Annotated in this window: 381 protein-coding genes, 5 tRNA genes and 7 pseudogenes (2 of these 393 cut by a window edge); 224 read left to right on the top strand and 169 right to left on the bottom strand. The window is 41.8% G+C overall.

What is annotated here, in order from left to right:
- The 5 genes from IPM95_04140 to IPM95_04120 all read left to right on the top strand — a co-directional run.
- Positions 1-518, top strand: the 3' portion of a protein-coding gene (locus tag IPM95_04140; protein ID MBK9328504.1) for a hypothetical protein. 55 nt of this gene lie to the left of the window's left edge; 518 of the gene's 573 nt are visible here — the last part of the coding sequence; the start codon falls outside the window, past its left edge; its stop codon occupies positions 516-518.
- A gap of 24 nt (positions 519-542) precedes the next feature.
- Positions 543-1,079, top strand: coding sequence for a hypothetical protein (locus IPM95_04135; GenBank protein MBK9328503.1), 537 nt, complete (start codon positions 543-545; stop codon positions 1,077-1,079).
- Between the two features lie 22 nt (positions 1,080-1,101).
- Positions 1,102-1,611, top strand: a complete 510-nt coding sequence (locus IPM95_04130; GenBank protein ID MBK9328502.1) for a hypothetical protein — start codon at positions 1,102-1,104, stop codon at positions 1,609-1,611.
- Between the two features lie 34 nt (positions 1,612-1,645).
- Positions 1,646-2,326, top strand: coding sequence for a fibrobacter succinogenes major paralogous domain-containing protein (locus IPM95_04125; protein MBK9328501.1), 681 nt, complete (start codon positions 1,646-1,648; stop codon positions 2,324-2,326).
- A 378-nt stretch (positions 2,327-2,704) separates the two neighbouring features.
- On the top strand, positions 2,705-3,040 hold the full coding sequence (locus IPM95_04120; protein MBK9328500.1) for a hypothetical protein: 336 nt from the start codon (positions 2,705-2,707) through the stop codon (positions 3,038-3,040).
- 323 nt (positions 3,041-3,363) lie between these two features.
- On the opposite strand, the gene IPM95_04115 is transcribed toward IPM95_04120, so the two are convergent.
- The gene (locus IPM95_04115) at positions 3,364-4,404 is read right to left on the bottom strand and encodes a hypothetical protein (protein MBK9328499.1); all 1,041 of its coding nucleotides are present in this window, start codon (positions 4,402-4,404) and stop codon (positions 3,364-3,366) included.
- A gap of 251 nt (positions 4,405-4,655) precedes the next feature.
- Here IPM95_04115 and IPM95_04110 point away from each other — a divergent pair, with 251 nt between their 5' ends.
- Entirely contained in the window at positions 4,656-5,864 is a 1,209-nt protein-coding gene (locus IPM95_04110) for an NADP-dependent malic enzyme (protein MBK9328498.1), read from the top strand.
- A gap of 155 nt (positions 5,865-6,019) precedes the next feature.
- Here IPM95_04110 and IPM95_04105 read toward each other — a convergent pair whose 3' ends face one another.
- Positions 6,020-7,273, bottom strand: coding sequence for a DEAD/DEAH box helicase (locus IPM95_04105; protein MBK9328497.1), 1,254 nt, complete (start codon positions 7,271-7,273; stop codon positions 6,020-6,022).
- Between the two features lie 644 nt (positions 7,274-7,917).
- Here IPM95_04105 and IPM95_04100 point away from each other — a divergent pair.
- Positions 7,918-9,816: an amidophosphoribosyltransferase gene (locus tag IPM95_04100; protein ID MBK9328496.1), complete on the top strand. Its 1,899-nt coding sequence runs from the start codon at positions 7,918-7,920 to the stop codon at positions 9,814-9,816.
- A 66-nt stretch (positions 9,817-9,882) separates the two neighbouring features.
- On the opposite strand, the gene panB is transcribed toward IPM95_04100, so the two are convergent.
- On the bottom strand, positions 9,883-10,701 hold the full coding sequence (gene panB / locus IPM95_04095; GenBank protein MBK9328495.1) for a 3-methyl-2-oxobutanoate hydroxymethyltransferase: 819 nt from the start codon (positions 10,699-10,701) through the stop codon (positions 9,883-9,885).
- Positions 10,702-11,132: 431 nt separating this feature from the next.
- Between panB and IPM95_04090 the strand changes: the two genes are divergently transcribed.
- Together IPM95_04090 and IPM95_04085 are read left to right on the top strand one after the other, a co-directional pair.
- Entirely contained in the window at positions 11,133-11,714 is a 582-nt protein-coding gene (locus IPM95_04090) for a 2OG-Fe(II) oxygenase (GenBank protein ID MBK9328494.1), read from the top strand.
- A gap of 61 nt (positions 11,715-11,775) precedes the next feature.
- Positions 11,776-12,672, top strand: coding sequence for a class I SAM-dependent methyltransferase (locus tag IPM95_04085; protein MBK9328493.1), 897 nt, complete (start codon positions 11,776-11,778; stop codon positions 12,670-12,672).
- Positions 12,673-12,722: 50 nt separating this feature from the next.
- Here IPM95_04085 and IPM95_04080 read toward each other — a convergent pair.
- A tRNA-Gln gene (locus IPM95_04080) sits at positions 12,723-12,795 on the bottom strand.
- 389 nt (positions 12,796-13,184) lie between these two features.
- On the opposite strand from IPM95_04080, the gene IPM95_04075 reads away from it, so the two are divergent.
- The 4 genes from IPM95_04075 (at position 13,185) to IPM95_04060 (ending at position 18,800) form a co-directional block, all read left to right on the top strand.
- Positions 13,185-16,280, top strand: a complete 3,096-nt coding sequence (locus IPM95_04075; protein MBK9328492.1) for a DUF2723 domain-containing protein — start codon at positions 13,185-13,187, stop codon at positions 16,278-16,280.
- Positions 16,281-16,390: 110 nt separating this feature from the next.
- Entirely contained in the window at positions 16,391-16,792 is a 402-nt protein-coding gene (gene mscL / locus IPM95_04070) for a large conductance mechanosensitive channel protein MscL (protein ID MBK9328491.1), read from the top strand.
- An 82-nt stretch (positions 16,793-16,874) separates the two neighbouring features.
- Positions 16,875-17,615 carry a 23S rRNA (guanosine(2251)-2'-O)-methyltransferase RlmB gene (gene rlmB, locus IPM95_04065; protein ID MBK9328490.1) on the top strand — a complete coding sequence of 247 codons (741 nt, stop codon included), beginning with the start codon at positions 16,875-16,877 and terminating at the stop codon, positions 17,613-17,615.
- 135 nt (positions 17,616-17,750) lie between these two features.
- A complete protein-coding gene (locus IPM95_04060) occupies positions 17,751-18,800 on the top strand; it encodes a hypothetical protein (GenBank protein MBK9328489.1) in 1,050 nt (349 codons plus the stop codon).
- Positions 18,801-18,869: 69 nt separating this feature from the next.
- Here the strand turns inward: IPM95_04060 and IPM95_04055 are convergent, their stop codons facing one another.
- Complete coding sequence (locus IPM95_04055; GenBank protein ID MBK9328488.1) at positions 18,870-19,610, bottom strand: acyl-CoA desaturase; 741 nt, start codon at positions 19,608-19,610, stop codon at positions 18,870-18,872.
- Between the two features lie 211 nt (positions 19,611-19,821).
- Here IPM95_04055 and IPM95_04050 point away from each other — a divergent pair, with 211 nt between their 5' ends.
- The gene (locus IPM95_04050; GenBank protein MBK9328487.1) at positions 19,822-21,330 is read left to right on the top strand and encodes a 4-hydroxybutyryl-CoA dehydratase; all 1,509 of its coding nucleotides are present in this window, start codon (positions 19,822-19,824) and stop codon (positions 21,328-21,330) included.
- Between the two features lie 28 nt (positions 21,331-21,358).
- On the opposite strand, the gene pyk is transcribed toward IPM95_04050, so the two are convergent.
- Positions 21,359-22,789: a pyruvate kinase gene (pyk, locus tag IPM95_04045; GenBank protein ID MBK9328486.1), complete on the bottom strand. Its 1,431-nt coding sequence runs from the start codon at positions 22,787-22,789 to the stop codon at positions 21,359-21,361.
- The gene (locus tag IPM95_04040; GenBank protein MBK9328485.1) at positions 22,734-23,213 is read right to left on the bottom strand and encodes an IPExxxVDY family protein; all 480 of its coding nucleotides are present in this window, start codon (positions 23,211-23,213) and stop codon (positions 22,734-22,736) included. Before IPM95_04040 ends, pyk begins: the two co-directional genes overlap by 56 nt.
- Before the next feature lie 182 nt (positions 23,214-23,395).
- On the opposite strand from IPM95_04040, the gene IPM95_04035 reads away from it, so the two are divergent.
- The 3 genes from IPM95_04035 to rnc all read left to right on the top strand — a co-directional run bounded on the left by IPM95_04035 (position 23,396) and on the right by rnc (position 25,678).
- Positions 23,396-23,629 (top strand): acyl carrier protein, encoded by a 234-nt coding sequence (locus IPM95_04035; protein ID MBK9328484.1) that lies wholly within the window; start codon positions 23,396-23,398, stop codon positions 23,627-23,629.
- Between the two features lie 68 nt (positions 23,630-23,697).
- The gene (gene fabF, locus IPM95_04030) at positions 23,698-24,957 is read left to right on the top strand and encodes a beta-ketoacyl-ACP synthase II (protein MBK9328483.1); all 1,260 of its coding nucleotides are present in this window, start codon (positions 23,698-23,700) and stop codon (positions 24,955-24,957) included.
- Position 24,958: 1 nt separating this feature from the next.
- Positions 24,959-25,678: a ribonuclease III gene (gene rnc, locus IPM95_04025; protein MBK9328482.1), complete on the top strand. Its 720-nt coding sequence runs from the start codon at positions 24,959-24,961 to the stop codon at positions 25,676-25,678.
- 6 nt (positions 25,679-25,684) lie between these two features.
- Here the strand turns inward: rnc and IPM95_04020 are convergent, their stop codons facing one another.
- Both IPM95_04020 and IPM95_04015 read right to left on the bottom strand, forming a co-directional pair.
- Positions 25,685-26,998 carry an efflux RND transporter periplasmic adaptor subunit gene (locus IPM95_04020; protein ID MBK9328481.1) on the bottom strand — a complete coding sequence of 438 codons (1,314 nt, stop codon included), beginning with the start codon at positions 26,996-26,998 and terminating at the stop codon, positions 25,685-25,687.
- Between the two features lie 11 nt (positions 26,999-27,009).
- Positions 27,010-28,437 (bottom strand): TolC family protein, encoded by a 1,428-nt coding sequence (locus tag IPM95_04015; GenBank protein ID MBK9328480.1) that lies wholly within the window; start codon positions 28,435-28,437, stop codon positions 27,010-27,012.
- Positions 28,438-28,562: 125 nt separating this feature from the next.
- Between IPM95_04015 and IPM95_04010 the strand changes: the two genes are divergently transcribed.
- Together IPM95_04010 and IPM95_04005 are read left to right on the top strand one after the other, a co-directional pair.
- Positions 28,563-28,988, top strand: a complete 426-nt coding sequence (locus tag IPM95_04010) for a nucleoside deaminase (protein ID MBK9328479.1) — start codon at positions 28,563-28,565, stop codon at positions 28,986-28,988.
- Between the two features lie 99 nt (positions 28,989-29,087).
- Entirely contained in the window at positions 29,088-29,531 is a 444-nt protein-coding gene (locus IPM95_04005; GenBank protein ID MBK9328478.1) for a DUF2147 domain-containing protein, read from the top strand.
- A gap of 16 nt (positions 29,532-29,547) precedes the next feature.
- Here IPM95_04005 and IPM95_04000 read toward each other — a convergent pair whose 3' ends face one another.
- The gene (locus IPM95_04000) at positions 29,548-30,006 is read right to left on the bottom strand and encodes a YiiD C-terminal domain-containing protein (GenBank protein MBK9328477.1); all 459 of its coding nucleotides are present in this window, start codon (positions 30,004-30,006) and stop codon (positions 29,548-29,550) included.
- Between the two features lie 110 nt (positions 30,007-30,116).
- Here IPM95_04000 and IPM95_03995 point away from each other — a divergent pair, with 110 nt between their 5' ends.
- The 3 genes from IPM95_03995 to IPM95_03985 all read left to right on the top strand — a co-directional run bounded on the left by IPM95_03995 (position 30,117) and on the right by IPM95_03985 (position 34,385).
- The gene (locus IPM95_03995; protein MBK9328476.1) at positions 30,117-31,730 is read left to right on the top strand and encodes a hypothetical protein; all 1,614 of its coding nucleotides are present in this window, start codon (positions 30,117-30,119) and stop codon (positions 31,728-31,730) included.
- Positions 31,731-31,838: 108 nt separating this feature from the next.
- Positions 31,839-32,951: a DNA-protecting protein DprA gene (gene dprA / locus IPM95_03990; protein MBK9328475.1), complete on the top strand. Its 1,113-nt coding sequence runs from the start codon at positions 31,839-31,841 to the stop codon at positions 32,949-32,951.
- Positions 32,952-33,095: 144 nt separating this feature from the next.
- On the top strand, positions 33,096-34,385 hold the full coding sequence (locus IPM95_03985; protein MBK9328474.1) for a hypothetical protein: 1,290 nt from the start codon (positions 33,096-33,098) through the stop codon (positions 34,383-34,385).
- A gap of 105 nt (positions 34,386-34,490) precedes the next feature.
- Here IPM95_03985 and IPM95_03980 read toward each other — a convergent pair whose 3' ends face one another.
- The 4 genes from IPM95_03980 to IPM95_03965 form a co-directional block, all read right to left on the bottom strand.
- On the bottom strand, positions 34,491-35,792 hold the full coding sequence (locus IPM95_03980) for a sterol desaturase family protein (GenBank protein ID MBK9328473.1): 1,302 nt from the start codon (positions 35,790-35,792) through the stop codon (positions 34,491-34,493).
- A 115-nt stretch (positions 35,793-35,907) separates the two neighbouring features.
- Positions 35,908-36,564 (bottom strand): CoA transferase subunit B, encoded by a 657-nt coding sequence (locus tag IPM95_03975; protein ID MBK9328472.1) that lies wholly within the window; start codon positions 36,562-36,564, stop codon positions 35,908-35,910.
- A 41-nt stretch (positions 36,565-36,605) separates the two neighbouring features.
- Entirely contained in the window at positions 36,606-37,301 is a 696-nt protein-coding gene (locus IPM95_03970) for a CoA transferase subunit A (protein MBK9328471.1), read from the bottom strand.
- Positions 37,302-37,338: 37 nt separating this feature from the next.
- On the bottom strand, positions 37,339-39,114 hold the full coding sequence (locus tag IPM95_03965; protein ID MBK9328470.1) for a neutral/alkaline non-lysosomal ceramidase N-terminal domain-containing protein: 1,776 nt from the start codon (positions 39,112-39,114) through the stop codon (positions 37,339-37,341).
- A gap of 44 nt (positions 39,115-39,158) precedes the next feature.
- Here IPM95_03965 and IPM95_03960 point away from each other — a divergent pair, with 44 nt between their 5' ends.
- From IPM95_03960 to IPM95_03900, 13 genes are all read left to right on the top strand, one after another.
- Positions 39,159-40,031 carry an alpha-1,2-fucosyltransferase gene (locus IPM95_03960; GenBank protein MBK9328469.1) on the top strand — a complete coding sequence of 291 codons (873 nt, stop codon included), beginning with the start codon at positions 39,159-39,161 and terminating at the stop codon, positions 40,029-40,031.
- A gap of 57 nt (positions 40,032-40,088) precedes the next feature.
- Positions 40,089-41,534, top strand: coding sequence for an oligosaccharide flippase family protein (locus IPM95_03955; protein ID MBK9328468.1), 1,446 nt, complete (start codon positions 40,089-40,091; stop codon positions 41,532-41,534).
- A 130-nt stretch (positions 41,535-41,664) separates the two neighbouring features.
- The gene (locus IPM95_03950) at positions 41,665-42,108 is read left to right on the top strand and encodes a hypothetical protein (GenBank protein ID MBK9328467.1); all 444 of its coding nucleotides are present in this window, start codon (positions 41,665-41,667) and stop codon (positions 42,106-42,108) included.
- Position 42,109: 1 nt separating this feature from the next.
- Positions 42,110-43,378: a class I SAM-dependent methyltransferase gene (locus IPM95_03945; protein ID MBK9328466.1), complete on the top strand. Its 1,269-nt coding sequence runs from the start codon at positions 42,110-42,112 to the stop codon at positions 43,376-43,378.
- On the top strand, positions 43,375-44,163 hold the full coding sequence (locus IPM95_03940) for an FkbM family methyltransferase (GenBank protein MBK9328465.1): 789 nt from the start codon (positions 43,375-43,377) through the stop codon (positions 44,161-44,163). Before IPM95_03945 ends, IPM95_03940 begins: the two co-directional genes overlap by 4 nt.
- A 51-nt stretch (positions 44,164-44,214) precedes the next feature.
- Positions 44,215-44,931 (top strand): FkbM family methyltransferase, encoded by a 717-nt coding sequence (locus IPM95_03935; protein MBK9328464.1) that lies wholly within the window; start codon positions 44,215-44,217, stop codon positions 44,929-44,931.
- Positions 44,928-45,797, top strand: coding sequence for a GDP-mannose 4,6-dehydratase (locus IPM95_03930; GenBank protein ID MBK9328463.1), 870 nt, complete (start codon positions 44,928-44,930; stop codon positions 45,795-45,797). Before IPM95_03935 ends, IPM95_03930 begins: the two co-directional genes overlap by 4 nt.
- A 5-nt stretch (positions 45,798-45,802) precedes the next feature.
- On the top strand, positions 45,803-46,933 hold the full coding sequence (locus IPM95_03925; protein ID MBK9328462.1) for a hypothetical protein: 1,131 nt from the start codon (positions 45,803-45,805) through the stop codon (positions 46,931-46,933).
- A 74-nt stretch (positions 46,934-47,007) separates the two neighbouring features.
- The gene (locus IPM95_03920; GenBank protein ID MBK9328461.1) at positions 47,008-47,994 is read left to right on the top strand and encodes a glycosyltransferase family 2 protein; all 987 of its coding nucleotides are present in this window, start codon (positions 47,008-47,010) and stop codon (positions 47,992-47,994) included.
- On the top strand, positions 47,994-48,881 hold the full coding sequence (locus IPM95_03915; GenBank protein MBK9328460.1) for an alpha-1,2-fucosyltransferase: 888 nt from the start codon (positions 47,994-47,996) through the stop codon (positions 48,879-48,881). Before IPM95_03920 ends, IPM95_03915 begins: the two co-directional genes overlap by 1 nt.
- A gap of 22 nt (positions 48,882-48,903) precedes the next feature.
- The gene (locus IPM95_03910) at positions 48,904-51,582 is read left to right on the top strand and encodes a hypothetical protein (GenBank protein ID MBK9328459.1); all 2,679 of its coding nucleotides are present in this window, start codon (positions 48,904-48,906) and stop codon (positions 51,580-51,582) included.
- Entirely contained in the window at positions 51,579-52,493 is a 915-nt protein-coding gene (locus IPM95_03905; GenBank protein MBK9328458.1) for a glycosyltransferase, read from the top strand. Before IPM95_03910 ends, IPM95_03905 begins: the two co-directional genes overlap by 4 nt.
- A 20-nt stretch (positions 52,494-52,513) precedes the next feature.
- A complete protein-coding gene (locus IPM95_03900) occupies positions 52,514-54,118 on the top strand; it encodes a hypothetical protein (protein MBK9328457.1) in 1,605 nt (534 codons plus the stop codon).
- A gap of 108 nt (positions 54,119-54,226) precedes the next feature.
- Here the strand turns inward: IPM95_03900 and IPM95_03895 are convergent, their stop codons facing one another.
- Positions 54,227-55,012: a GNAT family N-acetyltransferase gene (locus tag IPM95_03895; GenBank protein MBK9328456.1), complete on the bottom strand. Its 786-nt coding sequence runs from the start codon at positions 55,010-55,012 to the stop codon at positions 54,227-54,229.
- A 186-nt stretch (positions 55,013-55,198) separates the two neighbouring features.
- Between IPM95_03895 and acs the strand changes: the two genes are divergently transcribed.
- A complete protein-coding gene (gene acs, locus IPM95_03890; GenBank protein MBK9328455.1) occupies positions 55,199-57,169 on the top strand; it encodes an acetate--CoA ligase in 1,971 nt (656 codons plus the stop codon).
- Positions 57,170-57,460: 291 nt separating this feature from the next.
- On the opposite strand, the gene IPM95_03885 is transcribed toward acs, so the two are convergent.
- Positions 57,461-58,594 (bottom strand): hypothetical protein, encoded by a 1,134-nt coding sequence (locus tag IPM95_03885; protein MBK9328454.1) that lies wholly within the window; start codon positions 58,592-58,594, stop codon positions 57,461-57,463.
- 163 nt (positions 58,595-58,757) lie between these two features.
- Between IPM95_03885 and purS the strand changes: the two genes are divergently transcribed.
- Positions 58,758-59,003 (top strand): phosphoribosylformylglycinamidine synthase subunit PurS, encoded by a 246-nt coding sequence (gene purS, locus IPM95_03880; GenBank protein MBK9328453.1) that lies wholly within the window; start codon positions 58,758-58,760, stop codon positions 59,001-59,003.
- Between the two features lie 18 nt (positions 59,004-59,021).
- Here purS and IPM95_03875 read toward each other — a convergent pair whose 3' ends face one another.
- The 4 genes and pseudogenes from IPM95_03875 to icd form a co-directional block, all read right to left on the bottom strand.
- On the bottom strand, positions 59,022-61,532 hold the full coding sequence (locus IPM95_03875; protein MBK9328452.1) for a cation-translocating P-type ATPase: 2,511 nt from the start codon (positions 61,530-61,532) through the stop codon (positions 59,022-59,024).
- Positions 61,533-61,643: 111 nt separating this feature from the next.
- Positions 61,644-62,885: pseudogene (locus IPM95_03870) on the bottom strand (asparagine synthetase B).
- A gap of 63 nt (positions 62,886-62,948) precedes the next feature.
- Complete coding sequence (locus IPM95_03865) at positions 62,949-64,469, bottom strand: hypothetical protein (GenBank protein MBK9328451.1); 1,521 nt, start codon at positions 64,467-64,469, stop codon at positions 62,949-62,951.
- Between the two features lie 79 nt (positions 64,470-64,548).
- Positions 64,549-65,820 (bottom strand): NADP-dependent isocitrate dehydrogenase, encoded by a 1,272-nt coding sequence (gene icd, locus IPM95_03860; GenBank protein MBK9328450.1) that lies wholly within the window; start codon positions 65,818-65,820, stop codon positions 64,549-64,551.
- A 148-nt stretch (positions 65,821-65,968) separates the two neighbouring features.
- Between icd and ruvB the strand changes: the two genes are divergently transcribed.
- Together ruvB and IPM95_03850 are read left to right on the top strand one after the other, a co-directional pair.
- A complete protein-coding gene (gene ruvB, locus IPM95_03855; protein ID MBK9328449.1) occupies positions 65,969-66,994 on the top strand; it encodes a Holliday junction branch migration DNA helicase RuvB in 1,026 nt (341 codons plus the stop codon).
- 5 nt (positions 66,995-66,999) lie between these two features.
- The gene (locus tag IPM95_03850; GenBank protein MBK9328448.1) at positions 67,000-67,245 is read left to right on the top strand and encodes a DUF2007 domain-containing protein; all 246 of its coding nucleotides are present in this window, start codon (positions 67,000-67,002) and stop codon (positions 67,243-67,245) included.
- 5 nt (positions 67,246-67,250) lie between these two features.
- Here the strand turns inward: IPM95_03850 and IPM95_03845 are convergent, their stop codons facing one another.
- From IPM95_03845 to IPM95_03835, 3 genes are read right to left on the bottom strand one after another with little or no spacing between them, the layout of a single operon-like run.
- Entirely contained in the window at positions 67,251-68,009 is a 759-nt protein-coding gene (locus IPM95_03845) for a CDP-alcohol phosphatidyltransferase family protein (GenBank protein MBK9328447.1), read from the bottom strand.
- 11 nt (positions 68,010-68,020) lie between these two features.
- Positions 68,021-69,466 (bottom strand): aspartate aminotransferase family protein, encoded by a 1,446-nt coding sequence (locus IPM95_03840; protein MBK9328446.1) that lies wholly within the window; start codon positions 69,464-69,466, stop codon positions 68,021-68,023.
- 10 nt (positions 69,467-69,476) lie between these two features.
- Positions 69,477-71,348: a CocE/NonD family hydrolase gene (locus tag IPM95_03835; GenBank protein MBK9328445.1), complete on the bottom strand. Its 1,872-nt coding sequence runs from the start codon at positions 71,346-71,348 to the stop codon at positions 69,477-69,479.
- A gap of 216 nt (positions 71,349-71,564) precedes the next feature.
- Between IPM95_03835 and IPM95_03830 the strand changes: the two genes are divergently transcribed.
- The gene (locus IPM95_03830) at positions 71,565-72,332 is read left to right on the top strand and encodes an outer membrane beta-barrel protein (protein MBK9328444.1); all 768 of its coding nucleotides are present in this window, start codon (positions 71,565-71,567) and stop codon (positions 72,330-72,332) included.
- 13 nt (positions 72,333-72,345) lie between these two features.
- Here the strand turns inward: IPM95_03830 and IPM95_03825 are convergent, their stop codons facing one another.
- Entirely contained in the window at positions 72,346-73,104 is a 759-nt protein-coding gene (locus IPM95_03825) for a formylglycine-generating enzyme family protein (GenBank protein MBK9328443.1), read from the bottom strand.
- 243 nt (positions 73,105-73,347) lie between these two features.
- Between IPM95_03825 and IPM95_03820 the strand changes: the two genes are divergently transcribed.
- The 10 genes and pseudogenes from IPM95_03820 (at position 73,348) to IPM95_03775 (ending at position 86,109) form a co-directional block, all read left to right on the top strand.
- On the top strand, positions 73,348-73,899 hold the full coding sequence (locus tag IPM95_03820; protein MBK9328442.1) for a hypothetical protein: 552 nt from the start codon (positions 73,348-73,350) through the stop codon (positions 73,897-73,899).
- A gap of 44 nt (positions 73,900-73,943) precedes the next feature.
- Entirely contained in the window at positions 73,944-74,561 is a 618-nt protein-coding gene (locus IPM95_03815) for a hypothetical protein (GenBank protein MBK9328441.1), read from the top strand.
- A 144-nt stretch (positions 74,562-74,705) separates the two neighbouring features.
- Complete coding sequence (locus IPM95_03810; GenBank protein ID MBK9328440.1) at positions 74,706-76,241, top strand: YifB family Mg chelatase-like AAA ATPase; 1,536 nt, start codon at positions 74,706-74,708, stop codon at positions 76,239-76,241.
- A gap of 216 nt (positions 76,242-76,457) precedes the next feature.
- Complete coding sequence (locus tag IPM95_03805; GenBank protein MBK9328439.1) at positions 76,458-77,600, top strand: arginase family protein; 1,143 nt, start codon at positions 76,458-76,460, stop codon at positions 77,598-77,600.
- A 507-nt stretch (positions 77,601-78,107) separates the two neighbouring features.
- The gene (locus IPM95_03800; protein ID MBK9328438.1) at positions 78,108-79,442 is read left to right on the top strand and encodes a fibrobacter succinogenes major paralogous domain-containing protein; all 1,335 of its coding nucleotides are present in this window, start codon (positions 78,108-78,110) and stop codon (positions 79,440-79,442) included.
- 126 nt (positions 79,443-79,568) lie between these two features.
- Positions 79,569-79,913: a four helix bundle protein gene (locus IPM95_03795; GenBank protein MBK9328437.1), complete on the top strand. Its 345-nt coding sequence runs from the start codon at positions 79,569-79,571 to the stop codon at positions 79,911-79,913.
- A 360-nt stretch (positions 79,914-80,273) separates the two neighbouring features.
- Positions 80,274-80,495, top strand: coding sequence for a hypothetical protein (locus tag IPM95_03790; protein ID MBK9328436.1), 222 nt, complete (start codon positions 80,274-80,276; stop codon positions 80,493-80,495).
- 374 nt (positions 80,496-80,869) lie between these two features.
- Positions 80,870-81,205, top strand: coding sequence for a hypothetical protein (locus tag IPM95_03785; protein ID MBK9328435.1), 336 nt, complete (start codon positions 80,870-80,872; stop codon positions 81,203-81,205).
- 646 nt (positions 81,206-81,851) lie between these two features.
- Positions 81,852-83,059 (top strand): annotated as a pseudogene (locus tag IPM95_03780) (RNA-directed DNA polymerase).
- Positions 83,060-83,232: 173 nt separating this feature from the next.
- Entirely contained in the window at positions 83,233-86,109 is a 2,877-nt protein-coding gene (locus tag IPM95_03775) for a TonB-dependent receptor (protein MBK9328434.1), read from the top strand.
- Positions 86,110-86,115: 6 nt separating this feature from the next.
- Here the strand turns inward: IPM95_03775 and IPM95_03770 are convergent, their stop codons facing one another.
- Positions 86,116-87,399 carry a UDP-N-acetylmuramoyl-tripeptide--D-alanyl-D-alanine ligase gene (locus IPM95_03770; GenBank protein MBK9328433.1) on the bottom strand — a complete coding sequence of 428 codons (1,284 nt, stop codon included), beginning with the start codon at positions 87,397-87,399 and terminating at the stop codon, positions 86,116-86,118.
- Between the two features lie 63 nt (positions 87,400-87,462).
- Entirely contained in the window at positions 87,463-88,953 is a 1,491-nt protein-coding gene (locus IPM95_03765; GenBank protein ID MBK9328432.1) for an SUMF1/EgtB/PvdO family nonheme iron enzyme, read from the bottom strand.
- A 202-nt stretch (positions 88,954-89,155) separates the two neighbouring features.
- Here IPM95_03765 and porU point away from each other — a divergent pair, with 202 nt between their 5' ends.
- Positions 89,156-92,968: a type IX secretion system sortase PorU gene (porU, locus tag IPM95_03760; GenBank protein MBK9328431.1), complete on the top strand. Its 3,813-nt coding sequence runs from the start codon at positions 89,156-89,158 to the stop codon at positions 92,966-92,968.
- Positions 92,969-93,024: 56 nt separating this feature from the next.
- On the top strand, positions 93,025-94,284 hold the full coding sequence (gene porV / locus IPM95_03755; GenBank protein MBK9328430.1) for a type IX secretion system outer membrane channel protein PorV: 1,260 nt from the start codon (positions 93,025-93,027) through the stop codon (positions 94,282-94,284).
- A 4-nt stretch (positions 94,285-94,288) separates the two neighbouring features.
- On the opposite strand, the gene IPM95_03750 is transcribed toward porV, so the two are convergent.
- The gene (locus IPM95_03750; protein ID MBK9328429.1) at positions 94,289-94,945 is read right to left on the bottom strand and encodes an MBL fold metallo-hydrolase; all 657 of its coding nucleotides are present in this window, start codon (positions 94,943-94,945) and stop codon (positions 94,289-94,291) included.
- A gap of 73 nt (positions 94,946-95,018) precedes the next feature.
- On the opposite strand from IPM95_03750, the gene IPM95_03745 reads away from it, so the two are divergent.
- The 4 genes and pseudogenes from IPM95_03745 (at position 95,019) to apaG (ending at position 100,545) form a co-directional block, all read left to right on the top strand.
- Positions 95,019-98,474 carry a hypothetical protein gene (locus IPM95_03745; GenBank protein MBK9328428.1) on the top strand — a complete coding sequence of 1,152 codons (3,456 nt, stop codon included), beginning with the start codon at positions 95,019-95,021 and terminating at the stop codon, positions 98,472-98,474.
- A gap of 83 nt (positions 98,475-98,557) precedes the next feature.
- On the top strand, positions 98,558-99,433 hold the full coding sequence (locus IPM95_03740; GenBank protein ID MBK9328427.1) for a YicC family protein: 876 nt from the start codon (positions 98,558-98,560) through the stop codon (positions 99,431-99,433).
- A gap of 73 nt (positions 99,434-99,506) precedes the next feature.
- Positions 99,507-100,075: pseudogene (gene gmk, locus IPM95_03735) on the top strand (guanylate kinase).
- An 83-nt stretch (positions 100,076-100,158) separates the two neighbouring features.
- Positions 100,159-100,545 (top strand): Co2+/Mg2+ efflux protein ApaG, encoded by a 387-nt coding sequence (gene apaG / locus IPM95_03730; protein ID MBK9328426.1) that lies wholly within the window; start codon positions 100,159-100,161, stop codon positions 100,543-100,545.
- Here apaG and IPM95_03725 read toward each other — a convergent pair.
- On the bottom strand, positions 100,542-101,795 hold the full coding sequence (locus IPM95_03725) for an RsmB/NOP family class I SAM-dependent RNA methyltransferase (protein ID MBK9328425.1): 1,254 nt from the start codon (positions 101,793-101,795) through the stop codon (positions 100,542-100,544). The two genes, apaG and IPM95_03725, sit on opposite strands and share 4 nt — an antisense overlap.
- A gap of 2 nt (positions 101,796-101,797) precedes the next feature.
- Entirely contained in the window at positions 101,798-102,253 is a 456-nt protein-coding gene (locus IPM95_03720; GenBank protein MBK9328424.1) for a cupin domain-containing protein, read from the bottom strand.
- Between the two features lie 73 nt (positions 102,254-102,326).
- On the opposite strand from IPM95_03720, the gene proB reads away from it, so the two are divergent.
- Positions 102,327-103,361, top strand: a complete 1,035-nt coding sequence (gene proB / locus IPM95_03715) for a glutamate 5-kinase (GenBank protein MBK9328423.1) — start codon at positions 102,327-102,329, stop codon at positions 103,359-103,361.
- Between the two features lie 9 nt (positions 103,362-103,370).
- On the opposite strand, the gene IPM95_03710 is transcribed toward proB, so the two are convergent.
- The gene (locus tag IPM95_03710) at positions 103,371-104,366 is read right to left on the bottom strand and encodes an MBL fold metallo-hydrolase (GenBank protein MBK9328422.1); all 996 of its coding nucleotides are present in this window, start codon (positions 104,364-104,366) and stop codon (positions 103,371-103,373) included.
- A 67-nt stretch (positions 104,367-104,433) separates the two neighbouring features.
- On the opposite strand from IPM95_03710, the gene IPM95_03705 reads away from it, so the two are divergent.
- Positions 104,434-105,681: a glutamate-5-semialdehyde dehydrogenase gene (locus IPM95_03705; protein ID MBK9328421.1), complete on the top strand. Its 1,248-nt coding sequence runs from the start codon at positions 104,434-104,436 to the stop codon at positions 105,679-105,681.
- On the opposite strand, the gene IPM95_03700 is transcribed toward IPM95_03705, so the two are convergent.
- Positions 105,678-106,715: a Rieske 2Fe-2S domain-containing protein gene (locus IPM95_03700; GenBank protein ID MBK9328420.1), complete on the bottom strand. Its 1,038-nt coding sequence runs from the start codon at positions 106,713-106,715 to the stop codon at positions 105,678-105,680. The genes IPM95_03705 and IPM95_03700 overlap by 4 nt on opposite strands.
- Before the next feature lie 221 nt (positions 106,716-106,936).
- On the opposite strand from IPM95_03700, the gene IPM95_03695 reads away from it, so the two are divergent.
- The 10 genes and pseudogenes from IPM95_03695 to IPM95_03650 all read left to right on the top strand — a co-directional run bounded on the left by IPM95_03695 (position 106,937) and on the right by IPM95_03650 (position 120,065).
- Positions 106,937-108,736, top strand: coding sequence for an acyl-CoA dehydrogenase family protein (locus tag IPM95_03695; GenBank protein MBK9328419.1), 1,800 nt, complete (start codon positions 106,937-106,939; stop codon positions 108,734-108,736).
- Positions 108,737-108,814: 78 nt separating this feature from the next.
- A pseudogene (gene dnaX / locus IPM95_03690) lies at positions 108,815-109,953 on the top strand (DNA polymerase III subunit gamma/tau).
- 68 nt (positions 109,954-110,021) lie between these two features.
- Positions 110,022-110,615 (top strand): hypothetical protein, encoded by a 594-nt coding sequence (locus tag IPM95_03685; protein MBK9328418.1) that lies wholly within the window; start codon positions 110,022-110,024, stop codon positions 110,613-110,615.
- 35 nt (positions 110,616-110,650) lie between these two features.
- The gene (locus IPM95_03680) at positions 110,651-111,013 is read left to right on the top strand and encodes a CoA-binding protein (GenBank protein MBK9328417.1); all 363 of its coding nucleotides are present in this window, start codon (positions 110,651-110,653) and stop codon (positions 111,011-111,013) included.
- Positions 111,014-111,098: 85 nt separating this feature from the next.
- Complete coding sequence (locus tag IPM95_03675) at positions 111,099-111,554, top strand: hypothetical protein (protein MBK9328416.1); 456 nt, start codon at positions 111,099-111,101, stop codon at positions 111,552-111,554.
- An 85-nt stretch (positions 111,555-111,639) separates the two neighbouring features.
- Entirely contained in the window at positions 111,640-113,058 is a 1,419-nt protein-coding gene (locus IPM95_03670; GenBank protein MBK9328415.1) for a DUF1800 domain-containing protein, read from the top strand.
- 9 nt (positions 113,059-113,067) lie between these two features.
- Positions 113,068-115,015: pseudogene (locus IPM95_03665) on the top strand (DUF1501 domain-containing protein).
- A 152-nt stretch (positions 115,016-115,167) separates the two neighbouring features.
- On the top strand, positions 115,168-116,514 hold the full coding sequence (locus IPM95_03660; GenBank protein ID MBK9328414.1) for a carboxypeptidase-like regulatory domain-containing protein: 1,347 nt from the start codon (positions 115,168-115,170) through the stop codon (positions 116,512-116,514).
- 77 nt (positions 116,515-116,591) lie between these two features.
- Positions 116,592-118,370 carry an outer membrane beta-barrel protein gene (locus tag IPM95_03655; GenBank protein ID MBK9328413.1) on the top strand — a complete coding sequence of 593 codons (1,779 nt, stop codon included), beginning with the start codon at positions 116,592-116,594 and terminating at the stop codon, positions 118,368-118,370.
- A 120-nt stretch (positions 118,371-118,490) separates the two neighbouring features.
- Complete coding sequence (locus IPM95_03650) at positions 118,491-120,065, top strand: SulP family inorganic anion transporter (protein MBK9328412.1); 1,575 nt, start codon at positions 118,491-118,493, stop codon at positions 120,063-120,065.
- Here the strand turns inward: IPM95_03650 and IPM95_03645 are convergent.
- A complete protein-coding gene (locus IPM95_03645; protein MBK9328411.1) occupies positions 120,062-121,069 on the bottom strand; it encodes a Gfo/Idh/MocA family oxidoreductase in 1,008 nt (335 codons plus the stop codon). The genes IPM95_03650 and IPM95_03645 overlap by 4 nt on opposite strands.
- Before the next feature lie 82 nt (positions 121,070-121,151).
- On the opposite strand from IPM95_03645, the gene mtaB reads away from it, so the two are divergent.
- Positions 121,152-122,459, top strand: a complete 1,308-nt coding sequence (mtaB, locus tag IPM95_03640; protein ID MBK9328410.1) for a tRNA (N(6)-L-threonylcarbamoyladenosine(37)-C(2))-methylthiotransferase MtaB — start codon at positions 121,152-121,154, stop codon at positions 122,457-122,459.
- A 34-nt stretch (positions 122,460-122,493) separates the two neighbouring features.
- Here the strand turns inward: mtaB and IPM95_03635 are convergent, their stop codons facing one another.
- A complete protein-coding gene (locus IPM95_03635) occupies positions 122,494-123,411 on the bottom strand; it encodes a fatty acid desaturase (protein ID MBK9328409.1) in 918 nt (305 codons plus the stop codon).
- Positions 123,412-124,340: 929 nt separating this feature from the next.
- The gene (locus IPM95_03630; protein ID MBK9328408.1) at positions 124,341-125,423 is read right to left on the bottom strand and encodes an AI-2E family transporter; all 1,083 of its coding nucleotides are present in this window, start codon (positions 125,421-125,423) and stop codon (positions 124,341-124,343) included.
- Positions 125,424-125,563: 140 nt separating this feature from the next.
- Here IPM95_03630 and IPM95_03625 point away from each other — a divergent pair, with 140 nt between their 5' ends.
- Entirely contained in the window at positions 125,564-127,234 is a 1,671-nt protein-coding gene (locus IPM95_03625; GenBank protein MBK9328407.1) for a Na/Pi cotransporter family protein, read from the top strand.
- 202 nt (positions 127,235-127,436) lie between these two features.
- Here IPM95_03625 and bla read toward each other — a convergent pair whose 3' ends face one another.
- Positions 127,437-128,327, bottom strand: coding sequence for a class A beta-lactamase, subclass A2 (gene bla / locus IPM95_03620; protein MBK9328406.1), 891 nt, complete (start codon positions 128,325-128,327; stop codon positions 127,437-127,439).
- Positions 128,328-128,420: 93 nt separating this feature from the next.
- On the opposite strand from bla, the gene IPM95_03615 reads away from it, so the two are divergent.
- Both IPM95_03615 and IPM95_03610 read left to right on the top strand, forming a co-directional pair.
- The gene (locus IPM95_03615) at positions 128,421-129,110 is read left to right on the top strand and encodes a hypothetical protein (protein ID MBK9328405.1); all 690 of its coding nucleotides are present in this window, start codon (positions 128,421-128,423) and stop codon (positions 129,108-129,110) included.
- Between the two features lie 227 nt (positions 129,111-129,337).
- A complete protein-coding gene (locus IPM95_03610) occupies positions 129,338-130,759 on the top strand; it encodes an amidase (protein MBK9328404.1) in 1,422 nt (473 codons plus the stop codon).
- 47 nt (positions 130,760-130,806) lie between these two features.
- On the opposite strand, the gene IPM95_03605 is transcribed toward IPM95_03610, so the two are convergent.
- On the bottom strand, positions 130,807-130,989 hold the full coding sequence (locus tag IPM95_03605; protein MBK9328403.1) for a hypothetical protein: 183 nt from the start codon (positions 130,987-130,989) through the stop codon (positions 130,807-130,809).
- 126 nt (positions 130,990-131,115) lie between these two features.
- Between IPM95_03605 and IPM95_03600 the strand changes: the two genes are divergently transcribed.
- The gene (locus IPM95_03600; GenBank protein ID MBK9328402.1) at positions 131,116-132,507 is read left to right on the top strand and encodes a beta-glucosidase; all 1,392 of its coding nucleotides are present in this window, start codon (positions 131,116-131,118) and stop codon (positions 132,505-132,507) included.
- 58 nt (positions 132,508-132,565) lie between these two features.
- Positions 132,566-133,930 carry an alpha/beta hydrolase fold domain-containing protein gene (locus IPM95_03595; protein MBK9328401.1) on the top strand — a complete coding sequence of 455 codons (1,365 nt, stop codon included), beginning with the start codon at positions 132,566-132,568 and terminating at the stop codon, positions 133,928-133,930.
- Positions 133,931-133,940: 10 nt separating this feature from the next.
- Here the strand turns inward: IPM95_03595 and IPM95_03590 are convergent, their stop codons facing one another.
- The gene (locus IPM95_03590) at positions 133,941-134,513 is read right to left on the bottom strand and encodes a hypothetical protein (GenBank protein ID MBK9328400.1); all 573 of its coding nucleotides are present in this window, start codon (positions 134,511-134,513) and stop codon (positions 133,941-133,943) included.
- A gap of 100 nt (positions 134,514-134,613) precedes the next feature.
- On the opposite strand from IPM95_03590, the gene IPM95_03585 reads away from it, so the two are divergent.
- Genes IPM95_03585 through IPM95_03575 form a run of 3 tightly spaced genes read left to right on the top strand, consistent with a single transcriptional unit; the run spans position 134,614 to position 137,463 of the window.
- Positions 134,614-134,877: a hypothetical protein gene (locus IPM95_03585; GenBank protein MBK9328399.1), complete on the top strand. Its 264-nt coding sequence runs from the start codon at positions 134,614-134,616 to the stop codon at positions 134,875-134,877.
- Entirely contained in the window at positions 134,844-136,298 is a 1,455-nt protein-coding gene (locus IPM95_03580; GenBank protein MBK9328398.1) for a GMC family oxidoreductase, read from the top strand. Before IPM95_03585 ends, IPM95_03580 begins: the two co-directional genes overlap by 34 nt.
- A gap of 13 nt (positions 136,299-136,311) precedes the next feature.
- The gene (locus IPM95_03575) at positions 136,312-137,463 is read left to right on the top strand and encodes a dipeptidase (protein MBK9328397.1); all 1,152 of its coding nucleotides are present in this window, start codon (positions 136,312-136,314) and stop codon (positions 137,461-137,463) included.
- A 298-nt stretch (positions 137,464-137,761) separates the two neighbouring features.
- On the opposite strand, the gene IPM95_03570 is transcribed toward IPM95_03575, so the two are convergent.
- The 7 genes from IPM95_03570 to IPM95_03540 all read right to left on the bottom strand — a co-directional run bounded on the left by IPM95_03570 (position 137,762) and on the right by IPM95_03540 (position 143,897).
- On the bottom strand, positions 137,762-138,289 hold the full coding sequence (locus IPM95_03570) for a hypothetical protein (GenBank protein MBK9328396.1): 528 nt from the start codon (positions 138,287-138,289) through the stop codon (positions 137,762-137,764).
- Positions 138,290-138,756: 467 nt separating this feature from the next.
- Positions 138,757-139,521 (bottom strand): alpha/beta fold hydrolase, encoded by a 765-nt coding sequence (locus tag IPM95_03565; GenBank protein MBK9328395.1) that lies wholly within the window; start codon positions 139,519-139,521, stop codon positions 138,757-138,759.
- A gap of 47 nt (positions 139,522-139,568) precedes the next feature.
- Positions 139,569-139,763, bottom strand: coding sequence for a hypothetical protein (locus IPM95_03560; protein MBK9328394.1), 195 nt, complete (start codon positions 139,761-139,763; stop codon positions 139,569-139,571).
- A gap of 230 nt (positions 139,764-139,993) precedes the next feature.
- Positions 139,994-140,695, bottom strand: coding sequence for an amidotransferase (locus tag IPM95_03555; GenBank protein MBK9328393.1), 702 nt, complete (start codon positions 140,693-140,695; stop codon positions 139,994-139,996).
- 294 nt (positions 140,696-140,989) lie between these two features.
- A complete protein-coding gene (locus tag IPM95_03550) occupies positions 140,990-141,382 on the bottom strand; it encodes a hypothetical protein (GenBank protein MBK9328392.1) in 393 nt (130 codons plus the stop codon).
- Complete coding sequence (locus IPM95_03545) at positions 141,369-142,202, bottom strand: hypothetical protein (GenBank protein ID MBK9328391.1); 834 nt, start codon at positions 142,200-142,202, stop codon at positions 141,369-141,371. The genes IPM95_03550 and IPM95_03545 overlap by 14 nt, the downstream gene beginning before the upstream one ends.
- Before the next feature lie 675 nt (positions 142,203-142,877).
- Positions 142,878-143,897 carry a DUF2804 domain-containing protein gene (locus IPM95_03540; protein MBK9328390.1) on the bottom strand — a complete coding sequence of 340 codons (1,020 nt, stop codon included), beginning with the start codon at positions 143,895-143,897 and terminating at the stop codon, positions 142,878-142,880.
- An 85-nt stretch (positions 143,898-143,982) separates the two neighbouring features.
- On the opposite strand from IPM95_03540, the gene IPM95_03535 reads away from it, so the two are divergent.
- Positions 143,983-144,858: an alpha/beta hydrolase gene (locus IPM95_03535; protein ID MBK9328389.1), complete on the top strand. Its 876-nt coding sequence runs from the start codon at positions 143,983-143,985 to the stop codon at positions 144,856-144,858.
- A gap of 18 nt (positions 144,859-144,876) precedes the next feature.
- Positions 144,877-145,842 carry an alpha/beta fold hydrolase gene (locus IPM95_03530; protein ID MBK9328388.1) on the top strand — a complete coding sequence of 322 codons (966 nt, stop codon included), beginning with the start codon at positions 144,877-144,879 and terminating at the stop codon, positions 145,840-145,842.
- Positions 145,843-145,882: 40 nt separating this feature from the next.
- Here the strand turns inward: IPM95_03530 and IPM95_03525 are convergent, their stop codons facing one another.
- The 3 genes from IPM95_03525 to IPM95_03515 all read right to left on the bottom strand — a co-directional run bounded on the left by IPM95_03525 (position 145,883) and on the right by IPM95_03515 (position 147,622).
- Positions 145,883-146,050, bottom strand: coding sequence for a hypothetical protein (locus tag IPM95_03525; protein ID MBK9328387.1), 168 nt, complete (start codon positions 146,048-146,050; stop codon positions 145,883-145,885).
- A gap of 64 nt (positions 146,051-146,114) precedes the next feature.
- Positions 146,115-147,179 carry a peptide chain release factor 2 gene (prfB, locus tag IPM95_03520; protein ID MBK9328386.1) on the bottom strand — a complete coding sequence of 355 codons (1,065 nt, stop codon included), beginning with the start codon at positions 147,177-147,179 and terminating at the stop codon, positions 146,115-146,117.
- Between the two features lie 98 nt (positions 147,180-147,277).
- Positions 147,278-147,622 carry a YraN family protein gene (locus IPM95_03515; protein MBK9328385.1) on the bottom strand — a complete coding sequence of 115 codons (345 nt, stop codon included), beginning with the start codon at positions 147,620-147,622 and terminating at the stop codon, positions 147,278-147,280.
- A gap of 229 nt (positions 147,623-147,851) precedes the next feature.
- Between IPM95_03515 and IPM95_03510 the strand changes: the two genes are divergently transcribed.
- The 3 genes from IPM95_03510 (at position 147,852) to IPM95_03500 (ending at position 150,703) form a co-directional block, all read left to right on the top strand.
- Positions 147,852-148,847 (top strand): bifunctional phosphoglucose/phosphomannose isomerase, encoded by a 996-nt coding sequence (locus tag IPM95_03510; protein MBK9328384.1) that lies wholly within the window; start codon positions 147,852-147,854, stop codon positions 148,845-148,847.
- A gap of 75 nt (positions 148,848-148,922) precedes the next feature.
- A complete protein-coding gene (gene lipB / locus IPM95_03505; GenBank protein MBK9328383.1) occupies positions 148,923-149,615 on the top strand; it encodes a lipoyl(octanoyl) transferase LipB in 693 nt (230 codons plus the stop codon).
- Between the two features lie 56 nt (positions 149,616-149,671).
- On the top strand, positions 149,672-150,703 hold the full coding sequence (locus IPM95_03500) for an RluA family pseudouridine synthase (GenBank protein MBK9328382.1): 1,032 nt from the start codon (positions 149,672-149,674) through the stop codon (positions 150,701-150,703).
- A gap of 14 nt (positions 150,704-150,717) precedes the next feature.
- On the opposite strand, the gene IPM95_03495 is transcribed toward IPM95_03500, so the two are convergent.
- The 11 genes from IPM95_03495 to IPM95_03445 all read right to left on the bottom strand — a co-directional run bounded on the left by IPM95_03495 (position 150,718) and on the right by IPM95_03445 (position 170,436).
- Positions 150,718-151,749: a hypothetical protein gene (locus tag IPM95_03495; GenBank protein MBK9328381.1), complete on the bottom strand. Its 1,032-nt coding sequence runs from the start codon at positions 151,747-151,749 to the stop codon at positions 150,718-150,720.
- A gap of 52 nt (positions 151,750-151,801) precedes the next feature.
- Entirely contained in the window at positions 151,802-153,505 is a 1,704-nt protein-coding gene (locus IPM95_03490) for an AarF/ABC1/UbiB kinase family protein (protein ID MBK9328380.1), read from the bottom strand.
- A 147-nt stretch (positions 153,506-153,652) separates the two neighbouring features.
- The gene (locus tag IPM95_03485) at positions 153,653-155,311 is read right to left on the bottom strand and encodes a PorP/SprF family type IX secretion system membrane protein (GenBank protein MBK9328379.1); all 1,659 of its coding nucleotides are present in this window, start codon (positions 155,309-155,311) and stop codon (positions 153,653-153,655) included.
- Between the two features lie 116 nt (positions 155,312-155,427).
- The gene (locus tag IPM95_03480; GenBank protein MBK9328378.1) at positions 155,428-157,599 is read right to left on the bottom strand and encodes a gliding motility-associated C-terminal domain-containing protein; all 2,172 of its coding nucleotides are present in this window, start codon (positions 157,597-157,599) and stop codon (positions 155,428-155,430) included.
- Positions 157,569-158,237 carry a hypothetical protein gene (locus tag IPM95_03475; GenBank protein MBK9328377.1) on the bottom strand — a complete coding sequence of 223 codons (669 nt, stop codon included), beginning with the start codon at positions 158,235-158,237 and terminating at the stop codon, positions 157,569-157,571. The genes IPM95_03480 and IPM95_03475 overlap by 31 nt, the downstream gene beginning before the upstream one ends.
- Before the next feature lie 90 nt (positions 158,238-158,327).
- A complete protein-coding gene (locus IPM95_03470) occupies positions 158,328-158,639 on the bottom strand; it encodes a hypothetical protein (GenBank protein MBK9328376.1) in 312 nt (103 codons plus the stop codon).
- A gap of 169 nt (positions 158,640-158,808) precedes the next feature.
- Complete coding sequence (locus tag IPM95_03465) at positions 158,809-158,979, bottom strand: hypothetical protein (GenBank protein ID MBK9328375.1); 171 nt, start codon at positions 158,977-158,979, stop codon at positions 158,809-158,811.
- Between the two features lie 178 nt (positions 158,980-159,157).
- Positions 159,158-161,167, bottom strand: coding sequence for a hypothetical protein (locus tag IPM95_03460; GenBank protein ID MBK9328374.1), 2,010 nt, complete (start codon positions 161,165-161,167; stop codon positions 159,158-159,160).
- 10 nt (positions 161,168-161,177) lie between these two features.
- Positions 161,178-161,603, bottom strand: coding sequence for a hypothetical protein (locus IPM95_03455; GenBank protein ID MBK9328373.1), 426 nt, complete (start codon positions 161,601-161,603; stop codon positions 161,178-161,180).
- Positions 161,604-161,813: 210 nt separating this feature from the next.
- Complete coding sequence (locus IPM95_03450) at positions 161,814-166,577, bottom strand: gliding motility-associated C-terminal domain-containing protein (GenBank protein MBK9328372.1); 4,764 nt, start codon at positions 166,575-166,577, stop codon at positions 161,814-161,816.
- 37 nt (positions 166,578-166,614) lie between these two features.
- The gene (locus tag IPM95_03445) at positions 166,615-170,436 is read right to left on the bottom strand and encodes a gliding motility-associated C-terminal domain-containing protein (protein ID MBK9328371.1); all 3,822 of its coding nucleotides are present in this window, start codon (positions 170,434-170,436) and stop codon (positions 166,615-166,617) included.
- A 119-nt stretch (positions 170,437-170,555) separates the two neighbouring features.
- Between IPM95_03445 and IPM95_03440 the strand changes: the two genes are divergently transcribed.
- The 3 genes from IPM95_03440 (at position 170,556) to IPM95_03430 (ending at position 173,759) form a co-directional block, all read left to right on the top strand.
- Entirely contained in the window at positions 170,556-171,491 is a 936-nt protein-coding gene (locus tag IPM95_03440) for a hypothetical protein (GenBank protein ID MBK9328370.1), read from the top strand.
- Between the two features lie 71 nt (positions 171,492-171,562).
- Positions 171,563-173,167, top strand: coding sequence for a peptide chain release factor 3 (locus IPM95_03435; protein ID MBK9328369.1), 1,605 nt, complete (start codon positions 171,563-171,565; stop codon positions 173,165-173,167).
- Between the two features lie 154 nt (positions 173,168-173,321).
- Entirely contained in the window at positions 173,322-173,759 is a 438-nt protein-coding gene (locus IPM95_03430) for a PaaI family thioesterase (GenBank protein MBK9328368.1), read from the top strand.
- A 267-nt stretch (positions 173,760-174,026) separates the two neighbouring features.
- Here the strand turns inward: IPM95_03430 and IPM95_03425 are convergent, their stop codons facing one another.
- The gene (locus tag IPM95_03425) at positions 174,027-174,266 is read right to left on the bottom strand and encodes a hypothetical protein (GenBank protein ID MBK9328367.1); all 240 of its coding nucleotides are present in this window, start codon (positions 174,264-174,266) and stop codon (positions 174,027-174,029) included.
- Between the two features lie 474 nt (positions 174,267-174,740).
- Between IPM95_03425 and IPM95_03420 the strand changes: the two genes are divergently transcribed.
- Positions 174,741-176,234 carry a hypothetical protein gene (locus IPM95_03420; protein ID MBK9328366.1) on the top strand — a complete coding sequence of 498 codons (1,494 nt, stop codon included), beginning with the start codon at positions 174,741-174,743 and terminating at the stop codon, positions 176,232-176,234.
- Between the two features lie 55 nt (positions 176,235-176,289).
- Here IPM95_03420 and IPM95_03415 read toward each other — a convergent pair whose 3' ends face one another.
- The 4 genes from IPM95_03415 to mutS all read right to left on the bottom strand — a co-directional run bounded on the left by IPM95_03415 (position 176,290) and on the right by mutS (position 180,828).
- Complete coding sequence (locus IPM95_03415; GenBank protein ID MBK9328365.1) at positions 176,290-177,891, bottom strand: FAD-binding oxidoreductase; 1,602 nt, start codon at positions 177,889-177,891, stop codon at positions 176,290-176,292.
- A 90-nt stretch (positions 177,892-177,981) separates the two neighbouring features.
- Positions 177,982-178,065, bottom strand: a tRNA-Leu gene (locus IPM95_03410).
- 35 nt (positions 178,066-178,100) lie between these two features.
- Positions 178,101-178,176 (bottom strand) — tRNA-Gly (locus tag IPM95_03405).
- 75 nt (positions 178,177-178,251) lie between these two features.
- Positions 178,252-180,828: a DNA mismatch repair protein MutS gene (gene mutS / locus IPM95_03400; protein MBK9328364.1), complete on the bottom strand. Its 2,577-nt coding sequence runs from the start codon at positions 180,826-180,828 to the stop codon at positions 178,252-178,254.
- 162 nt (positions 180,829-180,990) lie between these two features.
- Here mutS and IPM95_03395 point away from each other — a divergent pair, with 162 nt between their 5' ends.
- Positions 180,991-181,521, top strand: a complete 531-nt coding sequence (locus IPM95_03395) for an RNA methyltransferase (protein MBK9328363.1) — start codon at positions 180,991-180,993, stop codon at positions 181,519-181,521.
- Between the two features lie 32 nt (positions 181,522-181,553).
- The gene (locus IPM95_03390) at positions 181,554-182,003 is read left to right on the top strand and encodes a hypothetical protein (GenBank protein ID MBK9328362.1); all 450 of its coding nucleotides are present in this window, start codon (positions 181,554-181,556) and stop codon (positions 182,001-182,003) included.
- Here the strand turns inward: IPM95_03390 and IPM95_03385 are convergent, their stop codons facing one another.
- Positions 182,004-182,666, bottom strand: coding sequence for a deoxynucleoside kinase (locus IPM95_03385; GenBank protein ID MBK9328361.1), 663 nt, complete (start codon positions 182,664-182,666; stop codon positions 182,004-182,006).
- A gap of 43 nt (positions 182,667-182,709) precedes the next feature.
- On the bottom strand, positions 182,710-183,195 hold the full coding sequence (gene folK, locus IPM95_03380; protein ID MBK9328360.1) for a 2-amino-4-hydroxy-6-hydroxymethyldihydropteridine diphosphokinase: 486 nt from the start codon (positions 183,193-183,195) through the stop codon (positions 182,710-182,712).
- 79 nt (positions 183,196-183,274) lie between these two features.
- Between folK and sppA the strand changes: the two genes are divergently transcribed.
- On the top strand, positions 183,275-185,050 hold the full coding sequence (gene sppA / locus IPM95_03375; protein ID MBK9328359.1) for a signal peptide peptidase SppA: 1,776 nt from the start codon (positions 183,275-183,277) through the stop codon (positions 185,048-185,050).
- A gap of 1 nt (position 185,051) precedes the next feature.
- Here sppA and IPM95_03370 read toward each other — a convergent pair whose 3' ends face one another.
- The 6 genes from IPM95_03370 to IPM95_03345 all read right to left on the bottom strand — a co-directional run bounded on the left by IPM95_03370 (position 185,052) and on the right by IPM95_03345 (position 189,547).
- Positions 185,052-185,972, bottom strand: a complete 921-nt coding sequence (locus tag IPM95_03370) for a hypothetical protein (GenBank protein ID MBK9328358.1) — start codon at positions 185,970-185,972, stop codon at positions 185,052-185,054.
- 36 nt (positions 185,973-186,008) lie between these two features.
- A complete protein-coding gene (locus IPM95_03365; GenBank protein ID MBK9328357.1) occupies positions 186,009-186,335 on the bottom strand; it encodes an RNA-binding protein in 327 nt (108 codons plus the stop codon).
- A 123-nt stretch (positions 186,336-186,458) separates the two neighbouring features.
- Positions 186,459-186,881 (bottom strand): hypothetical protein, encoded by a 423-nt coding sequence (locus tag IPM95_03360; GenBank protein MBK9328356.1) that lies wholly within the window; start codon positions 186,879-186,881, stop codon positions 186,459-186,461.
- A gap of 110 nt (positions 186,882-186,991) precedes the next feature.
- Positions 186,992-188,737, bottom strand: a complete 1,746-nt coding sequence (locus tag IPM95_03355) for a PspC domain-containing protein (GenBank protein ID MBK9328355.1) — start codon at positions 188,735-188,737, stop codon at positions 186,992-186,994.
- A 31-nt stretch (positions 188,738-188,768) separates the two neighbouring features.
- A complete protein-coding gene (locus IPM95_03350) occupies positions 188,769-189,143 on the bottom strand; it encodes a PadR family transcriptional regulator (GenBank protein ID MBK9328354.1) in 375 nt (124 codons plus the stop codon).
- A 35-nt stretch (positions 189,144-189,178) separates the two neighbouring features.
- Entirely contained in the window at positions 189,179-189,547 is a 369-nt protein-coding gene (locus tag IPM95_03345; protein ID MBK9328353.1) for a hypothetical protein, read from the bottom strand.
- Between the two features lie 318 nt (positions 189,548-189,865).
- Here IPM95_03345 and IPM95_03340 point away from each other — a divergent pair, with 318 nt between their 5' ends.
- Complete coding sequence (locus tag IPM95_03340; GenBank protein MBK9328352.1) at positions 189,866-191,017, top strand: mechanosensitive ion channel; 1,152 nt, start codon at positions 189,866-189,868, stop codon at positions 191,015-191,017.
- A gap of 18 nt (positions 191,018-191,035) precedes the next feature.
- Complete coding sequence (locus tag IPM95_03335) at positions 191,036-191,350, top strand: hypothetical protein (GenBank protein MBK9328351.1); 315 nt, start codon at positions 191,036-191,038, stop codon at positions 191,348-191,350.
- 3 nt (positions 191,351-191,353) lie between these two features.
- Here IPM95_03335 and IPM95_03330 read toward each other — a convergent pair whose 3' ends face one another.
- Together IPM95_03330 and IPM95_03325 are read right to left on the bottom strand one after the other, a co-directional pair.
- Complete coding sequence (locus IPM95_03330) at positions 191,354-198,307, bottom strand: gliding motility-associated C-terminal domain-containing protein (protein ID MBK9328350.1); 6,954 nt, start codon at positions 198,305-198,307, stop codon at positions 191,354-191,356.
- 276 nt (positions 198,308-198,583) lie between these two features.
- The gene (locus IPM95_03325) at positions 198,584-202,777 is read right to left on the bottom strand and encodes a gliding motility-associated C-terminal domain-containing protein (GenBank protein ID MBK9328349.1); all 4,194 of its coding nucleotides are present in this window, start codon (positions 202,775-202,777) and stop codon (positions 198,584-198,586) included.
- 202 nt (positions 202,778-202,979) lie between these two features.
- Between IPM95_03325 and IPM95_03320 the strand changes: the two genes are divergently transcribed.
- The 4 genes from IPM95_03320 to IPM95_03305 are packed head-to-tail and all read left to right on the top strand — an operon-like array spanning position 202,980 to position 207,539.
- The gene (locus IPM95_03320; GenBank protein MBK9328348.1) at positions 202,980-205,676 is read left to right on the top strand and encodes a DUF2961 domain-containing protein; all 2,697 of its coding nucleotides are present in this window, start codon (positions 202,980-202,982) and stop codon (positions 205,674-205,676) included.
- 37 nt (positions 205,677-205,713) lie between these two features.
- The gene (locus IPM95_03315) at positions 205,714-206,442 is read left to right on the top strand and encodes a nitroreductase family protein (protein MBK9328347.1); all 729 of its coding nucleotides are present in this window, start codon (positions 205,714-205,716) and stop codon (positions 206,440-206,442) included.
- A gap of 8 nt (positions 206,443-206,450) precedes the next feature.
- Positions 206,451-207,053 carry a LysE family transporter gene (locus IPM95_03310; GenBank protein MBK9328346.1) on the top strand — a complete coding sequence of 201 codons (603 nt, stop codon included), beginning with the start codon at positions 206,451-206,453 and terminating at the stop codon, positions 207,051-207,053.
- Positions 207,054-207,071: 18 nt separating this feature from the next.
- Positions 207,072-207,539 carry a hypothetical protein gene (locus tag IPM95_03305; GenBank protein ID MBK9328345.1) on the top strand — a complete coding sequence of 156 codons (468 nt, stop codon included), beginning with the start codon at positions 207,072-207,074 and terminating at the stop codon, positions 207,537-207,539.
- A 140-nt stretch (positions 207,540-207,679) separates the two neighbouring features.
- On the opposite strand, the gene IPM95_03300 is transcribed toward IPM95_03305, so the two are convergent.
- From IPM95_03300 to IPM95_03290, 3 genes are read right to left on the bottom strand one after another with little or no spacing between them, the layout of a single operon-like run.
- A complete protein-coding gene (locus tag IPM95_03300; GenBank protein ID MBK9328344.1) occupies positions 207,680-208,570 on the bottom strand; it encodes an SDR family oxidoreductase in 891 nt (296 codons plus the stop codon).
- Positions 208,567-209,631 (bottom strand): glycosyltransferase family 2 protein, encoded by a 1,065-nt coding sequence (locus IPM95_03295; protein ID MBK9328343.1) that lies wholly within the window; start codon positions 209,629-209,631, stop codon positions 208,567-208,569. The genes IPM95_03300 and IPM95_03295 overlap by 4 nt, the downstream gene beginning before the upstream one ends.
- 50 nt (positions 209,632-209,681) lie before the next feature.
- A complete protein-coding gene (locus tag IPM95_03290) occupies positions 209,682-210,563 on the bottom strand; it encodes a lysophospholipid acyltransferase family protein (protein MBK9328342.1) in 882 nt (293 codons plus the stop codon).
- An 89-nt stretch (positions 210,564-210,652) separates the two neighbouring features.
- Between IPM95_03290 and IPM95_03285 the strand changes: the two genes are divergently transcribed.
- Complete coding sequence (locus tag IPM95_03285) at positions 210,653-211,273, top strand: WbqC family protein (GenBank protein ID MBK9328341.1); 621 nt, start codon at positions 210,653-210,655, stop codon at positions 211,271-211,273.
- On the opposite strand, the gene IPM95_03280 is transcribed toward IPM95_03285, so the two are convergent.
- From IPM95_03280 to IPM95_03230, 11 genes are all read right to left on the bottom strand, one after another.
- Positions 211,263-212,096 carry a hypothetical protein gene (locus IPM95_03280; protein ID MBK9328340.1) on the bottom strand — a complete coding sequence of 278 codons (834 nt, stop codon included), beginning with the start codon at positions 212,094-212,096 and terminating at the stop codon, positions 211,263-211,265. The genes IPM95_03285 and IPM95_03280 overlap by 11 nt on opposite strands.
- 112 nt (positions 212,097-212,208) lie before the next feature.
- Positions 212,209-213,723 (bottom strand): acyl-CoA dehydrogenase family protein, encoded by a 1,515-nt coding sequence (locus IPM95_03275; protein ID MBK9328339.1) that lies wholly within the window; start codon positions 213,721-213,723, stop codon positions 212,209-212,211.
- Positions 213,724-213,822: 99 nt separating this feature from the next.
- The gene (locus IPM95_03270; GenBank protein MBK9328338.1) at positions 213,823-215,343 is read right to left on the bottom strand and encodes an acyl-CoA dehydrogenase family protein; all 1,521 of its coding nucleotides are present in this window, start codon (positions 215,341-215,343) and stop codon (positions 213,823-213,825) included.
- A 109-nt stretch (positions 215,344-215,452) separates the two neighbouring features.
- Positions 215,453-215,773 (bottom strand): hypothetical protein, encoded by a 321-nt coding sequence (locus IPM95_03265; GenBank protein ID MBK9328337.1) that lies wholly within the window; start codon positions 215,771-215,773, stop codon positions 215,453-215,455.
- A gap of 48 nt (positions 215,774-215,821) precedes the next feature.
- Complete coding sequence (locus tag IPM95_03260) at positions 215,822-216,178, bottom strand: four helix bundle protein (protein ID MBK9328336.1); 357 nt, start codon at positions 216,176-216,178, stop codon at positions 215,822-215,824.
- Between the two features lie 24 nt (positions 216,179-216,202).
- Positions 216,203-217,591, bottom strand: coding sequence for a DUF1446 domain-containing protein (locus IPM95_03255; protein MBK9328335.1), 1,389 nt, complete (start codon positions 217,589-217,591; stop codon positions 216,203-216,205).
- A gap of 71 nt (positions 217,592-217,662) precedes the next feature.
- Complete coding sequence (locus tag IPM95_03250) at positions 217,663-218,487, bottom strand: enoyl-CoA hydratase/isomerase family protein (protein ID MBK9328334.1); 825 nt, start codon at positions 218,485-218,487, stop codon at positions 217,663-217,665.
- Positions 218,488-218,500: 13 nt separating this feature from the next.
- On the bottom strand, positions 218,501-219,289 hold the full coding sequence (locus IPM95_03245; protein ID MBK9328333.1) for a hypothetical protein: 789 nt from the start codon (positions 219,287-219,289) through the stop codon (positions 218,501-218,503).
- 39 nt (positions 219,290-219,328) lie between these two features.
- Positions 219,329-221,347, bottom strand: a complete 2,019-nt coding sequence (locus IPM95_03240; protein ID MBK9328332.1) for an acetyl-CoA carboxylase biotin carboxylase subunit — start codon at positions 221,345-221,347, stop codon at positions 219,329-219,331.
- Positions 221,348-221,413: 66 nt separating this feature from the next.
- Positions 221,414-221,773, bottom strand: a complete 360-nt coding sequence (locus IPM95_03235; protein MBK9328331.1) for a four helix bundle protein — start codon at positions 221,771-221,773, stop codon at positions 221,414-221,416.
- A gap of 40 nt (positions 221,774-221,813) precedes the next feature.
- Entirely contained in the window at positions 221,814-223,412 is a 1,599-nt protein-coding gene (locus IPM95_03230; GenBank protein MBK9328330.1) for an acyl-CoA carboxylase subunit beta, read from the bottom strand.
- A gap of 249 nt (positions 223,413-223,661) precedes the next feature.
- On the opposite strand from IPM95_03230, the gene IPM95_03225 reads away from it, so the two are divergent.
- From IPM95_03225 to IPM95_03210, 4 genes are all read left to right on the top strand, one after another.
- On the top strand, positions 223,662-223,991 hold the full coding sequence (locus IPM95_03225; GenBank protein MBK9328329.1) for an SCP2 sterol-binding domain-containing protein: 330 nt from the start codon (positions 223,662-223,664) through the stop codon (positions 223,989-223,991).
- 100 nt (positions 223,992-224,091) lie between these two features.
- A complete protein-coding gene (locus IPM95_03220; GenBank protein ID MBK9328328.1) occupies positions 224,092-224,772 on the top strand; it encodes a hypothetical protein in 681 nt (226 codons plus the stop codon).
- Between the two features lie 9 nt (positions 224,773-224,781).
- Positions 224,782-225,645 carry an SDR family oxidoreductase gene (locus IPM95_03215; GenBank protein MBK9328327.1) on the top strand — a complete coding sequence of 288 codons (864 nt, stop codon included), beginning with the start codon at positions 224,782-224,784 and terminating at the stop codon, positions 225,643-225,645.
- Positions 225,646-225,654: 9 nt separating this feature from the next.
- Positions 225,655-226,401: a hypothetical protein gene (locus tag IPM95_03210; protein MBK9328326.1), complete on the top strand. Its 747-nt coding sequence runs from the start codon at positions 225,655-225,657 to the stop codon at positions 226,399-226,401.
- Between the two features lie 21 nt (positions 226,402-226,422).
- Here the strand turns inward: IPM95_03210 and IPM95_03205 are convergent, their stop codons facing one another.
- The 6 genes from IPM95_03205 to IPM95_03180 form a co-directional block, all read right to left on the bottom strand.
- Complete coding sequence (locus IPM95_03205) at positions 226,423-227,850, bottom strand: redoxin domain-containing protein (GenBank protein ID MBK9328325.1); 1,428 nt, start codon at positions 227,848-227,850, stop codon at positions 226,423-226,425.
- Positions 227,851-228,016: 166 nt separating this feature from the next.
- The gene (locus IPM95_03200) at positions 228,017-228,832 is read right to left on the bottom strand and encodes a LysM peptidoglycan-binding domain-containing protein (protein MBK9328324.1); all 816 of its coding nucleotides are present in this window, start codon (positions 228,830-228,832) and stop codon (positions 228,017-228,019) included.
- 97 nt (positions 228,833-228,929) lie between these two features.
- Positions 228,930-230,180, bottom strand: coding sequence for an argininosuccinate lyase (gene argH / locus IPM95_03195; GenBank protein MBK9328323.1), 1,251 nt, complete (start codon positions 230,178-230,180; stop codon positions 228,930-228,932).
- Between the two features lie 113 nt (positions 230,181-230,293).
- A complete protein-coding gene (locus IPM95_03190) occupies positions 230,294-231,037 on the bottom strand; it encodes a polyphosphate kinase (GenBank protein ID MBK9328322.1) in 744 nt (247 codons plus the stop codon).
- A gap of 2 nt (positions 231,038-231,039) precedes the next feature.
- Positions 231,040-232,590 carry a DUF853 family protein gene (locus IPM95_03185; GenBank protein ID MBK9328321.1) on the bottom strand — a complete coding sequence of 517 codons (1,551 nt, stop codon included), beginning with the start codon at positions 232,588-232,590 and terminating at the stop codon, positions 231,040-231,042.
- A 58-nt stretch (positions 232,591-232,648) separates the two neighbouring features.
- Positions 232,649-234,040 (bottom strand): MBL fold metallo-hydrolase, encoded by a 1,392-nt coding sequence (locus IPM95_03180; protein ID MBK9328320.1) that lies wholly within the window; start codon positions 234,038-234,040, stop codon positions 232,649-232,651.
- 130 nt (positions 234,041-234,170) lie between these two features.
- Between IPM95_03180 and IPM95_03175 the strand changes: the two genes are divergently transcribed.
- On the top strand, positions 234,171-234,638 hold the full coding sequence (locus tag IPM95_03175; protein MBK9328319.1) for a hypothetical protein: 468 nt from the start codon (positions 234,171-234,173) through the stop codon (positions 234,636-234,638).
- Between the two features lie 72 nt (positions 234,639-234,710).
- Here the strand turns inward: IPM95_03175 and IPM95_03170 are convergent, their stop codons facing one another.
- On the bottom strand, positions 234,711-237,329 hold the full coding sequence (locus tag IPM95_03170) for a T9SS type A sorting domain-containing protein (protein ID MBK9328318.1): 2,619 nt from the start codon (positions 237,327-237,329) through the stop codon (positions 234,711-234,713).
- A 290-nt stretch (positions 237,330-237,619) separates the two neighbouring features.
- Positions 237,620-239,527, bottom strand: coding sequence for a molecular chaperone DnaK (gene dnaK / locus IPM95_03165; GenBank protein ID MBK9328317.1), 1,908 nt, complete (start codon positions 239,525-239,527; stop codon positions 237,620-237,622).
- 692 nt (positions 239,528-240,219) lie between these two features.
- Between dnaK and IPM95_03160 the strand changes: the two genes are divergently transcribed.
- The 3 genes from IPM95_03160 to IPM95_03150 all read left to right on the top strand — a co-directional run bounded on the left by IPM95_03160 (position 240,220) and on the right by IPM95_03150 (position 241,741).
- Positions 240,220-240,834, top strand: coding sequence for a hypothetical protein (locus tag IPM95_03160; GenBank protein MBK9328316.1), 615 nt, complete (start codon positions 240,220-240,222; stop codon positions 240,832-240,834).
- A gap of 65 nt (positions 240,835-240,899) precedes the next feature.
- Positions 240,900-241,181 (top strand): hypothetical protein, encoded by a 282-nt coding sequence (locus IPM95_03155; protein ID MBK9328315.1) that lies wholly within the window; start codon positions 240,900-240,902, stop codon positions 241,179-241,181.
- Positions 241,182-241,192: 11 nt separating this feature from the next.
- The gene (locus tag IPM95_03150) at positions 241,193-241,741 is read left to right on the top strand and encodes a hypothetical protein (protein ID MBK9328314.1); all 549 of its coding nucleotides are present in this window, start codon (positions 241,193-241,195) and stop codon (positions 241,739-241,741) included.
- 40 nt (positions 241,742-241,781) lie between these two features.
- Here IPM95_03150 and IPM95_03145 read toward each other — a convergent pair whose 3' ends face one another.
- The 5 genes from IPM95_03145 to IPM95_03125 form a co-directional block, all read right to left on the bottom strand.
- Positions 241,782-242,081, bottom strand: a complete 300-nt coding sequence (locus tag IPM95_03145; protein MBK9328313.1) for a DUF3817 domain-containing protein — start codon at positions 242,079-242,081, stop codon at positions 241,782-241,784.
- Between the two features lie 210 nt (positions 242,082-242,291).
- Positions 242,292-242,897, bottom strand: a complete 606-nt coding sequence (locus tag IPM95_03140) for a hypothetical protein (protein ID MBK9328312.1) — start codon at positions 242,895-242,897, stop codon at positions 242,292-242,294.
- Between the two features lie 37 nt (positions 242,898-242,934).
- Positions 242,935-243,423 (bottom strand): ABC transporter ATPase, encoded by a 489-nt coding sequence (locus IPM95_03135; GenBank protein MBK9328311.1) that lies wholly within the window; start codon positions 243,421-243,423, stop codon positions 242,935-242,937.
- An 87-nt stretch (positions 243,424-243,510) separates the two neighbouring features.
- Complete coding sequence (locus IPM95_03130; protein MBK9328310.1) at positions 243,511-244,296, bottom strand: (Fe-S)-binding protein; 786 nt, start codon at positions 244,294-244,296, stop codon at positions 243,511-243,513.
- Between the two features lie 45 nt (positions 244,297-244,341).
- Positions 244,342-245,631 carry a (Fe-S)-binding protein gene (locus tag IPM95_03125; GenBank protein ID MBK9328309.1) on the bottom strand — a complete coding sequence of 430 codons (1,290 nt, stop codon included), beginning with the start codon at positions 245,629-245,631 and terminating at the stop codon, positions 244,342-244,344.
- 114 nt (positions 245,632-245,745) lie between these two features.
- On the opposite strand from IPM95_03125, the gene IPM95_03120 reads away from it, so the two are divergent.
- From IPM95_03120 to IPM95_03110, 3 genes are read left to right on the top strand one after another with little or no spacing between them, the layout of a single operon-like run.
- Entirely contained in the window at positions 245,746-246,264 is a 519-nt protein-coding gene (locus IPM95_03120) for a phosphoribosyltransferase (GenBank protein ID MBK9328308.1), read from the top strand.
- A 31-nt stretch (positions 246,265-246,295) separates the two neighbouring features.
- Positions 246,296-247,381 (top strand): hypothetical protein, encoded by a 1,086-nt coding sequence (locus tag IPM95_03115; GenBank protein ID MBK9328307.1) that lies wholly within the window; start codon positions 246,296-246,298, stop codon positions 247,379-247,381.
- Positions 247,382-247,394: 13 nt separating this feature from the next.
- Positions 247,395-248,048, top strand: coding sequence for a YdcF family protein (locus IPM95_03110; protein MBK9328306.1), 654 nt, complete (start codon positions 247,395-247,397; stop codon positions 248,046-248,048).
- Here the strand turns inward: IPM95_03110 and IPM95_03105 are convergent, their stop codons facing one another.
- The 4 genes from IPM95_03105 to IPM95_03090 form a co-directional block, all read right to left on the bottom strand.
- A complete protein-coding gene (locus IPM95_03105; GenBank protein MBK9328305.1) occupies positions 248,049-248,561 on the bottom strand; it encodes a shikimate kinase in 513 nt (170 codons plus the stop codon).
- 40 nt (positions 248,562-248,601) lie between these two features.
- A complete protein-coding gene (locus IPM95_03100) occupies positions 248,602-249,663 on the bottom strand; it encodes an ABC transporter permease (protein ID MBK9328304.1) in 1,062 nt (353 codons plus the stop codon).
- Between the two features lie 31 nt (positions 249,664-249,694).
- Positions 249,695-250,924 carry a DoxX family protein gene (locus IPM95_03095; GenBank protein ID MBK9328303.1) on the bottom strand — a complete coding sequence of 410 codons (1,230 nt, stop codon included), beginning with the start codon at positions 250,922-250,924 and terminating at the stop codon, positions 249,695-249,697.
- Positions 250,925-250,986: 62 nt separating this feature from the next.
- Entirely contained in the window at positions 250,987-251,532 is a 546-nt protein-coding gene (locus IPM95_03090) for a DUF1599 domain-containing protein (protein ID MBK9328302.1), read from the bottom strand.
- An 81-nt stretch (positions 251,533-251,613) separates the two neighbouring features.
- Between IPM95_03090 and folP the strand changes: the two genes are divergently transcribed.
- From folP to IPM95_03075, 3 genes are read left to right on the top strand one after another with little or no spacing between them, the layout of a single operon-like run.
- A complete protein-coding gene (folP, locus tag IPM95_03085; GenBank protein ID MBK9328301.1) occupies positions 251,614-252,450 on the top strand; it encodes a dihydropteroate synthase in 837 nt (278 codons plus the stop codon).
- The gene (locus IPM95_03080; GenBank protein ID MBK9328300.1) at positions 252,447-253,037 is read left to right on the top strand and encodes a hypothetical protein; all 591 of its coding nucleotides are present in this window, start codon (positions 252,447-252,449) and stop codon (positions 253,035-253,037) included. Before folP ends, IPM95_03080 begins: the two co-directional genes overlap by 4 nt.
- A complete protein-coding gene (locus tag IPM95_03075; GenBank protein ID MBK9328299.1) occupies positions 253,013-253,336 on the top strand; it encodes a hypothetical protein in 324 nt (107 codons plus the stop codon). Before IPM95_03080 ends, IPM95_03075 begins: the two co-directional genes overlap by 25 nt.
- Here IPM95_03075 and IPM95_03070 read toward each other — a convergent pair whose 3' ends face one another.
- The gene (locus tag IPM95_03070; GenBank protein ID MBK9328298.1) at positions 253,337-254,497 is read right to left on the bottom strand and encodes a thioredoxin family protein; all 1,161 of its coding nucleotides are present in this window, start codon (positions 254,495-254,497) and stop codon (positions 253,337-253,339) included.
- 5 nt (positions 254,498-254,502) lie between these two features.
- Entirely contained in the window at positions 254,503-254,907 is a 405-nt protein-coding gene (locus IPM95_03065) for an acyl-CoA thioesterase (protein ID MBK9328297.1), read from the bottom strand.
- 82 nt (positions 254,908-254,989) lie between these two features.
- On the opposite strand from IPM95_03065, the gene IPM95_03060 reads away from it, so the two are divergent.
- Both IPM95_03060 and IPM95_03055 read left to right on the top strand, forming a co-directional pair.
- Entirely contained in the window at positions 254,990-257,062 is a 2,073-nt protein-coding gene (locus IPM95_03060) for a penicillin acylase family protein (GenBank protein MBK9328296.1), read from the top strand.
- Between the two features lie 20 nt (positions 257,063-257,082).
- On the top strand, positions 257,083-257,472 hold the full coding sequence (locus IPM95_03055) for a hypothetical protein (protein MBK9328295.1): 390 nt from the start codon (positions 257,083-257,085) through the stop codon (positions 257,470-257,472).
- Here the strand turns inward: IPM95_03055 and IPM95_03050 are convergent.
- The gene (locus tag IPM95_03050; GenBank protein ID MBK9328294.1) at positions 257,465-258,355 is read right to left on the bottom strand and encodes a DMT family transporter; all 891 of its coding nucleotides are present in this window, start codon (positions 258,353-258,355) and stop codon (positions 257,465-257,467) included. The two genes, IPM95_03055 and IPM95_03050, sit on opposite strands and share 8 nt — an antisense overlap.
- A 98-nt stretch (positions 258,356-258,453) precedes the next feature.
- Between IPM95_03050 and IPM95_03045 the strand changes: the two genes are divergently transcribed.
- Positions 258,454-258,792 carry a DUF962 domain-containing protein gene (locus IPM95_03045; protein MBK9328293.1) on the top strand — a complete coding sequence of 113 codons (339 nt, stop codon included), beginning with the start codon at positions 258,454-258,456 and terminating at the stop codon, positions 258,790-258,792.
- 3 nt (positions 258,793-258,795) lie between these two features.
- On the opposite strand, the gene IPM95_03040 is transcribed toward IPM95_03045, so the two are convergent.
- The gene (locus IPM95_03040) at positions 258,796-260,085 is read right to left on the bottom strand and encodes a hypothetical protein (protein MBK9328292.1); all 1,290 of its coding nucleotides are present in this window, start codon (positions 260,083-260,085) and stop codon (positions 258,796-258,798) included.
- 154 nt (positions 260,086-260,239) lie between these two features.
- On the opposite strand from IPM95_03040, the gene IPM95_03035 reads away from it, so the two are divergent.
- The 3 genes from IPM95_03035 (at position 260,240) to IPM95_03025 (ending at position 263,101) form a co-directional block, all read left to right on the top strand.
- On the top strand, positions 260,240-261,736 hold the full coding sequence (locus IPM95_03035) for a HAMP domain-containing histidine kinase (GenBank protein ID MBK9328291.1): 1,497 nt from the start codon (positions 260,240-260,242) through the stop codon (positions 261,734-261,736).
- A gap of 26 nt (positions 261,737-261,762) precedes the next feature.
- Positions 261,763-262,470, top strand: coding sequence for a response regulator transcription factor (locus IPM95_03030; protein MBK9328290.1), 708 nt, complete (start codon positions 261,763-261,765; stop codon positions 262,468-262,470).
- Positions 262,471-262,564: 94 nt separating this feature from the next.
- On the top strand, positions 262,565-263,101 hold the full coding sequence (locus tag IPM95_03025) for a dCTP deaminase (GenBank protein ID MBK9328289.1): 537 nt from the start codon (positions 262,565-262,567) through the stop codon (positions 263,099-263,101).
- A gap of 5 nt (positions 263,102-263,106) precedes the next feature.
- On the opposite strand, the gene IPM95_03020 is transcribed toward IPM95_03025, so the two are convergent.
- The 3 genes from IPM95_03020 to IPM95_03010 form a co-directional block, all read right to left on the bottom strand.
- Positions 263,107-265,140, bottom strand: a complete 2,034-nt coding sequence (locus IPM95_03020; protein MBK9328288.1) for a T9SS type A sorting domain-containing protein — start codon at positions 265,138-265,140, stop codon at positions 263,107-263,109.
- Between the two features lie 279 nt (positions 265,141-265,419).
- Complete coding sequence (locus IPM95_03015) at positions 265,420-266,178, bottom strand: DUF3943 domain-containing protein (GenBank protein MBK9328287.1); 759 nt, start codon at positions 266,176-266,178, stop codon at positions 265,420-265,422.
- A 33-nt stretch (positions 266,179-266,211) separates the two neighbouring features.
- Positions 266,212-267,138: an amidinotransferase gene (locus IPM95_03010; protein MBK9328286.1), complete on the bottom strand. Its 927-nt coding sequence runs from the start codon at positions 267,136-267,138 to the stop codon at positions 266,212-266,214.
- Between the two features lie 78 nt (positions 267,139-267,216).
- Between IPM95_03010 and rraA the strand changes: the two genes are divergently transcribed.
- The 22 genes and pseudogenes from rraA (at position 267,217) to IPM95_02900 (ending at position 292,908) form a co-directional block, all read left to right on the top strand.
- A complete protein-coding gene (gene rraA / locus IPM95_03005; GenBank protein MBK9328285.1) occupies positions 267,217-267,711 on the top strand; it encodes a ribonuclease E activity regulator RraA in 495 nt (164 codons plus the stop codon).
- Positions 267,712-267,776: 65 nt separating this feature from the next.
- Entirely contained in the window at positions 267,777-268,265 is a 489-nt protein-coding gene (locus tag IPM95_03000; protein MBK9328284.1) for a DUF2721 domain-containing protein, read from the top strand.
- 156 nt (positions 268,266-268,421) lie between these two features.
- Complete coding sequence (locus IPM95_02995) at positions 268,422-271,529, top strand: tetratricopeptide repeat protein (protein MBK9328283.1); 3,108 nt, start codon at positions 268,422-268,424, stop codon at positions 271,527-271,529.
- 26 nt (positions 271,530-271,555) lie between these two features.
- The gene (locus tag IPM95_02990) at positions 271,556-271,906 is read left to right on the top strand and encodes a hypothetical protein (GenBank protein MBK9328282.1); all 351 of its coding nucleotides are present in this window, start codon (positions 271,556-271,558) and stop codon (positions 271,904-271,906) included.
- Positions 271,903-273,234, top strand: coding sequence for a hypothetical protein (locus tag IPM95_02985; GenBank protein ID MBK9328281.1), 1,332 nt, complete (start codon positions 271,903-271,905; stop codon positions 273,232-273,234). Before IPM95_02990 ends, IPM95_02985 begins: the two co-directional genes overlap by 4 nt.
- A gap of 14 nt (positions 273,235-273,248) precedes the next feature.
- Positions 273,249-274,349 carry a hypothetical protein gene (locus tag IPM95_02980; protein ID MBK9328280.1) on the top strand — a complete coding sequence of 367 codons (1,101 nt, stop codon included), beginning with the start codon at positions 273,249-273,251 and terminating at the stop codon, positions 274,347-274,349.
- Between the two features lie 25 nt (positions 274,350-274,374).
- Positions 274,375-275,028, top strand: coding sequence for an ABC transporter ATP-binding protein (locus IPM95_02975; protein ID MBK9328279.1), 654 nt, complete (start codon positions 274,375-274,377; stop codon positions 275,026-275,028).
- A 121-nt stretch (positions 275,029-275,149) separates the two neighbouring features.
- A tRNA-Arg gene (locus tag IPM95_02970) sits at positions 275,150-275,223 on the top strand.
- 88 nt (positions 275,224-275,311) lie between these two features.
- Complete coding sequence (gene rpmB, locus IPM95_02965) at positions 275,312-275,557, top strand: 50S ribosomal protein L28 (protein ID MBK9328278.1); 246 nt, start codon at positions 275,312-275,314, stop codon at positions 275,555-275,557.
- Between the two features lie 11 nt (positions 275,558-275,568).
- On the top strand, positions 275,569-275,754 hold the full coding sequence (rpmG, locus tag IPM95_02960) for a 50S ribosomal protein L33 (GenBank protein MBK9328277.1): 186 nt from the start codon (positions 275,569-275,571) through the stop codon (positions 275,752-275,754).
- Between the two features lie 6 nt (positions 275,755-275,760).
- Complete coding sequence (locus tag IPM95_02955; protein ID MBK9328276.1) at positions 275,761-275,931, top strand: DUF4295 family protein; 171 nt, start codon at positions 275,761-275,763, stop codon at positions 275,929-275,931.
- A gap of 116 nt (positions 275,932-276,047) precedes the next feature.
- Positions 276,048-277,025 carry a signal recognition particle-docking protein FtsY gene (ftsY, locus tag IPM95_02950; protein ID MBK9328275.1) on the top strand — a complete coding sequence of 326 codons (978 nt, stop codon included), beginning with the start codon at positions 276,048-276,050 and terminating at the stop codon, positions 277,023-277,025.
- An 86-nt stretch (positions 277,026-277,111) separates the two neighbouring features.
- Positions 277,112-277,284, top strand: a pseudogene (locus IPM95_02945) (ORF6N domain-containing protein).
- 145 nt (positions 277,285-277,429) lie between these two features.
- On the top strand, positions 277,430-278,740 hold the full coding sequence (gene rimO / locus IPM95_02940) for a 30S ribosomal protein S12 methylthiotransferase RimO (GenBank protein MBK9328274.1): 1,311 nt from the start codon (positions 277,430-277,432) through the stop codon (positions 278,738-278,740).
- A gap of 84 nt (positions 278,741-278,824) precedes the next feature.
- On the top strand, positions 278,825-281,215 hold the full coding sequence (ppsA, locus tag IPM95_02935; protein ID MBK9328273.1) for a phosphoenolpyruvate synthase: 2,391 nt from the start codon (positions 278,825-278,827) through the stop codon (positions 281,213-281,215).
- 11 nt (positions 281,216-281,226) lie between these two features.
- Positions 281,227-281,982, top strand: a complete 756-nt coding sequence (locus tag IPM95_02930; protein MBK9328272.1) for an SDR family oxidoreductase — start codon at positions 281,227-281,229, stop codon at positions 281,980-281,982.
- 37 nt (positions 281,983-282,019) lie between these two features.
- Positions 282,020-283,612 (top strand): bacillithiol biosynthesis cysteine-adding enzyme BshC, encoded by a 1,593-nt coding sequence (gene bshC / locus IPM95_02925; protein ID MBK9328271.1) that lies wholly within the window; start codon positions 282,020-282,022, stop codon positions 283,610-283,612.
- A gap of 188 nt (positions 283,613-283,800) precedes the next feature.
- On the top strand, positions 283,801-285,672 hold the full coding sequence (locus tag IPM95_02920; protein MBK9328270.1) for a histidine kinase: 1,872 nt from the start codon (positions 283,801-283,803) through the stop codon (positions 285,670-285,672).
- A gap of 31 nt (positions 285,673-285,703) precedes the next feature.
- A complete protein-coding gene (locus IPM95_02915) occupies positions 285,704-287,518 on the top strand; it encodes a histidine kinase (protein MBK9328269.1) in 1,815 nt (604 codons plus the stop codon).
- Entirely contained in the window at positions 287,493-288,242 is a 750-nt protein-coding gene (locus tag IPM95_02910) for a response regulator transcription factor (GenBank protein ID MBK9328268.1), read from the top strand. The genes IPM95_02915 and IPM95_02910 overlap by 26 nt, the downstream gene beginning before the upstream one ends.
- Positions 288,243-288,433: 191 nt before the next feature.
- The gene (locus IPM95_02905) at positions 288,434-292,186 is read left to right on the top strand and encodes a M4 family metallopeptidase (protein ID MBK9328267.1); all 3,753 of its coding nucleotides are present in this window, start codon (positions 288,434-288,436) and stop codon (positions 292,184-292,186) included.
- A gap of 167 nt (positions 292,187-292,353) precedes the next feature.
- Positions 292,354-292,908, top strand: a complete 555-nt coding sequence (locus IPM95_02900; GenBank protein MBK9328266.1) for a DUF922 domain-containing protein — start codon at positions 292,354-292,356, stop codon at positions 292,906-292,908.
- 5 nt (positions 292,909-292,913) lie between these two features.
- Here IPM95_02900 and IPM95_02895 read toward each other — a convergent pair whose 3' ends face one another.
- The gene (locus tag IPM95_02895) at positions 292,914-293,747 is read right to left on the bottom strand and encodes a 1,4-dihydroxy-6-naphthoate synthase (GenBank protein ID MBK9328265.1); all 834 of its coding nucleotides are present in this window, start codon (positions 293,745-293,747) and stop codon (positions 292,914-292,916) included.
- A gap of 98 nt (positions 293,748-293,845) precedes the next feature.
- Here IPM95_02895 and IPM95_02890 point away from each other — a divergent pair, with 98 nt between their 5' ends.
- Together IPM95_02890 and IPM95_02885 are read left to right on the top strand one after the other, a co-directional pair.
- Positions 293,846-295,243: a hypothetical protein gene (locus tag IPM95_02890; GenBank protein ID MBK9328264.1), complete on the top strand. Its 1,398-nt coding sequence runs from the start codon at positions 293,846-293,848 to the stop codon at positions 295,241-295,243.
- Positions 295,244-295,289: 46 nt separating this feature from the next.
- Positions 295,290-296,216, top strand: a complete 927-nt coding sequence (locus IPM95_02885; protein ID MBK9328263.1) for a glycosyltransferase family 2 protein — start codon at positions 295,290-295,292, stop codon at positions 296,214-296,216.
- Here the strand turns inward: IPM95_02885 and mqnB are convergent.
- A complete protein-coding gene (gene mqnB / locus IPM95_02880) occupies positions 296,213-296,890 on the bottom strand; it encodes a futalosine hydrolase (protein ID MBK9328262.1) in 678 nt (225 codons plus the stop codon). The two genes, IPM95_02885 and mqnB, sit on opposite strands and share 4 nt — an antisense overlap.
- A gap of 71 nt (positions 296,891-296,961) precedes the next feature.
- Here mqnB and IPM95_02875 point away from each other — a divergent pair, with 71 nt between their 5' ends.
- Entirely contained in the window at positions 296,962-297,375 is a 414-nt protein-coding gene (locus IPM95_02875; protein ID MBK9328261.1) for a 6-carboxytetrahydropterin synthase, read from the top strand.
- Positions 297,375-297,827, top strand: a complete 453-nt coding sequence (locus tag IPM95_02870) for a GNAT family N-acetyltransferase (GenBank protein ID MBK9328260.1) — start codon at positions 297,375-297,377, stop codon at positions 297,825-297,827. Before IPM95_02875 ends, IPM95_02870 begins: the two co-directional genes overlap by 1 nt.
- On the opposite strand, the gene IPM95_02865 is transcribed toward IPM95_02870, so the two are convergent.
- The 5 genes from IPM95_02865 to IPM95_02845 form a co-directional block, all read right to left on the bottom strand.
- A complete protein-coding gene (locus tag IPM95_02865) occupies positions 297,822-298,754 on the bottom strand; it encodes a bifunctional riboflavin kinase/FAD synthetase (protein ID MBK9328259.1) in 933 nt (310 codons plus the stop codon). The genes IPM95_02870 and IPM95_02865 overlap by 6 nt on opposite strands.
- A 42-nt stretch (positions 298,755-298,796) precedes the next feature.
- The gene (gene truB, locus IPM95_02860) at positions 298,797-299,495 is read right to left on the bottom strand and encodes a tRNA pseudouridine(55) synthase TruB (protein ID MBK9328258.1); all 699 of its coding nucleotides are present in this window, start codon (positions 299,493-299,495) and stop codon (positions 298,797-298,799) included.
- Between the two features lie 15 nt (positions 299,496-299,510).
- The gene (locus IPM95_02855; protein MBK9328257.1) at positions 299,511-300,308 is read right to left on the bottom strand and encodes an undecaprenyl-diphosphate phosphatase; all 798 of its coding nucleotides are present in this window, start codon (positions 300,306-300,308) and stop codon (positions 299,511-299,513) included.
- Positions 300,309-300,398: 90 nt separating this feature from the next.
- A complete protein-coding gene (locus IPM95_02850) occupies positions 300,399-300,758 on the bottom strand; it encodes a DUF3098 domain-containing protein (protein ID MBK9328256.1) in 360 nt (119 codons plus the stop codon).
- Between the two features lie 10 nt (positions 300,759-300,768).
- Positions 300,769-301,644 carry a hypothetical protein gene (locus tag IPM95_02845; GenBank protein MBK9328255.1) on the bottom strand — a complete coding sequence of 292 codons (876 nt, stop codon included), beginning with the start codon at positions 301,642-301,644 and terminating at the stop codon, positions 300,769-300,771.
- Positions 301,645-301,721: 77 nt separating this feature from the next.
- On the opposite strand from IPM95_02845, the gene IPM95_02840 reads away from it, so the two are divergent.
- The 5 genes from IPM95_02840 (at position 301,722) to IPM95_02820 (ending at position 312,929) form a co-directional block, all read left to right on the top strand.
- Positions 301,722-302,384 (top strand): transglutaminase domain-containing protein, encoded by a 663-nt coding sequence (locus tag IPM95_02840; protein MBK9328254.1) that lies wholly within the window; start codon positions 301,722-301,724, stop codon positions 302,382-302,384.
- A 101-nt stretch (positions 302,385-302,485) separates the two neighbouring features.
- On the top strand, positions 302,486-302,869 hold the full coding sequence (locus IPM95_02835) for a hypothetical protein (protein ID MBK9328253.1): 384 nt from the start codon (positions 302,486-302,488) through the stop codon (positions 302,867-302,869).
- Positions 302,870-303,006: 137 nt separating this feature from the next.
- A complete protein-coding gene (locus IPM95_02830; GenBank protein ID MBK9328252.1) occupies positions 303,007-305,937 on the top strand; it encodes a leucine--tRNA ligase in 2,931 nt (976 codons plus the stop codon).
- Positions 305,938-306,156: 219 nt separating this feature from the next.
- Positions 306,157-311,982, top strand: a complete 5,826-nt coding sequence (locus IPM95_02825) for a M36 family metallopeptidase (GenBank protein MBK9328251.1) — start codon at positions 306,157-306,159, stop codon at positions 311,980-311,982.
- A 131-nt stretch (positions 311,983-312,113) separates the two neighbouring features.
- A complete protein-coding gene (locus IPM95_02820; protein MBK9328250.1) occupies positions 312,114-312,929 on the top strand; it encodes a hydroxymethylglutaryl-CoA lyase in 816 nt (271 codons plus the stop codon).
- On the opposite strand, the gene IPM95_02815 is transcribed toward IPM95_02820, so the two are convergent.
- The gene (locus IPM95_02815; protein ID MBK9328249.1) at positions 312,922-313,617 is read right to left on the bottom strand and encodes a YggS family pyridoxal phosphate-dependent enzyme; all 696 of its coding nucleotides are present in this window, start codon (positions 313,615-313,617) and stop codon (positions 312,922-312,924) included. The genes IPM95_02820 and IPM95_02815 overlap by 8 nt on opposite strands.
- On the opposite strand from IPM95_02815, the gene IPM95_02810 reads away from it, so the two are divergent.
- The 5 genes from IPM95_02810 to bioA are packed head-to-tail and all read left to right on the top strand — an operon-like array spanning position 313,616 to position 318,261.
- Positions 313,616-314,134, top strand: coding sequence for a DUF4296 domain-containing protein (locus tag IPM95_02810; protein ID MBK9328248.1), 519 nt, complete (start codon positions 313,616-313,618; stop codon positions 314,132-314,134). The two genes, IPM95_02815 and IPM95_02810, sit on opposite strands and share 2 nt — an antisense overlap.
- Positions 314,135-314,164: 30 nt before the next feature.
- Positions 314,165-315,151, top strand: coding sequence for a biotin synthase BioB (gene bioB, locus IPM95_02805; GenBank protein MBK9328247.1), 987 nt, complete (start codon positions 314,165-314,167; stop codon positions 315,149-315,151).
- A 23-nt stretch (positions 315,152-315,174) separates the two neighbouring features.
- Complete coding sequence (locus IPM95_02800; GenBank protein ID MBK9328246.1) at positions 315,175-316,320, top strand: pyridoxal phosphate-dependent aminotransferase family protein; 1,146 nt, start codon at positions 315,175-315,177, stop codon at positions 316,318-316,320.
- Complete coding sequence (gene bioD / locus IPM95_02795; GenBank protein MBK9328245.1) at positions 316,320-317,003, top strand: dethiobiotin synthase; 684 nt, start codon at positions 316,320-316,322, stop codon at positions 317,001-317,003. The genes IPM95_02800 and bioD overlap by 1 nt, the downstream gene beginning before the upstream one ends.
- Positions 316,990-318,261 (top strand): adenosylmethionine--8-amino-7-oxononanoate transaminase, encoded by a 1,272-nt coding sequence (gene bioA / locus IPM95_02790; protein ID MBK9328244.1) that lies wholly within the window; start codon positions 316,990-316,992, stop codon positions 318,259-318,261. The genes bioD and bioA overlap by 14 nt, the downstream gene beginning before the upstream one ends.
- Here bioA and IPM95_02785 read toward each other — a convergent pair.
- Positions 318,247-320,331, bottom strand: coding sequence for a ComEC/Rec2 family competence protein (locus IPM95_02785; protein ID MBK9328243.1), 2,085 nt, complete (start codon positions 320,329-320,331; stop codon positions 318,247-318,249). The genes bioA and IPM95_02785 overlap by 15 nt on opposite strands.
- A gap of 52 nt (positions 320,332-320,383) precedes the next feature.
- Positions 320,384-322,255 (bottom strand): membrane protein insertase YidC, encoded by a 1,872-nt coding sequence (yidC, locus tag IPM95_02780; protein ID MBK9328242.1) that lies wholly within the window; start codon positions 322,253-322,255, stop codon positions 320,384-320,386.
- 142 nt (positions 322,256-322,397) lie between these two features.
- Here yidC and IPM95_02775 point away from each other — a divergent pair, with 142 nt between their 5' ends.
- The 4 genes from IPM95_02775 to IPM95_02760 all read left to right on the top strand — a co-directional run bounded on the left by IPM95_02775 (position 322,398) and on the right by IPM95_02760 (position 326,155).
- Positions 322,398-323,291, top strand: coding sequence for a nucleotidyltransferase (locus IPM95_02775; protein ID MBK9328241.1), 894 nt, complete (start codon positions 322,398-322,400; stop codon positions 323,289-323,291).
- A 75-nt stretch (positions 323,292-323,366) separates the two neighbouring features.
- Complete coding sequence (locus IPM95_02770; protein ID MBK9328240.1) at positions 323,367-324,521, top strand: galactokinase; 1,155 nt, start codon at positions 323,367-323,369, stop codon at positions 324,519-324,521.
- A 76-nt stretch (positions 324,522-324,597) separates the two neighbouring features.
- A complete protein-coding gene (locus IPM95_02765; GenBank protein ID MBK9328239.1) occupies positions 324,598-325,842 on the top strand; it encodes an MFS transporter in 1,245 nt (414 codons plus the stop codon).
- Between the two features lie 82 nt (positions 325,843-325,924).
- A complete protein-coding gene (locus IPM95_02760; protein ID MBK9328238.1) occupies positions 325,925-326,155 on the top strand; it encodes a hypothetical protein in 231 nt (76 codons plus the stop codon).
- A 90-nt stretch (positions 326,156-326,245) separates the two neighbouring features.
- Here IPM95_02760 and mnmA read toward each other — a convergent pair whose 3' ends face one another.
- Positions 326,246-327,439, bottom strand: coding sequence for a tRNA 2-thiouridine(34) synthase MnmA (gene mnmA / locus IPM95_02755; protein ID MBK9328237.1), 1,194 nt, complete (start codon positions 327,437-327,439; stop codon positions 326,246-326,248).
- Between the two features lie 110 nt (positions 327,440-327,549).
- A complete protein-coding gene (locus IPM95_02750; GenBank protein ID MBK9328236.1) occupies positions 327,550-330,018 on the bottom strand; it encodes a T9SS type A sorting domain-containing protein in 2,469 nt (822 codons plus the stop codon).
- A gap of 131 nt (positions 330,019-330,149) precedes the next feature.
- Between IPM95_02750 and IPM95_02745 the strand changes: the two genes are divergently transcribed.
- Together IPM95_02745 and IPM95_02740 are read left to right on the top strand one after the other, a co-directional pair.
- Positions 330,150-330,731 (top strand): tRNA-(ms[2]io[6]A)-hydroxylase, encoded by a 582-nt coding sequence (locus IPM95_02745; GenBank protein ID MBK9328235.1) that lies wholly within the window; start codon positions 330,150-330,152, stop codon positions 330,729-330,731.
- A 78-nt stretch (positions 330,732-330,809) separates the two neighbouring features.
- Complete coding sequence (locus tag IPM95_02740; protein MBK9328234.1) at positions 330,810-331,247, top strand: DUF2147 domain-containing protein; 438 nt, start codon at positions 330,810-330,812, stop codon at positions 331,245-331,247.
- A gap of 162 nt (positions 331,248-331,409) precedes the next feature.
- Here IPM95_02740 and IPM95_02735 read toward each other — a convergent pair whose 3' ends face one another.
- Both IPM95_02735 and IPM95_02730 read right to left on the bottom strand, forming a co-directional pair.
- Positions 331,410-331,721: a hypothetical protein gene (locus IPM95_02735; protein ID MBK9328233.1), complete on the bottom strand. Its 312-nt coding sequence runs from the start codon at positions 331,719-331,721 to the stop codon at positions 331,410-331,412.
- A gap of 138 nt (positions 331,722-331,859) precedes the next feature.
- Complete coding sequence (locus IPM95_02730; protein MBK9328232.1) at positions 331,860-332,279, bottom strand: hypothetical protein; 420 nt, start codon at positions 332,277-332,279, stop codon at positions 331,860-331,862.
- 496 nt (positions 332,280-332,775) lie between these two features.
- Between IPM95_02730 and hemF the strand changes: the two genes are divergently transcribed.
- The 13 genes from hemF to IPM95_02665 all read left to right on the top strand — a co-directional run bounded on the left by hemF (position 332,776) and on the right by IPM95_02665 (position 347,093).
- Entirely contained in the window at positions 332,776-333,684 is a 909-nt protein-coding gene (gene hemF / locus IPM95_02725; protein MBK9328231.1) for an oxygen-dependent coproporphyrinogen oxidase, read from the top strand.
- A gap of 87 nt (positions 333,685-333,771) precedes the next feature.
- Positions 333,772-334,479: a Crp/Fnr family transcriptional regulator gene (locus IPM95_02720; protein MBK9328230.1), complete on the top strand. Its 708-nt coding sequence runs from the start codon at positions 333,772-333,774 to the stop codon at positions 334,477-334,479.
- Positions 334,480-334,570: 91 nt separating this feature from the next.
- Positions 334,571-335,062: a hypothetical protein gene (locus IPM95_02715; GenBank protein ID MBK9328229.1), complete on the top strand. Its 492-nt coding sequence runs from the start codon at positions 334,571-334,573 to the stop codon at positions 335,060-335,062.
- Entirely contained in the window at positions 335,059-337,473 is a 2,415-nt protein-coding gene (locus IPM95_02710; protein ID MBK9328228.1) for a heavy metal translocating P-type ATPase metal-binding domain-containing protein, read from the top strand. The genes IPM95_02715 and IPM95_02710 overlap by 4 nt, the downstream gene beginning before the upstream one ends.
- A 77-nt stretch (positions 337,474-337,550) precedes the next feature.
- A complete protein-coding gene (gene ccoS / locus IPM95_02705; protein MBK9328227.1) occupies positions 337,551-337,709 on the top strand; it encodes a cbb3-type cytochrome oxidase assembly protein CcoS in 159 nt (52 codons plus the stop codon).
- 6 nt (positions 337,710-337,715) lie between these two features.
- Positions 337,716-339,845: a cytochrome-c oxidase, cbb3-type subunit I gene (gene ccoN, locus IPM95_02700; GenBank protein ID MBK9328226.1), complete on the top strand. Its 2,130-nt coding sequence runs from the start codon at positions 337,716-337,718 to the stop codon at positions 339,843-339,845.
- A 37-nt stretch (positions 339,846-339,882) separates the two neighbouring features.
- Positions 339,883-340,059: a CcoQ/FixQ family Cbb3-type cytochrome c oxidase assembly chaperone gene (locus IPM95_02695; protein ID MBK9328225.1), complete on the top strand. Its 177-nt coding sequence runs from the start codon at positions 339,883-339,885 to the stop codon at positions 340,057-340,059.
- A gap of 42 nt (positions 340,060-340,101) precedes the next feature.
- Positions 340,102-341,235 (top strand): c-type cytochrome, encoded by a 1,134-nt coding sequence (locus tag IPM95_02690; GenBank protein MBK9328224.1) that lies wholly within the window; start codon positions 340,102-340,104, stop codon positions 341,233-341,235.
- Between the two features lies 1 nt (position 341,236).
- Positions 341,237-342,640 carry a cytochrome c oxidase accessory protein CcoG gene (ccoG, locus tag IPM95_02685; protein ID MBK9328223.1) on the top strand — a complete coding sequence of 468 codons (1,404 nt, stop codon included), beginning with the start codon at positions 341,237-341,239 and terminating at the stop codon, positions 342,638-342,640.
- Between the two features lie 9 nt (positions 342,641-342,649).
- Entirely contained in the window at positions 342,650-343,087 is a 438-nt protein-coding gene (locus tag IPM95_02680; GenBank protein ID MBK9328222.1) for a FixH family protein, read from the top strand.
- Entirely contained in the window at positions 343,087-343,803 is a 717-nt protein-coding gene (locus tag IPM95_02675) for a sulfite exporter TauE/SafE family protein (protein MBK9328221.1), read from the top strand. Before IPM95_02680 ends, IPM95_02675 begins: the two co-directional genes overlap by 1 nt.
- A gap of 226 nt (positions 343,804-344,029) precedes the next feature.
- A complete protein-coding gene (locus tag IPM95_02670) occupies positions 344,030-345,385 on the top strand; it encodes a hypothetical protein (GenBank protein MBK9328220.1) in 1,356 nt (451 codons plus the stop codon).
- A 271-nt stretch (positions 345,386-345,656) separates the two neighbouring features.
- The gene (locus IPM95_02665) at positions 345,657-347,093 is read left to right on the top strand and encodes a hypothetical protein (GenBank protein MBK9328219.1); all 1,437 of its coding nucleotides are present in this window, start codon (positions 345,657-345,659) and stop codon (positions 347,091-347,093) included.
- 59 nt (positions 347,094-347,152) lie between these two features.
- Here the strand turns inward: IPM95_02665 and IPM95_02660 are convergent, their stop codons facing one another.
- A complete protein-coding gene (locus tag IPM95_02660; protein ID MBK9328218.1) occupies positions 347,153-348,511 on the bottom strand; it encodes a dihydroorotase in 1,359 nt (452 codons plus the stop codon).
- The gene (locus IPM95_02655) at positions 348,508-349,782 is read right to left on the bottom strand and encodes a sugar MFS transporter (GenBank protein MBK9328217.1); all 1,275 of its coding nucleotides are present in this window, start codon (positions 349,780-349,782) and stop codon (positions 348,508-348,510) included. The genes IPM95_02660 and IPM95_02655 overlap by 4 nt, the downstream gene beginning before the upstream one ends.
- 131 nt (positions 349,783-349,913) lie before the next feature.
- On the opposite strand from IPM95_02655, the gene IPM95_02650 reads away from it, so the two are divergent.
- On the top strand, positions 349,914-351,623 hold the full coding sequence (locus tag IPM95_02650; GenBank protein ID MBK9328216.1) for a hypothetical protein: 1,710 nt from the start codon (positions 349,914-349,916) through the stop codon (positions 351,621-351,623).
- A 34-nt stretch (positions 351,624-351,657) separates the two neighbouring features.
- Here the strand turns inward: IPM95_02650 and IPM95_02645 are convergent, their stop codons facing one another.
- The 6 genes from IPM95_02645 to IPM95_02620 form a co-directional block, all read right to left on the bottom strand.
- Complete coding sequence (locus IPM95_02645; protein ID MBK9328215.1) at positions 351,658-352,218, bottom strand: hypothetical protein; 561 nt, start codon at positions 352,216-352,218, stop codon at positions 351,658-351,660.
- A 26-nt stretch (positions 352,219-352,244) separates the two neighbouring features.
- A complete protein-coding gene (locus IPM95_02640) occupies positions 352,245-352,583 on the bottom strand; it encodes a MerR family transcriptional regulator (protein ID MBK9328214.1) in 339 nt (112 codons plus the stop codon).
- A gap of 32 nt (positions 352,584-352,615) precedes the next feature.
- Positions 352,616-353,587 (bottom strand): M23 family metallopeptidase, encoded by a 972-nt coding sequence (locus tag IPM95_02635; protein MBK9328213.1) that lies wholly within the window; start codon positions 353,585-353,587, stop codon positions 352,616-352,618.
- Between the two features lie 320 nt (positions 353,588-353,907).
- Complete coding sequence (queG, locus tag IPM95_02630) at positions 353,908-354,864, bottom strand: tRNA epoxyqueuosine(34) reductase QueG (protein MBK9328212.1); 957 nt, start codon at positions 354,862-354,864, stop codon at positions 353,908-353,910.
- Positions 354,865-355,097: 233 nt separating this feature from the next.
- A complete protein-coding gene (locus IPM95_02625; protein ID MBK9328211.1) occupies positions 355,098-356,102 on the bottom strand; it encodes a zinc-binding dehydrogenase in 1,005 nt (334 codons plus the stop codon).
- 98 nt (positions 356,103-356,200) lie between these two features.
- The gene (locus IPM95_02620; GenBank protein MBK9328210.1) at positions 356,201-357,376 is read right to left on the bottom strand and encodes an aspartyl protease family protein; all 1,176 of its coding nucleotides are present in this window, start codon (positions 357,374-357,376) and stop codon (positions 356,201-356,203) included.
- Between the two features lie 214 nt (positions 357,377-357,590).
- On the opposite strand from IPM95_02620, the gene IPM95_02615 reads away from it, so the two are divergent.
- Positions 357,591-359,441: an ABC-F family ATP-binding cassette domain-containing protein gene (locus IPM95_02615; GenBank protein ID MBK9328209.1), complete on the top strand. Its 1,851-nt coding sequence runs from the start codon at positions 357,591-357,593 to the stop codon at positions 359,439-359,441.
- A gap of 1 nt (position 359,442) precedes the next feature.
- Here IPM95_02615 and IPM95_02610 read toward each other — a convergent pair whose 3' ends face one another.
- The 8 genes from IPM95_02610 to IPM95_02575 all read right to left on the bottom strand — a co-directional run bounded on the left by IPM95_02610 (position 359,443) and on the right by IPM95_02575 (position 365,161).
- On the bottom strand, positions 359,443-360,615 hold the full coding sequence (locus IPM95_02610; protein ID MBK9328208.1) for an alpha/beta hydrolase: 1,173 nt from the start codon (positions 360,613-360,615) through the stop codon (positions 359,443-359,445).
- 19 nt (positions 360,616-360,634) lie between these two features.
- Positions 360,635-360,883, bottom strand: a complete 249-nt coding sequence (locus tag IPM95_02605; protein MBK9328207.1) for a hypothetical protein — start codon at positions 360,881-360,883, stop codon at positions 360,635-360,637.
- 161 nt (positions 360,884-361,044) lie between these two features.
- Positions 361,045-361,560, bottom strand: a complete 516-nt coding sequence (locus IPM95_02600) for a ceramidase domain-containing protein (protein ID MBK9328206.1) — start codon at positions 361,558-361,560, stop codon at positions 361,045-361,047.
- Between the two features lie 126 nt (positions 361,561-361,686).
- On the bottom strand, positions 361,687-362,592 hold the full coding sequence (locus IPM95_02595) for a DUF4412 domain-containing protein (protein ID MBK9328205.1): 906 nt from the start codon (positions 362,590-362,592) through the stop codon (positions 361,687-361,689).
- 58 nt (positions 362,593-362,650) lie between these two features.
- Positions 362,651-363,469, bottom strand: coding sequence for a hypothetical protein (locus tag IPM95_02590; GenBank protein ID MBK9328204.1), 819 nt, complete (start codon positions 363,467-363,469; stop codon positions 362,651-362,653).
- A complete protein-coding gene (locus IPM95_02585) occupies positions 363,469-363,954 on the bottom strand; it encodes a hypothetical protein (protein MBK9328203.1) in 486 nt (161 codons plus the stop codon). The genes IPM95_02590 and IPM95_02585 overlap by 1 nt, the downstream gene beginning before the upstream one ends.
- Before the next feature lie 95 nt (positions 363,955-364,049).
- Complete coding sequence (locus IPM95_02580; protein MBK9328202.1) at positions 364,050-364,541, bottom strand: DUF456 domain-containing protein; 492 nt, start codon at positions 364,539-364,541, stop codon at positions 364,050-364,052.
- A 2-nt stretch (positions 364,542-364,543) separates the two neighbouring features.
- Positions 364,544-365,161: a DUF4230 domain-containing protein gene (locus tag IPM95_02575; GenBank protein MBK9328201.1), complete on the bottom strand. Its 618-nt coding sequence runs from the start codon at positions 365,159-365,161 to the stop codon at positions 364,544-364,546.
- A 105-nt stretch (positions 365,162-365,266) separates the two neighbouring features.
- Between IPM95_02575 and surE the strand changes: the two genes are divergently transcribed.
- The 3 genes from surE to lpxB are packed head-to-tail and all read left to right on the top strand — an operon-like array spanning position 365,267 to position 367,502.
- Positions 365,267-366,040 (top strand): 5'/3'-nucleotidase SurE, encoded by a 774-nt coding sequence (gene surE / locus IPM95_02570; GenBank protein MBK9328200.1) that lies wholly within the window; start codon positions 365,267-365,269, stop codon positions 366,038-366,040.
- Positions 366,041-366,093: 53 nt separating this feature from the next.
- The gene (locus IPM95_02565; protein MBK9328199.1) at positions 366,094-366,414 is read left to right on the top strand and encodes a hypothetical protein; all 321 of its coding nucleotides are present in this window, start codon (positions 366,094-366,096) and stop codon (positions 366,412-366,414) included.
- Between the two features lie 26 nt (positions 366,415-366,440).
- Complete coding sequence (gene lpxB, locus IPM95_02560; protein ID MBK9328198.1) at positions 366,441-367,502, top strand: lipid-A-disaccharide synthase; 1,062 nt, start codon at positions 366,441-366,443, stop codon at positions 367,500-367,502.
- Here lpxB and IPM95_02555 read toward each other — a convergent pair whose 3' ends face one another.
- Complete coding sequence (locus tag IPM95_02555) at positions 367,503-367,919, bottom strand: 6-carboxytetrahydropterin synthase (protein ID MBK9328197.1); 417 nt, start codon at positions 367,917-367,919, stop codon at positions 367,503-367,505.
- A 112-nt stretch (positions 367,920-368,031) separates the two neighbouring features.
- Between IPM95_02555 and IPM95_02550 the strand changes: the two genes are divergently transcribed.
- From IPM95_02550 to IPM95_02540, 3 genes are all read left to right on the top strand, one after another.
- Positions 368,032-369,168, top strand: coding sequence for a hypothetical protein (locus IPM95_02550; protein MBK9328196.1), 1,137 nt, complete (start codon positions 368,032-368,034; stop codon positions 369,166-369,168).
- A gap of 175 nt (positions 369,169-369,343) precedes the next feature.
- Positions 369,344-370,663 (top strand): hypothetical protein, encoded by a 1,320-nt coding sequence (locus IPM95_02545; protein MBK9328195.1) that lies wholly within the window; start codon positions 369,344-369,346, stop codon positions 370,661-370,663.
- A gap of 109 nt (positions 370,664-370,772) precedes the next feature.
- Positions 370,773-371,264, top strand: a complete 492-nt coding sequence (locus tag IPM95_02540; GenBank protein ID MBK9328194.1) for a hypothetical protein — start codon at positions 370,773-370,775, stop codon at positions 371,262-371,264.
- A gap of 4 nt (positions 371,265-371,268) precedes the next feature.
- Here the strand turns inward: IPM95_02540 and IPM95_02535 are convergent, their stop codons facing one another.
- Positions 371,269-372,105, bottom strand: coding sequence for an alpha/beta fold hydrolase (locus tag IPM95_02535; protein ID MBK9328193.1), 837 nt, complete (start codon positions 372,103-372,105; stop codon positions 371,269-371,271).
- A 142-nt stretch (positions 372,106-372,247) separates the two neighbouring features.
- Between IPM95_02535 and IPM95_02530 the strand changes: the two genes are divergently transcribed.
- The 4 genes from IPM95_02530 to IPM95_02515 are packed head-to-tail and all read left to right on the top strand — an operon-like array spanning position 372,248 to position 375,172.
- Positions 372,248-373,144, top strand: coding sequence for a polyprenyl synthetase family protein (locus tag IPM95_02530; GenBank protein ID MBK9328192.1), 897 nt, complete (start codon positions 372,248-372,250; stop codon positions 373,142-373,144).
- 15 nt (positions 373,145-373,159) lie between these two features.
- Positions 373,160-374,164: a cation transporter gene (locus IPM95_02525; protein MBK9328191.1), complete on the top strand. Its 1,005-nt coding sequence runs from the start codon at positions 373,160-373,162 to the stop codon at positions 374,162-374,164.
- 45 nt (positions 374,165-374,209) lie between these two features.
- Entirely contained in the window at positions 374,210-374,698 is a 489-nt protein-coding gene (locus IPM95_02520) for a DUF2384 domain-containing protein (protein MBK9328190.1), read from the top strand.
- 15 nt (positions 374,699-374,713) lie between these two features.
- On the top strand, positions 374,714-375,172 hold the full coding sequence (locus IPM95_02515) for an RES family NAD+ phosphorylase (GenBank protein ID MBK9328189.1): 459 nt from the start codon (positions 374,714-374,716) through the stop codon (positions 375,170-375,172).
- On the opposite strand, the gene lptB is transcribed toward IPM95_02515, so the two are convergent.
- Both lptB and recJ read right to left on the bottom strand, forming a co-directional pair.
- Positions 375,173-375,901, bottom strand: a complete 729-nt coding sequence (gene lptB / locus IPM95_02510; protein ID MBK9328188.1) for an LPS export ABC transporter ATP-binding protein — start codon at positions 375,899-375,901, stop codon at positions 375,173-375,175. It abuts the gene before it with no gap.
- Entirely contained in the window at positions 375,901-377,598 is a 1,698-nt protein-coding gene (gene recJ / locus IPM95_02505; protein MBK9328187.1) for a single-stranded-DNA-specific exonuclease RecJ, read from the bottom strand. The genes lptB and recJ overlap by 1 nt, the downstream gene beginning before the upstream one ends.
- Before the next feature lie 153 nt (positions 377,599-377,751).
- On the opposite strand from recJ, the gene IPM95_02500 reads away from it, so the two are divergent.
- On the top strand, positions 377,752-378,075 hold the full coding sequence (locus IPM95_02500; GenBank protein ID MBK9328186.1) for a hypothetical protein: 324 nt from the start codon (positions 377,752-377,754) through the stop codon (positions 378,073-378,075).
- A 56-nt stretch (positions 378,076-378,131) separates the two neighbouring features.
- The gene (locus IPM95_02495; protein MBK9328185.1) at positions 378,132-379,292 is read left to right on the top strand and encodes a glycosyltransferase family 4 protein; all 1,161 of its coding nucleotides are present in this window, start codon (positions 378,132-378,134) and stop codon (positions 379,290-379,292) included.
- On the opposite strand, the gene IPM95_02490 is transcribed toward IPM95_02495, so the two are convergent.
- Both IPM95_02490 and IPM95_02485 read right to left on the bottom strand, forming a co-directional pair.
- Positions 379,261-380,088, bottom strand: a complete 828-nt coding sequence (locus IPM95_02490) for a hypothetical protein (protein ID MBK9328184.1) — start codon at positions 380,086-380,088, stop codon at positions 379,261-379,263. The genes IPM95_02495 and IPM95_02490 overlap by 32 nt on opposite strands.
- A 1-nt stretch (position 380,089) precedes the next feature.
- Complete coding sequence (locus tag IPM95_02485; protein ID MBK9328183.1) at positions 380,090-380,863, bottom strand: DUF4184 family protein; 774 nt, start codon at positions 380,861-380,863, stop codon at positions 380,090-380,092.
- 176 nt (positions 380,864-381,039) lie between these two features.
- Between IPM95_02485 and IPM95_02480 the strand changes: the two genes are divergently transcribed.
- Both IPM95_02480 and IPM95_02475 read left to right on the top strand, forming a co-directional pair.
- Complete coding sequence (locus tag IPM95_02480) at positions 381,040-381,972, top strand: hypothetical protein (protein MBK9328182.1); 933 nt, start codon at positions 381,040-381,042, stop codon at positions 381,970-381,972.
- Positions 381,973-381,994: 22 nt separating this feature from the next.
- Positions 381,995-383,488: an HTTM domain-containing protein gene (locus IPM95_02475; GenBank protein ID MBK9328181.1), complete on the top strand. Its 1,494-nt coding sequence runs from the start codon at positions 381,995-381,997 to the stop codon at positions 383,486-383,488.
- On the opposite strand, the gene IPM95_02470 is transcribed toward IPM95_02475, so the two are convergent.
- On the bottom strand, positions 383,456-385,384 hold the full coding sequence (locus tag IPM95_02470) for a hypothetical protein (protein MBK9328180.1): 1,929 nt from the start codon (positions 385,382-385,384) through the stop codon (positions 383,456-383,458). The two genes, IPM95_02475 and IPM95_02470, sit on opposite strands and share 33 nt — an antisense overlap.
- A gap of 287 nt (positions 385,385-385,671) precedes the next feature.
- Between IPM95_02470 and IPM95_02465 the strand changes: the two genes are divergently transcribed.
- Positions 385,672-386,280, top strand: a complete 609-nt coding sequence (locus IPM95_02465; GenBank protein ID MBK9328179.1) for a leucine-rich repeat domain-containing protein — start codon at positions 385,672-385,674, stop codon at positions 386,278-386,280.
- Positions 386,281-386,462: 182 nt separating this feature from the next.
- On the opposite strand, the gene IPM95_02460 is transcribed toward IPM95_02465, so the two are convergent.
- Together IPM95_02460 and IPM95_02455 are read right to left on the bottom strand one after the other, a co-directional pair.
- Positions 386,463-388,307: a hypothetical protein gene (locus tag IPM95_02460; protein MBK9328178.1), complete on the bottom strand. Its 1,845-nt coding sequence runs from the start codon at positions 388,305-388,307 to the stop codon at positions 386,463-386,465.
- Positions 388,307-390,238 carry a hypothetical protein gene (locus IPM95_02455; protein MBK9328177.1) on the bottom strand — a complete coding sequence of 644 codons (1,932 nt, stop codon included), beginning with the start codon at positions 390,236-390,238 and terminating at the stop codon, positions 388,307-388,309. Before IPM95_02455 ends, IPM95_02460 begins: the two co-directional genes overlap by 1 nt.
- 309 nt (positions 390,239-390,547) lie before the next feature.
- On the opposite strand from IPM95_02455, the gene IPM95_02450 reads away from it, so the two are divergent.
- Positions 390,548-395,536 carry a T9SS type A sorting domain-containing protein gene (locus IPM95_02450; protein MBK9328176.1) on the top strand — a complete coding sequence of 1,663 codons (4,989 nt, stop codon included), beginning with the start codon at positions 390,548-390,550 and terminating at the stop codon, positions 395,534-395,536.
- 261 nt (positions 395,537-395,797) lie between these two features.
- Positions 395,798-396,214 carry a hypothetical protein gene (locus IPM95_02445; GenBank protein MBK9328175.1) on the top strand — a complete coding sequence of 139 codons (417 nt, stop codon included), beginning with the start codon at positions 395,798-395,800 and terminating at the stop codon, positions 396,212-396,214.
- A gap of 2 nt (positions 396,215-396,216) precedes the next feature.
- On the opposite strand, the gene IPM95_02440 is transcribed toward IPM95_02445, so the two are convergent.
- Positions 396,217-397,263: a hypothetical protein gene (locus IPM95_02440; GenBank protein ID MBK9328174.1), complete on the bottom strand. Its 1,047-nt coding sequence runs from the start codon at positions 397,261-397,263 to the stop codon at positions 396,217-396,219.
- Between the two features lie 164 nt (positions 397,264-397,427).
- Between IPM95_02440 and IPM95_02435 the strand changes: the two genes are divergently transcribed.
- The 3 genes from IPM95_02435 (at position 397,428) to IPM95_02425 (ending at position 409,038) form a co-directional block, all read left to right on the top strand.
- Positions 397,428-398,699 (top strand): hypothetical protein, encoded by a 1,272-nt coding sequence (locus tag IPM95_02435; GenBank protein ID MBK9328173.1) that lies wholly within the window; start codon positions 397,428-397,430, stop codon positions 398,697-398,699.
- Between the two features lie 102 nt (positions 398,700-398,801).
- A complete protein-coding gene (locus tag IPM95_02430; GenBank protein MBK9328172.1) occupies positions 398,802-402,173 on the top strand; it encodes a T9SS type A sorting domain-containing protein in 3,372 nt (1,123 codons plus the stop codon).
- Between the two features lie 346 nt (positions 402,174-402,519).
- Entirely contained in the window at positions 402,520-409,038 is a 6,519-nt protein-coding gene (locus IPM95_02425) for a T9SS type A sorting domain-containing protein (protein ID MBK9328171.1), read from the top strand.
- Positions 409,039-409,227: 189 nt separating this feature from the next.
- Here IPM95_02425 and IPM95_02420 read toward each other — a convergent pair whose 3' ends face one another.
- The 6 genes and pseudogenes from IPM95_02420 to IPM95_02395 all read right to left on the bottom strand — a co-directional run bounded on the left by IPM95_02420 (position 409,228) and on the right by IPM95_02395 (position 419,441).
- Positions 409,228-411,399 carry a DUF4377 domain-containing protein gene (locus tag IPM95_02420; GenBank protein ID MBK9328170.1) on the bottom strand — a complete coding sequence of 724 codons (2,172 nt, stop codon included), beginning with the start codon at positions 411,397-411,399 and terminating at the stop codon, positions 409,228-409,230.
- A 223-nt stretch (positions 411,400-411,622) separates the two neighbouring features.
- The gene (locus tag IPM95_02415; protein MBK9328169.1) at positions 411,623-413,821 is read right to left on the bottom strand and encodes a DUF4377 domain-containing protein; all 2,199 of its coding nucleotides are present in this window, start codon (positions 413,819-413,821) and stop codon (positions 411,623-411,625) included.
- 227 nt (positions 413,822-414,048) lie between these two features.
- Positions 414,049-415,374, bottom strand: a complete 1,326-nt coding sequence (locus IPM95_02410) for a hypothetical protein (protein ID MBK9328168.1) — start codon at positions 415,372-415,374, stop codon at positions 414,049-414,051.
- The gene (locus IPM95_02405) at positions 415,375-416,127 is read right to left on the bottom strand and encodes a zinc ribbon domain-containing protein (protein MBK9328167.1); all 753 of its coding nucleotides are present in this window, start codon (positions 416,125-416,127) and stop codon (positions 415,375-415,377) included.
- Between the two features lie 83 nt (positions 416,128-416,210).
- Positions 416,211-418,522 (bottom strand): annotated as a pseudogene (gene pbpC, locus IPM95_02400) (penicillin-binding protein 1C).
- A 13-nt stretch (positions 418,523-418,535) separates the two neighbouring features.
- Positions 418,536-419,441 carry an alpha/beta fold hydrolase gene (locus tag IPM95_02395; protein ID MBK9328166.1) on the bottom strand — a complete coding sequence of 302 codons (906 nt, stop codon included), beginning with the start codon at positions 419,439-419,441 and terminating at the stop codon, positions 418,536-418,538.
- A gap of 91 nt (positions 419,442-419,532) precedes the next feature.
- Here IPM95_02395 and IPM95_02390 point away from each other — a divergent pair, with 91 nt between their 5' ends.
- The gene (locus tag IPM95_02390; protein ID MBK9328165.1) at positions 419,533-419,787 is read left to right on the top strand and encodes a DUF2132 domain-containing protein; all 255 of its coding nucleotides are present in this window, start codon (positions 419,533-419,535) and stop codon (positions 419,785-419,787) included.
- A gap of 9 nt (positions 419,788-419,796) precedes the next feature.
- On the opposite strand, the gene IPM95_02385 is transcribed toward IPM95_02390, so the two are convergent.
- The 3 genes from IPM95_02385 to IPM95_02375 form a co-directional block, all read right to left on the bottom strand.
- Positions 419,797-420,069, bottom strand: a complete 273-nt coding sequence (locus IPM95_02385; GenBank protein ID MBK9328164.1) for a DUF4242 domain-containing protein — start codon at positions 420,067-420,069, stop codon at positions 419,797-419,799.
- Positions 420,070-420,131: 62 nt separating this feature from the next.
- The gene (locus IPM95_02380; protein MBK9328163.1) at positions 420,132-420,335 is read right to left on the bottom strand and encodes a hypothetical protein; all 204 of its coding nucleotides are present in this window, start codon (positions 420,333-420,335) and stop codon (positions 420,132-420,134) included.
- A gap of 90 nt (positions 420,336-420,425) precedes the next feature.
- Positions 420,426-421,004 carry a PhnA domain-containing protein gene (locus tag IPM95_02375; GenBank protein MBK9328162.1) on the bottom strand — a complete coding sequence of 193 codons (579 nt, stop codon included), beginning with the start codon at positions 421,002-421,004 and terminating at the stop codon, positions 420,426-420,428.
- A 195-nt stretch (positions 421,005-421,199) separates the two neighbouring features.
- Between IPM95_02375 and katG the strand changes: the two genes are divergently transcribed.
- Entirely contained in the window at positions 421,200-423,419 is a 2,220-nt protein-coding gene (gene katG, locus IPM95_02370) for a catalase/peroxidase HPI (GenBank protein ID MBK9328161.1), read from the top strand.
- 24 nt (positions 423,420-423,443) lie between these two features.
- Here katG and IPM95_02365 read toward each other — a convergent pair whose 3' ends face one another.
- The 4 genes from IPM95_02365 to IPM95_02350 form a co-directional block, all read right to left on the bottom strand.
- Positions 423,444-424,256, bottom strand: coding sequence for an SDR family oxidoreductase (locus tag IPM95_02365; protein MBK9328160.1), 813 nt, complete (start codon positions 424,254-424,256; stop codon positions 423,444-423,446).
- A gap of 147 nt (positions 424,257-424,403) precedes the next feature.
- Entirely contained in the window at positions 424,404-424,688 is a 285-nt protein-coding gene (locus IPM95_02360; protein MBK9328159.1) for a hypothetical protein, read from the bottom strand.
- Positions 424,634-424,819: a hypothetical protein gene (locus tag IPM95_02355; GenBank protein MBK9328158.1), complete on the bottom strand. Its 186-nt coding sequence runs from the start codon at positions 424,817-424,819 to the stop codon at positions 424,634-424,636. The genes IPM95_02360 and IPM95_02355 overlap by 55 nt, the downstream gene beginning before the upstream one ends.
- 208 nt (positions 424,820-425,027) lie before the next feature.
- Positions 425,028-425,759: a response regulator transcription factor gene (locus tag IPM95_02350; GenBank protein ID MBK9328157.1), complete on the bottom strand. Its 732-nt coding sequence runs from the start codon at positions 425,757-425,759 to the stop codon at positions 425,028-425,030.
- Between the two features lie 263 nt (positions 425,760-426,022).
- Here IPM95_02350 and IPM95_02345 point away from each other — a divergent pair, with 263 nt between their 5' ends.
- The 16 genes from IPM95_02345 (at position 426,023) to IPM95_02270 (ending at position 442,753) form a co-directional block, all read left to right on the top strand.
- Positions 426,023-426,625 carry a glutathione peroxidase gene (locus tag IPM95_02345; GenBank protein ID MBK9328156.1) on the top strand — a complete coding sequence of 201 codons (603 nt, stop codon included), beginning with the start codon at positions 426,023-426,025 and terminating at the stop codon, positions 426,623-426,625.
- Between the two features lie 209 nt (positions 426,626-426,834).
- Positions 426,835-427,425: an alpha/beta hydrolase gene (locus IPM95_02340; GenBank protein MBK9328155.1), complete on the top strand. Its 591-nt coding sequence runs from the start codon at positions 426,835-426,837 to the stop codon at positions 427,423-427,425.
- 187 nt (positions 427,426-427,612) lie between these two features.
- Positions 427,613-427,951 carry a single-stranded DNA-binding protein gene (locus IPM95_02335; GenBank protein ID MBK9328154.1) on the top strand — a complete coding sequence of 113 codons (339 nt, stop codon included), beginning with the start codon at positions 427,613-427,615 and terminating at the stop codon, positions 427,949-427,951.
- A 241-nt stretch (positions 427,952-428,192) separates the two neighbouring features.
- A complete protein-coding gene (gene folE / locus IPM95_02330; GenBank protein ID MBK9328153.1) occupies positions 428,193-428,792 on the top strand; it encodes a GTP cyclohydrolase I FolE in 600 nt (199 codons plus the stop codon).
- Positions 428,793-428,957: 165 nt separating this feature from the next.
- Complete coding sequence (locus IPM95_02325; GenBank protein MBK9328152.1) at positions 428,958-429,362, top strand: cytochrome c maturation protein CcmE; 405 nt, start codon at positions 428,958-428,960, stop codon at positions 429,360-429,362.
- 48 nt (positions 429,363-429,410) lie between these two features.
- Positions 429,411-431,819, top strand: a complete 2,409-nt coding sequence (gene ccsA / locus IPM95_02320) for a cytochrome c biogenesis protein CcsA (protein MBK9328151.1) — start codon at positions 429,411-429,413, stop codon at positions 431,817-431,819.
- 11 nt (positions 431,820-431,830) lie between these two features.
- Positions 431,831-432,616: a DUF2520 domain-containing protein gene (locus tag IPM95_02315; protein ID MBK9328150.1), complete on the top strand. Its 786-nt coding sequence runs from the start codon at positions 431,831-431,833 to the stop codon at positions 432,614-432,616.
- 52 nt (positions 432,617-432,668) lie between these two features.
- A complete protein-coding gene (locus tag IPM95_02310) occupies positions 432,669-435,056 on the top strand; it encodes a Smr/MutS family protein (protein ID MBK9328149.1) in 2,388 nt (795 codons plus the stop codon).
- A gap of 50 nt (positions 435,057-435,106) precedes the next feature.
- Positions 435,107-435,910 (top strand): hypothetical protein, encoded by an 804-nt coding sequence (locus IPM95_02305; GenBank protein ID MBK9328148.1) that lies wholly within the window; start codon positions 435,107-435,109, stop codon positions 435,908-435,910.
- Positions 435,870-437,129, top strand: a complete 1,260-nt coding sequence (locus tag IPM95_02300) for a S8 family serine peptidase (protein ID MBK9328147.1) — start codon at positions 435,870-435,872, stop codon at positions 437,127-437,129. Before IPM95_02305 ends, IPM95_02300 begins: the two co-directional genes overlap by 41 nt.
- Positions 437,130-437,386: 257 nt before the next feature.
- Entirely contained in the window at positions 437,387-437,653 is a 267-nt protein-coding gene (locus tag IPM95_02295; protein ID MBK9328146.1) for a hypothetical protein, read from the top strand.
- 152 nt (positions 437,654-437,805) lie between these two features.
- Positions 437,806-438,249, top strand: a complete 444-nt coding sequence (locus IPM95_02290) for a hypothetical protein (protein MBK9328145.1) — start codon at positions 437,806-437,808, stop codon at positions 438,247-438,249.
- 29 nt (positions 438,250-438,278) lie between these two features.
- Positions 438,279-440,351: a T9SS type A sorting domain-containing protein gene (locus tag IPM95_02285; GenBank protein ID MBK9328144.1), complete on the top strand. Its 2,073-nt coding sequence runs from the start codon at positions 438,279-438,281 to the stop codon at positions 440,349-440,351.
- A complete protein-coding gene (gene mnmD / locus IPM95_02280) occupies positions 440,351-441,028 on the top strand; it encodes a tRNA (5-methylaminomethyl-2-thiouridine)(34)-methyltransferase MnmD (protein MBK9328143.1) in 678 nt (225 codons plus the stop codon). Before IPM95_02285 ends, mnmD begins: the two co-directional genes overlap by 1 nt.
- The gene (locus IPM95_02275; GenBank protein ID MBK9328142.1) at positions 441,025-442,074 is read left to right on the top strand and encodes an FAD-binding oxidoreductase; all 1,050 of its coding nucleotides are present in this window, start codon (positions 441,025-441,027) and stop codon (positions 442,072-442,074) included. Before mnmD ends, IPM95_02275 begins: the two co-directional genes overlap by 4 nt.
- A gap of 118 nt (positions 442,075-442,192) precedes the next feature.
- Complete coding sequence (locus IPM95_02270; GenBank protein ID MBK9328141.1) at positions 442,193-442,753, top strand: hypothetical protein; 561 nt, start codon at positions 442,193-442,195, stop codon at positions 442,751-442,753.
- A gap of 2 nt (positions 442,754-442,755) precedes the next feature.
- Here the strand turns inward: IPM95_02270 and IPM95_02265 are convergent, their stop codons facing one another.
- Together IPM95_02265 and IPM95_02260 are read right to left on the bottom strand one after the other, a co-directional pair.
- Positions 442,756-444,579 carry an ATP-binding cassette domain-containing protein gene (locus tag IPM95_02265; protein MBK9328140.1) on the bottom strand — a complete coding sequence of 608 codons (1,824 nt, stop codon included), beginning with the start codon at positions 444,577-444,579 and terminating at the stop codon, positions 442,756-442,758.
- Positions 444,580-444,699: 120 nt separating this feature from the next.
- Positions 444,700-445,272, bottom strand: coding sequence for a sterol desaturase family protein (locus IPM95_02260; protein MBK9328139.1), 573 nt, complete (start codon positions 445,270-445,272; stop codon positions 444,700-444,702).
- Between the two features lie 103 nt (positions 445,273-445,375).
- Here IPM95_02260 and IPM95_02255 point away from each other — a divergent pair, with 103 nt between their 5' ends.
- Entirely contained in the window at positions 445,376-446,539 is a 1,164-nt protein-coding gene (locus tag IPM95_02255; GenBank protein ID MBK9328138.1) for an N-acetyltransferase, read from the top strand.
- Here the strand turns inward: IPM95_02255 and IPM95_02250 are convergent.
- The gene (locus IPM95_02250) at positions 446,532-447,173 is read right to left on the bottom strand and encodes a rhomboid family intramembrane serine protease (protein ID MBK9328137.1); all 642 of its coding nucleotides are present in this window, start codon (positions 447,171-447,173) and stop codon (positions 446,532-446,534) included. The genes IPM95_02255 and IPM95_02250 overlap by 8 nt on opposite strands.
- 131 nt (positions 447,174-447,304) lie before the next feature.
- On the opposite strand from IPM95_02250, the gene IPM95_02245 reads away from it, so the two are divergent.
- From IPM95_02245 to IPM95_02230, 4 genes are all read left to right on the top strand, one after another.
- Complete coding sequence (locus IPM95_02245; GenBank protein ID MBK9328136.1) at positions 447,305-448,423, top strand: Re/Si-specific NAD(P)(+) transhydrogenase subunit alpha; 1,119 nt, start codon at positions 447,305-447,307, stop codon at positions 448,421-448,423.
- 33 nt (positions 448,424-448,456) lie between these two features.
- Entirely contained in the window at positions 448,457-448,759 is a 303-nt protein-coding gene (locus IPM95_02240) for an NAD(P) transhydrogenase subunit alpha (GenBank protein ID MBK9328135.1), read from the top strand.
- A gap of 145 nt (positions 448,760-448,904) precedes the next feature.
- On the top strand, positions 448,905-450,296 hold the full coding sequence (locus tag IPM95_02235) for an NAD(P)(+) transhydrogenase (Re/Si-specific) subunit beta (GenBank protein MBK9328134.1): 1,392 nt from the start codon (positions 448,905-448,907) through the stop codon (positions 450,294-450,296).
- A 64-nt stretch (positions 450,297-450,360) separates the two neighbouring features.
- A tRNA-Ala gene (locus IPM95_02230) sits at positions 450,361-450,434 on the top strand.
- 40 nt (positions 450,435-450,474) lie between these two features.
- Here IPM95_02230 and IPM95_02225 read toward each other — a convergent pair.
- On the bottom strand, positions 450,475-450,660 hold the full coding sequence (locus IPM95_02225) for a hypothetical protein (protein MBK9328133.1): 186 nt from the start codon (positions 450,658-450,660) through the stop codon (positions 450,475-450,477).
- A 58-nt stretch (positions 450,661-450,718) separates the two neighbouring features.
- Here IPM95_02225 and IPM95_02220 point away from each other — a divergent pair, with 58 nt between their 5' ends.
- The gene (locus IPM95_02220; GenBank protein ID MBK9328132.1) at positions 450,719-451,831 is read left to right on the top strand and encodes an FAD-binding oxidoreductase; all 1,113 of its coding nucleotides are present in this window, start codon (positions 450,719-450,721) and stop codon (positions 451,829-451,831) included.
- Here the strand turns inward: IPM95_02220 and kdsB are convergent.
- Positions 451,809-452,561, bottom strand: a complete 753-nt coding sequence (gene kdsB / locus IPM95_02215; protein MBK9328131.1) for a 3-deoxy-manno-octulosonate cytidylyltransferase — start codon at positions 452,559-452,561, stop codon at positions 451,809-451,811. The genes IPM95_02220 and kdsB overlap by 23 nt on opposite strands.
- 144 nt (positions 452,562-452,705) lie before the next feature.
- Here kdsB and IPM95_02210 point away from each other — a divergent pair, with 144 nt between their 5' ends.
- From IPM95_02210 to IPM95_02180, 7 genes are all read left to right on the top strand, one after another.
- Positions 452,706-453,707 (top strand): LysM peptidoglycan-binding domain-containing protein, encoded by a 1,002-nt coding sequence (locus tag IPM95_02210; protein ID MBK9328130.1) that lies wholly within the window; start codon positions 452,706-452,708, stop codon positions 453,705-453,707.
- 90 nt (positions 453,708-453,797) lie between these two features.
- A complete protein-coding gene (gene hemA / locus IPM95_02205; protein ID MBK9328129.1) occupies positions 453,798-455,045 on the top strand; it encodes a glutamyl-tRNA reductase in 1,248 nt (415 codons plus the stop codon).
- A 37-nt stretch (positions 455,046-455,082) separates the two neighbouring features.
- Complete coding sequence (gene hemC / locus IPM95_02200; GenBank protein MBK9328128.1) at positions 455,083-456,666, top strand: hydroxymethylbilane synthase; 1,584 nt, start codon at positions 455,083-455,085, stop codon at positions 456,664-456,666.
- 97 nt (positions 456,667-456,763) lie between these two features.
- A complete protein-coding gene (locus IPM95_02195; protein ID MBK9328127.1) occupies positions 456,764-459,058 on the top strand; it encodes a PKD domain-containing protein in 2,295 nt (764 codons plus the stop codon).
- Positions 459,055-459,228: a hypothetical protein gene (locus tag IPM95_02190; GenBank protein ID MBK9328126.1), complete on the top strand. Its 174-nt coding sequence runs from the start codon at positions 459,055-459,057 to the stop codon at positions 459,226-459,228. Before IPM95_02195 ends, IPM95_02190 begins: the two co-directional genes overlap by 4 nt.
- Positions 459,225-459,431 (top strand): hypothetical protein, encoded by a 207-nt coding sequence (locus tag IPM95_02185; protein ID MBK9328125.1) that lies wholly within the window; start codon positions 459,225-459,227, stop codon positions 459,429-459,431. The genes IPM95_02190 and IPM95_02185 overlap by 4 nt, the downstream gene beginning before the upstream one ends.
- An 81-nt stretch (positions 459,432-459,512) precedes the next feature.
- Positions 459,513-461,373: the 5' portion of a hypothetical protein gene (locus tag IPM95_02180; protein MBK9328124.1), read on the top strand. It continues 563 nt past the right edge of the window; only the first 1,861 of its 2,424 coding nucleotides appear in the window; its start codon is at positions 459,513-459,515; the stop codon falls past the right edge of the window.

Raw genomic sequence — 461,373 nt, 5'->3', positions numbered from 1 at the left:
GCAAGAAAGAAGAAGTAAATAATCCTGATATTGAGGATGTAACTTTAGATTTTTCAATTGAAACCACAGACCCTATAGGTAATGCTGCAAAAGATTTGTTTATAGATGGTGAAGCACTACAAGATTTTACTTTTGTAATCGTGCATCCTGACGATAATCCAAATCAACATCTCATTCAGGTTGATGTGTATGATAGTAAATATGAACTTCTGACGAACTGGGAACCAGGTATTGTATATACATCAATAAGAACAATACAAAAAGGAAGTAATATTCAACCTTCTTTATCAGAATGGAAAAGTGGTTCATTTGTTTTATATATTAGTTTAACTGTTGGTGTAACAGCAGGATTTACAGATATCGGAGATCAGTATATCGCATTTCGTAAAAAAAATAGTGGCGGTGGTTATTTCTATGGATGGATGCTCGTAAACATTGAAAATGGTGAAAAAATAACTATTAAAGAATACGCATTACATAAAATTGCAGACACACCAATAAAAGCCGGAGAAAAATAATTTCATTTAAATAAAACAAAAATTATGGGAATCATCATTCTAGTCGGAATTATAATACTAATTATAATCCTGTTATTTTACATTGGCGGCAAAGTTCGCGATAATATTGCTATTGATAAAGCAAATAATGAAACAATAATTAATGTCAACGATGCTGTTGCCTATTTAGGAAAAAATAAAGAATATAAGCATTTAGATGGTATTTTATTTTTGACCAATCGTCGTCTGTTGTTTTATAAACAAAGGTTTGGCTGGTTAAATATTGTTCCATTTTTAGGCGAAGCACTTTCAAGTGTTTTTATTGATAAAAATTTAGAATTAGAAATACCAATTCATCAAATAACACATTATCTATTCAAGCCAGTTATCCATTACTCTAACAATGGATTTGTAATGAAGGAAGAAGGATTTACTACAATTTTTACTAAACAAAATGAGGTGTTCGATTTTGATATCCAGGCATTAGGTATGTCAGAAAATAAAATTCCGGATATTCTGTTGAAGCTGGAAGAGGTTCAAAAAACACTGGATAATCCAAATCAGTACAATCCTAACAAATAAAAAATAATTAATAAAATAAGCTATGGAGAATATTCCTTTTATAGCATTCCTGTACGGCATTATACTTATAATTGGCATTGTATTAGCAGTATATTACTTATATATTGAAAGAGGCATTACCGATAAGAATGAATTTCTGCATTTATTATTTTTCGCACCAACCGGTTTTGGAAACTGGAAATACAACAGCATTATCAGAAGGAACCAAACCACAGAACATTCAAAAAAATGGTACACTTACAAGTACATGATACGCATCAACTGGTGCATCATTGCTGCTTTACTGATCTATGAAATTTATACCTTTTATCACCTTTATCAGATGCTCGTTCACTACAACGAATTTAAAGATAACGCATCAGCAACTGTTGGCACCAATGCTGCTGATGTTTTATACAGCTCCTTTGGATGGATGATAAATTTGAGCGTATATATAGTACTTGCATTTATGGCTATTGTTTTATTTTTTTCATTTTTAGTTTGCATCCTTCTGTTTATTCTCTTACCTAAACTCTTGTTTAAAAACAAATAATTTATATCGATTAGAACCATTTTAATTTTCAGATATGAAACACAAAACAAACACTTTTTCTGTCTCTTTACTGTTCATGGCAGTATTCATTTGTTTTGCAGGCGCTTGTAAAAAAGAGGAAAATGATCAAATGACCGTTACCGACATTGACGGTAATGTATATGGAGTTGTAAAAATCGGCTACCAGTACTGGATGCTGGAGAATCTGAAAACCAGCAGATACAATGACGGCACTTCCATTCCAACCGGGTTAAGCAATGCCGCCTGGGGGGCTGCAACGAATGGCGCATATTCGATTTATGAGAACGATGCATCAAATGATACCACTTATGGTAAGCTCTACAACTGGTATGCGGTAAATTCCGGCAAATTAGCACCAGCGGGCTGGCATATTCCATCCGATGCAGAATGGACCGTTTTAACTGACTTTTTAGGAGGTTTGGCAGTGGCTGGAGGTAATATGAAATCTGTTGCCGGATGGAAGGTACCGAATACTGGTGCTACCAACAACAGCGGTTTTACAGGTCTTCCTGCTGGTTACCGAAACTACATTGGACAATTCAAAGACATTGGGAGCTACGGGTTCTTTTGGTCTTCTAACGAGGACGATACAGACAATGCGTGGCACCGCGATCTGAGATACAATTATTCAGGTGCAGGTAAATTCAGCGACTATAAGGAGGGTGGCTTTAGTGTGCGATGTGTCAGGAATTAGTTTTTTAATTTTTCAATTAGATTTATTTATGGGGTATATTTAGCTGCTGGCGTTCATTGAAGCATGCCTTGACGGCAATCTTGAATCATTGAATTGAAAGATAAATTCCATTTGAAACCATTAAATTTTTCAAAAATAAAACTTATGACAAACGCTTTTACTGTCTCTTTACTGTTCATATTCCACTAAAAAACTATTCGTTTTAATTAAAGTTTATTTTATTATACCTGCAGATTATTAAAATCACATTAAACCTAAAATCATGTGTCATAAAATAAATATACTTGTGCTGCTTGCAATTGTCTTATCCTTTTCTTGTAAAGACAAAAAGAATTTAAAATTTCGTCAGCTCCTGTAAATTTTGATTCTTGTATGCTAATGTATAATTCAAAAGCAGATAGTGTTGATAAAGTAATTGAAAATGAATTGGATGCCAATAAAGATTCAACCCAGCCAAATGGGATTTTTAATTTACCTTCTAAAGAAATGCTTACACGGCTTAATGATTATGACATTCTTTTGTTTAAAGAATACTTCTCTGATTTAAATAAACCTTATATCATTAAAAATACAGAAAACGAAGTTGTACATTTTACAATATTCAATAATAATAAAATAATAGAGTTAGAAGTACTAAATCGTGAGTTACTGTTTAGTAAAAATTCAGGTACCATTCAATCAAAAGCCATAAACCCTGAACTTTTACAAAAGTAAGCACTAATTGCCGGTGTAATCAGAATGAAGATTTGAATAATCCGTTTTCAAATCAGATTTTACAACAGAAAACCAAAACATTTTACAGATTAGATATTACTTCAAAAAATGGATATAAATACTGCTGGAAATTTTTAAAGGAAGATGATGTTCTCAGTCAACTTTTAAAAGAAATAGAAAAATAAAATAACACTATGCTGTCATTCGGAAACATTAGTACTTTTGTAGCTGCACTGTTTGTTGAATCAGATGGATAGAATTACTTCCTTAGTATTGATGCTAATGTCAAGCCCCGCTATTGGCAATACCAATGTTGGCAGCCGTTATTTCTTCGTCAATAGTTCTGTGTTTGCCACTTTCATAACAAAGTAAGGGTTTGCTTTGTCTGCCCGTTTCAGGATGATTAAAAACGGCCTGTCAAAAATCATTTTCTTTGGATGGGTAATAATTGGTACAGCACTTGCAGAGTCGGTAACTATGACTGCTTCACTTTCAACGACTGCTCCATTTTCATTAAAAATAAATCCTGTGCGTTGATACGCTACTTCAACGGTATGTTTTTTACTGTCACCGGTTGAAAATTCTTGACCCTCGATATTTTTATAGTTTGTCGCAATATTGAATTTAATTGCAGGTATTGCAAATATATCTTCATGTACAATTTGATATTTCCATAACAACTTACTGTCTGTCTGCTCCTTTATTCCTTGGGCTACAAGTTCATCAGTGAGTTTAATGGCATCTTTCAGTGTTTGATATTTGTCAAGCCCTTTTACTAATATAATTTCTTGTTGATTGTCTTTTGGTACAAGTCTTAAAATAAAATTATTGTCGTTGTTATAATAGAGGATCTGGGTAAATTTTATTGTGGCCTCATCATAATAATACATTCCAAATGCAGCAACCTTTGAAGTGCCAAAATTTATTGGTTCGTCTAATGCCTGAAGTTTTGTTTCAAATGGAAGTGTCTTATTAAATGATGCTTTTGCAATTATTGCACCGTCAATAATAGCTGCTGTTGCAGAATACGCATTGTCGGTCAGTGAACGTTGATGCGATATAGATTTATTTAAAAGGTTGAAATCAATAGAGTTTGTGCTGTCAGATAGTATTTGGGATTTAAGTTCCTCTTTAATTTTGTCCCAGGCATATAAAAATGCAGGTGCATAAATAATGTTTTTATTTTCTGAAATTGGATTTTCCAGTGTAATAACAAAGTCTGTTTGTTTTAAGTTGTCCAAACTTGTAACATTTGGCAAGTCACTCCAAACAGGTTCACTTTTCTTATTACCAAAATTGCAAGAAGTCAGGGCAAAGAAAACAGTCAAAATTAAAATTGTCTTTAAGCTACGGATAGGCGTCATATTGTAAGTGTAAGTGTCCTGCTTGTGTCGAACAGTCAAATTTAGAGTATTTATTGGATTTAATAAATTAATTTCCCATCATTGTAAGTGTCCCAGGCATCCTGCTCTCTAAAACGGGATTGTCAAATCTCAGAATCCAAACTTTAATTTATCATTAAACACAACGTCCCGGCTTTGAAGTATGGCAAATACTGCACTATTGTAGTTATATTAGCAATCCTGCTTTACAAAAAAAAGGAAGATAATAGTATATGAAAGATTATTCCCGTGAATCCCTGGAATTGCACGAAATGCTGAGAGGGAAGATTTCCATTGAACTCAAAACTCCGCTGGAGTCCAAAAATGACTTGACGTTGTGTTATTCACCCGGCGTGGCAGAACCGGTTCGGCAGATTGCCAATGATGAGGAAAGGGTCTGGGATTTAACCATTAAAGGAAATATGGTAGCCGTGATTACAGACGGCTCTGCCATTTTAGGGTTAGGAAATCTCGGTCCGGAAGCGGCCATCCCCGTGATGGAAGGTAAAGCTATGTTATTTAAGAAGTTTGCAGGCGTGGATGCTTTCCCCATTTGCCTTGCCACACAGAACACGGAAGAGATCATTCAGACCATTAAAAATATTGCTCCGGTTTTCGGCGGCATCAACCTCGAAGATATTTCATCACCGCGCTGTTTTGAAATTGAGGAACGTCTGCAGGGTTTGGGTATTCCCGTTTTTCACGACGACCAGCACGGCACCGCCATTGTTGTTCTCGCAGGAATCATCAATGCCTGCAAATTGCTCGATAAAAATATCGCTGACCTGAAAGTGGTCATCAACGGAGCTGGAGCAGCGGGTTTGGCAATTTCTAAACTGTTGATGTGCCATGAAATAGATCCTTCTGTCTGTACGCCGGTGAAACAGATTGTGATGTGCGATACCAAAGGTATCATCCATAAGGACCGGTCGGATTTGAATGACTTTAAACGCGAAATATTAAAATATACCAATCCGTTCAACACGAAAGGAACCCTTAAAACGGCCTTAAAGAACGCGGATGTCTTTATCGGGGTAAGCCAGGCCAACCAGCTGACAACCGAAGATGTGTCTACCATGAATGCAGCTCCCGTCATTTTCCCGCTCGCCAATCCGATTCCTGAAATTACCCCGGAGAATGCCTACCTCGGAGGTGCAGGCGTAGTGGGTACGGGCAGAAGCGACGTGCCGAACCAGATTAACAATGTGCTCGCCTTTCCGGGTATCTTCCGCGGAGCACTCGATATACGTGCCCGAAGAATCACCCCGCGCATGAAAGTGGCCGCCGCTTATGCCATTGCCGGGTGTGTGACGGATATACACCGCGATAACATCATTCCGTCCACCCTCGATCTCAATGTGGCTGTAATGGTAGCACAAGCGGTCAAGGATGCCTATCTGGAAGATATAAAGTTCATGGAAACTCCCAAACACGCTTTATAAAATCCTTTACCCCTTCAAGTGTAGAAACTAAAAAATATGCCGCTTAAATGTCATTCCCTTGTAAAAGGGAATCTCATATTAGATACTTAATGAGATTCCCACTTTCGTGGGAATGACTTTTCATTACTTTATGCGAAGCGGAGAGTTGAAAATATTTATTTCGCTATTGGCTTTCTATACCATTTCTTCTTTGGCTTGATTGCAGTATTATTCTGTGGTTTTGGCGACGTAAATTTATGCGGATGCGGCTCTTTCAGTTCCATTGTCGTCTGGCTGATCGGATACGGATGATCCACCCGTACCGGAATTTGTTTGCCGATCAGTTTCTGTATATCGCGCAGCAATAATTTCTCTTCCGTATCACAGAATGAGAACGAAATGCCGGAGTTGCCCGCACGGCCTGTCCTGCCTATCCGGTGTACATACGTTTCCGGCACTTCCGGCAATTCATAATTGATCACGTGTGTCAGGTCATCCACATCAATACCGCGGGCGGCGATATCTGTAGCGACCAATACGCGAATGGCACCGCTTTTAAAACTTTGCAACGCCGCCTGACGTGCATTTTGCGATTTATTGCCGTGTATCGCCGCCGTTTTTACCATAGCGGCATTCAGGATTTTCACCACCTTATCCGCACCGTGTTTGGTACGCGTGAACACCAGTACGCTTTTAAGATTTTTGTCTTTCAGCAAATAGGTCAGCAACGCGTTCTTGTTTTTCTTGTCCGTAAAAAATATGGACTGGTCAATCGTGTTCGCGGTGGAAGACACCGGGGTTACTTCTACCTTAGCCGGATTCGTTAAGATGGAATTGGCGAGATGCTGAATTTCATTCGGCATGGTGGCAGAAAAAAACAGGGTTTGACGCTGTACGGGCAGTTTTGCGATGATTTTTTTGACATCGTTCACAAAGCCCATATCGAGCATCCTGTCCGCTTCGTCGAGTACAAAATGCTGGATGGAACGCAAATCCACATAGCCCTGATTCATCAGGTCGAGCAAACGACCCGGTGTCGCCACCAGGATATCAATGCCTTTTTGAAGGGACATCACCTGTGAATGTTGAGATACACCGCCGAATATGACACTGCGTTTGAGCGGAATATGCCGGCCGTAGGCGCCGAAACTTTCGTCGATCTGGATGGCCAGTTCGCGGGTAGGTGTCAGGATGAGCGCTTTAGGTGCTTTTGTTTTCGTGCCGCTCACGAGATCTTCTGCCAGCAGCTGCAGCATAGGAATGGCGAAAGCCGCCGTTTTACCGGTGCCGGTCTGTGCGCAGCCTAACAGATCTTTTCTTTTCAGAATGATGGGAATCGCCTGTTCCTGGATGGGGGTGGGTTGTGTATACCCTTCTGTTCGCAGAGCCTTTAAGATAGGCTCAATTAAATTTAAGTCTTGAAATAACATGTTTTATTTAAAATAGGAGAATGTATTGAATATGCAGCATACAGACTGTTATGAATAACCACGTGCAGGATAAAAAACTGGAGAAGGGGTTTTAAACCGGCATATTCCCGTGGCAAATAAAAAACCGGTGGTGCCGGTTCGATAATTCGTTCAAAGATACACATTTATTGTTGGTTATCAGATATTGGTTGATTGTTAATAGTTATTTGTTATTAGAGTCAATGGTCGATAGTTTATAGATTATAATCGATAGCCATTGATAGAATCATGTCTTTAATCAATGCAGTACATCCCAATTGCGCACAATGTCTTTTCGACGTTAGGAGAAAACTTGCTTAATTTTTAGTTGATAGTCAATGGTTAAAACTCATTAGGTAGCGGTCACGTTTTGCTTTCTCAGCAGTGTCTCTCGCAGAGGACTCTGCGTACTTATTGAGCCATAATTTCATCTTCGCAGTGTCCCTTTCAGGAGATGCTGCCTGGAAAAAAGGAATCTTGCTATGGGTTCAGCATTTGCTGAATGATGTTGTTAAGAATGCTAATTATTCAATTTTCCACAATCATAATCCAGCCTTTACATTTCGGTTTCGTTTCATTCAAAAACAAAGCGTACTTTTGCACATACCAAATTTTCCGTCCAGGAAATGAGCGAACCTATCAAACACGAATGCGGCATTGCCTTACTCAGGCTGCTCAAACCCTTGTCTTATTATAAAGAGAAATACGGCGACATCCACTACGGCCTCAGCAAGATGTACCTGCTGATGGAAAAGCAGCATAACCGCGGGCAGGACGGCGCAGGGCTGGCGACCATCAAGCTGGATACGGCTCCCGGAAATTCCTATTTCGACCGGGAACGCAGTGTGGACAAACAGGCCATCAAGGCCATCTTCGATAAGGTGTTTCGCCCTTTTGCCGACCTGAGCGATAGGGAAAAGGAGAAGATAAAGGATATGGAGTATGTCAAAAACCATTATCCGTTTATGGGAGAGTTGCTGCTAGGGCATCTGCGCTACGGCACGCACGGCGGCAACGACATGAGCAACTGCCACCCGCGTATCCGCGCCAACAACTGGAAAACACGTACACTCATCGTAGCCGGAAATTTCAACATGACCAATGTCGATGAGTTGTTTGACAGGTTGGTGGATCTGGGACAGTTTCCCCGCGAGATGTCCGATACGAGGACGGTGCTGGAAAAAATCGGCCATTTCCTCGATGTGGAAAATCAGCGCTTGTTCAAGAAATTCAAACCTTCCGGTTTGTCCAACTATGAAATCACGCCGCTGATTGAACATGGTATTCATGTGGCAGACATCCTGAAAAATGCAGCCGACGATTTCGATGGCGGCTATGCGATGGCAGGTATGATGGGGCACGGCGACGCATTTGTCCTGAGAGACCCGAACGGTATACGTCCGGCATACTATTATAAAGATGATGAAATTGTGGTGGTGGCATCCGAACGGCCGGCCATTCAGACCGCATTCAATGTGCACCGAAGCAAAGTGCAGGAAGTCAAACCCGGCCATGCCCTGATCATTAAAAAAGACGGCAGCGTGGGAGAGGTGGAATGTACGCCGCCGCAGGAACGCAAGGCCTGCAGCTTTGAGCGCATTTATTTTTCCCGCGGCAGTGATTTTGAAATCTATCAGGAACGGAAAAAATTGGGAAAGTTACTCGTGCCGGCTATTTTAAAGGCAGTCAGCCATGATTTGGAAAATACCGTCTTTTCCTATATCCCCAATACCGCCGAGGTGGCGTTTTTGGGCATGACGGAAGAGGTACAGAAACAGCATATACAGCAAAAATTAACGGCCTTCAATAACGGGGAGATAAAAAGTAGTGAAGAGCTGCAACGCCAGTTGTCGGTCATGCCGCGGGTGGAGAAAATTGCGGTGAAGGATGTGAAGATGCGCACCTTCATCACGGAAGATACCTCGCGCAACGATCTGGTGCACCACGTCCATGATATCACCTATGGATTGGTGAAAAACAATACGGATACGCTCGTCGTATTGGACGATTCCATCGTTCGCGGCACCACGCTGAAGGAAAGTATCCTGACGATGTTGGACAGGTTGCAGCCGAAAAAAATTATCGTGGTTTCGTCTGCGCCGCAAATCCGTTACCCGGATTGCTACGGGATAGACATGAGCAAGATGGGCAGTTTTGTGGCATTCCAGGCGGCAGTACAGTTATGGAAGGACAGAAACGAATATGGTGTGCTGGAAGCGTTATACAAACGATGTAAAGAGGAAATACAAAAGCCGTTGCAGGAGATAGAAAACCTGGTGAAAGAGGTGTACGAACCGTTTACGCCGGAACATATTTCAGCAAAGATTGCGGATATCGTGAAACCCAATCATATCTTTTCAGATGTGGAAGTCATTTATCAGACGATAGAAAGTCTGCATGAAGCCTGCCCGAATAATTTAGGCGACTGGTATTTTACAGGCAATTACCCTACACCGGGCGGCAACCGCGTTGCCTTAAATGCCTTTATCAATTATATGGAAGGAAAGAATGTACGGGCGTATTAGCAATAAGCATTATAACGAGGCATTACAGCATGCTGAAAGAAGTTGATCCCTAGGTTTTTATTTCAATCAATACTGTTCCTTCTCATTCGGGAAATCCTTGCTTTTGACATCCGCAATATAAGATTGCGTTGCTTTTTTGATATCTTCATACAGGTTCAGGTAGCGGCGCAGAAAGCGCGGTTTGAATTCATGCGTAATACCCAGCATATCGTGTGTTACCAGTACCTGCCCGTCCACATGAGGGCCGGCCCCGATACCAATAACCGGAATGGAAATGCTCTCGCTGACTTTTTTGGCCAGAGCAGCCGGAATTTTTTCGAGCACTAACGCAAAACAGCCGATGCTTTCCAGGTATTTTGCATCATCGAGCAGTCGTTCCGCCTCCTCTTCCTCTTTGGCCCGAACGGTATACGTCCCGAATTTATAAATGGATTGAGGCGTTAATCCCAGATGTCCCATCACCGGAATCCCTGCAGTCAGAATCCGTATCACAGATTCGCCGATTTCCTTACCGCCTTCCAGTTTAACACCATGTCCGCCCGTTTCCTTCATGATACGGATAGATGCGTTCAGCGCCTCTCTGGAGTTGCCCTGATAAGAACCAAACGGCAGGTCCACCACCACAAAACAACGCTTGATGGCACGCACCACACTTTGGGCATGGTAGATCATCTGGTCTAACGTAATCGGCAGTGTCGTCTCGTGGCCCGCCATCACATTGGATGCGGAATCACCGACCAAAAGGATGTCAATGCCGGCATCGTCTAAAATCTTCGCCATGGAAAAGTCATAACCGGTGAGCATGGCGATTTTTTCCCCGCGCTCTTTCATCTCTTTCAGTTTGTGCGTTGTCACGCGCTTGATTTCATTTTGTGCTGCTGACATAGGTCCGGATTGAGAGGTGAAGTTAAAAAAAGTATATGATTAATGAAACCTTTGAAGCGTTAAACAGAATTAACTTATAATTATGATGATACTTTTAAAATTACCTAATTTTAGTCGGTTACAGAACCTGAACTTATCCCGTTTAATTTCCTATTTTTACAGCACAATACGATTCAATGGAATTTTTGAATAACAGAAGCATTCCGGATTTGCTGGAATTTGGAAAGAAAAATCACGAAGCATATATTAATGCAACCCCCTTTCCGAGCGGTTATTTTGATGATTTGTTCAACCCGGATATGCTGCGGGAAATCATTAAAGAATTTCCGGAAATCGGAAAAACGAAAGAGGATATCAAATATGAAAATCCGAATGAACTGAAACTGGCCACCAAAGGCGAGTACCGGTTTGGACCTACGACAAAAGCATTTGTGCATTTTCTCAACTCTCAGCCGTTCCTGGAGTTTTTGCAGAACCTCACCGGCATCAAGGAAACCCTGATTCCGGATCCGTATTTTGAAGGCGGCGGTTTTCATGAGATTAAACCCGGCGGTTATTTGAAAATGCACGTGGATTTCCATAAACATAAACTGACGAAGCTGGACAGACGGCTGAATATCCTGGTCTATCTGAATGAAGACTGGAAAGAAGAATACGGCGGGCATTTTGAACTGTGGGAACGGGATATGAGCAAATGTGTGAAGAAAATCATGCCGTCGTTCAACCGGCTGGCCATGTTCTCTACGACGGACTTTTCCTGGCACGGACTGCCGGATCCATTGAATTGTCCGCCTGACAGAAGCCGTCGTTCCATTGCATTATATTACTATACCAATGGCCGGCCGGAAGGGGAAGTGAACGTGGGGGACAAGGCACGTATTACCACCACTTTTGCCACCAGGGATGGACAGGACTCCGGAAAGATGAAAGTGTTTAATTCTATGGTCAACCTGGCCAATGATTTGTTGCCGCCGATAGTGGTGAAAGCCATTAAAAAATCCAGAAACACGTAAGAAAGTTAAAAGGAATAAGGAAAGAGCAAAAAGAGATTACTGCTAAACGATTAATTAATTTATGGAAACACTCGAAATATGTTTATGTTGCGGAGGTAAAGATTTCAAGCCTTATCTGGAAGCAAAAGATAATTACTCTACGGAGTTCTTCAATATTGTACAGTGTACATCCTGCGGATTTATTTTCACCAATCCTCGCCCGGATGTTGAGGAAATAGGAAAGTATTACAGCTATGATACCTATATCTCGCACACCAGCCATAAGAGAGGTCTGGTGGAAAGTGTCTATCGTTTGGCACGTAATTACATGAAAGGTAAAAAATTAAGACTGATACAGGATATTGTCGGTAAAAGGGATGGATTCTCTTTACTGGATTTTGGTTGCGGAACCGGCGATTTTCTGGGATATGTCAAACAGCAGCAAATCGTTGCCGAGGGAGTGGAGCCGGAAGCGCAGGCGCGTGAAGTGGCGAAGAATATCAATAAGGTGGATACGTATTCCATAGAACAGTCTGAAACGATTGAAAAGGGAAAGTTTGATGTCATTACACTCTGGCACGTTTTGGAGCATATACATGAACTTCATCTGCAGATTGATTATTTCAACCAATGGCTAAAACCGAACGGGAAATTAATTATTGCGGTTCCCAATATCGAAAGTTATGATGCGAAAAAATACGGACGGTACTGGGATGCCATAGACGTACCCCGGCATATCTATCATTATTCGCCGAAAAACATCCGGCAGATAGTGGGTCAGCATCAGTTTCGTTTTTTGCAGCAATATCCGTTGTTGCTGGACGCCTATTATGTTTCCATGCGAAGTGAATGGCATAAAGGAACCAACAGGTTTTTAGCGTATTTCAAGGCAGTTTTTTTCGGGTTTAAGAGCAATCAGGCAGCTAAAAAGGATGGCAACTACTCCAGTTTGATTTACGTGTTTGAGAAAACTGCCTGATTTCCGGGGTATTGTAAAAATAAAAAGTCCCGCATTGCTGCAGGACTCCGTTGGCTTATCAGGGGTCGAACCTGAACTCTTCTGAACCAAAATCAGACGTGTTGCCAGTTACACCATAAGCCAATTTCGGATTGCAAAGTTAAGATTATTTCATAAAAAACGAAACTATATTGGGTTCTGCTTCTTTAAAAAAACTTTATTAAGGATAAATCCGGATCTTTTGTGCAGAAAAGGACCTGATGTTTTATCCGGAAGAATCACAGAATCAACAGCTGAATGCTTTTTTGATAAATCGCAGTTAAAAACCAGCTTATCGCGCATCGCTTAGGATATAATCTGTGTGGAGTAATCTTCGGGTTCCTGTAAAGTAAAGAGATGTAAAGGGATAGTAAAAGGAAATCATTGATTTACAGACAATTTCCAGCCTCTTTTATTAACATTTGCATTTATTCACATCCTGTGAAAGCCCAATAACGGCTTATTTTTTTTATTTTTGACCAAAATCGAGATGAATGACTAAACAATACAAACTAATAAATACCATAACAGGGTTTATAGTTTTTGCAATTTCACTTTGGCAGTACACGTCCACTTTAGAATCAGCAGGAAGTTTATGGGATTGCGGGGAATTTATATCCTGTGTCTATAAATTGCAGGTAGCGCACCCTCCGGGAGCTCCATTTTTTATGATTTTAGGAAGGATCTTTACCCTTTTTAACCCGTCTAATCCGGCATTAATGGTGAATTTTCTGTCCGGATTGATGACCGCCGGAGCCGTGCTGTTCCTGTTTTGGACCATTACATTAGTCGCCAAAGAATTATTGGTAAAAAAGGGAGAGCAAATAGGGCTGGATACTACCACAGCCATCATGGGTGCCGGTGCCGTTGGTGCATTGGCTGCATCATTTTCAGATACGATGTGGTTTTCTGCAGTAGAAGGAGAGGTGTATGCATCCTCCTTGTTTTTCATCTCTATCGTATTGTGGGCGGTTATGAAATGGAATGAAGAGGCGGATGAACCGCATGGCAATCGCTGGCTGGTTTTCGGAGCATTCATGATAGGTGTTTCAATCGGTGTGCACTTACTATCCTTACTGGTGATACCGGTTGCCGTTATCGTTTACTATTTTAAGAAATTTAAGCATACCAAGCTCGGTTTTATCATCGCCTTCATGATTGGCTTTATTTTATTGGGTATGGTACAGATCGGCGTTATACAGATTGCCATTAAGATGGCGGGTGCCGTGGAATATTTCTTCGTGAATGGCATCGGATTACCGTTCAATATCGGCTTTATTTTCTTCTGGGTGTTGCTGTTTGCTGCATTTATATTCCTGATTTATTACGCTCATAAGATCCGGCATGCCGATTTGCAGTTATTTGTGGTATGCTTTCTGGTGATTTTTATCGGCTTCTCTTCCTATGTGATGGTTCCGATACGTGCGGCGGCTAATCCGCCTATCAATATGAACAACCCGAAAGATGCATTCAGTTTGTTATCGTATCTGAACCGTGAACAATATGGTTCTCGTGCCCTGATAAAAGGCCCGTTGTTTGATGCGCAGCCTACCGGCTATGAAACCACCGGTAAAGACTACTATCAGGATAAAAAGACAAAAAAATACGAGGTAAAAGGGGAGAAAATCGCCTATACCTATAATCCAGAAGATGAAATGTTCTTCCCGCGTATGGGACCTACCAACGATGGTGAAAGCGCATCCGCATTGTATCAGTACTGGACGGGTTTTCAGGGCAAGCCTACATTTGGTGATAACCTGAAATATTTCTTTCATTACCAGATGCGCTATTTGTACTGGCGTTATTTTATGTGGAATTTTGCCGGAAGACAGGACGATTATCAGGGTACGCCGGGAAATGAGAAAATGAACGGAGACTGGTTAACCGGTATCGGATTTATTGATAATATGCACCTGGGCAGCCAGGAAGGATTACCTCAGCAAATACTGAATCAGAAAGCAAGGAATTATTTCTATCTGCTGCCGCTCCTGCTCGGTATTATTGGATTGGTGTATATGTATAGAAAAAGCAACGACTACTTTATCATTTTTGGGTTTCTGTTTGTCGTAATGGGGATAGCATTGATTGTCTATACCAACCAGCCGCCTCGGGAGCCCCGTGAACGGGATTATGCACTGGTGGGTTCCTTCTTTGCATTCTGTATTTATATAGGATTGGCAGTTGCAGCGGTATTCGATTTCCTGAAAAGCAAAAAAGTGCCCGGTATGCCAATTGCATTAGCGACGAGTATCCTGTTTCTTTTTGTTCCGTATTTGATGGCAAGACAAGGATGGGATGACCATAACCGGCATGGACGATACATGGCACGCGATTTTGCTACGGATTATCTGGTAAGCTGCCCGCCGAATGCCATCTTGTTTACGCAGGGCGATAACGACACCTATCCGCTGTGGTATGCACAGGAGGTAGAAGGAATCAGGACAGATGTACGGATTGTGAACCTGAGTTTACTTGGGGTAGACTGGTATATTGATTTTCTGCATCGTGCTGCCAACAAGTCCGGCCCTGTACCTTTTCATAAAGATTTTACAGAGGACAAGTACAGGGGCAATACGAGAGACGTCATTCAGTATAATGATCAATCCGGCTTTGCCGACCCTAATCAGTTTTATGATATTAAGAATATCATGACATTTGTGCTGAGTGACGATCCTCAGTTCAAGGCGCAGACACAGAGAGGTGAAAGCGTCAATTTCCTGCCTACCACCAAATTAAAGCTGAAAGTGGACAGGGCGGCAGTTGAAAAATATAATCTGATTCCGGAGAAGTTCAAAGATAAAGTAGTGGATGAAATTGTGTGGGATTTGGGAAAAACAAGGGTTATAAAATACGATTTGGCTGTATTGTCGATGGTTGCCGCCGCCGACTGGAGCCGTCCTATCTGTTTCGCCAATACGGTAGAAGAAACATATTATAACGGGTTAAGTAAATACCTCATTCAGGAAGGGGAGATACTGCGTTTGGTTCCATGCCGTTTTGAAGAAAACCAACGCGGGTATTTTGCCATGAATACCTCCAAAAATTATGATCTCGTCATGCATAAATTTAAATATGGCGGATTGGGTGAACGGGAAATGTTTGTGGATGAAAATTCTGCCAGAATCTTAAATACGCTGAAGAGCGTACATTTCGGGATAGCAGATGACCTTATTAAGAACAACATGAAAAAAGAAGCATTGGATGTGCTGGAAAAAGTGAGAAAAGAGTTTCAGTATGTAAATGCACCTTATTATTCACCAAATAACAAATTCTTCAATATCCTGAGTGTGCAGTGGATTGATCTGTATAACAGGGCAGATGCCGGTGATAAGTCTAAGCCGGTTAGAGATTTATTCATCAAAGATTTGAAGGATTGCCTTCGCTTTTACAATTTACCGAACAATGATTTTGCAGCCTTGTATGGCAATGATAAGAAATCAGCGGAAGATCTGGTCAAACGAATGGATATGTTAGCCGTCCTTTATAAAGACGCAGCCTTTAAAAAAGAACTGTATGCCGCCTTTCCGGGTTTAGTACAGACCGCTGAAATCGATCCCGCTCAACAGGTGCCGATGCAGGTGTTTAGGTAGTATAATGAATGATAGTAGGTTGCAGATTATTTAAATAACTTCTTAAAATAGTGCCATATTATCATTTGTTTTATTAAATTACAGGATTATTAACCAATAAATTTATTACTATGTTCAAAGAGTTTAAAAACTTTATCATGACAGGGAACGTTGTCGAGTTTGCTGTTGCTGTAATCATGGCAGGTGCGGTAGGTGCCGTTGTCAACGGGTTTGTAGCAGATATCGTCATGCCGGTGGTTGGAAGTTTAACCGGTGGTGTTGATTTTGCTGACCTCAAGTACATATTGTCTCCGGAAGCTAAAGATGCGGCAGGTGCAGTGACGGCACCGGAAAATGCCATCAGGTACGGCGCCTGGATCAATACAATTGTTAACTTAGTGATTGTCGGTTTTGTGATGTTTTTGGTCGTAAAAGCATATAATAAAACCAAAAAACCGGTTGAAGCACCTGCACCTTCCGGACCGACACAAGAAGAATTATTGGCGGAAATCAGAGATTTACTGAAAAAATAGTTTTAGTTATACCCCCAACTGTGACTAAAATTACCGGGGCTGTTCCGATAGGAACAGCCTTTTTTAATTATCTTGCAATCGAATGAAACAGCAGCTCATTGCAGGCAGGAATCCGGTACTCGAATTGCTTCAGTCCGATCAGGAAGTGGAGAAAGTGCTGTTGTCCAAGAATGCTGCCGGTGATGTGGTCAAACAAATCATCCAGCTTTGCCGGGATAAAGAAGTCTATTATCAGTTTGTCCCGGAAGTGAAAATTAATTCTCTGTCCAGGGCGAATCATCAGGGTGTACTCGCCTTTACGGCGCTTATCCAGTATCAGGAGGTGCAGAAAATCATCGATTTTGTTTTTTCAAGAGGCGAAGACCCGCTATTGTTGATTCTGGAGAATGTGACGGACATCCGGAATCTGGGAGCCCTGGCAAGAACAGCACTGGGATTGGGTGTTCATGCCATTATTTTTCCAAAAAAAGAAAGCGCGGCGGTGAATGATGTAGCTGTTAAAATATCAGCGGGAGCCCTGCTGAAAATTCCCGTTTGCAGGGTGGAAAATATCGCGGCAGCCATCAAAGACATCAAAAATAACGGTATTAAAATCATCGGTCTGGATGGTTCAGCTGATAAATACATTTACGAAGTGAATACGAAAATGCCCCTGGCAATAATTGCCGGATCGGAAGACGAAGGCATATCCAATCCTGTCATCCGCCTGGTGGATGAACTGGTAAAACTACCGATGCATCCTGAATTGGAATCATACAACGTATCTGTGGCGACGGCAATGGCGTTGTATGAAGTAAGCAGACAGAACACGGATAGTCTATAATAGATATTCTGACAGTTCTATATTAGGTTCCATCATTAAGCATACTGACTAGAACCATCACATCCGGATTCAAAAAACAGGCTTATATTCCTGAAATTTATTAAATTGCCCTATATTCATACTAAGTACCTGACTATGAGATATTATCCATTGATTATTGCTTGTTTAATATTTTGCATCTGTGCCTGTGATGAAGATAGCAGACTTGTTGAAGTATATGTCAGCGGGTACAGGTTTGATACGACAGGTTCGGAAAGTATCGACGGCGTCTTCTACAAGAATTTGATATCAACTACCATTGCATCGCCTACTGCACCGTTGAGAAATTTTTTTGCAAATGATATAATGCTGGATGGAGATGATATTTATATATTAGGGACACTTTCCCCTCTTTCTTCAGACAGTAAAAAGACAGTCTACTGGAAAAACGGAACGGTAAATTATCTGGACAGGGGAGCCGGAAATTCCGAAGCGACGGATTTATTTGTTGAAAGCCGAAATGTGTACGTACTCGTGCATGACAATCTTAATGCAATGAATAACCTGGGTTACTATACGAACGGCCGTTATGTACCGGTTACTTCAACACAGGGTACTGGAAATTATGGTGCAGAGATGTTTGTCCGAAACGGGAATATCTATATTGCTGGATACGAATATTATCCTGATTCAGACAGTACTATACCAAGATATTGGGTAAACAATACAATCGTTGATTTGGCCGTTCCGGCTATCTGGTCGGGTTTGGCAAGGTCTGTTTATGTTACAGAAGCTGATATTTCTTATGTTGCCGGCAGTGTGATTATGGATGAATCATACCTGGTCAGCATTCCGGTATACTGGATAAATGGCGTATTCACGGCATTACCGCTTTCCACCGGATTTGTTGGAGGTCAGGCAAATTCCGTTTTTGTTGAAAGTGGGAATGTATATATCGGAGGTATGCAGTATGATGCAGGGTATAATTGTAAGGTGACTTATTGGAAGAATGGAACGCCTGTAATGATAGACAGCGGTGTTTACGGTTATTCTTCCGTATTGAAAATTGCGGCAAAGAATGATAATGTGTATTGTATCGGTTTCAGGGATGAAAGAAACAGTGCCGCATTATGGATAAACGGTTCCAGAGTCAATTTAGGAAGGGCTGGCAGTTATACCTATTTATCCGGTCTTTATATAAAATAATATGGTATGCCAGGCCTTATAACTCTGAGACAGAAAAGATTACCTAACATAAACAGACAGAAACGCTGATTATTTTTTGACCAGTCTTATTATCCCTGCATAATTCATCAGGATTAATACGATATAGGTGGGATCAAATTCAAACCATTTTTTTGCGAAATTGGCGGAATTCGGGAATTTGTGATGATTGTTTTGGAATAATTCACCCATCAGTAAGATACCAAGTGGTTCTGTATTTTTTGATTTGTCCTGATTGTCAAAATTGGCATAGCCGTATTTATGTCCGCACCAGTTGACAATAGCACCGTGAATAGGTCCCATTAAAAAATGTACAGGAAGCAACAATAACCAGAAATAGGTTAAGTCACATTTTATTATCACAATGAGGTAAAAAGCGATATAAAACAACCCCCATGCGATACGGGTGGCATAATGACCTGCAAAGGATTCAAATTTCTCCCAAACCGGTAAGTCGTGGCAGTATTTTGATGCTGCAGTCAGTTTTCCTGTTACAAATCCTGTATAAATGGTTTTTGTTTTTATCATCATGGAAAAGACATCTTTGAAAAAATGTGGTGAGTGCGGGTCTTTTTCGGTATCGCTGAAGTCATGGTGCATGCGGTGCATGACGGCATACGCCCTTGGAACCAGGTAGGAAGAACCCTGTGACATCCAGGTCATGAAATGAAAGACTTTTTCCCTGAATGCGCCGGTGGTGAACATCTTGTGGGATGCATAACGGTGCAGAAAAGCGGTTTGGAAAAAGACGGATAAGAACCAGTGAAGAATGAAGAATACTAAAATGTAAATCATGAAAACAATATTTGTTTAAAGATAAGTTTTTGAAACATGGAAAGAGTGCAGGTTTTGTTTTTTAGCAAAAGTTTAATGTTTGGCCGATAATTTTTCATTTGCCGGCAAAATTAATGAATGGGATCTGGCCGTTTAATTGATTTGTCTCAATATTCCGGTGATACACGTCGGATAATTCAATATATTTATACTACTTAAAAAACGCAGCATGATAAAGACCGGCGAGGAGTATATCCAAAGTTTAAGAGGAAGAAATCTGAAAGTTTATTTGTTTGGTGAACTGGTCGTTGAGCCGGTCGACCATCCCATGATACGTCCTTCCGTCAATGCAGTGGCGGAGACCTACGATTTGGCGGTACGGGACGAAGCGCTGGCAAGTGCCGCATCTCCGCTTTCAGGGCTTCGTGTGAGCCGCTTTCTGCATATTGCGGAGGGCGCACAGGATTTGGTGATGCAAAACAAGATGCAACGGAAACTCGGACAAAATACCGGAACCTGTTTTCAGCGATGCGTAGGTATGGATGCCATCAATGCACTGCATTCCACCACTTATGAGATAGACAAAAAATACAAAACGGAATACCACCAGCGATTTTTAGAATTCGTTAAAAAGATGCAGGCAGGCAATTATGTTATAGGCGGCGCAATGACCGACCCCAAAGGCGACAGAAGCAAATCGCCTTCAGAACAGGCCGATCCTGATTTGTATACCCGTGTCGTGGAAAAGAATGAGCAGGGAATTTATATCTCCGGTGCAAAGGCCCACCAGACTGGTTGCATCAATTCTCACTGGCTGATTGCGATGCCTACCATCCGGTTAACGGAGGCCGACAAAGACTGGGCTGTTGTAGCGGCTATGCCGGTGGACGCGGAAGGAATTACCTATATCTATGGCCGCCAGTCCTGCGATACGAGAAGTATGGAAGGCGGTGATATAGATGTGGGTAATGCCAGATTCGGCGGACAGGAAGCCATGATTATTTTTGACCGGGTGTTCGTACCTTGGGAGCATGTTTTTATGTTTGGGGAATATGAGTTTGCCTCCATGCTGGTGGAACGGTTTACCTGTTACCACCGCCGCAGTTATGTCTGTAAAACAGGTCTCGGCGATGCTTTAATCGGAGCGGCAGCCACGATAGCGGATTATAACGGGGTGGAAAAGGCATCACACATCAAAGATAAGTTGGTTGAAATGACACACCTGAATGAAACCATATACGGACTAGGTATCGCTTCCTCATATCAGGCGAAAAAACTGGAATCCGGCGTCTATCTGTCAGATGACATGTTGGCTCAGGTATGTAAACACAATGTCACACGCTTCCCTTATGAAATCAGCCGTCTCGCTCAGGATATAGCGGGTGGATTAGTCGTAACGATGCCTTCTGAAAAGGATTTTAGACACCCGGAAGCCGGACCTCTGCTTAAAAAATACCTGGTTGGACGCGAAGGGGTAAATCCGGAGAACCGGATGCGCATATTGCGTCTGATAGAAAATTTGACTTTAGGGCGAAATGCAGTGGGTTATCTGACGGAATCTATGCATGGAGCTGGATCGCCGCAGGCGCAACGGGTGCAGATTCAACGCCTGATGCAGATAGGATTTAAAAAGAATATTGCTAAAAATCTGGCGGGCATGAAAGACGATATACAGGAACCAAATGAGAATTCAGCCTATTTTAAAAATATCTTTGATACAGATGAACTCAAATCATAAATCTCAAATCTCAAATCTCAATTCCCCCTCACTTTATTTTACTAATCTTCACCATATTGGTTCTGCCTCTGCCTTTAATCGGCATACTGGCGGTGCTTACAATGATATCATCGGATGAGACCACCTTTTCGCGTTTTAGTATCTGGATGATATCATCAATGGATTCGTCGGTGCTTACAAATTTATCGTAGAAAAAAACATCCACACCCCAGACTAAGTCCAGTGTGTTCAGCAGGCTCTGATTACTGGTAAAAATATGGATGTCAGCTTTCGGGCGGTTGCTCGCCAGCATGAAAGCAGTATATCCGGAATAGGTCATACCGTTGATGGCTTTTGCATTTACATCCGCCGCAATTTTACAGGCATTGAAACAAATGGCATCCGACAGGAATGTCTTCGAGTTTTTATCCGGCAGCTGGTGTTTGTGATAAATCTCGTCTTCCTGTTCCGTTCGGCGAATAATACGGTCGATGGTTTGTACCACTTTTGAAGGATTCTTACCAATGGATGTTTCGCCGCTCAGCATGATGGCATCTGCGCCATCCAGAACACCATTGGCCACATCGGTGATTTCTGCCCGCGTCGGACGAGGCATATCAATCATGGATTCCATTACCTGCGTCGCAATGATGACAGGGCGCGCATTCTGGATCGATTTGAGGATAATGTTTTTCTGGATCAGCGGCATCTCTTCCATTGCCACTTCTACGCCCAAATCACCCCGTGCTATCATAATGGCGTCTGTTGCCTTAATGATGCTGTCGATATTCTTCACAGCTTCCGGTTTTTCTATTTTTGCGACTACCTTCAGCGGAGATTCGTGCTGGTGTATGATGTCTTTTAATTCATTGATCTCTTTGGCAGTCCTTACAAAAGATAAGGCTACCCAGTTGACAGGTTGTGTCAGGATAAATGCCAGGTCCGCACGGTCCTTTTCGGTTAAGCTGGGTAATGAAATTCTGGTGTCGGGTAAATTAAACCCTTTTTTAGAAGATAAAATACCGCCGGAAACGATTTTGCATTGAATGATCTTTTCATTCAGGACTTTTTCCACCTTCAGTTCCAGTTTGCCATCGTCTATCAGAATAAATTCTCCGATCCTTAAATCAGTGGCAAGGTGTTCATAGGTCACTGAAAAGATTTCTTTTGTACCAATCACGTCATCACACGTTACCCTGATGGATTTTCCTTCCTCGAGGAGGATGGCATTGTTCTGCATTAAACCGGTACGCAGTTTGGGACCTTGTAAATCCGCTAAAATGCTGACATGTGCATGGTGTTCTTTGTTGAGCTGTACGATATGTTCGATCACCTGCCGGTGGTCTTCGTGTCTCCCGTGAGAGAAATTTAATCGGAAAACATTTACGCCGCTTTGATAGAGCTCCACTAAAGCAGCGTAGGAGTTACTCGCCGGCCCGATGGTAGCTACTATTTTGGTTTTTCTTTTTGGAGTCTTCATTAAAGTGTCGGATTAACAGGTTGTGTTTCGATTTCAGAGAGTTGACTTCTATTTCAAAGACGGATTGAACGCCGGGCGAATCTGCCAGCAGCCTGGTGAAGGCATCCTTTTCAAAATATTCATCTTCGCCGTGCAGTAAAAACAGAAAGTCAAAGTTTTTTAATTCCGGTATCAGGATATTTCCGGAGTTTTTATTTTGTATTAATTCCAGGGTATAGAAATCCATCTCATTTTTATACTTATAGACGTTAAAATGCTTCGAGCCTTTTATCTGCGGGCTGTAAAATTCAATATCGTGCACCCGTTTTAAGTGCCATTTTAAATGCAGATTCAGATTCAAGCACAGGCGATAATCCTCCATATGGGAATTAATCCCCCAGGTGGTGAAATTGAATTCAAGGTCTATAAACTGCCTTTTAGCCATTTTGCTCTGCAATTTACAGAAGGAACAGATTAAAAATCAGCCGCTTTTTCAACAATTATTTAGAATAGTGGTAATGTGTTTGATATTCAATTACTTAGTTGGAAATATATTTTATCCTACTTTTATACAGAATATAAAAATTTAGGCTAATTTTGCACATCAATTTTAATAAATTCAAGGATATGTCCACAATAGCAGAACGCGTAAAAAAGATAATCGTTGAGAAGTTGGGTGTAGAAGACAACGAAGTTGCTCCGGAAGCAAGTTTTGAAAACGACCTGAAAGCAGATTCTTTAGAAACTGTTGAGCTCATTATGGAGTTTGAGAAAGAATTCAACATTATCATTCCGGATGAGCAGGCCGATAAGATCAAAACCGTAGGAGAAGCGATCGCCTATCTGGAGGCCAACGTTTAATTTTCAGTTTTTTTATTGGTTCTGATTAGAACTCAAATACTGCCTTTTTTCTCTTTAAATCAAAGCGTATGGAATATAAGCGTGTAGTGGTAACGGGATTGGGAACCATTACACCTATAGGAAATTCCGTTTCTGAGTTTTGGAATAATTTACTAAGAGGCACCAGCGGCAGCCATTTAATTACCCGTTTTGATACCGCATTATTCCGGACAAAATTTGCCTGTGAAATTAAAAAATACCACCCGGAAGACTTTTTCGATAAAAAGGAACTCAAAAAACTGGATCCATTCGGACAATATGCATTTATCGCAGCTGAGGAAGCCATAAAAAATGCGGGACTTTTAGATAGCCCCGGCCTGAATAAGAAAAGGGTGGGTGTCTTGTTCACTTCCGGATTCGGCGGCATACAAACCTTTGAACAGGAGTTATTTCAGTATTTCCAAAACGGCAGGAATCCCCGTTATTTCAGTCCGTTTTTTGTGCCGCGTACCCTGCTCGATATTGTTGGGGGCGGCATTTCCATCAAATATGGTTTTAAAGGCATGAATTTTTCCGTAGTGGCGGCATGCGCCAGTTCTACAAATGCCTTGATAGATGCCCTGAATTATATTCGGATGGGTAAGGCGGATGTGCTGATTGTCGGCGGTTCAGAAGCCTCCGTAACGGAAGTTTCCATCGGCGCCTTCGGCGCGATGAAGGCACTCTCCGAAAAAAATGAAGAGGCAGCAACAGCATCCCGGCCGTATGATTTGAATCGTGATGGATTTGTGATGGGCGAGGGTGCCGGATGTATGGTGCTGGAAAGTGAAGAACATGCCCGAAACAGAAACGCATATATTTATGCGGAATTGGCGGGCGGCGCCATGAATGCTGATGCGTACCATATCACTGCACCGAACCCGGAAGGAGAAAGTGTGGCGGATGTAATGACAGATGCATTACTGGATGCCGCTGTCCGGAAAGAAGATATTGATTACATCAACACGCACGGTACATCGACGCCTTTGGGTGATATTGCTGAGGTGAAAGCCATACAACAGGTATTCGGTGAACATGCCTATCGGTTAAATATCAGTGCCACCAAATCCATGACCGGACATATGATGGGTGCGGCAGGTATTATTGAAGCCATCGCTTCCGTGCTGGCTATAAATCATGATGCGGTACCTCCAACCATCAATCATTTTACAGATGACCCGGCTTTTGATGCGAAACTGAATTTTACATTTAATGCCGCTCAGTACAAAAAGGTGGATGCCGTCATGTCTAATAATTTTGGCTTTGGAGGACATAATGCCTCTGTAGTCTTTAAACGATGGTCAGAATAATATGGTGGCTTTTTTAAAGAAATTCATTTTTTGGAAACGGAAACAGGAACCTGTTTTTATCTTCCCTGCGTTGTATGATAAATTAGGATATGAACCGGCTCAGTCGGAGGAGAATTATATAGTAGCACTGACGCATTCCTCCTTTACCAAAAAGATACATGAAAAGAATGAACGCCTCGAATTTCTGGGAGATGCCGTTATAAATTTTGTGATAACGGAGTATTTGTATTTTAACGCCCAAAATAAGGACGAAGGAGCACTGACAAAGATGCGCGCTTCGATCGTCAACAGAAAGAACCTGAACAGGGTAGGCAATGAAATTGGCATACCTGCCTTACTGCGTCATAAATTAAAGGATAAACAACTGGAACAGGCACCCGATATTGTCGGTAACGCGTTTGAAGCTTTAATAGGGGCGTTTTACCTGGATTATGGTATACAGGAATCAGAAATTCTGGTAGGCAAACTGCTGGTGGAAGGGTTTGATGCGGATAATTTTCACAAAAATATCAATGATCCGAAAAGTTTTCTGATAGAGTGGGCACAGTCTAAAAAGAAGCAAATCGCGTTTGAACACAACACCGTACCCGATGAAAACGGATTATTTATGGTGACATTGAAAATTGATGCGGAAACAAAATCAACCGGCACCGGCAAAAATAAGAGGGAAGCGGAGCACCAGGCCTGTTTGAATGCCATTAAGATGCTGGAGTTAGACTAATTGCCGTTATTTTTCTTCTTTCTCCTCCTTTTTAGCTGAATTCTTTTTCAGCGTAGCTGCATCCATCTCTTTCACAGCATCACCGGCTTTCAACTCTTTGGAGATAGTATTATAAGGCCCGGTAATGATTTTTTCATTACCGTTTAATCCATTCATGACTTCGATATAGCTGTCATCCTGAATACCTGTTTTTACTTCCAATACCCTGGCAACGCCATTGTTGTTGGCGTAGATGATTTCTTTGGTGTGATTAATGCCGTCATAGACAGAATCCTTCGTTGTAACCGACTGAATGGGAACAGCCAGTACACCAAATTTCTTTTTGGTTTTAATGTCAACGGTAGCCGACATGCCCGGCAGAAAGGGTTTGGGGTTGTCCGCCAGCAGATCCTGATAGCTGGATTCGAGTATCCTGATCTTTACGATGAAATTAGTAGACTGATCCGAACTCGTTAACAGATTGGAGGCGCCTTTTGATGTGTTTGATACCTGTGTCACGATTCCTTCGAATTTTCTGTCCAGGTAAGCATCCACTTCAATGGAGGCGGTATCGCCCAGTTTAACTTTTGTAATCTCCCCTTCGCTGACATCTACCCGCACTTCCATATTATCGAAGTCGGCAATGCGCATCATTTCGGTGCCGCTCATCTGTAATGTTCCAACGACTTTTTCTCCCTTCTTTACATTCAGCAAAGAAACGATGCCGTCCATTGGAGCATATATCGTTGTCTTGTTTAAATTGATTTTAGCTTCTTTGATCATGGCCTGTGTGGCCTTTATGGTAAATGCTGCCGCATCTGCTGAGTGTTTGGCGGCATCCACATCTGCTTTTGCCGTTTTAACTGCCGTTTGTGCGGTTTCATAATCTGCTTTTGAAATGATTTTCTTGCTGTACAATTCTTCACTCCGGACGAATGCCTGCTGTGCCTGCAGATATTGCGCTTCTGCCTGGGATATCCTGGATTTAGCGGTGGAAAGCTGCGCTTTCGTATTATCCAGCTGTGCTTCGCTCTGCTCCACATTCGCCTGGTAGCTTTCCGGTTTTATTCGCGCTAAAAGTTGTCCCTTTTTGACAACATCTCCTTCTTTTACCGTCAATTCAATAATTTCACCCGATACATCGGAGCTTATCTTTACCTCTTCTTCCGGGTATATTTTTCCGCTCGCCGTAACGGTCTGGATGATATCCCGTTTGGAAACAGTCTGTATTTCCACCTCCTTTGCGGCGCTGTCTTTCTTCTTCTTACCAACGATGATGGCAACAATAATGGCGACGACTGTAATGATTCCGAGTATATAAAGTAATCTGTTATTCTTCATGCTGGTCGTATTTATTCTAAGATGATTTTTTTGCCTTGGTAGAAATCCAGGACTTTGGTGTTAAAAAGGTATTCGTATTTGGCTTGTGTCAACCTGGATTCGGCAATGGCCAGGTTTGTTTTTGCCAGGTTGACGGACAGCTGATCGATACTTCCGGCATTCAGCCGCTCTACGGCGTAATCATAGGATTTCCTGGAAGTCGTCAGGTTTTTTTCCGCCGCCTTGTAATTTTCGATGGATGCCTGAGCCTTTAAATAAGCCTGCTGTATCGTGTTTAATAAATCCAGCTCCGCCTGTTTCCCCGTCAGGAGGCTGTTGTCATACTGCAGTCTGGATTGTTTAACGGCGGTTTGCACCTGATATTTATTAAAGATGGGAACTGTAAGCGATAAACCAAAGGCATAACTGAGATTCTGGTTCAGCTGCTTGGTATATGGATTCTTATTGGTTTCGGTGGCTGTTTCAGGTATCAGTACTCTTTGCAGTGTCCCTTCTACAAATCCTATGGCGGTGGTATTACCCGTCAGTACCTGATTGTATAGTTTACTTTGGCTCGAAAAGAACGTAGAGGTATTGGCAACAAAATCCAGTTTGGGATAATAATTGCCTTTAGCGGCGGCAATCGCTTTTTTGGCACTTTCTATCTTGAGGCGGCTGCTTTTGATTTCCGGACGCAAGATTAATGCATCCGTATAAATGGTTTCGACATTCTCCAAAGGTGAAATTCCAATATTTTCAGGAAGTTCGGGTGTTTTAACTGTAATTTCTTTTTTGATGTCCAGTTGTAGGATTGTCCTTAAGGTAAGGTAAGCCAGGTCCTGTTGATTCTTGATTTGTGCAATGGATAATTCTTCCGTTGTCAGCTGCGCATCGATATCCAGTAATGCATTTTCTGCGGCGGCACCGGCTTTAATCAATGTTTGGGTGCGATCGTATTGTTCCTTCGTGTTTTGTTGCTGCCTGATGGCCTGCTGCAGCTGTTCATTTGCATTCATGATATTGAGAAAAGCCGTTAATATCTGCAGTTGTATGTTATCCTGTAAATTTTCCTTATCCAGTTGCAGTGCCTGCAGGTCAAGTCTGCTTTTTTTAATGTTGTTCGGGGTAATCAATCCGTCAAAAATGGGCTGGCTGATATTCAATCCGTAATCCTGATAATGTACCATTTCTTTCGTGTAGGCACTGGTGAAAAAGTTAAAGTTATTTCCAATCCGCAGGTTGTAATTGGTGCTGGCGTTGATGTTTGGGGAGTAGTTGAGTTTTTGCAGTTTCAGCGTACTTTCCCCTAATTGAATGTTGAGGTCAGATTGCTTTAGCTGGATATTATTCTGCAGCGCATAACCGATACATTTTTCCCAGTCCCAGACTTCCTGTGCCTGTGTGGATATGGGAAAAGAAAAAAGAATGAGTGCGAAAGATAGCTTTAACTGGAATTTCATCAGGTGGTTTGTTTGCCTTACAATAGGTAGTAATTTATGTAAAATTATTACATCCAAATTTTCATGTAAAAGTACGGCTAAAAGTGATATCTTCAAACTTACGTAGATTAAAACAGTCTTAAAGTATGTTCGATCCGGATACTTTTTTCATGCAGGAAGCCTTAAAACTGGCGAAAATGGCTTTTGATGAAGAGGAGGTGCCGGTTGGTGCGGTAGTCACCTGTGAGAATAGGATTATAGGGAAAGGCTATAATCAGGTGGAGAAGCTGAATGACCCGACGGCCCACGCGGAAGTGCTGGCAATTACAGCTGCCTGTAATTATTTGGGCAGTAAATATTTGGACAAATGTACACTTTACGTTACATTAGAACCCTGTATGATGTGTACCGGTGCTATCCGGGAGGCGCAAATTGCCAAAGTCGTTTATGCTGCCACGGATACTTCCGGCAGGAAGTCGGCTTCTGATTTATTCGAAACTCAATCCGGTCTGCTGGAGCAGGAAGCTTCCAAAATGATAAAGGATTTTTTTAAAAAGAAACGGTTATTCTGAAAATGGATTTTTCTTAATTTTATTTTCAGGAATGGCATGGTAATTGAAAGATACATCCTGTTGTTCTTTCCACAGGTATTAATTAAAAACAGAAACAGTATGATTAAGAGATTTGTAACGGTGATGTCCCTGCTGATGGCAGGAATCTTAACAGCGTCGGCAATGAACGAGCCCGATATTTCCGGGATTTGGCTGGTAGGGGATAAAGATTATAAAATTGAATTGAAACGGATACCTTCCGGGGAGATAGAAGGCAGGGTGGTCTGGATGAAAGAGCCGTTTGACAAAAAGGGCAAACCCAGGACCGATGTGGATAACGACGATCCGGCAAAAAGAAACATGCCTGTGATGGGACTGAAAACGGTCTACAATTTCAAATGGAATCAGGTTTCAGGAGAGTTTGTGGATGGGAATGTATACAAGAAAGGAACGGTGTACTGCGGAAAGATGAAGCTCAATCCGGATGGTACCCTGCACCTGCGCGGGTATGTCTGTAAACTTAAGTTTATTGGAAAATCAGATACCTGGACAAAAGTCAAATAAAAGACCTAAGAGCAGGTTATTTCTTCTGGAGTGATTTTTTTCTGACATAGATAACTTTCTCCACTTCGGCTACCACCACCTGTTGCTCATTCAGGATTTGTGTATAAAAGGTAAAGTCACCTTTGCCCTTTTCATCCACTTCAGCCTTGATTCTGCTGATTTCTTCTTTTGGTATTTCAAAAATTGCCGTGACCGTTCCGACTCCTGGTTTTTTGAATTGGATGGCGGCCGCCTTATCCCAGACAATATAGTCTTTACCCAGGTTTTCCATCAGGATAAACATATAAAACGGATCGCACATGCTGTAAAGCGAACCGCCGAAGTGGGTGCCGACTGCATTGTTGTTGTACCACTTCTTTTTTAGCTGCACTATAAATTTAGTACAATCATCGTTGAAGGATTTTAAAGAGATTCCGGCTCCCAGGTAAGGTGGATATAGATTAATGTATCTGTTAATTTTCTTGATGGATGGCATAAATCTGTCGTCGGTTGCAATAATTGGCCGAATTTAATGTTTGGTTGTAACTTTTTTGCTTTAATCTGTTTTATTAAAGTTTAAACATTTATTTTAGCAACCTGTAACGGATGAAAAGAACAATCTTCATTTTACTGTCTTCATTTGCCTTCTCTGCAATTGCTCAACAACTCAACTATCCGCTGAATTATGAGCTTCAAAACCGAGCAGAAAGGTATATTCCGATGTCTTCTCATTTTATTACAGGAGCAAAACCGTATAATATGGCTGAATTGCAGACAGCTATCGGTGATTCGGCGTTACAGGAATTAGGTTTTGATACGGATTCCAGCAAATCAGGTTTCCGGTTCGGCATCTTTAAAGGCGATTTGTTGTCAGCATCCTTTAAACAAAAGAACTATTATATAGCCATCAACCCAATCATTGATGCGGAGTTTGGCTATGATATCAATTCAAAAAAAATGCGTTATACGGTGGGATATGGAGTTCGATTGGATGCCAATATCACCAAAAAGGTCTCTCTGTCATTTACATATCAGGGGGTTACCGAGGATTACCTTCAGCAGGTCAGCGATTATGCCGCACAGTACGGTGTGCTGCCGGGTTACCGAAAGGCAACTTTTAATGGAAGCCGGATCAGTTCCCATCTGTTTTCCGGATATGTGTCTTATTCTCCGAATAAATATTTCAATATTCAACTGGGAAATGACAAGCAGTTTTGGGGGGAAGGTTATAGGTCTTTATTTCTGAGTGACAATGCTTCCAATAGTCCGTATCTCAAATTAACGACAAATTTCTGGAGGATAAAATATACCTGTCTGTATAATGTCATGAGATATGGGCCGATTAACGGCAGCAACATTGAATCAGATCCCACCAAATTCAGAACAAAATACGGCACCTATCATTTGTTCAGTGTGGATGTGGCAAAGTGGATGCAGTTCACCTTTTTTGAAGGTGTTACCTGGTTTCATGCCGATTCCAACAGAATAAGGGGAATTGAATTCAGCTATCTGATTCCGGTTTCCTTTATCCGTCCTGTAGAGTTTGCCTTGGGTTCCCCGGATAATGTCGTGCTGGGTATCGGAATGAAATTCAGGGCAACTCCAAAGCATATCGTTTATACCCAGATCATGCTGGACGATTTGGATATCGGTGCAACGTGGAAAGGTCCCGGTTTTTACCGGACTAAAGTAGCTGCACAATTCGGCTATAAGACTTTTGATATCTTTAAAGTGAAACACCTCGATTTTCAGACGGAGTTTAATGTGGTGCGCCCGTTTGTGTATGCGCATAAAGCGCCGGAGCAGAGTTATACCAATTACAATCAGTCATTGACGCATCCGTTAGGGGCTAATTTTTTAGAGTCCGTTACCATAATTAATTTCTGGAAGAACCATTGGACGGCATCCGCCAAATTTCAATATGTGGAGCAGGGGTTAGACAACAGCCTGGAGCACAATGGCAGCAATATCTTTGTTTCCGACTACCTGATAGGGCCGGATTTGAATAAGGCATACGGAAACTACTTTTTACAGGGTTTAAAAACAAGACTGATTAATGTGGAGGTTAGAGGCGGATATCTGCTGAATCCTAAAATCAATCTGGCTGCGGAAGCTTTTGTAAATTTCCGGTATCAGAAAAATGAACTGTTTAAGAAAACTAACCTGTTTTTCGGTATCAGCGTTCGAACGAACCTCTTCAACCGATACACCGATTTCTGATGGTAGAAATTATTTCTAACTAATTTTATGGAATTTGTATGCTTTGTGTCTCTCAATAGTGAGAAACAAATTGAAATTATTAAAATTACAGCAATAGTTTATAACGGAATGAATAATGACACGTTTTATGGAATTGCATTGAGCCTGATGAAAGGAGTCGGGGATTCCAATGCGAAAACACTTATTAGCTACGCAGGAAGTGCGGAAAAACTGTTTACACTTCCTCCCGTTAAACTGCAGAAGATACACGGAATTGGTAAAAAGCTGTCGGAGTCTTTTAAAGATACTTTTGACGTTTTAAAACGGGCAGAAAAGGAATTGAAATTCCTGGAGCGGAATAAAATCGACGTGCACTTTTATTACGACAAAAGATATCCTAAACGCTTGCTCAATTGTCCGGATGCACCTTTGTATATTTTCAGTAAAGGGAATTATGATTTTAATAAAGAGCGGATTGTCAATATCGTAGGCACGCGCCATGCCACCGAATATGGAAAAGAAATTACGGAGCAGTTGGTAAGCGATTTGTCTTCCTTTAATGTCAGTCTTGTTAGCGGGTTAGCCTTTGGAATAGATATCTGTGCGCACAAGTCCGCTTTAAAATATGGTATGCAGAATATTGCTGTGCTGGCTCATGGATTGGACCGGATTTATCCGGCACAGCATAAATCAATAGCGGATAAACTGCAGGAGAACGGCGCACTCGTTTCGGATTTTCTAAGCGAAACGGTTCCGGACAAGCAAAATTTTCCGAGCAGAAACAGGATAGTAGCCGGTATGACGGATGCCACTGTCGTGATAGAGTCGGCGGAATCAGGCGGAGCACTAATCACTGCTGAGATTGCGAATTCCTACAACAGGGATGTTTTTGCATTTCCCGGTAAAATTTCTGATAAATATTCTCAGGGATGTCTCCGGTTAATAAAGAATCATAAGGCGAATCTGGTAACAGGTTCTGCAGATATCATTGAATGCATGAATTGGGATTTATCAAAAGATGCCGGCACCAAACAGCCGGTTCAGCAGTCTTTGTTTACGGAATTAAATGAACAGGAAAAGATGATTTTTGATTTTCTGTTGCAAACGGAGAAATCCCCTATTGATACCATTTTTCTGAAAATTCAATTGCCGCAAAGCACCATTTCAGGGGTATTGCTGCAGCTGGAAATGAAGGGTGTGATTGCCGCCTTGCCGGGCAAGGTATTTAAACTCGTCCGTTAGCCATTTTCCTTAACTACATTCAACTACACTAAAACAGGTATTTTTTCGATTTTGAATTGTTTCGGCTTTATTCCGTCAATAAATTTATGCACAAAAATATGATGCATGCTGATTCAACTTTAAATTTGTATATCAATTTTAACTATGCAAAAACGAAACTATAAACGAGTTGATAAAAACCCCAACGGATCATTTTCCTACGAAACCATAGACATAGACTCCTTCGATATCTTTGAAGAACCGCTGGAGATAGTGGTTACAGATATCAACTTTCTTCCTTATATGGGTGATGTGCTGGATGTTTTGGGTTTTGTATCAGATACGAATTACTTTTTTAACCGATGCAAGGACATCATTACTGTCCCGGAACAACATATAAATGAAAAAGGTCAGGGTAATTTTGCCTTTCAGGCCTACTTTCATAACTTCCCCCATTCAGTATTGTCTATTAATAATAACGCCCTGGTCGTATTGGTGCTGCACCCGCAAAAATTAGACGTCCATGGCAAACGGGAATACAATGTGGTGGGCTATATTCATGTTAACAGGATGAATATTTTCCACGACGGAGAACGATTTGACGGTTATTACTACAATATGCTTCGGGTGAGCGAACGGGTGGAAAACAACAAGAAAATTTACAGACGTAAGAAAATATTTACACTGATGTTCAGCATCATGCACAGTATCGTAGGCGTGGAAAAGAATATAGCCTTTACATATGGTGCTATGGGAAAGGAGAACCAGGCAATCAACGAAGCGCTGGAGCTGAATACCAAATTGTATGAGAAACATTATGAAAAGTGGGCGTTTTACAACAATACCCAGATTAACAAGTTATTCGGCAAGAAATCCGCTTTTGCGAAATGTATTGACATCACGGAAGACAGGGAAAAGCTGCGGGAGTATTACCATAAACTGAGACAACAGAAAGAACATTATGCGTTCTTTCATATCCATACGGAAGAGGAGTTCTTCAAGACGCTGGATAAGATTTTCGCTTATTCCAAGTCATCCAGGGTATATATGATTCCGGATGAACATGGTAAAATGGACGCTGTCTGCCTGGCTATAAACTGGGGCGATTATTTTGCACTGCAGCTGCAGAATCCGCAGGGATTATTTAAGATGGTGGCCAATATGAAACTGACGGATAACATCCTGTATCCTATCATGATAGTCGGTTCTCCGAAGAATGTGGATACGCTGCTGAGAGGGGTTGCCTCTCATTTCAACAGCGTGCATAAATGTAAGATTACCGTTTTTAACTCATACGACGGCGATCCGTATTTTAAAACGAAGAAAAGCCTGCTGAAAGATGATTATCTGTTCCTGATTATCTGCAACGATATACCGAAACTAAATGCCATGAAGGAGCGGTCTAAGGGAACGGACGGCAATGTGAAGTTATTCATTGACATACCGTTGTTGTAAAAAATATAAATCTAAGAAAACAATTTAGCCATCGCAGTTGTGATGGCTAAATTGTTTTTTTATACTCATAATTGATTCTTTTTTTAATCTTAATAGGATTGCATTTCAAACAGGCGTAGATTGGACAGAAGGTGAAAATGAACTCCAACGGGTTGGATTATCTTTAGTAAACTCAAAATATTCGAAAGCAATGCAGACCAGCACAGAAACAATATGGTAAACCATCAAAACAGCAGTGCCCTGCGGAAAAAAATTATGGAGTGTAAACCAGCCGCCGTAATTGGATAGGATGGCAAATGCAACAGCGCATCTAATCAATTCATATAGCCAGGCATATTTGTCTCTATCCATCAATGAAGTATAGCTGTATACAGTTAAAAAAATGAAAAGACCGTAAATATAGACTGCTGATTTTGGTATGGCTGCCATTTGAGAAAACAAGAACATCGTCAACAAGAAGGTAATAAATAACTGGGTCCATGACCAAACTTTTAAATAAATGCTTGCTGTCGGCATATACTTTTGTTGCTTACTGGTATCTTTAATATAGGGTACAGGGTATTTTTCCGCTATATCTGCCGGTCTCCAGCCCGTAGGCATAAACCAGATACGGAATTTATCCCAAACATTGGAAGTACGCCAGGCATCTTTGATGAGTAAAGTGATGTGCTGGAAATTTATTTTAACCGGATTCCAGGTATTTACCTGCCTTGTAATACCATAAACAGGTTTGACATCAGGCAGTTCTTCCTGAAATGTTCCGAATAATTTATCCCAGACGATTAAAATACCGCCATAATTTTTGTCAATATACACCGGGTTTATCGCATGATGAATGCGGTGATGGGATGGGGTGACGATTATTTTTTCCAGGAACCCCAATTTATCAATGAGCTGCGTGTGATACCAGAACCCTCCAAAAAGCATAACGACACCCAACATAATAATGACATCGGTAGTAACACCAAATATTGCCGCAGGAATTAATAAAAAGGTATAAACCTGAACAAAATCGGCGATGGTTTGACGCAGAGCAACAGGTAAATTATATTCTTCACTGCTGTGGTGGACTAAATGCCTGTTCCACAAAATATTGTACTCATGAGACCATCTGTGGGACCAGTATGCATAAAAATCTATAGCGATAAATCCTATGATGTATTGAAGGGCGGTTGATTCGATCTTGAAAACGGTCAACTGATTTAACAGGAAATCATAGGAGATAATATAGATGGTAAGCCCTAATGCTTTTTTAAGCATATTGGTAATTCCTGAGCTTAAGCTGGAAACCGCATCCATGCTTTTAATAACATCCAGGTTTCTATACTTGGACACTATCAATTCAATCAGCATTAGCACAAAGAACAGGGGCAGTACATATTTCAAGGCGCTGGAAAAAGTCTCCATACTTTTTACTTTCCTTAAAAATAAATAAAATTTCTGTAAAAGTACCTTGTAATATTGGGTTACATTGTTGTCAGTATTAGTCTGAATCAGAACAAGGCACTCATATCTTTGTGATTTATTGTAATGTCATCTCCGGAATATCACCTTCGATGATCAGCTTTCCTAAGGTTGCTTTTTGTATCACTTCCACACTTATGCCCGGCGCGCGTTCCAGCAATTTAAATCCACCGGGTGTAACTTCCAGTACCGCCAGTTCGGTCACTATTTTCTTCACACATCCAATACCGGTTAACGGAAGGGTACACTCCGGCAGCAGTTTGCTCTCACCGGCTTTGTTGACATGCTGCATGGCTACAATGATGTTTTTGGCGGAAGCCACCAGGTCCATGGCGCCGCCCATTCCCTTCACCATTTTTCCCGGAATCTTCCAGTTGGCGATATCCCCTTTTTCACTTACTTCCATCGCGCCCAATACCGTCAGATCCACGTGCTCACCGCGTATCATCGCAAAGCTGGTTGCCGAGTCAAAATAAACGCCGCCCGGCAGAATGGTAACGGTTTGTTTGCCTGCATTTATTACATCCGGGTCTTCTTTTCCTTCCATTGGAAACGGCCCCATGCCCAGCATGCCGTTTTCAGACTGGAAGGTAACGTTGATTCCTTCGGGCACGTAGTTGGCCACTAAGGTGGGTATTCCGATTCCCAGATTGACGTAAAATCCGTCCTGTAATTCCCGGGCTATTCTTTTGGCGATTCCATTTTTATCGAGCATAATAAGGTAGGTATAAGTTAAGTGATATTATTAATAGGGATTCAGATCTTTTGAACGGTTCGCTGTTCTATTCTTTTTTCAAACTTTTCTCCCTGGAAAATTCGCTTAATAAAAATTCCGGGTGTGTGAATCAGGTCAGGGTCTAGTTCTCCTGCCGGTAGCAGGTGTTCTACTTCTGCAATCGTGATTTTTCCGGCACCAGCCATTGGCAGGTTGAAATTGCGCGTGGCAGCTCTGTAAATCAGATTTCCGTTGGTGTCGCCTTTCCATGCTTTTATGATGGAAAAATCAGCATGGAAACGTCTTTCCATAATATACATTTTGCCGTCAAATTCGCGAACTTCCTTTCCTTCCGCCACTTCAGTGCCGTAGCCCGCCGGTGTGAAGAAGGCGGGAATACCTGCCGCTGTAGCCCGGCAACGTTCTGCGAGCGTACCTTGCGGAATGAGCTCCACTTCCAGTTCCCCGTTTAATAATTGTCTTTCAAACTCCGCATTCTCGCCGACATAGGATGAAATCATTTTTTTTATCTGGTGGTTTTGTAATAGTAATCCAAGTCCGAAATCATCGACACCGGCATTGTTGGAAATACAGGTCAGGCCTTTCACCCCTTTTTTGACCAATGCGGCGATACTGTTTTCGGGAATGCCGCACAGTCCGAATCCGCCCAGAATAATGGTCATATTATCGGTGATGTCCTGTATGGATTCCTCTGCGTTTTTATATACTTTGCTCATGTTTGCTTGTTCTGATTTGTAAATCTACGATGTGAAATTATTTATTCGCTTTCTTTTCCATCTTTTTGGCGCGTCTGCTGTGAAAATAGCGCTGCGCATGTAATTCCTCTTTCGTGAAAATTTCCGGATGTACGCCGGTTTCGATATTTCTGGATTCAACGGGTTTTACAAATTCTTCCGCCACCTCTGCGAATTTTTGCTGTAAGGCATTTAAACTCCACTGCCCAAAAACGGTATGACCGGCTTCATACATCTGCAACTGGTATTCTTCGTTGGTCGTAATGTAGCCATTATATTCATTGGAATAGGGCGCTAAGATGACATAGTCGATTCCCTTTGCCTTCAAGGTATCTTCCAGTGTTTTCTTCAGTCGCCAGGAAGCCACTGTCGTGATTTCAAATGGAAATCCGCAAATGGCAATAGTTCCGATTTTTAATATTTGTAAGGTTAATACCTGTGGTGTCCATGGATTGGTGAATCCAAAACCACCTTGATCAGCCATTTTTTTGATATTCAATATCATTTCATCGGCGAATGTAGGGATGGGTATTTTGTCGGCAGTGAAATTGCCGAGAAATTTGCGCTCCCCCGTTGCTACACCGATATCTTTGACGGATTGTGCCTTATTTTTGCGTTCGATGAATGCTGCATATGCTTCACTCTGTTTGGCAGCATCCCTGATTTCTTTTTTTCGGGTGCCTCTGGCAATACCTCTGGCTATTTTTCCAAAAAACAAAGGCAGTCCGGGGCCGTCCATGATGGAACCCTCCAGGAATGCGATACCCATGCAGGAAGGGCTGGTGACGCAACCTGTCTGGCCATTGGTAAATGCAGGATTGATATCGATATTGCTGAAATCCACATACATGGATATGCTGTCTACGGTTTCATCTTGAATGGTCTTATTGGACGTGCGGACAATCTCTTTCGCTTTTTCAAACTGCAGGTTGCCGTTAAACCTGGAACTTTTCAGGTCATCCGGAAAATAACCTTCCCATTTCCCGCGCTGGTTGGGTAATTTGGGATTGTAATTCACCCTCGCAGAAACATCGCCGCAAGCACCTTGCGCAAATGCGGCAACATAATGCTGGTTTTCACCCTTAAAGTCATCTTCGAGATATGCAGAGGCAAAGCCCTTATTATCTGAGCATAATTTCAGGAAATTATTGGGCAAATTAGAGGTGTGAACTGCGAACCAGTTGATGCTGCCCAGGGGTTGTCCGGTTTCGGAGATAAAATGAAGCAGCGTCATTTCCCGGTCTACCGCCAGATGTCTTGTTTCATGCGTTTGTTTAGCCACTTCAGGATTGGTGTTATAGGCATCCACAACACGGTTGAAACTTACCGGAATATCAGCCGCAAAGCTGCTTTTCCCCAGCTGTATGTTGGCTTTCTGCTTATTCTTTTCCGCCTCTAGAATAGAATCGACTATGCCGTGGACGATCTTTGTATAAACACCGTGGTGGAAACCCGGAGTGGACATATTATAGATGATATGATAGGAAAAGCCGCTCGGCCCGCAATGTGTATGCTGGGCGGAAAGCATCAGATTGCCGGTATGGTAGCCCAGTTCGGGGTGTTTTTTATGGAGCAGGTTCAAAACCCCCTCTTTAAGAGACGGGGTGATAAATCCCAGTTCGCAGTTTACAAAACAGGTTTTATGGCTTTTATCCAGCTGCTCAAAAACATAGGCTCTCGAATATAAGGGGGTTTCAATCTCCATCATATAGTGTTGGGGCAAACCATAACCCAGCAGGCCAACTCCTTTATAAAATGCGGTGATATCACCTTTTCCGGTTCCAATGAATAACATTTTGTAAATTTGCCTGAAAAATACAAAAATATAGTTAATTAAAAATGATAGTTGTACGATTAATGGGGGGATTAGGCAATCAGCTTTTCCAATATGCGGCAGGCAGGCATCTGGCGCATCTGAATAATGCAGATTTGTATTTGGATATTTCCAAACTGAATTTATCGGGAGAGGGACGTCCGCTTTGGAAATACGAGCTGGGGTCATTTAATGTAAAGTGCAGCCTGGCGGATGAACGGATGTTGCACGATTTTCACGGCACTGGATTTTCGGTAAAGGAAAGGGTCATTACACAACTGATTTCTTTTGGGAAAAATAAAAAATATACATCTAACCAATACGGATTTGATACGCATTTTCTGGAATTAAAAGGTAACTATTACGTGAGGGGTTATTTTTTGTCAGAAAAATATTTCAAGGAAATAGCGGATATCATTCGGGATGAAATAACGATAAAACAGGATTTTAAACCTATGGATGATCGTTTGATTAGCCAAATAAAAAACTCAAAATCGATAGCTATTCACATCCGCCGGGGTGATTACATCCGCAATTTATCCTCTATGGATGCTCACGGTCTGTGTTCAAAGGATTATTATACCAAGGCCATTGAATGGATAAAGAGTGAGCTGGGTGAGGAGGTGCATTTTTATCTGTTTACCGATGATGAGGCTTGGGTAAGAAAGGAAATGATATGGGATATAAACTCTACCTTGATTTCCAATAAATCGACTGTGGAGGATTTTTACCTGATGAGTTTGTGTAAACACAATATTATCGCCAACAGCACTTTCAGCTGGTGGTCTGCCTGGCTGAATACAAATCCGGATAAAATCGTTATTATACCAAAACACTGGACCACCAACGTTAAAACGGAGGAGATAGATCTGATACCAAAAAGATGGATTGTAAAATAAATCAGCAATAGTGGATTTTCTTCCTGTTTTCATCTATACTGATGGTAAGAACATAATTTGAAAAAAATAGTTGAACATATTAAACAACTGTCTATTTACGACACACTCCGGCATGGTTCCGCCTATATGCTTTCCTTTGTTTTCATTCAGGTGGTCATGGTGCTTACCATTCCGTTGTTTACAAAACTGCTGACTCCTTCCGATTTTGGCATTTATGAAGTTTACAACAATACCGTTCGTTTTTTAGCGGTCATTATTTCTCTGAATTTGTATGCAGGATTTTATCGGTATTATTTTGAGGAAAACATGGATAAGAGAAATCTGATGCAGTTTTTGCTGCGTCTGTCTTTTATTGTTTTTTTATCGGGGGTTTTTCTGTTAATACTATGTAAGGATTTATTGCTCCGTCTCACTAATCTGCCTGCCGATTTATTCATTTGGATAGTGGTCGGTATTTTTACAACCATCGTCATTAATTTTTTTTCGACGTATAATAATGCCCAGCAGTTCAGCAAGCGATTGGGGTTGTGGCAGTTGGTGATCCAAATAGCAAGGGTGGCGGCAGCCTTCCTGTTTATACACTTTATCAGTAAAAATTATTTGGGAAGAGTGGCCGGTGAAAATGCGGCAACATTGGTTTTGGCTTTAATCATTATTGCCGTTTATTTCAGAAAATATCTTGCCGGGGGAGGGCACCTTCCCGGTAAAATGGAAATTGTAAGGTACTCAGCCGGCTTTATTCCTATAGGACTCAGTAGTTATATCGTCAGTTATATAGATTTGGTTTTAATCAATAACCTGCAGGGAAGTACGGCCTCCGGTGTATATAGCTATGCCTACAAATTTGCCATCATCTATTCAGGGTTTTCTCAGGCTTTCGTTACCGCAAACCGACCAAACCTTTTTAATCTGCTGAAGGAAAATAAAGAAGAGGAAGTCATCAGTCAGATGCGCAGCATGTTTAAACTGATTACCGTATTCGCCTGTAGCTTTATCTTCTTTGCGGCAGATGCCGGCAGGATACTTTCATTAAATGAAGAGTTTGATGTAGCCCTGCATCTGCTTCCTGTTTTAATCCTGGCATATGTTTTCTCAGACATCGCGGAGATTTATAATTTCTATCTTTATTATGCAAAGAAAGTGAAGTTGTTTTACGTGAGTTTTGTAAGTACGGCGATAGTCAATTTCCTGTTGAATCTATGGTTAATACCCAGGTATGGCTATGAGATTGCTGCCTATACCACCCTGTTTTCTTTTATGGTTTTGTTTTTGGCAACCTATTGGGTTTGTAAATTTTTTACGGATTTGGCTGTTACCCGTTGGACTGTATTCATTTGGAATCTGCTGATTATCTTTTTGGCAATGACGGTTTCCTATTCTCTGTCTTATTCCGGCTTAAATGTATGGTGGGTCATTGCAATCAAGCTTTCCCTGTTTTTAATTATTGTTGTCTATATGTTTCAGGATAAATTAAAGAAAATACTCGTATTTATCAAACATTAACAATGTGTCTATATCAATTTTAAATAAATACTGGTTTTTTAGCTATTTTAGCGCAAATTACGTACGGATTCTTTTTTTAGTTACCCGGCAGGGTTTTATAAACACAATTGCCCGGCATAAACTGTAAAATATGGCAGAAACATTAGGAATGCTTTGTGATAAACTGACTATAGTCAAGTTAAAACAGTATCATACGGATGACGGGCAAAAAACAGAAAGCCTGAATAAGCAGGCAGAACAATTGCAGGAAGAAATTGACGAATATGTGGAAAATGCGGTAAGGGGTAATATACCCTTGGAAAAATTGACCTTTGCCTCCAATAAGGTATTTAAAAGAGAAGGCAATGAAGTGGCGGAAGTGGCAGGCGGCATGGGCGCCATGTTTTCTCAATTGGCGGAAGTGAACTGTGAATTATGGCATGAGGTGGAAAAGGGGTATGATATAGAAAATGTTCCCGTTGACCAGAAGGATAAGATAGTCAAAAATCTGGCGGTTTTAAATCTGCAACGCAATAAGTGTATTGATGCCATTGACCGGACATTCCTTGAATTTATAATAAACAATAAAAGATAATATGCATATTCGTAAACGGACAACCTGCCGGGTTTGCGGCTCCGGTTCTCTTACACCGGTTATTGATTTAGGTCCCCAGTATTTACAGGGCTCTTTTGTTAAACCGGGTAAGGAAATGCCTTCTCAGCGAAAAATCAACTGTTCATTAGTACGTTGTAATCCACAGGTGGAGGAAGATGCCTGCGGGTTGCTGCAGATGGAACACAGCGTGCCTCCGGAAATTTTATATGCCGCCTACTGGTACAGGAGCGGTACGAACAGTACGATGAGGAATCACCTGAAGGAAATAGTGGACAGTACGACATCACTGCTGAAAAAGAAAGACTGTACGGTGCTGGATATTGGCTGTAATGACGGAACCTTGTTAAGCTATTATCCCGAAAACTGGGATAAATTCGGCTGCGACCCTAGTGATGTGGCACAGGAGGTTAAGATTGCCACCGTTGTTCAGGACATATTTCCCTCTGCAGAATTATTCAAAGTAATAGGCGATAAAAGGATGGATGTCATTACGTCCATCGCCATGTTTTATGATTTGGAAAGTCCGGTAGATTTTGTAAAGAGTATCAAGAAATATCTGTCGCCGGAAGGGATATGGGTATTTGAAATGAGCTATATGCCTAAGATGCTGGAAATGGACAGTTATGATACCATTTGTCACGAACATCTGGAATTCTACAGCCTTGCCGTGCTGGAAAAGATTGTCAGCATGGCGGATATGAAAGTATTCAAGATTTCTTTCAATGATATCAATGGCGGCAGTATCCGTTGTTATGCCACGCACAAGGAAAGCGGTTTGTACTACAGCAAGGAAGACCATAAACTGATGAATGAAATCCGTCAGAAAGAATTCGATTTGGAACTGGATACGGATAAACCCTATGTGGCATTTCAATACCGGATTGAAAGAGTCAAGAATGAGTTACATGATTTATTGGTGAAACTCAAGAATGAAGGAAAAAAAGTACACATATACGGAGCATCTACCAAAGGAAATACCATATTGCAGTGGTGCGATATCAACAGTATGCTGGTGGAATATGCGGCAGAAAGAAATCCGGATAAATACGGTGCCTATACACTGGGTACCAATATCCCGATTATCAGCGAAGCGGAGAGCCGGGCGATGAATCCGGACTATTATCTGGTACTGCCCTGGCATTTCAAGGAAGAGTTCCTGGAAAGAGAAAAAGAAGCGCTGGAAAAAGGAACCGGATTTATTTTCCCGATTCCAACGATTGATATTTATAAAAAAAATAAGGGATCATGAGAGGTATTATAAGAAGGGTTTTAAATAAATATAATTACGAAATTATAAAACAACCATACAGGGGCGATAAATATCCAAACTTATCAAAGAATCCAAATGAATATTATTGCGAGACCCCGGTAGGGAATTTTTACCTGCCCGTCAATGTCGAAAAGGATCCGGTTACGAGCACCATAGTAAGAGGAAAGTATTTTGAAGAGCACAATATCAATATAGCTAAGAAATACATAAAAGTAGGAACTGCCGTCTTGGATATTGGAGCAAACTTTGGTCAGATGTCCGTTGAGTTTTCAAAAATGACAGGAGCAAATGGAAAAGTATACGCATTTGAAGCACAGAATACAGTATTTGATTTTCTGTGTAAGAACATTGCTGCAAACAAATGCACCAACATTATAGCAAAGGATGGTGCTGTATACAATGAAATTGGCAAAGTGCTGATTTTTCCGGAGCCTGAACTAAATCAGACCACTTTCTCATCCAATTCTATAAATCCTAAGCTGTCTTCCGGAAGAAAGGTAACGACATTTACCATAGATAGCCTGCAAATCAGCGAACCAGTCAGTTTCATGAAGGTAGATATACAGGGCAGTGACTTATTTGCCATGCAGGGGGCAAAAGAGACAATATTAAAAAACCGGATGCCGATTTTCTTTGAATTTGAACAGCAATTTCAATGTCAGTTCGACACTACGTTTCAGGATTATGTCGATTTTGTCAATGAAATAAATTATAAGTTTATAGATGTGGTTGACGGGATAAATTTTTTAATCGTACCAAAGTAAGGGATACTATATTCTTTGTGCAGTATGTATTTTTTCGTACAAAACAGCAGTATGAACATAAACAGAATAATTAGCAAACTTAAGGCGAGCGTGGATTTATTTACCGGAAGTTCCAGGTTCTCCTATTCTCAGTTTGCAGAAGATATTCTTATAGATTGCTTATTCACACAAACTTTAAATAATCCTTACCCGAGTTATCTGGATATAGGCGCTAATAAGCCTGAGGCAGGCAGCAATACATATCTGTTTTATCTGAAAAAATGTTATGGCGTTTGTGTGGAACCGGATATCACGCTATATCAAAAGTTCTGTGCAGCCCGTCCGAAGGATAAGGTAATCAACGCAGGCGTAGGTATTGGCGATGTCAAGGAGGCTGTGTTTTACTATTTCCCCGAACCTTATACAGGCTGGAATACGTTTTCTGAGTCGGAAGCTGAACAGAAAAAAAATCAAACAGGAATAGCTTATAAACGGGATAAGGTCGTTCCGTTTGTGAATATCAATGATATTATCTCCGGACATTTTGACACTTGTCCTGATTTTGTCTCTATCGATGTGGAGGGCCTGGACTTTGAGATTCTAAAATCACTGGATTTTGAAACATACCGGCCAGCTGTTTTTTGCATAGAAACGATGGAGTTTAATAATATGAAACTGGGTAAAAAGAATACACAGGTCGAAGCGTATCTGCAGGAAAAAGGATATGCAGTATACGCGGATACTTACGTGAACACCATTTTTGTTCGAAAAGACTTACTGACTGTATGAAGGCAATCATATTTGGAGCAAACGGGCAGGACGGATACTATCTGAAACTATTTTTAGAGAGTAATCAGGTAGAAGTGACGGGCGTCTCCAGAACAGGGGATTACCTTCGAACAAATATTGCCGGTTATCAGGAAGTTGCCGAACTGATTACGCGGCATAAACCGGATTACATCTTTCACCTGGCCGCTAATTCGACAACACGTCATGAAGCATTGTTCGAAAATCATGAGACCATCTCCTCCGGTACACTCAATATTCTGGAAGCCGTTAAAAATTTCGCCCCTGCAACCAGGGTGTTTATTTCCGGAAGTGGTCTGCAGTTTGTGAATCAGGATAAACCGATTAAAGAAACGGATCCATTTGAAGCGAGAGACCCTTACTCGGTCAGCAGGATTCAATCTGTCTATGCTGCCAGATATTACAGGCGACTGGGAATAAAAACATATGTCGGTTATTTCTTCAATCACGACAGCCCCAGGCGTTCGGAAAGACACATGGCAAAAAAAATTGCAGAAGCGGCAAAGCGCATCGCAGCCGGGAGTAAGGAGAAGCTGGAAATTGGCGATAGCAGCGTAGTAAAAGAATGGACATTCGCCGGCGATGTAGTAAAAGGTATTTATGCACTGGTTAGTCAGGATACTGTGTTTGAAGCAAATATTGGATCCGGTGCGGGATATTCCATTCAGGAGTGGCTGGAAGTATGTTTCCGTAAAATCGGAAAAGACTGGAAGGATTATGTTATTTTGAAAAACGATTTCACACCCGAATATAAACAGCTTGTGTCCGATTCCTCGCTTATTTTTTCATTGGGATGGAAGCCGGAAGTCACTTTTGAACAGCTGGCTGACAGGATGTTAAATGACTGAAAAAGATGCCTCCTGCTAAAAAAATACTGCTCATTCATTTTTATTCAAACGGCGATGCATTGTATGCCACAGCTGTTGCCCGTCAGATAAAACAGGATTTTCCGGGTTGTCAGCTGACATGGGCGATTGCATCCAACTGTAAAAATATCATCGCCAATAACCCATATGTAGATCATGTAATTGTGGTGGATTATGTGCATTGTAATGATCCCGCCGTATTCAGGAATTTAAAGCAAAAGACAGATTTAAAGGAGTACGATGAAGTATTTATTACGCATCCTTCCTATTTGAAGAATAATGCCCTGTATGACGGATGCATACGAAGCAATGTTTTCAGGGCCTACCCGCATCCCATAACCGTTCCTGTTACGCCTGTTTTAGTATTGACGGACGATGAGAAGCATACGTGTGATGAATTCGCACGAAAACAGCAGCTTTCCCAATATCGCCATGTCATTCTGTTTGAGTTTGCGCCGCAAAGCGGACAGTTAAATATCACCAAAGAAAAAGCGATCGCTATTGCGGAAGATCTGGTAAAGCAGGAAAGCACTGCGGTCATACTTTCTTCTGCCCACAAGATTAATCATGCGAATAAGGCCGTGATTGACGGAAGCCCGTTGACTCTGAGGGAGACGGCAGCTTTAACCCATCATTGTACGTTGCTGCTGGGATGTTCATCCGGCATCACCTGGATAACCACCTCCAGTGCCGCAAAATTACTGCCAATGGTACAGATATTAAATCCCTATACGACCTGGGTCAACCCGATATCGAGGGATTTTGAGCGATTTGGCTTGCCGGTGGAAAAAGTGGTAGAGCTGTTTGATTCTGAACATCACAAAATAATTGCCTGTGTTTCGGCGGCACTGAATGATTTTCCCTCTGCTCGGGCGCGATATCATCAGCAAGTACCCCTGCATTTTAAGACAAGCCGAAAGATTGTCTATGACCTGCTTTGTTATTTTAAATTTGGGGCTATTTTAAAGCACATTAACGTAAATGTAGAGGTGTACGGTTGGAATCCTGCATTCTTCAGGGAAGTGTTACTGGGGATTGTTATGGCTCCATTCTTGTTGCTGAGCCGTATCTTCACCAAACATCTGCTGAAATATTTTCCTCTAAAACAGGATAAATAATGTTGTGAATGCTTCTTGTGCATAAATAACACCATTCTTTAAAAAATTGCCTTATTTTTAGATTATAATCAAATTTGGATCTGTCTGTTATCATAGTAAATTACAAATCGCCGGAACTCATCCTGGAATGCCTGAAATCTGTTTATGCGGAGACAAAAGAGATTTCCTTTGAGATTATCATTGTCGACAACGATTCGCAGGATAGCAGCAGGCAGCAGATAGAAGAAAAGTATCCCGACGTTCAATGGATTCAGATGGCGTATAATTCAGGATTCTCCCGTGCCAATAATACGGGAATGAAGCGTGCTGCCGGAAAATACGTATTGTTACTCAACAGCGATACGATTATACTGGATGGCACCCTCGATAAAGTCATAGAACAGATGTCTTCAGAAACCGACGTAGCGGCAGCGTCCGTTCAGCTGCTGAATGCAGATAACAGCTTTCAGAATGCCGGCAATTATTTTGTAATAGGAGGGTTGAATATATTGCTGACTCTTCCCGTATTGAATTCGGTTTTCAGGCAGGCAGGCACTGTTATGAAGGTGAAAAAACCAAGCATTCAGTCATCCGATAAGACGAACTACGTGGATTGGATCAGCGGTGCATTTATGCTGGTAAAGAAGGATGCTATGGATAAAGCGGGAATGCTGGATGAAGATTTTTTCCTTTTTTCCGAAGAAATTGAATGGTGCAGCAGATTGCGAAAAGTCGGGAAAATTGCCGTTTACATCAACCTGAGAGTGATACACCTCGAGGGTGGGACAACCAAAAAACTGCAGGTGCAAAAAACGCACAATTATTTTGAGTACTGGACACCCAAAGGGAAACAGCTCTTGTTATCCCATCTGCTTCGGATCCGGAAACAATATTCGGTAGTATGGTTCCTGATTAATTATGTTTTCTTCGTTCTGGAAATTCCGGTGCTTTTTATTGCGGGTTTGTTTTCCGGGAAATATTCATTGCGCCGTGCAAAGATATATGCGGTTAATGTTTTTTCCTTACTGGCGTTCTTTCCGAAAATTATTTTCCGTAAACCATTTTTTTATAAGGTAATGTAATGATACGGGTAGCATTAAACGGAGGATTGGGGAATCAGCTATTTCAATATGCTGCGGCTAAATCATTGGCAGTTAAGCATAATACATCTTTAGGGTTGGATGTGATACCGTTATACAGTAAACTGCAGTTTTCCTCTGTAGCGACTTACCGCAAACTCGAACTGGATGTGTTTTGTATTGAAGCACAAAAGAATGAAATGCCTTTCCGGAATAAATATTTATACCCTTTATCAAAGACGCATTTTTTTCTGAATCGACTGTACAATAGCTGGAAGTTTACTTATTTTAAGGAAAAAGATTTCGCGTTTGACCCTTCTGTTCTGGAATTACCTGACAATACCTATTTAGACGGGCATTTTCAGTCTGAAAAATATTTTAAACCTATTGAAGGAATTATCCGGAATGAATGCCGGTTTAAACAGCCATTAGGCGGCAAAAACAGTGAATGGGAAAACATCATTGCCAATAGCGCTTCAGTTTCTGTACACATTCGGAGAGGAGATTACATTTCGCTGCAAAAAAACCTGCAGAAGCATGGTGCCACGTCTATAGAATATTACCAGAAAGCGGTGGACCTCATGGCTGCAAAAATAAATCAGCCTGTTTTTTTTATTTTTACGGATGATGTGCCCTGGGTGAGGTCACATTTTAAGCTGAATTTCCCATTTCATATAATTGACAACAATACCACTACTGAATCGAGTCATTCAGATATGCACCTGATGTCGCTTTGCAGGCACCATATTATCTGCAACAGTACGTTCAGCTGGTGGGGAGCGTGGCTGAATAACAAAGCGGATAAGATTGTGATGGCACCGCAAATGTGGTTTGCAGACCCTTCCATCAATTCAAAAGATATCTACCCATCCGATTGGATAAAATTGTAATTTAGCACTGTAATTATTAGATATGGCAAAGAAACAACCTGTACAATCTACGAAACCGTCTGGCAGACAATCTGATACGGTCCACGTCAAAAAATCTTCCATCTCATCACCCGGCTTAAGTGTTTCCAACAAGATATTGATTCCTGCAATTATACTTTTTTTCATTGCGCTGGCGCTGATCTATTGTAAACCATTGCTCGAAGGCCAGAGATTGTCTACACACGACAGCAACCAGTATCTCGCGATGAATAAGGAAAGTGCGGATTTTAAAGAAGCAACCGGACATGCCGCCATGTGGTCGTCCCGGATGTTCAGCGGCATGCCTGCATATATGATCGGCGGGCTTGAACTTCCTAAAGTCGTTGACTATCTGCCGGTAGCCATTTTGTACAAACTGATTCGTCAGATACCTGATCCGGCGATGGATATTTTCTTTCTGCTGATATGTGCTTTTATCGGATTCTATGTGATGACCAAACGGGTAAGTTATTCATTTCTCGGTGCAGTTGCTATCGGATTTTGTACAGCTAATTTTGTAAGTCTAGATGCCGGCCACATTACGAAAGTGAATGCAATAGCCATGTTCTTGCCCATGTTTGCAGGTGCCTGGAGCATTTTCCAGAAACGCTATTACCTGGGAGCCATGTTGTTTGTAATTTTTTCATTCGAAATCATTGCACAACGCCACGTTCAGATTGCCTATTACAGTTTCATCCTGATAGGGTTTTATATTTTATTTGAAATCATCAAATCGGCCATCAGCAAGGATATAAAACAGGTGCTTACTGCCGGTACCATCATCGGTTTCACATTAGTCATATCCGTCATGATGAATTTTGATAATTATTTCATCAATGATTTTACAAAAGAAACGACCAGAGGAGGGGATATTCTGAATGTCGCTAAAATGAATCCGTCAGTAAACGGCAAAACAGAAAAAAATACGGAAAACGATAAAGGGGTAGGCTTTGACTATGCCACCAGATGGAGTTTGGGCTATGAAGAATTAGGGGCATTACTGGTGCCTAACTTTGCCGGAGGCTCTTCTGCTGCCGGGTTGGATGAAAATTCAAATGTGTACAAAACACTCACCACTAAAGGGGTACCTCCGCAACAGGCTTCCCAGTTTGTTCAACGGATGCCTTTGTATTGGGGCAGCGAGCCATTTGTGCAGGGGCCTATTTATTTGGGCGCAATCGTTCTGTTCTTATTTGTTTTTGGCTTGTTTGCATACAATGGAAATCTTAAATGGTGGATTACCGGCGGGGTGGTACTGACTGTCTTGATAGCTTTGGGTAAAAATTTTGAAGTCTTTTACAGGTTGCTGTATAACCTGGTTCCGATGTTCAATAAATTCCGTGCGCCTACCATGATTCTCGCACTTACACAGGTGTTAATGGTGGCATTGGGAGTACTCGGTCTAAAAGATTTCTTTGATGATAAGGTGACTTCGAAAGAGGGAAGGATAAAAGCCCTGAAATATGCAGGCGGAATCACCGGCGGCATCTTGATTTTTTTTATAGTATTGGGAAGTGCATTCTCCTTCCAGTCTAAAGCGGTGGAAGGCGGACAAAGTTCCGATGACCAGTTCAAGGCACAGCTGACACAGATGACAGGTGATCAAAATTTCAGCAACGAGATTTATGCCTCCCTGAAGAAAGACCGTGCCTCTTTCATGCGTACGGATGCCATCCGTTCTTTCATCCTGGTTGCAGTGGCTGCATTATTATTGCTGACTTATGCTTCCGGTAAATTTCGTAAGGAATCCTATTTGCTGGCGGGTTTAACCGTTCTGATTCTGGTGGATTTCTGGCAGATCAATAAACGCTACCTCAATGACAGTGATTTTGAGGATAAGGAGATGATTGCAGCCAATTCATTTCCGCAGACGCCTGCAGATGCTGCTATTTTGGCGGATAATAAAGACGGCGCACGGATGGTGGATTTTACAGGAGATGTTTTTAACAGCGCTTCTCCCGTATATTATCATAGAACAATCGGGGGGTATAATCCCGCAAAATTAAAAAGATATCAGGATGTGATAGAATATGGATTGAGCTATGATTTCCAGTTGCTCAACAAAGGAGGCTTTCAGAATGCCAATTTTGTAAATATGCTTAACACCAAATACATCAAGCAGTCGAATGAAGCGACCGGAATCCTGCAAAACCCTTATGCGTTGGGGAATGCCTGGTTTGTCAATGACATAATAATCGCGCAGACACCGGAAGAGGAAATCTTAAAAGTGCGGGAGATAAATCCTGCGGCAACGGCAGTCGTTCACATGGATTTTGAAAAATACCTGTCCGGATTTGTTCCCAATGCGGATTCATCCGCATTCAGTGCAGCAAGATACATTAAGAAGGCGGAGACCGGCAACCCGATGAAACTGGAATATGATTTCATGTCTGATAAACCCGAGTTTGTCGTGTTTTCAGAAGTGATTTACCGGCCTAACGAAGACTGGAAATCTTTTATTGACGGAAAACCGGCAGACCACATTCGGGTCAATTACATATTGCGCGGAATGAAGGTCGACCAGGGACAGCATAAGATTACGTTTGAGTTTGTTCCAAAATTACTGGCAACCACCAATAATATTATTCTGGCAGGAAATGCCTTGTTTTATTTATTGTTTTTGGGTGCCTTGATTCTGTTGTATAAACAACGGAAAAATCCCCAAACAGAACCTGTTGAATGAGTGAGAAATTTTCTTTTCTGATCATTAGCTTTAATCGTGCGGAAGATACCATTGACGCCGTAAGAAATGTATTGGGGCTCGATGATGTGAACGGATGGGAAAAGGAGATTATCGTTTTGAATAACGGTTCAACACAGGATTACAGCGTTTTTGAAGAATACCTGAAGCAGCTTTCGCCCAAACAGAGAGAATTGATTAAATACATCTACCATCCGAAAAATCTGGGAGTGGCAGGCGGACGTAATTTATGTATCCGGGAGGCTTCGGGGAAGTATTTGTTGTTTATGGACGACGATGCGGAGATAGTGCAGCAGAATGTCATACAGCTGGTGTTGGATAAGTTTGTCCGATATATGGATCAGAAGTTGGCCATTATTGGTTTCCTGGGCAAAATTCCAGCTACCGGAAACGAAGAGATGCCGCTGAAGAACCCACATCTGATAGAAGGGAAAAACGAAATTTTCTACAACCTGTTTTTTGGGTACGGGCATGTATTTCCCAAATCATTGATTGAAGAAACCGGTTATTATCAGGAAGATTTCTTTTACGGTATGGAAGAGTACGATTTGTCGTATGCAACCGTAAAGGCGGGTTATTCTATCCTGTTCACCAAAGATATCCTGGTGCTGCATAAGATTAATCCGAACGGCAGGGAACCCGGAAAGACAACCTTTCTGCGTATGTTTCATAATAAGCTGGTGGTGGTGTACAAGCACTTACCTATGTTGTATGTGATTACCCATTTTATTCTATGGAGTTTATTCTTTCTGGTAAAATCCAAATTTGATTTTGCGATGTACCTTCGTACCTTGCCGGGTTTACGGCATCGGTTGAAGTATGCACCCCGTAAAATTATGGATGCAGCCGGTATGGATTACCTCCGAAAAGTGGGAGCCAGGCTGTGGTATTGAGTGGGTTTTAAATTTTCATCATGAAAAAGATTCTGTTATATACCGTCGCAGCCCTTCCCGTTTTGTTTTATTTTTTCAACGTTTTTCATTTTGCGCAGAATGTACCCGTCACGGATGACTATGAATCCATACTGAACTTCATGAATACCTATTTCCGTTCGGAATCCTTCAATGAAAAGATACAGATGTTATTCAGTTCTTACAACCAGCACCGCCTTTTGTTGCTGCGTCTTTCCTGTTTGGCGCTTTATGAGCTGAACGGATTTTTGGATTTGAGGATTCTGAATTACATCGGCAACCTGACCATGCTGATATTGTTCCTACTCATCCTGAAGTCAGTAGATCGTAAAATGGATTGGAAAATATTGCTTCCCGTAAGCTATCTGTTGTTTGTCTTCATTTATTGGGATTTAATCTTCCTGCCCATGATTTGTACATCCATGTATGTGATTCCATTCAGCCTGCTCACGATTTTTTTCTACATCCGGAAAAGATATACTCTTTTTGTTTTTTTCTTTCTAATAGCCTTGTTTTCAAATGGCAGCGGTATTTTTTCCTTATTTACCGTCACGCTGTATGTTCTCTTCTTGGAACGAAACTGGTTGAAGTTTAGCCTGTTGTTCGCTTTATTCCTGCTGCTGTTTGCCTGGTATGCCGGTGGGGCAAGCTCTGCTCATACGGGTACGCTGTTTTCCATTCATGCCATCATACAGATAACGGGATGTTTCTTTGCATTCCTGGGGGCTGTATTTCAGCTGCCCGGTTATGATGGTGTTGCCATAGTCTTTGGAATCATACTATTCGCCTATTTCCTGTGGATGGTTAAGGTGAACTACTATCAACATAATACTGTTGTATTCTTTTTTATGGTATTTGTTTTATTGACGGCTACTGTGGTGGCACTGAACAGGTATCAGCTCGGGATTGAGAATGCCGTTTCTCCTCGCTATAAATTGTATTCTTTATTGCTGCTGATTTTCAGCTATGTTTCATTCATCGAATTGTTCGTTTCTAAAATAAATAAAAAGATATCCGTCGCATTCGTTGTGTTGTCGGTTTTTTTTAATGTTGCGATGAATTTCTTCTCCCTGCAAAAAGTATGCGCATTGAGTTATTCCAAAGCACTCAACATGTTTTCATACAGCTTAGATCAAAAGGCGATACTTTATGCGGACACCGGCAGAGGGTTGGCAATCCTGAAAGAATCCGTGGAGCAGGGATTTTACAAGATACCGGATTACTACTATAAGGATTTAAGCAAGGTACAGACTTGCGATATGGCCGTTATGCTTGATGACAGTTCGCTCTATTACACGATTAACAGTACAGTAAAAAGGGACAGCTTCCTGATACTGAGCGGACTGATAGGGCAAAGAAACAATGCGAATAAACTGATGGCTGCCGGAATGCTCATCAATCATGAAATGAACAAGTATTATACTCCGCTGGCTTTTGAAAATACAGGCGCATTGATAGATGCTGATTTCAGTCAATATGATAACATACCTGTCAGAGAGTATCGTGTGCTCATTCCAACCCGATATCTTCAGCCATCCGGCAATTTATTTTTTTGTTTGAAAAGAAAAGGCAAAGTTTTTACGGATGTAAAAAGCGTAACGCTTTAAAAAAGATGCTACAATTTTAGAATTTTCTTCCAGATGTTGATCGGATGCCGGGTGGCACCAAACCCTTCGAAAAAGGCAGCGATGGTCTTTTTGCTGCTGCCGCAGAAATTAAAGGTTTTTCGAATTGATTGCCTGCTGAATGACATGATTCAATAAATAGGTCATGGCACCGGCGTTTTTGAAATCATGATTGTAGCCACCCATGAGATAATAAACGGTGGTGGCATCTTCCACGATGAAAACCGAAGCCAGCACATTTTTCTTATCATCCAGGCAATTTAAAAGCTGTCCGCATTGATGCTCTTTTGTCAGTTCGACTAGTGGCTGAAAAGCTTCGGGATTTATTTTTGAATGAATCTTCTGCCTGCTAAAGGTAGATATCAGCAGCGAATAAGATAGGGCGGTATTGTTGCTGGGCTGAATCGTATAGTTGTTATTGATACCTTTCCGAATGTTGCGTTTATGGTTGGTGGAAAGAAGGGATGTCTTCTCATCCGGTAGCAGAAGGTAGGTGTAGTAGGCTTCTTTGGTATAAGACAATCCGCTGAGGTCTATGGATGTGTACTCCGGCAAAAACTTGAAATACGATTTGACGGTTTTGGGAATTTGTCCAAAAAGTTGTACGGCAATCTGCTGCTTTTCAGCTTCGCTTACAGTTTCAAAGAAAAGGATCGACTGATAAAAACTGCTGTCCGGTAAATAAATCCGTTTCGTCAGCAGTCTGCCTTTCCAGCAATACGGCAATGCCGCGATAATTTTTTCCTCTTTTTTGTACAGACAGACATCCCAGTTTTCTGCAGCCAGGTCCAGCCAGTAGGATTGGGAAAAGACAGGAATTTTTGAACTGTATCTAGGTTCCTTGCAGATGCGGAAATATTGTTTCTTGTCAGTCATTTTAATGCAACGGGAAATAAATTGAAGAATCAATAAGTTGTATGTGTAAAAACGGGTACAAGATGGATATTTTCAAACGCAAAAATAATCATTTTAAACGGCTATTCTGAAAATATGCGCAATTCATACCAAGCGCTCGTTTGGGAACATGAAATTGTTTTGTATTTTAGTGGAAACAAGTATAACATGCTGCATAAGATAACTTCTTTAGAACAATACCACGAAGTTTATACGAAAAGTGTCGAAAAGCCGGAACAATTCTGGAACGAAATTGCCGATTCCTTTCAGTGGCATCAGAAATGGGAAAAGGTGCTGAACTGGAATTTTAAAGAGCCGAAGGTAGAATGGTTTATCAACGGGAAATTGAACATTACAGAAAATTGTCTCGACAGGCATTTGGAAAAGAACGCCGATAAACCCGCCATCATCTGGGAAGCCAACGACCCGAATGAAGCAGGCAGAACGCTCACTTATAAAGAACTGCATGCCGAAGTATGCCGTTTTTCCAATGTATTGCAGAACAACGGCATCCAGAAAGGCGACCGTGTCTGTTTGTACATGCCGATGGTGCCGGAATTGGCGGTGGCCGTGCTGGCATGTGCGCGGGTCGGTGCCATCCATTCGGTGGTGTTTGCAGGATTTTCGGCACAGTCATTATCCGACCGCATCAACGATTCCGCCTGCAAACTGCTGGTGACGGCGGATGGATTATACCGTGGCAATAAATCCGTAGGATTGAAAGTGATTTGTGACGAAGCGCTGATAAGCACACCTTCCATCCAAAAAGTGATTGTGTACAAACGCACCGGCGAAACCATCCAAATGCAGTTGGGACGAGATGTATGGTGGCACAGCGAAATGCAGAAGGCGGCGCCGGATTTTTCCGCAGAAGTCATGGACAGCGAAGACCACCTGTTCATCCTGTATACGTCCGGCAGTACCGGAAAACCGAAAGGCGTGGTGCACAGTTGCGCCGGATACATGGTTTATACCTATTACACTTTTCTGAACGTATTTCAATACGAAGAAGATGATATTTTCTGGTGTACGGCGGACATCGGATGGATAACCGGCCATTCGTACATTGTGTACGGTCCGCTGTTGAACGGTGCTACTACCGTCATGTTTGAAGGTATTCCGACCTATCCCGATGCTGGACGTTTCTGGGCGACGATTGACAAACTCCAGATTACCAAATTTTATACCGCCCCTACGGCAATCCGTTCCCTGATGGCGAGTGGACTGGATTTCGTGAAACCATATAAACTGGACACTTTGAAGGTCATCGGTTCTGTCGGAGAGCCGATCAATGAAGAAGCCTGGTTCTGGTACCACGATAACATCGGTAAAGAACGCTGCCCGATTGTAGATACCTGGTGGCAGACGGAAACCGGCGGCATTATGATTTCGCCGATTGCATATGTCACACCGACCAAACCCACTTTTGCCACCCTTCCGCTTCCGGGCGTCCAGCCCATATTGGTGGACAGCGGCGGGTATGAATTGAAAGAAAATAATGTAGATGGATTTTTATGCATGAAGTTTCCGTGGCCGGGTATGATACGCACCACATTTGGCGACCATGAACGCTGCCGATTGGCTTATTTCTCCACGTACGATGATTTATATTTTACCGGCGATGGCTGCCGCCGCGATGAAGACGGCTATTACCGAATCATCGGCAGGGTGGATGATGTGATGAATGTGAGCGGGCACAGATTGGGAACGGCGGAAGTGGAGAATGCTATCAACGAGCATCCGAATGTGATAGAAAGCGCGGTGGTCGGCTATCCGCACGACATCAAAGGGCAGGGCATTTATGCATTTGTGATTGTAGATAAACAAAGCATTGAAGCCGGTATAATTGACACCGACCCGGCACAACCGGATGGCGTGGAGTATGACAACAGCCTGCATGTGCTCAATCAGCTGGCGTTTGAAAACGAAGTACGCAAAATAGTGAGCAAGATCATTTCACCGATAGCGAAACCCGATAAGATACAGATTGTTTCAGGATTGCCGAAAACCCGCAGCGGCAAAATCATGCGCCGTATTTTACGAAAAATAGCCGAAGGCGATACCACCAATCTGGGCGATATCACCACCCTGCTCGATCCGTCAGTTGTAGACGAAATCATAAATGGCGCCCGGAAATAGGATACGTTTTTTAAAATTCAGTCATTAGCGGGCGAAGTGTATGCCTGTCGACCCGCCATAGCCTGGCGCAGCGAAACTGCCTCCTGTCAATGTTTTCAAAATACTATGTTCGTTCGACTCCCACCTCGAGGACACACCGAACGAAATGAGGTGTCTTTTGAATATGAAAAGTGGAGTAAGGATGATAAGCGAGACACTTCTATATTTGTAGTCTTAGCGGGAAGTCTGTATCAGTGTGAAGTGTTTCAATGTATGAAAATAGTTGTTAATATTGGTTCAGTCAATGCCTGTTTACAGCGGAACACCCGGTAAATACACATCGTAGAAATTGCCAATCTTTATCATGGAGTAGTCTATCCATCGGTCCCATCGGGCATCTTTGCGCAAGTTGTTCAGCGTGTGGAATCCGTTCATCGCCACCAGCACCCGCTGCTGCGCATTCGACAAATCATTCACGTTCGTCGGCAGTTTTACAGTATATCCTTTTCCCGTTTCACCGGTCTTATTTGTTCCTATAAAGATATCGCCAAAAAATACAAATTGCCGGTTGGTCAGCTGTATCAGTAACTTATCCAGCGTGGCAAACTGCTGCATCAACGGCTTGTCCCACATCGGTTGTAAAATGTAGATCTGTTCGTGTGCGCCGAATTGTATGGCGGCTTCCGTCTGTGTATCCTGATAGGCGTTGCAGTTGCCAGCTTTTAAAACATCTTCCGCCTGTTCCTGCAAGCGGAATCCTTCGCGGGCTTCTGAAGTCAGCCAGGTTTCAGTTTTAATCCTGCCCGCACCGGTAATACTGTTCAGGATTCCGAGTGAACCGATATCCGTCAGCACATCAATCTGCCCTTGTATCAAAATCTGGCAGGTTTCCAACAACACATCGGTTATCTCTTTTCCAGTATTGTCGATCGGAATGTGTACGTTGTTTTGCAGGAGGGTATAGCGCAAAAACAAGGCGGCTACCAATCCTGAACGCACTTCATTGGCGGCAAACACGCCCAGCCGCGTCCACATGAATTCGGGATATTTCCGCTGCAGCGCATCATAACTCATAAGGACAAACGCGTTTCTAGCCAAAATAACGGAGGCTTCCGAGCCGTGATAAAAGGTGTTTGCCTTCTGTTCAGCCAACGCCGCATGTTGCAAAAAGTTGGACTTTATCTGATGATAACGATCCTGAATGGAAATGCTTGTGTCGATGTTGTCAGAAAGCGGCGTAATATCATTGGCAAGGACGTGGATTTCATTCATCAACTGCCGTTCGGAAGCAGACAGCTGAATGCTGTCGTGTGTCAGCGGTTCGAGTTCATGCAGCAGTTCGCTGCGTTGGATTTCGTTGAAGCAGTTGGTGACGGCAGCTTCTTTTTTACAATGTGTCTGGCTGATAATGAGCAAAGAAAGCAGCAATATTCTGAACAACGGCATCCGGGAAATTTGAATCAATAATACTAAATATTTAAAGGAAATAAAAATACGACTATCTGCAGCATCGTGCCACGATAATCGTGGCACAATAGCCCGACTGTAAATTTTTAATTTTTATTGCTTACTTTTGTTCCTTATCAATTGCGACTCACAACCTTACCAAATGCAATATACCGCCGAAATAAACGTCATGCCGCTGAAAGAATTGCTGGACCCGCAGGGAAAAGCGGTCGAGCACGGCCTTCACAATTTAGGATTCCACACCTCCAATGTGCGCATCGGAAAACACATCACGCTGAAAATTGAAGCGGATTCCAAAGAGGATGCGGTACAGAAAACAGAAGAGGCATGTAAAAAGTTGCTGCATAATCCGGTCATGGAGTATTTTGAATACGTGGTGCATGAATGATGCCTGCTGAACGATAGTTTATTCAGCCGAAGTTACCTTTCTTCGTTTTGCCCATTTTACCCCTTCATACCAGATGACAGAAATAAATCCGGCTGCCATGCTTATGCCTGTTTCCCGAAGCGGAATGCTTTCAAACTGAAAGAAACTTGTGAAAGGCGGAAAGAGCAACAACGCAGCGGTCAGCAGAATGGTGATGGTGATAATCACCGGAATCAGGTTGTTTTTATAGGTGGCTGTCGTCAGCACCGAATAGATGAAGGAACGGTTCACCAGTGTCAGAAAAATATTTGCAGTGATGAGTGTCGTGAAAACCATGGTTCTGGTCAGCGGTTCACTGTAACCGGACTGAACGGCAAACAGGTAAATGAAAATGGTTCCGGCTGTTATCATCAATCCCTGAAGTATGCTGGTGGTCAGTTCCCGAAGGTTGAAAAACGTGGTCGTAAAAGGCCTTGGTTTCTGGAACATCAGATTCTTTTCGATAGGCTCGTTTTCATAGATGATGGAACAGGTAGGCCCCATGATGAGCTCCAGAAAAATGATGTGTACCGGTGTGAAGATACTGGGGTATTTCCAGTTGAGTGCCAGCGGAATGAATACCGTCAGGATAATCGGAATGTGGATCGAGATGATGTACTGGATCGCTTTTTTCAGGTTGACGTAAATTTTTCTGCCCATGGCAATCGCATCCACCATCCTGCCCAGATCATCATCTATAACAATCAGGGACGACGCCTGCTTTGCTATCTCACTGCCTTTCTTTCCCATGGCGATACCAATGTGCGCGGCTTTCAGCGCCGGGCCGTCATTGACGCCGTCTCCCGTCATCGCTACAATTTCTCCGTTGGCTTTTAGTGCGTTGATGATTTTTAATTTGGCATCCGGAAACATCCGGCTGAAAATAAAGATATCTTTTACTTTTTCTTTCAGCGTCTCATCCGGCATGTCCATCAGGTCTTGTCCGTTTAAGGTTTGTTCGGCGCCTTTAAAATGAATCTGTCCTGCAATGGTGGCTGTCGTGGCGGCATTGTCGCCGGTGACTATTTTCACGTCGATACCTGCCTGGTAAAAGGCATTCAGCACCGATTCCATATTTTTTTTTGGAGGGTCGTAAAAGGCGATGAGACCTTTACAGGCAAAGCGGATGGATTGTTGCCTTTCCGGAAAATCATTGCCGGCATATTCGGCAACACCGACACCCAGTACACGGTATCCTTCTGCTGCTAAGGCGTGCACCTGCTGAGTGATGATGGTTTTATCTGCTTCCGACAAATGGGCGACCTGCATGATGGCTTCCGGTGCGCCTTTTGCCGCGATGATACGCTGTCCTGCGGAATTTTCAAAAATATGCGTCATCATCGGCGGGTGCCCGCCCAACGGATATTCATGCCGCATGCTGTAGTTGGGCCGTTCATCTATGCCGTTTAGTTTTGTGTAGGCTTCATGCAGCGCCACTTCCATAGGATCAAATGGAATCGGCTCGCTCGCCCACATGCCGTATTGAATGATGGCTTCGGATTCCATAGAAAACAAATTATCCCCGGAAATTATTTTTTGACTGTCCCAGTCGAATACTTTAGCTAGCGACATTTTGTTCTCTGTAATGGTGCCGGTTTTATCCGTGCAAATGACGGTGGCGCTGCCTAAGGTTTCCACCGTTTTGGTTTGTTTGACGATGATACCCATCTTCATCAGCCGCCAGGCGCCCAGTGCCATGAAGGTGGTAAAGGCGACCGGAATCTCTTCCGGTAAAATGCTCATTGCCAGCGTCAGGGCTTTGAGCAGGCTGTCCAGAACATCCCGTGAACGGAAAAAATTAATGCCCCACACGATTAAAAAGATGAAGATGCCGGTAAACGCCATCAGCCTTACGAAATGGTTGATTTGCTGCTGCAGCGGCGTTTCTTCTTCGTCAATACTTTCGAGTATCTTTCCGATTTTCCCCAGTTTTGTCTGATTGCCGATGGCAGTCACCTCACAAATAGCCAAGCCGCCGGATACCCAGGTACCCTGGTAGACATTTTTGTCTTCAGCAGCTTCGTTTTTGATAACAGGCAATGATTCGCCGGTAAGAATGGATTCATTGACTTCAAAATCATTTGCCTGCAGGATGATGCCGTCTGCCGGAACAGAAGTGCCTTCTTCCACGACGATGATATCACCTAAAACAATATCACTACTGCTGACATCCGTTAATATGCCATTCCGAATCACTTTGCTTTTCGGTTGCGTGAGAGTCCTTAAAGCCTTTAAGGCATTTCTGCTCTTCGATTCCTGATATAGGGATATGGCGGCTACCAGAACAATGGCTAAGGTCATGAAAATGCCGTCATCCAAATTGCCGGTAATGAAATAAATGGTGGCGGCGGCCAGCAGCAATACTATCATCGGCTCTTTCAGGATACTGACAATGCTGTGGAGGAATCCCGTATCTTCCTGCTGGCTTAACTGATTTTCACCGTGTAACTTTCTCGCTTCCTGTACCTGTTCATCAGATAATCCCTGTATGTTGAAATTGGAGAAAGGCATGGTGGTATAAATTCGACAATTTACAAATTTGGAAGGAATAATAAAAATGAATGGAGAACTTCTGTAGAGGAATCGTTTTGCAATGAGAAACTGCTTATGTTTTCTGTGGTTTCTTTTTGCAGCGGGGAAAAGGATATTGTTCAGGATCAACCGATAGCCCGGTGAGTTGGGATGCAGATTTAAATCAGTCGGCGGGTCACCGACGCGGTGCTGATAATCTTCCGGATCGTGTCCGCCGTAAAATGTCCAGGTACCTTTGCCGTAAATTCCATGAATGTATTTCGCCTCATTCAGACTCTTATTTTCGCCCATAACCAGCACTTCCGGTTTGATGACGGATTTTTTGAACGCTGTGGTCTGACCCATGAAACCTTTCACGATTTTCTCGTGATTTTGTGTCAGCATGGCCGGTATCTGATCCCATTTGGCGGAAAAATCAAAGAGACTGAAAAAGTCGATGGTGGCGGCAATCGGGCGAATTCCCGGCACATCTATCGTGGAAAATTCGTATTCATACGGGTTGTTGCTGATCTGGTAATTATAAAAAGCAAAGCCCTTGTTATATTCTATTTTATTTTGTGCAGCGGCATCCATTGCATCGCCGTCAAATTGAGAAGAACAGATGTCGATTCCTTCTGCTGCCAGTGCGATATCATAGGAATCGGTGGCGGAACACATGGCAAACATGTAACCGCCGCCCATTACAAAATCGCGTATCTTTTTGGCAACGGCCAGCTTCTCCTGAGAAACTTTGGAGAATCCTAATGCTTGCGCACGCGACTCGTAATCCTGCACTTGTTTTTTATACCAATCCGCATTTTGGTAGGCCGACCAAAATTTACCATATTGTCCGGTGAAATCTTCGTGGTGCAGGTGCAGCCAGTCATACAGATGCAGTTCATCGTCCAGGATTTCTTCGTCATAAACCACCTTATAGGGAATTTCGGCATACAACAGCACTAACGTGACGGCATCGTCCCAGGGATTATTGGCTTTCGGTGAATACACCCCAACGCGCGGCGGTTTCTCCAGTCGGACAGCATCCATGTTTACTTCCGGATTGGAAATATCTTCAAGTGTTTTACTCATGGTGGCATCCGCAATGGTCTCAAACTTTACATTGCGTATTAAACATTCCTTTTCGTAATCTTTACTGTAGGGGAAAGCAAAACTGCCGCCCCGATAATTAAGAAGCCAGTCTACCGGAGTGTTTTTGGTCAATACCCAATAGGCAATTCCATAGGCTTTGAGGTGATTGGTTTGTACCTCATCCATAGGGATTAAAATAAAGGAAGCCCTGGTGGTATATCCGAGTAAAATAAAAACTAGTATGATGGCTGATTTCCTGATCATGGATTCCGTTCGTCAAATTTAATACAATTTGTGTGCCCGATTGGTTAAAAATAATTATCATTTTTAATAGCCGTAATGGCTGAACAATGTATCAATGGCGTGTTGCTGTGCCGGGCCGGCATTTTTCAGCTTTGCCTTCAGTGCGGCTAAACTTCGGGTATCCGTGGTAAGGAAACTGTAGAGTTGTGTAAACGAAAACCCGCTTACGGCATCAAAATCTTCATTATTTGCTCCATCATTCAGGTCGTGGTAAATGCCATAAGGAATCCAGTCTTCAAATGGTTCTTCATTCAGATCCAGGTATTTTTGTTTATGATACACGTAATAAGCGCAAATATTGGATATGTCTTCCGCCCATGCTTCCGACAATCCGACAATTCCGGAATTGGGTAGTGTCGGGTCACCGTACCCGCCGTTGTTGTAGATAAGTTCCACATAGGGCAGCCAGTAGGACGGACCTACCTGAGCATACTGGCTGGCATGCCCCAGTTCATGAAACATCGTTTCGATAAAAGAAGCCCTGGCGGCTGTGGAATAACGGGCATAATACGGGGCATATATATCCGGAAGCTGGTCCTTGATGATGCCGGCTAAGATTCCCGCCACATCTGCCGGAACATTTAGTAGATTGGTCAGCAGCAGCTGCGGATTACTGATGTTTTGCTGGGACATATTCCGCAGCATCGGAGTGGCATAGGAAGTGCTGATGGGTGCTTCCCTTCCTATCCATAATAAGAACTTTTTATCCGGCATAAGGAAGTTGTAATGTTTGGCGAATTCCTTAAACTTATTCAATGAATACAATGCGGCGCAGGAATGATGCAGGGCTGCATTGTTCATTTGTCTGCCGATTTCAATATTCAGGTTGGTCAGTGCGCAGGTTTTTTTATAACCTAAGGAGTATATATTGGTACCAAACACGGCGGATAAACTGGCTAAATCCAGCGTATGGATTTCTAAATAGTCATTATCAAATTTGATCAACACTTCCAGTGTGTCCGATAATAATGTAGAGGTGGAAATATGGAATTTTCCATCCTTACTGCTGATGCCAAAGGCTGTTTTGGTACCTTCCCGAATGATAATTTTTGCTCCTTCCAGTGGTACCTGAACACTGTCAATCGGGTCAAAGAATGTGATCGTGCCGTCAAATTCTTTAGCGGCTTCATCGGATATTTTTCCAGTTGGACCTTTTTCCGGCATGTACAAGTTGGAAATCAGTTCAGCATCCATAGATTTTAAATTCACGCCTGCCGGAACCACACCATAATATATGCCATACTGATGGGTTCGGGTTGCGGGGTAATTTAAATCCTTATCCGGAACCGCGTCAAACGGGTGGTCTAATAAAAAAACGCCCAACGCTTCAAGGTATCGGTATTGGTCAATTGTATAGATTTTAAATTTTACGTACTGATGCGTTGGATGTGCGAGCAGGGAAGGTTCGCTGGTTTGTGTGTAGGGGTTGCGCAGTTTACTGACAATTTCCACCGTACAACTGTTGTCTGTAATATTGACATCAGAAGATTTAGTGCAGGAGGAAATAAACACGGATATAATCAGTATAAAAATGGAGCGTTCCATGATAATAGTTTGAATAAAAATACAAAAAAAGGCTTGCAGTCAACTGCAAGCCTGTAAGATATTTTGGTATAACCGGCTATTACGCCATGTTTTTGATAATGGCATCACCGAACTCGGAACATTTGAGTAAGGTCGCTCCTTCCATCAAACGTTCAAAGTCATAAGTGACCGTTTTTTTGGCTATAGCCTGCTCCATGCCTTTGACAATCATATTGGCCGCCTCGATCCATCCCAGAAATTCGAGCATCATCACACCGCTCAGGATAACTGAACTTGGATTCACTTTATCCTGATTGGCATATTTCGGCGCTGTGCCGTGAGTAGCTTCAAAAATAGCCATACCGGTCAGGTAGTTGATATTGGCACCCGGTGCGATTCCGATACCGCCCACTAAAGCTGCCAAAGCATCTGAAATATAGTCTCCGTTTAAGTTGAGTGTTGCTACCACATCATATTCATCCGGTCTCAGGATAATTTGCTGCAGGAAATTATCTGCGATGGCATCTTTGATGATTAATTTGCCTTCTGCCACGGCTTTCTTCTGGGCGGCATTAGCTGCTTCTGAGCCGTCTTCCGCTAAGATTCTGTCATATTGTGTCCAGGTGAAAACCTTATCCCCGTATTCCCTTTCCGCCAGTTTATATCCCCATTCTTTAAATTTACCTTCGGTAAATTTCATGATGTTTCCTTTATGAACGAGTGTAACGCTTTTGCGGTTATGTGCCAGCGCATAATTGATGGCGGAACGAATCAACCGCTCGGAGCCATCCAGTGAAACAGGCTTGATACCCAACGAAGAAGTTTCCGGAAATCGTATCTTGTCTCCCACATTCATTTCTGTTTGCAGGAAGTTCAGGAGTTTCTTGCATTCCTCTGTCCCCTGCAGCCATTCGATTCCGGCGTATATATCTTCCGTATTCTCGCGGAAAATAATCATATCCACTTTTTCCGGTACTTTTGAATTGGAAGGAACTCCCTGAAAGTAACGTACAGGACGTACACAGGCATATAAATCCAGCAACTGCCGCAATGCCACATTTAAGGAACGTATGCCACCTCCGACAGGAGTGGTGAGTGGGCCTTTGATGGCGATTAAATTTTCAGTGATAGTGCTGAGTGTTTCATCCGGCAGCCAGGAGCCTGTTTGTTTATAGGCTTTTTCACCTGCCAGCACCTCTTTCCAGTGTATTCTTCTGGTTCCGCCATAAGCCTTTTCCACGGCGGCATCCAACACTCGTACGGACGCTTTCCAGATATCCGGTCCGGTTCCGTCTCCTTCGATAAAGGGAATAATCGGTTCATTTGGCACGTGCAGGTGCCCGTCTTTCATCGTAATTTTTTCTGCTGACATAAGTATATTTTTAACGTTACAAATATAAACAATACTCACCTTCAAACATAAAGAATACCTCTTTTGTTTTTCTGATTTACATCATAAATCCGTTATAGTGTGTTAAATCTAAAAAAATCCTTTTACGATTTTTTTTTACCTTTGTCTTATGCAGAACCCAAATTTAGATGCTACCGGAGATTTCTTATCCAAAACCGAAAAGGAACTGGAGAAGGTATTGCGTCCACAGGCATTTGAACAATTTTCCGGTCAGCCGCAGATAATTGAGAACCTGGATATTTTTATCAAAGCTGCCAAACAGCGGGATGAAGCACTGGACCATGTACTGTTGCACGGTCCTCCGGGACTAGGGAAAACTACGCTGTCCAATATCATCGCCAATGAGTTGGGGGTGGAGATGAAAACCACCTCCGGACCCGTACTGGAAAAGCCGGGAGACCTGGCGGGATTGCTGACGAATCTGCAGCCGAATGATGTATTGTTTATTGATGAAATTCATCGTTTAAATACGACCATAGAAGAGTACCTGTATTCTGCGATGGAAGATTATAAGATTGATATCATGATTGACAGCGGGCCGAGTGCGCGAAGTATTCAGATTACGTTGAATCCGTTTACACTGATTGGCGCTACCACCCGTTCCGGTTTGCTGACGTCTCCGCTGCGTTCGCGGTTTGGTATAACATTCCGCCTGGAATATTACAACACAGAGGTGCTTAAAAAAATCATCAAACGCTCAGCCAATATTCTCAATACGGAGATAGATGAGAAAGGTGCCACGGAAATAGCGAAACGAAGCAGGGGTACACCCCGTATTGCAAATGCACTGCTGCGCCGTGTCAGGGATTTTGCCCAGATTAAAGGCACCGGAAACATCGATTTGGAAATAGCCAAATATGCTCTGTCTGCACTGAATGTGGATGAGCACGGACTGGATGAAATGGATAATAAGATTTTGTCGGCCATCATAGAGAAATTTGCGGGCGGGCCGGTAGGTATTACCACCATTGCGACCGCTGTTGGAGAAGAACCCGGAACGATAGAAGAAGTCTATGAGCCATTCTTGATTCAGGAAGGGTATTTAAAAAGAACACCCCGCGGTCGCGAAGCGACCGCGAAAGCTTACCAGCATATCGGCAAAGTTCCGCCCATGCAGAGCGGTACCTTATTTTAACGGAAATGGAGAACACTAAACTTATAAAAATCGCCACGTATTTTAATCAGTTTGATGCCGAACTGGCAAAATTGAAACTGGAAGAAAATGATATCTATTGCTTTCTTAAAAACGAACATGTGGCGCAACTTCAGTTCGGTATCGCCAATTTTGAATTGATGGTGAATGAAAACCAAAAGGAACTGGCATTGCACTATCTGAATGAACACACACAAGATAACTGCAGGAATTTGAATTTGTCAGAAGAATGAATATGTCAGGATGACGTTTCTGTTTTTTTGTCAAACGTATTGTGAAGTAATGCAAAGATTATATAACTCACAATGATGCTGCTGAAGGACAGCCATTTCAGGAAAATAATTTGTGGGATGGCACAACCTAAAAAGAGCACCCTGAATTTATTCGTCTTCCAGCTGAATGGATTGCCTTTTAAACTGAAAAATTCTATTTCAGCAATCATCAGAAAAGCCAGTATGAATGGAACAATGATTGCTGCAAGATGAGAATAGATAACATAATCCCAATTGCTTTCATGTTGCCAGATTAAAAAGTATTGCATGTAAAAACCAAGCACGAAAATGGCTCCAGCCGGAGTGGCTAACCCAATGAAATTCTCTGTCTGCCGGGTGTCTGAGTTGAATTTTGCCAGCCGCAGACAGGCGAACAGGGTGTATGCAAATCCGGCAAAGCCGACATAGTTTTCTGAAAAGGAATAAGACTGATGAACGGCAGCGCCAATACCCATTAGATTTGATTTGGTGGTGATGATACTAAATAACATCATTCCCGGCAATACGCCAAAGGTGGCCATATCCGCCAGTGAATCCAATTGTCCGCCCAATTCTGACTTTACCTGCAGGGCACGTGCCGCAAAGCCATCTAAAAAATCCGCCAGCAAAGCTAATCCGATGAACAGGGCGACCAAATTATATTCATGCTTGGAACAGGCAACTATCCCCAAACAGCCGAAAAATAGATTTAGCAGCGTTAATGAATTCGGAAGGTGTTTTTTCATTTATAACAAAACTACTGTTTTTTATCGTCAGATTGATACAGTTTATCCAAATAATCCAATACCAGGTCTTTTAAAGATCCGCTGCCGGATAATTCGCTCATCATGCCGTACATGGCAGCTTTGCGTTTGCTTTCAGGGTTTTCTCCGCCGGAAAATTTTTGTGTCAGCGCAGAAAATTGTTTTTCATTCAACAGCTTCTTCAATCCTTTTACAGCACTAAGCTGCAAATTGTTTTTCAAATGTCCCAATGAGAAGCTTTTTGCTTTCTGTACGGATGTCTTCAAATCTTTGATAAACAATTCTCCCTTTCCGACATGAATATTATTCAATAATACATGCAGGCTGGCTGGCAGTTGCTGACGGTTAATGGTCCAGCCTAATTCGGCCAGTTCATCCGCCACTTCATACACATCAATTGAATCGGATGAAAATGCAAATAAGGTTGCTATGGGATTGCCCAGAATCTCCAGTTCCGGGATTTCCTGCTGAATGCGGCTCTTAATGTAGATGGTTTCTTCATAGGTTGCTTTTGCCATTCTCCGGTATCCCTCCATCCCGATATGACTGATAGCTGTCCAGGCTGCGGCAATAGGTCCGCCGCCACGGGTGCCCATAAAGGAAGGTGATCCGTAAATACCACCACTCCAGTCTGTTTTTACGTAAAATTGTCCTTTTCGAAGTTCTGCGTTTTTATGCAGGACGACGGAGGCGCCTTTGGCAGCATAGCCGTATTTGTGCACATCGGCAGACATGGAAGTTACCCCTTCAATTTCAAAATCAAATTTGGGAATGCTGATACCTTCCATTTTTAAAAAAGGTAAGATAAAGCCGCCGACACAGGCATCTACGTGAAATAAACATCGTTGTTGTCTGGCAATGTGTGCGATTTCTTCAATGGGATCGATAATGCCCTGCGGATAGGATGGGGCAGAACCAACAATGAGGACAGTATCGGAATTCACCTTGCTTTTTAAATCTTCGATGTCGAGTTCAAAGTTTTGATTGACCTTGATGATGGTGTAATTCAACTCAATCGTATCAGCTGCTTTACAAAAAGCCGGATGCGCGGTTTCCGCCAGCAGCATGTGCGGAATATGGGTGTGTTTGTGTTTTTTTGCCCATTCTTTCGCCGCCTTTACAGCCATGAAAATACTTTCTGTACCGCCGGATGTCATGCTGCCGCTCACGTTTTCATCGCCATGCAGCAAAGCTGCCGCCATACTGACGACTTCATTTTCCATTTGCTTCAAACTTGGAAATACAGCCGGGTTCAGTGCGTTGGTTGCGGAAAACAGGGTATAGGCTTCCTTGATGACGTTGTAATAGTCATCTCCCGGATAATAGACGTAGCCGAAAAATTTACCGTCTTTCCAGTTCATGTCGTGTTCGGTATATTCCTCCCATTTTCGGGCGATTTCTTCTTTTGTCAAACCTGCTTGCGGTATAGTCTTTTTCATTGTTTATATTTTATACAACCATTAATGGCAGATGAACGGAAGATGGAAATTCGTGCGTGCAAAAAATTTGCATGGATGCTGAAATGCAGGCTGCATCGTCCGGGATATCAAAATGATCGGCATCTGCGCCGGCAATCGACAGGCGGATGCGTTCTCCTTTTTTAATCAAGTGCGATGTAGGGATTAATTCAAAATGTATTTTCTCCACTTTGTTCGGAATCCATTCTTCAGCATCTCCTTTATCAAAGGTATGATACGGTGCAAACGCAGGTACAGGGGGCTTTTTATCCGATTCTTTCCTATGAATTCCCCTGAATTGCCCCTCCGTTATATGGGTCACTCTTCCCAATTTATCCACGGATGAAATATACACAAACAACTGTACATCTTTTGCATCGGAGCTGAGATAAATCTCTGCTGTGGCATTTCCGGTGAGCTCCATGTTTTTCGTCAGCGGTTCCGATGTGAATTGCAGCAGTTTTTTGGTGCGTCTTGTCCAGTCGTTGTAGGCGATACGTCTTTTGTAGCGGTATTTAATGGTAAGGCTGTTCCAGCGTGCGCCGCCACCTGTTCCAAATTTGTAATCAATCGGATAGTGCAGGCATCCTTCCGTTTTGGATTTTTCCTTTTCGGTAAGGATGTTGTCAGAAGAACAGAAAAAAGTTTTGTACCTGGATTCTTTCGGCATCCATTCATACGAATGCCGCCACTGTTCCTTCCCCATGGCATAATAGCTGATTGGCGGTTCGTCCATAATGCCGTTGTCAATGTCTTTAAGATGATAATCGAAGAAGCGCAGCATTTCCGTCCAAACGGAAAAAGTTTTCTTATTGGAATAGATAAACGGCGAGATGTGTTGGGCAGGCCCGTGGTCCCAGGGGCCGACCAATAATTTTACCGAATTTTCAGTGCTTAAATATCCTTTAATGGCGGAATTGGCGAGCGCACCGTCATACCAGCCTCCGATACGATAGATGGGTGTCTTTGATTTTTCAATTTTATCTTTATAATGATGCACGGAGAATTCATTGATACTTCTTCCTAAATCCGGATGTATGTCGTTTCGGAACGTAATTTTGTACATGCCGGAAAAAATATCAAAATTCCCCTGATGCTGTGCATGTGCCGTTTTGTATTGTTCTGCTTTTTTATCTGCTTTTACAGGGTTGGGATTTTTAATGACTGCATTTGCAACGGCACCGATATATTTCAGGTTGTTCTTATCCAGGGACAAGGTGGTGTCCCGCCAAACCTCGATGAATTTTCCGTGCCGCACACCGCCCGGGAATGCAATATCGTTATACAAATCGAAAATACTGCTGCGCGGAATGCAGGCTCTTACGCTGGGGTGCTGGTTTACCAACAGCATTTCCGCTGTGGTGCCTAAATACGATATGCCGGTAGAGCCTACTTTTTGGTTGCTCCAGGGCCGGCTGATAATCCAGTCTACAATTTCACGGCCGTCTTCCACCTCTTCCGGACTGAATTCCATATGACGGGTACCAAACGATGCACCTGTTCCGCGCACATCCACCACCATTACGGCATAGCCATAGGATGTGAAAAATTCTATTTCTTTCTTAGTAATTTGCCCGAATAAAGTTTTTGATAATAAACTGAACGGAAACTTGGTTTCAAAGCTCCTGACATAGCGTGTCAGGTATAATATCGTTGGAATTTTTTTGCCCTTTTCCAATTTTTTGGGTAAAAAGATGTCAGCGGCAAGTTTGGTGCCGTCACGCATCTCCAGATATTCTGAGTGATATTCAAATCCCCGGTAGTCTGCAGTTGTGTAGCCGGTATACTGCCCGATTGTACTGACTTTCTTTTGTTTGAAAATTCCCTTCCGCACTGGCCTGGTTTCTACTGATTTTACATTCATGAGTAAAAGTTACGAACTTTTTGGAATTTATAGAAATTAACCTGCATAAAAGGTGTTAGCGCTTCGTTAAAAAAAGTAATCCACCGATTGTAAGACAACCTGAGCATAGTTAAGTATATTTTTTGATTCATTTCTGAAATAGTTTTATAAAGATGAATTGGTATTATATTTACACTTGAATCATACTATCTGTTTAACTTTACATAAATGAATAGTATGAAAAAGATGGCTTTTCTTTTTGTTGTAACCGTTTTTGTAATGAGTTTTCCTCAAAATGGTCTGGCGCAAACCCAAAAAGGAAATTGGCTGGTAGAAGGAAATATAGGTAATTTTAATTTTACCAAATCAAACAATCATTCAAATATTGACAGTATTACGACGAGAACAGAATCGCGCAGCATGTATTTCAGCGTGTATCCAAGAGGAGCTTATTTTGTGATGGATAATTTGGCGGTAGGCAGTACGGTTGGATTCTCCATTACGGACTCAAAAGATAAAAGAATCAATTCTTTTGGAATTAAGGATCTTGAAACGAAAAATTCGTATGGTTTATTTGAGCTGTCACCGTTCATCAGATATTATTTCCCTTGTAAAAAGGATAAGTTAAAGTTCTACGGTCAAGTGGGCGGCGGTGTGTTTTTTGACATGTATTATATCTTACAGCAAACATATTTTAACAGTGCAGGAGAAATTACCAGTACCTTCAAATCAAATACGCCTAAGAAAAAAATAGGCGGATTGGCAGAAGTGATGTTGGGTGTAAATTATTTTATTTCCAAACAAATTGCAGTGAATGCCTCATTGGGGTATCAGTATTTCAGAAGTACGCAGACAAACAGCTTTACGACAACAAACAGCAGCGGGAACACTACCAATTCTCCGGATGACAGGTATGTTGCACAATCTCATCGATTTTCCTGGCTGATAGGATTTACATATACCATTCCTGGTAAAAGCAAGCCGGTGAAAACGGAACCGCTTTAATTTATAATACAGTCTAATTTTCCTGTCGGTCTTTGTTAGGTTCCATGACCAGTCTGAATCCGCCGTTGCCGATGTGATGGTCACGGATATCCTTGTTGCGGGCACGCACCTGACAGCGCTGTTCGGGGCTGCGCCATGAGCCGCCGCGTGAAACACGATATGAACTTACTTTGCTACTGACCGGATTTTCTGCAGGGCTGTTTTGGTAAAATGATTTCTGATACCAGTCGCTGCACAATTCCCATACGTTTCCGCTCATATCACAGATGCCCAGCTCGTTAGGCTTCTTTAACCCGACCGGATGTGTTTTCATTCCGGCATTCGGCTCGTACCAGGCTACTTCATCTAAGTTATTGCTGCCGCTGTATTTATATCCATGGCTCTTTTCGCCTCCTGTAGCCGCATATTCCCATTCTGCTTCCGTTGGTAAGCGGTACTGTCTGCCGGTAAGCTGGTTCAGTTTGGTCAGAAAAGATTGTATGGTTTCCCAGTTTATGTCGTAAACAGGGCATTCAGAACAATCGCTTTTTATACCCTGCGTATTACCCGTTACCTGCTGCCATAAGGATTGCGTTACTTCATATTGGCAAATATAAAAATCACTGAGTTTAACTGTATGGACAGGTCGCTCGTCCGGTTTTCCCTCATTGCTTCCCATTTGAAAATCGCCACCCTTCACAAATACCATGATGGAGTCTAACACAGCGGGATGGAATTGGGCAAAGGTTGGGCTGATTAGAGAAGTCAGGATAAATAGAAAAACTGATTTCATGACTGGATTTTTAAAAAATAAATGTAGGACTTTAGAATTTCTTTTCAAAAAAATGATTCTGAGTACTAGTAGCCGTTATTCTTTTATAATTCAAACGCTTAAAATAAAATAGTGTCCGGATTCTAATTTGTTTCTGCCAAATGCTCGTTATTATTGTTTATTATCCAAACTTGTACTAACTTTAAACATAATTCTAATTTTATGAAAATTTCTTTGCTAAAAAAGACCATTTATTTTATTTTTGTGACTGTAACAGTTTCGCTGCTTTTTATATCGTGTGGTAAAGAAACCAATGATGAGAATATACTGTATAGGACATTTAACCGTACAGTGACCAATACCACCGGAGGTTTTGTTATCGATTCTCTAGATCTCAACGGGGATACCTACGTAGATGCTGCTTTCTTACTGTTTCGGAGTACAAGTTCAGACAGCGCAGTTTGTGCACTGATTGGACGAAACAGCAGTGCATCACTGGTTGACTCCACGCAAAGTTTCGGTTCATTGTTTTTTTCTAAACTGCTTGAAAGGGGTCAGGTTCCGGTAGTATTGGATCCGATTAAAAAAGAATGGGCAAAAGGTGCATTCTTTGCATCCAGAATCAGTGCAGTCACGCTGGGTATTGCCGGTGCCGGAGATAAATTTATTCCTGTTGCAATCGATAACCCTCTTACAACACAATACCACTATGGATGGGTTAGAATCAACGTGAGCGCTGATTTAAAGACGATTCAGGTCATCGACGGAGCGTATAACTATATTCCGGACGTACCGGTAGAAATGGGGGCAAAATAGAACTGTAACTTAATCATTTTTGTTAATACGCATAAAAATATAGCATGAAAAATACAACCAAAACTAATTTTCTTAACCTGCTGATTTCAGTTGGCCTGTTGTCAGTATTCTTTTCATCGTGTACGAAAGAACCCAATGCTGAAAATATTATCTATAATGTATATAATAAGACATTTACCACAGTTCCCGGAGTAAATAAATTCGATTCAGTGGATTTGAACCTGGATTCAAAAGTGGATCTATTGTTGCGCACCAGGATAGCGCCAACATTGGATAGTTTTGTTTGTTTGCTAGCCTCCAATAATGTGGGCTTTTACATAGATTCAACATACAATATCGGAGCTGTACCACCTGATCCGGGTATTCCTATATATATGGATAAACCGTTGGATAAGAACCAAACTCCGGCTGCAATTACTCCAGGCGAGAGATTATGGGCGGGCCTTTACACCTTTTTCGGATATAAAGAGAATACAACCGAATATGGATTTGCCGGTGCCGGAGATAAATATATTGCAATAGTGATGATATATTCCTTATCCCACACGTATCACTATGGCTGGGTGCGGGTGAACCTGAGCGCTGATTTCAGAACATTCAAGGTGATTGACGGGGCATACAACGCCACCCCCAATATTCCCATCGCAATGGGGGCTAAGTAATTTATTAGCCGGAGAACATTCAAAGAAGCTATACGGAGATTACCATCTCCGTTTTTTTTTGTCATAAAATTAATCTAAAAAAATCAGTGCGATTTTATGGAATCCGGCACTCTTTTGTCTCTCAATGGGTAAAAGAGTCAGATTATGTTGGTGAAAACGTTTGGAAGTGCCGTGTTCGGAGTGGATGCCACCACCATTACCGTGGAAGTGAATGTATGTTCCGGTAAAGACTATTTTTTAGTCGGCTTACCCGATTCAGCTGTCAAGGAAAGCTGGAGCCGGGTGGAGAGTGCCTTGCGGGTCAATAAATACCATATGCCCCGCATCAAGATTATTGTGAATCTGGCACCGGCAGATATACGTAAAGAGGGTTCTGCTTATGACTTACCCATTGCCATCGGCATTCTGGCGGCATCCGAACAGTTGAGTGCTGATAAGATTGCCAACTACATCATCATGGGCGAACTTTCACTGGATGGAAAGCTGCAGCCTATCAAAGGGGCACTGCCTATTGCCATTCAGGCACAGAAAGAAGGCTTTGAAGGATTCATTTTACCGATACAAAATGCCCGGGAGGCTGCTATTGTTGCAGGGTTAAAGGTATATGGGGTAGAGCATCTGGACGAAGTGGTGGATTTTTTGGCAGATAAAAAAACACTGGAGCAGACCATTGTAAAAACCCGCGATGAGTTTTATGCCAATATCCAACATACAGCGTTTGATTTTGCAGATGTGAAAGGACAGGAGAATATCAAACGGGCGCTTGAGATTGCAGCTGCCGGAGGGCACAATGTAATTCTGATCGGTCCGCCCGGAGCAGGGAAGACCATGCTTGCCAAGCGGATGCCTACCATCCTTCCTCCTTTGTCTTTGCAGGAAGCGCTGGAAACCACCAAGATCCATTCCGTTGCGGGAAAGTTAAAGAAAGATGCCTCTTTGCTGTATCAGCGGCCATTCCGCTCCCCGCACCATACGGTTTCCGATGTGGCCCTGGTAGGCGGCGGCGGGCATCCGCAGCCCGGTGAGATTTCACTGGCACATAACGGGGTGTTGTTTCTGGATGAATTGCCGGAATTTAAACGGACCGTGCTGGAGGTGATGCGGCAGCCGATGGAAGAACGGAAGGTAAACATCTCCCGTGCCCGTTTTTCTATCGACTATCCGGCCAATTTTATGCTGGTGGCGAGTATGAATCCTTGTCCATGCGGCTATTACAACCATCCGGAAAAAGATTGCGTATGCGGGCCGGGCGTGGTTCACAAATATCTGAATAAAATATCCGGACCGCTCTTGGACCGGATTGATTTGCATGTGGAAGTGACGCCGGTGAATCTCCAGGATTTGTCTTCTAAACGCACATCAGAGAGCAGTGGTGAAATTCGCAAACGGGTGATGGCGGCACGGCAGATTCAGGTAGAACGGTTTAAGGACGATGAAATCCATTGCAATGCGCAGATGAGTACAAAGTTGACCAGGGATATTTGCCCGCTGGATAATGCATCCCAGGAATTGTTGAATACGGCTATGAAACGGCTGGGGCTGTCGGCAAGAGCGTATGAGCGCATCATACGGGTCGCGAGAACGATAGCAGATTTGGCAAAATGTGAAAACATTCAAACGGATCATCTGGCAGAAGCGATTCAGTTCAGAAGTTTAGACAGGGAAAACTGGGCAGCATAACCATAGTATTTATTTTAAACACATAGGTAAAAAGGTTAATAAACAAATACCATAAGACTCTTTTTTGCATGGGTGATGCCCTATCACTTCATGCGGTTTAGTTCCGTCATTGCCGGAGGTAATTTAGCCTGCGGCCATGATTATTAATCAACACTCGTTGAGTAATTCATCTCTGCAGATAATTGCATAGCTTTATATTTGCTTAAACACCTATTCATGTTAAGTGATTTTCTTCAGCCGGTAGGCGCCCAGTTCGTGCAGGATTATTATCTGTCCAATGCTTATGTTAAAGACTATATTCACTTGTATCAGGACAAACAGACGCTGGAGAATTATTCGGTAGCCATCTTAGGAGTGGAGGATTTCAGAGGTTATATCGCCAATCGCGGTACGGAGAAAGGTCCGGATGAAGTGCGCAAACAATTGTACCAATGTTCTGCTTTCACGAATGGCATGCAGTTGCTGGATATGGGGAATATAAACGCCGGTGCAACCTATGTGGATACGTTGGTGGCATTGGTAGAGACGCTTAGGGAATTATTCAGACATAATATCATCACGGTAATCATTGGCGGTGATGCCGCTTTAGCTTCCGCACAATTCAAGGCACATGAAATTTTTGAAAATGAAATGACCGTTTCGCAAATAGCTTCTAAGGTGGTTTGGGAGAACAGTGAGGTGGATATCCATAAAACCTATCTGAAAGATTTTCTGTTGAGTTCTTTTCTGCGCAAATATAATCTGGTGGCGTATCAGTCCTATTTCATGCAGGAAAAACAATTATCGTTTTTAAGCAGCAAGAATCATGATATGTTGCGTGTAGGCAAGATCCGCGAGCATGTTTTTGAAGCCGAACCTTATCTTCGGGAAGCCGCGATGGTCACCTATAATATAAACGCTATCCGTTTTTCAGACGCGCCGGGACAAATTGACCCTTCACCGAACGGACTGTTCGGGGATGAGGCCTGCGCACTGGCACGGTATGCGGGCATGAGCGACCAGCTCATGAGTATCGGATTTTATGACTTTAATCCAGAATGGGATAAAAGCCATATTACCGCCAAGCAGCTGGCACAGATGGTATGGTATTTTATGGAGGGGGTAAGCCTGCGCAGAAGCGATTATCCTATTGTGGATGAAAATGATTTCAATATCTATATCGTCCAGATTGATGACGCGGAGAACGATTTCGTGTTTATGAAAAGTAAAAAGAGCGACCGCTGGTGGATGAAGATACTCTATGATAATCTGGATATCCAGAAACATATACTGGTGCCCTGTACCTACAAAGATTATCTGACTGCCCTCAACAACGAAATCCCGGAACGCTGGATGCGGGAGTGGATGCGGCTGAATTAAATAATTAAAAAATCTCCAAAAGATACTTTCCAATCATTTTTTTTACTATATTAGTACTATATTAGTACTATGATTTCTCACAGTCATATGCCAGCGTACAGCGTACAGCGTACAGCGTACAGCGTTACAAATTATAATGCTAAACAAGTTAGCTGTTTCGAATTTCTTAATCTTCATTTTATTTCCACCATTCGTATTTAAATCAATCGCCATGGTTCGTGTCCACACGAAACACAACATATCGGGTATGATTCGTGAGACACGAACCATGGCTACCTGTTTTTTAAAATCTCTGTTAAAAGAGAACGATATATACATTTTAATTTTTTACAAATAAACAAACACTATGAAATCAACAATTCACAGCCTGTTCCGAACCTTCGGAAAACTCAACTATTTAAAAACAAAATACATGAGTAAATCAAAAATTAAATTTCTTATCATTTTTGCATTTGCATTCATTATTTTTCCTGTAAAAAAGATAGTACAACTCAAGGCAAAGGAACCTTGCAAGTTATTAATAATGCGGCATTAGCGAATGCTACCAACCAACTCCAAGGTATATATAATAGTGGAGATGGCTCAAACATAAACTATAGCTATTATGGTGACTTTGATGCCAGCGGAAACCCAAAAGTATTAAAATATGCAACCATGTCCAAAACGGGTAATGACACAACCATGAATTACACGTTTGATGATACACTGAGGGTAAAGACCGCTTATGTATCTGTTGACGGTGTGAAAGATTCGATACTTCTTGTGTATGATTATGCCAGCGATAAAGTAATAACTCACTTTTATTTTGTAGACTGGACAACAGGAACATATATACTTAGACATGATTTAGTGACAAATAAAGTTGGCGACACCTATACTTTTGGTTCTTTTCATAGATTATCTTCCGGACATACTCCAAATAGTAATCAAAAAATAACTGGTCCTATAGATATTACAGCGCAATGGATAGTACAGGTAGGTGCAGGACAGGCTGCCATTGCGGTATGTAATGGAATTATAGGTATTGCTACCTTAGCAGCGGCTGTATTGATAGCAAGTACTTCACCTGTTTTGGCTACAGCAGCAATTCTATTTGGTTTATCAGCGGTGTTTAGCAGTAATGGACATGCAGATACTATAACACTACCTACCGCCACTACTATTTCTACACCCCCTGCAAATACACCCCCACCACCTACACAACAAACCATAAATACGATAAATACGATTGTACCACCACCACCCGGACCTACAGGAACAGTTACTGATATTGATGGTAACGTATATAATATGGTAACCATAGGCACCCAAGTATGGATGAAAGAAAACCTGAAAACTACCCGTTACAATGATGGCAGCGCCATACCTACAGGTTTAAGTAATACAGCATGGCAAAATACTACCAGTGGAGCGTATGCCATTTATGATAACAATGCAGCAAACAATACCACTTATGGTAAATTATACAACTGGTATGCAGTAAACACCGGCAAATTGGCACCTGCCGGCTGGCATGTACCCACTGATGCTGAATGGACCACCTTGACTACTTTTTTAGGAGGCGAACTTATAGCAGGAGATAAGATGAAAGCCACCACATTATGGACAGCTTATACAGGCATAACCAACACGAACAGCAGCGGCTTTACAGGTCTTCCTGCAGGTAACCGGTACTACAATGGCTCATTCGATGTCATTGGGCTCAGCGGTTACTTTTGGTCTTCTACGGAGGGCAATACAAGCTTTGCATGGTACCGCTATCTGGGTTACGGTGATTCAGGTGCACTCAGAGGCAACTACTATAAGGGATATGGCTTTAGTGTGCGTTGCGTCAGGGATTAACTATTTTAATATTTGATTTATTTACCCCTAAATCCCCTAAAGGGGACTTATATAACATCGTGGCATGGTAACCGTGCCACGATAAGCAAACCAAAAGGCAAAGGGAAAGCCGAAGATTTTTAAAATATGGCCTATTATCACGAACTACCGGTATATAAAGCAAGTTATGATTTGCTGTTGGGTATTTTTCAGTTTACCAAAAACTTTAACAAGGAGTATAAATATACCGTTGGCGAAAGTTTAAAAAAAGAAACTACAGAATTAATCATCACCATTTATAAAACAAATGCAACAAAAGAAAAAGAGATATGGTTAAACAAAGCAAAAGAACATGTAGAGGTGATCCGTCTGTTAATCAGGTTAATGAAAGATTTAAAGCAAATCAGTATAAAAGCATTTGTGCAGATAAATGATCAGATAGAAAATGTATCGAAACAACTAAACGGATGGCAAAAATCACAAAAAGCATGAACGTCATTTCTTCAACTACGTCATTTCGAGCGCAGTGAGAAATCCCGAAACGAACACCACGTCATTTCGACGTAAGGAGAAATCCCGAAAATGCAAAGCACTAACTAATTGAGTCTTTCTAATTCATGTCGAGATTCCTCACTTCGTTCGAGATGACGGTGCTCATTTTCAGTTAATGCGAGACAAGTTTGCATGTTGGCAGATAGGAAGCAATCTAATAGTAAAAATGAGAAATAAAATAAAAGATGTTTTCAGCCGGAGTTGCAGTTTGCCAGGGCAATTGCAAGCGAGCATGTATAAATCCGACAGCCCCCTTGCCTTTTGCGAGGTATCCAATTCATAGTGTCTGAAAATGGTGCTATGAAGAATTTAGCGGCTGTTTTAACAGGTCTTCCTGCAGGTAACCGGAACAACAATGGAACATTCAATAACATTGGGAACAACGGTAACTTTTGGTCTTCTACGGAGAACAATACAAACAATGCATGGAACCGCAATCTGAATTACAATAATTCAAATGCAAACAGAAACAACAACAATAAGGAAAATGGCTTTAGTGTGCGTTGCGTCAGGTATTTATGATGAAAACATTTTTTACATCGAGCCACGATAATCGTGGCTCGATTCGTTTTTAAACGAGCACGTCATTTCGATCCGTCAGCCGGCGGAGAGCAATCCCGTTAATGAAAGCACTAACTAATTCAGTCTTTCTAATTCATGTCGGGATTCCTCACTTCGTTCGGAATGACGGGCCTCATTAACGAACACCACGTCATTTCGACGTAAGGAGAAATCCCGAAAATGCAAAGCACTAACTAATTGAGTCTTTCTAATTCATGTCGAGATTCCTCACTTCGTTCGAGATGACGGTGCTCATTTTCAGTTAATGCGAGACAAGTTTGCATGTTGGCAGATAGGAAGCAATCTAATAGTAAAAATGAGAAATAAAATAAAAGATGTTTTCAGCCGGAGTTGCAGTTTGCCAGGGCAATTGCAAGCGAGCATGTATAAATCCGACAGCCCCTTGCCTTTTGCGAGGTATCCAATTCATAGTGTCTGAAAATGGTGCTATGAAGAATTTAGCGGCTGTTTTAACAGGTCTTCCTGCAGGTAACCGGAACAACAATGGAACATTCAATAACATTGGGAACAACGGTAACTTTTGGTCTTCTACGGAGAACAATACAAACAATGCATGGAACCGCAATCTGAATTACAATAATTCAAATGCAAACAGAAACAACAACAATAAGGAAAATGGCTTTAGTGTGCGTTGCGTCAGGTATTTATGATGAAAACATTTTTTACATCGAGCCACGATAATCGTGGCTCGATTCGTTTTTAAACGAGCACGTCATTTCGATCCGTCAGCCGGCGGAGAGAAATCCCGCTAATGCAAAGCACTAACTAATTCAGTCTTTCTAATTCATGTCGGGATTCCTCACTTCGTTCGGAATGACGGTGCTCATTAACGAACACCACGTCATTTCGACGAGGAACGAGGAGAAACGTAAGTTCAGCGGAGCTAAATCCCGAAAAAAGCAACGCACTAGCTAATTCGGGCGTTCTAGCCCGTGTTGGTGTTAGATTGTGTAGCTAAAGCGGAATAAACGTCACCAAGACAAACTTGCAGTGAATCGCATTCCAACGACCCACCCCTTTATCCCCTCCGAGGAGGGGAGATGCAGACAGCAGAAATTTTACGGAATTACCATTTCTTTTAAAAATGTAATGAACAATATGAATGGCACTATCCGCTTTCCCCTCTTGAGAGGGGATTAAGGGGTGTGTGCTGATTTTCCAGATAGCAGTTGTTTGCAGCAATATCGTGCCACGATTCGTTTCACGTCATTGCGAGGCACGAAGCAATCTAGGTTTCATAAGATTGCTTCACTGTGTTCGCAATGACGGTTTCTATTTAAACATTTTTTTCTACTTATGCAACTCAACTTATTTGAAAAACCAATTCCAGAAACAAACCTCAAAGAAGAATTGTTTCTGGCATATTTTGACGCACGCAAAAATAAACGCAGTACGATGAATGCATTAGCATTCGAACTGCATTTAGAAGCTAATCTTTTTCAACTATACGATGAAATTGTTGCCGGTATATATGAACCCAGACAGAGTATCTGTTTTATAGTAAATAAACCGGTAAAACGCGAAATATTCGCCGCAGATTTTCGCGACAGAGTGGTACACCACTTTATTATCTATAAACTAAATCATCTGTTTGAGAAACAGTTATTTACGACAGCTACGCCTGCCGTACCGGCAAAGGAACACATCTTGGCATACAACGTGTAAATGGTTTTATACGGAAATGCTCGCAAAATTACAGCAAAGATTGCTATGTCTTAAAGTTGGATATAAAAGGATTTTTTATGCACATCAATAAAAATATCCTGTTTGAAAAGCTGACTGTTTTCATTAATGAAAAATATTTTAGTCCGGATAAAGAATTATTGATAAACCTTTGTAAAAAGATAATCTTTAATGACCCGACAAATAACTGCATCATCAAAGGGAAACGCAGTAACTGGGATGGATTGCCACCGGATAAAAGTTTATTTCATTCCGCACCGGATTGTGGTTTGCCAATTGGCAATTTAACCAGTCAGGTATTTGCCAATTTTTATATCAATACATTTGACCATTTTGTTAAGCGCAATCTTAAGATTTCATATTATGGTCGCTATGTCGATGATTTTGTATTGGTTCATACAAATAAAGAATATTTAAAATCGCTTATTCCTGTTGTAAAATCTTATTTACAAGATGAATTGAATTTAACACTTCATCCGAAAAAGATTTATCTGCAGCATTTTACGAAAGGTGTAAAATTTTTAGGTGCAATGATAAAACCACACCGTATTTATATTGGAAATCGCACTAAAGGCAATTTTTATGAAACTATCGAAAAGCAAAACAGACTAGTTAGAGACCATAAGCCAACAAGAATGGAACAGGCTGATTTTTTAAACAGCATGAACTCGTATCTCGGCATTATGAAACATTATAAATCTTACAAAATCAGAAAACAGATGACTTATCAGCTTGTTTCAGCGTGGTGGTGGAATTATGTGTATTTAGAAAATAATATTGGAAAGTTTGTGTTGAAAAGACGGATTATTAAGTCATATTAAATTCCTCTGCCCTCAACAACGAAATCCCGGAACGCTGGATGCGGGAGTGGATGCGGTTGAATTAACTCCATTATTACCATCGTTATATGCACGTTAATTTTGGTTAATGCTGCCTTTTCCGTTTAAACCTTCTCTATTTTTACCCATCCATTACAGATTGGATAGTTATTGTTATGAATAAACACATTGCATCATTTTTATTTTTTCTTTTCATTGGATTAAACGCATTTTCTCAAATCTATTCAGTTTCCGGAAGGGTGCTGGATACAAAAGACAATATGCCGCTTATCGGTGTCAATGTCTTATTGATTAATCCGCTGGACTCTGCCCAAAACAAAGGAACCAGCACGGATGCGGGCGGCACTTTCCGATTGGATGAAATCATGAATGGCGAGTATCTGCTGAATATCTCATATATCAGTTATAAAACGGTTGAGAAGAAGATTGCTGTACAAGATGCTCCGATTGAATTGGGAAATCTGATGTTGACGGAAGACAGCAAATTGTTGAAGGAAGTAGTGGTGGAAGCCAAACAAATACGGGTTCAGCAGATGGGGGATACTTCTCAGTTTAATGCGGATGCCTTTAAGGTCAACAAAGATGCGAGCACGGAAGATTTACTGATAAAGATGCCGGGGATGACTTCAGATAATGGTACGGTGAAAGTGAACGGAGAGGAGGTCAGAAAAATATTGGTGGACGGTAAACCTTTTTTCGGAGATGACCCGCGGGCAGCCATTCAGAACCTGCCGGCAGAAATTATCGATAAGATCCAGGTATTCGACCGTATGAGCGATCAGGCTGCATTTACAGGGTTTGACGATGGCAACTCTCAGAAAACCATCAATATCTTAACCAAGAATGGATTATCCGCTTCTAAACTCGGAAAATTCTATGCCGGGTATGGTGGTCCCGGTAACCGGTTTAATATAGGGTTGAATGCGAATGCCTTTAAAGGCGACCGACGTGTATCACTGCTTGCTATGAGTAACAATATCAATCAACAGAATTTTAATATCCAGGATTTAGTCGGTGCAACAGGTTCATCGGGCAACAGAGGCGGGGGAGGCGGAGGCCCCGGCAGAGTGGGAAGAAACAGCCCTGTCAATAACTTTTTAGTTGGGCAGCAAAATGGTATCTCCACCACTACAGCACTTGGATTGAATTACGCGGATAAAATCGGCAAACAAAAGAAAGTGACCATCTCCGGTTCTTACTTTTTCAATGCAACCTTGAATGATAATAACAGCACTAGTACGAGAAATTATATTTCCTCATCCGACAGCGGTCTGGTATATGATGAATCAAAGGAAACAAACAGCAGAAATTTCAACAATCGGCTGAATATGCGTATAGAATATGCCATTGACTCTAACAATATGCTGATAGTAACACCCTCGCTGAGCACACAGAATAATAAATCGACCTCAGTGCTGGATGCTGCCAATACTAAAAATGCGGAGACAGTCAGCAGTACATCAACGAATCAAAACGTGAGGCAAACCGGTATTAATTTTTCGAATGATATCTTATATCAGCACAAGTTCCTGAAGAAAGGCAGAACGATATCCGTTAACCTCACGACTTCAGGGAATACCAGAAAATCAGCTGTAGATTTGTTTACAATGAATACATCCATGCCGGATTCCATTGTCCTTACAGACTCAATAGACCAGAAGGCAGTTGTAAAATCCAACGGGTACACGATTTCAGGCAGCATCGTATACACAGAACCTGTTAAGAAATTCGGACAGTTATCCATTACCTATACACCTTCCTTTACAAAGTCTGCTTCTGTCCGTAATACCAATAATTTGGATACATTGACAGGCGTCTATACGGATTTAGACAGCGTTCTGAGCAATAGTTTCACTAACCGATATATCACGAACAAGCTGGGAATCGCCTATCGCTATAACAATAAAAAAATCAACTGGACGATTGCCGTCAGCGGACAGAATGCCCTGCTGCAAAGTGAACAGACTTTTCCGGCTGTATTTTCCGTAAAGAAAAATTTATGGTCTTTGTTGCCGAATGTGGAATTCAATTATAAATTTTCCAAAACAGATAACCTTCGATTCTTTTATCGAACATCAACGACCCCCCCTTCCATCACTCATCTGCAGGATGTCATAGATAACAGCAACTCCCTGATTCTGTCTACCGGTAACCCTGATTTAAAACAAACCTTTACACAGAACATCGGTCTGCGGGTGGGAAGAACGAATATCGAAAAGGCAACCAATCTTTTTGTATTTGCCAATGCATCCAACACGATTCAGTATATCGCCAATTCTACAACGATATTTCAGCGGGATACGGTATTGAATGATATAACCGCGGCTGCAGGTAGTCAGTTTATCCTGCCGGTGAACTTAAACGGATACTGGAATGCCCGCACGTTCATTACCTATGGCTTTCCGATTACAAAAATCAAATGCAATATGAATATTAACGGAGGGTTTGTTTATACCAGAACGCCGGCATTGATTGATAACGTGCGCAACAATGCAAATACGTATGCATTGAATGCGGGATTTGCGCTCAGCAGCAATATCAGCAGCAAAATTGATTTTACGATTTCGTACAGCGGAAATTATTCCTTTGTGCGCAATTCCCTGCAACGTCAAAACAATTCCAGTTATTTCACACATATCGCTTCCGCAAGAATTAATTACCAGTTCTGGAAGGGGTTTGTGGCCAACACTTCTGTAACCAATAATCTGAATGCAGGAGGTTCTGCTTCCTTTAATACCAGTTACTGGCTGCTGAATGCTTCTTTAGCCTATAAGTTCCTGAAAGATGAAAGCCTGGAATTGAAGTTCAGTGCGAATGATATGCTCAACCAAAACAGAAACATTACCCGGAATGTAACGGAAGTCTATACAGAGGATATCCGTTCCAATGCCCTGCAGCGGTATTTTATGGGAACGATAACCTATACGCTGAAGAAAACCGGAACAGGTGCTAAAGCCGATGGAAATAAGCCTAAAGATTTTATACGGACGCCTCCTGCGGGTGTGATGCCACCGCCACCACCGGGGAATTAGACTTTTTTATTCCAGCACTTTTTCCATCTTCATGCCACGGGAACCTTTTAATAAGATTTCCGCATCGGAAAAATCCTGTTTTCGAAACCAGTTCTGTGCTTCCGATGCAGTTGGAAATTTAAGAACATGGTCAGAGGTTCTTGTGTTGCTGAAATCATTTCCCACTAAAACAATGGTATCCAATTGGAGCTTTTCGCATAAATCGGCAATAAACTGATGTTCTTTTGGTGCTTCTTGTCCCAGTTCAAACATATCACCCAAGATGACAATTTTCTTTTTTACGGAGGATTTGGCAAAGCTCTCCAGGGCGTGTTGCATGCTGGTAGGGTTGGCATTATATGCATCGAGGATTAACTGATAACCCTCCTTTTCTATGACCTGAGACCGCGCATTTGTCGGACTATAATTTTCAATGGCCTGTTTTATCTTCTGATTCTCTATATCAAAATATTTGCCAACGGCAATGGCGCACATGATATTGCTGTAATTGTAGCTGCCAAACAAATGGGAGTTGATTTCTATGTCTTCAAACTGTATTTTCAAAAACGGATTATCTGCCAGTATTTTACTGTTGTAGGTATTCATTTCATTATTTCCGTAGGAAATATACCCGGAAATAGTTCTTTCCTGCAACATGTTTATCAAGGTAATATCATCTCCGTTTACAAATACTTTCCCTTGGTGGCAGTACATATAGTCGTATAACTCTCCCTTTCCTTTACGGATACCCTCCATGCCACCGAAACCCTCGAGGTGGGCTTTCCCGCAGTTGGTGATGATGCCGTGTGTGGGTTCTGCATATTTGCAGTATCGTTCAATCTCTTTCTGATGGTTGGCGCCCATCTCAATCACAGCTATTTCTGTATCAGCCGGCATGGCTAAAAGTGTTAAAGGAATACCAATATGGTTGTTTAAGTTTCCTTTGGTGAAATGAGTCCGATGGGTGGTGGATAAAACGGTCGCCACCAATTCTTTGGTGGTTGTTTTTCCATTGGAGCCGGTAATGGCGATGACAGCCTTGGGGTTTGTTTTTATTCTGTGTAATAAGGCAAGTTGTTGCAGCGTGTCTAAAACATTGGCTACAACAATGCATCGTTCATTTATCGGATATGTTGCTTCGTCAATAATTGCGTAGGATGCTCCTGCTTCCAGTGCCTGAACAGCAAAAAGGTTACCATTGAAATTTTCCCCTTTCAACGCAAAATAAAGCTGCCCTTTCTCTATATTTCGGGAATCCGTTGTAATACCGGTGGATGATTTGCAGAACTCATACAACTGTTGAATATCCATGGGATAAAATTAAAAAAGTCCCGCGAGTATTCGCGGGACTTTTTATGTACAGTTGTGTATCTGTTATTTGTATTTTCTGGCTTTTTTGTTTTTAGCCTGTGTCTTGCTCATTTCGCCGAATCCTTTCCCGCCAAACATATTACCGTCCGGAGAGCCCACACGAACCATTGCACAACGGAAACCGATGTCATCTGTAGCCTGATCTTCATTTAAGAATCTTCTGGTACCCGGTGACATATAGTAGCCTCTGTCTCTCCAGGAACCGCCTTTAAATACCCTTGCTTTATTATTTACCAAAGTAGAAACACCATATTGATATTCCACCTGAGAAGAAGAATCGCCGTCATTATAGTCTAAGGCGAACGCTTTTCTGTAGTTTCGTCTGTTGGTCAGGTCTGCATCATCTTCTCTGACATACTTGATTCTGCCCATTTCATCCAATCCTTCTTCCATAGTAGGCTTGGTGAAGATATTACCTCTGAATGTGTTAAGGTCGTCTCCTTCAGCTTCTGTTAATGGTCGGTAAATATCCAATACCCATTCATTTACGTTACCTGCCATGTTGAATAATCCAAAGTCATTTGGGTAGTTCGCGTGAACATCGGCAGTGATTTCCGCATTGTCATTCAGAGCACCTGCAACACCCATGTAGTCACCCCGGCCTCTCATGAAGTTAGCCATGAAATCACCCTGATTTTTATTGTGCCTTTGGTAACGGAAAGTGGCTCCGTCCCAAGGATATATTCTTCTGTCTGTAACAACCTCTTCACCCGGCATTGGCATATTTCCTCTCAAGCCAAGAGCTGCATATTCCCATTCTGCTTCTGTTGGAAGCCTGTAGTCAGGTAATAGGATACCATCTGTCAGATTTACATTTCTTTTGCCTGATCCGTTAGGATTCAGGTCTTCCTTTTGTTTTTTAGTTGCTCCCTGATACAAACCAACTGAATATGCTTCCGTGTTGAAGTTGTCTTCGTTTTTCTGGTTGGTGTTTAGATCTAAGTAACCTTCTTTAATCAGAATCATCTCGTTTACACGGTCAGTACGCCACACGCAGTATTCATTTGCCTGTAACCAGTTTACACCTACGACAGGGTAGGTATTATATGCAGGGTGCGTAAAATAGTATTTTACATACGGTTCGTTGTAAGCAAGGTTTCTTCTCCAGCACATGGAGTCGGGTTTTGCATTCTTAACGAATTCCGGATGGTCAGTGCCAAAAACACGGTCTAACCAGTATACATACTCTCTGTAATCCAGGTTGGTCACTTCTGTTTCGTCCATATAGAAAGAAGAAACAGTAGTTCTGCGTTGCACATTGTGATTTTCATACATTAAATCTTCTTCGGTGGCACCCATGGCAAAAGTACCGCCTTCCACTAAAACTAAATTAGGTCCTGTGATTTGGTTGGTGTTGGAGGAACGTTCAAATCCTCCCCATTTTTTATCGTTGTAATTCCAACCGGTAGTAGAGGAAGATCCGCTCTTGCTACTGCCATTACAGCTAACTGCCAATACACCAGCAATAATAGCGAGGTGTAAGAAATTTCTCATTCTTTTGTAGGTCATTATTTCGGCTTTTAAAAAAATATTTTCAAAGATAGAGCAAATTAATTAATTCGCAAAATATTTCCGGTAACTTTATCAACGCAAATTTGTTTAAAATATTGTTATTTATCGTAAAATTGCATAAAATGAGTTCTGAGGCGTTTTAGTATGGCCAGACTTGTAACAATTAGTTAATTTTAGCATCCTTATGTCGACTCAATTATACAGGATTTTATTGCTTATTCCACTTATAGGGCACTTTTTTTTATCTGTCGGGGATGACCTGAAAAAATATCGGAGGACAGTTACGTTAAGCTGGCAAAATCAGGAGGAATTTCTTGTGTTTAAGCAAGCTGTTTACCCTCAGAAATTTTCAGGACTCCCTGTTTATGCATCAGTGGTGGAATTGGGTGCAAATAATCAGGCAGATGTTCGTGTAGAAAATCCTGTTTACCAGCCGTATAAAGGCAGCAGCATCACCTTGGTTCAGATGAAAGTAATTCAGAATCAGGAGATTGTTTCATATGAAGTGGGTTCTTACCGGAAAAATAATCTTGCGACCGTTACCGTTTTTCCTTTTAAAAATAACAACGGTCAGGTAGAAGTGCTGACCTCTTTTGATTTGGTCGTAAATCCATCCGGAAATGCATCGAGCAGGTTGTCCGGACTTTCTTCGCAGGTCTATGCCGCCAATTCGATGCTTGGTACGGGCAAATGGTATAAAATTGGTGTACCGAAGGCAGGCGTTTATAAATTGGATTATGATTTTTTAAAGAGTCTCGGTATGTCGGCAGATATTATCAATCCGGGTACCATCCGGATTTTCGGACATCGGGCTGGTATGCTGCCAGAACTGGCGGGAGCGGAGAGAGAGGACGATATAAAGGAAATCCCCATTAAGGTTGTTTCGGCATCGTCAGGCAGCTTTCAGGCTGGTGATTATGTGCTGGCATATCTTCCCGGCCCGGAAAAGTGGACGTATAATGCCGTAAGGCAAACCTTTCTGGCTAAGAAGCACCATTACAGTGACACCAAGAACTTTTTTATAACGGCAGATGCAGGAAGTGGGGCAAGGATAAGTTCGGTGAATCCGTCTGCCTTGCCTGTAAATAAAACAATCACCACGTATGATGCATATGATTTTTTTGAAGAGAATAAAGTAAATGTGGCACAGTCGGGAAAAGAGTTTTTAGGAGATGAGTTTGGCGGTCTGACCGATAAATCTTACAGTTTTAATTTGCCCGATTTAATCAGTGCGCAACCTGCTAAGCTGATTGTGGGTGTTGCTGCAAGTGCATTTTCTCAGGGATCTACGTTTACCATCAGCACCAACAACTCCGCAAATACAAACAGTATTTTTATTCCCAATGTGGCTCAGCCTTATCCCGGCATTTATAATACAGCCACCTGGGTCGAAAGAACATTCCTGCTCAGCAACCTTTCCTCCGATTTTACAGTTAATGTTAACTTTGACAGAAACGGAAATTTTTCAACCAAAGGTTGGTTGGATTATCTTCAGGTAAATGCAGTCTCCAAGTTGAGTTATAACGGACAACCCTTATATTTCAGAAGCGCGGCATCTGTCGGAACGGGAAGTGTTTCCAGGTTTACCATACTAAATATGAATGCCAATGTAGAGGTATGGGATGTAACCAACCCATTTGCGATTCAGAGAGTAAATTATGTACTTGCCGGCAACACCGCGACATTTAACATGGTAACCGATACATTGAAGGAGTTTGTGGCACTGGAAAATTCAACCGCAGTTCCCACGGCATTTGGAAGTATACCGAATCAGGACCTGCATGCACTTCCGCAGCAGGATATGCTGATTGTTACCCGTTCCGCTTTTTTAGCACAAGCTGCTGAACTCGCACAGTTTCACCGGGAGAAGCAAAATTTGAGAGTAACGGTGGCAGACCTCAGTCAGGTGTACAATGAATTTTCCGCAGGTACAAATGATATAACGGCCATACGCAACTTTGTGAAAATGTTTTATGACCGGGCTGCCGGGGATCCTGCTCAAATGCCTAAATATGTATTGCTCTTCGGCGACGGTACCTTTGAAAATAAGAACCTCGGAGATTATTATATGCCGACCTATGAAAGTGATAAAACGTATGAAACACTGGAAACCTATGTGTCAGATGATTATTTTGGGATTTTAGATGATAATGAAGGTGCAAATATTACCAACACGGCTGCGGAAAAAGACGATGTGAGTGTTGGACGGATTCCTGCCGATGATGTATCCAAAGCACAGATTGTTTTGGATAAGATTAAGATGTATTATTCAAGTGCCGCTTTGGGTGATTGGAGAAATCAGGGTACTTTCATAGCAGATGATGAAGATTTTAATATTCATATTGACGATTGTAATTCCATTGCGGATAATTTCGGGACCGCGCAGAAAAAGTCAAACATCGATAAGATATTCCTGGATGCCTTTAAGCAGGAATCTTCGGCAGCAGGGAAAACATACCCCGTCGTAAATGAAACCATCGACCGCAAATTATTTACCGGTACGTTGTTTGTCAATTATGTCGGTCATGGTGCACGGCTTGGGCTTGCGGCGGAAAGGATCTTGAATTTTACCGATATCAACAACTGGGATAATCCCAATAAGCTGACCTTGTTTATTACCGCAACCTGTGAGTTTGCTCCTTATGACAGGCCGGATGAAAATTCGTTGGGTGAACGTGTAATATTCAGGCCGGACGGAGGCGCCATAGGACTGGTCACCACCACCAGAGTTGTTTACTCCAATCGAAACAGGACCATGAATGATAATTTCATGAATCAGATGGCGGTGGCTTATGACAATGAAAATATGACACTCGGCGATATTACCCTGCAGGCTAAAATCAGAACCAATACATTTGACGGCAACCGGAAATTTTCCCTCTTGGGAGATCCCGCACTGCGCCTGGCTTTTCCCAAAAACAATGTTGTCGCAACACTAGTAAACAATACCCCTCTTGCATCCCCGCATGATACACTAAAGGCTTTGTCTAAGATTACCATTGAAGGAGAAGTGAGGGATAAGAGCAATGTGCTCATGAATGAATTTAATGGTATCGCATCTGTAATCATATACGACAAGATTAAAACGGTCAATACCCTGATGAACGATCCGGAAAGTTTTGCCTATCAGTTTCAGCTGCAGAAAAACAGCATCTACAAGGGGAAGTCTAAAGTGACAAATGGTAAGTTTAAATTTACCTTTCTGGTACCGAAAGATATCGACTATAATTTTGGTAACGGAAAAATCAGCCTGTACGCCGGCAGTGATGTAACGGATGCATCCGGCTACTCGACAGATATCATCATCGGCGGCTCCAGCGATTCCTTTCCGGTCGACAACAAGGGACCTGTTGTGGATGTATTTCTGAATGACGATAAATTTGCTTTTGGCGGGATTACCGATGAGAATCCAAAGCTGTTTTCAAAAATCTTTGACGAAAACGGTATCAATACCTCCGGAAACGGGTTGGGGCATGATATCACTGCCATTATTGATAATGATACCAAAAATATCTTTAACCTGAATGATTTCTTTGAAGCAGCAATTGATGATCTGACGAATGGTGAAATAACGTACCCGTTTTCTAAACTTTCAAAAGGCAGACATACCCTTCATGTCAAAGCATGGGATGTGCTGAATAACTCTGGAGAGGGATATACTGAATTCGTGGTGGAGGAAAAAGCAAATCTTGCCTTATCCCATGTGTTAAACTACCCCAACCCTTTTACCACAAATACCAGGTTTATGTTTGAACACAACAAGCCGGGTGCCTCGTTGGATATGAAAATTGAAATATTCTCTGTTTCCGGCAAAATTATTAAGACAATTACTCGAAATATCAACAGTCCGGGCTACAGGGTAGATGATATAAATTGGGATGGAACAGATGATTTCGGCGATAAAATCGGACGTGGAGTATACATATACAGAATCTCTCTAAAGGACGAAACAGGCAAAAAAGTGAGCCAATATCAAAAATTAGTCGTTCTAAATTAGAATTTTTAAAATAATTTTGTCAATTTAACGTTCTCAAACACATGGTACATAATTTTATGAGATATATCTTGAAACCCAACTTCTTGTTTTTTGCTTTTTTTCTGACAGGTATATGTGCTTCCTCAGTAGGTCAAAACTTTACAAAAGGGGGTATTAACACCGTCAATAGTGCTGTTCCATTTCTTAGAATCATACCTGATGCCAGGGGTGGAGGCATGGGTGATGTCGGTATTGCCACATCTGTTGATCCTAACACCTCATTCTATAACGCTTCCAAGCTGGCATTTGCCAAACGTAAACTTGGATTATCCATGTCTTATGCGCCGTGGCTGAGAGCCCTCGGTATCACAGATATCTTTATGACGCATTTTACCATGTACTACAAGGTATCCCCCAATGATGTGGTGCATACATCCCTTAAGTTTTTCAGTTTAGGAGATATTGATTTTACAGATGCTAACGGAAATTCCATCGGGAGCGGTCGACCCCGCGAGTTGTGCTTTGATGCAGGATATTCAAGAAGATTAGGGAAAAGCTTTGCATTAGGCGTAGCCTTCAGGTATATTTATTCAAATTTAGCACAAGGGCAAAGTATTGGCAGTGAGCCTATTAGGGCAGGACACGCATTTGGTGCTGATTTGACCGGTACCTACAGCAAGGACTTTACAGTGGGAAAAAAGAAGATGAAGGCTAATTTCATGACCGGTTTTGCTGTAACGAATATGGGAACAAAGATAGCCTATACTGCAAATGCCAGAGAAAAAGATTTCATCCCTACAAATTTTGGATTAGGGTTTGGATTCCGTTTACAGCCCACCAAACAACATGAATGGGGTATTTATGCAGATTTCAACAAGTTATTGGTACCGACACCAAAAGCTGGAGACAGAGACAGCAACAATATTCTTGACTTCAAGGAACAGTCATCATTTGTGGGGATGTTTAAATCACTGGGGGATGCACCCGGTGGCTTTAAGGAAGAAATGCGTGAGTGGACGATGGGAATCGGGACGGAATATTGGTATGACCATATTTTTGCAGCCCGTGCCGGATATTTTTTAGAAGCAAAAGACAAGGGTAACAGACGATTTGTTTCCATGGGGGTGGGTGTAAAATATAGTGTATTTGGATTGGATTTCTCTTATTTGATACCCACAGGCGGGGCACGAAATCCGCTGGATAATACGTTCAGGTTTACCCTAAAGTTTGACTTCGCCAAGTTAGGTGGCAACAAAGTGGACATTGATGGGGAAGACTTGAATGATGCTACCGATAAGGTGGATAAGTCAACCAGAAAAAGGCTGAAAGCGAAGTAAATAATTATCTCAGGAATGGGTTGTATTTTCTTTCCTCGCCTATTGTGGTACTCGGGCCATGCCCGTTATAAATTTCGGTTAAATCTTCCAGTACCAGCAGACGTGTCTTAATAGATTTTATCAATGTATCATAGTCACCGCCCGGCAAATCGGTACGTCCAATGCTGCCGCTGAACAACACATCCCCGACAACAGCAAAATGTTCTTCTTCTTGATAAAAGCAAATGCTGCCCGGAGAGTGTCCAGGCGTGAATAATACACTAAAGGATGTATCTTTTAATTCTAAAACATCTCCTTCCTTTATAAAGTAACCAGGTTCGCATTTATCCGGAATCTTGGCTCCAAACAGCCGTGCACCTATGGATGCGGACTGCAGGACCGGAATTTCTTTTTCGTGAATGCCAAGTTCCAGCCGGTATTCATCAGAGATGAACTTATTTCCGTAAATGTGATCTAAATGGCAGTGCGTGTTCAGCAGGCGGACCGGTTTTAAGGCATTCTTTTCTATATAGGCTGCCAGTATCTTTTGTTCCTGAAGGGTATAGCATCCCGGATCTATAACCCAGCACTCTTTGCCGGGGCTGGAAAGAATATAGGTGTTTTCCTGAAAGGGGTTGAAACAAAATACGGCAATATCTGTCTTTATTTTTGCGTTATCCATAAGATTTCTTTACTTTGTAAAAATAGAAAGTTATAAGTAAAAAGCGATAAGCTGTTAAATTATATTCTCTGCAATGTCTTTACGATTTACATCTGTTTTAAATAAATTTTTTTTAGGCTTATTCATTTTGCCATTTACTTTAATGGCTCAAACCACACAGGTTCAATTTGGCCAGAACAGGGTGCAATATCATCCGTTCGACTGGCAATTTTACAATTCGGACAATTTTACCATTTATTTTTATCCGGGCGGCCAGGAAATCGGGAAATTTGTCTGGACGACAGCAGAAATGAAACTGAAGGAACTCAACAGGCAAATGGATTTTAACTACCGGTCGCAGATAGATATTCTGGTATATAATGATATCACTGACTTAGCCCAAACCAATATAGGGCTTGGACAGGAGGATTATAACATTGGAGGAACAGCTGTCTTAAGGGATAACAAGCTGTTTCTGCACTATGATGGGAATCATCGCCATTTACAGCGCGATCTGATGAAAGGTTTATCCGAATTATACATCCGTCAGATGATGGCGGGAAGCAGTTTCGGTCAGAAAATTCAGAATGCCATCTTTTTAATCATGCCGGAATGGTATAGAAACGGCTTGTCTTCCTATATGGGAGAGCCATGGAATACAGAATTGGATGCACGTTTGAAACAGTATTTGCTGACCTCCAAAAAGCCGGATTTCAACCGCTTAATCAATTTAGACCCGGAATTTGCAGGACATTCATTCTGGTACATGATTAACCAACTGTTCGGTAAGGATGCAATTCCTAATATCTTATATCTGACCAGGATTAATCACAATATTAATAATGGATTTGTATTTGCCGTCAACAGCCGTTTGGATGACCTGATGAGAGACTGGAAAGTGTTTTATGAAAGCCGTTACGTGATAGATAATAAAGACAGAGACAGTACAGATGCATTGGCAGCGATAAAAATTAAGAAACGCAATAACACGGATATCGGTGATTTGAAAATTTCACCGGATGGAAAATACGCTGCATATGCCGTTTTTGACGGGGGTTTTTATAAAGTTATGCTCGAGGATTTGAAAACCCAAAAGGCAAAAAAAATTGCTAAAGGGGGTTTTCGTTCCGATCAATATCCGTTTAATAAGTCTTATCCGGTACTAACCTGGTCTAAGACGGGACATAAGCTGGCAATTATAAATGAAAAGAGGGATATTATCCGTCTTACACAGATAGATATTGATAAGAACATAAAAACAAAGAATAATATCGTAAAGTTTAAACGCATCTACGGCGCGGATTATACCAACAATCCAAACGTGCTGATTGTATCCGGCCAAAATAAAGGGCAAACGGATTTGTATTTATACAACACACTCAATACCAATGCCACCCAGCTGAACAATGACAATTATGATGATTTAAATCCGGTATATGTAAACTGGAACGGTAATGACGGAGTGTTGTTCTCTTCCAACAGAACAGAAGATAAATTATACCTCAGCCCTGTAGATACCGTATTGCCGACACAAACCCTGGATTTGTTTTACTATGATTTAAATAAAAGAGGTACCGATCTGGCACGGGTGACTGAAACACCATTTGCAAATGAGAAGGGAATTGGCACATTCAACCGGTCATACTACACGTTTTTAAGTGACGAGAATGGTGTTTATAACCAGTATTTAGGTACCCTTGACAGTGTCTATGCCGGAAAGGATTCTGCAGATGTTGAGATGGAGAATGATAATGGTGAACTTATTGCCGTCAAACAGGAAATAGATGTTTACAAATGGAGAGGTATGACTTTCCCGGTTTCCAATTTCTCGAATAGTATATTGAATTCAGGTGTTTCCGGACTAAACACATATTTGTATTTTGGTGCCAAAAAGCGAAAGGCCTATCTCTATACGAAACCGAATGTTCCTGATGAAGCAATGGATGAGAAGAAAAACACAGAATTAAAGAGTACATCCTTCCGTAAATTTTATAAAGAATATTCCGTATCCGAAAATAAATACCCGCCCATCAAAGGCAGCAAAAAATCTGTTCAGCCCGGGGTATTTAATGTGCCTGTTCAGGATGTATCAATGGATAGTTTGCTGGACGCTCCGTTTAAATACACGTTTGAATCTGATTACAATAATACCATCAGCTATACCGTTGTGGAGCTGCCTGCAAGAAAGGATACCGTTCTGACACAGGATACCGTTAAAACAGCGGAAGGGGATGAACCGCCGCCGTTTCTGCAAAACACTCCGGTGGTAAGCCTGCAAAACGTGGAGCGTACTACCGGTAAAAAAATCAGGATATTACCCTACAGGGCTAAATTTACATCTGATTATGTGGTCACACAATTAGATAACAGTATCCTTACCCAGAATTATCAAAGTTTTAAACAGAATTTAGGGTCCTATAATTTTCCGAATTTAAGCGCCATGATTAATTTCGGAGTCAGTGATTTGATGGAAGACCATAAAATTATTGGTGGTTTCAGGATTCCATTTGATTTCAAGGGGTTTGAGGCTTATGTGAAATATATCAATCTTAAAAAACGCATTGATAAATCCATTTTGTATTATCGCCGATCAGACAGGATCTCCTTTTCTGTTTCAGACAGCAGCGGAAATGTATTGCCTTTTTCCTATACCGGTAAAACACGCTCCAATTTTGCCGAAGTGGCATTCAGCTATCCGTTTGATGTAACGAAAAGTCTGCGGTGGTCTGTTTCTTACCGGAATGAACGGTTGGATGTTTCACTGACAGACCAGATAAGTCTGACGTTAAAAGATATAAAAGAAAACTGGATATCGGGAAGACTGGAATTTGTGCATGATAATACCAGGGAAATTCAGTTTAATATTTTAAACGGATACCGGTATAAAGTTTATGCCGAGTATTTTTACAATGCCAACGAGAAGAATTCACACATTGCGAATATCGGTTTTGATATACGTCATTATCAGAAGGTACACAGGAATATTATCTGGGCAAACCGGTTCTCAGGCGCCACTTCTTTTGGGCCAAAGAAAGTACTGTATTTTTTAGGAGGTGTGGATACCTGGCTGAATCCAAGGTATGATTATACCATCCCAATCGCTCAGAATCAAAATTACGGTTTGCAGGCACCGGTCACCAATATGCGCGGATTGCCGCAAAATATTCGAAACGGCAATAACTATTTGTTATGGAATTCTGAACTGCGCATTCCCGTTTTTTCCTTCTTCGCCAGGAAACCTCTGAAATCCGCATTCCTGAGAGATTTTCAGATTCTGGGATTCTTTGATGCAGGGTTAGCCTATAATTTTGCAAATCCTTTTGATAAGAATAACGCACTGAGTACTGAAGTAGTAACTCCTAGGCCGGATAATAACCCAATTGTGGTGACAGTCAACTACTACAGGAATCCGTTTGTATTTGGCACCGGGGTGGGTGTCAGAACCAATATATTGGGCTACTTTCTTCGGTTGGATACCGGCTGGGGGTATGACGGGCTATCATTTAACAAAAAACCTATCTGGCATTTTTCTTTAAGCAAGGATTTTTGAGGAGTCCCATTCAACGGGAGTTATTCGTTATTAAATAGTACCTTTACATTTCATTCTTTGCTGACTTATAATTAAATTTCCATATGCTACTTTCAATGACCGGTTACGGAAAATCAAATGTAAAGCTGGGTGATAAGTCCTATAGCGTGGAAATCAAGTCGCTCAACAGCAAACAACTTGATTTGAATTTCAAGATTGTGGCAGACCTGCGGGAAAAAGAACTGGAGGTACGAAAAGTCATTGCGGAAAAACTTATACGCGGGAAGGTAGAGCTTTATTTTCAGGAAGATAAATCGGGGGGGGCTACTGCAGGGTTGAACTTTAATCTGCTGGAGCAATATTATAATCAGCTGCAGCAGTTTTCTGCTGAAAGGAACATTCCGTTAGGTGAAAATATAATATCCGCTGTACTGCGTTTCCAGGATATCAACAAATCAGAAGGCAGTACCTTGAATGAACAGGATGCCGATGCCTTGCTGCAAGCGGTGATAGAGGCATTGAACGGTGTGATACAATTTCGTACGGATGAAGGCAGTCAGCTGGAGAAGGATTTGATAGAACGTATAAAAGTGATCCAGCAGTACAAGAATGATTTAGCTCTCTATGAGAATGCCAGATTGGAGAAACTCAAGATAAAGCTGAAACAGGATTTGGAGAACTATTTACAGGATGATTCCATTGATAAAAACCGGTTTGAAGAGGAGTTGATCTATTACCTGGAGAAAATGGATATCAATGAGGAAAAAGTGAGGCTGGAGACCCACTGCAATTATTTTCTTCAGGTATTGAGAGAAACTACGATGGAGAAAGGGAAAAAACTGGGATTTATAGCGCAGGAGATGGGAAGGGAAATCAATACGATAGGCTCCAAAGCCAGTGACGCCTCTATGCAGAAGCTGGTCATATTAATGAAAGAGGAGCTTGAAAAGATCAAAGAACAGGTGTTGAATGTGTTGTAACGCTGTAATCACAAATGTCTAAAAAATCTATTGACGAACTACTTACTACTGACTACTTTTTTTATCTTCGCACATGCAAAAAGTCATCATACTGTCTGGGCCTTCCGGCGTTGGTAAAAATACATTAGGTGATTATTTGCTGCAGCAGTTTCCTGAACTTTCTTATTCTGTATCAGCCACTACACGTGATATCCGCAAAGGAGAAATAGATGGCGTGGATTATCATTTTATGAACGCGGAATCATTTGAAGAGAAAATTGAAGAGGATGAACTCCTGGAATGGCAGGAAGTGTATGAAAACACCTATTATGGTACCATGAAATCGGAACTCGACCGTATTAACCGGCAAAACAAATTTCCATTATTGGTGGTAGATGTATTTGGTGCACTGAATGTGATAAAAAATCTGAAATTCAAGCCGCTGGCATTATTTATACAGCCCAAAAGTCTGGAGATACTGAAGGAGCGATTAGAACTGCGCGTACGGATTCTCCGGAAAAAATTAAAAAACGGCTGGAGAAGGCTGAAGTGGAAATGAAAGAATACAAGCAGTTTGATATCACCATCATTAATGACGATTTAAAGAATGCACAACAGCAGACGGAAGCGATCGTACATTATTTCCTGAAGTTCGGGCACTGATGACATACTAAAATTAATACCCCTTTTTCTTCGTTTCTTATTATATTTACTTATGGATTGACAGTTTGTAGGCGATAAAATAGATGGTTACAGCCATAACACATAAGATAAAAGTAAGTGTGGAAACATTCTACCAGTCGGATTATTCATATCCGATGGGACAGCATTTTATGTTTGCGTACAGGATAAAAATTGAAAATAACAGTAGCGCTTCCGTTCAGCTGCTTCGCCGTCATTGGCATATCGTTGATGGCCTTGGACAGCTGCGCGAAGTGGAAGGCGAAGGTGTGGTTGGAGAACAACCTGTTATCCATCCCGGTGAACAGTATGAATACATTTCCGGTTGTGACTTAAAAACAGATATGGGCAAAATGTTCGGTACCTATTTAATGGAAAATAAAGATACCCGAAAATCCTTTCATGTCATCATTCCCGAATTTTACATGGGGAGTCCGATGAAATGGAATTAGCCTTCCATGGATTTTTTCGCAATTTCTGCCATGAAAAATCCGTCACCCTCATATTGGGTTGGAGAAAGCTGCATAGCGTTTATCAATGTAAAACCAGTATTTTCCGTTAAGAAATGCCGGAGCTGTAATTCATTTTCCTCTGGCAGTACACTGCAGGTGGCGTAGATGATTTTACCGTTTTTTCGCAGTTTGTTTTTACAACTTTCCAGTAAGGAGGCTTGGATGAGCTGATACTCCTGGATTTTTTCCGGTGTTATTTTGTATTTTAAATCAGGTTGCCGTTTAAATGTGCCGCTGCCGCTGCAGGGTGCATCAATCAGGATGATATCAAATTCATTCATTTTTTTTGCCTCATTATAATCCGTGATTTCGATATTTTTACACCCCGCCTGTGCTGCCCTGTAGGCCAGTTGTTTTATCCTGGACGGGTTGTAATCTGTCGCAAAAATTTTCCCTTGGTTCTTTAATAAACAGGAAAGTTGAAGCGTTTTTCCGCCTGCACCTGCGCACATATCCAGGATGCGTATGCTTTTCAATCCTGTTGTTTCAGCAATGGCATCCGCTGCAAACCGGCCTATTGCCTGAGAACCAATATCCTGGAATTCAAAGAAGCCCTGTTTGTAAAGCGTATTATTTTTCAGATTGTTCTTTGAAAGTATCTGAATAGTGGTGTATGATTCGTTTGTTGTCAGCGGAAGGCTCGGTATTTGGATGGCAATTTCTTCTTTCTCAAGTAATTTTAATAATTCATCCCTCGTTGTCTTTAATGTGTTTACCCGAATAAAGATTCCCGGCATTTTGTTTAGGGCTGCTGCCAGTTGGTGCCATCGTTCACCGATGCTTTCCGTACAAAAGGTATAAAACGTCTCCGGATAGGATTGATCGATATGCTTTTCCGCAATGGGCTGCTTAATAATCTCTTTTAGCTGGTTTATGTCAGCTTCTGTAACTTCAAATGTATCGATGTTATTTATGTTGTAATTCCTGTTTAATAAACTTATTAGAATCAGGTGTTTGTATTTTGTCAGCTGTTCACTGTAGGTTGCCAGTAAATATTGATACTTCAGCTTCCATCGTACAATGTCATAGGCCGTCTCAGCGATCATGCTTCTGTCTCTGGATCCGAACAGTTTATGTTCTTTCAGGTAAAAATTCACCACCTTGTCGGCCACTTTCTGCTCTTCAAAAATGGCCTTCAGGCAAACTGTTATGGCATCGATAACCGGAGGATGGAATTTTACTGGCTGCATTTTTAGGTTCTGGTAAGATGGGTGATGAGTGAACTGTGTTGTGGATAGGATTCTGTTAAATCGGCCCTTTTTCCCAATTCAAAATCTGCAAATTGAAATGCCGGAATGACGGTGCAGCCACATAGTGCAAAACCAAAATTCCCCAAACATTCACTGGCAAACCAATTGCCTCCTTCAACGACATGTTGGAATTTGAGATGGTCAGGCTGATTGCTTAATACTGTTCTGGTATATTCACCAGATGCATTGATTTCATGGAGGATGATGTCATCGCCAAAATACCAGTTCCATTGTTCCTCTGATTTTATCCGGTGAAACGCGGAGAAATTGTCTTTGGTCAGTAAAAATAAGACAGAGGAAAAAGAATCACTCCCTGAAAGAAAGGTGCGTTTGTAATAACCACCTTCCGGATGAGGTTCCAGCTCCAGGTGATGAATCAATCGTTCTGCGGTCATCATTCAACAAAATTTAAACTCCAAAATTCATTCAACTCCAAAATTAGTATTACTTTGGATAAACTTTTTATAAAAGATGCAAAAACCCATCCTGGTTTTCAAAATAGGGACTGCCTCCATAACCGATTTAAAGGGTAACCTGGATGAATCGGTGGTGCAAGGCATTTCTAAACAATTAGCCGCACTTCACAAGGAATTTTCTATAGTCATCGTTTCTTCAGGCGCGGTGGGTACGGGTAAAAGGTTTATTCACAATTATTCGGGTAAAATTGAAGAGAGAAAAGCTGCAGCCGCTATCGGTAATCCCATATTGATATATAAGTATTCAGAAGCGTTTTCTAAATATAAAATACCGATTGCGCAAAGTTTGTGTGAACGCGGACATTTTTCAGACAGAGAGAAATTCCTTCAGCTGAGGGCAACATACGAAGAGCTATGGAAAAATGGAATCATTCCGATTGCCAATGAAAATGACGTGGTGAGTTCGCGGGAATTGCAATTTTCCGACAATGATGAACTGGCTACGTTACTGGCGGTGGGTTTTGGAGCACATTATTTGTTGATTGGTACATCTGTTGCCGGATTATTGGATGCAGATGGTACTGTCATTCGGAAAATCGAATCATTTAATGACTCCATACTCTCCTTAGCGAACAAGGAAAAATCATCAGGCGGGTTGGGGGGGATGATCAGCAAACTCACGTTTGCGCACCTGGCAACGAATATGGGCATTAAGGTGGTTATTTTTCCGGCAAAAGAAAAGAACGGACTCTTGCATGCCATCCAGGAAAAAACAGGTACGGTATGTTACCCTAAAAATGTTTCCAAGACAGCCCGTCAAAAATGGCTGGCCAGCGGAAGTTTGGTCATAGGTCGTATTGTAGTGGATGAAGGTGCTCACAAGGCATTGGTGAAAAGAAAAAGCTTGCTGGCTGTAGGAGTAAAGAATGTCAGTCATCCTTTTGAAAAAGGAGAAGCATTTGAAATAACGGATGAAGACGGAATTGCCTTTGCTGTAGCAAGAGCAAAAATATCCTCCAAGGAATTAAAGAATAACTTGAAACAGCAGAATATTATGCTGGCACATGCAGATGATATAGTGCTGATGTGAAAAAGTACGTTAAAAGGTTACATCTCTGAACGGGAGCATAAAGGAAACCGGAATATCCTCATTGTTATATCTTTTCAATACCTTAGGAAGATTGGATGAACGCAGGTATTGTAAGGTCTTATTGTTGTTTCTGAAAAAATTATTCCAGTGCTGCAGGATGATTTGTTTTGGCTGTGTAATGCCATAAATAGTAAACATGTTTTTTACAACCATTTCTTCTTTCCAGAATATCTGTAACTGAAGGTCAGACGTTCGTTCAGCACTCATCTCTTTTAACATCTTGACGGAGGCACTGTTTAGGTTGCCGTTTGTAAGGATAATTCTGTAGTAAATGGAATCTTTCTCTAAAATATCTATCAGATAAGAATAGGCATTACCTTTTTTCCAGTCCCAGAAATAAACCGGAGGTTTGGATAAAGGGGATGCATAACTGCCTTTAAAAAACTCATAATTTGCAATATGCGGACTGTGTATGCTCGGCAAAGGTAGTACACGGAAAGTTTTGGTGGTATTGTATATCCATTCTTGTTTTTTGTCGAATTCCAGACTGGTTTTCTGTAAAGCACGGTTTGTATAAATGGTATTCAGCTGATTCTGGACACTAACATCACCGACAATTTTTGAGTTTGGCTGGATGAAGCTGCTCAGACTTTCCATGTCATAACAATGGTCGTAATGGCCATGAGAGATGGTCACCAAATCTATGGAATTTAATTTATCTTCTGCAACATATTTCGACCAGTCTGCATGTTCATTGCCGAAATTATATAAACTCGGATTGCTGATATATGGGTCGCAAAGGATACTGGAGTTATTATATTCTATTATAAATCCTGCGCATCCCAGGTAGGTTAGCCGGATTCCTTTGGTGTTTTCAGATTTGGTGAGGAAAATGGCCAATTCATCAATTTTTAAATCTTTACCAATGAGAATAAATTTAAGGCCTGCTGCTGACAGCAGCAGGAATAGCAGTAATGCGAAGCCTCTAATTATTTTCTTTAACATTAGATTATTTTATCTAAAAATACCTATAAAAACCTAAAATTATAAATAACTTGGTTAAAATTTTAACATGGAGTCCATTCAGGGAATTTTAGAGTCAGTCAGCAAGGCCTCTGTTTCTGTCAGAAAGTTATCAATTGACAGCAAGAAAAAAATAGTATCCGTATTAGCGGATTTATTAATACAGAACGAGCAAAAAATCATTCAGGAAAATCTGAAAGATTTGGAAAGGATGGATGATGCTAATCCCAAGAAAGATAGACTGCTGCTGAATGAAACTCGGATAGAAGAGCTGGCTTCCGGGTTACACGATATATTAAAATTAGAGGATCCGACAGGGAAAGTTTTGCTGGAAAAGAAAATGGAGAATGGGTTGTTTATCCAAAAAATGAGTGTTCCCATCGGTGTTGTCGGGGTTATTTATGAATCGAGGCCAAATGTTACAATAGATGTTGCTGCCTTATGTTTGTATGCAGGCAATGCAGTGGTGCTGCGCGGTGGCAGCGATGCGGAGCATACCAACCGGATACTGGTGGACTTGATTCATCAGGCATTGCGCGAAAATGGGGTGGATGTAAATGCCATTCAATTGATGCCGGTTGACAGGAAATTTGTTAAAGAATTGCTGGAAGCGGTAAAATATGTTGATATCATCATTCCAAGAGGTTCACAGCAATTGATAGATTTTGTTCGGTCTAACTCGAAAGTACCGACAATAGAGACGGGTGCAGGCGTTTGTCATACTTATGTGGAAAGTACAGCAGATTTGGATAAAGCGGCAAAAATTGTTATTAATGCAAAAACACAGCGCCCATCCGTATGTAATGCGCTGGATACGATTCTTGTCGACAAGGCAATAACCGCCGAATTCTTACCTAAGATTACGGAGGGTTTTAATGCATCTGAAGTGGAAGTCTTTGCTGACAACGAAGCTTATGATGTTTTGCACAAACAAAATTACCCAAGGTTAAAACGCGCCACTCCGGAAAATTTTGGCATGGAATATTTGTCGCAAAAATGTTCGGTGAGGACGGTGGAGAACTTAGAGAAAGCTTTAGAGCATATTCGTACCTATTCCTCCAGGCATTCTGAGGCTATTATTTCAGAAGATGCTGAAAAGTGCGAACGTTTTCTGCAGGAAGTGGATGCGGCTGCGGTCTATACGAATGCATCTACCCGTTTTACAGACGGCGGTTGTTTCGGATTGGGCGCAGAGATTGGCATCTCTACCCAAAAGTTGCATGCACGCGGTCCATTTGCATTGGAAAAACTCACGACAGAAAAATGGATAGTTAGAGGAAGCGGCCAAACCCGTTAACTAATCTCCTGCGGGATATAATTGGGTTGCATCGAATCTTCGTAGTAAAATTGCTGGGCCCACATGCGGTATTGCGCTACAGGCCCGTCTCCTTTGGCAAGAATGGGAGGGTCGATGTAGATTTTATTTTCCCAGATTTTAAAATCCATGCTCACATCCTGGCAATAACCTTTATAAGCGCCGTTCAGTATAAGTCGATGAGCCAGCCTTTTAGGAATTAGATTCAATAACGGACTGATCTTGTTGAAACTAGCCATCTTTTTAATGCTGACACCTATGCGGAGCTTCAGCTTTCCTTTATCTGTAGGAGTGGGCAGAACAAAATGTCTGGTATTCATACCTATTTCCGCCATGTCTGTATGCACAAAGGAATAACCCAACCCGTGTACATGTACGTTGAATTCTGTACGAATCGTTTTCTTCTTTCCGACAAAATCTGCGACTCTGCACATGGCATATTTTGCGTATAAATAATGTTCATGGGTCTCCATCTCATGCAGGGTTTCCACTCCGGAGTATCCGTGTACGATACTGAAATGCCCGACATCCACACTGTTTTCCGTAGTCTCCTGCGGATGGGATTTGAAGTCGTATTCTGCAAAACGCACTTCCGTCCATTCACTCCAATCCTCCTGCGGTACGAACCAGGTGGGTGCATGATTCTTTTCATCGAACCAAATCAGAATCAGTCCGTTCTTTTCATCTGAATAAAAGGTAGGCAATTTTAGTTTAGAGGAGGGTTTGCTGCCATATCCTGTTGCTGTACAGTCACCTTTCGCATCAAAGCAGAAATGATGAAAGGGGCATTTTATACTTTCCCCTTCTATTGTACCGCCATGCCCTAAATGCCCGCCCATATGCGGGCAATAGGGTTCTGTTAATGCCAGTTTACCGGTTTTCGTTCTGAAGATTAATACATCTTTCCCTGTAAAGCGCCTCGTAATGATCTCCCCATTCTTCACTTCATGTGAATGTGCAAGAACATACCATCCGTTCGGATATGGTTTTAGCGGTATGCGTTTATAAGCTGCCATGAGATAGCGGTTGCCTTTTCAATAGTTTCTCCGCAAATTTAATCTAAATCAATAAATTTTACCCGTTTTATTTTTTCTGAAATTGATAACAAATACTTAACTGAACCTTTTGACCAAACGTTTGTTATTTCAATGCATGCATTGTAATTTTAATATGCAATTCAGCATTTATGTGGAATCAGCAGTATTTTACCATCAAATAATATCGAAAAATAAACAACATGAGCGAAACATTAACCGAAGTAAAGAACTTACTCAAAGGCGGGGAGTTTTTAGTGAAAGAATCCAACTACCAGGATACATTCACCCCGGAAGATTTAAATGAAGAGCAGCAAATGATCATCGATACGGTCGTATCTTTTGTTGATTCTGAAATCACACCGATTTATGACCAGATAGAGCACCAGGAACCGGGTCTGACAGAGTCTTTGTTGATGAAGGCAGGTGAATTGGGTTTACTGGGACTGGCTATTCCGGAAGAGTACGGCGGAATGGGAAAAGATTTTAATACCAATTCATTACTGATTGAGTATTTGGCAAAATCCAGGTCATTTTCATTGTCGCTCGGTGCACACATCGGTATCGGCACATTACCAATCGTTTATTTCGGAAACGAAAAACAAAAATCATATTACCTGCCTAAGTTAGCTTCCGGTGAACTGAAGGCTTGTTACTGCCTGACGGAACCAAGTTCCGGCTCTGATGCCTTGGGTGCCAAAACCACAGCGGTTTTGAATCCTGAAGGAACACACTACATTGTGAACGGGCAAAAGATGTGGATAACCAACTCGGGGTTTGCGGATGTATTTATCGTGTTCTGTCAGATCGATGGTAATAAATTTTCCTGCCTGATTTTGGAAAAAGGTATGGATGGATTGACGTTGGGTGCCGAAGAGAAAAAGATGGGTATCAAAGGTTCTTCAACAAGACAAGTATTCCTGGAAAACGTGAAAGTACCCGTTGAGAATTTGCTGGGTGAAATTGGAAAAGGACATTTGATTGCCTTCAATATCCTGAATGTAGGCCGTTACAAGCTGGCGGCTGGCGTGTTAGGCGGTTCTAAATTGGCCGTTGAACAGGCTGCAAAATATGCGGTAGAACGGCAGCAGTTCAAGACACCGATTGCTACTTTCGGTGCGATACAATATAAGATTGCGGAGATGGCTACACGTATTTATGCACTCCAGAGTGCCTGTTACCGTGCATCCGATATGATTGACAACAAGGAAAAAGAACTGGTTGCGCAGGGTAAACCGTATCAGGAAGCCATCATGATGGCAGCTGAAGAGTATGCCATTGAATGTTCCTTGTTGAAATTCATCGGCTCTGAAGTTTTGGATTACTGTGTGGATGAAAACGTTCAGGTACACGGTGGAATGGGCTATTCCGAAGAACTGGGTGCAGCCGGCGCATACAGAGATGCCCGTATAAACCGGATTTTTGAGGGTACCAACGAAATCAACCGTTTGTTATCCGTAGATATGTTGTTGAAACGCGCAATGGGCGGCAAAATAGATATGATGACACCCGCGATGGCTGTTCAGAAAGAACTGATGAGTGTTCCTGATTTTGGCAGTGATGATGACAGCACACCTTTGGCAGCAGAAATGAAGGCTGTTAAGAATGCGAAGAAAGCTATTTTAATGTCAGCGGGTGCGGCAGTACAGAAATTGATGACCAAACTGAAACACGAGCAGGAAATACTGATGAATGTGGCAGATATGCTGGCAGAGGTATATTCCATGGAGTCAACCGTATTGCGTACGCAGAAACTGATCGCTGCTCAAGGGGAGACAGCTGCGGCATTGCAAATCGATATGACCAAAATATACATTTCAGATGCGATGGAAAGAGTGAACCTGCATGGCAAACACTGTCTGCAGTCATTTGCGGAAGGTGATGAACTGCGCATCATGCTGATGGGGCTGAAGCGTTATACAAAATATGAAACCTTCAACACCAAAGATGCCCGCAGAAGAATTGCTGCCAAAGTATTTGAAGAAGGAAAATACAGCTTCTGATAAATAACCGAGTGTTGTTAATAAGTTAGACCATGTAAGTTTTTAAAACTTGCAAGGTCTTTTTACTTTTACAGTCTCATGGAAAATTTCATCGTATCAGCCCGTAAGTACCGCCCATCCAGGTTTTTGGACGTGGTAGGCCAGGAGCAGGTGTCTGAAACGTTGAAAAAAGCGCTTTCTTCGGGTAAATTGGCGCAGTCATTTCTCTTTTGCGGTCCCAGAGGTGTAGGGAAAACCACCTGTGCCCGAATTCTGGCAAAGGCGATTAATTGCGAAAATCCCGGAACAGACTTTGAACCCTGTGGCCTGTGTAATTCCTGCGTTTCATTCAATCAGAATGCATCCTTCAATATCTTTGAACTGGATGCCGCATCCAATAACAGTGTGGATGATATCCGGAATCTGGTGGATCAGGTCCGGTTTGCACCTCAGAGCGGAAAATACAAAGTATACATCATTGATGAGGTTCATATGTTGTCCTCGTCGGCATTCAATGCATTTTTGAAAACACTGGAAGAGCCGCCGGGCTATGCGATTTTTATTTTGGCGACTACCGAGAAACACAAGATCATTCCGACGATATTGTCGCGGTGCCAGATTTTTGATTTCAAGCGGATCTCCGATATTGACATCGTAAAACAATTACAGAAGATATGTGAACAGGAAGGTATAACGGCAGAACCGTCCGCCCTGCATGTTATCGCTCAAAAGGCGGATGGAGGGTTGCGGGATGCCTTGTCGTTGTTCGATAAGATTGTCAGTTATGCAGGAAAACAGGTGACCTATAAGGATGTTATCACCAACCTGAATATCCTGGATCATGATTATTATTTCAATATCACCGAGTATTTCATGACGGAAGATGCTTCGTCCGTGCTCAATGCATTTAACGAGATTATCCGGAATGGATTTGACGGCGAAGTTTTTTGGTCGGTCTGGCGGAACATTTCAGGAATCTGTTGATTTGCAAGGACGAAAAAACGGTTCAGTTGCTGGAAGCGGCTGATGACGTGAAAGCTAAATATTTCAGGCTGGCCAATCTGATGAATGACACCTATCTATTAAATGCATTAAGTATCATTAATCAATGTGATATTGAATATAAGACTGCCAAAAACAAACGGCTGCATGTGGAACTGGCTTTGCTCAAAATCTGTTTTCTGCACACACAGATAGAAAATACGCTATCGGTGATTTTGGGTGAAAAAAAAAACTAAAGTCATTATTTGAATTTTACAAAAACAGGATAAAAGTTTCACACCCTGCTCCATTAACTGCAAATAAAATGGTCGGTACAATTGCTGACCGGACGACAATAAATATAGAGCAGATAACAGATGCTGAGATAACGGTTGTCGAAGAAAGAACGGAACTGAATGGTTTTAAAGAAACGATAACAGCTCCTGTAATTGCCAGTAAACCTAAAAAAGAACTCCCTAAAACCTCCTCATTGGGTTCTATCCGCAATGAACTGCACCAGGAACGGGCAACCGGTACGGAAGAAGATAAAGTTGAATTGACAACCGAGAATATGCTCGTATTGTGGCGGGGTTTTTTAACTGAAAATAAAGAACATCTGCAGGGTTCGTTTTTGAATGTTGCGGAACGGCAGGTGCCGCAGATTATTCAGGATAAAGTTGTTTTTACAGAATCCAATAACGTATCACTGGAGATTCTGCAGCTGTATAAATCCGATATGGTGAGCTACCTGATAAAGAAATCAAGTGCGGTTACCGTACATCTTGATTTTATTTTGCAAAAAAAAGAGGAGCCGGCGGCAAAAACGTATAAATCGCAGAAAGAACGGCTGAAGGAGCTAATTGAAAAAAATGATGCTGTCCTAAAGCTGATACAAAAATTTGACCTAAACCTCGACTGACAGAACGAATTGTACAGCCTGCTTGTTTTAGCCTTATGAATAAGAAAACAATAGTAATAGGAGCCAGTCCAAAAACTGACAGATATAGTAACCGTGCAGTGCGTTTGTTGAAAAAAAACGGGCATGAGGTAATTGCATTGGGATTTGAAGATGCTAAGATAGATGATATAGCGATAGAAACGGACTGGAAGTTATATGAAGCGGTACATACGGTTTCCCTGTATGTTAATCCTCAAAGACAACAAGCTTATTACGACTATATTCTTAAATTGCATCCGAAACGCATCATCTTTAATCCAGGAACTGAAAATGATGAACTGGAACGGCTTGCCTCCGAAAATAACATTCAGGCTTTAGATGCCTGTACTTTAGTGCTGCTGAGTACAGGTCAATACTAGATTTAACACTCTTTATGAAAACCCTTTTATTGGGTTTTAAACCTTTCATCTAATGTTGTATCTAACAGTTAACTAAATTTTTTTTATGAAAAGGATACACTCATTAATGATCTTGATTGCCCTGTTTATTTCCTTTCAAACACTTTCAGCTCAAAGTGATACTTCGGCAAATCATCTGAAACAAAAACCAAAAGGTAACAAAGGGGCCATTCATGCAACGCAGAATAATCCGGCAGAATATGCCGACACGTTAAAGGTTAAGCTGGGTTTGTCTGATGTTCAATATCAGAAAATACTGGCTATCCAGACTGATTACATTGCCAAACGCAAAGATGCCCGTCAGCAAATGAAAGACAACCCTGAAGGAGATCCGAAACAGCAGATGAAATCGCTTAAATTGGAAAGGAACACTCAGATAAAGGAACTGCTTACTCCCGGACAGATACAAAAATGGAATGCCTGGAAAAAACAAAAAGGAGAGGAGTTTAAGTCTGGCAAGAACAATATGCCGAATCCCGTTGAGACGGATGAAGGATTCTGATTGATACTATTAATAGTTTTACAGCCGTTCTCTTGAACGGCATTTTTATCATTAAACCTTTATCGGTTATATCAGTCAAAGGAATATGGTCGCTGAAGCGGATAAAATAAAACATTTATACTATCGTGCCGGTTTTGGTGTTGCATCAGCCAATTGGGGTGAAACAAAAGATATATCTTCTGTTAGAGAGGCATTATTCCACCCCGGTTCGGAATATAAGCATCTGCAGGCAATAACGACGGAAGAAGTGGCTGCTGCAAAAGCGCAAATTAAAGCAGCACCCAAAGCCGATGTAAAAGACTTGAAACAGCTGCTGAAGCAGAATTTGTTTGAACTGAACAATAGGTGGCTGAATGAAATGATTCACAGCGAAGCACAGCTGCAGGAAAAGATGGCATTGTTCTGGCATGGTCATTTTGCATGCCGGTCCGTTAATCCATACTATGATCAGTTATATTTGGATGTGATTCGCAAGAATGCTTTGGGAGATTTCCGGACTTTATTGTCAGAAGTGTCCAGGTCGCCGGCCATGCTGCAGTTTTTAAATAACCAGCAGAATAAAAAGGGTCATCCCAATGAAAACTTTGCGAGGGAAGTAATGGAACTCTTTACACTAGGCCGGGGAAATTATACGGAACAGGATATAAAGGAGGCGGCACGTGCCTTTACGGGATGGGGGTTTGATCAGGAAGGACAATTTAAATTCAGGGTGCATCACCATGATTTCGGAGTCAAAAACTTTCAGGGTAAAACGGGTGATTTTTCAGGAGAGGATATTTTGAAAATTATTTTAGAAAAGAAGGAATGCGCCTTTTTTATCACGAAAAAGATATACCGCTTTTTGGTAAATGATGAAATAGATGTATCCATCGTGCAGTCATTGTCGGAAAAATTCTACCAGTCGGGATATAACATAACCTCTTTGCTGAAAGAGATATTTTCATCCGCCTGGTTTTATGATCCGAGGAATATAGGAGTCAAGATAAAATCACCGGTTGAATTATTGACGGGCATGCTGCGTATCATTCCGGCCGATTTTACGGATACGCAGAGCACCTTGTTTATTCAGCGTTCACTCGGTCAGGTTTTATTGAATCCACCCAATGTTTCGGGCTGGCAGGGCGGGAAAAACTGGATTGACAGTTCTTCGCTGCTGTTCAGGATGCGATTGGCGCAAATCATTTATTTTGATAAGGAGATAGACTTTACACCCAAGGAGGAAACTCCCGAAATGGGTATACCGAAGTGGAAAATGGCGGATGAATTCATTAAAAAGATTGCTTCCGGCAAATTGAGTGCTACATCCGACTGGACTAAAATGGTGAACTATTTTGCCTCGTCCTCCAACAAAATTCAGGATATGGCAAAAGTGTTACTGGCCAGACCTGCAAATGCAGCTGCATTGTCTGCAGTAAGCCTGACTGCCGATACTTCTTCCGGGGAGAATGAGATAAAAAGCATTGCAATACAAATCATGTCTCTGCCGGATTTTCAACTGTGTTAAACTTTAGCCATGAACAGACGTCAATTTATTAAAACATCCGGATTGGTTTCCACGGCAATGATGCTTCCCCGCTTTCTGAAAGGACAGGAACGGGATGTAGAAATGAAAACGGATAAGATTTTAGTTATAATTCAATTGACCGGTGGAAATGACGGATTAAATACCGTGGTGCCTTATGAAAATGACTTATATTATCAGGCACGACCGACTGTTGCCATATCCAAAAAGGAAGTATTTAAACTAAACACCCGCTTGGGACTTCATCCCATGATGAAGGGATTTAAAGAATTGCACGACGATGGTAAAATGACGTTGATTAACAATGTTGGTTATCCGGAACCTGACCGTTCACATTTTCGTTCCATGGATATCTGGCATACGGCCAGCAGCAGCAAAGAGTACCTGGCTACGGGATGGATTGGAAGGTATCTGGATGAACAATGCAGTAAAGGGGGGCTTCCGACACAGGCATTGGAACTGGACGATGCATTAAGTCTCGCATTGAAAGGGGATAGCTCTTAAAAATCCGGCCAGGTTATATGCCGCTACGCAAAGTCCTTTTATAGCCCAGCTGGCAAAACAGCCAGTTACCGGTGACCATCATCACGACAATGCGGCCTATCTGTATAAAACGCTGAGTGAGACAGTCTCTTCAGCGGCGTATATCTACCAGACTTCCAGGATATACCATTCGGCTACAGCTTATCCCAATCATGCATTTGGAAAATCCATGAAAACCGTGGCGGAACTCATTACTTCCGGGGTGAATACGCGCGTTTATTATCTTTCTCTGGGTAGTTTTGATACTCATTTCAATCAGCAAAAACGACAAGGTGCTCTTTTGCAGCAATTATCCGAAACAGTCAGTATATTTTTAGATGATTTAAAGAAGGGCGGGGTTGCCGATAAGGTTCTGCTGATGACCTTTTCCGAGTTTGGCCGCCGTGTGCAGGAGAACGCAAGCTTAGGCACTGATCATGGAACCGCCAGCCAGATATTTTTATTTGGAAATAAGTTGAAGACAAAAGGAGTGTATAATGAGGTACCTGATTTATCCGACCTAGACGATGGTGACTTGAAATTTACGGTTGATTTCAGAAATATATACGCAACCTTATTGCGGAAATGGCTGCAAACGGATGAGCAAAGATTCTGGGGACTGCGTTTCAGACGTTGGATTTTATCTGATCTTCCTTGTACACATCTGTTGACTTTTCCATTCCGGCAACCCCAAAAATACTGTGTACTTTTGCATGATATGACAACCGTATATAAAGTTTTCCTGTCCGTGATTTTTATCGCTAATGCATTTCTTACGGCAAATGCGCAGGATGAGATTGATATTGTGAATCCATATGAAATAAAAGCCACCCGTTCTGCAAAGGCAGATACCTTTTATTTTACACAGAATAAATCCATCGGAGAAAATCAGAAATTGGATACCCTTCGTTCTTATGATGTATACCTCGAAGAACGTCCCACTCCTTTTGGTACAGCTTATATGTGCAACGGCGTGGAGATAACGAAAAAAAAATATGCTGAATATAAAATATTCTGGAATGCCAGCGGTGCCTGTAAGCCCTGTATGCTATACACTTACAACAGTAAGGACGAACTGAAATATGTTGCCTTTCAGTATGAAGACTGTCTGTGTGGCAGTTATAAGGAGTATTACCCGGAAGGAGCTGTCAGAACGGAAGGGCAATTTAAAGTCAATACCACCGGAAACTGGGAGAATCTAAAATACAGGAATCTCTGCAGTATACGTGACGGTTTGTGGACTTATTATTTTGAAGATGGGATAATAGAGAAGACAGAATCCTATAATGACGGCAAATTAATATCGGTTACCAGTCCTCTGAAAACCACCGGTTCAAACAAAACCGAAAATATTCGCATAGATGCCGATACGAATAAAAAAGCGACTATCCTGCAAAAATGGAAGAACAAAGATTAACCATTTAGAGGACCTGTTTTCAGCCTAGAAGCCGTAATACACTAAACATCTACCCAAAAATCATGATTTTCATCCGTTTTTAAACAGATGTTAAGAAAATAGTTATTATGTGTTAATTAATTTTATTTACTTTGTTACCAAAATATGCAAGTATGAAACAAATGAACAAAATTGGTTTAATATTGGTTCTGTGCCTGGGTAGTTTTACCCTTTTAGCTCAAACAACAGTAAAAGGTAAAGTTACGGATGGTAAGGAACCCGTTATAGGAGCTAATGTATCGGTAAAAGGAACTACGGAAGGGACCGTAACAGATATAGACGGTAACTTTGAATTAACGACCAGTCAGGCCACTCCATTTAAATTAGTGGTAACGATGGTGGGTATGGCTACCTCCGAGATGGAAATTTCCGGCAGCCAAAATGACTTGGCCATCAAATTATCCGAAGAAACAAGCCTCCTGAACGATGTGGTGGTTTCAGCCTCCAGGGTAGAGGAGAAAATCCTAGAATCTCCGGTGACCATCGAAAAAATGGATCAGAAAATGGTAAAGGCTGCAGCCTCTGCAGATTACTATGATGATCTGGCAAAATTGAAAGGCGTTCAAACCATCAATGGTAGTATGACCCTGACCTCTGTAAATACGCGTGGTTTTGGTGGTATCTCCAATACACGATTCGTGCAGTTGATGGATGGCATGGATAACGCAGCTCCGTTATTGAACTTCCCTACCGGTAACGTCGTGGGTATTGGAGAATTAGATATTAATAATGTGGAGTTGGTGCCGGGTGCAGCTTCTGCCCTTTACGGACCGAATGCATTCAATGGTATATTATTGATGAACTCTAAAAATCCGTTTGAACAACCGGGATTCAGCATGCAGGTTAAAGGCGGTTTCGCACAAGCCGGAAACGGATATGGTGTAAAACCTATGGGTACGGCAGCTTTAAGGGTTGCCCATGCATTTAAATGCAAAAAAACGGGTGAAGATTTTGCCGCATTTAAAGCCAATTTCAGTATTTTTCAAGGTACGGACTGGTATGCAAATGATTACACCACCACAAGAAATAACGCCGCAGCATTGGGAACACCCGGGTTTGACGGTATGAATTTATACGGGGATGAATCAAATATTTTTGAAGTCAGCCCCACTGCATTACCCGGATTGTTTGGCGCGATGGTCGGTAACGGAATTTTAGCTGTTACACCTTCTGTTAGAGCACAAGTTACAGCAGGCTATGAAGCAAAAATTAGAGCGTTGGTTACCGCAGGGGTTATAGCCCAGGTGAAGGCAGGAATAAAAGCGCAATTAATTTTAGGAGGTGCGAGTGAACAAGATGCAGAAGCGCAAGCCTCTCAGCAAGCACCGATTGTCGTAGCAAACTCTCCTACTTATCAAGGTATTATCAATACACAAACGGCCGCCATATTGGCAACTAAATCTCGTGATATTGATAGTGCTACTGCTGTTAACGCAGCATTAATGCTTCTGCGTATGTAAACTCTAAAGTAGACTCTATTAAGCCATTGATTGCTGCTTCACAGCTGAGAAGAACTGGCTTACAAGAAGAAAGATTATTGGATAATAATAAAGCACAATCTATCAAAGGGGATATTGGTATTTATTTCAGGCCATTTAAAGACAAATCGTACGAGTTCTCCTATAACTACAGAATCGGATATGGTAACAGTGTATATCAGGGATCTGAACGATATGCATTGAGAAGTTTTACCCAGCAATTCCATAAAGTGGAAATTAAAGGTAAAGATTTCTTTATCCGCTCTTATCTGTCTCAAACACACGATGGCAATTCTTATAACAATACTGCCTTGGGTGCTTATGTGAATGAAACGGTAAGACCAACAAGTGGATGGGTTGGTGATACATCTAGATTAAATCCAGGCTTTTATGCAGCTTTATTGCCTCAGTTGTTGCCTGCTATTTTAGCGCCAAACTCATCCGTTGCAAGTATTTTAACAAACCCTCAGCTTTATTACGCTATGACAGACAGTGCAAGGTCAGTTGCAGACAGACCTTGGAACACATTAACACCCGAAGAGAAACAGGCTAAAATTGAAGCAGTTCGCAACGGTTTATTCCAGCGAGGTGGTGCCGGTTTTATTGATAATTCAAGACTGATTCATACAGAAGCTATGCTGGATTTATCCCGCTGGACCGGTAAATGGATAGATATTCAAATCGGCGGTAACCATAGAAGATACAGCTTGTCCACACAAGGAACCATATTTAATGAAGACCCGGATGGTACAGGTGTTTATAAACGAATTAACATCGACGAATATGGCGCATTCCTGCAGTTGCAACGCAAATTATTTAAAGAAAGATTGAAGATTCAGGCATCCATCCGCTGGGATAAAAACCAGAATTTCAAATCTGTATTTTCACCTCGCGTAGCCTTGGTAGGGACATTCGGTAAGGACAGAAATCACAACGTGAGAGTTTCTTATCAGACAGGTTTCCGCAACCCGGATTCTCAGGCACAGTTTATTTACTTCCCTACTACTTCCATTTTATTAGGTGGTACCAAAGCAAATGCAGAACGTTATGGAATATATAACGGTGGTGCTTGGACACAGGCATCCTATAGTGCATTTGTCGCCAGTAACAGAACAGATTCAAGTTTACTGGTAGATGCCAATTTTGGGTACGTTAAACCTGAACAATTACAAGTGGTGGAGTTGGGTTATAAAACTGTCTTGTTTAAAAAATTGATGATAGACATAAACGGATATTTTAACATCTACAAAGATTTCATTGGACAAAGATCTGTAGTTAATAAAGATACTACTTACCATCAGGGTAAGGTCATCACACCGGGAAACAGCTGGAGACCATATACGAACCTGTCGGATGCATATTCCTACGGTGCAGGAATCGGTATCGGATATGCGCTGCCTAAAAATATGATGATTCGTGCAAGCTATAATTTCATGGACTTCAAATTAAAATCCAGCAAGGATGAAACGATTACCATTAATGATTTGGGATTCAACGCATCCAAACATCAGCTGGTAGTTGGAATTTCCGGCGACAGAGTTTGGAAAGGCTTAGGTTTTGCCGTTGACTACAGATGGCAGAGTGCTATCGCATGGAGTTCTGACTTTGCAGACGGTACCGTTAAGGCAAGAGGTATGTTAGATGCCAGTTTGAGTTATTTCGTGGAAAAAGCATACACAACTTTCAAAGTGGGTGCTACCAATATAGCAGGTCCTGATTATAGATCGAACGTAGGTGGACCTTTCATTGGAAGAACATTCTTTGTAGGTATCACATTCGATCAGGGTAAAATGTGGAAAGAGCGTCATTCCGAAGTAACAGGAGCAAAAGAATTTTAATAAAGTCAAGTTACATAAAAATAACGGGTCCCGGATTTATCCGGGACTTTTTTCGTTTATAAACGCAGGTTTATATGTTATCCTTGATATAATCGTTCTTCGTTGTAGATTTGCAGCATCATGAAAGCACCAGCCTTTAATAAGCGTAAGATAAAGTATTACCGTCTTGTATGGTTTAAGCATGACTTGCCGGCAGGACTCACCGTTTTTTTAGTGGCCCTGCCTTTATGTTTAGGAATAGCATTGGCATCAGGGGCTCCTCTTTATGCCGGAATAGTATCGGGAGTTATCGGGGGAGTAGTGGTATCTTTTATCAGTGGGTCTAATTTGGGTGTTTCAGGCCCGGCTGCAGGATTATCTACCGTTGTTGCCGCATCTATTATCTCTTTAGGTGATTACCGGACTTTTTTGGTCGCAGTCGTACTGGCAGGTATTATCCAATTAATCCTGGGGTTGTTTAAATTAGGAACCATTTCCAATTACTTTCCGTCCGCTGTTATAAAAGGAATGCTGGCTGCAATAGGTATCATTTTAATTTCTAAACAAATACCCCTGGCGCTGGGCTATAATCAGCCTGATTTTTGGACCAGCGGGTTTATATCATTATTGTCCGCCCGAAATTTTCTGGGAAATATGAGCGAATTTAAAAATCATATAACAGGCGGTGCAATTATTATTTCTATTATTTCTATTGGAATATTGATTCTGTTTCAGCGGCCAAAAGTGAAACGCGTTTTCGGTATTTTACCTGCCCCGCTTTTAGTGGTGGTATTGGGAATACTCGCAAATTTCTTGTTTCAGAAATTTTTACCTCCTTTTCAATTGGAAAGTAACCAACTGGTAAACATTCCGCAAAACATATTTGCATCTATACAGTTTCCGGATTTTAACGCTGCGTTTTATCATCCAACCTTACTAGTCATCTCATTTGAAATTGCATTACTGGCCAGTCTGGAAACATTATTGTCTGTGGAGGCGATTGATAAATTAGATAATCAAAACAGGATTACACCCGTCAACAGAGAACTGATTGCACAGGGAATAGGCAATATTTGCTGCGGTTTATTGGGAGGTATTCCTATTACCTCCGTCATCGTTCGTGGTTCTGCCAATATTGATGCCGGAGCCCGAACTAAGCTGGCGGCATTTACACATGGGGTCTTCCTTTTACTGGCTGTCTTTTCCATTCCTTTTGTTATCAATAGGATTCCGTATGCTAGCCTGGCTTCCATTTTACTCGTTACAGGCTTTAATCTGACCAGGCCAAGGCTGGTCAAAAGTATGTTCAGACTCGGGTGGAAACAGTTTATTCCTTTTATTGCTACCATCGTTGTGATATTGCTGACCGATTTGTTGATTGGCGTCGCCATCGGCCTACTGATTTCCATGTATTATATCATTCAGAATAACATTCAGGAAGATTTTACCATTACCAAAAAACTGGAACATTACACCGATCATTTTACCATTAAGCTGAACTCTAACGTTACTTTTCTGAATAAGGTCAAATTACGGGATGAACTGGATTGCATTCCGGAATATTCAATTTTGACCATCAATGGAACAGAATGCAATTTTATTGATTACGATGTACTGGAAACGATTTCAGAATTTGAAGGAAAAGCGCACAAGAAACATATAGAAGTGCATTTGGTAGGTATTGATAAGGTGGAAACGGTGGCTGTTGCGCACTAAGAAACAGGCACTACTTCAGATTCCGATTTTTGCAGTATTCCGTTTCCGTTTATCTTGTTGATTTTTTGCAAAATCTCATGTGCGACTTCCAGGTTTTTCAGGCCATCCACGGCACTTACTTTGGGCTCTGTATTAAAGATCAGGCATTCTGCAAAACTATTCAGCTGCTCTTTCATAGCATCATATTCTTCCAGAACAATGGTTTCTGAATTCAGGTATTTTACATTATCCTCTGTACGCAAAGGGATGGAATTATGGCCGGCTGTTTCGGATAGTTTCAGCAGTTCGGTTTCACGGTGTAAGAAATCAAGTGTAATATGGTTGTCTTTCTGGAAGAACAGCATTTTGCGCATCTTCTGTATGGATGCCCTGCTGGTAGTCAGATTCGCTACGCAGCCGTTGTCAAATTCAATGCGTGCGTTGGCGATATCAATCTGGTCGGTCAGTACAGCGACGCCGCTGGCACTGATACTCTTTATGTTCGCTTTAACAACAGACAATACGATGTCAATATCGTGAATCATCAAATCCAGAATCAGGGAAACATCCGTGTTTTTTGGGTCAAATGGAAGTAAACGATGCGCTTCAATAAATTTAGGTTGTATTTCCTGATTCTTTAATGCCAGATAGGCAGGGTTAAAACGTTCGATATGGCCTACCTGAAATTTAATGCCTGCCTCCCGCACCAATTCCACCAGTTTTTTGGCTTCTTCCAGGTCATTGGTAATCGGTTTTTCTACAAATACATGTTTGCCGTATTTGATGGCTTTTTCTGCATAATAAAAATGAGAATCAGCAGAACTGACAATATCTACCGCGTCGCATTTATGCAGCAATTCATCCACATCTGAAAAACATTTTACAGAGTAGTCTTCTTCAATGCGGGCAAGTTTAGCAGGTTCGATATCATAGCAGCCCACTACCTTGAAATAGTCGGATTCCATGAGCCTGTCCAAATGCTGGGACCCTACTCTGCCAACGCCTATGATACCGATTTTTATCATTGTACACTTAAAAATACCTTTGTATTGCTTTGTATCACAATAAATTAATCCACCAATTGTGTATTATCCGTATTTTTGCACCGTGTTGACGGATAAAAAAATAGCATTTCATACCCTCGGCTGCAAACTCAATTTCTCCGAAACATCTGCCATTGCCCGCAAAATGCAGGAACGTGGGTTTACAACGGTTGATTTTGAAGAGCCGTCTGATGTCTATGTAATCAATACCTGCTCTGTGACGGAACATGCGGATACCAAATGCCGAAATATTGTCCGGAAAGCCATGAAGCAGAATCCCGATGCTTATGTGGTAGTGGTCGGTTGCTATGCACAGTTAAAACCTAAAGAGATTGCTTCCATTAAAGGCGTGGATCTGGTTTTAGGAGCTTCCGAGAAATTCAGACTCCCTGAAATCATAACGGACTTAACGAAAAATCCATGCGGACAAGTATTTGCTTCTGAGATTTCAAATGCCAACTTCTTCGTGGATGCCTATTCGGTGGGCGACAGAACACGCTCGTTTCTGAAAATCCAGGATGGCTGCGATTATAAATGCTCTTTTTGCACGATTCCGCTGGCCAGAGGTAAAAGCAGAAGCGATACTCCCGAAAATATCAGGAAGAATGCCGGAGATCTGGCTGCTAAAGGCGTTAAAGAAATTGTATTGACCGGCGTGAATACCGGCGACTACGGAAAAGGAATAGAAGATGAGTATACTTTCTTAGATATAATAAAAATACTGGATGAGGTGGAGGGTATTGAGCGATTCCGGATTTCTTCTATCGAACCCAATCTGCTTACGGACGAGATTATAGAATTTGTTTCACAGAGCAAGCGTTTTATGCCTCACTTCCATATTCCGCTTCAAAGCGGCAGCGACAAGATGCTGAAATTGATGCAGCGACGGTATAAGAGTGCGCTCTATAAAAGCCGGGTGGAAAAAATAAAATCTGTCATGCCGCATGCCTGCATCGGTGTCGATGTAATTGTCGGCTTTCCCGGAGAAACAGACGACGATTTTTTGGATACTTATAATTTCATTCATGCACTGGATATCTCTTACCTGCATGTCTTTACCTATTCCGAACGGCAAAACACCAGGGCGATTGAAATGGAAGGTACAGTCCTGATGCCGGTACGCAATGAGCGAAATGCAATACTGCGAACGCTGAGTGAAAAGAAAAAACGTTATTTCTATCAGCAGTTTTTGGGAACGGCAAGAGAGGTACTCATGGAACAGGAACAGCACGGTGAAGTGATGCACGGCTTTACGGATAATTATATTAAGATTTCTGTTCCTTACGATGCAGGCAGAGTGAATCAGGTCATGCAGTTACAACTCGTAGATATTGATGGTGCAGGAAATGTATACAGCAGCATCCTTCCATAAATAGTATTCCTTATTTTCAGAAAAAATGGGTTGCTTAATGTGCCGGCTGTAAACGTTCTTTAAGCAACTTTATCTTGTCTTCTTTGCTCATGTCATTGTTTAAGTCTACCATCTTGTCGGCCATTTTATCATAATCACCAAACAACAACAGGAAAAACACTTCAAATGCCTGTGTATCCTGAAAGATGATGGCGCGGTTGGCAGCATACTCATTCCTGAATTTTTCATAATTCTTCGGGTATTCTTCCCAATGAGTTTGAGGCCTTTTGTGGTGCTCTACATGGTAATCTTCGTTGTATACGTTATACTGCCCGTTAATGATGGTAATGCTGTTTTTGTATATGTTTTTCGGTTCCGACGGGTCTGTCCAGGCATGCCAGGTGTAGTTGATAGCAGCTAAGAAGATGATGGCGGAAAGATGCGGCAATAACAGATATGCAAATCCAAACCAGAAATTAAAATACATGACGACAGCAATCAATCCATAAAACAAAAGCATTCCCCTGATCATTTTTCCGAAATCATCCATCCTGTTATTTTTGTAATGGTGAAAAGCAATGGAAATGCCGGTCCAGAACAGCATGAATTCAAACAGGTAAATCATAAAACGCATAGCCTGGGTTCTGTCATAAAATACAGTTGAGGTGACGTCATCCGGGGCATTGTTGTATTTATGGTGGATACGCATATGTCCCATTGGATAACCTTCCGGAACATGGCCGTATAAGGGGGCAAGAAAGTAGCCGTAAAATTTATTTAGAAACGCAAATGGTTTTTTGAATAATCCTCTTGGTTCATGGCCTTCTTTATGTATCAGTGTTGCTATCTGCGAAAAGAAGGCAAAGTAGGGACCGTAGTTTAGAACATGGTACGCCAGTACGGCCCACCAGTTGAAATGCGCCTGGGTGGATTGATACCAAGTAGGACAATATAAAAAGGGTTGGTGCAACAATACCGACACCAAACAATGAGAACAGATACGGGCTGTTACGTTCGTCTTTCAGCATCTTTCTGCCGATTTTATGTGCAAGCGCATTCAGTTTTTTATTTATCCAAATCATCGGAGGTGTTTTGTAGCTCCACATTAACAAGCCATGCCAGATTAAAGTGAGCACAATAACAGCTACCAGCCATGGGACAGGTAATAAAAATAGAAAGGAGATAAAGACTACGGCAATATATTTTAACCGAATCATAAATGAATCGCCATTTGCTGCGTTATTGATGGTTTGACTGAAATAGGACATATGTTTACTTTATTGACAAAAATATTATTTATAATCTGGAATACCAAAAAACAACAACTCGTAAACAGTTAAGAATTATCAATATGATTTTGTGTTTTCTCCAATCTTTCTATTCATGTCCGAACCGTTATTGCATAAGAATCTGGAACGGTTCATTTCATTGGGTATAAGTAAAAGGGGTGTCTGTTTTCTAAACGATTTGTGTAAAAACTGCGTAAAAACAATATTTCCTGCAAGAGGAAGACGTCTGCAAATATCAGGGATTTGTATACAAAGGATGCCTGCGGGCGTATGAAGCGGATGTAAAAGGGGGGCATGTGGTGCAGTTTGCACCCGAGGACTGGTTGATGGGTTATATATACAGCTTTTTACCGGCAGCCCTCGGGGTTGAATATTGAGGAGCAGGAAGAACGGAGTTGTATGTGTTTGATAAGAATTGTTTCGATAGAAATACAATGCTGATTTGGAGGCCGTGGAATTAACCATCGGACAGAAAGTACGTATTAAATTGAATCTGGAAATGACACAATCTAAATAACCAAGCTGAAAAAGTATTCATTTTGGATTTAAAAGCGAAGAAGCATATCATAGTTGTGCCCTTCTCTTTTTTGTGTGTTTAACTTTATACAGATATTCAGATTTTTTTAAACCAGTTTTTTATCTTTTTAATAAAATGAGTTTCGGTTTTAGCTGTTCCCAATGCGCCAATAAGAAAGCCATAAGGCTTCAAAGGTTCAATATGGTCGCAAACTATTTTGAAGATGGCGGTGATAGGTATGGCCAGTACAATACCGGGGATACCCCATATGATTTCCCCCACCACCAGTGCCAGTATGGTAAACAGAGGGTTGATTTTAACATTGGGTCCCAAAATAATAGGTTCCAATACCCATCCCTGGATAAATTGTACAATGCCATATGTCAGGATAATACCACCCATCATGGCATAACTCGCCCCATGGGCAGCTGCTACCAAAACGGTGATGGTGGTACCCGTTAAATTCCCTATGAAAGGTACAATCTCAAGCAGTCCGCATAGTATGGCAAAAAACAGGGCGTTTTCAACCCCGGCGATAGAAAAGCCGATGGTGTACATTATCCATAAACATAGTATCATTTTACTGAGCCCCTGGAGGTATTGTGTGGAAACGTTGGCGGCACTGTATATGATATGTTCGGCTTCTACCTGTTTCGAAGCAGGAACCAATTTAAGCATAAATTTCTTAATGTGATTGCGGTAATACAACAGTAAAATGAAATAGACCATCGTGATAATAAATCCGGTAAAGACAGCAGCCATGGAATTGGCAAATTTTTCCAGATATCCTGTAAAGCTGGATTGCTGGTCCTTCAGGAGTTGAGACTGCGCTTTTGCGGAAATACCGAAATGATCGAATATGAATAACTGGGTGGCATCAAATGCATCTATCGCTTTTTGTTTTAAAAAGGAAAGATCGCCGGTCAGTTTGGAAACCTGCCAGCCGATAAGGGCGACTAAACTGTAAAATACGGATAATAGCAGCACAAGGCAGGTAAATACAGCTATGGCACGGGGGATCTTTTTTTCCTCCATCCATTTGCAGAATGGCAAAAAGAATGTAGCCAGTAATGCGCCTAAAGAAAGTGGAATCAGGAACTCTTCAGCAAGGTATAAACCGGACACTACCAGGAATATAACCAGCAATTTTTTCAGGAAGGCCGTGGAGTCTGTAATCATAATTTTATATTTGCAGTTATCATACTTAAAATTACAAATAGTTTCGGATACTATTTTCTTAGATTTCATTGTTAATAACCGACTCGGTTAAATACCTTTTTGATTTTTAAGTACTTATCTTTATATCAATGGTAATACTCATGCAGTTGATCAGGTTGACAGCTGGTATCGGCTTGTTTCTGTTCGCTATGCACCTCATAGAGGAGTCGCTTAAAAATTTATCGGGCAGAAACTTCAAACTTTTTCTGCAGCGCATGACTCAAAACAGATTGGGTGCCGTGGCGGGCGGTGCCATTGTTACGGGTGTACTGCAAAGCAGCTCAATGGTATCCCTGATGGTGCTGGCGTTTGTCGGAGCCGGCGTATTTACGATGAAAAATGCCATGGCAATTATTCTCGGGGCTAATCTCGGCACCACGCTGGACAGCTGGCTGGTGGCAACGCTCGGCTTTAAAGTGAATATTGATAATGCTGCCTATCCGGCAGTAGGTATTGGCGGCTTGCTGTTAATACTGTTTGCAAACCGAAAGTCCGTAAAATATACTGCCTACTTCCTGCTCGGGTTCGGTTTGCTTTTCATCGGTTTGTCGTTTATGAAAACTGCCATGGAGGCGGAAGTGCAGCAGTTTGATTTTTCAAAATATGCACAGTTGCCACTGCTTGTATTTTTACTGCTTGGTTTTCTCATTACCATGCTGGTACAGTCGAGTTCCGTCACCATGGCCCTAACACTGAGTGCGCTCTATGCCGGTGCTGTTACGTTCCCGGCAGCAGCGGCGCTGGTGCTCGGCTCTGAAACAGGCACTACCATAAAAATCATGTTGGGCGCTATTGGCGGCAATGCTTCTAAAAAACGAGTGGCACTTGGGAATTTCCTGTTTAACATATGGCTGACCTTCGGATCATTCATTTTCTTAAGTTCCATACTTCGGTTTATTAAGGTTATACTCGAGATTGCTGATCCGATGATTGGCCTGGTGACGTTTCAAACGATGATAAATTTAGTATCGATTGTTGTTTTTCTTCCGTTCCTGAATCCGTTTGCCAGATTTCTGGAGCGGTTCTTTAAAGATACGGATGCTTCTGCAGCCGCATATATTGGTAATGCGAATGTGGCGGAGCCTCAAACTGCACTGGATTTGTTCGGCAAGGAAACAGAATATTTTATCCATAACTGCATGCTGTTTAATTTAGGACAGTTTGAAACGGATACAGATGTAATGGAAGCGCATCCGGAATTCAATAGAATCAATGAAAATCGTAAATTCTTATATAAATCACAGGAAGAAAAATATGATTTTCTCAAACAGTTACAGGGAGAGTTGCAGTCATTTTATCTGGATCTCCGGATAAAAACCGATGATGAGCAGGAAGGTGAACTCAATCAGTTAATAGCAGCCGTCCGCAGTTCAATGTATGCCGTAAAGGGAATCAAGGATATAAGTACAAATATCACCAACCTCCGCCATTCCTCTAAAGATATCAAGTATGATTTCTTTATGAATCACAAAAAAGAAACGAAGGAATTGTATGATCAGTTCCATGCCTTTATGATGCGAAAAAAAACGGCATCATTTGAAAGTCTGAAGGAGGTACTTGATTCCATAGAATATAACTACAGTTATGCACTGAATGATTTTTACAAAGACGCACAAAATGCACCCGTTGAGGATTTGGACATGACTATCGTCATTAACTTCAATCGTGAATTATTTACATCAAATAAAGCCATGCTGATGGCGGTAAAGGATTTTTTATTAAATGAGAAAGACGCGGAATCGTTTAATGAGATTCCTGTGTACCGGACTTAGAGCCAGCAGGTTGTTGCCGCACATGTAGAGTAAATGCAATCAAATGGTTTTTCAAAATGAAATTCACGTTTTCATACCGGGAAAGACAGGTTTAATAAACGAAGTCGGAGATCTCAGGGTAACGGGAGTATGCTTCGATAAATATTGATATAAAACAGCTAACCTGTATGTGTGGAAAATAAGAGGTAAACTTTGTTTTTTTTCATTTTCGGAAATTGTCATACGCAGCTTTACCAATTTGTGCAATTACACGTTCCAAAATCTCATACGGGGCGTATGCATCATTGACAAAGACAGCTATGGCAATGTGTTTCCCGTTCGGCAGGGTGATGATGCCCACATCATTTACTGCTGCAGTCATGCCCTTTGAGTCGGTATCAGAACTGCCTGTCTTATGCGCCACTATCGTTCCAGCGGGTAAGAGATTGACCAAACGGTTTTGCCCGGTGGTTGTCTCTGTCATGAGCTGGTATAAAAATTCTGTATTGGGTTTGGATATAATTTTTCCCTGGTAAAACAGTTGCAGCAGATTTGTCATTTCCTTAGGCGTACACCAGTTTTTGTACTGATTGTTCCATCTCTTATGCATACCGGCTTCATTGTATCTCATCGAAAAATCCTCTATACCGAATTTGCGGATATATTTCTCCACGGTTTTGGGTTTGCCCAAATGGCGCATCAGCACATCGCAGGCGATATTGTCACTTTGCGACACCATATAACGCAGGAGCTTTTCAAAGGTGATATTGACATTGCCATCCGGAAAGGAGTCACGCATCGGGCTCCAGGTACCCTTGGTCATCTCTTTTGGGGTGATGTGTATTTTGTGCTTCAGGGAAAATTCACCTTTGTCTATTCTGTCCAGAATGGCTAAGGCGATAGGGAATTTAAAAACACTCTGCATCACACAGGGCTGATCACCGTAATACTCGAATTGAGTTGAACTTTCTATATCAATAACAGAAACACTTACCCTGCCTTTTGCGGCATCTGCTAGCATTTTTATTGTACTATAAAGTGAATCCTGCTGGGCATTAACGGAACAGGTAAATCCTATTAGGAAGCAAAACAGTAGGGTGGATATTTTAGGCATGGATTTTGTAATCTGAAACAAATATAAAGAAGCGATTTCAGCAATTTTTTGTAATTTGGATTTATATTTTAGTAAACATACGATTCATTTGACATGCAGAATGTTTTTATTTCAGTGGCCATAGCAGCTTTTCTTGCAGTAGGAATGCTGACGGTAAAGGCTGGAGAGGATAAAAAAAACCCGGTCTCGGTAAAGGATCCGAAAGCGGAAAAGCGCAAAGCGGATTCTTTGCAATATGCCAGTTTCACCACCGATACGAAAGATTATACCTACCTGGATTCACCTAATGAGGTGTTGCTGTTTAATGGCATGAAGATTAAATTGTTGGGCATTCGCCGTTTTCCCATTCCACGTGGTGTAAATGTGGTGATACCGGATGAGATGTCGCAGCGTTTCCTCTATGACCTGGCTGAATTGGAAATGGAAGCAACGAATACGAATTCAAAGGAATTGAAGCTGGGAGCTTCCGCATCGGAGGCATTGTTTATGTCAATTAAATTATACACTAAGGAAATGGGCGGTAAGGCATATGTCTCCCAGTATGCTTTATCTTTTGGTTCTGTATACGCCAGTATGGAACCGGCACAACCGGAACAGGTACCTGTTATATATAAAACAACCACTGCTATGATTAATGAATCCTATAAGCCGGGTGAAACCAAAAAGTGCAGAGGGATTATTGTTTGTATGGAAAAGAAAGCAAAGACCGTAGAAAAAATGATTATCAATAATCAGGAATTTGGTACCAATAAATCTTACGGCTGTCTGGTGGACTTAAAATAATCAGAACTTCTTTTTAAAACCATTTCTAAGCATTTCAAACAATTTCGCTTTAGAAGTACATTTTTTTCTGCCTTTTGAAGTATTATGCTATAAATGGAGAAATTAATTATTATCTTTTTCCTTTTTGTTCTTCTATTTAATTCATTAATTTCTCTGACGTGGAATTGGGATTGTATTATTTGACGTTTGTCAACTCATTTGTATCTAAACACTCATAGCTTTATAAGATGAATAACAAAATCAACGCCTTTGCCAATGACGCGCTTGGAACGCTGGACGCCGTGGGTGTAGCGGAAGCCATTGCCTCTAAAAAGATTTCAGTTGCAGAAGCGACGGAAGCCGCCATCGCCCGTGCCGAGAAGGTCAACGGTGCCTTGAATGCCATTGTATTGAAAACATACGACGATGCGCGTCATACTGAAAATTTAAATGATAAAGGATTACTTTATGGTGTTCCGGCATTTATCAAGGATAACGAAAATATCAAAGGGTATCCTACACAAAAAGGAACCGGTGCCTTCAAGGCGAAACCTGCAAAAAGCAACAGTAAATATGTAAAACAGTTTTTGTCGACCGGCGTAAACTGCATAGGTAAAAGTACGCTGCCCGAGTTTGGCTTTATCTGCAGTACGGAAAATGAACGCTGGGGTATCACACGTAATCCCTGGGATACTGAGTATACGACCGGTGGTTCTTCCTCCGGTTCCGCTGCACTGGTGGCGAGTGGTGTCGTGCCGATTGCGATTGCAAACGATGGCGCAGGTTCCACCCGCCTGCCGGCATCCTGCTGCGGACTGGTAGGTTTGAAACCTACGCGTGATCGCCTGAAACCCATGTTCGGCACGGAAACATTGCCTGTCAATATCGTTTATTCCGGGGTGTTGACAAGAACAGTGAGGGATACTGCAGCTTTTTACGCGGCAGCAGAACAATATTACCGTAATTCAAAATTGCCTGAATTAGGCCATGTGCAATTACCGGTTAACCGTCGGTTACGTATTGCCTTCTTTGAGAATTTACCAGACGGTCGGCAAGGCCATATGGACGAGGATACCTATCGGGTTCAGCTGGAAACAGCCAGATTGCTGGAATCACTCGGCCACAAGGTGGAAATGATTAAAGTACCGGTGAATATCGAGGAACTTACCGTTCATTACCTGAACTATTACGGGTTCTTATCATACATGACGAGTAATTTTGGAAGGCTGGTGCTGGGATCCAAGGTGGACAAGTCTGTACTCGAACCTTTTACGCTGGGGCTGATGAATACATTCAGCAAGAATAAACTAGCCCTTCCGGGAAGTCTGCGAACCTTGAAGCGGGTTGCTGAAAAAACGGAACGGGATATCGAAAAGGATTTTGATTTGGTCATGACCAGTGTCACCACAAAGACAACTCCTAAGATAGGGTATTTTTCGCCGACGCTGAGTTATGAAGAAGTTGCCTATCGTGCGGCTGATTTTGCCTCATTTCTGCCCCTGTTCAACATTTCCGGTTCACCGGCGATTGCGTTGCCATTAGGGGTGGCTTCCAATGGCATGCCGGTCGGCGTTCAGTTTGCCGCGCCACACGGACAGGATCGTTTGTTGCTGGAACTCGCACTCGAACTGGAATCCGTACAGCCGTTCAGGCAGATATACAATGTGTAGTTGTTCTGTTACTGCTTTGGTGAGATGAGATGCGATGTCGATTCCCTTTATTTATCGTGCAGCACTTGCCGGATTCCTGCATAATAGGTGATGCACGCAGAGACCAGCAGCGCAATGAATCCTTTCGACTGGGCATTGGTCAAAGGGGCATCCACCCGGAACATGATAAGTGAAATGATTATTGTCGGTACTATCCATCCGATAAGTGGTAACCAGTATTTGAATTTCATAGGCATAATCTTATATCCTGTTAAGATAAGATTTTTGCGCGGAATATTTAGGATGATTGCAAATATCCATTTTTCATTTTTCAGTTGTACTGAATTTTTAATTATCTTAAAGCAAACAATTAATGAATGGGATCAGATAATAATCTGGCTACAGATATGAAGACAGAGACGGCAAATGAACGGCAAATAAGCGCTTCCCAATTTGGTAAAGATTTTGTGTGGGGAACGGCTACAGCTTCCTACCAGATTGAAGGTGCCTGGAATCTGGATGGCAAGGGAGAATCCATCTGGGATCACTTCACCCATCATACGAGAAGAGTTAAAAACCGGGCTACGGGTGATGTAGCCTGTGATTTTTATCATCGGTATGAAAGCGATATCGAACTCATGCACAGGATGAAAATTCCCGCATCTCGTTTCTCCATCAGTTGGCCGCGCCTGATTCCGGATGGTACAGGAGCCGTCAATCAGAAAGGGCTGGACTTTTATAATCGCGTCATAGATAAATGTTTGAAAGAATATATTAATCCGTGGGTAACCTGTTATCACTGGGACCTGCCGCAAAAACTGCAGGAAAAGGGTGGCTGGGCCAACCGCGATATACTCGGCTGGTTTGAGGAATATGTTGCTTTATGTGCCAAACAGTTTGGAGACAGGGCGAAGAACTGGATGGTGTTCAATGAGCCGGTATCTTTTATACATGGCGGCTATCTGGCAGGCGTGGGAGCCCCCGGAAAAATCGGTTTCCGGAATTTCTATCCGGCAGTCCACTATGCCACCTTATGTCAGGGCGTCGGAGGAAGGGCATTGAAAGCGCTCGTAAAAGACGGGAATATCGGTACCACTTATTCCTGTATGCCTGTTGACCCTTTAAATGACTCAGCAGGAAGCATAGATGCAGCCAGACGATACGATGCGCTGTTAAACCGTATTTTTATTGAACCGACTCTTGGGATGGGATATCCGGTGGATGCCCTTCCCGCACTCAGGAAACTTGAAAAATATTTCAAGCCGGAAGATGAAAAAAATATCGTACACGACTTTGATTTCATAGGTCTGCAGAATTATACTAGGCTGGTCATCAAACCCTTGTTTTTTATTCCGGTGGTTCGGGGAATCCCCGTCAAACCGGGCCGATTCGGCAATGATGTCACGGAGATGAACTGGGAAGTCTATCCCGAAGGAATCTATAAAATCATCCGGCAGTTTGCGCAATACAGTCAAATAAAGAAATTCTATATCACTGAAAATGGAGCAGCTTTCAAAGATGAAGTGGTGAACGGCGAAGTAAATGACTACAAAAGAATTCAGTACCTGAAGGATTATTTAGCACAGGTGCTCCGGGCGAAAAATGATGGCATCGATATCGGCGGCTATTTTGTATGGTCCTTCATGGATAATTTTGAATGGGCGGAAGGTTACCGTCCGAGATTCGGACTGGTCCATGTGGACTATGATACCCAAAAACGCACCGTTAAGGATTCCGGAAAATGGTTTTCCCGATTTTTAAACAGTTAAGTAAAAAGTTCAGCTAAAGCACGTTTTTTTTTATTTATTTTTATAGCACATTCATTATATGGAAAGATATTTACATACCAATACTTCTCTTCAGATTAGAAAATGGCTGCCTGCCCTGCTACTGATGCAAATCGTGTTTTTTTCTGCTTACGCACAGTGCCCGCAGCGTTACAGGGACAGGGTTTTTACAGATACCAAACCGAGCCTGGATATCGGATATGGCGGCAATAAGCTGAATGTTGACGGAACATACACATTCCTGGCATACGATCTTTTTGAACCAAAAGATGATACGGCACAACTGCGTCCGTTGGTCGTTCTGATACACGGCGGTGGTTTTACCAATCAGATACCGTTAAACCGAAAAAGCCCGGAGATTATTGAAATCGCAAAAGACCTGGCAAAACGGGGATATGTAACCGCTTCACCCGAGTATCGCTTATTCGGTGGCGAGACCACCTATGATAAAATGTTGGGTACTGTTCCTGCTGCATTTCTAGACATCAATTCGTTTATGTGTTACATGGCCAATTCGGTGCAACACGGAAATCCATACCGGATAGACACTTCTAAAGTCTTTATCGGAGGTTCTTCCGCCGGCGCACTCCTTGCATTGAATTTTTCCGTTTTTGTAAATGATACTGCTGATCTAACCGGAGAGATGAAACGGGCCATGAATATTGTCACCGCACTCGACAGGGTAAATCCGCAAACCATCCTGCAAAACAAGTTTTGTGGTTTACGGCCCAAAGGACTTCTGTTGATCTCCGGTGCCATGATTGATACCAGTTTAATTAAGCCGGTGAATACGCCTGTCTTTTTAGTCCATGGAATGCTGGACGGTGCCTTGCCCTTTTATGAAGGGAATGCGTTGGGGGATCCGGCATTGCCTAAAGTATTTGGGCCGGGAATCTTTAGGAATCAATTGGAACGTGCCGGTATTCCCGTAGAAGCCCATATTTATCCGGATAAATACCACGTGCCTGTATTGTTTCCATTCGGGGATAATTTGCTTCTGGCCCTGCAGTTAACGTTACAGACAGGCTCTATCTTCGATAAACCGGTCATGGACAGCACACAGCGGCAAATGGCGGATTTTTGTTACAGGCTGATGGGCAGCCCGGCTACCGATTGCTCGGTGACTGCCGTAAAACAAAATGTCATTACCGGTCAGCTGAACATCACACCCAATCCAGCAGCAGGCTTGTTTAACGTACAACTTCCCAAAGCACTCCTCTATAAAAATGTTCGCATAATAGTGTATAACATCACCGGTCAAGCGGTCTATGATGAAGCGGTTCATACTGCCGGAAATATAGCCATCGATATCACCGGCCAGACAAGGGGAATGTATATGTTAACTTTGACGGTGGAGCAAGCCGACGGACCTTATCTTTATGCAGATAAGTTGATGTATCATTAGAAGGATCGGATTACCGTTTGCGTGGTAGGGGTTCTGTTTTTTCCAATGGGCCTTCTTTTTTTAATATCCAGTAATCGGATAACGGAATAAACAGGCTTCCTATCTTAAAGACTTCCCATCCAAGCAGCAGTTCCGTGGACCCTTCATTGATGGCCACCAGCGGGCAATAACCCAGTGCAGCGGGGTCTCCCGGTTTGTTACCTGCAACTCCGTAATCGAGGTAGTCAGCACCTTCCCAGCCTTTTGGAAATTTTTTACCCTTTGCCGGTAACAGATGGTAATGTCCGAAAGAAAGATCATTTCCTTTTTTATCTTTTTTAGGGGTTTGCGGACCGTCCCATCCCTGTTGCTGCAGTTTCACATTCCAGCCACGCAGTACGCCTGTTTCCGGATCGCGGTAAAAAGTTTTACGAAACGTTTTCCAGAAAAATTTATGAAACCAGGAAGGCATACCTACATCAATGCCCAGGTATTGTGTATTGTCCAACTCTTTCGTTTTGATGGGGTGGCCGTTTTGAAATACCTGAACGATTTCCTGTTTGCTCATCTTTAATAATTCATCCAGCGTGTATTGCTTTCCCATGGTGTATCTGTATATTTGAATGATAAGACCGTTGTAAATAAAAATAAATTTATTTACCCGACTTATAAATTTAGCATAAAAAACAATATTTTTAGCGTTAGTGGAGGCAATCTTTAAAACGATAGTACTGGGATGGACAGGGAAAGGGCTTCCGCGCGAATTTCCGTGGCATGTCCGTTTTGCGTTGCGCGCATCGGTGCTGGTTGCACACATTTTTGCCATCTTTCAGTATGGATTGCCATTCAACAGGATGAATGCTGAAAAAAAACAAGCGATTATCCGTAAAATATACAGTCATTCCAACCCCAACATCCGCAGCATTTTTGAATTATGGAAGACAATGGCCTTTTTGACACAATGCTGATGAATGATTCCATACACGCGGTAGAAGACGATGCTGACTTTGTCATCATCGGTTCCGGATGTGCCGGTTCCACCGTTGCACGTTGGCTTTCTGCTGCGGGTAAAAGTGTCATTCTCGTCGAAGAAGGTGCACCGCACCAACCCGGTTTAGGCAGTTCCATGGAAATCATGTCAAAGATGTACCGCGATGCGGGTACCAGTGTTTGCTTAGGCGAGGAAACGGTTCCGTTACTGCAGGGAAAATGTCTGGGCGGCGGCTCCGTCATCAACGCAGCCATACAGATTCGTTTTCCGGAATGGGTATGGCAGGAATGGGTGGCTGCCGATAAGAAATGGGAAAGACTGTTGCCCTGGAAGGAACTCATGGAAGCCAACGATATTCTCGACAGGGAATTGCAGATAACGGAAACTCCCCCGCATCTGCTGGGAGGAAACGGCGTTGCCATGCTGAAAGGCTTTGGCGATATGGCACATCCCATCCGCAGAAATACACCGGGCTGCAAAGGTTTGGGAAGATGCATATTGGGCTGCCCGAACGACGGCAAAGAAAGTACGGACAAAAATTATATATCTATGTCCGTGAAGAATGGTGCAAGGGTGTACAGCAGCTGTGCAGTGAAAAAGGTTGTCATTCAGCATAAACGCGCCGTCGGAGTGGAAGGTAAATTCACCTCGGGAGCTTCTTTCAAGGCACATGCCAGACAGGCCGTGATTCTGGCAGCCAGTGCGGTACAGACACCCTGGCTCCTGCTGAATAGCGGCGTTAAGCTGCAGGGTAACGGCTTTATGGCGCATCCCGGCTCGTCCATCATGGGCTTGTTTGATGAAAAGATAAGCACCGGTCCGGGCGGAACGCAAACGGCAGAATCGCTGCACTGGCTAAAAGAAAATATCAAGTTTGAAAGCATGCTGCTGCCCTATGATTTGAAAGCGGCACGTGTACCCGGCATTGGAAAAGAACTGCAAAGCCGCCTGGAGAAAATAGACCATACGGCATACTGGCAGGTGGCCTGTAAGGCGGAAGCCCGCGGGCAGGTCATTCGCGGGCCATTCGGGGCAATGGTAAAGTATAGCCTGACGAACAAAGACAGAAGCACTATCCTGCGCGGCATCTCCATGATGGCGGAAGCCATGTTTGTCGCCGGTGCGAAAGAAGTATGGCCGCACGTATATGGTGTCCCGGAAGCGATTACCACGGTGGAACAGGCGCGCGCCATTGCCGGCATAAAACCGGGGCCGGGCATTATGCCGATGGCGGCCACCCATCTGTTTTGCGGGGTCAATGTGCGGGATAGATTTCAGTTGGAAGGTATAGACGGACTAGTGGTGGCTGATTCTTCCTTTTTTCCGGGTAATATCGGTGTCAATCCTATGTCATCTATCATGTCTGCCGCTGCCTTGGTGGCGCAGGCCTGGTCTTAAATACGTTCATTCCATGACAGTACTGATTGTTTTATTGCTGGCGTCAGCCATTTTCTTCTTTTTCTTTTTGGGAAAACTGGTGGACGGCAACATCAATAGATGCGATTATCCCGGCACCGGCGAGGTTTCCGAAAAGGCAAAATCACTGCATGCGAAACTGCTCATTGCCGATATGCATGCCGACAGTTTCCTGTGGGACCGCAATTTTTTGGAGCGCAATCAACGCGGACATATCGACCTGCCCCGTATGCTGGAAGGAAATGCAGCACTCCAGATTTTTGATGCCGTCACGCAAACACCCAGAGGGCTCAATTATGACCGGAACGATGACCGCACGGATAATATAACCCTGCTTACCATTGCGAACCGAAGGCCGCCGCGCAGCTGGTTCAGTTTAAAAGAAAGGGCGCTGCACAATGCAGAGCTGGTTCATAAAGCCGCCGCGAATTCGGCAGGACGGTTCAGTGTCATTAAAAATCAGAAAGAACTGAACGCATTTCTGGAGAAGCGGATCCATTCGCTGAAAATGGCGGCAGGCATGCTGGCGGTGGAGGGGCTGCACGCGCTGGAAGGCAGGCTGGAAAATCTGGAGGTGCTGCACCAGGCCGGATACCGGATGATGGGGCTTGTGCACTTCTTTGACAACGATGCGGGCGGTTCTTCCACCGGCATGCAAAAGGGGGGACTGACCGATTTTGGAAAGGCAGCAGTGCGAAAGATGGAGGAACTGTATATCACCGTTGACCTGGCGCATGCGTCCGAACAGCTGATTGAGGATGTGCTGGCGTATTCCCATAAACCGGTCGTGGTGTCGCATACAGGGTTACGAGGCACGAAGGACAGTCTGCGTAACCTCAGCGATGCACACTTGAAAGCCGTGGCGGAAAAAGGCGGGCTCATCGGCATCGGTTACTGGAGCGAAGCGGTGTGCGACATCTCACCGGCGGGTATTGCGAAAACCATCCGCTATGCCGTGAACCGGGCAGGTGTGGAGCATATAGCACTCGGTTCGGATTTTGACGGAGCTGTGGCCACCCAGTTCGATATCAGTTCGCTGGTTTTGCTCACGGATGCCTTGCTGAAGGAAGGGTTTGAAGAAGAAGAGGTAGCACAGATTATGGGCGGCAACCAAATCCGGTTTTTACAGCAATGGCTGCCGGCGTAGCGACCGCAACGCCTGTCTGTCGTTTTCGTCTTACCACCCTCGAGGTCACACTGAATGAAGAGAGGTACATTTTATTTGCGAAAAATCAATGGAATGAGCCAGAATTGCGTAAGTGCGGAGTATTCAAAGGTTGTTACCTTCTTGCCGATAGGATGGGGTTGTAGTTTCAACCCTCGAGGTGGACTGAAGTAATCCTGCGGAACACTCGCCAGATAAAAAACAAACAAAATGTGCGGCAAGGACAATCAGTGATGCGCTAAGACCAGGGTGTAATGTATTTGCAGTTTGAGGACTGTTTTTATATATCTATTGTCAATATTGCCCAGAATTTATGGCCATCTTCGTTAGCTGCTATCTTATTTTCTCCTTCCCGCAATTTATAAAAACTTAATCTGTCGCTTATAAGGTGTTCCTTATCTTCTTCATCCAGATTATTGTGTTTTGCCCAAAGTTTGCCAAGTTCCGGTGTCTGAAATGCATACCAGAAGCGAATACCATTAACTCTTTCTTTTTGAAATTTTTCAGCAAGCAAGATCAGCGTCTTGACACCAAGCATAAAAGCATTTTTGCTGTCTGCAGGTGCTATAAGCCAGTCTACGTGAAAATGATTTTCGTTGTCTTCAATAATGGATTGATTTTCCCAGTCCTGCGTTGCTTTGTAAAGCCCTCCAAATGATTCTAAAGTGATTCCCAGTCCTGTCATTATTATTTTGTCGGTAAGTATCTTATGAACTTCTGCAGGCAGGTCAATTGAAAACGAAAGGTCGCCCGGCAGATGGTATTCTTTCAAAAGTTGCTTGAATATTTCGTTGTATGTTATTGACATAGGTTTGCCGCTAACTCTAAAATAGATGCAATTGTACAAATTTCCAAATATTAGGCATTTACCGTATTCCCTCCGATAGCTAAATGGAGAGAGGATAAAGCCTATGCAGCCGCCTGTTGTGTTCCCGTCAAATCGAACGAAGTAGCTGCCTTTCATCCCGTCATAGCCAGTACAGCGAAGTTATCTGCTGCAAATGTTTTCAAGAACTGTATTAGTTGGCTGTTTCCCGACCCTCGAGGTCGGCAGTTTTGAAAATTTGTCAGAGGACTTTGAAAAAGGACTCGATAAAGGAGAATAAGCGGATGGAGATTTTTGCGGAGCTAAAAGATAGTAACGGTAGAAAAATGTCTACTATTGAGTGGCACTATAAACAGGGTGGCTTACAAGTCACCTTTATTATAAAGATAAATCTTGACATAATTTTGCTTACTGTTGTTTTTTTAGGTTGGCAGTTCGTTGGTTACAAACTAACGACGGCGAACGGTATTTTGTAATTTTTTTAACATTTCAATTATTTCATTTTCAATAATTTCCGGTTGGTCTTGATTGATGTAATGTCCACTATTTGTCGCTAAAATCTGTTTACTCTCTGAGGATAAATTTAATAAATTCTTTTGCATTTTATCCCAAGCATTTAGCATCTCTGATTTCAATTTTTCGTCTGAAATAAAATTGTTAAACCGATTTTTATCAGCAGCTGTAATTACAACCAACGGTATAGAATCAAATGAATTTATTTTGCTTGCTTCGTTCTTAATATTCTTCATTTCATCTTGTTCTTCAAGTACACCATAAGCACTTTTATACAACAAAGTTGGCATGATTGAATTCTGATACTTGTATTGTTCTGTATTTGGGAACATATTGTCAAACATTACTCTTACAAATCCAAACTCGTTTCCAAATTTTAAAAATCTGCTTGGTAATCCCTGATTTACCATTTCATACAATTTTGGAGATAAAAAATCTTGATCATTGGGAAACTGACTGTCTACAAGTATTATTCCTGCGACATCTGGTGAATATTTTTTAACAAAAAAACGAGTTAAGATACCTCCTAAAGAGTGTCCAACTAAAATGTATGGCTTCGGTGCTTTTGCTTTTTTCAATAATTCGTACAATTCTTCAGCAATTTTCTCACCTGATTTAGGATTTATTCCTCTTTCGCTCCATAATACACCCGCTCTGTCATAGGAAATAGTTGTAAATGTTTTAGGTAGGTTTTTTTGTATATTTAACCATTGTAAATGCCCAGCCGGATCAAAGGCTGTTTCAAAAACTACAGTTTGTCCACCTGTTCCTTTTGTAAATAATGTAAACGATGATTTTCAAGTTGAACAAAATCCCCATATGGTGAAATTTTTTCTGCTTCTGTGCGAGATACTCTCTCAAAAATAAATCCAGAAATTAATACTATTACAATTAGAACAAAAAGTCCTACGCCTATTTTTTTAATCATTTTGATGATATTCATACTATATATTGATGTTGATTAATTACTGCAGGTAAAGTCAGATTGTGAAAAATCTTCCTCATCTGTTTATAAATATAAATAAAAGATAGAAATCTCTCGCCTTTGTTGGCTACATACAACGACTACGAGGGTGCGGGATTGTGGAGCTTCGTCTGTATCCCCCGTGACAAGCCCCGATGTAGGATGAGACGTTGCAAACCTTCTACATCCCGCATTTTTGCTAGGGTTTGTTACCAGCTGTTGTTTTTTATAAGTCTGTTTAAAATTTGAAACATAATTTTATTATTTGATTCTATAAATTCTGTTTGATTTAGAATTTCGCTTTCTGACTGGATATACTTTCCATTATTCAATTCATTTCTACCATTCTTTAACATTGCAGCAACACTATTTTTAGTTACTTCTAAATGGAATTGAAGTCCCAAAACCTTTTTATTGTATAAAAATGCTTGATTTTCGCAACATTCTGAATAAGCTAAACGCATTGAATTATTGGGCAATTTATACGTTTCACCATGCCAATGAAATACCTTTAATCTTTTAGTATTATTATTTATTATATTTTCAGATTCATTTTGTTCAATTAAATTTATATCATGCCATCCTATCTCCTTCTCTGAATTTCTGTATACTTCTTCACCTAATACATTTGCAACAAGCTGAGATCCTAAACAGATTCCGATGACTATTTTATTTTTTACAATTGCTTCTTTAATTGCATTTTTCTCAGTCTTAAGCCAGGTGAATTTTCCCTCATCATTAACACTCATCGGCCCTCCCATTATAATTAACAAATCTATATCATCAATATTGGGAATTTTATGATTTTCAAAGAATCGTGTATAATTTAAAATATGACCATTCAATTCAATCCAACTTGCAATACAACCTAAATCTTCGTAATGTACGTGCTGAAAACATTGTATATTCATAATTTTCTTATTTAATTTTGTTTTCGGAACTAATTTATTGTACTCAAACTAATAATAGCCGATAACGGTTTTGCAGTTTGGCGAAGGTGGCGATTTTTACCACAAATGTTGATGCGGAGAACTGAACTTTCTGTAACCATAAAAGTGTCTGCGGAGAACGAAACCGCCACTTTTGCCAAATTGTTGTTAGCGGCATGTGCCATTACTCGTCCACAGGAAGAGTTACCGTACAGGTTGAACTGATACTCTCCTTGTCTGACTGTGAACTGCGACAAAGTAAATGTATCACACAAACTATTGTAGTATCTTATGTAAAACCACATGTTGTCTGCCATCAGCAATAATTAAAAAGTCTTTGGTAAAAGGTGGTTTGTAATAGATGCCACCGAAAATAATTTTGAGCCGTGTTAAGAAATCTTTGTTGTGTGTCAACTCGTAATATATTTGTTGCAAACCTCCAAAAACTATTGCCGTTGCAGACAACTCCAATGCAGGCTGATGGGTTAGTCCAAAGTTGGGTTCGTTTTCAGGTAAGTCGCAATAAGTTCCAAAAATATAGTCCCAAAGTCCGGTATTTCCGCCAAGGTTTGCCATGGCGTGGTCTTCGTGCGATGAATGATGCAAGACATGATAAGGGCCGGTAACAAATAGTTTAGAAATGAAGTTTAGAACCTTATTGTTTTTCATAGGCTGATAAAAAAGTAGCTGCATGGTTAGTTACTTCTAGCAATTGATAAAATACCGCAAAACCAAAAAACATAATAACAACAGTTTCCTGTTCGGTAGTAATGAGTTTAGAAATTAGAACTACTATAACTGTCTCAATAATGACTACAATCCAACCGATAATAAACTGCATGTCGGCTAAAAAACCTGTGCCATTAGTCAGGGCAGTGGTAACATGGTGCGGACGATGCGAAAGCAACCACATTAGTCGTGATACATGACCTAAATAATGGTTGACGTAGAGCAAAAAAGACCAAACTAGATAGATAATAATTGCTGCTACAACACCTGGCAATTGTATCAGGTTTGGAATGAGGTGATAAACGCTTTTGGCTTTTGAACCACTATCGGTAATTAACCCGTAAACATCATTTGCCTGCCAGCCGGCTAAAAGTTGAAGCGTTTTTGAAAGCGTAAAGGCAAATACAATAAAAACTAGTTGAGACAATATCGTGCTACTAACTATCCAATACAAATAATTAGCTGAAATTTTATTATTAGGTCTGTTATTATACCTAAAGAAGTCATACAGGGCTAATGCCACTCTGTATAGGCTGATAACCGCTATTGTAATCAGCACAACTTTGATATAAAACGAATACTTGGGATTGGCAAATAATTCATCCTTGTCAAGCGGAACCGCGACTAGTGTCCATGAAAAAGTAATCACATACACTATCAATACATAAAAAGGGATAAACAGAAGCAGAAATACAGGTAATACCCATTTTTGATTTTGCTCGGCTATATTGAGATTACTAAAGGGATTTGCAAATTTCATTGAAGCAAAGTTATAATATTCTATATGTCGGTTATTCGTATTCGGTCTGTCGTGCTACACTTTTTAGATTAAGGGCTAATGGTGCGAAGGCATTACAGCCAACGTTGCCGGGGGCGCGGGCCGGGGGGGGGCGCCCCCCCCCGGGCGGGGTGTTGGGGGTGGCGGTGCCGCGGGGGGGGGGGGGGGCGGCGGGATTCTTTTTTTTTTTTTTTTTTTTTTTTTCCCTTCCCGCCCGCCCCCCCCGCCCCTCCCCCCCCTTTCTCTCTTCTCCTTCCCTCCTCGCGGCCCCCCGCGTATTTTCCCCCCGTCTTTTTTTCCCAACCCCCCCTCCCACGCGGAGAAACTTCCTGATGCCCCCCCCCCCCCCCCGGGCCCGGGCCCCCTTTTCTTTTTTTTGGGAATTTTTTTTCTTTTCTCCCCCAAACCCCTCTTTTTTCTTCTCCCCCTAACTGTTTATATGCGCACCATTGGTTCGCATATACTAACTACTCTATGTTGTATACACGCTCCTTTGTTACGTTTTGTCAAATATAGTATTTTTCATAAATAATCAAATAGGTATATTATATTTTGTATGCTCTTAGTGCTTATTTGTGTTTATATCTCCGCTGTTTTACCAACTATATAGAGAATCGTTTCTTATGTATTGAATAGGTGTCAGTAGCCGCCCTGCTTCTACCATCTGTTCAGCACATCTTCCGCAAATCCCAGCAGCCGGTCAATAGTGAGCACTATGCCGTCATCCAGTATCACCTTTCCGCTGAAATAACCGAACACCTGGTGCTGTTTGGATTGCAGCAGCAGCAGGTTGGTATTGGAATAGCGGTCTATCGCAGGTTGAAAATCTAATTCAAAACGCCCGTCGTTACTCGTGAATTTCCAGGGCTGCAGGTAGTCGTTCGTGTGGATGATGAATTTCACATCTTCCAGCTTATGGGCCACGCCGTTGTACAGCAACATGTTCTCCGTGGCCGCCGAGGTATCGCCAAAGCCATAGCCGATATTGAAACCAAACGGCTGTCCGTCCACATAGCCGGATGCGGAACCCCAGTACCAGCGGTTTTTATAGGTCCACACGCCGCGTCCCCAATCCAGCACACCCAGCGCTTTCTCCGGTTCGAATACATGCGTCTCATTGCCAACGGTGAATGAACCCGCCGCCGCCAGGCAGTTGATTTTCTGGTTGTAGTAAAATGCCAGCGGGTCTTCTTTCCAGGGCGTGGCAATTACCATGCTGTCCTTGTTCAGAGGTGTCAGCGATATGCTTCCTGTTATTCCTTTTCGGTTGTTGAACGACGGAAAATCAACATCCAGCTGCCGCCTTCCTTCGATATGCCGAAAGGATATCTGCACCTTTTTGTGCTGTACCACCGTATCGCCGAAGGCGGAGTGCGAGGGCATATTTAATTTCCCCATCGTAAACGGGAGGAGTACCATGTCGGTGGTTTCTTTATTATGAATGAAATCAAACACGTTGACGGCTATCAGGGACAGGTAGGAATTATCCGCCACGGTGAGTGCAATGCCAAAATCTTCCTGCAGGATGCAGTAATAATCCCATTCCTTGATTCGCAGTCCGGAGGCCTTGATGGCATTGCGGTCATACCGTAAAACTAAATCTTTTGCCCAGCCTTTTTGCGAAAGGCTGCCTTCTTCGTTCAGCAGGGGTCCTGCTTGTGTGATTTCGTGCTGCATGTGTGAAAGTTTGAAAAATAAGTGATGCTTGTTTGATAAATTTAGGGAATAAATTTACTTTTATGCTCATTCAAACTCAATGAAAATGGATAACAGGACTATCACGCACGAATTTGTGGAAGTAAACGGCATTAAACTGCACATCGCCAGACAGGGCACCGGCAAAAAGCTGGTGGTGCTCCTGCACGGCTGGCCGGAGTTCTGGTACACCTGGCGGTATCAGATTCCTGTGCTCGCGGAAAAATATACGGTGGTGGCTCCGGATTTACGGGGGTTTAACCTGAGTGATAAACCGCACGGAGTGTCCAATTATAAAACCGATGTGGTGGCTTCGGATATCGCGGCGCTGATTCCGAAACTGGGTTTTGATAAGGCGTTTATCGTCGGCCACGACTGGGGCGGTGCGGTGGCGTGGGCATTCGCGGCCATGTATCCCGGGATGACGGAAAAACTGGCGGTGCTGAACTGCCCGCATCCGAAAGAGATGCTGAAGAGTTTTAAGGAAAATCCGTCACAGTTGCTGCGCAGCTGGTATATGTTCATGCACCAGATTCCGTTATTGCCGGAGTTGCTGTACTCGTATGTGTTGCCCTTGTTCTTCAAACAATTTGTACGCGGATGGATGTACCACAAGGAAAATTTCACGGATGCTGACCTGGATGAATTTGTGCATGCCTTTCAGCAAAAAGGCGCGCTGACAGGTTCCATCAATTATTACCGCGCCATGCTGCAGACGAAACCGAATGTCAGCATTTTTAAAAATAAGATACAGTCACCGACGCTGCTGATTTGGGGCGAAGGCGACAAAGCATTGGGCAAGGAACTGACGTTCAATACGCAGCAACACATCAATGCGGCACTGGACATCAGGTATATCAGGGACTGTTCACACTGGACGCAGAATGACTGCCCGGATGAAGTGAATGGCTACCTGCTTGACTTTTTCGGCAGGAATGTATAACTTGAACCTGAAACATAGATGCTCCTGACTTCTCCCATATTGAAAACCCCGAAGTGGCTTTATACCAGGCACCTGCAAACCATTGTGCCAAATTTATACCGTCAGGTGGAAGGGGTGAGCTATCAGCGCGAGCGGATAGAAACCTGGGACGATGATTTTCTGGATTTAGACTGGAGCCGAATCGACAGTAAACAACTTATTATCATCTCGCATGGTTTTGAGGGCAGTTCCCAGCGTGTGTATGCCAAAGGCCTGGTAAAAATTCTGAATAAAAACGGATATGATGTCTGTGTCTGGAATTACAGGGGATGCAGCGGGGAAGACAACCGTCAGTTTTTCGGGTATCATTCCGGGAAAACGGAAGACCTGCATTATGTGATTGAACACATCCAGAAAAATAATACCTACGATTCCTACAGCCTGATTGGTATTTCCATGGGCGGCAACCTGACCCTGAAATATCTGGGCGAGGAGAAATGGAATAATGTACACACAATAGATGCGGCGGTGGCGGTGTCTGTGCCGCTGCATTACGAAACGTCCTTTCCGCATCTGATCAAAGGGTGGAATAAGATTTATGAACGCCGTTTTACCCAACAGGTGAAAGATAAGGTGCTGTTGAAACAATCCCGTTACCCGGATGCGATGGATTATAAGTCGATCGCGAAAGCCCGGAACTTATGGGAGTTTACGGAACGCTGCACCGTGCCGATGCATGGATTTAAGAATATCCATGATTACAATGTAACCGTTCAGGCATCCACCTACCTCAAAAAGATAAAGACTCCCACCTTGCTGATTAACACGGATAATGACCCCTTGCTGACCAGGGAATGCTATCCTGTCCAGGTGGCCAGAAAATCGAAAAGTTTTCACTTGGAAATTCCCATCGGCGGCGGGCATGTCGGTTTCTGCGAAGACCTGAAAGCCGAACACAACTGGCTGGAAAAAAGACTCGTCAATTATTTTCTGAAAGGAGCCTGATTGGTTAATAGTTATTGGTCCATAGTCCATGGTCCATCGTCTATTGACCATCAAATATGGGCTCAATTTCATGTTCATCTTTCCATGGGCAATGTTTGCAGTCATTCTTGCAGCAATGTCCACGCTTCAGATGATAGGCCTCCGTAATTACCATTCTGCCGATTTCATCCAAATAGTAATCTGCATCTTTGATAAGTTTGTTTTCCATAGTATTCAGGAATAAAGGGTATCCAAAAATGAATTTTGTAAAATCCAACAGTAATTTATAAAAATCAACCTGATTTATGCAAGAGGTAGGCTTTGAAAAATCCGTTGAGGTCGCCGTCCAGCACATTATCCGGGTTGGTCACCTTATAGCCTGTCCGCAAATCTTTCACCCATCGGTCGTCCAGCACATAACTTCGGATCTGCGAGCCCCATTCGTTTTTCATCTTCTGCGCTTCGATGGCATCCCGGGCTTCCAGTTGTTTCTGCAGTTCCGCTTCATACAATTTTGATTTCAGCATCTTCAGGGCCGTTTCACGGTTCTGTATCTGCGAGCGCTGTGTCTGGCATTCGCAGACAATACCACTCGGCAAATGCCGCACGCGTACCGCGGATTCCGTTTTGTTGACGTGCTGTCCGCCGGCACCCTGCGCCCGGAAAACATCCCACTCCAAATCGGCTGGATTGATTTCTATATCGATGGAATCGTCCACAACCGGATGCACAAACACTGAACAGAAGGAGGTCATGCGTTTGCCCTGCGCATTAAATGGAGAGATCCGGACAAGGCGGTGTACGCCGTTCTCGCCTTTCAGCATGCCGAACGCAAAATCACCATCTATTTCCAGCGATACCGATTTGACACCGGCCACCTCACCCGCCTGGTAATCCAGTTCTGTTACTTTATAGTTGTTTTTATTCGCCCACATGGTGTACATGCGCATCAGCATACCTGCCCAGTCGCAGGCTTCCGTACCGCCCGCGCCGGCATTGATTTCGAGAATGGCGCTCAGGTTGTCTTCTTCGTTTTTGAGGGTGGATTTGAATTCATTGTCATCCAGCTCGGCAAGGATGGTTTCGTATTGCCGGTCGACCTCTTCTTCGGTGGCTTCGCCCATTTCCTGGAATTCACGCAATACCATTAAGTCATCGAATTTCTTTTCGACGTTTTTGTACAAAGACACCCAATGCTTGTTCTGCTTGATTTCTTTCATTAAGGCCTGTGCCTTGAGCTGGTCGTCCCAGAAATTCGGCGCTAGGGTTTTGGCTTCGTCGTCTTTAATTTGTTCTGCCTTGTTAGCGACGTCAAAGATACCTCCCAAAAGAGCTGACTCTTTCTTGAAGTGTTTTATATTGTTCGTTGGTCATTTAGTTAAGTTGTGGTTGTAAATGGAATAGTTGACAAAGGTATGAAAAAATCTGTTAATGAATCCAGCAGGCTTGTTGTGGTTCAGTAAAATGCATCTTCAAAATGCGTGATCTTTGTCTCGTTTTCTATCGAGATGATGTCAAAACGCAGCTCACCGGGCCAGTCGGATTGTTGGATATATGCTTCGGCCGCCTCGTGCATTTTTTTCATCTTATGTTTGTCTACAAATTCTTCCGGATGGCCGAATGAGTTGTTTTTTCTGGCTTTCACCTCAATAAACACTACCACGTTGCCATCCCGGGCGATTATGTCAATTTCAGCGTGTTTATGGCGCCAGTTGGTGAACAAAATGCGGTAGTTCTTCTTTATAAGATAGGCCTGTGCTAAAAGTTCGGCATTTTGTCCCGTTTGCGCGTTGTTTTTCATAAAATTAACGTGTATAAAGATAAATGATTTTTGAGTATGGCGATTTTTTCGTTTTTTTACAGTCTGATTATAAACACATAGATTCATGATAAAATGAATTTATTCATTTCTATGTATTCTTTTGGGGTTTATTTTTGCAGGATTTCATTTGAAAAGTGATTTATAGGATTTGCTAAAGCAAATTTTAGCTTAAGAATCTATATTTCGATGTGTTTAAATATAATTAATTATGAAAATGGATGATTTGATACAGGGGTTCCCTGCTCAACTGAAACGAGCGATTGAAATCGGGGAGAAGGCTAAAATCGGTAAGAATAAATTTCCGATACGCAATATTTTAATTTCGGGTCTGGGTGGTTCCGGTATCGGTGGTACGATTTTGTCCAATGTACTGAGAGATGATTTATCCGTGCCTGTTATTGTCAACAAAGAATACCAGATTCCGGCCTTCGTCAATGAGAATACGCTGGTCATCATATCATCGTATTCGGGCAATACCGAAGAAACGTTGTCGGCGCTGATGCAGGCGTTCAAAAAAAATGCGCAGATTGTATGTATCACGTCCGGCGGATTGATTCAGGAATACGCGGAAACGAACGATATCGATTTTGTGAATATTGACGGTGGTTCACCGCCGCGGGCCGCATTCGGACAGTCGTATGTGCAGCTATTGTATATTTTGTTTCATTTAGGTTTGCTGGAAGACGGATTTAAGCAATACCTGCAGGAGGCAATTACCTTACTGGAAACAGACGAAGCAGCCATCAAGTCACAGGCGAAAGAAATTGCACAGAAGTTAAGCGGTAAAATTCCGGTGATTTACTCGGATGCTAAATTTGAAGGAGTATCCATACGTTTCCGTCAGCAAATCAATGAAAATGCAAAAATGCTTTGCTGGCATCATGTGGTGCCGGAAATGAACCATAATGAGCTGGTCGGCTGGCGCGAAAAGAACGAAAACATCGCGGTGGTGTTTATCCGCAATAACCAGGATTTTGAACGCAATCAGGAGCGCATGGAATTTACAAAAGAGGTAGTCGGTCAATATGCCAGTGATGTGATAGAGATTTATTCCAAAGGGGATTACGATCTGGTTCGAAGCATGTATCTGATTCATCTGACAGACTGGGTATCCTATTATCTGGCTGAGTTGAAAGGTGTGGATGCCGTAGAGGTCGATGTGATCGGCAAACTGAAAAACAAGCTCGCGGAACATCCATTTTAGAATTATCCATTGTCCATACCCAATAGCCCACTGCTTCTTTTGCTGTCGTCCATTGGCCATTGACTGTCGACTATCATGCAAAAATTACAAATTATTGATGTAGGTTTGATGAAGTACGCGGATGCTTTGGCGATTCAAACGCATAAATTCGAAGAACTGATCGATAACAAACTAAGGGGGCAGTCCAATTCGGACGCTCATTCTTTGTACTTGTGTGAACATCATCCGGTCATCACCTTAGGCAAGGCAGCCAACGAACAAAATGTTTTATTATCCGAAGATTTTCTGAATGAGAAAGGTGTAGATGTGTTCCATATCAGCAGAGGGGGGGATGTCACCTTTCACGGGCCGGGACAAATCACGGGATATCCTATTTTAGACCTGGAATATTTTTCGTCCGATATCAAACTATACATGCGCATGCTGGAAGAAGTGATGATACAAACCATCGCAGAATATGGTATTGCGGGCTATAGGATACCCGATGCTACGGGCGTTTGGGTGGATTCAAAATCAGATGATCAGACTAAAAAGATTGCGGCGTTTGGCGTTAAAACCTCCCGATGGGTGACCATGCATGGTTTTGCCTTAAATGTGGATATGGATTTGAGCTACTTCAAGTATATCCATCCTTGCGGATTTACGGATAAAGGGGTTACCTCGATTCAACATGAACGGAAAGACGGCAGAAATGAGATAAACCTTAATGAAGTTAAGCGGGTTTTAATCGCTAAATTTGCCGAAGTGTTTAATGTTGAATGTTTTTAAGGGCAATAACTACATTTTTCTTATCTGCAGAGCATTAAGAAGCGTCAATGAATCCGATGGAAAGCATAGAGATTACAGAAGAAAGCGAAGATGAACTCTTTGAACATTACCGGTTTGTCATAGATAAAGGTCAGGAGCCCGTACGGATTGATAAATACCTGTCGGACAAGATACAGGCGGTTTCGCGCAATAAAATACAGAATGCGGTAGAGGCGGGAAGTATCTTGGTGAATAATAAACCGGTTAAATCCAATTATAAAATCAAGGCGAATGACCTGATTCAGGTGATATTGCCGAATCCCGTCTGGGATTATACGGTAGAGCCTGAAAATATTCCGCTGGATATCGTATACGAAGACGAGGACGTGCTGCTGGTCAACAAGAAAGCCGGTATGGTTTGCCATCCCGGCCACGGAAATTTTCACGGCACCCTGGTGCATGCCTTATTATGGCATTGTAAAGACCTTCCACAGATTTCCGGTGATACACGCCCGGGTTTAGTGCATCGTCTGGATAAGAATACATCCGGATTAATCATCATAGGCAAAACCGAACATGCTCTCAATCATTTATCCAAACAGTTTTTTGACAGAACCATCAAACGCCACTATATCGCGATGGTTTGGGGTGACATAGAAGATAAGACAGGAAGGATAGAGTGCAATATTGCCCGTAATCCGCGCAACCGGAAAGTGTTTATGGCTGTGGAAGATGGCAGTGCCGGAAAATTTGCAGCTACCAATTATGAAGTGATAAAGCGGTATGGTTATGTGACCTTGGTGAAATGCAAACTGGAAACCGGGCGCACCCATCAGATTCGTGTACATCTGAAATATATCGGACATACACTTTTCGGTGATTACAGTTACGGCGGGGATCAGATTCTGGCAGGAACGATTTATGGGAAATACAAGACGTTCATAGAAAACTGTTTTAAGCTTATGCCTTACCATGCGCTGCATGCGCAGAGCCTCGGTTTTATTCATCCCCGTACCGGCCAGGAAATGTATTTTGAACAACCCCTGCCCGATAACTTCCAGTCCGTGATTGAAAAGTGGGATAATTATACGAAAGGATTTAAATTGTAAGATGCACAGACACCTTATTCGTTATTCAGTTTACTGATCTTAATGCACGTATTGGTTACGAAACGTTCCGAATAATCCAGATAGATGATATTAGGTATCCTGCCTTTGCGGATTTGCCCAACGGAAATAAGGGAATCCATTACCGGTGCAATCTGCACATTGGCACTGTCAGCCGTTTGATGTATATAAGGAGCATTTGGATTCAGGAAGCAATTGATTGCCTGCAGGTCATTCTGTGTGATTTGCCAGCTAAACTGAAACAGATGTTCTCCGTCATTCGAGAAGCTTCTGTATTGAGCCAATTGGTCGCGTTTCAGGTCTGCTGAATAGTGGCTGTTGGTCCAGCTGCCCTCGCGGGGAAGAATGGAACCTGCAAACAGGCCGTTGGCTCTATTGACGGCATTATCAGATACGCCTTCATAAATGAATAACACCTTACCGGATGTTCCACTGCCTATTATATCATTTAAGGGTCGTTTGATGAAGGGAGATGTAGAGACAGCAGTCTCTTTGTAAATCTTATCATCCAAGGTTCGGTTGGCTAGATTCAGCAGTGCGGTATCCGAAACAGAGGTGCCACAATAGTGGCTCATTTCCAGGATGACCAGTTCTGCATGGGTGTTCAGGAATTCATTGATATGCGAGTAGATGGTAGATAATAAAGCACCTTTGCAGCCCAAGCCATTACAGGATGTGGCATGTTCCGTATAGAATTTTTTATTGTATAAAGTGGGTCGAACATCAAAAATACGCATGCCCTGTGTCAGTTGCTGGGAAAAGTTTAATAATTGTGTTTCGGTATTGCAGGCATTTGCCCCGAAGGTACATTCATTCAGTTCGTACAGGCCGGCATCATGGGCACCGGGCATCATGATATCTTTTAACGCAATCGTCTTATCCGGATAAAGGGTGATTAAATCATGCATCCAGCTTTCCGATTTTATCTCTGCTGTAGCAGACGGAGGAGTAGTGTCTTCGGAGGATGGTTTATTACATGACAGCATCAGTATGCAACCGGCTATTAGTAAGAGATGTATATTTTTCATCCGATGGTATTAGAGATTGCAACCTGGAAATAATAAGTTGATAAAAAGCAGATCAGGATTTTAAGGCCAGTATGAATCCTAATACCAGCAACGGCGTGAACACCATCCAATCCAGTCCGGCGGCGGCCAGGATAGAGCCACCGATAACACAGCATCCGCCGAAAATGGTATTTTGCACTCCTTGTGTAAGGGGTTTCTTTTTTTCTACCAGTCCGTTTTCAAACCGTTTGAATGCTTCGGAGAGCACTAATGGGGAACGGGAGATGATATCCATGAACTCCGGTGCATTCTGCAGTTGCGCCTTGAATAGGTCAACCGGATTTACTTCACCCAGCAACATCTTCCGGATGTGTTTCTTGCTGACTTTCTGAATGTCAAATCCGGGCATAATGACATTGCCGACTCCCTCATAGGTGATGATGGCCTTTACCATTAATACCAACTCTAACGGATAGTACAGTCGGTATTTAGAGCCTAATGCCACGGACTCCAGTATGAGTCGTGCCAGAGAAAACTCTTTGAAATTCGGGGACTTCAGCCACTTGTTACCAACGGTGGTAAAGGCCCTGCGGAATCCTTCTATATCGCTGCCCTTTCCCGGACGTGCAAGTAAAGTCAGGTATCGTGCAGCACCAAGTGGGTCTCCGGTAACCAAACTGTTGAAATAATACAACATCGTTTTCCGGGTGTTTTCCTCAAACCTGCCCACCATGCCTAAATCAATAAACCCCACTTGTGGTCCGTTCGGGCCATCCATGATCATTAAATTGCCGGGATGTAAATCGGCGTGGAAGAACCCGTCGTGATACAGCATCTGAATGATGGCATAGGCGCCGTAGTCCACGATTTTTGCTCTGTCTTCTTCGGAATAACGTTCATAGGCGCGTACATCGGGTTTGATTCCTCGGATAAACTGCATACAAATCAAATCGCTGGTGGAGTATTCTCTGTATATAACTGGAAAATGAATTTCAGGGTGTTTTATAAAATTGGAGCTGAACTCTTCTGCATTATCCGCTTCTAACCTGAAGTCTACTTCACGATTGGTATAATCGCAGAACTCCGTAAACATATTCTTTGGCTGCAGCTGCGGAATGAACAGTTCTAGGAAACTTCCCATCACCTTTATGATCTTGCTGTCTGTCTGTATAAGCTCGCGGGTTCCGGGTTTGATGAGTTTTAAGACCACTTCTTCGCCGGTTCGGAGTGTTGCCCGGTGTGTTTGAGCGATAGAGGCGGAGCCTAACGGATTCTGTTTGACCTCAGAGAAAACACGATGAATAGGTTGTCCTATTTGTTCTTCTACCAGTTCCACAAACCGGTCGTAGCTGATAGCCGGCAGGGTGTCCAATAGTTTTTTTAACTCATCCGTGATATCTTTCGGAAGCATATCTTCCCTGAGACTCATGATTTGTCCAAGCTTGATATAGGTGGCACCTAACATTTCCAGGCGTCTTCTGAGCTGAACAGAAAATGGTTGTCGGATTAATTTTTTCTTGAGGATGGGCCAATGGAGCCATAATAAGATGCGAAAGAAAATGTCAATAAACAGGTTGAATTTCGCTTTGCTTGCTTTCCGGTGCCGAAGATAGGCATAACCGCCTCCCAGTATTAATCCGGAGAAATGGCGTTGTGTTATCAAGAACCGAATAAAAAGGGAGCTGGGTTTGTGTTCAATATATTTCTCAAATACTCGATTTGCATCTTCGTCCTGCGGATGAAGATCTACCGTTTCTTCAACTTCTGCTGTTTCCATAGCTTAATTCAAAAATATCTCGTAAGATACTATATGGAAATTAATTCTAAAAATATTTTAAGGAAAATATGCTTTTTCATGTTTAGATTCAATAAAAATGGCTAATCTTCAGATTAGCCATTTTTATTGTTTAAGATATAAGACGGGTTATTCAACTCCCACGTGCATGATTTCCACGCGTCTTTCCAATGATGCGGCTTTGCCGTAAATGGAGTTCTTCTTGTCACTGAGTTTATCGCTGATGCCGGCAGGTGATGCCAATTTGCCGTAAGGCAATAATTCGAATTTCAGTTTGCCGGAATCAATGTACGATTTCAATGCACCGTTATTTCGTGAAATCAGGTAATTTTTCACGCTTTCAATCCTGCGTTTAGATAAATTGAAGTTGTATTCGCCATCTGCCAGTGGAGATGTATAACCTCTCAGGTTCAGCGTTATCTTATGATCGTCTTTCAGGTATTTTTCCAACAGGTCAAACACCTTTTCGAGTTGTGCGTAAGATACCTGAACTTTGCCGAATAATTCCTCCGCTTCTTCTTCAGATGTTTGTTTGGCAAAGACATCTTTCTTGCTCATGTAAGTTTCGAACAGGTCTTTGTAATTTTCGCCGGTAGCTGTTTCTTTCGCTTTTCCAAGAGGGACATCATTGTCAAAGAATACTGCTGCAGGCAAATTCTCATTGATTTCTTTTGCAATCTTGTCGCATGGATTTTCAATGATTTCAGCAGGTTTCTCCACTTTCACTTCGACTGTGTCATGGACAATCAGCGTATCGGTAACAATCTGAACCTGTGTTATACGGACAGTATCGCATTTTTTGCGTTTGCTTTTTACTTCACCAAATTCATAGTTCAGGGCGATTTCAAATGCACCCTGAGAACGGCTTGCTTTGCGCAGGCCGGATACATTGAAGTCATATGCGGCACCTATCCTCAATGTTTTATATAAAAATGAAAGGTAGGCGATGGCGGCATCGTTATCTATAGCGCGATAACCCGCACCAAACCCTAACCCAAAATCTTTTTTATCGCCAAAACGGACTTCAGCGATTGCATTTATCAGTAACTGATTGAATTTTCGCTGGTTCTGGAAGAAAATACCCGGTTGTACGTTCCAGTTATCTTTTATGGCCACTTTCGCTTTTGCATAAGCGGTATGTCTGGACGGAAGTCTGGAGGTGGTGTAATACAAAAAGTTTTGTGCCGGCCTGTGTAAATTGGAAGTGGATGCGCCAATATCTAACGTTGATTTTTCTTTTATCTTGGTACGGAAATTTAAACCCAAGGTGAAATTCGGATAGGAAACGCTGTTATTTGAAAATGTTTCGCCGCTTGGTAACGTTGGTTCAAAGGTTGCGCCGTTATACTGGTTGTCAAACTGCAATCCTAACATGTCCAGCGTCTTGATACTGATACCTGCCGTTACCCCCAGTGTAATCAATTGTTTTTCTTTATTGAAATATTTTCCAAAGTTCATGGTAATAGTAGGATTGAAGATACTCAGGTTACCATCGCCCGCTCTGTCGTACAGAAAGCTTAATCCACCGCCAATCAACCATCCCTTATCCCATTTTTTTATCAAACGGTCATAAGAAGCAAATGTTGTGGAGTAAGGAATTGGAAGCGTTCTCCACTGATCTCTGTATAGCCCTGCCAGTCGGTTGGCTTTTCCATATTCAGTTATACCCGCAAAAGCAGGGTTCAGGTATAACGGATTGTATTGTATCTGACTGAAATGCGGGTCCTGAGCCAAAGTAAGCTTAACTGCTGATATCACCAAAAGACTTAAAATTAAATACCTTTTCATTTGTATATTTTTAATTTTTAAAAGGAGCAAATGCAATACCCATGTGCTCACTTTTACAGGTTTGTTGGCAGGATATTTCATAAGTGCTAATATAAGTTTAATTTTTTAAATAGTTTTTATCTCAATAAAGTAATATTTCCGTTGATGTTTATTTTACCTCCCTGTGAGCATTCACCAATAAAGAAATAACCATACGTACCGGGTTCAACCGGTTCTCCTTTATAATTACCATCCCAGGATTTGGTCAGGTCATCTGTTTCGAATACCTTATTACCCCATTTGTTATATATGCCCAGTCTCATCGATTTCAATATCAGTGAACGGGGAATAAACACATCATTTATGCCATCACCATTTGGTGTGAATGCATTTGGAATGAAAACATTCTCTTTTGAACAGCTCAATTCATTTAATTCGACAAATACGGAGTCTTTACTGCTGCAATTGGTGTTTCGGTTTGTAGCGGTAACAATAAACAGGGTTGATACGGTCAGGGTGGCCGTTGGGTTTTGAACGGAAGGATTGCTTACAACATCGGCAGGCAACCAGGAGAAGATTGGCTGTTCGGTAGTGGTGACATTTAATTGTACCTGTTCTCCGGTATTGACAATTGTCTTGTCGGCAACGGCATCAATTACCGGCAATGGATGGACCGTAAGGTTCAGGAATATGGTCGAATCACAGCCCGATGAATTTTGTAAGACAACAGTATACGATCCGGTTTCGTTAAATGTCTCACCACCAACACTAAAGGATTCTCCTGCACAAATATTTTTGTCTATGTCAACTGAACTTTTCGGATTGACAGTGAGTTTAAGGTTGATGGTGGAGTCGCATCCTGTAGCAGCTTGTAAGACAACTTTATAATCTCCGCCTTCCGTAAAAACCTGAGTTCCGATGGTAACAGAATCCCCCTCGCAGATAGTGCCTGAGATTGTTTCTTCAAAGGTTGGATTTACGGTTAAGTCAAGTGAAACGATCGAATCACAACCCAGTGAGTTTTCCAGGATAACGGTATAGTTGCCTGTTGAAGTGAAAATGCTGTCGCCGATAGCGATGGCATCACCATTGCAGACAACAAAATTTAAGTTAGTTCTCGAAACAGGATTTACTGTCAGATCTAAATTTATAATAGAGTCGCAGTCGATAGAAGATGTCAGAGTAACGGAGTACGTTCCGGAAACAGAGAATGTCTGATTACCTATCACAACGACTTCACCCTGACAAATGACCTTCTCAATATCCGTTGTAGTAACCGGTTTTATTCTTAGATCCAGAATGATGGTACTGTCACATCCATTTGAGTTTTGGAGCCGGATGGTATAGATACCGGCATCCGTGAATGTTTGTCCGTCTATTGTAATGGATTGTCCGTCACAAATAGTTGTTACAAATGTTTTTACACTTGTATCGAGGACACTCAGATTCAGCTGAACGATGGAGTCGCAGCCTAAGCTGGATTGGAATTTAATATCATATTGACCTGTTTCGGTAAATATCGTGCTGTTGATGATAAATGAGTCGCCTTCGCATATTACCCTGTTCAGTACGGTATCTTTAGCCGGATTAACCGTTAAGTTTAAAGTTACCGTGGAGTCACAGCCCTGTGATGACTGCAAAACAACAGGGAACGTTCCGGATGTATAAAATGCCTGTGTCCCTATTACGATACTATCTCCTTCACAAATGGTTTCAGATATTCTGGAGTTTTTAGTTGGAAACACGATTATTGTTAACGTAGATGAATTCGCACACTGACCTGCTGTTGGTGTGAAGGTATAAGTGGTGGTAGCCGTATTATTTAAAGACGGAGACCATGTTCCATTAATTCCGTTGGTAGAAGTGGTAGGTAATGGATTTAGTATTCCACCCTCACAAATCGGTGCCACCGGATTAAATGTCGGTATTATTGTGTTTTGGTTTACTGTAATGGTCAAGGTGGTTGAATTCGCACACTGACCTGCAGTTGGTGTGAATGTATAGGTTGTGGTAGCCGTATTGTTTAACGCAGGAGACCATGTACCATTGATGCCATTGGTGGAAGAGGTTGGTAAAGGATTTAATGTTCCGCCCGGACAAATCGGGGCAACCTGGTTAAACGTTGGTGTTACCTTCTGATTCACCGTAATGGTTAAGGTGGTTGAATTCGCACACTGACCTGCAGTTGGTGTGAATGTATAGGTTGTGGTAGCCGTATTATTTAAAGACGGAGACCATGTTCCATTAATTCCGTTGGTAGAAGTGGTAGGTAATGGATTTAGTATTCCACCCTCACAAATCGGTGCCACCGGATTAAATGTCGGATTATGTTTGGTTTACTGTAATGGTCAAGGTGGTTGAATTCGCACACTGTCCGGCAGTCGGTGTGAATGTATAGGTTGTGGTGGATGTATTGTTTAACGCCGGTGACCAGGTACCGCTGATTCCATTGGTGGAAGAGGTTGGTAAAGGATTTAATTTTCCCCGGACAAATCGGGGCAACCTGGTTAAACGTTGGTGTTACCTTCTGATTCACCGTAATGGTCAAGGTGGTTGAATTCGCACACTGACCTGCAGTTGGTGTGAAGGTATAAGTGGTGGTAGCCGTATTATTTAAAGACGGAGACCATGTTCCATTAATTCCGTTGGTAGAAGTGGTAGGTAATGGATTTAGTATTCCACCCTCACAAATCGGTGCCACCTGGTTAAATGTCGGTATTATTGTGTTTTGGTTTACTGTAATGGTCAAGGTGGTTGAATTCGCACACTGACCTGCGGTTGGTGTGAATGTATAGGTTGTGGTGGCTGTATTGTTTAACGCCGGAGACCATGTACCGTTGATGCCATTGGTGGAAGAGGTTGGTAAAGGATTTAATGTTCCGCCCGGACAAATCGGGGCAACCTGGTTAAACGTTGGTGTTACCTTCTGATTCACCGTAATGGTCAAGGTGGTTGAATTCGCACACTGACCTGCAGTTGGTGTGAAGGTATAAGTGGTGGTGGAGCCGTATTATTTAAAGCCGGGGACCATGTTCCGTTAATTCCGTTGGTAGAAGTGGTAGGTAATGGATTTAGTATTCCCACCCTCACAAATCGGTGCCACCGGATTAAATGTCGGTATTATTGTGTTTTGGTTTACTGTAATGGTCAAGGTGGTTGAATTCGCACACTGACCTGCAGTTGGTGTGAATGTATAGGTTGTGGTAGCCGTATTGTTTAACGCCGGTGACCAGGTACCGCTGATGCCATTGGTGGAAGAGGTTGGTAAAGGATTTAATGTTCCGCCCGGACAAATCGGGGCAACCTGGTTAAACGTTGGTGTTACCTTCTGATTCACCGTAATGGTCAAGGTGGTTGAATTCGCACACTGACCTGCAGTTGGTGTGAAGGTATAAGTGGTGGTAGCCGTATTATTTAAAGCCGGAGACCATGTTCCGTTGATTCCATTGGTGGAAGAGGTAGGTAATGGATTTAGTATTCCCCGTTACAAATCGGAGCAACCTGGTTAAATGTTGGTGTTACTGTTTTTGATTTACTGTAATGGTCAAGGTGGTTGAATTCGCACACTGACCTGCAGTTGGTGTGAATGTATAGGTTGTGGTAGATGTATTGTTTAACGCAGGAGACCATGTACCATTGATGCCATTGGTGGAAGAGGTTGGTAAAGGATTTAAATTCCCCCCGGACAAATCGGGGCAACCTGGTTAAACGTTGGTGTTACCTTTTTGATTCACCGTAATGGTTAAGGTGGTTGAATTCGCACACTGACCTGCAGTTGGTGTGAATGTATAGGTTGTGGTAGACGTATTATTTAAAGCCGGAGACCAGTTCCGTTGATTCCGTTGGTGGAAGAGGTAGGTAATGGATTTAGTATTCCCCCTTACAAATCGGGGCAACCGGGTTAAATGTCGGTATTGTGTTTTGATTTACCGTAATGGTCAAGGTGGTTGAATTCGCACACTGACCTGCGGTTGGTGTGAATGTATAGGTTGTGGTGGCCGTATTGTTTAACGCCGGTGACCAGGTACCGCTGATGCCATTGGTGGAAGAGGTTGGCAATGGATTTAATGTATCCCCGTTACAAATCGGGGCAACCTGGTTAAACGTTGGTGTTACCTTTTGATTCACCGTAATGGTTAAAGTTGCTGAATTCGCACACTGACCTGCAGTTGGTGTGAATGTATAGGTTGTGGTGGATGTATTGTTTAACGCCGGTGACCAGGTACCGCTGATTCCATTGGTGGAAGAGGTTGGCAATGGATTTAAATTATCCCCGTTACAAATCGGAGCAACCTGGTTAAACGTTGGTGTTACCTTTTGATTCACCGTAATGGTTAAAGTTGCTGAATTCGCACACTGACCTGCAGTTGGTGTGAATGTATAGGTTGTGGTGGATGTATTGTTTAACGCAGGAGACCATGTACCATTGATGCCATTGGTGGAAGAGGTAGGTAAAGGATTTAAATTATCCCCGTTACAAATCGGAGCAACCTGGTTAAACGTTGGCGTTACCTTCTGATTCACCGTAATGGTCAAGGTGGTTGAATTCGCACACTGACTTGCAGTTGGTGTAAATGTATAGGTTGTGGTGGATGTATTGTTTAACGCCGGTGACCAGGTACCGCTGATTCCATTGGTGGAAGAGGTTGGTAATGGATTTAAATTATCCCCGTTACAAATCGGGGCAACCTGGTTAAACGTTGGCGTTGCTTTTTGATTGACAGTAATCGTGTAATTCTCCGTCTGTATGCCGCAACCGTTAGGTAAAGTTATCTGACAGGAATAAGTGGTAGTTGTACCCGGCTGTACGGTTACAATTGAATCCGTTGTGGACCCAATTATAGAGCCGGCAGGAGTCCAGATGAAGGTAGTACCCGCAGGTGCCCCGTTGACTTTGATGGTAGCAGTTTGTCCCTGGCAGATGGTGGCATTAGTCGGATTGGAGGTTAATGTGATGACCTGAACGCCTGTATTGGCGGATACCGTATAATCACATATGTTACCGGCAAATCCGTCAATCATCAGGTAATATTTCTGTCCGACAGTCAGACCGGTACCAGTAACGGAAAAGCTGCCTGAGCCTGTACCCTGGCTGACGCAATTGGATTTAGACGTAAAGCTGGAACAGTTCGTTGTACTGAATATCTGTGCCTGAATACCCGATGTGGTATATGCACAGTTAAAAGAGTTGATATTTAAGGTAGCGGTAGTGGCAGAAGCAATAAAAGATATCCAGGAATTATTTTCAATAGAACCGCAAAATGGGCCTGCAGGAGATCCGGTAGTTCCGATTGTTCCGTTATCCTGTGTATACCATCCGCTGGTGTTTCCACAATATCCGTTTAAGTCACAAATTTGAGGGGCGGCACCGCAAAGGTCATTGGCGGGTGTATTTGTTCCGCAGGCTTCGGGAGCACAACCAATGATTGATTCGAATCCGCACCATCTGGTAGATCCGTCGGTTACAAATCTAAAAGTAAGACAGGTTCCGGACGAAGTGTAAGACCTTGGTGAGTGCGGATTATATATATCGCCGGATCCGGTGATAGTGCCAATTAATGGCGAAGCTGCAGTTGGGCCATCGTATACATAAACGAAGTCAAAATTGGTTTCCAGATCCCACCACATAAAACTAACACGAATGGGCCTGCCGGGTGTGCCGGAGCACAATGTAACCGTTTGATTCACATTATTTGAATAATTTCCTGAACCTAAATTGTAGTAGCAACTGGTCCCGTCTGTTGGAGTTTGCCGTAAAATACCTTTGCAGGTTGTAATGGTTTGCCCGCTGTTGCCGCTCATCGAATAAATTTGAGCATGGGAAACAAATTGGCAGCAGATGATAAAGGATATGAGCAGTATAATTTTATTTTTCATGGTTCAATTTTTACAGTTTGGAAAGTTGAGTCATCTTTTGCTCTAAAGCTGTTCTGGAAACCAATTCTATTTTTACTTTACAGTCGGTTCCGAATTCCACCACCTTTGATGTTGAAATATCTCTGTATACTTCCAGCTTGGAAATATCAATATCTATTTCCGATAGTGAACTGCAGGATGACGGGTTCAAAACCCTGAAGGATTCAGTATACAGATACTGGATCTGTGCACGTTTGGAGGCAGTCATCTCTCTAAGTTCTGCTTCCGTGTAATATTTCAGCACCCTAAAATCAAACGACCGGTTTTCGATGCTGACTTGTTTGCCTTTTAAGGAAGCTTTTATACTTTCCCGCTGGTTGGGTGCATTTACGCCGTCTTGTGAAAAGGCTGCGTGGACTGCACAAATAAAAAATACGTTTAAAATAAAACACTTCATGTAATGCATTTTAAAAACAGTTATGAATGAATAGTAAATTAATAATTACCCCAAAAGAACTACATTCTGATAATGTAGGTTTTTATTACCAATAAAGAAAACGAGGGCTGATTATGTCATCAAGACTTAAAAAGTTTTAATGGCTTGTACGGCAAAATTAGTTAAAATTTCCTAATTACAAGGTGCTTTGTAGAAAAATACACAATTTTTTTACCTCAGAAGCGTTACGTTGCCCTTTAATGTTATATTGCCGCCGTCAGTGCATGTTCCGGTAAAATGATAACCATAAGCGTCTACCTGTGCAGGCTGTCCTTTATAGGTTCCATCCCATCCTTGCGCGGGGTCATTGCTTTCAAAAACTTTATTTCCCCATCTGTCATAAACCTGCAATCGCATGGATAACAGAATGGTGGATCTCGGAACAAAGTGATCGTTTATTCCATCACCATTCGGAGAAAATGCATTGGGGATAAAAATATTTTCTTTTACACAGGGCAGAATTTCCACGTCAACGAATACAGAGTCGACAGATGCACATTCTGTTGTAATATCGGATGCCCTCACAACGAACCAGGTTGGTGTATTTACAATGGCGGTCGGATTGGCTATCAATGGATTACTGACTGCTCCGGCCGGTGTCCAGTTGAAGGAATAGCTGCCCGATGCTGTAACATCTAATTGTACAGCTTCGCCCGGCAAAACAATTGATTTATCAACGGATGCGTTAATGACAGGCGTACTGTTTACGTTCAACGTCAGGAATACAGTACTGTCACATCCTTTTGAGGTGTTCAGGATTACAACATAATTACCATCTTCCTTAAATGTTTGATTCCCTATCATTACCGAATCACCCGCACAAATTGTTCTTTCCAGTTGCGTGCTCTTCGGCGGATGAACAGTCAGGGACAGGTTAACGGTACTGTCACATCGGAAAGAGCCGAGTAATTTTACAGTGTAATTCCCTGTTTCCTTAAAGGATTGTGTCCCTATGGTGACGGAGTCCCCTTCGCAAATTTCTCTGAGAATATCGATGGAAACATTCGGATGTACAATAAGTGTAAGTGTAATGATACTGTCACAATCCAATGACGTGGAAAGTATTTGTGAGTAATCTCCCGGTTCGGTCAAAATCTGATTGTTGAATGAATAGCTGCTGCCCTCACAAATGGATTCTGTAAAATTGGTGCGTTTTAGCGGATTGACCGTAAGATGCAAGGTTACATTACTGTCGCAGCTTACTGTTGTTTGTAACGGAATCGTATATACGCCAGTTTCCCTGAATATCTGTGTGCCTATTGAAACGGAATCCCCTTCACAGATGGTTGAAAACACATCCGTGGATCTGGTAGGGTTTACAGTGAGGTTTAATGTTATGATGCTGTCACATTGCTGCGAGGAAGTTAACGTTACCGTATAAGTTCCGGCGTCTTTAAAGACCTGGGTTCCGATTACAACACTGTCATTATCACAAATTATTCTGTCGATGGTTGTTCGTGCAATATTATTTACGGTTAGCGACAAATGTACGGTGCTGTCGCAGCCGGCAGCAGCCGTTAAGTATACCGAATAGTCACCACTCGCTGTAAATACCTGATTTCCGATGAAATACCTTTCTCCTTCACAGATGGATGCCGTTATATTGGCAACAATCGTGTCTGTTACCAGCAGCTGGAGGTTGACAATACTGTCGCAGCGCTGTGCGGATGTCAATGTTACGGAATAGCTTCCTGTTGTGTAGAAGGTCTGGTTGCCGATGGTGACACTGCCGCCTGTACAAACGGTTTGATTGAGCTGAGTAGTGAGGACATCATTGACGGATAAATTTAATGTAACAACAGAATCACAGTTTTGAGAGGAAACCAACGTCACCGAAAAAGTTCCTGTCTGATTGAAAGTCTGATTTCCAATGGTGACGGATTGTCCCTGACAGATGGTTCTTGAAATAGTTGTTGCAACAGGTGGATTGACAGTCAGATTTAATATGACCGTGGAATCACAATTATCGGATGATTGAAGCAGAACGGTAAAGACTCCGGTTTGATTGAAGGTTTGGGTTCCTACGGTGACTGATTGTCCCTGACAGATAGTTCTGCTGATATTGGTGGTGAAAGGTTGTTTTACAGTAAGATTCAGGCTCACAATAGAATCGCAGTTAGCAGAGGTTTGTAAGGTAACGGAAAAGTTTCCGGTCTGATTAAAGGTTTGGTTGCCTATTGTTACCGATTGTCCCTGGCAGATGGTTCTGCTGATACTGGTACTTTTTGTTGGATTGACGACAAGGTTTAAATTTACCACTGAGTCACATCCTTGAGTCGTTTGTAAGGTTACACTATACGTACCGGTGGTATTGAATGTCTGATTGCCAACGGTAACAGACTGCCCTTCACAAATTGTTCTGCTGATAGGATTGGTTTTCTTTTCCCGAACGGTAATCGTAAATGTAGCGGAGTCGGCTGGGTTACAGTTATTGGGGTCTTTGATGACAAGTTTTACGGTGTATGTTCCGGGATTGTTGAATGTATGCGAAGGGAATTCAGCTGTCGAAGTGGAACCGTCACCGAAATTCCAGAAAAATTGAGTGGCGGGTTGAGTGGCGGTGTAGGTGAAATTTACAGATAGCGGAGAGCATCCGGCCGATGGGTTTCCGGCTGCCGTAATGATCTGGAGACCTGTCAAATCAAATTTGAATTTGAACCCGGCCATGTTGCAGTTAATGGAATTATTATTTTGTCCAACAGTGCCGGCCGTAACGGGAAATGAATTGGTTGCATTGCAACTGGCACAAACAGCCTGATAGATGATACCGTTTTTATCAAATCTACTCGTACCCCCGTCTACATGGTCGCCGACTCCGCCATTTTCTCCGAAGTAGGATGCATATTTAAGGCTGCTTGCATTTTGATTAAGATTAATAAAATAAAAATCTTTGTTGTCCGTACTGCTTTTATAGGCATCTGCCGTAACAGGCATTTGGGCAGTGGTGCCAGCATTTGGCTGGAAGCCAGAATTTACACCGCCTCCCCAGCCAGCCGCATAAATGTTTCCGCAAATGTCCACCAAAAGAGCGGTAGGGGAAATATTAATCAGGCTATAGTTAGGCCTTCCAAATACAGTCGAAAATGCGGTTGTATTTAAACTGTTGTTGAGCTTGTGGAGGAATTGATTGGAGTTGGCGTTTGAATATACACCTGCCGTAACGGGATAACTGCCCAAAGTCTGACCGAATATATAGATGTTATCATTTTTATCCACATCCATCAGGTAAGCCTGATCGTAGCCGGCGGTACCTAAATAAGTGGCGGCCAATACACTGTTCCCGTTATTATCGAGTTTGGCAACATATCCATCAGTTGTACCACCCCGGTAAGTGGTGTTAAGCCCGTTGGTTCTTCCGGGCAAATTGCTGCTGTTTGTACCGCCGCAAATAAAAATATTGCTGGCAATGTCTAAGGAAATGCTGTAAGCGGCATCTGCTCCGGACCCGCCATAATAGGTAGCCCAGTTTAATGAAGATAAACCTGAATTGAATTTAGCCACAACACCATCATACGAACCGCCGCCTATACTTGGCTGTGCCTTTCCGGCTGTGCCGGGTATATTCGAGGAACTGGTAGTCGATACGATATAAATATTTCCGGAATTATCCAGTGCGATATCATTTCTTGTATCGTCTCCGTAATTAAACAAAGTGGAGGGATGAAGATTTAATCCGTCATTACTGGTTCCTCCAAAATAGGTGGAGCCGACCAGTCCGGTTCCTGCAGCGTTGAATTTTGTGACGGCAATGTCTGATCCATTTGGAAATTCTATGGAACTCTGGATGGCAACGGTACTTCCTCCGCCGTTAAACGTTTTGTCAAAGGCATCTGCCGATGTGGGGAAATTAGTGGAACTGGTTGAAATAACCGCAATCAGCTCATTGCTGGGGGTGCAGTATAAACTCGATAATAATTCGTTGGACGAGCCTCCTAAATAGGTAGAATACAAACGTGCCGTACCGGTCGAATTGAATTTGGTAATCGCAATGTCCGTGATATTAAAACCGGAACCGCCGGAAAAAGAGGTTTGAAAAGCACCTAAAGTGGTAGGGAAACCTACATCCAGCGCAATACCACCCAAAAACATATTCCCGGCTGCATCGTGTGTGGCGGAAGAACCCCAGTTGTCGCCGAAACTGCCGGAGTAGGTGGAGAATATTAAGGTAGGGTCAATGATGAGGTCGTTATTGTTATCGTACCCTTCCGGTAAATGAAAGGTGACAACATTGCCGGATATCCGGTAAGAACATTTTACTTCCTGTCTCATGCCATTAACGTATTGATAGGCATATGGTTTCAGTTCGTTTACGGTATTGACAGATGTCTGAATAATTAATCTTCCGGATTCATCCACTTTAATAGCATCTGCTCCTTTATATTCCATCTTTATCAGGGTCGGGTTTCCTCCTTTGTGAATGATATAATCCGTTTTCATAGACTGAGCCTGACTGTAAATCCTGGCATCTATCTGTTGATATAAGTTGGTATAAAAAACACTACTGTACAATCCAACTGCTGATTGCCACTTTGAAGGATCATTGCCTAAAAAATAATTGTTGAAATAGGGTTGTTTATCTTTCTCCACAATTTTCACCAAGGGATTGGATTGCAGCCAACTCATCTGGTAGGCATGTCCCCTGGCCGATTTTTCTGCTTCCTTGTAATTCGGATTGAGTGTCTTTACACCGTTTATCTCGATATACTTCTCATTTCCTTCCTGATGCTGATGGTGCATCTCCTTAGAATCGAGGAATAAATAAGTCAGTGCATTTTTTTCTAAAAACACCCAGCCGCCGCGCAAATCAGCTTTGTATAGGACGGATTGTTCCCATTGTCCGTTATTTTTTATATAATCCAACTGAGCAGGCAATTCCACTGCCTGTAAGCTGAATGTCATCACAATCGTCTGTATGAAGACCAGGAGTTTTCTCATAATCTGAATTTACCAACTAAATATAGAAACTTTATTGCTAACGCAGTAGGGTAACGTTGCCTTTTAAAGAAATTTTCTCTCCCTGCAGGCATTGACCGGTAAAAAAATAACCGTATGCATCCAACAATGCCGGCTGGCCTTTATAGGTGCCGTCCCACCCTTTGTGGATGTCATCACTTTCAAAAACTTTATTGCCCCAACGGTCATAAATGACGAGTTGTATGTTTTTTAGCGTACTGGCCCTCACTTTGAATTCATCGTTTACTTTGTCACCGTTCGGTGTGAAAGCGTTCGGAATAAATACCAGATTCTTATCACATACGGATTCCAGCACCTGCACGCTGACAGTATCCTGACCGATACAGTTATCAGAAGTATTTACGCTTACTGTATAGACGGTGGTTTCTGTCGGTGAGGATACGGGGTTGAAGATGTTTGTCTGAGAAACGAGGCTCGAAGGTGTCCAGTTATAAGAATATTCTTCATCCTGTGTTACCGTTAATTGCACCTGTTCTCCTGTAAATATGACCGGTTTGTCCACTGTCGCACTTACTGTTGGTAATGGATGAACTGTTATCAACAGGGAATCATCCACCGAACAACCGTAGGTATTAATAACGGAAAAATAAAGGGTATGAGACTGGTTGGGTTTTATATGGATTGAGTCAGTATCGCTCGTCTCAAGCGTATCTGATTCCGTCATCCATTTTATGTCATATTGCCCGTGGGTTTGAACAGACAATCGCACAGTCAGGCTGTCGCCCAGGCAAACGGATTTGTTTTCGGCAGCATACCGGATGTTTTGCTTTTCTAATTTTATGCTGTCAATGACATAGCAGAAGTTGTATGTTGCCCTGAAATAATACCATTGTACTGAATCGGTCTGAACATAGGTAAAGGATGAATCGGCAGAAATAACATGGTTGAAATCCGGGTCTGTTGACCATGTAAGAGTTGTATTAAAATCTACCGTTGCAGAAGTGCTTACACTATCTTCACAGTAAAGAAGTTTGTCTCTGTTGATGCGGATGCTTGGTAAGGTATCGTTGTAAAATACGGCTATACTGTCAATAGTCTCACAGCCCGCATAATAGGCTTTCAGATAGTATGTTTTTTGAGGTTCCGATTGTACCGTAACTAAAATTGAATCATGAGAAAGTACTTCATCAAAATTTATACTGCCGAACCATGTCAGGCTATCATAATTGCTGATGTGTGCAAGTATTCTGACGGAATCCTTGCAGACAAATGCAGAGTCAGATAAATCTATGGACGTTAGCTTGTCCGGTATCCTGATTTGTATACTGTCCGTCACAGAACAGAATTGATACGCCGCCTTTATGTAATACGTTTTTAACGGTGCAGTTTGAGCGATGATAAAAGATGCCTGATTCGATAAAACAGGTGTAAACGTCGGATTCACCGACCAGGTAATCTGGCCTGCATTATTTACGACGGCAGATGCACGAATAGTATTGCTGCAGATAAATGCACTGTCTGCCAGATCAATAGTGGGCGGGTTACTATTGTAATTTACAATAATACTGTCTGTAACAAAACAGTCCCTGTAAAATGCTTTCAGGTAATATACCTGACGCGGATTACTTTGAAAGACAACTAATGTGCCCGTTGTTCCAATCACTGAAGAGAAAGTGGGGGAGTCTGACCAGATCAGGGAAGTAAATTTTCTCACAACAGCTGAAATTACGATATCCTCCCCGCAGATGGAAAGTGAATCTGACAATGCAATGCTGGGTAAGGTATCCTGTATGGTTACCTTGATACTGTCGGTATTGCTGCAGGTTTTGTAGTCTGCTTTGATATAGTATTTTACAGTCTTAGGGATTTGAACCGCAATTAATGGATTTTCCGCAGACAGAACCGGATTGAAGGTTGGTGATGCAGACCATATGACCTGGTCTGCAAAATCAATACCGGCAGTTATCGAAAGTTGATTGGAACATTGTAAAATGTTGTCCTCTAAAGCTATCTGTGGAATGGTATTGCTGTACAGCGCGATGATACTGTCTGTCGCTTCGCAACCTTGTGCAGTGATCTTTACAAAATATTTCCGGGAAGGAGCGCTCTGTGCTACAGCGATGGAACCCGTTGTTCCAATAACCGGATTAAAAGTTGCAGAAGTGGACCAGATGACCGATTGGCCTGTTGAAATCGGGACACTTAACCGAACCGAATCACTGCACACTTTTGTCGTATCGCTGGCGTTTATCTGAACGGTATTGATGGTCTTGACCTGCACACTGTCTCGTTGGAAGCAGGTATCTCCGTTTGATAGTGGAGTTTTAATCGTAACGTAGTACGTGATGTTGGTATTTGTGTTTGTGTTGGGGTTCTGTATGTTCGGGTTATTCAGTCCTGTTGTTGGCGACCATTGGAAAATATTATTACCCTGCATGCTCAATTCCAGTTGTGCAGTCTGTACATTGCTGCATTTGGTAATGACGGGTGTAATGGCATAAGGCGGCTTTTTAAATAACCGGATGGTCTTTGTAATCGTGGAGGTACACCCATTGGTGGAGGTAACCAGCAAGGTTGCTGTAAGGATGGTGTCATTGCCATTATATGACAAAACAGGATTTTGCAGGGAAGAGGAATCGCCGGTGGAAAAATTCCATTTCCAGCCGGCTACATTGAATGAATCGGTGCTTCTGTCTATGAAACGGATGATATCACCTCTTTGCAGACAGGCATCGACGTCAACATTAAAATCAGCTTCTATCCTCTTGAACTGAACGGAAATGGTTTTGGAATAATTGGCAATACAGGAGTTGCTGACTGAATTGTAGCAAATTAGTGTAACGGTATAAGTTCCGGCGCCGGTATAGGTATGTGTAGGGTTGTCCAGTGTTGAAGAGTCACCGTCGCCAAAATACCATTTATAGCTGGTGGCACCCGAACTCTGATTCTGAAAGTTTACGGTAAAATCATTGCACTGAATGGTTGGTGCAAAGAAACTACTGATGATCTGTAAATTACAATCCACCACATTGAACTGAAAATCCCGTATGGTTCTTGTAAGCAATGTGCCATTTCTGTATTCATCCACACAAATGCCCACCACAAACTGACCAATCGTATTGGGTGTACCGGTCAGTAAGCCGTTAACAGGATGGACGGCTAATGGGACACCTCCCAACATGTTGCTTTCACTGTATGACGAATCCCATACAACATTTTCAAAAGGGGGGAATTCTGTTGTATAATAATTTGCCGGGTCATAGGGAAAAGCTCCTGAATAGGGCGTACACAGACGGTAAACCAAAGAATCACCATCTGTATCAATGACACTGTTGTCATAGGTAATCGGTTTGTTTACACAAATATAAACAGGCGGGTAGTTGACAAAATAGGGGGAGGCATTCGTTATGTGTTCATTCGCCAGGGAAGGCGGGATATTGATCGTATAGGTCGCTCCCCAGTCCATCGCGCCATATCCCCTGGAGTCGTAGGTGAGGTTAAGAATTGTATTGTTTCTGCAGCAGCGTTGATAATAGATCGTATAGCCTAAATCATTGGGTGGTAAAACCAATGTGTCCAAATACCTCGTCCAGTTGACACACACCGGAGTCTCGATTCTTGAACACGGATCCGGTTGCAGGGGTGGTAATGTATCGTCAAAAGGTTTTGAAAAGCCATAGACGCTTTCTGATACACCATCCCATACCCTGATATAAGCAGGATCATCTAAAGGAGGAATTCCATAGATGCAGTCCCTGTATACATAAAGGGAGATTTCATAACGGTCATTTCCTACATATCTGTAATTCATCACACCACCGACAATGTGTGTGGCGAACAATGAAGAGTCTATGCCGGGAATCAACAGAAAAATTGTCAAAAGTTTATAGAAACTTTTACATACCATATGAAGGTGTTGATATTGGAGTTTTCGATTTCAAACAAATTTACCAAACATTTACATACAAATCAGCATCTTTACAAAGAAAAAATCAGTAGATGTTCAAACGATTAAAGGTAAAAGGCAAGGAATTCGGTTTTGGAAGTTCTGCCATAGGTAAGAATCAGCGCATCTTGAACAAGGATGGTTCTTTTAATGTAAAGCAGAATGGCCTGACTTTTTTTGAGCAATTCAGTTTCTTTCACTGGATGATTAACACGAAATGGCCGTACTTCCTGGCTATTGTTATTATATGTTTCTTCTTTTCCAATGCGTTCTTTTCACTTATTTACTATTTTTTGCTGGGCCCTGCTCATTTTCACGGCCTTGAATCGAATACGCTTTGGTGTAATTATTTTGAATTATTTTTTTTCAGCTCTCAAACTTTCGCCACTGTAGGATACGGGCGGATAAACCCTGCCACCAATATTGCCAGCTTTGCAGCTGCTTTTGATGCGCTTTCCGGTGTTTTGTATTTTGCCATTGTAACCGGTCTGTTATACGGACGATTTTCACGACCAATTCCAAAAGTGATGTTTTCAAAGATAGGTGTATTTGCTCCCTACAAGGAAGGTCATGCCTTTATGTTCCGGCTTGCCAATAAATTAAATCATCAGCTGCAAAATGCAGAAGCACGCCTTATTGCTTCCTTGATTACAGAGGTAGATGGTTCTGCGGTGCGTCAGTATTTTGAGCTGGAACTGGAGAGAAAAGAGATCATCTTCCTGGCTTCCTCGTGGACGATTGTGCATCCGGTTAATGAATCAAGCCCGCTTTTCGGTATGTCCAGACAGGAGTTTGATTCGAGTGAACCCGAGTTTATGCTGCAGTTGAAAGTATATGACCAATCCTATAGTCAGGATACCTTCACCAATACTTCTTTCCGTAAAGAAGAGATTATTTGGAATGCCCGATTTGAAAAGATACTGACGAGTCATGAAAGCGTCAATTATGTCGATTTCTCCAAATTCAATTCCACCATTCCGTTGGATTGACTTAATATTTCATGATTCGCTAATCTGATAATGCTTATTTTTGCAGATTAATTACATTTACGATTCCTGAAATGTCTATCATTACCGACGAAATACACCGACGAAAAACATTTGCCATCATTTCCCACCCGGATGCCGGAAAAACAACGCTTACGGAGAAATTCCTGCTATACGGCGGTGCCATACAGACAGCCGGTGCCGTTAAGTCCAATAAGATAAAGAAGTCGGCGACATCCGACTTTATGGAGATTGAAAAGCAACGGGGGATCTCGGTAGCCACTTCCGTCATGACCTTCGAATATCAGGATACACTGATTAACCTGCTGGATACACCCGGCCACAAAGATTTTGCGGAAGATACCTATCGGACGCTGACAGCGGTCGACAGTGTTATCCTGGTAGTGGATTGTGTGAAAGGGGTGGAGATGCAGACGGAAAAACTCATGGAAGTCTGCCGGATGCGCAATACGCCGGTGATTGTTTTCATCAACAAGATGGACCGCGACGGAAAAGATCCGTTTGATTTACTGGATGAACTGGAACAGAAGTTACTGATACAGGTTCGTCCGCTTTCCTGGCCGATTAACAGTGGTACGCATTTCAAAGGTGTGTACAATCTATACGACAAACAGCTGAACCTGTTCCGCGCATCCGGAACTAAAGTGGAAGAGGAGTATGTGAGCATTAAGGACTTGAGCGATCCGGAATTGGATAAACAAATTGAGGCGAGGGATGCCGCTAAGCTCCGCGAAGATGTGGAACTGCTGGAAGGCGTTTATGAACCATTTGACCAGGAGACCTACAAAAGCGGTGAGATAGCACCGGTGTTCTTCGGCTCCGGGGTCAATAATTTCGGGGTGCGCGAGCTGCTGGAAACATTCATCCGAATTGCACCGTCGCCGCGAGGCAGAAATACCAATACCCGTGTGGTGATGCCGACGGAAGAGAAAATGACAGGTTTTGTTTTTAAGATACATGCGAACATTGACCCGAATCACCGGAGCAGGATAGCCTTTTTAAGGGTTTGTTCCGGCAGATTTGAACGCAATAAATTTTATTATCACACCCGTTTGAAGAAAGAACTGCGTTTCAGTAATCCCGTGACCTTCATGGCTTCCGATAAAAATATCGTGGAGGACGCCTACCCCGGCGATGTGATTGGTATGAACGATACCGGCAATTTCAAGATTGGAGATACACTGACAGAGGGAGAAGATATGGTGTTCAAAGGGATTCCGAGTTTCTCTCCTGAAATTTTCAAGGAAATGGTGAACACCGATCCGATGAAGACAAAACAACTGGAAAAAGGTATCCGTCAGCTGACGGAAGAGGGGGTGGCGCAGTTGTTTACCGTACATACCACTCAGGCAAAGATTGTCGGAACGGTGGGAGAGCTGCAGTTTGAAGTGATTCAGTACCGTCTGTTGAATGAGTACGGTGCATCCTGTCAGTTTAAGCCTTTGCAGTATTACAAGGCATGCTGGCTGACTAGTGAAAATCCTGCGAAACTGAATGAGTTTATCCGAACCAAATCCAATTATATTGCATTTGATAAGGAAAATCAGCCGGTATTTCTGGCGAGTTCGGAGTGGATATTGCGTCTGACTAAACAGGATTATCCAGACATTCACTTTCACCTGACCTCTGAGTTTAACAGGGACGAAGTGGTGGTGTGAGGATAGATTGAGAATGGAGAATGGAGAATGGAGAATGGAGAATGGAGAATGGAGAATGGGAGGTTTATACCACCCTGTGTCCTTTCGACGAGGAACGAGGAGAAAACCTGATGAAAATGAAGACAAAGCTCTGATAATTTGCAAATAGTATTTTATGAACAAACGAGTAGCATTATTTAAAACTCAGATAGGCCAGGAGAAATGGCTGTTTGATTATCCGCTGATGGACTGGATGAATGCCAGGGTGCTGGACGTGGAGGAAGGCAAGGTGAAAATGCAGTTTACAGTAGAAAAATATATGCTGAATCCGATAGGAATCCTTCACGGCGGTATTGCCGCTGCCATGCTGGATGAGCTGATGGGCGCTGCCGGCTTTACCATCGGCCGTCCAACCGGCTATGCCACCATCAATATGAATATAGATTACCTGAACAGCGCCAAAGCCGGTGAGACAATTATTGGAGAGGGTATCATTATCCGGGCGGGAAAAAATGTACTGCACGCAGAGGCTAAATTATACAATCAGGAAAATAAGCTCCTTTCGAAAGCCAGTTCCAACCTGATAGCCACTTCTGTTCCGATTCCGTTTTAAATTACTTTTACGTCATTGCGAACGCAGTGAAGCAACCTATGCTGTTTTCACGCACCCTTAGCCGTCTATAACACTAGTTTGCTATTACCAGCATCTTGTCATTTCCACGAGGTACGGGGACCTGTCTGCCGCCAGGCAGAGAAAATATACTTAGTTAGAACGTCTTCTCTGCTTTAGATTTAAAATAAAAATACGGAGTGGCGAAACCACTCCGTGTAAGAACTAAACTACTAACTATTTTATATAATAGTGGGGGGATAAAACAAATTAATTACCAGAGTTAGGATCAACTGTTCTGTTACCAGAATTAGGGTCAACTCCTTTATTACCAGAATTAGGATCAACTCCTTTATTGCCAGAATTAGGATCAACTCCTTTATTGCCAGAATTAGGATCAACTATAATCTTATTACCTGAATTAGGATCAACTATTCTGTTACCTGAGTTAGGATCAACACCTAAGAAAAGTGTTGAAATAGCGAAAAGAATAGAAACTAAAAATTCCATATTGTTGCGATTTGTTAATGCAAATATGGATACTTATTACCAAGTGTTGATTACAGTTTGTGCAAAGAAGTGACTATTCATAATGTAGGGTTAATATGATTTTGTGAATACAAATAATTGTAAATCACACAGTTATATGTGGGTTTGTTGGGTTTTTATTTCATTTTTGTGACAAAGGTTGTTTATGTTGGGTTTTATGAAATTGAGTGTTAGCAGTATCCTTTTGTTTGTAATCCGGGTTATGTTTTCTAATCAGGGATCTCGTAAACACCATTGAAAGTTGGGCATTCAGTGGTATTACAGGAAACGTATATACTGCTCAACGACTCAAAGTTGATATATAATTCTGTTGAAAGCAATCAGCGGATCATTTTATTTGTGACTTCCATGATTATTCATTAAATTGCATATTATTATTGTAATTGTTTAATTTACAGTTAATTGTTAATTTTGTTTATTGCAAAAATGTGACTTATGGAAGCATTAAAAGAATTAGTTAAGGTACTTAACCGAAAGTGCCTGTCAAAAATAGATGTATTGGATAAAACATTATTACATCAAACTAAAGAGAATCTTTATTATCGACTTTATGAAGGTCTTGAGAATGGTAAAATCACCGATGATGCTTCAGCTGCAAAATATTTATATGGTTCCACAGAAAAAGATGCAAAGTACAGAAAGTTAAAATCCAGATTCAGGTCAAAACTAATGCGTACAGTATTATTGTTTGACAATGAAGATGTTTTTGTAAACTCACAAAGCCAGGCATATTATGAATGCTTAACAAATAACCACATTATTGAAGTTTTATTAAAATTAACTGGTACTTCTAAATTGGTGTATGAGTTAGTTCAGGACAGTTTGCCGAAAGCAAAACAATTTAAATTTTATGATATTCTCAAGAATTATAGTTTTTATATGCTTAGCTATTATTCTGTAAAAGGTGATCAAAAATCATTTAATAAAGAACAGGAAAAATATCTAAGCTATTTAGATTTGTCAGGAAAGGAGCAATATGCTAAGTTCCTTTTTTATAAATCTTCTATAAAATTAGATAATCAATCGCCTATCACAGATGATTTGTTAAAAGAAGTTGAGTTGATTTTACTTGAAATGACACAACTAAGAAAGTTGCTAGAAAGTTATGAAATTGACTTCTTTTATTTCTTTTTAGCGTTGGAATATTATCAAAAGAGTAATAAGCTTGATAGTATTATTTCTATTTGCGATGAAGCGGAATACATAATGACAGAGAACACGTTAACTTATACAAATACAAGAAAAATTATCATCTTATTTTTTAGATTAAATACTTATTTGTCACTCAAAAAGTTTGAAGAAGCTATTAAACTAATAAAAACAGAAAAAGCACTTCAAATACCTGTAAATTATTATAATTGGTTTTTATTAAAGGAGACTGAGTTTAAGCTTTATCTGCATAATAATAATGTAAAAGATTCATACAGAGTATACGAAGAAGTAATAGATAACAATTCATTTAAGAATCAGGTTGACAGGATGACAGAAAAATGGAAAATTTACCATGCATACTTGGTGTTTCTGGATAATTATCTGAATAATGGAGACTATAAGAAATTCAGTTTGCCGAAATTCTTGAATTCCGTGCCGGTGAATTCAAAAGATAAATCCGGTTTCAATTTCGCCATCCGTATCATTGAATTGCTGTTTCAATTCGCCCGCGGAGAGGACGCCATGGTATTCCATAAAATGGACGCACTTCGGGTGTACCGCTCCCGTTACCTCAACGATAATACTTACAAACGGAATCACCTGTTTTTAAGCCTTTTGCTCAAATCTGAAAAATCAGGTTTTGATTACAAGGTACTGCACAAGGCTGACTGGCAGGAAATCCAGAATCTGCGCGACAGAAAGCACATCATTGCCGAATGGGAAATCATCCCCTACGAAGAACTGTGGGATATCTTTGTGGAGCTGGCAAAAAGATAACCAGTTCTGTTTATTGCCGTTCTGTTGCCTTACTTATCAGATGCCAGACTAAAAACTATGCCTCTTTGTTAATTAAAGCCCCTGGATTTAATATCCATCCGGCATCAACGGTTGTTTTGGCATGTTTCAGCATCTGCTGAAAAGTAGCACTCGACTGCATTTTGTAATACGGCCTGTGGTCGCGCCCGACGGCATGGTGGTGTGTGATCGTTCCGCCCTTTTCTATAAGAATTTCTGATACCGTTTTCTTGATGAAATCCCATTCTTCGAGTTGCTGTCCGGGTTTCCCTTTTGCAATTACAGTATAATACGGAGCCGGGCCGTCCGGATAAATATGGGTGAATCGGCAGGTGATGATACCCTGCATGCCTTGTTGTTTTAAGGCACAGTAAACGCCCTGTTCTACCGCATTGTGGAATTCGGTAAACTTATCCCAGGTTACCGCGGTTTCAAATGTCTCGGCAATCAGTCCGTGACACATCAGCAGATCGCGGATATAAGGTGCGCGGATGAAAGATTTCTTCCATTCCATAGCATCCGGATCTTCAGTCTTTTCAAAAGAAGCATTGGCGGATAAAGTGCCTCCTGCATCCAGACAAAGTGCTGTCGCTTTCTTCAGGTTATCATCCACGGCAAAATGCGCTGATTCAAAACCCAGAATCAGCACTGTGTGTACGCCATCACCTAATCCGTTGGAGAATGCTTCAAGGGCACTTATCAGCCGGGCATTGGAAGGATTTAATCCCGACTGAGAGAGCAATCGGCAGGCCTCAGCTCCTTTAGCGAAATCGCGGAACAACAAGGTGGCTGTTGCTTTGCAGGTTGGAATATCCTGCAGGCGCATCCACGCTTCTGTAATGATGCCTAAAGTGCCTTCAGAGCCACAAACCAATCGTTCTTCCGAGGGCCCGGCGCCTGAGCCGGGAAGGCGGCGGGAATGTAAAATGCCGCCCGTAGGAGTCATCATTCTTACCGATTGAACAAATTCATCTATATGCGTAAACAATGTGGCAAAGTGTCCGCCGGAACGGGTGGCAATCCAGCCGCCCAGCGTGGAAAATTCCAGACTCTGAGGAAAATGCCGCAATGTCAGCCCGTATCCTTTTAACTGCTGTTCCAGATCAAGACCGAAGATGCCGGCTTGTATCCGCGCACTCCGGCTGGTTTTATCCACTTCCAGCACCTTGTCAAAATGCAGCATATCCACTGTGATGCAGCCGTTATAGTGTGGCGGAATTAATGGTTCTACACCGCCGCAAACACTGGAGCCGCCGCCAAATGGAATCAGCGCAATATGATTGGTTGCGGCAAAATCAAACAGAGTGGAAATCTGATTTTCATTTTTCGGATAGGCAACATAATCTGGCGGATTGGGAAAGATACCGTTCATGCCCCGCCACACATCCCGGAATGATTTCCCATAGGAATGTCCAGCTCTCTGTTCGGTATCTCTGCTGCAGAATAATGTAAGTTCTTCCGTCAGTTTGAACCTCGGCTCGCGTAAGCGAAGCTGATTCAGCGTTACAGGCTGGATCTTATTGAATTCTTTAATACCAAGTCCCATTCGTAATGCGTTGAGCAATCTTGCAGTCGCATCGTCCGGCAGATTGAAGTCTTTATATCCCCATCCCCAAAAATTTCTGTTCTGATAATCCATATCGTGTCTTTTTAGTACAATAAAAATACATAATGGAACTGATTAACAGAAAATAATAAGAAATGGGTGGAAATGTGGAACAAAAAAGCGTACCCGGGGCGGGACTCGAACCCGCACAGCCGCGATGGCCACAGGATTTTAAGTCCTGCGTGTCTACCATTCCACCACCCGGGCACTGAAATAAAAAAGGAGTTTATACAAACTCCTTCTGGAGCGAAAGACGAGACTCGAACCCGCGACCCTCACCTTGGCAAGGTGATGCTCTACCAACTGAGCTACTTTCGCATACATTTTAAAGAACGGACTGCAAAGATAGAAATCTTTTCATTTTTGACAATAGGGGAGTTGAATTTTTTTAATTCATAACAATTTCCTTAACTCATCCAGCTTCATCAGGGCTTCCACCGGTGTCAGGGTATTGATATTGACTTTTTCCAGCACTTCTTTCAGTTTCAGCAACCTCGGGTCATCCATCGCAAACATATTCAACTGGAAGTCGTCGTTTCCGGAGGGAAGATTTTTTAAGGTCGATGCCACATCACTGGCCAGGTTGCGCTGCGACTCCAGTTCCCGCAGGATTTCATTGGCCCGCTGTATCAGTTCATTAGGCATACCGGCCATTTTAGCCACGTGGATACCAAAACTGTGCTGCGAGCCGCCCTCTATCAGCTTGCGCAAGAAGAGGACTTTATTGCCGGCTTCTTTCACGGCCACATTATAGTTTTTGATCCTCGGAAATTTATCTGCCAGTTCATTCAATTCATGATAGTGGGTGGCAAACATCGTTTTGGGATGTGCCGTTTTGTTGTTATGCAAAAATTCCACCAGACTCCACGCAATTGAAATACCGTCATACGTCGATGTGCCGCGACCGATTTCATCGAGCAGCACCAGGCTTCTTTCTGAAATATTGTTTACGATACTGGCGGTTTCTATCATCTCCACCATAAACGTGGATTCGCCCAGACTCAGGTTGTCGCTCGCACCCACGCGTGTGAAAATCTTATCGACGATGCCGATATGCGCTTCCTGCGCCGGAACAAAACTGCCGATTTGTGCCAATAAGACAACCAGCGCCGTTTGCCGCAGAATGGCGGATTTACCGGACATGTTCGGCCCTGTGATGATGATGATCTGCTGTTCGTCGGGATGCAGGTACACATCGTTGGGTATGTATTGTTCGCCTAACGGCAGCTGATGTTCAATCACCGGATGCCTGCCTTCCACAATCTTTAAAGCCAAGTCATCCGACAATACGGGCCGTCTGTAGTGATGTTTCAGTGCGATGGCAACAAACGACTGCAAGCAGTCGAGGCGGGCAATCAGCTGCGCATTGAGCTGTATGGGATGAATATATTCCAGTATTTCCGTGACGAGCGCTTCGAACAATCTGACCTCGAGGGTCAGGATTTTCTCTTCCGCGCCTAATATTTTTTCTTCGTATTCTTTCAGTTCCGGGGTGATGTATCGTTCCGCACCGGACAGCGTTTGCTTGCGTATCCAGCCGGATGGTACTTTGTCCTTATGCGTATTGCGCACTTCCAGGAAATAACCGAACACATTGTTGAATCCTATCTTCAGGCTGGGTATCTGTGTGCGTTCGCTTTCGCGGTTTTGTATTTCCAGTAAATAGTTTTTTCCGGAAGAAGACAGGTTGCGGAGTTCATCCAGTTCTGCTGATACGCCGGCTTTGATGGCATTTCCTTTTTGTACCTGAACGGGAGCGTCTTCGTTCAGGGTAGCGTCTATTTTTTCCTTTATCAGCTGACAAAGCTGCAATTGCTCCCCGATTCTCTTTAACCCGTTATTTTGGGTTAGGAGACAGATTTCCTTAATGGGCTGAATGGCTTGTAAGGCTCTCTTTAACTGGGTCACTTCCCTTGGGTTGATTTTCCCCATCGGCACCTTGGAAATCAACCGCTCCAGATCTCCGATTTGTTTGATTTGATGAACGATGGTTTGTAAGGTATCGTTCTCTTTGATGAGATATTCCACCGCGTCGAGCCGCTCGTTGATCAGCTGAATGTCTTTGAGTGGCAGCACTATCCATCTTCTCAGCAGGCGGCTGCCCATCGGGGAGATGGTTTTATCTAAAATCTGAATGAGCGGTACACCCTTTTCATGGGTGCTTTGGGTCAGCTCCAGATTACGGGCGGTAAAGCGGTCAATCCAGACATATTTATCGTGCTCAATTCTGGAAATGGCTGCGATATGCTGCAGTTTGTTGTGTTCCGTTTCTGCCAGGTAATGCAGGCAGGCGCCTGCAGCCTGGATACCCAACGGCATTTCATCCACACCGAATCCCTTCAGTGTCTGGACCTGAAAATGCTGATGTAGCTTTTCTTGCAGGAAATCTTCCTGATACACCCAGTCTTCGAGGGCAAATGTATAGTAATGGCTGCCGTAGATACCGGCAAACCGTTTTTGCTGGTGTTTCGGAAAAATGACTTCGGAAGGAGAGAAACTTTGTATCAGTTTGTCGATATAGGCTTCATCACCCTCTGCTGCCAGAAATTCACCGGTAGAAATATCCAGAAAGGCGATGCCGATTTGTTTATCGGCAAAAAAGACTGAAGCTAAAAAATTGTTGGACTTATGGTCTAAAATTTTATCATTCACCGCCACGCCGGGGGTGATGAGTTCGGTTACTCCGCGTTTGACGATGGTTTTCGTCATCTTCGGGTCTTCCAGCTGCTCGCAGATGGCCACCCTGTAGCCGGCCTTCACTAATTTTGGCAAATAGGTATCCACGGCGTGATACGGAAAACCGGCAAGTTCCAGTTCTGTCTGGGTGCCGTTCGCCCGTTTGGTCAGGATAATACCCAGAATCTGGGAAGTCTTGATGGCATCCGCCCCAAAGGTCTCATAAAAATCACCAACACGGAATAATAGGATGGCATCCGGGTATTTTTGCTTTATCCGGTTGTATTGCCCCATGAGCGGCGTTTCCTTCACTTCTTTTTCTTTTGCCACAATTTTGTGTATTTTTAAATGTCATTTCGAGTGCAGCGAGAAATTTTGCTACAATAACCAAGATGATTAAATAATACTGCAAAATTTACCTTTCAGTCGAAATGACGGACTGCTAAAATACAACTAATGCGAAAACTAAAGTCGGCTGAGCTGAACAGATTATCCACAGCGCAATTTAAGGAAACCTCTAAAATGCCGGTGGCGGTGGTACTGGACAATGTCAGAAGTGCGATGAATGTGGGGGCTGTTTTCAGAACTTCGGATGCATTTTTAATTGAAAAGATTTACCTGGTCGGCATTACCGCCACTCCGCCGAACAGGGATATTCAGAAGTCGGCATTGGGCGCTACGGAAACGGTAGAATGGGAATACAGAGCCACCATTCAGGAATGTATTGAATCGTTAAAGCGGGCAGACTATACCATCCTGTGCGTGGAACAGAGTGACCGTTCCGGTCTGTTGCATGAATTTACAGTTGACCGGCAAAAAAAATATGCATTAATTTTTGGAAATGAGGTGGATGGTGTATCCCAGTACGCAATGGACCATTGCCATTATTGCCTTGAAATACCGCAGTTCGGAATGAAACATTCGTTGAATATATCCGTGTCAGCAGGTATGGTAATATGGGAATTTGCTCGTAAATTGCGCTTGTAAATTAAAACGATTCTAAAAAATAATAGTAACCTATGAAAAAATCAGCATTACTTCTGACCATCCTCTTCGGCATGTTCGTCCTGTCTTATGCTCAAAACACCATGAAACTGCGATATCCGAAATGTGAACTGACATCTGCGGCCGTATCTGCGGAAACTAAGGGTATCAAAACATTTGAAATCACGACTCAGGAAGAGTTTGACAAATATTTTAAACTGACGGATGGCAACACCATCAATTTTGAAAACAATATGGTTCTGGCTGCTATTGTCGGGGACGATGAAGCGGATAAATATATACAGGTTGATGCCGCCTCTTTCATTTCCTCCAAGGCACGTACCGTTTATGTACGTTATGACATCAGGGAACAGCAGGATAAGAATTACTCGAAATTTTCAGTTGCAGTGATTCAGAAAACCAATTACAAGAAGGTGCTTTTTTTGAAAGGGAAGAAATATAATATGGCTATCTCCGGGGGGTAATCACCCCTCGAGGTGGAGCAATTCCTCCTGTTCCAGTTTCACGAAGTTCATGCCGACATTGTACTCTCTGTCAAACAGTTTCAGCAATTGCCTGTAAGCAAAGACATTGCTGACCCAGTCTATATTATTGACATCGATGATTACATATTTGTGTTCGGGATTTTGTTTGAAAAATTCGAAATACATCTTTTCCAGTCGGTTCAGGTAAATACGCGAGATGTTTTGCTCATATTCTCTTCCACGTTTGCGGATGTTACGCATCAACTGGTCTGTATCAGCATGCAGGTAAAAAATGATTTCCGGTTTTGGCAGTTTCTTGTATATCTGGTCGAAAAAATGCTTGTACAGTTTATATTCCTGTTTGGTCAGGTTGACTTTAGAAAACAGCAGGCATTTTTTCAGCATATAATCCGTCACGGTGAAATTGGAAAAGATATTCGGCTCGCTGAAAATACGGGTGAGCTGCTGATAGCGTTCAATCAGGAATGACATCTCCAGCTGCAGCGCATATTTGGAATTATCTTCGTAAAATTTCGGCAGGTACGGATTGTCTTCAAAAGCTTCCAGTATCAGCTGTCCGTGATATTCCTCAGCCAGCAGCGACGCGAGTGTCGTCTTTCCCGCACCAATATTGCCTTCTATGCTGATGAATTTGTAAATCATGGTTGCCTGTATCAGAAATGGGGTAATCTTTTTGAATTCCCTTCTATCGGGTAAAAATACTTACTTTCAGCGTATCCTCACACTCTCTAGTCAGTTGTTCTATCGACTTATGGATGACGGGATGTGTATAACTTTTATTCAACTCCATCAGCGGAACCAGGGTGAAGTTTCGAAGATGCAGCCGCGGATGCGGGATAATCAGATTTTTTGACTGAAGGATGATCGTGTCATAAAATAAGATATCGATGTCAATGGTACGGGCGGAATAGTTATGTTTATTGACCCTGCCTAGTGCCTTTTCTATTTTTTTCAGTGTTTTCAATAACTGCAGAGGGGTCAGTAGGGTACTGACTTCCAGTGCCTGATTCAGGTATTTGGGTTGATTGTCCTTTCCCCAGGGTTCTGTAATAAAGACCTGTGATGATTGGATAACAGAACCGGCATGCTGTTGTATCAGGTGTTGTGCGAGATTCAGAAAACGGGTTCGGTTACCTTTATTAGAGCCTAATAGCAAATAAACTGTATGCAACGTAATATTTTCCCAATTATAACAACTAATTTTGAACTTTCTGTACTTAAATATCATTTAATCCGTATAAATACTTTATATGAAGAGTTTTTTTAAACTATTTTTTGCGTGTCTGCTTGCATTGGGAGTTGGGTTTTTGCTGTTCTCTCTTATCCTGATAGGCAGTTTTTCGGGAAATAAACCTGTTGTCAAAGTTGAGGCAAATTCCGTGTTGAACTTAACATTGAAAGGAGAGATTACCGATCGGGCATATAACAATCCGTTCAGGAATTTAAGCCCGATGGCTGCTCTGACAGGATCCATATCGGATGAATCCACCATAGGATTATTTGATTTGAAAGAAGTGTTGAATTATGCCAAAACAGACGACCATATCAAAGGGATATATTTAAGGATTGATGAGCTAAAATGCGGACCGGCGACCGTCTTTGACCTTAAGGAAGCATTGGAAGATTTTAAGAAATCGGGAAAGTTTATTTATGCATATGCCAATTCATCCGGTGAACTTAATTTGGTATTGAATGCTGCTGCCGGTAAGTTTTACCTGAATCCGCTGGGAGAATGTGAGTTTGACGGATTTGCGATGCAGCGTCAGTACATGAAAGGGTTGTATGATAAGTTGGGGGTAGACTTTAAAGTGTTTTATGTCGGAGAATACAAAAGTGCTACGGAAGGGTTTCGGAGAACGGATATGAGTCCGGAAGACAGGACACAGCGGACTGCTTTGCTGGAGGATATCAATACCGCCTTTTTTGCTGCTCTGAAAAATAAAACTAAACTGTCAGCAGACTCTTTAAAATCACTTCAGGATAATTTAGCTGTTATGGAGGCGGACGAAGTTTTGAAATATCGGTTTGTGGATGGGCTTAAATATGAAGATGAGGTAAGAGAAGAGATGAAAACAAAATTAGGCTATAAGAAAGGGGATGAGTTAAAAATGATTTCATATGACAAGTACCTGAGCTATATTAAGACTAAAAGAAAATCAGCTGGAGAAAACAAGATAGCAGTAGTCTATGCGGAAGGTGAAATCAACGATGGCAAAGTGGATGAAGGTGTAATAGGCAGAGATGCATATATTAAAATCTTACAGGAACTTCAGAATGACAAAAATGTAAAAGGGGTGGTGTTGCGCGTCAACTCTCCGGGTGGCAGTGCCTTTGCTTCCGAGCAGATTTACCATGAACTGAAAAAACTGAAAGCTAAAAAACCGATTGTGGTTTCCATGGGCGATTATGCGGCATCCGGAGGGTATTACATTTCTGCACTGGCGGATAAAATAATTGCTCAGCCCAATACCATCACCGGCTCTATCGGAATCTTTGGGATAGTTCCGGATATCCGTAAGGCACTCAATGAAAAATTGGGAGTTACTTTTGATGAGGTAAAGACGGCCCAACATGCCAATTATATGAATATCACGAATGACTGGGATGAACTGGAATTGAGCAAGATGCAGCATTATGTGGAGAAAGGATATGGCGTTTTCCTGAACAGGGTAGCCACCGGAAGGAAAATGGATACTGCAGCAGTCAATAAGGTAGCCCGTGGAAGAGTATGGACAGGCCAGGATGCAAAACAGATAGGATTGGTAGATGAACTGGGCGGTATGGAAGTGGCGATTACACGTGTGAAGGAACTGGCAAAAGTAAAGGAAACGAATGTTGTGAACTATCCTAAGGAAAAGACATTAATACAAAGCATTTTGGGCGGATTTATGGGAGATGAAAAAGACAGTGAAATGAAAATGCTTAAATCGCTAACTCCGCAGATGTTGTACTACAGGGAACTGCAGCGCATTCAATCCATGGATGTGTTGCAGTATAAACTGCCGTATGATATCCAGTTGAAGTAAGTCATCCGAATAAAGGTGTCACTATCCGTATTTCTGTCCCACAACCGGAACAGTTCATGACTTCTTTCCAGTTCTCGGTCAATTTATTTTCAATTCCGCAGGAGGTACAGTTTATGCTGGACTTAATTGGATTCAAACAATGACACTTTTCACAGATAAATTGAATGCTGTTCTCCGGTATCAGCTGCTCATACTGACATTGAGAGCAGTGGTGTTTATTTTTGGTTACATGGCTGTAATCCGCATACTCGTAGTTTAAACCCAGCAATTCTAATAAACGGGAGGATTGGTCTTCTTCCATATAAGGAAGCCATACCTGAGCCAGCTGAGAAATTTTCAGTCTGAAATGTATGTCTTCAGGCAGCACCTGGTGCATAATGGCATAATCAGGGTTATCATAACAGGCACGGAAAGATAATTTGACAATTTTGATATAATGGGTTAGCATGGGTTCAAACGTATCCCAGGTAACATAGGATTTATTCCCTTTCGTATGGTAGGCTAATCCTGAATATTTCGCCTGATAATCTTTCTCCAGTTGTTTAAGTTCGGGACTGAATGCATAATCGGCACTCATTTTTGCGGCAGCTTCAACATATTCTTGATAGATGTCCGGTGTGTTCACCGTTGGGGGAAGATAGTGCGGAAATGCCCTGTAATAATAATCCCAGTAGTGGAATTGCAATTTTTCGTATGCCTCTTTCTTTTGTTCTGTCAGGAGCTGTTGGAGCTGCGATTCAATAATCACCTTTTCTATCTCATATTTCTTCACAGCTTCCTGCTCATTCTGCCAGATTTTATAACCCATTGTGTAATCCACATCAATCAGATTGGCACAAAAATCACATATCACAAACGGGGAATGATAGGCATTGACTTTCGGAGCACCGCAACGCTTACAACTGAATTTTTTGGAAAGCATAAATCAACTAGTTTTAATGGTACAGATTTTTTTGGATTATCTATTTCCGGTTCGCTTATTAAAACTTCCCTTTAAATTTGTGCCGCCTTTGCCCCAGTTCTTCTTTTTAACACCCGACATCTTTTTTTCTTCTGATACAGAGACCATGATTTTTCTTCCCATCAGTTCGGTACCGTCTAATGCCTTAATGGCCAGCAAAGCTTCCTCATCATTTGGCATCACGATAAAAGCGAATCCTTTGTTTTGCCGCGTGATATTATCTAGGATGATTTTTACGGAAGCGACTTCTCCGAATTGACTGAAAATCTCATTCAGCTCTTTCTCTTTTATCTTAAAGGGAATACTGCCCGCGTAAATGTCCATGGTCTATTTTTACTCTATAAATGTAAGCATTTTTCTTCCGGATAAAAAAATGTCCCGGATTAAGTCCGGGACACACAACATATAAACTTCTTTAAAAAAAATATCAGATCAGCTTAGTCTTTATTAGCTTTTACTGATAGACTGGATGATTTTCTTAAACTCCGTGTAAGAAGAAAGTTCCTTCAGGTTCGGATCGTTCAATGCCTGATCGCTGTTGCTGAATCCTGTTCTGACGGATTCTTTCAGAGATTTCAGCGCTTTGTACAGTTCATTGGTTTGCGTGTAAGTACATGCCTGTTGGTACATGATGGCTGAATAGACATCGTTATACTGTCCTTTCTCATTGGCAGATAATGTATTGTAGCTTTCAATCCATTTTTCAATGGCTTTGTTGGCATAGTCAAATTTTTTATCGGCAATGTATCTTGCTGATAAATCCTGCATCTGTCTGGAGTAAGATTCAAATGCTGTAACGTTGATGCTTGGTTTTGCGATAGACAAGAAGACAAAGCTTCCCAGGGCTATCAAAAGTGATAACTTTTTCATTTTTTTTAGTTTTAAGAGTATTAAGAAATTTGTTTAGTGTTTTTGTCTAATTGGTTTCATTTTCCTCCGGCTCTGTAAGGAGCCGGAGGATATTTAATGAATTTTAACGGTTAGTCAATGGCAATCAATTCACCATTCTGCATTCTAAATATGTAGTGCTCACGTTGCAGGCGTACATGGAATTCCTGATCCAGAGAGTCTTCTAATTCTGCTTGCTGAGATTCCAGTTCCGCTGCAGCATTTTCCAGTTCCGCTTTTGCCTTCTCCAGTTCTTCCGTCACATTCTTGTTTTTGGTGTCTATCTTGATGGAAATATTCGGAGGTACAGGCGGCGTTGGCGGTACCGGTATATTTATTTGGATACCGTTCGGGTTCTTTACATTATCCCAGTTGACGACTAGCTTTCCTTCATCCATATATTTCTCTGCACGCTCATCCCATCGGATAATCTTTCCTTCCGGCACAAACACTTTTACCTTAAGCTTTTGATTCCTGAATTTGATCATATTGTTTTCAAACTGTATGTACGGATCAATGATCAGTTTGTTGTTGATTTGCGATATGCTGTGTGAAAAGGAGGTGGCATTTTTGATGGCATCTTTATCCGTTTTTCCATTCGCTGAAAATTCTTTGATTATACTAAAGGAATCGGTAAGGCTAGGGAAAATTTCAATTTCCACAGGGAAGAATTTATCATTGTGATCCGAGATAAAATTCATCAGGTCCGTTATGCCGTTCACATATACATCGTTGTACTCCTCATCTTTTATCGTCGGATTGATCATCAGCTGCAAAGTGTCGGATTTGTATCCATAATTCAGGGGATAGGTCTGATTGATGCGCTGCTTTTCGGCGATTAATTTTTTCGCATTGTAACCGCTGATATTTAACAGAACCAACCCGAATAGAAATAATCCGATTAATGGAAACACAACCTGTTTTTTGAGCGGTTTCACTTTTTTGGATGTGATATGTACAAGGGCAACGATACCGAAGATGATTGGAATGATACCTACTAAAATTCCACCAAGTCCCAGAAACCAGCCATTGGATGTATTTTCAAAAAAATACGTGTTTACAAATGGAACGCCTACAATAGCCAGAACGGATAATACAATCATGGTTATGAAGAATGCAAACAGCAGTACGCCTCCTATTAGAACGGCACAGGCTATTCCAATCCACAATAGGAATTTGAAAAACAACAGGACACCTGCTCCCAGGAATACGATGAGTTGTCCAAAGACCCCTTTTGGTTTCGAAGCCGGCGTTTCATCCTTTAGTTGTTTTTCTATATTGCTTAAGTTCACAGCTTCACCTTTCATTTCCAGTTTCTGTGTGGAAGTTACAGCCTCCGGCATGATAAACCACAGGATAGGGTAGGCCAGTAATCCGAATCCGAAACCGGTTATGATGGTTATAAGGATAAATCCTAGCCTGACCCAAATGGGATCAGCTATGCCAAAGTAGTTGGAAATTCCGGAGCATACACCCGCTACCAGGCTGTTGTCAGGATCACGGTACAAGCGTTTTCCGATAGAGAATGCAGCTGCAGATGAAGAGGAGGAGGAAGAAGCTGTTTGGCTTTGCTGTGTTTTCTCTTCGTCAAATTCCTGCGGATTGCCCATCATATTGACCACTTCGGCGGCATCTGCCTTTGTGATAATGTAATTCTTGCCTTTTGCCATAAATAGTTCGGCAAACCGGCTTTCTATATCCCGTATGATTTCATCTTTTTCTTCTTCGTCGTTGTAAAAGGAACGGAGTGAACTGAAATAACCGGATAGATGTTCGTACGCGTCTTCATTGATATTGAAGATTTGTCCTGCTAGGTTGATATTGAAAGTCTTAATCATGACGTTTATTTTATTAGTTTAATATGATTTTTTAAAGATTGGTTTCATTTTTTTGATAATGTGTGGCCGCATTCGCTGCATTCAGCAGTTCATTCCACGTTTCTTTTAATTCTTCCAGCGCCGTGTGGCCTTCCAGCGTCAGTGTAAAGTATTTTCTGGGCGGACCGGATGTAGACTCTCTCCACTCATACGTCAGTAGGCCGGCATTCTTTAGGCGCGTTAACAGCGGATAAACGGTTCCTTCCACTACTAACAGATTGGCGGACTTCAGGGCGTCTAAGATATCGGAAGCATATACTTCCCCGCGGGATATGATACCGAGTATGCAAAATTCAAGGATGCCTTTACGCATTTGAATCTTGGTATTCTCGATACTAAACGCTGATGTTGATGATGGTGTTGTCATATCTAAAGTTTAATTTTTTTGAGAAATGAATGGGTTTATTTTTTCAATGTTAATTGCATAGAGTAAACCTTTCCCGGAACCATGTTGTGGCTGTAAGAGGCACTCTCTATGAATTTGACCACTTCGGTTTTGGATTTTTGATCTTCCGCATTGATGTAGGTAATATAAGCGCGTCCGTCTTCCTCAATGATGTAATCCACGTCTACGGAAGCAAATTCATCTTTTGTGGTTAAAGTGTTTTCTGAAGAGAGGTTATGGATAATGTCATTTGTGAAATTCGTTCTTTCAAAAATGAATTCGCTTTTTGCTTCTTTGCAGATTTTACTGTTTTTTGCAGAAACGGTGTTGTTGTTGAGTGCAGGTAACATTACAAATGTCAAGGCTGCGATAATTAAATTGTTCATGTTTATTATTTTTAATTTTAGTTAACCAAGTAATTGACAATACAAATATACAGATAAAACAATGAATTATGCAATACATAGTACTAAAATTTAACATTAAATTTTCTAATCAATTGATAACCAATTATAATAATTTTTACTTTTTTTCATTCTTTAGGTATTTTGAGTATTTTTTGATATAAAATCGGCTATATTTGTAGTCCGGTTATGAAAAGATTTGCAGTATTTTTTTTCCTTTTGTACAGTTTTCGTGTTTTTTCATCAGATGACAACTTCAATTCGTCACCTTATTCCACCATTTATACACATATTCATTACTTGCAAAATGAAGAATATGATTTAAAAACGTCGGCTAAAGCTTTCAACACGAAGAATATAAAAGAGGCCGAGCACAATGCCGTTCAGCTTAAGCAAATACTGGATGGTAAAGGAATTTTTATCAAACTAAATGATATTCCCGACAAGCCAGATTATTTTGATACGGTTAGTAAGAAAGCAATTTATGTTCTAAATAACAGACTGCCGCAGGTATATCTGGAGAAAGTTGGAAATAACTGGTATTATTCAAAAGAAACGGTCAATGCAATTCCGTGGCTGCATAAATTAATCTATCCTTTCGGTTCTGCAGTCTGGGTAAAATTGTTCCCATATCAGGCCGGTAAAACTTTTTTAAAACTTCATTACTGGCAATGGATTGGCTTCGCAGGAATTGTACTGATATTTTTAATTACCTTTTTTATCTCCAGATTTATTGCCTATCTCATTATCAAGAAAATAGCGGAACGAAAAATCTCCAATCCTTTTGATGATTTGGATTTATTAAGGGTAATTGCAAATTCATTCAGTCTGGTATTGGCATTTTTTGTTTTAAAACTGATTTTACCAACTTTATTGCTGTCAACGAAACTTTCCGCTTCGTTGACCAAATCGGTTGATTTGGCCGCTGCAGTTATTTTGATCTGGTATTTATTCAGCCTGACTGATTTTATTATGCGGTATGCTGCTCAGGCTGCAAAGAAGACGCCGAGTCAACTAGATGATCAGTTAATACAGGTGCTGCGTCGTTTCCTGAAAGCGGGTGTCATTATTTTCGGAATATTCTATTTGCTGAGGATTTTAGATGTTAATATTACAACAGTGATAGCCGGTATTTCTATCGGAGGTTTGGCAATTGCGTTAGCCGCACAGGATACGGTTAAAAATTTTATCGGCTCATTGATGATTTTTGCGGACAGACCCTTTAAAATAGGCGATACCATTTCCGGTGATGGGTTTGAGGGCGTCGTTCAGGAGGTGGGATTTCGCTCTACAAGAATTAAAACACCGTCAGAATCGATTGTTACCGTAGCAAACGGTAAACTGGCAGACATGACAATTGACAACAAAGGTTATAAGATTCTGAAAAAATACAAGACGGAAATTTTTATTTCATATGAAACACCTTTACCCAAAGTGGAAAAATTCATTTAAGGCATTCGTACCATTTTAATGAAGTATCCGTTTACTAAAAATTCTTCCATCGATGTTTTTCTGGCAAACATTCATGCGAATGGTATGACGGTCTCTATTAATTATACCTACAAAGTTTACAACCAGCGCGAAGAATTCCAGCATCGTGAATTCATTTTATTGAATATCCTGCGCCTGGCTAACCTCTTGCAGATAAAATTATTTGAACAGCAACAGCATGTTTTAGTGGAGCAGATATCCGAGGATTCTCTGAAAATATCCGATGAAGATATTAGCTATCAGTTAGACCGTTTCTTTGCAGATTTCGATGCGGAGGACAATCAAAAGAAATAATTTTTATTTCAATAGGGTTACGATACCTTTTTTGAATATACGTTTATTTCTGAGGATGTCGAAGTATTCGACAATCCATTCGTAGGAGTCGACCTGCTGATCTTCACTTTTGTACATACCGTTCCACCCGAGGGTTATATCATTTGTTTTGAAAACGAGCTCCCCCCACCGGTTAAAAATGCTGAATTCAAAATCATTGAATTTATCACAATTGATAAAAGCGAAGAACAGGTCATTTACCCCGTCGTTGTTGGGGGAGAAAGCCGAAGGGACATAGAAGTCACAGAAACAATCCTCGCTGTCAATGACGGTGGTATCGGAAGCCTTACAACCGTTGATGTCATTAGTGACGGTAACGGCATAGGTTGCGCTGTTATTGGCGGAAGGCTGCGGGCTTGTATTATCACTGACCAGGTTGGCGGGCGTCCAGGCGTAGCTCATATTGGCAATGGGTGCGACACCGAGCGTTACACTCTGAGTGGTGTTTATATTGATACAGATAAGGGTCTGGTCAGGTCCTGCATCAGCCAGCGGTGTGATGGTGTCGATGGTTACATTCATGTTGTCAGAGTCACTGCATCCGTTTGCGGTTTTAGTCACGGTCACGAGGTAAGTGCCGACTGTATTTGCCACAGGTTGGGCAGCAGCGGTGTTGTTCAGCCCCGTCGCCGGCGTCCATTTATAGGTGTTCCCGGAGATGGCCTGCGTACCGATAGAGACAGACTTCACGACACAGGTTAAGGTTTTATCAGGCCCTGCATCGGTTACGGGTCTGGTCGTATCAACATCCACCGATACGACATCCGCGGCAGTACATCCGTTGACGGTTTTAGTTACGGTTAAAGTAAATGTACCGATAGAAACAGCGGTAGGCTGAGCGACAGCGGGATTGGATAAACCGGCTGCGGGTGCCCATGCATAGGTGTTCCCTGCAATGGCAGCGGTACCGATTACATGAGCAGGATTGGAACAGGTGATGGTCTTATCTGTACCGGCGCTGGCAACAGGCCTGGAGGTATCGACAGCAACGCTGACGGCATCCGAATTAGTACATCCGTTGACGGTTTTGGTTACGATAACGGAATAGATGCCTGTGGTGTTGGCAGTAGGCTGAGCGATGGCCGGATCGCTTAACCCTGCTGCTGGCGCCCATGCGTAGGTATTGCCTGCAATGGCAGGTGTACCGATAACATGGGTAGGATTGTCGCAGGTGATTATCTTATCGGCTCCTGCATTGGCAAGGGGATGAATGGTATCCACGGTAACAATCACTTCGTCGGATTTGGAACATCCGTTGGAGGTTTGAGTCACGGTAAGCGTAAAGGTACCGGTAGCTGCAGCCGTGGGCTGTGCAATGGCAGTATTACTTAAGCCCAAAGCCGGCGACCAGGCATAGGTATTCCCTGCGATGGCAGCAGTACCGATGACATGAGTGGGATTGGCACAGGTAATTATCTTATTGACACCTGCATTGGCGACAGGCCGGGAGGTGTCAACGGATACGATCATCGCATCGACGGCAGTACAGCCGTTTACGGATTTGGTTACGGTTAATGTATAGGTTCCGGTAGTGGAAGCGGTAGGCTGATCCAGCGCCGGATCACTCAGCCCCAAAGCCGGCGACCATGCGTAGGTGTTCCCTGCACTGGCAGCAGTACCGATTACATGAGCAGGGTTTGTACAGGTGATGATTTTATCCGCTCCTGCATTGGCGACAGGTCGGGAGGTGTCAACGGATACGATTATCGCATCGACGGCAGTACAGCCGTTTACGGATTTGGTGACGGTTACGGTATAGGTTCCGGTGGTAGACGCAGTCGGCTGTGCAATGGCAGGATTACTTAGTCCCAAAGCCGGCGACCAGGCATAGGTCTGGCCGGCAATGGCCGGGGATCCGATGACGTGAGTCGGATCGTCACAGGTAATTATTTTATCCGCACCTGCATTGGCGACAGGTCTGGAGGTATCTACGGAAACGATAACAGCATCAGAGGCGGTACATCCGTTGAAGGATTTAGTGACGGTTAAGGTATAAGTACCTGTAGTGGAAGCGGTCGGTTGCGCGATGGCCGGATCGCTCAACCCGGCAGCGGGTGCCCATGCATAGGTATTGCCTGCAATGGCTGCAGCTCCGATGACATGAGTCGGATTGGCACAGGTATTTATTTTATCCAACCCTGCATTGGCGACAGGCCTGGAGGTGTCAACGGAAACGATGACCGCATCGGAGGCGGTACAGCCGTTGGCCGTTCTGGTAACAGTTAGGGTATAGGTGCCTGTGTTGGAAGCGGTAGGCCTTGCAATGGCGGGGTTGCTTAGTCCCAATGCAGGATTCCAGGCATAGGTATTCCCTGCAATGGCCGCCGTACCAATGACATGTGTGGGGTTGGAGCAGGTAATAATTTTATCGGCACCCGCATCGGCAACAGGACGGATGGTATCGACGGTAATGAGGACATCATCGGTCCGTGTACAACCATTGGATGTCTGAGTGACGGTAAGGGTAAAGGTACCGGTCGTAGAGACGGTAGGCTGGGCAATGGCCGGATTAGACAAACCTAAAGCGGGAGACCATGCATAGGTGTTGCCAGCCACAGCAGGGTCACCGATGATATGGGTAGGGTTGGCACAGGTGATTATTTTATCGGTTCCTGCATTGGCGGCAGGGCGTGAAGTATCGACAGAAATGAGGACGGCATCGGATGAAGTACACCCGTTGGCCGTTTTGGTTACGGTTACGGTATAGGTACCGGTAGTGGAAACGACAGGCCTGGCAATGGCGGGGTCGCTTACCCCTGCTGCGGGCGACCAGGCATAGGTATTCCCGGCAATAGCACCGGTACCGATGACATGGGTGGGATTGGCGCAGGTGATTATTTTATCGGCCCCTGCATTGGCTATAGGACGAGAGGTATCAACGGCGACGATAACATCATTGGAGTTGGTACACCCGTTTGCCGTTTTGGTGACGGTTACGGTAAAGGTACCAGTGGTAGAAACGGTAGGCTGAGCGACAGCGGGATTGGATAACCCGGCAGCTGGTGACCAGGAGTAGGTATTACCTGCAATGGCAGCGGTACCGATGACATGCGTAGGATTGGAACAGGTGATGGTCTTATCTGTACCGGCGTTGGCAACAGGCTTGGATGTATCAACGGATATGGTCATGGCATCAACGGAAGTACACCCATTTGCGGATCTGGTCACGGTTAATGTGTAAGTACCGGTTGTTGAGGCAGTAGGTTGTGCGATGGCAGGATCAGAAAGACCAAAAGCCGGAGTCCAGTTATACGTATTGCCAGCGATGGCAGCGGTACCGATTACATGCGTAGGATTGGAACAGGTGATAAGTTTATCCGTTCCCGCATTTGCTCCGGGACGTATTGTATCTACCGTGATGGTTACATTATCAGCGGAGCTGCAACCATTCACCGTTTTAGTCACGGTTAGAGTAAAGGTACCGGTGGTGGAAACGGTTGGTTGGGCGATGGCTGGATTTGACAAACCTAAAGCCGGTGACCAGGAATAAGAGTTACCCGCCGCCGCCGCAGTTCCAATAACAAAACTGGTATTTGAACAGGTAAGTGTTCGATCCGTACCGGCATTGGCTGTAGGTCTGGTGGTATCAACGGAAATAGTGGCAGCATCAGTCGCGGTACAGCCATTCACCGTTTTGGTGACGGTTAAAGTGTAGGTACCGGTGGTCGAAACGGTAGGCTGTGCAATGGCCGGATCGCTTAATCCGGCAGCCGGCGACCAACTGTAGGTATTTCCTGCGACCGCTGCTGCGCCCAAGACAAAGGTTGGATTGGTACAGGTGATGATTCTGTTAAAACCGGCATTTGCCACGGGCCTTATCGTATCGACAGAAATGGTTACGGCATCGGAAGAAGTACAACCATTGGTGGTATTGGTAGCGGTAAGCGTAAAGGTTCCGCTAGCAGAAACGGTAGGCTGAGCAATGGCTGGATTGGATAACCCGGCAGCCGGCGACCACGAGTAGGTATTTCCTGCGACGGCTGGCGCACCAATGACAAAAGTCGGATTGGCACAGGTGATGGTCTGATTGGCGGTAGCATTGGCGACAGGCCGTAAGGTATCCACGGTGATGGTTACGGCATCTGACTTTGTACAACCGTTGACGGTCTTGGTGGAAGTGAGTGTAAAGGTACCGGTAGTGGAAGCGGTAGGCTGTGCGATGTTGGGATTGCTTAATCCGGCGGCCGGCGCCCAGCTATAGGTTTGACCGGCGACAGCAGCGGTACCGATGACAAAAGTAGGGTTGGTACAGGTGATGATGTTATCCGGCCCTGCATTCGCAGCAGGAGAGGAAGTATCTCGGGAAATGTCTGCAACATCGGTACTGACACAACTATTGCCGGTATTTGTTACGGTCAGTGTATAGGTATTGGGTTGTGAAACGGTAGGCTGAGCAATGGCCGGATTGTTTAATCCGGCAGCCGGCGACCAACTGTAGGTATTGCCTGCGACAGCTGTTGCGCCCAAGACAAAGGTTGGATTGGTACAGGTGATGATTCTGTCAAAACCGGCATTTGCCACGGGTCTTATCGTATCGACAGAAATGGTTACGGCATCGGAAGATGAACAACCATTGGTGGTATTGGTAGCGGTAATCGTAAAGGTTCCGCTAGCAGAAACGGTAGGCTGAGCAATGGCTGGATTGCTTAACCCGGCAGCCGGCGACCACGAGTAGGTATTTCCTGCGACGGCTGGCGCACCAATGACAAAAGTCGGATTGGCACAGGTGATGGTCTGATTGGCGGTAGCATTGGCGACAGGCCGTAAGGTATCCACGGTGATGGTTACGGCATCTGACTTTGTACAACCGTTGACGGTCTTGGTGGAAGTGAGTGTAAAGGTACCGGTAGTGGAAGCGGTAGGCTGTGCGATGTTGGGATTGCTTAATCCGGCGGCCGGCGCCCAGCTATAGGTTTGACCGGCGACAGCAGCGGTACCGATGACAAAAGTAGGGTTGGTACAGGTGATGATGTTATCCGGCCCTGCATTCGCAGCAGGAGAGGAAGTATCTCGGGCTATTACAACAGTATCTGTATTTGTACAGCTGGTTGCGGTATTGGTAACTGTAAGGATAAAGGTGTTGGGTTGTGTAGCGGTAGGTTGGGCTATGGCTGGATTACTTAATCCGGCAGCAGGTGACCAACTGTAGGTATTCCCTGCAATTGCGGCAGTGCCAATGACAAAACTATTGGTGCTGCACGTCAGCGTCCTGTCAATCCCGGCATTGGCAACAGGTACTGTAGTGTTTTGATTAATAAGTACAGCATCTGTTGACGTACATCCGTTAGAACTTTTGGTTACAGTGAGTGTGTAGTTATTTGGAAGGCTGGCAGTGGGTTGGGCTATGGCAGGATTATTTAATCCTGCGGCAGGAGACCAGGAATAAGTATTCCCACCAACAGATGGAGAACCAATGACAAACGACACATTTGCGCAGGTGAGTGTCTGGTCGCTGCCGGCATTTGCGCCCGGACTTACCGTGTCAATAGAAACAATTACAGGATCAGTAGCAGTACAACCGGTCGTGTCATTTCGTATTGTAAGTGTATAGGTATTCGGCTGAGAGGCATTCGGTTGAGCTAATGATGAATTATTCAATCCGGCAGCCGGTGACCAGGAATAGGTGAATCCCACTATGGCGGGTGTACCTATGCTGACAGAAGGATTTAAACAGGTGATTGTTTTATCTGCCCCTGCATTGGCTGTTGGAAATCTTAAAGGAGATATAACCACGGTATCTCTCTTAGTACATCCAGTTAGGGTATTTCTAACAGTTAAAATATAGGTGTTTGGAGTGTTGGTTGTAGGTTGGGCAATATTGGAATTGCTTAATCCTGCTGCCGGAGACCAGGTATAGGTATGTCCGGCTACTGCCGGGGCACCTAATGTAATATTTGGTGTGATACAGCTAAGGGATTTATCAGGTCCGGCATTGGCAACAGGCAAGGCGTTTACCCTGAAGATAAAGGTATCTCTTACCGTTACACTTGAACCATCACACCTGTTATTCACTAAATTTGCAACATACGTTTTGGTAGTATTTGGACATACAGAAGCATTTAATGTTGCTGTATTGGAAACAACAGTACCATTATCTGTCCAGTTAATGGTTTGCTGTAGTGCACCATTTGGATAAAATCTGAAACAGGTATTTCCAAATGACGATGTAGAAGGGTTGTTTCCAGGTGCAGAAAAAGCAACACTACCTGCAGCATTTTGAATTCCGATTATACCTCGCCCTCCATTCCAGGAAGAACAAACTGGTTTATTGTTGATAATAACATCAATGATATTATACGCTTCGTGTAGGACTATTTGAGAAGTATGTAAGGAGCCAGTACAGGAAAACATCGGAATTCTGTAGAAATTGATTACAAATCTTCTGCAAGGATATACGCCTTCTGTATAGAAATTAATTCTGTTCGGACTGAATCCTACACTTGGATCGATGTCTGTATAAGGACCCATGATAGAATTGATCGGTTTTCCGGCATCAGGAATACCTCCGGAATATGACCATGGACAATAGGCACCTGCATATCCCAGATTAAATGAAATCAAGCCATTTGCTCCAATTACCAATCTGTTGTAACTATTTCCAAAGAAACAAAAATTAAAACCTATTGGAACAACACCGCTCCAGATATCATCCTGGTCGACAATTACATTTGTTCCGGTAGTATTATACGATGGGCTTGGTAGTGTCATTTGCTGAACCAGATATGTGTTAGTGGCCCGGTTATCATATTGCGGAATAGCAGTCCTATTGGGGTCAATACATGTTTCGCTGCATTGTGTTACATCCACACCTGCATTTATACTATAACACGGCCTGACATATGTTGCCTGACTGGATGCATCAAAATGTGCCCATAAAAAACATAAAATAAATGAAAGGATGATGTATAGTTTCTTCATTCCAATTGTTTTAGATAGTTAGAAGTAGCAATAAATAAAGTGAATACATGAATACTTGAGAACCCCTTAAAAACTCATATACCCAACTACAAAATAAGGAAAAACATTTAAATTGTTAACATTTCTTAAGAAAACTTCCTCTTTTTAACAATTTGTTTAATTATCAGTGACATTATGTGATAAAATGCTGAACTTTTTGAAAAATTGATTTTGACGGTCTAATTAAATATAATACATGTATTTGATTGGATATCAATATGTAACGAACAAGAAGGATTATCTAAGTAGAGTCAGATTCCCATTCTTCCTGATTTTTAGATTTCCCAAAATATCATCGTATTCCAATATCCAAATGTAGGTATCAATTGGCTGAATTTCATTTTTGTATTTGCCATCCCAACCCATCTCAGTTTCGGTAGTATGGAATATCAATTCACCCCATCGGTTATAGACACTTAGAGTATAATCTTCAAAAAATACACAGTTGGCAAATGGCTTGAAAATATCGTTGTATCCGTCGTCATTAGGTGAAAATGCAGATGGAATATAAAAGTTACAACTGCAGTCTTTTATTCCTATGGAAATGGTATCCGTGGTGACGGTGCATTCGTCAAAAACCCTAACAGCGTAAATCCCGGCGGCATTTATTGAAAATGAAGGAAGGGTGCTGTTATCCAGCCAAATAAATCGAACGTTACTTGGATAGTTCAGGCTGATGGTATACGTGTCACCATCGCAAATCAGGGTATTCTCGCCCAGATTTACTTTTGTTAGCGCATCTTTGACTCTCAGTTTTGTAATAATTATACTATCACATCCGTAGACGTTGTGAAAAGTATCATTGTATATACCGGATTGTTGTGTCGTATTTCCGTTTGGCAATGTATAACTCAATCCCGCGCATATTGCGGTGTCTGTTATTTTTTGACTGGCAGCATTGAATCGAATATGATAATGAAGCAGACTGTCGCATCCCACCAAATTTGTTAGTTTGACCATATAATTTCCTGACCGTGTTATCACCTGTCCATCGGGAAGTACGTATGAATTTTCTTCACAGAGATAAACGGTATCGTGCCGGCTGCTATTGTTCAGCAAACTGATCCGAACTGTTAAGATACTGTCACACCCGACACTGTTCTGTAGTGTATCCGTATAGATGCCTCCTGTAAAATATTTTTTGTTGTTGATGGTAATGCTGTCTCCGTCACATATTGTACGTGCAAAGGTTGAAAAACTGGATTGACTGCCATTTATGTAGATGGTGTCTAAGGCATCTTCGGTACAATTGGTTTCATCAAATATCCTTACTGTATAAATCCCGTTAGACAGGTTTTTAAGAATGGAGCTTGTGTCTCCGGTATTCCATATAAAATGAACAGGCGTGGAACTCTGTGAAATAGCTATGGTTATTTGTGCATTGTTTGTGCAGGAAGATAGAACTGTCTGTTTGCTGTAGAGTACAGGTTTTATTCCCGGACACCTCACAAAACTGACCACCACCGTGTCTTCCGAAATACAACCGTTGGCCGTATCGTTCAATGTCCAGACATACGTATATTGTCCCGGAAATATAGCTACACTGATTTTTGTATTGGCATCGTGGATATTGTAAAAATAGGTGTTGCCTGAACTTGGATGGACTTGTCTCCATGTTCCAGTAGTATTGGCACCGGCAGTGTTGGCATGTAAAAAAATGACCGTGGTATCAATTGCGATATCCATACCTGCATTTGCACGAATCGTACTTCCTGAGATATCAGTAACATAAATGTTCTTATGGAATGTGCAATTCAGGTATTTGATACTGACATGAAACGTATCATCACCTGAAGGATAGGCATAAATGCCGGGCGTATGCCCTATGGTGTCACCATGTTTGTTGGTCCATATGTAGGTTGCATTGAAAATGTCCGGTGCAATTAACTGTACCTGGCCGTTACACTTTTTCCGGTAGGTAGGTTCAAAATCAACATTTAATACTTCCGTGGAATAATCCGTGCTGATTCCGCAGGCATCGCTTACCCTGAATTGTGCTGTACCCAATGGCATACTGTCATAGAGTACAAAATTTGAATTCGTAGTAATGGGACGAATGGTGCTGTTCAGTACTTCATAGGAGTATGGCGGAGTGCCGCCTGTTATCATTGCTTTCACACTCGCCCTGTTGTTGTTGCAAATTAATCCGTACGTGGCGGACAAAGCAGGCCTTGCATAGAATGACGTAAAGAGGGTATCCCTGCCGTGGCTGCAGAATTCATCCCCTTTATAATATACGACATGATAGGTGCCTGTCTTTAGATTGTTAAACAAGCCGGAATAACTATAAACCAGCGGATTACCGGTGTCCAGCTCCCTGATGTTGTAATCGATTTCCGGTAAATCACACAATTCGAAAAAATATTTTCTGCTCAGGCTGTCGATATATAATGAGTCGATATCATAGCCAGCCGTTATGGAAGCATTGCTAGGGCACCCCGGATTCACAGAACTTCGAAAATGATAGTAATCCGGCAGGAATAACGGCTGTTCATTGCATCCGTCTTTGAGTACATAATGACCCGTATCTACACCGCTGAATCCTGTTGAACTTTGTCGTATGGTACCATTGCCGACAAGACTGAAATTTATATTACTCCGGTTATTCAGCAGTTTTACTTTCCAGGCGAATGTACATTTGCTATTCACGAGTTTTAAAGATGGTGTAAGGCAAAATCGAACAGTATCACTGAACCCTCCGGTTTTTAGATATCTTACCGTGTCACTGTTGCAGCTCAATCCTCTGGCATATATCCAATAGGTATCCGCAGGTATGGAATTTATGAGTCCGGTGTTGTTGGTCATCAGGATATTGAGCGTTGAGTCACACAAAATATATTCCATATCATCGGCAAATCTGGGTGTAGATGCCGTACCACAGTTTTTTTTATCATATAAACTTACCCTAAGGGATAATTCATTACAGGAATTTTGAAACATACCTAATTGCAATCCTACCGGATGCACATAGTCAGTGAGTATGGTGTCGCAAACCAATTCACGTACTTCCATCTTATAACAACTGTCGTTGTCAATACTGCTGAAGATCCCATTCCTGTTTTGTGCGACAATCCTACCATTCATATCTTTCAGCGTATAGAGCGCGGTCGTATCGGTGGCGCAATCTTTTTCCAGTCGGAATCTTAAACCATTGCAGCTTTGATATTTATATAGATTGAGCGCCGAATAACATTGTTTTGAATACGAAAATGAGTCTATGACTTCATCGCCGCAGGCATTGGTTATTTTATATTTATAACTGCCTGTCACCAGCTGATAAAAGGATACCTGTGTGGTGTCCGTAGAGATGCTGTCTGTTTCGTCGAATGAAGTCGGACCGGAAATAGACTGGAATCTGGTGGGAGGAAATGATCTTCCTGTACCATTGAAGGGAATGAATGTATTTACAATCATTCCGCCGTCAGGACAATTTACGGTGGGTTGTTTTAAGATTTTCATCTTATTGATTTTAACGGTACTGCTTAAATCGCAGCTATCTGTGATACCGACAACTATGGAATCTTGTGTGTTAGGTATGTTTTGAATGAACGCTGAATTACCGGTGCTGCCATTTGCAGTAAACACAAAGGGAATATTGTTTCCTCCGCTGATATTGGTGAGTGTAACGGAATTATTTTTGAAATTGACACAGGCGACCTCATAGGTGTAATTTGGAAAAGGACAGACTTCAAACCGGTTGGACAAGGAACATTGGTCTTTTACATCAATCTGTATGTTTCTATTACATTTGGTGATGTTGCTGAAGTGGCCGTTTGAATTGGTCTCATCATAACCGTTGCCATATGCATGGAAAATATAGCCGCCGTTGCCGCTTATAATCGAATTCAGTCGGATGCTTCTGTTGCTTCCATTTTCTATGCAGGAAAAATCCATATTCACGGTAACCGGATTGACAGCTACCGCTTCCGAATAAAAGTTTTCACAACTGTCCGTTACTCGAAATATATAATTACCGCTTGTCATACATCGGAAAGTGTTCGAATCGGAGGGTGTTGTATAGGTGAAGCCTCCATCCGGTGAATAGGCATATTTATAAGGGCCTTTTCCGTTGTTTGCCTGAATGATGACGGAGGATTGCACCTGCGTGTGTGAAAATGAAAGGGGGGTATAATTTCCGCTTATCAATGCTGGGGTGGTTTTTGTGGTATTATTGGCATCTGAAACACGAACGGAGTAATTCCCTGACGGTAAGTTTTGAAAGATGTTTGCATTTTGCAATGGACGAACAATGCCGCTGCTGCTGGACGTTATCTGATAGAAATAAGGAAAGCTGCTTCCAGAAGCATTCACCATAATCGAACCATTTGAACTGCAGGTAGAGGGTGTTGTTGAAATGGAAATATTGAGTTGTGCAAGAACTGACTGCAGGACAGTTAAAATACAAACTAATAAAATCAGGATTCTTTTCATTAATTTCAAATTTATATTCATTCAGCTTGATTATGTTGTTTTTATACGATTTTTGCTGAAACCCATAAATCAAAGATGTGTATAGGTTGTTTTGTAATAGACTGCTTATTAGTAGATTGTATTGAGTATATTGGGTAATTTATTTACAATGACAAAAATTTGTATTATTTTCATGCTCTACAGAGCTTATATTTGAACCGATATGAGAAGAAGATTGATCTGTTTGTTGATGGTGTCTGCATTTATTTCTCAATTAAATGCGCAGACGTTACTACAGGATTTACCGGTGCTGAAAAATAAATCCATTTCATTTTTACAAAGTACTTACGACAGAACCGGATTAAACGACGACCGCATTTCACCGGAGTTTAAAAATTATTACGACGTCATTCCGCAGGGAAAAGTGAACAACCCCGGAGGAACAGCTACCAACAAAAAAGAATATGTCATTTGTCAGGTGCAGGGTCCGGCAGTAGTAGAGCGGCTTTGGATGATTACCTTTCCCTTGAATTTTGATGCACGTATTCGGTTTTATTTTGACGGAGAAGCCATACCGCGTGTCAATAAGACTTTCAATGAATTATTTTTACAACAGTCGGCACCGTTTATAAAACCATTGGTACAGAATCTCTACGAATCCAGCGGCGGATTCTGGTCGTATATACAGATGCCGGTTGCGCAGTCATTGATTGTGACGATAGACACCGCTGCATTATTCGGGCAGTTCGGTGTACGGCAACTGCCGCGTGATACAGTCGTACAAAGCTGGACAGCCACACAAAATAATTCTTACCTGACGAATGAGTTTAATAAAAGCGGTACCTACCCTAAAACAAATTTTGCACTAACCACCAAAGACAGTTCTGTGGTTGCTGTCTTACCAAGTCAGACGGTACAGGTGTTTTCAAATTCAGGGAGTAACGTCATTGAAGGCATTCAGCTGCAATTGCCGCAACTGGATTATATGTATTCAGACTTCATAAAAGACAAAGGTAATTTCCACAAAGGCACCAGTAAGTTTACAATGCAAATCAACGGTAATGCAGATTCGGTTTTACTGATTAAACGCAGCAATAAATGCTACCACCTGGATTTTAACTTCAGAAGTCTGGCAGAAAATGCAGTTATGAAAGTAGACAACCTGAATGCAGGTACCTGGCGCAATACGGGCTACAGGACCTACCGATACTGGAAGAATGACACGTTCCGTATTCCAAAGGCACTGTACCAGGGGAAAAATCAGATTACCATTCAGGCACAATATAGTTCCGGTGAACCCTGGAATGAATCATATTACTGGATCAGCTGCAACAATATACTGACCGATTCATTTGATGTGGGAACAGGTTCCAGTGAAACAACACATGCTTATTCTGTGACGAACGTACAGGTCAATTTGTACAGTGAAATCAATAACCGCTACGATGCACCGAAACCGGTGAAGCAAAAAAACAGGCAACTGTTGGATTCGGTGTATTTAAGAATTTATTTCGATAACGAAACGACGCCTTCCATCAGTGCACCGCTGGGATTGTTTTTTGCAACGGGCGTGAACGACGTCACCTACATGAGATCCATTCCGTGCGGAAATATCAATGGCTGGTTTTACAATTATTTTTCCATGCCGTATTGGCAAAATGTAAAGATGGAACTCGAAAACAAAAGTTCAGTTCCTGTTTCATCCGCCATCCTGAAAGTCTTGACGGCAGCAAATCCCTATGACAGAAAGGAAACGGGTTACCTGAAAACCGTTTTAAGAAAAGAAACCAAAGGGTTTTCCGATAAATCGGATTACCTGGTGGCGGATGTCAGCGGCAGCGGAAAATACGTAGGAACGGTTATCGAGGCGGATCAGAACAACGATACCGCTTTCTGCTGGCTGGAAGGAGATGAGCGTATCTATGTGGATGATGCCGGAAGCCCTGTGTTTTACGGAACCGGTACGGAAGATTATTTTAACTCTACTTTTTATTTCTTTTTTGATGAATACAGCCTGGCGCAGAATGGTACCACCAACTCGGATGATTTTTACCACAAATCCATGTATCGTTTCCACCTCACCGATCCGATTTATTTTGAAAAACATTTGAGGTTTCAGATAGAGCACGGCGACTTCAATAACAAGCTCGGCAATTATCAGTCACTTTCATTTTTCTATCTGCAATCAACTACCTGTGTGCTCACTGATTCGCTGGATGTAGGCAACACAAACAGCGAACTGCTCCATCAGTATGCAGCATCCAATGCTAAAATTTTCATCAGTAAAAATGCTTCCTTTGAAGGCGATCCATATCTGTCATTGTTATCGCAGGACGGATATGCGATTTCGGACAGTAGTGTCTTTAAGGTGGCGATACGCCCTGATAACAAAGGTGTGCGCTTGCTGAGAACCTATGATTATAGTATCAAAAACCAGCAGGCAAAAGTGTATGTTGATGACAGTCTTGTAGGCGTTTGGCTGAATGCGGGATTAAATACGACATCCCAATTAAGAGAAGAATATTTTGATATTCCACAAAAATATACCAACGGAAAGTCAACTTTGAAAATTATGATAGTGAATCACAGTACATCTAATTGGACAGAATTATTCTACAAGGTGTACACTATTGTCGATTCCTCCGTGTTGTCCTCGGTGAAACAAACTGTATCCTCCAATCTTTTCAGAGTCTTTCCGACCGTTACCGATGATTTCGTAACGTTGCAAGACCGTGATATGCGTTCTGCTTCGGTAAGGATAGTGAACGCTTTAGGTAAGGTTGTTCGGGAATTTACTTCCGTCGATTTCAGAAATCCTCTTCGTATCAGCTTATCGGAATACCCTTCAGGTATCTATTTCATTACTATTTCACAGGAAGATAAAATACTGAAAACCGAAAAGGTGCTGCTGATTCATTAATTTTAAACTTTTGAATTTAATTCTTGTTACATTAATTATGAATATAGCAGCTAAAACATTTGATGATATAGTCAATGCCCGTCGTTCCATCCGAATATATGATGATAAGTCCCCGTTTGACGGAGAAGCAGTGAAGCGTAGTTTGGAAAGAGCCGTTCTGGCGCCGAATTCCAGCAATTTGCAGCTGTGGGAATTTTACCGTGTCAAATCAAAAGACAAAAAAACAGAACTCGCAAAATACTGCTTAGGACAGAAAGCAGCTTCCACTGCGAACGAACTGATAGTCTTTGTAACCCGTAAGGATAAGTGGAAAGCACATGCTGAATTTGTGCTGAACGAAGCGATGAAAGATTTTCCATCTAAAATCGGTAAGAAAGAGCAACTGATTATCGATTATTACAAAAAAATCATCCCTACGCTTTATTTTTCCGATCCGATAGATTTAACGGGCAGTGTCAAGAAAATCGTATCCGCCGTTGGCGGTGCATTTCAGCCGATACCGCGACAGGTAACTGCCGCCGACATGCGCATTGTGGTTCATAAAAGTGTAGCATTGGCGGCACAAACCTTTATGCTGAGCATGAAAGCGGAAGGCTACGATTCCTGTCCGATGGAAGGCTTTGACAGTGCACGTGTAAAAAAGATGCTTGATTTGCCGCGCGGTGCTGAAATCTGCATGATTGTTTCCGTGGGAACCGCCAAACCTGAAGGTATTTACGGCAGAAGGGTTCGTATTCCGAAAGAAGAAGTTATCTTCGAAGTATAATTCATTGCATGCTGGATGCTGTTCTCAAAGGTGTGTTCACCGGCATTACCGTTAGTTTCCTGATTGGCCCGATTTTTTTTGCGCTGATGGAGCTTGCCATCCGAAAAGGCTGGCGCTCCGGTCTTTTTTATGTGTGGGGTGTGATTCTGAGCGACGTCGTTCTGATCTATTTTCTCTATAAATTGATGCAGCGTTTTGATTTTACGCAGTATAAATTTTATATCGGACTGATTGGCGGCTGCGTGCTGATGGTATTCGGGGCGCTTACCTTCTTTTCCAAATCTGATATGCAGGCGGTGCATATCGAAAATATCAAAACCTATATCGGCGCCTTTCTGAAAGGCGTGACCATCAACCTGCTGAATCCGTTTGTGGTGGTCTGGTGGATAGGCGTACATACGACAATCAAAGCATTTGACTATACTCTGCCGGAACAGCTGGGTTTTTACTTTTCTGTTCTTCTTATGGTCTTCTTGTTTGATTTGGTAAAAATCCGGTTTGCTTATTACCTGAAACAACGACTGCAGGCGCACAAACTCATCTGGGTAAAAAAAATAGCAGGTATCTGTCTGTTTGTATTTGGTATTGCGATGATAATACGGGTGTTGTAAAGTATGGAATACTGACTCATGAAAAAAACTTATACCACAGCCTTTAAACGATTGCTCAAAGCAAGCGGTATCCGTTTGTTGCAGGAACGTATGGCTGCCGCGGAACGGGCGATGCAGGAGGCGCAGGTTGCCGCCAATAATGAAGAGAAAAGTTCAGTGGGCGATAAGTATGAAACTGCCAGGTCTATGTCGCAACTAGACAAGGAAATGAATGCCCGCCAGTTGGAAGCCGCCCGACAGCAGGTGCAGCACCTGCAGCAGGTGAACGTGGATTCCTGTCAGGATACTTTTGTCGTGGGTTCGGTGGCACGCATCGGCGGACAATATTATTTTCTATCGGTTGGCTTAGGTGGTATTCAGATGGAAGGGAAGAAAGTCTGGTATCTGTCCCCGCAGGCGCCGTTGAGTAAAGTGCTGCTCCAAAAACAGGCGGGCGATACGATACTGTTTCAGGGGAAAAACAGTACGATAGAGGAAGTGTTTTAGAGTTTGACAGAAACCATGGTGTGGATTTTCTTCCATATCATTTCAATCTGCCAGTTGGCGGTGAAAATCAAAGCGTTGATTCAATAAGGTGTTGTTTAGTTTAGGATACCCTCTAGGTCGATTTTTCCAATTTCCAATCCTCATTCCTCATCCTCATACAAAATGCTTCGTACGCTCACGTAATCATCTACGGTGGAGAAGCGGAAATCCGGGTATTCCGACATGAATTTTCGATTCTTCAGCCCGCCCTGTAATGGCCGCGCCGCCGGCGCATGGATTTGTTCGGTCGTCAATGGAATCAATTCATAACTCGCATCAGGAAAATATTTCAGAATGGTCAGTGCCAACTGTACGCGGTTCATGTAATCGGTGCTCGCAATGTGGTATACGCCGCACTTACGGTCATCCAGCAAAAGGAATAAACTGCGTGCAATGTCATATGCATTGATTGGGGTGGCATACTGGTCAAGTGGCAGGCGAAGCGTCAGTTTCTGTTGTTCAAAGATCTGTTCGATGATTCTGGAAACGAAATTTTTGCCACGCTCTTCATTGCCGTATACATTGGTGATACGCAGTACGATATTGCCATCATTGGCAGCCAATACGGCTTGCTCTGCTTCCAGTTTATGCCGACCATAAACGGATAATGGATGTGGTTCTGCATTTTCTTCGTACGGACCGTTGATGCCATCAAAAATATAATCCGTGGAAATGAATACCAGTTTGGCGTTCAGATCTTTGGATAAGTTTATCATATTTTGTGTGGAGGCAACTGTTTTTTCATGACTTTCCGCTTCGTGCTGCTCGCAATAATCCACGTGGGTCAGTGCGCCGCAATGTACGATGACATCGGGCTTGAAACTGTAAACATCAAAGTTGGATGGGTTGCCTAGGTTCAGCGTATCAAAAAATACAGTGTTGCGTGCTTGGTATGAAAAATAGGAACCCACAGATTCCCAGCCTTTCTCTTTGAAATGGCGAAGGCAGTTGGAACCTACCAATCCCGATGCACCGATGATAAAAACTTTCATTGAGGATGTTTTGAAAATTTTGAAAGAGGTAATTTCGAATACGCTTTGATTCTGCAGATAAAATAATCCCAAACGATGCATCCGTTATAAATACCGGTGGTATTCGGGCTCCCGACAGAAATCTCTTTTTCCAATTGCTCATTGTTCATCCTTTTCTTATCGAGTAATGCATTTGCGGCACTATAATCTCGGAGAGCGTTTATCACAGCGTCTGCATCTTCCTGTGTGTCCGTTATCTTTATTTTCAGCCAGGCAATCCGGTCCAGTATATTTCTGATAAAATTGACGTTTTTCAGTAACTTTTTAGTTAGGTTCTTATGCAGCAGCGACCGGCTGTTCCTGAAATTTAAGAATGTTTTTCGTGGGTTGGATTTATGCAGCGTTCCCCCTCCAACGTGGTAAACCACACTCTCCGCACAGTACCCGATTTTGTATCCCAGGTTTTTCAACCGCCAGCATAAATCAATTTCTTCCATGTGGGCAAAAAAATCCTCATCGAGTCCGCCGGTGCTGTGATACAAATCGGCTCGGATAAAAAGACAGGCTCCGCTTGCCCAAAACACTTCTCCACTCTGATTGTACTGACCATTATCAGGCTCACTCGAATTAAAGATTCTGCCTCTGCAAAATGGATAACCGTATTTGTCAATGAATCCTCCGGCAGCGCCGGCATATTCAAATTTTGATTTTTCGTAGTAGGAAAGGATTTTTGGCTGACAGGCTGCCATGGTATTATCTTTCATCATAAAATCCATGACGTGTTCAATCCAGCAGGCAGTTACTTCAACATCGGAATTCAGAAGCACGTAATAATCACTATTAACCTGTTTCAAAGCCTCGTTATAGCCGCCGGCATAGCCGGTATTGGTATGGTTTTGAATCAGCCGTATAGCTGGATAATGCTGCTGCATGAATGCCACAGAGTCATCCGTAGAGGCATTGTCTGCAATAATGATTTCTGAATTTGGATAAGTTGTATGTGCGATGACATTGGGTAAAAATTTTTCAACCCAGCTTTTGCCGTTGTAATTTAATATGACTACTGAGACTTTTGGGTGCATATCAACTTTGAATGCACGAAGATACACGAATTTTTATGAATGACAATTGGCTAATACTGAATGCCGGCTCTTTTCCATCTCCTGTGGCTCCAAAGCCAGTATTCGGGTTTGCTTTCAATATCCTTTTCCAAAAAGCGGGCATACTTTTCTACAATGATATTTTCTGCTTCTGTCTGGGCATGTTCGGTAATGGTATTGAAATGCAGTTCGTAATACCCGCGGTTCAGCTTCTGAATGGAAGCATATAATACAATGGCATCTGTCCGTTGTGCCAGCGTGTCGAACCCTTTGAAGAAAGGTGTCTGCAGGCTCATGAATTTGGTCCAGTAGGCATTATCCGTATCAACGGGGGTTTGGTCTGCGACAAATGCCACTAAGGAAGGACTTTTTTGTAAGTGAGAATAGAGTGTCTTCAACTGGTTCATGGCCACCAGCTGACAGCCGAATCGGGAGCGGTTTTTGAGCAGAAAATGTTCAAAGGTTTTGTTACCCGGCGGAGAATAGAGAGCATAAGATGGTAATTTGGTTTCCAATCCTGCAAGCAACGAAGCCCATTCCCAGTTACCGTAATGCCCTAACACCACAAAAATATGCTGTTGGCGCTGTTCGTATTTACGGAGCAGGGCATAGCTTTCGTGGTGCAGCTGAATACGTCTTTTAAGTTCATCTTTTGAAATGGTGATACTTTTGATGGTTTCGACCAATAAATCTGCCAGGTGGCGGTAATAATTGCTGCGAATGAACCACAATGCTTCGCTGCGTTGATGCGGAAATGCATTGATCAGATTTAAGTCAATCACGGTTTTGCGATAGGTATATATCCGGTTGAAGAGGAAATAGATAACATCAGACAGCGTAAATAAAAAATCCAAGGGCAAATAGGAGAGCAGCCTGGCATAGCATAATCCAATTTTGGTAAGGATTTTTCGCATAGTGTGAAATTAGGCATTTTTAATCAGGTTCGGATACCTGAAAAACTTTAGATGCATCTATTTGGGATGTAAAATAATATCTTTGCCGCATGAAACAGGTCTTGATAGAATCTCAGTACGCAGGCAGCTGCACCTATTGGAGTATTTTATTGCAGTCGGAAAAGATTATTGTCGACCGGCACGAGCATCTTGTCAAGAGAAGCTACCGCAACCGCACTCATATCTTAGGCGCGAACGGATTACTGAGGTTATCCATTCCGTTGGAGCACGGAAAACATCAGCATGCGGAGATGAAAGATGTGCGAATATCCTATAAGGAGAACTGGCAGAAGTTGCATTGGCAAAGCCTGACATCCTGCTACCGGCGTTCTCCGTTTTTTGAGTTTTATGAAGATGCTTTCCGTCGTTTCTATGAAGATGGATTTGAATTTCTGACGGAGTATAATTTTCAACTGCTGCGGGCTATAAACGGAATATTGAAGACAGAAATGGATATTGCCTTTTCCGACAAATATTATACCGCAGCAAATTTTGAGGGAGCAGATTTCAGGTCTTACCTGCTGCCATCCAAGCCGACTGCACATCATTTTCCGGAATATCCGCAGGTATTCAGCGACAGGTTTGCATTTCAAAATGATTTATCGGTGCTGGATGTTTTATTTAATCTTGGAAGCCGCAGTAAGGAGTATCTGTTAGCGCTTAAATTTTAACTTCCACTTCTACTTTCCAGAGATCTTTGTTCTCGTCTTTGTCGAATTCTTTCTTCAGTTTAACATTGATATTCAGGTTGGACAAAGCCAAATCAGAAACCTCTTTCGGTTTAATGGCATATAGTTTGGATTCAGGTTGCAGGTTTTCCGTTTTTGTAAGCATAGCATTCTTTAAATTGAAATTCCGGAGTTGTATGACTAAATAATTATACATACCATCCGCCTTGGCTTTATCATCTGTTTTCACGAAACTGCAGTTCCAGGTCACTTTACCGGTAGGATTCCTGAAATAAACAGATTCATAAGCCCCGCGAATATTGTAAGTACAGTACACTTTATTTTTGTCGTCGACTATTTTGGCAGCGGTATCAGTGGCATATTTTCCGTTTAGTTTCAACTGGCTAATGGTATAATGAATGCCATCCAGAAATCCATAGTAGCGGTAATCCGGCACCTGCCACCAGGTAGGGTTCATATCCAGCGTGACACGGATACGATTGATTTCATAGTATTTTTCAATACCGTTATAGCGCAGGACTTTCAAACTCATGGGTGTACCCACTTCACCCTGCACCAGGCGCAGCACTTCCCCGTAGGTCATTTGGTGAACAGAGATCTTATCAATTTCTAAGATTAAATCTCCCGGTTTCAGGGAATGGGCATTGATATAGCTGTTTATTTCCAGGGATTTGATGATGGGCCGTTTGGCAATGGAGTCAAAAATGGCCATACCTCCGATGCCACCGATGTTTTTGCCGGTTTTCTGTGCACTGATAGTAAGACTGATACTGAGAAGTATCCCCCAAATAAATAAAAATCTCATCCCCTTGATTTTCTGTAGTTCTATCAAATATACGACCAAATCCGCTTAAAAACAAAAGCCCTCCGGTTTTTTGGAGGGCTTTACAGGTATAATCTGTCTGTTATTTACAATTCTATAACTTTTTAAAGAGTCCGCCAAAGGCCATCATCTGCATCAGGTCTGACACTTTGATCTTTCCTGTCATAAAGGCTTCCTGCGGATTGATTTTGCCTGTTTCGACGTTGATGTAGGTTTTGTCATCCGTTTCGACCAGGCAATTGGCATCGCCGTGCAGACCTTTCTCTACCTCCAGTTTTCCATCAGCAATCGATACTGTAAAGGCATCATTGGTGAACTGAAAATGTATATTCAGGTTTTTACCGGCTGCTTTTTCCGCTTTGAAGCGGGACGGAAGTGTGGCAAAAATGTCTGCTACGGTGTTCAATGATGGTTTTTCTCCATTATTACCGGCAGATGAAGCCCTTTCATAGTTCACGTCGTCAATCACCATTTTAGCAATGATTTCCCGCATGATTTCCGATGACCCGCCGCCAATAGTGCCGATACGGGCATCCCGGAACGCACGTGCCGCCTTATATTCCTCCATATAACCATAGCCACCTAAAAACTGCAATACCTGGTAGGTGCATTTATCCGCTAATTCGGTAGCAAGCAGTTTCGCCATAGAACTTTCTTTTACGGCATATTTGCCCTCGGCGTTCATTCTGCAGATATGTAATATGAAAAATTTTACCGATTCAATTTCTGCGGACATCTGTGCTACACGATGGCGCAGTACCTGGAATTTATTGATGGTGCGGCCAAAAGCACTGCGCTGGCTCATATATTCCAGTCCGTATTGCAGGATGGCTTCACAACCGGCATAGCCCATGATGGAACCTGCTAAGCGCTCCAACTGCAGGCCACCCATTAAATAGTAAAAGCCTTTTCCTTCTTCACCCAATAAATTTTTTGCCGGCACTTTGACATTGTCGAAATGAAGTTCGGCAGTGTCGGATGAATACCAGCCAAGTTTTTTAAGCTTGTTTTTTGCGATGCCTTCACTGTTTAAATCCACCACCAGTAAGCTCACCCCAGCCGCTCCCGCTTCGGGATTGGTTTTGCAAACCAGGATAACGAAGTGTCCGTAAATCCCATTTGTGATAAATGTTTTGGAACCGTTCAGAATATAATAATCACCTTCCTTTCTGGCACGCATCTGAATGTTGGCTGCGTCGCTGCCGGCGCCGGGTTCGGTAATTCCTATGCAGCCGATTTTAGAGCCTTCAATAGCAGGCTTTAGATAGTTTTCTTTTAGGTATTCGCTGCCGTGATGCATAATGTAAGGCGTGCTCATAAAAACCTGTACGGCTGCCGTAATGGCAAAGCCACCGGAGAATATCTTAGAGATTTCTTCGAGCATGACCACATTGTAGAAAAAATCCAGGTTGCTGCCGCCATACTGCTCCGGATAGCATAGGCCGAAGTAACCCATTTCACCGAATTTCTTCCAGAATTCGCGCGGTATTTTTCCGTCCAGTTCCCACTGGTCAATATTTGGAATGGCTTCTGCTTCCAGAAACTGACGAATCGTTTTCCTGAAGGATTCGTGTTCTTCGTTAAAGTAATAAGATAGTGCTGTTGACATTTTTATTGATTTTAATTTTGTATATTCTTTCTTGTTGTCATTGCGAGGTACGAAGTAATCTTATTTTATTGAGATTGCTTCTCTGCGATCGCAATGACGTTAATTGGTAATTTTTTTGAACAGCCCACCAAACTGCATCAGCTTGCCCAAATCACTGACTTGAATTTTACCTGACATAAACGCTTCCTGCGGATTGAGTTTGCCGGTTTCCACTCCGATGTAGGTTTCGGTTGTTGTTGTGATTGTGAGGTCGACGGTCGACGGTCGACGGTCAACCGTGGACTGTAACACTTCCTGATTTTTTATTTCAATCAGGTAATTTAAATTATTCTCAAACTCAAACAATACATTCAATTCAACACCATTCGCTTTTTCTTTTTTTAATCTGGATGGCAACGTTGCAAATAATTCATCAATAGTCAAATCTTTTGTCTGCGGACTGCTGACTGCGGACTGATTGCCATACGACACATCATCAATCACCATTTTGCTGATAATCTCCAGCATAATTTCCGACGAACCTCCGCCAATCGTGCCTAAACGGGAGTCGCGGAAGAAACGCGCCATCTTGTATTCTTCCATATACCCGTAACCGCCAAACATCTGCAGACACTGATAGGCCACTTTATCGGATAATTCTGTCGCGAGGTATTTTGCCATGGAGGCTTCTTTCACGCAGTAGTTTTTATCTGCATGCATTTCGCAAACGTGGTAGGTGAAGGTTTTGACACTTTCAATTTCCGCTGTCAGCTGTGCCATTTTGTGGCGAAGTACCTGGAATTTATTTATGGTTCTACCGAAGGCTCTGCGTTCGTTCATGTATTGCATGGTATATTCCATTGCCCATTCGGAAGAGGCGAGTGCTCCTAAGGCGAGCGTCAGTCGCTCCAGTTCAAAACGCTGCATGATATAGTAGAAGCCTTTGTTTTCTTCGCCTAACAGATTTTCTACGGGCACTTCCACATTATCAAAGGCAATCTCTGCCGTGTCACTGGCTTTCCAGCCTAATTTTTTCAGGTTATTTCGCGAAAGTCCTTTGGAATTGCCTTCCACTAATATCATGGAAATACCGCCAGATCCGGTAGATGCGGTTTTACAGGCGACAATCATATAATCACAGAAAACGCCGTTGGTTATAAACACTTTACTGCCGTTGATGATGTATTTGTCGCCTTGTCGTACCGCTGTTGTTTTAATCCCTGCAACATCACTGCCTGCATGCGGCTCGGTGATGGCGAGTGCGCCGACATATTCACCGGCAATCGCTTTTGGAAGGTATTTTTCTTTCAGGTAATCGCTGGCCTCGTGTTTTAAGTGCGACAGCGACAAATAGGGATGTGCGGAAATGCTGGCGCCAAAACCACCGGAGTTCGACTTGGACACTTCTTCAATGAAAATGACATCGTACCAAAAATCAAGATTTGAGCCGCCATATTTTTCTTCTTGTGTCATGCCGAAAAAGCCCATATCACCGAACTTCTTAAAAAGTTCTTTCGGTAAACGCTGATCTTCTTCCCATTGGTCAACAAAAGGCACGACTTCCTTGTCTAAAAAATCGCGCAGGGTTTTACGGAACAATTCATGTTCTTCCGTGATGTAGTATGATTCTAAATTTGTCATGATTATCTTTTTTATCGTCATTGCGAACGCAGTGAAGCAATCTGTTATTATTCATGAGATTGCTCCCTGTCCGTCCAGTCAGGCGGGCGTTCCTTGCAATGACGTTTGTTTATTCGCTAATATTTAATTCTAATCTTAGCAGATGGCTGCTGAAATTTTTACCCAACGTATCCATCCGCAAACTTCTGGAAGCACCGCCGTCTAAGGCTTCGTGGCAGACAAAGTTTAAACTTTCCAGCGCGTCCCATTCAAAGCGTTCCACTTTTCCTTTGATGAGTCCTCTGAAATGTGCTTTTACGATGTCGCACGTTAAATATTTTTTTAGCGTCTCAAAATCTTCTCTGGATTTTGCCATCACGCCGATATTGCACACATTGTTTTTGTCGCCGCTGCGTGCACTTGCTATGTCTATTAGTTTGATTGTTGTCATAATGTGTAATTTACCAATTTGAAAATGTACCGATGTAACAATGGTACTTTATTGCTTGTTTTTTGATGTTGTAATAATTTTGGCGAGGATTAATTTGATAGATTTTAATTTTGATTGTAATTCATCCGTATCCGGATAATTCTTTGAAAAATGACAGAGTTCTAACCAGTATTCTGTTTCTTCCACTTCTTTGATCGCTATTTTAATCTTATGTATAAAGTCAGCCTTGCTTTCTGCATTTTGAGCTTCTCTGACATTTGCACCAATAGAAGTTCCAGATTTTAAAATCTGATTTGCAATTACAAATCTTCGATTTGATTCTAATGTTTCTGCAAATTCAATGATTGCTAATGAAAATTCAAAAGTTAGCTTAAGGATGATATTCTCTTTTGTTTTACTTTTCATTGGTACATCGTTACATTACTACATTTATACAGTTATAAAATTAATCTCCTGTTTTATCAATTCCCTTGGTATGAGTGTCGGCCATAAGCTCAGCATGGCACGGTTCATGTTGCCCCAGCCCGGCACGGAAATCACACCCGGAGGACCGTTCAATCCTAAACAGGTGATACCTGCAATGGCGGTTTTTCCGGTGCGGTCATCCTTGTGTTTTAAGGCGATGCGCAAACCGAGTTCACTGCGCTGATTCAGTTCTTCAGCCGCCGGAATATCCACTGCATCTTCATGCAAGCCATTCACGCCAATGATATTAAAACGCGATTCGAGAATTTGCACCGGCAGTTTCGCCCAGGTTTCTTTCACCGCTTTGATGAACATCTGAACCTTATCATATGCGAAAGGGTAGGAGAAGAAGAAGAATTGTTCGGTGACAAATCCTTCGTGCTGTCCCATCACAAGTTTCAGTTTTTCCGGACGCGGTTTACCTTTGATGCCGGAAAGACTCACGCGATTTTCTTCCACATCTTCCAGTTTGATATTGGATAAATCCACCACCACATCCGGTGTGATATAATTCGTCGGGTCGTGAATTTCATATACAAGCTGCTCACGAATCGTATTTCTGGAAACTTTTCCACCGGTATGCTGCGCTTTGGTTAAAATGGCCGTACAATCTTCGTTGACATGTGCAATCGGATAGCCTAAGTCGGAAACACTATAATTCATAGGCCATTCGGAGTAGGCGTTGCCGCCGCTGGCTTGTCCGCCGCATTCTAAAATATGTCCGATAGTAATCCCGAATGCCAGTCGGTCCCAGTCTTCCTGCGTGGAAGCATCGTCAATCTTCCAGCCATATTCGTGCGCCATGATGCCGAGTGCTAAACACGGATCCGCTACACGGCCGGCAAGGATTAAATTCGCACCCTGATCCAGGGCGTCTTTCACGGCTTGCGCGCCGGTGTATACATTCGCATGGGTAACGGGATATTTTGCAGGATAGGGCTCATTCGAATCCAGATTTTCCAGCAATAAGCCTTTCTCCTTAAATTCATCCAAACGGGTGACGCAGTCGTCGCCGGTGATGGTGGCAATCTTAATGCCTTTGATGCCTGACTTTTCCAGAATCGCTTTCACTTTCTGTGCGGCGCTTTCCGGATTGAGACCGCCGCTGTTGGTCACGATTTTGATGCCTTTTGAAAAAGCAATCGGATACAAGGTTCTCGCATGCACTTCTATGTCGCGCGCATAACCCATGGTTGGGTCCTTGATTTTGTCTTTCTGCAGGATGGAAAGTGTCAGTTCCGCCAATGCATCGTGCATCAGGTAATCCGCTTCTCCCTGCATGGCTATCTGTATGGCGCCTAAAGGAGAGTCTCCGTAGAAACCCTGTGCGCCTGCTATTCTGATTGTCTTCATAATGTACTAATTTAACGATGTAACGATGTAACAATGAACTTAATCGGTACATTGGTACATCTTCTAATTGATTAATTTCCAGTCCAACTCGCTTTTCTTTTTTCCTTAAACGCAGCCAATCCTTCCGCTGCATCTTTGCTGCTCAGGCATTGCATCAGCATGGCGTGCAGGTATTTGTGTTTCTCATCTGCTTTCAGGGATTTCATTTCATGAAAGGCTTTCAACCCCAAGCGTATTGCCGTAGGTGATTGTTCTTTTATGTCTTCCACGAGTTGTTGTACCGTAACTTCCAATTCATCTGCTTTCACCACGGCAGAAACCAGACCAATTTCTTTTGCTTCCTGAGCCGTCAGTGTTTTGGCGCGCAGACATAAATCCAGCAATTGCCGTGCGGACATTAAGGGTTCCAACGTAGCCATGACCTGAAACGGGAAAATACCGCGTTTCACTTCAGGCAAGCCGAATTTCGCCTCTTCCACAGCGACGACATGTGTAGCACCGCCAATCATCAGGAAGCCGCCGGCGTACACATCTGCATGTACCTGTGCGATGCAGGGCTTGTGCAGACCGTTGAATTCATCGCCCAGTTTTACCATATCTTTAGGCATGGGAATCGTGGATGGCTTTTCGGTGGTATCCGCTCCGCCGAAGGCCTTTAAATCCGCACCAGCACAAAACGTCGGTCCGTTGGCTTTCAGCACGACCGCCCAGATGGCATTGTTGTAATGCGCGTAGGCGAGGGCATAAGCCAATTCATTCGCCAATGGCATATGAAAGGCATTGCGTTTATCCGGACGATTGAGCGTGATGCTGAGCACATTGTCCTTTTCTTCCACAATCAGATACGCGAAAGATTGTTCGGAGAAATTACTGATGTCTTGTTGTGTGTATAGCATGGGTTATGTCTTTTTAATTTATTTTAGGTAATGGGTTGATAAGTTTTGTTATATATAAATTGTATGTTTTATTGTATTCGTCATTGAATTCATTTAAAATTTTAAGTAAGTTGTCTTTGATGAAAACTTTTAGTTTATATTCATCTTCTCCAAAAGTACCTTTTTTGAAATTTTGTATAATTTCAATTTCAGAAAGGTTGTTCGTTTTTAAGAATGTTAGTTTATTTAAGAGTAATATCTTTTCGTTTATGTTTGAGTCTAGTTCCTTAATGTCCTGAATTATTCTTAATGAAAGTAAATAAGTTCGAATAATATCTTCATAGTGTTTTCTTAGATAAATATCTGCTTTCATAAAGCCACCTGGATTGAGTAGAGTGAATATATGTTCAATTGATTCAATCCCTCTTAAGTAAGTGGCTTTGTTATAAACAGATGGATTTATATTTATTTTAAAAGATTGGATGTCGTGTCTTATGTTTTCTATTATTTTTAAGTGTCTGTCTATTGTATTATGTATGTTTTGTTCTTTTAACATTCTATTTGCAATTACTTGTTCTCTAAATGCAATATAAACTAAGAATGATGAAAATAAGCCAATAATAGGTGCTGTCATTCCTCCAATTGCATCACCTATTTCATTTGCTTTTAAGCCATTAAAAATTCCTAAAGGAGAGTCTTTTATAAATAATCTTGGAAGAATGATTACAATAACAATAAATCCTAGAAATACCCAAACGATATTATTAGAAACAAAATTTACAATTTTGTCGTTTAAAGATATTTTATTTTTTTCTTCTTGCATTATTCCATTATTTCATTGCTACATTGTTACATTTTTACATTACTCTTCCTTCATCTTCAACAACAACGTTCCCGCTTCCAAAAACTGTTTATCCGTTACATATACTTCTTCCACTTCGCCGTCGGTATGGGCTTCTATGGTGCTTTCCATTTTCATAGAAATCATTTTCAATAAGGCATCGCCTGATTTTACCGCATCGCCCGGTTTTACCAATACTAATGTGATTTCACCCGGCATAGGAGCGATGTAACCGCCTTTCACGACTTCCTCATTCGGATTCGGGAAACGGTCCACGATATTCAATACGATTTGTCCGAGTTGCGCGGACTGTATGAAGTACTGATGTCCGTTTTTGGAAATGAAGAAGTTACGACGGATGCCGTTTATTTCGAGGGTGTGCCAAACAGGATGAGATTCCGATCCGCCAGTTGGCGGCTCGGAATGACGGCGCTCATTTGCGTTATGATAAATAGATGTAAATTCTTTATCGGCAAAAGAAATCTGCAGTTCGTTGTTGTTGCTGATATATGTAATCGGGAATTCAAATCCGTGGAAGGAGTAGGTTTCCTTTTGAGGCTGATACGCATTGTTTCTCCAGCCTGCCGGAACACCTTGTGCCACGGTTCGTTCCTGCTGACGTTGCAGGAATCTATAGTGAATCAATGCACAGGTCAGGATATCCAGCGTTTCCTGCGGATATTTTTCTCCTTCGTATTTGAATACCTTATCTAAAAAGTGGGTGTCAAATTCGCCTTTCTGAAAATGTTCATTCTCTAAAATGGCAATCAGGAAGTTTTTATTGGTAGTGAAACCTGTACAAACCGTTTCCTGTAAGCATTTCTTTAAACGATTGATGGCTTCGTTTCTGTTTTTACCCGAACCAATTACTTTAGCAATCATAGGGTCGTAGTACGTGGAAATTTCAGAGCCGCTTTCAATACCCGTATCATAACGCAAACCTTCTGAATTAGCTGGAATCCAGTCCAGGATTTTCCCATTCACCGGCATGAAATTATTGGCCGGATCTTCCGCATAAAAACGCACTTCAATGGAATGTCCGCATTGTTGTACGTCTTCCTGTTTGAACGGAATAGAGTTGCCCGCAGCTACTTCAATTTGCAGACGCACCAAATCCAAACCGGTCACTTCTTCCGTAATTGGATGTTCCACCTGTAAGCGTGTATTGACTTCCAGGAAATAGAAGGACTGGTCGGGAGCTACAATAAACTCTACGGTTCCGGCATTGTCGTATTGGATGGCTTTGCACGCCGCAACTGCAGCATCGCCCATTTTTTGTCGCGTTTCTTCCGTGATAAACGGTGAAGGACTTTCTTCCACCACTTTCTGATACCGGCGCTGAATGCTGCACTCGCGTTCAAATAAATGAATCGCGTTGCCGTGTTTATCACCGAAAATCTGAAACTCCACATGGCGTGACGTGTCGAAATATTTTTCAATCAATAAGGTATCATCACCAAAACCGGATAAGGCCTCTGATTTTGCTTCGTTGATGGCTTTGTCGAGTTCGCTTTCCTGACGCACGATACGCATCCCTTTTCCGCCGCCGCCTGCACTGGCTTTCAGCAACACGGGAAATCCGATTTCTATGGCTTTTGCTTTAATAGTGGCTTCGCTCTGGTCGTCGCCCTGATAACCCGGAATGGTAGGCACATTGTGCGACTGCATGATTTTCTTGGCGCCGATTTTGGAGCCCATCACTTCAATCGCCTGCGGATGCGGTCCGACCCAGATGATGCCTTCGTCGTTGCAGCGTTTGGCAAATTCCGTGCGTTCAGATAAGAAACCATAGCCCGGATGGATGGCATTGGCACAGGTTCGTTTCGCAGCATCGATGATTTTATCCATGACCAAATACGACTCGGCAGGTTGTTTGCCGCCAATGCGCACCGCTTCATCTGCCAGCTTTACAAATAGCGCATGTTCATCTGCATCTGAAAAAACAGCCACGGTGGCGATGCCCATTTCTTTGCAGCTTTTGAATATACGCACCGCAATTTCACCGCGGTTCGCTACTAGTAGTTTGGTTATTTTACTCATATTTATGATTTATGATTTCAGAATTCAGATTTGTTTTACTCATGATTTATGAATTCAGAATTCAAATTATTTTTTGTTATTTTTAAATTTAAGTGTTTTTAGAATTGCAGAAAATATTGCAGTTAATTCATTAGCTTCCTTTATCAATTCATCAATTCCTTTTAATTGTGTATTTGTTTCTTCTAATAGTTCAAACCAATAAATTGATTCATCAGCTTCTTCTTGAATAATATTTATTTTGTTTACGAAATCAGGATTAGATTTTCCGCGTAATGCAGCCCTGTAATTTGCACCAACAGAAGTTGCCGATCTAATAACTTGTTTAATTATTACAACATTTGCATAAGTTGGCTTAATTCCATCTGTGAATTTTATAGTATTCACTGCAAATTTCTTAGTTCTATCTTTTAATTCAGTCGAATTCATGCTGCTGTTTAAATCTTAATTCATAAATCTGAAATCGTAATTACATGCGGTAAACTCCCCAGGCATTCGTGCCTTTCACTTCATTCATATAGGTTAAGGCTAAGACCAGTCCGAACACATGACGAGTATCTCTCGGGTCGATGATGCCGTCATCCCAGAGCTGACCGGTAGCGAAGAATGCATTGCTTTGTTTTTCAATTTCCGCTTTCATGAATTCTTTCATCTGCGCTGCCTGCGCTTCATCGAATTGCTGTCCGCTTTTGATGGCGGCTTCACGGCTCACCATCTGCATCACACCGGCCAATTGTTCAGAACCCATGACTGCAATCATGCTGTTCGGGTAGGAGAACAGGAAACGCGGATTGTAGGCGCGGCCGCACATCGCATAGTTGCCCGCACCGTAAGAAGCACCCATCATCAGGGTGAACATCGGCACTTCAGAGTTGGAGACAGCGTTTATCATTTTCGCTCCGTCTTTGATCATTCCGTTTTGTTCGTATTCTTTACCCACCATAAATCCGGTGATATTTTGCAGGAATAAAATAGGTGTGTTGTTCATGTTGCACAACTGGATAAAATGTGCGCCTTTGTTAGAGGAGTCATTAAAGAGCACACCATTATTACCTATAATAGCAATCGGATAACCGTGTATTTTGGCATAGCCACAGATTAAGGTAGTGCCGTATTCTTTCTTGAATTCATGAAACTCAGAGCCATCTACTAAACGGGCAATCACTTCACGGCAATCAAACGGCACTTTTGTATCTACTGAAACAATGCCAAGTAACTCGTCAATGGAATAGTTAGGTTCTTTGTAAACGCCTGTGTTTTTTGTGTCATGTTTTACATCCAGATTTGCCATTAGTTCACGTGCAATTCGGATGCCGTCGAGTTCGTCCTGTGCCAGGTAATCGGATACACCTGAAATTTTGGAGTGCATTTCTGCGCCGCCTAAGGTTTCATCGTCTACAATTTCATTGGTTGCCATTTTTACCAGTGGAGGTCCTGCTAAAAATACTTTTGCTTTTCCTTTAATGAAGATGGTATAATCGGACATGCCCGGAATATAGGCACCGCCGGCAGTGGAATTGCCAAATACAATAGAAATGGTTGGAATGCCTTTCTTAGAACGGCGGGTGATTTCTTTAAAATTATTGCCACCTAAATTGAATACCTGCGCCTGATCGGGTAAGTTGGCACCCGCACTTTCCACGAGGTTGATGGATGGCAGGTTGTTCTCATTCCCGATTTCGTTGATGCGCAAGGCTTTTTTCAAGGTAGCGATATCAATGGCACCGCCTTTATTGGTGCCCACATTGGCTGTAATCAGACACATTTTGCCTGAAACGAACCCAATGCCGGCTACCATGGTACCGCCTGTTCCAAAACCACCTTTAACACCCAATCCAGCCAATGGCAAAAGTTCTAAAAAAGGGGAGTCCTGATCGAGTACGAGTTCTATGCGTTCGCGTGCCAGAAATTTGCCTTGAGATTTTGCCTTAGCAAGATGTTTTTCTTCTCCCTGATACAAGGATTGTTTTAGGTGCTTATTCAACTCTTCAATCTTCACCAGCATCTTCTGATAATTCTCTTTGTAAGCGGCTGAATTGGTATTGACTTTAGATTTTATGACACTCATTATTGTCTAAGTTTGGATGAATGGATTTATGGTTTAAACAGATAAACAAGTTTACGCAATTTCTTTCTATTTGACTAAACGTTTGGTAAAATATTTCATGTAAAATTTATGTTAATAGTTCGTAATTAATAGTTTTTCAGTAACTTGTGGAATATTAACAAACGAACGTTTGGTAAAATTTTGTTTATTCAAAAAAAATATTTTACATTTGGGTTAGAAATCAATTTTTAACCAACAAAAAGAATAAAAATGACAGCAAAAGAGATTGTATTAGCATTACCGGGAAGATTGAAAGTGGAAGAAGCTGCGGGACAAAGCGGTGTTTTTCATTTTCAATTGGAAGGTGAAACAGGCGGAGAATTTACAGTAAACGTAGCAGAAGGACAATGCACGGTAACAGATGGTTTATCCGGCGAGCCGGATTGTGTCATCTCGGCATTGGCAACGGATTTTGAAGATGCTGAATTGGGAAGAGTAAACAGACAAATGGCAGTAATGATGGGTAAAATCAAAATCAGCAACCTTGGTGCGATGTTGAAATTCATCGGTATGTTTAATGATATGCCTGCTGAATCATAACCGGACAGAAAGTATATTTTAAAGAGCAGCTGTCCAGCTGCTCTTTTATTTTAAAAGGAATTGAAACAGGAATTTACTACTTTTATACTTTCATACTTTCATGTACATTCAGGTTCGATATACGGAAATACTAAAGCAGGTGCTGGGAATGATCCTTATTCCGACGGTATTGGTACTGCTGTTTATTTTGTTGATGACAGGGCTAAAGAAATATGAATTTTCGGAAACACTGATGACAATATTTATTTTTGTTGGCACTTTTATAGTAATAGGATCCAGTGTGCTGATAATCATAAAAGGTATAATAACAAAGGCACAGTTAGACTATGACGGGTTCGGGCTGACGATAACCATACTTTCTAACAGCATTTTTTTTCCTAAAATACAACAGATTCCATTCTCCAGCTTACGTCTGTTTTCTGTTGAAGAAGATACTAATGGCAGGGCGTTCATCTCCATTAAAACGCAATCACCCCTCAAATCGATTTTACTTTTTCCGCTTGTGCAGGATGAGCCGGAAGCGTTCCTGTTGTTTGGAGAGCAGTTAAAAGCCTATATTGCCCACATAAATATGTCGTTGCCTCAGTATGCTATTCAGCAGACAGGGTTTTATGAAGGCCGGTGGATGAAGGGACTGGCTATTGCAGCCATACTCCTTGTTATCCTTGTAACGGGATTTAAAATTTACAAACCTGAATCTGTATCATATTTGCGGCTGCTGTTTATGTATGTCGTCAGTATTCCGTTTATATATAAAGTATTTCAAAATCGCTCTCAGTAAATTGATTAAATGAAAAATAAAGTTGTGGTAATCACCGGAGGAAATTCCGGAATTGGCCGTGTAACAGCAACAGAAATTGCAAAGATGGGGGCGAAGGTCGTCTTAGTTTGCCGTAATGAGAAAAAAGCGAGAGCGGTGCAGGATGATATTAATGCCTTAACTGGTCTGAATAACTGTGATTTGTATATCTGCGATTTTAGTTCACATGCATCCATCCGGAATTTTGGGTTAGAGTTTCATAAAAAATACGATAAGGTGGATGTGCTGATTAATAATGCAGGTGCCATTATTGGCGAGCGGCAGGTGAATGAAGATGGTTATGAGATGATGTTTGCAACCAATCACCTTGGGTATTTTCTGGTAACGCATTATTTACTGGATTTATTAAGAAAATCAGAGCAGGGGCGGATTGTGAATGTCGCCTCTTTGGCACACCGGTTTACAAATATGAGATGGGATGATATGCAGGCGGAAAAGAGTTTTAATTCGATGATACAATATGGATTTACCAAGTTGTGCAACATCCTTTTTAATAAGGAACTCGCGAGGCTGTTAAAAAATTCAACCAATGTTACTGTAAATTGCCTGCATCCCGGCAATATCAACTCCAATTTTGGAAGAACGGGAAACCCTGTCCTCAAATTTCTAATGGATAACTTTGGTTTCGTTTTAACGTCTCCGGAAAAAGGTGCCGAGACTTCCATCTATTTAGCCACTGCACCCGAAGTAAAAGGAAAGACAGGTTTATACTGGTACAGAAAAAATCCTACTGTGCCTTCATTGGAGGCCATCAGCTCAGAAAATGCAAAACGACTGTGGGAGATTAGTATGAAGTTGACGGGACTGAAAGAGTACGGTAACATCAATCACTAAAATTCCTGTATGACGGCATCCGTTGATTTCAGCCGATTGATTTATTTCTTTGCAGATAATTTGCCTGCACCCCGACTTATACTTTGGTTGTTTCCGGTTGCGTTGTTGTACAGTTTTCTATCCTTATTCACAGCAGGCATTTGTAAGAAAGCACTTTTATGGAAAACCGGTTACAGCCGGAAATTATTTCATTTCCTGATTTTCTTTTCCGCTTTCGGATTACAACTTACCATTGGAATCGGCGGCGTATTCATTTTGGGTTGGGCGGTCACCATTCTATTGGGATTGGCAATTTATAAGGGCGACGGTTTTGTCCTGTATGAAGCATTGGCAAGAGAAACGGATGCACCGCAACGAACACACTACATCCTTTTTTCGTACATCGCTACCTTTTGCGGCGGCATACTCTCTAATCTGCTTTTCGGGCATTTTGCCATGTTGGGATATGCCATCACCGGATTAGCCGATGCGGTTGCAGAGCCTGTGGGTACAAGATTTGGCAGGCATCGTTACAAGGTATTTACATTTAACAGGCAGCCTGCTTACAGAAGCCTGGAAGGCAGCACGGCCGTTTTTATTGCAACGGTGTTTGTTGCAGCGATTGTTATAAGATCTGTTTTCATTAGTGCATTTTCATGGCCACTGATACTTCTGATTGCTTTTTGTTGTACCATCACAGAAGCCTTGTCACCAAGAGGCTTTGATAATTTTTTTCTGCAAATGACAGCAACCCTGCTGCTGTATCTTATCTGGTAACGAAAAAGATTATTTTTCGTCTTACTCCGGCAGTCCGTCTTCAAATTTTATGAAATCAACCAGATTGTTTATCGGGATGTTTTTTGCAATAATTTTAAAGTTCTTGTTAATCAAAAACAATTTTGGCGTGGTAATCACATCGTATTCTTTCCGGAAGGCACTCACCCCGCGCATATCGGCGCAGGTAATCCAGTCGGGGGAACAGTTTTTTGCTGCGAACGCCCTGAAAGAGCTGTCTGTCTGTTCTGTTGAAACCGCAAAAATGCGAACACCCATTGCTTTCAGGGAATCGGTATAGAGTTGTTTTAAGTGTGGAATTTCCTGCTGACAGTGCCCACAGTCGGAGTTCCAGAAGACGAGAGCCGTGTATTTGTTTCTTGGGATAAAATCATGGAACATCTGTGTCTTTCCGGACGAATCCTGAACAAAGAAATTGGGTGCAATTCTGCCGATTAAGGTTGGCTTGAGTCCCTCAACACGTTCCCTCAATTCCGTTAAACTGCTCGGGTTTGCCCACCAGGCCAGCCCTGCCAGATAATATTTTTCAGCAAGATGGACATAGATGGCATCATGGCCCATGATTTCACTTTTGGCATACTTTAGAAATAATTCATTCAGGCAGTACTGAAACATTTCCGCATTTTTTCCTCTTACCAGGTTCAGCATCGAATCTATCGTGACAATAATAGAATCAAAGTGGGGATGGGAGTAGCTGTCAAAATATTTCAAGAACTTGTGCTGAAACACCGGGCTGCGAAGGATGCCTGAATCGGCGAAGTCCACATCATCGTAATAGTGTTGTTTGATGTAATGGTAATTGAAAAAAGTATCCACCAGGCTTCCATCCTTTTTCCGGGGTGGAGCGGGAACTTCAATATCCATCATGATTTTCAGGAGTTTTGTGTAATAGGTTGCCGGATATTTTTTAGCGATTTCTTTCCTGTGCAGAATAATTTTTTTGGATATTTCATCTGTTTTGGATAATAAGGTCTTGAATTCGGAAGATTCTTTATTAGCCACTGTTTTTATGAGCTTTTGAATAGAATCATTTTCTTTGCCCAGCGGCAGCATATATTTCATATCCTCAAACATCTGCTGGTTCTCCACAGAATTTTTTACCGTTGCATTTTTGATGAAGTTGAAGGTGTCTGTAGAAATGCTGAAACTGGTTTCATTTAATATTACATCAAAGGAGTTATAGCGCATTGACGGAAAGGCAATCAGATAAACGCCGGAGGCAATATTTTTTTTACCCTTTATCGCGGCACTACCTTTTGTATCAAAGAACAAGGTATCTTTTACAAATCGTTTCTCACCATAGTAATAGGCCAGTACGCCAATCTTATTCTCCATACCTTTTACGGTAATGGTGATGTTGTAATTTTTTTCTACAGAAAGGGAGAGAAGGGCAAACGTAAGTGACAAAAAAAGTGTAATCGTTCGTTTCATTGATTTGGATTTCAATAGTAGGTTCACAAAATTCGTTCCGAATTTAACAATTCACCCCGCATTATTAGATTTAATCTTTGTTAATTTCCTGATAATTGGCAGCGTTATGATCTTCAGGCAAAAAAAAACCTGCATAAAATGCAGGTCTATATATATTGCTTATCCGTTAATCAAATTCAAAATCAGTATTGCTGAAGGTAACTCCGGTTTTTAAACCTTTAAATTCATAGATCTCATAAATTCCTTTTTCATCCTCCATTTTATGATAGATGGGCAGGTAGTTTGTTTTGTCAATGTATAGAGTTGTTTTCTTTGCGTAAGACGAAGGTATTTTCAGTTTCTGTCCTGCTTTCACTTCATCGCCAATCTTATTCAATTCTTTGATTTTATATTCTGAAATCGCCAGTTTTTTTCCGATTTGCCATACAGAAGTTTCATTGGACGCAACTGTATAATCTATAATTTTATAATCAGGATCATTGATCTCTACTTTCCAGCATTCATTGTTGTCATATACGACAGACCCAATTAATTTTACAAAATCAGCATAGTTTTCGCCTTTGCGCTGAGCCATGCTCATTTCCAGTATCTTCTTGATTTGTGCAAATCCAGCTCTTGTGATAGGATTGTGGACACCTTTCATGAGTAATTTATTCGTAGGGGATAAGGTAAGTTTAAACCCTTTCTTTACCCGTACATCCGGCGAGTTGGCAGCATCGTGAATCAGCTGTGCTGATTGTGGTAAGTGAGCTTTTGCGAACACGTGAAAAGGAGATGCAATCACATTGAATTCAACGTCACTTTTACTGTATTTTCCGTCATCCATGCGTTCCTGCGCATAAAAATGATACTTCATGGTTTTTACAGTCCCCATGGCTGTTAGGCTCTTTTGCATGACTTCCACTGCTGTTTCCGCGAATGCGCTGATCTGTGATCCCAACAGGATGGTTGTTAAAGATAAAATACTGGTAATCTTTTTCATTATTTCTTTTTTAGAAAGCTAAAAATACTATTTCCTGATGGAAATCAAAAACTTTGCCAAAAATTTAAAAAGTGAGGTAAGATAGCTTAATGGCCGATTATTTAACCAGTTTTTTAAGTTTAGTCTCTATCTCAAAGAAGGGAAACAGCTGGACTGTTCGTTTCATATTCTCTTTGATCTCCTTGTTGCACAAATTTCCCATGCTGCCTTCGTGTGTATGTTTCAGGGTGCCGGGTTTCTTATAATTACCACTTTCGACATCATTGCCTACTTTGACATAAGCATCCCTGAACGGCATTCCTTTATGAACCAGTTCATTCACAGATTCAACGGTAAAGAGCAGTTTATAAGCATCATCCTTCAAAATCTTATCTCTGACCTGAATGTTTTCCAGCATCAGGTTGGCCATCTTCAGGCAGCTGATGAGTTCGTCAAAAGCAGGCAGGTAATCCTGTTTGATAACCTGCATATCGCGGTGGTAGCCGGATGGCAGGTTGGTGAGAATGGAATTTATCTGGGCAGGCAACTGCTGAAGGCGGTTGCATTTGGCGCGAATCAGTTCCCACACATCCGGATTTTTTTTGTGTGGCATGATGCTGGAACCTGTTGTTAATGCATCCGGAAACGAAATGAATGCAAAATTCTGATTCATATACAGGCAGGAGTCCATCGCCAGTTTGGATAAAGTGGCAGCGACGGAAGCCAGTGCAAATGTCACGTGTTTTTCCATCTTGCCGCGGTTCATCTGCGCATAAACAACGTTGTAGTTCATGTTTTCGAATCCCAGCAATTCTGTTGTCTTTCTTCTGTTTAGAGGAAACGAGCCGCCATATCCTGCTCCTGAACCGAGCGGGTTTTTGTTGGCTAAGGTAAAGGCTGAGTAAATCGTTTGTATATCATCCACCAGGCTTTCAGCATAAGCCCCGAACCATAAGCCAAAACTGCTGGGCATGGCTAATTGGAGGTGGGTATAGCCGGGAAGCAGTTTATCTTTATGCTGCTCACTCAGGTTAATTAAGGTGTTAAAGACAGTAACCGTTTCTAAAACCACCTCTATCAACTTGTCCCGGGTAAAAAGCTTGAGGTCCAGCAGTACCTGATCATTGCGGCTTCTGCCGCTGTGGATTTTCTTTCCGTTATCTCCCAGTTTTTCAGTGAGCCGGAATTCGATTTCAGAATGGATATCTTCGTTGCTGTCTGAGATGGTGAAATTTCCTTTTACTATTTCCCTGTACATGGATTTTAATTCTTTCTGAATGGGAGCAAGTTCTTCTTTCGAAAGTAACCCGATCAGCGCCAGCATTTTGGTATGTGCCAGGGAGCCCAGCACATCATATTTTGCCAGCATAACATCCAGCTCCCTGTCAGTACCGATGGTGAATGCCTCGACGATCGATGTCAATTCATTTTGCTTCTGTTTGCCTTTTTGCCAGAGTTTTGCCACAGATGATGTTTTTGTGTTTATTTTAAGGACGGATAATTAAGTTTCATGTTTTTCAGTGTATCACATACCTTTTGAGCCACCAGATATTCTTTGTACCAGTTGCTGTCTGTAGGGATGATGTGCCATTCGGCAGCCTTATCGCAGTGTTTAAATACATCTTCATATGCCTTGATGTATTGTTTCCAGAATTTCCGTTCTTCGAAATCCTGCTCATTGAATTTCCACATCTTTTCCGGATTCGTCTTGCGTTCTTCCAGCCGTTCTAATTGTGCGGCAGGGGAAACGTGCATATAAAATTTCAAGATTTTTGTTCCTGTTTCTGCCAATAGTTTTTCAAAATTATTGATATGGTCAAACCGTTGCTTGATTGTTTTTTCATCTACCCATTTGTGCACCCGTTGTATCAAAACATCTTCGTAATGGGAGCGGTTGAAAATGGTAATGCATCCTTTCTTGGGGGCCACCTGATGTATCCGCCATAAAAAATCATGCTCCATTTCAAGAGGGGTGGGTTTTTTGAATGGCGCAACCGTCACTCCCAACGGATTCAACCCTCCGAAAACATTTTTAGTCACTCCATCCTTGCCGCTCGCATCCATTCCCTGCAATACAACTAAAAGACTCTGGTTGTTCGATGCAATCAGGATATCCTGCAGCTGGGCCATCTCTTCAATTAATATCCTGGTTTTTGCCTTAGTGGCATCTTTATCTACTCCTTTTGGGTGGACGGTAGCAATTTTACCGAGTTTGATTTCTGACATACTTATTTTTTTAACATTCCTTTTAAAACACCCAGCAAACCTCTGGCAAGGGTGGTAGTGGCGGTACGGGCAATTTGCCGGGTTACCGTGTTGCTTAAAACTTTATCCAGTGTTGATTTTCCTTGTTTTGTCGTCTTGGTGGTCGTGGTTTCTTTCACTTGTTGTGCTGCCTGATCATCAGCGGCCTGCTGTTGCTGAGCCTGTTCAATTTTAGCAGTCAGAATTTCATAAGCACTTTCGGGGTCAACCGGGTTTTTATATTTTGGATAAAGTTTGGATGCTGCGATGAATGTTTTCATTTCTGCATCTGTTAAAATATCCATGCGTGACTGTGGCGGTGCCATTAACGTATGTGCCAGCGGTGTAGGTATGCCTTTTTCATTGAGTGCGGAAACGAAGGCTTCTCCAATCCCCAGCTGTGTCATTAGATCTTCCACTTTATAAAATGAAGTTTCCGGATAGTTTTCTGAAGCCAGTTTGATTGCCTGACGGTCTTTAGCCGTGAAGGCTCTCAGCGCATGCTGTACCTTTAATCCCAGCTGTGCTAAGATGCTTTCGGGAATGTCAATCGGATTTTGGGTACAAAAGAAAATTCCAACCCCCTTGGAGCGTATAAGTTTGATGATGGCTTCCAGCTGCTCCTGTAAGGCTTTAGAAGCATTATTAAAAACCAGATGAGCCTCATCCATAAAAATGATCAGTTCCGGCTGTTCCACATCGCCTCTTTCGGGGAATTTCTGGTAAACTTCCGCCAACAGGCTTAACATAAAGGTAGAAAATAATTTAGGTTTATCCTGAATGTCTGTCAGGCGAACAATATTGATGTATCCGTATCCGTTTTCATCTTTGCGTAATAAATCATCCACGTCAAATGACTTCTCTCCGAAAAATATACCTGCGCCCTGTTGTTCCAGTTCCACCACCTTACGTAGAATGGTTCCCATCGTAGCGGGACTGATAGAACCGTAGTCTTTTTCAAAAACGCCTTTTCCTTCGTTCGTCAGAAACTGCAGAACTTTTTTAAAATCATTTAAATCCACCAGTGCCAATTGCTCGTCATCGCTGAATTTAAACACCATGGCCACCACGCTCTGCTGGGTGTCGTTAAGGTCCAGGATCTTTGAAATCAACACAGGCCCGAATTCAGAAACGGTTGCCCGCAGGCGAATGCCATCCTGATTGGAAATAGACATCAGCTCCACCGGATAACCTTTGGGTGTCCATTTGTTGCCGATAGCGGCGACACGTTCTTCAATCTTAGGGTTGGAAACACCAGGCTCGGCGATACCGGAGAAATCACCTTTTATGTCCATCATTAAAACAGATACTCCGTTTTCCGCTAACTGCTCCGAAAGGGACTGAATCGTTTTGGTTTTACCGGTTCCGGTCGCACCTGCTATCAATCCGTGCCGGTTCATGGTTTTTAAAGGAATTCTTACCGGTGTATTTGGAATTGCTTTGCCATCCAGCATCGCGGTTCCGACAACGATGGAGCTGGTGCTGAATGTATAGCCTTTGTTGATTAACTGAATGAATTCGTCCTGATTTGCCATGGATAGTTTGCTTTGTCGGGTAAAAATAATAAATTGTGAATAGAGTTGTATGAACTAATTATTCCAATTCAAATATATCGCCCAGTTTGGGTATTTCGACATTCTTGAATTGGTTATTCTGTAAGGTTATTTTAAAAGCTGCCTGCCTTTTCGTCTCGCCGTGGACTAAAAATATCTTTTTCAGTTTTTCTTTTTGCTGATTGGCTAAAAATTTCAATAATTCCGGTTCATCGGCATGGGCGCTCATGCTGCTCATGACTTCAATCTGCGCACGCACTCTCTTTTCCTGATGAAAGATAGTTACCGTATCCGGTTTCTGCACCAACTGTTGTCCGAGTGTCCCTTCTGCACAATAACCCACAATCAAGACGGTATTTTCCGCCTTCTCAATTTGATGGTACAGGTGGTGTTTTACTCTTCCGGCGTTGGCCATGCCTGATGCGGCAATGATGATACAAGGTTCATCCGATACGTTCAGTTGTTTGGACTGGTCTGCCTTTCGTACATAGCGCATATTGTTCCAGCCGAAAGGACTGTCATCTTCAGACATGTAATGGTGGATTTCATTGTCGAAACATTCCGGATGTATGGTATATATTTCCGTAGCATTCATGGCAAGCGGACTGTCGACATATACATTGATATTTTGCAGCCTGCCTGAATTATACAATTTATCCAGCCGGTAGAGTATTTCCTGTGTCCTTCCCAAACTGAAGGCAGGTATAATCAGTTTGCCTCGTTTGGCCACACAGGTATCGTAAATGATCTGCATGAAATGATCATCGTTTTCCGGCGTTTCATCATGGGTCTTGCCGCCGTAGGTAGATTCACATATCAGGTAATCGAGCTGAGGCATTGGAACCGGGTCTTTCAGTATAGGTCGATTGTATCTGCCTACATCTCCGGTAAATCCGAAAAACGTTTCCCTGCCTGCTTCCTTGATTTTCAGCGTTACAGAGGCGCTTCCTAAAATATGGCCGGCATCGGAGAACAGGAGGCTGACTTCATTGGTGACATTAAACCAATTATCGTATTCCACACAATAAAAATAGCGCAGGCATTGCTTGACGTCCCATTCCGTATAAAGCGGATCAAATTTGCCACCGTATTTTTTCGCTTCATATTCGGCATCGCCTTCCTGAATATGGGCACTGTCCAAAAGCATGATGGCCGCTAAGTCGCGAGTAGCCGATGTGCAGATGATTTTTCCTTTAAAACCATCTTTTACCAGTTTCGGAATCCTGCCGCAATGGTCGATGTGTGCATGTGATAATATCAGCGCATCAATTTCATCGGGCTTGAAAAACCATTGATGATTGAATTCATCAAAAACGGCATCTGCTCCCTGATAAAGCCCGCAGTCTAAAAGGAGTTTGTAATCATTTTCCAATGTAAGAAGGTGGCAGCTGCCCGTAACGGTTTCTGCTGCGCCGCAAATTTGTAGTTTCATTCTGCTAAGTTATGAGTTATTCGTTATAAGTTTAACGTCATCCGGGATAATTTAATCCTATTTAATCAAGACTGCAATATAGCAATGCAATCGATTAATGTGTATATTTGGAGTCTAAATTCTAAATAGTATGTTACAGGATATCTTTAATGAGGTACAGGCGAAAATACAACAGCAGATTCAGGAAAAATTCGGACTGAGTGAAGATCAGACCACACAAAGTACCGGTTTGTTGCTGGAAAACTTCAGGCGATTCTTTTCCGAGGACCTGATGGCCGGCGGCATGAGCGGGTTAAGGGAGTTGATGAGCAATGGCATTTCAGATATTAAGTCAAATCCTACCTTGAATAATTTAAGGGAGAATTTTTTAAATGATCTGGTGAATAAGGTAGGACTGCCGAATGAGACGGCGCAGAAGGTGCGGGATTTATCCATTACAGAAGTGTTTGATGCCTTCCGCAGGGAGTTTACTGATGAAAACGGAAAACCGGATATCAGTAAGATTATCAGTAAGGTTTCTGTCGATGAAATAAAGGAGAAAGCGCAGGAGATGATGGGCAAGATGGGTGTGGATTTAGGTAAGTTATTTAATAAGTAATCCATTACGATACAAATGCTATAATAGTCGAAGCGCCATCGCAACGCGATGGCGCTTCTTTTTTTATAAATTTTATTGCTTCAAGATCTTGCTCGTATAGAGTGCCTTCTGCTGTGGATTGCTGATGCTTAAAATATACATTCCGTTTTCCAATCCTTGTAAAGATAACGAATATAATTGTTTACCGCTTGTCCAGTCCAGCTCTTCACTTCGTGTGTTTCTGCCACTGAAATCTATCAGCTGAATCGTATATTTCCCGGGTTTTATCACAGTCATATCCAGCGTCAGCAGGTCATTGGTCGGATTGGGATACACTTTCAGTTTTTTAACGTCCATCAGGTTTTTGGGGGTTCTCAGAATCCGCTCTATCACAATTTTGGTAGTCACCGTATTCGTTTCAATTGGCGGGTTGTAATCAAAATAAATGTGCGCCTTATTATCGATTTCATCAGATACACTTAATCCGGCAATCGGCTTGATGCGGAAACTGACGAAACCATGACTGCCCGGCTCATCGCTCGTGCTGTCCGGCAGATAAAAGTTATTGCTCCACCAGGTCAGGTACCGCTTATTTTCTACCTTGAATTCCAGGTTATGGCTGTTGGTCAATACTTCCAGTGTACTCCAATCCAGTTTGTCGGAAAGCGTATCGGTGATTTTTATGATGGATGCATAATAGTTTCCGGAATTCTGGAATCGAATGGTATAATACAGATAATCTCCGTTAGCCAGTTCCGCCTGCGTGATTGCTCCGCCATGTGATTCCAGTTTATCATTCGGGTCATAGGAGTTCACAACCGTCTGAGTCAGTTCAAACACATTGTCATCGGGATAGATATCACCATCTATCGGTTCGATGACAGCCTTCACATATATCGTGTCGTCTGCATCGATAATAGGAGGTATCGGATTGTTTAAATAAACCTCGTAATACTGCTGCTGAAATACGGTGAGTGAGTCATATTCAATGAACATGGTATCGCCTCTGAATGGGAATGGCGCGGTGAGCGTGTCGAAACTTTGCAGCGGATCTTTAATAAATAATGCTCTCGGACGTTGTACTGTCACGGTACCGATGTTGCCTACACTCAGCGTATAGGAACTTTGGAACCCGGGACGTACCGGTATATTAGGGGCCAGAGAGATCTGTAAGTCCCTGACATTCTTCTTTTCTACCAGCTTGAAGAAGACCGTATCTTCCTGCGTGTAGCTGGTGATATGCGTAATTTCAGGTGTTGTCGGTGCAAAATAATATTTCAACGTCTGGCTGTAGGATTCGATATGGGATTCATAGATGCCTGTATCTGCGAACATCTCGTATTTTCCATAATAATCAGGGTAAAATTGCTGTGTAACGCCATTGTGTGTTTGGTAGATTATACATTCATTAAAGGTTGTGTCTGCCGCATCAAAACGATTGTTGTCATTTCTGTCTATGTAAACCTGATAATGCAGTTCTGCCGCATCGGAGGATAGTTTATAGAAATTAACGTTTTCCCACTGGTCATAATTGTATTCATCCGATACGACGAGGAGATTATGGTCGTCTGTTTCTGTAATCAGTAAGTTGCCATATTCTCTCTCCGGTATATACGGCAATGAATAGTTCCAGTCTACACTTAAATCCTTGAAGCAACGAACCAGTTTATTACCGCCATACTGACTTTTTTCAAACAGGAAAATAGTGCTGTCACCGTTGATATGAATCTGTGCGGATTCGAGGTTTCGTCCGTACTCCCAGTCTAAAAAGGCTGTCTGATAATATCCCTTTATGGTTCCGAACAGATCCATTTTTACAAAATAACTTCTGTAAACATTATTTGCGCTGCTGTCTGTCATAAACAAATAGCCGTCTTTCACTTTCCAGTATCCGAGACTGTTATACCGATAAGAACTATTATACGTATCAAATATCTTGCTGCCGGCTACTGTTCCGCCCGTGTTGTACCGTATGATGGATTTGCTTCTCAATGAAGTGGTCGCATTATTCAGATTGACAGCGATATCTATATAATCATTGTTGTCCACCTTCACCGGATAGATGTTTACGTTTAATTTTGGATTAAATTTGTCTCCCGCTAAATTCCGGTCCTGGACAACTCCGTACTGATAATAGTTTTCATCCGATTGGCCAACCGGTACCGACCACTGCACATTTCCGGCTGCGTCCGTTAACCCCAAGGTATATTTGATGGTGTAGTAATGCCTGTATCCCATTATACTTAACCACCATGTCCAGCTATACTCCGGTGAAGCAAACTGGAAAATATATTCAATACTGGCTATTGCATAGTTGCCGTTGGACAGTTCTGTGATTTTATTGAAGTAGTAATTGGAGTTCGGATTGTCATATTCCTTCACACCGACGGAGTTGCCGTCAGCATCTATCTTTAGAACGAAATTGCTCATGTTCTGGTCACCGCAAATGATATAGCCGCCATCTGCAGTCGGGCAGATATCGGAAACATAGCCTGAATTGTTAAAGGCCAGTCTTTTTTGCCAGAGTGTATTTCCGTTCAGGTCGAACTTGGTAATGGATACGCTGTCAAATCTGCACTTGTAATGTGAAATGGACTGGGCATTGTTCCGTTTAAAACTTCGGACGATAATGATCTTATTGTCATTGGTTTTTTTAGCAATGATACCAATGTTCCATTGGTTGGGCAGATCCAGATCTGCCTTTTCACGCATCACATTTTTGTAAGCGATGGTTACCTGTGCCTTCGCGAAGGTGAAGGAAAGTGTAAATAGCAGGAGAGCGATTATATTTTTTCATATGGTTTGTTTTTTTGTTTAAAGTTGCACTATAATTGTATATAAGATAAATACAAATTTAAGCCGATGTTTGATTTTTCAGTTCAGAGGCATTTGTATATATTTCTATATCAGTTTGATATGGTTTTTTATGTAAAATTGTATGGCAAAGGATATCTGAAAATTTACCATTAATCGATTTTTATATTGTTGAAAAAAAAGTGATATTATTTCACCTCTTCGTATTCTGCATCGGTTACATTCTCTGTATTGCCGCCTGTGTTGGCAGAACCATTGTCGGATGCACCGCCTTGTTCTGCGCCGCCAGCCTGTTGGGAAGCAGTATACAAATCCTGTGATGCAGCCTGCCATGCATTGTTCAGTTCTGTTAAAGCAACTTCCACTGCAGGCATATCCTGATTCTTGTGTGCTTCTTTCAGTTTGTTGACAGCTGCCTCTAAAGTTTCTTTTTTATCAGCGGGCAATTTGTCGCCAAATTCCTTCAGTTGTTTTTCACTCTGGAAAATCAGGCTGTCTGCTTCGTTCAGCTTGTCCACTTTAGCGCGGGCTTCTTTATCCGCCGCTTCGTTGGCTTTCGCTTCGGCTTTCATTTTTTCAATTTCTTCCTTGCTCAACCCGGAAGAAGCGGTGATGCGGATATTTTGCTCTTTGCCGGTTCCTTTGTCTTTTGCGGTCACACTCAGTATGCCATTCGCGTCTATATCAAACGTTACTTCGATTTGCGGAACACCACGTGGTGCCGGTGGAATGCTGTCTAAGTGGAAACGACCTAAACTTTTATTGTCTTTAGCCATTGGTCTTTCTCCCTGCAGTACATTCAACTCCACAGAAGGCTGGTTGTCGGATGCGGTTGAGAACACCTCTGATTTTTTAGTAGGAATGGTCGTGTTGGATTCAATCAGCTTGGTGAATACACCTCCGTATGTCTCGATACCCAGTGATAATGGCGTTACGTCGAGCAACAACACATCTTTCACGTCACCGGTCAATACACCTCCCTGAATGGCGGCACCTACGGCCACCACTTCATCCGGATTCACTCCTTTGGAAGGCTTTTTGCCAAAGAATTTTTCTACCACTTCCTGGATTTTCGGAATACGGGTAGAACCACCCACCAATATCACTTCATCGATTTGAGAAGCGGATAAGTTGGCATCTTTCAGTGCTTTTCTGCACGGTTCCAATGTTCTTTCCACCAATGTTTCTGTCAGTTGGTCGAACTTGGCACGGGATAATTTTTTTACGAGGTGTTTTGGAACACCGTCTGTCGCCGTGATATAAGGTAAGTTGATTTCCGTTTCTGTGGAAGAGGATAATTCTATCTTCGCTTTTTCGGCTGCTTCTTTCAGGCGCTGTAATGCCATCGGATCTTTGCGCAGATCCACGCGTTCTTCATTCTGGAATTCGGTTGCCAGCCAGTCGATGATGGTTTGGTCAAAATCATCACCTCCTAAGTGTACGTCACCATTGGTAGATTTTACTTCGAAAACGCCTTCACCCAATTCCAGGATAGATACGTCGAAAGTACCGCCACCTAAGTCATAAACGGCAATTTTCATATCCTTGCCGCCTTTGTCTAAGCCGTAAGCCAAAGCTGCAGCCGTTGGTTCGTTGATGATACGTTTTACATCCAACCCGGCTATCAGACCCGCTTCTTTGGTCGCCTGACGTTCAGAGTCGTTAAAGTAAGCAGGAACGGTGATTACCGCTTCGGTAACTGTCTGACCTAAGTAGTCTTCCGCCATTTTCTTACATTTTTGTAAAATAATGGCAGAAATTTCCTGTGGCGTGTACATTCTGTCATGCAGACGAACACGAACGGTGTCATTATCTCCTTTTTCTACAGTGTACGAAACGTACTTTTGTTCCGTAGTCGTGTCGCTGAAATGTTTCCCCATAAACCGTTTAATAGAAGAGACGGTGTTTTTAGGATTGGTGATTGACTGGCGTTTGGCGGGAGCTCCCACTTTACGTTCGCCATTTTCCAAAAATCCTACGATAGACGGCAGGGTTCTTTGCCCCTCATCTGTTGTAATGACTACCGGTTCGCTGCCTTCCATAACGGCTACGCACGAGTTGGTAGTTCCTAAGTCGATTCCAATTATTTTTCCCATGATATTAATTTACTAATTTGAAGTTTCCTTCTGTTGTTCAACTAATATGCCAACGGCAAAAGCATGACAAAATGACGTAAAATGATGGAAGTCACTTTTTTTATGATATGAATAGCGATGTTTAACTGAGAACTTGTTCTTCAATTTTTAATTCAAGCAAACAGATTGCTATAACAAATAGCAGAATGATGAGGTACTGCCTTGTATGATAAGTTAAATAAATGCCTACTTCAGATAAGATTTGATGGTAAACCAAAGCAGGAAATTAAGACGACAGTCATAAAAAAGATGCCTCGTGGAATGACGGGTTTTGGATTAACAAGTATGATGTAAGTTTATGAGTTTTTTTCCATAGGTTTTGAGAACTAAAAATACGAATACCAATATCAGATATCCCTATTATTTAGGATGAATTTAAAAAACAGTGTCAGTTGATTTTTTATATGTTAAAAAGGAATGCCATGAGATTTGATTTCAGGGGTTTTCAGGGATGTTTCTGAAGACTCATTGACCGAGTTTTATAGTATTATTAACGTAATAAATTAAAAACATACTATTCCAATTCCTTTTTGCTGTTAGGAATAGCAGCGTGTAAAAAAGAACAGAATGATTTATCGGTATCTCTGATAAAAACGGTCAACAATGGTACCGATGTTGATACTATATTTTACGATAGCTTAAACAGAGCTGTTATGATAAATACCAAGAATGAGGAGCTGGTTACCTTTAAGTATTTGGGAACTGACTCTGTTCAGGAGAGATTATTTAATGCTTCTGGTACTAATTTTTCAACATTAATACATAAGCTAAACACTTTTTGGCTTAATACTTCATCTCGTATTTCTGCATATCCTACTAATTTTTATACCTATAAATTTGATGCACATAACAGGCTTATTTTTGCCGAAACTAATTTTGCTGATTTTCCGGCAAATTTCATCAGGATGATACGGGATTCTTTTTATTATACCAATAACAATATTACTACACAAAAAACATATACTTTAGTAAATGGGGGAAGATGGGATACGGTAATATATACAAATACCTATTCAGACAAAATTAACACATTGACTAAAAAAGCATTTGGGCAGGATTTTAAGGCTCTGTATGGTGGATTATACAGTCCGTTAAATCTTTTTGGGTTCGAGGCACTCAATGAGAACCTTATCCTGACTCAGAAAGATGAGACGAATAATAGCACTACCGAATACACCTATGATTTTGATATGGCTGACAGGGTGATAAAGCGGGTAAAATCAAAAGATGGCACGGTAGCCAGCATACGACTTTATAGCTATTATTAATCTATAACAAATTGAATTATGATGAAACATGCCGGATTTCTTCTGTTTACACGACCGCTTTTTTAATGGTAGCACAAAATCCTGCAGACAGGGTGCGCCTGAAAAGTGAGGATGGTATAGATGTGTTTTATGCCTGTGATGCCCAGGGAAGGCTGGCACAGCAGCGCAGCAGCATGTATAGTTTCTATGATAGTTATGTTTACAGGAATGACTCAATACTTATTTATGCCGTTGACCATCCGTACTCTACGCTGGAAAAGTATATAAACTCACTATGCCAATGTTTGATTCTGCTATACAAAAACCGGCACTGCTGTATTGTATGGATGTTTTACTTTTGGAAATAAATAACTGAAGTATGGCCTTACTTATTTTAATAGCATCTTTTATTGCAGTTTATCTGGTATTCAATGTCGCAGCAGGATTATTTTTAACTTTTTATTACTACATTAAAGAAAAATCTATCACCAATACAAAAGAGTTTGTCCATCTTTTCTTATTTCCGGCTACCGGATTAGGAAGGTGGCTGTATAATCGCCGGGAACGAACGGGATTACACACAGAATACGACAGCAGGTGGTTCAGGTATAAAAATATGTTGCGAATCAATCGGGTTTTTATGGCATGTTTGGGAGGATATGGAGTATACATGCTGAGTCAAGTCTGCCGATTATTTCATCAATATAATGAGGTGAAAACGGATGCGTCAGAAATAGCCGGCAAAGGTATCTCGGATATTGCATTCGGCAGTTTTGGCTGGATGTTTCATTATAGTATGCTTCTGGCGCTTATCGGAACGGTGATTATGCTCGTAATCGGGTTTCTGATTTGTTGGTTTATTTTTGTGCAGCTTCCAAAAATTCAGTTGCATGCCATAGAAAAATATCAGAACAAAATTGCTCCATAGTAATTTATAGTTTTTTTTGCAAAAGAAAGATAACCAGCCGTTATTTCACCAGTCTGTTCAGATAGAAAGTGCCGAATGGTACCAGCGATAAAAGAAAAGCATAAGTGGCATTCTCCAGGCTGATACGATTCTTCTTGACTAAAATAAAGAGGGTAACCATAAATGCGATAAAGAATATGCCATGCAGGGAACCAACAAGTCTCACCGCCAAAGGATAACCCGCCATGTACTTTAAAGGCATAGCGATAAAAAGCAGAACTAAAAAACTATAGCCTTCCGTTTTTCCGACAAAAATAAAGTTTTTCACATCCTTTTCGGCTACGGTGATGTCATCATTCATAAGCAATGTTAATGGTATATATAGTTGATAAATAAGGGGTAAATTTAAATTCTTTCTGCTTTGAAAACGAATTTATTATTTCGTATAATTGATAATTTTAATAAATAAATTGAAAGAGGGTATTTGCCGGGAATATCTTCAGGAAATGAAGCAAAAAAATATCCGAACACATGATTCAGCGGAATTTATTATTATTTTATATTCATAGAATTATTCCCTGACAGATATAAAAATATCAGCACAGTTTGCAACATTCTTGAAGGGCAGCACTCCCTGGATACTGTCTCCGGGCTGAATTACCTTATTGGATAAATCCAATTGCCTTAAATCCTTTTCCATTTTCTTGTTTGCAGTGTATGCAATGGCAAAATTGGCTGCTGCTACAGGAATACCAAATGGTAGCGGGATAAATTTTTTACTCTCTCTGGGTGGTTTGGGATATACTACTACTCCAAGAGAATAAAGCCAGTATAAGCCTGACTTTTGTTTTATGGCCCTGTTGTATTCATCCATGCTCACCGGTGCAATCGGTACCGTTGCCCCGCAGGAATATTGTAAATCTCTGATGTTGATCGGCAATTCCGATTTATTGACAATCTTCAGCGCTATTAAACTCAAATCCTGCTTCTGTTCCCGTCTGGCAAAAAAGTAATTCCTCATATTATACATGACCCCCTGCCGGATGGAATAGGAAATGGTGTTCTGTTCCCGGAAATTGATGAATGGAATGGAAGACATGTTGATCCTGCGGTAGGGCCGGGCACAACTGGAAATCAGGATAATGGCAGCAAAAAGGATGACGGTGCGAGTTCGCATTGCGAAATGTTTGACCTAAATATAAGAAAAAAGATTGTTATACGGTGAATTTGATGAACGGACTTTCATTTAATGGGATTTCCCACTTCGTCTCAAAATCTTTTTTGGTGGATACCAGATTATTGAAAATGATGGTCTGTTCAGTCAGCTTTCCTTTTTCCATCAGTTCATTCAGTTGCAGCAACGGAAAACTGCCCACCAGTTCATTGGTGATTTTATAGCAGACTTTCATCCGGTCAAAGAAATTAATGTCATAAGCCTGTTCCAGTTCCCGTATTAATTTCACCGAACTGTCTATGGAACAGCCACTCACGTCGCATTTATTCTCATCTGCCATCAACACTAGGAAACGTCTGTAATACAGCGAACCATATCCGGCTACATCCCGTTGGTGGGATTGCCATTTATCTACAAAATTCTCCAGTATATCACTGATATCCCAAACCTCTTCGGGCGTGAAACTTCTGTTTGCCTGGTAAATCCAGACTTTAGCATCATCTGGCAGTATATGGTAAGGTGTCAGCATTTTTCATTTTTTCTCATTGCGAACGAAGTGAATCAATCTCTAAATAAGAAAGGATTGCTTTATTCCCGGTAATGACGTTCGTGAATATTAATAACTGTTCGCCTGTGCAATCAGTTCCGCTATATCCACCACTTTGATCGTATCCTGTTTGTTTTCGTTCTTAACGCCATCTGTTATCATGGTATTGCAGAAAGGACAGGCAACGGCAATCACATCCGGATTTACTTCCATAAGTTGTTCCGTACGTTCGATGTTGATGCGCTTTTTGCCCGGCTCGTCCTCTTTAAACATTTGCCCGCCACCAGCTCCGCAGCACAAGCCATTGGTTTTGCATTTTTTGATTTCTACCAAATCAGCGTCCAGCGCCTCAATCACCGCACGCGGCGCTTCGTAGATATCATTGGCTCTGCCAAGGTAGCAGGAGTCATGATAGGTGATTTTTTTTCCTTTAAAGGTACCGCCTTCCACTTTCAGCTTACCCTCATTGATCAATTGCTGTAAATAGGTGGAATGATGCACAACCTCGTAATTGCCACCCAATGCGGGGTACTCATTTTTCAGGGTATTGAAGCAGTGAGGACAGGTGGTTACAATCTTTTTCACTCCATAATTATTTAGGGCAGCGATATTCTGCTGAGCCAGCATCTGAAATACAAATTCATTGCCCGCACGTCTGGCCGGATCGCCGGTACAGGCCTCTTCCGTTCCCAAAACCGCAAAGTTGATTTGAAGCCGGTTTAAAATTTTTGTGAATGCGACGGTTACACGCTGAGCACGCTGGTCGAAACTGCCTGCACAGCCTACCCAAAACACGACGTCAGGAGTTTTGCCTTCGGCAACTAATTCTGATAGTACTGGTACGTTGTATTGCATGTTGATAATATGTTATAGATTACTGGTAAAAAGGTTATTCTATGATTAATTCAGTTCTTCCGTCCATTTCAATCTGTCATCCGGGGAGAACTGCCAGGGCGCCTGGTTATTTTCCATATTGGCGAATATGGTGTTCCATTCAGCCGGAGAATCTGCTTCGTCCATAATCATGTTTCTTCTCAGCTCCAGAATGATATTCAACGGACTTATATTAACGGGACATTCTTCCACGCAGGCATTGCAGGTGGTGCAGGCGCGCAGTTCTTCTTTTGTAACATAATCACCTAACAGGTTTCTGTTGTCGGCGAAATCAGGGCCGTGTTCTTTTTTGCCTTTAGAAATATCTTCCATCCGGTCGCGGGTATCCATCATGATTTTTCTCGGAGAGAGTTTTTTGCCGGTTTGGTTGGCCGGGCAGGCAGCGGTACATCTGCCACACTCTGTGCAGGAATAGGCATCCAGCAAACTTTTCCAGGATAAATCATATACATCCTTCGCGCCGAATTTGATTTCACCGTCTGTAGCCGGTACGACAAAACTCGGATCCAGCATCGACTTCACTTCGTGTTCGATCGCTGTCATGTTGCGCATCTCACCTTTGGGTTCCGGGCGGGTGAAGAAGGTGTTTGGAAATGCTAGCAGGATATGTAAATGTTTGGAATAAGGAAGGTATACCAAAAAGACCATGACCATGCATAAATGACCCCACCAGCCTGTTTTTTCAATAAAGTGTAATAACCCATTTGGAAAAGAGGATATCATATTCCCCAGAAAACCGCTTAAAATAAAGCCGTATCCTTCACCGTGTTCTTTCATGTGCAGTGCACTGTCACCCGAGTTCATCATGAAGATGAATGTAATCAACGTCAATTCAAATGCCAGAATGTTCAAGGCATCTCTCCACGGCCACCCCTTCAGTTCCGGCATCTGAAAACGAGCCACTTTAAACGTGGTTCTGCGCAAGATGAAAATAATCGTCACGATGAACGTCAGCAGGGATAATATTTCTATGAAGTTGATGACAAACACATAAAGGCTTTCCAGAAAGCTGCCTTCAAAAGCATGATATAAAATGCGGTGTTTACCGGTCAGTCCGTCAATAAATATTTCTATTAGTTCTATCTGAGTAGCAAATGTGAGCTTGAACATTTTTTTCTGTCCGAATGCAATCAGGAACATACTCTTCAATCGGAAACCCAGGGTTGTGTCAATCTGCTCCGGTTTTCCCATATTGATGTTGTCGTAGATTTCCTTAAACTTGCGAAAAGCAACGAAAAAGGAAGCGCCGACAAGAGTGATAAACAACAGGATTTGGATGATAGTTAAAAAACTCATGCTATTTTATTTGAAATTATTGCGAAAATACACCAATATCTATTTATTTTTAAGTCTATATTTGAACGAATGTTTAAATTACTATTTATTTAGAAATAATCTAAATTATTTTTCATGATAATTCCGACCACTGCCCAAAAAATATTAGATACCTCCAAGATAGAATTAAAATTAGACAGAATGTCTTTTCAGGCGTTGGAACTGACATACGGTGATGACCATCTGGTGGTATTGGGAATAGAACCGGGTGGCGGAATCGCCTTAGCCAGAACCATTACTTCAAAACTCAAAGAATACGACAAGGATAAGAAAATTGAATTTTCCTCCGTTTATATCAATAAGCCGCAACCGTTAAGCGAAGAGGTTCGACTGCGAGATGACATTGATTTAAACGGAAAGACGATTCTGCTGGTGGATGATGTAGGCAATACGGGAAGGACGTTGTTTTTTGCGTTGAAACCGCTGACCATGTATCAGCCGAAAAAAATAATTATAGCGGTGCTGGTGGATAGAACCCATAAAACCTTTCCGATAAAGGCGGATATAGTTGGTTTTCCCATCGCCACTACATTAAATGAACATATTATTGTCCGGTTTATGGAAGAAAAAGCGGAAGGTGCCTACTTATTTTGAATTGTGGAATAATATTTGTAAATTAAAAATTATGTATAAGAAAATCCTATGGTGTGCGATGTTTTTTGTTGGTTCTTTCCAACTCGTCGATGCACAAATACTACAGCCGACAGAACAGGAAAAACTCATTACGGAACGCTTTGAATATATCCGTCAGATTAAAAATTATATCGGAGAATTGTACTGGAATAATTTTGCTAAAAATGACTTCCCGGGTACCATCGTTTATTTTACGGATTCTGCCTCCTATTTCATTCATCCAATGCCGGAAATGAAAGAAAAGGTAAGTAAATACAGCCTTTTATATAACGACTACGACTGGAATATCTGGAAGCTGCGGATGCCTTTGGATAGTGCCAAATTTGTGATGGAAACTACCTTCCAGTTTGATCCGAAAGCAAAGGAATATATTAATTACAGAACGCCGGTATTGTTTTGCAGTTCTCCGGAACTTACCAAAAAGGAAAAAGTAGTGATAGGCACCACACAGGAGTGGTCTATAGCGCTGATGCATGAGTTGTACCATCAATATCAATATGCCAATGAGGCCATCCTGACTTATGTGCTGCGTTTGTATCAGGAAAAGAAAATGATTGATATGGACAGTCTGCAAACGATTTATCTGAGCAATCAGGCCTTCAGGGATACGATTGCAATGGAAAATGAACTGTTGAAAAAAGCCTATGCCTCCACCAGTATCGAGGAGGAAAAGCTCCTGTTTACCCGGTTTTTGAAGCTGAGGAATAAACGAAATCTGGATTATTTCAAAAAGAAGAAATTCTGGATTACCACCCCTGAGAACTTCTGGGAAAAACTGGAAGGCTCCTGCCTTATGATGGAAAATCAACTGAAAGGAAATTTCAATAAAATACCGCCTACAGAATATCTGCTGAAAAATGACCCGATGTTTGATAAGTCATTTTCATTTAAAGAAACGGACCCTTCTGAAATCTCTTTTTATACCGAGCTGAAAGATGAGAACTTTTATGTCGGAACAACGGGTTATAATATGGTACGATTGCTGGAAAAACACAAGGTTCCCTATAAAGACAATTTTTTCAGTTACGCATCATTGCCTCTAGATTTGCAACTGAAATATTTTTATAAGATAAAATAATGAATTGTTTTAAATGCGTAAATTAGTTTCCGTTAAAATGTTTCTGAGGGGTTATCTTCCGTTGGTTCTCATCGGATGGGGAATTGTTGTTTATTGTACCTACAGAGTGGAGAATAATGCAACTGGTAAAACTTATGATGACATTGATAAGGTCCCTTACAACAGAATTGGGCTGCTGTTAGGCACCTGTAAGACGATGAATGATAAAAAGACCATCAATCCTTTCTGGCAGTTCAGGGTGGAAGCAGCCTATAAATTATGGAAAGCAAAAAAGATAGATAAGATTCTAATCAGCGGGGATAATGGCTGGCACGGCTACAATGAACCGGAGGATTTTATAGATGCCTTTCATAAGTTAGGCATTCCGGATTCTGCAATGGTTTGTGATTTTGCGGGCTTCCGTACACATGATTCGGTTATTCGCTGTAAGAAAGTGTTCGGTCAAAAGACGGTGACTATCATTTCCCAGCAATTTCACAATGAACGAGCCTTATTTATAGCACGGCGATATGGACTGGAAGCTGTCGGGTTTAATGCTCAGATGGTCAGTTTCAGGGATAACCTGTACAACATGGTCAGGGAAAAGATGGCGAGGGTCTTGCTTTTTGCTGATTTATATGTTTTTAATACACAGCCTCATTTTCTCGGCAAAAAAATCGCCATCTGATTATTGGTTGTGTTGACTGGAATTGTCAATCATTTCCCTTATTTCTTCCACACCGGCATCCCCAGCAAAAATTTTTGCCTTTTCATAATAGGATTTTCTGATTTCTAAACGTTCATCATAGAATTTTTCCAGTTCTTCCGTGGATAAGCCTGTTAGCAAAGGCCGCTTATGTTGTCCTTTCAGTAAACGGTAAACGACCAGTTTTTTTGTCCTGTTTAAGTAAATGGTCAGTCCTTTTTCATTCATCAAATCCATGTTGTCAAAAAAACAAGGCGCACCGCCCCCTGTACTCACTATCCTGTTTTCCGAACTGTCCAACGCTAGTATGATTTCCCGCTCTCTTTGCCTGAAATAGGCTTCGCCTTTCTGTTCAAGGATTTCTTTCACGGTTAGTCCTTCCATTTCTTCAATGTGTTTGTCAATATCCAGGTAATCAAAACCCATCAGGGGAGCCAGATTTCTTCCTACGTATGATTTTCCGCAACCCATGAAGCCTATTAGAAATACAAGCATTGTTTGTGTTTTATATTATTTCTATGTCGGTGAAATTTGCTTATTTCCCGATTCTGATTCTTGGATCCAGTACAGCATATAGGATATCTACCAGAAAACTCATCACAATAAAAACCGATGCGGTAAATAAAACGGTACCCATAGCCACGGGAAAGTCAAATTTTTGAAGTGCATCAACGGCGGTATATCCCAGTCCTTTTATATCAAAAATCACTTCCACAAAAAATGCACCTGCCAGCAATGAGGCGAACCAGCCGGAAATCGTAGTTACCACCGGATTCAACGCATTGCGCAGGGCATGTTTAAACAACACACTTTTAAATGCCAGTCCTTTTGCTCTGGCTGTACGTATATAGTCTTGCGACAATACATCGAGCATGGCGCTTCTGGTCAGCTGAAAGATGATTCCAATCGGTCGGGAGCCGAGTGCAATTGCCGGCAATATCAGATTCTTTAATTCCAGAATTTCGTTGCCGTAATCATCAATCACCGTGAGCCCGCCAGTTTGTTCAAGACCGGTAACATTATGAAGGACAATTCCGAAGAAATAACCCAACACTATGGCTGAAAAATAAGAAGGAACAGAAATACCCAATACAGACAGGGACATGGCTAAATTATCAAACCAGGAATGTTGCTTAACGGCGGCAATCACTCCGAGGAAAATGCCAACAATACTCGCAATAATCATCGCAGCAAAAGCCAGAATGATAGTTTGAGGTAGGGCCCGCTTAAGTATTGCTAAGACTTCTTCTTTGGTTTGGTAAGAGCGGCGCAAAAACGGAGCTTTGATGACCAGTGCTTTCTCTTTACTGACAGAGAGGATTTTTTGATATTTATACTTTTGTTCGGTGGCCACATCATCATAGTGAACGGCAATAGGAGAGAGGTCATTCAAATACAAAGCAAACTGAATGTATTTTGGTTGGTCCAGTCCGAGTTCTTTGTTGATGGCTTCCACCGATTCCACATCTGCGCGTTGCCCCAGTGTCAGACGTGCAGGATCAACCGGTAAAAGATTGAACAAGGCGAAAATGACGAAAATGACGCCAATCAACACCAGTATTCCGTAGAAAAATTTAGTAAGTATGAATTTGTACATAGATTGCCCTGAAAGATGAACGGAAAGATAATTATTTTAAAACACTTTTTTTCAACGCATCGTAGGTGCTTAATTCATTGTAATGGTATTTTCCGGCGATAACGCCCTTTTTCAGAATCAGTAATCCAGGATTGGAACGCATGATGGTTTTTAACGGGGTGGCATCCGCATTATAGATTTCATAATCCATATTGTACTTTTTCTCATATGCCTGCACATCGCTGATGATGCTGCCTGTAAGTATAAAAACATATTTCCCCTCTTTAGCGGCAGCTTCAGCAATTGGCCTGATTTTATCAAACCCTTTGTCGCAGACTTTTTTCAGATCCGGGATAATGATGAAAAATATATGCTCTTCTTCTTCAAAGAAGGAGGAGGAATTGTCGCCTCCGTTGGCATCCTTGATGGCAAAATCCTTGCACTTAGGATCATCGCCTTTTTGAATCATTACATCTTTCCTGTCCACAAATGTCCAGTTATCCATATCCTGCGGCCAGCTGTTTTTGAACTCTTTTACCTCACCGCTTTTCTTGTTTTTATAGATAAAGGTGTTTTCATACTTATAGGGTTTGGCATTTGGCGGCAGTTTCAGGCAATCCGGAATGGAGGTTCCTACTGAATAGGGACGAAAATCTTTAATCGGTTCATAATAGATATTTCTGAATGTAAATACAACCGCTGCAAGCGTCAGCAGGAGGAGTGCAACTTTGTTTATTCTTTTGGGAAGAATTTCCTTGATTGATTTTTGTCCGAATAAGATAATGAGTATCAGTGCAGTCAGGAAAACATCCTTATAAAAGGACTGAACAGGCGCAAGTTTTATGAAGTCACCAAAACATCCGCAGTCTGTTACCTTACCTGTTTTGGCGGAAAATCCGGTCAGGAACGTAAAGAAGGCAATCAACAGCACCAGCAGCCATATGGTGCTTTTTTTCCAGGTTCCTAAAATCAATGCGATGCCCAGGTAAATCTCCAGTACAATCATCAATACTGAAACAGCCAAAGCCTGCTCGGCCATTATCTTCCACAAAAAAGTCAGGGCCGGAACATATTTTTCAAACATTTCAAAATATTCCTCCATTTTTATGGCGGTGCCTGTGGGGTCAATGGCTTTTACAACACCTGAAAAGATAAACCATACTCCGACGAAATAGCGTATGAAATTAATGGCTATATTTTGTTGCTTCAGGAGGAATTTTCCTAAAATTGTCAATGCAAATGCGATGGCAGCAAAAAGTCCTATAAGTGTAATTAGATCCATGGTTTAAATATTTTTAATATAAAAAAATACCGTTTGAGCGTTGTAAGACGCATACGGAAAATCTATTCATTTAATTTAATGATTGCAAAAATGGCATAATTGACGATATCCATATAGTTAGCATCAATTCCCTCAGAAATGATCGTTTGCCCTTTATTCTCTTCAATCTGCTTGATGCGATGCAGTTTGGATAAGATTAAATCCGTATAGGAGCTGATACGCATATCTCTCCAGGCTTCGCCGTAATCATGGTTTTTTGCCAGAAATAATTTCTTTATAGTATCGTATTGATGGTCGTACATTGCATTTGCATCTTCCGCATTCAGTTCAACCGGAACATCTTTTTTGTTTTCCAGACTTAACTGTATCAATGCGATAATACCATAATTGACACAACCTGTAAATTCAGATTCAATACTGTCGCCCACTTTGTTTTCGCCCGTTTCATCAATTGTACGGATACGTTTTGCTTTTATATATATCTGGTCTGTAATGGAGCGGGTCCGCAATATCCGCCAGGAGGTTCCGTAATCTTTTGTTTTATTGACAAAAACAGCGGCACATCTTGCAAATGCACGTTCGTATTGTTTCAATGTCTTTTCGTTCACAAGAAATACTTTAGTTCAATCGCTAAAAATACATAACTTTAACTTCGTTTTCAACCAAAAGTTACAGCGGTAGGAATTTTTATGCAAAATTTTACATTTAATTGCAGAGGTAAGTTACTGACAATCAATAAGCCTATTGTAATGGGTATATTGAATGTTACGCCGGATTCCTTTTTTGATGGAGGCAATTATGTAGCAGACGCTCAATTGATAATGCAAGTGGAAAAAATGCTGAGTGAGGGAGCTGCCATGATTGATATCGGCGGTATGTCTTCCCGGCCCGGTGCATCCATGGTTTCTGCGGAGGAAGAGTTGCAAAGGGTTATTCCTGCCATCAAAATTATTATCCGAGAGTTCCCGGATATTGTTATCAGTATCGATACATTCAGAAGCCGCGTGGTAAAAGAGGCTGTTGAACAGGGGGCAATGATTGTAAATGATATTTCCGGCGGTACGGAAGATGAAAAGATGTTTGAAATCGTGGCGGATTTGAATTGTCCATTCATCCTGATGCATCTACAGGGTGGTATTTCTAATATGCATCAAATTCAGCATTACAATAATTTACTGCCGGATATGATGGATTATTTCATTGCGCAAACGAAGCGGGCCAAAATGTTTGGCATTAAAGATGTTATACTGGATGTTGGTTTCGGATTTTCCAAAACGCTTGAACAGAATTACTACCTGTTGAAGCATTTAAAGGTATTTGAGATCTTAGGCATACCCATACTCACCGGTCTTTCAAGAAAAAGTATGTTGTACAGGTTATTGGAAACAACACCTGAAAATGCTTTGAATGCCACCACGGCAGTTCACATGATTGCTTTGCAAAACGGAGCAGCCATCTTACGAGCGCACGATGTGAAGGAAGCGATGGAATGTATAAAAATTTATGAGATGATGAATACCCTATGAGAACTAAGCTTGTTTTAGCAATACTCTTTTCTCTATCTGCAACATTCTCCAGAAGTGAAGATGTTTCCGGTAAATGGAGGGGGGTGATTATGGGACATGTAGATAATCGGGATTATTTCATAAAGTCAGATTTAATGGAATCTAAGAATGAGACCTGCAGCATGCGGCTGAATTTATTCAGCGGGGATTATTCCGGCGAGTTTTTATTATCCATGCATTTTCAGCAACCTGACAAACTGTGGATTGATTCTTTTAAAGTAGTCAATGAGTTTCCATATATGTACCCCCATATCCGGGATTGTTTTTCAGGATATTTTAAACTCCGAAAAACCGGTGATAGTAAACGGGAACTGGACTTGTATAGAAATCCGGTATTCAGAAAGACCGCCGATTTTATTTTGAAAGACAGTTCGGGCAGCTACAGCCCGGTATTTGAATGTTTTACATCAGTCTTGCTGAAGCCTGTTCAAAATGATACTCTTTTTCTGTTCTGGAAAAGAAAACCGATTCCATCATCAACGGTAAGAAGAGTAAATCACTGGAGCTGGCGAAGAGAAAAGTGGTGGCGGAGAAAGAATGTACGGTGAAGAGTGAGAAAGTCAGCCTGCAGATTTGGGACAACAATCAGGAAGATGGGGATATTGTTTCGCTGAAGCTGAATGAAAACTGGATTCTCATGAATTATCAGCTGAAAAAGGAAAAATTATCTGTTCCCGTAGAATTAAAAACTAAAAACAATCTGTTGTTATTGTTTGCAGAAAACCTGGGGAAGATACCACCCAATACCGCCGCTATTTCCGTAGATGATAATGACACGACTAAAACATTCATCCTGAATTCGGATATGCGCAAAAGCGAGACGGTAAAGCTGATCTTAATGAAATGACTATTTCAGTGATTTCAGAAATGCCTCAAGTTCATAGGACTCTTCGCCGGCGGCTTTTGCCAAATCATATGCCTTTTGTGCATACTGCTTTGCATTCGCTTTGTTATTTAGCTTGTAATACAAACGGGCAACAGTGTCGTTGTTTTCAAACGTACTCTTCAATTCCACCGATCGCAGACCCAGTTTAAGACCTGATTCCAAAACAGACTTGGATGTATAGTTTTCAAAAAGATTATATGCGATGCTGTTCAGTCGTTCATAGTCATTCTGGCAGTAAGTGTTCGCGAATTTTTCAGCCTTCACCGCATATTCTTTCCAGTTGCCAGTTCGTTTCAGCAAACTCAATTCATATTCGGCACAGAGCAGGTCCGTTTTGTCCGGCAGGTATTGCCGGATGACTTTTCGGAAAGCATCTTTATCCGTCCCTTTCTTTGCGGCTTTTTTGGCTTCATTCCAAACCAATTCTTCCAGTAACTCATCTACCTTGTCTTTTCCTATTTCTTTATAGAATGCATCTTTGTTATTTAAAATCATGTTGAATCCTGTATCATTGATGCTGGCGGTCAATGCAAAAATAAACTGAATGGTATTGCTGTTCAGCTGGTTGTTGTTGGCCTGGAAATATTTCAGCATTGACATGGCAGACAGGCTGTCCTGAGCATTGGAGGCAATATAGGAAAACTGTTTCAGAAAGGCGCTGTCTCGCTGGCCTTGCAGGTATTTGTTTCTCAATGTCACATATTGTTTGGTGGAGTCCAGTGCATCGTTGCAGACCTGCATGAAATCCTTAGCCATCATGGAACCAAGGCTACGGTGTACCAGATTACCATTCGGGTCAAAGAATAGATAGGTAGGATAATTTCGAACTTCATATTTTTTGGACAATTCAATGCCTTCCCCTTTTTCCATATCGATTTTGGCACTCACATAGTATGGGTTTATGGTTTTTCCAACTTCCGGCCTTGGAAATATCTCTTTCGCCATCCATTTGCAGGGGCCGCACCAGCTGGCATAGGCATCCAGCAGTATGAATTTATTTTCTTTCTTCGCTTTATCCAGTATTTGCTGCCAGGTGGCATCGTGTTCAAACCGGATACCTGTTTCTTCCGCGGCTAATAGAATTGTGAGTGAAGTGAAAATTAAGAATAAAAGGTGTTTCATTTTGATTAATCTTGTTTAATGGTTGAAATATCAATTTTAAGCGGCTTCTTGTTTTCTCCGATTGCCACGAACTTGAACATGCCTGAAATGGCCAATTCCCGTTTGTCTGAGTTCATAAGTTCAATAAATATTTCCACTTTGATATCCAGACTGGTATTGCCCATCTTTACCACTTTTCCAATCAACTCAATGATAGTGCCACTCGGGATGGGAATGTTGAAATCAATCCTGTCGGAAGTGACGGTTACCATCTTTTGCCGGGCAAAACGGGTAGCGGTTATAAACGCCACCTCATCCATTAATTGCATGGCCGTGCCCCCAAACAATGTATCGTAGTGGTTAGTCGTATTTGGAAATACAGCCTTGAATATATGTGTTTCCGATAGTTCCGCACGTTGTTCGAAAGTCATGGAAGATTTTTCTCAAATTTAATTTAAATCCAGCAGGTATACAATTTTATTATTTTTTATTATTTTCAGCAGATACAATTTTATGAAAAAAATATTCTTTTCGTTACTTGTGGCAGTCTGTACTTTCTCGGCACAATCCGCCTATATCTACCGGAAAGAAAATGTAACCATTGTCCGGGATACATTCGGGGTGCCGCACATTTACGGTAAAGCGGATGCCGATGCGGCATATGGCCTGGCCTGGGCACATAGTGAAGATGCATTCAAATTGATACAGTATAATTTATTGTCTTCCAAAAATATGTTAGGAAGTGTATTGGGAAAAAATGGAGTGTTGATTGATTATGCGATACAGTTCTTCGGCGTTGATACACTGGTGGAAAACAGGTATGAAAACGATTTATCCCCTGAATTCAGGAAAGTGGTGGAAGGCTACACACAGGGAGTGAATGATTATGCGTCGAAACATCCGGAAGAGGTTTTGGTAAAAAACACCTTTCCGTTTTCACCACAGGATGTAATCAAAGGATATGTTACGTTAGGCATTCTGCTGGCAGGGGCGGGTATGGACTTAAAAGCCATAAAAGAGAATCTCACTACTGAATTTTTTCAACCCAATGAAAAAGGTTCGGGTTCCAATGCGATGGTACTTGCGCCTTCGCGGACAGAGGACGGTAAAATATGGCTGCTCGTCAACTCGCATCAGCCAGTTGAAGGACAGATGGCTTGGTACGAGGCGCATATCAACAGCAGCGAAGGTTGGAACTGTCTGGGAGGTTTATTCCCTGGTGGAGTATCTGTTTTTGTTGGATGCAACGAACATCTGGGCTGGGCGCACACCACTGATTACCATAATTTCGGGGATGTCTATAAAATGAAATTAAGTGCCGGTAAGAAACGGTACTGGTATGATGGCGCCTGGAAAGATTTCAGCTATAAGCCAGTCCATCTTAAAATAAAATTAGGTGCCATCAGGATTCCTGTCCGGCGTAAAATCCCTGTTTGTGAATACGGACCGGTCTTTAAAACCAAACAGGGCTGGTATGCCTTGCGTTATCCTTCCGCTTCCGATATTCGCGGTGCAGAGGAATGGTTTAAGATGAACAAAGCTGCTAATCTGGAGGAGTTTCAGCAGGTATTGAAAATGGATGCTTTGCCATTGTTTAATACCACCTATGGCGATAAAGAAGGTAATATCTTTTTTATTTCCGATGGTAAAATACCGCTCCGTGATTCGACACTTGACTGGCAGCGCCCGGTAGCGGGAACGTCGTCGCGGTATAGGTGGACACAACTGTTATCCTATGAACGAAAAATAAAATACCTGAACCCTGAATGCGGTTTTTTATTCAATTGCAATGGTACACCCTTGCAGGCCACTGCCTACGATGAAAATTCGAAAGATTATTTTGTCGGCTTGCAGATGTTCACCTATAACAGGAATGAACGCTTTTCCAGCCTGTTAAATGAACATACGGGTAAATTTACCTGGGAGGATTTTAAGCGTATTAAATTCGATTTGTCGTATGAGCCGGACGGCCGATACAAACGAAATTTCAGTGCGCTTTTCACACTGGATACATCTAAATATCCGGAACTGAAAGATGTCATTATTAAAATAAAAGAATGGGATCTAAGCGGACATTCAACGGACAAAAATGCCGGCATAGCCATGTTGACCAATAAATTCATGAATGGGAGGTCAAAGATTCCATTTGCTTTCTTGATGATAAAGGAAAAACCGCTATCGGAAGAACAGGTCATTGATGCTTTGTCAAAAGCCAAAAATTATTTGTTAAAAAAATTCAAAACTACAGATGTGGAATTAGGTCATTTGCAGCGTCTCGTCAGGGGCAATAAAAGCTACCCAATCAGTGGTTTGTCTGAGGTGCCCAGGGCGGTCGATACCAAGTATGATAAGAAGCTGGGTATTTACAAAATGACGGCAGGAGACGGCTATATGCAATTTATAAAATTTGGCAGAGAAAATGTTGAAATCAACACCGTTTCTCCGTTTGGTGCATCGACGCATCCGGATAGCAAACATTATACGGACCAAATGGAGTTATTTATAAACGGGCAAACCAAGAAAATGTCATTAAGAAAAGAAGAGGTTCTGAATAGTGCAGAACGTAGCTACCATCCGTGGGAGTAATTAACGGCAAACACCAAACCATGAAAAAAATAATCACCTTTTCCATTGCAAGTATTATTGTGTCATTTGCTTTCGGAAAGAAAGAAAAAGATAAAAGGGAAAATACAGCAATGAAGCAGTATTACTTTGTTATGCTGACGAAGGGCAAAAACAGGACACAGGATTCTTCCACAGCGGAACAGATCCAGAAAGGCCATCTGGAAAATATAGGCAGGCTGTCAGAAGAGGGAAAGCTGTTGGTTTCCGGGCCGTTTTTGGATGATGGCTTATGGCGCGGAATATTCATCTTTGATCTAAAGGATGCAACTGAAGTGGAGAAAGTGTTGCAAACGGATCCTGCTATAACGTCCGGTAGGCTGGCATATGAAATTCACCCTTGGATGACAAGGAAAGGAACGGTGTTCAAATGATGGTTGTTTTCTTCGGGTTGCTAAGAAAGGCATGAATAAAGACTGCAGATAAAATAATTCCGGTTCCGAAATAGAATTTAGGATTTAACTGTTTGTTCTCCTGAAGGAAGATCACCGCCAGCAGAATGCCATATACCGGCTCCAGATTATTAATCAGGGAAGTGGTGAATGCATTGCTTGCTTTCAGCGCCCTTAAAAAAAGATTGTAAGGAATAATGGTGCAAAAGATAGATAATATAAGCAGCAGTATAAAATCATTCCAACCGGGTAAATGAAAACTACCCGGGTTTTCCAGGATATACAAAGGCAGGCACAGGGTCAGGAATATCCAACCGCTCAGCATCTGTGTAAAGGTAATGAGGTTGGGGTCCAATGCCTGCGTAAACCGCTTATTCAGAATCGTAAAAACAGCCGCAAACAACGCTGCCAGTATGCCCAGAAAAAATCCGAATTTAAAATTCAAGTCCAGTGATTCGTTGATTAACAGAATTCCCGGAATAACGACTAACCCCAGGATAATATTGGATTTAATAAACGGGGTGCGATTAATCAGGGGTTCCAGTAATGCCACGAATAAGGATACAAGCGCGATACAGCTTACGGCTACCGAGGCGTTTGCAAACTTAATAGAACCATACCATGCCACCCAATGCAGCGCAATCATGACGCCAATCCCTGAAAGAATACGGATCTCCTTATTCGATAATGCTTTAAGTTTGGATATTAAACCTGGAATGAAAAACAATACGATGCTGATGAAAAACATACGGTACCACACTAGGGGAAATTCGCGGATGCTAATCAACTTCCCGAGTATAGCCGTAATCCCCCACAAAAAGGTGGCGGCATGCATTTGAGCATATGCTTTGCTGCGTAATTGCATGCTGCAAAGATAAAAAGTGTATATCCCGCAGTCGAAAAGGGTGTATTATATCTAAATTATGATTATTTTTATTCGGTCATACCGTTTAAACCGAATTTATGGAAAGAAAATATCAGACACTTAAAGATTTTTATCCCTACTATCTGACGGAACACAGCGATCCGACCTGCCGTATGTTTCACTACATCGGTACAACAGGTTTGTTTGTTATCATCATTGCCGCAGTCCTGACACATAAATGGTGGATGTTTTTTCTGCTGCCTGTTTTCGGATATGGTTTCGCATGGATGGGACATTTTATATTTGAGAAAAATAAACCAGCCACCTTCCAGTATCCGTTGTTCAGCCTTGCGTCAGATTTTATTATGTACTTCCATTTCTGGACCGGACAGATAGATAAAAAGCTCGCTGAAGCTAAAACTATCATACAAGGATAGTTTTTATCTCAAAAGTTTAAAGATTTCATCGGATTGGATCCTGCTGTTATCCATCCCTAATTGTATGGATTCCTTCAGCATCTCTTTAGCTTTTTCAGGTTCGTTTTTCAGCAGCCACAATTTTGCGCTCATATAAGCCTGCTCCGGATTGCTTGGGTCGGAATGATGGTAGATGCACAATATCTGTTCTAAAGCCTTGATATCATTCACCTGAAACAACCGGCTGGCATAGGTATAACCGGCCAGTGATAGAAATCCCAGCAACCGGTTGTAAACGCCTGAGTTATCTGATTTTGAAGACGCAAATAATTCAGTGATTGTCTTATTCCAGTAAGTCGTGTCTTTACTGAACAGGTTTTGCAGGTATTCCTTTTTTAGTGTTGTTTCTTTGAGTATGGACGTTTCAAAAGCTTTGTATTCGGCGGTAAATTGCGGCATGTTCAGAATGTATGCCTTTTGGGTTTCAAATTGGCTGACATCTGTCAGTTGTTGCAGAAAGAAGATGGCCTTATTGCAGGCATTCACCGCATCTAAATAGTGTGTGGCGATTAATTTCTTTTTAATTTCTTTCTTAAATGCCGATTTTGTGCCGGATATTAATTTAGAGTCTTTATCCAGTTCCTTCCGCTGCATCTTTTTTAAGAGCAGCCAACGAAATGCATTTTCTGCCGTAATGGTATCCGGCCAGGTGTGTTTCCCTGTAAACTGAATCTGATAATGCCGAAGGTTTTTCTGTTGTTCGTTGGCAAACCAAAGCAGATCGGTATAATTCATATCCTGCTTTCCGTTAAATCCCAGTAATTCGCAGCGGTTGTTTTCAATATCCATGACCGAACCTCCGTAGATGCAGTAATTAATCTGGTTGTTCAGGCCAATGTTTTTTAGTGCCGCTTTTGCACCTCCCGAAAACCCCCACAAAGCGATATTTTTTTCTGATAAATGATAGATGGTTTTTAATTCACCCAAAAGTGCCGCAAAATGAGCGCTTATGGAATTGAAATCATTCGTATTGGAGGAGTTGTTGTTTCCAATTAAAGCGATATTATATTTATCTGCCAGTTTCTTATACAAATGAACCGGTAAGGCTCCATTCCCGCTCGGATCAAAAAAAATAAATGCCACTTTAGTTGGTTGAACGGTATCTAGTGGTGGATAAAAGGCAAAAGATAAAGTGGAATCACTTGTAATGCGTATCTGATCGTTTACCTTTCCCGCTACCGGTAGATCTTGCTGGCTGCAGGCATTCATTTTTATTACCATTAAAATGGATACGGAAAGGATAGCTTTTTTCATTTGTTGCCGTATGCCCGTTTTTGAGCGCTCCGTAAAGATAAAGTTCGTTTTTATAAATTATGTAATTACTTGATTTTCAATTTTAAACTGATAGGAATCAATACATTAAGAATTGTTAACATTTTGCAAGTATGCCGGGGTGTAATTTTGAAATGTGAATAAAAATCTGCTGCTTTTCATTGCCATCCTTTTATTCCTAGGGTTATTCGGAATCGGAGTGGTACAACTATTTTGGCTGAAGGGAGCTATAAAATCGCGTGAACAGGAATTTGACAAAGCGGTTTACGATGCGATGATTGATATGTCCGCCAAAATTGAGGATTTGGCCTATCAGCCAATTGTAAATAAAATGATTCAGTCCAGAAAGATTCACCTGGATGAAAATGGCGGAATTATCATCGAAATGTCAAGTGATGAGGATGAGAATACTGAATTTGATACTCCTAAACGTCTGAGTCCGCCACTGACGAATGGTGAATATGAGCATAGCCACACCAATCCGCTGCTTCCGTCACCGGAAAGCAATGCCGCCGCTGATTTGTCATTGGAAATAGACAATCTGCAGGAGTTTATGATGCAGCAAATGACGAGCCTGCAGCCCGTAACTGAATTACTTGATACCTCCAGGTTGAAACAGATAATAGACGAAGCACTGAGGGCACATGGTATAAAAACGAGAGCACATTACGGTATTACAGAATATGCACCCAATAATTTTGTGTTGCTTTCTAAAAACGCTCCTTTACTGGAACTATACAAGACCCCTTATTCCATTGACTTGTTCAGAAGAAGTATGATCAATGAATGTAAGACATTGAAACTGATGCTGCCGGACAGAAAGAAATATTTATATGCATCCATGTCGCCGATGATTTTGTCTTCTTCCTTTTTCTTTTTAATGGTAGTGGGTTCCTTTATACTGCTGTTCCAGATAATTTTCAAGCAAAAGAAATTGTCGGATATGAAGACAGATTTTATCAACAATATGACCCATGAACTGAAGACGCCGATAGCCACCATTTCCATCGCCAGCGAAATGCTGAAAGATAATTCCATCTCTTCTTCGGAGGACAACCGGGCAAAATATGCGGGAATCATCTTTGATGAGAATAAGCGTTTGTACAATCATGTTGAACAGGTATTACAACTGGCCCGATTGGAAAAAGGGGAGCTGCAGCTGAACCTCGAAGACAGGGATATTCACGCTATTATTACCGCCACTGCTGCAAGATTCAATCTTATTCTGGAAGATTTGGAGGGCAGGATTGAACTGAACCTAAAGGCGGAACAGCCCATCACCAAAATTGACGAAATGCACTTTACAAGTGTCATTAACAACCTGATTGACAATGCTATAAAGTACAATGATAAAAAGCCGTTAATAAAAATTAACACTTTTAACTATACGTCAGGCATACAAATTGAAGTTATAGATAATGGGGTCGGACTTTCCAGAGAGGATCAGCAGAAGGTGTTTGATAAATTCTACCGTGTTTCCAGAGGAAATGTCCACGATACCAAGGGGTTTGGGCTGGGGTTGAGTTATGTGAAGTCGATTGTTGAAAAACACCAGGGAAAAATAAAAGTAGAAAGCAGGTTTAAGGAAGGATCAAAATTCATTATTCAGTTACCATTTGACATAAAATCGTAAAAATATTCACCCAAAAAATCACTATTATGAATACAACCATTAAAAAGAAAGTTTTACTTGTAGAAGATGACCCGAACTTAGGCATGTTGCTGCAGGAATACTTAAAACATAAAAACTTTGAGGTAGAATTGAAACGAGATGGTGTGGAAGGTTTATTTGCTTATCGGAAAAATTCATACGACATTATACTGCTCGATGTTATGATGCCTAAGAAGGATGGATTTTCCGTGGCGGAAGAAATCAGGCGAGATGACAAAGATATTCCTATCATTTTCCTGACGGCTAAATCTTTGAAGGAAGATAAGATTAAGGGGCTCACACTTGGAGCGGATGATTATATCACGAAACCTTTCAGTATGGAAATCCTGGAGTTGAAGATGAACGCGATTCTGCGCAGGACAGAAAAACATGAAGTTCAGACGGCTCAGGACGAATACTTTGCAGGGGATTGCAAATTGGATTACAAGAACCATAAGTTGTTTGTGAAAGGCAATGAGGTCAAACTGACGACCAAGGAGAATGAGTTATTACGCCTGTTCTTTGAAAAGAAAAATCAGATACTGGAACGAGAACTGGCGCTGAAACATGTATGGCAGGATGACAGCTATTTCACAGCCCGCAGTATGGATGTCTTTATTTCTAAAATCAGAAAATATTTGAAAGATGATGAGCGCCTGCAAATCCTGAATATACACGGTCAGGGTTATAAGCTGGTCGAGAATCATTTGGTTTAATCAAATAATGAGTGAACAGGAGGGTGCCTCTAAATAGTCCGTCCGGTTTTAAGATTATTTCAATGTTTCATTATTTCGTTTGTATTTTTGCTCCATGATTTTATCCGACAAAGAGATTTTACTGGAAATTCAAAAAGGCACTATCCTGATTGAACCTTACCGCCCGGAGTGTCTGGGTACCAATTCGTATGACGTTCATTTGAGCAGATTCCTGGCCACTTACAACACTCAGCTGCTGGATGCTCGGAAACACAATACCATACATCATTTTGAGATACCGGAAGACGGTTACGTCCTGGAACCGGGTGTCTTGTATCTTGGTTCCACCGAGGAATATACGGAAACCCATGCTCATGTCCCTTTTCTGGAAGGCAAATCCTCTATGGGCAGGCTGGGGATTGATATTCACGCGACTGCCGGTAAAGGAGATGTCGGATTTTGCAACCACTGGACCTTGGAAATTTCCTGTATTCAGCCTGTTCGGATTTATGCAGGCATGCCCGTTGGGCAGCTCATCTATTTTGTCGTTCAGGGGGAAATTGAAAATGCCTACAACAAAAAATCATCCGCAAAATATAACCAACGAACACCCAAACCTATGGAGAGCATGATGTGGAAGAATTTTAAATAATAAGATTAGTATTTTACCAGCTTGTTCCTGTAACTTTTTACTCCGGTGTTAATTTCGATGAAATATACACCCTTTGCAAAACTACTGATATCTATTTCTCTTCTGTTGATTCCTTCCTGAAAAGAAAACTGTTCTGAAAATACACGCTTTCCGCTTATCTCATATATATGGATAGAACCTTCTTCCCTGTTGGCAGAATTGAACAACAGATTGATATTTTCAAACGCCGGATTCGGGTTGATTTGCATAATGAAATTTTGCTCCGGTTCAAATATTATCCGTATAATGTTTGAATAGGAAATTTTACCGTCAAAGTCCCTTTGTCTGAGCCTGTAATAGCAAATGCCTTCAAGTGTCTGATTGTCGGTAAAGGTGTAGTTTAGTATCCTGTTTGAGTTGCCTGCACCGGCAATCGTTCCTATAGGTTCAAAATGAATGGCATCTTTGCTTCTTTCAATAATGAACTGCTGGTTATTTTGCTCGCTGGCCGTTGCCCAGTGAAGCAGTACGGTTGAGTTTACTTTTTCCCCTTCAAAAACAATCAGTTCTACAGGCAGTAAAAATGAGCAGCTATACGCAACCATAGGTCCGCCTGATCCTGAAGGGTCAAAACAGGTAGATGCGATGGAATAGGCTATTTTTTCCTGACCGGCCCTGATTTCGTTGGTGTCCAAACTTCGGGCAGATGACCCGTTGCTCATGGCGTAATGCATCGTCTGTCCCGGTGCAATTCGATGCCCCAGCCCGTGAGCGTGTCCCAGTTCATGCAGCAAAAGCGTTTCCATGTCATATTCTGTGGAAATTGGTGAGCTGGGACCGTATTCCCATGATGTTCCTGCGGTAGGAGGGTCCGGCCTGACTTGTAAATCCAGTTCATTGACCCACCAGACGGTATTGGTGGTATTGCAGGCACCAGTCGAACTCGCTGAAAATCTGCTGGTCAATCTTCCCAGAACGCCTGCAGGCAGTGTATTGTCAAATAATACGACATTTTCGCCGTCATTACCAAATCCGGTGGTGGTGCTAGAACCAAGAATCCAGTTAATGGATGTGTTACATGTCCAGGTATCCATAGCATCCTGTAATGTATTGACTGCTGTTGCATTGGCGGAAAATCCGGAAGTGGAATTCAGTGAAAACGTATAACCGCCACTGCCATTTTTATCACGCAGGTAGTATCGCTGCCTTGTACTGGAACCAAATCCGCTGAAAGTAGAACTGATGGCAGAATGAGCATACCCGACAGAAATAGGTGAAGCAGACAGTGAACCGGCAACATTAATATTCCCGCTGCCTGCACGTTCGGGTACTTTTACCGTAATGCTGCCGTCTGACCAGGAAAGATAATCCGAAGCGATAGGATTAATCCAGCTGGCACCACCGTCATCTGCATTCAGGAAACTGACATGATTGGCGCCTTGCGTTGCTCCAAATCCTGATCCTGTGATGGTGATATAATCTCCTGCGGCAACGGTACCTGCTTTAGTGACGTTCGGTGAAACGGAAGTGATAACGGCGGCATTGGCTATAGAGCTATTTTGACCCAATCTTCTGACCGGCTGTATTGTTGTAGTCACTATATTCCCGGTATCTGATTTTTGAATTAAATCAAAAAGGGATTTTTCTTCAATATACTCATGTTTCCCCGCGGCATCCTGATAATAACCATTTTCATAAGGTAAGGCCCCCTGTGATTCTGCATACACGTTCGATTGTATCATGGAGGGGTAGAGTGACCTGATTTCTTTATGGTCAATGGTATGGTTATCGTCTTCTACAAAAAAGAGATATTCTTTTTCGGTATTTAACTGCAGAGATGGATAGGATAACTGCATTTCATGACCGAACTCTCCGCCTAACGTAATGATGCCAATTTCATGGACAGAGGTATTGCCCTTCAGCATCCTAGAAACATCCAATACATTCAGGGTGTAAATATTCCCTTTAGAATCCTTATAGGTCATTTGTTTGTATACTTTTCCTTTTACGATATACCGGCTGTTTTCAATGCGTTGGGTTATGGGTATGCTATAAGTCATACATTGAGCAGATGCATGTTGATGTATTATAAGGGCTGCAAATCCCATTAATATTGGGCGCCCAAATAGGCACATGTCATAAATCACAGAATAGATTATGCGAAAAATTTTTGCCACAGGAGCAAGGATCAGGGTGTACGTTTCTCTCATTTACTATAAGTTGGTATAGTATGGGTTTTTACATAAAAACCGTGCAAAACTCATCTTAAAAAAAGTAAGTAGGTGATGGCGCGGGTTTTATGTATAGCAAATATACACAAAGGAATGAATATGTGCAAATTATTTTTTTGCAAATCTGAAACCGTTATTGATGGCATACATCGGATTGAAGATGCTGACAAAAGCCGCTTCATACCATTTAAACCCATTCTTACTCATTCTAACAGCTGCAAAATGAAACAATTCTCCCAGTAAAATACCGGCTGCTGGCGTAACAATCATATCCTGTACGCTGGGACGCTCAAAGCCTGCCTCTATGGTATATTCCCAAAGCAGGGAATGTCCGATGCATACCAATGCTGCCTGCCAAACTTTGGCACCTTGTGAACGGGTGGAGTTATAATAATAGGAGCCCTGATAAGGATGGCCTATATAATTGATTACCCAGCTGTCATTATCTATTACCGGAGGTTTGGTAAGGGCATCCCTGAAATTTTGCCGGTATTCCTTCAAACCATTTTTTTCCCAGTTACTGAAGCGTTCAGGCAGTGCAAGCAGGAGGCAGAACGTGGTCACCTGTATTCCGAAAACCATCCCGCTGCTCCTGAGGAATTTTTGTCCAAAAGACGCATTCTGGTTGCGAAGCACCATTTTTTCTGTAAAGGAATCACGGTAGGGAGGGAATCTTTTTAGCAGCGTTGTTTTATCATGCCCAATTGATGTAGCAGATATGGTATGTTCCAATGTATCAGCGTCTATGGGTAGGATACTGTCTTTCTTTACCGAAATAGCAATTGTCGGGGTACCGGCTGCTGACTGAGCGAAACAATGAGTTTCAATAATTGTCCATGCAATAACAGAGAAAAGAAGAAGGCGCATTCAGGTTTGTTTATTAATTCAAAGTCAGTATAATTATTTTTCGCTCAGAAAGATTTCGGCAATCATACACCTGGCACTGCCGCCTCCGATGGTTTCAATGGTTGGTATGGAAACGGGTAAAATCGTGGTGTATTTTTCAATTTTGGAAATTTGGCGATTGTTTAAACTATGGAATGCGGTTTCAGACAGGATTAAAAATGTTTTTCCGTCCTTGTTTTCTACCTGAAGCATGTTTCCGGCAAATGCATTCATCTGCTCAAAACTGATTTCAATCAATTCATGTCCGGTATTTTTTAATTTTTCCCTTACATATTTTCGTTCCGTCAAGCTTTTGATACTTTTCAGGCAGATGACGGCAAATCCGTCTCCGACAGTAAGCATCACATTGGTGTGGTAAACCAATGTGTTGTTGGAATCATAACTGCTAAAAGAGACGGGTTCATACCCGAGTGAATGGCAATGAACGTTGAACAGGTCACTATCCGTTCTGGGTGAGAGGCAGGCATAAGCCACTTTGTTGATCTTGTCAAGAATAATGCTGCCGGTACCTTCCAGAAATAAGTTGTCTTTGGAATAACCACTCATATCTTTGATATTCTTGACCACGAAATTTTGTTTCAGTATCTTGAGGATGTCTTTGCGCATCTCCAATCGTCGGTTGGGTGTGCACATCGGGTACAGACATATCAGCCCGCTTCGGTGCATACTGATCCAGTTGTTTGGAAATATAGCGTCCGGTTTGGGTGGCTCCGGCGTATCTTCTATAACCAGCACATCCATTTGATTGGCTCTCAATTTAGCCACATAATTGTCAAATTCTTCAATGGCCTTCCGATTAATCTGAGCTGGTGTGAGCGAATCCAATTTTTTCTGAAAGGCATTGGATAACGCCGTTTCTGCATTAAACTGAAAACTTGCAGGACGAACCATCATTAAATGGGAGGCACATTGTTTGCTCATGTGACAAATTTAGTATTTACTTGTTGAAATAGGATTTTTTGTGTTAAAATTGTAATTTCATACTTAAATTATAAGCATATGAGTTTTTCAACGGCCGATTTGTATGATGCGCATGAAGGAAAGGTGCAGGTCGCCATGCCACTTTTTCATTCTTATGGATTAAAGAAAAAATTTTACGGAGAAATTGTGACCGTAAAGTGTCATGAAGACAATACCCCGGTAGGAGAAATGCTGCGCAACGAAAATGGAAAAGGGAAAGTATTGGTCGTAGACGGCGGAGGTTCATTGAGGTGTGCCTTGCTGGGGGATTTAATTGCATCTGCTGCCGTCAAGAATGGATGGGAAGGTGTCATTATTAATGGCTGTATCCGGGATTCAGCCGTGGTGAATGGAATGGAAATAGGCGTGAAGGCGTTGAATACCAACCCGACTAAATCTCATAAACGCTATCCCGGAATTGTCAATGAACCCGTAAACTTCGCCAATGTCGGCTTTGAACCCGGACAATACGTATACAGTGATGAGGATGGAGTCATCGTCAGTGAGGAAAATCTGTTGCAACCATCTTCGTAAGAACGGTACGTATTGCCTCTCTTTTATTCTAAGAACTAATTCTTAATTGTTTGTGTTATGCTGTTATGGAAATTACTCTCACCACACCGGCCATCCTGTTTTCTACGGTTTCTTTATTGTATGTAGCCTATACAACTCGGTTTGTGGCCATTTCCAATCTTATTCGAAATTTAAAGACCCGTTTTGATGAAACGAAAGATGAGGGAATCTTGAAACAAATCTCCAATTTAAGAACGAGGGTATTGCTTATCAGGAATATGCAGTTTGCAGGCATCACCTCTCTGATTCTGAGCGTGGTCACCATTATCTTTATCTATATTGAAGAACAAAAGATAGGGTTTGTGTTGTTTGGCCTGAGTTTACTGTTTTTAGTCTATTCCATGTTGCTGGCAGCCCGTGAAATCTGGATTTCCGTACACTCATTAAATATTGAGCTGGATTCCATACAGGAACTGAAAAAGGAAGAGATGGATGAAGGACTGCTTATCTCACACAATTTCAGAAAAATAACCAAGGCGACTAAAGGTTTATTTGAACATCATAAGGAGGAGTAACAGTTTACTGCCAGGTCATCCTGCCTGCATTCAAAGTTTTTTAATTATTCAACAAGAGTGCATAACCTTGCGTTTTTTTGCACTTAAAATTATTCCAACTTTAGATTGGAATAATTTTTGATTTTATTCGTTATCATTCATAAATAAATATTCTTTATGCGGAAAATAGTTTCGGTTTCCATTTTTTCATTTTTATTTATTGTACAGTCTTATACACAGGCTACCTTTAAGCAAATTGATATCCTGAAATCCTATAAAGAAGCGGAGGAGTTGGTTAATCTCGGGAAGTATGCAGTTGCCCAGCCTTTGCTCCATGATTTCATTCAGAAATATGAGAATAAAACGTTAGATAAATCCAGTCTCATCTATGCGGATGCCATTTATCTGAAAGCACTGTGTGAAAAGGAAACCGCATCTCCGGAAGCGGAAAAGGATTTGCAGTATTTTGCGGATAATTTTAAAGGACATCCCAAAACAAACAACGCCTACTTTCATCTCGGTGATTTAGCCTATGCAAAAGCAAATTATACGGATGCTATTGTCTTTTTTGATAAAGTGGATGAAAAGGCGCTGACAGGCAGGGATGTTACGGAATTTCAGTACAAAAGGGCCTTCGCCTATTTTGCCCTGAAAAAATTCAGCCAGTCCCGCATGTATTTTAACCTGATTGCCAGTGATAAAAAACATCCATACAATGAAGAAGGGTATTATTATTCAGGCTTGTCCAGTTATTATCTGAAAGATTATAACGCGGCTTACAAAAGCTTTCAGCAACTGGAGTTATCGAAGAAATACGGCAAAATCGTTCCGTATTACATCGCCTCTGTAAAATTCATCAATAAGGATTACAAGGGGGTGGTGGATTATGCAGAACCGAAGTTAAAGGAAAATATAAGTTACCAGAATGAAATCCATCATTTGCTGGGAAGTTCCTATTACGAACTGAAAGATTATGATAAAGCATTGTTTTATTTAGAAAAATATACACAAAATGCGGTAAAGGTAATGCCCGAAGATTATTATGCTTTGGGGTACGTGCAGGCACAGAAAGGAAAATGTGATAAGGCAATCGCCAATCTGGTAGAACTGTCACCGCTGCAAAATGCGTTGGGGCAGAATGCGATGTTCCTGCTGGGGCAATGCTACGAGAAGTCAGGAAACAAAGCGGATGCTCGAACAGCTTTCCTGCAGGCCGCGAGAATGAGTTTTGATAAAAATATCCAGGAAGAGGCTTGGTTCCAATACGCCAAATTATCGTACGAACTGGAATATACCAATGATGCGCTTGTATCGCTGAAAAATTTCATACAGGCCTATCCGAAATCAAAATACCTGCTTGAAGCCAATGAGTTGCTGGCGGATTTGTTTCTGATGACGCGGAACTACGAAGAGGCGATGAGCATCATTGATAATTTACCGGCTAAAAGCACCAAACTGCTGGATGCCTATCAAAAAATGGCATATTACAGAGCTGTCGAGAATTACAACGATTATAAGTTCGACAATGCGGAAACATTTTTTGATAAATCCCTTAAGCATCCAAACAGCAAAAGCATTGAAGCCCTTTGTTATTACTGGAAAGCGGACATGGCGCACCAGAGAGGTGAGTTGGATAAATCTATCGGCTGGCTGAATAAATTTTTACCCATTGCTTCATCCGTAAAACCGGAACATTCGGAAAAGGTCAACGAAGGAACAGGCAATTATCTGCAGGGGTATAATTATTTCAAGAAAAAGGATTACACCAATTCCAACAGTTATTTTTCAAAAGCGATTGCCACACTCAAAAATGACATCAACAGTTCCAATAAACAGCAGGTCTATCCGGATGCGGTGATTCGCCTGGCAGATGGTTATTTTATGCTGAAACAGTATAAATCTTCCGCCCAGTATTATGATGAGATCATCCGGGCCAATGCGCAGGGTGCTGATTATGCCCTGTATCAAAAATCCATTATCGACGGACTAGGCGGAAAATATACAGATAAGATTGCAGGTATGAAGGCGCTGGTGGTGCGTTTCCCGAATTCGGCATTTGCGGACGATGCCATTATGCAAACGGGAAATACCTACCTGGCGTTGGATAATGACAATGATGCCATCGAGACGTATAAATCGCTGATGCAGAAAAACCCGAAATCTGATTTGATTCCCGAAGCTTATCTGAAACTGGGGTTGATTTATTTCAATAGGGATAATTACGACGAATCGTTAAGGTGGTATCAGAAAGTGGTGCAAAACTATCCGGCAACACCGGCTTCCAACGAGGCGATGCTGGCAATCAAGGAAATCTATATTGCCAAAGGCGATCCGTCCGGATATATAACTTTTGCAAACAAATATCCGGGTTCCAAAGTGACGGCTACAGAACAGGATTCCATTGTTTATTTAGCGGCGGAAAACCAGTTTTTTAAAGGAAATATGGATAAGGCATTACAGGGATTCACAGATTATGTAACACAATTCCCAAAAGGATTCTTTGCCTTACAGGCCAATTTTTACAGGTCAGAATGTTTATTTACCAAGCAGGATTTCCCGAATGCGCTGAAAGGGTATGAGTACGTTATCAATCAGTCGCAGAACCGTTTTACGGAACGTGCTACGGCTCGTGCCGCCAACATCAATTATTATGATTTAAGAAATTATGTGCGTTCCTATGAACTCTATGGCAAGTTGCAGTCGATAGCGACATTGGATGAAAATAAGCGGGAATGTCAGATTGGGCTGATGAGGACATCTTTCTTTATGAAAAAGTATCAGGAATGTCTGGATAACATCGTAAAAGTGTCCGTTTTGCAAGGTCTTCCGGAATTTTATAAAGCGGAGATGGCTTACTATAAAGGGATGAGCCTGTTCAGCTTAAAGGATTATGATAAGTCTCAGAAAGAGCTGGAGTATGTAACCAAAAATGCCAACAATGAGCAGGCCGCAGAGTCCAAATATACGTTGGCGAAGATGTATTACTTGAAGAAAAATAACAAACAGGCTGAGAAAGAATGCAACGACTATCTGGATAAATTTCCTTCGTATGAATACTATCTCGGTAAGACGTTTATTTTGCTGAGCGATATTTATCTGGAAGATAAGAAACTGCTTCAGGCAAAGGCAACCTTGCAGAATCTGCTGGATAATTACTCGCAGGAGGATGATGTAACGGCCGAGGCAAAACAAAAACTGGAAGCCATCCAGCAAAAGGAAATGGAAGGCAGTAACCTCAAATTAAAAGATAACGGAACGGAGATGCAGTTTGAAAACGGCAAATAATTAATGAATACCCAAAAGAAAAACAGATGAAGCATTCAAAATATACAATTCCAGCTTTTTGCATTTCGCTCTTCGCATTCAGCACCGTGAACGCCCAAAACAATACAGATACGCTCCCTCAACTGGATGAGGTTTCCATCGTCAAGGCCTATGAGCCCATATTGATTTTATCCAACAAAGTACCTTTTGCGCCTAATCTTCCCAATATCGTGAAAACAAAACCGGATGCGCAAACCTATCTGTATTCGGATGTAAAGGCAAAATTGATTACCAGCCGGAAGAAATTAAACCGATTAAATCAGCCGGAAAAAAGCCGGAGAAAAATCAGTTCTTTTATGCAAAAATCGGATTTGGCTATCCCGTCACCCCTTTGTTGAAATTGATTCTTACCAACCCCATTCAAAATAATTACCGGGCAGGACTGGACGTGGATTTTATGATGACGATACACAATAAGACCAAATTCCAGAACTATACCGACCTGAAGATAAAAGGATTCGGAGAGTATTTTATAAAGAAGAAGGCATCCATCGGCGGTGATTTCTTTTACCGCTTGAATCAGCATAACTTTTATGGATATTCCGATATGGTATTCTCTAAAGATTCTTTGAAAACAAACTACAATCGCTTCGGCGGTTCCGTTAAATTAAGGGGAATTGAAGATGCCGCCTACTATTACGGCGGGGAGTTGAATTTCAATACCGTAAAAAATAGAAATGTTTTTCACGCTCCGAAAGAATTCACCATTAATGTGAATGCAGATGGCGGCTATACGATTAAGTCAAATTATACGGTTGGCGGCAAAATCAACCTAACCAATGTGTCGTATAAGGATGATTCAATTTTCCTGGGCAACCAGAACCATTTTACCTTTCAGGCCATCCCGTATGCCAGAATTAAATTCAAAATATGGCAGTTGACCGCCGGCCCTAATATTTTCAGTACCAACAGAAGGTTTTATGTGTTGCCTGAAATCATCAGTCAACTGCAGATTTATAAAGATTACCTGGTCATGTATAATGAGTGGAAAACACAGATAAAGATAAACAGCATGTATAATCTGTCACTGGAAAATCCCTTCATCGTTACGGCCAATTACAGCAACTCGATAGATGAAACACGAACCATCATCGGTTTGCGGGGCAGTATCAAAGGCTTTGGTTACGATTTCCGTTTCAGCCATTTACGATCGAGAATGAACGCTCAGTTTGTCAATACGACCTTGTTCTCCACCGGTGAAAATATGGCAATGGACGTACAAAGTGTTGCCAGCCTGAGTGCCTGGAATCCGCATGTTGGCATTTCCTACAACAAAGGCAATCAGTTTGGCGCTAAAGCCTGGTTTGATTATTTTATCTATAATAAGAACACGGCAATAGAATTGTCTTACATACCCAGGTTTAAATACGGATTTTCAGCCTTCTATAACTGGAAAGACAAGTTGTACGTAAACATGGATATTTCAGGACAAAGCAACGTGAATGGAGTTCAGGTCAACACGAATGAATTTCCTCCATTGACAACAACTACCATTCATCCGCTGAAAGGACTGATAGACGTGAACTTGTCAGCAAATTATTTTATCACCAAAAATATTGGGGTTTTTGTGGACGTCAATAATCTCGGATTCCAAAAATGGCCGCGGTTTTATAAATATCCCACATACCAGTTTCAGGTTATTGGAGGTGTGAAACTCGCTTTCTGATACATAGCAAGCTGATGGAAGCCCGGGATGTCCATTTTTATCCTGAAAAAACAGAAAAAAATAGTAGCTTTGCCTATATGGTAGAGTTAATACAGGAGTTATTATTATCTCACAATTGTGTCATAATCCCCGGATTTGGGGCTTTCATCGGGAATTATCATCCGGCTGAACTGCGTTTATATGAGCAAAAAATCTATCCTCCGAATAAAGATTTAGCATTCAACAGAATGTTAGTGGTGAATGACGGATTACTGACAAATGCCGCCGCAAGCCATTATGCATTGCCCTACAATGAAGCGGAAGCCAGGGTAATGGCTTTTAGCAAAGAATGTTCTGTGATACTGGAACAGAATAAGAGCCTGCTCTTAAAAGATATAGGAAAATTGTTTTTAGATGAAAATCTAACTATCCAGTTTCAGCCTTTTCTCACCAAAAACTATCTGTTGGATAGTTTTGCATTGGAAAGCTTATCCATTCAGCCGGTACAACGATTAAAAGATGCGGAAGTGGCGATTCAGGAAAACTATCAACGCATCATGAACCCCGAAAAAATGGGAGATGCCGTTCAACCCCGAAAGGAATTATATATCTCTTATTGGTTGACGGCCGTTATCGCCATAACTTTCCTGGTATCTTCCTTAGGATGGAATATTCATAAAGGCAGTCAATATCAAAGCCAATCGTCTTTAGCTCCTGTAATTGAACAGAAACGTGTTGTAACACCGGTAAGTGAACCGGAGATAACGGAGCCGGAAACAGCACTAAATGAAGCGCTACAGATTCCGTTGCCAGAGCAGATACCGGCAAATGCCGCTGTCGTTGCGACTGCTAAAGAGGAGGCGTCACCCACTATTGCTCTTTCGGAAAAGATAATCTTAACTACCACTAAAGCTTATGTGGTGGTCGGTGCTTTTTTTGATGAAACACATGCAAGAAGAATGAAAGAGCAGGCGGAAACAAAAGGCTACCATACGGTTATTTCTACAGATTATGATAATCTGATTTATAGGGTGAGTGTAGAATTGGACAATGAACAGGTACAGCTTTCACTTCCCAAGATTAAAGCCGATATCAACCAGCGCGCATGGGTGTTTTGCACCAATTGTAACCTTTGAACCTTCATCACGATAGTAATAACCGGTGATTTCCTGTCAAAATATCTATAAATCGTACGATCAGCTTCATGTTTTGAAAGGTGTTTCGCTGGATATTGTGAAAGGGGAGCTGGTGTGTATAGTAGGGCCTTCCGGTGCCGGAAAATCAACATTGCTTCATATTATCGGTACTTTAGACAAGGCAGATAAAGGAACCGTCACGATTAACGGGCAGGATATTGCAGCTTTAAAAGATGCGGCATTGTCTGATTTCAGGAATAAGTATCTGGGGTTTGTGTTTCAGTTTCATCATCTGTTGCCGGAGTTTTCGGCTCTGGAAAATGTCTGTATTCCTGCCTTTATTGCTAAAATGAACGAGTCTGAGGCAAAAAGAAGAGCTGAAGACTTGCTGGATTTTTTGGGGTTAAAAGACAGAATGCAGCACAAGCCGAACGAGTTATCCGGCGGAGAGCAGCAGAGGGTTTCCGTTGCAAGGGCTCTGATGAATAAGCCTTTGGTCATCCTTGCGGATGAACCAACAGGCAACCTGGATACAGAAAGAAGCGAGGAACTGCATCAGTTATTCTTCGATTTAAAGAAGGAGTTTAACCAAACCTTCGTCATCGTGACGCACAACGATTTGCTGGCAGCCAAGGCTGATAAGAAACTGATGATGAAAGATGGCCTGATAATTAACTAGTTAGAATGATTTCCAGATATGTATGGCTTTAATAAAAACATACATTATCATAACATCATTTTCAAATTCCAGCCTTTTTTAATCTTCAGATTTAGTATTATCTTTGCACTCCAAATTTATTGGACCTGTAGCTTAACTGGATAGAGCATCTCACTACGGATGAGAAGGTTAGGGGTTCGACTCCCTTCAGGTTCACATTTCTTGAAGAATAAACATTTGTGAACAAGGTGTTTTGATTTATCGGATTTATTTCCGATATTTGCACCTCTTTAAATATAAAAATATGGCAAGGTTTTGTGATTTATCAGGTAAAGGTCCAATGACAGGTAACAGTGTTTCTCACTCTAACATCAAGACGAAGAGAAAATTTTATCCTAATTTACAGAAAAAGACTTTTTTTATCCCTGAAGTAGACAGATGGATAGAGTTGAAAGTGTCAACTTCCGCGATTCGCACCATCAACAAGAAAGGCATTTATTCATACCTGAAAGAATTAGAGAAAAAAGGCGAAATTCAATTAGGATTCTAAATTATTAAACAATGGCAAAGAAGAAAGGCAATAGAATTCAGGTCATATTAGAATGTACTGAACATAAGACTTCCGGGTTAGGCGGAATTTCCCGTTATATCACGACCAAAAACAGAAAGAATACACCGGAAAGAATCGAGTTGAAGAAATTCAATCCGATTATGAAAAAAGTAACTGTTCATAAAGAAATAAAATAATAAGTCATGGCAAAAGTATCCAAAAACGCGAAAGTTGACAGAGGTAAAAATGTGGGTGAATCCAAGAATATGGTGAAAATCATTAAAGCCGTTAAGTCAACAAAATCAGGTGCTTATACTTTCAGAGAGAAAGTGGTTCACAAAGATTTACTGCAGCAAACTTTAAAAGATTTATAATCTGATTATAAGCCGATTTACAAAGCTTCTCCTGAATGAGAGGCTTTTTTGTTTATATTTGTCTGCTTGTTATAAAATGAAGGGATAACACTTAACAATCACAATAATCTATTACCGTGGGTATTTTTGATAAAATTTTTGGCAACTCTAAACCGGAAGAGGAATTACAGGCGGAAGAAAAGCAGCTGAATGAAGGTTTGGAGAAAACCAAACAGGGATTTTTTTCCAAAATTACCAAAGCTGTTGCCGGTAAATCGACGGTAGATGAAGCCTTCCTGGATGAACTGGAGGAAATTCTGATTTCATCGGATGTCGGTTTACCGACCACCATAAAAATCATCGATCGTCTGGAAGCGCGCGTGTCCAAGGATAAATATTTGAACACGAATGAATTAAATCAAATCCTGAAAGACGAGATAGGCAATATCCTTGCAGAAAACAATACAAAGGACTTAATGGACTTTATCCCTGCGACGGATAAAAAACCATACGTAATTATGGTTGTTGGTGTTAACGGAGTAGGTAAAACCACCACCATCGGAAAATTATCCTATCAGTTGAAAAAGGCAGGCAAGGAGGTTTTGCTGGGCGCAGGAGATACCTTTAGAGCAGCTGCCGTGGATCAACTTGTCATCTGGAGCGAGCGGGTAGGTGTTCAGATTGTAAAACAAAGTATGGGAAGCGACCCGGCTGCCGTGGCTTTTGATACCGTGCAATCCGGCGTAGCGAAGGGAGTGGATGTAATCATACTGGATACGGCGGGTCGTTTGCATAATAAGCAGGGACTGATGGACGAATTATCCAAGATTAAAAAGGTAATGTCAAAGGTCATACCGGATGCTCCGCATGAGGTTTTATTGGTATTAGATGCTTCCACAGGTCAAAACGCCATTGAACAGGCAAAGCATTTTTCTGCCGCCACTCAGGTCACGGCTTTGGCTCTAACAAAATTAGACGGCACTGCTAAAGGCGGAGTTGTATTAAGTATTGCCGATGAATTTAAGATCCCCATCAAATATATTGGCTTAGGCGAGAAAATGGAACAACTCCAGGTGTTCAACCGTCAGGCATTTATTGAGACCTTGTTTGAGTAAATTTGTAGTGAAAAATTGCAACTCAGTTTCTTAAAAAAAATTATGGAATTTGTAGCTCTATTGTATCTCAATAGTGAATGATACAAATGGAATCAGAACTCATTAATAGCAGAATCCACACCATTAGGGAGTAAAAGTTATGTTGGATTATGATTTGGCTGCACTATACGAAACTGAAACTAAAAATTTAAAAAGGGCAGTTACCAGAAATATTGACAGCTTTCTTAATGATTTTATGTTTCAATTTACAAAGGAATAGTTTGATAACTTGTGGTGTCAAATTGGCACCTCAGGTTATGGAGGAACGAGATAACTGCCATATGCCTTTACCGAATAGGATTTAAAGTGTATTAATGTACAGATGACGAACAGTTTACTTTATTCTAGTTACCTTTGTGCCGTTCATGAAGACAAAATCCCATACAAAAGATAAATACAACGTCATTACACTGGGCTGCTCCAAAAACCTGGTCGATTCGGAAGTATTGGTGGCTCAGCTCAAACACAATGATTTTGAAGTGGAGCATCAGTCTGAAAAGAAGGATGCCAACATCATCATAGTAAATACCTGCGGATTTATCGACAGAGCCAAGGAAGAGTCCATCAATACGATTTTGTCTTATGCCAAACAAAAAGAAAAGGGCAAAATTGATAAATTATATGTGACGGGTTGTTTGTCACAGCGTTATAGAGATGACTTGGAGGTGGAGATTCCGCAGGTGGATGCCTATTTCGGCACACTGGAATTGCCTCAGTTGCTGGAAAAATTAAATGCCGATTATAAGCATGAACTGATTGGTGAACGATTCCTGACAACACCACAGCATTATGCTTATCTGAAAATATCCGAAGGTTGCAACAGGACCTGCACGTTCTGCGCCATCCCTTTGATGCGTGGCAAACATATTTCCAAAACGATAGATGATGTAGTGGCGGAAGCGAAGAATCTCGCCAGACAAGGCGTTAAGGAAATCATGCTGATTGCTCAGGAGCTGACCTATTACGGGCTGGATATTTATAAAGAACGTGCATTGGCGAAATTGCTGTATCAACTCAATGAGGTGGAAGGTATCGAGTGGATTCGTCTGCACTATGCATATCCGAGTAAATTCCCGTTGGATGTCCTGGATGCTATCCGAGATTGTGACAAGGTCTGCAAATACCTGGATATTCCGCTGCAGCATGCAAATAAATATGTACTGAAACGCATGCAACGACAGATTACACAGAAAGAAACCAGGGAACTGATACGGCAGATTCGTGCAAAAATTCCGGGCATTGCCATCCGCACCACCATGCTGGTTGGATTTCCAGGCGAGACAGAGAAAGAATTTCAGGATTTGTGTGATTTCGTTCAGGAAATGCAGTTTGAACGTTTGGGTGTATTCCAGTATTCACATGAAGATGATACAGCTGCCTACAATTTGGAAGACGATGTCCCGCAGGAGATAAAGGAAGAACGTGCCGGAAGGCTGATGCAAATCCAGCAGGAGATTTCCTTTCAAAAAAATGAGGCTAAAGCCGGTCAGGTTTTTAAGGTCTTAATTGACAGAAAGGAAGGGGGCTATTTTGTAGGAAGAACCGAATTTGACTCGCCGGAAGTGGATAACGAAGTATTGGTAGATGCGAAGAAGAATTATTGCCGCGTTGGGGACTTTTGTAAGGTGAAAATCTACGACGTCACTGATTTTGATTTATATGGTGAAGTTATATAGAAGTGTATAATCCTGATAATTAATATCCGCTTCATACCATAACGGACAGAATTGCGTAAATTAGTAAAACTAAAGTTACCCAACGTGTACGCTCCATTTATTCTTCCCTTTTCTGAAATTCATAATAAAGATATTGCAATTGTTGGTGGTAAGAATGCCTCCCTGGGAGAAATGCTCAGTACGTTGGGCGATAGGGGTATCCGTATCCCGGATGGATTCGCCACAACGGCAGATGCATTCCGTTTTTTCCTAAAAGAAAATCAGTTGGAAAAAGCACTTCATGATTTACTCCAAAATCTGGATACGGTTTCATTTTCCAATCTGAATGAAATTGGCACAAAATGTAAGCAGCTTGTATCAGAGGCAAAAATGCCGGATGTATTGCGTTCGGATATTATTGCCTTTTACCGCGGCTTATGTGAAAAGCACGGTCGTGAACTGGATGTTGCCGTGCGCAGCAGCGCCACTGCAGAAGATTTGCCCAATGCCAGTTTTGCCGGTCAGCACGATTCCTTTTTAAACAGAAAAGGAGAGGAGGATGTCGTCCTTGCCGTACAGCAATGTTTTGCTTCTCTTTTCAACAGCCGCGCCATCAAATACCGTCACGATAACGGATTTGAACACATGAAGGTCTATTTGTCCGTTGGCGTGCAGGTAATGGTTCGTTCCGATTTATTTTCTGCCGGGGTTTGTTTTACGATTGATCCGGAATCCGGTTTTGAACAGGTCATTTCGATTACCGGCTGCTGGGGCCTGGGAGAAAATATCGTTCAGGGAGCTGTGAATCCCGATGAGTTTTATGTGTTTAAACCCACATTGGCATCCGGGAAAATGGCCATTCTTTCCAAAAAAATGGGTGCTAAAGCGAATACGATGGTATATTCAGATTCCAAAGGCGTCGGCCCAACCATCATTAATATCGAAACGCCTTCGGAAAAAAGAAAACAATGGGTATTGAATGATGATGAAATACAAACCATCGCTCGTTGGGCTGTCCTTATTGAACAGCATTATAAATGCCCGATGGATATAGAATGGGCAAAAGACGGCATAACCAACGAGTTGTTTATCGTACAGGCCAGGCCGGAGACCGTACATTCCTTAAAGAAGCAAAGACATATCACCGAGTATGCGTTGAAAGACAAGGGTACCGTTTTGGTGAAAGGCAGTGCGGTAGGTTCCGGTATTGCAAGCGGGCGTGCCCGTATCCTGCTTTCACCGAAAGATGCAGATAAACTTCAGCAGGGCGAGGTGTTGATTACCGATATCACCAATCCCGACTGGGATCCGATTCTCAAAAAGGCGGCAGCCATCGTGACGAACAAGGGCGGACGGACCAGCCATGCCGCCATCGTTGCCCGTGAAGTGGGAGCGGTTGCTGTCGTAGGTACGGTTAATGCAACTAAAATTATTAAAGACGGACAACTGGTAACCGTGAGTTGTGCGACCGGAAAAACAGGAGAAGTGTATGACGGACAGTTGGAATGGTCGCAAAAAGAAATTGATTTCGATACGATTCAAATGCCGGCGACTGCACCCATGTTGATTTTAGGCGACCCTGATAAAGCCTTTCGATTGTCTTTTTATCCGAATAAAGGTGTCGGATTGATGCGTCTCGAATTTATCATCAACAGTTCCATTAGAGTGCATCCGATGGCACTGGTGAAATTTGATGTACTGGAAGATAAAAAGGCTAAATCAGAGATAGAGGCTCTGACTTATGGGTATGCTGATAAAAAACAGTATTTCGTCGATAAGTTGTCACAGGCTGTAGCAACAATCGCAGCCGCTTTTTATCCGAAAGCTGTCATTGTCCGCATGAGCGATTTTAAAACAAATGAATATGCTAACCTGCTCGGCGGATTACAATTTGAACCCAAGGAAGAAAATCCGATGATAGGATTCAGGGGTGCATCCAGGTATTACAACATTCGGTATAAAGAGGGTTTTGAGTTGGAATGTGCCGCCATGAAAAGAGTGAGAGAAGATATGGGCCTGACGAATGTAAAACTGATGATTCCGTTTTGCAGGACAGTGGAGGAAGGGAAGAAAGTCGTGCAGCTTATGGAAGACAATGGATTGAAACGCGGCGATAATGGATTGGAAATTTATGTAATGGCTGAAATACCTAGTAATGTCATCTTAGCCAAAGAATTTGCACAGGTTTTTGACGGATTTTCTATAGGTTCCAATGATTTAACGCAATTGACATTAGGGCTGGACAGAGACTCTGCCATCATCAGTGATTTGTTTGATGAAAACAATCAGGCGGTTAAAGCGATGATTGCCAATGTCATTAAGGCAGCCAAAGAAAATAAGGTGAAGATAGGTTTGTGTGGTCAGGCGCCGAGCGACGACCCATCATTTGCTGCTTTTTTGGTGGAACAAGGCATTGACAGCATTTCCTTTAACCCGGATGCCTTATTAAAGGGAATGGAAAATATGGTAAATGCGGAATGTAAATTAAATCAATAAAATTCAACGATATGGAAAAAATATTTGAAGGCAAAGTTGCTATCGTTACAGGGGGTAGTTTTGGAATCGGCAGGGCTACTGCTATCGCTTTTGCAAGAAGGGGAGCTAAGGTGGTAATTGGAGATTATGTTGAAAATGATGAAACAATACATTTGATTAAGGCAGACGGTGCCGATGCCCTGTTTGTAAAATGTGATGTCTCAAAAATAGGGGATGTAAAAGAAATGGTTGATAAAACCATATCCACTTATGGCAGGCTGGATTACGCTTTCAATAATGCGGGCATAGAAGGCACTATGGGAAGCATAACAGACTGCACAGAAGAAAACTGGGATAAAACCATCAGCATTAATCTGAAGGGTATTTGGTTGTGTATGAAGCATGAAATACCGCACATGCTTCAGTCAGGCAAAGGTGCGATTGTAAATTGCGCATCTGTGGCAGGACTGGTCGGATTTCCCGGACTTCCTGCTTATGTGGCGACGAAACACGGTGTGGTGGGTCTGACCAAAACGGCTGCATTGGAATATGTAAAGGCAGGTATACGGGTGAACGCCGTTTGCCCGGGTGTGATTAAAACACCTATGATAGACCGTATAACAGGCGGACAGAAAGAGACCGAAGCTCAATTTGTGGCAGGCGAACCGATAGGCAGAATGGGTACTCCCGAAGAAATAGCAGAAGCGGTGGTTTGGTTGTGTTCGGACGGTGCTTCCTTTACCACCGGGCAGGCTCTTGCCGTTGACGGCGGCTGGGTTGCTCAATAATCGTTTGAATATTTGTATATTCGAGCGATTATTTTTCATGACAGTAACGAATCTTTCTTTTCAGCAAACCAACCTGTTTTCCAACCTTATTTTGGATTATGTGTCACAACAGGATAAGGTTCAGGAGTTTTATCATTATCCATCAACTTCTGATGTGATTGAAAAAATTATAGAGGATAAAAAGCGGGAACCTATTGACAGGGATTTATTGAAAGAAACGATTCAACACCAGTATGAGGGTTTCAAAATTTCTCCATTACTTCTTGATAATATCGAATCGTTGCAAAACGAAAATACGTTTTGTGTTGTAACGGCACATCAACTCAATATATTTGGCGGACCGCTGTACTATATTTTCAAAATTGCACAAACGATTTCTACCTGCAAACAACTCAAGGAAAAATATCCGGACTATAATTTTGTTCCTGTATACTGGATGGGCAGCGAAGACCACGATTTTGAGGAGATAAACCATGTTCATTTATTCGGAAAGAAAATTGAATGGACGGATAAACAAGGTGGAGCAATCGGTGTTTATGATACGGCAACTATTTTGCCATTAGTAGAAGAACTTAAAGCGTTATTAGGAACAGCACAATATACGGAAGAGCTTATCGGGCTTTTCAGGATGGTATATTCAAATGCTGATTTATCAAAGGCAACAAGATTTCTTGTCAATGCATTATTCGGGGAGTATGGTTTGATGGTAATCGATGGTAATGACAAAGTTCTTAAGCAGCAATACACAGAAGTTATAATAGATGAATTATTCAACAGGAATTCTTACAGGCTTGTTAAAGAGCAGTTACTGAAACTGGAGGCAAAAGGTTATAAACAACAGGCTACGCCGAGAGAAATTAATTTGTTCTATTTGAGTAAGAACAGCAGAGAGCGCATAGAATGGGACGGGATATCTGCAATCTTTAAGGTGGTGAATACTTCCATCGCATTTACAAAAGAGGAGATGTTGGAAGAAGTGGAAAATTATCCGGAACGGTTCTCACCAAATGTAATCCTTCGTCCATTATATCAACAGATGGTATTGCCTTCCTTGGCCTACATTGGCGGGGCGGGCGAAATTGCCTACTGGCTCCAGTTGATGCCGGTGTTTGAGCATTATAAAATTAACTATCCTCAGCTGCTGTTGAGGAATTCAGCCTTGCTGGTGAATGAAAACATACTAAAAAAGATTGAAAAACTGGACTTTCAGCTTCCTGATTTTTTTAAAGAAATGGAAACGCTCAAGAAAGCATATGTTGCCGCACATACGGAAAAGGATATTGATCTAGGTGTATACAAAGCAGCCATAGCATCTGAGTTTGATAAACTTAAAGAACTGACAAAAAATATTGATGCTTCATTGGGGAATACCGTAGGCGCGGAAATGCAGAAATCCCTGCAAAGCATAGAGGCTATTGAAAAACGATTAATGAAATCGTTGAAACAGAAGAATGAAACGGCTCTGAACCAAATAGAGAAGATTAAATTGCAGCTGTTTCCGGATAACTCACTGCAGGAACGTATTGAGAATTTCTCATATTATTATTCAGTAATGGGGAATTCATTTATTCAACAACTCATACATTCATTTGATGTTTATCAGTATAATGTACTGATTTGTTATATTTAAAGGTCAATCTGAAAAAAAATATTTTTACAACCCTCGCTTAATAACTGACGCTCTTAACCATACAGCCGATTATATGTGCTTAATAAGTGTATAGGATTCAGGGTTTGAGACTGTCTGATTTTCAATCCGTCTGTCTCCGCATTTTGTAGATTATTGTTTATTGCTTACTTTAGTAATACAGTTATGCTATGCGTAATACTAAAATTTTTCTTGTTTCCGTCTTGTTATTAACCGCTGTATTTACGGAAGCGAAAGAAAATTGCTTGTGTGAAAAGGCATATGAAATACATGAACAGCATGCCCTGTTTTTCAATAATGGTAATCTTGATTCTGCAGTGTGGTCTGCTGTCAGACTGAAAAATGAGAAATCTGTAATTTGTGACATTTTCTATCATAACTGGTTGTCTCAGATTAGAATTGCACAAAACAAATTTTCAGAAGCCAGAGTACATCTTAACGAAGAGTATAGATTGTTGAAGAAATTAGATTGCCCGGGCCGATTGTCCCGGCATTTTACAAATTTTGCCTCCTATTTCCAGTATAGCGGAGATTTGGACAGCGCAGTGTATTATTCGCTGAATGCCCTGGAAATGGCAGAAAAAGCTAATGATATAGATGAGCAAATAAGGGTATGTTCTAATTTGGCGGCATTTTTCAACCAGTTAAACAGGCTGGATAAGGAGTTGGTGTATGAACGTCAGGCAGTTTTACTGTCCCGTAAAAGTAAAAACACGAATGCATTGGCAATGACCTTGCCGAGATTGGTATCCGTATTGCTGAATTATGCTGTGGAAGAAAAGGGAAGTACCGCTTATCTGGATACAGCTTATACCCTTGCAAAAGAAAGCATGAGCCTTTCAGCTGTATCTGAGAACCCTTTCTATTTGCTAGAATCTTACCATAATTTCAGCAGGTATTATGATAAAAAAATGGATTATGATAATGTGTTGCGCTACGCTGACAGTATGTTGCTCACCGCACCATCAGGAACAGCTGTTTTTTACCGGTACATTTCTTTAGCCTATTTGCAGAAAAGCTATGCATACGAACACAAACTGCAATATGTTATGGCGAGGTCCATGGCCTATTCTGCTCTCCGTTATGCAAACCTGTTTAATATTCAGATATCTCCTGAGCCGCTAAAACTCATCTACCGTAACTCGAAAGTATTGGGCGACGGGAAGCGGGCGCTATGGGCGTTTGAACGATTATCCTTCGTAAAGGATAGTTTGTTTACGCTGGAAAAAGATGCTGTCATAAGTGAATTGGAAAAAAAATACAATCAGGCAAAGAATGAAAAGAAAATCAGGGAACTTGCTCAGCAAAAGCGAATCTACACCCTCGTTATTTTAGCTGCTTTGCTGGCCTTGTTGTTGATTTTCTTTTATACGAGGCAGCAATCGCTGAAACATAAACAAACAATTCTGGAAACAGAACAAAGGTTGAATCGGGCCAGGATGAATCCTCATTTTTTCTTTAATGCACTGACTACTCTGCAGTCTTTTGCTCTGAAGGAGAATGATGGCAAATCAATAGCATCCAGTCTTTCTAAATTTTCTCATATAATGAGAGAAACGCTTGAAAGTACATATAAGGATTATGTAACGGTTGATCATGAGCTTGAATTTTTAAACGAATACCTGGAACTTCAGACTATCCGTTTTCCGGAAAAATTCAGTTATTCAGTCACTGCTGATGAAAATCTGGAAACAGATGAATGCCTCATTCCATCCATGATTGTTCAGCCGTTTGCAGAAAACAGTATAGAACATGGGTTCTCTGATATCGATTACCGTGGAAAGATTGAGATTCATTTCAGCAGCAACCAGGATTCTTTATTCATTCAGATTTCAGATAATGGGAAAGGATTATCAACAGTTGTGAAAGAGAATACGGAACATATTTCAAGGGCCAGTCAGATTGTTAAAGACAGAATATACCTGCTGAACATAAAATTGAAAACCAAAGCCAGTTTCTCTATAGCAAATGATACGAATGGCAACGGTGTCAAAGTGCAGATTCAGTTACCGTTATTATATAAGAATCCAAATCATGCTTAAGCGCAGTTTAATACCAGAGCTAATATTTCTTGTGATTTTTCACTGCACGGATACCTGCAGGGCTGAAAATAAATGCAGATGCCTTCAGTACGATAATCTTAATTTTGAAGATACTGCGGAGGAAGGGGTAGTTAATCGTTTATTAAATACGAAGGATAACATCTGTCTGGCAAAAGCATACGAAATAGTAGCCAGCAAGATGTTTGCGGAAAGCAGATATGATTCGACAGAATTTTATTTAAATGAAGCCTTTACGATTTATCATGCATCCTCATGCAGCCAGGGTGTATTCCTCAATGTCTATAAAAAATGGGCAGGACTGTATTATGCCAAAGGAGATTACCCGAAATCCCTCGAATACTCTCTTAAGTTAAAAGATGCAGCAGAATCAGATCAGAATATATATGAACTGGCAAATTGCTGTACAATGATTGCTCAGTTGTTTAATCAGATGGGACAGGCAGATAGAGGTATAGGATATACCCGTCGGGCCGTTAAATTGACAGAGCAGCTGGAGTTTTCAGATAGTAATATAGACATCCTGTTTAAGATTTCAAAACGCTACCTGTGGCATTATCAGGATACGAAATTGAAAACCAGTCTGGATACAGCTGAATATTTTGCATTCTCCTACCTGTATACCGCACAACAGTTGAAAATTTTTGGTGTTGTTTCTGAAGCGTACAGTAATATTCAGGGAGTATTCTATGAAAAGCAGGATTATCCAAACGCACTAATGTACCTGGATAGCTCTTTTCTGTATATTGGAAAGGGAAGCTATGCGGATAAAGCAACAAATTTCTATGACAAAGCTGATATTTTACTTGATATGAAGTCATATGCCGATGCATCGGCCTGTTCCGATTCAGCGCTTTTTTATTACAATCTTACCGGTTCGATTGCGTATATCGCAGATGTATTTGAGTTGAAATACCGGATTGCCAGTGGTGCTGGGGATAACTCAGTTGCTTTAATTTCTCTGGAGAGATACAGAGGTATCAAGGATAGCCTTGCTCAGATAAATAAAACGGCTGTCATTAATGAGCTGGAAAAAAAATACAACCAGACAAAGAATGAGAAGACTATTAAGGAGTTGAATCAGCAGAAACAGATTTTCCTGCTTCTTGCAGTTTCTGCATTGCTGATTGTGGTTGTAATTGCATTTATAATGCATCAGCGAACTTTATATCAACGGCAATTAGTTCTGGAAACAGAGGAGCGCCTGAACAGGGCTCGAATGAATCCTCACTTTTTTTTCAACGCCCTCACTTCTCTTCAGGCATTTGCACTTCGTGAAAACGATGGTAAATTGATTGCGACTAATTTATCTAAATTTTCACATATCATGCGTGAAATACTGGAAAGCACCTATAAGGAATATGTAACATTAGTGCAGGAAATTGACTTTCAGCGGGAATACCTGGATCTTCAGAAAATACGCTATCCGGATAAATTCAGTTATGCAATTGAACTGGATGAAATGCTTGATCCGGATGATACTTTGATACCTTCCATGATAATCCAGCCCTTTGTCGAAAACAGTATCGAGCATGGCTTTGCCGGAATTACCTATCCGGGACATATAATTCTCCGTTTTTATACATTAGCTGACGAGATTGTTGTTGAGATTGTTGACAACGGAAAGGGATTTACTGCTCTCAAGTCAGATTCAGGTCACATCTCTCGTGCCAGACAGATTGTAATCGACAGGATATATCTGTTAAATATCCGATTGAAATGCAAGGCCCGTTTTACCTTGGATAATAATCCTGAAGGAAGTGGAATTAAAGTTGTAATTTACCTGCCGTTTATCAGCCCAGATGAAATTGCTTATAACAGACAATGAGTATCATATCCGTTCGGCAACCCGTGAACTGCTGCTGGCGTTTTGCCCGGAAATTACCCGGATAGACGAAGCAACCGGGGTTGAAGATGGCTTGAAAAAAATAAAAAATGATCCTCCTGATATTTTATTGCTGGATGTTGAAATGGATGACGGAACAGGGTTTGATTTATTGAAACAAATACAAAATCCGGAATTTCAGCTGATTTTTGTTACCGCCCATAATCAATATGCAGTCCAGGCATTTAAATTCAGTGCCATTGATTATTTGTTGAAACCCATCGACCCGGATGAACTTAGGACTGCCATTTCAAAGGCTGCATCCCGGAAGAGGAATAATGACCTGAAAGCACAGATCCGTATCATGATGGAGCAGCTATCTAACAAAATGGATCCGGATAAAAAAATTGTATTGAAAGATCATTCCGCCACCTATTTTATAAAAGTGACTGATATCCTGTTTTGTGAGGCAGATGGTACATATACCAAATTTTATCTCTCTCCCGAAAAGGTGATTGTGGTTTCCAAAAATCTGAAAGAATATGAGAATATATTGGAGCCTTTGGGTTTTTTAAGGACTCATCATTCTTTTCTGGTAAATCCACATAAGATTATTGCATATGATAAGAGAGATAGCGGTTCTCTCTTACTGGAAGGACATCATTCCATCCCGGTTTCCCAACGTAAAAAAGACCATATACTGCAATTGCTGGAGAGCAGATCCTAACCAAAGCACCAGATGTCGTTACCCCGGCATCACTTATTCCTCTTTTCTGTTCGATTATCTACCCGCAGACCACAGCTGTCAATTAGCTCATTATCTCTTACGGATGATTGTTAACATTGTATTGCAGAAACATGTATTAAGATTCAGATACAAATAGTATTCAGATTATTCAAACAATATAAATAACCGCCATGAAAAGATGTATTAACCTGTTGCCGCTCGTATTGGTAATGATATTTACCCTGAATGTAAACGGACAAAATTTGGTAAAAGGAAAACCCGGCATGTGGCCGACGTTTATTAAATACCAGACAAACGCGCCTGCATTTGTAAAAGGAAATATTTCGCTGCCTGATCATTCCGGCAAATCAGTTTCCATATACGGATTAATGGAGTCAAAGAGTGAATCCGATAAAAGGAACATGACACATTACAGGTATGAGCAACGGTATAATGGTATCAAGGTGGAACATGCCGGTTGGATAATCCATACTAAAAACGGAAAGATAGTAAGCCAAAATGGGAAACTTGTAAAGGATTTTCCGCCATCCCTTCAGAAGAAGGCATCAATCGATACAGAAAAAGCCTTGAATCTTGCATTAAAATACGTTGGTGCCGCGAAGTATAAGTGGGAAATCAAAGAAGAGGAAGATTTTTTAAAGAGAGAACAGCATAATGCATCCGCTACTTTTTTCCCAAAAGCGGAATTGGTTTACTACAGTGGTGAAAATGATATTATACCATCTTCTTTACGCCTGGCATATAAGTTTGATATTTATGCACATGAACCTCTTGGCAGACAGTATCTATTTATTGATGCGCAGAATGGTAAAATCCTCGGAAACAGGAATCTTTTACACGAATCAAATGCATCTGGTACGGCAGTCACTGCTTACAGCGGTACCCAAATGATTACAGCTGATTTTACCGGAAGCCTTTATAGATTAAGAGAAACAGCACGAGGTGGCGGGAATGGCATTATTAATACATTTAATCTTCAGAATACGACCAATTACAATGGTGCTGTTGACTTTACGGATACGGATAATATCTGGAATAATGTAAATGCAAATAAAGACGAATATGCAACAGATGCTCACTGGGGAACTGAAAAGACGTATGATTATTTTTTGCAAAAACATAACAGGAACAGCATAGATGATGCCGGATTTCCTTTGAACAGTTATGTCCATTACAGCAGTAGTTATTTTAATGCTTTCTGGGATGGCTACCGTATGACCTATGGAGATGGGAATAGTCTGAATAATAATAAACCATTGACTTCACTGGACGTATGCGGCCATGAAATCAGTCATGGACTGACGGAACACACTTCCGGTCTGATCTATTCCGATGAAAGTGGCGCACTTAATGAGGCATTCAGTGATATCTTCGGTACAGCGATTGAATGGTTTGCCAGACCTTCTAATAAGGATTGGCTGATTGGGGGAGACTTCTATACCATCCGCAGCATGAGCAACCCTAATTCCTATAATGACCCTGATACCTATGAGGGTGACTATTGGGTATCTGACGGATCAGATTATGGCGGGGTACACAGCAACAGCGGTGTGTTGAATTATTGGTTTTATCTTTTAACGGTTGGTGGAAATGGCACGAACGATCATAATTACACGTATGCTGTTTCCGGAATTGGTATGGATAAGGTAGCCTCCATAGCTTATCGTTTAAATTCGTATTATCTTCTTTCAACTTCCGAGTATATGGACGCCCGGACATTTGGAATACAAGCTGCGGAAGACTTGTTCGGAGTCGGAAGCCAGGAAGCAACACAAACTGCTAATGCTTTCGCTGCAGTAGGGTTATATGCTCCGTCATGCGACTTGGTGCAGAATCCTGCAGCTGTTTCTGTTTTAGACCATCAGTCAACACTCAGCTGGAGTCCGGTAAACGGGGCAACAGGTTACAGATTACAGTTCAAAGAGAACTCATCTTCATCGTGGATAAATGTAGGGGCAATCCTTGATACGACTATTGTCTTAAGTATGCTTAATTCTTCCACTTTATACGACTGGCGAGTCCGCCCCGATTGTAACGGATACTATTCGTATGGACAATTTATGACGCAATCACCCATTTGTAACGCTCCTTTAAATGCAGCTGCTGTAATAAGGAACGATACGGCTGTGGTAGAGTGGCAATATGCAAATCATGCTGTCAGTTATCAAATAGATTATAAACCAGCTGCCGATTCCGTCTGGGTCAGTGCAGGTACGACTACTGCTAATACAAAAATGCTAACAGGTCTGTTTCCTTCAACGCTTTATGAATGTAGGATCAGCAGTTTATGTGGTTTTGATTCCAGTAGCTTCAGTTCTGTTCAATTTACGACAAATACTCCTGTGTGCGGCATCCCGGCCAACCTGCAAGCCACCTTTAGTCCCAATAATGTTACTACCTTAAGCTGGCTTCCAGTAAGCGGTGCTGACAGCTATAGTTTACAGTTAAACTGGTTGGGTGCTGGTCTGGATAATGCACCCATTGATACCGTGCTTCAGTCTAATTCACTGGTGATAAACGGGTTGATTTCGGGTGTTTCCTTTGACTGGAGAGTAAGATCGGGTTGTCCTGAAAATATCAGTTTTCATGCCTATTCGACACTGATAACACCTTGTACTGCACCAAGCGGACTGAATGTATCGAATATAACAAACACAGGAGCGGCACTAGACTGGAACGCTGCAAATGTTGTTGCAGGATATGGCTATAATATATATTATAAGTTATCCACCTCCTCCACATGGATATATAAGGGCAATACCATCGGTACTTCGTATGTCTTTAATAACCTGATGCCTGGGAAAACGTATGATTGTCAGATAAAAACCAGCTGTCAAGAAATAAACAGTACTGGAATAATCGCACAGTTTACCACATTGTGCAATGCCGTTCCATCAAATCTTACATTTACAGAATTAAAGACAACAAGTGTGAAACTGTTGTGGGCCGCAATTCCCGGAGTTAATTCTTACACTTTACAATATAAGAAAGCAAGTGCTTCAACATGGGCAACGGTAAGTGGCGTAACAAATTCCAATTATACCTTAAACAATCTGACTCCAAATACTGCATACCAGTACAAGGTAATGGCTGTGTGCAGTGCAGGCAGCACGTCGTATAGCAGTATTGCAGCATTTACCACTTATTGTGTCTCTACCGGTTCAAATGCAGCGGAATGGATCGATTGGTTCCAGATTGGCAGTATCAGCCGCATCTCTTCTATCGACGCAGGAGGATATATACATACAGGTTTGAGTGCAAATCTTACCATTGGTTCGGCCGGTAATACCGGTCAGATAAGTGCGGGATTCTCCGGAGCAGCGCGAACACAGATGTATGCCGTATATATTGACCTGAACCGTAACGGAAGTTTTGCAGATGCAGGGGAAAGGGTTGTCGGGCCGGTGAACATTTCAACAGGGGGTAACTTTAATTTTTCATTTAATATACCTTCAACGGCATCGCCGGGAGTAACGGGTTTGCGTGTTGTTATGCTTCGGGTTGCAAACGGTGTTTCAATGGCACCTTGTCTTACAGGAAAACGTGGTGAAACTGAAGATTATTTTGTGAATCTGGTTAATTCTTCAGCTTTGACCTCCGGTATTCCAGCATATGAATCTGATGAGGTAACAGCAAGAATGTTGGAACCGGAAGCAGCCGCATTGGCTGAAGGAAAGACAAGTGCTGTATTCAAAGTAATGCCAAATCCGTCTGACGGTTTGTACTCAATAGAGATTCCGTCCGATTTTAAAATCAGCTCTTATGAGATTACAGATGTCAACGGGGTATTAATTGAACAAATGAATTCAGCGGAGACTTCATTGATACCCATCCAGATTTATAATCAACCGTCCGGAATGTACCTGCTTCGATTACTGGACAGGAACGGACGACAGGAAATACTAAAACTCCTAAAATATTGATAGTGGAATCAGAGGTCAGATAATCATTCAACAACCTCTCGAAGCCGTCTTATAGTTGCGATAAGGCGGCTTCTTTCATTTTTTTCAAGCTGGAAATATGCATATTTTTGTTTTTATTAACTTTTCGTATAAAATAAAAGGCACGTATTTTGCATTTATTTTAGATCATGACCGGTAAAATATTAACTTCCTTGTTTGCGCTGGTTGCTTTAAACGCTGCGGCACTGCCACCGGCGGGTTCTGATGCGTACAAAGAATTTTATACCTGGAATAGCAATAAGAAACTGACCTGGTCCGATTTCAGAGGCAACCCTTTCCTGAATGCATCAGAAGTTGCAGCGACGGCGTCTTCTGTGGAGTTTTCTTATACGGCAAAAAACAATGTACTGGATTGGAAGGTGACGGCAAAATATTATCCTCAGCTATCCTGGAGCTACAAGGATAAACAATCGGATTACATATTGCAGCACGAACAGCTGCATTTTGACATTACAGAACTCTATGCCCGTTTATTCAGAAAACGCCTGACAGATGAGGTGAAATCTGTAAAAGATGTTAAAAAGATAAATGGTATTGGAAAACAAATACTGAGCGACTGGGATAAAGAGCAGAAAGATTACGATCGGGAAACCAATCATAGTATGAATACCCAAATGCAAAAGGAATGGATTGTCAATGTCCATGAACGTATGCAGGCATTAAGCGACTTCGCCAGTAAATAAATTCTTTATCCAACAAATATAGGGTAAGTTAAATCAGGAATGATATTGTTTCCCAGCGCAATCTTATAGAGCGTATTGACAGCCAGCTCACCTTCAAACCCTAAATCAATGCTGTATTTGTTGACGTATAATTCAATATGTTTACGGCAAACATCCATACTCATTTCCTGTGAGTGCTTTTGTACAAATTCAGAGGAGGAGTCCGGATGGGCAAAGGCAAACCCGATGCTTCTGCGAATGATACGTTCTACTGCCAATTGTATTTCTTTGGAAACAGTTCTCTTTATGGCAATGCCGCCCAATGGAATCGGAACTTTGTATGTTTGTTCCCAGTATTCTCCGAGGTCAATGATTTTTTTTAACCCTTTTGATGCGTAGGTAAAACGATTCTCATGAATGATGACGCCTGCATCAAATTGATCATTTAACACGCCTTCTTCAATTTCGGAGAAAAGAACAGCTGTTTTGTTTTTGGCAGCTGGGTATTTCAGCGAAAATAAAAAATTAGCGGTCGTGTATTTTCCCGGTATGGCAATTTTAGCATGGGTAAGTTCTGCCTCGGACAGCTCCCGCTTGCTGATGAGCAAAGGGCCGCAATGGTTGCCTAATGCACTTCCGGAATGCAGCAAAATATAATTATCCGATACATGCGCATAGGCATGATAACTGAGTTTGGTAATATCATATTCTTCTCTGCCAGCAGCCTGATTCAATTGCTCCACATCTGCGAAAACGAGTTTGAAACCCAACCCTTCCGTATCGATCTTATGATGCAGCATAGCATCAAAAATGAAGGTATCGTTGGGACAGGGTGAGATGGCGAGTGTCAGCGGCTGCATGCCATAAATATAACCTGAAATATTCAAGTAGCCAACCAGAACGGATGCCGATGATTATTCGGACAGTTCTTTTAGCCAGAAAATACAATAAAAAACACTTGAAAATGTTATTTTTGGATGTGGCATGGAATCATCCTACATTCATTTACCTGATTGCATTTTTGCTGGCGCTTGCCGTAAATGTGTTTTCCTGGCACCTGCCTTTTTTCTGGGATACGCTTCTTACGTCTACCATCACCCAGCATTTTTATGAGGATGGCTTACAATCATTTATTGCTCCACCAAGATGGGATGTGGGGCATCCGCCGCTTTTTTACCTGTATCTGACTGCATTCTATCATCTGTTCGGAAAATCACTCTTTTCGGCACATGCAGCACTTTTACCTTTTACGATAACGGGCTTTTTTTCGTTTCTTCTGTTGTTAAAGTATTTTTCCATTTCTGGGAAACAGCAATGGATAGGATTGTTGTTATTTATAGGTATTCCCGCAGTCATAACACAAAATCTACTCGTCAGCTATGATGCGGTTTTGTTAAGTCTGTATTTGCTGGCATTGGTTTCTATTCTGAAGGACAAAAAATTTCTTCTTGTACTTTCAGCCATAATAATTGCCGGAGTTTCAATTAGAGGATTGTTTTGCCTGGCAGCACTTTCCATAACCATTTACTTTTGGATGAAGAGGGATTTAAAAAAATGGATACAATGGAATTTACTTTTTATTCCTGCGGTTCTGCTGGCAGCTTCATGGTATTACTATCACTTTCTAATGACCGGATGGGTTTTTGCCACCAATTCACAGGAGTGGAGCGCTCAGAGAGGTATTGTAGGTTTGGGTGGTATGGTAAAGAATGTGTTTTCTATTGGTCGCGCCATGTTTGATTACGGAGCAGTTATTCTCTCAGTACTTGGCTTGTTTTATTTGTTCAGTATTCGAAAGTTGGATATTCTTGTATTGCTGTGGCTGATCCCATTGGTTATCTTTTCATTGTTAGTGTTGCCGTTTTCGAACCCTATCAATCACCGCTATTTTTTAGTCGTATATGTATTAATGCTGCCGTCCGTGATATTGGTTCTCTCTGAAAGAAGAATAATCTTTACCATCTTTACTTTTTTTTTACTGCTGCTTGGAAATTTCCAGATTTATCCTTCATCTATATCCAATGGCTGGGACTGCACCCTCGCACATGTTCCTTACCACACAGGTATGAGCCGGTTTATTGAATATTGCAATATCAATAAATTTGTTGATAAGAAAGGGATTGGAACTGTTTTTCCGATGAATGTCAGCACGTATCAGTATAAAATGGATGATAACAGAGATAGGTTGATAAACGTAAATGGCCATTCTCTTGACACAGTTGCTTTTGTGCTGTATTCTAATGTGGGAAACGATTTTTCAGAGGAACAGCTGATTCAATTAAAACACTGGAAATCCGTGTGGATGCATAAAAAAGGACTCGTAGAGCTTAATTTATTAAAAAATCCACAAAAATAGTGACTCTAATAAGGCAATGCTAATATCAAATTTGTAAATTTACTCTGTGGATATATCAGTTGTCGTACCGGTCTTTAATGAAGAGAATAATCTGTCAGTATTGCTGGACAGGATAGTTAACACAGTTACGTCTATTAGCAATGAGTATGAGATTATTTTTATCAATGACGGAAGCAGGGATAATTCGTTGGCAATTATAAAGAAATTTGCCGAATCAAACAGGCAGATACGATATGTTGATTTCAGCAAAAATTTCGGCCATCAGTTGGCGGTTTTTGCGGGTTTGGAATATGCGACGGGAGATACCATTGTCATTATAGACGCTGATTTGCAGGATCCGCCGGAACTGATTATAGATTTATATTCCAAAATGAAAGACGGTTACGATGTGGTATTTGCGCAACGGGAACATAGGGAAGGCGAGTCTTGGCATAAGCTGATTACTGCCAAATTTTTTTACAGGTTTATCAATCGGCTGTCTGATGTTAATATTCCGTTGGACACAGGAGATTATCGTATTATTTCTAAAAAGATTAAGGATATCATTGTCGCTATGCCGGAACGCAACAAGTTCCTGCGTGGCCAGATTGCGTGGGCAGGATTTAATCAGACATCTATCGTCTATAAAAGGGATGAGCGCTATTCCGGTAATACCAATTATTCCTATCCTAAAATGTTTGCTTTTGCATTTGACGGAATTACGGCATTTTCCAATCTGCCTTTGCGACTGGCAACGTATTTGGGATTTGTCGTTTCACTGATTTCATTTGCTGTCATATTGTACACCTTATATCAGAAGTATTTAAATAACAATACCGTGCAGGGCTGGTCCTCTTTAATGATTAGCGTACTGTTTTTAGGTGGTGTACAACTGATTTGTCTGGGTATTATCGGCGAATACCTTTCACGGATCATGGATAATGTGAAACAGCGCCCGCTGTATATTGTCAAAGAGACAAATATCCGCAGTTAAGAGTACAGGTGGATGATTTTCTGAAGTTCCATATTCAAATTTTTTACAGCATTCTGAACATCCCAGTTTTCCTTATTCCGTCTTTCTACATAATTTGAAATGGCACGGATTTCAATTCCGGGTTTGCCAATCAGCTTTAAGACATAATAAAAAGCAAGCCCTTCCATGTTTTCCGTATCAGCGTTGTATTTTTCCTGTATGATCTTTATCGTTCTCTCATTGCCGTGTACTTTATTGACGGTAATGGAAGTTGCTTCAGGTAAATGGATGTTTAGATGGAATTCATCTTCAATCGGCGAACACATCCCATATTGAAAGGCATCTTCTTTTTTGTCTATAAATCCCAAGTCAAAAAAATCCTGAAATTCTTCGTCATTCTCCACACCAAAATCGCCGTATGTTTCTGAAATAATCTGCACAACATCTCCAATCTTAAAATTCCTGTTGAATGCCCCGCATACACCCGCATCGATATAAAAATCCCGTTCAAATTTAGAGGTGTAAAGTGCCAGATGGGCTGCCGTATTCATCATTCCCATTCCGGTTATCAGGAAATGGAGATTATCGTTGACTGCAAATAGACCGTTAAAACCGGTTTTGACAGGCTTATATGTTTCAAAAAGTGGTTTTACTTCCAGTAAAGTGGCGGAAACAATAGTGATTTTTGGTTGCATGGTTTCAAATTTAATAAAAAAAATACAGGACTTATTACAAATCACTACTCCTGAATGCCTAATTTTATAAAGTGCTTTATTTAACAAGAAGGGAAACATTTAATGCAGCGCACAGGCTGTATAACCATCATTGGACGGAAGAACAGAATGATGCCGTGTTCGGGAAATGTGCCAATAAAAACTGGCATGGTCACAATTATGTACTGTACGTGACAGTCAAAGGTGAGCCGGATCCGGAAACGGGTTTTATCATTAATGTAAAGGAACTTAGTCAGATTATTAAAGAAAAAGTGGTGGATAGGCTGGACCACACCAATCTGAATCTGGATGTAACTTTTATCCCCGACAACATACATCCCACTACCGAAAATCTGTCACGGATTATCTGGAATCAACTGAAACCGCATATTAAAGGTTGCAGTTTGCACAGCATTAAGCTGCAGGAAACGGAAAATATTTTTGCTGAATATTTCGGAGAAGAATAATGCATTCCATTTTTAAATATTTCAATGACCTGACTCCCTCGGAGTTATACGATTTGCTTCAGTTGCGCGAAGAGGTTTTTCAAATCGAACAAAATTGTATTTACAGGGATATTGACGACAAAGACCGTAAATGCTGGCATTTGTTGCTGTATATGGAGTCAGGACTGGCTGCGTATGCACGTTTGGTCCCGGAAGGGATTTCCTATAATGGTTATACATCCATAGGGCGTGTAGCCAGTAAAACCGTATGGCGAAAAGAAGGGTTCGGAAAGCAGTTGATGAAAGAAGCGATAGAAAAATTGGTACAACTGTTTCCGGATAAAGATATTAAGATTTCAGCGCAGGCATATTTGCAGGAATTTTATGAAGGTTTTGGATTCGTACGAGTGAGTGAACCCTATATGGAAGACGATATTCCGCATATCGCAATGGTAAAATCTGTTGGATTATAACTCGATGGCATTCCTTACATCCTGTACATCATTTTCTATCTGCACTTTCAGTAATTCCCAGTTGTCGTATTTTATCTGAGGGCGAAGGTATGCGGCAAAAATCATGTCTAACGGCTTTTCGTATAAATCTCCCTCGAAATCCAGGATAAACACTTCGATGGTTAATCTGCTGTTGTCAAAAACCGTTTCCCGGTAACCGATACTTAAGGCACCTTTATAAAATTGCCCTTCCACGTTGATTTTTACGGCATACACGCCGGAGGCCGGTATAAGCTTATGCGGGTTGGATATTTCAATATTGGCGGTCGGAAAACCAAGCACCCTGCCGATTTTATCGCCGTGAATTACTTTTCCTTTAATGGTAAATGGATGTGCAAGGAGTTGATTGGCTGTATGAATATCGCCATCAAGTAGCGCATTGCGCACTTTTGTTGAACTGACGGAAATCTCATCAATGGTCTGTGCCGGGATTTCTTCCACTTCAAAGTGATAGGTAGCCGCCAGCGAACGCAGCAAATGGATGTCACCTTGCCGGTTTTTTCCAAAACGGTGGTCATAACCGATCACAATTTTTTTAGGTTGAAAATTGGCAATCAGAATTTTTTCTACATATTCCTTTGCATCCATGGAGGCAAAATCTTTGGAGAACTCCGCAATGACCAAATGGTCTAATCCGAAAGAGGCGAGGAGCTCTTCTTTTTCATCTATGGTGGAAATCAGTTTCAGCTTTTCATCGTAGGGATGCAGAATCAGGCGCGGATGCGGGTCAAAAGTCAATAAAACCGTTTCTCCATCTATTTCACGTGCAATATCTTTCAGCCGCTTGATGATTTGCTGATGTCCGAAGTGAACACCGTCATAAGTACCGATAGTGAGCACCGTATTTTTAAAAACAGGTAGATGATTGATCCCTTTATGAATTTGCATACTAATGCGGAAAGTGGGCAAAGTTACTATAATCTTTGTAAACTATGGTTGGACAGGTGGTAAACTTTGAACAAAATCTTCCAGCTTCAACGCATCATCTACCGAATATGTACCGATTTTAGTGCGCCTCAGTGCGAACAGATAGGCACCGTTGTTCAATCGCTTTCCAAAGTCATGGGCAAGGCTTCTAATGTAAGTCCCTTTCGTGCATTCTACCCTGAAATGTATAAGAGGTAATTCTATTCCGGTAATTTCAAATGTACGGATGGTAATCTGTTTGGGTCTTATCGCAACCTCTTTTCCTTGCCTGGCAAGGGAATAGGCGCGTTTGCCGTCTATTTTTACGGCCGAATGGATAGGTGGAAATTGTTCCTGCACACCGACGAAACTTTCGGCACATTTCAGGATAGCTTCATGCAGGATCTGGCTGATGTCAAACGTTTGATTTACGGGTTTCTCAGAATCGTAGCATTCTGTCGTTCCACCCAGAAAAAAGGTGCCGGTATATTCCTTTTCTGCATCCTGGATCTGCTGGATATCCTTGGTTTTTTTTCCGGTGCAAAGTATCAGCAATCCCGTTGCTTTCGGATCCAGCGTTCCCGCATGCCCGATTTTTACAGTACCGTAATTTTTCTTGAGGGCGAATTTGATTTTGTTGACCACATCAAAACTTGTCCAGTCTGATGGCTTATCAATAAGGATAATTTCACCTTCGGTAAAATGATAATCTGGATATGTCATCATAATGGAGATTGGTTATTGGATGATGCCCATTTGCAAAAGTATTAAAACAATTGCACCAAGAATAATCCGATACCATCCAAAAAGTTTAAATCCGTTTTTTTGTAAATAACGGATGAAGAATTTGATGGCTAACATGGCTACAATTAAGGCTACAACATTTCCAAGGGCAAGCATATATAAGTTGTGTTTGTCCCTCAGTATCTCCGGATGGGTGGAGAAGGTCTTCAGCAGTTTATATCCGGTGGCAGCAGCCATGGTGGGAACGGCTAAAAAGAAAGAAAATTCTGCGGCAATATTTCTGCTGAGGTTTTGCTGCATACCGCCGATAATACTCGCAGCGCTTCTGCTCACGCCTGGAATCATCGCGAGGCACTGCCAGCATCCGATAATAAATGCTTTGATGAAACTGATTTCTTTTTCTTCCTTGATTTCTCCTTTCTGGAATAGGGTATCGATAAACAATAAAACGATTCCGCCCGCTAATAAGCTGATGGCAACGGTAGCCGGGCTTTCCAGCAGTGCATCGATTTTTTCGTCAAACAGTTTTCCAAGAATAAGCGCCGGTATGACTGCCGCAGCAAGCTTTAGGTAAAACTGCCATTTGGTGAAATCAAGAAATTTTTTCCAGTATAGAACGACCACGGATAAGATGGCCCCTAACTGTATGGCTATTTCAAAAAGCTTGGTAAATTCATCTTTTTCTATACCCATTATTGAACTGGTAAGAATCATATGCCCTGTAGAGGAGATGGGAAGGAATTCAGTGAGTCCCTCAACGATAGCAAGCACTACGGCATGAATGATGTCCATATTCAGAAAAAAGGGATGAATGATGTAAACAAGTAAAAATTATTTAGAAAATAAATTAATGACATGCGTGCCGCAAGATTAAAAAAAAGTTTAACTTTTGGAAACTGAAGCCGGTTTTTTCAGTATGGCGACTATGATCACGATGAAACCAAGGATTACAACAATGGGAGCCAGGGTGATTCTACGGAAAGAATAGATTTCAGCTTCGTTAAAGACTTTTGGGTCCGTGTTACCTCCGCTCATTAAGATAAAACCTAAGATGATCAGAAATGCACCAACACCCAGAATAATGTAATTGATTTTATCGAACAGCAATACTTCATTCTGGCTTTTGGGAATCTTAAACCAACTGCCGCTGTTTGCTTTACCGGAAGCAGAAACGCTTTTAACTGCGGGTTGAGGTTGTCTTGTCTGTGGAATCGGTTTTTGAACCGGTTTATTTTTTGCCATTTTTAAAGGTTTAATAAAGTTCGTCCAGTTTAATCTTTAGGTATTTGTTGACCGCGAAAAAGGTACTCGTAATGGAAATTAAAATACCAAAAACGATTAAACCAAGAGCTATGAAAAGCAAAGTTACAAAATCCTGCTCTTCTATTCGAACAGAAAACTTATAAATTGTTAAGTAGATGATGCCTCCTAAAAGCAGGATGGAAATGGCAGAACTGATCAAACCGGAGATGATGGATTTTAAGATATAAGGTTTGATGATAAACCACTCATTGGCGCCAATCAGCTGCATGCTGCGTATGGTGAAGCGTTGGGAATACATCATTAAACGAATCGTATTGTCAATAATCATAAAGACTACTACCAGCATGATAAGGCTCAGGATGGCAACACCGATAGTGACGGGTCGTAGGGTTCGTGCAGCCGTACTGACTGCTAAATCAGAATAAAATACTTCCTGAACTCCGCGTAACCCAATGAGTGCGGATTTTACATCTTTAATAAAATCAGGGTTGGAAAATTCTGCCTTTAGATTAATGATGTATGCATCATACAAAGGATTGCTTCCTAAAATTTCGCGAAAGTTTTGACCTAATTCCCTTTCAAACTGTTCAGCTGCCTCATCTTTGCTTTTAAACGTGATTTTAGAGATGTAGTTTTGTTTTTTCAGGTAAGCTGAGATAGTTTTCTTCTGAACTTCGGTGATGTCTGTTTTTAAATTAAGGTCAATCTGTACACTTTCTTTGATTTTATTGATTTCTTTTTGTACAACAAAAACACCAAAGGAGAATAACCCTATCAGCAGCAATATCATGGCAATGCTGATAATGGCATATGCAAAGCTGGGTTTGCGTTTCTGCGGTACCTTCTGCTGCAAATCTTCTGACATTTGACGAAAATAAGGATTTTTTAATTACTTAACCTCTAACTTTATTCACAGCCTGTGTGATTTTGTACATTTGTGCAATGAATAATGTGTCTTTAGGAATTGATTTATATGTACAACCCACTTATTTCGTTGACAGCGAGCAGCCGGATATTCAGCGATTTGTAAAAAACACCATCGGCAACGAAGTGGATAAAACCAAAAATGCCGTTAAGTTATATTACGCCGTTCGTGATGGTTGGAGATACAATCCTTACAATATAGATTTACGCCATGTGGCGATGAAAGCCAGTTCACTCTTCAATAGAGAAAATAAGAGCGGATATTGCATTGAAAAGGCGTGCCTTTTGAATGCGTGTCTGCGTGCTGCAGGTATCCCCAGCAGGTTTTGTTTTTTTGATGTGAAAAATCACATTGGCGTGGAGAAATTAATGGAGACCTTAAAGACAGATGTTTTGGTTTTTCACGCCTGTTCAGAGATGTACCTCAATGGTAAATGGGTTAAGGCGACACCGGCATTTAATCTTGAACTCTGTGAACATTTAGGTGTACCACCTCTTGAATTTGACGGAATAAATGATTCTATATTTCAACAGTATGATGTCAGTGGCGGCCTGTTTATGCAATACCTCCGTGATTACGGTACTTTTCATGATGTCCCGCACGACATGTTTGTCATGCTTTTGAAGAAAAGCTACCCTCATTTCTTTTTGAAACAGGAAGAAAAAGCATTATTTAGATAGATTTTCCGCAAAACCTATAAAAATCATTTTCCGAGATGATTTTTATCATACTATTTTACTGAAGTTATTTACATCTTCGTATTAAATTAAATTAAACGATTATGACTACACAAAAGTATTTATCTGAACTTCATCACGACCACAGAGAATGGAAAAACCTGCTTTCTTTTTATGGAGAAGATTTGGAAATAATGAAAAAGCGACTGGAAGAAATATCCCACAAAAATTCTGACAGAGAGATGCATGGATGGGTGGAACGGTTTCAGAATAAATTGATTATTCAGGAAGAGCAAATTGATATCTTAAAGCATGATATCAGCGCATGTGAAGGGGATGTCGTCAGGAACATAGAAGATAATCCAACAGCCAGTGACCATCGTAAATTAGAAGATCACACGGATTTAAGAGAGAGAGTACAAACATTTGAGTTATTATTCAACAAACTGCGTAAGGATTTGAATACTTTCGTGGCAAAGTGGATATAACTGATCTTTTTCGTTATTTTATTATCCCGGCTTACGCCGGGTTTTTTTATCTAACAATACCATAAAACCCAAAGAATCATATTATTCAGTCAAATCATTAATTTCGTACTTAATTTTTTGACTTATTTTAATCAGATATGCAGTACAACTTTTCAGAAATAGAAGAATTTGCCAGGAAAAAATGGGATAATCAGAAAGTGTATAAAGTCACGGAGGATACATCCAAACCCAAATTCTATATCCTGGATATGTTTCCGTATCCAAGCGGTGCGGGGTTGCATGTCGGGCATCCGCTGGGGTATATCTTTTCCGATATTTATGCACGCTACAAAAGAATGCAGGGATTTAATGTGCTGCATCCCATGGGCTTTGATGCTTTTGGTTTGCCGGCTGAGCAGTACGCCATTCAGACCGGACAACATCCTGAGAAAACCACAAAGGATAATATCAAGACCTACATCAAACAGCTGCAAAAGATCGGTTTTTGCTACGACTGGGACAGGCAGGTCACTACCTGCGATCCGGCCTATTACAAGTGGACCCAATGGATTTTTCTTAAATTATACAATTCCATTTATTGCTGCAAAAATAAATGTGCATATGATGTTGCTGTTTTAATCAAACATTTTGAAGAACACGGCAATCATAACAATACGGCATTTGCAAATGTAGATGTTCTGGCGTTTTCTGCCGAAGATTGGAGAAATTTTTCAGCTTTGGAAAAACAATCCATACTCATGGAATACCGTCTGGCATACCAGAAAGATTCTTTTGTAAACTGGTGTCCGGCTTTGGGTACGGTGCTCGCGAATGATGAAATCGTAAATGGTGTTTCCGAACGGGGAGGGCATCCCGTAGAAAAGAAAAAAATGTCGCAATGGTTCCTGCGTATAACCGCTTATGCAGACAGGCTTTTAATCGGACTGGATACGCTCGACTGGACGGAAAGCATGAAAGATATGCAGCGCAACTGGATCGGAAAATCCACCGGTGCGATGGTGTCGTTCCCGCTGAAAGGACATGAAGGGAAAATCGATGTGTTCACCACAAGGGTGGATACCATTTTTGGAGTGACATTCTTGGTGATAGCACCGGAACATGATTGGGTGAAACAGATTACAACGCCTGAATATACTGCAGAGATAGATTCCTATGTTAAATTGTGCGCCTCCAAATCTGATATCGAACGGCAGGCAGAGAAAATGGTTTCCGGTCAGTTCACCGGCGCTTATGTCCTGCATCCATTCACCAATGCGGAAATACCCGTTTATATTGCAGATTATGTGCTGGCAGGTTACGGTACGGGTGCTGTGATGGCGGTTCCGAGCGGCGATCAGCGCGACTATCTTTTTGCTGAAAAATTCAATTTGCCGAAACCCGCCATACTGGATGCCCAGAAAAATCTGGACTTGGAAGCTGACCCTACAAAAGATGGTAAATACATCAATTCTGATTTTATCAATGGAATGGAATATAAAGAGGCGACCGCTTTGTTGATTCAGAGATTAGAAGAACTTAAGCTGGGCTATGGCAAAGTGAATTTCCGTATGCGGGATGCAGGCTACAGCCGTCAGCGCTACTGGGGTGAACCGTTCCCGATTTATTATGATACGGATGGCATCATACACACGGTGGAAGAAGACAAACTTCCGGTTACGCTTCCATCTGTTGAATCCTACAAACCGACCGGCACGGGCGAAAGCCCTTTGGCAACTGCCACAGAATGGGTGACACAATTTGGGGGGGGTACCCGTATGGAAACCGATACCATGCCCGGTTATGCCGGCAGTTCCTGGTATTTTCTGCGCTACATGGACCCGAACAATACGGGGGCGTTTTGCAGTAAGGAGGCATCTGATTACTGGCAGAATGTCGATTTCTACGTAGGCGGCAGCGAGCATGCCGTTGGGCATTTATTGTACTCCCGGTTCTGGCATAAATTCCTGAAAGATGTTGGAAAAGTAAGCACCGAAGAACCATTCAAAAAAATGGTGAATCAGGGAATGATACAGGGGGTGAGTAAGTTTGTGTATAGATTTACATTCTCAGATGTTCACTATGATGATGGTAAGATTTTATTAAGTAATGATTTGGGCTTCAATTCAATTTTAATTTCGAAAAATGATTATAAAATACTTTTAGACAAAGAAGACAAGCTTAAACCAGACTATTTATCTTATTTTGAGAATATTTTTGATAGTTATTATATTAAAAGAACTATTGCAATAGGAGGAGCTTCTTTGCAAATGCTACATGTTGATATAAAATACGTAAAAAATGATATTCTTGATATTGAAAGATTAAAAGCTGAAGATATCAATTATAAAGAGGCTGTTTTCATTACAGAAGAAGATGGAAATTACTATTGCGGCAGTGAAGTCGAGAAAATGTCCAAATCTAAATTCAATGTCGTCAATCCTGACCAAATCATTGACCAATACGGAGCAGATACATTCCGCATGTATGAAATGTTCCTCGGGCCTATAGATACCGCCAAACCCTGGGATACCAATGGCATTTCAGGCGTGGCGAATTTCCTGCGCAAATTCTGGCGCCTGTTCTTCGATGATTTCGGAAATGTGAAATATACGGATAATGAACCCGTACAGGAAGAATTGAAAATCCTGCATAAAACCATCCGGAAAGTAAATCAGGATATAGAAAACCTAAGTTTCAATACCTGCATCTCTACATTTATGATTGCCGTGAATGATTTGTCCAAATTCAAATCCGTTTCCAAATCCGTCCTGCAGGAGCTGGTGAAATTGATAACCCCGTTTGCACCGCACACCGCTGAAGTCCTTTGGACTCAATTGGGCAACGACTCATCTGTAACGGATGCCGCTTACCCCGTTCATAAGGAGGCTTACCTGCTGGAATCTGCCTTTAATTATCCCATTCAGATCAATGGCAAACACCGGGCCAATTTGGAAATACCACTGGATATGTCCAATGATGATATCCAGAAACTCGTGCTTTCCGATGAGAAAGTGTTAAAATTTACCGAAGGAATGGAACCTAAAAAATTCATTGTCATTAACGGACGCATTATAAATGTAGTGGTCTGAAAATAGCAATTAATTGAATTTCAAAACTTTAAACTGTATTTCTTTGATTTTCCTTCGGGTTTTAAAAATATAATTGATTAATTATCAATAAATTCTGAATATTTCTGAATGGTTATTTTTTTCAACACTACCCTAACGGGTATTGGTTAATGTTAATTAATTAGTAGATTTACAATAATAAAGCCAACTAAGATGATAATGAGAATTACACTAACTCCAATGTTAGTTTTCCTTGTATTTTGCCTTTTTGCAGGCAGTGTCAAAAATGACGCATTAAAATACCTCCAATCCAACAAAAAAGAATTTGCATTATCTGAAAATGACATTGCCAATTTGCGTGTATCTGATGAGTACACGGATGTCACCACCGGGATTACACATATCTGGTTTCAGCAATGTGTGAACGGCATCGGTTTAAAGAATAGTTCCATTGCTCTTCACTTTAAAGACGGAAAACTGATCTACAATACGTCCAACGGTGTGGTGGATTTAGCTTCCAAAGTGAATAAGGTGGATGCTTCTTTAAAACCGGAAGATGCCCTGAGAAGGGTAGCAGCTCTGATGAATTCAACAGCAACAGGTGCTTTCAATCTGGATAAAAAGAAAAGTGACAATGACATGGTTTTCAAACCTGTCAACAGCCTTACGGATGATCTGGTCTATGTTAAGAAACTATTTTACACAGATGATAAGGATAATATCCGGCTTGCCTGGGAAGTATATATAGAAGAAATAGGTCATAATCATATCTGGACCTATGCCATTGATGCAAATACCGGCGATTTAATCAAAAAAGTGGATGAAGTGGTGCATTGTAAGGTGGTACCCGGTATGTATGGTTCCTCTTCAGTCTACGACAACATACCGGACCCACTTGGCCACAGCGAAAGACTTGGCAATGGACCGGACGACCAGCAATTGGCAGCGGCACAATATAGGGTATATCCATACAATGTAGAAGCGCCTACTTTTGGTGCTCGTCAGTTATTGTCAGATCCTAATGATGTTACCGCTTCTCCTTATGGCTGGCACGATACAAACGGCTCCGCAGGGGCTGAATTTACCATTACCAGAGGAAACAACGTGAGTGCTTATCAGGACGTGGACGCAAATAATGTGATTGATGCCGGCTCACAACCGAATGCCGGGGCATCGCTGGTTTTTGATTATCCGATTGATTTTAATCTCAGAATGGATAGTGCCATTAACGCCAAGGCAGCTGTGACGCAATTGTTTTATATGAACAATATGATGCATGATATATTTTATAAATACGGTTTTACTGAAGCAGCCGGTAATTTTCAATCCAATAATTACGGAAGAGGAGGAACAGCTGCAGATTTTGTATATGCAGAAGCTCATGACGGAAGTGGTACGGATAATGCTAACTTCTCCACTCCTGCAGACGGACAAAAACCAAGAATGCAGATGTATTTGTGGAGCAATGGGGCAAGACCAACTTTAACCGTTAATCAGCCACCTGCTATTGCGGGAAATTATGATGCTACACCCGCTAATTTTGGTCCGTGTGCCTTTAATGTGACAGGGTCAATCGTTAATGCCATCAGTAATGGTTCTTCACCGACATCTTATGTTTGCAGCACCATCTCAAATGGTTCTTCCGTTTCAGGTAAAATTGCGTTGATTGACAGAGGAACCTGTAATTTTTCCGAAAAAGTTTATTACGCCCAACAAGCCGGCGCAATTGGTGCCATTATTATAAACAGACAGTCTGCAGGGGATAGTTTAGTTACGATGGCTTCAGGTACAAATGGTACACTTGTAACAATACCGAGTTTGTTTGTTACGTATGCTACCGGTCAAATCCTGAGAAATAATATAGCAACTGCCGTGGTCAATATGTCTGCTAGTAATTGTACCAAATTGGACGGTGATTTGGATAACGGAATTGTTTCTCACGAGTATGGACATGGTATTTCGAACCGTTTGGCAGGAGGCCCTTCTAACAGCTCTTGTTTAGGAAATGCGGAACAGGGTGGTGAAGGATGGAGCGATTTCTTTGCATTAGCTTTATCTCACAGACCTGGCGATACAAAAAATACGGCAAGAGGTTTAGGAACTTATGTTTATAGAAGCTCTCCGGACGGCATTAGAGTTTATCCTTACTCTTATGATATGTCCGTTAATCCATGGACATACGCTGACGTTGCTAGCATTCCGGATCTTACAGGCGGCACCATTTTAGGACCTGAAGTACATACCTTAGGTGAAGTATGGTGTGCAACTATTTGGGATATGTATTGGAATTTAATTGATAAATACGGATACAGTTCAGATTTACTAAACGGAACGGCAGGAAATAACAGGGCAATAAAACTGGTTATTGAAGGACTAAAATTACAACCGTGCAGCGGTGGATTTTTAGATTATAGAAATGCTATCTTGAAAGCTGATTCTACTTTGTACGGTTATGCCGATAAATGTGAAATCTGGTCTGCATTTGCACGAAGAGGCATGGGGTATACTGCTTTACAGGGTTCTGCAAATAACGGAAGGGATCAAACAGCTAAATTTGATATGCCTCCATCATGTACTACGACGCCAACCGCAACGGCCTCCTTCACCATGAGTGATTCGACGGTATGCATAGGGGGCAGTTTAGTGTTTACGAATACCTCTACGGCATCGAGCGGCAGCCCGGACTCTGTCCGGTGGACGATAAATGGCGGTACACCCTCCACTTCTACCTCCACCACGACCGTGAGTTCAGTTTTCAGTACCCCCGGTACCTATACGATCACCTTAAGGGCTTATAAGGCAGGCAATGCAAGTGCACCGTTTAGTAAGACGATTCGTGTTAAATCGAAACCGACGGTTACGGTGAACTCCCCGACAATCTGTTCGGGCCAGACGGCGACGCTGACGGCAAACGGAGCGACCAGCTACACATGGACAGGCGGTTTGAGCGGCAATCCGGCGACGACACCCGCCTTAACAAGTGCAGCCACCTATACGGTAACAGGCACAGCAGATGGCTGCAGCAATACGGCAGTTGCATCGGTATCCGTGACGGCATTGCCAACGGTAACGGTGAACTCCCCGACCATCTGTTCGGGTCAGACAGCGACGCTGACAGCCGGCGGCGCAACGAGTTATACCTGGACAGGCGGTTTGAGCGGTAATCCTGCGACTACCCCTGCCTTAACAGGAACGGCCACCTATACGGTAACGGGCACAGCGGGCGGCTGCAGTAAAACAGCGGTAGCGACGGTCACAGTGACACCATTGCCAAGCGTAATAGTGAACTCTCCGACGATCTGTTCCGGTCAGACAGCGACGCTGACGGCCGGCGGAGCGACGAGTTATACCTGGACAGGTGGACTGACGGGTAATCCGGCGACGACACCTGCCTTGTTTTCAACTACGACCTATACGGTAACAGGTACGGCGAGCGGATGTACGAATACGGCGGTAGCCACGGTGAGCGTCTCGTCCGGCTTAAATGTGACGGTAAATTCCCCGACAATCTGTGCGGGTCAGACGGCGACGCTGACACCAAACGGAGCCACGAGCTACACGTGGACAGGCGGACTGAGCGGCAACCCTGCAACGACGCCTGCTTTAACAGGAACGACGACATATACAGTGACAGGAAGCAGTGGAGCGTGCACAGGAACAGCGATAGCGACGGTTACGGTGACGGCCTTGCCGACGGTTACGGTGAACTCCCCGACAATCTGTTCGGGCCAGACGGCGACGCTGACGGCAAACGGAGCGACCAGCTACACATGGACAGGCGGTTTGAGCGGCAATCCGGCGACGACACCCGCCTTAACAAGTGCAGCCACCTATACGGTAACAGGCACAGCAGATGGCTGCAGCAATACGGCAGTTGCATCGGTATCCGTGACGGCATTGCCAACGGTAACGGTGAACTCCCCGACCATCTGTTCGGGTCAGACAGCGACGCTGACAGCCGGCGGCGCAACGAGTTATACCTGGACAGGCGGTTTGAGCGGTAATCCTGCGACTACCCCTGCCTTAACAGGAACGGCCACCTATACGGTAACGGGCACAGCGGGCGGCTGCAGTAAAACAGCGGTAGCGACGGTCACAGTGACACCATTGCCAAGCGTAATAGTGAACTCTCCGACGATCTGTTCCGGTCAGACAGCGACGCTGACGGCCGGCGGAGCGACGAGTTATACCTGGACAGGCGGACTGACGGGTAATCCGGCGACGACACCTGCCTTGTTTTCAACTACGACCTATACGGTAACAGGTACGGCGAGCGGATGTACGAATACGGCGGTAGCCACGGTGAGCGTCTCGTCCGGCTTAAATGTAACGGTAAATTCCCCGACGATTTGTGCGGGTCAGACGGCGACGCTGACACCAAACGGAGCCACGAGCTACACGTGGACAGGCGGACTAAGCGGCAATCCTGCGACGACGCCTGCTTTAACAGGAACGACGACATACACAGTGACAGGCAGCAGGTGGAGCTGTACAGGAACAGCGATAGCGACGGTTACGGTGACGGCCTTGCCGACGGTAACGGTGAACTCGCCGACAATCTGTTCGGGCCAGACAGCGACGTTGACGGCAAACGGAGCGACCAGCTATGTATGGACAGGCGGTTTGAGCGGCAATCCGGCGACGACACCTGCCTTAACAAGTGCAGCGACCTATACGGTAACAGGCACAGCAGATGGCTGCAGTAAGACGGCAGTTGCATCGGTATCCGTGACGGCATTGCCAACGGTAACGGTGAACTCCCCGACAATCTGTTCGGGTCAGACAGCGACGCTGACAGCCGGCGGAGCGACGAGTTATACCTGGACAGGCGGTTTGAGCGGTAACCCTGCGACTACCCCTGCCTTAACAGGAACGACCACCTATACGGTAACGGGCACAGCTGGCGGCTGCAGTAAAACGGCGGTAGCGACGGTCACGGTAACACCATTGCCAACGGTAACGGTGAACTCCCCGACAATCTGTTCGGGTCAGACAGCGACGCTGACGGCCGGCGGTGCGACGAGTTATACCTGGACAGGCGGACTGACGGGTAATCCGGCGACGACACCTGCCTTAACGAATACGACCACCTACACGGTAACAGGTACGGCGAGCGGATGTACGAATACGGCGGTAGCCACGGTGAACGTCTCGTCCGGCTTAAATGTGACGGTAAATTCCCCGACAATCTGTGCGGGTCAGACGGCGACGCTGACACCAAACGGAGCCACGAGCTACACGTGGACAGGCGGACTGAGCGGCAACCCTGCAACGACGCCTGCTTTAACAGGAACGACGACATATACAGTGACGGGAAGCAGTGGAGCGTGCACAGGAACAGCGATAGCGACGGTTACGGTGACGGCCTTGCCAACGGTAACGGTGAACTCGCCGACGGTTTGTTCGGGCAATACAGCGACCCTGACGGCAGACGGAGCGACGATATACACCTGGACGGGCGGCTTGAGCGGCAACCCTGCGACGACACCGGCATTGTCAAATACAACAACTTACACGGTGACGGGAAGTACGGGATCCTGCAGTAAAACGGCAGTAGCTACAGTGACGGTAAACTCAACCCCTGCGACACCGGCTATTACCCAAAGTAATGATACGTTATACAGCAGTACCATTGTAGCCGGCGCTTCTTATGAGTGGTATAAGGGTGGTGTATTGATTGCAACAACTTCAACACCATTTTATGAAATTACATCGCAGGGAGTATACACATTAAAGGTGAAGAGCGGAGATTGTGCATCAGAAGTATCCCCTAATTTCTCAGCGATATATACCGGAATTAGAAATGCTGCGAATTCTGTAAGCGTATTTGAAATCTACCCAAATCCGACGGATGGAAGACTGGTGCTTAATCTGAACTTAACCAAAAATTCTATGGTTAAATGGACAATATTCAGTTCTGATGGCAGAGAAATGGTACAGAAATCATATTCAGTAACAAAGGCTGTTTTCGAAGAATTGAATATTAATGAATATGCCGGCGGAGTTTATATAATTAAATTAAATGTAGATAATGAGGTACATTATCATAAACTGGTAAAAGAGTAATAAATCCTTAAAAGAATACAAAAATCCCCGGTTTTAACCGGGGATTTTTTATTTGGATATCTTTTTATTATTTTCATGCATAAAATCATTTTGTGGCTTCCGTAAAAATAATAGAATGCCCCCGCGATGCAATGCAGGGAATTAAAGGGTTTATTCCAACATCTAAAAAGATAGAATATTTGAACGCGTTGCTGAAGGTAGGATTTCATACACTGGATTGCGGCAGCTTTGTTTCTTCTGCATCCATTCCTCAGATGGCAGATACTAAAATCGTTATTCCACACCTGAAACTGGATGAAACGGAAACTAATTTATCTGTGATTGTGGGGAATAAAAGAGGAGCTGAGGATGCCTGCGAATTTGACGAGATTACCTATTTAGGATATCCATTTTCCATCTCGGAAACGTTTCAGCAACGAAATACAAATTGCAGTATTGAAGAATCCTTACTCAGGGTAGATGAAATCATGAATATCACCGAATGTGCAGGTAAGACATTTGTTTGTTATATATCTATGGCATTTGGAAATCCGTACGGTGACTTTTATGATGCGGCATTGGTCGAACATTGGGTGGACAGATTACTGGAAATGGGCGTTACTAAATTTTCGGTTTCAGATACGATAGGCGTTGCTACACCAGAGCTGATTACCAATGTTTTTTCAGTCTTATCCAATGATTTTCCGGAAATTGGGTTCGGTGCCCATTTTCATACCACACCAGCTACCTGGCGGGAAAAGGTGGAGGCAGCCTGGGAAGGCGGATGCAACAGGTTTGATGGTGCGATAAAAGGGTATGGCGGTTGTCCGATGGCAAAAGACGACCTGACGGGAAATATGCCAACAGAGAATTTACTGGCTTATTTCGATGAAATGAATATCGAACATGGTTTGAATAAGGATGCTTTTATTGAAGCAATGAGTATAGCCAATACTATTTTTAAATAGGGATGGTTGGATTTCTTATAATTTCTCTGTCGCCGAATATGGCGGATCCAACTCGTATCATGGTAGAACCGGCTTCCAATGCAATTTTGTAATCTCCGCTCATACCCATGGAAAGCACATTAAAAGATGGGGTATTCTTAAAATAAGTTGATTTTAGCTCCTCGAAAAAATCCTTTAATCGTTTGAATTCATTTTTTATCAAAACCTGGCTTTTGGTATTGGTGGCCATTCCCATTAATCCGACAATGCGGATGTTTTTCAGTGCATCAAAAGCTTTGATGTCCAGATGGTCGATCAGTTCATCTTCAGAGAATCCGGATTTATTGGTTTCAGCGGCAATATGTATTTCTAACAGTACATCAATGGTCCGGTTGTTCTTTAACGCTTGTTTGTTGATTTCAATGGCCAATCTTAATGTATCGACAGAATGAATCAAACAGATAAACGGGGCAATGAATTTTACTTTATTGGTTTGCATGTTACCCACCATATGCCACTGGATATCTTTGGGCAGTGCTTCCTGCTTTACAACCAATTCCTGAACCTTATTCTCCCCAAACAACCTATGGCCGGCATCGTATACTGATTGAATCTCTTCAACAGGCTTGGTCTTGGATATCGCAACCAATACTGCATTTTTATCTTTAGCAATTTTTGTTATATCTTGTAAGGCGGAAATATTAGCCATGAGCAGAAATTATTTTTTTTATAAATATAAGGCATTTTTTGTAGTGGCAATAGTATCCTGTCTATTTATTCTGTCCTGTTTTAGGAACCCTTATACTGATGAAAATTCAATAAAATTAACACATGCTAAATTTATAAAAGTTTTAGTGGATGTGTTGTTAATGGAATCTTATGTTGCGGAAAAGCTACCTGTTAGTACGGATTCGCTTTTACCGGTCAAATTAAGCCTTTATGATTCTATATTTTCATATCACAAAATAGACAGTTCGGCTTTTTATTCTACGTTGCGTTATTATCAGTCACATCCGAGAGAGTTTTCTGCCATTCTGCATAAAGTCGACTCAACCTTAAATAAAATCAAACCGGGTGATACAATCAATAGTATTCCTTCATTTGTTCCGCCTCCCAATATTGAACAATTACAGAGTTTTAGAGAACAGGAGAAATTGATGGGAGAGGAATATTTAAAGAATAAAAAACGTTTACAAAAAAATAAGACCAATAAGGATTATAATTAATTTTAGATTCATTAATTTACCGAACAATCGATTGTTATGATAAAGAATAGCTGGAACATTCAGGAAATAACTGAAGTCTATAACCAACCATTATTAGAGTTGATATATCAGGCTGCCACTGTTCATAGAAAATACAATGAAACCGGTGAGGTTCAGGTATGTACCTTGTTATCAGTAAAGACAGGCGGATGCCCGGAAGATTGTGCCTATTGTCCGCAGGCAGCCCGCTACCAGACTGGCGTGAAAGTGCATAAATTAATGGACTATGATGATGTGTTATCCAAAGCTAATGAAGCTAAACAAAATGGTTCGACCCGCTTCTGTATGGGCGCAGCCTGGAGGGAGGTAAGAGACAATAAAGACTTTGACAGAGTGATTGAAATGGTGAAAGGAGTGAACAGTTTAGGGATGGAGGTATGCTGTACCATGGGCATGCTGACAGCCGACCAGGCAAAAAGATTAAAAGAAGCCGGTTTGTCTGCATACAATCATAATCTGGATACGTCTGAAGAGCATTACGATAAGATTATTACGACCAGAACCTACGAAGACAGGCTGCAGACCATTGGCAATGTGCGGGAGGCTGGGATAAGTGTTTGCAGTGGGGGGATTATAGGATTAGGGGAGAGTCATGATGCCAGGATTGGCATGATTCATACCCTTGCCACATTGCCGGAACATCCGGAATCCGTTCCGGTAAATGCCCTGGTGGCCGTGGAGGGTACACCGCTGGAGGATATGAAGCGGGTTTCCGTATTTGATATGGTCAGAATGATTGCCACAGTTCGCATTACGATGCCTAAAACAATGGTACGCTTAAGTGCAGGTCGCCTCGACATGCCGGTCGCAGAGCAGGCTCTATGTTTTATGGCGGGTGCTAATTCCATTTTTGCAGGAGATAAGTTGCTGACAACCCCCAATCCAAGTTTTACAGATGATATGGCCATGTTCGATATATTAGGTCTAAAACCAAGAGAATCCTTTAAAATAGAACAGGAAGTTGTTGCTGCCCATTAAGCGGTAGCGTAATTACATGCCAAATGGAACTGGATGAACGTATACAAGGTTATTTGCAATCTCGTAAAGAAAATCACCTTTACAGACAGCTAACACATTCTGAACAACTCATCGATTTTTCTTCCAATGATTATTTAGGATTGGCACACTCGGCGTTTATACGACAACAGGTTGATGATGAGTTAGGTAGAAGAATATTTTGCAAGTCTGGTGCTACCGGGTCGCGATTATTGAACGGTAATTCAGTGTTTTACACGGATTTAGAAAAAATGTTAGCGGAAATTCACCACGCTGCAGCTGCATTGATGTTTAATTCAGGGTTTGATGCCAATGTCGGGTTGTTATCTACCGTTATTCAGAAACAGGATATTATCTATTATGATGAACTGGTTCACGCATCCATTCATCAGGGGATGAAGTTGAGCGGAGCTGAAAAAGTTTCGTTTCGGCACAATGATATGAAGGATTTGGAAGAGAAACTCAGGTGCAATACAGAATTTGAAGTTCGATTTATTATATCCGAATCTATGTTTTCGATGGAAGGAGACAAGGCTAAGTTGAAAGAATTAGCCATTTTGGCTAAACAATATAAGGCAAAATTGATTATAGATGAGGCGCATGCAACCGGACTTTTTGGCATAAATGGAAGTGGATTGTGCAATGAAGCAGGAGTAGAAGAATCCTGTTTCGCCCGGGTATATACCTTTGGAAAAGCCGTTGGAAGCCATGGCGCAGCCGTTGTGTGCAGTGAATTGTTGAAAAATTACCTGATCAACTTCTCAAGGAATTTAATCTATTCTACCGCTCTGGAAACGAATAATCTACTGCGTGTGAAACATAGTTATTTTTTTATTCAATCAAATAAAAATCAATTATTTAAATTAAATAAGATAATCAAATACTTTAAGTTTAAGCTATCAATGCTGAATAACTCTTTGGAAGTGTGTGGCGATGGCCCAATTTTTGGACTTGTGATTGGAGATAATCTGAAATGCAAAGATACTGCCGCTTATTTACAAAGTAAGGGGTTTGATGTCAGGGCTATCCTGTCGCCAACAGTTCCAACAACAACAGAGCGGATAAGAATAATTTTACATAGCTTTAACACAGTGAATCAGATTGATCGATTTTTTTATTATTTAATTGATTATCAAAGTATTGATAAATAATGAAAGGTTTTTTTGTTACCGGAATAGGAACGGATATAGGCAAAACTGTTGCGTCAGCCGTATTAGTGGAGGCACTAAAGGGTGATTATTGGAAGCCTGTGCAGTCTGGTAACCAGGATTTTACGGATGCCGACTTTGTTCGGGAGTTTACCATTCATCATCAAACCATTCATCCGGAAGAGTATTTGTTTAAAGCACCAGTTTCTCCACATTTGGCTGCTGAATTAGAATGTAAATATATTGATATACAAAATTTTATGATTCCAAAGTCAAATAATTACTTAATAGTAGAAGGGGCTGGGGGGGTGATGGCTCCGTTGAATAATAAGTATTTAATTAAAGATTTAATAATTAAGTTTCAATTGCCTGTTATTCTTATTTCTATGAACTATTTAGGCAGCATAAACCACACTATCCTGACCAATAATGCCTTAAATGAATCTGGTATTAAGACAGCAGGTATTATTTTTAACGGAACAGCAAATCCGGATAATGAGCGATTCATTTTAAATTATACAGGATTAAAGCTAATCGGTAATATTCCAAAAGCTGACATTATGTCTAAAGGTTTCATAGTTCAGCAGGCAAAGGCTATCAGGGGAAAGTTGATGGAAACGATTGCTTCTTATCCTGATCATTCCGACAACGACAATCAACTTCAAGTGGACTATGAATCTTTCTGAGCGTGACAGGCAATCTATCTGGCATCCGTTCACACAGCACCAAACTGCCAAAGATGCGATTGCCATTGTCAGCGGGCAAGGCGTTTATCTGACAGATGAACACGGTAATCAGTTTATTGATGCTGTTTCAAGCTGGTGGACAAATTTATTCGGGCATACGCATCCATTTATCACACAACAAATTAAAAATCAATTAGATAGTTTAGAACATGTGATTTTTTCAGGTTTCACACATCAACCGGCTGTTGAATTGGCCGAAAAGCTGGTGCAGATGTTGGGAAATGGACAGCAAAAGGTGTTTTTTTCAGATAATGGTTCTACCTCGGTAGAGGTAGCCTTGAAAATGGCTATTCAATACTGGTCTAACCTTGGTGAAGAACGAAATACGATTATTGCTTTTAAAAATGCCTATCATGGTGATACATTTGGAGCGATGTCTGTGGGGGCGCGCGGAGTCTTCCATCAGCCATTTGAACCGTTTCTCTTTGATGTTGCATTTATTGATTTACCGGATGAATCCAATTTTAGCCGGTTATTGACGGATTTTGAAGGAATTATATGTAAACAAAAAGTGGCAGCATTCATCTTTGAACCACTTATCCAGGGTTCTGCAGGCATGTTAATGTATAATCCCGGATTTTTAGATAAGTTGATTGAAACTGCCCAAAAAATGGATGTCATTTGTATCGCGGATGAGGTAATGACGGGTTTTGGAAGAACAGGCAATGTTTTTGCATCCGATTATTTGACCCATAAACCTGATATTTTCTGTCTTTCTAAAGGAATTACAGGTGGCTTTTTGCCGTTGGGAGTGACTACCTGCCATCAAAAGATATATGATGCATTTCTGAGTGATAACAAATCGAAGACCTTTTTCCACGGGCATTCCTATACCGGAAATCCTCTTGCCTGCGCGGCGGCCAATGCCAGCATGGAATTATTGACTCATTACATGCCAACAATTCAAACCTTGGTGGATTGGCAGCAGGAATACTGTCAAAGATTAAAAGATCATCCACAAGTTGCAAACCTGCGGCAATTAGGCACAATAGTAGCCTTTGAGGTCAAATCAGGTTCTGCTTCTGGTTATTTTAATAACTTACGGGATTTCCTGTATGATAATTTCATTCGGCGAGGCGTTTTGCTGCGTCCTTTGGGAAATACCGTATATGTTATGCCGCCTTATGTCATTTCCAAAGATGAACTTGGAAAAGTCTATCAGGTTATTTGTGAGGTCTTGGAATTATTGGATAATTAATGCACCCTCTGAGATATCCTTGAATCGGATGCGGGTTGCATTTAAAAGTCTTCTGTAGATTTTCAGGTGTCTGTTGTCATTATCACCGGATAGGAGCAGTTGGCTGAATTCAAAATCTGTTTTTAATTTAGCGGTATCTAAATAACAATTATCACTCAACACCAGAAAGTCTGTCTTCAGTGGCGGAGCAAAGTGTTTCCTTGAATTCTCTCTGGTAATAAAGTAAAATGATTTACCATAAACATACAGCAGATTTCTATAGTGATAGAGATGCTTTTCATAGATCGTATCATCCGATGTAGTATGTTGTACATGCTGAATTCGGAACATCCGGTATGAATTCTTTACAGAAAATTGTAAATCCTTCCGTTCAATGCTGTCTTTGCTAAGCAGCAATTGGTCATTTCCCCGATTAACTCCAATTGCCCAGTTTTTCCGGATGGCATATGCAATGATTTCATGGTTCTTCAGTTGTCGGATATCATGGACATACGACAATACGATTGTTGCGAGGAACAAGGTTAAACAGGCAAATAAATAGGTTGATTTCCTTAGAATAACGAATAATGAGAGAGAGGTGACCGCTACCAGCAGAATAACTAATTGTACCTTGGAAATGTATAAATTAAATAATTTCCCCATTGGCAGATTGGAGATAAAAAAAGTGAATTCTATAAACAGGCGGATTGTGATGGAATCTATCCAGCCTGTTATGGAAGCGATAAAAGGAATAAAGCTAAAGAAAACAACGAAAATACTCAGCCACAAGATGACCGCAGACAGCGGAATGGCGAAGATATTTGCCAGTAAGAAATAGGTCGGAAAATTGCCGAAATAATAAATACTTAGCGGAACCGTAAAAAGCTGTGCAGCAATTGAAGCTGACCATAATTTCCAGGTCCAGTCGATTAATTTTTTCGGGTGATAAAACAGCGAATAAATGGGATTGGTAAAAATAAATAATCCCAGCATGGCGAGATAGGAGAGCTGGAACCCGATGTCAAAAAGTGCATTCGGATCGATGAGCAGTTGGATAATGGCGGCACCGGACAACAGATTAATGCCATTCGTATTTTCATTCGTCAGGCTTCCAAAATTTAACAGGGAAAACAGAATGGCAGCCCGAACACAGGCCGGTGAAAGCCCGGTGATAAATGCAAACAGCCAGATAAACAGGAATACAAATACAAACTTTGCAATCTTTATTTTTTTATTTCGGTCTTTGATGAGACCGAGAAAAAATAACAACATGCCATAGATAATCCCGACATGCAAACCGGAAACAGAAAGTATGTGCATGATACCCGTATAGGCAAATGCATTGTACAATTCCTCATCGATTTCCGCCCGGTGTCCAAGTAAGATGCCGTCGGCAAGTGCAAAATTCTCCCTGTTGGGAATGTACTTTTCCAGAACGGACTGTATCGATATGCTGACAGCATTACTCCATCTCTTTATAAGTAATTTTTTGTGTTTCTGAAGTAGGATTATATCGCAGGGACGTATAAATTGCTGATGATTAATGGATTTATGGGATAGGTACTTCCGGTAATCAAATTGTCCGGGATTCCGGGCATTTTCAGTCGGCTTATAATTTAAAGGCAGTAATACCTCATCTCCTGTTTCATATAAGGGTTGCGTGCTGTCCTTTTTTATGTATATGAGCAGATTGCCTTCTGTATTTATTACTTTCCGGTTCGAGTCGACCACTTGTTCAATGATTATAATAGTCTTGTAGCTTTTATCTTTTTCTTCCAGTGGCTTGGATATGATTCCTTTCGCCCAAACCGCAGGGTAATTGCTGAAGTGCTGCTTCTGGCTTGCTGGTTTTTTGCCAGTAATGAGTATTCCACCGGCTAACAGCAGTAAAATAATGACAAGTACGGCATTTACTTTTTTTGAGGTAGTATTTTGTATGGTTAGATGTTGTAAAAAAGTAATCAGGAGAGTCAAAAATCCGGCAGCCAATAACCATTGAAACGGGATGTTCATGTAATCAAACAACCAGATACCGGTTGCCAAAGGAAGGACAATTCTCAATAATGGTGTATGTGATAACTTATATCGCACACACTAATATAATAAGATATTGAAAAATGTAAAATAGAATATCCGGAAGAATTTATTTACCCTTCTTCAATTCCTGTTGTTGTTTCATCATTTCCTGCATTCTTTGCTGGAAAGCGCCTTGCTTTTTCGGCTTCTTTCTGTTTTCCTGTATCTGCAGGTGAATTTTGGCTTCATCCACAAAGAATTTCTGTATAATCCAATTCTGACCGATGGTAAGTATATTGAAGAGGAAGTAGTAATAGCTTAATGCGGCAGGCTGTTTGTTAAAGATAAATAACAACATGACCGGCATTACATATTGCATTATTTTCATTTGCTGTGCCATCATATCATCGGGGCCGGCACTGGGCTGGGCCATGCTTGTAAGCTTTGTAACTGCGATAGAGGATACCGCCATAAGAATAGTAAATAAACTCAGGTGGTTTCCAATAAGCGGTATTTCAGGCCCCCATGTTACAATAGCATCAAAACTTGACAGGTCGGTTGCCCAAAGGAAGGGTTGTTGCCTTAATTCAATAGATGCAGGAAAAAACCGGTACATCGCAATCAGGATGGGCATCTGCAGCAGCATCGGCAAACATCCTCCAAAAGGACTAACGCCGGTCTGGCTGTATAGTTCCATTTGTTTTTGTCCGTATTCAGCCTGATTTGGAAATTTCTTCTTTAATTCATCCAGCTCCGGTTTCAGCACTTTCATTTTTATCATCGAAAGAGTGGATTTGTAGGTAAACGGAAAGGTGACCAGTTTGATCACTAACGCCAGAATGAAAATAATAATACCGTAGTTCGACAGAAACTTACTGAAAAAATGGAAAATAGGAATGATAAAATACTTGTTGAGCAAGCCTAAAATACTGCCGCCCAATGGTATGATAGATGTTAGGTCTGATTTGGTTGCTTTTAATTCGTCGAATTTATTGGGACCCATATACATCTGCATCTGATAACTGAACTGGTTGGATCCGTCATAAGGTATTTGTAACTGGGCTGCAACAAATTTCACGGTAGTTTTATCTTCCTCCTTGGGAAGCGTTGATTTCAGGGCAGCATCTTTATTAAAGGGTTTCCCGGAAGCGATGATTGCCGTGTTGAAAAATTTTTGCTTAAAAGAACCCCATTTCAAGGGTTGTTCAATTTTCTCGTCTACATCTTTTCCCAAAGAAAGATAATCGGACTCTTTCGCATTGTTTTCATAGTATACTCCCGCATTCGCACGTTGGTCATCAATGCCGCCTTCCTGAGAAGGCATGGACTGGCTCCAGTTCAGTGTAATGTAAGATGCATTCTTGGGAATTACATTTCCTAAGTTGGCTGCCTTTACTGTAAAATCCACTGCAAACCCTTTTCCGGTTAAAACATATTCATGTTCATACACCGTCCCGTTGCCCGCATCTATCTTATATACAACTGTGAGATTCTGTTTTCCAGAAATCTTTCGGGACGTTACATCTGAGGTAAAGAATAAATATTCGGTTTCAATGGGATTTTTTCGCTCATTGCTGTAAAAAAGCAGGTTGAAATTATTGCCCTTGTCTTCAAACAAGACAAGCGGCGTTTTATGGAATGTTTTATATTTTTTCAATTCCACCTTTTTAATGACACCTCCTTTGTTGGAAAAAGTATAGATACAGTCATCGTTTTCAATGGTGGTAAGAATTTCCTTTCCGGAAGCTGACCGGGCAAAAATACCGAAATCAGCAACGATGGCGGAGTCGTTCTTTGAGGGTGTAGTTGCAGCAGAAACACTGTCTTTTGCTGAGGCGGATTTATTCTCGTCACCTTTTGGATAGGCGGCCGTTTTCTTTGCTTCCTGCGGATGTTCTTTCTTGTATTGAGCTTCCTGCCGGCTTGTATAGATGGAAAAACCGAAAAAAATAAGTATTATAAGAGTAATACCAATGACCGTGTTTTTATCGAAATTCATTTTTTTGTAAAATTGAACGGCAAAGGTAGCAAAAATACGTTCATCCTGACCAAATCCTGTGAATAACAATAGATTAATTAATTTATTTTTAGAATTAAAACCGTATATTTTCAATAATCAATCTTTCAATTATCTTTGCAGCATGAGCAATACAACTTTAGTGATTATGGCTGCAGGTATTGGCAGCAGGTACGGCGGTGTCAAACAAGCGGATAGCTTCGGGCCAAGCGGGGAATGGCTGATGGATTATGCCATTTATGATGCACAACAGGCTGGTTTTGATGATGTTGTCATTATCACCAGAAATGATTTGTTAAGCGATATGCAGGAACATGTCAGTAAGATATGGTCTGATAAGATTCCTGTTCGTTTTGCCTTACAGCAGCCACCCACAGACGCAAATCCGGCACGTACAAAACCGTGGGGAACCGGTCAGGCTATTCTGGCAACAAAAGAACTGCTGAAAAACCCATTTGTGGTCATCAATGCGGATGACTTTTACGGAAGAGAGGCCTATGTCTCCATTCATAGATTTCTGTATACTTCCGACAATAATGCTCCAGCATTTGCTTTGGTTGGTTATCCGTTGGAAAATACGTTATCCGATATCGGAACAGTTTCAAGAGGTGTTTGTACGTTGAATGAGCACAATGAATTGGTTGCTATCACAGAAATGACTAAAATTGATTTGAAAGATGGCGTGTTGCGCAATGAAAATGAGGATCATTCTTTTACGCCTATCCCTTTTAACAGTTTTGCATCCATGAATTTCTGGGGCTTTACCTCCTATCTGTTTGATGAGCTGGATAAACAATGGAATGATTTCTATTCCATCAATCATGATGAAATGAAAGCGGAGTTCTTGATTCCAACTGTCGTATCAAAGATGATGGGAGAAGGAAAAATAAAAGTTCAGTTACTGCCGGATGGGAAAGACTGGTGCGGCGTAACCTATTCTGAAGAAAAAGATTTGGTGATTGGCGCTATCAGAAATAAAATTGCGCAGGGCATTTATCCGGACAATTTATCCTGTTAATCTAATAATCCAATGGAGTTCCATACTTCGTATGCCAGCCGGTAATATTCATCCTCAATCAACCAGTTTTGTCTGATGCTCGACCTTCAACCCTTAAAAGAAGAATTTATTCAGCTCTACGGCGATGGAGAAGTGGAATGTTATTTTTCTCCGGGCAGAGTCAATCTGATTGGTGAACATATTGATTACAACGGTGGGCTCGTGCTCCCTGCTGCCATTTCATTGGGTATCTCTGCTGTCGTAAGAAGAAAAGACGATGAAGTCATACGGATATATGCAAAAGCATACGATCAGGAGGTTTTGATACGGCTTGCCGAGATTAACCCGTTAGAAAAAGTAAGCAACTCCGGTCATTGGTCAGAATATATTGCCGCCACTTTAAAGGTCTTAATGGACAATGGAGAGAATATCAGCGGTGCCGATATTTTAATAGGCAGTGATCTTCCTTTAGGTGCCGGTTTGTCTTCCTCAGCTGCATTGGAGTGCCTGATAGCCTATATTTTCAATGAATCCTATTACCATAATAACCGGACTTCGCTTGCTTTAGATGCTCAAAGGGCGGAGCGGGAATATGTAGGCGTACAATGCGGCATTATGGATCAGTTTGCCGTGGCCAACGGAAAAAGAAATAATGCCATACTATTAAATTGCAGTACGTTGGAGTTTGAATATATCCCGATGGATTTTAAAGGCTTACGGCTGGTCATTATTAATTCCAATAAACCGCGTGCATTAGCAGAATCTAACTACAATGAACGTCGAAAAGAATGCGAGGATGCATTTGCTCTTCTGCGAACAATAGATCCAGCCGGCGATTTGTGTCATGTCCATGAAATTTCACTATCCTGTCTGGAAGATGATGTTTTATATAGAAGAGCAAAACATGTGGTATTGGAAAATAAAAGGGTTGAACAGGCCGTTGTATTATTGAAAAATGGCACAGTTGAGGCGTTTGGGCAATTGCTGACGCAATCACATATCTCTCTAGATGCGGATTATGAGGTATCGGGAAATGAACTTAATACCATCGTGCATTACAGCACACATTTTGACGGATGCATCGGTGCACGCATGACAGGTGCCGGGTTTGGCGGTTGTTGCATTGCATTGGTGGAAAACGATAAGATAGAGCGATTTATGACGTATGTCGGGAAGAAATATACCGAAAAAACGGGATTAACAGCTTCCTTTTATTTTACCGATATTGTGGACGGTGTCCGAAAGTGGTAACCGGTATAGCATAAAATTATAAAAATGGATATTCGGATAAGTCAATTTTTCCGATTTCTAAGAATCAGAAACGAGAATGGATAGCGTAGATAGTTTAGTATTGGAAGAAAAAAATTTGCCGCATGGCAAAAAAAATGAATTCCTGATCGTTTTCCTGATGGCATTCATCTGCTATCTGGCCTCTTTGGATTCCATGCTGCTTATGCCGTTAGGGAATATTATCATGAAAACCTTTCATGTTTCTCCGGCTCAGTCAACAGTTGTGGTTTCCGTATATTCTATAGTGGCAGGTATTGCCGGCTTTTTGTCTGCATCTATCATGGATCAGTTTGACCGGAAAAAACTATTGGTAGGTACTTTTATTGGGTTTATCATCGGAACCGGTTTGTGCGGATTTGCCTATAATTTTTATTTATTAATCCTGTACAGGGGCATTACCGGTATATTCGGAGGTATTGTAGGTGGTGTTTGTGTAGCCATTGTAAGCGATATCATTCCTTTTGAGCGCAGGGCAACAGCTATGAGCATTATTTCTTTGTCATTTGCTGTGGCAGCTATTACAGGTGTACCATTAGGGTTGTTTCTGGCAAAACAATACAACATACAAATGCCTTTTAAGGTATTATCCGTTATTTCAATCTTTGCGTTAATAGCCATTATCATCTGGATTCCGGCTATCAGAGAACATTTAAAGCTCAAGATTCCCATCAAAAATCCGCTGGCTGCCCTTTCGCATATTTTCAGCGATTATAATCAGGTGATGGCACTTTTGCTGGCTTTTCTGCTGGTGTTCAGCCATTATGTGGTTATACAGTTTATTGTTCCCTATATGGTGAATAATGTAGGATTCGATGAACACCTGGTTCCAGTCATGTATGCAATTGGAGGAATCTGCACCATCGCCACATCGCCCTTTATTGGAAAAATATCAGACAGAAAAGGCAATTTCCCTTCAATGGTCATTTTAGTTGTCCTGTCGTTTATTCCGATTATCTTAAGCACCCATATCAGCAGAGTGAGCATTCCGCTGGCAATTTTTGTGTGTGCCTTGTTTTTTATATTGGCAGCCGGAAGAATGATTCCCGCCTATACGCTGATGAGTGCTGCAACGACTCCCGAAAAGCGCGGAGCATTTATGAGCATGCGGTCGGCCTGTATGGAACTAGGGACAGGAATCGCATCTATTGCCAGCGGATTTATTGTAAAATTGGGAGCAGGGGGAAGAATTGAGAATTTTCACTATGTCGGTTATGTTTCGGTGCTTGCCGGTCTGGCGGCTATTTTTGTGGCTTCTAAAGTAAAGATAGTGAGTAAGATATGATGTATGTTATTTTAATTTTATGTTGATAAATTAGCTGCACTTTTAATTTTCTTTCATTATTTTTGTACAAATAATTTTTTCAATGGCAAAATTAACTAAAGTTTTCGGCGCAATTTTGTGCATTTTGGGATTCGTCTATTTTACCGTTTCCGTCTTTCTATATTTAAACAGTTCAGCTTATTTAGATTACAATACAGGCAAATTTCAGACCATGTCACAGGCTGGAGTCTTCTACTATTTTATGTTTTCTGTCATCCTTCTTGGTTTCGGAGTTTTATTGGCTAAAGACAAAGTACTCGACAATCATCATTAAAATATATTGAATTGTCTTTGTTTTCATGGTTATAAGTTTTTGTCCCCGATTTATTCGGGGATTTCTTTTCAGGATGATTTATAAAGTTAATTACGCACTAATTACACCTGAGCCAATCAGCTCATCCTGTTGGTACCAGGCCGCAAATTGACCGGGAGTAACGCCTCTTTGGAGATTTTTGAAAACAATATACAGTCCGGTTGTTTTTTTGTAAAGACAACATTCTTCCAGCGGCTGACGGTATCGTATACGGGCCTGATAAACCCTATTTTCATTGTTCTTCAAGGCGATATCTTCCCGTATCCAGTGAATGTCTTCATTTTTAATAAATAATCCCGGTCGGTTCAGTCCCCTGTGTTCTTCTCCTTCTCCTAAATAAACGATATTTTCTTTGGCATCCGTAGCGATGACGAATAAGCCTGTTTTAAACCCACCGATACCCAGCCCTTTCCGCTGGCCAATCGTGTAATAATGTGCGCCGTTGTGGTCACCTATAATTTTTCCATCTGAAGGAGAATAGGTTTGATGTTGTGTCAATTCATTTAATTCTTTATCCGAGCAGTTTCCAAAGTCATAGAACGCTTTCACCGGCAGCGCTTCATTGGGTATTAAAACCACTCTGCCTTTTTTGGGAAGCAGTTGTTGTTGTAAAAAATCCGGTAAACGAACTTTTCCTATAAAACATAAACCCTGCGAATCTTTTTTGTCTGCCGTGGTCAGTCCCAGCGATTTGGCTATTTTTCTTACTTCCGGCTTGGTGAGTTCGCCGATAGGGAAGAGCGCCTTACTTAACTGCTCCTGATTAAGCTGGCATAAAAAATAACTTTGATCTTTATTCATGTCTTTTCCTGACAGCAGCTGGTAGATGGTATTTCCATTTTCAGTATGGGATGATTTTCTGCAGTAATGTCCGGTAGCTACATATTCCGCACCGATATTCAGCGCATGTTTCAGGAAAATATCAAATTTGATTTCGCGGTTGCAGAGTATATCCGGGTTGGGAGTTCTTCCGGCTTCGTATTCAGCGAACATATAATCTACGATTCGCGTTTTATACGCATCGCTCAAATCCAGCGTTTGGAAGGGGATGCCCAGTTTTTGGGCTACCATCAGGGCGTCATTGCTGTCATCCAGCCAGGGGCAATCTCCCTGCAAGGTGACACTGCCATCATGCCAGTTTTTCATAAATAAGCCTATCACCTCATATCCCTGCTGCTGCATCAGGTAGGCAGCTACACTGGAGTCCACACCCCCTGACATTCCTACCACCACCCGTTTTTTCATGTTGCAAAATTAGCCAAATCCATAACAATACAGAAGTTATGAAATAATAAATAAAAAACCCGCAGCTGACGCTGCGGGCGAACATAACAATAAAGAAAATCCCAAAAAAATTATCGGTTGATGAGTATTTTTCTGAACGTATTTCCTTCCGGTAATCCAAACTTCAGAATGTAAGTTCCGGCGGATAAGGCGGATAAATCAATGGAAGTCTGTTTTTCCTTGATATTATTATAACTGTCCTGATAAAGGGCTTGTCCGCTGATGTTGAATAATTCCAATTGAATCGATTTAGGTTCAGATAATGAAAAATTGACCGTTATCCTATCATTTGCAGGATTCGGGTAAACATCCAGTATGTCAAAACTTCTTTCCGTTTCTATAACCGGAGTAGGAGCTGAGATGGAGAAAGATGTACTTTTGGTACAGTTATTTTTATCTTTTACAATTAGTGCATAATTTCCGGCATTCAGGTTGTTGATAATATTCGTGCTGAATTGAGATGCATTGTTTAATGTAAAATTATAAGGTGCTGTACCGCCGGTGGTTACTAACGTAGCCATATAGACATCATTGTTAATAAGCTCTGTATTTACTTTAACATCCAGAGGTTCCGGTTGTGAAATGGTAACTGTTTTTGAGGCTGAGCAGTTGTATCCGTCTTTCACCGTTACAGAATATTGTCCAGCCGACAGATTATTAACTGTTTGTCCTGACTGGCTGTTGTTCCATGAATATGTATAGGTACCGTTTCCTCCTGATGGGATCGCTTTCAGTACACCGTTATTGCCTGAATAACATGATACAGCCTGAACCGTTTCCATATTTAAATTTAAAGCAGGAGCAACGGTAATTTGAGTGGTACTGATTACGGAATCCTTGTTGGCGCCATTCACCACCACCAGTTTAACATGATAGCTGCCCGGTGTATTGAACGTATGCGATGGATTTTGCGTGGTATAGTCTGTAGTACCATTATTGTCTACATCCCATTTCCAAAGGGTGGGAGAACCCAGTGATTTATCGGTAAATTGAATGCTTAACGGAGCACAGCCGGATGTCTTATTCGGTAAGAAGTCTGCAACCATGGGATTTGTAACCGGTTGAGATGAACAGGCAGAGGTTAATTTCTTATGTTTCAGATAGCCGCAGGAAGTGGTTATGATGCTTCTTTCCAGGATTTCTGTAACATTTGGGATATCACTAATGGTATTTAAGACTCTTTTTGCAGCACCAAATCCGATGGAAGGAAACATTAACTCGCTGCTAACCGCGTTGTGCCCTTCTCCAAACGCATGTCCTAATTCATGAAGTATGATACTTTCAAAGTCATACTGACTTCCGGATGGTGCATCTGTTGTGAAATTGTAAGAGGTATTCGGATTAAAGATCATGTCAATTCCATCCGGTACAATGCTGCTGGTGCATAATGAATAAGAGGAATAAGTGACCCCTAATGCCCCTGCCGGCAACGGGCAGGAGGCGGTGGCAAATGAAACCACATTTATATTATCCATCTGGTTGGAGCAGGTTGAAGCTGTAGTTGTATTGCTGATAGTAGCATTCACTCCCGTTTTGCACTGCCATTGCTCCAGCGCTCTTACAAATGCATTTTTTGCGGCGCCGTTGTTGAAATCACTGTTTAATGTAAAGGTATAACCGCCGGAACCGTTTTGATCAAAATAGGATATTTTGTTTTTCTTATACTCAAATTGGTTGTAGGTAATATTCAGAGGGGAATTTGAAGAGATGCTGCTGCCGTTTGCGTCAATCACATTTATAAGACCGCTACCAGCACCGCCTTGTCTCATTATAGATGCACCGGGTACAATTACCCTTATCTCAGTATCTGTCCAGGATAATATATAGCTGCTGTCAGGGACAGAAGTGAATACGGAAGAAGAAGTACTGTTTGCGTCTTTAAACTGAACGGTTGCCTGTCCGGTTCTGTTGCCAAATCCGAATCCATAGATTGTTAGCACACTTTGGGTGCCTGCGCTAATTGTTGCCGGTGTAAATAAGGATATACCCGTTCCACCAATGATGTTATTGTTTGGAACGTTATTGCTGCCTATACGGTATCCGATTCCGGTTGCTTGTTTTATCAATCCGTACAAAACGGATTGGCTCGTATATTCGTCAAAAGGGCCGTTATAACTGCCCTTGATTTTGTCCTGTTCAATAAACCCCTGTGCTGCTCCGTACACTTCATATTTTTGTGCAGTGGAGGAGTGGTTTAGAGAAATGGTGTTGCTCTGCAAAAAGAAGACACCTTTTAGACCGGTCTTTAATTCGGCATTTGGATTCACTACCAGTAATTTTCCATCTATTTCACCTCCTTGTGTGATGACTTCAATGGTAGCGGGTGCACTTCCTTTAAGGCGATAGATGACCGAAACGGTATTTACCGTGTAAATGGATGATTTGTCAGCATTCCAGCAGGACCGCTGATCTATGACTTCACCTTCAATAATGGTAGGAGATTTTTTTACTCTTTCATCGATGCTAAGCTTCGATAGAAGACAGGTTGCGTTAATACAATAACAATATGTTATTGCTAACAATAATAAATAGGGTTTCATGTTATGTTTCTTTATGTTTCTAAAAAAGGGTAATGCAAATATAATACAAGTGTTTCGATTTGTCAATAGAGAAGTTAAATATAGTTAAATAATGTATTTGTAATGATCGAAAAATCGTTATTTTTGCAATTATGTTGGGTTTGAAATTAGAAACGGATCCCCGTTGGGTGAATTTAGCGGAAATGGCTGTTGAAGATATTTTGACTGACCATGCTTATTGTGAGCAGAAAGCTACGTCTACCTGTATAGCATTGATTCAACAGCATCCGGAAAGAGAATTTCTGGTGCAGAAATTGATACCGGTTGTCAGTGAAGAGTGGTCGCACTTTAAAATGGTGCTGGATGAATTGAAAAAAAGGGGACTCAGTCTGGGCGCACAGCGCAAAGATGAATATGTATTGGAACTCAATAAATTTTTCACGAAAGGAAATACCAAAGAAATACGGTTCCTGGATAATTTATTAATGGCCGCTTTAATAGAAGCTAGGAGTTGCGAGCGATTCCGGTTGCTGTCATTAGGAATCAGTGATGATGATTTGAAGCAGTTTTATCACAAACTCATGATGGCAGAGGCCACCCATTATCGCCTCTTTCTGGATCTGGCAGAATATTATTTTGATAAATTGACCGTACGGAAGCGTTGGAACGAATGGCTGGATTATGAAACTAAAGTGCTGAAGCTGCTTGAACTGAGAGGTGACAGAATGCATTGATAACTGGATTTTATTTTTAACAATAAATTATGCCATTGAATTAATGAATAACCATATTTTAGCGCTCAATTGATAAGTATGATATTGAAAACCTTGCTTTTGTTTATTTCGGTGCTGTTTACAGTTGAAACATTCGGACAATCTATGCCGGATGTATGTGGTGTATGGTGTTCCAGTGCTAAGGACTGTAAGGTGCAGTTGTATAAAAACGGCAATTCCGTAGAGGGTAAGATTATATGGCTTCGTAAAAGCAAAGATGAAAACGGGAAACCGCTGGTAGATCATAAAAATCCAGATCCTGAACTTAGAAATAAGCCGATGGTTGGTTTGAGGGTTTTGTGGGATGCTGTTTATAATCCGGTGACCAATTATTTTGAGAATGGCATAGCCTATGTTAAGGGCAGAGAGTTTTGCGGTAAATTTAAACTCAACCAGGACGGTACGCTCTCCATAACAGGTTATATCTGCAGTTTAAAGTTCCTCCGTAAAACAGATGTTTGGACCAGGGAAAGATAATCAGTTTCCATTACCGTATTTTAATATCTTGTTACAACCTGCGTGCTTTTTCAGCTTGGCTTATGCCGTTTTAAAGAAAAATCCCACAACTGTTGCATCGTGGGATATGGCAAACTATCTTATGAAAAAACTTACTGAAATGCGGAGGTGTTTCTCCGCCCTTTAATTATATTTTTTGTAGTAAGTATATTGTCTGTTGTTTTTATAATAGACAGGCCTGGCATCGCTTCTATACATGCCGTTATGCGTCTTGTCGTTTTTGGAACTCACCATCGGCCAGGTGCCGCAGCCGGAAGCGATATTTCTGTCGCAGGAAACACATAAAAATAGAATGATTGCCAATATAACTGCCGTCAGGTATGAATGATTTGTTTTATTTCCGCAAAGAACTGACAACCCCGGAGTGATTTTGTTTGCTGCTGCATTGCTCCCATTCACGGTGAACAGGGTGCAATTTTTGATTATGTCTTTCATGAGTTTGTTTTTTATGGTAATAAACGAATAGCAGAATGTTTCTTTAACCATCGGGCGGTTTGAGTTCAGGCATAGCATCGGCTGCTGTTATGCGAGGCAAGATAAGGAATGAGATGAATGGCAATTCTCGGTCAGACGCTATTTAAGCGCTAAGTTGTTTTCAACGAAAGCGTCTTTGGTAAAGATGATGTGGTTTAGATTTTTTCCTAACACCAGGTCATTGTCCATGAAAAAATAATCCACCAGCAGTTCAAAATCAATATCTGTATAGGATATTTTTATTTTGGTTCCGAAAATTTTCCATTTTCCTTTCAGCGTTCTGGTGTTCAACCCGTTTTCATCTACAAATTCGTGTTTAAACTCGTTCCTGTCATTGAATACGAGGTATTCGGAAGTGTAGTTGGCTGTTCTGAGATTTGAAATTCGCTGGAAATCATTTATTGCGCTGCTGTTGGAGTATTTCCATGTTCCGGTAATAGCACAATTTGTTTTGTCTTTCTTGGCATATCCGCTTCCGGCCAATGCCAGAAACAATGATATTAGCAGTACCTTTTTCATAGTTCATGGTTTTAAAGAAAAATGAATGAAAAAGGAATTATGTTCCTGATAGAAGAGTCTGGCTATCAGGGTTGCTTTAAGCGGGTGAATTTGTTTTTCATGGCAATTTGTTTTAATGGTTTTTCAATAACATAAATTTGCATCAGATTTTACAATTTCGCAATACATAAATACCGTGAAATTTTAAAATGAAATCCGTCGAACTGTACCTATTTATTGGTAAAACTGCGTTTCTGAGCTGAATTTCGGAGCTTTATCAGATTTTTTGTGATTTTATAAATCCTGCATCGAATGAATATAGTGACAAATAATTCCTTACAGGTATTTTTTAGTAAAGACCAATGTTGACTGACCATGGGAAAATTTGCATCTGATATACAGGTTGTGATGTGGTCGGTGCAGTGATTATTTGAGAATAGAATGCCGTAAAAAGTGATAAAATAGTATATTTACTGTATTGACTTCTTTTAATTAATGTTTGCATAAATACAATTTAATGGAAATCAGTCTGCATGTCATAAAAACGTATTTAATTGAATTGCAAAATACCATTTGTACAAACCTCGAAAAATCAGATGGTTCGGCTGTTTTTCAGTCAGATATCTGGCAACGGGCGGAAGGCGGCGGCGGGGACTCAAGAGTGATTCAAAATGGAACGGTTTTTGAAAAAGGGGGGGTGAATTTTTCACATGTTCATGGAAAACTTCCGGATGTCCTTAAAAGTGAATCGCGCCATGCGGATTATTTTCACGCTACAGGTGTATCTGTCGTCATTCATCCGCAGAATCCCTTTGTACCCATTATTCATATGAATGTCCGTTATTTCAGGATGACAGACAAAGAAGGAGGCGAAGTTACAGATGAATGGTTTGGCGGTGGAATTGATTTATCGCCGGCATATCCGAATGTGGAAGATACGCTGCATCTGCATACCTTGTTGAAAAACGTCTGTGATGCGTTTGATGCATCTTATTATCCGGAGTATAAAAAATGGTGCGATGACTATTTTACCATAAAGCACCGTCAGGAGATGCGCGGTGTAGGAGGTATCTTCTTTGACCATTTGAGACCTGAAAATCCAGGTGAAAAACGAAAACTGTTTACCTTCCTACAGGCGGTCGGAAACAGCTTTTTGCCTATCTATTCAGAGATCGTGGAACTCAATAAACTTCGTTCGTTTTCCGAAAAAAATAAAGAATGGCAATATATCCGCAGGGGCAGGTATGCCGAGTTTAATCTGGTGTACGACAGGGGCACCCATTTCGGATTAAGAACAAACGGACGTATAGAATCCATATTGATGAGCCTGCCGCCACATGCCGGGTGGAAGTATAATTTTGTACCGGACATAGACAGTGAAGAATATAAAACGCTGGATTTTTTCCAACCCCGAAACTGGCATTAGTCAATTTATTGCGGATTGTAGACAAATACATTGTCTTTTAGTTTTATATTTACTGAAAATTGCTAATATTTGATTTCAAATCGGCTTATGAAACTAATTTTCGAACACGTTGATTGCAAACATTGTTCCAACCGTTTTAATTCTGTTTTTTGCAAAACAGAACATGACAGAATGGAGGAGATTGAGGCGCTGAAGATATGTTCCACCTTTAAAAAAGGGGAGAGTATCTTCAGGGAAGGTTCCTATGCATCCGGGGTTTATTGTATCAATGCCGGAAAAATCAAATTGGCGATGATGGGAAGTGAGGGTAAGGAACAGATTATAAGAATGGCCAAACCGGGAGATATCATTGGCTATAAGGCGCTTTTATCCGGTGACAGGTACAGTGCTACGGCAACCGCCATTGAAAACTGCAATGTCTGTTTCATTCCCAGAGAGATATTTTTGGTCATTTTGCAGAAAGATGCCGGTCTTTCATTTGAAATGATGAAATTGCTGTCCAACGAGCTGAAGAATGCAGAAGAAAAAATAACCCACTTGGCCCAAAAACCGGTGAGGGAACGTGTAGCAGAAACCATCTTATTCTTAAAAGAAACCTATGGAATAGATAAGGAAAATCAAATTAATATCCTGCTGACACGGGAAGAAATAGCCAATCTGGTAGGTACTGCAACAGAAACTGCCATTCGTCTGCTTTCGGAATTCAATAAGGACCACATTATTGAATTGACCGGTAAAAAGATTAAGATACTGGATTCAGATAAGCTTGTTAAAACAGCGAATTTGTACGATTAATTCTAAAAACCTGATAAAAATCATCTTTTAAATTGATTGCAGTCATACTTATTCTTCAGAATAGGCATTAGCTTTATGTCAAATTTTGGCAATGCATAATTTGCATATTATAAATTACAATGACTTCAGTGCGGAGGAATTATGCAATTATCTGGAAGAGAGACATTATCCCCAGATTTTGGCAGATTTGGAAACTACACAAAATTACCTTGAATTCCTGTCTTCAGAAGAGCACTCCGAAACAACAGATTTAACAAATACACTGTTTCATAAATTACAGGAGGAGGTAAAGCAACTGTTTGTCAAGGATCATATTTTGTTGTTTCCGCATGTAAAAAAACACCCTGTTAGTCAGATTTCACTGGCCCCTATTAATTCCATCCATCAGCGGGTGATGGCTATTTTGCAGAAGTTGCGTGGTTTGATGAACAACTATGTCCAGCAGCCCAACTGGTCGAACCAATTTAAAATTTGCTGCAATGAATTGTATGCAATTGAACAGAATATCCAGCATATTTTGTACATTAAGGAGAATTTTTTGTGGACTAAAATTGAGAATCGTACAGCTCCTGCTCCTGAATGAACCATGAAACAATAAATAAAACGGTTTGCTTTCATTGCGGTGAAGCTAATTCAACGACAAATATCCATATCCGGGATAAATATTTCTGCTGCGAAGGCTGTAAACTGGTTTATGAATTATTGAATGAAAATAATTTATGTACATACTATGATTTAAACCAGAATCCGGGCGTTACACAAAGAATCAGGATAAGGGAGAATAAGTTTGCCTTTTTAGACGATGCCTCTATCGTGCAGAAACTGATACAGTTTACAGACGGCAATCAAACGCATATTACCTTTTACCTGCCGCAGATGCATTGCAGCTCCTGTTTGTGGTTGCTGGAAAACATTCACAGAATTAATCCGGGTGTTATTACCTCTAAAGTCAATTTCGTCCGGAAGGAAGTCTTTTTAGTATTTGACAATGCAGAGACCACACTGCGTAAGGTGGTGGAAACACTCGCTTCCATTGGCTACGAGCCGCATATCAGCTTGCAGGAGTTTAATACCGGCGCTGTCCGTTCTGTGGATCGCTCCAGGTTGTATAAACTGGGTATTGCCGGATTCTGCTTTGCCAATATCATGATGATGAGCTTTCCGGAATATTTCTCCATGGACGGATATATGGAAGAAAATATCTCCACCATACTGAAATACGTAATAGTTGTATTGTCGCTGCCGGTTTTTTTTTATGCCGCCTCCGAATTTTTTGAGTTGGCCTGGAAAGGATTGAAGAATAAATTCCTGAATATTGATGCGCCGATAGCATTGGCTATCCTGATAACGTTTTGCCGAAGCATATATGAGATTTTTTCCGGCACCGGTTCCGGATACCTCGACAGCATGAGCGGTATTGTATTTTTTATGCTGTTAGGAAGAATACTCCAGGATAAAACGTATCAGTCCATTTCATTCGACAGGGATTATAAATCATTCTTTCCGATTGCCGTCAACCTAATAAAAGATGGCAAGGCAGTTCCAACGCCCATCAGTAATATAAATGAAGGAGACATCATTCAGGTCTATAACAATGAACTGATACCGGTAGATTGTATTCTTTCCAAAGGAAAAGCGGAGATCGATTACAGTTTTGTCAGCGGTGAGAGTTTGCCGGTGCTGAAAGAACCCGGTGAAATTATTTATGCGGGGGGAAAGCAGCTGGGTGCTGCATTGGAACTGGTTGTTGTGAAAGAAGTTTCACAAAGCTATTTGACCAATCTTTGGAATAAAGATGTCTTTAAAAAGGAGGAAGAAAATACACCAAGCTCATTCATCCATATATTAAGTAAATATTTTACGTTTATCGTCCTGCTTATTGCCGTAGTGGCAGCCGCTTACTGGTTTTTGCATCAGGAGTATACGTTAATGTGGAATACATTAACGACTGTATTGATTGTTGCCTGCCCGTGTGCGTTGCTGTTGTCCGCAACATTTACCAATGGCAATATACTCCGTGTTCTGACAAAAAATAGATTGTATCTGCGCAATCCGGATGTGATTGAAACTTTGGCAGGCGTTAATCATATCGTTTTTGATAAGACAGGGACGCTTACAAAGCAAAAGAGTATTGCTGTCACTTACAGCGGAAAAGTACTGACCGGTTCAGAAAAGAAAAACCTGGCAGCTTTGCTGGCGCAGTCATCTCACCCATTAAGCAAAGCTATTCTGGAATACCTGAATATTAATTCCGTTCAGGAGACCGAGAATTTCAGAACCATTGAAGGTAAAGGTATAGAAGGTTGGATAGATGATAGATATTATAAAATAGGCTCTTATGAGTTTGTTTATGGAGATAAGATGAAAAATGCCCTGAATACATCCGTTTTTGTAAAAGCAGATGATGAGATATTCGGTACTTTTGCAATAAAGAATGCTTATCGTTTTGGATTTAAACAACTGCTGCGTCAGTTACACGCTAAATTTTCCTTATCCGTTTTATCAGGCGATAATAATGCGGAGCAGCACTTTCTGGAGTCTGTTTTAGATAAAGACGCTGAATTGTTATTCAATCAAAAGCCGGAGGAGAAACTAGCCTATATCCAACACCTGCAGAACATTCAGCATAAAAGAGTACTGATGATCGGAGATGGATTAAACGATGCCGGAGCATTAAAGCAAAGTGATGTGGGAATTGCCATTACGGAAAATGCCAATAATTTTACGCCGGCATGCGACGGAATACTGGATGCTTCTCAGTTTTCCAATGTGGATAAATTTCTCCGTTTTGCAGAAGCGGGTAAAAGGATTATTGTTATAAGTTTCATTTTATCAATTGTTTATAACGTAGTTGGAATGTATTTCGCCGTACAGGGAAGTTTATCCCCGCTGATAGCGGCTATTTTGATGCCATGCAGTTCGATCAGCATTATTCTGATTACCTTTGGTTTGAGTGAATGGTATGCATATAAATACGGATTAAGTAAAACATGATAAAAGTCATAATTAAATTTGATTGCAGTCAGTACATAAAATAAATGAAAATAATACTTTTGTAAAAGATAAAAATTATGAGCGTAATCATATTATTGTTAGCTGTCAGCCTCTTCATAGCAGGTGGATTTTTAGCCGCCTTTCTCTGGAGTATCAGGGACGGGCAGTTTGAGGATGATTATTCTCCTTCCAGAAGAATTTTATTTGATCATACTATTAATAAACCAACCAAGTGATATATTATGGAATTAGAACGATTTAGTTACGACAACCGATTGCCAAAATATTTTGCTATCGCAACGATTTTTTGGGGAGCAGTAGGAATGCTTATTGGCGTATTGATCGCCTTTCAGCTGGCATTCCCTGTATTGAATTTAGATTTGGCAGCCACTACCTTCGGCAGGCTTCGTCCGGTGCATACGAATGCGGTCATCTTTGCATTTGTGGGCAATGGTATCTTTACCGCCATTTATTACGCACTTCCCAGGCTATTGAAAACGAAAATGTTCAGTAAACTGCTTGGTAATATCCATTTTTGGGGATGGCAGTTAATTATTGTAGCAGCTGCCGTCAGTCTGATGGCAGGCTATACCACCGGAAAGGAATATGCAGAGTTGGAGTGGCCAATTGATATTGCCATTACCTTGGTCTGGGTGGTATTTGGTATCAATATGTTTGGTACCATATTAACCCGAAGGGAACGTCACTTATATGTGGCGATATGGTTCTTCATCGCTTCCTGGGTAACGGTGGCTATGCTGCATATCGTAAACTCTATGGAGTTACCCTTTTCCTGGATGAAAAGTTATTCCGCCTATGCGGGTGTTCAGGATGCATTGGTACAGTGGTGGTACGGACATAACGCGGTGGCATTCTTCTTAACGACTCCATACCTTGGATTGATGTATTACTTCATCCCTAAAGCGGCTAACAGACCGGTGTATTCTTACCGTTTGAGTATTGTACACTTCTGGTCATTGATATTTTTGTATATCTGGGCCGGTCCTCACCATCTATTATATACGGCATTGCCGGAATGGGCACAATCATTGGGGACGGCCTTCTCCATCATGTTGATTTTACCAAGCTGGGGAGGTATGTTAAACGGACTATTCACGTTGCGCGGCGCCTGGGATAAAGTGCGGGAAGATCCTATCCTGAAATTCTTCGTGGTAGGGGTAACCTGTTATGGTATGTCCACCTTCGAAGGGCCAATGTTGTCCTTGAAAAACGTGAATGCCATTTCACACTACAGTGACTGGACGATTGCGCATGTTCATATAGGAGCATTGGGATGGAATGGATTTTTAACATTCGGTATGATGTACTGGCTGATTCCGAGATTATTTAAAACTGATTTATACTCAAAGAGACTGGCAGGCACCCACTTCTGGATAGGCACTTTAGGTATCATCTTATATGCTATACCGATGTATTGGGCTGCATTCCGTTCTTATTTCATGTATAAGGCATTTACACCGGAAGGACAATTACAATACCAGTTTATTGACATCGTCCAAACCACTATACCTTTCTATGTCATGAGAGCGGTAGGTGGTACTGTTTATCTGCTGGGGGTAATAGTGATGATTTATAACTTAATCAAAACGGCGAAACAGGGAGCATTTGTAGAGAGCGAGGAAGCAGAGGCTGCGGCCTTACCTAAGGCATATGTTACTACAGGAAAAACATTCTGGCATAGTGTTATAGAAAGAAAACCTATTCTTTTGCTGGTGATGAGTTTATTTGTTGTTGCATTGGGCGGTATTTTTGAATTGATTCCAACCTTTCTGGTGAAATCCAATATTCCGACTATTGCAAGTGTTAAACCATATACTCCCCTTGAGTTACAAGGCAGAGATATATATGTCAGAGAAGGATGCTACACCTGTCACTCACAGATGATACGTCCATTCAGATATGAGGTGATGCGCTACGGAGAATATTCTAAAGCAGGTGAGTTTGTATACGATCATCCTTTCCAGTGGGGTAGTAAAAGAACCGGACCGGATTTGGCAAGGCAGGGTGGAAAGTACCCGGATAGCTGGCATTTTAACCATATGCTGGACCCTACTTCCATGTCTCCGGGATCTGTGATGCCTAAATATCCATGGTTATTTGAAAGAGATATCGATATAGCATCCACGAATTCTAAAATTCATGCCATGAGAAAACTGGGTGTTCCATATGAAGCAGGGTATGAAGCAAGGGCGAATGATGATTTGAAAATGCAGGCAGAAAAGATTAAATATAAATTGCAAATGGATAAGATAGAAATCAGCAGCAATAAGGAAATCATTGCCCTGATAGCCTATTTGCAGCGTCTCGGAAAAGATATTAAAGGTGAGCAGAAACCGACGGGAACAAATTAGCGGCAGCGAGTATTGGAAAACTGATTAAAACACGTGTATGAAATTTATAAATTATTTGGAAACCATAACAGGGGTCAGCATCTATCCCATGACGTCCTTATTGCTATTCGTGGCATTCTTTCTAATCGTTTCACTGTGGGTATGGAAAGCAGACAGCGGATTTATAGACCACATGAAAAACATACCGCTGGAAGGTGAATCTAGGGATAAATAAGTTGAGCATACCATTTTCTTATAAATACTAAAATCAATTCAGATGAAAATAAATAACCTGATAAATAATCTTAAAGCATCTTCGTTGATGTTTTTAAGCCTGCTTGTTTCGCCTGCTGTTTTTGCACAGGCAACTAATGCGGCAGCTCCTGCAGCAACGACACCCGCCGGTCTTTCCATATCTGTCAATACGGTGTTGTGTTGTGTTGCAGTTGTATTGTTGCTGATTATCGTCGTATTGGCTACGACTGTAAATAATGCCATCGAATTCTATAAGCATAACAAACAATCTGCATCCGGCGGTAATGCAAAAAATATAGTGTTGCTAATCGGGTTTCTGTTATTGACTTTCAGTGCCTTTTCACAAGATGCAGCGGCACCGGCAGCTACAGACTGGACTCCAAAGTTTTACTTTTACGGATTCTCAGTTGTCATACTTATAGAAGTAGCCATCATCTTTTTCTTCATTAAGGCATTGCGCTTTTTAACCGGAATCGAGCAATACAAAATAAACAGTCCGGAAGCAAAGAAAGAAAAATCGTTATGGGAATCCATTAACGAGTTTAAATCACTCGATGATGAAGGTAATATGGATACCGGACATAATTATGACGGCATCCGTGAATTAGATAATATTACACCTCCGTGGTTTACGGTCAGTTTTATTGCAACCATTATTTTTGCCATGATCTACATGTACAGGTATCATGTTTCACATTCAGCACCCCTCCAGATTGAAGAATTTGAAATAGAGATGAAGGCTGCCCAGGCTCAACAGGATTCTTTGTTAAAGCTCCAGGGTAATCAGGTGGATGAAAATAATGTGGCAATGCTGGATGCTGCCGGTATTTCCGGTGGTGAAAAGTTGTATGCAATGAACTGTGCTGCTTGTCACGGCGATAAAGGTCAGGGAGGTGTAGGTCCGAATCTGGCAGATGCTTATTGGATACACGGAGGTTCCATTAAAGATGTTTTTAAATCGATTAAATACGGATGGGTCGAAAAAGGAATGAAAGCCTGGAAAGATGATTTTACCCCGACTCAGATTGCCCAATTGTCCAGTTTTATTGAATCTATTAATGGAACAAATCCACCCGGAGCAAAAGAAAAACAAGGTGAATTGTATGTAGAATCAACGGGGGCCACGGCTTCTGCAGATTCCACAAAAACAAAATAACATGGATTTAGATGAACTACAGCACTCCGAATCCTACAGAGACAGAGTCAGTACTGTAACAGAAAAAGGTGCACGCAACTGGGTTTATGCCCTTAAACCTCACGGCAGGTATTATAACTACAGGAACATACTAACCATCTTCTATTTACTGGTATTTTTTGGACTTCCGTTTATCAAGGTAAACGGAATGCCATTTGTTCAGTTTAATATTCCCGAGGGGAAGTTCATATTATTCAGTAAAATCTTCTGGCCTCAGGATTTTTATATTTTTGCAATCGCCACGATTACATTTATCATCTTTATAGCATTATTCACAGTTGTCTACGGAAGATTGTTTTGCGGATGGGTTTGCCCTCAGACGATATTCATGGAATTGATATTCCGCCCGATAGAATGGCTGATTGAAGGTTCACCCGCAGAACAGAGACTGATGGATAACGGAAAATGGACAGGGAAAAAAATAGGAAAGAAAATAGTGAAACACCTGATTTTCATTCTCATCGCATTTCTCATTGCCAATACCTTCCTTTCCTATATTTTTGGTGTAAGCAGGCTGATTAAAATAATTGAAGAACCCATTTCTGAACACCTTGCCTTATTCCTTGGCTTAATTGTTTTTACAGGAATGTTTTATGCTGTCTTCGCTTTCGTTCGCGAACTTGTCTGCACCACCATTTGCCCTTACGGCAGGCTGCAGGGGGTATTGTTTGATAAAGACACCATGCTGGTCGCCTACGATTATAAACGGGGAGAAGGCCGCGCTAAATTTAAGAAAAATGAAGTACGAACGGCCGGCGATTGTATTGACTGCCACCAATGTGTCAACGTTTGCCCTACAGGGATAGACATACGGAACGGTACACAGCTGGATTGTACCAACTGCACAGCCTGTATAGATGCCTGTGACTTTATGATGGAAAAAGTGGGATTGCAGAAGGGACTCATTCGCTATGCATCTGAAAACGGAATAGCAGAAGGCAAAAAACTGGCATTTACCCCTAAGATAAAAGCATTTACTATATTGCTGGTCATATTGCTGGCCATATTGACGGTATTATTGGTCACCCGTAAAGATGTGGATGCTCATATCACCCGGACTGCCGGGCAATTATATCAGGAATTGCCGGATAATAAACTGAGCAATTTGTACAATGCGAAGATTATCAATAAAACCAAAAAGGAATTTAAGGCAGAGCTGAAACTGGAGAATGTCAAAGGAGAGATTAAATTAATCGGTGGACATGCCCTGAATCTAAAGGCAGAAACCCTGAATGAGGTGACTTTTTTTGTTATCCTGGACAGGAAAGAAATACACCAGCGGAAAAATAATGTTACTATTGCCGTGTTTAGGGAAGGTGAGAAGATACAGACCGTTAAAACCAACTTTTTAGGACCATTTTTATAAATCAAACGGATGAACTGGGGATATAGGATAATGCTTGTTTACATTGCTTTTGTTTTGGCTATGCTGGGGATGGTCTATGTATCTTCCCGGCAGACAAATGAGATGCAGGACGAAAACTATTATGTGAAGGAACTGGCCTATCAGCAGGTGATAGACGGTAAGAATAATCTCCAGCAACTCGATGAAGAATTATCGCTCACCGATTCTGCCGATATGGTGAAAATAAGAATTCCGGCAGCAGCCGCTCAAAATATTACAGACGGTAAGATTTATTTTCTGCGCCCGTCCGATGAGAAAAAAGACCTTCATCTGGCACTTAAACCGGATGCTGAAGGCATTCAGCTGATTCCCGGGTCGCTGCTGTCCAAAGGACTCTATACCGTTCAGTTGAGCTGGAAAAGCAATAATCAACTGTTTTATTCCGAACAATCCTTTAACGCACAGTAATGTTCTACTCTGTAATTGCAGCCGGTTTTACGATTGGAATTTTGGGAAGTTTTCATTGCGTAGGAATGTGCGGCCCGATAGCCTTGTCACTCCCGGTGTATGATAAGCCTAAATGGCAGCGCCTGTTTCTTATTTTGCTGTATAACTTTGGCAGAATGACCTCGTATTCTTCTATGGGTGTGCTGTTCGGTCTCGTTGGCCGCCAGTTTTTTATAGGTGGGTACCAGCAGTTCCTATCCATTGCATTAGGTGTGTTGATCTTATTTTTCCTGTTCTTTTCCAAATACCTGGACAGCAACAAATCGTATATCAGCACTTTTACCGGTTTTATCAAACAGGCATTGGGTAACCTGCTGAAAAAGGATAAGAAATTCTACTCGTATATTTTTATCGGATTTCTTAATGGGTTCTTGCCATGCGGCTTGGTGTATGTGGCCATTGCAGGTGCGGTGGCTACGGGTCACGTGTGGCAGAGTGCCTTATTTATGGCTGCATTCGGTTTGGGTACTTTCCCTGTGATGGTCACTGTAACAGTGATGGGAAAATTCATCTCTGTTCAGCTGCGGAATCAGCTGCGGAAAGCGGTACCTGTCTTTGTCGGTGTCATGGCCGTCCTGCTGATTTTACGCGGACTGAATCTGGGCATACCCTATATCAGCCCGGAGATGCATCATACCCACCAGGGGACGGAAGCGGATTGCTGCCGTAAACATTAAATGACCAAAACAATATTCAGTTTTTTAATTTTTAGATTATGTAATACCAACACCGATGTGATCAGAGTTGATATGCAGGGTGGTTCAATTTCAGAACAAAATCCGGCTAAAAATTACGCTGCCGGAACCCAGTATGAAAAAATATTTGTATCATTGCTTAATTGTTGGAGCTCGTCGGCTTTTGTATGTATAAAACTGGTCAATATCATTTTACTTTATTCTCTTTATGAATGCATCGGCTAAAATTCTGGTTGGGTCTGTTCTTTTTTCACTGGCGGGATGGTTGCGCTTTTTTGTCACAGGTTCTTTTGTGGTAGACGGAAACTATCCGGGAGTACCAGCCGGAGCCGGCATCTCGATTCTCATCGCAGTCGCAGTTCTTTTTGTCACACTTGGTTCACTGGATCTGATAAATAAGATATCTTTAGAAGTTATTACCGATTGGAAAATCAGCGCCTCAGTAATATTCCTGCTTATTTGCCCGCCTCTCACTACCAACGATTTGTACAGTTATATATATTATGGGGAGTTTGCCAGGAATGGAAGTGACCCGTATATACTGGAAACATTTAATTCAGGCATCGTAAACAGGTTTCATGAACTTGTTTCTCCCTTATACCAGCAGATTCCAAGCGTATATGGTCCTGTCTTGTTGATAAGCTCGTTGCTGCCGGTAAGTATGTCCTCCGCTACAGCAGCCATACTTCTGTATAAGGCAATCATTGTATTATTTGTAATTCTGTTGTTTTACAGAACCGGCAGACGCAGTTATCTTTTTCCGTTCGTATTGTCATCTGCCTGTTTGTTTGAAATGGCAGGGCAGGGACATAATGATATTGTCGCGGTCTATTTTACCCTGTTAATGCTGGACTTTGCAGAAAAGGGCAAATCCGTTTCTTCAGCCTTATTCAGTGTTTTGGCGCTGGCTTCCAAATTCTTATATTTTCCCTTTCTTGCGGTTGCGTTCCTGCTGCTTCTGAAAAACAGTTTGCGTAAAACCGTTCTGTGGGCAGGCATTATAAGTACCAGTCTATTGGGCTGGTATATCCTACATCCGTATTCCTTTATGGCTCCCTTCCGGTATGCAGGTGCGATGCGTCCGTCCGGTTCATGGTCAGCGATGGCAGTGGAAATATGGAGGAGTACAGTGAATGCAGACATTAAGCAGGGCAATGTCATACTGTTTTTTCAGGTTTTTGCCTTGTTGCTTTGCGTTATCGTATTTGTTATATTCTGGTACCGCCGAAGAAAAATGGACATATCGGGTCTGATTCAGATAACTGCCGTCTTCATTCTGATTTATTTTGGCTTCTTTATTCACCGCCTTTTACCCTGGTATATCTTATTTGTAATTCCACTGGCCACCATTATTCCGGGTATTAACGTGAGGTGGTGGGTATTTGCCGCAGGGTTTTATGTTTTGCGTGGTTGTGTACATCAATTTCTGCCCAATACACCTGCAATGCTGTTTGTTATTATTCCTACCAGTGTTATTGCTACGATTTTGCTAACAATCTGGCTGTTTGTTACTATTCGTACAGTCATCTTTTCCAAACCGGAGGAGGATAGAATTATTGGCTGACGCTTTTATGGTTTTATTCAGGATACTACGAAATAACAGGAGTAGCAAATGAGACTGGGCAAGAAATATTGTACTACTGGTTTATCTGCCATTTTTCAAACACTCAGACCGCATCGGAATAAAGTGAACCGTGTTTTAAATTTTAGATGTTTATGCCATTTTCACAGATATTTAATATTATTTTTGGCATTAAAAATTAACAGAATGGACGGTAAATTACACTTGAATGCTGCTTATTTCTTTTATGCCGGTTATTTGAATTTTTAATGATATGAATTTTAATAGAAAATCTGTCAAATTATTAGTCTGCTACTATTTTTTCATTGCTGTAGTGGCGTTCTGGTACATGCACGCAGATGAGCATTTCCAGATAGTAGAATTTGCTTCCTATAAAGCGGGGATAACGCCTTTGGATGCAATGCCCTGGGAATTTGAGGCGAAAATCCGGTCTTCCATTATGCCGTTTATTGCATTTCTGCTGATCAAACTGTTTTCGTTCTTTGGTATCGAAAATCCATTTGTTATCGGGGCATCTGCCAGGGTAATAGCCACCTTGTTTTTTATTTATTCACTATACCGTATTGCTCCGTTTTTTCTGGATAAATTAGAACTGGAAGCGGATAAGAAGAAAATCATATTGTTCACCCTGTGTTTCTGGATTATGCCGTCCTTTATGACGCGCTTCAGTTCCGAGTCGTTCAGCGCATCTTTCTTTTGGATAGGATTTGCCCTGTTTGATTCCAGAAAATCATATGAGTCTGATAAACTTAAACTGATTCTTATAGGAATTTTATTTGGGTTCTCCTTTTATTTCAGATTTCAGATTGCGTTTCTGCTGCTGTTTTTATTTATATGGAGTATAATATATCTCCGGAAACGATTTTTTGACTGGTTTTTTATAGCAGCAGGAACACTCATACCTTTAATCGCAGAATATTTTACCAATCTATGGCTTTATGGAGAATTTGTTTTTTCACCCTACAGATACTTTAGGGAAAACATAATTAATAATGTGGCTGCTACGTTCGGAACTGAGCCATTCTACTATTATTTCCAATGTTTCTTTCTGTTCTTTACGCCGCCGGTTGGTCTTTTTATCATACTGGGGATGTTCTTTTATGCAATTAAATTTAAACATTCTGTATTTACCTATCTTCTTATTGGTTTTGTTGGTTTTCATTCACTAATAGGTCATAAGGAGTTTCGGTTTATGGTTCCGGTATTCAGTATAATGGTACCAATGGCATATATAGGGTTTTTGTATTGGTTTAAACACAGAAAGATAGTGGATGTGTGTCTGAAGGTCTTCATTATACTGAATCTGATACTGCTGCCGACGGCCCTTATTGTCAAATCCACCAGGTCACTTAATTATTTTGTAATCTATTTTGATTCCCTGCATGAAAATCAAATTTATTGTGACAAATTGAATCCCTATTGCCTAAATAACAGATTCCCGAACGCAAAACATTATTTTATGAAAAGGAGAGATTTGCAGGTAATAGAAACACATAAAGACAGCCTCACAGCAGGGCAGAATTATTTTATAACCAGACATTATTACGGTGAAACTTTTTTTGTAAACAAGAATAAATATATTAAAACGTATCAGACACTACCGAAATCAATAGTAAAAAGGCTTCCGGTAAATGTCGAGGATCCCGTAGGCGTGACGTATATTTACAAGTCGGAAACATTGATGCAATAGCATATCTGTCTTAATAATAAATCTTTCATCTCAAAATTCAATATGCTTGCAGGCTTAAATCAGGCTCTATCCAGGTATGGTGTCTGATTTCGTTCAAACAGCAGCCGCTGACCCTTTTGGCTTTCGTCAAAGTGTCCGTTATTATAGGCAAGATGGCCGCTGACAAATGTCTGTTTTACCTTACCCCTGAACTCTCTTTCTTCCAGCGGACTCCAGGAGCACTTGTACAGAATATTTGATTCCTCTACTTTCCAGACTTCGTGCAGATCCACCACGGCGATATCGGCAAAATAACCTTCCCTCAAAAAACCACGTTGCTGTACATTAAAGCAGACTGCCGGAGCATGGCTCATTTTTTCAACTATCCTTTCCAGTGTGATTTTTTTGTGGTGGTAAAAGTCCAGCATGATATTGATTGCATGCTGCACCAGCGGCAATCCGGCAGGTGCCTGAAAATAGGATTGTTGTTTTTCATCCAACGTATGCGGTGCATGGTCGGTTGCGATGACATCCAGCCGGTCATCCAACAGGCCTTTCAGCAAGGCATCTTTATCTGTTTTGTATTTGATGGCAGGGTTACATTTTATAAGGGCACCCAAATGGGCATAATCTTCCTGCTGAAAATACAAATGGTGAACACATACTTCACTGGTGATTCTTTTGTCTTTAAGCGGTTTAGAAGAATCAAATAATCCCACTTCTTTTTCGGTCGAAATATGGAGGATATGCAATCGGGTGTTGTATTCTTTTGCGAGATCAACGGCGAAAGAGGATGACAGATAGCAGGACTCCGCGCTTCTTATTTCCGGGTGGCACGACAGGGGAACATACTCGCCGTATCTTTCTTTGTACAAGGTCACATTTTCGCGGATGGTTTTTTCATCTTCGCAATGTGTGGCAATCAGCATCGGCGAACGCGAAAATACATTTCGCAGCACTTTCTCGTTATCCACCAGCATATTGCCTGTTGATGCGCCCATGAAAATCTTGATCCCGCAAACGGCAGATGGATTTGTCTTTAACACCTCCTCCAGGTTTTCGTTACTCGTACCCATGTAAAAGGAGTAATTCGCCAGAGATGTAGTTGCCGCAATCCGGTATTTATCTTCCAGCAGGTCCTGTGTCAGCGCTGCCGGTTTGGTATTGGGCATTTCCATAAAGGATGTAACGCCGCCTGCCACCGCTGCTTTCGCTTCAGTATAGATAGTCGCCTTATGGGTCAGTCCGGGTTCGCGGAAATGTACCTGGTCGTCAATAATGCCGGGGATTACATGTTTGTCAGAAGCATCTACTACAGTAGCATTGACATCTGAAATATCACGGTCGATCCGTGATATAAAGTTGCCATCAATCAATATGTCCTTTTGTTCAATTTTTCCTTCATTGACAATAGTACCGTTCTTAATTAAATACTTCATGCCTGTTTGTTTTTCCCCTTTCCTATCAAATTTCCTCTAAGTGCAAAATAAATCAAAAACAGATAACAGGGCAACAAGATCCAGTAAGAAATATGTCTGTTGGCACCGTCCGCACCACTCAGATGTCCATAGATCAGTGGGATGATCGCACCGCCGGCAATACCCATTATCAGTAAGGAAGAACCTGTTTTTGTGAATTTTCCCAATCCTTCAATCGAAAGCGGCCAGATACAGGGCCACATCAGCGCATGGGCGAAACTCAATGCAATCAGAAAGTAGATGGAAACCAATCCGGTGGTAAATAAGGCGCCGGCAGTGAAAACTATACCCAGCAAAGCACAAATCATCAGCGCCTGCTGTTGTGAAAGATATTTCGGTATACTGAAGATACCAGCCACATAACCTATCGTCAATGCCACCAATGCGTAGATAGGGAACAGGTTGGCTTTTTCTGCGGCTATACCCAGCGACTGACCGTATAACGGCAAGGTATCGATAGCTGTAACCTCAACGCCCACGTAGACAAAAATGCCGACCACACCTAACAATAAATAGGGGTACTGCAAAACAGACGTGCGGCTGGTGCTTACATCACTGTCGTCGTCATCCGCATCTTTGATTTCCGGCAGTTTGGAGAACTTGATTAATAAGGCGAGACAGATTAAAACCAAGGCAATGACTGAGTAGGGGGTAATAAGTTTGTTTGCAAGATTTTGCAGGGCTGCTTCTTTGGCGTCACCGCTGAGTGATTGTATGGATGTTGAAAACTGACTCATGCCGCTGAACAGTAGCTTATTCAATATAAAAATACCAATCATACCTGCCACTTTATTGCAGATACCCATGATCGAAATACGTTGTGCGGCACTTTCTATGGGACCTAGAATGGTGATATACGGGTTGGAGGCCGTTTGCAGTAAAGCCAGACCTGTCCCCTCGATAAACAGGCCGGACAGAAACAACAGGTAGCTTCGGTTCATGGCGGCAGGGATGAAAATGGCTGCACCAAAAGACATGATGAGCAGTCCCAGAGCCATGCCGTTCGGGAAGCCGATTTTCTTCAGTATCATACCGGATGGAAAAGCCATCACAAAGTAAGCGATGAAAAAGGCAAAGGTGACTAAATAGGCCACGACATCCGTCAGCTCACAGGCTTGTTTCAAAAATGGGATTAACAATCCGTTCAGCCAGGTGACGAAACCAAATAAAAAGAAAAGTACGCCAATGATGGCTATCTGGTAGTTGACAGAAACTTTTGATTGATCGGACATAGATATTGTTTTAAAGTGTGTACAGTTATCAAATATAAATCAAAAATTATGTAAATCTTATTTTTAAATCTGAATTACTTATATTTACCACGATATTTCGGGGCTTATATTGCCGTATTTAAAGTAAGTGTATGAAAAAAATATTCATAGTCTGTTGTTTTCTTTTTGCATCATTTTCTGCCTTCCCACAGGGTACCTTTATCCCCAGAGGATCCAATGTTAACCATTATTTAGACCGTCTGGAGATTAAGACTGGACTGGTAAAAGGCTTCCATACTTCCAATAAACCCTACGACCGGAAAATGGTCATTGATTATATCAATAACCTGGATTCCTTAAGTGATATGGATATTGACGACCTGACAGCAATGGACAGAAAAAACATTGAATATATTTATAAGGATAATTTTGAATTTGACGATGAACATACGGAATTGCCCGACAACCCGAAATTGAAGTTTTTATTCCGTCATCCTGCCCATTTATTACATGTTAAAGTGCCGCATTTTGCCATGTCTGTGAATCCGGCCATACAAATACGATTGGGTGGCTCTCTGTCTGATGAAACCAGGAAATTTAAATACCTGACTTCCAAAGGTTTTGAAATCAGGGGACAGGTGGACGATATTTTTGGCTTTTACGCCTTGTTTACATCCGAACAGGGTAATTTCCCCAATTATGTTCAGGATTATATTCGTCAGAGTCAGACTCCTCCCGGTGCAGGCTACTGGAAGGAATATAAAAGCGACGGCTACGATTATTTCTTATCCAAAGGATATGTCACGATAACTCCGACTAAACATTTTCATATGCAGTTCGGGTATGATAATAACTTTATCGGCGATGGTATCCGTTCCTTGTTTCTCTCTGATTTTGGTGCCAACTACCTTTTCTTAAAACTGAATACTAATGTCTGGAAGTTAAATTACCAGAATATTTTCGCTGAACTGACCAAATTCTACCCCAGGGGCAGTGACAGGTTGCTTACTAAAAAATATATGGCGATGCACCACCTCAGCATTAACGTAACGAAGAATGTCAATCTCGGTATTTTTGAAGCTGTCATGTTTCAACGGGAAAACACCTTTGAACTGCAATACCTGAATCCTCTGATATTTTACCGTTCCGTTGAGCAGGCGCTGGGCTCTCCGGATAATGCATTTCTTGGCTTTGATTTTAAGGTAAATTTTGCGAAGCATGTTCAGATGTATGGTCAGCTGCTGATTGATGAATTGAATTTTGCCAAGGAATTCAATACACCCGGCAAAAACAAGGCATGGGGGCTTTTTCATCCGCGGAGATGGTGGGGGACTAAATTTGCCGCACAGTACGGTATCAAATACATCGACGCATTCGGTGTCGACCATTTAGATTTACAGTTTGAAGGTAATGTGGTGCGTCCATATACCTATACACACTTCGATACCACCACTTCCTGGTCACATTATAACCAGCCGTTGGCACATCCTTTGGGAGCCAACTTCACAGAACTTATTTTTGAAGTGAAATACCAGCCCATACAACCGCTGTTTTTATCCACGCGTTTTGTTTACAGCAAAAGGGGAGAAGACGATGATTCCCTGAATTGGGGCGGTAATATTTTGAAAGATTATGACCTCAAAAAACCGAATGAATTTGGTAATCGTATAGGACAGGGTGTTATGGCGCGTACCTTCTATCTCGACTTTGTGGCCACTTATGAACCGTGGCATAATGTTTATGTTGATTTTACATACGTGTTCAGGAAAAAGAAGAGCGAAGACGTGACGCGTAATATGCAAACGCATTATGTAAATCTTTCCCTGCGTTGGTCCATTCCATACCGCAGGTACGATTTCTAGCATGGTTGTAATTTGATGACATGGGTATACGTTTTTATTCCCGGATGTATTCCAGGGAAATACCCGATTCATTTTCCAGCTTCTTGAGCGCTACCGAATATTTAAATTCCTTATCCAGTTTCTTGTCGTCAAAATTTCCCTTCCAGACCTCGTAATTGTAACTGTCTGTTTCTGATGAGCCGTAACGTTGACTGAAATAATCGATAAAAGTATTTTTTAAATGAGTTTCCTGAATGGAGTCGTTCATGAATATATCAACGGTTATGATATCCAGTTGTCCGTTTTCATTAAAGAAGTACTGCAGGTTGGCATACTCGGAAGCGGCTGTGGAGTCTTCAGGGTAGGAATATTCATAGAATAAATGATCTGCTGTGGCTTCATATAATTTCGCTTTCTCTGTCTTCTTTACTTCATCCGCAGTCAGGTTAAAGTTAATACCCCTGCTTATTGCTTCATCATTCAATGAATACAAACGGGTAAAATAAGGAGAGGGGTTGGTGAGCGTATAACCGGAGGTGTTATCTCTGTGGCAACTTACAATCAGGAACACGCAACAAAGCGGGAATAGAATTTGTATAGCGTTGTATTTATTCATTTTGTTGTTTTTTAACCGTTGTGCGGTTATAGTTCGTTATGCAGCGTTTCAATGAATTTCCGTATGTTTTTCAGTCTTGTTACGATTTCGCTGTAGTTATCCGTTTTTACATCACCGCCTTCTTTCAGTTTCTTTTTCGCCCCATCCAGCGTATATCCCTTTTCTTTTACCAGATGATAGATGAGGCTGAAGTTTTCAATGTCTTTTTTGGTGTACAGGCGGTTGCCTTTGTTGGTTTTCTTTGGTTTTAAAATGTCAAATTCCGTTTCCCAAAATCTAATCAGGGAAGTCGCGACATTAAACTGCCTTGCCACTTCACTTATCGTGAAATAGAGTTTCTCTATTTGTTTTTCTTTGTATGGCATCTCTTATAGTTTTCAGGTTATTAAAGTCGTCATTAATCAAATGCCTGATTGCTCTGTTCCGCAATTTTCAGCATTTGGTCATATTGTTCCGGGGTCAGGTCATTAAAGAAATAATTCACCGGATCAATCTTGGTGCCGTTTTTCCATACTTCATAATGGCAGTGTGGTCCTGTGCTTTTTCCGGAGTTGCCCACCAGTGCAATGGTCTGTCCGCGTTTTACTTTTTCTCCGGGGCGCACCACCACTCTGCTGTTATGTCCGTATAATGTTTCATATCCATAGCCGTGGTTGATGACCACCTTATTCCCGTATCCGTCACCCTGTGAGCCGGCAATCTCCACCACTCCGTCTCCGGTTGCATATACGGGAGTTCCGATCTCTGCCGTAAAATCAAGTCCGGTATGCATTCTGGGGGTTTTGTAAATAGGATCGATTCTGTAGCCAAAACCGGAGGCAATGCGTTTCAAATCCTTGTTGGAAACAGGCTGTATGGCTGGAATTCCCGCCAGCATCTGTTCTTTGTTTTTTATCATCTTTGTCAGCTCATCATAAGACCTGGACTGGATAAAGGCGCGTTTCTCCATACGTTCCAGTTTTTGCAGTGTATTGGAAATGATTTTCGCTTCTGGTAAATTTTTTAGTTCAGAATAAATCTTTGACTTGTTGACTCCTCCGCTTCTCAGGTTTTCCGGCAAAGGTTCTGCCTCGAAAATGATGCGGTAAATATTATCATCCCGGTCGCCCATATCCTGCAGCACTTTTGATAAGGCATCAATCCGTTTGTCCAGGATTTCATATTTCTCCTGCATTTCCCGGAGCTGTAACTTCTTTGATTTTTCTTCTGGTGTATCAAATAGGCTGTAGCCCAGTATCATGGCTAAAAAGCCAAAGAAAAATGCAGATGTAAAAAATCCGGTAATACGCAGAATGCGCTGCCAGATACTGAGTTTATACTTCTCGTATTTAAGGGTATTGGGATTATAATAGTATTTCTCTTTTTCCATTTAGTTGCGACCTGTATTTTATTTTGTTACACATTTTACTTCATTGTATGTGAAGTGAACAAGCCCTATATTGTATACTAGGATTGAAATTAAACTAACTAAAACAACGAATACAATCATGCTAAGTTATACTTTTTTACAATACGATAAGTGTATTGCAAATCAATTGATTATAAAATTACATTAAATTCTGGCAAAAGTTCTGTTTTTTTGTACTCACTACCTCCTTGACTGTTTTTTACCGCTGTAAGTGTCCCTAAAAGTCAGACAGTTATAAAAAGAGAAAAATTCTCTAACTTAAACTGTTGACCGCCATCCAACTATTTCCCTAAAAATAACATATTACGCTTCAATCCTTCATAGCCGGTTCGTTTCACCGCTGATTTTTTAAATAAATCCTTAAAAACATCTTCCGTTATTTCCTGCCACTCTCGTCGTGTCATGGTGAGTAAGCGCGCATCCGGCTCAAACTTCGGCTCCTGATGAGGTTTGGAAAACCGGTTCCAGGGGCATACCGTCTGGCAGATATCACAGCCGAACATCCAGTTGTCCATTTTGCCTTTAAATTCTACAGGGATAGCTTCTTTCAGTTCAATCGTCAGGTACGAAATACATTTACTGCCGTCTACCACCTGGTTGGTAACAATGGCATGGGTGGGACAGGCATCCATGCAGGCGGTGCAGGTGCCGCAATGGTCGGTGGGTAAGGAGGTGTCGTAATCCAGCTCCAGATCAAGTATGATTTCCGCTAAAAAGAAAAAAGACCCCTGTTGTTTGTTGATCAGAAGCGAATGTTTTCCAATCCATCCCAATCCGCTTTTCACTGCCCAGGCACGTTCTAAAACAGGCGCGGAGTCAACAAATACACGCCCGTTGACATTGACCGTTGTTTCCATTATCTTTTGCAACAATACCTTAAGCCTTTCTTTCACTACATGGTGATAGTCCTCCCCGTAGGCATACGTTGAAATTTTCGGGGCAGCAGGGCCGGACTGCGGAGAAACTCCGTTACGGATTTGTTTTTGTTCGGTGTAATAATTATATGTCAGCGAGATAACAGACCTTGCACCATCCACCAGTTTACGCGGGTCGAGGCGCATGTCGAAATGGTTTTCCATATAACGCATTTCGCCTTGGTAATGATGTTTCAGCCAAGCTTCCAGTTTGGGAGCCTCCTCTTCGAGAAATTCCGCTTTTGCGATGCCGCAATGGGAAAAGCCCAGTTCAGCGGCCCATTGTTTTATGGATTGTGTATGTATAGTTTTAGCGGAAGACATATTATGTCAATTCTGCTAATCTACTAACAAATAAGATTAGAAACAAACAACCGGCTTTCTTGTATCCGGCTTTTGATATACACAGCAATAGCTGTAAAACGAACGAAGCGTGGCTATCAGCATTCGGGTTCATTTTATCAGCAATTTGCTACCGGCTTGGGGTGGCAGCAACTTTCCTTGTATATCAAAAAATGGTTTTTGGTTATTTTTTACATATAAAAATAACAACAGTATTACCAGACAATACCAATCTTGCCGGTGGTTTTGCGGTTTTCCATATCATCATGTGCCTGAGCAATATCTTTGGCAGCATACATCTTGCCAACCACCGGGGCAATCTTGTCTTCGTGCAGCAACCGGATCACACTGTCCATGCAATGTTTCAGCGTATCAGGTTTGTAATCTGCGATGCGCAGCATATTGACACCAATCATGGAGCGGCTTTCCATCAGCAATTGCGCGGGATGATACAATCCGAAAGCCATACCAATCTTTGCTTTTGACAGAATGTTGTTGGCATCCGTCATCGAAGAGGCGCCGTAGCCTACGATGCGTCCGCCGCGATTGAGGAGTTTGTAGCTTTTTCTGAAATTTTCACCGCCTAAACTGTCAAATGCCACATCAATCGGTTCTTTGATGACTTTGGAGAAATCGTCTTTGTTATAGTTGATGGGCACATCCACCCCTTGCGCACGTAAATAGTCCAGTTTGCTGTCGCTGCCGGCAGTGGAATATATTTTCGCATTCTTCAGTTTGCACAATTGAATCAGTGCGGTGCCCACACCACCCGCTCCGGCATGAATCAATACCGTTTCATTGGGCAATACATTTGTAGCAACTGCACAGGCATAATAGGCTGTGCTATACTGCGTAGCCAGCGCCAGTGCCTTGCCGGCATCCATCTCTTCCCCTATGAGAGCGATGGCGTTTTCTTTTTGGATGACGTACTGGCTGTATCCGCCAAATCGGGTGAAGACGAGCACTCTGTCACCTTTCTTTACGGTGGTGATGTTTTTCCCGGTCTTTTCTACCTTTCCTACTGCTTCATAGCCGACAATTGCAGGTAAAGGAGGGCAATCCTGGTATTGACCCAGCCGGGCCACCACATCGGCAAAATTGATGCCGGAGGCTTCCACGATGACACCCACCTCGTCATCACCGGGTTCTGTAATCTGTATGTCCCTGAATTCAAAAGCGTTTTTGGGGGCACCGTTTTTTACTAAATAAATGGCTTGCATAATAATTGATTTAAGATGTATGAATTATAATTTTAGATTTGAATGTACGATTTTTTGTTTGCTTTCCACACCCAGTTCTTTTGTCCCGACCCGATGCCCTAAATTATACTGACAAGCTTATATGTTATTTTAATCGTTTGCTTATCACGGACAAATTCAATGCTGACTTTTTTGCCGATACGTTTGTTCAATAAAATAAGCGCGTCTTCCAGCCGCATGGAGGAACAGCGCTTCTTGTCAATTTTTATGATTTCATCCCCCTGTTTCAGCCCGGCTTCTAAGGGCGGTGAATCGCTGGCGATACTCTTTACAATAAAACCGCCGTTTTTAGTCCTGTTTTCCAGTAGTATGATATTGGAGACATTAAAATAAAAAGGCGAATAGATTTTCCCCAATGGCTTGAAATAAATGGCTTTTTCAGGGTAAGCAAAATAGATGTCCAGCCGGTTTAAGATATCGTTGCCTATATTGCCATCGAGGGTGTTTTCATTCATTTCCTTAAAGGTGATAGGGGTTTCATTAAAGGCGACAATGACACTGTCCAGTTTCAGGGTGTCAATGAATAGTTTCTTAAGTCTTCCCACCTTAGAGTACATGGCACCGGATAATCCCTGGCCGATTTCAGCCTGGATGTATTTTGAGATATGTAAATCTTCCGGGTCTTTATTTTTAATAATGACCGGTATGTTGGAGCCTGTATCCAGTAACAGTTCGGAAAGGAATAATTCATTCTGTTGGTTCATAACCATACAGGAGATATATCCTTTGCTTTTTCGGATTTCTACCGGTAGTTTTTTATAGGTGGCTGTTATTTTTTTAGAGGGTCTTTTTTCGTACAGTTCGACGATATGTTTTTTATAGTTTATATGGATGTAATATTTTTCAAACAATTCAGCACCAAAAATGCCGTCTACTTCTGTTCCTAAATAATGTGCGAGCGTTAAGGTGTCTTTACTTAAGATAAAAACGGGAATATGTACGCCTTTCAATTCACCGATTTCAAGGGTTCCGTTGTCAATTTTCATGGTTTCAATGGAATCTTTAAAGCCTAATCCGGAAAAATAAACTTTCTGGTGGTAGGATATGTCAAAAGAGTCGAGGTATTTTGGATGGATGATAATGGTGCTTTTGCAACCTGAATCAAATATGAACTTCAGTGTTTTTGACTGGTTGACCATGACATCTACCAGTAAGATATCGTTGAAAACGTAAAACGGAAATACCGTCTTTTGTTTGACAGAAGCAATAGAGTAGTGCTTGTCCTGAGCTATCATTATAGCATTGCATAATAGGACCAACCCTGTAAAGAGGATTTTTTTAGTCTACTCACCGATTAAATTTAGGATAAAATTATTGTTATCACCTTATTTTTTGTTTATTAAGGGTGTTGTCTGAATGAGTCGGTCTGTTTTAAACGTATTACGGAATGAAAAGGCAGCAACGATAAGATAATGAGACTATTTTCAATAGTAAGCGTATTTTTGCAGCATGAATTACCTTTCTGTCAATAATCTATCCAAATTCTATGGAGATAAACTCTTATTTGAAAACATCACATTTTTTATTGATAAAGGGCAGAAAGTAGCGCTGATTGCCAAAAACGGAACCGGAAAATCTTCACTCATCCGGATTTTACAGGGATCAGAGCCTCCTGAAAGCGGGGATTTTAAGTTCCATAAGGATATCAAAGTGGGATTTCTTTCACAGGAACCAGCTTTTGATGACAGTAAGACTGTTTATCAGACCATCATGCACGATGAGAATCCTATATTAAAGGCCAGTTTGCTGTATGAACAGGCACTGGACGGGTATGGTGATTTACAGTCAGCAATGAACAAGATGGATGAACTGGAAGCCTGGGATTATGAGCAGCAGGTTAAACTGATATTGTCTAAATTCCTGATTTTAGATTTTGACCAGAAAGTGGGTTCGATGTCCGGTGGTCAGAAGAAACGGCTGGCTTTGGCTGTTTTGTTACTGCAGCAGCCGGATTTATTTATTTTGGATGAGCCTACGAATCACCTCGATATGGATATGATCGAGTGGCTGGAAGAGTATTTATCTAAAAACAACATTACGCTGATGATGATTACCCACGACCGCTATTTTCTGGAAAATATCTGTAATGAAATCCTGGAACTGGAGAACGGGATTTTGTACAAGCACAAAGGCAATTATTCCAAATACCTCGAAAATAAAGAACTGCGGGAGGAGAACCAGCGGGTAAATGTAGAGAAAGCGCAGAACACGTTTCGCAAAGAGCTGGAGTGGATGCGCCGCCAGCCAAAAGCGCGCACAACCAAAGCTCAATCGAGAGTGGATAATTTTGAAAATGTAAAAGCGGCGGCCACTGCAAAGACTCAGGATAAGGCAATTGAAATAGAAGTTAAAATGCAGCGCCTCGGCGGCAAGATTCTGGAACTGCATAATATTCAAAAAACCTATAAGGATAAGGTGGTGCTGGATAAATTCTCTCATAAATTCCAGCGAGGCGAACGGGTAGGTATTGTAGGCAGAAACGGCTGCGGAAAATCAACCTTACTAAATATCCTGGTGGGTGATGAAAAGCAGGATACAGGAAATATCGTATTAGGAGAAACCGTTGTATTCGGGTACTACAACCAGAAGGGGCTGCAGTTGAAAACGGACAAGCGTGTCATTGAGGTCATTAAAGATATTGCGGAATTTTTGCCGGTAGGAAAGGGTACCATATCCGCGGCCCAGCTGCTGGAGCGTTTCCTGTTTCCGTTAGAGCAGCAATATAACTTTGTATCTACCCTGAGCGGTGGTGAGCGAAGACGCCTGTATCTGCTGACCATCCTGATGAAGAATCCGAATTTTCTGATTCTGGATGAACCGACCAATGATTTGGATATTCTGACACTCCAGGTACTGGAAGATTTCCTGATGGATTTCAAAGGCTGTCTCGTAATAGTAAGTCACGACCGATATTTTTTAGATAAGCTGACAGACCATTTGCTCGTTTTTGAAGGAGATGGGAAGGTAAGGGATTTTCTTGGAAACTATAATGAATATCGTTTGCAGCTGAAGGAAGAAGTACGCCAGCAGAAAATGGCAGACAGGAATGCGGCTGAATCCGAAAAGACAACTTCCAGCCCTGTAAAAAGAAGGCTGTCGTTTAAAGAGCAGGAAGAGTTTAAGCAACTTGAAAATGAACTGGAAAAATTGACGAAGGAGAAAGACGTCCTAACGGAAAAGTTATCTTCCGGCATTTCGGATCACCAGGAAATAAAGGAGCTTTCCGGCAAAATACAGACAATCATTTCACAATTGGATGAAAAGGAATTGCGCTGGCTGGAGCTGAGCGAATTTGCCTGAATTATTTGCACGTTTCAGGCCGGTTACACACCGGTGCATCTGCCATGATTATCTCTTTACCTGTAACAGGTTTGCCTTGCAGCACACTATACGTAAAGCCGCTGACGAGGTTAAGCAGTTTATTAAATCCAACACTTCCCATGCCATGTCCGCCACCGCAGATATAGTCAAATTTCATGATGTTGTTGTTTTTCATGATTTCATACACCAACCCGCTGCCGGCAATTTCCGGAAATGTTTTCCTGTCTTTGCATTTATAGGCTGGTGCTTTTACCGGATCGATTAATTCGTCACAGCTGCCGGAAATTAATAAAAATGGAGTGTTTGTTTTTTTTACGATGATTTTTTCAGAAAAGATGGCACCGGCGAGCGAGTAAACCCCCGCCACTTTGCTGCTGTATTCCATATTGTCTTTCATCGGATCTAAGGTGCCTCCAACTTGTTTAAGCACCTCTTCCGGAACGTCCGCATCTTCATACAGGGCCATACCCAATGATGTGATCGCACCGGCACTTTGTCCGCCGATGAAAATTTTGTCCGGGTCAATACCCAGGCGACCGGCATTGGCTTTCAGGAAACGAACTGCGGAGCGGGCATCCTGAACAGCACGAATTACAGCCGGATAAAAACCGGTGTTGAAATCCCCTTCACATTGCGGAGAAAGCATCGCATTGGCAAACCCGATTCTGTAATCAATGGAAGCCACCACATAGCCTTTCTGTACCATTCCTTTGCAGATTTCTGTTGTACAGTCGTCCACTTTCATATAGAAACCTCCGCCAAATACATACACGATGCAGGGACGTTTTTTTTCAGCGTCACTTCTTGGAGTGAAGATGTCCATAATAAGATTGCCGGAGCTTCCGCTGTGCGTAGGTGCCCCTTTTTTATAGGTTTCCGTTAGAATATCGAAATCAGTAAAGACGTAGTCTTTGTATCGGACACCCCACGGATTAGGGTTGGTAGTCAGCATACCGCCGCCGGGAATCAGTGTCGGTTTTATCCTGTCGCCATTGGGTGGGTAATCTATTACGTAGGCTCTGGGCGGTAATTGCCCCGTTGCTTTCTGGATACTCGTCTGTGCCTGAAATAAAGCGGTACAACCGTTCAATAAAACGGATATTATGATAAAAGAAAAAAACCTGAATTGTTTCATATGAATGATAAAAGGCATAAGCAAATATACCTAAAAATTATGCCAATTTTTCAAGAGGCTGCATAATTTCTCGTTCCTCTGTTGTTAAAAATTCTTCGCTTCTGTAAAATAGATAGGCTAAGAATATGCTGACGGCAGTTAAAAGATGCCATAAGGAATGTCCTTGAAAAATGCTGGTGGGCGAACATAATTTGTCAGTAATATCCAGCAGCCAGACTGTAGTGGCAATTAAAAAAGTGATTAATGAGGCTACTATTAACTTGGTATAAGAGACATTACCTTTCATTTTTACCAGTAAAAATAAATTTGTCAGGATAAACACGAGGGTTAAAGAAGGAAATAAGATATTAACAGGTAGCTTCCAAAGAAAAAAGAAGAAGAATAATTGCACGACGACAGCACTAGCTATAAAGAAACGATTTGAAATATATTCTTTGCCCTGATATTTTATTTTTGGAAAAATTTTAAATAACAAATAGGAGATAAAAAGAGATTAGTAAAAAAATACATGCCGGTCTGATCCAGTTTCTGAAAAAAGTAGGTGAGTGTTGCATGGTACATAAAACTTCCGATTCCCATGTAAAGTGTGGAAAAACCTATTATAAAAGAGAAACCGGGAAATTTAGCCAGTAAATTATTGACATTGCTTCGTTCTTCGTATATATGGTCATTTTTAGCAATGCTGATGAAAATCAATCCGACGATAATGAATCCTAAATTTGACCATGTATTGGAAGGTTGCACAATCAACTGGTCGAACCGGTTCATTTCGCAGAAATTAGTGGCGTTACCTAATGCCTTTCTCCAGTTTTGCCATGGGTCTATGTATTGATTCAGCTTGTAGAGAATAAATAATCCGGCGGCAAACAGGAGAGTACCGAAAAATGGCCAAGAAAATACTCTTGGACGATGATTGTGTAAACTGAAGTTTTCTTTGAAGCTGTCAAAATCGATGGTAGGCATTTCCGTTTATAGATTTTAGCAAAAATAAAGAATTAAGGAAATTCCCCGGTAACAGCACTTTGTTAAAGAACCTATAAAAATCCCCTTCAACGATGGAAGGGGATGGATTTTGATATAAAGAAGTTGTTAGTTTCCGCCAAACATTGGGATGGAGCGGGCATCTGCGACATTGTAACCATCATAAGAAAAAACAACGGCATCCGGCTTCTTCTTGCTGATTTCAGTTATTGTTATTTTTGTACTGCTGCCATCCTTTTTGGTTATAATGGTTTCCAGTGCTGTGCCTTTAATGTCTGAAAGGTTGGTTTTGGAGAAAGGTGATTTGCCCCTGAATCCCATGTTTATTAATTTCAGCAAGTCAGAAGAGTTTAATGCGATATCGTTTGTAACCCAGCTCACAATTTTGGAGGTGTCTGTATAGTCGATGACATATTTTTCACATTTGTACCCTTCAATTACTTTTGATTCATTGGTCTTTTTAATGACGATTGCTTTTGGAGTCCGGATAGTTGTGTCTTTGCTGATAACCTGTTTGGGTAATTTCAGCAGCAGTCCTGATTTCTTCCCTTTCATATCAACGGTCAGGTTCATCATTTCATCGTCTTTAGAGTTGATGATGGTGTTCATGCCGGCAATAGTCTTTACCGTATTGGAAAAGGTAGGGATGAGAGATACAAGATAGCCGTCAAATGCATATTTTATTTTGCCTGAATTTGGTTTTGCATTGGTTTCTTTGATTTCAAAGTTCATGGTAAAACTGCCTGTAAAAGGAAATGGTTTGGCATTGGGATTGGGAGTGCTTGCGGATCCTCCCTTGTTTTTTGTTACATACTCCTGCAGACCGGCAGGTTGTTTAGGGGTATTTGTTTTTGGGGCAACAGTTGATTTGGTCGTATTCGTGGAAGGGGGAGTGGCAGATGTTTTAGCGGCAGTTGTAGCGGTTGGCTTAGCGGTAGTCTTTATAGTATTGGATGTTTGTGCATGAGCGAAAAAAAACGCGACTGATAAAAGAAAAAGGAAAACTGGTTTCATTCGAATATTTTTTTAAAGATAGGGTATTATTGTTTTCTAGTTTCATTTTTTACAATTTTTAACCCCTTTTTTTACTGATGGGAAAGTACAGCAACGATAAACCCAACAATGTAATATCGAAATTGTAAATCCGCATTACCAAATAGGTGCTGATTGCAAACCCCATCAACAGTACAAATAAGATCCTGTCTGCCCGCTTGGTAAAGATACCTATGATAAAAAATGACTGTGTTATAAATAAAAGCTTAAAGGCAAGATTTGCCGCAAAAGGATATTGTATAAGCAGCTTTGCGACCTTATAGCTGATGTGGCCGGGATGTAAAACGGCAAGGTCCGTGTGTTGGTTGACCAAAATGGCAGAAAACGTATCCGTACCCAAAAGTGCTCCGTGTTGGAATTTATGATAGGCAGAAATTACAAGGATATAGATGAGGAAAAACCGGCCGAATTCAATCAGCAATTCTGTGGTTTCACTTTTTTTGAAACAGAATGGCAGTAATGCTGCAAATAGACAACTGATACTTTTGGTGTGTGATACCGAGTAGGATTCCAGGGTGATGCGCTGAACGAAGAAGAACAGGATTAATAAGATGGTAATACCGTTTCTGTTTTTATCTGACAGAACTGCGGCTAAACTTAACATTATCACTCCGGCATCAATGATACAACAGGCCCACCGGTTGTGTATGATAAATTCAGGAAAGCAAAGTAAGTGGCTCAGCCAGAACGTGTAATCAGTACCGGGACCTTTAACAGGCTGGTCAAACGTGTATATCAGCAAGGCATGGCTGTAAATCCTGAACAACAGGAGTAAGAAAAACCAGATGAACACCCTTTTGGCGTATTTTTCAACTTTTGTATGAATGGCGGTATGCATCAGTTCTTTAGAATTAAAAGCGTTTTTCCCGTATCTGTCTGTATAAATTTTCCGTTTGAATATTGATAATGCATTTCCTTAACTTTCAGCTGTTGAATCGGGTTACGTGTGATTTGGTGTGAAATATAGTTTTTTAACCAAACTGGATATCGCTTAACTTCATCGCTGCCATTGATTATTTTTTCTGCAGCATATGAATAGACGAAAGGAGGAAAAGAGCCGGTTCTTTTTTTTACCACAGCATCCAACGGATCCTTAAACCCGGTTTGTTGCAATTCATTATATTTTTGAAAGGTATGTGTGATGGTTGCCTCCTGCCAGATAGGGATTCGGGTTATATCCAGCCGCTTACCGTTGATGTAAAATTCGTTCTGGCTGACCGCAGCAGGGAGCTGTTCCTTATGGGAATACATGCTCCATACAAACCACGGAAATGAACTGTTGTCTTTCATGTAAAGATACTGCTGAATAAGAATAAACAGCATGACACCGGTAAACAGAAATTTGTTCTGCCGGAATAATCGAATTAAATACAAATCCCTAAACATGAATTAACTGATTGTGCTGCTCTTCAGTTTGCTCAAAAAACAGCTGTGAAAAAGTGATAACATATCATCAGGACGAGGATGATTTTTATACCGCTGGTCAGCAGAAATCCGACAAAAGAACCCATTCCCGATCTAACAGCAACTGAAAATTCCTGACCCGTAAAAAGTTCTCCCAGCATTGCACCTAAAAACGGGCAGATAATAATAGAAACACCGCCAAAAGGAGAAAAGATGATACCTGCCACTATTCCTATAAAACAACCCCGTACACCGGCTTTTGTTCCCCCGAATCTCTTGGTACCCCAAACAGGTATCAGATAGTCGATAAGGATTTCAATCAGGATGAAACCTAAATAGGTAATCAGCAACCAGAGCGGTAATTCCTCTTTTTTGTTTAAGCCAAAATAGCCGAGTAGTAACGCCATATAGGCAATAGGTGGGCCGGGCAGCGGCGGCATAACGCAACTGACCAGTCCTACTACCAGAAGGATAATGCCGATTGTTATGATAATACTGCTCTCCATGGCTATTGGTTAATGTAATTTTTTGGAGTAAGAGAACTGCCTTCCACTACAATGCTGTATCCATTGCCTTTTGCCATATAAAATAATAGATCAAACAGGTCATTCTTTTGTTCTTCCGCCTGCCGTATCAATTCCATACTGAGTGCCTTCTTGCGGATATTGTCTTTTGCCATCTTATTGAGCTTACTCAGTTCTGCTTCACTGAAACCTGTAAAAATACCGGTGCTTAGATTCTCGAATTTTATGTCTGTGTCTACAGAAAGGATTTCCGGTTTGGGCATATGTCTGATTGTAATCGTTTTAGCCTTTTCATCGGTTGAAATGTCCATATTTTCCAGATTATAACCTACTGAAACTTTGGCATCGACTTTCAGCATTGCATCTTTCCGGAATCCCGGAAAATCAATATAGCTGAAATCCCTATAATTCATTATTTCAGAATAATGCCCCTCCACGGTTATCAGCTTCATCACTTTCCGTATTCTCTCGACAACAATGGTGCTGTCAACAGCAGAATTATCCTTCTTTTTTAATAAATCACTGATGAATACTTTAAATCCGAGTATTCCAACCAACACCACTAAGACTGTTATAGTGACGTTCTTATAGCCTGAACTCATACACCCAAACCTACAAAAAATAGAGTAAATTATAGGATAAAATAAAAATAAAATTACAGGCAGTCAGTTACTTATCTCTTGAGCTTAATTTTGTACTTTTGCAGAATGAGCAGACCGGTTATATTAGTAACGAATGATGACGGGATCATTTCTCCCGGTATCAGGGCGTTGGTGGAAGTGATGGTTAAATTCGGTGATGTGACGGTGGTCGCACCCGATAGTCCGCAGTCCGGCATGGGGCATGCCATTACCATTCATGACCCTCTGCGGCTGCAGAAAGTGAATGTTTTTGGAGATATACCCGCTTATCAGTGTTCCGGTACTCCGGTGGATTGTGTAAAAATTGCTATCGATAAAATATTGCACCGCAAACCGGATATCTGTGTTTCGGGGGTTAATCACGGTTCTAATGCTTCCATCAATGTGATTTATTCAGGAACCATGTCGGCCGCCATGGAAGCTGCCATTGACGGTATTCCGGCTGTGGGCTTTTCATTGCTGGATTTTTCTTTTGATGCCGATTTTTCTGGTGCAAAGGTGTATGCCGAGAAAATCATCCGCAATCTGTTGAATTCGGGTTTGCCAAAAGATTCTTTATTAAATGTCAATATTCCCAAACTGCCGGTAAATGAAATAAAAGGCATGAAGATATGCCGGCAGGCGACGGCCAAATGGGTCGAAGAGTTTGACGAACGCAGAGATCCGAACGGAAAGAATTATTACTGGCTGACCGGCAATTTCGTCAATTTCGACCAGGGAGAAGATACGGATGTGTGGGCGTTGGATAACGGATATGTATCCATCGTGCCCGTTCAGTTTGATTTAACACACCACCATGCCATCTCGTACATCAACCAGAACTGGAACCTGCATGAATAAATAATAGAACACATCATTTACCGTTTATATCGTATTGTTAAAACAAACCTCTTATGAATACTGAATCTGCACCAAAACGATTGTTGGATAAAATGGACCAGACCATCATCGGATTCGTTATCGGATTGATATTGCCGATGTTCATGTTCGTACTCTATTATCTGGTGAAATTTGACGGCTACACATGGGATGAATATGTAAATGGAGCCAGAGATTTAGCAGTGTTACCATCTTTTATAAAAGTGAGTGTATTCATCAATTTACCGTTCTTCTTTTTATTCAACTTATTGAAGAAATTCAATTTGTGTAAAGGTGTTTTTTTTGCCTCACTCATTTATATTGGCGGAATGCTTTTTATAAAGTTTTTATACTAAGTCAACCATTATCTACCCAGGTAAGTATGAAGTATTACATTATAGCAGGTGAAACATCCGGTGATTTACATGGCAGTAATGTGGTAAAAGAAATTCTAAAACTTGATAAAGAGGCTGCCTTTAGAGGTGTTGGAGGGGATATGCTTCTGCGGGAAGGTGTAAAAATGCTGTTTGGACTGGACCGGCTGTCTTTTATGGGGTTTTATGAGGTATTGAGATATCTCCGTACCATCCGCCGGAACTTTACAGAAGTAAAAAATGATATACTCTCTTTTCAGCCTGATATAGTTGTCTTGATTGATTATCCCGGATTCAATCTAAGGATGGCAAAATGGTGCAAACTGCAGGGGTATAAAGTCGCCTATTATATTTCGCCGAAAGTCTGGGCATGGAACGAAAGCCGTGCTGAAAAGATAAAACGATATGTTGATTTGATGTTGTGCATACTGCCCTTTGAAGTTTCATTTTACCGTAAACATCAATATTCGCAGGCATATTTTGTCGGACATCCGTTATTGGATGTTATTGATGTAACAGAAATTCCCAAACCGGTCCCGTCTTTCATCGCCTTATTGCCTGGCAGCAGGCAACAGGAATTGAAAAATTTGCTCCCTGTGATGCTCGAAACGGCCATTCATTTTCATGAAGAACAGTTTGTAATAACAGGTGTCTCAAGATTAGCGTATTTATATCCCGCCGAACTTCCGAAAAACGTGAAAATTGTTTTTGATAAAACATACGAGGTTTTACAACATTCGAAGGCTGCGGTTGTATGCAGTGGTACGGCTACGCTGGAAACGGCATTGTTCGGAGTGCCGCAAGTGGTGGTTTATAAGACATCCTGGTTGAATTATCAGATTGGAAAGCGACTGGCGAAAGTGCAGTTCATTTCTTTACCCAACCTGATTGCAGAAGAAAAGATAGTAGAAGAACTGATTCAGCAGGATTGTTCGATAGGTAAAATTACTGCAGAACTCACCCGGTTATTAAACTCCCCTCATCCCTTGGATTACTTTAAATTAATCGAAAAGATAGGAGAGAAGGGCGCTGCCCAGCGGGCGGCAAAATTGATTGTCGAAAATACATGATTAGGCACATGGATATTCCACCATATTCTTTTCCGTTTCCCAGAGTTTGATAAACAGTTCATATTTAACATCCAGTTTGGAACGGATGATATCATAAATGACCACTACAATATTTTCTGCAGTCGGATTCAGATTCTTAAATTCTTCCGTGTCAAGATTCAGGTTTTTGTGGTCAAATCGCTCTTCGATTTCATCCCGGATGATGTCTTTGATGATTTTCAGGTCGATGACATAACCTGTCTCAGAATCAATTTCGCCGGTCACCTTCACTTCCAACGTGTAATTATGCCCATGAAAATGCTCGTTGGCACACAATCCAAATACATCCTTGTTTTTTTCAGGACTCCATTGGTCGTTCCAGAGTTTATGGGCGGCATTGAAACTAGCCCGGCGGATTACGGCTACTTTTTTATTCATTCTATAAAGTTAAATGTTATTTGTCATAACTAAACTGTTGATAATTGTAAAATGTTCAAACATAAACATCGCTATCTTAATTATCATTCATCTTTAATCCTTATTTTCGGGCATGCTTTTTTCAAAAGTAATTGGTCAGCAGTCAGTCAAACAACATTTAATGGAAATTGCCCGGTCGGGGCAGATTCCGCACTCGCAATTATTTTTAGCACAGCCTGGAGCAGGCGGCCTGCCATTGGCACTGGCTTTTTCGCAATATATCGTTTGTGGAAATAAAGGTGAAACGGACAGTTGCGGTACCTGTAACGCCTGTATGAAAGCTCAGAAACTTATTCACCCGGATATACATTATTCCTTCCCGGTAGTCAATAAAAATCCTTCGCACAAATCACCACAAACCAGTATCGATTATTTAAAAGAGTTTAGAGAAGTGGCACTGAATCAGCCATATATAGATGAACTGGAATGGCTGCAATACATCGGTGCGGAAAATAAGCAAGGAAATATTACAGCGGATGAAGCACGGAATATTTTAAAGGGTCTGAGCCTGACGACCTTTGAAGCGGATTATAAAATCCAAATCATCTGGATGGCGGAGGCATTGGCAAAAGAAGGGAATATTTTACTGAAACTATTGGAGGAACCACCGGCAAAAACCGTATTGATACTGATTGCCGAAAATCAGGAGGCGATTTTACCAACTATATTATCCCGTTGCCAGCTGGTAAAAATCAATAAAATTGATGATGTGTCTGTTGCGGAAGCCTTATTGAGAAAAGGAATCCCCAGGGAAAATGCCACCCATATCGCCTACCTGGCAGATGGCAATTACAAGGAAGCGGTTAAGCTGACCGAAGCCTCTTCATCTATAGACACCATTCGTTTGACCCATTTTTTCAGATATACCATCCGCATCCGCGAAAGTACCAACGCCGGGTCATTATTGAAATGGACGGAAGAAATGTCTAAAATAGGAAGGGAAAATTTAAAATCATTTTTAGAGTACCTGTTACATATTGTCCGGGAAACGGTTCAGGCCAAATATGTGTCATCTTCAGCAGCTAAATTAACCGAGGAAGAGGTGGTGATTTCCAAAGCTTTGGACAAATATATCAGCCTCCATAAACTTTCTAAGCTGGTGGAATTAATCAATCAAAAGCATTACGAAATAGAGCGAAATGTGAGCCCTAAATTTGTTTTAATGGATATGTCATTGAAAATGAATCAAATACTTTGGACGAAAGATTAACATTTGCGTATAATTAGCTTCTGAATATCCCGTTTTTTCCTGTATTTTTGTCATAATAACTTTGCATGGATACAAAAACTATGGAAATGTTGTTTTGGAATTAATTGTTCATATTCAGTTATTATTGAGATGGTTTCTGCCTATTCAATACTAACTACTCAATACTAGATAAAAAATGAGTTGTAATAGTTGCGGAACCGTAGGTGGTATGCCTACCGGTTGTAAAAATAACGGACATTGCGCGACAGGCGGCTGTTCCAAATTAGAAGTACATGACTGGCTCAGCGATATTACAGCTGACCCTTTTGCCAAATACAATATTCATGAAGTGAGCTTTAAGAATGGCTCTCGAAAAGGGTTTTACCGGAATGATAAACGATTTGACCTGTATACCGGTGATTATGTCATAGTTGAAGCGGTGCAGGGTTATGATTTGGGGCAGATTACATTGAGCGGTGAATTGGTGCGCCTGCAGATGAAAAAGAAACGGGTCAAAGAAAGCTCTGAAGATATTCGTTCCATTTTGCGTATTGCAAAAGATAATGAACTGCACCTGATGGAACAGGCTCGTGCCAAAGAAAAGCAAACCATGTTGAAAGCCAGGGTATTGGCACGCAATCTTGGTCTCGATATGAAGCTGGGAGACGTACAGTACCAGGCTGATGGCCGTAAGGCTACGTTTTATTATACGGCTGATGGCCGAGTGGATTTCAGGGAACTGATTAAGGTGCTCGCGGCGGAATTTAAGGTGAAAATTGAAATGCGGCAGATTGGTGCACGTCAGGAGGCGGGAATTGTAGGCGGTATTGGTTCCTGTGGACGGGAGTTATGCTGCTCTACCTGGTTAACCAGTTTCAAAACGGTGAATACAACAGCTGCCCGCTATCAGAATTTATCCATCAACCAGACTAAATTAAGCGGTCAGTGCGGCAGGCTCAAGTGTTGCCTGAATTACGAGTTAGATACTTACCTGGATGCATTGAGAGATGTTCCGGAAAAAGCGGAAACCTTACAGTTAGAAACGGGCGAAGCACGTCTGATGAAAACCGATATCTTGAAAGGCCTGATGTTTTATACGGTGAAAGGATCCGGCACATTTTATCCCATTTCACTCGAAAATGTTAAGATGATTCTGGAGATGAATGCGAACGGCAAAAGACCGGCTGACATCACCGAGTTAGTGGAAGTGGAAGAAAAAGCCGGTGTGGAAGAGGTGCTTGAATTCGCAGATGTGGTCGGTCATATTTCGCTTGCAAGTCTGGACAGAAAAGATAAAAAACATCATCACAAAAACAAATCAAAAGGGCAGCAGCGCAATCAGCAGAACCGGCCGCAGAACAATAATCAGCAGCAAGGCCAGCAGAATAAACCGGCGAATCAGCAGCAGAAGCCGCAGAATAACACAAACAGACAAAATCAAAATCGTCCGCCACGACCTAATAATCAGGGCAATGCTAACAACAATCCTAACAGAAATAATCCGCCTAAAAAATAATAAGATAGCATTGCGAGTTACGAAGCAATCTTTATTGTTATTAGTGATTTATTTAATGGGTTTTTCATGTGCTCAGGCTACCCATAAACCTTACCTGGCAATTCAATTAATGCCTGCAGGATTTCAGAAACAAATCAAAACGGTAAACAGTGAATGTAAGGTTGCTTACGGTATGCGGATAGATAATGCATTGAACGAAATAACCAACTATAAGCCGGATGAGATTCGACATTTTATTTATTATGAAGCTGATTATGAAAAACTATTCCGTTGCCCGTTCTGGATGGCAATGGACAGTGCACGATTTTGCACTTTTATTCCTGAATTAATAAATGCGCTGACAGATACTACCTATATCGGACTGACCAATGCTTTTGATGTTACGATTTGGTGCAGGGTGAAGACCGGGCAATTAAAGGAGAATACCTACAATTATCAGATAGACGATGATGTTTTTAGAGTTTGCGGAAGAGCCAGCTGGATTTTAAAACGACTGACAAAAAATGAATTCGGAAATATCCGGTGCGATACAAAAATGGAGAATATCCTTGCTATTCAAAGCAAATGGATGAAATGGCTGAATACGTTGAAAGGAAAATAATCCGCTATCCTTTCTTTAAAAAATGAATGGTTTCCTCAACAGCAGTTTTACTGTCATTCGGCAGTTGATTCTCATGCCAGGGGTGCTTACCTCCGAATGTATGGTCTGCATTTTCTATTAAAACCCACTTGCTTCCGGAATTCCAATGATGCAGTTGCTGACCAGCGGTATATGGAACAGATGTATCGTTGCCGCCATGAAGAATCAGCCACGGAATGATAATTTTTGCCGAGGCATTCGGTATGTCTAATCGTTCTTTATGGGTATTATAGTTTTTATATAGCTGGTAGTATAATGGCATGTTCTGCATTGTGCGGGAATTGAACGTATATATGACTCCTTCATTTTTCCATTTTTCCAAATCCAGCCCTGCAAAGAAATCATTGGCATCCTTTACACTTGCCCAGGTGACGAGTTTTTTTACACGTTTGTCTTCATTTGCTTTCAAGATAACCGTTCCGCCGCCACGGCTATGCCCCATTAAATATATTTGACGATTGTTTCCTTCGAAAATAACTGCATTTGCCTCCAGATAATCCAATACCAACCCTAAATCGTCCAGCTCAATTGAAAAGTTATTGTTTCCAAAAGCTTCTAAATCAGTGAAGTCTGTTGGTTGTTCTGTTGTTGTTCCGTTGTAGGAGAAGTTGGGTTTTATAAATACAAAATCATTTTGTGCAAAGGTTTCAGCGATCAGGTTAAAATGCCCCCAGTCCTTAAATCCTTTAAATCCGTGACAAAATATAACTATCGGTTTTTCCATTTCATTTCTAGTATAGGTGATATCTAGTGTAATCGGTTTTCCTTTTGAGCCGTTTATGGTCAGTGCTGTCTTTTGCATGTATGAAAGTTTGTATATTGTGTTTACGAATTAAACGTTTACCTTTAGCAAAAATAAACAATCGTTGAGTAACCCCGTAGATAATTTAAAAGCTCCGATTGACAGAGAATTGGAATTGTTTGAACAGAAATTCCGTGATGTCATGCGAAGCCATGTAGCGCTGTTGGATAAAGTCAATTACTATATCTATCAGCGGAAAGGCAAACAGGTTCGCCCGATGTTTATCTTTCTGGCAGCGAAGATGTGCGGTGAAGTGACGGAGTCCACCTATATCGGAGCCTCGCTGGTGGAGCTTTTGCATACCGCCACCCTCGTTCACGATGATGTGGTGGATGATGCCTATGAACGGCGCGGTTTTTTTTCCATCAATGCGCTCTGGAAAAATAAGATTGCTGTTTTGGTGGGGGATTATTTTTTATCCAAAGGATTGCTTTTGGCGTTAGATACGCATAATTACAACTTGCTGCATATCACTTCCACAGCGGTAAAAAGAATGAGCGAAGGCGAGTTGATGCAGATGGAAAAGGCCCGCAAACTGGATATTGATGAGAGTGTGTATTTTGAAATTATAAGAAATAAGACAGCCTCCCTGATTGCAGCCGCCTGCGAAGTAGGCGCAGCTTCAACAACAAAAGATGCCGGACTGATAGAAAAGATGCGCCAGATTGGAGAAAATATAGGCATTGCCTTTCAGATAAAAGATGATTTGTTTGATTACGGCGAGGCGGATATCGGCAAACCGAGAGGAATTGACATTAAAGAACGAAAGATGACCTTACCGCTTATATATACCCTTAATAATTCAAGCGCATCTGAAAAGAAATGGATAATCAATACGGTTAAGAATCACAATGAAGATAAAGAAAGAGTCAATGAATTGATCCAGTTTATCCATAAAAAAGGCGGTATTGAATATTCTGAGAAGATGATGTATGCCTATAAACAACGCGCTTTCGATATCATCTATACGATTAATGATTCTGAATCAAAGACAGGACTGATCAATCTGGTCAATTACATTACGGAAAGAAACTACTAACCGACGAATTTTTTTATGCCAATTGTTCAAACTTCAGGTAAAATCAACAGTAAAATAGCCTTGCAGGCTTTCACGCTTGTTGTAGGTCTTTTGCTGCTTTGTATGAAATTCTTTGCCTTCTTTAAAACTAATTCCAATGCGATACTGACAGATGCCATAGAAAGTATTATCAATATTGTAGCAGGTGGTTTTGGTTTGTATAGTTTATATCTCGCTTCAAAGCCAAATGACGAAGATCATCCGTATGGACACGGTAAAATTGAGTTTATCTCTGCAAGCATTGAAGGCAGTCTGATTTTGGCAGCAGGCATCAGTATGATTATAAAGGCAACCTACAATTTTTTTGTTCCCATTAAAATCGGCAGCCTGGATATCGGTATTCTGTTAATCGGTATATCGGGGGCTGTCAATTTTTTAATGGGATGGATGGCGCAGAAAAGCGGAGAGCGGAACAGTTCCCTGACACTGGTTGCCAGCGGGGAACATCTGAAGTCGGATGCCTACTCATCTGCGGGTCTGCTTATTGGTTTAGGGTTGATTGTACTGACCAAATTAGTTTGGCTGGATAATATCGTTGCCATCCTGATGGGTACTGTAATTATTTATAGCGGATACAAAATTCTGAAACATTCCGTAGCAGGCATTATGGATGAAGCTGATTTTGATTTGCTCAGTAAAGTAATTATACACCTGAATATAAACCGCCGTGAAAACTGGGTTGATATTCATAATTTCAGAATAATTAAGTTTGGAGAAAAAATACATATAGACTGTCATACTACCATTCCGTGGTTCTTTAATGCCCACGAAGTGCACAATGAATTAAAGCTAGTGGAAGAAAACATCCAGGAAACAATTCCCAATAATCTGGAAACATTTATTCATGCCGATCCCTGTTTGCCTAAATCCTGTAAGAGTTGTTATAAATCAGATTGTTCACACAGAAAAGGGGACTTTGTCAGGAAAATTGACTGGACATTGGAGAACGTTATGAAAAATGAGAAACATTTTGTCGATTAATTGCATTTTACGACAAATTGTATTATTTTTGTGACAAATGTCGTTATGAAGCCTAAAGTCAAATCACCGGCCGCCTATAAAGTATCAAAAGATAAAACACCGAAAGTCAGGGAAAGAGAAGTTTCATATGATTTTTCTTCCGCTATCTCACCCATATTATTTGATGATGCCCGATTACTGATACATAAATCGAGGGCAGGTGTAGATATGGCCCGAATCAATCAATTAGCGGAAATATATAATTTATCTCTGAAAGACATTGCATCCATATTACATTTGTCTGAGAGAACCTTGCAAAGGTATTCCTTGTCAGAATTACTCAATCCGGAATCATCTGAGCGAGCATTGAGATTACAACGCTTATACGAAAGAGGAGCTGGAGTTTTTGGTACTTTGGATAATTTTATAGAATGGATGAAATCACCGGTGCTTATTTTTAAGAACGAAAAACCAATTTCATTCTTAGACACCATTTTTGGCTTCGAGTTATTGGAAGATGAATTAGGACGAATTGAACATGGTGTTTTTGCATAATCTCCAATCTTCAGTATGGTAGTCTTCAGAATCTGCAATACCCTTTATTCAAATGATTTAAGTGGGATAGGGGCAAAGATGCATGGCGGAAGATGGAATAGTAAGGGTTACCCGATATTATATACTTCTTCTACAAGAGCACTGGCGGCTTTAGAGGTTTTAGTACATTTGCCTATTAATAATGTAAGATCGATGGATTTTTCAATTGTGTCCATAAGTTTGCCGGAAAACAGTCTCGAAGAAATTAGATATAACGTTATAAAAAATGAAGTGGAGAATAACGGATTAAGCAGTAGTTTTAAATCTATTGGAGATGAATGGATAAAAAGAAATTCATCCTTACTTTTAAAAATTCCATCAGTTGTAATAAATGAAGAATTTAATTTTTTAATTAATCCTGATCATAAAAATTTTAATAAAGTAAAGATACTATCGAAACAATCTTTTTGCTTTGATGAGCGATTATTGAGGTAATTACTTCTTCCGTAATTCAAAATTTTGGCCAAGATATACTTTTCTAACCTGTTCGTCTGACGCTAATTCTTCGGCAGTGCCTTGTTTTAAGATTCTGCCTTCAAATAACAGGTAAGCTCTGTCAGTAATAGAAAGTGTTTCCTGCACATTATGGTCGGTGATGAGTATTCCGATGTTTTTAAATTTAAGTTTTTCTACAATATGCTGGATGTCCTCTACAGCAATCGGGTCGATGCCTGCAAACGGTTCATCCAGCAGGATAAACTTGGGGTCGGAGGCCAGTGCACGTGCTATTTCCGTTCGCCTTCGCTCCCCTCCGGACAGCAGTTTGCCTTTCGTTTTGCGCACATGTTTCAGTCCGAATTCATCTAACAGGCTTTCCAGCTTATCCTTTTGTGCTGCTTTTGTAAGGTCGGTAAATTCCAGAATCGCCCGGATATTATCTTCCACACTTAAAGTCCGGAATACCGAGTTTTCTTGTGGTAAATAACCCACTCCAAGTTTTGCCCGTTTGTACATGGCAACTTTGGAGATGTCTTTATCGTCCAGGTATACTTTCCCTGCATCTGGAGTGACCAATCCAACGGTGATGTAAAATGTAGTGGTTTTTCCGGCTCCGTTAGGGCCTAATAAACCTACAATTTCTCCCTGATTCACTTCAATAGAAACATTGTCTACTACTTTTCGTTTGCTGTATGTTTTCACTAAGTGTTCGGCGCGTAAAATCATTATCGCAGGTCTTTCAGTTTGAATTCTATTTTGGTTTGTCCGTTCCAGATATTGGCATACATCTGATAGCAGATATCAAAGGTTTCTTTTGACTGCATGATTTTCATATGATTTCCCATGCCAAATCCAATACCGTTTCTGGGGTCTTGTCCGTCTTTCAGGATATTCAGTTTTAAATGGTTACCGTTCAATACTTTGCTGTATCCTGTATCATATACATCTTTCGTGACAAAATTCGGACGCATGTTACCCGGCCCGAATGGTCCCATCTGTTCGACGATATTGAAAAATTTCTCATTGATGTCGGACAGTTCGATTTCCGCATCCACTTCTATCTGCGGAATCAATTGTTCATCTAAAATCCGTTCGCTCACCACTTTATCGAATTGAACGGAAAAGTCATTTATCTTGTCGAGTTCTATCGTTAATCCCGCCGCGTATTTATGTCCGCCAAACTGCACCAAATGTTCACTGCACGCTTCAATAGCTTCATGTAAATCAAACCCCGGAACGGAACGGCCGGAGCCAACCGCTTTCCCGTTGGAAGCAGCTAATACAATTGTAGGACGGTGGTATTTTTCAATCAGCCTGGATGCAACAATGCCTATCACCCCTTTGTGCCAGTGTTCCTGATACAATACGGTGGATTTGCGGGCTATCATGACTTCGTCATTATCAATCAAGGCGAAGGCTTCTTCCGTAATATCTTTATCCAATGTCTTGCGGTCGGTATTGTTTTGCTGTACTTTCTTAGTTTTCTCAATGGCTTTTTCATAATCGTCTTCAATTAACAGGGTAACGGCTTCAGAGCCATGTGCTATCCTGCCGGCAGCATTAATTCTTGGACCAATGATAAATACCAAATCGGTGATGTCTAAATCTCTGCTTAATTTCAATTCACTCATCAGCGCTTTGATACCTGCCCGAGGATTGGTGTTGATCCTGTCTGTACCGAATTTAGCCAGAATTCTGTTTTCACCTGTAATCGGCACTAAATCAGATGCAATGCTGATGGCTACCAGATCGAGCTGGTCGTATATTTTTTCAGAAAGGATATTGTTTTTTTCGGCATAAGCCTGAATAAGCTTAAAGCCAATCCCGCAACCGCTCAGCTCATCAAAAGGATAGCTGCAATCTTTTCTTTTCGGGTCTAATACAGCAACCGCGTCCGGAAGTGTATCGCCGGGTAAATGGTGGTCGCAGATAATGAAGTCTATATTTTTTGCTTTGGCATATTCCACTTTATCCAACGCCTTGATTCCGCAGTCTAATGCGATAATCAGGCTGTACTTGTTTTCAGCGGCAAAATCAATCCCTTGAAAGGATATCCCATAACCTTCTGAATATCTGTCCGGTATATAGTAGCCTACCTTTTCGTAAATTTCTTTGAAGAATGAATAGACCAATGAAACGGCAGTGGTTCCATCCACATCATAATCCCCGTAAATTAAAATCGATTCATTGCCCTGGATAGCTTTTTCAATGCGCCCGATAGCCAGATCCATATCCTTCATCAGGAAGGGATTATGCAATTTTGACAAACTGGGTCTGAAGAAATCTTTAGCTGCTACAAAGTCAGTTATACCTCTCAATACCAATAATTTACAGATTACCGGATGAATTTTTAATTGCTTTTGCAATTCACTGACGAGTATATCGTCAACTTCCAGATATGTCCATCGTTTTTGAAACAGCATATTTTTTTATCAGAACCTCAAATTTATTGAATAGTTAGTGAATTCAATAATTTTTGCAGGTAAAATGGTTAAGATAATAGTAATTCAGTCTTAATATGTTTTTCCCGCTGAAAGCGGATAAGTTTATAAATTTGTACGATATAGGGAATTTATATGAAAGAATTAATCAAAAAGTCAATTTACGTTTCGGTAGGTACAGCAGCTGTTACGAATGATAAAATCAAGGAACTGCTGGAGGATTTGATACAAAATAATCACTATACGGAAGAAGAGGGCAAAAGGATAGTTGATAATTTTTTATTTGAGTTACGCCAACAGCTGGATACCGTGAATACATCTGTTTTAACAAGAATGGATGCTATTTTTCAAAGATTCGGTATCTCCAATTTCCTAACATTCAAGGATGATATTGAACGGTATGTTAAAGAAGTTAAGGAGGATCCGACCTTCTTGTTGAAACTGCCTGTCAAGAAATAAGGGGAGATTAGGTTTCTTTTTTATAAATTTACAGAAAGAAACAACCGTATTCTGCTTTGAATATCTTAATCCTGAATTATGAATACCCGCCTTTAGGCGGAGGTGCAGGCATGGTTACCCAGCATTTAGCCAATGAATTTATAAATAAAGGTCATTCCGTTACGATACTTACCACCTGGTTTTCCGGAGAGCCGGAATATCATGCGGAAAATAACTTGAATATCATTCGATTGGTATCTAAACGGAAATACACCCATCAGTCCAACCCGCTGGAGATGTATGATTGGTTGAAGAAAAGCAGGGAGTATGCCGGTCTACATTTTAAGGAAGGTCAGTTTGATATTTGTCTGGCTAATTTCACCATTCCGGGAGGAATTGTCGCCAAGTATATATTAAAGCGGTTTAAGATACCATATATAATACTTTCTCATGGACATGATATACCATGGTTCAGTCCGAGACAAATGTTTTTATGGCATCTGTTTTGTTTTCCCGTCATAAAAAACATCCTGCTGCATTCGAGTTACAATGTCGTACTTACGAAACAACTTAAGAACAGTGCAGATAATTTTCTGGGCAAGAAAAATAGGGATAAGAATAAAGTCATACCAAACGGCTTGTTGTCATTTGAAGTGAGAAAGGGGTTTGATGCCGGTGATCAGACGATACAGGCTTTATTTGTCGGAAGGCTGGTCGAACAAAAAGATCCTTTGTCTGTAGTTAGGGCATTCAAACGGTTGCAGCATAACAATATCCCGATACACCTGAAGATAATTGGAGATGGGAATCTAAAAGGTGCCATTGAAGATTATATTATCAAAAATAATCTGAAAGACATTGAATTAATGGGTAAAATCAGTCAGAGCCAGGTAATGGAAGAATATACCAAAGCACATCTGCTGATTGCTCCAAGCCGGGAAGAGGCCATGTCGTTATGTGTATTGGAAGCGGTGTCTTGTGGTTTATATGTTTGTGCTACCGATGTCAGCGGTAATAAGGAAGTGATCCTGGAAGGTCTGAATGGGAATTTCGTTCAGTATGCCAATCCGGCAGATATTGCCGGTAAGATACAGGCATTTTATTTCGATAAATTTTTAAAAAACTACCGGTATCCGGAGTTGCTGCTGCAATTTATGCAGCAGAATTATTCATGGGATAATGCCGCCAAGATGTACCTGGAATTATTTACTTCGGCAAAAAATACCAGCTCAGGGTAGAATTAATATTTTTCAGCAGATACCAGTATCGGCTTAACAGAATTTTGTGTCGGATTATTTTTTTACCCTCATAGGTTTGGGGCGGAATTGCATATTTACTTAATAATTGCTGGACGACGGAATTTTTTAGGAAAATGGACTTAGAAATATCCAGGCGCCTGAATTCCTCATTCATCCAGTGAATGATTTTCCATTCGTTCGGTATGGCTGCCTTTCCGGAAAGCATGCGCATGACTTCGGGAAAACTGTCATTATTGGATATTTTCTGAATATAGGGTGTTAATTCATATTTCAGTATGCCTTGATTTAATATCTCAATTGGAAGCATCCAGTTTTTATTTTCAGCAGTGACTTTTTGGACAGCCTGTTCGAAACACCATTTCATCATCTCACTGTGTGCAGGGCACTTCATGAAATTACCTACCGCACCCACTTTGTGGTGATAGCGGAAGAAAAATTCGGCAGGAATATCAAATGGCCTCAGACAGGTAATATCCATATCTGTCCAGATGCCTCCCTGCTCATATAATAATTTATAACGGAAGATATCTGAAAATCCGGCATAACTTCCTTTGCCGTGCCCGTGTTTGTTGGGGTTTTCATATGAAAAGACCTGGCACTGAGGAATGACTGTGCCGGCAAATTTCAGGACTGTATCCGGAGGTGCATTAATGGTATCCGGTGTGTACGTCCATAACTGGAAGGTAAAGCCATTTTGTAGGAAGGAGTGTATGGTTAGTAATTCTAAAGCAGAAAGTTCTCCCTGTATCCATAATCCGTTTACGGTAGCCTTCATCTTACTGGGTTTTACGGATACGGTTAGCGATATAAGAATAGAAACAAATCAGATAAAAGGAAAGCATAAAGGAGGAAGTAAGAGATATAATCAGTTGATCTGCCAGATAGCCATCCTCCTGCAGCTGAAAGATATAAAATTTTAAGATGCTGATACCCACCGACAGTAGGATTACCAAGAACCAGAAGGATAGTTGTTTTAGCGTCATATGGAAGTCCGAAATTATCGGGTTTTCACAGGTAAGATATTTCCAGAGCAGGTAAAACCCATACAAAGAGAACAACACAGGTAATGCATATATGGCAAGTCCATAAAAAATATTGGCTGTTTGAATGCTTCCGGTGATGGCCAGGACCAATGTCTTTACACTCCAGGCATCCAGTATGTGGCACATGATATCCAATAGCAGATGTAAAAAAACAGCCAAAATAATGGAGAAAGAAATTTTTATGAAATGAGACTTAAACTCTGGAATTATATTTATGGATAAAAAAGACGAAACCTTTTTTTGTATAACGGGGGGTAGGTTTACGGATAAGACTGACTGACAGGTCAGATGAAAAAAAAAGACACTAAGGAGCGCCAGCGGATATATGTAAAACAGAATGGAGAAAAGGTCATATTGAAACAAGTGAAACCTGTTTTCTGAAAATCGGAACAGAATATCATAATCCGGTGCTAAACTGCCAAACACAAGGCCCGTTGTTGAAAGATGTGAAGACCATTTCTTTTTTACAGGTAAAATGTACCCGGTATGTGCAAATGTAAAAGGCATTTTAACAAAGATACTATGTTTGATCCATATTTTATAGGTCATGCACCGTTCCTGTGAAGTGCATACAACGAAGGGATAGGGATGGTTTTTTAAAGAATCTGTTAAAAGTGGCATAAAAATTGTGAACTGATTACAATAAATTAGTATTTTTGACGACTTTTAATAAAAATCTGATTATGAGAATTATTTCCTTGTTATTCCTTGTCTCCTTTTCATGCTTCATAGTTAAGGCTGAAGAATCGGTATCTTTCTACAAGCCTGCAGTTGTTCAATTTAACAGATTAACGGATGATACATTAGATGTATTCATAAAGCAATACGGAAAGGACTCTCTTTTGCGAAAAATTGATCAACACATTTATAAATCGAAAGAATTGCTGAAAGCATACAACAGATATAACAGCGATGTTGAGCTTGCACTGAAATTCAATGGCGTAAATAAACACTTCAACCTCGGTTTAGATTCGTTTATCATGATAGATGAAAATCAAATCCAAAAGAATTTTACGAAGTCATATGGGAAGATTATAGGGGATACCGCATTCGTAAAAGCAAGTGCCGCTGAAATTGATAAGAAGAATATCTATAATCTGTTTTTACAAAGTATGTATACCAAGCAAGGCCGTTCAGGATTAGCTGTTTTTTGTAATGAATTCGTTATTACAGATAAAATGCTGGACACCCTCTATAAATCTTTTGATTATTACTCTAAATCGATACAATTGGAATATTACTGGACTTTTGTAGAATTTAACAGAGATTGCGGCAACAAGGAAAATAATTCAGCGGCATACAAAACTCAAATTTATAACAAACTGAATAAGGTCTACAGTATCAGTAAAATTGCCACTGACACAGCTGCCATCATTCCCAAAAATATGGTAGAACGCTCTCTTTCTAATTCAATTGAGTTTTTTGCCCTTGGACTTTACGGGAAAGACATTACGCTAAAGAAAAATGCAAAGGATATCGTCTATTTTCTTTCCCTTCAGTTGAGCGACGGCGGCTGGCAGGAATATAATGCGAATGGCCAGTATGCTAAATTTAAACCCACCTTTTATGGCCTTTGGGCATTGCTGGAACTGAGAGAAGAAATTAGGAAATTGTAAAGCAATCCTCGTAAATTGCATGATGAAGTCATGCATTCATAAATTTCAATATCTCCGTTTTGATGGACGTTCCGTTTCGCTCTTTCGTATCTTACTGGGAATAAGCATTCTGTACAACTTACTTTTTATCAAACTGCCCTTTACGGCACAATTTTGGGGAGAACATACCATTATTCCCGTTCAGGTGATGCAGTTCATGAACGGTAAAGATGCCTTTTCCACTTTTGATTATATCAGGAACGACTTATTTGCTTATGGCTGGATGGGTACTTCCATCCTATTGGGCGTGCTTTTTACAATAGGATTCCGCACACGACTGATTTCATTCCTGCTGCTATTTTTTTATTTTAATATTTTGCAGGCATTTGCTCGGTATAACCCCGGGTTCGATAAATACACTTTTCAATTACTTACCTGGTCCTGTTTTTTGCCATTGAGCAGTTTTTTTTCTATTCAGAAAGAAGATATTAAGAAGCAAATTCCGCTTTGGGTTTCCATCATACTGATTGTGCAGTTATGCTGGATCTATTGCTGCACGGGATTGGCGAAATACGGAGAAGCGTGGACCGACGGATATGCCGTTAAGATAATGGCTTCAGATATATGGAATGCAAGCGGAATGGCTTCATTCTTTGCTGATAAAAGTTGGGTGTACAGACCGTTGACCTACCTCACATTATTTTTTGAAGTGATGCTTCCATTTTTAATTCTTATCCCGTCGCGCAGGGATGTATTGAGATATGCTGCAGTCATTTTCCTGATTGCTTTTCATGGAAGCATATTCTTGCTGACGGATGTTGGCAGCTTTTCTATTACGGGAATAGCGGCGGCAGGGTTACTGTTGCCGGCATCTTTCTGGGATAGCATCGGTTATCAGAAAAATGCAGACTATATGAAACCTGTGGGTTCCAAACTGAAAATGTTGGCACTGACTGTACTGACTGCATTTATTCTATATGTGATCTGTGAAAAAAATTTGCTGTTTCTTACCAAAAACTCCGCATGGAGGAATTCCGCATCCGCCAAAGCTGCTGCCCATTTGCTGAAAGTGATAGATATACCCGTGTTCGTGGAGAATTCATTTTTATTTCAAAACTGGAAAATGTTTGCACCTAACCCTATAACGGAGGCCGGATGGTTAAGTATAGAGTATAAAGGGGAAGATGGGATATTGTATGATTTCTTTACCGATGAAATCATTCCGGCAACTCGGTATAAAATTAATTTTCATCCCAAAGGAATGGAGATGCATCTGTTGTCTTACGCGAGAGCCATGCATAATAGCGATAAATGGTATACGAGAGTTTTTATAAAATACTGGTACTTTTATCAACTTGCCCTCCGTAAAATTCCTAAAAGTGAATATGGAAATTATTACCTCGCGGAGTACAGGTATGTAATTCAGCCGAATGATACAGGTCCTGTTAGAAATATCACCAAGCAGTTGTATGATGATAAGGCAATGGAAAACATTTCCGTTTCCTTACCAGCTGATTTTGTTAAGCCTGTCCAGTAAAGGTTGTTGTTTCCTATCAACAAGCAGCTGTTTTGTCGCGTCATAGGTGCCCTTGTTTCGAAGCCCGTTTTCAAATGAGATGACGAGGTACTTCAGTCCCAGCAACGTGTCACCCTGATTGAAATACAGATAACTGACACTTTCATAAGGCGTATACCAGTTCGGATATTCTTTTGCAAGCTGAACTAAAAAATTGAAAGCGCTGTCTTTTTTTCCGGCCAGCTGAAGGGAATTCGGATATTTATAATAAGCTGAGTTGTTGTCAGGAGATACGCGCAGTACATTTCCGTAACACAGGGCAGCTGAATCGTAATTTCCTCTTTTAAAGGTGATGTCACCGAGCAAATCCCAGCTTACCGTGGAAGTGTCAAATTGGGTGATTGTCTTTTTGAAATGCTTTTCCGCTTCCGGTATCTTTCCCAATCCATAATAAGATAATCCGATCGTTTCATTTACGAAAATACTTTTACTATATACCTTGTTCGCTTGTTTGGCATATTGCAATGCTTTCAGGAAGAGTTCTGTCCGCTCTGCCGGCAGGGGAGTATTCATGGCACGGTTGGTGTAAGTGGTGGATGCAATCCTGTTAGCTTCAAAAGAGTTTTTCAGGTTTGGAAGGTCCGTTTCGAAAAGTGTCAGGATGTCTTTCCAGGCCTTATTTCTGCTATGTACAAATGGTAAACAGCCGAGGCATAATAGTGCAGTGATAAGTAAAGCAATTGCATCAGGGCTGAATTTATTTGGTTTTAATTTACGGATGTAATGCAAACATTTTTCAGTATGAACCAATTGCATCAATATCGCACCGGTACTGATAAAGATTCCCAGGGATGCCATAAAAACATACCTGTCTGCTATAATACCCTGTACCGGTGTGATGATGTTTGAACAGTAAATCAAACAGACATAAAAATACAATATGCCGAATGTAAAAACATTATTCTTTTTGTAAAGATACATGGCAAGTAACAATGGAAATATGACAACGATGAGTTCCAGTAATACAATTGGATGATAGATCGGTCTGAGTGGTATTTCATTGTATCCAAAATAAAAGTAATATCCTTTGGGTATGAACATGAATTTCAGGTAGTAGAAATACGTGCTGACCGCCTGCCCCAATGTGGTTATCAGCGTACTGTCATTATAGATGGGATTTTCTGTAAATAGGTTCCCGCGGTTTAAGAAATGGGTGTCTATAGGAATAAACCTGTTTATTAACACATCTCGGAATATGAATTGTGCAAGCGCTAAAAGAAATAATAAGAGAAGGGAGTTTTTCCAGTTTTTCCGGTATAGGATGCTGTTGGCTAATGGTATGATAAAGACTAAACTGAGAGCATCCAGTTTCGAGCTTAATGCCAAAGCGTAGCAAAGCAAACCCCAGAAAATATAGCTTGTTTTCTTGTGATGTTGATAAAGGACATACTGCCTGAAGGATAAGATTGTAAATAGCATACTGAACAGGCCGTCCCGGCTCTTTAAGCTGCACACGACCCCATTATGCACCGGATGCGCAATAAACAGTAAGGTGGCAATAAGTGCAATTGATTCCATGTGTTTGGCAGGAATCTTCTTTAATGTTGAAAACAGGATGAATGATAAAAGTGCCAGCAGGAATATATTAATGAAATGCGAAACGACAGGGTTAATCTCTCCAAAAATCTGTTGCTCGAGCGCAAAGGTGAACATGGCTACCGGCCGGTAGTCAACCTTATTAAATCGTTTGGCAAAGACCGAAAATGTTTCTTTAATTCCACTCTCTTTTGCCGGTATATTTTCAAATATATACCTGTCGTCGAGGTTAAAGTCGTTTTTTATGGCTGATCCGTAAAAAACAAATACAGTGATAAAAAATAGAAAATAAAACTTTGTTCTATTAAAAAGTGATATCATGCCGTCCAATTATGTGCAAATGTATTCAGAATGCGGCGTTAATATACATATTTTTTTACTTTAGGTGTTATATTGAAGCCGGCAATTGTATTTTGCATTTATTAAGGCAATCGTTTCTGGTATATTTTGTTATTTTTATCTTTTATTTCCGGAATTGTTTTCAGCATGCTTTTTTGTGGAATCTATTTATGACATTCTTTCAAAATTATATTTTTATTCGATAGTCCTCACTTTTTCCGGCTGTTTTATACGGGCAGGACGAGGGCGGTGTTTACCATAACCTGAATATGGCATTGAAGAATCCTTCTCAGGTTACAAAGCTCTATCTGAATAATCAGCAATTAAAGGAAGTTCCGGAGGATATACTTTCATTCTCCAATTTAGAAACACTGGATTTGTCCAATAACCAACTGTCCGGTTTGCCTGTCTGGTTTAACGAGCTGAGTTCCTTACGGTCGTTGAATTTAAACTATAATAAGTTCACTGCCATTCCGCATTCAGCTTTTTTTTTGCCGGATTTAAGGATATTGTCAATAAATAACAATTGCCTCGACACTATTTCCGATCTGCTGAAATTACTAAACAATTTAGAATACCTGGATATTTCCCAGTTTACATTTCATACCATACCTCCATCCGTTTTTGAACTGAGCCGCCTTAGAAAACTAATCATGTTTGAAGGGAACTTATCCGAAATCCCGGATGACATATCAAAATTAAAAAACCTGGATAAAGTAATTTTTCATTTTAACAGGATAAAGTCCATACCTGTTTCCCTGTTTCGGCTCCCAAAAATCAACTATATAGGTTTTGCCAATAACCTGTTGGAAAAAATTAACCGGAAATCTGCAATGCATCAAACTTATATTATCTGGCAGTTTTGGGCAATAGGCTGAAAACATTGCCGGATTGTATATTTTCGAACTGCCAAAATCCAGTTTATAAATGCCGGAGATAATCTTTTTGATGAGCAAACCCTTAAACATTTCAATCAAAAATGCAAGGAAATGGTTTGACAAAACGGCATTTAACGAAAGAACAGGACATCTCTACGTTTCACTGATTGCTTCTATGCCGTTTATTTCAGTTCTTCTAATTTTCGGTTTAACCGGTTGTCTTCCGGAAATCGCTGTTTCAGATAATGCAGGATACTGTCTGCCTCCCGTTTCTGGTTATTGGCTATCAGCATATCCACCATATTATTTGCCGAATATCCAAAAAAGGGTTCCCTTTTGACAACATAATCGAAATAGTAAAAGGCGGAATCTGTATTATTCAATTTCCAGTAGGTAAATCCAATGTAATTGATGGCCCCCAGATAATTGGAGTCAATATTTCTGCATTTGATGAAATTTGTTAAAGCGGCCTGATAGTCTTTCTTATATAGTGAACATAGCCCCTTTATTTCCCACAACTCGACAACAGGCTCATATATTTCAAGTCCTTTTATGGCATATTGCTCAGCCTTCTGGATGAGCTGGTCGGTATAGGTTCTGTCATAGGATGGTTTCATCTCCTCGGACAATGCTTCATTGCAATACGTTGCGGCTGCAATCCTGTGAGCATTTACAGATTCTGTAAGATAGGGTAAGTCATGTTCGACTAAGGTGAAATTGTTTTTCCAGTCTTTTGTCCGATATATCGTAAAGAATAGATACACCATTACAAGCGAAATCAGTACCGGCTTTTTAAAAATGGAGAAACTTTCTGCTTTATACAGGTCAGTGAATAGTGCGGCTAATGCCAGGCAGAAAGCCAAGGATGGTATGAAATTGTGCCTGTCGGAAACGATGCCGACAATCGTAGTGACCAGGTTTAGTGCAAATGAAATGGAAAAAAGATAAAACAGGAGAGCGAAAAGGTAAATCTTGTTCTTCTTGAATTGAATGATGGCGAGACTAAAAAATACTAACAGAACTGTAAATACAATCGTGTTCGGTATGGAAAACAAACCCGTTAATGGAATCTGGTTGTATCCGAATATAAAATGATAGCCCCACGGGATCAATAAGAATTTAAGATAGTAATACAATGAAGTCAGCGCCAGAGAGATTCTATGGATAAACGTATCATCCGCCACAATCGGATTTTTGTCGAATTGTACATTAACTGCATTTAAACCCTCTGATGGTAACTGCAAGAATAAATTTCTTAAAACGGATGCGATAAAGAAGGCTGTTACTGTTATGGCGATGTATTTTACCATTGTTCTGTTGTCCGTTTTTCTGTAAAACAGGACAAGCAGTATGGGTACTAAAATAAGGGTACCGGAGTCTAATTTGGAAAAAATGGCAAGAAGGAGATAAAGGCTGGATAACGCTATTCTCCAGTACTGTTTTAAATCAAATAAACGAATGATTTGCATACAGGCTAAAACACCAAACAGCATACTCAACAGATTATCCCGGCTTTTTATATTGGCAACCACACTTACATGGTTCGGATGAATCAGAAAAAAAAGACTGGTCAGCATGGCTAAGACGATCAGCTTATTCTCATCTGCATAAAATCTGGACAGAAGGATTAGATCATATAGTTTAATCAGAATGGCAGCCAGCAGCAGTACGTTCACCAGATGGGAGATATGCGGATTGGTCTGGTTAAACAGGTATCTTTCCAGCCAGAAAGATAAGACAGTCACCGGCCTGTAATCACTCCCCGCATAGGTTTGTTTGAAAATATTCAGAAATCCTTTAAATGTATTGTCCAGATTGTTCAGCGCACTTAAGACATACTGATCGGAGAATCCGTAATCAAATGTACCCGTCCAGCCGTAAAGGCAAAATGTGAGTATGGTTAATAACGTATAATGAAGATGTTTTTTGTTTGAAAAAAGAAATTTTATACCGCTGTAATTCTCCTTGGGGGTTGATTTCTTTGATGCAGTGAGGTTGCCGGGATGATATTTCTTGATTTTAGACATTAGTTGGCTGGGCGATTGGCGGGTGTAATATAAGGAGCATATTTCCGAGCGCTTTCCAAGTCATTCTTTTGCTCAAAAAAATCATAAAAGAAGGATGCAATGGCCGGCGATTTCATCCCCAGCTGAAATGCTTTTTGATATTCAAGTGACGCACGGAGGGTGTCTTTCATATTTAAGAATACAAATCCCTTGCATTCGTGGCCAATAAACAAATTCCGGTTGTTCTCAATGATACTGTCTCCGAATTGAAGGGCGGCATCATATTTTTTTGCATACAGCAAAGCAGTGTTATATTTGTAATAACCCTCCGGATCGCCGGGAACAATCTTTATGGTCTTATAGTAGTAATAGGCCGCAGAATCAAACTGATAATTTCTTAACAGATAATCCCCGTATGTATCACAGCTTACCAGGCTCGAGTCTGTTAAGTGCAGCACTTTTCGGAAGGCAGCCAGTGCCTGGTTGGTATTACCCAAACTCATGTTGGCTATACCGATTGATTCAAGAATGAAGATTTCATTCGGATATATTTTGTCAGCCTGCAGGGCGGTGGTCAGTCCTTTGTCTAATAAGATAGCTGCACTGTCCCGGTTGGAAGTTATTCTGGCTTGTTTCAGGTAGGTGGCTGTCGCTATCCGGTTGGCTTCATAGGAGTTCTTTAAACCTGGCATATCTTTCTCCAGCAATGAATCCATATTTTTCCAGGCGGCGTTTCTATCCCACACATATGGCAGATATAAAACACAGAGAATGGTAACCGGCAACAGAAGTTTGACATAATCAGATAATGAAGGCCGGACTTTAATTTCAGGTTTGCCGCCGGATGCCAATAAGCGTGCACTGATTTTTAAGAGTAACCAGCCAGTAATGATACTGAATCCGATGGAGGCGATAAATCCATATCTGTCCGCAACAATTCCGGCTACCGGTGTAACCAGATTTGAACAGTAGGCAAGTGAAATGTAAAAAAAGAGTATGCCGAATCCGATCAGTTTGTTTTTGTTTCGATAAATAAAGGTGAATGCTGAAGTAATGATAAGAATATGAAGCAACAATAATAATATGGATACGATATGAGTCGCTTTATATAGTGGTATCGTATCATATCCGAAATAGAAGTAATAGCCTGTCGGTATCAGCATAAATTTCAGATACCAAAACAAGGTCATTGCACTTTGACCAATTTTATAGGTCAGGGAATTAGCCTCAACAATGGGGTTTTCCATAAAAAGCACACCAAGTGCCTTTTCCGGTTCAGGAGGAATGAATGTATCGGTCAGGATGCTTCGAAATAGAACTGAAACAGCCAGAATCATAAAAATATAAAGCAGACCTGGAAGCGTCTTTTGATTTCTTTTGAAAAGGACAAAGGATAGTAATAAAATCACAAAAAACAGCATACTGTCTAACTTGCAGAATAAAGCCGACAGGAGACATAGCAGGCTGACCAGCACATATTTCAGCTCAAATTTGTTTTCAGAACGAAAGGATTTTACCCAATATAAAATAGCAATCACACAGAAAAGACAACTCAATAAGGTATCCCTGCTTTTCAGGTTATTCACCGTATTGGCGTGTACCGGATGACTCAGAAAAGCAATGACCGTAAAGAATGCCAGCCACCTGGATTGAGGTACAGGTAATTGTGAAATATATAAAAACAGACTGTAACATATCAAGAAAAACAACAATACATTTATTCCGTGCGAAAGGGAGGGTTTTAATCCGCCGAAAATATATTGTTCCAGCGCAAAAGTCAGTAATGGTATCGGCCGGTAGTCAACATAATCAAATCGCTGTTTAAAGACATCGAAGAGATGAAGAATGGAATGCCTGTTGACCGGCAGATATCTTATAATGTAATCATCATCCAGAGAGAAACCATGGCTTACCGTATTTCCGTAGAAAATGATGGATAAGACCAGCAACAAAAGAAATACTTTTTTGTTGGATAAATTAAAATCTATATGGTTTTGGTTTATTATCAGTGGATTCTATTTAAAATTGGATACTAAAAATACTATAAATGGTATTCAGTCGTTAAATAGAATTAGAATTTAACTTTACAATAAAAAATCCATTTTATTAACAAAAAGTATCATTTATGTCAAAAAATTGGTGCAAGATATTGTTTTTTTTATGGTGACTGTAACGGTAATCCGGACCCGCGAGTTTATGCCCGCTTTAAGAATTCCAGTGCCGGTACCTGGAGTAATTCCCAGGATTCGGAACAGGACAATGTGGATTGTGATAACTACATTAACCGTACGTCCGGCTCGAATATCTTTCTTTCCGGGGTTCCTTACACGAATACGCTGGGTGTGCAGATGAATGCCTATGAAGCGGATGATGGGGGTTTTTTGGGAGTAGAACCCTGTATGCCGCATGATGGTAATTGCGGAGGCTTTGGTTCCCCTTCATCCGGAAGTAATAATATCAACATAACCGGTTCTTTGAATCCATGTACGTGGTCAGGTGAATACAATACGGAAAGAAACGATTGCAGCAGCCATAGTTCCACCAATGACTACCGAATTTACTGGAAATACAGATGGGTATATGATGTCGCTCCTACAGTAACCGGACCGGTTGCCAATACAACCTTGTGTAAGGGACAAACAACCACACTTACTGTAACGGCACAGACAGACGGAGATGGCAGGAGCATGGGTAAGTTCTATCAGTGGCAGGTAACTAATGTAACCGATTGTTCTACTGTTCAGGAATCAGACTGGGCCAACATTACAGGAGCGACTTCGGCCTCTTTCCAGCCGGCTGAAATAGCCGGAACCCGTTTGTACCGTTGCCTGGTTTCTTCGGATTGTAACAGCATCAGTAACTTACAGACTAAGTCAAGTTGTGCCAGGGTTACCTATCATCCATATGACGGACTCCCGGCTTCAACAGCTAATTATCCCGGTTCGACCGGAGTGGGGGATGCGTCTCCGGATATACAAACGACAATCTGCGGTAAAACGATCCTGCCTGGTTCCAGTAATATATTAACCGTATTGGCACCACCTGCAGTCGGCGCGATAGCTAATTCAAACTTTACGTGGACAGATAATACCGGCAGAGCTGTCGGAACATCTTTCCCCGGAGGAAATACAGCAGCTACAGTTACCTGGATAGCACCAACTACACCTAATGTAATTTCAGGCTATACGATTACACTTACATATACCGGAAATGGTAATCCCGGGCCATGTACCACTTCAACTAAGACTTGCACAACCTATGTCGGTTCGCCTGCATGCGGAATTATGTATGTAGCGCCCGCAGCAAATAACGGAGTAAATGTCCTGGGATGCGGAGGACCCGATAACCCTTGTTTAAATTTAACGGGGGCTAACGGTGCTTTTGATAACCTGGGTTCAAAAACACATATTAAAATGGCGGCAGGTACCTATACGGAACTCGCAACGGTTAACGTAAGTTCCGGATTAACCATTGAAGGTGGATACTCCATAGCTTCAGGTATCTGGGCTAAAACTTCTACTCCAAGCAGCACTATCATAACTGCCGGAGCAAACGAAGTAATTGACAACGATATACAGCATATCATCGGTTTTAAATGTACCGGTAACAACTGGAACCTGATGGATTTGAAAATAACTGCCAATAATCCAACCGGACAGACAACGAATCTTAATGGCAAATCAAGCTATGGTATTCATATAAACGGTTCTTCCAATTATTCCATCACCCGATGTAACATCACATCCGGAACGGCAACAGAAGGACGTAACAAAAGTAATGCAGCTGCACTTGCCTACAACGGACAGAATGCCGCATCAGCCGCAACAGCCGGAGATCCCGGTGGTGCCGGCTCTAACCAGGGCAATGGCGGCGGCTGTAATATAAGCGGCGGCGGCGGCAAAGGCGGTAACGGCGGAACGGGCGGTGCGAATGCTACTTTAATTGGTGGCTCTGCACAAGCCGGCGGCGGCGGCGGCAGTGGCGGTGCAGGAGCGAGTGCCTGTTGCGGAGGTTCTGCCTGTCAGTCCGGATATTCGGATAACAATGGCGCAGGCGGCGGCGGCGGCGCAGGCGGCGGCGGCGGAACAGGCGGCGGTGCGGCAGTTGGCGGTAGTTATGATGGTGCTTCTAATGGTGGAAACAAAGGCGGAAATGCAACCGTAGGAACCAACGGTCCGGGTGGAGGTACCACAAGTGGTGCCGGCGGTGCCGGTTCAGGCTCAAGTGCCGGTAGTGGCGGAACAGCCAGTACCGTGGTCAGCGGATTCGGAGGTGTAGGCGGAGGTGGCGGAGCCAATACGGGCAGTGGCGGCGGCGGCGGTGCCGGTAGTTCGCATGGATGTTCTACAGGTACAACAGGTGCCGGTGGAACGGGTGCCGCCGGGGTACCCGGTACTGCAGGAACAACAACTGCCGGTGTGGTAGGTTTGTATTATAAGCCAAGTTACGGTTCCAATGGTACCGCCGGTGGCGGCGGCGGCGGCGGCGGCGGTGGCGGCGGCGGCGGATCCAATTTTATCAATACAGGAAATAAATGGTTTACCGGCAGCGGCGGCGGCGGCGGCGGCGGCGGCGGCGGCGGCGGCGGAGCCGGAGTCGGTGCCCGTGGTGGTGGTGCATCAGTCGGAATATACATATATAATGGAGGTAGTGGGGGAATTATAAAAGACTGTTCTATTGCAACCGTTGCAACGGTTGTCGGACAGGGTGGAACTGGTGGAACGGGTGGTGCAGGCGGTGGTGCAGGTGCAGGCGGAAGCATATCAGGTTCTACCAGCAGCAGGAAAGGGGGTAATGGCGGCACCGGCGGAAAAGGCGGTGACGGTGGTAAAGGCGGTGACGCTGATGCCGGTGTGCGTTCAGCCTTATTTGTAGCTTCGGGTACAAGTCCGGCTATTTCAGGAACGATAACTAACATTGGTACAAGTATCGCCGTTCAGGGAGATAATGGCGGCGGTTCCATACCTAATACGCTGTCTGCCGGTGTTGTAACCAATAACGGAACCATTTGCAAAAACTCTGTCTTCTCGCTCAGTTCCAGCGGAGGAACCTGGGGCAGTTTGCCGGCAGAATTCAGCTATACTGACTACAATAATGACGCATCGGGTGACTATAACGCAGCTAATTTCAGCCCGGATATTACTACATCTGATGCATTGACGGCAGGGTTTTATGATATTTCCAAAACTACTCCTATTACCTACTGGAAGTATCTGGCGGTCAGCTCTGCTAACCGCACTAAGCCGGTTATTACGATAAAAGCCAGTGACGGAAGCACGCTTACCCCTGCAGCTACCATATGTGATGAGGGTACGGTTCAGCTAACGGCTACCAATTATGGTACCCCGCAGAAATTCCAGTGGGATGTGTACAGCGGCACCTGGCAGGGAAAGGCATCTGCTACAAACAGGGTATTTACATCCACCCTGCAAAGTCCAACGGTATCATTGCCTGTAATCAGTGGAATCACCACTACCTATTATGTGCGCTATCAGGAACAGGATGATTGCTGTGGCTGGTCTGCTCCGGCATTTACAACGATAACGGTGAACCCGGATCCTACTGTACCGACAGGAGTCACCTCTACTCCGGCGACTCCGACTACCTGCTTAGGGGATGAAACGTATACCATAACAGGCGTGAGCGGCGTGACATCCGGAATTCCTGCTTACACGTATGAGTACGATATTCAGACACCATCCTCTCCATACGACGGTACGTATAGTAATACAAATGCTGTAACACCAGCTGAAGCAGGTACCTATTCCATCAAGTCAAGAGTTCAGGCTATTTCACTTAAAGGCTGTGATGCTTCTCCGGCTTATGAAAAATCATGGTCTGTGTTCGATAAGCCGAATCCTTCATCCGGCGCCTCCACGATAGAGCAGTATTGCGGCAGTATTTCTGATCCTTTTTCTGTTCTTTCTGCAGATGAAGCCGCCCCGTATACGGGAAACTGGAGCATCTATGCAGGTGGCGGAACGATTGAAAATACGGCATCCGCAAACACACGCATTACAGGTCTTACACCGAATGTAGCATCTTCTGTCATATGGACAATAACCAATAACACCTGTGTGGTAAAGGATACCTCAACGGTAACACCGGCTAATACCACACTCACTGCAAATACAGTTGCCACTTCAGATGCCTGCAGGTCATGTACCGTAAGGGACGGATATACCTACAGTTTTTACAATTCAAGCGGACATATCATCGCCAAAATTGAAGATTACAGTTCAGATCCGGATGCTCTCTTTGCGACCGAAACTTGTCTGGATGTCATGTATTACACGCCCAATTCGGTACCAACCGTTTATACAACATTCGCAGATAATCAGCCGTTCCTGCCGAGAAGATGGACAATTAAGCCGGCAGACACCACTTCGGCTACTAAAGTGACACTGTTCTTTAAACAAGCTGAATTCGATGCCCTGCAGGAAGCAGCTATCGGTACAAGGTATTCCTTCAGTGATATGAATGAACTGAGGGTGACCAAATTCAAGGGGGGTGAAAATGGCAGTTATACGGATCCCCCTAATTCCCCGGCAACCAATACAAGTGCCACGTTGATTACTCCGGTGATGAAACGGTACCCAAATATTGCTACTGGTCCTGATTATTCGGCGGAATTCGATATCACTGACTTCTCTACATTCTATATTCATCCACAGACGTTTCCTTTTGCACCTCTGCCAGTTGAATTGATTTCCTTTACCGGCTGGAATCAGGGCAGTAAGAATATATTGCAGTGGATAACCGCTTCAGAGCAGAATACGTCAAAATTTGAGATACAGAAGAGTCTGAACAGTTTAACCTGGTCGCCTATAGGAGAAAAGGTTGCGTCTGGCAATTCAACACAGCAAAGAACCTATGACTTTACAGACAATGACCCGGTAATCGGCAATAATTATTACCGCCTGAAAATAGTGGATAAAGACGGACGCTTTAGTTACAGCAATATCATTAATATTGTACTTTCTGACGCGGTATCCAATAGCTTTGTCAATATCTATCCGAATCCTACGGGTGGTCAGCTGAATGTGGAGATCCAGTCTCTGGATGCATTCAATACCAATATTTCCGTTTACGATGTGTTAGGCAAGTCTGTATTGGAAAAACCACTTACACTTCGAAAGGGATTGAGTATCCTGCAGCTGGATTGTTCAGCATTGGCAAAAGGTACTTATCTGCTGCGATACGCGGATGGGGAGGGTAAATTACATACTGCCAAGTTTGTGAAAGATTAAATAGATAATTCAATAAAAGCCCCGCCCTTGGCGGGGCTTTTCATTTTCCCGAAATATTGTAAACTTTAAATAGCTACCTTTGAATGGGATGTTTTTAAGTTTGGTTGGAAATATTAAAAAATCAACAACAGCATTAAATTGAAGAAGATAACCATTAAAAGTCTTTTGAATTATAGCAAGTTTTTTTTTGCAGGATGCTTGCTGGTAGCACTCTGCTCCTTTAAAAATAAGGGTATAATAAACCGTGATAAACTCACATTATTGGTTTTTATTTCTCCTACCTGTCCGATATGCCAGTATTACTGTTATGATCTGAATAAGATAAAAGATTCTACAGGACTCTCAGTGGTAGGGATAATCCCAAAATCTTCCTTTGTGAAGAAAAGTGAGATAAGCGCATTTTATAAAAATTACAAGCCTGAATTTCCCATATTCATGGATAAAATGAACCGTTATGTCAAAAAGTATGATCCCGATATAACACCTGAATTTTATCTGCTCAGAAATGATTCTGTATTATACAGAGGGGCATTCAACGACAAATTTCTGGATATAGCTAAGAAAAAATCAGTGGTTCAGAATCAGTATGTCTATAAGGCCATTTATTCGATAGAAAGACAGCTGCCTTACGAGCACAGAACGCAGCCTGCCGGTTGCATCATTCCAAAGAAACAGTAAGATTAATTACCTTTCAGAGGTGTTTCTTTGTCCTTGTACAGATCGTATATGGTTCTGTATTGTGGGTCAAACAATGAGTTTAAGTAATCTACGAGTTGTTTCTTTTCCGTCTTATTGAGGTTTAATCGGATAGCTTCATTTTTCCCTTTCACCTTCAGCAGATTATCCAGCGATTCGTTGTATTTTATTCCGGAGTTGTAATGTTCCACCACCGCTTCCAGCGTTTTAAATCGTCCGTCATGCATATATGGGCCGGTGTGCTGGAGATTTTTTATGGCAGGTATCCTGTATTTAAATCTGTCAGTGGCATCTAACCCGATATTAGTCATAAATCCACTTTTAACGGATTGTCCTGAATGACAGGTAACGCATAAGTTCAATGCGTATCTAAAACGGGGAGACATGGTTTTAAAAACCGTGCCGAATATGATACTGTCCGACTTGGCTATCAGTCCTTCATTCCATAATTTCACTTCGAACTTTGTATTGATGGCTATAATTGTTCTTAAATACTGTGCCAGAGCATTGGTTACCAGTGCTGAATCAATGGTATTAAACTTTAGTGTCTTTTTCAGGTAGACGGAATATGCGGAGTCCTCGGAAAGTCGTTGAACTGTCAATCGGGAATTTAGGTTCATGATGGAGGAGTCACTTAAATGGTACGTGATATACTCTTCCAGTACGGTATGTTTTCCCTCCCATCCATAGCTTCTGGAAAAGGCAAGATTCACTAAGCCCGGCGTATTGTAGGTTAACTTGTCTTTTGTCAGTAAACTGTTGCTGAACGGAACTGTGTCAGCAAATGAAAATTTGGGGAGATGGCAACCTGAACAGTCAAATGATCTTGTTTCAGATAAAATACTGTCATAAAATAGTTTTTTACCCAGCTTTACATACTTGTCGTTATATTTATTGGAGGATAAAAATGGAATTTCTCTCCGCAAAATATATAAACCACCTGTTCCTTTACCTTTGTCGTATGCTGAAAGGATAAGGATTAAAAACAAACCAATTATCGGTATAAGGATTTTCATTTTCTTTGTGGACATGCAATAAGTTATTGTAACATAAAAGTAATGGATTATTTGAATTTTTCTGAACCATTTTTTAATGTAGAGTATTCTAAAGATTCTTAACACCGGATAATAACTGTTATCTACAACCTATCCATTTAGTAATTATCTTTATTCCTTACTGGAAGATATAGAATTAGATGAACATCAGGCTGTATTTTATTTATCTGTCGTTTTGTTGTAACCTTTCATGGGCTGCATCATTGAATTATTATTCCGATATTCAGCCGATTATAAACAGGCATTGCGTTTCCTGCCATAAGGAAGGGGAGAATGCACCGTTTGTTTTTTCCGATTATGAGGACGTGGCAAAACGTATTCCTACCATCCTGAAAGTGGTGAATGAGAATATCATGCCGCCCTGGCCTGCCGATACTGCCTATGTGAAATTCCACAACCAGAATGTACTCTCGGCTTCTGATAAATCAATACTGAAGAAATGGGCAGCTGGCGGTATGCCAAAAGGCAAGAAAGTATCCGTTAAGACAGCCGTTGTCAAATCCATACTGCCAGCGGATATCCGGTTGAATATTGCACCGGTCGATTCAGCCGGCAATACGAATAATGACATCTACACCTACGGAATACTGGACTGGTATTTTAAAGAACCCGTCTATATCAGGGATTATACCTTTAAGATTAAAACACCTTTTCTGCATCATTCCGAAATCCTTTCTGTTAAATTAGATTCATTCGTGAGGCCTGAATCCTTTGGATATACGGAGACCGGTAATTATGAATACAGAAAGGTAAATATTGATAAATACCTTTTAGGCTGGTTCCCCGGCAGCAGCTGCGGAATCTTTCCTGTTGGAACCAGGATGACGCTCGAGCCCGATAAAAAGTTCATGGTCATCCTGCATTATGTTGCCACCGCACAAAAGTTCGTAGATACCAGTCAATTGCTGATACAGACCACCACTAAGAACGACGGACGTGAAGTGAATGAGTTTTCCGTTCATGGTACTTATAAGCATTTGTCAGCGACCAATCAAAGTGTCTTTATTCCGGCCAATACAATACAGACTTTTCATTTTACAGAAACGGTTACTTATGATATGTCTGTTTTCGGCGTATACGGACACGCTCATCATCTGTGCAAAAATATGCTGGCTTATGCAGTAACACCGGACGGAGATACCATTCGCCTGCTGAAAATAAATAACTGGCAGTTTAACTGGCAGCTGACCTACCGGTTTGATAAATATCGAAAAATACCGGAAGGGTCAGAAGTGCATTTTATAGCAACATTTGACAATACGTCGGATAATCCGGAAAATCAGCATAACCCGCCTAAAGATGTATATGCCTCTTTCATGGCGGACGATGAAATGATGGAGCTGTTCCTCCTGCATCTGAAATATCAGCCGGATGATGAAAAAATGATTATCCAGTATAATGACAAACAGTGAGTACTCTTTTTATTTCTCCTTGCAGGTCATCTTTTTTAATTAATTTTAAACAGAAATGTGCTGGAGTTGTTGTTCAATATGTTGAATCCTTCTGTTTGCAATATGAGAGTTATAGAGTATAAAAATTCGAAACGTTTCTTTGTCTTTCTCAGAATCTTTTTTTTCGCTGTTTCCTTTCTTCTTTGTATAGTTCCTCAATATGCAGGTAGTGCCTGGAAAGTCGGCAATACCTTACACGGACGTGGTATCAATACGTTAAAGTTTTTAGATGTCAATACCGTTGTTGTTGCAGGCGGGTCTGAAACAAACGATTCGCTCAATTCAGTAATAAAATATACGGACAGAGGGGAAACGCTGATACAGTATTATGATTTCAGTGAGATACGTCCCTGGTTTACCGATATGAGTTTCCCATCCCATGATACAGGATATCTGGTGGGATGGAACGGGCAGATGCTCAAAACAACCACTGCCGCTGAAAGCTGGCAATATAAATCATTGCCTGCGGCTGTTGCTCATCGTCATTACAACGGCGTTTATTTTACCAGTAACCTGACCGGTTATATGGCAGGAGGGAACAGGGAAAACGATACCATCCAGACAATTCTAAAGACCACCAATGGGGCAGATACATGGAATGTCATTAGGGATATTCCCGGTCAATGGCTGAATTCCGTTTATTTTATTTCTGCCAATACAGGGTTCTGTGTGGGTGCTGTTGGAACCGTACTGAAAACGACCAATGCCGGTAATAGCTGGAGCCGGATTAATGTCGGCGGAGATGCCGGTACCAGAAACTTTACAAAGATTCTGTTTATAAACAGCAATATTGGATTTATCATTGGCGGCAGTGAGAAAGAAAGCAACGTACAGACCATTCTGAAAACTGAAAACGGAGGTAATGACTGGACTGTTTTAAAAGACAGTATCGGTGGCCAGATGCTGAATGGAATAGGGTTTATGGATGCAGATACGGGTTTTGCTGTCGGCAATCTCGGGGCGATAAAAAAAACAACAGACGGAGGTGCAACGTGGCTGGATTTTTACCTGCCCGAAGATATCAATGATGCATTTCGTGATTTGAAAGCGGTGGATTTCTTTAAAAATTACGGTGGTGCCTTTGGCGGTGAAATCGGTAAGTTTATTCTCTATGAAGACAGCATTCCGTTAGGAGCAGCCGTTCGGACAGACAGTATCATTAGGAACACGGACAAATCTGTCCGGATCTTCGGACAGGTCAACCCAAATGGGAGTGCAACGCATGCGTACTTTGAATACGGAAGAACCCTTTCGATGGGTAACAGGATTTCTGTCGCACCGGATTCACTGTATGGAAATTCTCCTGTAAGTATTTCTGCAGCTACACCTCCGCTGTCTCCCGGTACGTACTACTGTCGGCTAAGGGGTGTCAACAGGTTTGGTGACTCATCCGGTAATGTACTAATATTCAAGATGGATATTCCCGGTGTTTATACGGGCGGGGCGGCCATCAATAGCGATAATTCGGTGAAGCTGCAGGGGATAGTCAACCCGAATGGTTTTGGCGCACATGTCATTTTTGAATACGGAGAAACGGAAGCGCTGGGTAATCGCATAGATGTTATACCGGATTCGGTTTACGGAAATGCAGATATGGTTGTTTCAGCAACCACGCCGGTAATGCCGATAGGATTATACCATTATCGTATCAGGGCATACAACAGCGGTGGTGACTCAGCCGGAAATATACTGCAGTTTCGCATAGGGGTTCCGGAGGTGGTAACAGGGAATGTCACCACGGGGGATATCGTCATCTATTCGGATAACAGGGTAAAACTGACTGGATGGGTAAACCCAAGAGGAAATCTGCTGCATCCGGTATTTGAATACGGTCTAACCCCTGCACTGGGAAATTCACTGGATGCGATACCCGATTCGGTTTCCGGCAATGCATTCAGGAGTGTTTATGCAATGTCACCTGTCCTGAGTCCCGGAATCTATTACTACCGGCTTCATGTGGTGTATGATGGAGGTGACACCAGCGGTGGAATCAGGCAGTTTTACATCGGGGATAATCCGATACCTAATTTTGATTTTGAGGAATGGGAATCAAGGTCTGATACCATTTTGTCCGGCGGCTGGCTATCCAGCAATTCCTTTTTGAATCGGCCGGTTCGGAAAGGAATATCCTATGATGGTTCCACATCCATGGTTCTGACAGGGGATAATACAAAAGATGGTTTCAGCATGATTTTACTGGGTGTCGTCAATGATCCGGGTAACGGATTGTCTGGTGGCGCTCCGTTGAACGCACGGCCGGATAGTCTTGTCGGCCATTTCAGGTATAATTTAAGGCAGGGTCATCCTGCCAGCTGGGGGTATGTATTGAAAAAGAATGGCATTTATCTGACGCCCCCTTTGCCATCACCTCCCTATATCCAGACAATCCCTGCAGACAGCTCCGGACCGTATACGACAAACGGAGAATTTGTCAGGCTCGCATTTCCAGTTGTTTATCCGGATGCCTTTACCGTTCCGGATACCATCATTTTAGGATTTCTGTCCAATGATCTGAATATCATGTTTGACACTACGGGAGAGGTGGCACCCGAAAATGTGCTGGAGTTGGATAATCTGTCCTATACCGGTACTTCCCAAACCATACCGAACAGCGGATTTGAAGACTGGAAAATCAATTCACTGGAGCACCCGGCTTCCTGGATTACGACAGACATGGAAAGTGCAACCTATGATGGTGTGCTCCTTCAGGTACTGAAGACCACAGATGCCAGAAACGGACTTTATGCGGTACGGATTCAGAATAATTTAAACTCCGTTAAAGGAAGGATGCTTTTGTCCGGTACAATAGATCCGCTCATTAAACCTGCATTTCCGATACCATATAAATTCAAAGGGCTTTACGGGTATTATAAATTCTATCCCGATCTGAACTCGAACGATACAGCAGTAATCTATGTAACCATGTTTAAAAACAGTGAACTGATAGGCAATGGACAGTTACAGATTACAAACCCAATGAATACATACTATCCGTTTTATGATTCCATCATTTACAGTTTCAGTGATTCCATCTTTCCCGACAGTGCGAATATCGGCATCTATTTTATTAACCGTTCACAGACTGTTAGCGGAAACGCTGTTTTTTTTCTGGATGATTTGCGCTTTGACGGCCTTCATGATACCGCCTTCGTAATTTCAGGTATTCAACAGGTAATAACTCCCTCTCAAACCCTTAGGCTTTTCCCCAATCCGGTAGCTGAAGTGGTGGCTTTTACATTACCTGCACCTGAAAAGTTAGTGTCTGTCGAATGCCTGGATATCAGGGGGAATATTTATCCGATAATACCCGTCTCCAATTCCTATAAAGATTTGAACATGTTTAATGTGAATAATCTGCCCGATGCAATTTATTTTCTGAGGATACAGACAGAACAAGGGGTTTATTCCGGGAAATTTTTAAAAATCTCGCAATAATTTTTCTGCCTGATTCTGATTTTCCCACACCCTGTAAAGGAATGATACTTGACTTATGTCAATTGTTGATTTTAAGTTTCAATTAAGTAACATCAATCCGGAATTTCTCATTACTTTTTAAATTAAATTGTTTAAATTTAGATGCCGAATTGTATCTAAAAATTTAACGCACGCAACTTGAAATCGTACTTTATGGGAATAGGATGTTACAGTCAGGGTGTTTATCTTTTATCTTTTAAAGGATTATATGCCGGTTCCGGTAGAATTACTTCGTTCCTTTTTGATAGCTTAAATATAAATGTATCGGATAAGAAAAGTATTATTATTCCTCAATAAATGTACGCAGATGATTACATTCTACAATCCTTTTAATTTTCACAAAACAACATTATCCGAGCATTTGCTGGGCAGATGGAAGGTGATTTCTTGTGTGTTTATATTAATTTCTTTTGTGCAGGTTAATATTCTGAAAGCACAAACGCAAATTGCCGCACCGGTCACTTTATCCTACACCTCTGTCACCACTGCAGGAACCTGTGGTTCTACCGCAGCCGGAGGAAACTATACCAATGCCGCAGCCAGTGCTACAACGGCCAGGGATGCTGCTTTTAATACCGGTGGAGTGACGATAAACATTCCTGCAGTTTCCGGTTTAGCGGGATATCCTACTACCTGTTACTACTGGGGATTTACAACAGGAACAACCGGAGGGATTGGTGGTATAAAGGCGAATGGTAATTCCTGTGCGACCACACCTAACAATTTAAGTACACCCACGATTACATCTCCTACTGTTCTTACTGTCACCGGTTCCGCTCCTTATATAATTTATAATTCAGCCGGTTCACTGGTTACCGCCACCTACACGATTCGTATGACGGTTACCCTGACAGGTGCCACCTGGGGAAAGTATAACAATGGCGCTGCAGAATTCTATCTCGCTGGGCCTTTAAACGGTGCAGCAACCGCCAACGTGAAAATCGAGGCACTTTACAATGCGTCGGTAACTCCCCGTTATGTTTGTTCAGCGTTGACCGCCGGTACTTATTACCCGGCCGTGCGTATGTATGATATATTACCTACATCATCGTCCAATGTTATCTGTACCAGTTTTGTACCATGGTTCTACACCTTTGCAAAACCTTCCATGACAAGCGCCGCTACCAAAACGATATGTTCGGGTGCCGGCGCTGCGTTGTCATTAACTGCCGGTAATCCAAGTTCCATCCCTGCCAGTTATTCCTGGACCGTTCAAAGCCAGTCCGGAGTTACCGGTGCATCTTCCGGTTCTGTTGGAAACGGCGGCCAGCTCAATCAGGCTCTTACCGTCAGTACGGCTGATACCGGCAGAGCTACTTATGTCGTTACCCCTTTAGCGTTTTTGAATATCAATAACAGCAATATCGGTTCTTGTGCAGGTACGACTCAGACAGTCGGGATTAATGTAGTCCCTATACCAACAGCGAATACACCTTCTCCCAACAACCCGACCATTTGCAGCGCGACAGCCCCGGGCATTGCCATGACATCAAATACTACCGGAACCACCAATGATTTTACGTGGACAGTGGTGAATAACTCACCGGCATCAGGAGGTACCGCTTCATCCGCGAATGGCGTAACCTCCATTAATCAGACACTGAGTACAACATCTGCCGGCCCCGGGACAGTGGTATATACCGTTACACCGCGTGCATCGCTCAACTCGGTCTATTGCAGCGGTAGTACTTTCACACAAACCGTTACGGTTGTCAGTAAACCCACCCTTACGGTTACATCCACTCCTTCCGATGATTCCGTTTGTACCGGTTATCCCATCAACCTGGCATTAGCCAACAATACCACAGGAGCAGGAACGAATTCCTGGACATGGACCGCAACCAACGGAACCAATGTCTCAGGCGCTACTGCCTGTTCCACAGCATGTTCTACACCCATCAATCAAACTTTGACAAATTCAGGTACCCCGCATAGTACTGCCACTTATGTGATTACACCTGCATATACATACAATTCGGTTGTATGTACCGGAACTGCCGTCAATAAAATAATAAAAGTAAGTTCCAAACCGACCAAACCACTGGTGAATGGTTCCAATACCGATTTTACAATCACCTTCTGCGGTGCTGGCCAGTTGGTGAGTAATATCGTCCGTAATGATACCACCGTAAAGTATTATGACTCCACAGGGGTAAACTTATTGGCAACAGGTAGCGTCTATAATGTAACGACCCCTAGCCTTTATAAGGTCTTGACCTATAACATAAATACCGGATGTTATAGCGATACGGTAAGAGTTAGGGTACGCATGACCGCCCCTTTTTCCACTACTGTAACCAAAAGTAATTATAACGGATATGAGGTCAGTTGCAACGGCGGCAGTAATGGTTCCATTACCGTAGCGGCTTCCACTACTGCATATCCGGTAGTTTATACCTGGTCGACCGGCAGAACCCGAACCATCAATTCGGGAGTTGTGCGGGATTCCATCATCGGCACGCTGGCTGCCGGTACCTACTATATTTCCATGTCAGATGCGAGCGGCTGCGGAAAAGTGGACACGGTGGTGCTGACCTCTCCTCCGGCCCTGTCGTTGTCTCTGACTCCTTCCAATTATGACGGGTTTGGAACGAATTGTTCGGGAAGCAGTACAGGTTCCATTACCGCTACCCCCGGTGGCGGATATGGTACATATGCTTATGCATGGACATCCACACCTCCGGGCTATACTTCAACCAGCGGTAATATTTCAAGCTTACCGGCAAAGACCTATAATCTGACAGTAACGGATGGTAATTCCTGCACCATAGCCGGAAGTTCTGTCATTACTGATCCGAATGCCATTACTTTCACCTATTCGATAGGGTATGTATGTTCCGGCTCCACCTATACTTCAGCCATCGTCACCATTAACGCATCCGGAGGTGCTTCCGGTATCTATGAATACAAGATGGATGCCGGATCCTGGCAAACTTCTAACCAGTTTACAGGTCTGACGAATGGTTCCAACCATACCTTTCAGGTACGGGATGACAGTTATATAACCTGTTTAAGCGCTACGCAGAACTTTACCATTACTTTTCCACCCAACGGAACATCGGTGGGAGACTGTAATTATATTTATGTGACAACAGGCGGTGCAGGTAATTTAGGGTCAAAAGCCTGTCCGGCCACTTTAGACTCGGCATTTGCCATTTTTTCCAGAACTTCTGCCAGAAACCATATATTAATGGGTTCCGGTACTTACACCTTTAATAATACCACTATTGTCATTCCCGGTGCAGCAACCGGGTTGGTTATTGACGGCGGGTATAATACCACTACCTGGGTAAAAAGTACAGCTACACCCACCATTTTGAACGTAACCCCTTCATTGGTCGCCAACGCCGGTGAAGGTCATTATACCGGTATAGTCTTAAACGGCAATAATATATCGCTAAAAGATTTATCCATCAACGTATTGACCGGTGGTGCGTCGGGAACGACCGCTAACAGAGGTCGTTCCATTTATGGAATCTATTCCAACGGTCGGACAGGCTTTCTGATCAGCCGTTGTGCCATATCAACCGGTGCAGCCAGTAAGGGTAATGACGGAGCAACGCATTCCGGAAGCGGTGGCGGCGGTGCCGGTGCGTTAGGCGGAAGAAATGCCAATGCCTATGCATACGGTTGCAGTTCGTGCGGATCAAACGGAGACAATGGAGATAATGCCGCCGGATATGGCGGCGGATACGGAGCAGGCGGTGCGGGCGGTGCCAGATGTTGTGCAGAAGGCTGCAACTGGTACGGTTGTGATGCGGATGGGTGTAATAATGGTAATCCCGGTGGAAATGGCCAAAACGGAGCTCCGGGAACAAATGGAGCTGCTGCGGCAGCGAATACGACCGGATTAGGAATTTTCTATACTCCTGTAGATGGAAATGACGGTGCCAACGGCAAGGGCGGCGGCGGCGGCGGTCGTGGTGGCGAGGGTGCCAGCGGCACCTGTTGTACCTGTACCTGCGGTCCCTATTTCGGAACCGGCGGCAGAGGCGGAGACGGTGGTGACGGTGGATTAGGAGGCTATAAAGGATATGGCGGAGGCAGTTCATTTGATATTTACGTATACGGAGGCAGTGGTGTCGTAACAGATTGTTACGGTTCAGCCGGAGCTGCCGGTGGCGGCGGTTCAGGTTCAGCCGGCCAGGCGGCAACAGGCGGAACCGGCGGCGGAGCACCTGGAGATAACAGCGGTTATTGTGACGGAGGCAGAGGTGCCTGGGGCGGTGCCGGAGGTAACGGCGGTGTTGGCGGAAGTGGCTCCAACGGAGCTGCAGGTATCAGTGCAAGACTGCAGGTAGTAAATGGTGCTACTGTAACCGGAAGCGGAATATCAGGATCTGCTGTTCCAACTGACGGTACTGTAACAGCAGACGTGAACAGAGGCTGTACCAAATCACAGATTGGAATTACTAAGACTTCCGGTTCTGTATGGACGAATATAGCTACCAATCCTGCATTCGTATTAAATGAAGATTCTGCTTCCACAAGTTATACAACATCAACTTCCAATCCGTTCATTTATTATACCTCAACTGGCGTAAAAAACCTGTCGTTAGGTTCTACCACCTTATCCAATTTCATCAGTATTTACGATACGCGCTTAGTAGACCCGGTAATTACCGTGATGAGTGCCATTTCACCGAATTTGATTTGTCCGTCTGCATCCATTAGTTTAGGAACGACTCTGACAGCACCGCAGATAGCTAACATTACGAATTGGAACTGGGAGATTTCTCTGGTGAACGATCCGTTTAATTATGTATATACGTCTACCTCATCGGCACCGGGCACCGTTGCCGCACCAGTCGGCGGCTGGGAGTTAGGGGAGCTGTACCAGATACGGCTGCAAATGAAAGAGTTATGCTGCGGATGGTCTATTCCGATCTATCGCACATTTAGGATTTTTCCACAATTGGCTCAGCCTACCATTACGGCAGTACCTTCCGGAACGGTTTGCCAGAACAGTACTATTAAATATTATACCGCGGTTGCCGGGGCAACATCCTATAGCTGGACTGTTACAGGCGGTACGGTAGTACCGGGTGTTTCCACAGATACCATTTATGTTACCTGGCCTACTGCCACCACCGGTACAGTAGCCGTTATTCCGAAAAATTCCTGTACGCCTAATACAGACGGACCTGTCAGGTCAATCAATGTTGCAGTCAATGCCATACCAAGTGTATCCGTTTCGAATTCAGATCCTACCATCTGCAGACCGGGCAGCACTACCTTAACGGCTAATGCCGGTTCCGGCGGCGGTACAGGTAATGGTTCATTTACCTATATCTGGTCTCCGGGAAGTTCAACGGCTAACCCGATCACCTTTACACCTTCTGCGGCGGGTACTTACACCTATACGGTACAGGTGACTGAAGGCGGAAGCGGCTGCAAGGTGGTATCACCGGATATAACCGTTACGGCGGACGATGCACCGTCGGCTACACCGTCCTTAAGTAAATTATTTGCCTGCGATCCGTCAGCCGTTTTGCTGGCAAGTTCAGTAACTTCCGGTGCTACCATCATTTGGGACAAGGTTTCGGGTACCGGTAGTCCCAGTTCATCCGGTTCAAACCCGTTAACGGTTACGGGTCTGACAGGGGGAGCCACTACCATTTATGATTTACTGATTTCCAAAGGCAACTGCGATAGTTTGAATATGGGTTCCGTTTCCATAACAGCACCATCGATTGGTACCACCACCATTGCCACTGCTTCCAGTTGTGATTATTGTGTCGTAACAGACGGCTCCACCAAATCTTTCTATAACAGCAGCGGCCATATCATAGCAACTATCGTGGATGATGCTGCCGTTACGCCTAACAGGCTGGATACGACAGAAGTTTGTATCGGAATGATGGCATATACTTCTACAACGGTTCCAACCGTTTATACTTCCTTCGGAGATTATCAGCCTTACCTGCCAAGAAGATGGTCCGTTAAGCCGATTAATAACACCAAATCGCTTGTTAAGTTTTACTTTAAAGCTGCCGAATTAAATGCCCTGCAAACGGCAGCCATAGGTACTGATTATCAGTTTTCCAACCCGATGACAGATTTGGTGATTACCAAGTTTGCAGGCGGTACAGGTGGTTCATTTACAGCACCTCCGGTATTCCCGGCAACAAATAATTCAGCGGTCGTCATATTCCCGGTCGTCAAGAAATTTCCAAACTTAACGACAGGTCCCGATTATTCCGTTGAATTTGAAGTAAGCAGTTTTTCCACTTTCTATCTGCATCCAAGTCAGTTCCCGTTTGCTCCTTTACCGGTGGAACTTATCTCTTTCACCGGCTGGAATCAGGGAAGGGTGAACCAGTTGCAGTGGATTACAGCCTCTGAACAGAATACGGCGCGTTTTGAAATTGAAAAGAGTGTCAATGCCATTTCCTGGACGATGATAGGAACGAAGGCTGCTGCCGGTAATTCTACCCAGACCATCACCTATACTTTTACGGATAACAATCCGGTGGTTGGTTTTAATTACTACCGACTGAAAATCATCGATACAGACGGCACGATTTCTTACAGCAAAATCATCGATATCAACCTGACAGATGTGGTGATAAACGGTTTTGTAAACATCTATCCGAATCCCACTACGGGCGGGCTGAATGTCGACATACAGTCTACCGCCAATTATAACACCACAATAATGGTTTATGATGTATTGGGAAGCATCCAACAGGAGAATACGGCCGCGCTTAAGAGAGGATTGAACGCGCTGCAGTTTGACTTTTCTGCTTTAGCAAAAGGCACTTATCTGTTGAAATATATGGACAACAATGGAAAAATGCATACCGAAGAGTTTGTGAAAAACTAATATCATCTCTTTCTTAGAATAATAAATAACCCCTGCTTTTCAGGGGTTATTTATTTTAAACTGGATAGTTTCAAAAGACCTCTAGCGAAATGGAATAGTAAGGTATAATGGAAAAAAGACATTACCGTGCAAGCGGTAATCCCACTATCCGAATTCATCTTAAGATGAATTCGGATAGTGAGTTAATTTTTATTTCCCTTCCACTCCGAAAAAGGTAACTTCAAAGGATACCGGATTGGATAAGTTCAGGTTGTTGGATTCTTTGGTTGGCAAGAAAGCATATTCACCTATCGGCAGATTGGAAGGAAGGATGATTTCGTACAAATCCCCCTTTATCTTTCTGAAATCTATTTTTATAATAGAACTGCTGATGTTTTTAGGGGTTCCGCCAATTTTTTTTCCGGTCGGTATGATTCTGGAGTTTTTAGTGGACTCAACTCCCAGCAATGTAAATAAACCGGAAGGATTTTCAGTTCCTTTGATTCTGATAACCATTTGAGGAAGATTTTTTTCCTTTAACTGACATGGGGATTCCATCTTATCGGTTACAAAGGTGATATAACCGTTCTTGTCTATTTCAATCGCGGCATCCGACCGTTCCATGTCCGCCAGTTCATCGCCGTTGATGTAATAGGGTTTATTGTAAGCATCGGGCAGCGGTATGTCAGCATCTTCCAGCGGAACATATGTTTTCTGTTTTGAAACTGAACTGACGGTGGTTGTAGAGCTTTTTACAGTTGTGGAACCGGTATAGATTGCCGTACCTTTATTTTCTTCTATTCCAAAAAAGGTAACATCAAAAGCAATCGGATTGGATATATTCAGGTTGTTGGACTCGGTAACCGGAAGGAATGCATATTCGCCTATAGGCAAATCTGCAGGCAGTATGATTTCATAGATATCTCCTTTGATTTTTCTGAATTCAATGTCTATGATCGATTTGCTGATATCTTTGGTCTTACCCCCGATAATTTTCCCGGTCGCGATAATCCTGGAGTTCTTGGTGGTTTCTACCGTCAGCAATGTGAATAATTCCGATGGTGTTTCACCGCTTCTTATCTTTAGGATAATTCTGGGCAGATTCCTTTCTTTCAACTGACATGGAGATTCCATATTTTTTGCCTCAAAGGTGATATGGTTGTTCTTCTCCAGTTTCAGGCTTACAGCAGATCTTTCCATTTCCCTTAAGGTGTTATTTTCCAGATAATAGAGGATGTCGTATTCATCAGGCTGAGGTATGGCTGTGGAGACAGTAGGTTTATCGGAAGTCGTACTGATTTTTGTAGCTGACTTTGAAGGACTCTCGGTGTTAGTCTCTTTTTCCTTTTCCGCCAGTTGTCTCTTCAGTTCTTCGATTTCCTTTAATTTTTTTTGTTTTTCCTGTTCCACTCTTGATTTCTGCGCTTCTTCCTGTTTTTGCTTTTCCTCTTTCAGCTTCTGCTCCTCAGCTTCTTTTTGCTTTTTGGCAGCCAGCTGTTTTTGCAGTTCTTCCAGCTGCTTTTGCAGTTCGTCCACTTCATTGCTGGTTGTCGAAGTAGAGGAGTTGCTGGTTTTGGTCACCGTTAATTCCGATTCTTTGGAACTGAAATTGGAGAGTTTATAATTGGAGGAGGCATTGGTCACTTCTTTCTGCCCCGGATCAGAAGCAAACTCCATGAGGTATTTTCCCTGACCGGACAAAATAAGTACACCGCTCCTGATTTCGTAATGGTCGGCTAGCTGCAAGGCATCCAAAAACAGGGTTTCCATCTTTTTATTGCTGCAACTGCTCAGTCCCGCGGTCAGTTTGCCGGCTTCAAAACCGTTGTTTTGGTTGGTTCTTAGTACGCCTTCAAACGGATTGCAGGCGCCGATACCTTTAATCTTGTCGTTGAAGGTGTTGATTTCCATCCAGACTATATTGTCATCAGTGACCAGGCTGCTGCCGTCCTCATCCTTGATTTTTCGCAGGTACCATCGGTTATCCAAAGGAGAGGAGGTGGTAATGGATGTGGGCTGTATGATTTTGGGAGTATTGCTGACCGTTTTAGCAATGGCCTTTTTTGAACTGATTTTTACCAGCACATATTTGAACAGCGACTCGCCGACTGCAATGGGAGGGTCTTTCAGTTGTTGTTTGACAACAATGGTATACGTGTAACCTTTTTCGTAGTTGAAGCCCTCAATGGGTTCATTATAAATCTCAAATTCTTTTCTGCCGGGCTGTTTGACCAGCAGGCACTGATTGTCTGAATTGTCGCAGGCAGCCGTTTCTGCATCTACCACCCAGGTTTGCGGGGTGGTGTTGAATGATTCGGCATGGGTGAGTTTTGTAAAAGTAGATATGCCAATAATCAGGCAGATACTAAATAATGTTTTCATAGATGGAATTATTTAGTTTAAAGTTAACCACCGCATTTTAAAATAGTATTAATTCAAAGAAAATAAATGGCACCTTACTCATCCACACCAAATAAATTGATTGTTTTGCAGCCGGGAATGCTGATTTTTAGGGCATATTCACCGGGTTGGAATGAGTCGTACTGATTTAATAAGAACTTCTTATTTTTATTTAAAATGAGGTTATTTTAAAAATTTCAAAAAATTAAGGAGCAATGCCGAAACAATTTATTTTAACGGTTTTTGAAGTTAAGATATTACTTTCTCCTTCCATGATTGGAAGAAATCCGTATTCTCCAACTTCAAGTTGTTCTGGAATAATTACTTCAAATAGAGTATCCCGAATTTTCTTAAATTCTACGGGAATGATATTGCCACTTACATTTCTAGCTCCACCAAACATCTTGCTGCTTCCAATTTTAAATCTTCTCCTGTCTTTTTGAGTAATCGCCTTACATAAAGATATTACATCATAGGGGTCAATACTTTTACTTTCTGTGGATATAAATATACGCGGCATATTACCATCTTTAAATTGAATTTTTGATTCTGGACTGAAAGCCGTTAGGAATCTGTCTACGCCACCATACCCGGCACCCTTTACTTTCATATCGAAGGATGATTCAGATCTTTCAAATTGGATTAAAGTATTACCATCTAGATAATAAGGTCTCAATGGATATTCCGGCTCTGGTATATTATTTCCTTTGTTTACAGTAAATTTTACAGTCTCATAATTATCCTGTAATGTTTCAGTTTCTCTTTTTACAACAGTAGAACTAGACGTTATGGGTTTGGTTTCAGAAATTGGGGAGCTATTGGTAGAAGAAGATTTAGGTATTTGGTTGGATGGAGTTGTAGTTACTTCCTTTTCTTTTTCAGCTATCTGTCTTTTTAGCTCTTCAATTTCTTTCTGCTTCTGTATTTTTTCCTGTTCGAGTTTTTGTCTCTTTGCCTCATCCTGTTTCTGTTTTTCTATTTCGGCCAGTTGTTGTTTTAATTTTTCTGCTTCCTGCTGTTGCTGCAATTTTTCCTGCTCCATTTTCTTCTGCGCTTCGGCAGCATCGGTTTGCTTTTTAGCTTCCAGTTGTTTTTTCAGCTCTTCCACCTGTTTCTGAAGTTCATCCACTTCCTTGTTGTCGGTGGCTGAAGCAGCGGATACATTGGCAGGAGGGGTATTGGCTGTAGGAGTTGGTGTTATGGATTGAACGGGAACAGGCTGTACCGTATTCGTATTTAATGCAACCGGCTGGTAATTCGTAGACGTACTAGTCTCCTCCTTCTGATTCGGGTCGGAAGTGAGTTCCATCAGGTATTTCCATTGTTTGGATAGTATCAGGTTGCCGTTCCTGATTTCAAAACGGTCGGCTTGCTGTAATACGCTGTAAAATAATTCTTCCAGTTTTTTATAGCCGCAATTTACGTAGCCTGAAGTCAGTTTGCTGATTTGAAAGGACGTGACCAGGTCAGTGCGTACTACCGCCTCAAATTTGTTGCAGGCACCAAAGCCTTTAAGTTTGTCATTGAAGGTGCTGATTTGTATCCACAGCACATTGTCATCGGTAGTGAAACTGCTGCCTTCCGATTCCTTCATCTTCCGCAGATACCACTTCTTATCCAGGGCGGAGGATGTCGGTATGCTGGTGGCCGGAATGTCTTTTACAGAGGATGTAGCGTTTGTCTGGATTGTTGAGGAATAGGGGTTTCGTTGGTTCACACAGGATATCTTTGTCGGATTGTATTCGACAAATTCTTTTTTAATGACTTTGACGAAATCATAATCTTCTCCGTTTTTGCGTGCCTGCAAAACATATCGGTTGCCGGCTTCATAGGTAAACCCGTAGATACAGCCGTTGAAAATCTCATATTCCTTGCGGCCTTTCTCTTTCAGCAAAAAACATTGTTTCTCCGAGCCGGATTCACAGGCGATGGTGCCATAATCCAGGTCAATCTGAACGATTGCGCCCGTGTTGGTCGTTGGAGTCGGTACACTGATGTTGCTGTATTTGCTGTCGGTTGACGCCATTACTTTGACCAGCTCGTATTTGTAAATGGATTCATTCGCCTGTATCGGCGGCTGTTTCAGTGTTTGTCTGACCTGAAGGGTGTAGGTATTCCCTTCTGTAAATTCAAAGCCTTCAATAATATCTTCAAATATCTCAAATTCCTTCTGTCCGGCTTTTTTTATGAGCATACACTGTCCTAAGGTACAGGGAGTGGATGTGGCATCCACCTTCCATATTTCGGTTCCGGCGGCAGGCTTGGGTGCCGTATTCACCGGTTTGGGTTTGCTGACTGATGGACTTTTTTGCGGCGTAACCGGCGTAGTGGGAATGACTACGCCTTTTTGAGCTAAAACATTTAATATTAAAATTGTTAGTAGAAAAGAAAGTGTTTTTTTCATGTATTTACTTTTATATGTTTTATAATCGTCTGAATTGTAAATTCAACTATTTTCTTTTTGTCTTGATACAAAAAGAAACAAAAAAATCAAGGCAAAATAATCGTTCTGCGCTTCATAGCAGCGCTCAGCTACGTATTTTGCCATCCTACGCTTCTTTTCATTTTGCTATATTTTTGTCTTTAGTCTGGTTCTGAATTATTTTTAACGATTGTATTAAACTCAATATTTTATTTTGTAGGGACATAGGTGAAATCAACGGTAGTTTCGGTTGTACTGCCGGATTGAATAAAAATGGTTTCAGGATGGTTTATTAATTTTTCAGGTTGATCTGCACTGGTATTCAGCGAAACCGATGCGCAGTTCTGGCAGCCTTTTAACTTTATCGGATTGCCGTTGGTATTGACAAGAATCGTGCAATTCTTTAAAGGTGCGAAACTGAACCAGGCATTGACCGGAGCGGTGTTTTTATAACTGATTTTGTTGGTAGTTGCCTTGTCAATGGTGTTGTTATTATAAGTAACCTCCAGTTCGGCGGCGGCTTTTGTTCCGGCATTGTCGTCCAGGTTTAGTTCAACGACATAGGATGGATTACCGTTTTCCGCCTGCTGGGATTGGATAGTCAGCCCCTTTATTTCATCGGCTTTTATTGGCCCCCAGGATAATACCTCTTTCCCGGTCAGCGCTGTTTTGATTTGCTCGATTATGGCGGAATTGTCTGAAGGAATATTTTCAGGAGTGCTGACGGCTTCAGTAGTTTTTGCTTCCGAAGCTGTAATACCTAAAACCGCTTTTATTTGTTGTGGAAACAGGAAATAGGTTGTACCTGCCAGTATGCCTGCTGCAAGAAGCGGCAGGAGGACGAATAAAAGAAATTTCCGGAATGTGCCGCCGGAGGGTTGCTCCGCCGTTTGGAGCATTGCTGCTGTTGCAGCTTTTTCTTGTTCCTGTTGCACTGCCTTTCTTTTTTCTTCCGCTTCTTTTTCCAGAAGCAATTGTGCCGCTTTCTTTTTTTCTTCCGCCTCGCGCAATTCCCGCTCTATTCGTTCGCGTTCCAGTTTTTCTTTCAGTTCCCGTTCCAGCCGTTCCTTTTCCGCCTGTTCCCGGTGTATCTTCTCGCGGACTTCTTTTTCTATCTTTTCGCGCAGCAAGCGTTCTTTCTCATCCTGCTCCCTTTGAAGCTGCAGCAGCCGCTCTTTTTCTTTTTGTTCCGCTTTCTGCCGTTCCTGTTCTTGTTGTTTTCTTATGGCCTCCAGGCGTTCTCTTTCTTGTTTTTCTTTAAGTTCTTGTTCCCGTTTCTGATGTAATAGTTGGTTTTGACGCTCTTTTATTAGTCGCTCTTGTTCTAAAAGTTTCTGATGTTCTTCATCTATGTTCAACTTTCCGGTACCTGTATCAGTTGCAGTATTTATGAAAGGCTTTCCCTCAGAGTCGATTAGCTGGCCGTTTTGGTTTTTATATAATAAACTTCCACAGCTTCTGCAAAATCTGCTTTTACCGTTGTCAATTTGGGTGGTTTCGTATTCAGTGCCGCAGTTATTACAAAACATAATCATTTACTTTAATTTATTTCCGCAATTTTCACAAAAAATATCGTTTGGATTTATTATTTCTTTACAGGATGGGCAGGTTCTTGGAGTGGGTACTTTAGTGTTATCTGTTGCCTCGATTATTTCAATATTTGTTATTTGTTCGCTATTATTCAGCATTCTTCGGATGTTTGTAGCAATATCTGTTGAGACCAGCACTTTTTCAGAGAAATAGTAAAAAATCATTAACATAAATAAAGCGGATAAAAATGAAATGAATAGTAAGCCGCAGGCAACCATAACGGGGCCTCCAAGATAACCGCTTAATTCTCTGGATAATCCACCCAACTCTCCAAGAAAACCATTGAGAATATATGTGTTGCCAATGAACAATAAGGCTACAAAAGAAACGACTCCAATTAAAAAAATATACAGTGCTATTATTTCTCCGGTTAGTTTGAGCAGAATTGAAATAATGGGCGTTACGGTAAAAGGAGATTTCGGTAATTGTTTTATTTCTGCAGAATGATATGCATGGATTTGAAAAATAAATATCCCCAGGATAAAGAAAAGAGCAGAAGCTAAAATGATACTTATTACTAACCCGATAGTAATATTATCTGTATCTAATCCCTTGATCAGAAAAATAAGTGATCCGATTGAACTAATGATCAATATAATCCAACCAATAACCGATACTATACTTGATGTTGATTTTTTTATAAAAAAACCGTCATTTATCTTTTTTAGGAATGGAAACAGGAATGTCAGGGGATTCATAGTTGTGTTTTTTAATGACATTATTTATCTGAAATATACTATAAATATTTTATATTACAAATATATGTTGTTGAAATTAATTTTCACATCTCCTTCACCACCACCCGGCTGTCCGTATTCCTGCCTTTGTCGTCGGTACAGGAGATTTTCAGTTTGCCTAAAGTTGGAGTGATGAATACCGGTTTGTTCTTATCGATGGTTTCTACAAAGGCATCGTTGATATACCAGGAAATCGTCGCCACGTCGTTAGCGGCATGTGCAGTCAGCATCAGTTCCTGCCTTTTGCCGGCCTGTATGTAATACACGCTTCCGTTTACGGGTTGTACGATGTTGGGTTGGTTGTTCTCAAACACTTTCCTGCAGCTGGGCTGGTGCGCCGGTATTTTGATATAGGGCAGATGCATGGTCTCCAAATAATGCAGCAGGTCCGGTGCGTAATTGGGATACCATTTTTCCAGATATCCATCTTCCGGCAAACAGGAACTGCAATATGAAATGGAACTGTCCGAACTCACCCATACTTTTTTCAGGTGGCTGCATTTCCTATTGCTGCTGACACCCGGAATGTAATAGGCCTGAATTTTATTTGTGCAAAAATCATTTGGGATATCGCCGCTTTCCGAACACACCCATCTGTACTGTAAATCTTTAGGCCGTTTAAACCAGTCTTTCTCGTTGATATGGGTGATGGTGTTGAAAATCTGCAGCAGCAGCGGTGTCGCAATATCCGCGCCCGACAGTTCGGGAACGCCTTTGCCGTCGAAGTTGCCCGTCCAGACACCCACCGTATACTGGTTGTTGAATCCGATGCTCCAGGCATCGCGGCGGCCATAGGAAGTGCCGGTTTTCCAGGCGATTTTAGGAATGTTCAGTACATTCTCCGCTCCGTTGGGCAGGTCTGTCCTTCGCAGCATCGTCAGGATTTGCGCCACCATGTAGTTGGCTTCCGGAGATAGTATTTCTGTCCCTTTCCGGCATCGGCGTATTTGGTAAATACAGGAGGGAAGTAGGTGCCGTTATTGGCGAACACCGAATACATGCCGGCCAGTTCTTCCAGGCGAACCCCACAACCGCCCAGTGCTACAGACAGTCCCAGTTTTTCCCTGTCTTTTTCAATCTGGGAGAAGTGGAGTTTGTCTAAGTTTTCCAGCAAGGTCTTCAGCGAAATTTCATGCAGCACCTTTACCGCCGGAATATTCAGCGATTGCGCCAGTGCATCCGATATGGCGATATCTCCGTGAAAACTTTCATCGTAATTTTCCGGTATATATCCGTCAAAATTCACGGGTACATCTGCAATCACGGAGCGCGGGGTGTAGATGCCTTTCTCAAATGCAAGGCCGTATATCAAAGGCTTTAAGGTGCTGCCGGGAGATCGAACCGCTTTCACGCCGTCCACCTGTCCCTGCGTCGAAGCACTGTAAAAATCGGGTGATCCGACATAAGCAACCACTTGATGAGTCCGGTTGTCAAGGATGATGACCGCCGCGTTTTTAATGTCTTTGAATTGCAGGACTTTGGAGTAGTTGTGCACCATTTCTTCCATATCCAGCTGCATCGTGTAGTTCAGGTGCGACTCTATGATGGGTTGGGTCGGGTACATCTTTTTTAGCCGGATACAGAAATGCAGGGCGTATTTGGGTGGTGTACGGCGGTATGCAGACAAAGGTTCTTCGAGTGCATCGTCAATGCTTTCTTTGGAGAAGGCTTTCTTTTGCAGAAATTTCTTCAGCCACCGGTTGCGTTCGCTTTGGATATAGGCATTGTTTCTGCCTAACTGCAGGCTGCTCGGGCGGTTGGGGATAATGGTAAGAGTCGTCACTTCTGCCAGACTCAGTTGGGCAGGTGATTTTCCGAAATAAAGGAATGCCGCAGATTTGACACCTTCAATATTGCCTCCGTAAGGTACCAGGTTCAGGTAAAGCTGTAAAATTTCCTTTTTACTGAAATTCCATTCCAGTTGCAAAGCCCTGAAAAGTTCGAGCAACTTGGAAGACATGGTGCGTTCTTTGGGCTCCAGCATCCTCGCAACCTGCATGGTGATGGTGGAAGCTCCCGAAGTTCGTTTGTGCCGGATGGTATTATTGACCAATGCCCGGAATACTGCCACCGGGTTGACGCCGAAATGCCAGTAAAACCATCGGTCTTCCTTCTGAAGGAATGCCTGCTGCAGGGTAGGGGTGATTTCACTGAGTCGGGTGTACATCCGCCATTTATCGTCATTCGACAGAAAAGAATACAGGACAGTGCCGTCTTCCGCTTCAATAATGGTGGAGTAATTCCTGTTGGTTTGCAATGGGAAAATGATATCAGCAAGGTTGAACAGTACCATAACAGCAGCCAGGTAAAAAAGCTGCCTCGCATATTTTTGTAAGAATGCTTTTAGAATGTTCATTTTCCTTTAACCGTCATTTTGCAATCAGCATTTTTTTTATTTTTTCCGCGATTTCAGCTGCATAAAATTGCGGAGCGCAGATATGGCATTTTTTTACTTCGTAAAATTCTTTAGGCTCATTGGCATGGTCAAATATCTTTTTACCCATGTAAAATGGAATCATTTCGTCCTCCGTGCTGTGTATGACCAAAACCGGTTTATGAAAATCTTTGATGGATTTGACGGCGCTGTACCCCTGTTTGACGAATATTTTCCCCAGTACCGGAACCATGTGCCCGCCGATGTCTTTATGGGAAGAAAAAGCACCTTCTATGATGAGTCCGCTGATTGCATCCGGTCGCTGAGCTGCCACCACAGCCGACAGGTGTCCGCCGAGTGACTGTCCGTACAACAGCAGTGTTGTGGTGTTGATATCCGGCCTTGTTTTTAGATAATCGAGTGTGGAAAGCGCATCGATGAGCACATTTTTCCGGGTGGATTTTCCCTGAGAGAATCCGAAGCCGCTGTAGTCGAACATAAATACCTGAAACCCTTTTTCTGCAAGCGGGGAAATGGCCTTGTATTGACTGAGCAGACAGCCTCCGTTGCCGTGCAGGTGGAGCAGGGTAGTGGTGGCGGTAGTGTTCTTGGGTTTTAAGAGCCACCCGTTCAGTATATTGCCGTGGGCACTTTTGTAGTTTACGCTTTCTATGGAGAAATCAAAAGTAATGGTATCCGTCCCGTTTTTTAGGAACAACGGCTGATGAGCCTCCCCTGAAAATAAAACCACAGTGGAGTCGCTGGACGTTTTTAGTCTGAGTTGAGTTGTAGAGGCAGGTATCTTGGCAGGCTGCAGAAACAGTTTATTAAAACTGCAGGATGTGAGCAGAATGGTTATGATCAGTAATTGGAAAATATTCAGTTTTGGTTTGCCAGACATATTTTGACAGTTGGTTAATTCTGTACACAATATAACTTTTTTAGATTTATGCCTATATTAGTTTCCGTATTGAGTTTTGTAAAAATAAGATATGCCGGAAAGACAAACCAATAACCCTCTGCACGGCATCACGTTGGAAATGATGCTTCGTTACCTGCTGGCCTATTACAGCTGGGAAGGTTTGTATGACCAAGTGCCGGTAAATTGTTTTAAAATCAATCCTTCCATCAAGTCAAGCCTGACTTTTTTGCGCAAAACACCCTGGGCGCGGCAACGGCTGGAAACCATATTCATCTACATTACACGCGATGGGATAAAAGAAGAATGGTTTGATTATAAAGAATAGTATATAAAACTATTCAGCAGTACCTGGGTCAATAACGGTACTGACAGCATTGACCGCATTGGCCGGAAAGCCGCCTTGCCGGGCATGTTCCCTCACCATTTCTTCGTTGGGCGCATTGTAAATGCAGTAAATTTTATTGGCAGTAACATAGCTGTGTACCCACTGGATTTCAGAACCCATACTCCTTAATACTCCGCAGGAGGTTTGTGAAATGGCTTTCAGTTGTTCAGGTGACAGATTTCCCGCTCCGGGTATTTCTCTTTCGATTACATAGGTTGGCATAGGTTTATTTTTTGGTTTTGAATAAATTAAAGTTACGATTTATTTGAAACAGGTAACACTATTCAGGAACGTGTCTTTTCTTTTTTTGACCAGATGATAAGCAGCCAGACGATGGTAACAACACAGGCAATACGGAATATCCAGATGTATTGAATCAGGTATTCATAGAAATAAAGTCCGATTAGCAGATAGCAGGAGCCAGCGCCCAGTTTAAGTAAGCCCAATTCCCAATTAGACCAGGTTGTTTTTGTTTTTAAAAAGTTCATGTAACTGATTTGCCATTAAAGTTACACACTTTTTAAGACAGGGAGGGTGAATAGTTATACTGGTTGCATTTCTGTTTGAAATATACAATGCTATACTTTTCTTAAATATTTGGTCAGGATAACAATCGTCTGTCCCTCGATTTTGCCCTCAATTTGTTCCGTGTTGTCGTGCACCAGCCGGATATTCTTGACGACTGTACCTAAACGGGCATTCAGGTTGGAGCCTTTCACATCCAGCGATTTGGTGAGTATCACCGAGTCCCCGTTTTGCAGGATATTGCCATTGCAATCTTTATGCAATTCCACTTCGGATGAGTTTTCATGGTCGCCGGTAGATTTTGCCCATGCCATAGTGGTATCGTCAAAGTATAGCATGTCTATGGCATCTACAGCCCAGCTTTCATGGCGTAAACGGTTGAGCATCCGCCACGCAACGACCTGTACAGCCGGCACTTCGCTCCACATGCTGTCTAAAAGGCATTTCCAGTGCGCGCTGTCCATCGGTTCTTTCCGGTTGAGCTGGTTGCTGCACGTCTCGCATACCAGCAGGCTGTCGCCGATGCGCTGCTGCGGATGGGGAGGGATATCGTAAACGCTTAAATTATGGGTGGATGCGCATAATTCACATTGGTTATTGCTGCGCGCTCTTAGTTCTGATTCTACACTCATGATTTCGAAATGTTTACAAAGGTACGGAATATATTTAGAGAAAATTCAACAACGAATCCTCCTGTAATTGGGTAATGCCCATTCTCTATATCCCTATAAGATTTTGTGTTCGTCTGATAGTTATTATCTATGAGATAAATTGAACATAATGTACTAAATTGTACTTTAATTATTCTAAAAAAAATTAACCTCGTTATGGAAAACAGTAAAGATATGACCAACCCAACCGGTGAGTCCAAATGCCCGTTTTCGGGAGGAACGCTAAAACATAGTGCCGGCAGTGGCACGAGAAACCGTGACTGGTGGCCCAATCAATTAAAATTAAACATCCTCCGCCAACACTCTACCTTGTCCAATCCGATGGGTGAGCGGTTCAACTATGCAGAGGAATTCAGGAAACTTAACCTGAAGGCTGTGAAGAAAGATATCTTTGACCTGATGACCACGTCGCAAGATTGGTGGCCGGCCGATTATGGCCACTATGGGCCGTTCTTCATCAGGATGGCTTGGCACAGCGCAGGTACTTACCGTATCTCGGACGGCCGCGGTGGTGCGGGTTCCGGTACACAGCGGTTTGCACCACTCAACAGCTGGCCTGATAACGCAAACCTCGACAAGGCACGCCTGCTGTTGTGGCCCGTTAAACAAAAATACGGCAAAAAGATTTCTTGGGCTGACCTGATGATTCTAGCCGGCAATTGCGCCCTAGAATCGATGGGTTTTAAAACCTTCGGTTTCGGTGGCGGAAGGGAGGATGTTTGGGAACCTGAGGAAGATATCTACTGGGGTTCAGAAGACAAGTGGCTGGATGATAAACGCTATACCGGCGACCGTGAACTGGAAAATCCTTTAGCTGCCGTTCAGATGGGGTTGATTTATGTGAATCCGGAAGGTCCAAATGGAAATCCGGATCCGCTCCTGGCAGCCCGTGATATTCGGGAGACTTTTGGACGTATGGCGATGAATGACGAAGAAACGGTCGCGTTGATTGCCGGCGGTCATACGTTTGGCAAGACACACGGAGCCGCCGATCCGGGCAAATATGTAGGACCTGAGCCTGCTGCTGCGGACATCGAAGAGCAGAGCCTCGGCTGGAAAAATACCCTCGGCAGCGGGAATGGGGTCAATACCATTACAAGTGGCCTGGAAGGAGCCTGGACGACCACCCCGACGAAGTGGAGCAATAACTTTTTCTGGAACCTGTTCGGCTATGAATGGGAGCTGACTAAAAGCCCGGCCGGTGCGCACCAGTGGAAGCCGAAGCATGGCATGGGAGAAGCTACAGTGCCCGATGCACATGACCCTTCCAGACGCCATACACCCATTATGCTGACGACCGATCTCGCCTTGCGATTCGATCCGGCTTATGAGATAATATCGAGACGCTTTTTGGACAACCCTGACCAGTTTGCAGATGCCTTCGCACGAGCCTGGTATAAGCTGACACACCGCGATATGGGACCCATTGCACGTTATCTTGGCCCGGAAGTGCCTGCAAAAGCGCTGATATGGCAAGACCCCATACCGGCTGTCTCACATCCGCTCATTGACGAAAAGGACATCATGGTGCTAAAGGCAAAAATAATGGACTCGGGATTATCTGTTTCACAACTCGTATCAACGGCATGGGCATCCGCATCCACGTTCCGTGGTTCTGATAAGAGAGGTGGTGCCAACGGTGCCCGTATTCGCCTGGCACCACAAAAGGATTGGGAAGTCAACAATCCAGCTCAACTGGCGAATGTGTTGAGGGCGCTGGAGGGTATTCAAACTGAATTCAACACGGGTAGTAAAATCGTTTCACTTGCCGATTTGATTGTCCTGGCAGGATCTGCAGGCATTGAGAAGGCGGCTAAAAATGCCGGTTTTGATGTAACCGTTCCATTTATACCGGGCCGGGCCGATGCTGCTGCTGAAGAAACGGATGTAGACTCATTTGCTGTTCTGGAGCCGGCTGCTGACGGGTTCCGTAACTACTATAAACCCAAACATACCGCATCGGCAGAGGAAATGCTGGTGGATAAAGCACAGCTATTGTCGCTGACTGCGCCGGAGATGACGGCTTTGGTGGGAGGGATGCGTGTGCTGAACGCTAACTTCGACAACTCCAGAATCGGCATATTCACTGAGAGTCCGGAGGCACTCACCAACGACTTCTTTTTAAAACTGCTCGATACAGGCACTACCTGGAAGGCATCGCCGGGCACTCAGGGGGTGTTTGAGGGCAGAGACCGTAAAACAGGCGAATTAAAATGGACAGGTACCCGTGTCGATCTTATCTTTGGTTCGAATTCAGAACTTCGTGCTCTTGCAGAAGTGTATGCCTGTGAGGACTCAAAAGATAAATTTGTACACGACTTTGTCGCGGCATGGACCAAGGTGATGAACCTTGACCGTTTTGACTTTAAAAGGTGATACGAACACGTTTTGAAGCAGGATTCAGACCTTAAACACTTTCGCTATCACTTTATGATAGGTGTTGGGGAACATACGAACAATCCAGTCCAGCGCTTTGGCGTCATTTCCTATTAATATGCGGGGTTCATCTTTCCGGATACCTTTTATTATTACAGCTGCCGCTTTCTCGGGAGGCATTTTCAGTGCTTCTTTTTCAAATTTTGCCATAAGCGCTTTTGCCTCCTTCACATCCTGTGTCGCTGATATCCTGGAATTGCGGGCAATATTGGTTTTAATGCCACCCGGATGTACAGAGCTGACTTTCACATTCGTTTGCATTAATTCCGCTTTCAGCACGTCCGTAAATCCTTTTACGCCGAATTTTGCGGTACAATAGGCGGAGTTGGTCGGCATGCCTGCCAACCCGAATACGCTGGAGATATTGACGATATGCCCTTTATTTTGCTGCAACAGATGTGGCAGAAAGGCCTTTGTCATCCGCACCACTCCCCAGAGGTTGATGTTCATCAACCATTCAAAATCTTCCAGAGGAGTTTCTGTAAACGTTCCGGATGTCAATCCAACACCCGCATTGTTGATTAAAATGATTTCATCATCGGGGTGTTTTTGGATAATATCCACAGCAAACCGCTCTATTTGGGCCGAATCGGCGACATCCAGCATGTATTTTTCTGGTTTACCCTGAGCAAGTTCCAGTGTTTCGTCGAGGCTGCTCTCGTTTACATCACAGGCAATTACCTTTGCCCCTTCCGAGGCGGCCTGCAGTGTCAGTGCCCGCCCGATGCCGGATCCTGCACCGGTAATGATAACAAGGTTGTTTTGTAGCTGGCTCATATTGTATGTATTTATACAAACATACTAAAATCTGTGAGAAAGCAGAAGTATGTTCTTAAAGCCTGTATTTTAGTTGAAGAGTTGTTGTATAAAAAGGCATCGCAAGTGCGATGCCTTTTATTGGTTTATAGTATTACTGCCTGATTATTAAGCTGTTTTCTTGTATCCCAAAACCCATGCAATGACAGCACCAATAACAGCACCCATTACAGTGTTAACCAATACATCGGTTATGACAACCTGCCTGCCATAAAGATTCATGGTTGACCACATGCCTAAATCTACACTTAGGGCAATCAACAGCGAAATGGCGGAACCTGCCAGGGCACCGTTTTTAAGAGTGGTAATAGCTGCCCAATTGCTGAATATGATAGCCATCAGCAGGGTATAGGCAAAGCCTGCCACAAAAATACCAATAAGATTCGGCGGCATTTTTCCAGACCGGCATAATGCAGGGAATGTGCGGCATAGAAATCCGGCAATAAGAAGCCGTAAAAGAGCCATCCTAACAGAAAGGAAGCTACTGCGCCCGCCAGGGCTGCAATTAAAACTCTTGCATTCATAATTGTTTGATTTTAGTTCATTCAAATTAGTCTATTTGAACAGGATTATCAATTTGTTTTTATTAACAACACTATTTTCCGCCGTTGCGTATCTGATAACATTTAGTTTAATAAGTATTTGAATTTCATATACTTATTAAATAATTTAAAACTAATAATTTAAAATTTGGCTTATAGCCGGTAATTGATGATTAAGTGGAAAACTTAGTTAAGGAATGAACTTATAGCCGACACCACGCACGGTTTCAATGTGTTGTTTACCAACTTTTTTCCGAATTTTTTTTATATGTGTGTCAATGTTCCGGTCACCGACGATGATATCATCCCCCCATACTTTTAGCAGGATGTAGTTGCGTTTGAACACTTTTCCCGGGCGGGAGGTGAGGAGTACCACCAGCTGAAACTCTTTTTTGGATAGTTTCAGCGGTTCTCCTTTTTTGTAAATCATCACTTGTTCTTCATCAATCTCCAGGTTACCGTATTTTTTGATTTCTTTCGGGGTTTCTTCCTTGTCATAGCTGCGTCGCAGCAATGCTTTGATTCGGTGTGAAAACAGCCTGGAGCGGGAAGTTTTGGAAATAAACTCATCCGAACCGGATTCAAAAGCGGTGATTTGAGTAAAGTCATCCGAACGGTTGGAAAAGAATACAATAGGCAGTTTGGCCAAATTGGCATCTGCACGGATATCCCAGCAGATTTCTATGCCGTCCGCTTCATTCAGGTCAACTTCCAGAATAACCAGGTCAGGCTTTTCTTTCTTGATGACACTCACCAAATCCTTGGTTTTGGTTACCTCCGTGAATTTATAATTGTCTGTCTTGAAAGATTTAATCGTCTGCTCTATACTGGCTTTATCCTTATCGACAATAAGGATATGGTATTTTCTGGTTTCCGTGTTCTTTGAATCCATAAATTGTTTGTCACTACTAATGTATTCCATAAATACGGTATAAAAAGGTTATCTATATAAACAACGCACAAAATTCACACAAATTACAATAAATATTGATGCTACAATGTTGACCGGGTAAAAAATCAGTCCTATATCAAAATGGCATATTCCTTTTCTCCGCAAAAATCGTCTGTTTGGAATGATATTTGATTATTCTGGATGGATGGTGTTCTGTAGTGGTTTTTTGTTAAAATTAAACTACATTTGAACGAAACACCTTTAATTATTGTTTATTGCTTATGTTTAATAATATGAAATACAAATTAATTAAATTAAGTGCTGTCGTGCTCTCGCTTACAGCCATTACGATTAGTTGTAATGCCAGCAGCACAAAAGCCGAAGCCAGCGTTGCAGGTGCTTTGTCCGGTAAATCCGTTCATGATTTTACGCTTAAAGATATTGACGGAAAAGACGTTTCATTGGCTCAGTACAAAGGTAATATCATAGTGATTGTAAATACCGCCAGTCAATGCGGCCTGGTGGGGCAGTTTGCCGAACTGGAGGCTTTTTACAAGAAATACAAAGATAAAGGCGTAGTGGTATTGGGTTTTCCTGAAAACAATTTTATGGGACAGGAACCGTTAGATAATGCGGAAATAAAAGCGTTCTGTTCTAAAAATTACGGAGTGACCTTTCCTATTTTTTCCAAAATATCCGTAAAAGGGAAAGACATGGCACCCCTATACAAATTTCTGACCGACAAAAATGAAAATGGCGTGTTGGACGCACCCATTAAATGGAATTACCAGAAATTCATCATCGATAGAAATGGTTCTATCGTTGCCTCTGTGGCACCTAGAACGTCTGTGAATGATCCTGAATTTATGCAGTACATAGAAGACTTATTAAAATAAACTAAGTCTGAACTAAGAATCTTGGGCTTGGATTTATCCAAGCCTTTTTTTATTTTTAGCAATGCTCCTTGCGCGAACGATCATATTTCAGCCTAAGCGTTTACCCGCTCAATTTAAGTTTCAATCTGCACATCCGCTGTCGGAGTTCAAGTTTGATTTTTCTATAGGGGAACACAATTATCATATAAATGCGGTACACCTGAAAGCACCTGAATACCAAAGGTCTGGTTTTTTTTCTGCATGGTACCCTGAATCATATACAACACCATTTGCCTAAAGCGGATATTTTCATTCGGCACAATTATGATGTGGTTATCATGGATTATCCGACTTATGGAAAAAGCAAAGGCAGACTGACGGAAGATCTGCTGCATCAGGTTGTGGAAATTACTTTTAGAAAAACATTGGAGGCATTAAACTATTCCGGTAAGGTGATTCTGGTTGGCCGTTCGCTCGGTACGGCTTTGGCCAGCAAACTGGCCACTAAAATCCATCCGGAAAAGCTTATCCTGATTTCTCCATATTATAACATGCCTGATTTATTTCAGCATAAAGTGAAATTGTTTCCGTTTAAACGGTTGAAATTTAAACTGGAAAATGACCGTTTTTTAAAGGAGGTAGCCTGTGATACCTATATTTTTCATGGGAGCAGGGATAAACTGATTCCCATTCAACTATCCCAAAAGCTGATTCCTCTCTTAAAAACGGAAAAATACTTCATAGAAATCCCCGATGCGGATCATTTTAATGTCCATGAAACAGAAATTTATCAAAATACGATAAAAAATATCCTTTTATAATTCCTTGTTTTTCAATATCTTGTAATTTATTCGAAAAAAACATTCCCAAAAATTTATGGAATCCGTATGTTGTTTGTCTCTCAATGGGTGAAAGCAGCAAACAAGTAGTGTGTACTTAATCGCGAAAACAACCTTGTCCAATGCTTGAGTATAAATTGATTTTTTAACGTAATTAAAATTTAACAACATGTCAGCAATCAGAAATCAAGTACAGTTAATCGGAAACTTGGGAAAAAAACCAGAAATCAAAACCTTTGGACAGGACAAAAAAATGGCAACCTTCAGCATCGCTACGTCCGACTATTATTATGATAATAAAGGCGAGCGTCAGCAGCAGACTCAGTGGCACAATGTTATCGTATGGGGCAAGCAGGCAGAAACGGTTGAAAAATACCTGGACAAAGGCAGTGAAATTGCACTGAACGGAAAGATTACGTACCGTCACTACGATGATAAAAATGGCAACAAGCGCACGCTTACTGAAGTGGTAGCCAGTGACTTTCTTTTACTGAGCAAGAAAAACTAAGTTTCCTTGTCTCATCCCGCAGGTATACCGTGAACATACGTTTCAGTGTATCTGCGGGATTTTTTATTTAAAGGAGTTAATCATTGTCTTGAAATGAAGAAGTTATGAAGATGATACTCATTGCATCAAAGCAATTATTGACAGAAGAACAAACATGCGGGCAACTGCCTGACTGTGAAATTGACCAAACATAAAACAAAATTCATTTTTCCATGTTTTATTGTTTTTGTACCTTTAAAACATGAATGATATGGTATTAAATAATGGAACGGTCATTACACCGAATCCAACACTGGAAAGTCATTATGTAGAAATCCTGAAACTGATAGGTGAAGACCCTGCACGCGAAGGGTTATTAAAAACACCCCACCGCGTAGGAAAGGCGATGCAATACATCACTCACGGTTATAATATCGACCCGAAATCAATTCTGCAGTCTGCCCTTTTTCATGAAGATCAGAAAGAGATGGTTATTGTGAAAGATATTGAGTTGTATTCCATGTGTGAACATCATATGCTGCCGTTTTTTGGCAAAGCACATGTGGCTTATATCCCGAACGGAACCATCACCGGCCTGAGCAAAATCGCCCGGGTGGTGGATGCTTATGCCCGTCGATTACAGGTGCAGGAACGACTGACGACACAAATCAGGGATTGCATTCAGGATGCTTTGAATCCATTGGGGGTGGCTGTGGTGATTGAAGCCAGGCACATGTGTATGATGATGCGCGGGGTCCAAAAGCAAAATTCCACCACCACTACCTCTGCTTTTACCGGCGAATTTGAGAAACAGGCTACCCGCTCGGAATTTGTCAAATTGATCAGCGCCAAATTATCTTAATTTACCAATAGTTTAAGATAACACCGTAATATTCTTAAACCTGACTCCATTTAAATGCAGTCAGGTTTTTATGTTTATTCAGGTTTAAAATTATATAACCTTCAAAATGATTAAAATCGCTGAAAGTGGCGTATTTTTGAATACGCTAATACAGAACTGACTTTTATGAAACGAACACATATCATTGCCCTTCTTTTTATTGCCGTATTGGTGGCTTCCCTGACAGCTATGCTGGGGAAAGGATTTAGCCGTTATGACAGCTTTGAATCTTCTTATGCTAAAAAAGGGAAAGAGTTCACGGTCGTGGGGTATCTTAATAAGGAAAAGGCTATTGAATACGATCCTACAATTGATCCCAATAAATTTTCCATGTATGTGATTGATGAAAGAAAAGTGGAGAAAAAAGTGATTGTCTTAAAAGCCAAACCCAGAGATATCGAAAAATCGGAAAAGATAGTTATCACCGGAAAAATGAAAGGCGATGTTTTTGAGGCAAATGATATTTTGCTGAAATGCCCTTCAAAATATAAAAACAGAGAGGCGCAGGCGAATAATGGAAATGATATATAATCTCCGATTGCTTACTTTTTACTGCTCACCTCACCTCACCATTACAATATGAATATTCACGCTTTAGGTCAACATGTTTTGTTTGGGAAAGTCGGCCATTTCCTGATCATACTCTCTTTTGTTTCTTCATTAGCGGCCTGCATGGCATATTACATTGCTACCATTAACCGGAATGATGTCATTAAATCACATCCGTGGATCAGCTTTGGCAGAAAAATGTATATACTGCATGCCGTTTCGGTATTAGGTGTTTTGGGTAGTTTGTTGCTCATTATTCATAATCATTTCTTTGAATACAAATATGTATGGGAGCATACCTCTATGTCATTGCCTGCTTATTATCAGTTTTCCGCCATGTGGAGCGGGCAGGAGGGCAGTACGCTGCTTTGGATGTTCTGGCACGGCATTTTGGGGTGTGTGCTGATCTTTAAGGCCAGAGAGTGGGAGAGCCCGGTGTTGACCATTGTTGCCCTGGCTCAGGTCATGCTGGGTTCCATGTTGCTGGGTATTTATTTCTTCGGATATAAACTGGGTTCCAGTCCCTTTGCGCTGATAAAGGATACCATGGATATTCCGATTTATAAAATGAATCCGGACTGGGTGCCGGAAGATGGTACCGGTTTAAATCCTTCCCTGCAAAATTACTGGATGGTCATCCATCCACCCACCTTATTCCTGGGGTTTGCTGCCTGTACGATTCCGGCCGCTTTTGCCATTGCTTCCTTATGGGTGCGGAATTTTACAGATTGGGTAAAACCGGTGTTGCCGTGGAGTTTGTTTGCTTTAATGATATTGGGAACCGGTATTTTAATGGGTGGTGCCTGGGCTTACGAGGCCTTAAGCTTTGGCGGCTTCTGGGCCTGGGACCCGGTTGAGAATGCATCATTAGTGCCGTGGCTGGTGTTGGCAGCCGGCATTCATACACTCATGGCTTACAAGCATACAGGATATTCACTGCATGCAACGTACTTGTTTTTTATTGGGTCTTTTTTATTGGTATTATATTCTTCTTTCCTGACCAAAAGCGGCGTTTTGGGAGATGCATCCGTACATTCATTTACAGACATGGGAATGAGCGGACAATTAGTGGTCACTCTCCTTGTTTTCATAATTCCTGCCGTTTATTTGTTTGTCGAAAGAATGTATAAGAAGCAAATCCCTTCCAAGAAGGAGGAGGAGGAGTTATCGTCCAGAGAATTCTGGCTGTTCATCGGTTCACTGATATTCATATTTGCCTCCGTTCATATTATCGTGCTGACTTCTTTTCCGGTAATCAATAAAATATTCAATTCAAAGTTAGCTCCGCCATCAGACATTAAGAGCCACTACAACAATGTGCAGATATGGATGGCTGTATTGGTGGCGTTGGGTTCGGCGGCGACTCAGTTTTTCAAATACAAAAAATCGGATACGATAAAGATTATAAAACAGTTAGTGCCGGTAAACATACTATCGGTCGTATTGAGTATAGCTGCGGTTGTTGCTTACAGACTATACTCACCGGCATTTATATTACTTGTTTTTTGCGGCTTCTTTTCGATTTTTGCCAATACACAATACGTTTTTCAGGTGCTAAAAGGAAAGTGGAAAATTGCAGGAGGCTCCGTTTCTCATATCGGTTTTGCCGTAATGCTGATTGGTATCCTGATTTCTCAGGGCAGACAGGAAGTGTTGTCCGTTAATAAGTTTGGGATTGATTATGGCAAGGGATTTTCAGATAAGGATATCGCGGAAAATGTATTGCTTTACCAGAATGAACCTGAGCAAATGGGCAAGTACCGGGTCACTTATCTAGGCGATTCAACCTCTACACAGAATATCTATTTTAATGTCCGGTATGAAGAACTCGATAAGAATGGTAATGTAAGAAACGACTTTATTCTGCATCCAAATATTTTATTTAACAGCAAGATGGGTAACAATCCGGTGCCATCGACCCGAAAAACGTTAGGGTCTGATTTATATACACATATAACATCCGCACCTTTGAGAGAGGACGGCTCAGAGGTGCCTTCTAGTACTGATGAAACATATACCATCAGCGTTGGTGATACAATTACCGCTTCCCGTTGCATGGTGGTTCTCGAAGGAATCAATCCGGATGCGGAAATTAAAGGGTTTGAGAAGAAACCTAAAGATATCGCCATAGGCGCCCGAATGAAATATATTTCATTGGATACCACTTATTATATCGAGCCGGTTTATCTGGTAAGGGAAGTTTTCGCTACCAGCATTCCTGCAAAAGTGGAGGATAAGAATGTGAGTTTTTCTTTGGTGAAAATATTAACGGAAGAAAATAAACTGCAAATACTGGTGGAGCAGAAACTCAACAAGTATATTATCATGAAGGCTATCCGTTTTCCGCTTATCAATGTGTTGTGGTTAGGTTGTTTCATCATGGTATCCGGGATATTAATGAGCATCCTCAGACGTAAGCGGGAGAATCGGCCTGATTAAAGATTGAAACGTTGAAAGACACTATCCGTAAAATATCATTCATAGGCAGCGGCAATGTAGCCACACACCTGGCAAAGGCATTTGCTCAGAATGGTATTGTTGTCCGTCAGATATACAGCCAGACCTGCGATCATTCCGAAGTGCTGGCATGGCAGTCCAATTCCATTTACAGTTGTGATTTGAATGAACTGGATCTGGATGTGGATTTGCTGATTTTTGCGGTGAAGGATGATGTTATCAAGGATTTGTCAAAAGTGATATTGGCGAAGAAGCCCGATATAAAAGTGGTGCACACTTCCGGCACGGTCGGATTAGATGTGTTTGAAGGTGCAAAGAATGCCGGAATTTTCTATCCGTTGCAGTCTTTTTCCAAGACGAAGAGGATAGATATTTCTCAGGTACCATTCCTGATTACGTCTTACAACGCTGCGTTTAAGGAGGAGCTGCTGGGTTTGGCGAAAGTGCTGAGCAAGAAAGTGTATGAATACTCGGATGAACAGCGAAAGCATCTGCATATAGCAGCTGTTTTTGTCAACAATTTTTCCAATCATTTATTTGCTTTGGCACAGGATTATTGCGAAAAGCATCAGCTGGATTATCAGTTGCTGTTGCCCCTGATTCATGAAACAATCACCAAGATCGATACCATTACGCCGAAGAATGCTCAAACCGGACCGGCAATTAGAAACGATGCGGAAATTATAGATAAACATTTGCAAACCTTAAAAAAGGAAGATGATCATCTGTATCAGATTTATAGACTATTGACAGATTCAATTTTAAAAATGTACCGTTAATTTTAAGGCCTGCCACTTCCACTGAATCAGGCCTTCTTGCCAAATTTGTGAGATGATGAACATATATCCGAAAAATGTCCTCCAAAAATTAGAGTTTCCTTTTATCCTGAAGGAATTGGATAACCTATGTTCAGGAACATTGGGTAAAGATTTTCTGCAACGGCAGGATTTCATAAATAATATCACTGAATTGAACCGCCAGCTGCAATGTGTAAAAGAAGTAAAGGAGATTATAGAAAACGATTCACCCCTTCCGCAATATGGATTTAACACCTTGCCGTTTCTTCAGAAACTGTCCATCGATAACTATTACCTGGATGTAAAAGAATTGTCAGCTCTTTATTATTCGCTGAGTGCCGTCACCGAGCTTTTCAGGTTTTTCACGCCCAAGGCACGGCATCAGTTATATCCGTATCTGAGTGAAATGGTTGCTGCGTATAGCATTGAAACAGGTTTGATTGCCGCCATATCGAAAGTCATAGATTTATACAAGGAAACGGTAAAGGAAAATGCAACACCTGCATTATCAGGAATAAGAAGACAGATAAATGAAAAGATTCAGGAGATCAACGCCGTTTTCAGAAAAGCGGTCAATCAGTACAGACAGCATAATTATCTGGCTGAAACCGAAGAAACGGTTCGGGATGGCAGGCGTGTCTTATCCGTAAGGTCTGAATATAAACGAAGTATCAAAGGGTTGATTACAGATGAGAGTGACAACGGAAATATCACCTATATCGAACCCAATGAGACGGTTTATATCAATAATGAACTGGCACAGTTATATCTGGATGAGCGAAGGGAAATACAGAAGATACTGATACAGCTAACAAGATACATTCAGCCGCACAGGGAAAATATAGAGTCGCTCCAAATATTGATGGGGGAATTGGATGTGCTGCGCGCCAAAGCTTATTTTGCGATTCATTATAAATGTACCATGCCTGAATTAACAACGGAAAGGATGATATACCTGAGAGAATTTGTCCATCCCGTACTCTATTTTCATCACCAGAAACAACATAAACCGATCGTTGACAACTCTATTTTATTGGATGAAAAGAGCAGGATGATGGTCATATCCGGTCCGAATGCAGGCGGTAAGTCGATAATTCTTAAATCGGTAGGGCTGATACAGTTGATGCTGCAGTTCGGTATGCTGATTCCCGCAAGGGAAAATTCTGTCATGACGGTTTTTGACCAGCTCTTTGTTGATATTGGCGATGAACAGTCCATTGAAAATGATTTGAGTACCTACAGCTCACACCTGACGAATATGAATTACTTTCTGTCACATGCAAGCCCGAAGACTCTGGTGCTGATCGATGAAATGGGAATGGGCACCGACCCGGCATTGGGCGGCCCGATGGCGGAAGCTATTCTGGAGCAGATACATCAGAAAAAAGTGTTTGGGGTGATCACCACCCACTTTAATAATCTAAAGGTCTTTGCCGCCAATACGGAAAATATGCAAAGCGGCGCGATGGCGTTTGATACTAAAAACCTGAAGCCGCTTTACCAACTGCAGACCGGACAACCGGGCAGTTCCTTTACATTTGAAATTGCCAAAAAATCAGGACTTTCGGAGTATATCATAAATCGTGCAGCTGAAAAGACCGGAGGAAACAAAAAAGCCTTGGAGGATGTGTTGAATGACATCCAGACGGAAAAGCATTTTATCAAAGGACTTAGAAAAAATGTACAGGCGAAAGAGACGCAGCTGTCAGATCTCACTAATAGTTATGAGCAGTTGAATAAAGAGCTGGATAAGGAAAAAAAACGATTGTTAAAATTATACGAAGCGCGTTTGCTGGACAGATTTAATACAGAAAGCAGAAACCTTGAAAATGAAATGAGAGTATGGAAAGAACAGAAAAACGAAAAATCTAAATTCATAGAAGTCAGGAAATATATTGATGAGCAAAGGGAACAGATAGAGAAAAAACTGGATGACGATGTCTCCCATTCAACCATTCAGGCTGATGCTATAATCGAAGTGGGATCCCTCGTGAAACTGGAAGAGGGGGTGGAAACAGGCAGGGTGCTGGAATTAAAAAACAAGGTAGCACTGGTCGCTTTTGGCAATATTCAGACAAAAATAAAAGTACATCAGCTGGTGCCGGTGGGACAGGAGAAGAAAACTCCCGAATCAAAACGAAATACCTATTCCTCTAAAATACTCCTGGAAAAGAGTGAATTTGACTATAATCTGGACATCCGCGGACTGATGAAGGATGAGGCCATCACGGCACTTGATAATTTTATGGACAGGGCCATCATGTATGGAATTCATCATATTAAGGTCATTCACGGGAGGGGTACCGGAGCCTTAAAGCAGGCCGTACAGTTTTACCTGAAGAAATACCCTCATGTAAACAGATTTTACTACGAAAAAGAGCAATTTGGAGGCGATGGAATCACAATTGTGGAAATGAAATGATTGGCTTTTCAGAACAAAAAATCCTATATTTATACTAAATCTTATACTCTATGACAAAGCGTTTCCCTTTGTTGCTGTTTTTTATTGCAATCAGTGTACAGTTATTTTCAAAAATCAACTTTCAGCTTATTGATATTAACCCTGCCGGACTCAATAATACGCTGTCAAAACACAACTACGATGCATTCAGATATGATAACAGGGATTTCCTCGTTGTATTACCTACATTCAATTCCCCGGAATACCTGATACAAAATAACATGGAGATACAGTCGTATCTGGGAGACGGCTATTATCTGGTTTCGATGAACAGTGAAAATACAGCAGCCATATTTCAAAATGCTGTTTTTGAAAGGATAGGGTATATTTCACCGGAGTCCAAGATTCAATTATCATTGAAAGAATCCGGAACAGAGGTGAATCCGGTAACTGTTATGGTAGCTCCGGCTGTAAACAGGCAGGCTCTCGAGGCAGCGGCACAAAAGGCCGGTTTCAGTATTTCGGAATACGATGAAAAAAATAACCATTTTTCTGCGTATGTAAACAAGAGACAACTAAATCAGTTGTCAGAATTTCCTTTTGTCAGTTTTATTGGCCGCTATTATGAAAAGAAAAATATGCTCTATTACGAAGGCGGTCTGATGATGGGGGTGAATCAGATACAGGAACCTCAACCCTATAATTTCAACCTGAAAGGGAATGGAGTGAATGTTGGTGTTTGGGATGAAGGTACAGTAGGTACTAACTTTGAATTGCCGCCCTACAGGAATTATGTGGTAGATAAGAAATACAGCTTTTTGTCAGCAACAATGCATGCTACCTTATGTGGCCGGGGTTTTAGGTGCGGAAGGTAATTATTTTCAGCGCTATTCCATTGCACCAAGATCTAATTTGTTTTATTGGGATGTGGCAAATGATATAGTGAAGGAAGTTGCTGATGGAAAATCGACGTATGCCGTTGACATATCCAACCACTCTTACAACTTTGCTCCAACGAATTGCTACGAATCCGGATTGTATATTCCGGAAGCATCGGATCTGGATAAGGCGGCTAATCAGCATCCTACATTATTGCCGATTGTAGCCGTGGGAAATACGGCTGTCGGTTGTGTGGTGACGGATACCTTCAGTTCTGTAGATATTGGATTCCAGGGATGTAAAAACTCCATCACGGTCGGGTGGTTGTTTCCCAATGAACGAATCATTGAGAACAGCGGGAGAGGGCCTACCGCTGATGGTCGGTTGAAACCGGAATTGGTGGCAAAAGGATTTCAAGTCGGGACCGTTGGCCCAAACAATGCCATCCCTGCCATTGCATACGGTTCTTCTTTTGCGGCACCTCAGGTGGCAGGCCTGGCAGCATTGATTCACCAAAAGTACAGGCAGCAATTCGGCGCTTTTCCAAACGCTTCGCTGGTCAAGGCGTTGCTCTGCAATACAGCCAGAGATTTAGGGAACCCGGGACCTGATTATATCTTCGGATTTGGAATTCCAAATATTTTAAAGGCTATTGTATCACTGGATAATAATCAGTTTTTTGAAGATAATGTCAGTCAAGGTGTTTTTAAAACTCATGACATCGTTGTTCCTTCCGGAATGTTGAATTTGAATGTGACTGCAGATTGGACAGATAAAGAGGGCAGCCCAATTGCCTCTAAGGCGTTAGTGAATGATCTCGATTTGAAGCTTGTAACACCTGCAGGTGATACGGTGCTGCCATGGCTATTGAATCCTATGCAGTATAAGAATACAGCAACCAGAGGTGTTGATAATTTGAATAACATTGAACAGGTTACGGTTAGTTTTCCGCAGGCAGGCACCTATCAGATTGTTGTGAAAGGAAGTAATGTTCCGTTTGGGCCCCAGGATTATTCGGTTACGTATGCTTTCCAAAAGAGAGAGATTGAAATCACTCATCCCAATGGCGGTGAATTCCTGGATGCAGGTTCCTCTTCAGTTATTAAATGGATCAGAAACGGCATAGATTCATTGTGTAAAATTCAATTTTCGTCAGACAGCGGAGATATGGCAGAGTGTTGCAAACAATTATCAATTTTCCAGTCAAACTTATAAATGGACATTTCCTCTTTGCTCAGTGAAGACTGTTTAATAAAAATTATATCCGGACAAAATATCGATTCATCGGCTTCTATTTTACAATTGGCTCTCAAATATTTTACCCGTTAATTGGCCATACAGTATGTGACAGGACGATTAAGATAAGTTGGCCGGCAGTTACGGGTGCTACAGGCTATAAAGTATATTTATTTACAGACAGTGCCTGGACGTTAGTGGGACAAACCAATTTGCTGACGTATACGATAAATAATTTGACAAACGGGAAATTGTACTTGTATTCCATTTCCACCATTAAAAATGGATTTGAAGGCAATCATAGTCTAGGAAAACCATTTACGCCGATTCCAAATGTTTGCAGTACCTTAAACGATGTAGGTGTATTTGCCATGTATAAACCGGGGATTGGAAGAAAATTCACCTCTTCAGCGTTGTCAACCACTCAAAAACTATCTTTCATTATAAAAAATTATGGAACTGCTACACAGAATTCCATGACAGTTTATTACATAGATAAATAATGGTACTGTGCGGAATGCCGTTCTTACAAATGCATTAACAGCAGGTGATACCTCCATAATTTAGTTTAATGTAAGTGAGGATCTGAGTGCAATAGGAATTTATTCCATTAAGGCATGGACCAGTCTTGCAGGAGGATAATAACACGTTCAAAATGATACGCTTGATTTACTCTTTGAGACATATACCTAATCCTCCGCTGAATCTTCCTTTTTTTGAATCTTTTGAAACAAGCAATACGACATTGTCCTATACTGCTTATGGAATAAACGGATTGGAATATGCGGATTATACACCCGAAGTTGGCGGAAGGTTTCGTTCGGATGAAGGGAATTTATTTGCAAAAGCCGGCAACAGGGCTGTATCGTTGGATAATTACATTGGTGTGGCACCTTCCAAAAGAAACGAATTGATTTTTTTAATTACTATCTATCCAATTATATTGATTCCATTATTTTTCTGGATTTCAATTACACGAGCCGTAATGAGTCAGATGCCAATGACTCAGTCTATGTTAGAGGTGATGATACCAAGCCTTGGGTATTTTTATATGATTTGTACGCAAACAGAGAAAATCCATCAGTATATAAGCAGGTAAAAGAATTAAATTTATATCAAAAATTAAAATTGGAGCACAATCAGAGATTTTCGGCTTCCACCCAATTGAAAATTGTACAATCTGCCATAAAATCCGGCACTACACCTTTTACGGACGGAGGTTATTCTTTTGATGATTTTAATTTGTATGTTGCCGGAAAGGATGTCGCTATGATTGACCTGTCTGTCCGAAAGATAAATTGTACAAAGAATCTTACAGGACAACCAATTACGGTCAGGATAAAGAACAACTCCGGACAGGTAATAAACAATCTTCCCGTTTTTTATAAGGTAGGCAATAATCCGACGGTCAGTGAAGTCATTGCAGGACCCATCAATTCCAATGATACGGCAACCTATGTATTTAATACGTTGTTTAGTTACAGTACACCTGGATCGTATTCTTTGAAAGTATGGACATCGAATCCCGGCGACAGGTATAAACAAAATGATTCCATTAATTTTGCTAAAATTTTCGTGATGCCTACTATTCATGAGTTTCCTTATTACAATGATTTTGAGTCCAATAACGGAAATCTGTTCTCTGATGGTATAAACAACTCATGGGTATGGGCTTCTCCTGTCAAATTTAACATGAGTAATGCCGCGCAGGATAATAAGGCATGGACAACCGGTATTAATAAAGGATATAACTTTAATGAAAACTCATACCTCTACCTGGGCTGTCTGGATTTTACAGGCTTTACATCTGACCCGTTGATTTCCTTCCATTTTATATCGGTGATGCAGGCGGAATCTGATTCTGCTTATGTGGAATATTCCACGGATGGTAATACCTGGAATCGCCTGGGTTGTTACAATTGTGGCTTGAACTGGTACAACGGAACGCATAACAAACCTTATTGGGATAATATTATTTTTCCGTGGCAAACGGCAAATACAACTGTTCCATTAAATTTACTGAATGACAGCAGCAGCTTTATATACAGGATTCATTTACTGTCTGATAATTTTTCGGTCACTGAAGGGTTGGGAATTGATGATATTCACATAGTTAGTGATTATCAGGATATCGCATCAAAAGATTCTGCCTATGTTTCACAGGTTTCGACAGGGAACGGCTGGATTTCCTTCTTCAGGAATGGTAAATTAGTGGCGGATCTGTATGATGATGGTAAAGTGCTCGGAAATATAGCTTTGGGCTATGAAGCCAGCAGTACCAAACATAAGGACTTTAACAATAAAAACATTCTGCCGCGCAACTGGGTGATTAAACCGCAAAATCAGGTGGCGGGGAATTATAAGCTTCGCCTGTATGTTTTGAATGATGAATACACCGGTTTTGCTTTAGCGGAAGATTCCATCAATCGTATGGGAGATATAGGTTTGTTGAGATACGTCGGCCTCAATACCAATTTGGATGTTGTGGACAATCATGTCAGGGCTTATTATAAATATTATACCCCGGACGATATTCAGTTTTACCCATATCTGGGGGGGGATTATGTGGAGCTAAATACAGACACGCTGGGGGAGTTTTACCTGATAAGCACCAAAGAAGATGCAGATGCCATCAAGAATATCAACCTGATTGATTTTGCAGCACAAAAGATTAATGACGATGTATACCTTGAATGGAAAACATCCAAAGAAATCAACAGCAAAGATTTTGTAGTGCAGTATTCTTTTGACGGGATTACATTCATCGATATTGATACCGTTCCGGCAGGCGTCATTTCAAGTAATACTACATTGTATAACTTCCTCCATGAATTGAATGCAACGGTTGGCGTATTTTATTACAGAATAAAAATGATCGAATACAACAATACCGTAAATTATAGCCTGATAGACTCTGTATATTTCTCTGCCAATGTCGGGGTTTTACAGAATACCTCTTATGTAAAAGCTTATATTTCCGGAGAGGATATTGTGGTGGACTTTAAAAATAAAGTTCAGCTGCATTCTGTAGTAAACATCTTCAATGTTTCCGGCCAGCTGCAGTTTTCTGCCAAAATGCTTTTGGCCAACGGCCCCAATCCGCTGGGGATAAAAGATTTCGCAAAATGGAGCAGCGGGCCTTATTTTCTGCAGATACAGACAGGGGAACTTAATTATTACTCGAAATTGCTGAAACAGTAATGAAACCAGAACTGGTTATTACAAAAGACGGAAGCGCTTCGCTGTACAGTATTGAATTCGATGAGCATTACCACTCCATTCACGGCGCCTTGCAGGAGTCGCAGCATGTGTTCATCCAGGCCGGATTACTGCATAAAATGAAAGCGGATATTTCTAAATCCATATCCATATTGGAAATAGGATTCGGTACCGGATTAAACGCTTTGTTGACTGCCATAGAAGCTCAAGATTACCAACTTCGAATAAGCTATACCGCTATTGAAAGATATCCCTTAGAGCTTGCATTGTACGCTCAGCTGAATTACGGGACGATACTTCAGAATAGTACCGGTGAATTGCTTTTTAAAACTATTTATACATCTGATTGGGAAATGGAAATGGAGTTATCCCCTGGTTTTGCACTCAGGAAATGTAAAATGAATATAGAAGACATAGATTTTTCGAATCAGTTCGATTTAATTTATTTTGATGCATTTGCACCTTCGGCTCAACCTGAATTATGGACAAAGTCTGTATTCGACAGTATGTATGCGGCGTTGAAACCAGGCGGAATATTAGTGACATATTGCGCAAAAGGAGAGGTGAAACGAACAATGAAAAGCGCCGGATTCAAAGTAGAGCCACTTCCGGGGCCTGTTGGTAAACGTGAAATGACCAGAGCAATCAAAATTATATGACACCATCTAAAGTCGATTATATCATAATAGGGCAGGGGATTGCAGGCAGTATGGTGGCCTATTTTCTGTTGCGTCAGAAAAAAAATATTTTAGTCATTGATGAACTCAACCTCCATTCTTCCTCTAATATAGCGGCGGGGGTAATTAATCCCATTACGGGAAGAAGGATGGTGAAATCATGGATGATAGATGATTTGCTGCCATTTGCGAAATCAACTTACAGGGAACTAGAAAAGGAGTTAAATGCCCGTTTTTTCTTCGAAATGGAAATTATTAAGTTTTTTTCCTCACCGGATGATATCAGGATATGGGAATCGAAACAGTCAAATCCTGAATATACTGGCTATATGGGTACTATTACTGAAATTAATGACGAAACCCTTCATGCACCCTTTCAGGCTGGAATCATTCACCAGGCATGCTGGATGGATGTCCCTCTGTTTGTAAAATCATTCCGGAATATGCTGAAAAAAAACCACCTGCTTCTGGAAGAAAATTTTGACCAGAATCTGCTGAAAACAGATAATTTAATCAGCTATAAGGAAATTGTGGCAGAGAATATCATCTTTTGTGAAGGATATAAAGCATCACTCAATCCCTGGTTTGATTTTATCCCGTTTACAGTAGCCAAAGGGGAACATCTGATTATCCGGTCAGATAAACTGAATCAAAAAGAAATTTTAAACAAGAACGTATTTATAATACCAAAAGGAAACGATATCTATAATGTTGGGTCTACATTTAGCTGGGACGATCTTTCTGATAAGGTAACGGAAACAGGCAGAACCGAGCTGATCGGTAAATTAAACAGGATGATTAAATGTGAATATACGATTATCGATGAAAAGGCGGCTGTTCGTCCCACCATCAGGGATAGAAGACCAGTTATTGGAAGGCACCCGATTTTCAATAATGTGTATATTTTTAATGGGTTAGGGACGAAAGGGGTATCACTGTCACCTTATTTTGCGAATCATTTTGTGCAGTATTTGGCGGGTAATGTTCATATTTTACCTGAAATTTCTGTCAATCGCTTTGCAGTTTGAATATCAATCCATTATTTTTGCTGGATTTAAATAAGTATAAATTTTAAATTACCTTTAAGGGATGAAATTGAAGAGTTCACTTCTCAAAGCTATACCTCTGTTACTCCTTTTGCTTTTCATGGTATTGTATAAATACCGTTATCAGCTAAAGTTATCCAAACATCCGATAGAAGTGGAAGAAGCAATTGATTCCACTTATCTCAAGAAAATCGTAAATAAGGAATTTGTTGCATTTGGAAATGTAATGGGACGAGATTTTAAAGGAATTGATGCCACCAGGTACCCGATAGATCATGCTATGGACAGCGGTATGAATATGATTAATAACGATCAGTTTTACATCATAAAATTATATGATCCGGAAAAAATGATTGAGGTGTATATCGCTATCCGTGATCTGGTACTGCTGACAAAAGTACCCTTTTCCTATTCGTTTGTAAATGGCACTAAAGTTCTGGTGACAGCATTTATTAAGAAGAAAGACGGTGTCAATGCGATGTACGGCGGCACCATACACAACAACAGGGGTAAATTGAAATTATCGGGTTACAATAAGACAACCAATACCGTAATTGGCGAGCTGGATGCGGAGCTGGATGCCGTCATTGAGAATGGTACCTGCGATATCATAGGGCTGAAAATCAGCAATGCGATTTTAATGCACAACAAAATTGAGTAATGTCAGTTTAACTGATATTGCAGTTTTAACAAATTACTGTACAAGCCTTCTTCCATCCTGCTAAGCTGCTGGTGATTGCCTTCCTCCACTATCATACCGTGATTTAAAACAAGAATCTTATCTACATTTCTTATCGTAGATAACCGGTGAGCAATTATGATGGTGGTACGTCCTTCCATTAAACTATCCAGTGCGCCCTGTACCAGCTTTTCGGATTCTGCATCCAGAGCACTGGTCGCTTCATCTAACAGCAAGATGGCCGGATCTTTTAATATTGCTCTGGCAATGGCAATTCGCTGCCGTTGTCCGCCGGATAACTTCACCCCGCGTTCGCCCACAATGGTTTCCAGTCCATCCGGGAATTTGGAAATAAATTCCCATGCATTTGCTTTTTTAGCGGCATATATCAGCTCTTCTTCCGTAGCATCTAATTTGCCGTATAACAGGTTCTCGCGGATGGTGCCGCCAAACAACAACACTTCCTGCGGAACCAGTGCGATATTGGCACGGAGTTGCTGTACGTCGAAGTTATAGATGTTTTGACCGTCTATGAGTATTTCTCCGTTGTTGGTATGATAAAATCGCAACAGCAATTGGAGTATGGTCGATTTTCCTGCGCCGGATGCTCCAACCAGTGCAATCTTTTCACCTTTATTTATTTCAAAGGAAATGTTGTTCAATACCTCCATGTCCGGTCTGGAAGGATACTGGAAATGGACATTCTTAAAAGTCACCACCCCGTTTACTTTCTTTGAATTTATTTCGGCTGAAGTCGTTTCCTGCTCTATGGATAAGATACTGATCAGCCTGTCGGATGCCCCTAGGGAGGAAATGATCTTTCCCAGCAATTCACCCATACCCGCCAGGGATGCGGCGATGAATATGGTGAATGTAATAAATTGCAGTAACTCCCCAACAGTCATCAGTTTCTCCTCTACCTGTCCGCTGGCTTTATATAAAATCAAGACCAGCACACCGAACATACCCATTATCAGGAAGGAGATGAATGCAGCCCGGTAGGTTGCCGACCGCAAGGCCAGATCTTTTACATGGCTGATCTTGTTCGCATATCGGTTGCTTTCGAAAAATTCATTAACGTAGGCTTTAACGATGTTAATGTTGTGAAAGGTTTCTTCCACTACAACATTGGATTCTGCCAGTGCTTTTTGAGTATTGTATGCGATATTTCGGATCATTCTGCCGAAGACAGCAGCAGATATTATCAGTATGGGTAAAGTATATAATATAAAAAAGGTAAGATTTTTAGATAATATGAAGATAAAGGCGACTCCCCCTACAAAGGTGATGATCTGTCTGAAGAATTCAGCCAGGTTGATGGAAAGCGCTTCCTGTATGGTGATGATGTCTGTTGAAATTCTGCTGATTAATTCACCCACCCTGTTTTTTTCAAAAAAATCAATAGGCAGACAGATAATCTTGTCATATAATTTCCTTCGGATATCAAAGATTACCCGCTCATTGACCTGCGCAAAGATATACACCCTGAAGAAGGACAAAAAGCTTTGCAGGATAAGCACTATAAAAAGCAGCCTTATAAGGTCATATCGGGTATAACAGTTAATCAAAAAGGTGCCATCCTTTTTTTGGAGTATATGCATGGGAATGCCCTGGGCGATATCGGCAAGTTTCGGCAGAAAATACGGAAAGGCTAAAACGGTGACACTGGAGAAGCTCAAAAGGATCAACCCGCTGAAAAACAAATACTTGTGTGGTTTTATAAATTCAAAAAGACGTAAGCTGTTTTTTATCCGCTCTTTGGTGATTTTCTTATCGGTATCTTTAAATGGATCTACAACCACACTCATGGTATTTTTATTGACAAAAATACAATGTTAGACTCTTAACAGTCGTATAATTATGAAAATTTACAATTATTTATTTAGCTGCATCCGTATTTAGAAGAAAGGGTAATAAACAGAACGAAATCAGTTCAGCTGAGCCTTTTCAGATGGTTTCTTCTGATAAATCCTGTATTCCGTTCCTTTTGCAGCGGCTTTTCGCAATCTTCGTTCAATATCGATTTTTTCCCGTTCGCTGCCTTTATACACAAAACGGGTGCCCATCACATAATCCCATAGCGGAAACGTGACACACCAGTTCTTATCCTGATCCGGTGCCATATGATGGTCATAATGCCAGGGGAGGTATTTATAACCCCATTCGGGGTCCAGGTGCGATCTTTTATGTACCCGGTAGTAATTATACTGGGACAGCCACATGGCAATCGTAAATCCGGGTGCAATCGGCAATAAAGGAGCTACCGCTGCGGCAGCCACACTTAAAGATAGCACTTCGTGTGTTTGTCCGTTAAACTCTTTAAAGATAGATTGCTTGTAGTCGGAGTCTTCATAGTTTTCTTCCAAAACCTTGCGGTGATGGGTATGCCAGTGATAACTCCACATACTTTTTTTGTTTTTTCCTCTTTTGTGCAGCCAGTATTTATGAATATACCATTCACTGGCATTGGCTGTTATCAGGCCTGTTATAAATCCGAGCATACTTTAAATTTACTACTAAAAATAGGAATATTTCCTGAAATGTTATTACTAAGTTCCTGTATTACAACAAATATTTAAATCCATTGTTACCTTTGTTTGGGATATGCAGTCAGGCTTACATTCTTTAGATTCGGATTTTTCATTTCAGATGTATGCCGCTTTGTCGGGTATAGACCAGGATTTATGGGATTCCATAGATTTAAATAAACCCTTCTTTCAAAGCCATGCCTTTTTGAGTGCCATTGAAAATATTCATCCGGAAATCCAATTCAGATACGTACTGGTCTATAAAGAGGGGCAGGTCATTGCGGCGCTTTACACCCAACTTCTTGATTTCTCCTTTAAAAACCTGGTAAATTATTCGGAGAAGACATCAAACTTTCTAAAGGTTACATTCAGGGACTACATGGCTGAAAAGAAAACAAAGCTGCTCAATCTGGGGAATGTTTTTTTTACAGGCGACAAAGGGATTATTTGTAAATCGGAAGGATTGCTGCTGCCGTACATACCTCAGATTTTTCATAAAATATATCAATCCTTTAAAAAAAACAAACCCAGCGCCTTCCTGATTGCGAATATCTATTTGGAAGATGAAAAAAAATGCCTGAGTTTTTACAACAATGCATTCCACCCGTTTGTAACGGATCCCGATATATTTATGAGCATCGATTCAGCCTGGAAAGATTTTGACGGATATATGGATGCATTGTCCTCCAAATACCGCGTCAGGGCAAAAAAAGTGCTGACAGTCTCGTCCGGAATTACATCCAAAAACTTTTCATCCGAAGAGCTGCGTTTTCATAAAACGGATCTCTTGAAATTGTATAATAATGTGGTGAATCATGTCGCGTTCAACATGGCCGTTTTAAATATAGATTTTTTTGAGGAGATGAAATCGGTTTATCGGGAAAGGTGCAGTATCCTCGGTTATTTTAAGGATAATGAACTTGTCAGTTTTGTCTGTCTGTTTAATGTGGATGTAGATACGATGCATGTTCATTATATCGGGTTGGATTACGGTTTGAACAGTGAGTTCAAGATCTATAACCGTATGTTACTGGATTTTGTAAGAATTGCCATTGAAAATAAAAAAAAATATATCCATTTTGGCAGAACGGCAACGGAAATAAAAACAACGATAGGCGCAGTTCCCAAACCCTTGCATGCATATATAAAAATGAATAACGGGCTTGTGAATGCATCGTTGCCTTATTTCCTGAAGCGTATCAGGCCACCGGAATATACTGCGAGAAATCCATTTAAGTAAAATCGTTTTTGTGTCGCTCCTGTTCTTTCAGGTAATCTTCAAACGTCTTTCTGTCTTCGTCCGTTTCCTCTTCATGCATTTTTAAAAATGCGTCTTGAAATTCGTTTCTAAAGAGGAAGGCTAAAAGCAATCCAACTATCCCGCCGAATAAATGGGATTCCCAGGATATTCCCCTTTCGAGCGGGAATATACCCCACACCATTCCACCATAAAATATGGCGATTCCGCTCGAAACGGCAATGGATTTTATGTCCATCCTGAAAAAACCGCTGAACAACAGGAATGAAGCTAATCCGTATACGATTCCGCTGGCACCTATATGGTAGGAGTCCCTGGCAAACAACCAGACCATTAATCCCGTTAAGATGTAGTTTAATACCCAAACCCAAATGGCTATCCGTTCGTAGGTAAAGAATAATAAGATACCCAGCACCAATAAGGGTATTGAGTTGGACAACAAATGCCCCCAGCTTCCGTGAATGACGGGTGAGGTGAAAATTCCGAATAATGTCGTTGAGTCTCTTGGATAAATTCCCAGATACCCAAAATCCAAGCGAAAGGTGAATTGGAAAATATTCACCACCCAAATGGTGAAAATGAAGGAAACTGGTATGGATAATTGCTTTTTCATCATTTTAGAACACGATTCCGGTTTTTATGATTCCAATGCACGCATTTTAATTTTAAGATAACCTGAATTTTTATTAACATTCTGAAATATAACGCCTAACATCCGTATTTTAGCGCACAAAATTTTTTATATCAATGATAATTGCCGTTCCAAAAGAAACCAAATTTAAAGAAAATCGAGTGGCATTAGTGCCGGCGGTCGTAAAAGATTTAGTTGCAAAAGGTTTTTCTGTAAATGTTGAAGCAGGAGCCGGGCTGAATTCATTCTTTAATGATGAAGATTATAAAAATGCCGGAGCTGCTGTTGTCACTGAAAAAAACGCCGTTTATGCTGCAGCCGATGTTGTTCTGAAAGTAAATGCGCCGCAGGCAGATGAAATTGCGCAGATGAAAAATGGAGCGGTGCTGATTTCATTCATGTGGGCCGCCACCAACCCTGATTTGGTAGCAAGCTGTGAAAAAGCAGGTATTTCCGCATTTTCTATGGATGCGGTTCCCCGTATTTCGCGTGCACAGAAAATGGATGCATTATCCTCACAGGCTAACTTAGCCGGTTATAAAGCGGTATTGATGTGCGCCAATCAAATTGGAAAGATATTGCCGATGATGACCACTGCGGCAGGTACCATCAAGCCATCTAAAGTGGTGATATTTGGTGCCGGTGTGGCCGGATTACAGGCTATCGCAACCGCTAAGCGATTGGGAGGAATTGTCGAAGTGTCGGATATTCGTCCAGAAACAAAAGAACAGGTGCAATCCTTAGGCGGTAAATTTATTGAAGTGAAAGGTGATGACACCATTAAAATGGAAGGCGGTTATGTTAAAGGCGTGTCCGAAGAATTTTTGAAAAAACAACAGGAGTTGGTCGGCAAGCATGTGGCGGAAGCGGATATCGTTATCACCACCGCCTTAATTCCGGGCAGAAAGGCGCCGTTACTGGTAACCGAAGAGATGGTGAAATCCATGAAATTCGGTTCCGTGATTCTAGATATGGCAGTAGAACAGGGTGGAAATGTGGTTGGCAGTAAATTAAATGAAACGATAATTGTTAATGGTGTAACCATCATCGGCGAAGGAAATATTCCGTCTTTACTGCCGATGAATGCCAGTGACCTGTACGCAAAAAATATTCAAACCCTGTTATATCACCTGGCGACCAATGACGGATTCAAATGGGAGATGGAAGAAGACATTACCAAAGGAAGCCTGATCGTTCACAATGGTGTTAAGGTGCATCCATCCGTAATTCAATGATTATTCAGCTAATTAATACATAAAACAAAACCTATGGAAATAGTAGATTTTTTTGTTCAGAACCGTGAAATGATTTATTTCATCATTCTGGCGATTTTTGTTGGTGTGGAAGTTATCGGCGGTGTTCCAACCGTTTTACATACTCCGTTGATGTCCGGTGCGAATGCCATACATGGCGTGGTTATCGTGGGTGCCATCATCGTGATGCTGGACACGGATCCGGATAACATCTTCGGCCTGATCTTGGGTTTTTTAGCGGTTATTTTAGGAACACTGAATGTCGTAGGCGGTTTTGTAGTGACGGACAGAATGCTGGAAATGTTTAAAAAGAAATAAAACGATTAGAAGATGTGCTAACTTGAAAAGCTGAAAGGGACACATCTGCTAAGTATAAAAATATAAAATCAGAAAACAGATTTAAGGCTAGAAATTAATAATTTTCAAATTCCCTGATCTTCAAATTTTCAAATCAATAGAATATATGAAAGGACTTTTAGAAATATGCTACCTCATCGGTTCGGTCACCTTTATACTAGGACTGAAAATGATGGGTAATGCAAAAACTGCCCGTAAAGGAAATCTGATCGGGGCTTTCGGTATGACCATAGCCATTTTGGGTACTATCTTTTTATTCGAAAGTGACCACACCTCCAGAAACACGCTGAAACTGGTTTTAATCTTCGGTGCTATCACCATCGGTTCTGCCATCGGCTGGCTCACCGCCAAACGGGTAGAGATGACCAAAATGCCGGAACTCGTTTCCATGTTTAACGGCATGGGCGGTGCCTGCGCCGCATTGATCGGGCTAACGGAGTTTGAACACAACCTCGGCAACCCTGCTGCGTTAAGTTTCATAGTGGCAGGTATGGTGATAGGTACCGTATCCTTTTCAGGTTCTATCATTGCCTATTTGAAATTGGCAGGTAAAATGAACAAACCGTTTCGCCTGCCGCAATACAATGTCCTGAACAATGTAATTCTGTTGCTATTACTGGCATTTTCTGTAGCCGTCGTATTGCTGCACCAGTCATTGCCGGTCAGCATCATTTGGGTATTATTTGTGGTGGCCGCCATCTATGGCATTTTATTTACCGTCCCTATTGGCGGTGCCGATATGCCGGTGGTCATTTCCCTGTTAAACTCGTTCACGGGTCTGGCTGCGGCTTTCGGTGGGTTCCTGTATGACAACAAACCGATGCTGACGGGTGGTATTCTGGTGGGTTCCGCCGGTACCTTATTGACGCTTGCGATGTGCAAGGCGATGAACCGACCGTTGAGCAATGTCATATTCGGGGCATTTGGCGGTGGCAGCGGTGCGGCTGCAGGAGCGGAGACGACCGGAACCATCAAAGATATTCAGGTGACCGATTTAGCGGTATTATTGAATTATTCCAAAAAGGTCGTTATCGTTCCGGGATACGGATTGGCGGTTGCCCAGGCACAGCACATCATTCATGAGTTGGAGAAGATACTGGAAGAAAGGGGTGTTGAGGTGAAATATGCGATTCATCCCGTAGCGGGACGTATGCCCGGTCACATGAACGTGTTGCTGGCTGAATCGAATGTGGAGTATGATAAATTGGTGGAGATGGAAGATATCAATCCGGAGTTCGAACAAACGGACGTGGTGCTTATAGTAGGTGCAAATGACGTGGTGAACCCGGCTGCAAAAACGGATCCTTCATCCCCCATCTATGGCATGCCGATTCTGGAAGTGGACAAGGCAAAACATGTGGTCGTTAACAAACGTTCCATGAATGCAGGTTATGCCGGAATCGATAATTTACTGTTTTATGATCCAAAATGTTCCATGTTCTTCGGCGATGCAAAAAAAGCATTGACGGAACTGGTGGCGGAAATAAAACAATTATAATCGCATAATAAATGCGGATAGATTAACCGGGATTTTCTATATTTGCATTCGTTCATTTTTTATTGGGGAATTAGCTCATTTGGCTAGAGCGCTTCGCTGGCAGTGAAGAGGCGATCGGTTCGAATCCGATATTCTCCACTTTATATTTTTTCCGATGATTTCTTGTATGGCTATGGATTTAAAGGCAACTTGCGGAACCTTCACAGTCTGCATCATCACAGTCAGTAAATCCATCACTATCGTCATCAATTCCGTTAGTGCACAATTGTTCTTTTCCTTTTTTACCACAACTGGTTGTAGTTAACGATAAGGAACTGATACAGAAGAGCAGTACTATTAATTTTAAGGTCAGTAATTTTTTCATAATTTTTAGTTTTGTCTCTTAAATTTATATATTTTTTCACCTTCCCGCAATTTTTTTTATGCTTTCATTTTGGGAGATAAATATGTATAAATCAGCTGACTTTGCCGTTGTGGGTGCAGGCATCATGGGCTGCAGCGTGGCTTTTGAATTGCGTCAGAAGTTTCCACATGCCAAAATTATCGTATTGGAGCGCGGGACATTTCCAAATGGCGCATCGACAAAAAATGCCGGTTTTTTGTGTTTCGGTTCACCTACCGAGATTTTATATGACATGAATCTGATGGGCGAACAGCAGGCTGTTGAACTGGTAGAACAGCGGTATGAAGGATGTCAACTACTTCATGAACGACTCGGAAATGATAAGATGGATGTTACTGCTTTTGGCGGGTATGAACTTTTACTGAAGGAACTTCGTCCCACACTTTCAAAGGAAGAGATTCAGCATCTCAATGAAAAATTGAGACCTGTTTTTAAGTTTCCCGTTTTTTCTGACGTGTCTGATGAAATAAGGATGTACGGGTTTTCCGAGAATGTATCCCAGCTGTTATACTGTGCTACGGAGATGCAGATTGATTCAGGAAAGACAATGCTGAATTATTGGAAATTACTCATCGAAAATAATATTCAGATTCTTTCCGGTGCAAATGTCCAGCATATCAGCGAAAATAAGATTGAGGTATATTCAGAAACGAACGGTTCGTTTCGTATTACCGCAGACAAAATCATGCTCTGTACAAATGCATTTATAAAAGAACTGTTTCCGGATGAAGCGGTGCTGCCGGGCAGGGGACAGGTTATCATTACCAGTGAAATCGATGGACTGACTCTGAAAGGAAGTTTTCATTTTGATGAAGGCTTTTATTATTTCAGGAATGTGGGCAACAGGGTGTTGTTTGGTGGCGGCAGGAATTTAGACTTTGAAAACGAACAGACAACGGATTTTACCGTCAATGAAATGATTGTTCAGGAACTGGAAATGAAACTCAGGAACATGATTTTACCCGGTACTCCATTTGAAATCGAACATACGTGGCAGGGAATTATGGGGTTCTCACCCGATAAGCGGCCGGTAGTCAAAAAGCTGAGTGATTACACACAGTATATCATGTCGTGCAATGGCATGGGAGTGGCCTTATCGCCGCTGATAGCTAAGCAGGCTGTGAATGCCTAATGATTTGCGATACTTCCACTGCATCTTCGGGCGTGTCAACACTCCTGCTTTCAAAGGGTGTTATACCTGTCTTGATAGTATACCCGTTGTCCAGCCATCGGTATTGTTCGAGATGAAATGTTTGTTCATGCTCCGTTGGTGATAGGGTTACTATTTTTTGAAGTGTCATTGCTTTAAAGCCGTAAATGCCAATATGTTTATAGAAGAACCCATCTGCTTTTATCCTGTTCAGGAGATTTTCTTCTTCAATGATTCTATAAAATGCAACAGCAACGGCATGGTCATCCGGAAAGGCCTTTACTATATGCCCGTTTTCCAATAAAGTGAGGTCAGTCTCTCTTTTTACCAATGTTGCCAACTCGATTTCACTATTTGAAAAGAGGGAAGCCAGTTCGTCTATCTGTTCGGGATGGATGAGGGGTTCATCTCCCTGGATATTGATAATGACATCAAAATTTTCGTCAGTTTTGTAATTTTCCAGCACTTCGGCACATCTGGATGTACCATTCAGGTGATATCCTGAGGTCAGGATAACATTTCCGCCAAATTTTTCTACTGCATCAAAAATTCGTTTATCATCAGTGGCTACAACAACATCGCTCAGGCTCTTGGCTTTCCGGCATCGGTCATAAACGCGTTCTATCATAGGTTTTCCGGCGATATCGGCTAAAGGTTTCCCCGGAAATCGGGAGGATGCATAGCGTGCAGGGATAATTCCTAAAATCTTCAAAATGGTACATAATTTGTACGTCAAAAGTAACGTTATATTGACTAAACCTGACATCCGGCTATAAAATAGGTGTAAACCATTGTTGAAAAGTTTGAAAGGTTTCAATTGTTTAAAGCGTCATTTTTGTCCCTAATTTCATTCTTTATGAGCAGATTCATACTTTTTATCATCATTTCCTGGTTTACAATACTTTCCGTTATGGGCCAGAATGCCGGTAAAACGACCGTTAAAAGCTCTAACTACCAAATGCATGTTGTGAAGTTTGGTGAAACATTGACTAAGATTGCTCAAAAATACGATGTTCCCAAAGTGGAAATTCTTAAGAATAACCCTTCTTTGACAGAGAACAGCATCAATCCAGATCAGATCATCCGGATTCCGAAGGAAGTTAAAAATAAGGACATAACTGTTACAAAATCAACTATTAGTAAAGAAGATGACAAACCATTGACAGATGTAAAGACTGCCGTTAAGAATGTTAAATACCATATAGTTGAAAAGGGCCAGACTCTGTTTTCCATTGCAAAAACATATAATATTACGGTTTCAGACATTGTGAAATGGAATAATCTCCCGGATCTCAATGTGAAGATCGGTACATCGCTGATGGTCAATCAGTCGTCAGCCGCTACAGTTCCTGTCAAAACCACAACTGAACCTGCAACTGTCGTCAATACAAAGCCGGAAATTGATTTAAAGCCGGTATTAAAACAGTCAGATATCCCATCAGCTGCTAAAGGTGAAATGCAAAAGGAAGCTATGGAAAATCCGCTTCCGGCAACTGATGAAGGAACGCCGGATATTCAGGCATCCTTCAACGAAACCCAAAAAGAGCTGAGTAAAACGTACAAGCTAAAGGCAGGTGCGCTGGCAGTTCAGCTTCAAAAAGGTACCGGTGCCCCCATGACAACCACCTTGGGAGCCATGGAAACTACCTATTTTGCCATGCATAAAACCTTATCTATCGGAACCGTCATCAAAATAAAAAACCTGACCAACAGTAAGATTGTCTATGCAAAAGTGATTGGAAAACTGCCGGAAACAGATGAAAATAAACATGTGATGCTCCGATATTCAATGGGCGTAAAGAAAGATTTACAACTGCAAAATGGCAAATGCTACCTGCAAATAGAATATCCCAATTAGTTATATTATTGTTAGATAATCAAACATGATTTAAATCATTTTTTTATTAACCATTATATTGCCATATTTGTAAAAGGAAAATAAAAGCAAGTGCAACGTTACAAAGTAGTAACTATTACTCATAAAACAGCCAAAGTCAACAGGCTCAAAGATTATCTGCTGACAGATGAAGATACTTCAGGCTTTCCTTCTAATCGGTTGAAAGAGTTAAAAGAAAATTTTGCTATAGACGAATTGTTGTATCTCAATACCTGCAACCGCGTTACTTTTCTCTTTACGAACGATAAGAAAATTGATACGAAATTTCTGAAAGATTTATTTCTGTTTATCAATCCGCATTTCAATAAGGAATTGCTGAATCTTCATCTGACGAAAGCGCTTGTTTTCGAAGGGGAGGACGCTATCCGGCATTTTATGGGTGTGGCGGCATCTTTGGACTCATTGGTTATCGGCGAACGTGAAATATTGGGGCAAATCAAGAATGCCTACATGAATAGTAAAAAGAACAGTTTGTGCGGTGATGAAATCCGGCTGGCTTACCAGCAGGCAATCGTATTCGCTAAAAAAATTCATTGTGATACCAGAATCGGTGAAAAACCGGTTTCAGTTGTGTCATTGGCATTTAGAAGTTTATTTGACAGGAATTTTTTTAAATATTCCAGGATGCTGATTATTGGCGCCGGACAAACCAATAACCTGATGGCCAATCTATTGGTGAAAAACGGCATCGAAAATGTAATCGTTTATAATCGAACACTGAGCAAGGCGGAAGAGCTGGCTTCCCGATTCAAGAACGGACATGCCTTTCCTCTGGAAAAACTGGTGCAGCATGATGAAGATGCTGACATCATTCTGACGTGTACCGGCGCTAATTTCCCGGTTTTGACAAAAGATATCTTTGATAAGATAATTCCAGCGAACAGGAAAGTGACCATTTTGGACTTGGCCGTTCCGCAGGATGTGGAAGAGGAAATCATAGGAATGAAGAATGTCGATTATATCGATGTGGGTTCCCTGGAGAAAAAAGCGAAAGAGAATATGCAGTTCAGAAAGGGGGAGTTGTACAAGGCGGAAGCGATGCTCGAAGAATTTATCATCACCTTCAGGGAGTTGCACAAAGAAAGAAGGCTGGAACTGGCATTGGCGGATATTCCGAATGAAGTTAAGACAATTAAGGACAGAGCCCTGAATCTCGCATTCAAAAAAGATATAGATAGACTGGATGCGGACTCAAAGGAAATATTGCAAAAAGTAATGGCATATATGGAGGAAAAATACATCGCCCTGCCTTTTAAAGCCTCTAAAAAATCGTTGCTGAATAAAAAATTCAGACCTTAAATAATATGTTTGTATAATTGCAGCTGCAAACTGTTTTATGAAAGGTAAATCATCACCACTTATTATCGGAACACGCGGCAGTGAGCTGGCACTGTGGCAGGCCAATTTTACCAAAACCGTTTTAGAATCAAACGGGTATCTGGTGGAGTTAAAGATAATAAAAACAAAAGGAGATGCCACACAGCAATGGAATCTGGGCTTTGATAAAATCGAAGGCAAAGGTTTCTTTACCAAAGAACTGGAAGATGCCTTATTGGCCGGTGAGATTGATTTAGCCGTACATTCCTGCAAGGATTTACCAACCGAGTTTCCCGAAGGCTTAACCATAGCTGCCTACTCAAAGAGAGCCAATCCTTTTGATATTCTGCTGATTTGTAAAGATTCGAAAGACGAAACAAAGATTTTAAAATTAAAATCACTGGCAAAAATAGGCACGTCATCTGCAAGGCGTAAGGCCCAGTTGCTTGCATTGCGGCCTGATATCGAAGTAATGGATTTGAGGGGTAATGTGCCTACGCGTGTAAATAAACTGAAAGAGAATGAATACGACGCCATTGTCCTGGCATCAGCGGGACTGGAGCGATTGAACATAGACCTGGAAGAATTTGAAAAGGTCTGTTTAAAGGCACCTATGTTTATCCCCGCACCCGCACAAGGTGTACTGGCCTTTCAAATCAGGGAGATGGATGCGGATATGCAACAGGTATGTATGCTCTTAAATGATGAGGAAAGTGCTTTGCTTACAAATATTGAACGCAGGTTGCTGCATGATTTTGAAGGCGGCTGCCAGATGCCTTTAGGTGTGTTTGCGGAAAGGAATAATAATGTGCTGGATGTCTGGGTTTCACAGGCAGCCTCCTGGAACAGCATTCCGAAACGTTTGCATAAGGTTATCCCGGCGGATGGTCAAAACTATTCGGCGGCTATAGTTTCCGGATTGAAAAATAACAAAACGAAATCTGTCTTTATTTCTTCCGAATTGAAAGAAAATGATTACCTGAAACGTGTTCTGGAAGCACATCAGTATCCAGTGGATAATAGATCTTTCATAGAATTTACGCCCATCGGATTCGATTTTCCGACAGACGCAGACTGGATTTTTTTCAGCAGTAAAAATGGAGTGAAATTTTTCTTTGAAAAAGTGAATAGCGATAAGCTGAAAAATATAAAACTGGCAGCAATTAATCAGGGTACCGCACAAGTGGTTTTTGAATTGGGATATGCAGTCGATTTTATTGGTTCCGGCAGCGATCTGTCTCAGATAGCAAAGGATTTTGACGAGATTGCTTATGGCAAAATTATATTTCCGCAGGCTAAAAGATCCATGCAAAGCATTCAGAAAAATCTGACAAAGAATACTGATATTGAGACGTTGGTGATTTATGAAAATCAACCTGTAGGCATAACGGAAGCACGGGATGAAGCTATATTGGTTTTTACCAGCCCCATGAGCGCTCAGGCTTACTTTTCTCATTTTGAAAAAAAAGCTGATCAGATCGTCATTTCCATTGGAAATACCACTTCTAAAAGGTTAGCAGAATTGAATGTGGATGGCATTATTACCGCCTTTGAACCTACCCCATGGGCAATAATAGATGAAATTTTTGCACTAACCGAATAATTAATTCCACAATCTTTACTTTTTAGCTTCAATTACTGGTATAGTTTTGATTTTTTAGTAAATTAGTATATCACATTTTATATGAAAAAAAATTACCATGCTTCTGCCCCTGCTGATAGGGGTTCTTACTATTTTAGCACAACCTGCCAATGATGCCTGCCCGAATGCCTTCTTAATCAGTAATGTCAGTAACTACTGCTCCGGTACAGCCGCCGGTACAACGGTGGGTGCAACAGATGATGTTTCGACAACTGGCGGTTATGGAGCTGCTACCTGTTGGGGTGGCGGTGCCGTTACAGATGTCTGGTATAAGTTCGTTGCTATTGCTTCTGATATTACCATCATCATAAACGGAAATCAGGGCAGCCCGGTTGGAGGCACCCTGGTAAGGCCGCAGGTAACATTATACAACGGTACCTGTGGAGGCACTTTAAATGAATTGGTATGCGGATCAGCGCCCGCCGGGCAAAATATTATTCAGATTTACAAAGCAGGATTAACCGTTGGTGTAACTTATTTTATACGGGTGGATGGTATAAATGCCAATACGGGTACTTTCCAGTATTGTGTGAACAATTATAATCCGGTACCTTCTCCTACGAGTGACTGCAATTCGGCAGTAGTATTGTGTGATAAAAGTGCATTTGCTGTTCCTGCCGTCAGCGGTGCTGGCGCCAATGCTGCAGAAATGAATAGTGCGGCTTGTATGGGATACGATCCTATTATTAATCCGTTTAATGTGGAAACCAACTCTGCCTGGTATGTATTTACCTTTAAGACATCCGGTACGTTTACATTTGTACTGAATCCATCCAACCCGGATGATGATTTGGATTTTGTGGTGTATAAATTACCAAACGGAATTGGTAACTGTAGTGGCAAAACCGTACAACGATGTGAGGCTTCTCAATGTCCACCGAACTGGACAACCGGGTTGAATACAACCGCTACGGATGTTTCTGAAGACGGAGGCTGTACTGCCGGTCAGGATAATTTTTTAAAACAGCTGACAGTGGTTGCGGGTGAAACGTATGCATTGGGAATTAATAATTTCACCTCTACGGGGAACGGATTCAATATCTCCTTTGGAGGCACAGCAGAAATACAAGGCCCCACTGCGATATTTAATGATAGTGATGGAAATGACTCCATTTGTATAAATGAACCAATTACCTTTTCGGATGCTTCCACTCCGCCGCCGGCAGGAACGCTTGTTCAATGGACCTGGAACTTTGGTGCTGGCGCCAGTCCTGCAACTTTTTCAGGTCAAAACCCTCCTCCTGTTACATATACCACAAACGGAACCAAAACCATTTCCCTTACCGTTAAAAGCAATCAGGGATGTCTTATTACATCTACGAGAGCTATCGTTGTTGCAATACAGCCTCCAACTGTCAGTATTGGTGTATCACAAAATAATATTTGTCCGGCTACTTCCGTAACCTTCACTGCAACTCCCACTAATGGTGGTGCTACACCTGCCTATCAATGGTATGTAAATAATAATCCTGTCGGTGGCAACAGCAATACGTTTACAACTTCTACGCTCAATAATAATGATCAGGTTAAAGTTCAGTTGACAAGCAGTTCTACTTGTGCGGTTCCGAGTACAGCCCAGAGTAATATCATTGCTATGATAGTTACGACACCATCGCCGGTGGATGTATCGATTACTGGCAATTCACCCATTTGTACTGCTCAGTCGTTAACGCTTACTGCAAATCCAACCAATGGAGGAGCCACACCTGCTTACCAATGGTATTTGAATGGGAATCCGGTTGGTTTCAATAACAATACGTATTCCAGTACCACTTTTGTATCCGGGGATGTTGTGACAGTTAAACTCACCAGCAGTTTAACATGTGTCTCAAATAATCCTATGACCAGTAATCCTGTTGCCATTACCATAAAGCCAAATCCAACGGTTACGGTGAATAGCCCGAGTATCTGTGATGGTCAGACAGCTGCACTAACTGCAAATGGCGCCACAACCTATAGCTGGACAGGTGGATTGAGTGGTAACTCACCTGTAACACCTGCATTGAACACTACTGCCACTTATACCGTCACGGGTACAACGAACGGATGTACAGGAACCGCTGTAGCTACTGTAACCGTAAAACCCAACCCAACGGTAACGGTGAACAGTCCATCCATTTGCAGCGGCCAAACAGCTACATTAACTGCCAATGGTGCCACAACTTACAGCTGGACGGGCGGTTTGAGCGGCAATCCTGTAACTACACCTGCATTGAGTACCACCACTACTTATACCGTCACCGGCACAACGAATGGATGTACAGGAACCGCTGCAGCAGCTGTAACCGTAAAACCAAATCCTACGGTAACAGTGAATAGCCCATCCATTTGCGTGGCCAAACAGCTACATTGACAGCCAATGGTGCCACAACTTATAGCTGGACAGGTGGATTGAGCGGTAACCCCGCTACGACAACTGCATTGAATTCTACAACCACTTATACGGTTACTGGTACTACGAATGGATGTACCGGAACTGCTGTTGCTACTGTTACCATAAATCGAATCCAACGGTTACGGTGAATAGCCCGAGTATCTGTGATGGTCAGACAGCTGCTCTAACTGCAAATGGCGCCACAACCTATAGCTGGACGGGAGGATTGAGTGGTAACTCACCTGTAACACCTGCATTGAACACTACTGCCACTTATACCGTCACGGGTACTACGAACGGATGTACAGGAACCGCTGTAGCTACTGTAACCGTAAAACCCAACCAACGGTAACGGTGAACAGTCCATCCATTTGCAGGCCAAACAGCTACATTAACTGCCAATGGTGCCACAACTTACAGCTGGACGGGCGGTTTGAGCGGCAATCCTGTAACTACACCTGCATTGAGTACCACCACTACTTATACCGTCACCGGCACAACGAATGGATGTACAGGAACCGCAGCAGCAGCTGTAACCGTAAAACCAAATCCTACGGTAACAGTGAATAGCCCATCCATTTGCAGCGGCCAAACAGCTACATTGACAGCCAATGGTGCCACAACTTATAGCTGGACAGGTGGATTGAGCGGTAACCCCGCTACGACACCTGCATTGAATTCTACAACCACTTATACGGTTACTGGTACTACGAATGGATGTACCGGAACTGCTGTTGCTACTGTTACCATAAAATCGAATCCAACGGTTACGGTGAATAGCCCGAGTATCTGTGATGGTCAGACAGCTGCTCTAACTGCAAATGGCGCCACAACCTATAGCTGGACGGGAGGATTGAGTGGTAACTCACCTCTAACACCTGCATTGAACACTACTGCCACTTATACCGTCACGGGTACAACGAACGGATGTACAGGAACCGCTGTAGCTACTGTAACCGTAAAACCCAACCCAACGATAACGGTGAACAGTCCATCCATTTGCAGCGGCCAAACAGCTACATTAATTGCCAATGGTGCAGCAACTTACAGCTGGACGGGCGGTTTGAGCGGCAATCCTGTAACTACACCTGCATTGAGCACCACCACTACTTATACCGTCACCGGCACAACGAATGGATGTACAGGAACCGCTGCAGCAGCTGTAACCGTAAAACCAAATCCAACGGTGACAGTGAATAGCCCAACTGTTTGTAATAACCAAACAGCCACACTATCCGCCAACGGAGCCGCCACTTACACCTGGACCGGCGGATTAAGCGGTAACCCCGCTTCTACACCGGCATTGACCAGTACTCAAACCTATACCGTAACAGGTACGACAAATGGTTGTACAGGAACTGCTGTGGCTACAGTAAATGTTAATTCTAATCTGTTAATTGCTGTCAATAACCCGTCTATCTGTGATGGACAAACAGCTGTGCTGACTGTCAGCGGTGGTACTTCCTATACCTGGTCAGGTGGATTAAGTGGTAATCCTGTAACAACTCCCACATTGAACACAACCACCACCTACACGGTTACCGGCACTACGTCTGGCTGTACAGGTTCTGCGACTGCAACAGTAACTATAATACCAAATCCTGTAATTAACGTTAATAGTCCGGCAGTTTGCAGCGGACAATCTGCAGCACTCACAGCAAGCGGGGCAACAACCTATACCTGGACAGGAGGTCTTGGTAGCGGGGTAAGTGTCACAACACCTGCATTAACCGGAAATCAAACCTATACGGTTACAGGAACAACAGGCGGATGTACGGGGACGGCTGTTTCAATCGTTACTGTAAAACCAAATCCTGTTGTTACTGTCAATAACCCGGGAATCTGTAGTGGTTTAACAGCAATATTAAATGCAAATGGTGCTTCAGCTTATAATTGGACAGGAGGCTTAAGCGGCAATCCGGCTACCACACCGGTCTTAACAAGTACACAAACCTATACTGTTACCGGAACCTCCAACGGTTGTTCGGGAACTGCAACCGCTATTGTTACTGTAACACCCAATCCGGTTGTAAATGTGAACTCTCCAAGCATATGTAATGGTCAGACGGCAACACTTACAGCCGGTGGAGCCACCACCTATTCCTGGTCAGACGGGTTGGGGAGTGGTACGACTGTGATAACCCCGGCTTTGTCATCTAACCAGACTTATACGGTTACCGGCACTGCAAACGGATGTACCGGAACTGTGACAGCGAGTGTTACTATAAAACCAAATCCGACGGTTACGGTCAATAACCCAAACATATGCAGCGGACAAACCGCCATCCTTACTG

This window comes from Sphingobacteriales bacterium, from assembly GCA_016719635.1.
In the GTDB taxonomy this organism is placed as follows: domain Bacteria; phylum Bacteroidota; class Bacteroidia; order Chitinophagales; family JADIYW01; genus JADJSS01.
This window is presented reverse-complemented; position numbering and strand designations above follow the sequence as displayed.

Bases quoted from the DNA above. Each gene is read 5' to 3' on its own strand.
- IPM95_03245 (MBK9328333.1), bottom strand. From the start codon at position 219,289: ATGCAAGAAGAAAAAAATAAAATATCTTTAAACGACAAAATTGTAAAT.
- surE (MBK9328200.1), top strand. From the start codon at position 365,267: ATGAGCAGACCGGTTATATTAGTAACGAATGATGACGGGATCATTTCT.
- IPM95_02720 (MBK9328230.1), top strand. From the start codon at position 333,772: ATGAAACTAATTTTCGAACACGTTGATTGCAAACATTGTTCCAACCGT.
- IPM95_02655 (MBK9328217.1), bottom strand. From the start codon at position 349,782: ATGTCCGATCAATCAAAAGTTTCTGTCAACTACCAGATAGCCATCATT.
- mnmD (MBK9328143.1), top strand. From the start codon at position 440,351: ATGAAACCAGAACTGGTTATTACAAAAGACGGAAGCGCTTCGCTGTAC.
- hemF (MBK9328231.1), top strand. From the start codon at position 332,776: ATGGAAATCAGTCTGCATGTCATAAAAACGTATTTAATTGAATTGCAA.
- IPM95_03360 (MBK9328356.1), bottom strand. From the start codon at position 186,881: ATGAAAAAGTTATCACTTTTGATAGCCCTGGGAAGCTTTGTCTTCTTG.
- IPM95_03500 (MBK9328382.1), top strand. From the start codon at position 149,672: ATGGAAAGCATAGAGATTACAGAAGAAAGCGAAGATGAACTCTTTGAA.
- IPM95_03310 (MBK9328346.1), top strand. From the start codon at position 206,451: ATGCTGGATGCTGTTCTCAAAGGTGTGTTCACCGGCATTACCGTTAGT.
- queG (MBK9328212.1), bottom strand. From the start codon at position 354,864: ATGTCTTCCGCTAAAACTATACATACACAATCCATAAAACAATGGGCC.
- IPM95_03785 (MBK9328435.1), top strand. From the start codon at position 80,870: ATGTTTTCAGCCGGAGTTGCAGTTTGCCAGGGCAATTGCAAGCGAGCA.
- IPM95_03025 (MBK9328289.1), top strand. From the start codon at position 262,565: ATGATTTTATCCGACAAAGAGATTTTACTGGAAATTCAAAAAGGCACT.
- IPM95_02420 (MBK9328170.1), bottom strand. From the start codon at position 411,399: ATGAAAACATTATTTAGTATCTGCCTGATTATTGGCATATCTACTTTT.
- IPM95_03230 (MBK9328330.1), bottom strand. From the start codon at position 223,412: ATGAGTGTCATAAAATCTAAAGTCAATACCAATTCAGCCGCTTACAAA.
- IPM95_03180 (MBK9328320.1), bottom strand. From the start codon at position 234,040: ATGAAACTACAAATTTGCGGCGCAGCAGAAACCGTTACGGGCAGCTGC.
- IPM95_03840 (MBK9328446.1), bottom strand. From the start codon at position 69,466: ATGAAAAAGACTATACCGCAAGCAGGTTTGACAAAAGAAGAAATCGCC.
- IPM95_03695 (MBK9328419.1), top strand. From the start codon at position 106,937: ATGAGCGAAACATTAACCGAAGTAAAGAACTTACTCAAAGGCGGGGAG.
- hemC (MBK9328128.1), top strand. From the start codon at position 455,083: ATGAAAGGTAAATCATCACCACTTATTATCGGAACACGCGGCAGTGAG.
- IPM95_03845 (MBK9328447.1), bottom strand. From the start codon at position 68,009: ATGAAAAAACACCTTCCGAATTCATTAACGCTGCTAAATCTATTTTTC.
- IPM95_03710 (MBK9328422.1), bottom strand. From the start codon at position 104,366: ATGTTAAAGAAAATAATTAGAGGCTTCGCATTACTGCTATTCCTGCTG.
- IPM95_03160 (MBK9328316.1), top strand. From the start codon at position 240,220: ATGATAAATACCAAGAATGAGGAGCTGGTTACCTTTAAGTATTTGGGA.
- IPM95_03485 (MBK9328379.1), bottom strand. From the start codon at position 155,311: ATGAAAAGGTATTTAATTTTAAGTCTTTTGGTGATATCAGCAGTTAAG.
- IPM95_02255 (MBK9328138.1), top strand. From the start codon at position 445,376: ATGCAGTCAGGCTTACATTCTTTAGATTCGGATTTTTCATTTCAGATG.
- IPM95_03040 (MBK9328292.1), bottom strand. From the start codon at position 260,085: ATGAAAAAAGCTATCCTTTCCGTATCCATTTTAATGGTAATAAAAATG.
- IPM95_03055 (MBK9328295.1), top strand. From the start codon at position 257,083: ATGAAAAAAATAATCACCTTTTCCATTGCAAGTATTATTGTGTCATTT.
- IPM95_03135 (MBK9328311.1), bottom strand. From the start codon at position 243,423: ATGCTGACACCTTACCATATACTGCCAGATGATGCTAAAGTCTGGATT.
- IPM95_02405 (MBK9328167.1), bottom strand. From the start codon at position 416,127: ATGAATCCCCTGACATTCCTGTTTCCATTCCTAAAAAAGATAAATGAC.
- IPM95_02810 (MBK9328248.1), top strand. From the start codon at position 313,616: ATGAGCAGAAATTATTTTTTTTATAAATATAAGGCATTTTTTGTAGTG.
- acs (MBK9328455.1), top strand. From the start codon at position 55,199: ATGCTGCATAAGATAACTTCTTTAGAACAATACCACGAAGTTTATACG.
- IPM95_02895 (MBK9328265.1), bottom strand. From the start codon at position 293,747: ATGCAGCCGCTGACACTCGCCATCTCACCCTGTCCCAACGATACCTTC.
- IPM95_03330 (MBK9328350.1), bottom strand. From the start codon at position 198,307: ATGAAGAAACTATACATCATCCTTTCATTTATTTTATGTTTTTTATGG.
- IPM95_02260 (MBK9328139.1), bottom strand. From the start codon at position 445,272: ATGCTCGGATTTATAACAGGCCTGATAACAGCCAATGCCAGTGAATGG.
- IPM95_03345 (MBK9328353.1), bottom strand. From the start codon at position 189,547: ATGAACAATTTAATTATCGCAGCCTTGACATTTGTAATGTTACCTGCA.
- IPM95_02690 (MBK9328224.1), top strand. From the start codon at position 340,102: ATGAAAATAAATAACCTGATAAATAATCTTAAAGCATCTTCGTTGATG.
- IPM95_02990 (MBK9328282.1), top strand. From the start codon at position 271,556: ATGAAGCATTCAAAATATACAATTCCAGCTTTTTGCATTTCGCTCTTC.
- IPM95_02995 (MBK9328283.1), top strand. From the start codon at position 268,422: ATGCGGAAAATAGTTTCGGTTTCCATTTTTTCATTTTTATTTATTGTA.
- IPM95_02540 (MBK9328194.1), top strand. From the start codon at position 370,773: ATGCCTGCAGGATTTCAGAAACAAATCAAAACGGTAAACAGTGAATGT.
- rpmB (MBK9328278.1), top strand. From the start codon at position 275,312: ATGGCAAGGTTTTGTGATTTATCAGGTAAAGGTCCAATGACAGGTAAC.
- IPM95_02675 (MBK9328221.1), top strand. From the start codon at position 343,087: ATGTTCTACTCTGTAATTGCAGCCGGTTTTACGATTGGAATTTTGGGA.
- pyk (MBK9328486.1), bottom strand. From the start codon at position 22,789: ATGAAGACTCCAAAAAGAAAAACCAAAATAGTAGCTACCATCGGGCCG.
- IPM95_02615 (MBK9328209.1), top strand. From the start codon at position 357,591: ATGAATTACCTTTCTGTCAATAATCTATCCAAATTCTATGGAGATAAA.
- IPM95_03000 (MBK9328284.1), top strand. From the start codon at position 267,777: ATGGAAATTACTCTCACCACACCGGCCATCCTGTTTTCTACGGTTTCT.
- IPM95_03140 (MBK9328312.1), bottom strand. From the start codon at position 242,897: ATGCGAACTCGCACCGTCATCCTTTTTGCTGCCATTATCCTGATTTCC.
- IPM95_03980 (MBK9328473.1), bottom strand. From the start codon at position 35,792: ATGGAGACTTTTTCCAGCGCCTTGAAATATGTACTGCCCCTGTTCTTT.
- IPM95_02270 (MBK9328141.1), top strand. From the start codon at position 442,193: ATGGTATTGTATAAATACCGTTATCAGCTAAAGTTATCCAAACATCCG.
- IPM95_02815 (MBK9328249.1), bottom strand. From the start codon at position 313,617: ATGGCTAATATTTCCGCCTTACAAGATATAACAAAAATTGCTAAAGAT.
- IPM95_03280 (MBK9328340.1), bottom strand. From the start codon at position 212,096: ATGAGATTTTTATTTATTTGGGGGATACTTCTCAGTATCAGTCTTACT.
- IPM95_03625 (MBK9328407.1), top strand. From the start codon at position 125,564: ATGCAGTTGATCAGGTTGACAGCTGGTATCGGCTTGTTTCTGTTCGCT.
- IPM95_04005 (MBK9328478.1), top strand. From the start codon at position 29,088: ATGATTAAGAGATTTGTAACGGTGATGTCCCTGCTGATGGCAGGAATC.
- IPM95_03210 (MBK9328326.1), top strand. From the start codon at position 225,655: ATGACGGCATCCGTTGATTTCAGCCGATTGATTTATTTCTTTGCAGAT.
- IPM95_02355 (MBK9328158.1), bottom strand. From the start codon at position 424,819: ATGAATGCAAGAGTTTTAATTGCAGCCCTGGCGGGCGCAGTAGCTTCC.
- IPM95_03745 (MBK9328428.1), top strand. From the start codon at position 95,019: ATGTCTTTACGATTTACATCTGTTTTAAATAAATTTTTTTTAGGCTTA.
- IPM95_02600 (MBK9328206.1), bottom strand. From the start codon at position 361,560: ATGCCTACCATCGATTTTGACAGCTTCAAAGAAAACTTCAGTTTACAC.
- IPM95_02745 (MBK9328235.1), top strand. From the start codon at position 330,150: ATGTTGGGTTTGAAATTAGAAACGGATCCCCGTTGGGTGAATTTAGCG.
- IPM95_04020 (MBK9328481.1), bottom strand. From the start codon at position 26,998: ATGAAGAATAACAGATTACTTTATATACTCGGAATCATTACAGTCGTC.
- IPM95_02515 (MBK9328189.1), top strand. From the start codon at position 374,714: ATGGTAGTCTTCAGAATCTGCAATACCCTTTATTCAAATGATTTAAGT.
- IPM95_02500 (MBK9328186.1), top strand. From the start codon at position 377,752: ATGAAAGAATTAATCAAAAAGTCAATTTACGTTTCGGTAGGTACAGCA.
- IPM95_02490 (MBK9328184.1), bottom strand. From the start codon at position 380,088: ATGAAGGCTACCGTAAACGGATTATGGATACAGGGAGAACTTTCTGCT.
- rimO (MBK9328274.1), top strand. From the start codon at position 277,430: ATGAAGACAAAATCCCATACAAAAGATAAATACAACGTCATTACACTG.
- IPM95_03985 (MBK9328474.1), top strand. From the start codon at position 33,096: ATGCAAAAACGAAACTATAAACGAGTTGATAAAAACCCCAACGGATCA.
- IPM95_02650 (MBK9328216.1), top strand. From the start codon at position 349,914: ATGAAAAAAATATTCATAGTCTGTTGTTTTCTTTTTGCATCATTTTCT.
- IPM95_02210 (MBK9328130.1), top strand. From the start codon at position 452,706: ATGAGCAGATTCATACTTTTTATCATCATTTCCTGGTTTACAATACTT.
- IPM95_02870 (MBK9328260.1), top strand. From the start codon at position 297,375: ATGCATTCCATTTTTAAATATTTCAATGACCTGACTCCCTCGGAGTTA.
- IPM95_04135 (MBK9328503.1), top strand. From the start codon at position 543: ATGGGAATCATCATTCTAGTCGGAATTATAATACTAATTATAATCCTG.
- IPM95_03220 (MBK9328328.1), top strand. From the start codon at position 224,092: ATGTACATTCAGGTTCGATATACGGAAATACTAAAGCAGGTGCTGGGA.
- IPM95_04085 (MBK9328493.1), top strand. From the start codon at position 11,776: ATGGAAACACTCGAAATATGTTTATGTTGCGGAGGTAAAGATTTCAAG.
- IPM95_03110 (MBK9328306.1), top strand. From the start codon at position 247,395: ATGCGTAAATTAGTTTCCGTTAAAATGTTTCTGAGGGGTTATCTTCCG.
- IPM95_03460 (MBK9328374.1), bottom strand. From the start codon at position 161,167: ATGAAAAATAAAATTATACTGCTCATATCCTTTATCATCTGCTGCCAA.
- IPM95_03115 (MBK9328307.1), top strand. From the start codon at position 246,296: ATGTATAAGAAAATCCTATGGTGTGCGATGTTTTTTGTTGGTTCTTTC.
- IPM95_02680 (MBK9328222.1), top strand. From the start codon at position 342,650: ATGAACTGGGGATATAGGATAATGCTTGTTTACATTGCTTTTGTTTTG.
- IPM95_03155 (MBK9328315.1), top strand. From the start codon at position 240,900: ATGGTAGCACAAAATCCTGCAGACAGGGTGCGCCTGAAAAGTGAGGAT.
- IPM95_02850 (MBK9328256.1), bottom strand. From the start codon at position 300,758: ATGGCAAAAAATAAACCGGTTCAAAAACCGATTCCACAGACAAGACAA.
- IPM95_03600 (MBK9328402.1), top strand. From the start codon at position 131,116: ATGGGATCAGATAATAATCTGGCTACAGATATGAAGACAGAGACGGCA.
- IPM95_03910 (MBK9328459.1), top strand. From the start codon at position 48,904: ATGGCAAAGAAACAACCTGTACAATCTACGAAACCGTCTGGCAGACAA.
- IPM95_02425 (MBK9328171.1), top strand. From the start codon at position 402,520: ATGATTACATTCTACAATCCTTTTAATTTTCACAAAACAACATTATCC.
- IPM95_02245 (MBK9328136.1), top strand. From the start codon at position 447,305: ATGATAATTGCCGTTCCAAAAGAAACCAAATTTAAAGAAAATCGAGTG.
- IPM95_03190 (MBK9328322.1), bottom strand. From the start codon at position 231,037: ATGTCAGAAATCAAACTCGGTAAAATTGCTACCGTCCACCCAAAAGGA.
- IPM95_03580 (MBK9328398.1), top strand. From the start codon at position 134,844: ATGGAAGACAATGGCCTTTTTGACACAATGCTGATGAATGATTCCATA.
- IPM95_02905 (MBK9328267.1), top strand. From the start codon at position 288,434: ATGAAAAGATGTATTAACCTGTTGCCGCTCGTATTGGTAATGATATTT.
- IPM95_03305 (MBK9328345.1), top strand. From the start codon at position 207,072: ATGAAAAAAACTTATACCACAGCCTTTAAACGATTGCTCAAAGCAAGC.
- IPM95_02565 (MBK9328199.1), top strand. From the start codon at position 366,094: ATGAATACTGAATCTGCACCAAAACGATTGTTGGATAAAATGGACCAG.
- IPM95_02290 (MBK9328145.1), top strand. From the start codon at position 437,806: ATGATACGCTTGATTTACTCTTTGAGACATATACCTAATCCTCCGCTG.
- IPM95_04015 (MBK9328480.1), bottom strand. From the start codon at position 28,437: ATGAAATTCCAGTTAAAGCTATCTTTCGCACTCATTCTTTTTTCTTTT.
- IPM95_02910 (MBK9328268.1), top strand. From the start codon at position 287,493: ATGAAATTGCTTATAACAGACAATGAGTATCATATCCGTTCGGCAACC.
- IPM95_03675 (MBK9328416.1), top strand. From the start codon at position 111,099: ATGAAAAGGATACACTCATTAATGATCTTGATTGCCCTGTTTATTTCC.
- IPM95_02390 (MBK9328165.1), top strand. From the start codon at position 419,533: ATGCCGGAAAGACAAACCAATAACCCTCTGCACGGCATCACGTTGGAA.
- mnmA (MBK9328237.1), bottom strand. From the start codon at position 327,439: ATGAAAAAACGGGTGGTGGTAGGAATGTCAGGGGGTGTGGACTCCAGT.
- IPM95_03530 (MBK9328388.1), top strand. From the start codon at position 144,877: ATGCTCCTGACTTCTCCCATATTGAAAACCCCGAAGTGGCTTTATACC.
- IPM95_02410 (MBK9328168.1), bottom strand. From the start codon at position 415,374: ATGATTATGTTTTGTAATAACTGCGGCACTGAATACGAAACCACCCAA.
- IPM95_02275 (MBK9328142.1), top strand. From the start codon at position 441,025: ATGACACCATCTAAAGTCGATTATATCATAATAGGGCAGGGGATTGCA.
- IPM95_03595 (MBK9328401.1), top strand. From the start codon at position 132,566: ATGGAAAGATATTTACATACCAATACTTCTCTTCAGATTAGAAAATGG.
- folP (MBK9328301.1), top strand. From the start codon at position 251,614: ATGCAAAATTTTACATTTAATTGCAGAGGTAAGTTACTGACAATCAAT.
- IPM95_02715 (MBK9328229.1), top strand. From the start codon at position 334,571: ATGCATAATTTGCATATTATAAATTACAATGACTTCAGTGCGGAGGAA.
- IPM95_02750 (MBK9328236.1), bottom strand. From the start codon at position 330,018: ATGAAACCCTATTTATTATTGTTAGCAATAACATATTGTTATTGTATT.
- IPM95_03395 (MBK9328363.1), top strand. From the start codon at position 180,991: ATGCGAAAACTAAAGTCGGCTGAGCTGAACAGATTATCCACAGCGCAA.
- IPM95_03510 (MBK9328384.1), top strand. From the start codon at position 147,852: ATGAAAATGGATGATTTGATACAGGGGTTCCCTGCTCAACTGAAACGA.
- panB (MBK9328495.1), bottom strand. From the start codon at position 10,701: ATGTCAGCAGCACAAAATGAAATCAAGCGCGTGACAACGCACAAACTG.
- IPM95_04100 (MBK9328496.1), top strand. From the start codon at position 7,918: ATGAGCGAACCTATCAAACACGAATGCGGCATTGCCTTACTCAGGCTG.
- IPM95_03525 (MBK9328387.1), bottom strand. From the start codon at position 146,050: ATGGAAAACAAACTTATCAAAGATGCAGATTACTATTTGGATGAAATC.
- IPM95_02800 (MBK9328246.1), top strand. From the start codon at position 315,175: ATGGAACTGGATGAACGTATACAAGGTTATTTGCAATCTCGTAAAGAA.
- IPM95_03960 (MBK9328469.1), top strand. From the start codon at position 39,159: ATGATAGTTGTACGATTAATGGGGGGATTAGGCAATCAGCTTTTCCAA.
- IPM95_02595 (MBK9328205.1), bottom strand. From the start codon at position 362,592: ATGAAACCAGTTTTCCTTTTTCTTTTATCAGTCGCGTTTTTTTTCGCT.
- IPM95_02855 (MBK9328257.1), bottom strand. From the start codon at position 300,308: ATGGACATCATTCATGCCGTAGTGCTTGCTATCGTTGAGGGACTCACT.
- IPM95_03320 (MBK9328348.1), top strand. From the start codon at position 202,980: ATGAGAAGAAGATTGATCTGTTTGTTGATGGTGTCTGCATTTATTTCT.
- IPM95_03555 (MBK9328393.1), bottom strand. From the start codon at position 140,695: ATGAATATACAATGTTTTCAGCACGTACATTACGAAGATTTAGGTTGT.
- IPM95_03515 (MBK9328385.1), bottom strand. From the start codon at position 147,622: ATGAAAAACAACGCGCAAACGGGACAAAATGCCGAACTTTTAGCACAG.
- IPM95_02475 (MBK9328181.1), top strand. From the start codon at position 381,995: ATGAAGTCATGCATTCATAAATTTCAATATCTCCGTTTTGATGGACGT.
- IPM95_03900 (MBK9328457.1), top strand. From the start codon at position 52,514: ATGAAAAAGATTCTGTTATATACCGTCGCAGCCCTTCCCGTTTTGTTT.
- IPM95_03250 (MBK9328334.1), bottom strand. From the start codon at position 218,487: ATGCTATACACACAACAAGACATCAGTAATTTCTCCGAACAATCTTTC.
- rnc (MBK9328482.1), top strand. From the start codon at position 24,959: ATGGTGGCTTTTTTAAAGAAATTCATTTTTTGGAAACGGAAACAGGAA.
- IPM95_03645 (MBK9328411.1), bottom strand. From the start codon at position 121,069: ATGATAAAAATCGGTATCATAGGCGTTGGCAGAGTAGGGTCCCAGCAT.
- IPM95_02555 (MBK9328197.1), bottom strand. From the start codon at position 367,919: ATGAATAAAAAAGTAGCCGTAATCCGCCGGGCTAGTTTCAATGCCGCC.
- ccoG (MBK9328223.1), top strand. From the start codon at position 341,237: ATGGATTTAGATGAACTACAGCACTCCGAATCCTACAGAGACAGAGTC.
- IPM95_02520 (MBK9328190.1), top strand. From the start codon at position 374,210: ATGAAGCCTAAAGTCAAATCACCGGCCGCCTATAAAGTATCAAAAGAT.
- IPM95_03420 (MBK9328366.1), top strand. From the start codon at position 174,741: ATGGAAGCATTAAAAGAATTAGTTAAGGTACTTAACCGAAAGTGCCTG.
- IPM95_02695 (MBK9328225.1), top strand. From the start codon at position 339,883: ATGAAATTTATAAATTATTTGGAAACCATAACAGGGGTCAGCATCTAT.
- IPM95_02820 (MBK9328250.1), top strand. From the start codon at position 312,114: ATGCAGGGAATTAAAGGGTTTATTCCAACATCTAAAAAGATAGAATAT.
- IPM95_02525 (MBK9328191.1), top strand. From the start codon at position 373,160: ATGCCAATTGTTCAAACTTCAGGTAAAATCAACAGTAAAATAGCCTTG.
- IPM95_04130 (MBK9328502.1), top strand. From the start codon at position 1,102: ATGGAGAATATTCCTTTTATAGCATTCCTGTACGGCATTATACTTATA.
- IPM95_03970 (MBK9328471.1), bottom strand. From the start codon at position 37,301: ATGAGCAAAGTATATAAAAACGCAGAGGAATCCATACAGGACATCACC.
- IPM95_03950 (MBK9328467.1), top strand. From the start codon at position 41,665: ATGGCAGAAACATTAGGAATGCTTTGTGATAAACTGACTATAGTCAAG.
- IPM95_02350 (MBK9328157.1), bottom strand. From the start codon at position 425,759: ATGGAATACATTAGTAGTGACAAACAATTTATGGATTCAAAGAACACG.
- IPM95_04125 (MBK9328501.1), top strand. From the start codon at position 1,646: ATGAAACACAAAACAAACACTTTTTCTGTCTCTTTACTGTTCATGGCA.
- fabF (MBK9328483.1), top strand. From the start codon at position 23,698: ATGGAATATAAGCGTGTAGTGGTAACGGGATTGGGAACCATTACACCT.
- IPM95_03770 (MBK9328433.1), bottom strand. From the start codon at position 87,399: ATGGATATTCAACAGTTGTATGAGTTCTGCAAATCATCCACCGGTATT.
- sppA (MBK9328359.1), top strand. From the start codon at position 183,275: ATGAAGAGTTTTTTTAAACTATTTTTTGCGTGTCTGCTTGCATTGGGA.
- IPM95_03945 (MBK9328466.1), top strand. From the start codon at position 42,110: ATGCATATTCGTAAACGGACAACCTGCCGGGTTTGCGGCTCCGGTTCT.
- IPM95_02440 (MBK9328174.1), bottom strand. From the start codon at position 397,263: ATGTCCACAAAGAAAATGAAAATCCTTATACCGATAATTGGTTTGTTT.
- IPM95_02430 (MBK9328172.1), top strand. From the start codon at position 398,802: ATGAGAGTTATAGAGTATAAAAATTCGAAACGTTTCTTTGTCTTTCTC.
- IPM95_03965 (MBK9328470.1), bottom strand. From the start codon at position 39,114: ATGTTATTCATTGGAACCGGAAAAGGTGATATCACCGCATTTTATAAA.
- rpmG (MBK9328277.1), top strand. From the start codon at position 275,569: ATGGCAAAGAAGAAAGGCAATAGAATTCAGGTCATATTAGAATGTACT.
- IPM95_03935 (MBK9328464.1), top strand. From the start codon at position 44,215: ATGAACATAAACAGAATAATTAGCAAACTTAAGGCGAGCGTGGATTTA.
- bshC (MBK9328271.1), top strand. From the start codon at position 282,020: ATGACAGTAACGAATCTTTCTTTTCAGCAAACCAACCTGTTTTCCAAC.
- IPM95_02235 (MBK9328134.1), top strand. From the start codon at position 448,905: ATGAAAGGACTTTTAGAAATATGCTACCTCATCGGTTCGGTCACCTTT.
- IPM95_03790 (MBK9328436.1), top strand. From the start codon at position 80,274: ATGAAGAATTTAGCGGCTGTTTTAACAGGTCTTCCTGCAGGTAACCGG.
- IPM95_03240 (MBK9328332.1), bottom strand. From the start codon at position 221,347: ATGAGTAAAATAACCAAACTACTAGTAGCGAACCGCGGTGAAATTGCG.
- folE (MBK9328153.1), top strand. From the start codon at position 428,193: ATGAATGATATGGTATTAAATAATGGAACGGTCATTACACCGAATCCA.
- ccoN (MBK9328226.1), top strand. From the start codon at position 337,716: ATGGAATTAGAACGATTTAGTTACGACAACCGATTGCCAAAATATTTT.
- IPM95_03740 (MBK9328427.1), top strand. From the start codon at position 98,558: ATGCTACTTTCAATGACCGGTTACGGAAAATCAAATGTAAAGCTGGGT.
- ccsA (MBK9328151.1), top strand. From the start codon at position 429,411: ATGAATATTCACGCTTTAGGTCAACATGTTTTGTTTGGGAAAGTCGGC.
- lipB (MBK9328383.1), top strand. From the start codon at position 148,923: ATGCAAAAATTACAAATTATTGATGTAGGTTTGATGAAGTACGCGGAT.
- IPM95_02835 (MBK9328253.1), top strand. From the start codon at position 302,486: ATGACTACACAAAAGTATTTATCTGAACTTCATCACGACCACAGAGAA.
- IPM95_02740 (MBK9328234.1), top strand. From the start codon at position 330,810: ATGATATTGAAAACCTTGCTTTTGTTTATTTCGGTGCTGTTTACAGTT.
- IPM95_03705 (MBK9328421.1), top strand. From the start codon at position 104,434: ATGGAGTCCATTCAGGGAATTTTAGAGTCAGTCAGCAAGGCCTCTGTT.
- IPM95_02710 (MBK9328228.1), top strand. From the start codon at position 335,059: ATGAACCATGAAACAATAAATAAAACGGTTTGCTTTCATTGCGGTGAA.
- IPM95_03350 (MBK9328354.1), bottom strand. From the start codon at position 189,143: ATGACAACACCATCATCAACATCAGCGTTTAGTATCGAGAATACCAAG.
- IPM95_03575 (MBK9328397.1), top strand. From the start codon at position 136,312: ATGACAGTACTGATTGTTTTATTGCTGGCGTCAGCCATTTTCTTCTTT.
- IPM95_02930 (MBK9328272.1), top strand. From the start codon at position 281,227: ATGGAAAAAATATTTGAAGGCAAAGTTGCTATCGTTACAGGGGGTAGT.
- IPM95_03680 (MBK9328417.1), top strand. From the start codon at position 110,651: ATGAATAAGAAAACAATAGTAATAGGAGCCAGTCCAAAAACTGACAGA.
- IPM95_03805 (MBK9328439.1), top strand. From the start codon at position 76,458: ATGTTAAGTGATTTTCTTCAGCCGGTAGGCGCCCAGTTCGTGCAGGAT.
- IPM95_04110 (MBK9328498.1), top strand. From the start codon at position 4,656: ATGAAAGATTATTCCCGTGAATCCCTGGAATTGCACGAAATGCTGAGA.
- IPM95_02535 (MBK9328193.1), bottom strand. From the start codon at position 372,105: ATGCAAAAGACAGCACTGACCATAAACGGCTCAAAAGGAAAACCGATT.
- IPM95_03775 (MBK9328434.1), top strand. From the start codon at position 83,233: ATGAATAAACACATTGCATCATTTTTATTTTTTCTTTTCATTGGATTA.
- IPM95_02335 (MBK9328154.1), top strand. From the start codon at position 427,613: ATGTCAGCAATCAGAAATCAAGTACAGTTAATCGGAAACTTGGGAAAA.
- IPM95_03010 (MBK9328286.1), bottom strand. From the start codon at position 267,138: ATGAGCAAACAATGTGCCTCCCATTTAATGATGGTTCGTCCTGCAAGT.
- IPM95_03430 (MBK9328368.1), top strand. From the start codon at position 173,322: ATGAACAAACGAGTAGCATTATTTAAAACTCAGATAGGCCAGGAGAAA.
- mscL (MBK9328491.1), top strand. From the start codon at position 16,391: ATGTTCAAAGAGTTTAAAAACTTTATCATGACAGGGAACGTTGTCGAG.
- IPM95_02640 (MBK9328214.1), bottom strand. From the start codon at position 352,583: ATGCCATACAAAGAAAAACAAATAGAGAAACTCTATTTCACGATAAGT.
- IPM95_03065 (MBK9328297.1), bottom strand. From the start codon at position 254,907: ATGACTTTCGAACAACGTGCGGAACTATCGGAAACACATATATTCAAG.
- IPM95_03865 (MBK9328451.1), bottom strand. From the start codon at position 64,469: ATGGAACGCTCCATTTTTATACTGATTATATCCGTGTTTATTTCCTCC.
- IPM95_03285 (MBK9328341.1), top strand. From the start codon at position 210,653: ATGAAACAGGTCTTGATAGAATCTCAGTACGCAGGCAGCTGCACCTAT.
- IPM95_03540 (MBK9328390.1), bottom strand. From the start codon at position 143,897: ATGCAGCACGAAATCACACAAGCAGGACCCCTGCTGAACGAAGAAGGC.
- IPM95_03630 (MBK9328408.1), bottom strand. From the start codon at position 125,423: ATGATTACAGACTCCACGGCCTTCCTGAAAAAATTGCTGGTTATATTC.
- rraA (MBK9328285.1), top strand. From the start codon at position 267,217: ATGAGTTTTTCAACGGCCGATTTGTATGATGCGCATGAAGGAAAGGTG.
- IPM95_03795 (MBK9328437.1), top strand. From the start codon at position 79,569: ATGGCCTATTATCACGAACTACCGGTATATAAAGCAAGTTATGATTTG.
- IPM95_02670 (MBK9328220.1), top strand. From the start codon at position 344,030: ATGAATGCATCGGCTAAAATTCTGGTTGGGTCTGTTCTTTTTTCACTG.
- proB (MBK9328423.1), top strand. From the start codon at position 102,327: ATGCAAAAACCCATCCTGGTTTTCAAAATAGGGACTGCCTCCATAACC.
- katG (MBK9328161.1), top strand. From the start codon at position 421,200: ATGGAAAACAGTAAAGATATGACCAACCCAACCGGTGAGTCCAAATGC.
- IPM95_02325 (MBK9328152.1), top strand. From the start codon at position 428,958: ATGAAACGAACACATATCATTGCCCTTCTTTTTATTGCCGTATTGGTG.
- IPM95_02300 (MBK9328147.1), top strand. From the start codon at position 435,870: ATGCTACCTTATGTGGCCGGGGTTTTAGGTGCGGAAGGTAATTATTTT.
- IPM95_03605 (MBK9328403.1), bottom strand. From the start codon at position 130,989: ATGAAATTCAAATACTGGTTACCACTTATCGGATGGATAGTACCGACA.
- IPM95_03145 (MBK9328313.1), bottom strand. From the start codon at position 242,081: ATGAATGATGACATCACCGTAGCCGAAAAGGATGTGAAAAACTTTATT.
- IPM95_03260 (MBK9328336.1), bottom strand. From the start codon at position 216,178: ATGAAAAGTAAAACAAAAGAGAATATCATCCTTAAGCTAACTTTTGAA.
- recJ (MBK9328187.1), bottom strand. From the start codon at position 377,598: ATGCTGTTTCAAAAACGATGGACATATCTGGAAGTTGACGATATACTC.
- IPM95_03895 (MBK9328456.1), bottom strand. From the start codon at position 55,012: ATGACTGACAAGAAACAATATTTCCGCATCTGCAAGGAACCTAGATAC.
- IPM95_03490 (MBK9328380.1), bottom strand. From the start codon at position 153,505: ATGGAAACAGCAGAAGTTGAAGAAACGGTAGATCTTCATCCGCAGGAC.
- IPM95_03885 (MBK9328454.1), bottom strand. From the start codon at position 58,594: ATGCCGTTGTTCAGAATATTGCTGCTTTCTTTGCTCATTATCAGCCAG.
- porV (MBK9328430.1), top strand. From the start codon at position 93,025: ATGAGATATATCTTGAAACCCAACTTCTTGTTTTTTGCTTTTTTTCTG.
- IPM95_03905 (MBK9328458.1), top strand. From the start codon at position 51,579: ATGAGTGAGAAATTTTCTTTTCTGATCATTAGCTTTAATCGTGCGGAA.
- IPM95_03835 (MBK9328445.1), bottom strand. From the start codon at position 71,348: ATGAATGTAAAATCAGTAGAAACCAGGCCAGTGCGGAAGGGAATTTTC.
- IPM95_03290 (MBK9328342.1), bottom strand. From the start codon at position 210,563: ATGCGAAAAATCCTTACCAAAATTGGATTATGCTATGCCAGGCTGCTC.
- IPM95_04075 (MBK9328492.1), top strand. From the start codon at position 13,185: ATGACTAAACAATACAAACTAATAAATACCATAACAGGGTTTATAGTT.
- IPM95_02365 (MBK9328160.1), bottom strand. From the start codon at position 424,256: ATGAGCCAGCTACAAAACAACCTTGTTATCATTACCGGTGCAGGATCC.
- apaG (MBK9328426.1), top strand. From the start codon at position 100,159: ATGGTTACAGCCATAACACATAAGATAAAAGTAAGTGTGGAAACATTC.
- IPM95_02250 (MBK9328137.1), bottom strand. From the start codon at position 447,173: ATGATGAAAAAGCAATTATCCATACCAGTTTCCTTCATTTTCACCATT.
- IPM95_02545 (MBK9328195.1), top strand. From the start codon at position 369,344: ATGAGTTGTAATAGTTGCGGAACCGTAGGTGGTATGCCTACCGGTTGT.
- IPM95_03995 (MBK9328476.1), top strand. From the start codon at position 30,117: ATGAAAAGAACAATCTTCATTTTACTGTCTTCATTTGCCTTCTCTGCA.
- IPM95_03815 (MBK9328441.1), top strand. From the start codon at position 73,944: ATGAAAAATACAACCAAAACTAATTTTCTTAACCTGCTGATTTCAGTT.
- IPM95_03120 (MBK9328308.1), top strand. From the start codon at position 245,746: ATGATAATTCCGACCACTGCCCAAAAAATATTAGATACCTCCAAGATA.
- IPM95_02840 (MBK9328254.1), top strand. From the start codon at position 301,722: ATGAATAATGTGTCTTTAGGAATTGATTTATATGTACAACCCACTTAT.
- IPM95_02735 (MBK9328233.1), bottom strand. From the start codon at position 331,721: ATGAAAGACATAATCAAAAATTGCACCCTGTTCACCGTGAATGGGAGC.
- IPM95_03170 (MBK9328318.1), bottom strand. From the start codon at position 237,329: ATGCGTGAAAAGGCAGATCTGGATCTGCCCAACCAATGGAACATTGGT.
- IPM95_02620 (MBK9328210.1), bottom strand. From the start codon at position 357,376: ATGATAGCTCAGGACAAGCACTACTCTATTGCTTCTGTCAAACAAAAG.
- argH (MBK9328323.1), bottom strand. From the start codon at position 230,180: ATGCTGGCAAAATATGATGTGCTGGGCTCCCTGGCACATACCAAAATG.
- IPM95_03355 (MBK9328355.1), bottom strand. From the start codon at position 188,737: ATGATTAAGACTTTCAATATCAACCTAGCAGGACAAATCTTCAATATC.
- IPM95_03095 (MBK9328303.1), bottom strand. From the start codon at position 250,924: ATGGATCTAATTACACTTATAGGACTTTTTGCTGCCATCGCATTTGCA.
- IPM95_03425 (MBK9328367.1), bottom strand. From the start codon at position 174,266: ATGGAATTTTTAGTTTCTATTCTTTTCGCTATTTCAACACTTTTCTTA.
- bla (MBK9328406.1), bottom strand. From the start codon at position 128,327: ATGCCTAAAATATCCACCCTACTGTTTTGCTTCCTAATAGGATTTACC.
- IPM95_02830 (MBK9328252.1), top strand. From the start codon at position 303,007: ATGCAGTACAACTTTTCAGAAATAGAAGAATTTGCCAGGAAAAAATGG.
- IPM95_04040 (MBK9328485.1), bottom strand. From the start codon at position 23,213: ATGGCTAAAAGGCAGTTTATAGACCTTGAATTCAATTTCACCACCTGG.
- IPM95_02345 (MBK9328156.1), top strand. From the start codon at position 426,023: ATGAAATACAAATTAATTAAATTAAGTGCTGTCGTGCTCTCGCTTACA.
- IPM95_02635 (MBK9328213.1), bottom strand. From the start codon at position 353,587: ATGGAAAAAGAGAAATACTATTATAATCCCAATACCCTTAAATACGAG.
- IPM95_02920 (MBK9328270.1), top strand. From the start codon at position 283,801: ATGCGTAATACTAAAATTTTTCTTGTTTCCGTCTTGTTATTAACCGCT.
- IPM95_03975 (MBK9328472.1), bottom strand. From the start codon at position 36,564: ATGCTCGATAAAAATGGAATCGCCAAAAGAATAGCCCGGGAATTACAG.
- IPM95_03235 (MBK9328331.1), bottom strand. From the start codon at position 221,773: ATGAATTCGACTGAATTAAAAGATAGAACTAAGAAATTTGCAGTGAAT.
- IPM95_03020 (MBK9328288.1), bottom strand. From the start codon at position 265,140: ATGACTTATAGCATACCCATAACCCAACGCATTGAAAACAGCCGGTAT.
- IPM95_04035 (MBK9328484.1), top strand. From the start codon at position 23,396: ATGTCCACAATAGCAGAACGCGTAAAAAAGATAATCGTTGAGAAGTTG.
- IPM95_02770 (MBK9328240.1), top strand. From the start codon at position 323,367: ATGCTCGACCTTCAACCCTTAAAAGAAGAATTTATTCAGCTCTACGGC.
- IPM95_03365 (MBK9328357.1), bottom strand. From the start codon at position 186,335: ATGGACATTTACGCGGGCAGTATTCCCTTTAAGATAAAAGAGAAAGAG.
- IPM95_04060 (MBK9328489.1), top strand. From the start codon at position 17,751: ATGAGATATTATCCATTGATTATTGCTTGTTTAATATTTTGCATCTGT.
- IPM95_02575 (MBK9328201.1), bottom strand. From the start codon at position 365,161: ATGAGTTCAGGCTATAAGAACGTCACTATAACAGTCTTAGTGGTGTTG.
- IPM95_03560 (MBK9328394.1), bottom strand. From the start codon at position 139,763: ATGAATATCATCAAAATGATTAAAAAAATAGGCGTAGGACTTTTTGTT.
- purS (MBK9328453.1), top strand. From the start codon at position 58,758: ATGCAATATACCGCCGAAATAAACGTCATGCCGCTGAAAGAATTGCTG.
- IPM95_03255 (MBK9328335.1), bottom strand. From the start codon at position 217,591: ATGAAGACAATCAGAATAGCAGGCGCACAGGGTTTCTACGGAGACTCT.
- IPM95_04000 (MBK9328477.1), bottom strand. From the start codon at position 30,006: ATGCCATCCATCAAGAAAATTAACAGATACATTAATCTATATCCACCT.
- mqnB (MBK9328262.1), bottom strand. From the start codon at position 296,890: ATGCAACCAAAAATCACTATTGTTTCCGCCACTTTACTGGAAGTAAAA.
- IPM95_03550 (MBK9328392.1), bottom strand. From the start codon at position 141,382: ATGAAAAACAATAAGGTTCTAAACTTCATTTCTAAACTATTTGTTACC.
- IPM95_02665 (MBK9328219.1), top strand. From the start codon at position 345,657: ATGAATTTTAATAGAAAATCTGTCAAATTATTAGTCTGCTACTATTTT.
- IPM95_02195 (MBK9328127.1), top strand. From the start codon at position 456,764: ATGCTTCTGCCCCTGCTGATAGGGGTTCTTACTATTTTAGCACAACCT.
- IPM95_02610 (MBK9328208.1), bottom strand. From the start codon at position 360,615: ATGCCTTTTATCATTCATATGAAACAATTCAGGTTTTTTTCTTTTATC.
- IPM95_03100 (MBK9328304.1), bottom strand. From the start codon at position 249,663: ATGTACAAATTCATACTTACTAAATTTTTCTACGGAATACTGGTGTTG.
- IPM95_03495 (MBK9328381.1), bottom strand. From the start codon at position 151,749: ATGAAAAATATACATCTCTTACTAATAGCCGGTTGCATACTGATGCTG.
- IPM95_03080 (MBK9328300.1), top strand. From the start codon at position 252,447: ATGAGAACTAAGCTTGTTTTAGCAATACTCTTTTCTCTATCTGCAACA.
- mutS (MBK9328364.1), bottom strand. From the start codon at position 180,828: ATGGGGCAATACAACCGGATAAAGCAAAAATACCCGGATGCCATCCTA.
- IPM95_03875 (MBK9328452.1), bottom strand. From the start codon at position 61,532: ATGCCTTTCTCCAATTTCAACATACAGGGATTATCTGATGAACAGGTA.
- IPM95_02465 (MBK9328179.1), top strand. From the start codon at position 385,672: ATGGCATTGAAGAATCCTTCTCAGGTTACAAAGCTCTATCTGAATAAT.
- dnaK (MBK9328317.1), bottom strand. From the start codon at position 239,527: ATGGGAAAAATAATTGGAATCGACTTAGGAACTACCAACTCGTGCGTA.
- IPM95_02625 (MBK9328211.1), bottom strand. From the start codon at position 356,102: ATGCAAGCCATTTATTTAGTAAAAAACGGTGCCCCCAAAAACGCTTTT.
- IPM95_02240 (MBK9328135.1), top strand. From the start codon at position 448,457: ATGGAAATAGTAGATTTTTTTGTTCAGAACCGTGAAATGATTTATTTC.
- IPM95_03215 (MBK9328327.1), top strand. From the start codon at position 224,782: ATGAAAAATAAAGTTGTGGTAATCACCGGAGGAAATTCCGGAATTGGC.
- IPM95_03315 (MBK9328347.1), top strand. From the start codon at position 205,714: ATGAATATAGCAGCTAAAACATTTGATGATATAGTCAATGCCCGTCGT.
- IPM95_03825 (MBK9328443.1), bottom strand. From the start codon at position 73,104: ATGAAATCAGTTTTTCTATTTATCCTGACTTCTCTAATCAGCCCAACC.
- IPM95_03270 (MBK9328338.1), bottom strand. From the start codon at position 215,343: ATGACAAATTTAGAATCATACTACATCACGGAAGAACATGAATTGTTC.
- IPM95_03720 (MBK9328424.1), bottom strand. From the start codon at position 102,253: ATGATGACCGCAGAACGATTGATTCATCACCTGGAGCTGGAACCTCAT.
- IPM95_02580 (MBK9328202.1), bottom strand. From the start codon at position 364,541: ATGGAGAGCAGTATTATCATAACAATCGGCATTATCCTTCTGGTAGTA.
- IPM95_03205 (MBK9328325.1), bottom strand. From the start codon at position 227,850: ATGAAACGAACGATTACACTTTTTTTGTCACTTACGTTTGCCCTTCTC.
- IPM95_02845 (MBK9328255.1), bottom strand. From the start codon at position 301,644: ATGTCAGAAGATTTGCAGCAGAAGGTACCGCAGAAACGCAAACCCAGC.
- IPM95_03185 (MBK9328321.1), bottom strand. From the start codon at position 232,590: ATGGCAAATCAGGACGAATTCATTCAGTTAATCAACAAAGGCTATACA.
- IPM95_03750 (MBK9328429.1), bottom strand. From the start codon at position 94,945: ATGGATAACGCAAAAATAAAGACAGATATTGCCGTATTTTGTTTCAAC.
- IPM95_02225 (MBK9328133.1), bottom strand. From the start codon at position 450,660: ATGAAAAAATTACTGACCTTAAAATTAATAGTACTGCTCTTCTGTATC.
- ruvB (MBK9328449.1), top strand. From the start codon at position 65,969: ATGCAGAACCCAAATTTAGATGCTACCGGAGATTTCTTATCCAAAACC.
- yidC (MBK9328242.1), bottom strand. From the start codon at position 322,255: ATGAATTTCGATAAAAACACGGTCATTGGTATTACTCTTATAATACTT.
- IPM95_02485 (MBK9328183.1), bottom strand. From the start codon at position 380,863: ATGCCTTTTACATTTGCACATACCGGGTACATTTTACCTGTAAAAAAG.
- IPM95_03325 (MBK9328349.1), bottom strand. From the start codon at position 202,777: ATGAAAAGAATCCTGATTTTATTAGTTTGTATTTTAACTGTCCTGCAG.
- IPM95_03200 (MBK9328324.1), bottom strand. From the start codon at position 228,832: ATGAAAAAGATTACCAGTATTTTATCTTTAACAACCATCCTGTTGGGA.
- IPM95_03810 (MBK9328440.1), top strand. From the start codon at position 74,706: ATGTTGGTGAAAACGTTTGGAAGTGCCGTGTTCGGAGTGGATGCCACC.
- ccoS (MBK9328227.1), top strand. From the start codon at position 337,551: ATGAGCGTAATCATATTATTGTTAGCTGTCAGCCTCTTCATAGCAGGT.
- IPM95_03300 (MBK9328344.1), bottom strand. From the start codon at position 208,570: ATGAAAGTTTTTATCATCGGTGCATCGGGATTGGTAGGTTCCAACTGC.
- IPM95_03435 (MBK9328369.1), top strand. From the start codon at position 171,563: ATGTCTATCATTACCGACGAAATACACCGACGAAAAACATTTGCCATC.
- IPM95_02585 (MBK9328203.1), bottom strand. From the start codon at position 363,954: ATGCTGTTTATTCTTATTCAGCAGTATCTTTACATGAAAGACAACAGT.
- IPM95_03390 (MBK9328362.1), top strand. From the start codon at position 181,554: ATGAAAAAATCAGCATTACTTCTGACCATCCTCTTCGGCATGTTCGTC.
- IPM95_02530 (MBK9328192.1), top strand. From the start codon at position 372,248: ATGCGAAGCCATGTAGCGCTGTTGGATAAAGTCAATTACTATATCTAT.
- truB (MBK9328258.1), bottom strand. From the start codon at position 299,495: ATGACATATCCAGATTATCATTTTACCGAAGGTGAAATTATCCTTATT.
- IPM95_03535 (MBK9328389.1), top strand. From the start codon at position 143,983: ATGGATAACAGGACTATCACGCACGAATTTGTGGAAGTAAACGGCATT.
- IPM95_03265 (MBK9328337.1), bottom strand. From the start codon at position 215,773: ATGACAACAATCAAACTAATAGACATAGCAAGTGCACGCAGCGGCGAC.
- IPM95_03725 (MBK9328425.1), bottom strand. From the start codon at position 101,795: ATGCAGCCAGTAAAATTCCATCCTCCGGTTATCGATGCCATAACAGTT.
- IPM95_03615 (MBK9328405.1), top strand. From the start codon at position 128,421: ATGCAGAATGTTTTTATTTCAGTGGCCATAGCAGCTTTTCTTGCAGTA.
- IPM95_03455 (MBK9328373.1), bottom strand. From the start codon at position 161,603: ATGAAGTGTTTTATTTTAAACGTATTTTTTATTTGTGCAGTCCACGCA.
- IPM95_02980 (MBK9328280.1), top strand. From the start codon at position 273,249: ATGGAAGCCCGGGATGTCCATTTTTATCCTGAAAAAACAGAAAAAAAT.
- bioA (MBK9328244.1), top strand. From the start codon at position 316,990: ATGAATCTTTCTGAGCGTGACAGGCAATCTATCTGGCATCCGTTCACA.
- IPM95_04120 (MBK9328500.1), top strand. From the start codon at position 2,705: ATGTATAATTCAAAAGCAGATAGTGTTGATAAAGTAATTGAAAATGAA.
- lpxB (MBK9328198.1), top strand. From the start codon at position 366,441: ATGAAGTATTACATTATAGCAGGTGAAACATCCGGTGATTTACATGGC.
- IPM95_03045 (MBK9328293.1), top strand. From the start codon at position 258,454: ATGGAAAGAAAATATCAGACACTTAAAGATTTTTATCCCTACTATCTG.
- IPM95_04050 (MBK9328487.1), top strand. From the start codon at position 19,822: ATGATAAAGACCGGCGAGGAGTATATCCAAAGTTTAAGAGGAAGAAAT.
- IPM95_02470 (MBK9328180.1), bottom strand. From the start codon at position 385,384: ATGATATCACTTTTTAATAGAACAAAGTTTTATTTTCTATTTTTTATC.
- IPM95_02305 (MBK9328148.1), top strand. From the start codon at position 435,107: ATGACAAAGCGTTTCCCTTTGTTGCTGTTTTTTATTGCAATCAGTGTA.
- IPM95_02825 (MBK9328251.1), top strand. From the start codon at position 306,157: ATGTTAGTTTTCCTTGTATTTTGCCTTTTTGCAGGCAGTGTCAAAAAT.
- rlmB (MBK9328490.1), top strand. From the start codon at position 16,875: ATGAAACAGCAGCTCATTGCAGGCAGGAATCCGGTACTCGAATTGCTT.
- IPM95_03850 (MBK9328448.1), top strand. From the start codon at position 67,000: ATGGAGAACACTAAACTTATAAAAATCGCCACGTATTTTAATCAGTTT.
- IPM95_03670 (MBK9328415.1), top strand. From the start codon at position 111,640: ATGGTCGCTGAAGCGGATAAAATAAAACATTTATACTATCGTGCCGGT.
- IPM95_03225 (MBK9328329.1), top strand. From the start codon at position 223,662: ATGACAGCAAAAGAGATTGTATTAGCATTACCGGGAAGATTGAAAGTG.
- IPM95_03385 (MBK9328361.1), bottom strand. From the start codon at position 182,666: ATGATTTACAAATTCATCAGCATAGAAGGCAATATTGGTGCGGGAAAG.
- IPM95_03415 (MBK9328365.1), bottom strand. From the start codon at position 177,891: ATGGATTATCAGAACAGAAATTTTTGGGGATGGGGATATAAAGACTTC.
- IPM95_03105 (MBK9328305.1), bottom strand. From the start codon at position 248,561: ATGCTTGTATTTCTAATAGGCTTCATGGGTTGCGGAAAATCATACGTA.
- bioD (MBK9328245.1), top strand. From the start codon at position 316,320: ATGAAAGGTTTTTTTGTTACCGGAATAGGAACGGATATAGGCAAAACT.
- IPM95_02550 (MBK9328196.1), top strand. From the start codon at position 368,032: ATGCTTTTTTCAAAAGTAATTGGTCAGCAGTCAGTCAAACAACATTTA.
- IPM95_04115 (MBK9328499.1), bottom strand. From the start codon at position 4,404: ATGACGCCTATCCGTAGCTTAAAGACAATTTTAATTTTGACTGTTTTC.
- IPM95_02460 (MBK9328178.1), bottom strand. From the start codon at position 388,307: ATGTCTAAAATCAAGAAATATCATCCCGGCAACCTCACTGCATCAAAG.
- IPM95_02385 (MBK9328164.1), bottom strand. From the start codon at position 420,069: ATGCCAACCTATGTAATCGAAAGAGAAATACCCGGAGCGGGAAATCTG.
- IPM95_03050 (MBK9328294.1), bottom strand. From the start codon at position 258,355: ATGCAATTACGCAGCAAAGCATATGCTCAAATGCATGCCGCCACCTTT.
- IPM95_03765 (MBK9328432.1), bottom strand. From the start codon at position 88,953: ATGAGAAATTTCTTACACCTCGCTATTATTGCTGGTGTATTGGCAGTT.
- IPM95_03130 (MBK9328310.1), bottom strand. From the start codon at position 244,296: ATGCAATACAACGTACCAGTACTATCAGAATTAGTTGCCGAAGGCAAA.
- IPM95_03925 (MBK9328462.1), top strand. From the start codon at position 45,803: ATGCCTCCTGCTAAAAAAATACTGCTCATTCATTTTTATTCAAACGGC.
- porU (MBK9328431.1), top strand. From the start codon at position 89,156: ATGTCGACTCAATTATACAGGATTTTATTGCTTATTCCACTTATAGGG.
- IPM95_02590 (MBK9328204.1), bottom strand. From the start codon at position 363,469: ATGCATACCGCCATTCATACAAAAGTTGAAAAATACGCCAAAAGGGTG.
- IPM95_02605 (MBK9328207.1), bottom strand. From the start codon at position 360,883: ATGAAAGGTAATGTCTCTTATACCAAGTTAATAGTAGCCTCATTAATC.
- IPM95_04105 (MBK9328497.1), bottom strand. From the start codon at position 7,273: ATGTTATTTCAAGACTTAAATTTAATTGAGCCTATCTTAAAGGCTCTG.
- IPM95_04010 (MBK9328479.1), top strand. From the start codon at position 28,563: ATGTTCGATCCGGATACTTTTTTCATGCAGGAAGCCTTAAAACTGGCG.
- IPM95_03125 (MBK9328309.1), bottom strand. From the start codon at position 245,631: ATGAGTTTTTTAACTATCATCCAAATCCTGTTGTTTATCACTCTTGTC.
- dprA (MBK9328475.1), top strand. From the start codon at position 31,839: ATGAATAATGACACGTTTTATGGAATTGCATTGAGCCTGATGAAAGGA.
- IPM95_02660 (MBK9328218.1), bottom strand. From the start codon at position 348,511: ATGAAGTATTTAATTAAGAACGGTACTATTGTCAATGAAGGAAAAATT.
- IPM95_02900 (MBK9328266.1), top strand. From the start codon at position 292,354: ATGACCGGTAAAATATTAACTTCCTTGTTTGCGCTGGTTGCTTTAAAC.
- IPM95_03030 (MBK9328290.1), top strand. From the start codon at position 261,763: ATGAATACAACCATTAAAAAGAAAGTTTTACTTGTAGAAGATGACCCG.
- IPM95_03440 (MBK9328370.1), top strand. From the start codon at position 170,556: ATGTTCAAACGATTAAAGGTAAAAGGCAAGGAATTCGGTTTTGGAAGT.
- IPM95_03545 (MBK9328391.1), bottom strand. From the start codon at position 142,202: ATGAAATTTGCAAATCCCTTTAGTAATCTCAATATAGCCGAGCAAAAT.
- IPM95_03660 (MBK9328414.1), top strand. From the start codon at position 115,168: ATGAAACAAATGAACAAAATTGGTTTAATATTGGTTCTGTGCCTGGGT.
- IPM95_02765 (MBK9328239.1), top strand. From the start codon at position 324,598: ATGGATAGCGTAGATAGTTTAGTATTGGAAGAAAAAAATTTGCCGCAT.
- IPM95_03650 (MBK9328412.1), top strand. From the start codon at position 118,491: ATGAAAGCACCAGCCTTTAATAAGCGTAAGATAAAGTATTACCGTCTT.
- IPM95_02310 (MBK9328149.1), top strand. From the start codon at position 432,669: ATGATGAACATATATCCGAAAAATGTCCTCCAAAAATTAGAGTTTCCT.
- IPM95_03175 (MBK9328319.1), top strand. From the start codon at position 234,171: ATGTTACAGGATATCTTTAATGAGGTACAGGCGAAAATACAACAGCAG.
- IPM95_03940 (MBK9328465.1), top strand. From the start codon at position 43,375: ATGAGAGGTATTATAAGAAGGGTTTTAAATAAATATAATTACGAAATT.
- lptB (MBK9328188.1), bottom strand. From the start codon at position 375,901: ATGATTTTACGCGCCGAACACTTAGTGAAAACATACAGCAAACGAAAA.
- IPM95_02955 (MBK9328276.1), top strand. From the start codon at position 275,761: ATGGCAAAAGTATCCAAAAACGCGAAAGTTGACAGAGGTAAAAATGTG.
- IPM95_02730 (MBK9328232.1), bottom strand. From the start codon at position 332,279: ATGAAAAAGGTACTGCTAATATCATTGTTTCTGGCATTGGCCGGAAGC.
- IPM95_03295 (MBK9328343.1), bottom strand. From the start codon at position 209,631: ATGCACCCAAAAGTCTCAGTAGTCATATTAAATTACAACGGCAAAAGC.
- IPM95_03150 (MBK9328314.1), top strand. From the start codon at position 241,193: ATGGCCTTACTTATTTTAATAGCATCTTTTATTGCAGTTTATCTGGTA.
- IPM95_02775 (MBK9328241.1), top strand. From the start codon at position 322,398: ATGAGCAATACAACTTTAGTGATTATGGCTGCAGGTATTGGCAGCAGG.
- IPM95_03370 (MBK9328358.1), bottom strand. From the start codon at position 185,972: ATGCTTTCCAAAAAATTCAGTTGTAAGCGTTGCGGTGCTCCGAAAGTC.
- IPM95_03590 (MBK9328400.1), bottom strand. From the start codon at position 134,513: ATGGGAAAGCAATACACGCTGGATGAATTATTAAAGATGAGCAAACAG.
- IPM95_03070 (MBK9328298.1), bottom strand. From the start codon at position 254,497: ATGAAACACCTTTTATTCTTAATTTTCACTTCACTCACAATTCTATTA.
- IPM95_03335 (MBK9328351.1), top strand. From the start codon at position 191,036: ATGAAGTATCCGTTTACTAAAAATTCTTCCATCGATGTTTTTCTGGCA.
- IPM95_03275 (MBK9328339.1), bottom strand. From the start codon at position 213,723: ATGTCAACAGCACTATCTTATTACTTTAACGAAGAACACGAATCCTTC.
- IPM95_03930 (MBK9328463.1), top strand. From the start codon at position 44,928: ATGAAGGCAATCATATTTGGAGCAAACGGGCAGGACGGATACTATCTG.
- IPM95_03915 (MBK9328460.1), top strand. From the start codon at position 47,994: ATGATACGGGTAGCATTAAACGGAGGATTGGGGAATCAGCTATTTCAA.
- IPM95_02395 (MBK9328166.1), bottom strand. From the start codon at position 419,441: ATGTCTGGCAAACCAAAACTGAATATTTTCCAATTACTGATCATAACC.
- IPM95_02480 (MBK9328182.1), top strand. From the start codon at position 381,040: ATGAGAATTATTTCCTTGTTATTCCTTGTCTCCTTTTCATGCTTCATA.
- IPM95_02435 (MBK9328173.1), top strand. From the start codon at position 397,428: ATGAACATCAGGCTGTATTTTATTTATCTGTCGTTTTGTTGTAACCTT.
- IPM95_02865 (MBK9328259.1), bottom strand. From the start codon at position 298,754: ATGCAAATTCATAAAGGGATCAATCATCTACCTGTTTTTAAAAATACG.
- IPM95_03015 (MBK9328287.1), bottom strand. From the start codon at position 266,178: ATGCGCCTTCTTCTTTTCTCTGTTATTGCATGGACAATTATTGAAACT.
- icd (MBK9328450.1), bottom strand. From the start codon at position 65,820: ATGTCAGCAGAAAAAATTACGATGAAAGACGGGCACCTGCACGTGCCA.
- IPM95_03610 (MBK9328404.1), top strand. From the start codon at position 129,338: ATGAATAACAAAATCAACGCCTTTGCCAATGACGCGCTTGGAACGCTG.
- IPM95_03830 (MBK9328444.1), top strand. From the start codon at position 71,565: ATGAAAAAGATGGCTTTTCTTTTTGTTGTAACCGTTTTTGTAATGAGT.
- IPM95_02415 (MBK9328169.1), bottom strand. From the start codon at position 413,821: ATGAAAAAAACACTTTCTTTTCTACTAACAATTTTAATATTAAATGTT.
- IPM95_02265 (MBK9328140.1), bottom strand. From the start codon at position 444,579: ATGAGTGTGGTTGTAGATCCATTTAAAGATACCGATAAGAAAATCACC.
- IPM95_02375 (MBK9328162.1), bottom strand. From the start codon at position 421,004: ATGAGTGTAGAATCAGAACTAAGAGCGCGCAGCAATAACCAATGTGAA.
- IPM95_02360 (MBK9328159.1), bottom strand. From the start codon at position 424,688: ATGCCGCCGAATCTTATTGGTATTTTTGTGGCAGGCTTTGCCTATACC.
- IPM95_03060 (MBK9328296.1), top strand. From the start codon at position 254,990: ATGAAAAAAATATTCTTTTCGTTACTTGTGGCAGTCTGTACTTTCTCG.
- IPM95_02760 (MBK9328238.1), top strand. From the start codon at position 325,925: ATGGCAAAATTAACTAAAGTTTTCGGCGCAATTTTGTGCATTTTGGGA.
- IPM95_02380 (MBK9328163.1), bottom strand. From the start codon at position 420,335: ATGAACTTTTTAAAAACAAAAACAACCTGGTCTAATTGGGAATTGGGC.
- IPM95_03685 (MBK9328418.1), top strand. From the start codon at position 110,022: ATGGTCGGTACAATTGCTGACCGGACGACAATAAATATAGAGCAGATA.
- IPM95_03700 (MBK9328420.1), bottom strand. From the start codon at position 106,715: ATGGCAGCTTATAAACGCATACCGCTAAAACCATATCCGAACGGATGG.
- IPM95_02220 (MBK9328132.1), top strand. From the start codon at position 450,719: ATGCTTTCATTTTGGGAGATAAATATGTATAAATCAGCTGACTTTGCC.
- IPM95_03450 (MBK9328372.1), bottom strand. From the start codon at position 166,577: ATGAGAAAACTCCTGGTCTTCATACAGACGATTGTGATGACATTCAGC.
- IPM95_03570 (MBK9328396.1), bottom strand. From the start codon at position 138,289: ATGTCAATAACATACAACGAAATATTCAAGCAACTTTTGAAAGAATAC.
- IPM95_02645 (MBK9328215.1), bottom strand. From the start codon at position 352,218: ATGAATAAATACAACGCTATACAAATTCTATTCCCGCTTTGTTGCGTG.